Here is a 461,373-nt window from a genome sequence, read left to right on the forward strand (position 1 = left end):
CTCTTTTCGCGCAGAGATTGAGCTAGCTCGCGATGTCTTAGCCCAAGCTGCCGGATATCTCTCAGGCACGGTCGGCCAGAATCTTGATGAGCCAACGCTCTGGGTCTTAAGTACTGAATGGGAGAACGTGGGCTCATATCGCAGAGCTTTAAGTTCTACGCGCGCAAAGTTAGAAGCCATTCCAGTCTTGGCTCGCGCGATCGATGAGCCCGGAGCCTACGAGTAAACTAAGAACACGATTGCAACGACCGTTGTTATTCGCCGACAGCCAGCCGGATGGAGATTTGAAATGGCCGTAGACCGTCTAGAAAATATTGTTTCGCTCTCAAAGCGTCGTGGATTTGTATTCCCCTCTTCAGAGATTTATGGAGGCCTTCGCGCTTCTTGGGATTACGGCCCACTCGGCGTTGAACTCAAAAATAACGTGAAGCGCCAGTGGTGGAAATCCATGGTTATGGGTCGCGAAGATGTCGTCGGTATCGACTCATCAGTGATCTTGGCTCGCGAAGTCTGGGAAGCATCAGGACACGTTGCAACATTTAGCGATCCTCTTACCGAATGTACTTCGTGTCATAAGCGCTATCGCGCAGATCATTTAGAGGAAGCATATGAAGCAAAGCATGGAAAGACGCCAGCATCTCTTGCAGATGTGAACTGTCCTGCCTGTGGCAACAAGGGCCAATTCACAACACCGAAGCAGTTCTCAGGTTTGCTCAAGACCTTCCTTGGACCGGTCGAAGATGAATCAGGACTTGCCTACCTTCGCCCAGAGACTGCGCAAGGAATCTTTATCAACTTTGATCAAGTGATGACAACATCACGTAAGAAGCCACCTTTTGGTATTGGCCAGATTGGTAAGTCATTCCGTAACGAAATTACTCCAGGAAACTTCATCTTCCGTACTCGTGAATTCGAGCAGATGGAGATGGAGTTCTTTGTAGTTCCAGGAACTGATGAAGAGTGGCACCAATATTGGATTGATACACGTCTTGCTTGGTATAAAGATCTTGGAATTAATCCAGATCGCCTTCGTATCTATGATCATCCAAAAGAGAAGTTGTCGCACTATTCAAAGCGCACAGCAGATATCGAATATAAGTTTGAATTTAATGGAACTGAATGGGGCGAGCTCGAAGGTATTGCAAACCGCACCGACTTTGACTTGAAGGCTCACTCAGCAGCATCCGGTAAGGACTTGTCTTACTTTGATCAAGAGAAGAATGAACGCTGGACACCATTTGTGATTGAACCTGCAGCAGGTGTTGATCGTTGCACACTGACATTTATGATGGATGCTTACACAGAAGATGAAGCACCGAATGCAAAGGGTGAGATGGAAAAGCGCGCTGTGATGAAGTTCGATCACCGCCTAGCTCCTGTCAAAGCTGCAGTTCTTCCACTTTCTCGAAATGCTGACCTTTCTCCAAAGGCTCGCGATCTTGCAGCTCAACTGCGTAAGAACTGGAACATTGATTTCGATGATTCAGGTGCCATTGGCCGTCGCTATCGTCGCCAAGATGAAATCGGTACTCCCTACTGCATCACTATCGACTTCGAAACTTTGGAAGATCAAGCAGTGACCATTCGCGATCGCGACACAATGGCGCAAGAGCGCATTGGAATTGATCAGGTAGAAGCATGGCTAGCGCCACGTCTACTCGGCTGCTAGCACCGCTTCAACTCCCGCTCAAAGATGGAGTCCATCTAGTAGATCCACCTGTAGTTCTTGCACCGATGGCAGGAATTACCAATGCAGCTTTTCGCATGCTCTGCCGCGAACAAGGTGCTGGTCTCTTTGTCTCTGAGATGGTGACTGCTCGCGCGCTACTAGAGCGCATTCCAGAAACATTGCGCATGATCGAACCTGGTGCTGGTGAGTGGCCACGATCTGTGCAGCTCTATAGCGTTGATCCTCACCATATGGGGGAGGCGGTGAAGATGATTGGTCGCGAGAATTTAGCCGACCATATCGATATGAACTTTGGTTGCCCAGTTCCTAAGGTGACGCGCAAAGGTGGGGGAGCAGCGCTACCTTTTAAACGCAATCTCTTCCGCGAGATTGTCAAAGCTGCAGTAGAGAATGCAAAGCCATATGGAATTCCTGTTACCGTCAAGATGCGTATCGGCATCGACACAGATCACCACACATATTTAGAGGCTGCAAAGTCGGCTGCAGATCTTGGTGTTGCATGGGTTGCACTGCATGCACGAACTGCGCAGCAGATGTATGAAGGAAAAGCAGATTGGTCTGCCATTAAAAATCTTGTAGAGCACCTGAAACCAACAGGAGTTCCCGTGCTTGGCAATGGTGATATTTGGTCGGGCGCAGATGGTGTTGAGATGGTGCGCCAGACAGGGTGTGCTGGTGTTGTTGTAGGCCGCGGGTGCCTCGGGCGTCCATGGTTATTTGCAGACCTAGTTGATGCATTTAACGGTGGAGATAAGCGCGTATTGCCTACTTTGCATGAAGTGCGCGAAGTGATGTTCCGCCATGGCGAGCTCATCGTTGATTACTTTGAATCTGAAGATCGTGGATGCCGCGACCTACGTAAACATATGGCTTGGTATCTCAAGGGATTTAGTGTTCATTCAGAGTTGCGTCGTCAATTTGGCATGGTGGGTTCCCTCACAGAACTTCGCTCACTTCTTGATCAACTCGATGATCAGCCATATCCGGTCGAAATCGGCGATAAGCCACGTGGTCGCACAAGTAGTGGTCGCCCACCAACTCTGCCTGATGGCTGGCTCAATGATCCCGATGAAATGATTACTCTCGATGTTGAAGATATGTTCTCGGGTGGTTAATGTTTAAATTCATTCGTCGAGTTATCTCACTCATTCTTGTAGTTATCGTCATCATTCCAACGTATGCACTCTTTGTGACATGGAATTCTGCGAAGAATCCATCTTTTCGCACATCAGCTGAAGTCATTGTGGTTCCAGGTGCTGCGCAACTCAATGGTGCACCTGGTGAAGTACTTCTGGCCCGATTAATTGAAGCAAAGAGATTACGAGATAAGGGTTATGCGCCCTTCATCATTACCGTCGGCGCAGGTGCTCCGGGAGATCGCACAACTGAGGCTGCTGCAGGAAAGTATTGGCTCACCCGTCACGGCATTGCAAAGAGCAGAGTGATTGCACTTCCTGTTGGCCGCGATACTTTGAGTCAGACACGGGCATACATCAAGGAGATGCGTTCACTGAAGATTTATAACGTCATCATTGCAACTGATGCCTATCACTGCCAACGAGCAATGACGATGGCAAATGATTTAGGCGCCGTTGCAACCTGTTCACCAACGCAGAGCGGGCCTAATACTCTGGAGAATTCACGCTATCGCTATCTCATCCGTGAAGCAGGTGCCTATCTGGCATACATCACCTTGGGACGCAGGGGCATTCACATCTCAGATCATCTGAGCAATAGTGGACTTGTAAGGTATGTGCATGAGCTCATCCAGTAACTACAGCGCCGCAGATCAAGAGCGCTTCCTGGATGAACCAGCAAAGCGCCCAGGTCGCACAGAATTTATGCGCGATCGCGCGCGTGTTATTCACTCGGCAGCACTTCGCCGACTTGCTGCAAAGACTCAAGTAGCAGTTCCTTGGGAGAATGATTTCCAGCGCACCCGTCTTTCACATTCACTGGAGTGCGCACAGATTGGTCGCGAACTCGGTGAATCATTGGGCGCAGATCCAGATCTTCTTGAGACTGCTTGTCTATCACACGATATGGGCCATCCACCTTTTGGTCATAATGGTGAAGAAGCACTTGCAGAAGTTGCAGCACCGTGTGGTGGATTTGAAGGTAATGCGCAATCATTTAGATTGCTCACTCGTATTGAAGCAAAGACTGTGGATGGCAATGGCAAGAGTCTTGGACTTAATCTGACTCGTGCATCGCTCGATGCTGCAACAAAATATCCATGGGCTCGCGCGGAGAATCCTCGCAAGTTTGGTGTGTATGACGATGACACAGAAATCTTTCATTGGGTTCGAGAAGCAGCCCCTGTGGGCCGCAAATGTATTGAAGCCCAGATCATGGATTGGTCTGATGATTGCGCTTACTCAGTGCATGATCTAGAAGATGCGATATTTGCCGGGCAAGTCACTGTGAAGAACTTTGATAGAGATTTCGACATTCTCTATACAGAGATGGTCAGCGGTTATGGCAGTGATGCAAGCAAATCAGAAGTTGAAGCAGCCCTTACTCGACTCCAGAATCTTTCATGTTGGCCCGTTTCATTCGATCGCACACACCAAGCCCTTGCTCGCTTGAAAGATACGACTTCTCAACTCATCGGCCGCTTTGTATTGGCTGCAGAACTTGAAACTCGCAAAGTCCATGGAGATGGACCTCTTACGCGTTATAGCGCGAACCTTGAAATTCCACGTGAGCAGAAGATTGAAGTTGATTTCCTTAAAGCTATTGCAGGTCACTACCTGATTAATGCAGCAGCATCACAAGAGCGTTATGCAAAGCAGCAGGTAGTAATTCACGAACTCGTGGAGATGCTCTTTCAGGCTGCTCCCAAGGAACTTGACCCCATCTTTGAAGATGATTGGAAAGTTGCTACCAATGACTCAGAGCGGCTACGCGTAGTAGTCGACCAGATTGCCAGCCTGACCGACCCTGGTGCATATGCACTCCATGCACACCTTTCGGCACGTCGGTAAGGTAGGAACATGAGCGGTCGCATTAGGGCAGATGACATTGTTTATGTGCGCGAACATGCACATATCGATGAGGTAGTCACTGCAGCTGGTGTTGCTCTCAAGAATGCTGGTGGGGGACAGAAGAAGGGACTGTGTCCTTTCCATGATGAGAAGTCACCTTCATTTCATGTGACACCATCAAAGAATTACTACCACTGCTTTGGTTGCGGTGTGGGCGGTGATGTCATCGACTTTATGATGAAGACAGATCACCTTTCCTTTACTGAAACCATTGAACGCCTAGCATCCCAAATTGGTTACACGCTTCGCTATGAAGAAGGTGGGCCAGCACAACCCACATCACAGCGCTCACGTCTCTATGCTGCACATGTTGCAGCTGCAAAGTTTTATCAGGAGTTACTGAACTCATCTCCTGATGCATCCCATGCTCGTGATCTTCTGACCAAACGAGGATTTGATAAGGCTGCGTGTGATTCATTTGGCGTTGGCTATGCACCTAATGGGTGGGATGGACTCACAAAACATCTGCGCGCAGCAGGATTTACGATTGAAGAGTTAGAAGAGGCAGGGCTATCAAAGATGGGTGAACGTGGCCCCATTGATAAGTTCCGCAATCGCATCATGTGGCCGATTAAAGATATTTCAGGAGACATCGTTGGTTTCGGTGCTCGTAAGTTAGCTAGCGATGAAGAAGATCAAGGACCTAAGTATCTCAATACCTCTGAGACACCTATCTATAAGAAGTCACAAGTGCTTTATGGCCTTGATATGGCAAAGAAAGATATTGCTAAAAATCGCCAGGTAGTAGTCGTTGAGGGCTATACCGATGTGATGGCATGTCATATAGCCGGCATTACAACAGCAGTTGCCACATGTGGCACAGCATTTGGAGATGATCACATCCGCATTATTCGTCGCTTACTCATGGATGCCGATACTTTCCGCGGTGAAGTGATTTTCACATTCGATGGCGATGCTGCAGGACAGAAAGCTGCGATGAAAGCCTTTGGCGATGATCAGAAGTTTGTCACGCAGACATTTGTAGCCGTTGAACCAGATGGCCTAGATCCGTGCGATCTGCGTCAACATAAGGGAGATCTTGCTCTGCGTGATCTCATTGCAAAGCGAGTTCCACTCTTTGAATTTGCTATTCGCACAGAGCTTAAAAAACATGACCTGACAACTGCAGAAGGTCGCGTGAATGCTCTCAATACCGCGGCTCCCTTAGTTGCCGCCATCCGCGATAAATCACTACGTCCCGAATACATTAAATCTTTATCGGGCTGGCTTGGAACAGAGACTGAAGTGGTGAATGCAGCTGTCAACACTGCGCTGAAGAAAGTCACCACAAGTGCGGCACCTGTTGAAGTGCCGACTTCAGATACTGCATGGCGTCCCAATCCCAATGAACCTACTTTGATGCTTGAGCGCGAAGTATTGAAGGCAAAGCTGCAGATGCCTGGACTTGTCCTTGATTGGAAGACTATTGAAGAGGATGCATTTACTCATCCTGCTTATCGTGAACTTCGCCGCATCATTGATTCATTTGGAACAGAACCTGTTCTTCTTGAAAATGTGAGCGATGAGAGAATGCGTCAGCTCTTTACAGAGCTCTCTGTTGAACCCGTGCGCACAGATGGTGCAGTCTCTGATAAATATGTTGCAAGTATTGTCGCTCGTCTTCGCGAAGTACTTGTCAGTCGCAAGATTGCAGATCTCAAATCGAGTTTGCAGCGCTTAAATCCCGTTGAAAACCAAGAGCAATACAACGGTGCATTTGCTGATTTGGTAGCCCTTGAAACCCAGAAACGTGGGCTTCATGAGCTATCGATTGGTTCGCTCTAACGTCGCGTATTTCTCCCTAATTTTGGCAGGGGTTAGAGCCTGCGGTAGAGTTGCGCCCGTTACATTCCCTGATAGCTCAACGGCAGAGCAGTCGACTGTTAATCGACAGGTTCTTGGTTCGAATCCAAGTCAGGGAGCCATTTAGGCGGGGGTGCTTTACCCTAACTTTATGAATTCGCTCCGCAGCATCTCCCGTGGCGCGCTCTCTTCATGGCGCTCACAATCCAACGCCCTTCGCATCATGCGTCTCTTTCTTGGGCTCACATGGATCTACGCGGGCTGGCATAAGGCAAGTGATCCCGGATTTCTTACGCAAGGTTCACCTACCTATATCGGAACGCAACTGGCTGCCTTCGCACAAAATTCACCTATTGGTTTCTTGCTTGACTACACGATTGAACGCGCAGCCCTTGTTGGCGCCTTCGTTATGTTTGCAGAGTTCGCAATTGGATTTGCAACACTCTTATCTGTTGCACCCAACAGCGCTGCTTTCGGTGGCTTTGCCATGGCAACAGGGCTCTGGCTCTCCAGTTCTTTCAACACAACTCCATACTTCTTAGCCGGTGATAGCGCCTACGCAATATTGTGGCTGGCCTACTTATTACTACTGATTGGAAATCGTCGCATGCCATCTTTTAATATCGAGCGCCGTGGCGCTATTCGCACCGGTGTTGTCGCATCACTTGCTGTGCTTGCATCCTTCGCAGGTCGGGCATTTCCCGTGGCAACTGCTGCATCAAATTCTGCAAAATCAACAGCGAAGGCAACTGGAAAGCAGATTATCAAGTTGGCAGATATGAAAGTTGGAAAGACTTATAACTTCATCCATTCGTCACAAGGTGTTCCAGCGATTCTCTTTCGCACCAAAGCTGGTGTCTTTGCCTACTCTGCAATCTGCACCCACCAAGGCTGCACAGTTTCGTATAACGCATCTTCAAAGCGATTGCAGTGTCCGTGCCACGCCGCCGAATTTGATCCACTCAAGAGTGCTAGCCCTGTGAGTGGACCTGCCGAGACCCCGCTTGCAAGGGTCAAAGTTGCAGTCAAGGGTGCATGGATTGTTGAAGCCTAAAGGTCTACACATTTACATTACAGGGAACTCTCAGGAAGTAGAGGCAGGATTACGGGTATGAGAAAAATCAAGTTAAACGTCAGAGTAGTTGCGGCATTTATCGTAGGCGCAGCCCTTGCAGGATCTATTGCAACTGCTGCAATAACCCCAACAACAGGCACTCTTAAAGCATGTGCCGACAATCGCACCCAAGCTCTCTTTCTTTCAACGACAGGCACCTGCGCATCAAGTCGCACACTGGTTGAAATAGGTGGCAATGGAATGAACACCAAAGCCATTTCATCTCTTGTGACTCCATCCGTTGTTTCAATCTCTGTGACTGCCTCAAGTGGTAGTGGAACAGGGTCAGGCTCTATCTATAAGAGCAACTCAACATCGAGCTACATCATCACCAACAACCACGTTGTGAACACTTCAGGTGCTGCGGCAACAATCAAGGTTGAACTCTCTAATGGTGATCAATACACAGCAAAGATTGTTGGGCAAGATCCCGGTTATGACATTGCAGTTCTTCAAATTCAGATGGGTAACTTGCCAGCTGTCACACTTGGGGACTCAAGCAAGGTCAGCGTTGGAGATCCTGTTCTTGCAATCGGTTCACCTCTTGGCCTTGCAAGTACTGTCACAAGCGGAATTATCTCTGCGCTTAATCGCCCTGTTTCAACGGGAACCGGTGATGCGCAGTCATATGTCAATGCAATTCAGACCGATGCTGCAATTAATCCTGGTAACTCAGGTGGCGCCCTCATTGATTCTCAAGGTCGCATCATTGGAGTGAACTCAGCTATTGCAACTCTTTCCAGCGGATCTGCAAGTGGATCTATTGGACTTGGCTTTTCCATTCCTATCAATGAGGCAAAGCGCGTCATTGATGAAATTATTGCAACCGGAAAATCAACGCGACCAGTTCTTGGCGTCTACTTTGATCCCACATACACAGCAGGTGGGGCAAAGATTTCTCGTCTGAGCGCCAATGAAGGTGCAGAGAAAGCTGGCATTCCAGTGGGAGCAATTATTCGAAGCATCGATGGATTTAAGATTGTTGATACAGATACAGCAATCGTTCGCATCCGTTCCTATAAACCAGGTGCGGTTGTCACGATTGTGGCAGACCTACCGACAGGTGGAAGTAAGACATTTAAAGTGACTTTAGGCTCAGCACCATCGATCTAAATCTTCCTTAAGAGATATACCCGTTACCTAAAGTTCATAGGTAGCGGGTATCTTTCTTCCATGGCTCTCTTTACTTTGCAGGTTTCTCTTCCTGATCGCCCTGGATCACTGGGCATGCTCGCATCTGCAATCGGTAGCGCAGGTGCTGATATTCGTGGCGTTCAGGTACTTAAAAGTGAAGCTGGAACAGGTTATGACGAGATTACCGTCGCTGTTCCTGGAACAGATCCAACAGATTTGGTAGAAATACTTAACTCCATCGGCGGCGTTGAAGTTCTCTCGATTGAGCCAGCAACCAACTAAAGCTAGTTGATAAGGCTTGCACTAGCTCCAGCACTCGGTAGTGATGTAAAAAAGCGTGGCTTCTTATATCCCTTAGCTTCAAATGCTGCTAGAACTGCATCTTTAGTCTTCTGAACATCACTTGCTTTAATCAGTGCGATTGCACTTCCACCAAAGCCGCCACCGACCATACGTGAGCCCATCGCACCTGCTGCAAGGGATGCATCCACTGCAACATCAAGCTCAGGACATGAAACTGCGTAATCATCACGCAGTGATGCGTGAGATGCGTTAATCAGTTGTCCAAGCGTTGCAAAATCAGAGGCACGAAGTGCTGTGACCGCCTCAAGGACGCGAGCAATTTCAGTCACGGCATGGCGAGCTCGGATGAATTCAGTGGCAGTTAACTTCTCACGGTGAGCCTCTAGGACTTTAAGGGTGAGATGGCGCATTGATGGAATACCTAATTTACTAGCAACAGATTCACAGGCAGCGCGTCGCTCTGCGTATCCTCCATCGACGAGTGCATGGTGGGCTTGCGTATCAATAATGAGAAGTTCTAAACCAGCAGATGCGACATCAAAAGGAATGCTCTCTGTCGTGAGGTCGCGGCAATCAAGTAAGAGCGCGCTACCTGCTTGGCCCATGAGTGAGACAGATTGATCCATGATGCCGCAGGGCATTCCCACGTAATCATTTTCTGCCTTCTGTGTGGCCCGCGCTAAATCTTGCTTACTCATCTCAAGCGAGAAGAGCGCGTTCAGCCCCACCGCTACAGAACATTCCAGCGCTGCAGATGAAGATAGTCCAGCACCTGATGGAACGCTTCCATCGACCAAGATATCTACGCCTGTTGTAATTCCTAGGCTCCAGAGAACTCCGAGAACATATTTCTCCCAGTCACCTTTGCTGCCCGGCTTCACATCACTGATATCGATAGAGAAAATCTTCTCTTTACGTTGATGCGATGCGATACGCACTAATCCATCTGGGCGAGCTGCAATAGCTGCATAGGCACGATCTGCGATGGCGAAGGGCAGTACGAAACCTTCGCTGTAATCAATATGTTCACCAATGAGGTTGACGCGACCTGGAGCTTCTGCGAATACTTCTGGTTTACGACCATAGAGCTCTTCAAAGCTACGTGCAATTGATGCCATTGCTTAGAGCTTTACATCTTTTAACTGTTGCGCAGATTGCTCAGGCTTCATATCCATGATGAATGCGCCCATTGCAGACTCTGAACCAGCGAGATATTTAAGTTTTCCTGGAGCGCGGCGCACGCTCGTAATCTGCCAGTGCAGACGAAGAAGGTCACGGCCTTCGCGCACAGGTGCTTGATGCCATGCAGCGATATAAGCCATATCGATGCCAAATACTCCATCAAGGCGTTGCATCACTTCGATTGCAATCGATGGGAATGAATCACAGGCAGCAGGTGCTAGGTCGGTCAGATCTGCAACCGGCTGCAATGGAACAACATGAATTTCAAATGGATAGCGTGATGCATAAGGCGTGTAGGCAACCCAATGTTCATTGCGAGCGATGATGCGCACGCCATCACGGAGTTCGCGAGCAAGGACATCATCGAATAAGACGCGTCCTGTCTTTGTGTGGTGTGCACGTGCCACATCAAGCATCTTTGTCACACGGGGTGGTAGGTATGAATAGGCGTAGATCTGGCCATGTGGGTGAGCAAGGGTCACACCAATCTCTTCGCCACGGTTTTCAAAAGGTGCGATGTGAGAAATGAAAGGAAGTTGTGAGAGTTCTGCTGTGCGATCGCGCCATGCTTCAAGAAGTGTGCGCACACGTTGTGGGGAAAGTGATTTAAATGCGCCACCGTGATCTGCAGTAAAGCAGATGACTTCACATTTACCAGCAGCTGCGCCTTCATCAGTATCTGAGCCGACCATATCGGGAAGTGCAAAATCTCCATCAGGTGGGCGAAGTGAAGGGGAGCGGTTATCAAAGACAACTACTTCAAAATCATTTTCAGGAATTTCAGTAAGGAGATCTCCCGTTGTTGGGCACAGTGGGCAGAGCTCTTTCGGCGGTAAGAAGATGCGTCCTTGGCGATGAGCTGCCATAGCAACCCATTCATTGACCAGTGGATCAAGGCGAAGTTCACCGATTCCAGGTTGTTCTTCTTGCGGACGTTGATCGGCAACGGTGCGAGTTTGTCCTGCAGTGTCGTAATAGCGAATGGTTCGGCCATCGTTCATGGTGCGGCTTGTGCGCACAACGCCAGCGGAAAGTTCGACTATCTCATCCATGATGTGCCTACTCTACCGTGCGAGTAGCTATTTTTCGTTAAGCCCAGTTAAGCGTGCGTTCAATCGCTTTCTTCCATCCGGCGTAACCAGTTGCACGATCTTCAGCGCTTGTTGTTGCGCTCCAGCGACGAGATTGTTTCCACTGCTTCTTCAATTCATCTGTGTTCTTCCAGAATCCAACTGCTAGCCCTGCAGCATATGCAGCACCTAGTGCGGTGGTCTCAGTAATCAAGGGACGAGTGATATCGATTCCCATGATGTCTGCCTGCATCTGCATACAGAGAGAGTTAGCAGTGATGCCACCATCAACGCGCATCTCAGTCATGGGAACACCGCTATCTGCAACCATCGCATCCATCACATCGCGTGTTTGGTAGCAGATTGCTTCAAGGGCAGCCCGCGCAAGATGTGCTTTGGTGGCAGCACGCGTGAGACCGACAATGACACCACGTGCATCTGTACGCCAATATGGTGCAAAGAGCCCGGAGAATGCAGGAACAAAATAAACACCTGCTGTGTCAGTAACTGATGAAGCAAGTGCTTCAGTCTCGGCAGCGTTTGAAATGATTCCTAGTTGATCGCGCAGCCATTGAATAGCAGAGCCGGTAACAGCAACTGAACCTTCCAGCGCATACATCGCAGGTTGATCACCGAATTTGTAACAGACGGTCGAGAGAAGACCATTCTTCGAGCGGACTATCTCTGTTCCAGTATTGAGAAGTGCGAAATTACCCGTTCCATATGTGGTCTTGGATTCACCGCGTTCAAAGCAGACCTGGCCAACCATTGCTGCATGTTGGTCCCCAAGAATTCCTGCAATAGGAACTGCTGAGCCGAGAGGTCCATGGGGATTAGTCATCGCATAAATCTCTGATGAAGATTTGATTTCCGGTAGAACGGCGCGAGGGATATCGAAGTAACCAAGTAGTTCATCATCCCATTGCAGAGTTTCAAGGTTCATTAGCAAGGTGCGGCTTGCATTGGTCACATCGGTGAAGTGCACACCACCTTGCACCCCGCCAGATAAGTTCCAGAGAAGCCATGAATCCACAGTTCCAAAACGTGCTGTGCCAGATGCAATTGCGCTCTTGACCTCTGCAGAATTTTCAATAAGCCAATGCATTTTGCTACCGGCAAAGTAAGGTGCAATCGGTAGCCCTGATTTATGGGTGATTGCCTTCGAAATTTCGGGGGAGAAGGTAGATAAATATTCAGCAGTACGGGTGTCCTGCCAGACGATGGCGTTATGAAGTGGGCGACCTGAGGTGACATCCCATGCAACAGTTGTTTCACGCTGATTAGTGATTCCAATAGCAGCTAGATCTGAGCCCAAAATATCTGCTTGCTTCAGAGCGCCCGCAATAACTTCCTTGGTTCGATCCCAAATTTCAGCGGCATCATGTTCAACCCACCCTGCGTGCGGAAGTATTTGGCGGTGTTCTAATTGATGCTGGCCAACAACTTTTCCATCACCATCGAAAATCATGAAACGGGTGCTACTGGTTCCCTGGTCCAAACTTGCGATGTATGCCATATAGTTAAGACTACTAAAGACCGTGAAAACTACTCAAGCACACAGGAATTGGTAGCCCTCCAAAAGATGTTTACTTCACAGCTCAATCCACTGCAACGCCAGAAGGCTCTTACCTCTCTGGCCAGTGAAGAGTTCGACATCCTCATTATCGGTGGCGGAGTCAACGGAGTAGGTGCAGCCCTTGATGCTGTTTCTCGTGGATTAAAGGTCGCCCTCGTTGAAGCCCATGATTATGCAGCCGGAACTTCAAGTCGATCCAGCAAACTTATTCACGGTGGCCTTCGATACCTTGAGCAATATGATTTCAAATTAGTACGCGAGGCTCTGCATGAGCGCGAACTCATGGTTTCAACACAATGTCCGCACTTAGTAAAGCCGGTCAGTTTTCTCTATCCATTGACGGAAAAAGTAAAAGAGCGCACATATGTAGGTGCAGGACTTGCTCTCTATGACGCACTTCGTGGATTTAAGCGCGCACTTCCTTCTCACAAGCATTTAACGGGTAAGACAATTGCAAATATCTCACCATCACTGAGACAAGACATTATTACTGGTGCTATTCGTTACTTCGATGCACAGGTAGACGATGCTCGCCACACGATGATGATTGCTCGAACGGCAGCTCGGCACGGCGCAGTCATGGCAACAGGTGTGCGCGTTGATGACCTGACTCGCTCTGGCAAGAAAGTAATAGGCGTTGTTGCAATCGATACTGCAACTAATAAGAAATTCACCATCTCTGCAAAGGCAACAATCATGTGTGCTGGTGTGTGGAGCGATGAACTCCACGAGAAGTTTGGTCTCACACCTGGTTATTCAGTAGCAATGTCTAAGGGTGTTCATATCGTTGTTCCAGGAGATGCCATCCACTCCAAAGATGGAATTATTCTGAAGACCCCAGTCTCTGTGCTCTTTCTTATCCCTTGGGCAGATAAGTGGATTGTTGGAACCACAGATACTCCCTATGAAGGAGATCGCTCTAAGCCGCTTGCCACACAAGAAGATGTGCAATACATCCTTGATCAGGCAAACCGAGTGCTCGATCCGCAACTGAACGCTGAAGACATCATCGGAGTATTTGCAGGTCTTCGCCCATTGGTTGCGAATAAGACTGGCTCTGCAACAACAAAACTTTCCCGTGAACATACAGTCGATCGACCAGCACCTGGCTTTGTCAGTATTGCTGGTGGTAAATACACCACCTATCGCGTGATGGCTAAAGATGCCGTTGATCTTGCCGTGCTTGATCTTCGTCGACTAGTCAATGATTCAGTCACTGAGAAACTTCCTCTTATTGGCGCAGATGGCTACTTTGCACTTAAGCAACAGGTTGCCAAGATTGCAGAAGAGAATGCAATCTCTGAGGCAACTGTGACCCACCTTCTTGATCGCTACGGCTCACTGATTGAAGAGATTCTTGAACTTATTGCGCAAGATTCATCTCTTTCTGAACGCATCATTCCTGAACTTCCTTATCTCAAGGCAGAGATTCTTCATGCTGTCACCCATGAAGGTGCGCTCTCAGTTGAAGATGTTCTCCTTCGTCGCACGCGCATCTCATTTGAAGCCTTCGATGGTGGCGCAGATGCAGCGAAAGAGGTGGCAAAGATTATTGGTGATGCACTTGGATGGGGCGCGAAAGAACGTAACGCTTCAGTTAGCGACTTCCTTGCTGTGATAGAGAAAGAAGAAGAAGCTCTCGTTGAGCTGATTAATTCTTAATCTGATTCCTGCAGCTATCGGTTGCAGGTTTTGCTGAAGGCTTTTTAGTCGGTGTTGGTGGGGGAGTTGGTCCCTGTTCGATTGTGAGAACTAGTGGCTGCTTAATCTCAGCGTGAGTACCTGATGCATCCTTAAATCCAACGTTACCGGTCCACGTTCCCGCAGGGAGTCCTGCAATAGATAGTTTCCATGAACCACTTGTCTCTCGAGCGATCGTTTGTGTGACCTTTGGAACTACTTGATTGGTTGAGTTGAAGTAGTACTTCACCGAGCCTGTAACAACAGGTGAGTTATCTGGTCGCTTAACCTCAACGGAAATCACTGCATTCTTATTTGTGGTGGAGGCAAATACAGATGTAATCGCCATCGTGGTGGTCTCACCCTGAGGCATAAAATCTGCAGGATCAGGCAGCCATGTACCCGTGAGCAAACTTTGGAATTTCTCTGGAGTGCCGGCAAAAACATTGAGATCTAATCGATTTCCAGGCACGCCGTACTTAGGTGCAATTCCACATGATGTGTATTGCCATACAGTCCAATTGGCAGAGCATTGCGCTGTTGTCCATGAGTGAACAAAACAGCCCGCAGCCTTCACATTGGGCTTGGCGCCTTCCTTGGCTGGATCGATTGCATACTGCGCAATCCAAAGAGGATAAGTGCTCAGCTCTTTATCTCGAACGAGTGAGTTTTCAAGGAAGTGAGGGGAAGAGTAGATAAATGGTGTGCGACCTGTCTTCTCTTTGACGGTCTTCAGAAATGTCTTTGCCCAGAGCGTTGCAGCACTACGTGTCGCATATTTTTTGCAGACTCTCGTTAAACTCACTCTCACGCAGTTATTTTCAAGGTCGAGGGCGATAGGTAAATCCATCTCGTTATATCCACCAAGGGATGCGATTCTCCACACAACTTTCTGGCCTTGGATACGAGCATCACGCGCTATTGCAGATGGTGATGTCACATCAGGAAGGAGTGCATAGTGATAGAAACCGGTGTAGATACCAGCCTCTTGTGCTCCTGTGCGATCCATCTTGAGATACTTTGCTGCGAGAAGATCTGCATCATCTCGAGTATCTGATGCCTTGATCATGACAAATGACAGACCTGCATCATGCATCTTCTGAAAATTAATGGGTTTGCCATCGGGATGTTGCCAGCGACTGATATCTGCCCCATGGATTCGTGCACCGGGACCAATCAGGTTGAGGTCAGTGGCGCCTGCAGGTGAAATTGATTGAATAGATAGAGAGAGAAAAACTATGGAGGAGAGAAGTACAAGTAGCTTCTTCACTTTTCGACCACCACAATTGTTTGGCCGAATACATCAAAAATTGCACTTTGCAGAAGTGAGCGATGACGCAATCGTGCCTCTTGATAATCATGGCCCGTGGCAAGTTTGTTGCTATCTCTGAAATCGAGAGCTAAGCGTCCATTTTCAAATGAGTCTAGACGAGCATCAAAGTATGCAATCCACACAACTCGGTCACGACTTTCAACAAGATCGAGAACTTCATTCCAGCGCTGACGTAGGTCAGCAAGGGTAAGTTCTGCGGGCATGCCGCGACTTTACCCCACGGGAGTTAATGTCTAGGTGCGCCGAGCCACTTGAAGTATTCGCCAGCCAAAATCACACGAAGATTACGACTACGATCTGGAGATATTGCAAGGTGTTGTGCGATGCGCGCAACTATTTGTTCCACAGACTTTTCTGAAACAAAACGGACGCGGGCTATCTCAGAGTTACTCAGGCCTTGTGCAACAAGGCGCAACGTCTCAATTTGAATATCAGTAAGGTCACTCAAAATACTGATGAATGAATTCTCATGAATATCAGCGTGGATACTGATCCATTTCATGCCGGAACCATCACTGGCGGACTCCATACTCTCTGTCAGCGCGAAAGTAATGATAGATAGATCTGAGACGGAGCGCTTGAGAATAATTTTGCTCCCAAGCGGGATGTTCTTTTCAAGGAGTCCAAAGAGTCTTAAGTCTGGGCAAGATGTAATGATGACGATTCCAAGCTCAGGATCCACTTTTCTAAAGCGTTGCAGTAATCCAACTGCTTCTTCACCTGAGAATTGCAGGTCAATCATGACAATTTCTGGTTGAAGAGAGTGAAAGAGATTCTCGGCTACGAAGATATTGGAGGCTTCTCCGACAATATTGGTGCTGTGCAATCGAAGGGATGCAGACATTGTGGCGAGTTCGAATGCATCATCGTTGATGAGCAAGACTCGCGCTGGATTCGCGAGAGTTTTAACCATAGATAAGGGTAGTTCCCGTTTAATGGTTTATACGAGAAGGGATATCCCTAGAGTGAAGCTATGCCTCGAATTTATAGCCTAATCCACGGATTGTTTGAATGAGAACAGGATTAGCTGGGTCTACCTCAATCTTTGAGCGCAAACGCTTGATGTGAACATCGAGAGTCTTTGTATCACCGTAGTAATCGCCGCCCCACACCCGATCGATGAGTTGTCCGCGAGTAAGAACACGTCCTTCATTACGAAGTAGGAATTCAAGTAGTTCAAACTCTTTTAATGGCAGAGGAATCAAATTGCCATTGACAGTTACTTGATGGCGTTCGATATCCATGCGGATACCAGCTGCTGTGTGGATTCCACTTGATTCTGATCCAGATGACTCTTCAGGAGTTCCACGTCGCAATACAGCTTTGATGCGGGCTACAAGTTCGCGAGCAGAATATGGCTTTGTTACATAGTCATCTGCGCCAAGTTCTAATCCAACAACCTTATCCACCTCAGAGTCTTTTGCAGTGAGCATGATGATGGGAACTTGTGAGGTTGTGCGAATAGTTCTGCAGACATCGATACCTGAAATCTCAGGAATCATGAGATCAAGGAGAACTAAGTCGAATGTGCTCTTATTAAAGGAGGCGATACCTGCCTTGCCTGTCTCGGCAACTTCAGTCTGGAAGCCTTCTTTTTCGAGAAGGAAGCTCAGCGCCTCAGAGAAGGAGATTTCATCTTCGATAATTAGAATTCTTGTCATTCTCGAGTTTCTCCATTTGCGTTGTTATATACGGGCAGGCGAAGTGCAAAGGTCGATCCAACGTTCTGTGAGCTCCATACTTTGATCTCGCCGCCGTGTTTAGCAGCGACATGTTTAACGATGGAAAGTCCCAGTCCTGTTCCACCTGTTTCGCGTGAGCGGGCAGGGTCTACTCGATAAAAGCGCTCAAAGATTCGCTCGAGATCAGACTCAGGGATACCAATTCCTTGATCGGCCACAGAGATTGTCACGATTTCATCTTCAAGACTTGTCGAGATGGAAACCTTTGTATTTTCAGGGGAGTAGTTGATGGCATTCTCAATAAGGTTGTGAATGGCCATAAGAAGTTGATCCCTGTCACCAAATACGGTTACTTGAACTTGCTCAGATACTGCCAAGCCAATATTTCGTGCCTCTGATGTTGTCTGGCATTGATCGACTGCTTCTGCAATCAGATCACCGAGAACAAGTGGTTCTGCCACTTGAAGTGGATCCGAATCTTGTAAGCGAGAAAGATTAATGATTTCTTGGACAAGGTCAGTCAATCGCTTTGCTTCTTGCTGCATGCGTGAGGCAAATTTCTCAACAGCATCAGGCTCATGCTTGGCAGAGAGGACTGCCTCACTTAACAGTGACAGTGCACCGATTGGGGTTTTAAGTTCATGCGAAATATTTGCAACGAAATCGCGACGGACTTCATGGACGCGCTCTGCTTCACTCTCATCACTGAGTAGGACAAGAATTTGCAACTCTTTCTTAAGTGAAATTACCTTGACAGTTAATTCACGTAAGCCTTCACCGATGGGACCGCGAGGAACTTCGATTTTTCCACTTTGGGTAAAACCAGTTCTGCGGACAACGCGAATGATTGCAAGGAGCTCAGGGCTAAGTAATCGCCCATCTTTCATTACATTGAGGGTATCTAATCCAGATGTTGCAAAGAGTGGAACATCACCCGGGGCTAGAAGAAGTGCATCTTGATCTAGCTGTTCAAGGACTTCAAAGAGAATTGCAGGGTCTTCGATGCGGGTCGTTTCCTCAGATCTCCGAAGCCACATGCCGTAAGAGTAATGGCTGAAAAGGCCTGTTTACCGTCCGTTCATTCCTATGACTTTCATTATTCACCGAACCCCCCTAGTTTTGCCCCATGGCACTTATTCGTTCAGTCTTCCAAGATGAGTTAGATGGCGTCTCTCAGTCACTTGTTGACCTCTCAAAGATGGTCGCCGAATCCATGAAGAAGGCAACGGAGGCGCTACTAGGTGCCGAGCTTCGAGTCGCAGAAGAAGTTATCTCTACAGATGAAAAAATTGATGATTTTCAACATGAACTAGATAGTCGCATCATTGACATCATTGCGCGTCAGCAACCTGTTGCATCTGATCTTCGTGCACTCATCACAGCTCTTCGTATGAGCGCTGACCTTGAGCGAATGGGCGATCTTTCGCACCACATCGCCAAGATTGCACGTCTTCGCCATCCAGAGGTCGCTGTCCCTCAAGATCTTCATGACATCGTGCGTCACATGGGTGATGCCACAACAAAGATTGCTGAAAAAGTGGGAACAGTTATTGAAACTCGCAACACAAATATGGCTCTGGAACTTGAACAAGATGATGACGTCATCGACACATTGCATCGCGAACTAATCGGAAAATTGACTTCAGGGTCATGGGATAAGGGCGTTGCCGCTGCTGTGGATATGACTCTGCTAGGTCGCTACTACGAGCGTTTTGCAGACCATGCGGTCTCTGTCTCGCGTCGTGTCTACTTCCTTGTTACCGGCGAATTCGCAAAGCACTAAACCTTTCATTCTTCACCGCGCTCAAGTAGAGTCGCGCCCATGACGTACACACCCACACCTGCAGATAAATTCACATTCGGACTCTGGACTGTCGGTTGGCAAGCACGCGATCCATTCGGAGATCCAACCCGTGAAGCGTTAGACCCAGTGCGCACAGTCAATGAACTCGCAGCCCGTGGTGCATACGGTGTGACATTCCATGATGATGACTTGTTCCCATTTGGTTCTGATGATTCAACTCGCCAAGGACATATCGATCGCTTTAAGAAGGCACTGGCTGAGACTGGAATGAAAGTTCCGATGGCCACAACAAACCTCTTTAGCCATCCCGTCTTTAAAGATGGAGCGCTGACCAGTAACGATCGCGATATTCGCCGCTTTGCCATTCGCAAGGCGATGCGCAATATTGATTTGGCTGTTGATTTGGGCGCAAAGATTTATGTTTGCTGGGGTGGACGTGAAGGCGCTGAATCTGAAAGCTCAAAGGATGCCTACGTTGCCCTTGAGCGTTATGCAGAAGGCTTTAACATCCTTGGTCAATATGTGATTGATAAGGGTTATGACATCAAGTTTGCAATCGAACCTAAGCCCAATGAGCCACGTGGAGATATCTTCCTTCCAACTATTGGCCACGCTCTTGGCTTTATTGAGATGCTCGATCATCCAGAGATGGTGGGACTTAATCCTGAAGTTGGCCACGAGCAGATGGCTAACCTGAACTTTGTTCACGGAATTGCACAAGCGCTCTGGCAGAAGAAGTTATTTCATATCGACCTCAACGGTCAGCGCGGACCAAAGTATGACCAAGACTTTGTCTTCGGCCATGGCGATGTGAAGAGCGCCTTCTTCCTCGTCGATCTTCTTGAGAGATACGGATATTCGGGGCCTAAACACTTTGATTACAAGCCTGTGCGCACCGATGGTGATTCAGGTGTCTGGGCATCTGCAACATCGAATATGCGTATGTACTTGGTCCTTAAGGAGCGCGCAGCTGCATTCCGCAAGGATCCACGAGTCATCGCAGCGATGAAGGAATCTAATATTCCAGGTCTTTCAGAGCCAACTCTTGCAAAGGGTGAGACCTGGAAGGATCTTGCAAAGGATTCATTTGATGCAGATGCTGCTGGAAAGCGTGGTTATGGATATGAAATCCTCGACCAACTCGCTATGGAGCATTTGATGGGCGTCACTGCTTAATCTCGTTACACTTCGAAAATGCGTTTAGGTGTGCTTGATGTTGGTTCCAATACCATTCATCTACAGGTTATTGATGGCTACTTGGGTGGACCACCAATCCCTAATTCATCTCATAAATCAATTATTCGTCTGACGGAATATCTTGATGAGGCAGGTTCGATTACAGAAATTGGTGTTGATCGAATCACAGATGCGATTGCAGCAAATATCAAGAGTGCTGAGCATTTAGAAATTGATGAGCTATTAGCCTTTGCAACATCGGCAATCCGTGAAGCAAATAACTCGGATGAAGTTATTGCGCATGTGAATAAGACCTGCAATATCGATTTGCAAGTTTTAAGCGGTGAAGAGGAAGCCCGCTTTACATTCCTTGCAGCGCGTCGATGGTTGGGCTGGTCATCTGGAGATCTCCTTGTGCTCGATATTGGTGGTGGATCTCTAGAAATAGCACGCGGTGCTGAGGAAGATCCCGTTTTTAAGACTTCGATGCAACTCGGTGCTGGACGACTTACTCGCACATTCCTAAAAGGTGACCCATTTACCTCTAAATCTTTGAAGGCGCTAGAAGAATACCTGGAAGTGAAAATTGATCCACTTGCTGCATCTTTGTCTACTTTTGAGAAAGATAATGCAGCCGGCACAAGTAAGACATTTAGAACGCTAGCTAAACTCTCGCAGAATTACTATCCGAAGTTTGGGCCACACCTGACTTTAAACGCCCTTGAAGAGTTGGTTCCAAAGTTGCAGGCACTAAACGTTGATGGACGTATGGAGCTTCAATCTGTTTCAGCAGAACGTGCGCCCCAGATAGTTGCTGGTGCGATGGTGGCTAGACAACTCATGCAAACTCTGGAATTGAAAGAGATTCGTATCTGCCCATGGGCGCTACGAGAGGGAATAGTTCTACACAGACTCGATTGGATCGAGCGCTAATTCTTAATGCTTAAGTAATCCAAACCAACAATTTCGCCTTGCACGCGGTGAACAATCCACGCGTCCCCTGGCTCAAGTTTGATGAGATCCTTATTCTTAAGCTTTGTATTAAGGATTCCACGTAGCATTGTTGGAATTACTGGATTATGACTACATATCAATATGTTCTTCTCATCTTGCTTCAGAGCATTGGCAAATGCAACCGCTCGCTGTGGGTCATTCTCAAATGTCTCTTCATTCAAGCTCGGCACCTGAGTAATGGTTAACCCTCGAGAGTGAGAAAGGGGAGTCACCGTCTGAACGCACCGCGTGTAATTGGAGGTGTAGACCTCATCGATAGCAAAAGGCTCTAAGTGTTTGATGAGCAATTGTGCTTGATCAAAACCAACTTCATTAAGAGTGCGTTCTGAGTCAACTTCATCCCAGTCACCTCGCTCGAGTGCTTTTGTGTGGCGAAGGATAATCAAAGTATCGGTACGCGGTTCCTCCGATTGGAAATTTGCAATCATCTGACGATCTGAGTCATACGTTGCTTTTGCCAAAGCTTCTTCCGGCGTAAGCCACTCGAGTTGATCCACTTCCTCATTGGAAACAAATGTGCTGGCATGAAGTGGGCATTGAGCTGCCCAGAAAAGCACTCGCTTTTTCTCACCACTCTCTTCATAGTCAACCGATCCCAGTTGACGTGTAAACCTCGCCTTGATGCCAGTCTCTTCAATCAGTTCACGATACGCACATTCAAGAGCTGTCTCACCCTCTTCTATCTTGCCCTTAGGCAAAGTCCAATCGTCATACTTTGGGCGATGAATGAGAGCAATCTCAATATTTCGGGGATCTATTTCTCGCCAAAGTAGGGCGCCAGCTGCTCTAATCATGCTCGGTTGTGCTTATCGATGAAGTGATCTTGGAAATTGACCAAGTAATTTCCATCAGTATCAGTCACATTTCTTACCCACTGGTTATCCTCAGTGAGCTTCCATGTTGAATATTGATCAGAAAGTGAATCATCCAAAATTCCCTTAAGGCGTTCCTTGTGTTTTTCAGAATCAATTCTGACAAGTGACTCAACGCGTCTATCCAAATTTCTTTGCATCATGTCAGCGCTTCCGATGAAGTAATCCTCAGCACCGTCATTGCGGAAGTAGTAGATGCGAGAGTGCTCCAAGAATCGCCCGAGAATGGAGCGAACCTTGATATTTTCGCGTCGTGCTTGGTTATTGAGCTGGAGTGAACAAATACCGCGGACGATAACTTCTACTTTGACGCCTGCATCGGCAGCCTCATAGATTGAAGCAACAATTTCTTCATCTAGAAGTGAGTTCAGTTTCAAGCGAATCCAAGATGGCTTGCCATCGAGGTGATTCTTCGTCTCACGCTTGATGCGCATTAGCAAACCTTTACGCAAGCTATGAGGTGCTACAAGCAAACGAGAATAATCATGTTTTGTTGAGTGACCTGAGAGTTCATTAAATAGACGCGAGAGATCTTCGCCAAGAACTGGGTCCGAACTCAGTAACCCAAGGTCGTCATAGAAACGTGCTGTCTTTGGGTTGTAGTTACCTGTTCCAACGTGGCAGTAGCGGCGAAGTACATCGCCTTCTTCACGCACTACAAGAGATAACTTTGCGTGGGTTTTTAGGCCCATCAACCCATAAACAACGTGTACACCGACTTCTTCAAGCTTTCTTGCCCAACGTACGTTTGCCATTTCATCAAAGCGTGCTCGGATTTCAATGACAGCAAGTACTTGCTTTCCTGCTTCTGCTGCCTCAATAAGCGCCTCGATTATGGGTGAATCACCTGATGTGCGATACAAAGTTTGTTTGATTGCAAGAACTTGAGGGTCGCGAGCGGCATTTTCAAGAAACTTAACAACTGAAGTTGTAAATGATTGGTAAGGGTGGTGAAGCAAGATTTCACCCTTACGTAGTGCCGCAAAGTAAGAATCAGCGGAGTCGGGATCCACATCTCGAAGTTCTGGTGCTGTCTCACTTCGAAATGGCTTGTATTTCAAATCTGGGAAGTCAAGATCTGCAATCTGATTCAAGCTTCGAAGGTCAAGAGGGCTGTCATATTTAATGACATCTTGAGGTTCAATTTCTAGCTCATCCATAAGTTCATTGAGAACTTGGGTATTGATCACCTTATCCACCTCAAGGCGCACGGGAGGTCCGAAGCGGCGGCGAGTAAGTTCCCTCTCCATTGTTTGAAGGATGTCATCAGTTTCATCTTCATCAAGGTCAAGATCTTGGTTTCGAGTTACGCGGAAGAAGAAGTGATCTTTTAGCGTTACGCCTGGAAAGAGTTCCGATAGGTGCTCTGCAATCAATTCATCAAGAAGCACAAACCTAAATTTTGAATTATCCGATGTGCGAATGAAACGAGGAAGATTTGAAGGAACCTTTACGCGAGCAAAGCTAATATCAAAGTCATCTGTTGACTCGATATTGATTCCGATATTTAACGATAAGCCAGAGATATATGGAAAGGGGTGAGACGGATCAACGACAAGTGGTGTGAGAACCGGGAAGACGCGCTTATTGTAATAATCTTTGAGATGATCGCGCTCATCTTGTGATAGCTCGCTAATCTTGAGAAATTCAATTCCATGTTGCGCCAATTCTGGAACTATGACATCTCTAAATCGTTCTGCCTGAATTCCGACTAACTCCTGAGTTCGCTGTAAAACAATCTTGAGCAACTCTTTAGGTGTATATCCGGCACTATTCGGAGCAGTTACTCCACGTTCAATTTTTGCTTTTAGTGATGCCACGCGGACCATGAAGAATTCATCAAGATTCGAAGAGAAGATGGCAAGGAATCGGACTCGTTCCAGCAAGGGGATTGTTGGGTCTTCTGTGAGCTCAAGGACCCGGGTATCGAAATCGAGCCAGGTGAGTTCACGATCCTGAAATGTTGCCGCTAAATCTTTCACTGACTAAGAATGTCGCAAAAGGGTGAATAACAGGTAATCGGTCCATGAACGGAACACTTTTGAAGTGAGGCGGGTCGGGCTCGAACCGACGACGACCGAATTATGAGTTCGGGGCTCTAACCAACTGAGCTACCGCCTCGTCCTGAGCAATCTTACGGGGTGGCTCATTAGGATAACGCCATGATTCATCTGAGCCAGGCGCGATCCTCAATCATCTTCGAGCAAGATGGGGATTCACTTGCCGTTCTTTATTGGGGTAAGAAGCTAGGTTCAATAAATGAGAAATCAGCGGATGCAATTCGTTCTGCGCTGACTAAACCAGCATTTCATGGCGGCCTTGATGTCTCTTCCAGCAATCTAATTCTTCGCGAACATTCTCGTGGATGGATTGGCCACCCAGCACTACGTGGTCATCGCGGTGGAGTAGGCGCTTCAAATTCTTTTACGGTAAAGAGTGCCGTACAGAAAGATCAATCAATGATTGCAGTTTTTGCTGATGCAATTGCAGGACTTGAAATTGAGATTACCTACACCCTGACTCCTTCAGATATTTTATTGATGGATGCAAAAGTGACCAATACTGCCGAAGGTGATTACTTCCTTGATCATTTCCTCTACTGGCTTCCACTTGCTGAACAAGCTAATGAAGTTCTTGATTTCTATGGCCACTGGACGAAAGAGCGTCAACCTCAGCGCAGATCTATTGATTATGGACTTCTAACCCGTGAAGGTTTTGAAGGTCGATCTGGTCACGATTACACAATCACTCAGGTAGCGCTGAACCATGCAACAGGATTCCGTCACGGTGAAGCATGGTCACTTGCTATGGCATGGTCTGGAAATAACATCCACCACGTTGAACGTTTGATTGATGGACATAAATCAATTGGTGCGGGTGAATACTTATTGCCGGGTGAAGTAATTTTGAAGAAGGGCGAGAGCTATGTAGCACCTCGTGCGATTGCCACCTTTAGCGATCGTGGCCTTGATGGCGTTACCAACAATCACTACTCATGGATTCGCTCCCGTAGTAATCACATTACAAAGGTTCGCCCTCGTCCATTAACGCTCAATATGTGGGAGGCGGTCTACTTCAATCACAATGAAGAAGGCATCCGCACGATGGTTGATAAAGCTGCTGACATTGGAGTCGAGCGCGTTGTATTAGATGATGGCTGGTTTGGTTCTCGCCGCAATGATCGCGCCGGCCTTGGTGATTGGGTTGTCTCAAAGGATGCATGGCCTAATGGACTTGGCCCCATCATCAAATACATCAACGATAAGGGCATTGAATTTGGTCTCTGGTTTGAAGGAGAGATGGTTAACCGCGATTCAGATCTCTATCGCGCCCACCCTGATTGGATTCTGCAAGAGCCAGGTCGCTTGCCTATCGAAGGACGTTGGCAGCAAGTACTAGATCTGACTAAGGAAGGCGCATATAACCATGTGCTGAATCAAGTAGATGCCGTTCTCTCCGAATACAACATTGCCTATATCAAGTGGGATCACAACCGTCACTTAACAGATCCGATTTCTGATGGTCGCCCAGTTGTTCGTAAACAGACGCAAGCTATCTATCGCCTGTTTGATGAGCTTAAGAAGCGTCATCCAGGCCTTGAGATTGAATCCTGTTCATCAGGCGGCGGCCGTATTGACCTAGGAATGATTGAACATGCAGATCGTTTCTGGACATCAGATCAAAATGATCCACTAGAGCGCCAGCAGATTCAGCGTTGGACAGGACTTGTTATTCCACCTGAGTTCCTCGGTACTCACGTTGGACCAACAGTGGGCCATCAGATGCATCGCACGCATTCGATTTCTTTCCGCGCGCTGAATGCACTCTTTGGCCATGCAGGTATCGAATGGAATATCTCTGAGGCAGATGCGAAAGAGACTCAAACGCTCAAGGCATACATCGCCTTCTATAAGAATCACCGTGACTTACTGCATTCAGGAACAGTTGTTCGAAGCGATGAGATTGTTGGTAACGCGCAGCTCTATGGCACTGTTGCACTCGATAAAAAGGAAGCAATCTTTACCTATATGCAGCTGACTTCTCTCGATAACTTTGGACCACTATTAACTACATTTGATGGACTTGATAAGGAAACTACCTATCGCATCACCGTTGTTGAGGATTTGAGCGCAGATGACTTTATCCAAAAGCGAGCACCAGGTTGGTGGCCAGCACTCAATCTGACCGGTGATCAACTTGCCCACGTTGGATTGCAACTTCCGGTCTTAAAGCCTGAGAGTGGTTTGTTGTTTCATATCCAAGCTCTTTAGGAGTAGCATGCTTTAAGTCCAGTCAACGTCGACTATAGGAGTTAATTGTGCTTGTCGGTATCCCAAAAGAAGTTAAGAACAATGAATTTAGAGTTTCAACTACACCGGCAGGAGTTCACTCTCTCGTCATTGCAGGCCACACTGTTTTTGTTGAAAAGAGCGCAGGATTAGGCTCATCCATTACAGATGGTGAATATGTAAAAGCTGGAGCAACAATCCTTGATACCGCCGATGAAGTATGGGCGAAGTCCGAGATGATCATTAAGGTCAAAGAGCCTGTTGCTGAGGAATACCACCGAATGCGTAAGGGGCAGATTCTCTTTACCTATCTTCACCTTGCAGCATCCCGCGAATGCACAGATGCACTCATCAAATCTGGTGTCACAGCAATCGCCTATGAAACTGTTGAAGTAAATCGCTTCCTTCCACTCCTTGCTCCGATGTCAGAAGTTGCAGGTCGAATGTCTATTCAAGTTGGAGCAGCTGCGCTGCAGCGCCCAGCTGGTGGGCGCGGAGTCTTGCTCGGGGGAGTTCCCGGAGTTGCACCTGGCAAGGTAGTTATTCTGGGCGGCGGAAGTGTTGGTGTGTCAGCTGCTGCCATGGCTATTGGATTACGTGCAGATGTCACACTGCTTGATATCAACCTTAAGCGTCTTGTTGAAATAGATGAGATGTTCCACGGCCAAGTGAAAACCGTTGCATCCTCAGCCTTTGCCATTGAGGAGTACTGCACTCAAGCTGATCTCGTTATCGGTGGAGTATTGATTCCAGGTGCTGCTGCGCCAAAGCTTGTCACCGATGCGATGGTTGCAAAGATGAAGCCAGGATCAGTTCTCGTCGATGTTGCCATCGATCAAGGTGGATGCTTTGAAGGCTCTCATGCAACAACACATGCCGAGCCCACATTTAAGGTGCACAACTCACTCTATTACTGCGTGGCAAATATGCCGGGTGCAGTTCCTGCAACATCTACTGCAGCACTTTCCAATGCAACGCTGAAGTATTCACTTGCACTTGCCAATAAGGGCTGGGAGCAAGCGATGAATGATGATGCAGGGCTTGCTGCGGGGTTAAATGTGCACGATGGAAAGATCATGTACGCCGCGGTTGCTGCAGCGCACGGCTAATCATTTAGTGGCGCTGGTAGCCCTTACGTCCCCAGACTTCCCACAACCCCATCACACTTAACAAGAGCGCGAAGCCGAAGAGAACATCTTCGGCTGGGGCGGAGAAGAGTCGTAGCCCCATAATTGCATCGGGGTTATACATAACGATATTTCTTGAGGTGAGCCACCAATTCGTTAAGAATTGAAATGGCAAGATGATTGCATACGATGTCCAGAAGGCAGGGCGTGTGAGCATTGATGTTTTAAAGATAAAGAGGTCGACCATAACCGCTATGGAAAAAGCGGTAATTGCAATATCTGAATAGATCATTCGCCGAACTCATCCTTTCGCCAATGAGGCTTTACCGTGGTCACGCCTTCGATTGTGAAGATAGCTGCCATAGGGATAACCATGAAGAACAGGTACTCCTCGAGTGGAATACCGAAGGGGCCGAAAATTCCCAAGATTTGTTCACGATCAAAGAACCAATGACCCTGCGCAATCGCATAGGCATCCCATGCAAGAAAGAGAACGCTGATGGGAAGAACGCTTATTGCGACTCGTTTGATTCGGCGCAGCACACCAGTCTTGAGGTAAATCTCAAGCCATGCAGAACCGCAGAAGGTGAAAATCAGCATCGCCATATATGACCACTGTTTCATCTTCGTATTTTTGCATACATCTCCACGAATCTTGCTACTGTGGCGTTTATGGAGATGGCCAAGTTAAAGACATTTTCGAGAGTGCGCACCTTCTCTAGCGCTATCGTCGCTATGGCAATCGCTGCCTCCATCGCATTCTCCTCCTGGTTAGGTGCTGATTCACTGAATTGGCAGGTTGTGATGGCTGTCGTTGCACTTGCAATAGGGATTCCGCATGGCGCCCTCGATCATCTTGTGACTCTTCCAAAATCTGCACCATGGAAGATGGCGCTATTTGTTGTGATCTATGTGGCTATTGCACTTGCTGCAATTTGGGCAATCTTGCAATGGAATGTGTGGGGATTTATTGCAGTGGTCATTATGAGTGCAACTCACTTTGGTATTGGAGATAGTGCATTTATCTCTGAACTCAATCATCTCAAGGGCAATACATCTTCGAAGTTACCTGTGTGGGCATATGCACCAGCTGCAGGACTTTTGCCTGTGGTGATTCCACTAGTTAATAGTCGAAGCACTGAGGCGCTGACCAAAGTCAATGCAGAGTTAATCAATTGGCACTATGGCTATACCTCTGAGATTCAGATTGCAGTTGCTGCCATCGCAACTCTTTCAGCAATGGCGCTCATAACTCGAAAGCGATATCGCGATCTTCTAGACCTCGCACTCCTTGCAGCCCTTGCCTCCGTTGCACCACCACTTGTCGCATTTGCTGTCTACTTCGGATGCTGGCATGCCATGCGCCACACAGCACGCCTGACATCTCTGCTTCCTCGCTCTATCGCCTCATATGAAGGTGGTAATTCACGTGGCGCATTTACTCATGCAGTAATTCCTGGGCTTCCAGCACTTGCGGGAACTCTGATCTTTGTTGCCCTCCTTGCTGGATTTTCACAAAGCAATGTCAGCGACACATTCTTATGGCTGACGCTGGTCACAATCTGGGCTCTAACAGTTCCTCACATGATTGTCACAGCCAAGTTAGACCGCGCCGCACTCAAGAATTAATCGTAGTTTCGTTAGGCTAAGGCATATGTTGAGAAAACTTATTATCCTTACGCTTGTTTTCACTGCGATACCAAGTGCACAAGCAGCACCTATCTACACATTTCCGGTAGCAAACTGCGAAGTGAACTATGCAAGAGCGCATCACGATTACGCTGCCACAGATATTTTGGCTAAAGCTGGTTGCCGATTTGTAGCACCTATTGATGGTGTAGTCGATGAGGTCAATCGCACTGATATGTGGAGTGGAAAGACAAACCTTGGAATAGATCGTGGCGGGCTCTATGTCTCTATCATCGGTATAGATGGAGTGCGTTACTACGGCTCTCACCTTCGCTCAATTCCAGCAAGCATTCAACCTGGAGTAGAAGTTAAGGGTGGAAGGTTATTAGGTACGATCGGATCCACGGGAAGTGCACGAGGCACTGCGCCACATCTTCACTTTGGAATTTCATGGCCCACACCTGCTGACACATGGTGGGTCAGACGCGGTGAAGTTCTGCCGTGGAAATATCTAGATGCGTGGAAGAGTGGAAAAGATTTATCTCCAGCAAGCGCTGTTGCTGCGCTCAAAGCTAAAGTGGGAGAGATTCCACCACTTCCTAAGAAGTAGTTCTAAACTTTTTGGCAAAAAAATAAGGCCCACTGATTTCTCAGCGGGCCTTATTTATAAGTGAAATTAGTTAGCGTTCACTGCGTCTGCCTGAGGACCCTTAGGACCCTGGACAACCTCGAATGAAACTGCCTGACCCTCTTCAAGGCTCTTGTAACCGTTTCCCTGAATTGCTGAGTAGTGAACGAATACATCTTGTCCGCCACCATCAACTGCAATGAAACCGAATCCCTTTTCAGAGTTGAACCACTTAACTGTACCTGTTGCCATATTTTTTACTATTCCTTCGATATGTGTAGGAGTTCGAGAATTCCTCGAGCTTCCAGTCTTCGTCTTGCGTTCAGCCATACCGAGTAAAGAAGTAAATCTAACAACGGGTACTGATAAAGCGTCCGACTAGGGAAAATCGTACCTGCTACCTACCCGTATGCCTATTCCCAATTCCTGCCATCCACGCTCAAATGGCCTCTCAAAGAGGGCAGATATTCACAAAGTCAGTAGAAAGTTGTATAAATAGAGCACTCACTAGTAATTGGTAGTCGTTGTGGATCGGGGAAGGTCGCACAAAGCGAGCCTTGCTAGGAGTATTTAGATGCACGAAAAAAACCTCGCTGGTTTGGTTGTTATCCATTCCGCGCCTACTGCCCTGCGCCAACATATTGAGTGGGGGCTGAATTCACTCCTTGGTGCGCCACAGAATATTTTCTGGCGCGATCAACCACTAGCAGCCGGCACCGTGCGCACAACTCTTGAATTTCGCGCTCCGCTCGGTACTGCATCAAAGATTGCAACAGCTCTTAAGAACTGGCATTACCTTCGCTTTGAGGTCAGTGAACTGGCAAGCCATGGCGGTGAGATCTTCCGCTGCACACCAGAACTTGGAATTCACCGTGCAACTCTGGATGAGGTGGGCACAATCCTCGTGAGTGAAGATGTGATCCGCAAAGCTCTATCTCACTTCGATGATTTAGAAATTCGTGAGAATTTAGGGACAGCACTCGGAAGTGCGTGGGATCAAGCACTGGAACCGTATCGAGGTGTAGACCTACAGGAAGTTCAAAGACTTCGCGCGATATGATGCGCTCATGACATCACAAGCTCCCATGACTTCAACAGAACGACGCCAATCCATTCTCTATATTGGAATCGCTCTCATTCTTGCCGTCGCACTTGGTGGCGGACTTGTGAAAGTCGGTGCGGGTTTTGCAGCTCGTAATACAAATGGAATTACAGTCACAGGATCTGCAAAGACAGAAGCAACAGCCGATAACGTTGTCTGGACACTTAATGTCTCACTCACTCGCCCTACTGTTGCAGAAGCTGTGACAAAGGTCGGTAACGATGTGGCATCTGTAAGCAAATATCTCACCGATGGTGGAATTCCTGCTGATGCGCTGACATTAGGTTCAGTTTCCACCTATGCCAATGAGCAGTGGGTCAATGGAAATAACACAGGCAAGATTCTTAACTACCGTGCATCACGCGATGTTGTTGTTCGCTCCAAAGATGTGCAGCTTGTCTCTAAACTTTCTCAAGGAATAGGAACCATCTTGCAGCAGGGTGTGACTGTAAATAACTACGGTCCTCAGTACTACCTCTCCACTCTTCCCAAGCTTCGCCCACAACTTCTTGAAGAGGCGATGAAGGATGCCAAGATCCGTGCAGAAGCAATCACTAAGGCAGTGGGCGGCAAAGTTGGTTCAGTGCAATCAGTTCGCTCAGGCGTATTCCAGGTGACAACACCGGATTCAACGATGACGCAAGATACTGGCGCATATGACACTTCCAGTATTGAAAAGACCGTGACATCAACAGTCTCAGTTACTTTCTCCGTTAAGTAGTTCCTACTAAAGAGGAATATTGCCGTGTGATCCACGGCGGTATTCAGTTGCTGCAAGAACCTTTGCAATAGCGCTACGAGTCTTATCGGGCTCGATCATTTCATCGACTGCGCCAATTTCAATGGCGCGAGCAACACCGCCTGAAGCTTTCTCATGCTCGGCAGCAAGCTCAAGCTCCATGCCCTCTCGTTGTTCAGCAGGAAGATCTGCAAGAAGTCTGCGGTGCAGAACGCGCACAGCGGCAACTGCGCCCATGACTGAAACTTCTGCTTGAGGCCAAGCAAATACGCGAGTGGCACCGAGTGACTTTGAATTCATCGCAACAAAGGCTCCACCGTATGCCTTGCGGGTAATGACGGTAACGCGAGGAACAACAGCTTCAGCAAATGCGTGAAGCAACTTCGCACCGCGGCGCACAGCGCCTTCCCACTCTTGGCCGATGCCAGGCAAGAAGCCAGTCACATCGGCAATAACAACAAGTGGAATTCCAAAGGCATCGCAGGTGCGAACAAAGCGAGCTGCCTTTTCACCGGCTGCAGAGTCAAGGACTCCACCGATCACTTGTGGGTTATTTGCGATAACTCCCACTGTCCGACCACCGAGTCGGCCAATAACAGTTGTCATGTTCTCAGCCCACATATCAAGGAGCTCTAACTTTTCGCCATCCTTATCGAGAATCGCATCAACAAGTGGATGTACTTCATAAATACGCTTTGCAGAATCTGGAACTAAATGGGCAAGCTTCACATCTTCTACGTGCGGCGACATTAAGCTTTGATTAGCAAAGAGGGATACAAGATCTTGAATCTCGCTATAGGCAATATCTTCAGAAGGCGCGATGACGTGTGCAACACCTGAATTCTTACTATGCGCCTCTGGCCCACCGAGCAGTGCCATATCGACGATATCTCCGGTTACAGATTTCACGACATCGGGTCCTGTAACAAAGATCCGTCCTTCAGGTGCAAGGACCACGATGTCGGTGAGGGCTGGACCGTAAGCGCCGCCTCCAGCTGTGGGACCAAGAACTAATGAGAGTTGTGGGATGCGACCACTTGCTGTGACCATCGCTTGGAAGACTTCACCAAAAGCGTTGAGGGATGCAACACCATCACTTAATCGCGCACCGCCTGAATGCCAAATTCCAATGATCGGAACTTGTGCTCCCATCGCTGCGCGATATGCCTGCACAATAACTTGCGAGCCTTCAATGCCGAGTGCGCCACCTTTAATAGTGGGGTCAGATGCGAAGACAACAACTTTGTTTCCCTTAATTAATCCTGTTGCTGCAACCATTCCACAATCAGTGCGAGGAAGGAGTAGCTCAAAATTGCCGTCATCAAGTAATTTGGCGATACGGGCTTCAGGATCGAGCACCTTCTCTGGTGTTGCCATGGCTTTAGATTAGAGCGATTTAAATGCAAGTACTACGTTGTGGCCGCCAAATCCGAAAGAATCATTGAGCGCAGCAATATCTCCCGCTGGAAGTTGGCGTGGTGTGTCGCGAACGACATCGACAGTCACAGCTGGGTCTAAGTTTTCGATGTTGATAGTTGGGGGAGCAAGGCGATCTTGAAGAGCTTTGACAATAAAGACAGATTCGATTGCACCAGCACCACCGAGTAGGTGTCCTGTCATTGACTTTGTTGCAGATACTGCAACGTGATCAGCATCTGCGCCCAGTGCTTTGCGCAGTGCATTTGCTTCAGCAACATCTCCTGCAGGAGTTGATGTTGCATGTGCATTCAGGTGCACGATGTCCTTCGTGGAAAGTCCAGAATTTTCTAGTGCAAATTTAATTGCGCGCTGCACGCCACTGCCATCAGGGTCTGGGGCTGCGATGTGATAACCATCTGATGAAAGACCTTGTCCGCCGATTTCGCAGTAGATCTTTGCACCGCGCGCTTTAGCGTGTTCATACTCTTCAATAACAAGGATTCCGCCGCCTTCACCGAGGACGAAACCATCGCGATCAACGTCATAAGGTCGTGAGGCACGAGCTGGTGCATCGTTGCGCGTTGAAAGTGCCTTCATCGCGGCAAAGCCAGCCATCGGCAATTGGTGAATCGCAGCTTCAACGCCACCGGTGACGATGATGTCGGCGCGATTGTTCTTAATCATTTCAAAGGCATAACCGATTGCTTCGGCACCTGATGCACATGCGCTCACCGGGGTGTGAACACCCGCCTTTGCTTGAAGTTCAAGACCGACATTTGCAGCTGGTCCATTAGGCATCAACATCGGAACAGTGTGTGGACTGACTGCGCGTGCACCCTTTTCATTTAAGTTCACAAATTGATCAAGGAGAGTAATGACTCCGCCAATACCGGATGCGATAACTACGCCAAGGCGTTCCTTATCAACCTCATCAGGAGAGCCTGCATCTTTCCAGGCTTCACGGGATGCAACGAGTGCGAATTGTTCTGAGCGATCAAGACGGCGCATCTCAACGCGCTCCATCTGATCTGCAGGTTCCGTCGCAACGCGCGCAGCGAAGTGCACAGGTAGGAGCTCTCGCCAATCTTCAGTAAGAAGTCTGACTCCAGATTGGCCGGCAAGTAGCGCCTTCCACGTTGAATCGACATCTCCACCGAGAGGCGTTGTGGCACCAAGGCCTGTAACGACTACGCGACGTTGTGACATACCGCTATAAATTTTCTACTTATGCAGCAGCGTTAACGATGAAGTTGACTGCATCGCCGACTGTAGCGAGCTCAGTTACCTTCTCATCAGGAATCTTCACGCCAAAGCGCTCCTCGCAAGCGACTACAACTTCAACCATGCTGAGTGAGTCAACTTCGAGATCTTCTGTGAAGTTCTTACCAAGTTCGATGGATGCAGCTGGGATACCCGCTACTTCTTCAACGATCTCTTTAATTCCTGCAAGTACATCTGCTGGTGATAACGCCATTATTTTTTCCTTTGCTATATCTGTATTCGTGGGGACAGGTGTGTAATTGTGTACGAAAGAAGTGCTTACTTCCCAGTAAATGGGTGGGTATTCCCAAGAAAATTATGGTTTAGGGGGTAATTTCACAACCTGACCCGCATAAACGAGACCTGCGCCATAGCCAATGAGCAGAGCCAATTTTCCATGGAGCTCAGGGTGTTTCTGCAAAAGAGCATCCATAGCAAGTGGAATGGATGCAGCTGATGTATTTCCATTCTTACGGATGTCATCAGCGATGATCACTGAATCAGGCATTTTCATCTCTTTCGCCATTGTTTCAATGATGCGCACATTTGCTTGGTGTGGAATAAATGCATCAATGTCATTGACACTAAGGCCTGCAGATTCAAGTGCTTTGAGAGCTGCCTTGCTCATCGAAAATACAGCCCAGCGGAAAACTTTTTGACCTTCTTGAGAAATATTTGGCCACTTACTTCCAGCCTTCGTTAATTGTGTCTCCACATCACGCACTTCAATCCATGATGGATTCATCTGAATGGCGTCGCGCTCATCAGCATCTGAGCCCCACTCAACAGGACCGATTCCAGCTTCTTGCGATGCACCGATAACAACTGCGCCTGCGCCATCTGCGAAGATAAATGCCGTTGCGCGATCATCAGGATCTGTGAAATCTGAGATCTTCTCTGCGCCAATGACTAAGACGGTCTTAGAGGTTCCAGACTTAATGAAGTCATGGGCCATAGCCACGCCATAAGAAAATCCAGCACATGCTGCATTGATATCAAAGGCTGCAGCTTTGGGATGGCCTAGGCGTTGCAGGATTGCAGTTGCGGCAGATGGTGCCTGGAAAGGAAAGGTAATCGTTGCAACGATGATGGTGTCGATATCTGTAATGGAAAGCTTTGCTTTCTTGAGCGCATCCTGCGCAGCCCAAGTGGCCATATCGAGAACCGTCTCTGTCTCATCTGCAAAGCGACGAGTTTCAATACCTGTGCGTTGCTGAATCCACTCATCACTGGAGTCAATACGCACTGCAACTTCATCATTAGTGACGATGCGCTTAGGACGGTATGAACCAACAGAAAGAATCTGGCTCTCACTACCTGTCTTTGATGCAATTGTTGCCATTACTTGCCTCCATGAGTTGCAACGAATGCACGCGCTGCATCGAGATCTGCAGGGCTCTTTAAAGCGAACTGTTTAATACTAGGAGCAGCGCGCTTGATAAGTCCAACAAGGGTTCCAGCAGGGGCAACTTCAATAACCCCAGTAACGCCTAGGGAGAGAAGAGTCTCCATACATAAATCCCAGCGAACAGGGTTAGCAATCTGATTGACGATGCGATCTAGTACTTCTGCACCATCTGTCACCACAGCTCCATCTTTATTGGAGAGAACTCCGACTGCAGGAGTCGATGTGGACATCGTTGCGGCAAGTGTGCGCAGTGGCTCAACTGCCGGCTGCATATAAGAGGTGTGAAATGCGCCTGCAACTGCCAAGGGGCGAACACGAGCACCATCAGGTGCAAGTTGCGCAAGAGCATCAAGATCTCCTGCAGCAACAATCTGCCCACCACCATTGTCATTGGCTGCAACAAGACCTAAATCGGAAATTGCGCGAAGAACTACTTGGCGATCACCACCTAATACAGCTGCCATTCCTGAAGGAGTAACTCCTGCAGCCTTTGCCATTTCAGCACCGCGAGTGGTCACAAGCTTCATCGCATCTATAGGTGAAAGTGCTCCTGCGATAGCAGCTGCAGTAATTTCCCCAACAGAGTGGCCAGCAACAAAAGAGAATGAACCGGTAGCACCTAAGGCATGAGCACTGATCACACCTGCAGCAACGATGAGTGGTTGCGCGTTGGCAGTATCTTTAATTTCATCAGCATCAGCAGTTGTGCCAAGGCGAATGACATCAATGCCGATGGCATTAGAGAATTCCTTGGCCAAGGAGTGCAACTGTGGATCTTCAAGCCAGGCGCTGAGCATTCCGGGAGTTTGTGAACCTTGTCCCGGAGCGATGATTGCGAGCATGAAGTTAATATATTGGATTACGAACGAGTAACAAGCCATATCCGAGCGCTCGGGCTCAGAAAAAGAAGAATTATGAAATCTCTTACTTACTATGTATGCGAAGAGTTAACCACGCTGAATCAGCGATTAGTGTTGATGGTGTGGAGAATTCTGGAGTTGGGCGAATCTCCTGATCGACAATCTCTTCGATCTGACGGATGTTCATTAAGAAACCTTCTCATTCTGAAGTCGATTGATATGAATATCTGCATGTGCTGCAAAATCTGGATAGTAGATATTGGATTCTGCTCTTTCATTTCTATGACGTGCCATATAGATCAACTCATAAATTGAGAGGATGAGAATTGCTGGGAGAAGATCGACGCTTCTCTTAAGAAACCATGGTGTGCCATTTTTAAGCATCCAGATAATGGAATCTTTGCGACTTCTATTGTTCTTAAAGGTGAAGATGACGGGATCAACTTCAAATCCACGCATACGAAGGAGATGGGCAAAGTTATCGGCAATAAATTGATGTCCATGGCGACTTGGATGCATGCGATCCACATGCCACTTATTGCGATCATAGATTTTTTCGAGTGATCTTGTTTCAAGAAGTATCGCGCTATAGCGCTTGGCCATCTTTCTTGTGATGCGATTTACTGCATCAACGCGGCGGCGGCAGACTCGAGCAACTAGGTATGGCATCGGAACAATCTCAGTTGGGTCGTGAAGTTCAAGCAACATCGCTGTCGCTCCCATCTCCTCAATCTGTCGCAGAGTCTCATTGAGGTTCACCTCAAAGACTTCAGGTGAGAATCCATTACGCAAGAGATCATTTCCACCCACGATCACTGCCACAAGCTCAGGCTCGTGAATGAGAATCTTGGGAAGTTGTTCATGGAGAACTTCTTTAGATTGAGCACCTGGACGAGATGCGTTGATATAGATAAGTGGTTCAGTGAAGGCTTGCGCTAGGTGATAGCCCCATCCGAAGTGGTTGCCATGTAAATCTGAATCACCAACACCTGATGCTGCGCTATCGCCAATGATTGCAAGGGTCAGAGGCTTTTGCATATTAGGCCACTTTCTCTGGGTGCAGGGTGTCGAGTCTGTGAATAGTTGCAGACCATGGAAAGCGCTCTGCTTGCACTCTGCATCGCGCAGATAGCGTTGGATCTTCTTTAATCTCTTCCAGAATAATCTCAACTGCATCAGCAAAGGCGGCGCCGTTATTAGCTGCCGTGAGACCCACAAAGTCACCGTTATCTTCATAGAGGAACTCACCAACAGCACTTGTTTCTGATGCAACTACAGGAGTTCCGCTGGCAAGTGATTCAAGGGCTGCAAGGCAGAATGTCTCGATTGGTCCTGGTGCAAGTGAAACATCGGCAGATGCAATCATTTGAGCAAGGAGATTCTTATTTGCAACGTATCCCCAGAAAGTAACCGGGATATCGCGAGATGAGTCATAGAGCTTCTTATGAAGAGGACCGCTACCAATATAGACAAGGCGTGCATTGATTCCACGATTGAGAAGTTCTCGCAGAGTCTGCAATGAGCGTTCAGGCTTCTTCTCAGGAGAGAGTCGCCCACAATGTACGAGGAGAACATCTCCGCCCTTGATCATCTTTGCACGAAGTTCTTCATTGCGATGATCTGGCGAGAAAGTATTGAGATCAACGCCAAGTGGAACTCGGACAACATTTGTTGTGCCAATGTCGTTGAATTCAGCAGCAGCAAAGTTAGTTGTCGTAACAACAAAATCGAACTTTCCCGCAAGTCGTGAATTGTGCCAACCTACAAAGGGCTTGAGTGAGACTCCGAAGAAGTTCTTCACAAGTCCACGCAGAGTCTCGTGGCTAAAGACAATCGCAGGAATATCACGGCGCTTAGCCCAGTTGCCAAGGCACGAGAGAGTGAATCGATCAGAGACTTCAAGTCGATCTGGCTTAAGAGATTGCAAAATTGTCTTGACCTGTCGCGTTGAGCGAATCACTCGGTAGCCGCCGCTGAAAGGAATCGTCCATGAAGGCAAGGTGATGCAGCCACCATGTTCTGTCTTCTCGCGTGAGAACTTTTTGCCAGGGACTACATAGATGAATTCATGACCAATCTTCTGATATTCAGTTCCAAGGTTGTGAAGCGTTGTCTTGATGCCACCAGATTTTGGGCCATAGAAGTTGGCGATATGAATAATCTTCATGCGACCAGCTCACGATGCTTGGTTGTTCCTAAAATTGCATCTGAGTAATGCAACATCAGCTGGCTATTGATGTAATCCCATGTGCGGTGCTCGACTGCTTTTCGTGCTGCCAGTTGCATTAAATCAAAGGATGAGTGGGAGCGAAGTGTTTCAACCGCTTCAAGAAGGGAATGTGAATCTGAAGTATCAATGAGTAGCCCTGTCACACCATGGTCGATGAGGTCTACAGGACCGCCTGAATCAGGACCAATGACTGGCACACCTGATGCGAGTGCCTCTTGGATTGCTTGGCAGAAAGTCTCGTGTTTTCCTGTGTGAACAAAGATGTCAAAGGATGCAACATAGCGAGCTAGCTCTGTTCCCGATTGATATCCAACAAATCGCGCATTCGGAAGTTCTTTCTTAAAGCGAGCTGCCGCAGGGCCATCGCCAACAATCACAAGTTGAATATGTGGTTGTTGATCTAGGATTGCAAGATCTTCAATGCGTTTTTCATTGGCAAGTCGACCAACATAACCCACGATAAATTTCTCTTTGCCACCCGTTATGTTCTTGCGGAGTGATTCATCACGTCGTGACGGATCGAAATTAACGAGATCTACTCCGCGCTTCCAAATACGAACATTGTGAACACCGCTGCTCTCAAGATCTCGACTTGCCCACTTGGATGGAGCCAAGGTGATGTCGGATGCTTGGTGAATTCTTGAGACCCACTTCTTTAAGGTGGTGTGTGCAATCGTCAATCCGTAGTGACGAGCAAAGCCTGCTATGTCAGTCTGATAGACAGAGACGGTTGGAATTCCCATCTTCTTTGCAATGCGCGCAACGTAATGACCGAGAAAGATGGGGGATGCTAGGTGAATGACATCGGGTGCGAATCCTTCAAGAAGTGGCTCGAGAAATTTGCGCGGAACTCCCATGGGAATGAGCTTCTTCATTGAAATACTAGGAACGTGCTTGATCTTGTAATCCAGGTAACGAGTAGGAGCGCCTTCGCTCTCGGGAGCGATGATCAAAACTTCATGGCCTTGTGACTTGCAGTATTCAAGGAGTCGAAGAACTGAGTTGGTCACGCCATTGACCTGGGGTAGAAAAGCCTCAGTGACGACTGCGATACGCAGCTTTGGAGAAGTCTGTGAATCCATCATGAAGATAATGTGAGCGATGAAGCCATCTACATGTGCCCCGAGAGGTTACGTGTTCCTGAATAGAAGGTGAAGTATTAGTTGAGGGTTCTGCGCTTCACAAAGTACCTACCCGTCAGTAACATATGCCCCATGAAGATTGCTGTCTGCGTCAAGCAGGTTCCCGATTCATGGGCTGAGAAGAAGATGGTCAACGGAGTTCTCGATCGTGAGAACGTTGATGCAGTTCTCAATGACCTAGATGAATATGCCGTTGAAGAAGCTCTTCGCATTGCTGAAGCTCATGGCGGCAATGAAGAAGGTGGAGCACACACGGTCACTGTTATTTCTATGGGACCAGATCGCGCAACTGAGGCAGTGCGTAAAGCACTTTCCATGGGTGCAAACGATGCAATCTTGGTCAGCGATAGCGCACTCGCTGGCTCTGATGCCCTTGCAACATCATCTGTTCTTGCCAAGGTAATTGCAGATGGGGGGTATGACCTTGTTATCTGTGGAACTGAATCTACCGATGCTCGTATGAGCGTTGTGCCGGCGATGATCAGCGCTCGCCTTGGCTGGGCGCAACTGACCTTTGCATCTAAAGTCACTGTAGATCCTGCAGGAAAAGTCTCCATTACTCGCGTCACCGAAGCTGGCGTCGATGAAATCTCTGCAGCATTTCCTGTTGTCATCAGCGTTGTTGAAAAAATCAATGAGCCTCGCTACCCATCCTTTAAAGGAATCATGGCTGCAAAGAAGAAGGTTATTGATCAAAAAGATTTAGCTGCAGTGGGCGCATCAGCGCAGAGTGCGTGGTCACAAGTCAATGATGCAACACCACGTCCTGCACGAGCAGCCGGTGTCAAAGTCACTGATGAAGGCAATGGCGGACAAGACCTCGTGAACTTCCTAGCAGAGAAGAAATTGATATGAGCACCGTATTTATCCTGGCTGATTTTTCAAGTGATAAGGCCACTAAGACCACAGCAGAGCTTGCAACAGCAGGTGCTCGAATTGGCGCTGTCACTGCAGTAGTTCTAGCAGGTAGTGGAAAAGGTGCAGCACTTGCTGCAACTGTGAACCAAGGACCTATTGCAAGTGTTCTTGTTATTGAATCTGATGACTTTGCATCCCACGGCGTTGCAGCATCTGCCGATGCGCTTGCAAGCCTTGTGAAAGAGAAGTCACCTGCTGCCGTTCTTATTGCATCGCATGCATTTGGTAAAGAAGTTGCAGCTCGCGTTGCGGTACTGACTGAATCTGGAATTATCACTGACGCCGTTGATGTTGCAGCAGATTGCACAGCAACTCAGCTTGTCTTTGGTGGATCAACAACAGTGCACTCTAAGGTCTCACATGGCGTTGCAATCATTACTGTTCGCCCCAATAGCGTTGAAGCAGATTTATCTGCATCATCTCCTGCAATTACTAATGGCACAGCGAATATTGGAAATGATGCAAAGAAAGCAACTATTTCTTCATCACAACCACCTGTAAAGGGTGGCCGTCCTGAATTAACGGAGGCCAATGTGGTTGTCTCGGGTGGACGTGGAACTGATGGAAACTTTGCACCTGTTGAAGCATTCGCTGATTCACTGGGCGCAGCAGTTGGTGCATCACGCGCAGCAACTGATGCAGGGTGGTATCCACACTCACACCAAGTTGGTCAGACAGGAAAGACAGTGAGCCCACAGCTCTATGTCGCATGCGGAATCTCTGGCGCAATCCAACACCGCGCAGGAATGCAGACTTCAAAGACAATCGTCGTGGTCAATAAAGATCCTGAAGCACCGCTCTTTGATATTGCAGATTTCGGCGTCATCGGAGACCTCTTTAACGTGCTGCCCAAGGCCACAGAAGGCATCACAGCCCGCACGAACTAGACTGCTCCCATGAGCGTCTATCTCGACCATGCGGCTACTACGCCGATGTTCGATATCGCCATTGATGCGATGAATACTTCACTTCGCAAACTCGGTAACCCTTCATCTCTTCACACAGAAGGTCGCTCAACTCGTAAAGATGTTGAAGATGCGAGAGAGAAGATTGCTAAGGGCGTTGGCTGTTTATCGAGTGAAGTCATCTTCACCGGCTCAGGCACAGAAGCCAATAACGCAGCTATCAAGGGTCTGTTCTGGCATAGCGATAAGAAAGTCATTCTCATCTCCAGCATCGAACACCATGCTGTTCTTGACCCAGCACATTGGCTTGTAGAACATGAGGGCGCTGAGCTCTTTGAGATTCCAGTTGATGCTGATGGAGTCATTGATCTTGTATTCCTCAAGAAGACCGTTGCAGAGCGCGCATCAGAGATTGCGCTCATTTCTGTGATGCATAGCAATAATGAGACTGGTGTGATTCAACCGATTGCAGAAGTTGTAAAGATTGCAGGCGATATCCCTGTCCATTGTGATGCGGTGCAGAGCTTTACTAAGGTGGCACTCTCCTTTAAAGATCTAGGCCTCTTTGCGATGACAATCAGTGGACATAAAGTTGGTGGACCACTTGGTATCGGCGCGCTAATTCTGCGCCGCGCAGTAGAAATTCCAGCTCTCTTACATGGCGGGGGACAAGAGCGCGATATTCGAAGTGGCACACTCAATGCTCCATCGATTGTGGCACTTGCTGCAGCTGTTGAAGCAAAGCTCTATGACGCAAGCAAAGTTGCAGAGCTACGTGATTCATTTGAAGCAGGCGTTCTTGCATCTCGTCCTGATGCTGTCATTAACGGCAAAAGTGCACCGCGCCTTCCAGGAATTTCCAACATTACATTTCCAGGAACACAGAGTGATTCACTATTACTTCTTATGGACTCACAGAAAGTTTCCTGTTCCACAGGTGCTGCCTGCACAGCAGGAGTTCACCGCCCCAGCCATGTATTGATGGCGATGGGCCTTACTGATGTGGTTTCTCAATCATCACTGCGCTTCTCATTTGGAACGACCAATACCGCTAGCGATGTTGCCTATGCACTCTCTGTTTTGCCTGATGTGATTGAACGCGGTTTAGCTGCCAATGCAGTGGGTAGAAAATGAAGATCATTGCAGCGATGAGCGGTGGCGTTGATTCAGCAGTTGCTGCAGCGCGTGCTGTGGAGGCAGGTCATGAAGTTATTGGCGTGCACTTAGCGCTTTCATCTAATCCTCAGAAGTACCGCAGTGGTGCGCGTGGGTGTTGCACCATTGAAGATTCACATGATGCGCGTCGTGCTGCCGATGTCATCGGTATTCCTTTCTATATCTGGGATATGGCAGATGAATTTCATGAAGGTGTTGTTGAAAACTTTATGAGTGAATACAAGGCAGGGCGCACACCTAATCCATGCCTTCGATGTAATGAGAAGATAAAATTTGCTGCAGTTCTAGATCGCGCAAAGGCGATGGGCTTTGATGGCGTTGTTACTGGCCACTATGCGCGCACACAAGAATCATCCGATGGTCGCACACTTCATCGCGCAGTAGATCCACTCAAAGATCAGTCCTATGTTCTTGCCGTTCTCAATCGCGAACAGATCAACGGCGCAATATTTCCATTGGGAGATACAGAAAAAGTTGATATTCGTATTGAGGCAGAAGCGCGAGGACTTGCAGTTGCACAAAAGCCCGATAGCCATGACATCTGCTTTGTTCCATCAGGAGATAACGCTGGATGGCTACGCGATCGTATGGGCAGTGAAGTTGGCCCAATCGTGGATCAAGATGGCAATAAGTTAGGTGAACATAAAGGCGCCTATACCTACACAATCGGCCAGCGCAAAGGTCTAGGCCTAACCATTCCCAGTGAAGATGGTTCCCCACGCTTTGTCTTAAAGATTGAACCTGTCACCAACACTGTTGTCGTAGGTGCGCGAGAAGATTTAGCTGTGACTTCTATGCGCGGTGAGCGTCCTATCTTCTGTGGTCCAGAAGTGGGTGCTGCACCTCTTCGCGGCTTTGTTCAGGTGCGAGCACATGGCGCAGCACTTGATTGCACCTATTACATGGATGGGCAGGAGTTAGTGGCAGAACTTGATGCGCCACTACTGGGTCTTGCAACAGGACAGGCAATGGTTATCTATGACGGCGATCGTGTTGTTGGTTCGGCAACAATCTGCGAGACAGCATGAGTAACGAAGCTCGCCATCGCATCACAGAACTCACCCAAGAGATCCGCGATCACCAATTTAAATATTATGTTCTAGATGCCCCATCCATAACTGATGCTGCATTCGACAAATTACTGAAAGAGTTAGAAGCGCTTGAGGCAAAGCATCCGCAACTCCTAGAGCCAGATTCTCCATCTCTTGGTGTTGGTGGGGGATTTGCCACCACCTTTGATCAGCATGATCACATCGAGAAGATGATGAGCCTTGATAACGTCTTTGATAACGATGAATTAGCCACCTGGTTTGATCGTGTGGAGAAGGAATCTCCTTCTCCTGAATATTTGTGTGAGCTCAAAGTCGATGGCCTTGCCATCAATCTGCTCTATGAGAATGGACAGCTCACTCGTGCACTTACTCGGGGTAATGGTGTGACGGGTGAAGATGTGACGCTGAATGTGAAGACCATCAAGGGATTGCCCCACACGCTAAGTGGCAAAAACATTCCTTCACTGATTGAAGTCCGTGGTGAAGTGTTCTTACCGGTTGCAGCTTTTAATCAACTCAATGAAGAGTTAGAGGAAGCTGGCAAGCCTCTCTTTGCCAATCCGCGCAACTGCGCAGCAGGTTCTCTTCGACAGAAAGATCCTCGCATTACAGCATCTCGCGCACTCGATGTTGTTGTTCACGGTGTTGGTGCAAGTGAAGGTATTTCCTTCTCTTCGCAATCTGATGCCTACGCGCAGCTCAAATCTTTGGGCTTGCCAACATCAAATCGCTTTAAGGTCTGCACGAGCCGCAAGGAAGTTCTTGATTTCATTGAGAATTACAACATTCATCGCCACGATGTCGAACATGAAATTGATGGAGTGGTTATCAAGGTGGATGCAATTGCTGAGCAGAAGAAGCTCGGCTTTACATCGCGCGCACCAAAGTGGGCAATTGCCTATAAGTATCCACCTGAAGAAGTCACTACAAAGCTACTTGATATCAAAGTCAGCGTTGGTCGCACAGGGCGCGTGACCCCCTTCGCATTTATGGAGCCTGTCAAAGTTGCAGGTTCGACAGTTACCAATGCAACACTTCACAACCAAGAAGAGATTGAACGCAAAGGCGTCCTCATCGGTGACACTGTCATCATCCGCAAGGCCGGTGATGTCATCCCTGAAGTATTGGGACCAGTTCTTGATAAGCGCACAGGTAAAGAGACGGCATTTGTGATGCCGACGCAGTGTCCAGAATGTGCCTCCGATCTTCGCGCAATCACTGAAGGCGATGTGGATATTCGTTGTCCCAATACACGAAGCTGTCCTGCACAGCTGCGCGAGCGTATTTACTACATCGGCTCACGTGCAGCCCTCGATATTGATGTACTGGGATATGAAGCAGCAGTTGCACTATTGCACGATGCGATCATTGTCGATGAAGCAGATATCTTCTCACTCACCGAAAATGAGTTGATGAAGTCATCTTTCTTTACTAAGAAAGATGGCGGCAAGGGTAAGAACCTTGAGAAGTTACTGGAAGCTTTGGAAGAGGCAAAGAACCGACCACTGTGGCGCACCATCGTTGCTCTCTCTATTCGCCATGTGGGGCCAACTGCGGCGCAAGCACTTGCTACCAATTTTGGAAGTATGGATGCAATTTCCAAAGCTTCAGTTGCAGAACTTGCAGATATTGATGGCCTGGGTGATGTCATTGCCCAATCTGTTGTTGAATGGTTTGAGATTGATTGGCATCGCAACATCATCAAGAAGTGGTCTGATGCAGGTGTTGCAATGGTCAATGCAACAGGGGAGGCCAAGCCACAGACACTTGCAGGGCTCACCTTTGTTGTGACAGGCGGCCTTGAAGGATTCACGCGAGATTCCATCGCTGAAACGATTACCGCTTATGGCGGAAAGCCTTCATCTTCTGTTTCAAAGAAGACCGATTATGTATTAGTAGGCAGCGACCCTGGATCAAAGCTGGCTAAAGCTCAAGAGTTAGGCGTCACAGTCATCGATGAAGCGCGCTTTTTAGAACTTCTTGCAGGTAAGTAGTAATCTTCACTCATGATGATGCTCAACGCCGAAGTTGTTCGTGAACTTCCCCTTCCTCCCTATGCATTCGGTCTTATTGCATTCGGAGTCTTTGCATTCCTTCTGTATATCGTTCTTCGCTTCGATAAGTAGTAGACCTTGCGCGTAGGGCTTTACGGCGGCACATTCGACCCCATTCATAACGGTCACATGCACGTTATCCAGGAGTTAATCTCTCGAAAGATTGTGGATCACTTACTTGTTCTTCCAGCTGGCCAACCGCGTCTGCGCGATAACGAGCCACATGCAACTGGTGCCCAGCGCCGTGCCATGTGTCAGTTAGCGGTGAGTGAACTCCCTGCTGAGATAAGTAAGTGCGTTGAAGTAAATCCCATTGAAGTATTACGAGAAGGACCTAGCTTCACGATCGATACCGTTGAGGCTGTGGCGCAGAACTATGAAGGCGACACCATTGTTCTCATTGTCGGCACTGATGCCTACGAAAAGATTGATCAATGGCATCGCGCTGATGAGCTTAAAGAGATGGTTGAGTTTGTTGTCATTGACCGCCCTGAATTTTCTGGACAGCACAACACAAGCGTGGATGCGATTGCAGTCTCTGCAACTGATATCCGAGCACATAAATCTGATGCAGTACCGGCGGCAGTCGCCGCCTATATAAAGGAGCACAACCTCTATGCCAGCAAGTAAAGCCTGCGTCGAACGCACACAGATTGCAGCACGCGCTGCCGTTGATAAGTTCGGTACCGAACTCGTTGCACTCGACCTCTCAGATCAGAGTGTGCTCAGTGAGGTATTCCTTATTGTTACTGCAACCAATGCAAAGATGATTGGCAGTATTGCAGACGAAGTAGAAGAGCAGCTTCGCCTTGTGGGGGATAAGCCACTACGCCGTGAAGGTACGGATGAATGGGTGCTCATTGATTACTCAGATCTCGTCATTCATATCCAATCGACAGAGCTTCGTCGTTATTACATGCTCGATCGCTTGTGGAATGACTGCCCAAAGATTGAACTCGATATCGTTAAAGAGGAAGCAGCTCGTGGGTAATCAGATCATTTTGTGGCGCCACGGACAGACCGAATGGAATGTTGCCAATAAGTTTCAAGGCCACACAGATATTCCACTCAATGAGGTGGGAAAGTTTCAAGCATCCCATGCAGCGCCCATGATCGCTGCAATGGATCCCACAATGATTATTGCAAGTGATTTGGTTCGAGCGCAGAGCACAGCCCATGAGTTAGTCAAGCTCACAGGACTTGAAGTACTTACCGACCCACGCCTTCGCGAGACAAATTGCGGAAACTGGGAAGGCTTAACCGGTGATGAGATTCGAAAAGTAGATCTAGCTAACTTACGTGAATGGTCGATGGGTGGAGATAACCCAGCTGGCACAGTGGGTGAAAGACGTAGCGAAGTTGGAGCACGTGGAGTTGCAGCGATTACGGAAGCACTCGCAGGTAAAGAGAATCAGCGACTTGTCGTTGCAACACATGGTGGAACATCTCGAACAATTATTGGTTCTTTTCTTGATTTGCCGATTCCATACTGGTCTCGCGTTGGTGGGTTATCAAATGCGCAATGGTCGATTCTTGAAGAGTCGCCTAAAGGTTGGTTATTGGTCGAACATAACGCCGGATCTATTCCAGAGCCTGTCTATGGCGAAGAATCCGGCGCAGTGATACCTGATTCAGTACGGTAAAGTTCGCTTTTTAACAGCGGGGATATGGCGCAATTGGTAGCGCGCTTCCATGGCATGGAAGAGGTTAGGGGTTCGATTCCCCTTATCTCCACGTGAGTACAGAACGCGAACACGCGGCATACGATTTTGCATACGTGCAAGAGAAGTGGCTGCCGATTTGGGATGCGCTCGAGCCATTTAAATCTGGTCGAGCCGATGATGTGCGCCCGAAGAAGTATGTACTCGATATGTTCCCTTATCCATCAGGTGATCTACATATGGGCCATGCCGAGGCATATGCACTCGGGGATGTAATTGCTCGTTACTGGATTCAAAAAGGTTTCAACGTCATGCACCCGATCGGTTGGGATGCATTTGGATTACCTGCAGAAAATGCTGCAATCAAGCGCAATGAAGATCCACGTATTTGGACCTATGAAAACATAGCAACGCAGAAAGCTTCGATGCGACGCTATGCATGTTCATTCGACTGGGATCGCGTCTTTAACACATGCGATCCTGAGTACTACAAGTGGAACCAATGGCTCTTTACCAAACTTCATGACCGTGGCTTGGCATATCGCAAGGACTCTGCAGTTAACTGGTGCCCAGGGTGTCAGACAGTATTGGCTAATGAACAAGTAGTAGCTGGACTCTGTGAACGATGTGACACAGCTGTCACCAAGAAGAAGCTCAACCAGTGGTATTTCAAGATTACTGATTACGCAGATCGCTTACTCGATGACATGTCAGAGCTAGAAGGCAAGTGGCCTGAAAAAGTCTTGCTCATGCAGCGCAACTGGATTGGTCGCTCACAAGGTGCCAACGTTAACTTTGTCATCGAAGGTCGCACAGAACCTGTCACAATTTACACAACTCGCCCCGATACTTTATACGGTGCAACATTTATGGTTGTTGCAGCTGACTCAGCACTGGCTGCTGAACTTGCAGCTGGCACACCCGTTGAAGCTGAATTCAAATCATATTTAGAGAAGATTAAGGCTGCATCAGATATCGATCGCCTTGCAACAGATCGCCCGAAATCTGGCGTTGATTTGCAGCGCTTTGCAATCAATCCAGTTAATGGCGAAAAGCTTCCTATCTGGGCATCTGATTATGTACTCGCAGATTATGGAACAGGTGCCATCATGGCTGTTCCGGCTCACGATCAGCGCGACCTTGATTTTGCAAAGGCGATGGGACTTTCTGTTCGCGTAGTTGTTGAAACAGGCGAGGAAGATCCCAATGAAACCGGTATTGCCACAACTGGTGATGGAAAGCTTGTTAACTCTGGATCTCTTAACGGTTTAACAAAGAGTGATGCGATTGCCGCAATTAATAAGCAGCTTGAAGCAGATGGACTTGGAAAGTCAGCTCGTAACTATCGCTTGCGCGATTGGCTTGTATCTCGCCAGCGTTATTGGGGCACGCCTATCCCAATCGTTCACTGCGACAAGTGCGGTGAGGTAGCTGTTCCAGATTCAGAACTTCCATTGTTGTTACCTGATGCAAAGGGCTTAGATCTCAAGCCAAAGGGACAATCACCACTTGCTGCAGCAACTGAGTGGGTTAATACCAAGTGCCCTAAGTGTGCAGGCCCTGCCATGCGCGATACCGACACGATGGATACCTTCGTTGACTCATCTTGGTACTACTTGCGTTACCCATCATCGACGAATTCGACTGAACCATTTAATCGCGCAGAGATTGATACATGGCTACCCGTTGATCAATATGTGGGTGGCGTTACCCACGCAATTCTGCACTTGCTCTACTCGCGCTTCTTCACCAAAGTCTTATATGACATGAAGATGCTCTCATTTACTGAGCCTTTCACGCGTCTTCTCAACCAAGGAATGGTTGTCATGGATGGCTCTGCGATGTCTAAATCTCGTGGCAACCTCGTGCGCCTATCTGATGAACTTGAAAACCACGGCGTTGATGCAATTCGTTTATCTATGGTCTTCTCAGGTCCGCCTGAAGATGATGTGGATTGGTCAGATGTTTCACCATCAGGCTCTGTGAAGTTCCTGAGTCGTGCATGGCGTCTATCAGGTGATGTCACATCAGCACCTGGTGTTGATTTCGGTAAGGGCGAGCTTTCACTTCGCAAGGCAACACATAAAGCACTTCATGATGCAGGTTTTGCCGTTGAATCTTTTAGATTTAACGTAGCCATTGCTCGTGTGATGGAGCTTGTGAATGCAACACGTAAGGCAATTGATTCAGGTTGTGGCGCGGCAGATCCTGCAGTGCGTGAGGCAACGGAAGCAACCGCAATTATGTTATCCCTTGTTGCACCATTTACAGCAGAGGAAATGTGGGAGCGCTTAGGCCATAAGCCCGCTATCGCACTTGCTGGCTGGCCCGCAGTAGATCCAGCCCTGCTTGTGGATGACGAAGTAGAGGCTGTTATTCAGATTAACGGCAAGATTGTTGGACGCATCAATGTCTCACCAACGATTTCAGATGCTGATTTTGAAGCAGCCGCCCTAGCTCTTCCTGCGATTGTCGCAGAGCTCAAGGGCGCAACGCCTAAGAAGGTTATTGCTCGCGCTCCAAAGCTTGTCAACATCGTTCTGTAATCAACAGAGCTCACTTTTTTGCGCTAATACTCGCGCTCCATCTAGCACCATCCGCGGATGGAAAATGAATATCTCTCTAATCTAAGAAATTGGTGGGGCGATCTCCACTACTCGTCCCTTCAAAAACGAGGCCTTGCAATCATTGCCTGCCTTGTCATCATCATCTCTGCACTCTTTGTTCTCCGTGGTTCTTCACAAGAAGTTATTGCAGCCCCTGCTCCCCTTGAGATGGAAAGCATTTCGCAGCAAAGATTGATGGTCGATGTTGCAGGCGCCGTTGTGAACCCTGGTGTGTATTCCCTTCCCCTGAATGCACGCGTCTTTGAAGCAATTAAAGCTGCAGGCGGGCTCAAGAAAGGTGCTGATACTTCCGATATCAATCAGGCACGAATACTCAGAGATGGTGAACAGATATATGTCTATCCCACCACAACAAGTTCTGGGGGAGTTGCAAGGCCTGCAATGCGAAAGAACGGCCCCGTCATGATTAATAGAGCTACTGTGAAAGATTTCGAATCACTCGATGGCATAGGTCCTGTGCTCGCCAATCGCATCGTGAGCTATCGAAAGATTAATGGACCTTTTGCAGCAGTTGAAGATCTCTTAAAAGTTCCTGGTATCGGGCAGAGCAAATTCGCACAGTTCAAAGAGAAGCTGCGCGTGTAATCGACAGTCGCGCCCTCGCATTAGGGGGTGCGATCTGGGTTGGCGCACTCATACAAAGTTGGAGCGCACCGTGGGCTATCTCTGCGGTAGCGCTCCTTCTGGCTCTTATCTCAACGCGCAAGAGACGATTTGTCGTACTCATCGTGGCACTTCTTCTTGGTGCATCCATCATGTCGATTCGTATGACAGCGCTGGAATCAAGTGCCATTCATCAATATCGGGATAGAAGCACCGAAGTCATCGTTCAAGTAACTACCGATCCAGTACGTGTTGCTCCCAAGATTATGGGAACAGCTTTTGCGCCAACATCTTTTAGCTTTATAGGCCAGGCACTTGAAGTAGATAACCGCTACAAACTTCGCATACCTGTTCGAGTCTTTGCCTCAACGTATAGCGTTGAAGGTTTGCTTCCGGGTCAAAAGATAAGCGTGCAGGCTAAGGTTCTAAAGAGTAAAGAGCGACGGGTTGCAGCGCTGCTAATAGTTAAGCAGAGAGTGAAGGTATTAACGCCACCATCTCGATGGGCCCAATCACTTGCAACTATTCGCCTTGGGCTTCGACAGGCAACGGGCACAGGAGATGCGGGTGCGTTGATTCCCGGAATGGTTATTGGAGATGTGAGTAAACAGAGCGCTGATTTCAAAAACGATATGCGCAGATCAGGGCTTACCCATCTTGTTGCAGTCAGTGGCGCAAACTTTGCCATTGTTTCAACCTTTGTCTTGTGGGGGATGCAATTCATCTTTCGAAGGCTCAATCACCGCCTTATTGCAACTGCGATATTTCTAGCTGCATTTATCGCACTTGTGCGTCCATCACCATCAGTGCTTCGCGCAGCTGCCATGGCTGCAGTTCTTCTCTTCGCATATGGAAGACGACAAGGTCGCGATTCATTGCCAGCGCTTGGCTTTGCCATAGGAGCAGTGGTGATTGCCGATCCTTTTCAGGCGCGTGATCCAGGTTTTGCACTCTCTGTTCTTGCAACCGCAGGGCTGCTGCTCCTTGCACCAAAGATAAAACCAAAGTTCTTAGCTCCACCGATTGCTGCAATGGTTTTTTGTGCACCCATCATCGTCTCCCTCTCTGGATATATCAGCCCCATGAGCGTTCTCGCCAACTTACTTGCCGCCCCTGCCGTCACACCTATCACCATTGTGGGATTTATTGCAGCACTCATCTCTCCTATTGCACCTGTGATATCAGCAGGGTTGATATTTCTTGTGAAGCCACTTGCTACATGGATTGCTTGGGTTGCCGAGTGGATTGCACAATTTCCCGTCTTCACACTAATAACAGGACTCTATGGCTTCCTTGCGGCAGCGTTGATAGTTGCTGCTATCTACTTTGGCCGTGCAAAGTTTGCAATCGGCTTATTGATTCTTGTCATCGCCTTCTCCTGGATACAGCGATTTCCAGCAGGAGATTGGCAGATTGCCAATTGTGATATCGGTCAAGGTGATGCGATGGTGATTAACTTAAAGAACAATCGAGGGATAGTCATTGATGTGGGACCAGATCCACAAGCCATGGATAGATGTTTACATCAACTAGGAATCAAAGAGATTCCACTACTTATTCTGACTCACGTGCATGCAGATCATGTGGGTGGGTTGCAAGGAGCTAAGAAGAACCGAAAAGTTGGCACAACATGGTTTGGCAATATCAGCGCAGGAGCAAAGGCACGTATTGATGGAATAGATATCGAAGTAATCTGGCCAGAGCAAGGTGATTTCGATGGCAACCCCAATAACGCAAGTATTGCGGCAACCTTTCGCTCCAAAGATTTCACACTCTTTGCAGCCGGTGATATTGAACCTCCGGTGCAGAGCCTGCTCAGATCACGAGTTGGTAAGGTCGATATCTATAAAGTTGCACATCACGGCTCCAAATATCAAGACCTCGATTTAATGCGAGAGCTCGCACCGGCACTGGCCATCATCAGCGTTGGCGCTGAAAATAGCTATGGACATCCTGCACCGAGCACTATCTCGGCCTTGACCGACTTACACGCTAAGGTATTGCGTACCGATATTGGTGGGGCAGTTGCCATCCGAGCAGAGCGCCATCGCTTATCAATCCAGCGCAGCAAGCGCTGGTTAAGGATTTTCTTCTGGAGTTAGGGGGTGTGATGAACGCGTTCTATCTCCTGCTTGGTTCAGAAGGCGCCCTTGCAGATCGCGCCCTTGCAAAGCTACAAGCAGAGTTTAAAGAAGAGAGCGCAGAAATCACCACCATCGATGCATCTGATGCACTGGTGGGAGATATCGCAGATGCTTTAGCGCCCTCACTTTTTTCTGAGCGCCGCGGCCTGATCATTAAAGATTTGCAGGATCTGCCTGAAGATTCCAAAGCTGAAGTCACTCGCTATTTAGAGCAACCAGATCCCACGATGACTGTTGTCTTTGTCCATAAAGGTGGCGTTAAAGGAAAAGCTCTCCTTGATGCGATTAAGAAGGTAAAGCCTGAAATCGTGCCATGTGATGCAATCAAGAAAGAATCTGAGAAAGAAGATTTTGTTAAAGGTTTATTCCAAGATGCAGGTCGCAAGGCAACACCGGGTGCAATCAAGGCAATGGTTGGAGCCCTGGGTAATGATTTACGCGAGCTGCAATCGGCAGTCTCACAGATTGCACTCGATGCTCCTGCCGGTGCTATCGATGAAGCGATGGTGGATAAATTCCATCAAGGTCGCATTGAAACAACTGGCTTTGATGTTGCTGATGCAACGATTGATGGCAACTTACCTGTTGCGCTAATTACCTTGCGCAGCGCACTGGAGACTGGCACAGATCCTGTCATGGTGACATCTGCGATTGCATCATCACTGCGATCTCTTGCAAAGGTCTCTGGAACAAATCGTGGAACAAAATCATTTGAATTAGCTGGACAACTTGGAATGGCTCCATGGCAGATTGATAAAGCTCGTCGCCAGCTGCAATCGTGGACACCTCGTGGAATTGCATCTGCCGTTGAGGCGATCGCCAAGGCCGATGCCGATGTGAAGGGGGCCTCATCTGACCCCATCTTCGCGCTTGAAAAAGCCCTGCAGACCATCGCTGCAGCCCGCGCCCAACGTTGATTCCAGCGATAAATCTCGATTTTGGGCTCGCCCCCTTGCGCTGATAACCTACGCCTCTGCACAAATCACAAGGTTTGGCTAAAAAGAGATAAATCGGAGCAATACACGTGGCAAATATCAAGTCGCAGATCAAGCGTATTAAGACAAACGAGAAGGCATACCTTCGCAACAAGTCTGTCTCATCATCTATCAAGACTGCAGTTCGCAAGTTTCGCGAGGCTGTCGCTAAGGGTGATGCTGCAACAACTACGACTGAACTCCGCGCAGCTTCAAAGGCTCTCGATATCGCAGTTGCAAAGGGCGTTATCCATAAGAACGCTGCAGCTAATAAGAAGTCTTCAATGGCTAAGGCTGCTGCTAAAGCCGGCGTTCGTTAATTTTCGCCGAACCAGCAGAATAAAGGTCTCTTAAGTGCCTGCAATATCCATTGCTAAGGCGCCACAACCAGCATCGACAAATCCGGCGCAGATTCGCAATTTCTGCATCATCGCCCATATCGATCACGGCAAATCAACTCTTGCCGATCGCATGCTCCAAATTACTGAAGTTGTAGAGGCACGCAATATGCGCGCGCAGTATCTAGACCGCATGGATATTGAACGCGAACGCGGAATCACTATTAAGTCTCAGGCAGTTCGCCTTCCTTGGCGCAGCGGCCTTGATAACCAGGAATACATCCTGAACATGATCGACACACCAGGTCACGTTGACTTCACCTATGAAGTATCACGATCACTTGCTGCCTGTGAAGGCGCGGTTCTCCTTGTTGATTGCGCACAAGGTATTGAAGCCCAAACTCTTGCTAACCTCTATCTTGCGATGGAGAACAACCTCACCATCATTCCTGTTCTGAACAAGATTGATCTTCCAAATGCACAACCTGAGAAGTTTGCTGCAGAACTTGCAGGGCTCATTGGCTGCAAAGTTGAAGATGTCTTGCGCGTTTCAGGTAAGACGGGCGATGGCGTTGCTGACCTTCTTGATCAAATCATTGCGCAGATTCCAGCACCTACCGGAGATGCCGATGCACCAGCACGCGCTCTCATCTTTGACTCTGTCTATGATTCTTATCGAGGCGTTGTTACTTACGTGCGCGTGATCGATGGTCATATCAATCCACGTGAGCAGATTCAGATGTATTCAACGGGTGTAAAGCATGAAGCACTTGAAGTTGGCGTTATTAGCCCTGAACCACTGCCATCAAAGGGTCTTGGTGTGGGCGAAGTGGGTTACTTGATTACTGGTGTGAAAGATGTGCGCCAATCACGTGTGGGTGACACGATCACAAACTTTGCACGTCCAACAAAGCAGCCTCTGGGTGGATATAAAGATCCCAAGCCAATGGTCTTCTCAGGTCTATTCCCACTCGATGGCGCAGATTTTCCTGTCTTGCGTGATGCACTTGAGAAGCTGCAACTTAACGATGCAGCTCTCGTCTATGAACCAGAGAGCTCTGCAGCGCTCGGCTTTGGTTTCCGCTGCGGTTTCCTCGGTCTTCTTCACATGGAGATTGTGCGTGAGCGCCTTGAGCGCGAAGCAAAGCTGAACTTGATTTCAACTGCCCCTAACGTGGTCTATCGCGTGACAATGGAAGATGGCAAAGAATTTATCGTGACTAACCCGTCAGAATTTCCAGATGGCAAGATCAATAATGTGAAAGAGCCAATCGTGAAGTCAACGATTCTTGCTCCTTCAGAATTTATTGGAGTCATCATGGAGCTCTGCCAAGATCGCCGCGGCATCATGCTCGGTATGGATTACATCTCTGAAGATCGCGTTGAAATCCGTTACACCTTGCCTCTTGCTGAAATCGTCTTCGACTTCTTTGATCAACTCAAAAGCCGCACACGAGGCTATGCATCCCTTGATTATGAAGAGATCGGCGATGAAGAAGGCAATCTCGTTAAGGTTGATATTCTCTTGCAAGGTGAAGCAGTCGATGCATTTAGCGCAGTAGTACACCGCGATAAGGCATATTCCTATGGCGTGATGATGACTGGCAAGCTGCGCGAGCTCATTCCTCGTCAACAGTTCGAAGTTCCTATTCAGGCAGCTATTGGCTCTCGCATTATTGCCCGTGAATCTATTCGCGCTATCCGTAAGGATGTTCTTGCTAAGTGTTATGGCGGCGATATCTCTCGTAAGCGCAAACTTCTCGAGAAGCAGAAGGAAGGTAAGAAGCGCATGAAGATGGTGGGACGTGTTGAAGTTCCACAGGAAGCCTTCGTTGCAGCCCTTGCTACCGATGCCGATATCGAAAAGATTAAAGCAGCCCGCAAGCTCGAAGGCTAAGTAGCCATGCTCTCGTTCTACGTCCATATTCCATATTGCGTTCGTCGCTGTGGTTACTGCGACTTCAATACCTACACACCATCTGAACTCCAAGATGGTGCAACCTTTGAAATTGTCTCTGGCGATTACATCGATGCAGTTCTCAAAGAGTTAGAGGCAGCTCCTAAAGATCTGGTTCCCACTATCTTCTTCGGCGGAGGAACTCCATCACTTCTGCCTCCTAAAGATCTTGGTCGCGTAATAACTGCAATCAAGGCTCGCAATGGAGTTACAGATGATTGCGAAATTACCTTAGAAGCAAACCCAGATTCTGTAACACAGGAAAAGCTCAATGAATTGATTGCTGTGGGGTTTAATCGCATTTCTTTCGGCATGCAATCATCGAATGCAGATGTATTGAAAGTCCTCGATCGCACACATAATCCTGAGAACGTTCGCAAAGCTGTTGATATGGCACGAGCTGCCGGATTCCAATCAGTCAGCGTTGACCTTATTTATGGAGCGCCAGGAGAATCTTTGAGTGACTGGGCAGCGACTGTAAAAGAGGCGCTCTCGCTCAATATCGATCACATCAGCGCCTATGCACTCATCGTTGAAGAAGGCACAAAGCTTGCGGCTCAAATCAAGCGCGGTGAATACACCATGCCTGATGATGATCTGATGGCAGATATGTATTTACTTGTCGATCAACAGTGTCTGCAAAAAGGTTTGAAATGGTATGAACTTTCAAACTGGTCAAAGCCAGGACATCAATGTCGCCACAATATTGCTTACTGGAAATCCAATAATTGGTGGGGCTTAGGTCCTGGTGCTCACTCACATATCGATCAGAAGCGATTCTGGAATGTGAAGCACCCCAATGCCTATAAAGAGAAGGTCTTTGCAGGGATTTCACCGATTAAGGATTCTGAAATTTTAAGTGATGAAGAGAAGAAATCTGAATACATCATGCTTGCAATCCGTATGCCAGAAGGTGTGAAGAAGGCAGCGCTCAGTGTTGCCCAATTTGAACGTTCTATGGAATACATCAAGAGTGGTCATGTGATTGAGAGAGAGAGCGCTCTGGCTCTGACTCCAAAGGGTCGCTTGATTGCAGACCGCATTACGCATGAAATGCTTCGTTAGCACTCGCACGATAAGATTGCCAAACTATGACCACTGATCGCCGCCTAGAAATCCTTCGGGCAATCGTCGATGAATATGTCGAGACCCAAGAGCCTGTTGGCTCAAAGGCGATTGCTGAAAAGCGTGCACTGGGAATTAGCCCTGCAACTATCCGTAATGAGATGGCAGTTCTTGAAGAAGAAGGCTTTATTACTCAGCCTCACACAAGTGCTGGTCGCATCCCTACCGATCGTGGATATCGACTCTTCGTCGACAAACTCTCTGCAGTCAAACCTCTTTCAACTGCTGAACGTCGCGCCATTGAAACTTTCCTTGAGGGAGCACATGATCTCGATGAAGTTGTGAAGCGCTCTGCAAAGTTATTGGCAGATATCACCAAGCAGGTAGCTGTTGTGAAGTATCCAAAAATTGGGGATTCAAGCGGGCGAGAGATGATGGCTATTTCTGGAACTGCAAACCTTGCGCGCTCTGGAGAAGATTTAGGTCCAGCTCTTTCGCCAATCCTTGAAGCGCTCGAGGAACAAGTTGTATTGCTACGTCTATTAAGCGATGCCCATCCCACAGTGCATGTGACGATTGGTAGTGAACAGCAAGATATGAATTTGCAGACAACTTCTCTTGTCAGCGTTGGCTATGGCTCTGATGCATCCCTTGGAATTCTTGGACCTACACGTATGGATTACGCAGGTTCGATGGCAGCTGTCTCTGCCGTTGCTCGCTATGTCGGTCGATTTATTACAGAGAGCGCTAAGTAATGGCTGATTATTACGGTCTGCTTGGCCTAGATCGCGGTGCATCACAAGATGACATCAAGAAGGCATATCGCAAGATTGCACGCGAACTGCATCCAGATGTGAACCCAGATCCTGAAGTGCAGAATAAATTTAAAGAAGTTACCGCTGCCTATGACACGTTATCTGATCCACAAAAGCGTCAGCAATATGACATGGGTGGCCAAGGTGGATTCGGCGGAGGATTCGGTGGCGGTGGATTTAGCGACATCATGGATGCATTCTTTGGTGGCGGTGGAAATCGTGGACCTCGTCCACGTATGCGCCAAGGACAAGATGCGCTCATTCGCATTGAGGTAGATCTCAATGAGGCATGTTTTGGAACAGAGCGCGATATCACTTTGGAATCTGCTGTCATCTGCCAGAAGTGTGAAGGACAAGGAACTGCTAACCAGAGCGCACCATCAATGTGTCCAGTCTGTAAGGGGCGCGGTGAAACTCAATTTGTTCAGAAGTCATTCCTCGGTCAAGTAATGACATCACGTCCATGTAATAACTGCTCTGGTTATGGAAGTGTTATTACAGATCCATGTCGTGAATGTGGTGGCGATGGTCGTGTGCGTGCGCGCCAAACAATTAACATCAAAGTTCCAGCAGGTGTTGAGACTGGTAACCGCATCCAGATGGCAGGCCGCGGTGAAGTGGGTCAAGGCGGGGGACCTGCAGGAGATCTCTACGTTGAAATCGTTGAAGAAGAACATGAATTCTTGCTACGCGATGGCGATAATTTACATATTGCCATTGAAGTCTCATTCGCTGCAGCATCTCTTGGCACAACAGTGGCTGTTGAAACACTCGATGGCCCAGTCAAGGTGGAGATCAAGGCAGGAACTCAGAGCGGTGCAACCGTTCCAATCAAGGGCAAGGGCATGACACGTCTTCGCACCACACAGCGCGGTGATCTCATCGTCCATGTCGATGTTGCCACACCTCACAAGCTCAGCCGTGATCAAGAGAAGTTACTCAAGGATTTTGCATCATCTCGTGGTGAAAAAGAGGGCGATGTAAAGATTAAAGGCCATAGAGAAGGACTCTTCTCTAAATTCCGCGATGCATTTGGTCGCTAATGCGCACCCTCTTCTTCGTTGACGATCTTCCCACCACAGTGGGAAGCACATATGAATTCAATAACGATGATGCCCTCCATGCCATTCGTGTGCTTCGCACCAAGAGTGGAGATGACTTCAATCTCTCGGATGGCAAGGGAAATTGGTCTCATGTGCAGGCAAAGGAAGTTCATAAGAAGCATATGACTGTTGAAGTTCTTGAGACTGGTCATCAAGATGCACTTGGAACACACTTCACAGTCATTCAAGCAATCCCTAAGGGTGATCGCATCAAGGAAGCTATTGAGCTATGCACTGAAGGTGGAGCAGATTGCATTGTGATGTGGAAAGCTGCACGTAGTATTGGAAAATCAGATGACAAGATTGAAAAGCTTCAGACCACAGCACGTGAGGCAAGTAAGCAATCACGCCGCTTTCGCATCCCTGAGGTCATGGGCGTAGCTGCAACTAATGCAGTTGTGGATCAAATAGCGCAAGCTGATTTAGCGATCGTCTTTCACGAATCAGCAACAATGAAAGTTTCAGAAGTTGTGGCACCAGGTTGCACAAAGGTCGCAATTATCATCGGACCTGAAGGCGGGTTAACGGATGATGAAATCGATACCTTTGCAGCAGCTGGAGCGAAGGTTGCCTTGATGGGACGGCCTGTTCTGCGCTCAGCACATGCAGGACTAGCTGCTTTATCTGCCGTCAACACCGCCCTTTCTGTGTGGTGAATTGACCTGGATACCGATAGATTTTCAGTCATATGGAACGCCTCTTAATCACCGTCCCACCCGCCATCCCGATGGTTTCACTCGTCGGAGCCAATGATGCAAATATGTTGGCAATCGAGGCAGCATTTCCTTCAGTCAATGCCACTGTGCGCGGCAATGAAATCACCCTGCGCGGACCACATATCGACTGCCTTGCGATGGAGAAGTTGATTACCGAGATGATGGTTGTAATCCGTTCAGGTCAAAACCTCAACGTTGATGCAGTCTTACGCAGCATTGCGATGCTTGAAGCACAACCAGCACATAACCCTGGTGAAGTTCTCTCACTCAATATTGTCTCTAACCGTGGCAAGACAATTCGCCCAAAGACTGCGAACCAAAAGCTCTATGTCGATGCTATTGAAGAGAACACCATTACATTTGGAATAGGTCCTGCTGGAACTGGAAAGACATATCTTGCGATGGCAAAGGCAGTTGCAGCGCTGCAAGCAAAGAAAGTCAATCGCATTATCTTGTCTCGTCCTGCTGTTGAAGCAGGGGAGAAGCTTGGATTCTTACCTGGAACGCTGAATGAGAAGATTGATCCTTATCTTCGACCACTCTTTGACGCACTCCACGACATGATCGATGTTGAAGCAATTCCTCGTCTGATGCAGACCGGCGTGATTGAAGTAGCACCACTTGCCTTTATGCGCGGTCGCACACTCAATGATGCATTTATTGTCTTAGATGAAGCGCAGAACACCACACCTGAGCAGATGAAGATGTTCTTAACGCGCCTTGGATTTGGTTCCAAGATGGTGATTACTGGCGATATCACTCAAAATGATCTACCTAACGGGCAACGTTCAGGTCTTGGCATTATTCGAGACATCCTTGATGGCGTTGATGACATCGCATTCTTGGAGCTCACTGCAGATGACGTTGTGCGCCACCGCTTAATCGGTGACATTGTGAAGGCTTATGACAAATACGATGCAGCAAAGACTATGCCGCATTCCATTCGCAAATCATGACCGTTGAGCTAGTTAATCGCTCTGGCGCTTTGGTGCCCGAAACCCAGATGCACACCCTGATTGATTTCGGCATTGAATATATGGAGCTCAACCCTGAGTGTGAGATTTCTCTGACCTTTGTCGATCCTCAAGAGATGGAAGAGCTTCACATTAAGTGGATGGATGAACCAGGACCCACAGATGTTCTCTCATTTCCTATGGATCTGCCTCAAAGCAAAGGTGAAGCGGTAACTCTTGGAGATATCGTGATTGCTCCTGCCGTTGCAGCGCAGCAAGCGCAGAGCGCAGGTCATAGCGTTGAAGAAGAAATCTATATCCTTGCTACACATGGCTTGCTCCATATCTTGGGCTATGACCACGCAGATCCTGATGAAGAGAAAGTCATGTTCGCGTTGCAAGAGAAAATAGTGAAGGAGTGGTCACTGACAGTGACCAAATAACTGTGAAGGTAAAAATAGTAAAGAAGATTAGCTTGGCATTTAAGGGTTTTGCATGGGGACTTCTTTCAGATGAAGATGAGCTACGACAGCTCATGGATCACGCCCATACCCGCGGCCTTGTTGAATCAGATGAACACGAGATGATTCATAATGTATTTGAACTAGGGGACACCTTGGTGCGCGAGCTTATGGTTCCCCGCACAGATATGGTCTGGATTGAGAAAGATAAGACTCTGCGCCAGGCGCTCTCACTTGCACTTCGCTCTGGCTATTCACGTGTTCCTGTAGTCGGAGATGGCATCGATAACATCATCGGAATCGCCTATGTGAAAGATTTAGCAAAGCGAGCACTCGATCACCATGAAGCAGAAACAACTGAGAAGGTTGAACAACACACTCGCCCTGCAGTCTTTGTGCCCGAAAATAAGGAAGCTGCAGAGCTATTAAAAGAAATGCAGCGCGATCAGATCCACCTTGCCATCGTTGTCGATGAATATGGTGGAACTGCAGGAATTATCACTATTGAAGACATTATTGAAGAGATCGTTGGTGAGATTGCCGATGAATACGATGATGGCATTGAAGCTTTCACCTGGATTACTGAGACCAAGGCCCGCGCAAAAGCCACGATGCATGTTGAAGATTTAGCCGATGAGCTCAAGATTGAAATGGATCGTGATGAGTTTGAAGATGTCGACACCATCGGCGGATATATGGCTGAGAAGTTAGGCCGCGTTCCGATTGCAGGGTCCACTATTGATTTGCAGGGATGGTCGATTACATCTGAGCGCCCAGTTGGACGTAGACGTCGTATTAGCTCAGTTATTATTGAGCGACTAGATACGGAGATTGATGAGCATGAATAATCCAGAAGATACAAAGCTGGTAACTCTTGCTACCTCCACCCTTGCTCGAAGCGGTGCGCAGCAAGCAGCAGCGCTGCGCGATAACACAGGACGCACCTATGTTGCGATCAATGTGACATCACCATCTCTCAACCTTGATGCATTTGAAGCAGTTCTTACTGTGGCTCTTGCATCTGGAATAACAGGAATTGAGAGCGTTGTTGCTACAGGTTCACTTCCTGCAAATACCAAGGCGATTAAGGATTTTGCACCTACTGCAACGATTTTCTATATTGATTCAGACGGCAAGGAAAGCTCGCTTTAGCCTTATTTACGCCTTGAAGATAAGATTGCCCAATGCGCGTAGTTCGATTTACACCTCAGCCTGATGCAGGTTTAGGTACCGACCCGCTCTTTGGAATCCTTGAAGAAGATAATCAGATTTCGATCATCTCAGGAGATCCGATCTATCACGGCATTCAAAAGACAGCAGCGAAGGTCGATCTGACAAAGGTGCGCCTATTGGCACCAGTCATTCCTCGCTCCAAGATTGTTGCAGTGGGTAAGAACTATGCAGATCACGCAGCTGAAATGGGTGGCGTTGTTCCCGATGAACCCATCATCTTCTTAAAGCCCAATACATCTGTCATTGGACCTGGCGACACCATCGTCTGGCCTGCAATGGCTCCCACTATTGATTATGAAGCAGAGCTTGCCATTGTGATTGGTCGCGTATGTAAGGAAGTTCCGAGAGAGCGCGTTAAAGATGTGATCTTCGGATATACCTTGGCAAATGATGTGACATCTCGCGAACTACAAAAGCGTGATGGACAGTGGATGCGCGCAAAGTCATTTGATACCTTCTGCCCGCTTGGTCCATGGATTGAAACAGAGTTTGTTCCCGGCACACAGCGCATCACCACAACGCTTAACGGTGAAATCAAGCAAGATGCCAAGTTATCTGACATGATCTTTAAGGTCGAAGATATTATTTACTTCGTGACTCAAGTAATGACTCTCTTGCCTGGCGATGTAATCATTACTGGCACACCAGCTGGAATCGGACCAATGCCTGAAAAATCTACTATTGCTATATCCATCGAAGGCCTTGGCCAATTAACCAATAAGGTGAGCGCGCGTCCATGAGTAAAAAAGTTAAGGTACGTTTTGCGCCATCTCCCACAGGAGATCTCCACGTTGGAAATATCCGCACAGCACTCTTTGATTGGGCATATGCCCGTCACACAGGTGGCACATTCCTCTTTCGTATTGAAGATACTGATACAACGCGCGTTACTGATGAATACATCAATGCAGCAATAGACACCTTAAAGTGGCTTGGTCTGCAATGGGATGAGGGTCCAGAAGTTGGTGGCCCAAATGGTCCTTACCTTCAATCACAACGTCTTGATATCTATGCAGAGTGGGCACAGAAGTTCCTCGATCAAAAAGATGCTTACTACTGTTACTGCTCACCGGATGAACTTGAAGCAGTGCGTGAATCACAGCGAGCTGCAAATGTTGCACCCGGATACAACGGACATTGCCGTGAGCTAACAGCAGATCAAATCGCTGCCTTTAAAGCACAAGGTCGTGAAGGTGTTGTGCGCATGCGCATGCCTGATGGCACAACGACTTTCAGAGATGAAATCCGCGGCGATGTGACTTTTGATCACAAGTTTGTTCCTGACTTTGTTCTTGTGCGCGCAGATGGCTCACCTCTCTACACACTCGCTGTTGCAGTCGATGATGTTCTGATGGGTGTGACTCACGTATTACGCGGTGAAGACTTACTATCATCGACTCCACGACAGATTCGTGTGTATCAGGCGATGGGTGTGAAGTTGGAGGATTACCCAGTCTTTGCTCACCTTCCCTTTGTCATGGGTGCAGATAATGCAAAGCTTTCTAAGCGCAATGGTGAAGTCTCTATCGCTTGGTATCGCGAGCAGGGATATTTGCCTGAGGCAATCTGTAATTACCTCGCTCTACTTGGATGGTCACCAGGTGATGATCGTGAGAACATTTCCATGAAGGAGCTCACTGAGCTCTTTACCGTGGAGAAGGTGCACTCATCTCCTGCCCGCTTTGATATGAAAAAGCTTGAGGCAATTAACGGCGATAAAATCCGTGCCCTAAGCCTTGAAGAGTTCGCCACATGGACCATGCCATTTCTCATTAAGGCTGGAATCATTACAGGCACTAATGCTGAAGTTGAGCTGGTCAAGCAGGCACTTCCCATTATTCAAGAGCGCATCGTCAAGCTTGATGAAGCACCTCAGTTATTGAAATTCCTCTTTGTGAAGGAATTTGCTGTCGATGCTGATGCGGTTTCAAAGATAACTGATGCTGGGGCCAAAGATATTTTGAAGCGCTCACTTGCAGATCTTGAGGGAGTTGCAACGTGGAACCACGAAGCAATTGAAGCGGTGCTTCGTGCATCCCTGATTGAAGAGCTAGGGCTCAAGCCACGTATTGCATTTACCGCACTTCGTATTGCAACAACTGGAAGCACTATCTCTCCACCGCTCTTTGAATCAATGGAGTTGCTTGGGAAAGAGGCCTGCTTAGCCCGTATTTCCAAGGCCCTAGCGCTCTAAATTGCCGCTGTAATTTCTACCCTTTTGTTAAGGTAAACTTTCCACCTTGCCACACGGTGAAAAGTATTGGGGTATGGGGTAATTGGCAGCCCTGCTGATTCTGGTTCAGTAAGTCTAGGTTCGAGTCCTGGTACCCCAGCGATATACAGCACTTACGTACAACTTAATATGTTTGTCCTAGTAATTTTTTGGCACGGCCCCGTCGTCTAGCGGCCTAGGACTCTGGCTTCTCAAGTCAGCTACGAGGGTTCGAATCCCTTCGGGGCTACAGTTCGTTACAACTTCGATAAGAATCGAGATAGTGATGGCTATTACCAAACGCGTGGATCTCTCTGATGCGCAGGTAAAGGCTCTCTCATCTTTGGTCAGCGGTCGCATCTCTCAAAATGAATCAGTACTAGATAGCCATGGGCGCGATGAATCTGCATTTCCTCCCGTTCGCCCATCTGCCGTAGTCACAGTTCACTCAACGGATGAAGTCTCCAAAGTCCTTTCATACTGCAACGGTGAAGGTATTCCCGTCGTTGCCTTCGGCGTTGGTTCATCCCTTGAAGGCCATGTGTTGCCTCTCTTTGGTGGAATCTCACTGGATTTAAGTGAGATGGATTCGATTATCAAAATCTCTCCTGATGATTTAACAGTGACTGTGCAAGCTGGCGTTAAGCGCATGGCGCTGAATAAGAAGCTATCCAATGATGGATTGTTCTTCTCGGTAGATCCTGGCGCTGATGCAACGATCGGTGGAATGACCTCAACCGGAGCTGCTGGAACTACAACTGTGCGCTATGGATCTATGCGTGAGAATGTACTCAAACTCACCGCAGTATTGGCAGATGGCACAGTTATCCAAGCAGGACGCGAGACTCGCAAACTCTCTGCAGGCTATGACTTAACACGACTCATTGTTGGTTCTGAAGGCACACTTGCCATCGTCACAGAGATTACCCTTCGTGTCTTTGGTATTCCAGAGAAGATGGCTGCTGCAGTATCGCGCTTTCCTTCCCTAGCAGATGGTGTGCAGGCAGCTATTGCTATTGTGCGATCTGGTGTTGCTATTGCTCGCTGTGAATTCCTGGACGCGCAATCGATTAAGAACGTTAACGCCCATGATGGGCTCACTTTGCAAGAAGCGCCCACACTTCTCTTTGAATTCCATGGATCTCCTCGTGGAGTGGAAGAAGATGCCAAGGTAGTTCAAGAGATCACATCTGACTTCGGTGGCACAGATTTTGAATGGACGACGGAGGAAGGCCAGCGCCGTAAGTTATGGCAAGCACGTCACAACGCATATTGGGCAGGCATCGCAGCATTTCCTGGAAAGCGCGCCATCAGTACCGATGCTGCAGTTCCGCTTTCAAAGCTTGCAGATGCAGTTGCGATTGCAGAGAAGATTTTGAAGGAATCACCATTCCCACACTCCATCTTGGGACATGTGGCTGACGGTAATTTCCACACCTTTATCGTCACTGATCCAACAAAGCCTGAAGAGCTCGATGCCATTCGTGAACTCACACATAAGACCACCTCAGCAATTATTGCGATGGGTGGCACCTGCACGGGCGAGCATGGAATTGGTGCTGGAAAGATTGATTCATTGCTGGAAGAGGCAGGTCAGTCATCAGTTGCAGTGATGAAATCCATCAAGGCAGCCCTTGATCCCAATGGAATTTTGAACCCTGGGAAAATCTTTCACTAATTAGAGCGAAGCGGCTATTGCTGCACCAATCTTTGTCACAAGCGGTTCCGGGTTTGCGATGCACTTTTTGATATCAGGCTCAAGAGAGGCCAATGTAAAGATGCCTTTAAATCCAGTTTCTTGATGCGCATCCGCATCACCACAGACCAAGAATGTGGGGATAGAAGATTTCATAGCACGCTGCAAGATTCCCCACGGTGCTTTGCCTTGGGAGCTCTGTGAATCAAAGCGACCCTCTCCTGTGATGATGTAATCGGCGCCAACTAACTGTCTATCGAATTGCACAAGGTCAAGAATCAGATCAATACCGCTCTCTGCTGTGGCAGATAGGAATGAGTAAGCCATAAATCCAAAGCCACCTGCAGCACCGGCACCAGGTGCGGATGCGTGTGGGCCACCCACAAGTGATGCAAAGTGGGCAAGAGATGTCTCAAGGATCTCTACTTCTTCACGTGATGCACCTTTCTGTGGTGAAAATACTTGCGCAGCACCCTCACTACCTAAAAGTGGATTCTTCACATCATTTGCCAATACAAAGGTGGTTTGTGCAAGGCGCGAATCGAGACCAGTAACATCTATCTTGACGCAGTCGATAAGTGCGCCACCACCTTGTGCAATCTCATTTCCTGCAGCATCAGTGAGCTTTGCACCGAGTGCTTGCAGTGCACCTGCCCCCGCATCTGTTGTTGCACTTCCACCGACTGCCAAAATGATCTTCTTCGCACCTTTATTAAGGGCGGCAAGAATGAGTTCTCCTGCACCGAATGAAGATGATTTAAGTGCTGACCTCACGCCATCTGGTAGCTGTGAAAGCCCAGAAGCTTGGGCCATCTCAACAAAAGCTATGTCATCTTTGAGTGCAATATGCGCCTTCACTAGATTTCCGACAGGTCCTGCAACTTCACATTCAATAGTTTTAAAGCCTGCGTTAAGAATTGCATCGAGGGATCCTTCGCCACCATCGCCGATAGCAATCTTTACGATTTCACATGTTGGGATAACAGAGTGAATACCGGCTGTAATCCACGATGCAATCTCACTGGAAGTTGCACTGCCCTTAAATGAGTCTGGGGCTATGACAATCTTCATGTATGCATCTTAGGAGCGCTGCGCTAATCTTACGACTATGAAAATCGCGCGATTTGGTCAGGTTGGTTCAGAACGTCCTGCTGTCATGTTGAGCCAGACTCAAGCAGTCTATGTCGATCACTTGATTATGGATTGGAACCGCCCAGAGCTTGAAGCAGGTGCGCTTGATAAGGTGAAGTCAGCAGATCTTTCATCACAGACTCCCTTTGATATTGCAGGCCTACGTATTGCAAGCCCCGTTGCACGACCAACAAAGCTCATCTGCATCGGCCTTAACTATGCCCGTCACGCAGCTGAATCTGGAATGACACCACCACCAGAGCCTGTTGTCTTTATGAAGGCCCCTGATTGCCTGACAGGACCTAATGATGCAATCGCAATTCCACCGAATTCAACAGCCACAGATTATGAAGTAGAGCTTGCAATCGTTATTGGAAAGCGAGCTCTCTACTTAAAGTCTGAGTCAGAAGCTCGCAGCCACATCCTTGGATATTCCATCAGCCAAGATGTTTCAGAGCGCCACTGGCAGATTGAACGAGCAGGCCAATGGGTAAAGGGAAAGTCTTTCCCGACATTTAATCCCATGGGTCCTGCCATTGTTACTGAAGATGAATTTAAGCCAGATGATGTTCGCCTGTATTGCACCGTAGATGGAGAAAAGCGCCAAGATTCACGCACCAGCGATCTCATCTACGGAATCGATCACATCGTCTGGTACTTAAGCCAATTTATGGAGCTCTTCCCAGGCGATGTCATCAATACTGGAACACCAGAAGGTGTTGGCATGGGCTTTAAACCAACCAAGTATTTAACTGTAGGTCAAGAAGTTATTACTGGTATCGAAGGCCTCGGTGAGATGCGTTCGAAGACAGTAGCTTCTTAACGTTCAGACCAGAGTTATCTTTCAGACTTGTGGCGATCTGCCATCATCTCCATCAGTGCAAAGAGAACGCCTGAAACCACGAAGGTCATATGAATTCCAATACGCCATCCTTCACGGCTGGCATCAAATGGACCTTCTTGCATAAAGTCTTTGAGGAGTTCAATGACTGAGATTGCAACGAGTGAGCCAATGAGCTTGATCTTCATACCGCTTGAATCAACATGACCCATCCAGTGTGGTCGATCTTCTGCGCCATCTGCAATAGCAATCTTAGAGACGAAGTTTTCATAGCCTGCAAAGAGAACCAAGATAATGAGATTGCCAAGTAATACTGTGTCAAGAAGTTCAAGAACTTGCAAAGTAATCTCACTCATTGTCGATGAGGTTATATGGCTCATGATGTGCCAGAAAGAGTGGAAGAAGCGATAGAGGATAGGAATGAGTGCAAGAAGTAGGCCTATATAGAGCGGCGCCAATAGCCAGCGTCCGGCGAAGATTACTTTCTCCAAGAAGTGCTCAAGTTTTATCATGTTGCCGATTATGGCATTTGAGTGTGACAAATCTGGTGCGACATACGATGATGCACTCATGAAGATGCGCTTATTCACCGCCCTAGCGCTGACCTTCACATTGATGACCCCCGCTACCGCTAGCCACAACTTCATCGTCGGTGGCGATCGCCCGGTCACCGTCCACCTTCCTGACACACTCGCAAACCCAGCGCCACTTCTTATTCTCTTGCACTCGGCCTCAACTTCCGGTGCCCGCCTTGAGAGTTATATGAAGATTGCACCGGTTGCAAAGTCACAAGGCCTTATCTATATCGCACCTGATGGCAACACCAACGCTGAAGGGAAACGATTCTGGAACGCCTCAAAATCATGTTGCAATAGATTTAGCCAAGAAGTCGATGATGTTGCTTATATCGATGCGCTCATCGATGAGATCAGCGCAAAGATACCGGTTGACCCAAAGCGCATCTATCTCATCGGCCATAGCAATGGCGCCTTCATGTCATTTACCTATGCATGCAAGACAGATAAAGTTGCAGCAATTGTGGCTCTTGCAGGGGCTATGGATCAGAACCCAGGGTGTGCGCCTACGACTCCGGTCTCACTTCTCAATATTCACGGCACCGCCGATAAGGTGATAAAGCTCAACGGGGGAGTAATGAATAACAACTCCTACACAAGTGCAACAACTACAGTCAATACCTTTATCTCAGTCAATAGATGCGCTCAGGCAACTGCTCTGAAGAAAGATTTTGACCCCGTCATCACAGGTGCTGAGACCACCATCTATGACTATGTCTGTGGCACTCACGCAGAGTTACAATTCTGGAAGATTAAAGATGGAGCACATAAACCCAATCTGCCGAGTGATTTTGCCCAGCAAGTAATCTCATTTTTATTGAAGCAGAGTAAGTAGAGATAGGGCAGAATCACACCGTGCATAAATTCACCTCAGAGGTAGAAGAGCTCGCAAAAGCTGTTATGGAGTACAGCCTTGCCCGTTTGAAATCAGATCCACCTCTGGATGGTCCTCGCAGTGAAGCAGACCTCTATGCAGAACTCGGTAACACCATTACTGCAGCAGGCTTGGGTGGAAAAGAGACCCTCAAGGTATTTACAGAAACTCTCGCACTTGCCTGCATCTCAACAGATCACCCACGTAACCTTGCATTTATTCCATCTGCTCCCAGTGAATACTCCAACCTCTTTGATCTTGTAGTCGGTGCATCCTCTCTCTATGGCGGCTCATGGCAAGAAGGAGCAGGAGCTGTCTTTGCTGAGAACCAAGCAATTAAATGGCTCATTGATATTGCAGGACTACCAAGTTCAGCAGGTGGCGTCTTTGTGCAAGGTGGCACGATGGGCAATCTTTCTGCCCTCGTTGTTGCGCGCGATCAAGCACGCAAAACTCACCCTGACACACAGCGCTGGGTAATCGCATGTAGCGCAGAGTCACATTCATCTATTACATCTGCTGCCCACGTCATGGATGTTGATCTGCTAAAAATTGACACAAATGAAGAGCTTCGCCTTGATGGAGCACACGTTGCCACAGCAATCGATGAACTACATGCCACTACCAATAAGCGCGTCTTTGCCATTGTGGGAACTGCAGGCTCAACCAACCTTGGCATCGTTGATGATTTAGCATCCCTTGCAAAAACTGCGAAGGAGCGCAATATCTGGTTCCACGTCGATGGCGCCTATGGTCTTGCAGGACTCTGTGCACCATCTGTGCGCCATCTCTATAAGGGTGTTGAAGATGCAGATTCCTTTATCGTCGATCCACATAAATGGCTCTTTGCACCCTTTGATGCATGTGCACTCGTCTATCGCAATCCACATGTAGCGAAGGAGACACACACGCAACATGCAAGTTATCTTGAGACTCTCCACGATGACTCATGGTCACCTTCTGATTACGCCATCCATCTCACTCGTCGCGTGCGCGGTTTACCTTTCTGGTTCTCACTGGCAGCCCATGGCACCGATGCTTATTCGAAGGCAGTAGAAGAAGGAATTCGCCTTGCAAAGGATTCAGCAAAGCTCATTGCAGCTCACCCAAACCTAGAGTTAGTGCGCGAGCCAGAACTTTCCATCGTTGCCTTCACACGTAAAGGGTGGTCACCTGCCCAATATCAAGAGTGGTCTGATGCACTCCTTGAGAAGCAGATTGGCTTTATCCCACCATCAAAGCATGCAGGTGAATCAATACTGCGCTTTGCCTTCGTCAACCCATGGACATCGATGGATGATGTTCAGATGATTCTAGATACGCTCTAACGATCTAATAAGTTCTGCGTTGGGTTATATGCACTGCCACTACGGCGCTTAGCAATTGCGCTGAGGGCTTCCAACACAACACGATTAGCAAGAATGGCAGTGATATCTGCGCTATCAAATGCTGGAGCAACCTCCACCACATCAATACCAACAACAGGTAGTTCAAGACAGATTCTGCGCACAGCTTCTAACAATTCACGAGAAGTCATTCCACCAGGCTCTGGTGTTCCAGTTCCTGGCGCCATCCCAGGATCGACCACATCGATATCAACGGATAAGAAGACTCCATCGCAACCATCAGTCAGGGTTGCAAAAGATTCATCCAATACTGCCTTGAGTCCACGATGATGAATCTCAGTCATCTCATAGGAGCGCATACCTTGATCGCGCATCCACTCAAGAGTTGCGTTATCTGGCCAATATCCACGAAGACCTAACTGCAGGAAGCGATCTCCGCGCACATAGCCATCATTAATCAAATTACGCATCGGTGTTCCATGCCCCACCAGAGCGCCCCACTGATCTTCACCCGTATCGGCATGTGCATCAAAGTGGACCATTGAAACTTTTCCACGACCTAAGTGGTTAGCAATACCTGCAACGTCAGCCGATGCAATCGAGTGATCTCCACCTAAGACAACTGCAATAGCGCCAGCACGAGAGATCTTCTCTGTTGCCTCACGCAAGACTGCAAGCGACTTCACCAAATCTCCACCAGGCATGAGCAAATCACCTGCATCAAAGACTTTCAGATCCTTCAAACCATCTGTGCGCAGAGCTAAATGTGGGCGCTGCCCATCATGTGGCAGGTAATCGCCACCACGAATTGCTTGAGGACCAAACTTTGCACCAGAGCGATGCGATGTTCCACTATCAATCGGTGCACCCACGATGATGACATCGGCGCCCTTATAGGTTGCAGGGACATCGAGATCACATGCAGGTATTCCAAGGAAGGTAAAGGCCGGTCCATACATATTGCCGTGGTTGGTCATGGGTTAAGGATATCTCTCTAATTGCAAAAGCCCGCGGTGTTTACCGCGGGCCTTGGGATTTGCAACCCTCTAACGCCTTAAAAGATTAGCACATAAAAACTTATCCACATCGTTTGAATATTTCCAGTTGCGCATGAAAACACTTTGAGAGTCTTCGCCCACGTCCGTGTAGCTCAGTGGATAGAGCGACTCTCTAACGCAGGGTTGGGTCGTGGGTTCGAATCCCACCACGGGCAGTTCTGGGAGATAGGGCCTCGTTGCGTTAGCGAGGTCCTATCTTCTTTTAATGACTATCCGTAACTATTCGGTTGAGTTTAAGAAACCATACATCTTGAGAATTACTCCTGCATCAAATTCATAGACCCATATCCAGTCTTCAGTATGTCCATCACTGAATCCTCTGAAGGATTCAGTGTGTGAAACCAAGTTACCCACCTGAATACAGACCGAACTTGTATTTACTACTTCAGGGTGCTCACGCCACATGCCTTCAAGTGCCGATAGAAATCTTTGCCCTCCCTGCAAGACAACAGATCCTGAAGAATCAAACCAGGTGAACTCTGGGTGTATGTAGCCTTGAATGCTCGCAATATCTCGAGCTTGAAACTTAAGAACAATATCTTCAATTGCCTGAGTTTCTATCGACATCCCATGACAGTAGCCCTGAATATCCGGGGTGTATACACATTACAAAGCAACTACCCTTTACTCATGACCCAGAGACAAGAGTTCCAAGTCATACGCACCTATAGCGACTTTGAGCTACGCCAATATGAACCTTGCGTCATCGCTGAGGTGAAACTCTCTGGGCAATATTCCACTGTAGGCAGCCAAGCCTTTCGCCATCTCTTTCAATACATCTCACAGGGCAATAAGACATCCCAGAAGATTGCAATGACTGCGCCAGTGATTGCAGCCCAGCACACAGATCACAGCAATTCTGATGATTGGTATATCTCCTTCGTGATGCCAGCAGGCAGCACCTTTGAGCAGATGCCCCATCCCAATGATCCAGAAGTAACCTTGCGCGCACTCGATAGCCAGATGTGCGTTGCACTCTCATTTCGCGGACGAGCAACGCAAGAGAAATCCAATCAACTCATCAAAGAATTGAGAGCAGCTGCAGCAAAGGAAAATATCGCACTCTCCAGTGAAACAAGAATCTGTCGCTTTGATCCGCCCTTTAAGCCAGGCATCTTGCACTATAACGAGATTGTGATTCCGCTTATTTAAGGCAGTCTGACCACCAACTCAACAATTGAATCAGCATCAGCGCTTGCACCTAGTTCAATACTGACATTGGTAGTAAAACCACGAAGCGTTGCTTCAGATAAGACAACCATCTGCGCTGCAATATCTGTCATCCAATAGAAGGCACCTGGCCCCACCTGCTCAATAATGGCTGCAGCATCTGCCAGTGCCTCATCACTGAACTTCTCAACGCCATCACGATTATCTGCAAGTACTCGCAGTAAGAAATCTCTTATGAGTGATGCATCAGAGCGAACCCGCTCGTGCTCATTCAATATCTGGGTTAATTCGCGATCTATCGCTCTATGCCTAAACCAAGTGAACATGCCTTAAGGCTAGAACCCGGCACTGACATCTATCCACAGCCATCCGATTAAGCGCAATATGAGTGAATTCAACCGCCTACCTTTCCACCGCTGCGAATCACCAGCACCACTCTAAAGAATCAGGGGCATGCGATTTCTCGAGCACTCCCCAAGCTCGGGAAGAGTGGAAGGAGGTGATTGCCATGGTTCCAGAATTTGACTGGACAAAGGTCGTGGTGACTTTCATTAAGTCTTTCTTTGGATTTTTGTCCAGAAAAAGCCGAAGTCGCCGCGATAACGGCGACTTCAGTTAGCTGAGGTCCAAAGCAAAGGAACCCCTCGGAGTTTTAATTCCGAGGGGTTCTTTCTATCAGAGAGAAAATAGTAATTTCAATGAAATGACACTCCCATGGGAAAGATTTTTGGATCTGGTAACTCGGAGTAATTTCATCGCCTACGCCAAGCTCTACGCGCAGGTCGATGCCACTGACAAGGAACTCACAGAAATTTCAACGAGCGCGCCACAAGCGCCCGTAATAATCTCTTCCATATGTATCGCAGACTCACACCCCTCATAGCCATCGCACTCGCTATCTCACTGGCACCTGCTTCCTCAGCACATCAGCCAGTTGTCTTACTTGATACCGACACCACACCGAGTGCTGGCCCACTTCTTGTAGATGGCACTATCTCTTTTGCTATTCGCGCATCCTTTACCAAGTCAGGTCAGAAGAAGGCATTTCGTGCCTCCCTAAAAGAGGGCGATTTATTTTCTGTGCAGTATCTGATCGTGGATAAGAAGCCAGAGAGTGGGTTAAAGAACTCACTACTTCCACAACTAGTAATTACATCTCCCACAGGGAAGAAGATCACTGTGGCTTTCAAGGAGCGCACACCATTTTTTGAGACCTACAGTCGCACCACCTATCTCTATCTCTCAAGGGTGAGCCAACCTGCAGAGGCAGGTATCTACTCCTTCGTGATCACATCACGAGCAAGAGCTGCAATTACTGTGGCAGTAGGAGATCGTGAAGTGCAAGGTGAAGTAGTGCGCGGTGCGGCACCAACACCAACAGTCAAGCCAACACCTGCTGCAACGCAAGAGCCTGCCAAAGCTTCACCCACACCTGAAGTCACCACACAATCTGCATACACAATGGCAAAGGTGAAAGAGAATAACTCTGCAGCAAGTTGCTGGTCAGTCATTAGCGGCAACGTCTATAACCTCACCCAATGGATTAACCAACATCCAGGAGGTCCATCAGCTATTCGTGGCCTCTGCGGCGTCGATGGCAGTTCATCCTTTAACGGCAAGCATGGTCGCCAAAGTAATCCCAATGAAACTCTGGCAGGTTATCTTCTGGGCCCACTTGTAAAGTAGTTACTACTTACTTGTAGCAGGAAAATCCCCTCAAAACTAGATGTTAGGTAGGGGTGATTAGTGGCCGCCACTTTTAAGGCACAGTAATTGCCTGGGTGAGCATTTTGTATATAAAAGTGAACGGATGGACCCCCTTCGGTGCGCGAGGGAGTACCCGTGGGCATTGATTCACCCTGGAAATCTCTTGTTTGTTATTGAGTGACTCAATACCATTTCTGACAATCTCAATCACTACCAGGGATATCCATCTAACCAAGGAGGAGAAACGTGATTAATTCACGCGCTACACGCAAGGGGTTTGCAACAGTTGCTGCTGCCTCACTTGTCATCAGCGTTCTGTCAATGGGTTCAAGCTCTGCTGCAGATGCAACATGGGCATGTAAGCCAACAAAGGCTAAGCCAGTGACAGTTCGTCTTATCGAGTACTTCGCAGGACCAGCTCGTACACCACTTCTGAATGCATATGCACGTCAGTTCGAAGCTAAGAATCCAAATGTGAAGGTAGAAATCATTTCTCCATCACAAGCAGACTCTCCTGCAAAGATCACTCAGCTTCTACAGGCTAAGAATGTAGATATCGTTGAACCTGCAGGAGCAATCTTGGGTCAAGCGATGTCTGCTAAGCAGCTTGCAAATATCTATCCATATTTCTCAAAGACCAAGGGCTGGGCTGGCTTAACTGACTACTCCAAGTTCCAGGCTGAACTATTTGGTAAGAAATCTACCTACATGGTTCCAAATGGTTACTACGTAAAGGCTGCATTCGTTCGTCCAGAACCAATTGCTGCAGGAGCACCAGCTGTTCTTAAGAAGATTCAGGCTGGAACTGCAACATGGGCTGACATTCTTGCTGCTAAGTCTTCAAACACTGCAACATCTTCGATGTATGCAATGCGCGGAGCACGTGCATCATTTACTCAGGCAATCTTCGTAATCCGTGCATATAACGCACCAGATCTAAACTCTGGCGGATACTGGAATAAGAGCACTTCAACAAGCATGTTCAACAGTGCAAAGTCGAAAGAAGCTCTTGATCTGATGATGCAGATCTGGCGTGAAGCATCACCAAAGGCAGCTGTTTCATGGGGTTACCCAGAAATGGTTCAGGGCTTTGTTGATGGAGTAGCTCACTACCTCATTCAGGATAACGAAGTTATCCAGATTGTTGATGAGAAGTTTGCTCCATTCGAAAGTGGCAAGTGGATAATGGCTCAAATGCCAAAGGGTCCAACAGGCTACTCAGCTCAGGATGTAAGCGGTGGTGGATGGTCTATTGCACAGTCTTCAAAGTGCAAGAACATCGCTACTAACTTCCTTGACTACATCACAACAGACCCACAGCACTCATCATTCGCTCGTGCATATGGTGTTGGTCCTGTGACAAAGACAGCTGCATCAGACCCATTCTTTAAGACTGGTGCTTGGGCTATCTACGACAAGATCGGCAAGGATAAGAAGGAAATTAAACTTGACGGTTCAGATGTCGCACAAACCTGCTACGGCGAATTCTTCACCCAGGCAGATAAGGACATGCAGGCAATGTATGCAGGTTCACTTTCAACATCAGATGCCCTCAAATCTTGGGGCGCATTCTGGGATACAAAGTGCATCAATCCTTACAACAAGTAGTAAAACTGCTTAAATAGAGGCAGAAGTTGCAAAGCAACGGTGGCTAGAAATTTACTTACTAGCCACCGTTGACACTTCATAAATATGAATCATTGAGAGTTGGGGTATTTTCGCGGTGAAGAGTTCAATGCATAAAGTGGCTCGTAAGGATGGAAAGAGTGCACAGAATGTTCTTGCACCTCTATGGTTCTTACTCCCAGCGCTGTTATTAGTTGGAATCTTTATTTACTATCCAGTTTTTGCCACTGCAAATCTCTCATTTAAGAATTACAAGCTCTTTGATCAGAGCAATATTTTCTATAACGGCTTTGAAAACTTCCGCGGAATCTTCAAGGATTTGGCATTTCGCCGAATAATCCAGAACTCAATCTTGTGGGTGACAGTCTCACTCTTCTTCCAATTCACCATTGGCTTTGGCCTCGCTCTTTACCTCCGAACCAAGTTCCGGTTCTCTGGCATTTATCAGGGAATCATCTTCATTCCTTGGGCACTCTCAGGTTTTCTTATGGGATTGGTCTGGAAGTGGATCTTTGATGACAACCTAGGCGTTCTTAACGACATGATGCTCAAGGCTGGAATTATTGATGTTCCCATTCCTTGGCTTTCAAATGCCAACTGGGCAATGGCAGCTGTGATCATTGCAAATATTTGGTATGGCGTGACCTTCTTCGTCATCATGATTCTGGCAGCGCTCCAAGGTGTTCCGAAAGAGATGCTTGAGGCAGCCGATCTTGATGGATGCGGAAAGACTAAAACTCTGTTCTTGGTCATCATTCCCTACATCCGCCAGACCTTGATTCTTATCGTACTTCTGAGAGTCATTTGGATTACTAATTTCCCAGACATCATCTTTGGCATGACAAGTGGTGGTCCAAATCAGCAGACACACATTCTCTCATCGTGGCTTGTCCAAAAGATTACCTACGATCAGGACTGGGGTAGTGGTTCTGCACTCGGTCTTCTTATTCTCAGCGTTCTTTTGATTTTTTCAGTTTTCTATCTCTTGGCAACACGCCTCGAAAAAGAGTCGGAGGAGTCATAAATGTTGAAGGCACTCGGTAAGGGTACAAAATTCACTGTTCTTGGACTCTGGTTCATATTTACCATTTTTCCTCTCTACTGGATGGCACTTACTTCAATTCGCCCAGTCAGAGAAGTAACACAGAAAATCTATTACCCTAAATCAAATTCAACTCTCGATAGCTACCGAACTCTCTTTAGCCAATACGCTTTTGGTACATATCTACGTAACAGCTTATTGGTGGCACTTGCAGCTGCTGCATTTGTAATCTTTGTGGGCCTTCTTGGTGCATATGCTCTTGCACGATATAAATTCAAGGGTAAGTCACAAATCATGCTCGTCTTCCTTGTAACTCAAATGATTCCAGCGCTCATTGCACTAGCTCCTCTCTACCTCTTGCTGAGCAAAGTGGGGCTACTCAATAGTTTGATTGGACTCACCCTGTGTTACGTAGGTGGCATGGTTCCATTTGCCACAATCATGCTCCGAGGCTTCTTACAGCGCATTCCTCCAGAGCTTGATGAAGCAGCGATGATCGATGGATGTAATCGCTTCACCGCACTCTTTAGAGTTGTATTCCCCGTCGCACTTCCTGGCATTGCAGCAACCTTTATCTTCGCCTTTGTGCAGTGCTGGAACGAACTCTTCTTGGCAATGATTCTTATTGACTCAGATGGGAATAAGACCTTCCCTGTTGCGATGCGTTCATTTATCGGCGCCTACTACATCGAATGGGGCGGTCTAGCCGCATCGGTCATGATCGGAATCATCCCAACTGTCCTTATCTTCGCACTGATGTCCAAATTTATGATCTCAGGGTTGACTGCCGGAATCGTGAAGGGATAACCGTGGAGTTTGATCTTCAAGAGTATAAAAGCGCCTGGAAATTAGATGAGAGCGTTCGCCACTGTAATCACGGCTCCTTCGGTGCTGTGCCAACTGTGGTTCAAGAAGTTCAAAAGAAGATTCAAGATCGGGTGCAACTTAACCCAGTGAAGTTCTTCGCTCGCCATGCGATGGTTGAGGTGCAGGAGGCGAGAGCAAAGATTGCGACCTTCCTCAATCAAAAGCCAGAACAGATTGCGCTGGTGCGAAATACCACTGAGGCAGCAAGCACCACGATGCGAGGATTTCCTTTCAAAGCTGGCGATGAGGCGATAGTTCTTGACCATGAATATGGCGCTGTGATTTATGCAGTGCAACGGGCAGTGGAAGCTGCAGGTGGCTCGCTCATCACTGTTGTCATTCCACGTCTTGCCACAGATGAAGAAGTTATTGCAATCGTCAAAGCATCCTTTACGCCACGTACTCGCCTCTTTGTTGTCGATCACGTGACTTCAGCAACGGCTCGCACATTCCCAATCCAAGCGCTCAGTGATTTATGTCGAGAAAAGGGGATAGCTATTGCAATCGATGCATCCCATACCCCAGGTAACTTTGATTTAGATCTAGATATGCTCGATGCTGATTTCTGGTTTGGCAATCTTCATAAATGGGCATCAGCGCCACTAGGTTGCGGTGTCTATCGCGTTGCAGAACGCTGGCAAGAGAAGATGAGACCACTTATAGTCTCGTGGCAAGATCTTGAGCTCTATCCACTGCAATGGGACATGCTGGGAACTGTTGATTTAAGTCCATGGCTTGCAGCACCTTCTGCCATTGAATTTTATGAAAAAATTGGATGGAAGAGAGTGCGCGCTGCAAATATTGCACGTATGAGATATGGCCGAGATTTAGTGATGACAGAGCTCGGAGTTGGCAGCGATGAGCTACGCGAGGAAGAGCTGCCCCTTGGAGTAATACCCCTGCATAAGATGGATGGCGGGCGTGATGGATGTATTGCGCTGCAACGTAAGTTTGCTGAGATTCACAAGATAGAGGTACCGATCACGACTGCATGCGACCAATACTTCATGCGCGTATCCGGCCAGCTCTATAACACTCCGGCAGATTATGAGGCCCTGGCAATTGCGGTGCGTGCGGAGTTTAAATAACCATGGGCATATCTGAAAAGGATTGCGCGATACTGGAGGAGATTCAATCTCGCGCCTTATGGCTTGCGGTTCGAATGATCGATCATGCAAACCATGACAGAGTAAATAACGATGGAATCAAAGTGGGCGGACATCAAGCTTCAAGTGCTTCCATGTCATCAATTCTGACTTCGCTCTATATGTATCACCTCAATGCGCATGATCGTGTGAGCGTTAAGCCCCATTCATCTCCCTTCTTTCACTCCATCCAATACCTGCTAGGAAATCTTGATAAGAAGTATTTGACGATGTTAAGAAGCGCTGGTGGATTACAGAGCTATCCATCTAGAACGAAAGATCCTGATGTTGTTGATTTCTCTACAGGTTCAGTGGGATTAGGCGCTGCAGCCCCGCTCTTTGCAGGAGTTACTAGGCGCTATGTGGATGCTCACTTTGGCGCAAGACCGGCCTCTCGCTTTATTGCTCTCATAGGTGATGCAGAACTCGATGAAGGCAATATCTGGGAGGCAGTTGCAGATCCTGCAACCGATGGACTTGGCAATGTGATGTGGGTCGTTGACTTCAATCGTCAATCTTTAGACCGAGTAATTCCAGGTATCCGTATCGCACAATGGCGTGCCCAATTTGAAGCTGCTGGGTGGCATGTGGCTGAGGTGAAGTATGGCTCAAAGCTCAAGAAAGCATTCTCAGCTAGTGGCAGTGAGCCATTTAAGAAATGGTTTGATGACATTCCTAATGAGCAGTATCAATCACTCTATGGGCAAAAGCTCGAAGATCTGAGGGCTCGTTTTCTAGACGGTGCACCCACCGGAGTTGCTGAGCACCTAAAGAAGTATTCCGATACTGAACTATTTGAAATTCTGAGCGATCTTGGTGGTCACAATATCGAGTCACTCGTTGAGACATTTGAATCATGTGATGCAGTTACTGACCGCCCTAGCGTTGTTTTTGCTTACACAGTAAAGGGTTGGGGCCTTCCTATGGCTGGAGACCCACGTAATCACTCAGCGCAGATGTCTACTGAGCAAATCGATGTCATGCGCAGCGCTATGGGTTTGAGCTTAGATAATGAATGGGATGGCTTTGATCTAGATACCGCTGCAGGTACTTTTCTTGCAAAACGTAATGCAGCGCTGAAACGTGCCAGCTCATCAAAGGAGATCAGTGCAGTAATACCAACGACGACTAATCCAAAGAGCACGGGAATGATTTCAACCCAAGAGGTATTTGGACGCGTATTAACTGAGATTAGTCGCGATGAAGCTATCAGGCCATATCTTGTAACAACTGCTCCGGATGTTGCCACCTCGACAAACCTTGGTGGATTTATTAATAGGACTGGAGTATTTCATCCGCAAGAGTTACGCCGATGGAATGAAGATCCTGTTCTCAAATGGGCAGAAGGCCCTACGGGCCAACATATTGAGCTAGGTATCAGTGAGATGAATCTATTCATGCTCCTTGGCATGCTCGGCCTCTCTCATGATCACTCAGATCAACCACTTATTCCTATCGGTACTGTCTATGACCCATTTGTTCTTCGTGGTCTTGATGCATTTATCTATAGCGTCTATTCAGGTGCGAAATTTATTATTGCTGGCACTCCATCAGGTGTGACACTTGCACCAGAAGGTGGAGCCCACCAATCAACAATTACACCTTCGGTTGGCATGGAGCTACCGGGAGTAGTTTTGATGGAACCTGCCTATGCGCAGGCACTTGATTGGATGCTCTGTGATGCCATTGCACATGTTGCCGGCAATAAGAGCGATACAACCCCAGATTTGCGCCCCAGTGAACTTGCTTTCTATTTCCGTCTCACCACACGCCCAATTGATCAAGCTCCATTTGCACAAGCGCGAGAGCGATTAGGAGATGCTCTCCTTCGCACCCAAGTTCTTGCAGGTGCTTATCGCTTAGTCGATGGTCGCAATACTCCTGGAGTATCACTTGATGATTCACAAGCACCTGTAGTTCATCTCGTTGCAACAGGTGCTGTGATGCCTGAAGTATTACTTGCGGCCCAAGAACTTGCTCAAGAGGGGGTTATTGCCCACGTTGTTGAAGTAACTTCACCTGGACGCCTCTATGGAAGCTGGCAGCGCACTCTCAAGCAAGGAATTCGCACAGCGAGCACACCATCTTTTCCTGGTGCGCTACGTCCGATCTTTACTGAGCGTGCACCGATTGTCTCAGTTCATGATGGCGCATCGCATGCGATGTCATGGCTTGGTTCAGCACTGGGAATGCCACAAGTAGCAATGGGCGTTGACACCTTTGGTCAATCAGGAACGATTGCTGACCTTTATCGAATCCATGATCTTGATAGTGGATCCATCGTCAATGGCGCACTAGCTGCGCTAAGTTTGAATGTGTAGCAAGTTCTCACCATGGAGCTAGAAGTTTCACACCTGAAGAATCCAATCATCCCATCGCGCGGTGTCTGCGATCCTCATATCCATCTCTTTGACGGACGGGCCTATCTCTATGCATCCCATGATTTCTCTCGCGATAACACCTTATGGCGCATGCAAGATTGGCAGATTTGGTCATCAGCTAATTTAGTTGAATGGAAATTGGAATCAACTCTTCGCCCAGAAGATCTCTATATGGGGCCTTCCGAGCAATGCTGGGCAGTCGATGCTGCTACTAAAAATGGCACCTACTTCCTCTACTTCTCAGATGGCAATCAAAGAACAGGTGTTGCAACTTCACATTCACCGGGTGGTCCCTTTATTGATGCTCTCGGCAAGCCACTTTTGGATGGAACGCTGACAACAACTACCGAGTATGACCCTGCCGTATTTATCGATAGCGATGGTTCTGCCCACATCTTATTTGGTGGGCCTTCGTGGGCATACGGTGAAGGCGCTGGCTATTTCATGGCCGAGCTAGGTGATGACATGATTTCCATAAAGGGTGAAGCAAAACGCATTGAAGTAGGTCACGATGCAGATGACAAAGCATCCCTTCATAAACACAATGGAACGTATTACCTCACCTGGGCATCTTTCTATGCCACATCTAAAAATCTCTATGGCCCATACACATTCCGAGGAAACTTTGGAGCATCTCCTGATCATGGCTCCTTCTTCTCCATGAATAATCAAGATTTCAATGCATTCACAATCTTTGATCCTCACTTTGTCCATCGCGCAAGTGGAATCACCTATATTCATTACAGAGATAATGGAGAGATCGTTACCGATGGCCTCATAGTTGAAATGGGTGTTGGTCAATACGATGCGCAATGGAACAAAATTGAGGCTGAGTGGTTTATGGCAGCACACAACTGCTCGAAGAAGGAAAATCCTCGGTTAGGTTTTGACGTTTCCAATATCAAGGATGGCTCTTATCTTTACTATCCGAAGGTTAGGAATATTCCTAAGAATGCTCTGATTCACTTCTATGCATCTCCAACAGTTGATACGACAATTCAAATCCACTCACAATCAGTTGATGGTCCATTACTTGGAACGTGTCTTCTTGAGCCAGGTTTTCTTGCTTGGAAAGGTTATCGATCATTTTCAACTCGCCTCAATAACAGTGGGGGAGAAGAGGATATTTATCTAGTCTTTAGAGGTGAGGGTGAGTCACTTGTTAATCTTGATTGGTTCTCCTTTGCAAAAGAGTAATCAAGTCACAGTAGCTATGAGAAAGGAGATATAACTAAAATTTCTCTTGCATATAGAGAGAAGGAAGTTATACTTAACTCATGTCCACTACATCTGCTGGAGCAAGATTTCGTAACGCTTTAGCTGATGAGAACCCTCTTCAAATAGTTGGAACAATCAGCGCTAATCACGCGCTCCTTGCACAACGCGCAGGCTATAAGGCAATTTATCTCTCAGGTGGTGGAGTGGCAGCCGGTTCTCTCGGTATCCCAGATTTAGGAATTACGACCCTAGAAGATGTTCTGACAGATGTACGCCGCATTACCAATGTTTGTGAGCTCCCACTCTTGGTCGATGCTGATACAGGATTTGGCGCCTCAGCTCATAACATTGCTCGCACAGTCAAAGATTTGATTAAGGCAGGGGCTGCTGCCATGCATATCGAAGATCAAGTGGGGGCTAAACGTTGTGGGCATCGCCCCAATAAAGAGGTTGTCTCTCAAGCAGAGATGGTCGATCGCATTAAGGCTGCCGTAGATGCGCGCACAGATGAGAACTTTGCAATCATGGCTCGGACAGATGCGATCGCTATCGAAGGAATAGATGCTGCCCTCGAGCGCGTGCACGCCTATATAGAGGCAGGTGCTGATCTGATCTTCCCTGAAGCAATTACTACTCTTGAAGATTTTAAGAAGTTCAGTCAGGCTACTTCGAAGCCAATTCTGGCCAACATCACCGAGTTTGGCATGACGCCACTTTTTACACGCGATGAGTTAGCTGCAAGTGGCGTGAAAATGATTTTGTATCCACTCTCTGCATTTAGAGCGATGAATAAGGCTGCCGAAAATGTCTATGAGGCAATACGTCGCGATGGAACTCAAGCTGGAGTATTGGAGACCATGCAGACTCGTGAAGAGCTCTATCAAAGCATTGACTACTACAAGTACGAAGAACGCCTAGATAAACTCCAGAAAGATAAGTAGAACTCCGCCAAGAAGTAAAGGGTGAGCACTATGGTCGATTTTAAGCCGAAGAAATCTGTCGCACTCTCTGGCGTTGTAGCGGGCAATACAGCGCTCTGTAGCGTGGGTAAGAGCGGCAATGATCTTCATTACCGAGGTTTTGATATTGCAGATCTTGCAGCTCACTGTGAATTTGAAGAGGTAGCGCACCTATTGATTCATGGGACTCTGCCATCACGGTCAGAACTTGCCTCCTATAAAGCTAAATTGAAGAGTCTTCGAAGTTTGGCGCCATCGGTGAAGAATATTCTTGAGCAAATCCCTGCAACTGCCAATCCTATGGATGTTATGCGCACAGGAGTCTCAGCACTTGGTTGCGTAGCACCTGAATCACTTGATCACAATGAGGTGCAGGCAAAAGAGGTCACCGATACTTTGATTGCATCATTGGGATCAATACTCATTTATTGGTATCACTTTGCCAATAGCGGCATACGCATCGAAGTAGAGACTGATGATGATTCCATTGGAGGACATTTCCTTCATATGCTCCATGGCGAGGCGCCAAGTAAGCTCTGGATAGATTCGATGCATGCGTCCCTTATTCTCTATGCCGAACATGAATTTAATGCCTCAACATTTGCAGGTCGTGTTATCGCAGGAACTAATTCTGATATCTACTCTGCAATTACAGGTGCGATCGGTGCTCTACGTGGACCTAAGCATGGCGGTGCCAATGAGGTAGCACTTGAGATTCAAGAGCGATATAGCAATCCAGATCAAGCTGAGGCAGATATCAGAGCTCGCGTTGCCAATAAAGAGGTCGTCATTGGTTTTGGACACCCTGTCTATACAGTCTCTGATCCACGTAATGAGATCATTAAGAAGATTGCTAAGGAGCTATCCCAAGACCAAGGCAGCACAGAGCTCTATGACATCGCATCAAGGATTGAATCTGTGATGTGGGAGATTAAGAATATGTTCCCTAACCTTGATTGGTTCTCAGCTGTTGCCTATAACCAGATGAAGATACCTACTGAGTTATTTACACCTATCTTTGTCATCTCCCGCACAACTGGGTGGGCAGCACATGTGATTGAACAGCGCATAGATAACAAAATCATTAGACCCAGCGCCAATTACACAGGCCCTGAAGATCTCACCTTTATCCCGATAGAGAAACGGTAATCCACATGTCATCACATATCGTTCAATCAAATCTCGCCTACGATAAAGAGATCATCGATATCGTGGATTATGTAATCAATTTCAAGGTGACATCCGATGTGGCATATGAGACCGCATGGAACTGCTTTATGGACACATTGGGCTGTGGCTTAGAGGCTCTGGAATACGAAGCCTGCACAAAGTTACTAGGACCTGTCGCACCTGGAGTCAGCGTTAAAAATGGAGTGAAAGTTCCAGGCACCAGCTATGAACTCGATCCCGTGCAAGGGGCTTTTAATATCGGGGCGATGATTCGTTGGTTAGATTTTAATGACACCTGGCTTGCCGCTGAATGGGGACACCCATCAGATAACTTGGGTGGCATTCTGGCAACTGCAGATTGGCTCTGCCGCACAACCGATAAGAAATTTACAATTCGCGACGTTCTCACAGCGATGATTAAGGCGCATGAGATTCAAGGGTGTATCGCACTTGAAAACTCATTTAATAAGGTCGGCATCGATCACGTCATTCTTGTCAAGGTTGCATCGACAGCAGTTGTAGCTCAGATGATGGGGCTAACCCGAGATCAAATTCTTGCAGCCGTCTCACTTGCCTGGGTTGATGGTCAATCACTGCGCACCTATCGCCACTTTCCTAATGCAGGCTCTAGAAAGTCATGGGCTGCAGGCGATGCCACATCCCGCGCTGTGCGCTTAGCTCTGATCGCATCTACCGGTGAGATGGGATATCCAACAGCTCTTACTGCAAAGATATGGGGCTTCTACGATTCATCTTTCCGCGGTAACCACTTCACCTTCCAGCGTGAATACGGGACATATGTCATGGAAAATATCCTCTTTAAGATTTCCTTTCCTGCAGAGTTTCACTCACAGACTGCAGTCGAAGCTGCCATGACACTTCACCGAGCGATGGTTGCAGCCGGTAAGAGCGCTGCAGAGATTAAAAAGGTGACTATCCGTACTCATGAAGCATGTATCCGTATTATCGATAAGAAGGGCCCCTTAAATAACCCTGCAGATCGCGATCACTGCATTCAATATATGGTCGCAGTACCTCTGATCTTTGGCCGACTGACTGCCCGTGATTATGAAGAAGATATTGCAGCAGATCCTCGCATTGACCTACTTCGCGAGAAGATAATCTGCGTTGAAGATTCTCAATACTCAGCTGATTATCACAACCCCGAAAAACGCTCTATTGCCAATGCCATCACTATTGAATTTGATGATGGAAGCATCCTTGGGGAGGAGGCAGTTGAATATCCAATAGGCCATGCGCGCAGGCGCATAGAGGGCATCCCTCTTCTAGTGGAGAAGTTTAAAGTCAACCTTGCTCGCATTTATGGCAAGGAGCAGCAAGATCAAATCCTTGCCCTCTCACTTGATTACGAGAAGTTAGCAAAGACTTCTGTCAGTGACTATATGGATCTCTTAGCTAAGCGCTGATACTCACAACTTCTTTGTACTACCGATAAAGCTTGCCTGAAAGGGAAGCAGAGGCATGATGCAGGCGTTAAAGGCGTGATAGACATCAGGCTTTCCAGACCATGTCATTGTTGTGACCTCTTGGGCTGCATTTAACTCGTGATGCCATGAACCAAATTTCTTATCGATGACATGGTCTTGAATATACTGCCACCAGGTGTAGTAATCATCTAAGTATTGATCTTCTCCTGTGATTTTCCAGAGAGTAAAAGCAGCCATAAGAGCTTCAGCTGCTACCCATTGCATCCGTGAAGTTACAACCGGCTTCTTCTCCCAATCAATTGTGTAGACAAAGCCAGGAGATCCATCGGCAGCCCATCCATATCTCTTACCGATCTCATAGATGGCACGAGCACTTTCAAGTACCCATGTGCGCCCCTGTTGCTCCTTGGGCATTGTTAGATCTAGTTGGAGTGCAAGACGAGACCATTCAAAGAGGTGTCCAATGGTGATGCCATAGGGGCGAAAGGGATCTGCTGGATTATCACTATTGAAATTGGTAAGCACATTCCACTTCGCATCAAAGTGCTCAGGCAACATCCACTCGCAGTCACGAGCAAATCCATCAAGTGCTCGCTGCGCTATCGCATAGGCACGATCTCTAAAAACAGTTTGACCAGTAGCCTCAAAGGCAGCTGTCAGCGCCTCAACGGCATGCATGTTGGGGTTGATTCCTCTATAGGAATCTAGGGATGAGAAATCCTGGCTCCAATCATTTCTCATCATCGAAAACTCTGGCTCCCAGAAGTACTTCTCAATAATTGCCTGTGCCTCATCAAATAACTCTTGAGCGCCTTGTACACCGAGTTCTATCGCTGTTGTGGCCCCAAGGAGTACAAACATGTGGTCATAGGCAAGTTTTCTATCGCTGACGACTGCGCCATCAGCGCTGACAGCGCTATAGAAGCCGCAGTTCTTCCTATCTCTAAAGATGTTACTCAGAGATTGCACACCATGCACAACGAGTTCTGTGCAATCTGCCAATCCCATCCGATGGCTTAAACCGAAGACTTGAATCTTTCTTGCCTGCATATAACACTCAAGTGGTTTAGATGAATCTACTTTTCCATCTGCGGTGAGATAGCCGAACCCACCGGTATCAATGACCGAGCCACGTGCAAAGTTAAGTAGGGAGTGAGCCTCCTTCAGGAGAAACTCCTTGTGTTCTGCACTGATAGTTGCCATCCCGTTACGATACTATCGAATAACATGAAAAGCCTGACTCGCGATAGCGCACTTATCCGTGCGACTTCGCTTCAAGAGAGATCTCCTCGATTCATCTTAGGAATCGTTGGTAAGCCTGGCGTTGGAAAATCCACCTTTACCGATTACTTACGTGAGCGCCTTTCACAGGAGTTAGTAGCCATTCTTCCTATGGATGGCTTTCATATGAGTAATGAAGAGTTAATTGAGCTCGGCCGTCGTGAGCGTAAGGGATCCCTGGACACCTTTGATGTTGATAGCTTTATTCAGACACTTGCACAGGTCAAGAAGTGCGAAGGTGATGTGAGATTTCCAATTTTTAAGCGAGAGATTGAGGCATCGATTGCTGATGCAGGGGTAATCCCAGCTACGGCACAGTTAGTTATTGTTGAAGGCAATTACCTGCTCCATACCGATTCTGGTTGGGAAGATGTGGCTAGTTACCTAGATGAGACGTGGTATCTAACGGTAGATGATCAGCTACGTATGCAGAGATTAATTGCTAGGCATATCGCATTTGGTAAGCCTGCCCAGGATGCCAAGGATTGGTCTGAAGGCACAGATGAAGTAAATGCCCGCATAATCCAAGAATCTGAAAGCAAGGCGGACTTCGTCGTCACCTTAAGTTAAGACAGAAACTTTGAGAGGGCTTCTTTTAAGGCCCTGCTATAGAATTTGAGCATAACCTTCTTGAAAGCGTGTTGAGTAATGCCAGATAAGTGCGCCACCGTCATCTTCGATGGAGAATGCAGATTCTGCCTCGCATCGCTGAACTGGTTGCGTAGCAACCTTGATATTGAGGCACACCCCTTTCAGAGCGCAGATCTTGCAGGCTTTCACCTCACACGAGCACAGTGTGAGAGAGAGGTCATCGCACTGATTGATGGCACGGTCTATGGCGGGGCGCAAGCGGTAGCGCAATTGCTTGCACTGCGCGGCAATCGAGGCCTCTCTCGATGTGTGAGGGCATCAGGAAAGCTCGGTGATCTGGGCTATCACTGGGTTGCAACGCATCGAAATTCACTACCGATAAAGGCACTCACAGTTCTCCTTGAGCGTGCTGTGCGTTAACGAGCGCTGCCACCTGCCCTGGGCATAAGATTTGCATCTACCTACCTAGAAAAGAGATATCTCATGGGCGCTTGCCAATGTGGTTACACAACAGATCCTGAGAAGAATTGCAACGGAACACATAAGGTCGTTGCGGCAGTTAAAGCTGATATTGCAGAGAAGCTTGCAGAGAACGGCTTCCCTCACGCATCTGAATACGTAAAGAATAACTAAAGAGCTTTTCTCTCATTCATCATAGGAGTGAGCCGTGCGCCCACCACCATCGCAGCTCCTATGAGTACGAGGTTCTTCACGATGTACTGACCTTCCAGAGTGAGATCAAAGATATTGCTCTGAAAACATACCTCGGGAAGAAGTATGAGTGGCAAAAATGTTCCCGGCATCTGTAGGGCAAGTAGTGCAAGGCCCACGCGGATAAATGAGGGAACGAGAAGGCAGATTCCAATGAGCGCCTCCCAGATTCCCAAGATGGGGATGAAGATATCTGGGTTAAACCAGTAGACAGTCTTTGTGATGAGCTCATTTGCTGGACTATCACCGGCGACCTTTAAGAGGCCAAACCAGATGAAGATAACTCCGAGTGAGATTTGAAGGGCAGGCATACTCACCTTATTTAGAAATCTAATCAGGGTGAGATCAAACTTCTTCACATCACCGAAGACAGGAATATTCATTACCACAACTCCATTCTCAACTACCGATAATTTTACTAGCCATTATCTATGGCTGTGATATGAAAAAAAGAGCGCAGAGTCATGGATGCGGGCAGGTGTGGTGCGCATCCCTCCCATAAGACTCATAGCCGCTCTCACACTGTAACTCGGCAGCAGCTGACGGTAATATTTGCGCCATGAAGGCAAAGATAAAAAATGGCTTTGCCCCCAAGATATGTCTGCGCTGTGGCCTTGAGTTTGAGTGGCGCAAGAAGTGGGCCAGAGATTGGGAGAACGTGAAGTACTGCTCAGAGAAATGTAAGGGGCGGTAGATGAGCAAGCTCCAAGGACTGCGTAAAGCATCTCACTTTGGCCCCACACTCATCGTCACCACCATCGGTTGGATCTTTGCTAATTATTACTGGTGGGAAGGACCTGCCTATGTCATCGCCTTTGGCATCTGCTGCGGACAGTTCGTAGTTGGCTGGAGCAATGATCTCTATGACTACCAAGATGATCTTGCTCATCAGCGCACCAAGAAGCCTCTTGTTGCAGGGCTGATAACACCTGAATACCTACGTAAGTGGATTTATTTCATGACACCTTGTGCATTCCTCATTAATCTCTTTGGACCACTGGGCATCAAAGGTGGCTTGGTCTATATGCTCGGTATTGCTTGTGGCATTGGCTATAACTTCTACTTCAAATTCAATGCAGCATCACCGCTGCCCTATGCAATTGCCTTTGCAGCCCTTCCCTCATCGATAGCAATATCGAAGGAGATCACACCACCTGTGTGGATGTGGCTTGGGGGAGCACTCTTTGGCATGGCAGCTCACTTCATCAATGTGATCAAGGATATGGATCAAGATCAGGCAAGTGGTATCAAAGGATTACCGCAGCGCTTAGGTAAGAAGCGCTCAATACTTGCAGCAGTTACTCTGATTGCACTGGGCGTGGTGGTTCTTTTTCTCTTCTAACTACTCGAAATCCCCACCACGGCCAGTCTTGAGTTTTCTCTTCTTCTTAGATCCATCAAAGCGCGTTACCAGAGCTATGACCGCAATCGCATAGATGGCAATAATAATGAATCCGATTTCCATAGATTTAACCTAGAACAGCCCACACAACGAGTGCGAAGATTGCAATACCAATACCCACGATGGCAATTGCTGAGAGTGAGAGAAGACCACGTGAGTCTGCAATCTTCTTAGTCAACGCTGATGGGTTGGTAACCTTCTTCAGGTCAAGCAAGAGCGCTTCACCTTCGCGCACAGCTGCATATTGGCTAATGATTGCCAAGATACCTGTAGCTGCTGCAACACCGAGAGCTAGATACTTAGCTGAATCTGGCGCCTTGTGAAAGACATGCATCGCTGAAAGAACTGTGATGGCAATCAGGACAAGTGCTGGTGCAACCTGAGCCTGGATAATCTGCACGCGCATCTTGTTCCACTGATCGATTAATGATTTCTCATCCATTTATATGTTTCCTCTCCAAGAAACGTGTAATCCCTAGCGGGTTCCCCGCAAGGTTAAGTCCTGGCACCTAGCGCTGCACCTTGAAAGTTCAAGGCGCCGCTACTGAGCGCAGATCTGCGCTGCCTTTTCATTGGCATAATCCAGATTTGAGCCTGTCTCATCCAAGAGCTTTGCTGCTTCTAGCTCTAGGCACTTGTTATAGGAATCAGTATCTGTGGCACCGCCATCAGATGAGGCGCCACATCCTGTGAGGATGAGGGCGCAGAGAAAAGCGAAGATCGGTAGGGCTCGTAATTTCATGGATAGATAGTAGGCAAGAAAGGCAAGAAATTAAAGAAGGCTCTTCAGGTAGGTAAGGCCAAAACCAAAGCCAACAGCTGCATAGAGATAGCTAAACCAGGTGATCTCACCTGGAATCAAGAGGGTGAGCACACCGAGTGCCATAGCGCAGACACACATCACCTTTGCCACGCTACCGACTCTCACATCACTTACCTGCCCTGCGTTATTCCACATATTGCCAGCCAGTGCAATCAGAGTTATCCCAATCATGCGCATCGACCAGATCATCTCTGCACTCTTTGATAACGCTAAGAGATCAAGAAAGATAGATGGCAAGACAAGAAGAAAGAGAGCAGATGTCCCAAAGACAATAGAGCCAGCTTTGAGTGTGGTGCGCAGTGCAGGAGTGTTCATGGGGAGAGATTACAGCGCAATTAAATGAAGGTTATGGAAGGACATTGACCCTAAACTCAACTCATGCACCTCATCCGTAAACTCACACAGATCCTCTTAGGTGCCACCCTGATCTATACCGGCACGCTCCACCTCACAACAAGCCGTATGGAGTTCCAAGCTCAAGTACCACCATGGGTTCCCTTCTCACCTGACTTTGTAGTCCTTGCATCCGGTGTAGTTGAGATAGCACTCGGTCTAGCTCTCGTATCCCTTCAAAGACGCAGAGAAGTAGGAATAGCCACAGCGCTCTTCTTCATCGCAATCTTTCCTGGAAACATCTCTCAATTCGTCAATCAGATAGATGCCTTTGGGCTAGATAGTGATCGCGCTCGCGCAATCAGATTGCTCTTTCAGCCGTTGCTAGTGCTGTGGGCACTCTGGTCAACAACAGCTTTGCCTCAAGGAAGTTTCAAGCGCTTCTGGAATTATGTGAAGAAAGTGATGAGAGAGAACAAAGTAGCCACAGTCATCGGCATTTTGATCGGAGGAGTTGGAACCAGGTTCCTAGAAGATGGGAATCTGTTGGTGACGAGCGTGCTTACGGGGATAACGACAGTAGCGACTTTGGTGGTGTGGCTATCCATAAAGAAGATTAAGTCTCTGCTTTAAGTTCTTGACGCATTCCTGTCCAACCGCATTTCTTGCATCCAATATCGAAATCACTCATGATGCATCCGCCAACAATGTATTTATCGAAGTTAAAGTCATCGCTGGGCATTCCATAAACAATCTTTTGCAGTCCAACTTCGCCGCAACCTGGACAAGAAATTGCAGTCAGAGGCTTTCGCTTCGGTGAATTCGGCATCTTTTTAGTTCCCTCCCCAATATTTGTGCAACAACAGTTGGCTTCGGTCGGGCGATTTTGATTCAGCCCCTAAATATCGCTCCCATTCATCTTCATTGAGGGGGCGGAAAAGATACTCTCGCAATTTGCCATTATCGGGATCCTTGTATGCGCACCACAAAATTCCATCTTTAAAATATGGTTCAACGTTTGGGTCGAAGTGATGGGCTCGATTACTAAACCACATCCAAGAATTCTCAAATGAGCCATCACTCTCTAGCGCACAGACAACATCCTCAGAGAAGGCAATCCATTCCGAAAGTACTTTGTCGGTAAGTGGAATAGCCAGGCTATCGAGGATTGCCATCGGCCCAGGGATCATTCTTGGTTGAAACTCATCCGGTACACCTATGAGCTTGAGAAATTCTTCAGGTATTTCAACCTTGTCCCAGGGCGTAGGAAGAAAATGAGTCATGGTGATACTTACCGAACCGGTTTCACCAAATCATAGAAAGCTTCAGAGCCCAACTTCTGGATTCTGGCCTTTGATGTGAATTTCAGTAGGTCGCCATCGATAAGTGGATCACGATCGTCGTAGTAGATGTATTCCAAATCCAAATCAGTGGCCGCGTAGATAGCATCTCTAGCCTTCTGCACTTCATCGCTTGCGCCCCAGAAATCATCTTCTGAGAAGTTCTTGGAAATTCCATACTTACCCAAGATGGCTTGCGATGATGAACCGAGAATTCCATCAACAAGAAAGTTCTCAAGAGAAGGCGTAGATGCCAATTCTTTGAAGGTAGCGTTCTGCCAAACTGGGCGGTCAAAATCGATATAGACCAGCAATTCGCCATTCACCTTTACCGCTGCAATAACATCACTCATTTTTTTCTCCATTTCTTCTCAATTAAAGTATCACTCTTCACTGACATCTGAGCTACCCAGCACTGAAAAATCCTCAATCCGTAAGTACTGTTTAAACGCCGTCACAGATCGTGTTGTGGCTTTGACCTTAGAGAGTGCGAACTTCTCCTCCCACCGCCGTAGGCGGATGAATGGTTCTTTCCTCCACATAGGTACTGATTCAAACAAGGTTCGAGCTTGAAGATCTCCCCAATCAGAAAGGCTCTGGGCTTTATCTAAGAAGTTGAGCATCTCTGTGATTCCCTCTTCCTGCACGCTCTTCGTGGCATGAATAGGAATACTGATTCCATTCATGATCGAGTGTCGCCCAAGTGGCAGAGAGACTCCATACTTTGTATTCAGGCTGCGATTGAACTTTAAGCAGACTTCACAGACATTCCAGGAGTAGCGCCCAGTGCCTCCTGCAATAGAGGCAGCACACATAGTGCACAGGTGAAAACCACTAGGGCAATCAACACCTGGATAAGCCTTGTATTTCTCACATCTACAGCGCTGCATCCCATGTCCTGCAGATGTAAGCCCAAAACAGGTTGTGCACACTAATAAACCAATAGGTGGCATAACAAATAGTCCTTACTGGACCTCTATACAAGAGACCCGCTCTTCCAGCGGTGTCTTTCATCGCTGGCAGGTCTTCCTTTAGAACCACCGTGCGCGAGTTATGCGCGGATTGGTACTAAGCAAGCTAAAGGGCTTAACGCTTAGTTCTTGACCTAGGGAAAGGGTAGCAGGGGGGAGTGTCAAACGATTGGACGGTACAGCATTCTCTGTGTAATGCTCTATAGATACTGTGGAAACGGGAGGCCGTAAAGAGGCCAACATCTGGAGGAATTCATGCCTAGCAACTTACAAGATTTCTCACGCGAACAACTTTCACCAGACTTTATTTCTAGATTCTCCACAGATCTATTCATTGAAGAGATTGAAGAATGGTTTAAATATGCAACTGAATCTGTAATCCCTATGTATGAACAGGTATCTCGATTTACATCTAAAGAATCAAATAAAGAATTTGCAAAACAAATGAAAATACTTTGCAATTACCTTGAATTCAAGCTTTATAGTTCAATTAGTAAGAAACAAAATTTGCAGAAACAAGGAATGCTTAACGCCAATTTGTCAGAATTAGCCATTATTTCTGAATCTTCAAAAATTCACACAAATGCTGCAATTTTTGATTGGATTCATGAATTTTCAAGTGATAGGTTTCCTAGAGAAATTGATTATGAAATGATTCACTTAATTTTTGATTTTATTGGTACTCCTACTTTTTGCTTTTGTGAGTTTAAAAATGAAGATAAATCGAAGCTAACATTTACTCAGCTAGAGCGATTAATGCATCGGACCACAAGTTTCAACGGCACAGTCATAATCCGCGAATTGAAATCTGAGCGATTTATGAAAGTTCTTGAATTTTACGAAACTGCCGCTGGAATCAAACTTTGGAATGAAGGGGAGTGAAAACTAGTCACAATATGAGAGACTAGTTTAACTATGGCTACCGCAGCAGGCGAGATCTACTTCATCGGCGAGAAAGACCTCCGAACCAAGGAATTAACCCAGTACTTTAAGGTTGGAATCGTCCGAGAAAATGAAGAGAACGCAGATCGTGATTCCACACAGAGACTGCTGGAGCATCAAACAGGCAATCCACGCGAGCTCTATATTGAAAGTGTTGTGAAGACTGAGCTTGTCGAGCTCGTGGAGACGCTTCTTCATAAAAAGTTTGCCCCACTTGGAGTCCGTGGTGAATGGATGTTGTTGAACTCTGATGAACTCGCCAAGGTTAAGTCGGAGGCAGATTTACTGGCTTCTGAGGCAATAGAAATCATTAGTGATATCCAGAAGGCAGAGAAGCTAGCCAAGATTCAATCCGATGAGAATGTCATCCCGGCTACTGATGAGCTAAAGCAGCTCAATGAGATTTATCTTGAGTCCAATGCCAAGCTAAAGGCCTGTGAAGATATGTTTGACGTAATCAAGGAAATCTTTGCAGAAGCACTCGATGACGAGGATGAAGAAGAGGAAGTCGAGGCATTCGTACAAGTGCAAGAGCGTAAAGGTAAATCCACCTTCGATGAAGATGCTTTCAAAGCAAAGTACTTTGATATCTACTCCAAATTCACCATAACTAAGTCCACCGTTAAGGGCACGCCAAGTTATGCGGGCTCTCGTAGCTTTAAGAAAGAGTTTAAAGATTTTGACCCAAACTTTGCGACAATGGTAGAAAGCTTTGAGCCACTTGTAGAGAAGATTGAGGCTGGAAAGGCAACCAAGGAATCTTTACATGGGTTTAGTCTTGAATTACGGCGAGTTAATGCCGAAGCACTATGGGCGAAAATGAAATCTGAAAGCAAGATCAAGGTTGCGTGCGGAACACATGCTGGAATCGATGGAGTCTTTAAATGGGTTCGTACAGAAAAGGTCACCGAGTCCTTAGATAAGAAAGCCCTCAAGGATGCCCACCCTGACCTAGTCGCAGAATTCACCACCGCGGGGGAGTCCACCAAGGCCGTCATCGTTGATCCTAAGAAGGGCTACTGAGCGAACCCAGGCTGAGGCTTTGTTAGGAATTCCTAACAAAGGAGTGTTCGGAATCCGAACGGCTTGTTCGGCTAGCCGAACGGGCTAACAGAGGCCCCCTTTACGCTCAACCGTATGATTATCATACGAACACCTGTTCGAATTCTGTGTTACTCTCCGCTTCCCCCAAAAACTCCGCTCCAAGCAGCAACCCCAGGCCCAAGCGAAGATGTCAGTGACGGCCTGTAACTTCTCCAACTGTCAGAAGCACCATTGTCGGAAGAAAAGGAAACGGTGAGCACCGAGAAAAACGAGAAAGACACCCGAGAGCAAGAACTCTGGGATCGCATTAGTACGTCCGAAGGGACAGAACGCGCTGAAGTTCTAGATGAACTCAGCCACATCGCATACAAGCGAGATAACTACATAGAGTGCTTACATTTAGTAGATACATCCATTGATATCTACTTTAAGCAAGGTGGATTAGATCTTTATCTTAAAGAGCTCATTCATCTCTATCATGGCAAAGCTCATTGCTACGAAAATCTCAAGCGTCATAAAGAGGCTGCCGAGATGCATGAAGAGCTGGCAAAGATGAAAGATCTCGATGATGATCTTGAAGGCCAAGCAGAGGAACTCCGTGCAGCAGGACGTGCATGGTACAGAATTGACGAGTGGCGAAAGTCGCTCGACAACCACATTGCCGCAAAGACAATAACATATCCAGACATTTCAACCATCACGATGGGAATTGATCTCCTCAACGTTGGAATGGCGCTAGCGAAGTTAAAGAGCTATCAGGATGCAATCGATAGTTATTTAAATGCTCGCTCCCTCTGCAAAGAGGCAAAGAATCCAGAATTTGTTGGATGGTGTGATAACTACTTAGCACTTTCCTACATAGCCCTTAAAAATGGCCCAGAAGCAAGATTCCATGCACAGCACTACTTCAATTACACGAAAGTAGCTGAAGACCTCGGAATGGAAGCGTATTCACGTTACCGACTAGGGGCAGCGCACCTACTCTGTGAAGAGTATGCAGATGCCGAAAAGCACCTAGTTCGATCACTTGAACTACTCACCCTTGATGAGGATAAAGACTGGGAAGATATCGTCGCGGTTAACAAAGAGCTTGCAATAGCGCTGACAGCCCTAGACCGCGCTGAAGAAGCCCAAGCCCGTCTTGAGAGAATCAAGACAATTGAAGAGACAATCGCGGCATGATGAAGTCTCGAGCAGTATTCGCAGCAGGTGCGGTGTTCCTATCCGCCGCACTTGCTGCGAGTTTCATCATGAGTGATGACTCATCAAAAACAGTTACAAAACCTCTCAAACTTAAGCCCTCCCAGGTGCTCACCTGGGACTGCGAATACCCTGAATACAAGCCTGTATCCATCATGATCTACTGCGGAGACGGCGGGGCTTACATCGACAAGATTAACTGGAAGTCCTGGAATCAAGACGGGGCTTCAGGAACAGGGGAGTATTACAAGAATCTCTGTGAGCCAGATTGTGCCGATGGAAAAATCGTTCATGCCCCTGTGAATGTCAGGTTGAGTGAACTCACCCCTCGCAAAGGAAAGTATTACTTGAGAACACTGGACATGAGCTCTATAAGTGGAAAGGATTTCCCATGGGACGAATCAGGTGTGTTTGAGTGGGATGTCATGGAGTTCATTGAACATATGAATTGGGATTCATAATGATTACATACGACCCACGGGATTTTGCATTGGAACTAGAAGGCCATCTTAATATTCGCGACGAGATTGAAAAACTCGACCCATCTTTAAAAAGTAGGCTTGAATCAATTTTCTTTTTAGACAATAGAATATTTGAGACTTCAAAATTGTGTGACAAATTGCAACTTGAGATATCTAAACTAAAAAAGGAATACGACAGTCACAATTTTAATTATGGACTAGGCGAAGCTCATAGAGATTTTGCTATCAATAAAAAGCTGAGAAATGAAACTTGGGCGAAAATTTACGAAGCAGGGAAAGAGCGAGACGGCTATTACGAAAAAATACAGGAAATTCAAACTGAGCGTGATCTACTTTTAAAAAAGGTAGGAGACAATTACAGAAAGTTTAAAACTTCTAACCAATTTTTTGAGCTTCACGAGAAGAGAGTCGCCTTGTATTCCATCGTGTCAGTGGATTTCATGGGTAAAATCTCTAAATTCATTCTGCTCACCGAGTATCAACGCGCACAGATTTCCCTTGGTAATCTAGATATCTATTCGGTCGACTCCCCACTAGGCAAGGCTTGCGTTGGCAAACGAATTGATCAATCTTTCTCATACACAATTCCGAGTGGAGCAGAAATAACAGGAAAAATTCTCGAATGTGCACTTCCGTCTCTTGAGCAAATGGAGCAGATTATTTCTAAATTGAATCGCGCGATTGTAAGCAGTCCAAGTGTGAGTCTAAATTTAAATGCCTGGACTTCAAACAATACTCGCTATCAAAAGGGAGGATGATTCGTGGTGTCATGGCAAACGCATCTATCCAGAGTGACACTTTTCAAGTTTCATTCTGTATACCGGAATCTGCAAATTCGTCGAATGTTAGTAATCTATGTTCATGAATGAAATTAAAGGTCATTCATGACTCAAGATTTATCAAGCAGATGGATTGTAGAAGATAATTTTGTAGTTAATTCTTTAAGCAGAGAAGAAGACAATAGAGTCTCAGCCTCAATTTTTTGGGGAGCACGACTCGATGACTTTACTTCGGCAATTGGATTAACGATTGAAGGCTTTGGTTCATTCCAGTTCAGAGTTGAAGAGCAGAGTCACTTGCTAAAACTTGAAATTAAAAGCCAGAATTCTGCAGCTGATATATCTAAGCTAAAGAAGTTTCCTGTGGACCATATCGTCAGCGATGAGTCTTGGATTCCATTGGTTCTGGATGAAGCTCAACGATATTCAGATTTTATCACTGAAAATCATCTCCAATTAGGAGAAGTAATTAATTTGGCAGATTACATGAAATTAATTGCTGGTAAAAATCAGAATCTGGTACAAGTGATTATTGAAGGAAATCTCAATTTTTTAACGGATTCAGCACTCCTAAAAAGTATCGACGCAGGGCTTGCTCTTGAACCCTACCCGTATCAAAAAAAGGGAATCGATTGGCTATGTGGAGTTAGGTCTAGTGGCGTAGGGGCTATTTTGGGTGACGAGATGGGTTTGGGAAAAACAGTCCAGCTATTGGGACTTATTAACAACGAGCTGAAAAATGAAGGTAAACCCAGGGTGCTTGTAATTGTCCCTAGTAGTCTCAAATTGAACTGGATCTCTGAATTCAACAAATTCCTACCTGCTCTAAAACCTTATATACACGCGGGACCTGATCGACAGTTAATCCCTTCTCGAATTGGAGAAAATGAAGTCGTTATTACAACGTACCCAATTATAAATCGTGATTGGGGCTTCTTGTGCAAACTAGATTGGACCCTCATTATTTGCGATGAAGCACACGTGATGAAGAATCCTGCTTCAGTTACTAGAGATTCAGTCAGGAAATTTGCCTCAGCTCCCATTTTCTTATCGACCGGAACACCGCTAGAGAATAATCTCGTAGATTTGTGGTCGCTCACAGATTTAATTCGACCAGGGATAATGGGTAGTTTGCACTTTATGAAGGACCTAGTGCAAAACCAAATTGCAGAAGCTGATCGCATTGGAGAATTAGTCCGACCATTAATCATGCGTAGAATTGTCAAGAATGTATTGCCCGATCTGCCAGAATTGGTGGAGAAGGTCCACTGGATAGAGCCAAGTCTTCAATTTACTCAAGAATACGAAGACGTGAGAAGAGAATCAGATTTGAGCAAAACAGGAGGCTCAAAATTTGGGCTCATCACTAAGCTTCGGCGCTTTTGTACCTATCCGCCGCTAGTTGGGGATTACATGTTGAACGTTCCAGATGCGAAGGTGGATATATTGCTCGACTTGCTTGATCGCGTGTACGAGCAAAATCAAAAAGCTATTATTTTTACCTCTTGGCACGACTCTGCGGATTTGATTTTACGTGTAATCCAAGAGGCCTATCCAGGTGTTTATTGTGCCGTAATTGATGGCCGAGAAGTATCAGATATTCGGTTTCCAAAAATAGTTGATTTTCAATCTGTAGATGGATTTGCGGTGCTTGTGTGCAATACTCGCGCAGCGGGCGAGGGTCTAAATATTGTGGCTGCAAACCACGTGGTGCATTTCGATAGGCAGTGGAATCCTGCTAAAGAAGCTCAGGCTACAGCTCGCTCTCATCGAATTGGTCAAGTCAATACCGTTTTCGTACACAAACTTGTCTATACAGGAACTATTGAAGAAGTCATTGACGATCGCTTACTACTTAAGGCTTACTTGGCTCAACAGACATTAGATCCGGCAGTAAAAGAAGAAGATGAAAAGTCCATCGCAGAGGCGCTTGGAATCAGACCCACCTACGTAAATAACGGAGTATAAAATGGCAAATATTGAAACTTTTCAAAATATCCCAGATGCAGTTCGTTCTCTGAATGGTTTTTCCCATATTGGATACACGCCACAAACTGCCATCGCGGATATTATCGATAATTCAATATCTGCCAAAGCAACCAAAATAAATGTGCAGATTATTCCTAGAATCGAAGGTACAACTGTCTACATCGCCGACAACGGAACTGGAATGTCGAGAGAAAGACTAAAAGAAGCCATGAGGTTTGGTTCTTCAACTGACTTAAAGAACTCAGAGCTATCTGTGTATGGACTTGGATTCAAACTAGCCTCGCTCTCATTTGCGCCAAGATTTACAATGATTAGCCGCGATAGTAAAGGTTCAGTGAATGCTGCTACATGGGATAAAGCGGACCAAGCAGAGCACCCTTGGCAAGTAAGCATTACTGATGAACCGGCTCGTCAGCACTTGGACGTATTAACTGCTGCAACGAACGGAAAGTCTGGAACGGTGCTTGTTTGGGAAAACGCCGATCTCAAACTGGCCGATTCAATCAAAAGACAAACGCTCGACCAAGGAAAAATGTATGAGCGAATCAGGAACAACATCAAGAATCATTTGGCTTTAGTTTTTCATAGATTTTTAGAGGGCACCGCTGGTGGCTATCAAAGGGTTGAGATTTTCTTGGATAATGAAGAAATCAAACCATTTAATCCTGTTGACAAAGTTTTTGTGCTATCTGACTGGCACCATCCGGTTGAAGAGTTTCAGGAAAAGATTGTGCATGATGGCAAAGAAGTAGCCGTGGCATATTCCATTCAAGCTTTCTTGCTTAATCCGGATAAATCAGCGGAGAATAAGGAGGTATTGGAAAAGTCAAGACAAGAGCTGAATTTGCAAGGCATTTATGTTTATAGAGATTCCCGACTTCTACAAATGCCAGACTGGTTAAGTTTTGCTACAACACGGCACAATGCATATAACGCTTTAAGATTTGTACTTGAAATTGATCCAAGATTGACGACACATGTTGGTTTAGACGTAAAGAAGAGTAATCTGGAGCTTCCAGTAACAATGTTTGAATCTCTGAGCCCAATTGTAAAACAATTCAGAACAGAGGCTGAAAGCAGAAATGTAAAACGTCGTCGTGATGATAATGCAAAAAGAACGCCTGCAGATGTACACGCCGCTTCCTCAGCAAATATTTATAAGCATCGAAATGATTTACCATTACCACCGATAGAGCGAATATCTAGAACTGATGTAGAAGTGACTAATTCATATGGAACTAATACTTTACGACTTCGGGAATTCGCTAGGGCTGTAAAGCCTGAAGAAGTTGTACTACCAGTCGAATCTTTAGATGATGGTGTTTTATACGAGCCAGTATTCAATGGTTCTGACATCTTAATCAAGCTGAATCAGGGACATGATTTTTACCAAAAGTATTACCTGCGGTGTATTGGAAATCCAATAGCCATGGAAGCTATGGACACACTGCTTTGGTGTTTTGCTAGAGCCGAGGTTCAAAGTACAGCTGAAATCCGAACACAATTTGCTGAAATGCGAGAATTTGTCTCTACATTATTGCGGAAGATTGCAGAGGAGAAGCAATTTGTGGAATTAGACGACTCTGAAGATGGAGATTTGGATGAGTGAAACGCTCGCTGATCTTTCCCGAGCTTTAGGGCTAGATTTAGTTGATTCTCCTCTTCAGGAAGGCTCAGGTTTCACATTCGGATTGCGCGTGAGAGACCTCCCTGCTCCCTCTGGGTTTGAGATACGTGTCCAGCAATCACTGATGTCGACGAAGGCACAACTATTTCTGGACAATTTCCCAGGAGACTTATTGTTAACGTGTAAAGATTCCTTCAAAATGTATCAGGAACAGATATCCAGCGTAATTTGTTCAGCCGAAACTTCCGGATTGTCAGTAGAACTATTGGTCGATGGAAATCCAAATTTGATGGAGTTTTCAAATTTGAAATGGGAATCGCTCTCGCTGACACTTCATAAGAAATTTGTTAATTATGAGGATGCATCAAATTGCTTGAAGCTAACTGTTCTGATTGCATTTTCAATTCTTATTCCCTTAATAGCTGAAGAACCGGAACAACTACTGGAAGAAGTTTCATCCGCTTACCAGGAGGAAGGCAGAAAGAGTTCGGTTACCATAAATAAGTATGAACGCAGTAGAGTGAATAGAGCCATTGCGCTTGAGATACACGGGTTCATTTGTAAAGGGTGCGATTTACGAATGGCAGATCTGTATGGTCCAATCGGTGAGGGCGTAATTCACGTACATCACTTGGAGCCTGTTTCGTTAATGGATTCACCTCGTATTCTAAATCCTGCAACAGATTTAGTTCCATTGTGTCCAAATTGTCACGCAATTGTTCATCGAAGGAACCCACCATTAAGCATTCTAGATTTGAAGATGTCAATTGGCAGATGAAGAACTTGGAATTGTAGTGGTTGAAAATGCCTTCGAATATTAGTATCTCAGCCAATGAGAGTTTCGGGTATGACAAGAACTCGGCTCAATCAATATATAATTTCGCATTACTTCTAACTGATAAATCGCTGGCAGAGGCAATTGTACTGCCAGAGAATCTTGAGAACTTGAAAGACCGAGGAAAACTAGGGACTCTTGTCGAGAAGTATTATTTTAAACATGAACCACCTAACGACCACAACCCTGATTTTGCAGAGGCTGGCGTGGAACTAAAAGTTACAGGTGTAATAAAACATGGCTCTGGAAGGTATGTTGCAAAAGAACGATTAGTTCTAACAATGATTAATTACGACCATATAGTTAAGGAATCCTGGGAATCCAACAGTTTTTTCAATAAATGTAAAAAGATGTTGATTATGTTTTACCTTTACTCGCGTGATATTCCAGTTATAGATCGTAAATTCGTTCTAAGTCCATTGATGTATGAGATACCTGAATCTGACTTACCCGTAATTAGAGCTGACTGGGAGAAAATTCAAAGCAAAGTCATTCAAGGTAGAGCTCATGAGTTATCCGAAGGTGACACGTTCTATCTAGGTGCGTGCAGAAAAGGAGCCGGAGGCGTCAAGGAGAAGTTAAAGTCGCAGCCATTTTCTACAGTAGGAGCACCAGGACGCGCTTTTTCATTCAAGCAAGGCTATTTGAATCAACTGATTTCTAATGTTCAGGATGAATCAGATTTAGGCGTGACAGGGGAAGTTTCAATAGAAGAGGCTACCCAATCTAGATTCGCCCGGTTTTTGGGGAAGAGTATTGACGAAATATCTATAGAACTAAATCATCATAAACGAGATAAGAACCATAAGAATTTTCATCGTGAGATTGCCATAAAGATTCTCGCCAATGGTGGTTCTTCAGTCAGTGAGATTGTTAAGGCTGGTATTGAAATGAAAACTGTGCGCCTTCAGAGTAATGGCAAGCCCAAGGAATCGATGTCTTTCCCAGCTTTTGATTTCATTGAGATATTGAGTGAGATTTGGGAGGAGTCAGTTTTTTCCGAGAAAATAGAACGTAAGTTTTTACTGGTTGTATTTACAACTGGTCCTGACGGAAAAGAGAGACTGGAAAAGGTTGGGTATTGGAATATGCCTTATGCCGATCGCCTCGAAGCCGAGAGGGTTTGGCACGATACACAAAGAAGATCTGCATTAAATGCTCACGATTTGCCCGGTATGAAGGAAAGTCATGTGGCACACGTGCGACCAAAGGCTAAGGATGGAAGCGATAAGGCTCTGACTCCTCAAGGCGATATGAGAACTAAACAATGCTTCTGGCTGAATGCTTCTTATATCGCACAAGTCGTAGCCTCTATTTAGATTTGATTTCCATCGCAAGAACTTTGCCAACTTGTTCAATTAATCCAATTACCAGCGCATTACCCATAAAGAATGCTCGCTTGGCGTCAGTGACCACTTTGCCTTCTGCATTCATCTGGCTCCACTCGTCAGGAAAGCCGTTGAGCCGCTCAAGTTCGACTGGCGTCAATCTCCTATAGCCACTCTTTGTTTTGATGATGTGCTTGAATCTAGATGGAGTTGTCCCACCTTCACCAGTCAAGATTGTTCGACTTGGGTTGGTCAGAAGATCAGGAAAAGCCATCTTTCCTTCTGCATAGTTATAGGTAACACCGCTTCCTTTGTGTGTACGCTCAATACTTTTTGCTCCTTTAAGGTATTTCCACTCTTTGAGTCTTTTATCCTCAACCCAATATTCATCAGGCACTTGTGAGTCTGGTTGCAGAATGTCTCCAAGCACAACTGGATTTGATGCCAGCTTTGCTTGCGACTTAACTGTGTACGCGACTCCATCAATGAAGTAGCCAGAGTTTAGGAACGGGCTCTTATCCTGCCCTTTGTTGAACTTAGCGCTGATTTCATCCGCTTCTTGATCTAAGTCAATTTCCTGAAGGTTGTCCGTTAACTTTTCTATTGGAAGAGCTCTAGCGAGAATGCCGGTCTTTGCAATAACGGACTCGGGCGTCGATTTCTTTGCACCCTTTTTCAATCTAGTAGCAACGATAAATACGCGAATTCTCCTCTGGGGAAATCCATACTCGGCAGCGTTAACTACGCGCCATTCAATTGAATAGCCTTCGTCTCCCAAAGTCTTAAGCATTACGGCGAAGTCACGTCCACGTTGATTAGATGGTGACTTTAGAAGTCGATCTACATTCTCAAGAAAAATGAACCTAGGCTTCTGCCCATTAACCAAACGGAGAATTTCCCACCATAGAACACCTTTTTTACCTTTAAGTCCCTTGGAGGAATTGAGGGTTTTGGCTACTGAATAATCTTGGCAAGGGAATCCACCTACAAGGAGATCAATATTCTTGGGAAGCGCTTTTACTTTTGCAATATCAAGATTGGTATGGCCCTCTTCACCGAATTGAGCGACATAAACATCTGAGGCATGTTGGACTTTGGTTGCGGGTTCCCATTGATTAGAGAATGTGGTTTTCCAACCAGCGCGAGCTAAGCCGATGCGGAAGCCACCAACGCCAGCGAAGAGTTCAGCCACATTTCCGACTGAATTTGTTGGCTCTTTAAAGCCTTTTGATTTGTATGCCACTTATTGCCTCCGGGCTGAAGCATAGGAATAAGGACTGACAAGGTGTGGGATCGACGCGCCATTCCCTAAGTCAGTGTTGGCCTCTATGGTGGACTTATGAAGTCCTACCTCCTCATCCTGCTGCCTCTCGCTATCTTCTTGCTTTGGGTCATCCGTCGTGCTCCCAAGAGCTTAACTTCTGCCAATACTCGCCCCGACTTCATCCGCCAGGCAGCTGACTCAATTCATGGACCAGAAGTAGTCGTTGCTTCTTCATCCAGTGAAGCAGCACCCCATGGAGTCGATTACAACTATGACGTTGTGGGGGAGAGCTTTCAGAGAGATCACTTGATGGCTTTGGTTAGATCTCATAATGCATTTAGCGTGGGTGAGATATATGGAATCGCAACTCTTGAGCCAGAGCCAACAAATGAGTTTGATCCAACTGCTGTGAAGGTTGTTGTGGAGGGCGTGCAGGTGGGATATATCCCTAAGTTTGATTCAGCTGCTGTGACGCAGATGATTGGAAAGAGCGGTAAGAAAGAGATGCAGGTTCCGGTTCGAATTGGCTTTGATACTGATTCCCCTCAGCCGCTTATTGGGGTGCGCATTGCACTTGTTGTTAAGTGATCACCGGTAGTGTGATATGAGCAAGCCGAAACACATAATTTTGCCGAACACATATAAATTGTGGGATAAGGGTATTTCACTAAGTCTGTACTCGCGCTCATATGACCCAATCACGCACAAACAAGATTTTACAGAGCTCGGCCAGGCAGTTTACGAGTATAAATATTATAGAGACTTATCTTTGGCGAGAAGGCAAGAATTGGTCAGGCTTTGTTCAGGAGCAATCTCAAAAACTCTCAAGTTAGAGGAAGAAACTGAAAGGTTAAATTTCAATAGCTGCATCGGGGTGATGCCGAACAGAACGACCGGGCATTCACTTCCCCTAGATCTGGCTTTGCAGTTATCGGTAAAATTCGATTGGTTACGAGATGACTCGAATTGCTTAATTAAGGCAAAGGAACTACCCGTCATGAAGGGTTTGCTAGATTACAACCTGAGAATAGAAGCCCTGAAAGGTGCCTACGAGGTTGATCCTAAATATGATTTTGAGGGGATTCGAGGATTCTTGATAATTGATGATGTATTTGAAAGTGGTTCTACGCTCCGCGAGGTTTGTAGGAGCTTAGAGAGAATCGTGCCCGAAATTCCAAGGTATGTACTCACGTTGACACATTTGAGGAAAGTTTGGGACGCTCCAAGATGAAAATAGTTCTTGCAGGTTCTCGCAAGCTAGCTTTTATTCCTGAACCAGTGATTTCAAGGCTTCAGGATCATATGCAAGCTGGAGACACTTTTTTCATAGGAGATGCACCTGGCGTAGATTCAACTTTTCAGCAATTTATGGTCAGGAATAGTTACGAGAATGTTGAAGTCTTTTCAAGCGCTGGTTATGTACGTAATAACATCGGAAAGTGGCAGGAACATCAGATTGAAACAACTTTGAAAAGCAAGTCAAATGCCCTACACGCTTTCAAGGATCGCGAGATGTGCAAGCGTGCAGATTTAGGAATTATGATTTGGGATCAAGAGAGTGCTGGAACCTTGTCTAACGCACTCGATTTGTTAGAGCAAGAAAAGATTTGCCTTATTTACAATGCAGTGGACCAGGAATTCGTAAGGTTTGAGACAAGTGAAAGTTTGAATAAATGGCTTGTTTCACACCGAGAGGTAGCTGATGAAGCGCGGTCTAGACTTAATCGCTTTCGCAATCGCATGAAAATTGGTTCTAAGTTGGATTCGATTCAATCTGAACTGTTTTAGGCAACTCCAACTTCGGCTCCGCCCCCACCGCTTCCTTCTCCATCTTCTTCAGTTCTGCAATTACTTCCGCATACCCATGTTCATGAGCTGATGTTGCAGATCCTAGAAAGCGATTGAATTCTCGCCCTGTTGCAGGTGCAAAGCGCACACCCGATGTCTTCTGGCGGTTTGAGACGCTGATGAAGTAATCGGATTCATCCTCGTTTGTGGAGAGTTGTAATAGTTTGTCGAAGTTCCACTCTTGAGTCTTGATAGGACCTGTGAAGATAAGGCGCTCAGTAGTGAGCATGACTACTCCTTGATCTTTATCTACTTGAAGCTCGATGCCGGGAACTATCTGGCCTTTCATTGCGCCAACGCGAAAGCGAATACCTCCCCCTACGGGGATGCTCACACCTGTGGAGCCTCCGACATAGGAGGAAGGTGTGCGACCTGTCTCGTGGAAGATGCCTGTGGCAGACCAGAGAGTGTGCTCACCCTTTTGTTGCATCAGTGTGTTGGGTACTGAATCTTCACCCTTGGATGCTGCTGTGAAGACGGTGATCAATTTGGTCAGTGATTGGACATCTTCTTGCCAGATCTCATGCAGGCGGTTGTATTCATTGGTGGCAGCTTTATCTGCGCGCTTTGCTTTGAAGCTTGCTATCCATCCCATGTGGATAAGGATAGTGACTGGCAGTGACATTGTGGGGTTTGTGCGGGCACCACGTCTGGTGGCTAAGAGTGAAACTCTCTCAGCCACTTCAGATGATTCAGCTTCAAAGACCTTGCTAATTGAGTAACGCTGCCTCAATTCAAAGGCCGGTTGACCAATCCAGCAGCTTGGTCTGAATTATCGATTTCGGTCGACGGGATCCGAAACTGGTAGCAAAGTAATATCTCTTGAAATAGATGACCATTCAATTGGCTATCTATTGGCAGATATTTTTTAGAGTAGTTACAGATAGTTGTGGGGCAGCGGGGATTAATCACTTTCTGTAGTAGAAGCGCATTATTCGACTGTTATATTCTCTATGTGCTTATTCGTTAGGTTGGCATACCTGAGATACAAGACGAATTGACACTGGAGGTGGGGAAGAAAAAACCCGCAGATTGCTCTGCGGGTTTATCTCTGTAGCTTCTGCTTTCGCAGCCGCCCCGTGACTCGGTGAAGCAAAGATAGCACCAAGTTTTGAATTTCAAGAGAGTTACTTATCCACATATTGATTCTTGTTGATCAAGAAGTTGTCTTCAGTTCTCTAAGTTACGCAACGCATGTGGCTGTAGCTCAAAGGATAGAGCGCCCTGATGACTCGGAGGCAGGTTGTGGGTTCGAATCCCACCAGCCACTTGCACACTCAGAAGCCCCAGGGTTAGTCGCCTGGGGCTTCTTTGTTTGTGGAGGTGGTGACATTGTCGGTCTGAGGTTTTAACCTCTAGGTATGAGAAAGCACCTGCGCTTAGTCGCTCTATTGATTCCTATGGTGCTTGTTGCCTCTAATTCATATGCCGCCGTGAAGGCGGGCAGTGCATGTAGCAAGGCGGGATCTAAGAGTGTCAATGGTGGAAAGAGTTACACCTGTGTGAAGAGTGGCAAGAAGTTGATCTGGGATAAGGGAGTACTTGTTCCTGTTGCAAAGCCAAAGGCGAGTGCAAGTGCAAGTCCGAGCGCTGCTCCTGTAAAGGTTTCATTCACCCCATGGGCTAGCTCTTTTGCCACAGAAGATATGACCTTGGTAGCTCTTACTAATACGAGTGCATATCTAGGTGTTGTGAAGCCAAGTAACGCTTACACATATACCGTCGATCCTGCTATCACTGACTCTGATCGAGCTTGGATCACCAAGATGCTTGATTACACCAATGGTGCCTTTAGTGATGTCTTGCAAGGACGCGTGAAGGTATATCTCGGCACGACGCATGAGTGGTCTGCCACTGTGATGCGCGCTGCTGGTGACTGGGTAGGAGATCCTCGTGGGACATATCCATGTAGTGATGGAACACGAGATGCTTACTGCGCGGGAGAGAACATTGCTCTCATGATCTATAGCGATATCTATAAAGCCAACTCGAATTACCGTTGGGATGTGGGTAGACGTTCAACTCCTGCTCACGAGTTATTCCATACTGTTCAATTCGCCTTAGGTGGAAGAAATCTTGGCCCAGATGATCCAGCTCATATTCCGCGCTGGTTGATGGAGGGAAGCGCCAATTACTTTGGTTTCTACATCGTTGAAAAGCTTGGATTCGATAGCTATGGAAATGGCAGAGGCAATCAGGTCTCTTTAAATCGTGCCTATAAAACGGTTGTTCCACTTGTTCAATATGACAATTTCACCTCCGATCCCTACGGGATCGGGCAGGCAGCAACAGAGTATTTAATCGCCTCCATTGGTTTTGATAATTTCCTAAATATCTGGAGATATACAAAATCTGAAGGCACTTTTGCTAAGGGATTTGCTAAGGCTGCAGGAATTGAGCTTTCCGATTTCTATGCCAAGTTTGAGGCAGCAAGAGGATCTATGAAGATAGGTTCTTTGTAATTTACGTGAGAGTGACATATCCCTGCTTGCAAAATAGAGTGCACCCATGACTACATTTAAATGGGGCTTTGTCGGGGCTGGAATGATTGCCAAGAAGGCGCTCTATCCAGCGATCTCTCGCTCTAATGTGGGCGAGATTTATGCTGTGGCATCGCGGGACGCAGATAGAGCAATGACTATCTCACCAACGGGCAAGATCTATACAGATTACGACTCATTGTTTGCAGACCCTTTGGTAGATGGTGTCTATATCTCACTACCTAATGCTTTTCACTTACCTGTTGCAATCAAGGCTATGAAGGCTGGCAAGCATGTCTTGTGTGAGAAGCCTTTGGGAATGAATGCAGCAGAAGTGCAGGAAGCAATTGCTGTGTCGGAAGCTGCAGGAGTTCTCTTTGTTGAGGCATCATGGAATAGATGGCATCCGCGCACACAACGTATTCAAGAGGTTGTGCAATCAGGGCAGTTAGGTGCGATTAAGAGAATTCGCTCGTGCTTTACCTACGATGGTCTCGATGGCGGCAATATTCGCCTTGATCCAACTATTGGTGGGGGAATCTTGTATGACTTGGGGCCATATTCAACTGTGGCACCTCTGTGGTTATTGGACTTTCCTGTTGTTTCAGATTTAGCTGTGCAATCTGTGCGCCACCCAGGTGGTGTTGATGAGACCACTCGTGTGAATTACACCTTGGGTAATACCGTCTGTGAGACGGTGACGTCATGCAATATCCCTGAGACAAGTTGGCTCATTGTTGAGGGGGAGAAGGGCGCAGCTCGCATGCTGGGCCATAACGTCTTTAACTCACGCCATGCTGAGAGCAAGCTTGAGATTACTGTGGGTGGCAAAGTAACTATTGAAGAGTTTGGGCCAGTTGATCCTTATCAAATCATGGCCGATAACTTTGCGCGCAGAGCGCAAGGTGGTTCTGATTGGGTAATGCCGCTGAGTGAATCTCTGCGCTTTGCTCAGTTATTTGATGCAGCCTTTGCCAAGATGGGAATGTAACTACTTAGTCTCAGCAATCCTTGCCTTGACCATGTCAAGGATGAGCTTCTCCTCGACCTTCCAGTCACTGGGAATCACAATGGTCTTCTTATTGAGCTTTAAGTGATCCATTTTGTCGCGGAAGGCATCAAGGACATCGGTGCTCCATGGAGAGATAGTGATGTGGTTTTTTGAAGATGATGCGCCGAAGATGTAATCATCTCCTAGCTTGAGCATCGGCTGGTTCCATGCGATAACAAGTTCTGTCTTAGGGTATTTGCTCTGAATAGTTCTAAAGATCTTGCGCATTGTGGTGGCCTGCTTGGGATCGATTGTCTTATAGAACTCTGCTGGAGTGTCATGGCGCCTTGATGATGTGGAGCCACGTGAGAACATGACAAGGGCATTGGCATGGGCTTGTGAGAAGCCGTAGTTCTCACGCAGGTGGGCAATCTGCTTGGGGTATTTCTCGTTCTTGATCTCTTTCATGACCTTAAACCAGTAGGACATCTTCTCCCCATAGCGCTTTTCAATAGCGGGGAAGTGGGCTTCGCGTGAAGGATCTTTAGGCACGAAGCAATAGTAATTGCATGAGTGAGTACTATTTCAACTCTATGAATCAAGCATCGCTGGCTATTGATGTCGGGGCAACGAAGGTGGCAGTGGGCCTTATTGCTCGCGATGGGCAGGTGCTTGCCCGCATCGATGTGAGTTCAAAGGTGGACTCCATCCAAGAGCTCAACGCATCCCTTGCTGCAGCAATTACATCAGTGATGGCAACTGATGGTGTTTCTGTAGTGGGTGCTGGTATTGGCTCTGCCGGTCCCATTGATAACGCTAAAGGCACAATCAATCCCGTCAACATTGCTGCCTGGGTTGATTTCTCACTTGTTGATTTTGTCAAAGATGTGTCAGGACTTTCATCGGTGCGCATCATTGGCGATGCAAGTGCACTTGCCTATGCAGAGTTTGTCTTAGGGGCTGGGCGCGGTGCAACGAATCTGATGGGCATCGTTGTCTCAACTGGTATTGGTGGAGGAGTCGTTCTTAATGGCGAATTTCATGTGGGGCGCACAGGCAATGCTGGATATATAGGACATGCAGTTGTTGTGAAGGACGGAACGCTCTGTGCTTGTGGTCAACACGGATGTGTTGAGGCCTATGCAAGTGGAACCAATATGGCGAAAGATTTCGGCGTCGATAAATTTGAAGATGTTGCAGATGCTGCCCGGAAGGGTGATGCAAAGGCAGTTGCTGCAATAGAGAAGGGCGCAGCTGTTCTGGCGCTGGGGCTTTTAAATGCGGTGGCGCTAATGGATCTCGACACCATTGTGGTGGGTGGGGGAGTCATGAGCGCTGATGATGTCTACTGGCCTATTTTGGTGAAGTGCTTTGAGAAAGAGATGAAAAGTTTGAATTTCCCTGGAAATGTGGCGTTAAAGAAGGCAACACTCGGCAAGGATTCAGGACTTGTTGGCGCTGGTTTGGTTGGATTCATCTCACACGAGAAAGGGGCATAAGGTGTTGGAATATTCCGAACGTCCATGGGGCAGCTATCAAGTCCTTCATAGCAATGCCTTCTCTCAGGTCAAAGAGATCAACGTCAAAGCTGGTGCCCGGCTTTCCTATCAAACACATGAGAAGCGTGCTGAGCACTGGTTTATTACTCAGGGGCCAGCGATTGTCACCATCGATGGCGTCACAAAGACTATGCAGACGGGTGAATCAGTAGATATTGCAATCGGCGTTGCACATCGCATGGCAGCACCTGAATCAAACGGTGTGACATTTATTGAGGTGCAGACCGGCACATACTTTGGCGAAGATGACATCGTGCGCCTTGAGGATGATTTCGGCCGTAGCTAATGAAGGTTGTTAGGCGCAGCGTTACAGAAGGATTCTCACTCGCCTTAGAAACACCGCAAGGCCACAAGGTTTTTCCGGCAACTGTTCCGGGTTCTATCCACACAGATCTCATTGCTGCAGGTGTAATTGGGGATATCCGCATTGATGGCACAGAAGCTGAACAAGAGTGGATTAGAAATGCAGATTCTGCGTATTCAACCCAGATTCCCGCCCAATCAGGTGGCGGCAACTATGAATTGAAATTCGATGGCCTTGATACCTTGGCAACAGTCTCTCTCAATGGCGCCGTGAAGCTGCAGACTGAAAATATGCATCGCGCATTTGTTCTTGATATTTCGGATAGCACATCTGGTGCAATGGATCTGAAGGTGGAATTTAAGGCACCTCTTCCTGAAGCGCTGAAGCGAGAGAAAGAGATGGGTCCATATCCCAATCCCTATGACATGCCCTATAACTACTTTAGGAAGATGGCATGCAGCTTTGGATGGGATTGGGGTCCGATCACTGTCACAAGCGGAATCTGGAAACCCATCTGGCTCACACAATGGGATGAAGGAATTCTTGATGAAGTAGGAATCGTTACTGATGTGGTCGATGGCGTGCCGCAACTACGACTGCGCACGGCAGGACGTGGAAGTGCAACCACTGTTGAAGTAGTCATTAGTGGCCATGGCAAAGAGAAGAGAGTGAGGACAACTCTCGGTAGCGATGAAGTCATTACCTGTGAGGGCTTTGAGCTCTGGCACCCGCGTGGTTTTGGGCAGGCAACTCTCTATTTAGTTGAAGTAACTCTTCTCAACGCTGCAGGAGATGCCATTGATGAAGTGGTGAAGAGAGTGGGCTTTAGACATGTTTCGTTAGACCAGAGCAACTTCGGTGATCGCCAGATGTTTGCTATCTGTGTCAATGGCCAGCGTGTGTGGGCAAAGGGAGTGAACTGGATTCCTGATGACCCATTCCCACATCGTGTTACTCAAGAACAGTATGCGGACAAGATTGCCGATCTCTACTCCGTTGAAGTAAATGCCATCCGCGTGTGGGGTGGTGGTATTTATGAATCAGATGACTTCTATGACGTGTGTGATGAATTAGGAATTATTGTCTGGCAGGACTTCCTCTTTGCCTGTGCTGCATATCCTGAAACTCCTGAGATGTTTACTGAAGTTAAAGAAGAAGCCCAACAAGCTATTACCCGACTTGGTTCTCATGCAAGCCTTGTGATGTGGTGTGGTGGAAATGAATGTATTGAAGGCTTCCAGCATTGGGGATGGAAAGAACCTCTGGCAGGTAAGGCATGGGGGCTTAACTTCTATCTCGATACCTTGCCTGCAGCCCTTGCCGCCTTTGATGGATCGCGTCCCTATATTCCAGGCTCTCCTTTTTCTACTGTGAAAGAAGATGTGAAAGATTTTTCATCAGGGACTAATCACATCTGGGATGTATGGAATGAGACTGGATATCAGCGCTATGAAGAGTATTCACCATCATTTTCAGCAGAGTTTGGCTATAACGGACCTGGTTCATGGCGCACACTGACTAAGGCAATTGGTAAATCGAATTTAGATTCTCGTGATCCTGATCTTGCAACCCATCAGAAGGCATTCTTTGGCATGGATAAAGTGGCAAAGGGATTGGTCCGTGAATTTAGTAAAGAATTTACCCAAGGCGCTGCTTGGTATTTTGCAGCTCAACTTGTACAGGCGCGTGCTGTGGAGGTGGGTTTAAAGCACTTTAGGTCTCAATATGAGACATGTTCAGGATCTGTGCTCTGGCAATACAACGATATGTGGCCTGCCATTAGTTGGGCTGTTCTTGATTCTGCCTCTTCTCGCAAACTGTCTTGGTATGCGATGCGTGAGGCATATAGGCCGCAGGTTCTGCATTTTTCAGGGGTTGAACGAAAGCTCATTCTGATCAATGATGCAAGCGTTGCATGGAGTGATGTGTTGAAGGTTCACCTTGTGGGTAAGAACGGTGAGGTACTGGAGAGCTCATCTCGAGAAGTTTCACTTGAGTCACGATCACAGGCCAGCTTTGCTGTAAGTGAGCTCTTTAAGACTGCCGGTATCTCTGCAATTGATGGCTATCTCATTGCAGAGCTCGGTGCTATTCGCACAGCGCGACGCGTCTTAGATGCTCCGGTGGATGAAGTCTGTGCGCATAACGTTGATATCCAAGAGCGTGTGGTGGGCGAACAAGTGCAGGTGCATATTGATGCCAACTGCTTTATCTATGAGCTCTCTCTACTGCCTGAGCTAGTAGCACTTGATCGCGTTGAGGTATCGGCAGAGCGCATCACTTTGCTACCAGGTGAATCAATTGATATCACTATCGATTGTTCTTCTGCCGCAGATGCGAAGAAGGTGGCATCACGGATAGAAGAGATTACCTGGAGCCTTAATCGCTTGATGAATTAAAGCGAGCGCAGAACCGCTGTCACAATTCCTAGTACTTCACACTGATCACCATCGATAGGCGCAAAGTCATCGTTGGCAGGTAGTAACCAGATATGGCCACCCTTGCGTGAGAATGTCTTCACAGTTGCTTCGCCATCGATCATCGCAGCAACGATGTCGCCATTGTTAGCATCTTTCTGCTGACGGATCACAACGTAATCGCCATCGCAGATAGCGGCATTAATCATTGACTCACCCTTTACCGTGAGCATAAAGAGATCGCCCTTGCCAACTAGTGATTCAGGAAGAGGCAGTGTCTCCTCCACTTGTTGATCTGCAGTGATGGGAACACCTGCTGCGATGGAGCCAACAAGTGGAATAAAGCGAGTCTTATCTGTGTGGGCGCCAGAGCCGCTCATTGAATCGGGAAGGACAACTTCCATGGCGCGGCCACGATCTGCATCGCGGCGGATAAAGCCCTTCTCCTCCAAGATATCGAGCTGGTATTTAACGGATGCGGGGGAGTTCAGCCCTGCCGCCTCACCGATCTCACGCATGGAGGGGGCATAGCCCTGGGATTCAGATGATGTCTTGATGAAGTCAAGGATTGATACCTGGCGGGAGGTCAGCTCAGGCTTGGATGGAATCTCTTTTTTGGCCATACACAGATTCTTCCACAGGTTGGGGATAAATTCAAACAAATGTTCGAATTATTCTTGCAGATGTCGGTGGGGGGCTGTATGGTTTTCCTATCGAACAAGTGTTCGAAAACCTTCCCCAAGGTTTAAGGCGTAGCAGGAGCTGAGAACTATGAGCACAATGACACTATCTACATATGGCTCCAAAGTCAGTGTAAATCAAGGCTTTTTGGCCAATCCGTCTACGATTACCCTTAATCGTCGTGGCCGCCTTGCTCGCACCTTTGTCGTTCTCTCTCTCGCTATCGTCCTAGGTTCAGTAGTCAGCGCTAAAGCTGGGGCTGGCATAGATGCAGCACCTCAGGCGGCTGGATCCTTCATCACCGTGACTGTGGCACCTGGAGATACCGTCTGGTCCCTGGCCAACCGCCTTGCAGGCTCACGGGATGTGCGCTCGCTCGTCTCTGAGATCATCTCGGTCAACTCATTGGCAAGCGTGGATGTAGCCACAGGGCAGAAGCTACGTATCCCGCTGAAGTAAGCCTGGGCGCGCGACACGAAATAAAGTTTCCTACTCAGCAGGCAGAGTCTCAAGAAATGCTTTATAGTTCCCACTAGATGTAGGGGTCGAAGAGGCAAAAACTTCCATTAGTAGTGTTTTTACGGTAGTTTAGCTAATTCGCCAATACACCCGAATTTGGGAAATATTGAGCATTCGAAGGGAGACACGCCGAGATGATTTGCCCGTTCTGTAGACACGATGATTCCAGAGTCGTTGACTCTCGCCCGGTCCAAGAAGGCACAGAAATCCGCCGTCGCCGCGAATGCCCCAAGTGCGGACAGCGCTTTTCAACCCAAGAGGTGGCTCTTCTTAACATCATTAAGCGATCTGGGGCTACAGAGCCCTTTAGCCGCGAGAAGGTTCTTGTCGGCGTTCGCAAAGCGTGCCAAGGTCGGCCAGTAGGTGAAGATGATTTAGTTTTACTTGCCCAGCGAGTGGAGGAGACCCTTCGCGGAACTGGACAGGCAGAAATCGAAGCTCAAGAGGTGGGGCTAGCAATTCTTGCGCCACTGCGCGAACTCGATGAGGTGGCTTACCTGCGATATGCATCTGTATACCGTAACTTTGCCTCCCTTGAAGATTTCGAAGGCGAGATCGCGTTACTGCGAGCAATGCCATCGAGCGCTAATTCCCTCAGCGCAGATTCACAAGCAGATGAAAAAAGCGATGCCCCATCGCTGAAAGTTAACCAACCAGCAACGAGCAATCGTTAAATAAGAGAAGACGGGAAAACACACGATGTCAGATACGGTCATCAACCGGCCAGTAAAGATCAAAGCTCATAACACCATCAAAGGTAAGGGCTTAACGATCGAACGTATTTATACAACTGAGGGAGTTCATCCATACGATGAAGTCAAGTGGGAACGACGCGATGTTGTGCAGGCAAACTGGAAGACCGGTGAGACTGTATTTGAACAACACGGTGTTGAGTACCCAGACTTCTGGTCGGTCAATGCTTCAACAATCGTTACAACCAAGTACTTCCGTGGGGCAGTAGGGGCAGAAAATCGCGAGTGGTCACTGAAGCAAGTTATCGATCGCGTAGTTCTTACATACACAAAAGCTGGAAAAGAATTTGGTTACTTTGCAACAGATAACGATGCAACAATTTTCGAGCACGAGCTCACACATATGCTCATGCACCAGATCTTCTCCTTCAACTCACCAGTGTGGTTCAACGTTGGAACAGCTGCGCCACAGCAGGTAAGTGCATGCTTTATCTTGTCGGTTGATGACACGATGGATAGCATCCTTAACTGGTACCGCGAAGAAGGAATGATCTTTAAGGGCGGCTCTGGAGCAGGTCTTAACCTCTCCCGTATTCGTTCATCAAAGGAATTACTTAAATCAGGTGGAACAGCCTCTGGCCCAGTTTCATTTATGCGCGGTGCTGATGCATCTGCTGGAACAATCAAATCTGGTGGTGCGACCCGTCGCGCTGCAAAGATGGTTGTACTAGATGTTGATCACCCAGATATCGAAGAATTTATCGAGACCAAGGTCAATGAAGAGGACAAGATTCGCGCCCTTCGTGATGCTGGCTTTGATATGGACCTTGGTGGAAAAGACATCATCTCTGTTCAATATCAGAATGCAAATAACTCAGTACGCCTTTCAGATAAGTTCATGAAGGCTGTTGAGAACGGTGAGCAATTTGGTCTCACAGCTCGTTCAACAGGTGAAGTTATTGACACAGTTGATGCACGCGAACTCTTCACAAAGATTGCACAAGCTGCATGGGCTTGCGCAGACCCTGGTGTTCAATTCGATGACACCATCAATGATTGGCACACAACTCCTGAGACAGGTCGCATCAATGCGTCTAACCCTTGCTCTGAGTACATGTCACTTGATAACTCATCATGTAACTTGGCATCACTTAACTTGATGAAGTTCCTCAAAGCAGATGGCTCATTTGATGCAAAGACATTTGCTAAGGCATCAGATTTGATCATCACAGCGATGGATATCTCCATCTGTTTCGCAGATTTCCCAACTGAGGCGATCGGTGACACAACTCGTGCCTACCGTCAGCTCGGAATTGGATATGCAAACCTTGGTGCGCTCCTTATGGCATCAGGTCTTGCCTATGACTCAGAAGGCGGCCGCGCTCTTGCTGGTTCAATCACCTCACTTCTCACCGGAACAACATATAAGCGCTCAGCAGAGCTTGCAGGAATTGTTGGAGCCTACGCAGGCTTTGCACAGAACGCCAAGCCTCATGCACGCGTCATGCGCAAGCATGCTGCTGCTTCCTCTGCTGCAAAGCAAGAGACAACTCTTGATATCGATGTGTGGGCAGAGGCTAATAAGGCATGGGATGCATGTCTGACAATTGGAGATAAGAACGGATGGCGCAATGCGCAGATCTCAGTTCTTGCACCTACTGGAACAATTGGCCTGATGATGGATTGCGATACCACTGGTATCGAACCTGACTTCTCACTCGTTAAGTTTAAGAAGCTTGTCGGTGGCGGATCTATGCAGATCGTGAACCAGACAGTTCCACAGGCTCTTCGTAAGCTTGGATATACAGATGAGACTATTGAGGCGATTGTTGAATTTATCGCTACCAATGGACACGTCATCGATGCACCAGGGCTTAAGCCTGAGCACTATGAAGTATTTGACTGTGCACTCGGTGCACGTTCAATTGCTCCAATGGGCCACGTGCGCATGATGGCTGCATGCCAGCCATTCCTATCAGGTGCTATCTCAAAGACAGTTAACCTTCCTGAGGATGCAACTGTTGAAGAGGTAGAAGAAGTTCACCTTGAAGCATGGCGTATGGGCATCAAGGCACTTGCTGTCTATCGCGATAATTGCAAGGTCGGTCAGCCTCTCTCTGATGGCAAGGCTAAGAAGAAGGATGCACCTGTAGAAGCTGCAGCAACTCCTGTGCGCAAGCGCCTTCCTAAGTCACGTCCTGCAACAACAACATCATTCTCAGTCGGAGGCGCAGAGGGTTATATGACCGCTGGCGCATACGCTGATGGTGCACTCGGTGAGGTATTCCTTAAGCTCGGTAAGCAAGGATCAACTCTTGCTGGCGTGATGGATGCATTCTCAATCGCAGTATCAATCGGTCTTCAATATGGAGTGCCTCTTGAGACATTCGTTGAGAAGTTCACCAACTTGCGCTTTGAACCAGCAGGTATGACAGATGATGCAGATATTCGTATCGCACAGTCAATGATGGATTACATCTTCCGTCGCTTGGCACTTGATTACCTCCCATTCGAACAGCGTTCAGCTATGGGTCTCTACACATCAGCAGAGCGTGCGGCAGCTCTCGATAACGGTGGCGAATATGCACCTGTTGCGAGTGCTGATACCCCAAAAGCACCTGCGGCTGTGGCGGCTCCTGCGGCTGTAAGTAAGCCAGTAGCTGTAAAGATTGAAGCTGCGCCACTTGCAGCAACAATCGGTTCATCATCTGATCTCCTAGAATCAATGGGAATCAAATCTGATGCACCAATGTGTATGACATGTGGCGTGAAGATGCGTATGTCAGGTGCTTGCTTCGTATGCGAAGGTTGTGGAAACACATCTGGTTGCAGCTAATAAGTAACTCTTAGTAAAGAAATCCCTCGACTTGGTGACAGGTCGGGGGATTTCTCTTTCTCCAAAGTGGCCTCTAAGCCTCATTATGCGCGCTTGGTTCTGATCTAGATGCTATCTTTTCTCATACGAACAGATGCGCCTCTGCGGACTCGTATCTGGTGGCCGGCAAGTCAGCTTTGATTCAATTCGAAGGTGGCTACCGGCCTCGTTTCTTTTCAGAGAAATCTTTGATTTTAACTTTTTTCTGAATAAGTTCTAGAAATTGATTCTCTTCCAGGCCGATATGCCGCCGAACAATGAAGGCCGTGAAGTCAGCTATTGCAAATCTAAAGTCCTCTTCATCCTTGTGAAAGGAGATATGAGAATTTCGGGGGACCAATCCTTCTGAAATTAGCTCCGTGAGTGAAGAAGTATCTCTGTCGTTCATCTTCCAGTTTTTCGACTCAAGGTGATCTCGAGAGTCCATGAAGAATCGGTCATACCCCCTACCAGACCAGAAACTAAATACTTCTTTCAATAAAATCTGCCGAGTCAACTCAGCCGACCTATCAATTGGTTTAATTGCCACGGCGAAACATTCAAAATCCTGCGTTTCTAGCCATCGCGACATGGTCCGAAGCCGACCTTGCCGAATAGGTCGTCCATATTTGGAGGATTTGAATCCATTCTTAAATCCTGCAGCATCAAATGCAGCCTTAGCTGCTCTTATTTCCGAATGAACTACCACAGAGGAAATTACATACCGGTTAAAGTGATTTTCTGATCCATCAATACTTTCATCGATGAATACGTGAGAACGTGCCTTGTTTGAGTTTGTAAAGGTCATGTACGAATAATTTGAGTGCGGGCTGACAAAGCGAGCTCTTTCGCTACGACTTTAGAAATATTTCTTTTTCGAAATTACCGCCCGTCATCGTTTGGTCCCACTTATTACTCACGGCATTTAAATTAACGATTCAAAGCCTGGCCCCTTTGTGCCTAAAACCCTAGAAAATCCAAGTTTTCGAGTAGAGGGAAAGGCGCTAGAATTACGGTGTTGTTATCGGGGTCGATGTAATTTCGAACCGGCGGTTATAGTCCGCGACCCGCACATATCCAATGGGCGGTTGACTCAGTGAAACTCTGAGACCGACGGTTAAAGTCCGGATGAGAGATAACAGCGGAATCGGTGCACCATGTTTATCGATGACGCCTACGCGCATCTATACACACTGAGCCTTCAAGGCCTCGGTGTGAGTACCCCCAACCCAAATGTTTCTGCCGCAATCTATGGCGCAGATGGGTCGTTGATTTCAGATGGTTTTCATAATCGCAAAGTTTCAGTCGATCACGCAGAAGTTATTGCACTGAAAAAAGCTGGCAGCGCAGCGCGTGGGGCAACGTTGGTTGTCTCACTTGAACCATGTGCTCACACAGGAACAACGCCACCATGCGTGCAGGCGATTATTGATGCAGGTATTGCAAAGGTTATTTATGCAGTGGGAGATCCCAACCCGATTGCTGCAGGCGGTGCCAAGAAACTTATCGACGCAGGTATCGCAGTTGAGCATCACGAATCTAAAGAGCTGAGTTATGTGCAGCGCGCATGGCTGCATAAAGAGCGCACAGGTCACCCCTTAATGATCTGGAAAGTTGCCACAACTCTTGATAGCAAGGTGGCCGCAAGTGATGGCACATCCCAGTGGATTACAGGACCTGAATCACGTGAGGATGTTCAACTTCTTCGTGCGCAATCAGATGCCATTCTTATTGGAACAAACACAGCCCTCGTTGATAACCCACATTTGATTCCTCGTGGGCATACAGCTCGTCCTGTGCGCATCATTAGTGGTGAGCAAGAAGTTCCTGCCACCAATAAAGTCTTTGATAATGAAGCTCGCACGATTTGCGTCAAGAGCAAATCTATTCCTGAGCTGATGAAGGTTCTAAGTGATGAAGGCTTTAACCAAGTATTAGTTGAGGCAGGTCCCACACTGGGATCTGCGCTGATGGCATCAGGAAATATCGATGAACTCATCATCTATCAGGCGCCAAAGTTGCTGGGTGCAGGCAAAGAGTTTGTGAGCCGCCTTGGTATCTCAACCCTTGCTGATCATCTTGAGCTTGAACTTCTGAATGTGAAGGCATTTGGTAGCGATATCAAATCTCACTTTATTGTGAAGGGGCGCTAAATGTTTACAGGACTAATTACAGAGCTGGGCACTATCTCATCCATCGAACGTGGTGAGAGCTCTGCCATCTTTACAATTAAGGCGCCAGAATCAGTTGCGGGTTTATCTCTTGGTGATTCCATCGCAGTTAATGGCACATGTTTGACTGCAACATCGCTTTCCTCTGATGCCTTTACTGCAGATGTCATGATTCAAACTCTGTCGCTGACATCCCTTGCTCAATTAGAGGTGGGATCTCGAGTCAACCTAGAGCTTGCTGCGCAGATGGATATGCGTATGGGTGGGCATATCGTGCAGGGCCATGTTGATGGCACAGGCACTGTTGTGAGTATGACACCCGGTGAGAAATGGGCAGAGTTTGTTATTGCAGCACCTGAGCACTTAACAAAGTATGTCGTTGCTCAAGGCTCTATCGCACTCGATGGAGTTTCACTGACAGTGGGCGCTATCGATGATGCAAAGAACACCATCACAGTGTGGTTGATTCCTGAAACTCTTGCCAAGACAAACTTGTCAGATAAGAAGGTGGGCGATCTTATTAATATCGAGGTAGATATCTTGGCTAAATATGTCGAGCGCTTGATCTCAAAGGGGGCAACTCGTGGAGAGTAATTTCTTAGATGCACTCGATCGCTTTAGACGCGGTGAGATGGTAATTGTGGTCGATGATGATGATCGCGAAAATGAAGGCGATCTGATTATGCTCGCTGAGCATGCAAGCGCTGAGAAGACTGCCTTCATGGTTCGCTACACCACAGGAATTTTATGTGTGGCAATTACGGCTGAGCATGCACATCAACTGCGTCTTCCCTATATGGTGGAGCAGAGCCAAGATCTGCGAAAGACAGCATTTACCGTCTCTATCGATGTGGCTGAAGGCATTACAACGGGAGTGAGTGCTGTGGAGCGCACAGCAACAGTGCGTGCTCTGGGAAGTGCGACAACACGGGCTACAGATTTCATCCGTCCAGGACACATCTACCCACTGATAGCTCATAAAGATGGACTTGCAGCACGTGGTGGGCACACTGAAGCTGGCATTGCACTGGCTGAGCTCACCGGTTCATACCCAGCAGCTCTTCTCTCTGAAATCGTTGCAGAAGATGGATCAATGGCACGTGGTGAAACACTCGCCCATTTTGCCCATGATCATCAGATTCCGATTATCTCTATCGATGAAATCAAGGAGTATCAGAGCAAGCTTGCAGCTCTTCCTCGCGTTGTCACATATCCACGTCATCAATTTGAGTGGGTGAAGGTGCAGTTGCGTGCAGCTGAATGGGATCTTGCTACATATCCATCGCTCAAGCACCGTGAGCAAGTTGTGATGCGCTATTGCTTAGAGGATAAAACACCGATGGTGCGCATCCACTCTGAGTGCTTTACGGGAGATGTGATTCATTCACAGCGCTGTGATTGTGGTCAGCAACTCGATGCCTCCATTGCAGCAATTGAAGAGTATGGCTGTGGTTACATCATCTATATCCGCGACCATGAGGGACGCGGTATTGGACTGACAGAAAAGCTCAAGGCATATACCTTGCAGGATGAAGGCCTCGACACTGTCGATGCCAACTTGCAGCTAGGTCACGTCGTTGATTCACGTGATTGGTCAGAGGCAATTGCAATCCTAAAAAACCTCAACCTTGCATCTATCAAGTTATTGACCAATAACCCTGAGAAGGTCAAGGCTGTGACAGATGGTGGTATTACATGTGAACAGATCTCACTCACCGTTGAACCCAATGAATTTAATAAGAAGTATCTAGCGACTAAGGCAGATCGCCTTGGTCACACAGGAGGAAAATAATGGCCGGCCACGCACCAGAGATTGCAGTACCGAAGTTTCCTAAGGCGAAAGTCGCCATCATCTCCTCTTCATGGCACCTCGATATCTGTAACGACCTCATCGCCGGTGCTAGACGCGCACTTGAGGCAGCGGAAGTAAAGAAGATTAAAGTCATCTATGTTCCAGGATCTTTTGAGATTCCTCTTGCTGCGCAGAAAATGTTTGAAAAAGGTTATGACGCAGTCGTTGCAGTAGGCCTTGTTCTTAAGGGTGAAACCCCGCACTTTGATTATGTCTGCCAAGGTGTCACACAAGGTGTGGTGGATGTGCAGCTCAAATGGTCAAAGCCTGTTGGTTATGGCGTCTTGATGTGTGACAACCTTGAGCAAGCAATTGCTCGTTCAGGTCGTGCTGGTAGTAAAGAAGATAAGGGCTATGACAGTGCAATTGCTGCCCTTTCCTTGATGGGTCTCTAGGATCTACTGATGAAGACGATTGCATGGAGTGAGGGCACCTGGACTCGTGAACCAGTTTCAGTAAATGAGCAAGGTGCAACACTGGCCGTGGAAGCAGCAGCCGAAAGTGATTGGTGGCGCACAACCGCCTATGGATTTATCCATGATGATGGCCATGCGCTCCTTAAAGATTTCCCTAATGAATCAGCAGTCGAAGTTTCTTTCATTCTGAATTACACCCAGCAATTTGATCAAGCCGGAATCTTTATCACGAGTGATTCCAAGAATTGGATTAAGGCAGGAGTTGAATACTGTGATGGTTTTCCTCAAGTGGGAGCAGTTGTCACACAGATAAATTCAGATTGGTCTGTGGCCCCTGTTCCTGAATGGATGAATAAGGAAGTCACTATTCGAGTCAGTCGTTCAGGGGATGCGGTGACTATGCGCGCAGGAATTAACGGTGATCTGCGCCTAGTTCGTGTGGCACCACTGGACCCATCTCTGTCATGGAGTGCCGGTCCTATGTTCTGTGCACCAACGCGTGCAGGACTCGTTGTTACCTTTACGAAGTGGGCGCAAGGCGAAGCGGATTCAGAGCTTCATTAACAAGATAGAGCCCTGTCAGTTGGCCTCTAACTTTTGCTTAAGTGCGAAACGGAGGCTGGGGAATAAGTTCCTCATGCAATGGCGGATTAGCTGGCAGTGAAGCGTTGAGATGAGCCATCTCATCTGCAGTGAGTTTCACATTCAGACCTGTAAAGGAATCCAGAATTGATTCTTTGCGAGTTGCACCAGGGATTGGAATTGCAACGGGAGATCCTGCAAGATGCCATGCAATGGCGATCGCAAAGCGAGAGACTTTATGTGTGGCTGCAACTTCTTCAAAAGCACTGAAGTGAGCATTTTCTAAGCTCTGTGAGTTATCGATTCCACCCAGTGGAGACCACGGTAAGAATGCGATGCCATGCTCTTCACAAATCTCGAGAACATCAGCCCAGGCGCGAGATCGAGGCGACCATTCGTTTTGGACTGATACAAGACCACCTTGCGCTGGTGTTCCACCGATTTTGATTGCGCGACGTAGTTGTTCTGCGTTGTAGTTACTGACTCCAACATTTTGCACAATCCCATGTGCTTTAAGTTTCATGACATTCTCAAATTGCTCTTCAAAAGGCATGAAGTGATTGAGGCGATGGTGTTGCCAAAGTTTGATTGTGTTCATCTGCATTTTGGCAGCTGATGCTTCTACGGCTCTGTAGAGGTAGTGCTCAGATGCATCACGTCCTGATATCCCAAACCAATTGCCTTCCTCTGGCGCGCGAGTGATTCCACCTTTGGTTGCAATGACAACTTCATCCTTCTGCGCTGAAGTTGCGCTCCACGTGCGAACTGCCTCTGCGACAAGAATCTCGTTATGACCTACTGAGTTCCATGTTGGTGCGTAAATATCTGATGTATCAAGTAAGCGCACGCCAGCATCGAGGGCAGCTTGGATTACTCCGATTGCCGTATCGCGCTCCTTAAGAATCCAATCTTTACTTGGCGGCATTCCAGACATTGGCATACATCCCAAGCCAATAGCAGGGACTTTATAGGGGCCAATAACGCGTGTTGATGTCATGCGGTCAGTATCGTCATTGAACCGTTAAAGTGCCACTCGTGAGTGATCTATCGGCGCAGGTGCGAAGTGCACTCGATGCTGCTGTCACCGCAATTGGTGGTTCTGCTCGTGAAGGTCAGATTGAGATGGCTGAAGCAGTTGCCAATGCACTCACAGACCGCCATCACCTGATGGTTCAAGCAGGAACAGGAACTGGAAAATCTCTTGCCTATTTAGTTCCAGCACTGGTGCATGGGCGCAAAGTATTGGTGGCAACTGCAACCCTTGCTCTGCAGCGTCAATTAGTGGAGAGAGATTTACCGGCTGTTGTTCCAGCGCTAGAAAAAGCTCTGGGTCGCGAGATCACCTTTGCCATCTATAAGGGCGTTGGTAACTATGTCTGTCTGCAGAAGATGAATGCAGATGACACAGATCCTGATGGCGAGCTTTTACTTGAATCTTCCTATTTGGAAAAAGATGCAAAGAGGCTGATTGCATGGGCGAAGACTCCTGGAGTCTCAGGAGATCGCGATGATGCACCGGAAGTCGACCGGCGCGTGTGGGCTGCTAACTCTTTATCGGGGCGTGAATGTGTGGGGGCAGATGCCTGCGCATGGGGTGCACAATGTTTTGCAGCAAAAGCTAAGGCAAAGGCGCAAGATGCTGATGTTGTTGTCACTAACCACACCTTGCTTGCTATCGAAATTGTTGATTCCCATCCCATCTTGCCTGAGCGCGATGCGGTGATTTTGGATGAGGCACAAGAATTTATGGATCGCACGACGCAAGCTGTGACAGAGGAGCTGACATCAGGTCGCGTGCAGCGCGCTGCTGCGATGGCTCGTAAATATATGCCGGGCAAACCATCGGATGCCTTTACCAATGCAGCAGATAGTTTTCATGATGCGATGGAAGATTATGGCCAGAGCGTCAAAGGTGACTTTGCAGCACAAGGAAGGCTAGAGGATATTCCAAGTTCTCTTGAGGCACCGATTCGTAAGGTGAAAGAGGCGGCAACCGCCCTTGTGCAGTTGATTAACGCCGATGATGAAATTATCGATCCTGATGAGAATGCAGAGCGGGCGCGTGTTAAGGGCGCCGTGCAAGAGATTGCAACCACTGCAGGCAAGTTGCTGAAGATGGGTAATGAACATGTGCTCTGGTATGAACCAACATTTTCAACGCTGCATTTAGCACCGCTTTCTGTCTCACATATCTTGCGCAGTAATTTGTTGACGCAGAATCCTGTGATTGCAACGTCGGCAACGCTGACTGTGGGAAATAACTTCGATGCGATGGCTCGCAGTATTGGTTTTGTTGTGGGATCAGATACTGATTCTGAAGTAGCACCTGGTGATATCGATCCTGCCAATGTGCAGATGTTGGATGTGGGATCTCCCTTTGATTTTGCCAATCAAGGTGTTCTCTATATGCCAAAGCACCTACCCGAACCAGGACGCGATGGTCCAAGTCAAGAAGTACTCGATGAACTCGGTGAACTCATTGATGCAGCAGGAGGGCGCACATTGGCTCTCTTTAGTTCATGGCGTGGTGTTGAGGCAGCAGATGCCCATCTGCGCAAAGTATTAGTGGATTTACCGATTGCGATCATCACCCAAAAGCGTGGAGATGCTGTTGGCCCATTGGTGGAGCGCTTTGCAAAGGATGAGACATCAATTCTCTTGGGCACGATGTCTCTCTGGCAGGGTGTGGATGTGCCAGGTAACTCTTGTATTTTGGTTGCTATCGATCGCATTCCCTTCCCACGTCCTGACGAACCGGTGATGTCTGCACGTTCTTCCTTAGCTGATGCATCAGGTGGCAGTGGATTTATGCAGGTCTCTGTTCCACGAGCAGCGCTGCTCTTGGCGCAGGGGACAGGGCGATTAATTCGAAGCATTGATGACAGAGGCGTTGTTGCAATTCTTGATTCACGTATTGTGACTAAGAGATATGGAAGTGTCTTGCTTAACTCAATGCCGCCGCTATGGCGCACAAGTGATGCAGCGATTGTGCGCGATTCACTTAAACGCTTACGCGATAGCCTCTAATTCATCAATGATGGTGCGCACCTGCGGCCATGTCTTTGCAAAGCTTGGATGAAGCGGCAGGCGAGTGACATCATCGAATTTCACCCAGCGCACTTCATGTGATTCATCGTTGAGTTCATGGCCTTCAAGGTTTTCATTTGCTAGAGCGATAACAGTTGAGTAACTCCAGCCATTGTGATCATCGGTGAAGGTGTGAACGGCTTGCAGATCTGCAGGATTAATCCCTGTCTCCTCAACGGCTTCTCTCATTGCTCCATCAATAATCGATTCGTGTGAGTCGCGCGCTCCTCCTGGAATGCCCCATGTATCGCCATTGTGAACCCAGGGTGCACGATGCTGTAAGAAGATGGCGCCATCTCGAATAATCAGTAAGCCTGCTGCGCCATGTTTGCCCCAATGTTTGGAGCCGCATGCGCACTCAATCCATCCATCACCATCTCGCGCAGCCATACTCCTAGAGTATCCACAGTTGCCATTTTTTGAACTCTGAAGTGGTGCGTGCGCATCTACCCTGCCGCGCATGAAGACGCTAATTACACTCTCACTGCTCCTGACATCACTCTCACTGCCAGCCCATGCCACAGATTGCATTGAAAGGGCTTGTATTGATGTCTATACCCAAGATGGAAAGATCGTTATTGAGGGACGCAAAGGAAGTGGTCCTGTTGAAAAGAAAGCTGTGGCGCCAGCTCCTGCCAAGACACGTAAAGCGATTGTGCGAAAGCCTGTTGCACCAAAGCCAAAGGTGACAGGAACTGCAAAGCCAAAGGTAGTGACATCGACCAAAAAACCTGTGGTGCGAAAGAAGCCCACACCACAGCCCACAGCAAGTGCAACATCATTAAGCGATAAGTTGGTTGAGATGCTGCCAACGGCAGGTATTTCTTACTCACCATCTTTTCAACCATTAATCAAAGTTCCTGTCTTCTTCTGGTGCGATATTCCAGATGTTGTCACGAAGAAGATTGAAATTGTTGGTGAGATTGTTGAGGTCTCACTCAAGCCCAGCTTCATCTGGCATTACGGCGATGGCGTCATCTTTGCAACGCGTAAAGCAGGAGCTCCGTATCCAGATGGGGAAATTCGACATTCCTATTCAACCCCTGGCCACTATCTCGTGCAGCTCATAACCAGCTGGGATGGTGACTTCACCGTGCAGGGCGTGAAGTTACGCATTCCTGGTGAGATTAAAACCGTCTCCATCGTTCCGATCACCGTTGTTGCAGCACCGTCTCGTTTTACACCACCTGTTCTCTTTACACGTTAACCCACTTCCCTGAAAGGCTTATATGACAACTCTTACCTCCCCACATGATCTCCTTGCAGCAATTCCATTTCTCATCGGGTATCACCCACAGAACTCTTTAGTCCTTGTTGCACTCAAAGATGAGGCGGTGGGGATGGCGATGCGCGTTGATATGCCGAGTGATTTGCAGGCAAGTGGTTATGACCTTCTTGCATCGCACTTTCTGCGCGATGAAGCAGATGGCGCATTTGTTGTGGCATATGTGGGGGCCGGCGCAGTAGATCCTGAGAATGTTCTAATCAATACATCTGCAGCGCTTGTGCGTGCTGGTATTGATATTAAAGAGTCTTTGATTGTGCGTGATAATCGTTTTCGCTCGATGCTCTGCTCGGATCTCACATGTTGCCCGCCGGAAGGAAGCGTTGTTCCAGATTTAGATTCATCACGTATCGCTGCAGAACATGTCATTGCAGGACATCCCATGCCATTTGAAAGTGTTGATGGTTTGGTGCAATCCATTGCTGCTGTGCCATCTTCTTTTGAAAGTGCGTGGCAAGATGAAGTGCATGCCTTCTGGGTCAGTAGCGATAGTGAAGAGATACAAGAGCTGCAGCGCGATGGAGCAACAGCCATCATTGATTTAGCAGGTGAATATCGCGAGGGGCGTGGTGCAGAAGATAGAGAGCTTGCAGCTCGTGTTATTGGGCGCCTGAGTGATATCCAGGTGCGCGATTTTGCATTGGGATCACATGCAGATGAGAGCACTGATTACTACTGGGTGATGTGGCGAGATCTACTGCGTATTGCACCTCGTGGATTTGTAGCCCCTGTTGCCTGTCTCTTTGCAGCGATGGCATATGAACGGGGCGAGGGAGCACTGGCCCATAAGGGGTTAGACCGTGCGCTGGGCGATGATGATCAATACTCATTGGCCCATCTCTTGCGCCGAGTCTTTACCGCGGGCTGGCCACCACAGTCATTTTCTGCGATGCGAGCGCAGCTTCACCCCAAAGTTGTGGCGGCAATCTTCGGGTAATATATGTAGTGGTCACGAGTTCTCATCGATAGCCCCGGCTGATGAGACGGCAACCCTCCACCGCGGTGGGGTGCTCCGGGTGACGACCAGGTAGCTACACATCATGTGTTGCTGCAAGTGCGTGAAGGATTTATCTATGAGTAGAACTCCCAACTTCGATGTCACCGGTGCGTGGCTTGAGGGCGATGAGCCAGGTGATCGTAAATTTGTAAAGATTGGTTTCCTGCTTCTTGAAAATGGCGAGACTCTTCCTGATATCACTATCGCCTATCAAACATGGGGAACGCTGAATGCGGATAAATCCAATGCGATTTTAGTTAACCATGCGATGACAGGATGGTCTGATGTCACAAGTTGGTGGCCTCAGATGGTTGGACCTGGCCTTGCATTTGATACCGATAAATACTTCATTGTGTGTCCTAACGTTATTGGCGGCTGTCAGGGATCAACGGGGCCATCGAGCATCGCACCTGATGGAAAGCGTTATGGCTCGCGCTTTCCTATCATCACTATTCGCGACATGGTCAATGCGGAAGTGGCCTTTAGTGATGCGCTCGGAATCGAGAAGTATTTATTGGCAGTAGGACCATCACTCGGTGGAATGAGATCACTGGAATGGGCTGTCCAACTTCCAGATCGCGTGGGAGCTATCTGCACCATTGGTTCCTCAGCTGTTGCCACAGGCGATCAAATTGGAACTGCAGCTATTCAAATCAGGGCCATTAAATCTGATCCACACTTTAACGATGGTGATTACTACGAACAGAGCCGCGGGCCCATCGAAGGCATGGGTATTGCCCGTCGCATTGCTCATCTGACCTATCGCACTGAATCTGAGATGGATGTGCGCTTTGGTCGCCAGCTCCAAGGTGATGAGACTGGCCGATATGCCGTTGAGTCATACCTAGATCACCAGGCCACAAAGCTTGCCAAGCGATTTGATGCCAATACCTATATCGCCCTGACAGATGCCATGAACTCTCATGACATCGGACGCGACCGTGGAGGAGTGGCTGCAGCGCTTGAGGCCATCACAGTGCCGGTCGTTGTGGTCTCTATCGATACCGATCGCCTCTTCCCACCTCGACTTCAGGTTGAGATATCTGAGCTAGTTCCGACTGCAAGCGCCCCCATAGTCATCAGTTCTGACTTTGGACACGATGGATTCTTGGTTGAGGCTGAGGCGATGGGCGATGCGATTCGGCACGCCTTGGATGTTGCAGGTACAATATAGGTATTACTTCGAGCAGTTCGAAGAAAAACCAAAAGGACAATTGTGGCTGTATTTAGTGCGCTCAAAAACAAGGCAAAGAGCAAGAAAGCTGCGGCAAAGCCAGCAGCAAAGAAATCTGTTGCGAAGAACTCAGCTACAAAGAAATCTGCTCCTGCAAAGAAGGCCGTTGCTAAGAAGTCTCCTGCTAAAAAGGCCGCACCTGTGAAGAAGGTTGCCGCAAAGCCTGTTAAGCCTGCCAAGGTTGAGCTCAAGAAAGATCTCTCTCCTAAGGAAGTACAGCAACTCGTTGATCTCAAGAACGCTGTTGCCCGTCAGAAAGAGATTGTTGAAACACTTGCAGCAAGCGGTATCGATAATTATCGCAAGGCAGTGAAGAAAGAATTTATGGCGCTCGCACTGGAAGCGCGTCAGCTCGATGAAGTAATCCCAGATGCCACAGAGAAGGCCCGCAAGGCAGGACTGGGCGCACCAAGTCGCATCCTGTCTAAGGCTCAGCTTGCACTGATCGCACCTAAGGAAGATCCCAAGGCGGCAGATGTTAAGGGCGGCAAAGCTGCCATAGTTCTTGATGAAGATGGCAATGAGATTGTTGTTGAAGAAGTTGAACTTGAAGATGTTGAAACACTGATTGCTGAAGCATCTGAAATCATTGATGCTGAATCAGATGGTAAAGATCAGCCACGCGTTGTCACTCTCTCTGATGAGACTAAGAATGAAGCTGGCTCCTTTACGCTGCAGGAAACTGATGCAGAAGATGAAGAAGAAGATAAGAATGAGCGCGAGAAGCATAAGAAGGACCTCAAGAATGTGAACCTCGTTCTTGAAGCTATCAATGGCCGTATTCAAGGCGTTGACGTTGCTCCTAAGCACAATATTGATCAGGCAGATGCTAAGGCGCTGACTTTTAAGCAGATCCAACAGCAATTTGCGATGAGCACCTTCAATGAGAAGTCAGCGAAGTTGATTGCAGAAGCCGTTAATCAGGGATATTTGAAGAACCTTGAAGATTTGCAGTATTACTTCAATGAGCAAGCTCGATTTATTCAGATTGAAATCAAGCGCCTTCCACCAGAGCAGACAGTTCTTACAGCAGGTGCAACAGCTGACCCTGTGAAGGATTACCTCAAGCAGATTGGCCGCGTTGCACTACTGAACGCAGAGCTTGAAGTGGAACTTGCAACACGTGTTGAGGCAGGTCTCTTTGCTGATGAAGCACTGAAGAATACAAAGAAGATTGATAAGAAACTCAAGCGCGAGCTTGAGTGGATTGTTGAAGATGGAAAGCGCGCAAAGAATCACTTGCTGGAGGCAAACCTTCGTCTGGTTGTATCCCTTGCTAAGCGCTACACAGGTCGCGGAATGCTCTTCCTTGACTTGATCCAGGAAGGAAACCTCGGTCTTATCCGCGCAGTTGAGAAGTTCGACTACACAAAGGGCTACAAGTTCTCTACCTATGCCACATGGTGGATTCGCCAGGCAATTACCCGTGCGATGGCAGACCAGGCTCGCACCATCCGTATTCCTGTTCACATGGTTGAAGTCATCAATAAGTTGGCACGTGTGCAGCGCCAGATGCTTCAAGATCTAGGACGCGAACCAACACCTGAAGAGCTCGCTAAAGAGCTCGATATGACACCTGAAAAGGTTGTTGAAGTGCAGAAGTATGGTCGCGAACCAATCTCACTTCACACACCACTAGGTGAAGAAGGCGACTCTGAATTCGGTGATTTGATTGAAGACTCTGAAGCTGTAAAGCCTGAGGAATCAGTGACATTTACTATCTTGCAGGAGCAGTTGATGCAGGTTCTCGGTGGGCTTACCAACCGTGAAGCAGATGTCATCAAGGCTCGTTATGGACTTACCGATGGTCAGCCAAAGACTTTGGATGAGATCGGCAAAGTCCACGGTGTGACACGTGAGCGTATTCGTCAGATTGAATCAAAGACGATGTCAAAGCTGCGCCACCCATCACGTTCGCAATCACTACGCGATTACCTCGATTAAAAAGTAGGTTTAATCCGTGGCTGATGCGAAGGTCTTTATCAACCCTAAGAGCGGATCTATCCGCATCACAGGAACCGTTGATATGGTCGATGCCGAAGGCAATCTGATTGAAACGATGGAGAACCCAAAGTTTTGTGGTTGTGGTCAATCAAAAGAAAAACCCTTATGCGATGGTTCGCATAAGGGCATTCTTAAAGATTAAGTTACTTAACTTCTACCAGCTTCTCTGACTCGTCCTGGATCTTTGCTGCAACGGTCTTAAGCTTTTCTGCATATTCCTTGCCGTGATGGGCACAGAACATTAATTCGCCACCTGTTACCAGAGTTGCACGCACGTAAGCTTGTGCACCACAACGATCGCATCGATCGAGGGCATTTAGAGGTGTGGATTCGAGGATTACTTGCTCGGTCATCGCGCTCTCCATATCGCTTAGGTGGGAAGTTCTTGTATATCTATGGAACATCATGCCAGTTCTCTTTATTCCCCGCTCGGCAAAATGATTCCAATATTGTAAATTTTTATCTATCCGAGCGTATAAATATCGATAATTAGGGGATATCTCACCCCGGCCAATCAATATATGAGACCTTCGGCGCGCTTACCTAGATGCGAACCATTGGCTAGATAACCTTTGCCACCGTGGCAGATGAATTGAACTTCGATGCAGCGGTGGATTCTAAAGATAGCTACACCGCTAAAGACTTGGCTGTCCTTGAAGGTCTCGATGCCGTTCGTAAGCGCCCAGGAATGTATATCGGTTCTACCGATTCTCGCGGCTTACAGCATTGCTTGTGGGAAATTATCGATAACTCTGTGGATGAGGCGCTAGCCGGTCATTGCAAGAAGATTGAAATCAATCTTGAATCAGATGGATCTGTTGAAGTACACGATGACGGTCGCGGAATTCCTGTTGATAAGGAACCAAAGACTGGTCTAACTGGCGTTGAAGTTGTCATGACAAAGCTACATGCCGGTGGAAAATTCGGCGGCGGTTCATATGCGGCATCTGGCGGCCTTCACGGTGTGGGCGCATCAGTTGTGAATGCACTCGCAGAACGTCTTGATGTGGAAGTTGACCGTAATGGCAAGATTTACTGGATGTCATTTAAGCGCGGAGTTGCAGGCGTATTCGATGGCGATGGACCGAAAGCTGAATTCACACCGCAATCAGGACTTCGCACCATTGGAAAGATTTCTGCCAAAGTAACGGGGACACGTACTAAGTGGTGGTCAGATCGTCAGATCTTCCTTAAAGAGGCTGAGCTCGATCTTGAGGATATCTACGCACGAGCACGTCAAACATCATTTTTAGTTCCAGGGCTAGCAATTACTGTCAACGATAACCGCAAGAAGGAGAAGAGCACACAAGTCTTCTTCCATAAGGGTGGAATCTCTGAATACTGCGACTTCTTACAACCTGATGCACCCGTCGGTGAAGTTATTCGCATCTACGGATCAGGACATTATCAAGAGACAGTTCCTGTCCTTGATGACAAGGGCCATATGGTCTCAACCGATGTTGAGCGCGATATGGAGGTTGATATTGCACTCAAGTGGGGCGTGGGCTTTGACACCACGCTTCGCTCATTTGTGAACATCATTGCAACTCCTAAGGGCGGCTCTCACGTGCTTGGCTTTGAGCGGGCAATCACGAAGGCCTTTAATGAGGCGATGCGTAGTGCAGGAATTTTGAAGAAGAACGAAGCCGATGTCATCAAAGATGACGTCATGGAAGGTCTCACAGCCGTTGTCACAGTGCGTATGTCTGAACCACAGTTTGAAGGACAGACAAAGGAAGTACTCGGTACAGCAGCTGCTACCAAGATTGTTTCAACGGTAGTGGCCGATAAGTTGAAGGAGTTCTTCTCCACTACGCGCCGCATTGATAAAGCAAATGGCAAGTTGATCATGGAAAAGATTGCAAATGCCTCACGCACGCGTATTAGCGCACGCGCTCATAAAGATATTCAGCGCCGTAAGAATGCTCTGGAATCTTCATCTCTTCCCACAAAGCTCTCTGATTGTCGCTCTGAAGATGTCACTCGCACTGAGCTCTTTATCGTTGAGGGCGACTCTGCCCTTGGCACAACCAAGGCTGCACGTAACTCAGAATTCCAAGCAATCTTGCCTATTCGCGGCAAGATTCTTAATGTGCAAAAGGCATCTCTATCTCAGATGCTTGATGATAAAGAGTGCGGATCGATCATTCAGGTTATTGGCGCTGGCTCTGGTAAATCATTTGAACTCGATGAAGCGCGCTATGGCCGCATTATCTTGATGTCAGATGCGGACGTTGATGGCGCACATATTCGCTGTCTACTTTTGACTTTGATGTATCGCTATATGCGCCCGATGCTCGATGCTGGTCGCGTCTTTGCAGCTATTCCTCCTCTTCACCGCATTGAAACAATGGGTGTGGGTGGCAAGAAGGGTGAATACCTTTACACATACTCAGATGATGAGATGAAGAAGGTCACCGCAGATTTGAAGAAGAACGGCAAGCGTTGGAAGGAACCTATTCAGCGCTATAAGGGCCTTGGTGAGATGGATGCAGATCAGCTCCGTGAGACCACAATGGATCCTGATGCTCGCACGCTACGTCGGATCACTGTTCCAGATGGTGAAGCTGCAGAGCGTATGTTTGAACTCTTGATGGGCTCAGATGTTGCCCCACGTAAAGAATTCATTGCAACTGCTGAGATCGATCGCGAGCAGATTGACGCTTAAGCTTTAATCGATTGAAACTAAGTCGAAGTACTCATCTTTCCAAATATCTTCATCGCCATCAGGTAGCAAGATCACACGCTCAGGCTTAAGTGCCTGCACAGCTCCTTCATCGTGAGAGACCATGATGACAGCGCCTTGATACTCACCGAGGGCTCCAAGGATTTCTTCACGTGATGCTGGATCTAAGTTATTTGTTGGCTCATCAAGGAGCAGAACATTGGCTGCTGATACAACCAAGGTTGCCAGTGCTAAACGAGTTCTCTCTCCACCAGATAAGACCTTCACCTGCTTATGAACATCATCGCCGACAAAGAGGAATGAACCTAAGACATTTCGAGCTTCTGGTTCACGAAGATCATCTTTAGAAGACATCATATTTTCAAGAATGGTGCGCTCGAAGTCGAGCATTTCATGTTCCTGGGCGTAGTAACCAAGTTTGAGACCATGGCCATGTTCAACTTTTCCTGTGTCAGATTCAAGTTGATTGGCAAGGATCTTAAGAAGTGTTGTCTTTCCCGCACCGTTAAGTCCCAAGATAACAACGCGAGAACCCTTATCAATCACGCATGAAACGTCGGTAAAGATTTCAAGAGAACCATAGTTCTTTGAGAGCTCTTCACCTGAAAGGGGAGTCTTGCCACAAGGAGCAGGGGTTGGAAAACGAAGTTTTGCCACTTTGTCACTAACACGGACATCTTCAAGAGATGAGCGAAGTTTTTCAGCACGACGTAACATGCCTTGAGCAGCTGTTGCCTTTGAAGCCTTTGCGCGCATTCGCTCGCCCTGCTTTTGCAAGATTTCAGCTTTCTTCTCAGCGTTGGCGCGCTCTTTCTTGCGGCGATGCTCATCTTGTTCGCGCTGCAAGAGGTATTGCTTCCAGCCCATGTTATAGACATCGATGACATTTCGGTTTCCATCGATGTAGAAGACTTTATTGACAACTGTTTCAATCAGGTTCACATCGTGGGAGATGATGACAAGTCCACCTGAATAGTTGATCAGGTAGTTGCGTAGCCAAATAATGGAGTCGGCATCAAGGTGGTTTGTTGGCTCATCGAGAAGAAGAGTTTCTGCCCCTGAGAAGAGGATGCGAGCGAGTTCAATACGACGGCGCTGACCACCTGAGAGTGTGTCGAGCTGGTTATGAAAGACAGCTTCTGTGACGCCAAGAGAAGTTGCAATTGCCTCTGCCTCAGATGTTGCTGCATATCCACCGGCAGCTGAGAACTCTGCATCAACGCGTGTGTATCGCTCAAGTGCTTTTTCAAGTTCGGCGCCTTCTGTCGTTGCCATCTCTTGTTCTACTTGTGTCATGCGCGCTGCAATTTGATCGAGGTCGCGAGCAGACAGGATGCGATCGAGTGCGGTTCCTTGATCTTCACCTGTGCGCGGATCCTGGGGGAGATAGCCAATCTTTCCTGTGCGCTGAACGCCGCCACCTGCAGGAAGATTTTCACCGGCAAGGACCTTGGCAAGAGTTGATTTGCCAGCGCCATTGCGGCCAACGAATCCAATACGGTCGCCATGATTGATGCGCACATTCACGCCTGATACTAAAAGGCGCGCTCCAGCACGGAGTTCAAGAGCGGTAGTGGCAATCATTTGGCGTATCTTCCCACAGTATTCCGATTACCTTGTAATCACTCTAGAATCGCCAAATGCTCAGCGTCATCTTGCTACTGATTGCTCTCACATTACTTGCCCTCTCCATCTATCAGCTGCGCATCATCAAGCGCATCAATGAGAAACTCATCAAATTAGTCTCACCTGAAAGAGATATACGTCGCATCGCAAAGGCGCAGAGCGATGCATCATGGGAGCACTACAGACAGAGTGAGTATTACGCCCAACTCATCAAGCTTTTAGATCTCAAAGCACCTATCCCTTCAACTCGTAGTTGGGCGGCATCTCCTGATGTGTTGCTGACTCTCTTAGATTTGGCCAAGAGTTCTAAGCCTTCTCGCATCCTTGATTTGGGATCTGGAATGTCGACTCTGGTCCTTGCTGTGAGCGCACCTGGTGCAAAGATCTTTAGCGTTGATAATTCAGCCGAATATGCAGGTAAAACTGAGAATCTTCTTACATCTCACGCCATCACCAACGTTGATATCCGCATTGCACCTCTTACACCACACTCATCTGGTGTGGATTGGTATGACCTATCAAAGTTAGGCGATATTTCATCTATTGATCTTCTCTTTGTCGATGGCCCACCGGGATCTAAGAATCCCAAGGCTCGTCATCCAGCCATTGCTGAGTGCGTTGCAAAGCTAAGCCCACGCGCCATTGTTGTGATCGATGATGCCGGCCGTGATGGTGAGAAAGATATGGCGCACGAGTTTGCAAAGGCGCTACCGAACCACACACTGGAATTTCTCTCCCATGAAAAGGGAACAGCAGTACTACTGCCTAAGTAACTACTCTTTGCCGATACGAGTACGGCGAGGAACTGCAAATGATTTTGATACCGCAGTGAGCTCATCAGAGACCTGCTTGCGGATCGCATCTTCATTCTTCAGAAGAGTTGCAAGGGCTGCAATGATTGCCTTGAGCTCTTTTGACTCTGTTTCAAGTTCAAGCTTGCTCATCTTTGTCAGACGGCGAAGTGGCATATCCAGGATGTAGGTGGCCTGCTCATCATTAAGTTTGAAATCCTTAATAAGCTTCTCTTTTGCAGCTGCTGCATCATCGCTACCGCGAATGATCTTGATGACCTTATCGATATCGATAATCGCTTTAAGTAGGCCATCAACGAGTGAGAGGCGATCTTCTGCCTTTGCCTTACGAAATTCTGAGCGGCGACGCACAACTTCGATGCGGTGATCGATAAAGACCTGCAAGAGTTCCTTAAGGCCTAGCGTCTGTGGCTTGCCCTTGACGAGTGCGACTGCGTTGATTGCAAAGGCATCTTCCATAGGTGTGAGTTTGAAGAGTTTTTCTAGGACATCTTCAGGTTCAAAACCATTCTTGAGCTCAATGACAACGTTGGTGCCCGTCTGGCCATCGGTGAGATCGATGATGTCTGAGATGCCTTGAATTTTCTTCGCCTTTGCAAGATCTGCAATACGTTCAACAATCTTCTCAGGTCCCACGTTAAAGGGCAGCTCGCGGATAACAAGGCCCATCTTGCGGGATGTGACCTTAGAGATTTCAACAGATGCGCGGATTTTAAATGAACCCTTACCGGTTGCATATGCCTCACGCACGCCTTCAAGTCCAACAATCTCTCCACCCGTTGGGAAATCTGGAGCAGGCATATGTTTCATCAATTGATTCAGCGTTGCCTTGGGGTTATCAATCAGAAACTTCGTTGCTGCAATTACTTCACCAAGGTTGTGTGGCGCCATATTGGTTGCCATACCCACTGCAATTCCTGAACCGCCGTTTACAAGAAGATTGGGAAATGCTGCTGGAAGCACAAGAGGCTCAGCAAGTTGTCCATCGTAGTTAGGGCCAAAGTCGACTGTGTTCTCATCTGCCTCTGCCACCATCGACATCGCAGCGGAAGCAAGACGTGCTTCTGTGTAACGCATGGCGGCCGGGCCAGCATCGAGTGAACCGAAGTTTCCGTGGCCATCAATCAGTGGAAGCTGCATTGAAAATGATTGCGCCATACGAACGAGTGCGTCATAAATTGCTGAGTCACCGTGTGGGTGCAACTTACCCATTACTTCACCGACAACACGTGCGCTCTTCACATGGCCACGCTCTGGGCGAAGACCCATATCGCTCATCTGATGAAGGATGCGGCGATGAACTGGTTTTAATCCATCGCGAGCATCAGGAAGAGCACGTGAGTAAATAACTGAGTATGCATACTCAAGAAATGATTCAGACATTTCTGAAGAGACATCGATATCAACGATCTTGCCAGGAAATTCTCCTGGCTTAGGTCCAACGACCTTCGCTGACTTCTTTGGAGCTGCTGCCTTCTTCGTTGCCATGGCGCGTATTCTGCCAAGCGATAGTGCTAAATCTTGGTACCTACACGCCCCCAGAGCACATCAATTGCTACCCGTGAGAAGATAGCGCCGTGCATTTATCGCAAATCATGCCCTCGATCTTCTCGAGTTTAGGATTAACAACAGCGCATGATTCGATTCAATGCGGGAATAGTCCAAGCGGGCGAGAGCTGGTATTTCTGGTTGATGGGCTCGGCGCAGATGTTTTAAGTGCATATGCTTCCGTTGCTCCATCACTTTCTGCGATGGCCGTGCATGGAACTGTGACGACATCCTTTCCATCGACAACAGCGACAAGTCTTGCAACGCTGACAACCGGTGAGATGCCAGGTGCTCACGGCATGTTGGGTTACACAGTTCAAGTTCCTCGTAGCGGTGGCCGCATTCTCAACACTCTTAAGTGGGATGAACGCGTGGATCCGGTGATCTGGCAACCAGTTCCGACTCTCTTTGAGCGCGCAACTGCTGCAGGAATTACCACAACACATGTTGCAGCAAAGAGATATGAAAATACAGGTTTCACGCGCGCAGTCTTTCGTGGAGCGAACTATAAAGGCGCGAATATTCCAGCTGATCTCATCTCTGAAACTGTTGCAGCTCTTGAAAAGTCGCCATCTTTTGTCTATCTCTATGTCAATGATTTGGATTCAGCAGGTCACTCAGATGGTGTGGGTTCCGATAAGTGGCTGGCAGCGCTGACGAGCATTGATGAATTGGTAAAGAATTTGATGCAGAAGCTGCCACGTGGAACCAGAATGTGGCTGACTGCAGATCACGGAATGATCAATGCGAGCGAGAAGATTGTGTTGGGCCGCGATAACGAACTACTGACAGATGTTGCACTCATTGCTGGTGAACCACGGATGCGCCATCTCTATCTCTCTAGCGATAGTGCTAACGCTGAGAAGGAAGTCATTGCACGGTGGGAGAGCGCTCTAGCTTCTAAGGTCACCATGCACACAAGAGCAAGCGCTATCACTGCAGGGCTCTTTGGTCCTCATGTCTCACTCGATGCTGCAGAGCGCGCTGGTGATGTGATTGCAATTGCTCAAGCAGATGTCGTTCTGCTGGATCCTGATCGCGCCGATAAAGAGGGCGCAATGATTGGCCACCATGGTGGCGATAGTGTGATTGAAAGCTCTGTGCCGCTACTTGTGTACAGTATTAATTAATTATCTTCAGGTGTTTCTTCAGATTTACGGCCGAACATAATTTCATCCCATGAAGGAACCTTTGCTCGGGATGTAATGCCATCTTGAGAATCTGCAGCTGTTGGAGTCTCACGAATAACTGCAAGGCGTGGAGTCTCAGGTTTTTCATCAATTGCATTGATTAAATCTGCAATGCGAACAATCTCAGGCTCTATCTTGGGCTCTTCCAAACGTGATGGATGAGTTGGCTCTGAGTAAATCATTGCAGAAGTTGAAATACGCGTTGGAGCTTCTTCATCAATGAGCCATGCGCCATTGTCATCGGATGCATCCAGTGCGCGACGAGCGAGATCAAAGTTCCATGTTGCAACGCCGTTGCCATCACGGTTTGGATAGTGAAGTTCGATATGCCACACACCATCGAGTTGGCGCCATGTGTTCCATGAAACCTGGTCGGTATCAACACCGCGCGGTGCAAGCTTTGCAAGTACTACTTCACCGAAGGTGAGGTCTATGCGATGTGAATCTTTGCGCATGACGAGATCCCGAGCGTTAGAGAGAATGTATTCGCGCTCTTGCATGATGGGACCTGAGAAGCGCTCAACCTTTTCAACAGTTGTCTGTCCATCGCGAGCAATCTGTTCAAAGCTTTCACCGGCGCGCAGTCTGCGCTGGATCTCTTTCACAGAGATTGTTTCCTGTGCATCCACTGCTGGGACAGAGGTTAAACGTGGTTGATTAACAGTTGCGCGCAAGGTGTCGCTAATGCGCACGGAATAATTATTCCCATCGCCGTCGACAAGTGAGAGATGGTTGCCATCTTCAGTCTTGCCATCTAAACGAAGCTCGGTCATGTGGGTGAGAATATCCGATAGGACGGTAATTTCCCGAGAGATTGACCCTCTAGACTTCACTTATGCATGAGGAGTTACTTGAATTAGCGCGCAAAGTTGGAGCTGAGGCGGCTGCCCTGCTCATGGACCGCCCTCCTGCCTTTGAAATCGAAGAGAAGACCACGGCAATCGATATCGTGACGCAGATGGATAAGAAGGCTGAAACCTTTATCGTCCAATCAATTCTTGCCAAGCGACCTGATGATGGAATGATCGGGGAAGAAGGCGCTGCTATTGAAAGCAGATCAGGAATTACCTGGGTTATCGATCCACTTGATGGAACAGTCAATTACTTCTATGGCCTTCCTGGTTGGAATGTCTCCATCGCTGCAAAAGATAGAGATGGCTCTGTTGTTGGCGTTGTGAGCGCTCCGACCATTAATTCAACGTGGTGGGCAACGCGTGGAGGCGGCGCATTCTTTAACGGCAGCAAGATTAAGGTCAATGAACCTGTGGAATTTAATCGCGCATTTATCGGAACTGGATTTCAATACGATGTTTCACATCGCGTGCGCCAGATTGAAAATGTGGGACGGATGCTTCCTCTGATTCGCGATATTCGCCGCAATGGAGCTGCAGCAGTTGATATCTGCTCTGTTGCAATGGGCTCACTCGATGCCTACTTTGAAGATGGATTGAAAGAGTGGGATTGGGCAGCAGCTAGTTTGGTTGCAACTGAGGCAGGTGCTCGCTTTGGTCTCTATGGAGCCGCGCCCTATATGACGACGCTGGCAGCAGGTCCGACCCTCTTCGCTGAGCTCGAGGCATTTCTGAACCTACACGCGTAGATTTCGGCGGGGATTGGCCGATTTACGCTCAAGGCCCCTTCTATGGCAAGATACGCAGTCTGCACGGCGATATCCGTGCTCAATTAACATAGTTAATTAGTAATGAACAGGAATCACCATGAATATTCTCGACGTAGTAGATGCAGTCTCTCTTCGTAGGGACATCCCACAGTTCCGCGCAGGCGATGAGCTCAAGATCCATGTCCGTGTTATCGAAGGTAGCAAGTCACGTCTTCAGGTATTCCAGGGCATCGTTATCGGTCGCCAAGGTGATGGAGTTCGCGAAACTTTCACAATCCGTAAGGTTTCATACGGCGTTGGCGTAGAGCGCACATTCCCAGTTCACACACCAGTTATTGAAAAGATTGAACTCGTCACAAAGGGCGATGTTCGTCGTGCAAAGCTCTACTACCTCCGCGATCTTCGCGGTAAGGCTGCAAAGATTCGCGAAAAGCGCGATGGCGTTGTTGGCTACGGTGATGGAATCCTTTCAACTCCTGTTGCTGAAGCACCTGTAGTTGAGGAAGTTGTTGAAGCTCCGGTAGTTGAGGCAGTAGTTGAGGCACCCGTTGCTGAAGCAGTTGTTGAAGCGCCAGTTGCAGAGGCAGTTGCAGAAGAAGCTCCAGTTGCAGAAGAAGCTCCAGTTGCAGAAGCACCAGCAACTGAAGAAAAGCCTGCAGAGTAACTTCACCTCTTCTTATGCCACGCAAGGGCTCAGTCCTTCGTGAGTTCCCGATTCTTGTAATCGTTGCGCTCGCCGTCTCACTTCTTATCAAGACTTTCCTTGTGCAGTTCTTCTATATCCCTTCAGGGTCTATGGAGAACACGCTACAAATTCAAGATCGCGTAGCAGTCAATAAAGTTCCCTTTATCTCAGGTTCTATCAATCGCGGTGATGTCGTTGTATTTAGAGACCCCGCCAATTGGTTACCTGAACCATTTGAAGGCGCTGAGAATAAAGTTGTAGCAAAGCTCAAAGATGGTCTTGTTGCGGTGGGAGTACTTCCCAATCCTGCAAAGCAATACCTTGTTAAGCGCGTTATTGGCGTTGCAGGCGATCAGATTATCTGTTGCAGCAATGGAAAGCTCACTATCAATGGCAAAGAGACCAATGAGCCCTATCTCTTTGCTGGCAATAAGGCGAGTGAATTAGATTTCAATATCACCGTTCCTGAAGGCAAAGTATGGGTCATGGGAGATCACCGCGGTTCATCTGCTGATTCTCGATATCACCAAGATGATGTCAACAATGGTTTTGTTCCAGTGGATAAGGTCACCGGTCGAGTCTTTGCAATTATCTGGCCAGTGAAACACGTTGGCCTTGTTCCAAGCCAAGACCCTATCAAGTAAGAAGTAATGATGAAAGCGATCGAAGAACTTCTTCGTAACGCTGGTATTTCTCCGATTGCAGGAGTTGATGAGGCAGGTCGCGGACCGTGTGCAGGACCACTTGTTGTCGCAGCCGTCATCTTGAAAGATCCCACAGCGCCAGAGCTATCTGAGGTGCGCGATTCAAAAGAAGTCTCTGAGAGTAAACGAGAGATTCTCTTTGATGTCATTATGAAACTAGCTGAAAGTGTCAGTGTGATTATTGTGCCACCATCAGAAATTGATGAACGTGGTGTGCATGCTGCAAACCTTGATGGAATGCGCAGAGCTGTTAAGGGCCTGAGTATTGAACCTGCCTATGTCCTTACAGATGGCTATACCATTGAAGGATTAGCTATTCCCAATGTGGCAGTGTGGAAAGGCGATCAGGTGGTGACAGCAATTAGCGCTGCCTCCATTATCGCCAAGGTAACGCGAGACCGGATCATGATTGAACTCGATAGCAAATATCCGCAGTATGGCTTTGCCAAACATAAGGGCTATATCACAGCAGTTCACACCAAAGCGTTGGCAGAACATGGCCCGTGTATAGAGCACCGCACATCGTTTTCAAATATCGCAGCACTTCTTCCATAGTTTCCACAGCACACTCACTTCCCTCCCTTTTCTTACCCAGCGGCATTTACCCTGCCGCCCATGATGATTCGAGCCAATACAACGCTGCTGCAACGCTTAGCTCTCTTTGACGCCATTGAATGTGGGAATCCATATTGGAGTGCGCAGATATCTGAATTTGGTATTCCAACTGTCTATGAGCACCTTTTTCTAGGCGTATATAAGAAGGAGAAATATGCGCAGATCATTGAGAAGGTGCGCAACTTTAATGCTGAGAGAGCTTTTGCGGCAATTGATGAAGCGGGTGCAACCTTCTTAACTCCCGAAGATTCCCAATGGCCGATGAGAGTCAATCAATTACCGTGCCCACCTATTGGGTTGGTGGTGAAGGGAAACGTTGAGATTCTCAGCAACAACTCATTTTCTATTGTGGGAACGCGAAAGCCAACGGCTTATGGAGTTGGCATTGCAACAGAATTTGCAACAGGTTTTGTTGATCGTGGGTGGGACATCGTCAGCGGGGGAGCATATGGAATCGATTCAGCAGCACACCGTGGAGCATTACTTGCCGAAGGACGAACCATTGCAGTGATTGCATCAGGAGTTGATCTGCACTATCCATCCGGTAATGCGCGACTCTTTGAAGAGATATGTGAGAACGGAGCGATTGTCTCTGAGGTGATGCCAGGAGTATCTGCCCTTCCACATCGATTCCTCACTCGTAATCGACTTATTGCAGCTCTATCGGATGCAACTCTCGTTGTGGAAGCTGCATTTCGAAGTGGATCCCTTCGCACTGCCCGAGATGCTGCCGAGTTAATGCGACCTGTGATGGCGATACCGGGTCCTATCAACTCGCCATCATCTGATGGATGTCATCGTTTGATAGGCGAGAGGGCTGCAGAACTTGTGACATCAGTTGCTGATGCTGTGGAGTTGATTTCAGCCCTTTAGGTACATCAGGCATGTAATGAGAGAATATGTCCATGAGTGATTTCCGTTCGGGCTTCGTCGCTATTGTCGGCCGCCCCAACACTGGTAAATCAACTCTCATTAACGCACTCGTGGGAAGCAAGATTGCAATTACATCTCCTCATCCCAACACCACGCGCCATGCAATTCGCGGCATTGTGAATAACCCTGAATACCAAGCTGTCTTAGTTGATACTCCTGGAGTTCATAAGCCAAAGACTCTCCTAGGTTACAGACTCAACGCTGTCGTCAATGAGAGCCTTGATTCCGTCGATATCGTCATGATGTGTTTGCCCGCCGATGAGACATCAGGTGCTGGAGATGAGTTCATTGCTGCAGAAATTGCGAAGTATTCACGTGCGAAGAAGTTTGCACTCGTCACAAAGACAGATTTAGTCTCTAAGAAGAATCTTGCAGGACGCTTGCTTGGAATCTCACAACTTGCCAAGGGTTTCACCTGGGATGAGATTGTTCCTATCTCTGCAGCAATTCATGAGCAGATTGATCTGCTGGAGAAGTTAATTGGCGATAATTTGCCGGCAGGTCCTGCTTTCTATCCCACCGATGTGAAGAGTGATCAGAAGATTGAAACCCTTATCTGTGAGCTTATTCGTGAGGCTGCGCTACGCGATGCTCGAGAAGAGCTCCCACACTCCATCATGGTCACCATTGATGAGATGGGCGAGCGTGAAGAAAAGGGAAGCCGTCCCTTCTTTGATATCCACGCAACTATCCATGTTGAGCGCGATTCACAGACTGGCATCTTGCTAGGCCATCAGGGTGAGAGACTCAAAGATATTGGTATGAGAGCGCGTAAAGATATTGAACGCGAACTCGGAGCACGCATCTTCCTTGGTCTTCACGTGAAAGTTTCCAAGGAGTGGCAGCGCGATCCTAAGCTGCTTGAACGACTAGGTTTTACTGAGCGCTAATAAGACCTGTTGCAAGTGCAATCAGGAGCGCTGATCCAAGTGCAACGCGATAAATCACAAAAGGTGTGAAGCTCTTGGTGGAGATGTATTTCATCAGCCAAGCGATTACTGCATAGCCAATAACGAATGCGGTAATCGTTGCGATGAGAATCTCTGGCATGGAGTAGACAGAAACTGTTGAATCACCCATAGCCTTCTGCAATTGATAGAGACCGCTACCAAAGACTGCAGGAAGGGCTAATAAGAATGAGTAGCGAAGTGCGGCCTCTCGCTTATATCCAAGGAATCGCCCCAGTGCGATTGTTGCACCTGAGCGAGATACGCCAGGGATTAGCGCCATCGATTGAGCAAGGCCGTAGAAGATTCCATCTCGTGCATTGAGCGTTGATAAATCTTTCTCACTTCTTCCAACGCGATCGGCAAATCCCAGAATCAAACCAAAGATAATGAGTGTGCATGCAATGACCCACAGTGATCTGAAGTTATTGGTGATGTAATCCTGGCCTAAGTAACCGAGTGCCACGATGGGAAGTGTGCCGATGATGATGAGATTTCCAAGGCGCGCTTCAGGTGAGCCATCGCGCTTAAACCAGGCACCTGCAATGTTGAGAATATCTCTCCGGAAATAAAGTAGAACTGCAAGCTCTGTGCCGATCTGAGTAATAGCGGTAAAGGTGGCACCTGGATCTTTAGCATTAGGTAGAAATTCACCCACGATGCGAATATGTGCACTCGATGAAATCGGTAAGAATTCTGTAAGACCTTGGACTATTCCGAGAAAGAGCGCTTCAAGCATTGTGAAAGTATCTCAATAGTTAGGCATCGGCAGGCTTGCGGCTCGCGAAGTATGAACCGATTAATACCAGTGGAAGTCCGAGAATGATTCCCGTTGTGAGTGGTTCATTGAGAATTACCACTCCAAGTACAACGGCAAATGCGGTGTTGAGGTATGTCACCAGAGATCCTCGGGCAACGCCGATGATATTTGCCAATGTGAAGAAGGCTGCAAATGCAGCGCCTGTCGACAATACGCCAAGACCAATAATTGCGCGGATTGCTCCTTGAGAAATCTCGTGGGTTGGCCACTGCGCGATGCTCCATGGCAGGTAGAAGATCGCTGTCATCGCCATCGCTACGGCGTTAATTGCAATTCCTGAGACATGAGGAAGTGCGCTTTGCACCATCATGACAGCATAGGAATAACCGATTGAAGCAACCAGAACCATTGCGATGGAGAGTGGATCAGCGCTTCCCGCAATGCTCTCAATCCCAACAACTGCAATAAGGCCGATAAATCCAACAACGATTCCAAGGAGACGCTTGCGTTGCCACACTGTCTTATCGCCTCGCATGGATGCAAAGATTGTTGCCCAGATCGGAACGGATGCAACGAGAAGGCCAGCAAGACCAGATGAAATCTTCTGCTCTGCGGTGCCAATCAGGATCCATGGACCGATCATTTCTAGGAGTGCGTAGGCGCCGACATAACGCCATCCGCGAACAGCTGCAAAGAGTTGTCGCTGCTTGATTGCGATCGGAATCAATATTGCAGCACCGATTGCTGTGCGCAGAAAGACTACAGTGGCAGGACTAAATCCATTCTCCGGGTCCACGGCAACTTTGATGAAGAGATATGGAATGCCCCACAGGAATCCAACAAGGATGAAGAGAAAGAGACCGCGACGTGACATGGGTGAAATCAAGCTCCTTGTTAGGTAAGAGGCAACCTTACTGGGTTATCTTCTTTACTTCAGAGGCCACAAAATCAATTGCTTCCTGCGCAGTAGGGGTCACTGCCATATTGCTAAAGAAGCCGTGAATCATTCCCTCATAGCTCTTGTAGATAACTGGGACGCCATCGCCTTGAAGGAGCTCGGCATATTTTTCGCCATCATCGAGTAGCGGGTCGTATTGGGCTGTGATGATGATTGCTGGTGCTAATCCTTTAAAGGATGCAGCTCGCATCGGAATTGCATAGGCATTCTCATCATGGCTAGCACCTTGCAGGTATTGATCCCAGAACCATTGCATCGCCTGAGTTGAAAGCCCATAGCCTGTCGCATTCTCTTTATAGGAATTGGTTTCAAGATTGCGATCATTGCACGGGTAAATCAATATCTGGAATGAGAGGGCAATCTTGTTATCCCGAGCTTTGATTGCAACGCCTGAAGCCAAATTTGCACCAGCGCTATCGCCTGCAATACCAATTCTGTTCTCATCTATTCCTAGATTCTCTGCATTTGCTATCGCCCAGAGAAGGGTTTCATAGCAATCATCAAAGGGAACTGGAAATGGATGCTCTGGCGCTTTTTGGTAGTTCACGCTGATGATGACAGCGCCGGTTTGGTTGGCAAGACGGGCAAGGGATGCGTCATAGATATCGAGAAAGTTAAGTACCCATCCGCCGCCATGGAAGTAGATGATGGCAGGTGCGTTGGTATCAGTTGTTGGTCGATAGATGCGAATTGGAAGATCAGCAGTGGGACCTGGAATAAATCTATTTGAGATTTCCTGAATGGCTTCTACTGGCCCTGATGTAGCTACACGTCCTTGAGTATTGCGCCTTATGACATCAACGGGTGCTTCCCAGACTTGAGGCAGATTGAGAGCTTCTAATCTTTTGAGGTATTCCTGTATCTCAGGAGCAAGTGACATGGCGTAATTGAATCAGAGTTCACCATGAGAGAGAAGTTCTAAAACTTCCTTGGCGCGCTCTCGTAATTCTGGAAGATCACTTAATCTTTTGATTCCAGCTAGTTGTTGTCCCATGCGGTGGTTCTTTGCAAACCGCACTTGATTGCGGTCAAGGAAGTCCCAGTAGAGAGTGGTGAATGGACATGCATCATCACCAACTCGTTTCTTGGGATCGAATTTGCATCCTTTGCAGAAACTTCCCATCTTTGAGATGTAGGAACCACCTGATGCATAGGGTTTAGTCGCAAGTTTGCCGCCATCTGCATGCAAGCTCATTCCAATGACATTTGGAACCATTACCCAATCTGCGGCATCAATAAATGCCCTGCGCATCCAATCGAGAAATTCTTGAGGTGAGGTTCCCGTAATAAGTGCCAAATTACTTAAGACCATCAGTCGTGGAATGTGGTGCACCCACGCACGCGCTTCGATATCTCGCACCTGCGTTGAAACACAGTTCATCTGCGTCTTACTTGAATCCGTGAAGAGCGGCAGAAGTGGGCGAGTGGCTTGCAGCGCATTCTCATTTCGATAGAGATCACCAAAGTGCCAATACAGACCGTTGATGTATTCGCGCCAACCAATAATTTGCCGGATAAATCCTTCAGCACTTGCTAGTGGAATATCGCCCTTCTTAAAGCGCACCATTGCTGCATCGATTACTTCTTGGGCGTGAAGTAAACCGATATTCAGATATGGGCTTAAGAGTGAGTGATTAACCGCCCAAGTCTCAGCGACCATTGCATCTTCGTAGGCGCCGAATTCAGCAAAGGCAGTGTCAAAGAAGTGGTGCATCTGTGCCAGTGCAGCAGTGCGAGTGGTGCCCCAAGTTGTGTCAGGATCATCGCCAAAGACGGGAATCTTTCTCTTCTTGATATCTGCAAGAACTGCTTCATCAATCTCATCGCGCGGATGCTCTAGATAGTCAGGCCACGTATGAGCACCTTTGGGTGGTGGAAGACGATTATCGGCATCGTAATTCCACTTGCCACCGACAGGATCACTTCCCTCCATCAGGATGTTAAGGCGCACGCGTTGGGCGCGATAGAAGTTCTCCATCACCAAGTTCTTCTGTGAGTTCGCCCATTGTGCAAAGAGTGGGCGAGATGTCAGAAAGAAATCATTCGGGATAAGAGTCACTCCAAGCTTGTCTAACTGTTCATACTGTTGATGGGAGGAAGGCTCAGCAACCTCAATCTCTATGCCGGGATGTGACTTTCGAAATTCTTCAATGCCCACTTCAGTATTGGCACTTTGCATAAAGGTGACAGTAAATCCTTCATCGCGCAGCTCTTGTAGGAAGTGATCACGAGCTGACATGAGAAAGAAGAGGCGCTGGATATGCCAAGTACGGGTCGTGAGCATTCGCTGGCTCTCGATAAAGAGAATCTGATGGGTCTTTGGATCTGCGCCTTTGAGCGCACCGTAGTTGCGATTGAGATGATCGTTAAGAAGAAGTACAGCTTTTACCAATTGGCGGTTCTATCTCGCAGAGTTCGGTATGCGCTAACAACTTCTGGTGTTGCAACAGAGTGAGTTGAGCTGACTTCACCGAGATTCCATTGAGGTGGAGTTGCTCCACCAAGTAGTGCCCATGCAGCTTGTCGCGCTGCTCCATCTGCAACATATTCACCTGGTTGCGGAACGAGTACTTCGCGACCAAAGAGTGATGATGCGATGGATGAGATAGCAGGATTCTTGGCAGCGCCACCAATGAGTAAGACGCGGTTGATTGAGACGCCTAGCTTTTCAAGTGCATCGACTGCATCGACAAGGCCGCAGAGCATTCCTTCAATCATCGCCCGTGCAATATCGGCAGGGTTTGAGTTGTTCAGGTTCATTCCTGAAAAGACACCCGTCGCATCAGGGCGGTTAGGTGTGCGCTCTCCTTCAAAGTAGGGAAGAAGAGAAAGACCATTAGCACCTGGCTTTGCAGTCAGCGCTAGTGCGCCAACCTCATCATGCGTTTTTCCTAAGATGCGAGTTGCTGCATCTAAAATGCGAGCAGCATTGAGTGTGCAGACAAGTGGCAAGAAGCGACCTGTTGCATCAGCAAATCCTGCAACCGCACCACTTGGATCATGTGTTGGAGTGTCAGAGACTGCAAATGCTGTTCCACTTGTTCCAAGTGAGACAACTACATCACCAGGTTGTGCCTGCACACCGAGGGCTGCGCCTGCGTTATCTCCAGCACCTGCTGCGATGGGAATACCTGAAAGTGTGGTGCCGCCAAATGCGCTAGGTGCAGTGATGCGTGGGGTAATGATGGTGCGATCTGTGCGAAGTGCGGACTTCAAAAGGTCATCGCGATATGTAGAGGAAACAGAATCAAAGTATCCAGTACCCGATGCATCTGAGCGATCAGTAAATAACTTATCGAAATCTTTTCCACCCTGCAGGCGCCACGAGAGCCAATCATGGGGGAGTGCAACTGCTGCAACTTTGGCGGCATTAGCTTTCTCATTGTCGGCAAGCCACCTGAGTTTTGTTGCAGTAAATGATGCAACGAGAACAGATCCGACTTTCTGCGCAGCTTGTGCATCTCCGCCCATTTCAGCGTTGAGATCACGAGCAGATTGTGCAGAGCGAGTGTCATTCCATAGAAGTGCGGGGCGGATAACTTCACCGCTGCTATCAAGTGCGACCATTCCATGTTGCTGGCCACCAATTGAAATTGCGGAGACATCATCAAGGCCACCTGCATCTGCTATTGCTTTATCTAGGGCGCTCTCCCAATGGGCTGGATCTACTTCTGTTCCATCAGGGTGAGATGCGCGACCGTGCCGTACTAACTCGCCTGTTTCTGCGTTACGAATGACGACCTTCACCGACTGGGTTGAAGAATCCACGCCTGCGGTGAGTTGGGTCTTTGCCATGACGAAAGGCTAGACTGTGCCAGTCAGTGTTGACCACAGTGCGGCTTAATTAGTTAGCCAAATCTCACTTAATTTTGGAGCGTTGCAATGCGTATTGGAATTCTTACAGGTGGCGGAGACTGCCCAGGACTTAACGGTGTTATTCGTGGCGTAGTCACAAAGGGAATCAAAGAGTACGGATATGAATTCGTCGGATTCCGCGATGGTTGGAAAGGCCCTCTTGAGGCGCTGACCATGCCACTTGATCTTGCAACAGTGAAGCCAATCCTTGCAAAGGGCGGAACCATCCTTGGTTCATCTCGCACCAACCCATTTAAGATGGAGAACGGTGTTGAGCGCATCAAGCAGAATCTTGCTGACCAGGGAATTGATGTTCTCATCGCAATCGGTGGAGAAGACACACTCGGAGTTGCAACAAAGCTCGATGCACTAGGCGTTAAGGTCATCGGAGTTCCTAAGACAATCGATAACGACCTCAACAACACAGACTTTACTTTTGGATTTGATACATCAGTCAACATTGCGATGGAGGCAATCGATCGCCTTCACACAACAGCTGAGTCACACCACCGCCCACTAATCGTTGAGGTTATGGGTCGCCACGCAGGATGGATTGCCCTTCACTCAGGAGTTGCAGGAGATGCTGCATGCATCTTGATTCCAGAAGTTAAGTTCTCAGTCGATAAGGTCTGTGAATATGTGAAGTCTCGCTTTGCAACAGGAACTGCTCCCATCATCGTTATTGCAGAAGGTGCGATTCCTCAAGATGGCGACATGATCACTAAGGATCAGCCACTTGATGCATTTGGCCACGTTCAGCTATCCGGTATTGGTGATTGGCTTGCTGCAGAGATTGAGACAAAGACTGGCTACCAAACACGTTGCACAGTTCTAGGTCACATCCAGCGCGGTGGAACACCATCAGCATTTGACCGCGTTCTGAGCTCACGCTTTGGACTTGAGGCAATCACAGCTGTTCACGAAGGTGACTTCGGCAAGATGATGGCTCTCCACGGAACAAAGATTGCTCGCGTGCCATTGGCATCAGCGACAGATGTTCTCAAGACCGTTCCATTCGAGCGATATGAGGAGATCACTTCGTTCTTTGGATAATCTCCCTGCGAGATTGCTACTGAACTCTCTACTCTTATGACTATGAACTCGACTTCCTCGCAGCTCGATAACCTCTTCGACTCATCACTCGTTGCTGCCCAGCAACCTAACTGGCCTGGTGGCCACGATGGTGAGCAGATGAAGAAGGCTGTTGCTGATCTTCGTGCACTTCCTCCACTTGTCTTTGCCGGTGAGTGCGATGATCTCAAAGCAAAGATTGCAGAAGCAGCAGCTGGTCGAGCATTCTGGTTACAAGGTGGAGATTGCGCTGAGACTTTCACATCAGCTACAGCAGATTCCATTCGTAATCGCATCAAGACAATTTTGCAGATGGCTGCTGTCTTGCAGTACTACTCAAGTTTGCCTGTGATCAAAGTCGGCCGTATGGCGGGGCAGTTTGCAAAGCCACGTTCTAATGATCTTGAAACTCGCGGTGATGTCACACTTCCTGCCTATCGCGGAGATGCAGTCAACGATATTGAATTCACTGAGGCAGCTCGCACGCCAGATCCCAACCGTCTTGTTCGTGTTTACAACACATCTGCTGCAACGCTTAACCTCGTTCGCGCATTTACTCGTGGAGGTTTTGCAGACCTTCGCCAGGTGCATGAGTGGAATAAGGGATTTATCCGCGACTCCACCTTCGGTGAGAAGTATGAGCAGATGGCAAATGAAGTCGGTCGCGCCCTTGCATTTATGAAATCTGCAGGCGTTGACCCAGAACAATTCAAGGCTGTTGATTTCTATGCAAGCCATGAAGCTCTCATTATTGAATACGAGAAGGCACTGACCCGTATCGATTCACGCACGCAGCTTCCATATGATGTTTCAGGTCACTTCATCTGGATTGGTGAGCGCACACGTCAACTCGATGGCGCACATGTTGATTTCGCATCGAAGGTTCGCAATCCCATCGGCATCAAGCTCGGACCTAAGTCCACAGTTGACGATGCGCTAGCTCTGATTGCAAAGCTCAATCCAGATAATGAGCCAGGGCGCATTACATTTATTACTCGCATGGGTGCCGGCACAATCCGCCAAGCACTTCCAGCTCTCGTTGAAGGTGTGACAAAGAGTGGTGCGCAAGTTCTCTGGGTATGCGATCCGATGCATGGCAATACCTTTGAATCAAAGAATGGCTATAAGACACGCAATTTTGAAGATGTACTCGATGAAGTAAGAGGATTCTTTGAAGTCCATAAGAAGCTGGGAACTCACCCTGGTGGCATCCATATCGAGCTCACCGGTGATGATGTCACTGAGTGTCTCGGTGGTGGCAATCAAGTTTCTGAGAAGGATCTTGAATCACGTTATGAGACAGCGTGTGACCCACGCTTGAATCACTCACAGTCACTTGAGCTCTCATTTTTGGTTGCTGAAATGTTGCGCGACCGCTAACTTAGTTTGCGTGACGCTGCTTCTCACCACTCTGGCAACACCCCTAGGCAATCTCAATCTGATTGCCGATGAACACATTCTCCTTGGGGCAAATCTCTCAACACTCAAAGCGCTGAAAGAGAGTTTGAGCGCAGCTGATGCAATGCGAGAGATTAAGTCTGTTTCTAAGATTCCTGTCATCACAGATCTGATTAACGATTACTTCGATGGAGATATCTCTGCCATTAATGCGATTCAGGTTCGCCAGCCAGGTGCTCACTTTTCACAAGCTGCGTGGAAGGCGATGAAGAAGGTGAAGGCCGGTTCAGTGATTTCCTATGGTGAATTGGCAGAACGTGCGGGAAGTCCTGCGGCAGTTCGAGCTGCGGGAAGTGCGTGCGCAAAGAATGCAATTGTTCTGGTCGTTCCATGCCATCGCATAGTTAAAACTGGTGGAGCGCTTGGAAATTATGCCTACGGTTTAAATAAGAAAGAGTGGCTACTTCACCACGAGGGCGCGCTTTAGTATTTCAATAGATTGATCGCATTGCGCATCATCGAAATCAAGATGGGTAACAAGGCGCGCATAGTGAGGACCAAGAGCGCTAATCCACAGCCCAGCATCCTTACAGCGCGCTGTTAACTCAGCTGCCGTGATCCCAATCTTTGATAGTTCAAGGCCAACAATATTTGTGTGAACCTTAGAAGGATCAACGAGGGATGAGTCGATGGCGGCAAGTGCTGTGGCAATCTTCTTAGCCCGTGCATGATCTTCAGCTAGGCGAGCAATGTTGTTATCGAGTGCATAGTGAGCAGCAGCTGCGATGATGCCGACTTGGCGCATTCCAGCCCCATAGCGCTTGCGCCAGATGCGAGCCTCGGCAACCCGTTCTTTCGTAGAGAGCATGACTGAACCAATCGGTGCACCGAGTCCCTTAGAAAGACAGACGCTAATAGTGTCGAAGTGCTTGCCATATTCAGCACATGAAACACCGGATGCCACATGGGCATTCCAGATGCGCGCACCATCGAGGTGCATCGCAATTCCACGAGCAAGGGCTGCTGATGAAAGTTTTGCAATCTCATCAATCGGTTGCACAGTTCCGCCACCAAAGTTGTGAGTGTTCTCAACTGCAATTGCCTTAGTTGAAACTAAATATGGACCTGCATTTTCGTGGGCGATGGCGAGTGCATCATCTGCCTTCAATAGTCCATCAGTGGATGGCCATGTGCGGGTTGTGATGCCGCTAAAAGTTGCAGCAGCACCAAGTTCTGCGCGAACGATATGGCTACGAGTTTCAACAAGAAGTTCTTCACCAGGCTTTACCAGCGTGCGAATTGATAATTGATTGGCAAGGGATCCGGTAGGAGTGAAGAGGCCAGCTTGGTGGCCAAACATTGCAGCAACGCGTTCTTCAAGTGAGTTAACGGTGGGATCATCACCATAGACATCATCGCCAACTTCAGCAGATGCCATAGCAGCGCGCATGGCTTCACTTGGCTTTGTAACCGTGTCAGAGCGAAGATCGATTGCCATGGCTTACTCCTCCTTGAGAACAATCATAAACATGGCAGTTAACACCATCAGTCCACCAAGAGTAGCTTGCAGAGTTAAGCGTTCGCCACCAAAGATGATTGCAAAGAGCGCCGCAAAGACAACTTCCATAGTCAGAATGACCGCAACCTTCGTTGTGGTCATATGAGCCTGGGACCATGTCTGCACAACAAATGCGACTGCGGTGCAGATCACCGCTGTGAAGACCACAACAGCCCACACTCCATAATCAGGAGGAGCTGAATACCCTTCAGGAATTGAGGCAAGACCAGAAAGGAGAGCGCACATAGCAAGCTGCACAATCGTCATCGCATATACATCTCGACCTGATGACCATTTACCGAGTGCAATGATGTGAGCTGCAAAGAAGAAGGCGCTAGCGAGTACAAGCATCTCGCCAATTCCTACAGAAAACCCACGAATAGATAAGAGACCAAGCCCAATGGTTGCTATGAACACGCATCCCCAGATTAATTTTGTGAGGCGCTCTTTGAGGAAGAAATAGGCAAGTAGGGGAGTGAAAACTACATAGAGCCCGGTAACAAAACCTGTGATGGCAGCCCCTGTGCGGGCAAGTCCTAACGTTTGGAAGATATATCCAAGGCCTAAGAAAATTCCTGCTGATCCTGCGCGGATGATGAGATCACCATCTAACTTCATAAGGACTTGTGGCTTAAGAGCAACCATCACTATGACTGCGAGTGAGAATCGTGTGAAGAGAAAGTTGTTGACGCTCTGGCGCTCGATGGCATCTTTCATGACAACAAATGCCATTCCCCAAGCAGCAGAGACTGAGAGTAGGGCCCATGGGGCTAGACGAATTTTCAGTGCGTGTGAAGAACTCATCCACGCAACTTCTTTAAGAGAGCAATTTCCTCACCATGTTCAGGTTCCATGCCAGGAGTTTCAAGAATGAGCGGCGCGTTGGCAACTGCTGGGTGCTTTAGGAGTTCAGCAAAGGGATCGACACCAATAAAGCCCTTACCAATATTTTGATGGCGATCTTTGAGGGCACCACACACATCCATCGAATCATTGGCGTGGATGAGTTGAATACGTTCGATGCCAGCGACTTGAACCAGAAGGTCGAGGGTCTCCTTCATTCCACCCTTCTTTGCAATGTCATGGCCTGCTGCAAAGACGTGACATGTATCAAGACAGATACCAACTTTGGGGTGGTATTCCAGTGCTTTGAGATAGTTCTCTAAATCTTCAAGTCGCTTGACCAGTGATTGACCTTGGCCTGCTGTTGGCTCTAAGAGTAGATAGGGCGCATCATCATCGAGTGCCTCAAGGATTGGCATGACACCTTTTTTGATCTGCTTCCATGCATTATCAACGTTGTCCTCTTTAACTGCAGAGCCTGTGTGAACTACAACTCCGAGTGCGCCAATTTCTTGTCCGCGCTTTAAGGAATAGGCAGTTGATGCCAATGAATTTACATAGGTCTCATGCGTAGGTGAGCCTAAGTTGATAAGAAATGGTGCGTGGACATAAGTTTCAATATCGAGCGCTTGAGCCTTTTCACGAAATATTGCATCTGCTTCATGGTTGGTCTCAGGCATTGCCCAACCACGGGGGTTAGATGTGAAGACTTGAATCGCTTCAGCTTGAGTCAGCTCTGCATATGCAATGGAGCGCTTAGCCATTCCTCCAGATGTTGGAGTGTGAGCACCGATTCGTGGTTTCTTGATGGCCTTAGACATTTGCCTACCCTACTGTGATGGTCACAGTACTGCCACGTTTAACCTTGCTTCCGACCTTTGGTGAAACGTTTGTCACCTTCTTGACGGTCTTCTTTCCAATTTTCTTCACAACAACTTTGAGATCGAGATCTTTCAGGGCTGCAACTGCCTTAGCTTCATCGATGGAGAAGAGATTAGGAACAAATGCGAATCCGGAGCCCTTAGAGATAATCAAATAAATCTTTGAACCCTTATCTGCAGTTGGGGCTCCTAATGGTTTCTGCGCAATGACTTCACCTGCAAGGAGAGTCTCGCTATATGCATAGGTTGATGTCACTACAAATCCCGCAGCTTGCAGTTCATTCAAGGCTTGATCAGAGCTCTTGCCAATATAGGAAGTGACTGCAACTTGCTCAATGCCCTTTGAAACGCGGATAAGAATGGATGCGCTGCGCTTGACCTTCTCACCTGATGGTGGGTTGGAGTCAATGACATAACCTTTAGGAACACTTGTGCTGAATTCTTCAGCAAGAGGCTGGATAGTCAGCGGTAACTTTGCAAGGACGTTCGTTGCCGCCTCTGGTGTCAGACCTGCAAGAGGTGGAATCGTAAATCGCTCCGGTCCTTTGGAGACTATTAGTTTGACGGTGCCACCTTGATCAATACGACCGCCACCTTCAGGAATAGATTGAATGACGCGACCTTCAGCAATCTCTTCGCTAAATTGTTTCTCAACGACAAGAGATGCAAGACCAAGGGGATCTAGTGCTGCTCCTGCCTCAAGCTGTGTTGCACCCACAGTTGATGGAACAACTACGCGAGAGCCAGGACCGACCAGTACATACCAACCGACTATTCCCACAACAACGGCCATAACGAGTGCAATCTTGCGATTGCGACGAACGCGCTTGCTTGCCTTCTTGCGCTTTTTAATCTCTTGCGTGGTCTCACGCGGGGCAGGGATTGCAGGAATTGCTTGCGTCATCTCTTTGACCTTTGCGCGTAGTGATTTACGGGAAACCTTAGGGCGCATAGGTTCGATAGGAATATCGAGCTCAAGGCTGAGTTGATTCTCTTTGGGATTAAGTAGTTGGCTGATGCGTGAGAGCTCTTCATAGAAGATGCTGGCATCGCGTGGTCGCTCATCTGGGTCGGCACTGGTTGCGCGATAGATCAGATCATCGAGTTGCTCTGGAACACCTGAGATTAGTGAGCTGATTTTTGGCACGCGATTATTGACATGCATATAGGCGATTTGAATCGGTTGATCGCCTTCAAATGGTTTCTTGCCTGTGAAGATTTCAAAGGCGGTAATGCCCAGTGAGTAGTTATCGCTACGAGAATCTGCAACACCACGCTGAACTTGCTCAGGGGAGAGGTAGGAAACGCTACCGAGAATGACGCTTGATTCAGCAGTCATGGTGCCACCGAGGAGAGGGCCTTTTGCTAGCCCAAAGTCTGCAATCTTGATGCGACCTTCTTTGGAGATCAAGATGTTCTCTGGCTTAATATCACGATGAACAATTCCAATTTTATGTGCTGCAGAGAGTGCGCTTAAGACTGGCAATAGGAATTTGATTCCATCTGCAATAGAGAGCTTGCCTTGTTCATTGAGGTATTCACGAAGGGTGTGACCTTCAATCATCTCCATCACAAGGAAGATGGCAGGGCTTCCATTCTGGTTCCACCCTTGGTCCTGCACAGCAACGATATTGGGATGTGAAAGTGCTGCTGCAGCTTTTGCTTCGCGGATAAAGCGTTCAACAAATTGTTCATCTTGTGCCAAGTGCGAGTGCATGATCTTGACTGCAACTTTGCGATCAAGGCGCGTATCTACTGCTTCATAGATACTTGCCATTCCACCTGTGGCCATCTGGCGGATGAGTTGGTAGCGCCCATCAATGAGCTCGCCGGTCAGGTCAGACATATCCCGAATTCTAGGTAGTCAGTACGAAATCAGCAGCGTTCTGCGTGCCTTCACCTGCAAAGTGTTGCTCCTGTGTGGCAAGCCACTTTCTCATCTGACTCTCAATCTCTTTTCCATCGCGCGCTAGAACCCTTGCTAGTCCTTCACTTTCATCGATATCAATCCAGATAAGAGCCGAGAGAGAATCACGAATAGCCATCTGCCCGCTGCCTACACCTTCGAGAATGAGAAGTTCTGACTTTTCTATCTCAGCAACGGGTGAGAATGCACCTGCCTGCCAGTTGTATGTGGAAAGTGAAATAGCAGCAGATTTCTTATGTGCTGCAACGAGATGAGTGAGCACATCAGTGAGTTGATCCGTGAGTGCGTTATCCCAACCATCGTAGAGATCATCCATATGAATTTCAGTGATGGAATATCTCTGGGCAAGTGCAAGCTTGATGTCGTGGGCCAGCGTTGTCTTTCCAGCACCTGCCGGCCCATCGATTGCAATAATGGGTTGGGTAGCGTCTTTACAGAGATCTAAGAGCGCGCTTATGAGTTCCATACCAGCGACTCCATCCCAATGCTGCCATTGCAGTAAATGCCACATAGAGCAGCGTTGTAAAGAGTAGACCCTGTGATGCATAGAGAGCGACGTATCCGGCATCTACTACCAACCACATTGGCCAGCTGTCGTACTTCTCATAGACCATCAGAATTTGAGCAGCGAGTGAACCAAAGAAGAGGATTGCATCGATATAGGTAGATGCAGCGCCCAGTGATTTAAGAACGGGGCCGAGGACAAGAGTTGCAAGAATGATTGCTGCAATTGTGTAGAGACGGTACCTATTTCTAAATGGGCCAGGCTTTGCACCCGTTGGCTCCCATCCATACCAACCGGCAACTGCTGCTGCGATAAATACGAGTTGAAGAGCAGCACTTGCATAGAGCTTGTATTGCAAGAAGAAGATGCCATAGAGGATTGCACTTAGCGCCCACCAAGGCCATGTGATGCGCTTTGCTGTGATGCCCAGTGCAACACCTACGAAGGAAACAACAGATGCAATAAATTCAAGATAGGAAACTTCATAACCCCATGCTGTAAAGAAAGTGGAAAACACTTAGATCCTCATTTCTAGATCCGCATTACCGGACCAGTCAGACGGTCGACTTCGATGAAGTCCTCTCAGCCACTGTGGCTCCCGTTAGGTAGAACTTTATCCAATACGCGCAGCAATTGCCTGTATGTAGGCAGCTCCTGCAACACGTGCGCGGCGAGCAGTAGAAGTCTTTGCTCGCTTAGTGAAGATGTCATATCCAATAGCTTCGACTTCATCGACGATTCCGCAATAGAGCTCACTGGCAGCACGAATACATGGACGTGATTGCTTATCGAGGTATGCGATACCGATATCTGCTTCGCGTTGCAATTGGCGCACTCGTGCGATTTGGAACTTGAGAGCGGCAACGATTTCAGGGGTCAATACACGACGCTCGAGCATTGCTCGGTCGACGCCGAATTGTGCAAGCTCTTGTAGCGGCAAGTAGACACGACCACGATCGAGATCTTCACCAACATCGCGGATGAAGTTTGCGAGTTGAAATGCAATACCGAGTTTCTTAGCTGCCTCATATGCGCGCTCATCTGAATATCCAAGGATGGGAACCATCTCAAGGCCGATAACGGCGGCAGAGCCATAGACATATTCAAGGAGATCTTCATATCTCTGATATTCGGTGACAGTTAAGTCCATCTCCATAGAGTGCAAGAAATCAACGAAGTGCTGGTGGGGGATATCGAATGTGTGAGCGGTATCAACAAGTGCGCGACCAATATGATCTGTGCTTGTTCCTGCTTTGAGATCGGCAAGAACACCGCTGCTCCAAGAACGCAGAGCATCAGCCTTCTCTGTTGGTGAGAGAGTGGAGGCTAAATCATCAACGATCTCATCGGCATAGCGAGCAAATCCATAGAGTGCGTGAACATAGGGACGCTTATTCTTTGGAAGAAGCAGAGTTGCTAAGTAGTAGGTCTTGCCATGCAAGGAGTTAAGTCGTTTGCACTCTTCATACGATGCTGCAAGTGCTGCATCCATCTACTTAACCGGACCCACAATGCGTTCTGCTGCAAGGCGACCTGAGATAAGAACCATGGGAACGCCAACTCCAGGTTGAGTTCCACTGCCTGCAAAGACAACGTTTTCAAATCCTGCAGCCATATTGCGTGGTCTAAAGGGACCTGTCTGGAAGAAGGTGTGTGCGCTAGCAAATGGTGCACCGCGCTCCATTCCTTGTGCTTGCCAATCAAGGGGAGTCGTCATCACTTCAGTCTCAATGGAATCACCAAAGCCTGTATATCCGCGATCTTCGAGAGTTTTAATCATGTGATCGCGATAAGGCTTGGCCTGCTTAGTCCAATCGATATCTGCATCCAAGTTCGGTGTTGGATACAAGATGTAGTAGGACTGCTTTCCTGCAGGTGCAAGGGAGGCATCATCGTGAGTTGGAACTGTGACGAGTACTGATGGATCTGTCATCAAAGTCTTCTTCTTGATCAGTTCATCAAAGACGCCATCCCATGACTCTCCGAAGTGAATATTGTGGTGAGCGATATGGTCATACTTCTTGGAAGATCCCACAAGAAGAGTTGCACATGATGGTGAGTAGTTAAGGCGCTTGATATTAAGGGGTGTCTTACCTAGCAAATCACGCCATACAACTGGCAGATCTGGGTTCATCACAACAACGTCACATTCAATGCGCTCACCTGTGTCAGTCAGAACTGCCTTGACGCGTCCGTTCTGCTTATCAAGGGAAGTCACAGTGGTGTCGTATTTAAATTCAACGCCATGCTTTTGCGCAGCAGCAGCTAACGCTCGAGGAACTGCATGCATTCCACCCTTAGGGAAGAAGACGCCGTTGACCGAATCCATATAGGCAATGACTGCATAGATTGCTAGCGCTTGCTGTGGGCTCACACCTGCATACATTGCTTGGAATGAGTAGACCTTTTGAAGGCGTGGATCTTTCAGGTATTGATTGACCTTTGGCTGCAAGTGTCTAAAGCCACCGAGTGCGATGAGGCGAGCCAAGTTAGGAGTTACAAGGTTCAGTGGTGAGTCGATGTTCTTATCAATGAAGTCCTTCATCTCATACTTATAAAGTTTGGTAACAAATTCCACATACTTGCGATAGCCCATCGCCTCTTCTGCAGAGACGTGAGTGCGAATTTCTTCTTCCATCTGCGCAGTATTTGCATGGACATCAATCTGTGAACCATCGGCATAGAAGGCGCGATAGAGAGGTGTAAGAGGCATCAGATCAAGCCAATCCTTCATATCTTCACCGACGCATGAGAATGCATCTTGAATCAGTGATGGCATTGTCAGAACTGATGGGCCAGTATCGAATGAGTAGCCATCTTTCTTCAGAAGTCCATTGCGACCACCAGGAACTGATTCACGTTCAACCACGGTGACTTTGCGACCAGCACCTGCAAGGCGAAGTGCTGCACTGAGGCCACCGAGTCCTGCGCCTACTACGACGACGTGATCTGTGGGTCCCTTAACTGTTCTTGTCATTAATAGCTCCTACGGATTGCGGTCTCAGCCAGAGCCAAGAGAAATGGACGTGCGCTTTCATTGATCGCTGCAGAGTTTGCTGCAGCTACTGATTCTTCGCCTAAGCGGTCAATCAATTTTTCAACATCGGCGATAGCGCCGGTCTCAACGATGAGTGTGCGAAGAGATTCAATCTTTTCAGGGGAGAGATCAGGCTTTCCAAGATGTGCTGAAAGTTCTGCGCGAGCACCACTCGATGCCTTCTCCATGGTCATCGCCATGAGGACTGTGCGCTTTCCTTCACGAAGATCATCACCTGCTGGCTTTCCTGTCTCCTTTGGATCTCCAAAGATTCCGAGCATGTCATCGCGCAATTGGAAGGCTTCACCCAGAGGAAGACCGTATGCAGATAAGACATTGAGAAGTTCTGAATGTTCGGTCGCCGATGGACGCGCAATGGCAGCGCCTAAATGCAGTGGACGTTCAATCGTGTATTTACCTGACTTGTAGCGAGCGATGCGAAGTGATCGCTCAACGCTATGTTCGCGCTCTCCAGCTTCGCGCACATCAAGGTATTGACCTGCCATCAATTCAATGCGCATCTCATCATGAATGCGAAGGGCGGCCGTCAGTGATTCATGGGAGAGACCTGAGTTATGCAACATGTGATCTGACCAGACAAGAGCTAAGTCACCGAGTAATACAGCTGCAGCTTCTCCAAATTTATCTGCAAGACCCGCCAGTGATCCTTGGCGGTGAAGATTTTCAAAGTGGCGATGGATGGCTGGCTTTCCACGACGTGTATCAGATCCATCCATTAAGTCATCGTGAATCAGTGCGCATGCCTGCAAGAGTTCAAGGCTGGCCATCGCGCGAATATCGGTGCGAGAGGGAGTTGATCCTGCAGCGAGGAATCCTGCATAGGCAAAGAGTGGGCGAAGTCGCTTGCCACCTTCGAGAAGATAATCTTCAAGGGCATCACAGACAGGGATTAATTCAGATGCGATGCTGGTGAGATAGTCACGTTGTTCGGCGAGATAGTGAGTTAACTCGCCCTTCACCGCATCGCGCACCTCAGATGCGCTCTTCATGACCTCTTTATCCACGGCGCAACGATATCCTGACGCCGTGGAGATGCGCAGTGTGAAGAGTGGATTGACCTACTCATTTGAATTCTTCCCACCAAAAGATACTGAAGGCGAAGAACGCCTCTGGGCTGCGATGTCACAGCTTGAATCCATCGCCCCTGATTTCATCTCTGTGACCTATGGCGCAGGTGGATCAACGAGAGATCGCACAATCCGAATCACCTCTGAAATTACTGCTCGAATTCACGTTCCCACAGTTGCTCACTTAACCTGCGTTGGCTCAACTCGCACAGAGTTAATTGAGATTCTTGGTAAATATCGCAGCGCTGGAATTAAAAGTATTTTGGCTCTTCGCGGAGATCCCACTGGTGGACCACGAGCACCATGGACGCCCACCGAAGGTGGATTGAGCCACGCAGATGAATTGGTAACACTTGCTGCAGAGTTCGGTGGATTCACCATCGGCGTTGCAGCATTTCCTGACGGACATCCTTCATCCAACGGTGATATCGATAAGGATGTTCAGGTGTTGCTTGAGAAAGAAAAGCGCGGTGCAACATTTGCCACAACACAATTCTTCTTTGATGTAACGAAGTGGAAGACGCTCGTTGATAAGTTAGCGGCAAAAGGTTCAACCCTGCCGATTATTCCCGGCATTTTGCCTGTGACCAATGTGAAGCAACTCAATCGCATGGCAGAGCTCAGTGGAGTTCCCATTCCTGCACACATCTCGGAAAGCTTTTCTAAGATTGAAGATAATGCCGATGATGTTCGCAAACTTGGCGTGGAGATTGCAACCAAGCTCTGCCAAGACTTACTCGAAGCTGGAGCTCCGGGCCTTCACTTCTACACAATGAATACTTCATCTGCAACGCGCGAGATTTATTCTCAGATAAAAGATGAGCGATGAAAGAGCAGGAATTTAAAGAACGCTGGAGCACCTTGCATGGAGGCGCTGATACTGAAGGCGTAGTGGGTCGTTGGCTCTCAATCTCTTATCAAGCAGCTCGCGTCTGTGTGGCCCTTCGCATCTCACCGAATGTTTTAACACTCCTTGGTCTGGGTACCGCCATCGCTATGGCACTTTCTACCTATGCAGGGATTGCCCTGCTACTACTTGTGATCTCACTCTTCTTCGATGGCATTGATGGAAGTGTTGCAATTCTGCGTGGCACAGAGAGCAAATGGGGCGAGGTCCTTGATTCACTTGCCGATCGCATCTCTGAAGCGTTCTGGCTCTATATGGGCTGGCGTTTAGGTATTCCTGCCTGGGTTGTCATCACGATGTGGACCATTGCTTCCACTCAGGAATATGCACGAGCACGACTTGCATCTCTTGGCCACCGTGAAATCGGTGTTGTCACACCCACTGAACGACCAGTGCGCGCAATCTTTATGGCTTTTGCACTGCTCTTCTATATCTTTGATATTCCAGGAACGCTCATTCTTTCTTACGCATTCCTGGCACTTCTTACCTTTAGCTTCCTAAAGGTTATGAAGGTTGCTTCTCAAGTATTGCGTTAGCAACCATCTCAGCGCTTAATCCCACAAGTGGCAATCCACCACCAGGATGAGCAGATCCACCTACTAAATACAGACCCTTAATCGGTGAGCGATTCTTTGCTCGAGCAAATGCAGAGCGTGCGCCATTACTGGATGTTCCATAGATAGAACCCCCTGGTGCATTGACGCTGGTCTGCAGATCCAGGGGAGTGCGAATCTCCAGGACTTCTAAGCGATCGCGAATAGGTATTCCTGATGCTTCAATCTGATCAATGATGGTATTTGCATAACGACGAGCAAAGACTTCATCGCTCCAATCAAATCCATCACCTGTTTTACTATGTCGCGGAGCGTTAACGAGAACAAACCAGGCTTCATGGCCCACATCTTTGACCATCAGTGGATCACGCGGTGCGCAGATATAGATTGTTGGTCTTTCCACAGGAGTCTTTGTGGTGAAGATGGATTCAAATTCATGATCGTAATTTTCAGGGAACAAGATGGTGTGGTGCTCAAGGGGCGCAGCATCTGATGGCTTAAGCCCTAACAGAAGAGAGAAGCCGGCAAGGGAAGGCTCTTGCTTTGCCAATTGCTTGCGGATCTTGACGACTTTATTTGTGGGAGCAAGTAACTTCTCATAGACAAATTGCGCATCAGCATTGGCAACGACGCGATCAAAGCTCTCCCTATTTCCATTCACAACTACTCCTGTGACCTTGCCGCCACTTAAGGTAATTTCTTCAACGTATGAGTTAAGGCGAATGTCCACACCTAACTTCTCACAGCGCTCGGTGATCTTCTCAGACAAAGTTCCAACACCGCCCTTGATATGCCAGGCACCGAAGGCTTCTTCAACAAAGGCGATAGTGGAGAGAACTGCCGGTGCTACGCGCGGATCTGAACCACTATAGGTTGCATAGCGATCCATAATCTTTGCCAAATAGGGGTTGGTAATTCCAAGTCCTCGTAAGGATTTCCACGGTGAAATTGTCTTGAGATCTTTAAGCAACCTCGGGCGCTTGAGTAGTGAGAGTGGAGATTTCAACTCTGATTCAATAAACGGTGTTCGAGATACATCCCACATCGCCTCTGCCTGCACCATCACCTGATCCCATTCGCTTGCAGCTTCTAGGCCCAGTGATTGCTCAATCGATGCAAGTGTTTTCTTGCGAGATAAGTTGGCAAACTTCACAGACTTTCCATCATGGAAGCGGTAATCAAAGGATGGGTTTACTTCCTCAATTTCAAGAATGCGTCCCATGACATCGCCTGTGCGCTGAAAGAAATCTCGATAGACAGCCGGAAGTGTCAGAAGAGAAGGACCAGTGTCGAATGCGTAGCGACCAATCCATTCAGTGCGGCACTTACCGCCGGTGCGGTTGGATGCTTCAAAGATCGTGACCTTGTGGCCAGCTTTTGCTAAGCGCGCAGCAGTGCAGAGGCCACCAATACCTGCACCGATAACTGCAATATCTTCAGGGTTCTTCACTCGCCCCACATGGCCGGTCATACAGTGCGACCTTTCCATTGGATGCTGCCTCGTTTGCGCCAGGAATAAATAATCAAATAAATCAGTAGCGCACTCGAGAGTGGATGTAAGAAAGCATAGAGCGGATTACCGCGAGAGCGAATCGCACTTATCTCACGAGAGAAAGCTATATAGAGATAGATAAACCAACCGGTGAGATAACCATTGAGAATGAGTAGAACGGGAAGAATTCCTGTGAGGAAGAGAAATGTGATGGCGATGAGGGAGCCGAGTGGGCCACCGAAAGCTTTCCAGAGAGATTTACCGTAGCCCTGTCTGATTTCATCAAAGGATCCATACATGCGAGTACTTGCAATACCTGAACCCTCAGTCACAACGCCCTTATATCCAGCTGCAATAAGTGAGCGTGCAAGTTCAATGTCATCAAGGATCTGATTACTCACCGTTGAAAAGCCACCGATGGCATCAAGTGCGCTCTTTCGCACCACAAAGAATTGGCCATTGGCAACGGCAGTGGAGCGACGCGGAAACTTCTCTGCAAGGCGAAGCACAATGGTGCTCATCCAGGACCAGTGCAGGAGAGGCTGAATTAACTTCTCTGGAAATGTCTGTGCAATCTGCCGTGGGTAGGGAGAGATGAAATCTAGCTTCAGCCTTTCAAGCTGAGTAATGGCGCGCATGATTGCATTGGGTTCAAGGCGCACATCGGCATCTAAGGTGATGATGTAGTCAGAGGTGGCCACTTCAAAACCTGATTGCAGTGCAGAGACTTTGCCAAGCCAGCCAGTGCGTTGCGTGGGGGAGTCGATCACCGTAAAGCGAGGATCGCTTCCAATAACAGTATTGAGTAGCTCTGCCGTCTTATCTGTGGATCCATCGTTGATCGCAATGAACTTGAGGTTCTTAACGCCCATTTGCGTAGAGAGTGCTGAGATAAATTCGGGGACATTCTCTGCCTCATTGCGCATCGGAGCTAAGACAGTGACAGCCTTTTTGACCTCTTCATCTCGTTGTGGAATACGGATGGTGAGAAAGTTAATGAGTGAGATGGCAAAGATGACGATGGAGAAGGAGAGAAGAATCTGAGCCATTGCTAATTAATCTTTGTTGCCAAGCCAGCTGGAGAAGAAGTATGGAATCAAGAGAGAACCCATAATCAACGTTCCAAAGAAGGCAAGCCCTGGACGATCGAAGAAGAAGAGATTGCCGATGAAACCTCCGAAGAGAGTCCAGAGCAAGAGTGCATCAACGGCGGCAAGGGATGCTGGATTCTTTCTGCGTTCGCGAGGAAGGACTTTGTTGAGTAATCCTGTGATGAGTAATCCTGCCAGGAGCCATCCAAATGGATTGGAGAGTGGAATATCTGGTGTGAAGGGAACATGTGCACCCGTTACCTCCCACTTCCATCTGCCTGCTGCAACCATCTGTGGGTCAAGGAATAAATCCCATGCTGCAAGAAGTGCGCCTCCGTAGAGAAATACCCAACTACCTGCAATGCGACGTGCGGCAATCAGTGCAGGGTGCACCATCATCACCCACGCAAAGGGAACTACGAGTGGCACACCAAAGAGTTGTGCGCCAAGGGAAGAGTCATATTCATAGACTCCAAATGGCCACCCTGTGTGAACGCCAAGGACTTCAATGCCAAGACCAAAGAGGGCGGTAATAGGTAGGTAACGAGTTGAATACTTGGCACCATATGAGAGATGTCCATGGATCACCATGGCAAGAGCGCCTGCATAGATAGTTGCGATGGTGACAAGGCGCAGAGGTTCACCATCAATGAGGGGATAAGAGATCTGAAGAGCGATTGTTAATCCAAGGAAGAAGAAGAGAAGATTTCTAGCTTTAGGGGAGATTCCACCACGGCGCCGGCGACGCGGGTTGTAGTGGCGAATCGACATGGGCTAAGTCTGCCTTACTTGTGGGGTTGGGTAGTAATTTCACCCCGAAGTTCAAGGACTTCAAAGCGTGCAAAGAGTTCTTCGCTATACCAACCGATTTCTTCAGTCTGCTTGATGGCAACTTGATGGGCCTGACCTTTATATGCAAAGTCGCGAAGCGCTGATGCTGATTTCCACAGGGAGAAAGTTCCCTGCAATCCGATAGGTGCTTCACCAATTCCAATAGCTGCAATCAAACCTGGATTGCTATGGAGGTCGATGACTACGGGAGGGACAGACTTCCAGAAAATGAAGTTCTTATTCCATTTAATGCGGGCACGAGTAATGGCTGCAATCTGCACATCCGCACTTGATGCAGGTGTGATGAAATCAAAAGGATTCTTCTTTGCCCACAGACCATGAGATGACAGAGGAGATAGCACTGCGCGAAATTCAGATGTTGATCTCTTTCTCCAGTTGGAGATGATGGAGGATTGATCGAAGGCTTGAAGACGTTTCTTATCGATAACAACAACCATGCCCCAGCGGGTAAGCACCGCATCACTGGGCGTGAAGGTCTGGCCAGAGCCTGTTCCTAGAAGCTTGGAAAATGAAATCCCGGTGAACTTACGACTGCGCATACGGTCAATTGCCATAGAGAGAAAGGCGAATAGAATAGTCTTGCGAGCAATAGTAAAGAAGTAAGCGACGGTGACCTTCTCGGCGCTCTCCATAGTTAAAGGATACCCATGCTGCGCAAGAAGTTCCTCGGCGAATTTATCGGCACGGCAACCCTTGTGGCCACCGTTGTTGGCTCTGGCATTATGGCGACCAACCTCAGCGCAGATTTAGGCATCGATCTGCTCATCAACACAGTTGCAACAGTCTTTGTTCTCTACATCCTTATTACTCTTCTAGCCCCCATCAGCGGTGCCCACTTCAATCCGCTAGTCAGCGCAATCGCATACCTTCGTAAAGAGTTAACTGCAGCTCACACCATCTATTTCTTCATTGCTCAAATTCTTGGTGGCTCACTCGGAGCAATAATTGCCAACCTCATGTTCGAGCACCCTGCAATTGATCCTTCACAGAATGTAAGAGATGGTGCCAACCTCCTTCTTGGAGAAGTTGTTGCATCTGCTGGCCTTATCTTCATCATCTTTATAGCAATCAAGCAGGGGATAGATAAGAAGATCCCACGCCTTGTTGCTGCCTGGATCGGCGCTGCCTACTTCTTCACATCCTCAACTTCATTTGCCAATCCCGCTGTAACAATCGCACGAAGCCTGACCGATTCATTCTCAGGGATTAAGTTCTCATCAGTTCCAGCATTCATCGCCGCTCAGATCGTGGGCGCAGCTCTTGGATATGCAGGGTTTAAAGCACTCACCTCTAAATCAAAGTCAGGAAAGTAAATGAGTAAGCCAAGCGTTCTCTTTGTCTGCGTTCACAATGCAGGTCGATCACAGATGGCAGCAGGCTTTATGCGCGAGCTCGGTCAAGGTCGCGTTGAAGTTCTCTCAGCAGGCTCTGCCCCCAAAGATTCCATTAACCCAATAGCAGTTGAAGCGATGGCTGAAGTAGGAATTGATATTGCAAATAACACCCCCAAGATTCTTACGCCAGAGGCTGTTCAAGCATCTGATGCAGTCGTGACTATGGGTTGCGGTGACGCTTGTCCGTACTACCCAGGAAAGCGTTATGAAGATTGGGTGCTTGATGATCCTGCAGGGCAAGGAATTGAATCAGTGCGCGTGATTCGCGATGAAATTAAAGCCCGCGTTGAGAAGTTACTTGCTGAACTGCTTACTTAATCTCCAACGACCATCGGTGTAGCACTTGTGCATGTGATGAGTTCTGCATAACTTGTTGGGTAAACCGCATGAGGATGACCTGATGCAGCCCAGACGATTTCGTAATCATTGAGCGCTTCATCGATCAATGTCATTTCTGGTGTTGAGATCCAACCGATGGGGGATACGCCACCGACTGAATATCCAGATACTTCCTTGACGTAGTTGGCATCTGCGCGGCCGAGTTCTGCGATGTTCAGGTTCTTTGCAACGAGCTCTGTATCAACTCTGTGGCGACCACTAGTAATGATGAGTAGCGGATTGCCGGATGGAAGTTTGAAGATCAGCGATGATGCAATCTGTCCGACTTCAATACCAAGGCCGTTGGCGGCATCGATGGCGGTGCGAGCTGTGTCGGCGAGGATATTGATTTGACCCTTAACGCCGAGAGAATCGGCCGCCTCTTTGAAACGTTTAACTGCCGCCTTTTCCAGAATTCCATCCATGTGAGAACTTTATGAGATAGCGTCGCGCCATGTCTCGGACTTTGACGCCTTATCAGCATGGAATTAGAGCCCGTAATGCGCTCTGGGCAATCTTCTTCTTTATGGGAGTTGTCTCAATGGGTTGGGTGCCGCGAATCCCTGAGATCAAAGAGGCCGTTGGTCTTACCAACTCGCAGCTTGGCTTAGTCTTCATCGGAAGCACGATCGGTGCTGTGTTGGGTGCGCAGCTTGCAGGACGTGCCATTCATACCTTTGGAACGAAGAAAGTTATTTCGGTTGCAGTACTTGTGATGCCTGTTGGGTTGATCGGCATGGCAAGTGCGCGGACATTCACCGAACTATTTTTGGCCCTCTTTGTTCTGGGATTTGGTTATGCCAATCTCGATATCACCAGCAACACAGTTGCCGTTGAAGTGGAAAATCTTGTTGATCGCAAATGGATGGTCTCCTTCCATGGGTGTTGGAGTACTGGCGCGTTTGCAACAACTGTTCTGGGTGGATCGATAGCGAACTTTGTTGAACCTCGAGAGAATCTCATCGGCATTGCACTCGTCTCGATTCTATTCTTTATTCCCCTCTCTCGCTTTATGTTGCCGCCAGATCTTGATAACCATAAGGGCGATCACGAAGATTCATCAGCAAAGATTCCACTCTTTGGTAAGAAGACTGTGCCTTTGTGGTGGATGGGCTTTGGAATGCTCGGTGGAATGATTGCAGAAGGATCAGCCAGTGATTGGGGCGCACTCCTTCTTAAAGACAGCATGGGTATCGGTAAGGGACTTAACGCTGCAGCATTTGCATCCTTTTCCCTTGCGATGATCATCTCTCGCTTCTCAGGCGATTGGGCGCTGACTAAATTTGGTCCAGCAGCCACCGTGCGCATTGGTGGTTATGGTGGAGCGCTCATCTGGGGAAGTGCGATTGCAATCGCTGTTCCACTCTCAGATTCCCATCCACTGCCTGCATTTATCATCATCAATATTGGCTTTGCAGCAGCGGGTCTTGGCATTGGTCCGATGTTTCCTGCATTTATCTTGGCGGCAAGTCGTATTCCAGGCATTGCTCCAGGTGTTGCCATTGCTCGCGTGGGAGTAACAGGAATTGCTGGTTACTTCATTGGGCCAACAATTACAGGATTTCTTGCAGATATCTTCTCGCTACCTGTTGCGATGTTCTATCCCGTTGCACTCCTTGCCATGGCAGGGTTCTTATCTCGCGTGATTAAGGTTTAAAGCCAAGTCTGTGCAAGAGTAAAGAGTGAGATGGCAAAGAGAAGATAGGCAAATGCTTTACGCAATACAACAGGAGATGTCTTTCCTGAAAAATGGGATGCAAGCTGGGCAATAACAATTGCAGCACCTGCCATAAAGATGGGGATATGCCACTGCACATCACTCCAGAGCGCGCGGTGGCCAACAAATGAGATCAGCGAGTTAAGTGCGATGATCAGAAGTGATGTTCCTGCAGCAATTGCTTGAGGAGTGCCGAAGAAGAGAACCAGCACTGGGATTGCAAGAAAGCCCCCACCGATTCCAAAGAGTCCTGTCATCGAACCGATAAGAAGTGACATCACGATGAGAACGCTGATCGGCATGCGCTTATGTTCTTCAAGTCTTGGCGGGCGCAGCATGGAGAATCCAGCAAGGATTAATACGCCAGCAAAACCTGTGGTGATGAGGGAATCGGGAAGATGTTGCGCAATCGATGCAAAGCCAAGGTTAGTAATCAGACCAATACCTGAGATAACAAAGGCATCTCGATAGAGAACTTGCTTCTTTCTCGCCTTTGGAATCAGGCCAGATGCGGCCGCCAGAAAGACAACGGCCAAAGCTGCAGTGGTTGCAAGCTTGGGTTGGAAGTCAAAGAGATACATCAGGATAGGAACAGAGAGCATGGCGCCACCTGCTCCGACAAAGCCAAGGACTGCTCCTATAAAGGAGCCAGCAAGGAGTGCTCCAAGGATTTCCATATGGCTATCTTGGCAGGATAAAAGTAAAAGCCCCCCGATTTCTCGAGGGGCTTTTAATGAACTTTAAATTAGAAATCGAAGAAGTTCAGGCTTCCAACGCTTGGACCGAACTCTGTGAGGGATCCAAATGCGATGAGTGCAAAGAGGATAAGAGCAGCTCCTGCAAGTGCGATGTCCTTGTTAAATGCGATCATCTCGTTCTGCTTAGCTGTTGGGTCTGTCTCTTTCCAGAAGTTGTGGAAGATGACTGCAGCAAGGATGAGTGTGATAGCCAAGAGAAGTGCGCCAAGGTCAACCCAGAGACCGATAGCGATATAGACGCCACCGAGAAGGAAGAACAGACCAGAGGCTAGAACGCCGAGCTTTGCAGCTGGGAGCTTCTTGTACTGTGCGTAACCTGTCATCGCTTCAAGCTTTGCGAAGTGAGCGATACCTGATGTGATGAAGATAAAGGCGAAGAGAATTCGGCCTACGAGTAGAACTGCGTCCAATTGTGTCTCCTAAGAGTTAGCGGGTGTGTACAGGGTAAGAATAGTTGAAATTTCAACTATCTCTAGCCACGCCACGCCCTTTGCCTCACCTGTGAGGGCTCGATCCACGCTCAATCTGGGGGCCACTTGCCCTTGTCAGCCCTCTGGTCTACTTTTCGAACATCTGTTCGAATTATCAAGAGGCACCAAGGGGAAGTAAGAGAAGATGGCAGCAGAAGTAGTAAAGGCTCACGAGGTCGTCTCCGATGGGGGACTGACGCCTATCGAATTCACCTTTAAGGGAAGACGCTTTCGTATCCATGCAGTCTTATCGCGATGGTGTGAGGCAGGTGGATGGTGGAATCGCATTAGCGATGGCAAGTTTCGTCCCGATGATCAAGCGCGTGCGCTCTGGACTGTTGAGGCAGCGCCTATCGGTGCACTCACCACATTCCAACTCGAACGTGATGAAGCAACGGGTCAATGGATTATTAGGGCCATCTAGCAATGAGCTTTATCCATCTGCGCACAGCAAGTGCGTACTCACTGAAATATGGAACAACACAACCTCGTGATTTAGTTGCGCGCGCATCAGAGTTTGAGATGCCGGCGCTCGCACTCACAGATCGCGATGGTTTGGCTGGTGCTATCCGTTTTACCAAAGCATGTGTATCGCATGGGATTGCACCGATTATCGGAATCAATCTTCCGATTGCAATCGGTGATGTATCAGGCACACTTCCACGCGTTACAGTCCTTGCACATAGCGATGGGGGATGGCGCAGTTTGGTGCGCCTCTATACAGGGCTGCAGATGAATAGCCCAGATCGCACAGCGGTATTAACGCCAGAGCTACTTGAAAAATTTAGTCAGTACACATCCAATCTGCATCTGCTGCATGGCCCAGAGTCCCCGGTCTCACAGGCCCTTGCTACTCATCGCTTTGATAGAGCGCTAGAAATCTTTAATCAGACCCGTGATCTCTTTGCAGACCACGCTATTGAGTGCGTTTCACACTTAGTTGCAGGTAGTGGGCCGCGCTCAACAGCCCATGCTGCACGCTCTCTGATCTTTGCTCGCGATAACGATATTGATGCAGTGATTACCAATGCTGCGCGTATGCGCGATCGCGCCGATGGCCCAGTAGCTGATGTCCTTGATTGTGCTCGTCAATTAGTACCGCTGCATCCGCGCAACGTTGAACGCCGTAATGCTGAAGGATATTTAAAGAGTAGTGATGAGATGATCGCACTTGCTGCAGAGATTGCACAAGCAGCAGGAGAGCGCACACCACGTGCACTGCTGAAGACAACTAGGCAGTGGGCAGAGCGCGCAGTGCTATCACCGCATCGCGATATTGGTTTAGGTGGTATTCATCTACCCGAACCCCATGTTGTGGGCGCCACATCACCTGCTGCAATGCGCACCTTGCTGCGCACTCGCTCTGAAGCTGGAATCAACTGGCGCTATAACGATGGGGCAACTATTGCTAAGGCGCGTGCACGACTTGATGATGAACTGTCCATCGTTGCAACACTGGGATATGAGTCCTACTTCTTAACCGTTGCCGACATTACCGATATGGCGCGAGGTGCCGATATTCGCGTTGCAGCACGTGGCAGCGGTGCAGGTTCTCTTATCTGTCACTTACTTGGGATATCAGGAGTAGATCCCATGCAATATGGGTTATTGATGGAGCGTTTCTGCTCGCCTCTACGTCGCGCACTTCCTGATATCGATATCGATGTGGAATCAGCTAGGCGCCTTGAAATCTATGAGATGGTCTTTAAGAGATATGGCCCCGCTACATGGGATCAACCAGGACTTATTTCACGCTGTGCCACCGTTGCCATGGTCGATACATACCGTGCACGCAATGCGATCCGCGATGCAGGGGCAGCACTTGGCATGCCGGCAATGGAGATTGATCTGCTTGCGAAATCAATGCCACATATTCGTGCAGGCAATATCGATGCAGCGCTGAACTCGCTACCTGAACTCAAGGACTTCAATACATCGGCGCCTCTTACTCGGGCCACTATTGCTCTCGCTGCTCGCCTTGATGGTCTGCCTCGACACTTAGCGATGCACCCATGCGCCATGGTCTTATCGGATGCATCTTTTCTTGATCGCGCACCGGTGCAATTCAACGCTGGTGGTTTTCCTATGGTCGAATTTGATAAAGATGATGTGGAAGATATTGGGCTGCTCAAGCTCGACATTTTGGGTGTGAGGATGCAATCGGCAATTGCTCATGCCGTGCATGAAATTAAACGCGTTGGAGATCAAGAGATTGATATCGATGCGGTGGCACTCGATGATGGTGATACTTATAAGTTGATTCAATCAACGCGCACCTTAGGCATCTTCCAAGTCGAAAGCCCTGGACAGCGCGAACTCGTGGGAAAGTTAGAGCCACGCACCTTTAACGATTTGGTTATCGATATCTCACTCTTTCGGCCAGGGCCGGTCAAGAGCGACATGATTCGACCATTTCTTGAAGCGCGCCATGGCTTTCGCCCAGCGCAGATCATTCACCCTGATCTGCTGCCGATCCTCTCTGAAACCGAAGGCGTTGTTGTCTTTCACGAACAGGTGATCTCGATTATCTCTGTGATGACAGGGATTTCACTTGCTGCAGCTGATGAAAAGCGCAGAGCGCTGGGGGATAGGGCTGGCCAACAAGAGGTCTGCGATTGGTTCTTTCCTGCGGCTAGTGAACGTGGGTATGAACTTAAAGTCATTACTGAGATTTGGGATGTTCTGCGCGCCTTTGCATCCTTTGGTTTCTGTAAAGCACACGCTGCTGCCTTTGCCCTGCCTACCTATCAATCAGCATGGCTTAAGACCCATCACCCTGCAGCATTTATCGCAGGGATATTGACCCATGATCCTGGGATGTATCCCAAGCGGTTGTTGCTCGATGAAGCGCGACAGATAGGTGTGGGTATTGCACCCCTTGATATCAATAGATCATCTGCTGACTATCGCATTGAGCGCACACTCGATGGCGATGCTGTGCGCATCGCTTTCTCAAGCGTTGCGTCAATATCAGAGAAAGAAATTACCTCGATCATTGCCGGCCAGCCCTATATCGATCTTGCAGACTTTTATCGAAGGTCCGGTGCATCAACACCAGTGATTGAGAATCTGATTATGACGGGGGCATTTGATTCGATTCACACCAATCAACGCGATTTGTTATTGCACTTTAGCGACCTACAGAAATCACCAGTTGCGCACTTACCAGGATCACAGATGACCTTTGGTTTTGCAGCCCCCGCACTTGAAAGCAGTGGTCTGCAACCCTTGAATGTGGCCGAGAAGGTGCGCAGTGAAGTTGAAAGGCTGGGCATGGATGTCACCCAACATATGCTCTCTTTCTATGCGCCATTTCTCAATGCCATTGGTGCCGTCAAATCTTCTGACTTACTTTCTCATCGCTCCAAGTCATCAGTCCTTGTTGCAGGAGTCAAAGTGGCCCTGCAGACTCCGCCGGTGCGTTCAGGTCGCCGCGTTATCTTCTTAACTCTCGATGATGGTTATGGATGCAGTGATTCAACATTCTTTCCTGATGCACAAGTCGATCATGCATCAACGCTCTATGCGACATCACTTCTCTTGGTGCGCGGTGAAACCCGGCGCACAGGTGCTCGTGGTATCTCTATCCGCGCAACAGCAGTGTGGGACTTGCGCTTGGCTTACGAAAAATGGCGTAGCCAAGCAGATAGTGTGGCGATATGAGTATCGATGAGGCACAGGAATCCACCATCCTGCATGTCGATATGGATGCCTTCTATGCATCGGTAGCCGAACTCGATAACCCGCAATATAAAGGTAAGGCACTTGTTGTGGGAGCTGGAGTGCGCGGCGTTGTTCTCTCTGCAAATTATGAAGCGCGCAAATTTGGTATTAGAGCTGCAATGCCTGTGGGACGTGCCAAGCGGATGGCACCACACGCCATCTTTATCCCACCAGAGCACCATCGCTACTCTGAAATATCAGAGCGTGTGATGACAATCTTCAACTCCTACACACCGCTTGTCGAACCCATCTCACTCGATGAAGCATTCCTTGATGTCACAGGATCGCAGAAGTTATTTGGCACAGGGCGTGAGATTGCAGCTCTGATTCGCGCGCAGGTGGAGAAAGAGGAAGGCATTACCTGCTCAGTCGGTATCGCACCTTCTAAGTTCATTGCAAAGCTGGCATCCCAACATTGCAAACCTAATGGGATGCTGGAAATCAAATCCGATCGCATCCTTGAATTTCTTCATCCACTTCCTGTGCGCGCTATCTGGGGAGTGGGACCAAAGACTGCCGAATCCCTTGATCGCTTAGGCCTTCATACCGTTGCCGATATCGCCAATACTCCGCGCTCCACACTAATTCGAGCGCTCGGGGATGCAACAGGTGAATCTCTCTATGAACTTGCATGGGGGCGCGATTACCGCGATGTGGTGGTCAATGAACCGGAGAAAAGTATTGGTAATGAAGAGACATTCTCACGAGATATTGATTCACCGGAGGAGATCTTGCGTGAATTTTTGCGGATGACAGAGAAGGCCACTGCGCGAGTGCGTGATGCCAACCTCTTTGCAAAGACGATCACCATCAAAATTAAGTTCGCAGATTTCTCATCGATTACGAGATCAAAGACTCTGCCACTTGCCATCGATAGTACGCACCAGACATATGAAGTGGTGAAGAAGTTATATCTTGCACTGCGCAATGACGGTGCGCGTATTCGCTTAGTCGGCGTCTCTCTGAGTAATTTGCAGGAGGATGTGCCGGTCCAACTTGAACTCGGGGCCCGTGAACGAGGCTGGCGAGAGGCAGATAGCGCTATCGATAAGGCAACTGCCCGGTTTGGCCGGGCCAGTGTGCGCCCAGGACGCTTGATTAAGCCTGAAAAGGAGCAGGAGAGCGAGTAAGTAGCGCGTATGTAGGAACTGTTCTATTCTCTGTATATGTCTTTATCTGATCGCGAACGACGCCTGCTGGCTGAGATGGAAGAAGCTCTCGCCACAGATGATCCACGCCTTCAATCACGTTTAGCGGGCAGCACTATCACCGCCTCTCGTCCACGGATTCTTCTCGGAGTAAGCCTGAGCTTTATCGGTATCGCCATCATCTTCGCCGGGCTGATCTCAAAGACCACACCTATCGGAGTAGCGGGCTTCCTCGTGGCGCTGGTGGGGGTCCTGATGCTCATACGCTCCATAGGCTCCATCTCAACCTCGCGCACACCTGGCCCTAAGGGGGCCCGTAAATCTGTGGGAGATCGTCTTCAAGAGCGCTGGGATCGCCGTAACTTTGAGTAGATAAGCCCTTATCCATAAGCCCTGGCCATACGGTCGGGGCTTTTTTCTTGCCCGAATTAGGCCCAAAAAGGGTGGGGAGAGGTGGGGCGGGATAGGGAAAATAATGGGTGAGAGTGGTGTAAAAAGGGGGAAAGTGGTGTAAAGTGGGGAATTGAGCGGGAAATTCACGCTCAGACCAACTTGGGGAAGGTGGTGATAACGATGTTTCTCGGCACACATGAACCACGCCTTGATGAGAAAGGTCGCCTGATCCTTCCCGCCAAATTCCGCGAGGATCTCTCAGCTGGATTAGTTATTACTAAGGGACAAGAGCGATGCCTCTATGTCTTCCCATCTTCAGAATTCGCAACGATTACAGAGACGTTGCGCCAAGCACCTGTGACTGCAAAGAGCGCTCGCGATTACCAGCGTGTGATGTTTGCAGGCGCCCACGATGAAATTCCTGACCGCCAAGGGCGCGTCACCATCCCACAAGGCCTACGCACATATGCGGGCCTTGAAAGAGAGTGCGTCGTCATCGGTGCAAATACCCGCGTTGAAATCTGGGATAGCGCTGCATGGAGCACCTACCTCGCCGATCGCGAAAAGAGTTTTGCTGATGTCTCTGAAGAAGTTTTTCCGGGACTTTTTTAGAACATCAGCAAAAAACATTTAAAACTGAATAAGCAGTAAAGCAAGACCGCAGAACACAACTACATAGAGCGCTCATTTGTGGCCACCGCCGACCTTTCCAAGCATGTTAGGCCGGCAGCGGCGCCCCTTCCCCGGCGTCGCTACTGAAAAAAGATCCGTCGGCCGGCGGTGACCAGAGATGAGCGCTCGAAAGTTTTTGCAGAAGTGAAGTAGTTAAGGAACGGGGGAGAAGATGCAACATATATCTGTAATGCGCGATCGCTGCGTCGACCTTCTCGCACCTGCAATTCTTGCAACACAGAGCCCAGTGATTGTTGATGGAACTCTCGGCCTTGGTGGCCACACAGAAGCTCTTCTGCAACGTTTTGAAAACCTCACAGTTATTGGTATCGATCGCGATGAGATTGCCCTCGAGCGCGCAAGTAAGCGCCTTGCACCATTTGCAGATCGCTTTAAGACTTCACATTGCATCTTTGATCAGATTTCAAGTGTGGTTGAAGGCTTTGGATATAGCCAGATTAATGGCGCCCTCTTTGACCTTGGCGTCTCATCCATTCAGCTCGATGAGAGCGAACGAGGATTCTCTTATTCACAAGATGCACCACTTGATATGCGCATGGATCGCAGCCGTGGAATAACTGCCTCAGAGATAGTCAATACCTATGAGCCAGGAAAGTTAGTTCACATTCTTCGCACCTATGGTGAAGAGAAGTTTGCAACCCGCATCGTTGAGAACATTGTCAAAGCTCGCGCAAAGGCGCCGCTGAACTCGACCACAGAGCTTGCAACTCTTGTGAAGGAGAGCATCCCTGCTGCTACTCGTCGCACGGGTGGAAATCCTGCAAAGAGAACTTTCCAAGCATTGCGTATTGAGGCCAATGATGAACTCGGTGCGATTACTCGCGCACTTCCTGATGCACTTGATCTATTGATGGTGGGCGGTCGCCTTGTGGTGATGTCCTTCCAATCGCTGGAAGATCGCATCGTTAAAGAAATCTTTGCCGAAGCATCCACGTCAAAATCTCCTCGCAATCTTCCCGTTGAACTTCCTGAATATGCAGCGAAGTTCTCGCTGGTCTTTCGCTCGAGTGAGACACCGACAGCCGATGAACTCGAATCCAATCCACGTTCGGCATCTGTGCGCCTTCGTGCTATCGAGAGGGTGGCTGCGTAATGTCGATAGCTAGCGCCCGCAAAGTTTCAGCTGCGCGTCCTGCAACGAAGAAAGTTGCGCCAAAGGCGAAGAAACAGGTTGCAGAGCGCACGGCAGAGATCATCTCGGGACTTTTCCCGGAGATGTCATCAGGTGCTCGCGCTACTCATAAGCACTTTGCAACATTTCTCACCGTTGTCAGCGCACTTGGATTCCTCACACTTCTGGGAATAAACACCCTGCTTGCCCAAGATGCCTTCACACTTTCTAATCTTAAGATTGAGGCAAAAGCGGTAGCCGATCAGCGCGATGCCATCAATCGCAGTATCGATTCATATGCAGCACCTGAACGATTGGCTGCAGCTGCAACAGCCCTTGGCATGCGCCCTTCAGAGACTCCTGTCTTTCTTGATCTGACACCACCTGCGAGCGGCGTGACCAATGGGTAATTTGCTCCTTGCTAAATCACGTATCAATATCTTGGTTATTGGAATCTTTCTTCTCTTTACTCTCCTTGCCTGCCAGCTCTTTCGCGTTCAGGTAGTGCAGGCAAGTAACTATCAGCAAAAAGCTGCCAATGAGATGCAGTCCACGCGCGTTATTCCAGCTCCTCGTGGTGATATCACCGATGTCAACGGAGTCGCCTTTGCTCGCAGCGTTTCAGCAATCACTGTCGTAGTCGATCAGACACAGATTACAGATCCAGCACGAGTGGCAAACTTTGTTGCGCCAATCCTTGGGTTGTCTGTGGCAGATGTTCAAGAGAACATCACGGGTACGCGCAAATACTCGATTGTGTTAAAGAATGGTCGCCCAGCTCTCTGGGATAAGTTGACTGAAGCAATTTATGAATATAACAAGACCCTCGATGATAAGCACTTTGATAAGCGCATCATCGGCTTCTTCCCTGAGCGCTCTTATATTCGCGAGTATCCATCAGGACAATTGATTTCATCTCTTGTTGGCTTTGTTCGCGCAGATGGAATTGGTGCAACAGGGCTTGAATCAAGTATGAATTCAAAGATTACGGGCACAGCAGGTAAGTACTCCTTTGCACGTGGATATAGTGCTGAGATTCCGGGCTCACAGCGTGAAATCATCGCAGCGAGTGCTGGAACAAATGTTCGACTTACTATCAATCGCGATGTGCAGTGGGTTGCAGCAAAAGCGATTGCTGATGCTGTGAAATCCTCAGCTGCTACAAGTGGAACTGTCATCGTGATGGATCCCAAGACAGGCGCAATCGTGGCTCACGCAACTGCGCCAACTTTTAATCCGAATAACACCAAGAACGTTGCGCTCTCCTTGATGCGTAATCCCTCTGTGCAAGATGTTTATGAGCCAGGCTCCACGGGCAAAGTCATGACAATGGCTGCAGCACTTGAAGAGAAGACCGTTTCACCGACGACAGTATTTTCAGTGCCATACATGCTCAAGCGGGGTGGTTCCACATTCCATGATCACGAACGGCATCCAATACAACACCTGACCGCATCAGGAATTCTGGCAGTCTCAAGTAATACTGGAACTATCAAGGTCGCTGAAACTTTCAGCCACGATACTTTATATAACTACCTCACTAAATTTGGAATTGGAACCAAGACAGGTTCAGGTCTGCCTGGAGAATCAGCAGGTCTCTTGCGCAAGGTCTCAGATTGGTCTGGAACAACCGCGCCAACAGTTGCCTTTGGTCAGGGATATTCAGTGACGGCGATGCAGGCCACAAGTGTCTTTGCAACGATTGCCAATAATGGAGTGCGCGTATCACCGACTGTGATTGCAGGAACCAGTGATGCCTCAGGACATTTCACGCCAACAGCTAATCGCAGCAGCGTTCGAGTTGTCAGTGAGGATACAGCGATTAAATTACGTCTTATGATGGAGAGCGTCGTATCGGCCCAAGGAACAGCGCCTAGTGCTGCAATTCCTGGATATCGCGTTGCAGGTAAGACAGGCACTGCGATGCGCTATGACCAGAACACAGGTCGCTATAGCGGATACACAGCATCCTTTATCGGCTTTGCACCAGCAGATGCACCTCGTTATGTCATCAGCGTGACGCTACAAGATCCTAAGAATGGTCACTATGGTGGATCCCTGGGTGGACCAGTCTTTAAGAAGGTTATGACCTTTGTTCTTCAATCAGAACATGTTGCTCCAACGGGCACAAAGATTCTTCCCGTTGCACTTACTCAATCAGAGCTCACTCGTGCTCGCGCAACACAGGTAAGTGCAAAGAAGCAATGATTCGTCCACTCGCGCCGTTTACTGCGACCCTCAACGATATGGCGCAGTTAGTCGGTGCATCTCTTCATGGCGCAGATCTCACCTTTACAGGCATCACTCATGTTGATTCTGAAGTTGAAGCAGGAGATCTCTTTATCGCTGTGGCAGGGGCGCACGTGCACGGGGCGACTTTTATTGATTCTGCAGTAAAACGTGGGGCAGTAGCAGTTCTTACAGATGAAACAGGTCTTGCGTATTGCACAGGGGTACCTGCACTTGTTGTCAGTGATGTGCGCACAGCTGGTGCTCTTATCGCAGCCTCGCTCTATCAAAACCCCATGCGTGATCTCATGAGTATTGGAATTACAGGTACCAATGGCAAGACCACAGTGTCCACACTGCTCTATCAAATCTTTGCAGCGGTAGGGCGCGATAGTGGACTGATTGGCACGGTAGAGACTCGTATTGGTGCTGAAGTCTTAAAGAGTTCTCGCACCACACCTGAGGCAGCTGAACTCCAAGCACTTGCTGCTGTCATGCGTGAGCGCCACATGCGCCATCTTGTGATGGAAGTTTCTAGCCATGCGCTCTCACTCAAGCGCATGAAGGGCTCTCACTTTGCGATAGCAGCCTTTACCAACTTGACGCAGGATCACCTAGATTTTCACAAGGATATGGATTCATACTTTGCAGCGAAGGCGCAGCTCTTCACATCAGAGTATGCAGATCAAGCATTTATCAATATTGATTCGCCTTATGGCCAGCGCCTGGCTGATCAAGTAAAGATTGGTGTGACAACACTTTCTCGTTCCAATACGGTGGCTACATGGCACTTCACTCAAACTCATAAAGTTGCACGTGGTGTTGAATTTAGCGCACGCGGTACAGGTGGAATTCTCATTGAATCTCGCACACAACTCTCTGGTGGATTTAACCTTGATAATCTCCTGCTAGCTCTGGCTATTGCAGTCGAGTGTGGAATTGATCCGATTGAACTTGCAGCCATTACTCCATCTTTAACGGGAGCAGCTGGACGCCTTGAAGCGGTCTCACTAGGCCAGGGATATAGAGCTTTTGTTGATTATGCGCATTCACCTGATGCAGTGAGCAATGTTCTTGCAGCTGCTCGAGAATTTACCCCAGGAAAGATTATTGCTGTTTTAGGGTGCGGGGGAGATCGCGATGCAAGTAAGCGCCCCCTCATGGGTCGCGCACTTGTTGATGGTGCTGACGTTGCAATCTTTACTAGTGATAATCCACGTTCTGAAAAACCCAGTGAAATCCTTAAGCAGATGACGGCTTCCCTCAATTTCCAGGCACCTTCACAAATCGTTGAAGATCGCACAGATGCAATCCGTGTGGCAGTTGCTTTGGCCGCAGATGCTGACACGGTATTGGTACTGGGTAAGGGCCATGAGACTGGGCAAGAGATTGCCGGTGTTGTTACTGCCTTTGATGATCGCCTTGTCTTAGCTCAAGCAATCGAGGCCAAACCATGATTGCAATGAAGGCATCTGAAATCGCATCTGTTGTTCAAGGAACTCTCCACGGTGATGATGTCGCCGTGACTGAAGCTGCTGTGATTAATTCAGCGGATGCAACACCAGGTTCACTCTTTTTAGCAATCAAGGGTGAGCGAGTAGATGGTCACGACTTTGTCTCGGATGCTCGCTCTCGTGGCGCAGTACTTACCCTTGCAACACAGGGCGTTGAAGGACCTCATATTCTTGTTGCAGATGTGATTGTCGCACTCGGAAAGCTTGCACAGCATGTGCGCAGCAATCTGCTTAATCTCACAGTAATTGGTATCACTGGATCACAAGGAAAGACCACTACAAAGGAGTTGCTGCTCTCCATACTCTCAGCTGCTGCTCCGACTGTGGCACCTCATGGAAATTACAATAATGAGATTGGTGCACCTCTTTCACTTCTTCACTGCACTGAAAGCACGAAGTACTGCATCGTTGAAATGGGAGCTCGCCATAAGGGCGATATCGCCCATCTGTGCACGATTGCCCAACCCAATATTGGTCTCGTACTTAAAGTCGGGACTGCGCACCTGGGTGAATTTGGTTCGGTTGAAGCAATCGCGCAAACGAAGTCAGAACTGATTAGCTCCTTGAGCCCTGAAGCTATTGGAATTTTGGGCACGTATGACGCATTTACTCCGAAGATGGCCTCCCTGCATAAGGGTAAGAACCTCACATTTGGTGAAGGTGCTGAGTGCGATATTCGCGCTAAAGATATTGAAGTGCGTGAAGGCCGAGCACATTTTGATCTTGTCACTCCCGAAGGTCGCAGCGCTGTGGGACTTCGCATTGTTGGACTACATCAAGTGGCAAATGCATTGGCGGTTGCTTCGGTTGCAACCGTTCTAGGTTTCTCATTGGATCAAATTGCAAGCGGTCTATCGACTGCAGAATCTCATGCAAAGTGGCGTATGGAGATTAATGAACTTCCATCCCTGGTGCTTATCAATGATGCATATAACGCAAGCCCCGAAGCGATGGAGGCAGCGATGCAGACATTGGTTCTCTTTGCGCAGGAGCGTGGGGGAGAATCATGGGCGTTCTTAGGAAAAATGCATGAACTCGGCGAGTCATCAGATGCCGATCATGCAGGTATTGGCACCCTTGCCTCAGAACTTGGAATCGATCACCTGGTCTGCGTTGACGCCCCTGCGTATGGAGCCAAGATTGCAGCAGGGAGCGCCACCTCAGTTCATCTCTGCGTAGATAAAGCTGCAGCGCTAGAAGTCGCTGCACATATCAACCCAGGTGATGTTGCTTTGGTGAAAGCTTCACGGTCAGAGAAGTTAGAAGAATTGGCAGATGCAATATCTGCGCAGTGGATGTCACGAGTGAAAGAGAGTGAGGAGAAGGCATGAAGCTCATTCTGATTGCCGGAGCACTCGCACTGTGCCTCTCACTCTTTGGTACCCCAGCTCTCATTAAAGTTCTTGCCCGTCGCGGCTTTGGACAGATGATTCGCGATGATGGTCCATCAACGCACCACACCAAGCGTGGAACTCCGACTAGCGGCGGAATCATCATTATCTTTGCTGCTCTCGTTGGCTATCTCGTTGCGCACCTTGTTACTCAAAGCTCCATCACTGTTTCAGCAGTTCTGATCCTTGGTCTTGTTATCGCACTGGGGTTAGTCGGATTTCTCGATGATTATATGAAGGTCTCTCGACAGAATTCACGCGGAATCAGCGGCAAGCAGAAAATCTTCGGACAAGTTCTCTTCGCTTCAATCTTTGGCTATCTCGGAACACGTTTTCCTGACGGTGATGGACTCACACCAATTTCTCAAAATCTTTCCACCTTGCGCGATACGAGCATCACCTTAGGTGTGGTTCTTGTTGTTATCTGGATTGCTTTGATGGTCACAGCAACAAGTAATGGCGTTAATCTCGCCGACGGACTTGATGGGCTTGCAACAGGTGCATCAGTGATGACCTTCCTTGCATTCATTCTCATCGGTGTCTGGGAGTTTGGTCAGAGTTGTGCAATATCTGCATCAAGTAATTGTTATAACGTGCGCGATCCACTTGACCTTGCAGTTCTTGCCGCTGCATTTGCGGGTGCATGCACTGGATTCTTATGGTGGAACGCATCTCCTGCCAAAATCTTTATGGGGGATACCGGCTCTCTTGCTCTAGGAGGTGCGCTAGCAGGGCTTGCGGCATCTCTTCGCGTGCAGCTACTACTTATTCCACTAGGTGGGCTCTTCGTCATCATCACACTCTCTGTTGCAATGCAGATTATTTACTTCAAACTTACAGGCGGAAAACGTCTCTTTAAGATGGCACCTCTTCAACATCACTTCGAACTTTTGGGTTGGGGTGAAGTCACTATCGTGCTTCGTTTCTGGATTATTGCCGGGCTTAGCGTTGCACTCGGTCTTGGCTTGTTCTATACGCAATGGGTTGCAAGTTAAACCACCATGGCTCATGCACTCTATACACAGTTAGATGGTAAACGGATTCTCGTTGCAGGTGCGGGTGTAACAGGAGCTGCGTGTGCTCGCGCATTGGCAAAACGTGGCTCGGTTGTCACCATCGTTGATGAAAAGGTAACCGAACTCGATGTTTTCACCATCATCACTCCAGAGCGTGTGAAATTTTCGAATTTCGATCTCTTATTGGTCTCACCCGGGTGGAGAGAAGATCATCCAGTAGTTGTTGCAGCTCGCACTGCGCGCATTGCGCTCATCAATGAAGTCGATCTTGCATGGAGCCTAAAGGCGCCAGGACAGAAGTGGCTTGCACTGACTGGCACTAATGGAAAGACTACAACGGTTGAACTTGCTGCTGCGATGTTGCGAAGTGGTGGGTTAACTGCCATAGCGTGTGGCAATGTCGGTACTACGGTCATTGAAGTCATCGAATCTACAGAAAAATATGACTACCTAGTTCTTGAACTCTCCTCCTTCCAACTTCATTGGTTAGAAGATGCTGAATTTGTCTCTTCAGCGGTGCTCAATATCGCCCAAGATCATCTTGATTGGCATGGAAGTTTTGATGCCTATGCCAAAGCCAAGTTATCTATCCTTGATAAATCCGCCACCGCAATCCTTAATAGCGATGATGGCGAAATCGTTCTGCGCACCACGCATTGGCAGGGGCGCAAAGTCTTCTTCTCACTGGATACCCCTTCCCCTGGTGAAATCGGAGTAGTCGAAGAACTCCTTGTCGATCGTGCATTTGTGGCAGACCCACAAGAGGCTGCGATGATTTGTGAGCTCATCGAGGTAACACCCACTGTTCCTCACAATGTTTCTAACGCACTTGCAGCAGCTGGCTTAGCCCGCACAGTTGGCGTGAGCCACGAAGATATTCGTATCGCCATCACAGAGTTCGCTCCTGGTCGTCATCGCATTGAAACGGTTCTAGAGCGCGATGGGATTACCTGGATTAATGATTCCAAGGCTACTAATCCACATGCAGCATCTGCAGCGATTATGTCCGCGCTCTCTGTCATCTGGATCGCAGGCGGTCTTGCTAAGGGCGCCGAGATGGGTGAGTTAGTTGAGCGGATTAAATCTCGCGTTCGCGTTGCAATTCTTATTGGTGAAGATCGTGAGCTTATTGCCAAGGAACTTACTGAGCATGCACCACAGATTGAAATCATTCGTGTAGATGCTCCTGCTGCTTACTCTAAAGGTGGAGAGAGCAATGCTCTGATGGAGAGTGTTATCCGCACTGCACATGAGCATGCCAAATCTGGGGACACCGTCCTGCTCGCGCCAGCGTGCGCATCGATGGACCAATTCATTTCTTATGGCGATCGCGGTGACCGCTTTAAATTAGCAGTAGAAAAGGTTGTTCGTGATGGCAAGTAAGACACAAGAGCGTTTCCTCGCAAAGCCGGTCAACCATCTCTATATGTTGCTTGTCAGCGCCGGTGCACTGACCTTCATCGGTTTGATTATGGTCTTCTCAGCCTCATCTATTCGCGCCATTGATACGCAAGGCAGTGCAATCTCTATTGTGCTTCGCCAGCTGCTCTTTGTTGCGGTCTCGATCCCGCTCGCTGGATATCTATCCAAGCTCTCACTGGCTAAGTGGGAGATCTTGGCACGTCTAGGTCTTGTGCTCTCTATTTCCCTGCTGGGACTACTTCTAATTCCTGGTTTAGGTAAGACTGTCAATGGAAATACAAACTGGATCAACCTTAAATACATCGATGTCCAGCCCAGTGAATTTGCAAAGTTTCTGATGATTTTATGGGCAAGCTATCTCCTTGCCCGTAAGGAGAAGGCAGGTCGTCATAACGTCAATGTCTTTGGATTGATTGGCCCAGGATTTCTCTTGATTATGGCGATGATTATGTATGGCCGTGATTTGGGAACAACATCGGTGATAGCAGCAATCCTTGCAGGCCTTCTCTTTGTCTCAGGCATTCAGCTGCGTCTCTTTGGTTGGATTACAGCAGCAGGTGCGCTAGTACTAGCTGGGCTGATTGCAACTTCTGGCTATCGTGCACAACGTTTCCTTGTCTTCCTTGATCCCTTTGCTCCCGAAGATTACAAATATGCAGGATGGCAACCAGCTCATAGCTTGCTCGGTCTTGCAAGTGGTGGCCTCTTCGGAGTGGGTCTTGGCGGAAGCAGGCAGAAGTGGGGCAATCTTGCCGAAGCTCACACTGACTTCATCTTCTCTGTCATTGGTGAAGAACTTGGGCTCGTTGGAACCTTAAGTGTTCTTATCTTGTTGGCAACATTGATTTACTCCATCTTCCGCATTGCACTGCGTGCTCAAGAACCAATGGTTCGCTATGCATGTGCTGGTATTGGTTGCTGGATCACTGTGCAGTCATTTTTGAATATTGGCTCTGCAACAAGCGTTCTTCCTGTTGTGGGAGTAACTCTTCCCTTAGTTTCATACGGTGGTTCCGCACTCGTGGCAACGCTCTGCGCTCTTGGTTTTGTTGCAGGAGCGGCTCTGCGTGATCCTGCAGTGCGAAAAGAAATAGTGAAGAAGCGCAAAGCATGACGCGAGTACTTTTTGCAGGTGGTGGCACGGCTGGCCATGTGGAGCCAGCTCTGGCTGTTGCACGTGCCTTCAGGGCAACGCATCCGGAATCAAAAATTTCCTTTGTGGGTACTCGCCAAGGACTTGAAGCGCGGTTAGTTCCTGAAGCAGGTTTTGATCTCCACTTTATTTCCAAAGTTCGTATTGCACGTCGACTTTCTCCATCTCTGCTTGGGGCACCATTTGCACTCCTTCGCTCTGTTGCGCAATCTGTTGCGCTGATGAGCAAAACCGATCTCGTTGTTGGTTTCGGGGGATATGTCTCAGCACCTGCATACCTTGCTGCAGCTCTCACTCGCACACCGATTGTTATTCATGAAGCAAATGCTCGCCCAGGTCTTGCCAATCGACTTGGCGCGCTCTTCACACCACACACCGCCATTGCCCATCCCATTGATTCCGGAAAGCTCTCACAGGCACTCCTTGCCGGTCTTCCACTGCGCGAAGATGTTGCCAGCGCATATCGCGCTGCATCACACAACTGGGAGCAGGCTCGTAGTTCAGCCAAGAGCGCACTTGGTTTTGATGCAGCCAAGCCACTGATCTTCATCTTTGGTGGATCACAAGGATCAGTTGCTTTAAATACAGTTATCGCAGATTCTCGTGCAGAGCTATGCGCTGATGGAATCCAGATTCTTCATGGAATAGGTGCTCGTAATCAAGCCCCTTCTGCAATAGATGGATATCAATCCCATGGATATATCGCCGATATGGCAACTGCATATTTAGCCGCGGATCTTGTGATCTCTCGAAGCGGTGCTGTGACATGTGCTGAGGTCAATACCTTAGGAAGATTTGCACTCTTTATTCCACTTCCGATTGGCAATGGAGAGCAAGAGCTCAATGCGCGAGCCCTAGTTTCTCAATCTCGTGCACGCATCCTTGCGCAAAGTGAGTTCACACCAACGTGGCTGAGTACACATATCAAGGAGCTACTCTCACAAAGCCGCACCGCGCCCATTGCAGGTTCTGATATCGATATCAACGCTGCATCTAAGATGGTCTCACTCATGGAACACGCGCTGCACGGAGGTAAGTAAGTGGATTCGCTGAAAGGCAAGAAGATTCACTTTATTGGTATCGGCGGTTCTGGCATGAGCGGTCTTGCTCGTATTGCTCTCTCTGATGGCATTTTGGTATCTGGCTCAGATGCCAAAGATTCTTCCGTTCTCCTTGCCCTTCGCGCCCTGGGCGCCGATGTGTATTCATCGCATGAGGCAGCACATGTTCAAGGCGCAGATGTTGTCATCTACTCAACTGCAATCTCCTCCTCTAATCCTGAGATGGCATATGCCGTTGAGCGATCTATTCCCATTCTTACTCGAGCACAAGCTCTCGCGCTATTGATGAAGGGCTCCACCAGTATCGCCGTTGCCGGCACACATGGAAAGACAACAACGTCTTCCATGATGACTGTGGCGCTGCAGGCATGTGGAGTCGATCCATCATTTGCCATCGGTGGAACTCTGACTGCATCTGGCTCCAATGCACACCGCGGAACAGGTAACTTCTTTGTCGCTGAAGCCGATGAATCAGATGGCTCCTTCATTGAATACAAGCCTCTTGCTGCCATCGTGACCAATATCGAACATGATCATGTCGATTTCTTCCATACGCCAGAGGCTGTGACTGAGGCTTTTGATTCCTTTGCAGCCACAATTTCACCCGATGGTTTCTTGGTCTATTGCGCAGATGATGCAGGCGCTATGCGACTTGGAACATCAGGACTGAAATGTGATGCCATCTCATATGGGCAGGCAGAAGGTGCTGACCTTCGCATCGATCAGATTGAACTAAAAGCTGCATCTTCATCTGCCCGCGTGATGTGGCGAGGCAGAGCAGTAGGCAATCTGGAGATGCAGATACCTGGCTATCACAATCTACTGAATGCAGCAGCCTGCGTTGCGATGGGCCTCTTACTTGAAATGCCTATCCATCAGCTTCTGGAGGGATTACATAACTTCCGTGGTGCAGGTCGCCGCTTTGAGTTAAAGGCAACAGAACATGGCATTCGCATCATTGATGACTATGGCCACCATCCCACAGAAATTACAGTGACTCTCAATACTGCGCGCAGGTATGCAGGAGATGGTCGAGTCCTTGTGATCTTCCAGCCCCATCGTTATTCGCGTACACAAGCGTTTATGGATGATTTCGCAACATCCCTGGATCTTGCAGATGATGTCACTCTGCTTGAAATCTATGCAGCAAGTGAGAAACCCATCCATGGAGTCTCCTCTGAACTCATTGCTGAGAAGATGAGCAAGGGCCATTTCATTCCAAACTTTGCAGCAGCTTCAGAGCGCATCATTGATATGGCTAAGCCTGGTGATGTGATCATCACCCTTGGTGCGGGAGATGTGAATTCTCTTGCTCCGATCATTGCCGAAGGGTTGCAACGTCGCTTTGCGTAATCTCTCCAAGGCTCCTCTTATCGGCGTATTGATCGCTGCACTCTTTGCAGGCCTTGTTTATCTCTTTGCCTGGTCTTCGATCTTTGCAGTCTCAACAATCTCCATCACAGGAGCTCCAACAACAGAGACTGAGAAAACCATTTCGCAGATCGCTGCAATCTCTCCTGGACAAAAGCTTGCACGAGTGGAACCCCGAGCGATAGCTCATCGCATTGAAGATCTGGCCTGGATTAAATCTGTTGAGATTTCACGTAATTGGATTAATGGCAAGGTGGAGATAGTCATAACCCCACGAACCCCGAGCGCCTATTTCAATGGATCAACAATGGATGCATCTGGAGCGATCTTTACCTTGCCAGGTTTTGAAGGGGCAGATCTGCCCCGGGTATCTGCCCCAACACCAGAGCTAGGGCTGTCGGCAACGGAGCTCTTTCAGAGCCTTCCTGAAGAATTTAAATCAAAGGTCATCTCACTGTCGGCACATAATCAATCCAATATTGCGATGCGGATCGCACTGGATGGAAAAGAGATCAAGGTGCTGTGGGGGACCAATGAGAAGAGCGCCCTGAAAATCGAAGTTATTAGCGCCCTTATTGCACTTGAAGAGAATAAGAACATCCGTCGTATTGATGTGAGTGCACCACATGCACCTATCGTGAAGTAATTGATCTGATTGCGAAATTTACTTTGCGAATATTTCTAGGCAAAAAAACTTTTCTATCTATCAAGTGTGGGTTGAGAAAATAGTTCGTGGCGGTCTTTGATTAGTACTTGGTAAGCGCATACGTTCCCCCCATCAAAGAGAGTAGAAATGTAATTCTCAAGTAGAGGTTTACAGTTCTAAAGGGGGACTCACGTGGCTGCACCACAGAATTACTTAGCTGTCATCAAAGTTGTCGGTATCGGCGGCGGCGGAGTAAATGCAATCAATCGCATGATTGATGTCGGATTAAAAGGCGTTGAGTTCATCGCTATCAATACTGATGCACAACATTTGTTAATGAGTGATGCAGATGTGAAATTAGATATTGGTCGTACATCAACAAAGGGTCTCGGTGCAGGTGCTGCTCCTGAAAAGGGAAGACAAGCTGCACTCGATCACACCGAAGAGATTGAAGAAATTCTTCGTGGAGCAGATATGGTCTTTGTTACTGCAGGAGAAGGTGGCGGAACCGGAACAGGTGGAGCTCCAATCGTTGCAAAGATTGCGCGCGATCTCGGTGCGCTGACTATCGGTGTTGTTACTAAGCCATTCTCATTTGAAGGAAAGATTCGCACACGTCAAGCAGATGAAGGAATTGAACTTCTGCGTGAACAAGTGGACACACTTATTGTTATTCCAAACGATCGCTTGCTTGCAATCTCAGATCGTTCGATTACAGCAGTCGATGCATTTAAGAGTGCAGATCAAGTTCTCCTCTCTGGTGTTCAAGGAATCACAGAGATCATTACTCAGCCAGGACTAATCAACCTCGACTTCGCAGATGTGAAGACTGTTATGACAGATGCAGGTTCTGCACTGATGGGAATTGGTTCAGCGCGTGGTGATAATCGCGCAACGAGAGCTGCAGAGCTAGCAATCTCAAGCCCACTCCTTGAAGCATCTATTGATGGCGCAATGGGAGTTCTTCTCTCTGTTGCAGGTGGCTCTGATCTTGGTCTCTTTGAAATTAACGAAGCGTGTGAACTTGTTCAGGCAGCTGCGCACCCAGATGCACGGATCATCTTTGGAACAACGATTGATGATGCACTCGGTGATGAAGTTCGAATCACTGTGATCGCTGCAGGCTTTGCTGGCGGAGAACCGAAGAAGGTTGTGATGCCGGTTATCAATGCAACAACTCTGGGTGGGGTGGCAGATCCCATTCCATCAAATGACCCACTCTCTGTGGCCCTTGACCTTGATTCAGCCCCGCGCAAGCGCATTACATTTGAAGAGCTCGTCTCTGAAGATGAAATTGATGTCCCAGATTTCATGAAGTAATTCACTTACTCAACCTTTATGAAGTATCGCTTTACCAATCGCACCGGTGGCGCAAGCTCCGGTGCTTTTGCATCTCTCAACCTTGGTACTCACGTCTTCGATGATCTGCCTACCGTTCTTGCTAATAGAGCACTACTTGCTGCGCAGGTTGGACCGATTCAGTACATGACTCAGGTGCATGGCAATCGCGTAGTAGTGATTGAAGAAGTAACGGATGAAGATCCCACTGCAGATGCGCTGGTGACTGGGATTCCTGGAATAAGCCTTGCAGTGCAGGTGGCAGATTGCATTCCACTTCTCTTGCACTCTGGCGAATCAGTTGCCGCGGTGCATGTCGGACGCAAAGGGCTAGTCAATGGTGTTGCACTTGCTGCTCTTGAAACTATGCGCGATATGGGCTCTAGCGAGATAACAGCAATCATCGGCCCATCTATTTGTGGCAACTGTTATGAAGTTTCTCAAGAAATTTATGACGAGGTTACTGCTCTGCACCCAGCTGCTGCTTCACGGACAGCTCAAGGAACTCCTGCACTCGATTTGCCTGCAGCCCTGCGAGTTCTGTTGGAAAGTCAGTCGATTTCCTTTATTGATGAATCTCGTTGCACACGTGAGAACGATGATCTTTACTCCTACCGTCGAGATGGCGTTACGGGCCGACAAACTGGAATCATTAGCTTATGAGCCGCCGTGATGAGTTAGCCGCCAACCTTGCGGCGGTGCAGGCGCGTATTTCCAATCCGGATGTGACTTTGATTGTGGTGACTAAGACTTATCCCGTTAGCGATGTGCAGATATTGAAGGAACTGGGAGTCAGTGAATTCGGTGAGAACCGCAATGAAGAAGGTCTTGAAAAGTCATCGGCAGTGGATGCAACTTGGCACTATCAGGGAGAGATTCAGAGCCGAAAGTTGCGAGATATAGCGCAGTGGGCAGATGTGATTCATTCACTTGATACAGCAAGCCACATCACAAAGCTTGATTCTGTTGCCACATCCAGCATTGATATTTTCCTTCAACTATCCCTTGATGGAGATCCATCGCGTGGGGGAGTCATTGAATCTGACCTACCAGTCCTTGCAGATGCAGTCCTTGCATCCTCTCATCTGAATTTGAAGGGACTGATGTGTGTGCCACCGGTGGCTCTAGAACCCCGGACTGCATTTATTGAAATCGCTGCAATTCATCGACGATTTATCGGTGCTTTTCCAGCTGCACAATCGCTTTCTGCAGGGATGTCAGGGGACTATGAAATCGCCATTGATTGCGGTGCGACACATATCCGCGTTGGTAGCTCAATCCTCGGCTCTCGCACAGCCCGCTAGTAACCTAGTCATATGTCAGCACTCAATAAAATGATGGGCTTCCTTGGCCTCGTCGATTCAGATGAAGAGACCACAGTTTCAGAAGCCCCAGCTCGAACTGCAGTCGCACGTCCAAGTCGCGAACGCACCGGAGTAACAGTCCTTGGTTCACATTCATCAGCAACACAACCTGCGATGATCGAAGAACCAGCTTCTTACAACATCATCACTTTGCAACCACGTTCTTACTCTGAGGCTCGCAAAGTTGGTGAGTACTACCGCGAAGGCAATCCAGTGATCATCAATCTCGATGACATGGAAGAGTCAGAGCGCAAGCGCCTCGTTGATTTTTCAAGCGGTCTTGTCTTTGGTCTGCACGGACGCATCGAACGCATCAGTCTTAAGGTTTTCTTGCTCTCACCAGCAAATGTTTCTGTGAGCAATGAAGATAAGACAGCTGCTCAGGCAAGCTTCTTCAACCAGAGCTGACCTGCTGCATGCTCTCTTCAATACTGATTCAACTTCTGGGTCTCTTTAAACTCGTTCTCTTTGCTCGCATCATTATCGATTACGTTCGGATGTTTGCACGTAATTGGAAACCTAATGCGATCTTCTTAGGTCTCTTTGAGATTGTCTACTCAATTACAGATAGACCGATGAAATTTGTCCAGCGCTTTGTGCCGCCACTTCGCCTAGGTGGCGTGGCAATTGATCTCTCTTTCATCGTGCTCTTGATTGCAATCAATATTGCTCAAGTAGCGATAAACGTCTTGCTCTAAGAGCTAAGCTTTTTTCAGCACAACTCCCACGCCAAGTTCATTCTCTTCTTGCGCCACGGAAGAATCGTGTTCAAAGGAGAGGGCAAGAACTTCATCTGCAATGTGGGATGCGCTAGCTGTAATCGTTGCTACTAATTCAGCAGGTGCATTCCATCGGACTGATATGCGATCTGAGATATCAAAGCCATCACTCTTGCGACGCTCTTGAATAAGTCTGATTACTTCGCGAACCTGGCCTGATGCAATCAGCTCTGGGGTGAGTGCAAGATCGAGAGCAACGCTTTCCCCATCATGACTTGCAACCATCCAGCCACTCTTTGGAACTTCTGTCACAACAAGATCATCGAGGTCGATGGAAAAATCACCGAGTGTGGCTGAGCCTGAGGTGCGAAGCCCCTTCACAAGAGCTGTCGCATCCGTTGCGGCAATCAGCTTTGCAACATCCTGCACAGCTTTGCCGTATTTAGCACCGAGTGATTTGAAGTTTGCTTTGACTGAGATATCAACGAGATCTCCATCTGCATCGGCAATATCTTGAAGATCAAGAACATTGAGCTCATCAGAGATCTGTTCCTTCATATCTGTTGGCAGTGATGACCATCCTTGTGCTGAGATGAGTGCACGCTGGAGAGGCTGGCGAATCTTGATGGCAGATTCTGCGCGAGCTGCGCGTCCAAGTTCTACAACACGTCTTGTCATTGCTACTTGTTCATTGAGTTTGGTATCAACAAGGGATGAATTGGAAACTGGGAAATCTGTGAGGTGAACAGATGCCGCAGCTCCAGAATCTGCAGGACGTACTAATACCTGCCATGTGTGCTCTGCGATGAAGGGAACCATGGGCGCAAGAAGTTGCGTCACTGTTGTCAGGCACTCATGCAAGGTGGCAAGGGCTGCAACATCGCCATCCCAGAATCGCCGGCGCGAGCGTCGCACATACCAATTTGATAAGTCATCGATAAAGCGAGCTAAGACCTTTCCTGCATTCTGTGAGTCAAAGTCGTTATAGGACTTATCGACATCTGCAATGAGGGCATTGAGTTCACTGATAATCCACTGATCCATCATGGATCGATCTTTCAGTGCTGGACTCTGTGAAAGATTGAAGTTAGAAGCTTCTGCATAGAGTGCATGGAAGGAGATGGTGTTCCAGTAAGTCAGAAGCGTTTTGCGCACAACATCAGAGATTGCATCGTGGCCCACGCGGCGTGCAGACCATGGAGAGCCAGCTGCGAGCATGTACCAACGGACAGCATCTGCGCCATGTTGATCCATAAGGGAAATTGGTTCAAGAACATTGCCTAAGTGCTTACTCATCTTGCGACCATCTTTATCAAGGATGTGGCCAAGGCAGAGAACGCTCTTATAAGAACTTTCATCAAAGACGAGAGTTCCAATAGTCATCAAGGTATAGAACCAACCGCGGGTCTGATCGATTGCTTCACAGATGAAGTCAGCAGGGTATGCAGCCTTGAACTTCTCAACAGAACCTGGCTTATGTGGATAGCCCCACTGTGCAAAAGGCATTGCACCTGAGTCATACCAGCAGTCAATGACTTCAGGAACGCGAGTCATTGTTGATGAACACTCAGCACATGCAAAGGTAATGTCATCGACAAAGGGACGGTGAGGATCAAGGTTGCTGAGCTCTTGGCCGGCAAGGGATCCCAACTCTTTGAGTGAATCAACACAAACTTCATGCTTATTTTCACAGCGCCAGATGGGAAGGGGAGTTCCCCAATAACGATTACGAGAAAGAGCCCAGTCGATATTGTTATTGAGCCAATCACCATAGCGACCAGTTTTGATTGTCTCTGGATGCCAATCAGTCTTCTGGTTTTCGCGGATCAATTCATCTTTGATTGAAGTTGTGCGGATATACCAAGAAGGTTGTGCGTAATAGATAAGTGCCGTGTGACAGCGCCAGCAATGTGGATATTCGTGCTCGTATGGCTGGTGCTTATAGAGCGCACCTGATGCTTTGAGGTCCTTTACCAAAGGCTTATCTGCCTCCTTAAAGAACATTCCACCCACAACAGGAGTCTCTGCAAGAAAAGTTCCATCTGGTGCAATGGGATTTACAACAGGTAGTCCATAGGAGCGACATACAAGTAAGTCATCTGCTCCGAATGCGGGGGATTGATGAACGAGTCCTGTTCCATCTTCAGTAGTCACATATGTTGCAAGGACGATGAAGTGCGAATCTGGAATATCAAGGTAATCAAAGGGGCGCTTATATGTGGTGCGCTCCAGATCTTTACCCTTGATGGTCTTAAGGATTTCATGCTCGCCTGCAACCTTGGAAAGAAGCGGTTGGGCAACAACAAGGACTTCACTTACTTCTTCAACAGTTGCCTTCACAACTACGTAATCCACATCAGGGTGGACAGCGACTGCGGTATTTGAGACAAGTGTCCATGGAGTTGTTGTCCACACGAGGAAGGATGCTTTGAGTTCTGCTAGCTCTCCTGATGTTGCAGGAAAGCGAACGAAGACAGATGGATCAGTAACAGTTTCATATCCTTGTGAAAGTTCGTGGTCTGAAAGACCTGTCCCACAACGAGGGCAATATGGTGCAACGCGATGGTCTTGAACGAGAAGACCTTTCTTCCAAATCTCTTTCAAACTCCACCAGACGCTCTCCACATATTCTGGAGCCATCGTCCAATAGGCTTGATCGAAATCAACCCAGAAGCCCATACGCTCTGTCATAGTGGTAAATGCATCAACGTGACGGGTTACAGATTCGCGGCACTTATCGTTAAATGGTGCGATGCCATATTTTTCGATATCGCCTTTGCCTGCAAAACCAAGTTCCTTCTCTACTGCAATCTCAACAGGAAGTCCGTGACAATCCCACCCGGCTTTACGTGTGACGTATTTGCCCTTCATTGTTTGATAGCGAGGAAATACATCCTTAAATACGCGCGCCTCAATATGGTGTGTGCCGGGCATTCCATTTGCGGTGGGAGGGCCTTCATAAAAAGTCCAAGGAGTTCCACCAGCGCGAGATTCAGTGCTCTTATGGAAGATGTCATTCTCGCGCCAGAAATCTAGAATCGAATGTTCCATTGCAGGAAGATCGATCGCGGCAGGGATTGCGCGAAATGGTGATGACATAAAAAATCCTCCAAGAAGTAAGACTCTCTTGGAGGGACGAAGCTTGAGAGCTTCGCGGTACCACCCGCCTTGTATCGAAAAGCTGCTGCTATCGATACCTCTTTATTACTTACATTCAGCTGGTTCTACCCCACCTCAAAGAGGCGGATCTTCCAGCGTGCTCCGAAGGTGATGGCCTCATCAACGCACATTTCCTGCAAGGTCTTGCATGCGAAGTCTAAACCATGCGTGGCAAAGTTGGTTACGAGGGCAAAAACGCATAAGGTGCGCGGCGTGCCAGGAAAAAAGGTAGTGAAGAAGGCGGCTAAGAAAGCCCCTGCCAAGAAGGCACCTGCAAAAAAGGTTGCAAAGAAGACTCCTGCGAAGAAAGTTGCAAAGAAAGCTGTAGCCAAGAAGGCAGCTAAGAAGGCGCCTGCAAAGAAGGTTGCCAAGAAAGCTCCTGCGAAGAAATCAATTCCCGTTAAGAAGGCGCCTGTATCTAAATCACATGGCCGTCCCTTCCCATCCAAGATTGGTAAGACAACTCTTACCGTTGATGAAAAGTCTCAGACAGTCTCAGTAGCAACTGTTGTTGCGCCATCTGCAGCCCCGGTTGTTGAAGAGCGTCGTTTAGTAATGCCACCACCACCACGACCTGTGAAGAGTGGAAAGAAAGTTGCACCACTAAAGCCCATCAAGGCTGCGCCAACACCTGTGACAGCTGATGCCAATGAAGCGCCATGGACAGCTGCTGAACTTAAATCAGTCCGCACAGAAATCTCTTCAGATCTTGAACGTCTGCGCCATGAACTTGCAGTTGTAGAACGCGAGATGGATGAGTTGATTGCTGATTCTGGTGAAGGTGCTGGAGATGACCAAGCAGATTCAGGAACGAAGACATTCGAACGCGAACACGAGATGTCACTTGTTATTAATGCCCGTGACATGGTGCTGCAGACAGAGCGCGCTCTTGAGCGCATCGATGCCAAGACATATGGAAATTGTGAAGATTGTGGATCAGCAATTGGTAAGGCACGTCTTCAGGTATTTCCTCGCGCAACCTTGTGCATGATCTGCAAGCAGAAGGAAGAGCGGCGCTAAAGTGCGCCGATTGTTCGCAACTGCGTGGACTATCTGGCTCTTTGATTTTGCAACAAAGACGTGGGCCCTAGCTTCGCTCTCATCTGAACCTCGAAAGATACTTGGTTCTTTTCTTCAATTTACTCTGGTTCATAATCCTGGTGCAGCATTTAGCATTGCTACAGGATTCACTCTCGCTTTCTCACTTCTAGCTCTCGCAGTCGTAGTTGCCGTCATTTACTTCGCACCTAAGATCACATCAGGTGGATGGCAGCTCACTATTGGCCTTCTTCTTGGGGGAGTTCTTGGCAATCTCACCGATCGCATCTTCCGTGAGCCATCATTTTTAAACGGTCATGTGATTGATTGGATTCAAATACCCTCTTGGCCCGTCTTTAACATTGCAGATAGCGCTATTTGTGTTGCTGCTTTCATCGCCTTTGTCTTATCGCTGAGAAATGTCCCACCCATTACACGGGTAGGGTAGCTACATATGACACGAGAACTCAGACAGTTAACTGTCCCTGAAGGCGTTGCAGGTGAGCGCATTGATAGCGCTTTGACGCGCGTTCTGGGTCTGTCTCGTACATCTATCGTCAAACTTCTCGAAGATGGTGATATCACTACAGATAATCGCGCCATGCAGAAGTCAGATCGCGTTGCAGCAGGCCAACTCATTGAAGTATTGATGCCAGCTCCTGTGAATCAAGATCCGATTCCACTGACTCCACTTGAGGGACTCACTGTTGTCTATAACGATGATGACATTGTGGTTATTGATAAGCCTGTGGGGTGCGCAGCGCACCCAAGTCCAGGATGGATGGGACCCACCGTTGTTGGCGCTCTCATGGCAGCCGGTTACACAATCTCCACATCAGGACCTGCTGAGCGCGCTGGAGTAGTTCATCGCCTCGATGCAGGAACTTCTGGCTTGATGATCATTGCTAAGACGGAAAACTCATATTTGAAATTGAAAGAGATGTTTCGTGCACATGATGTGGAGAAGACTTATCACGCACTTGTTCAGGGACATATGGATCCTTCGACAGGAACGATTGATGCACCGATTGATCGCCATCCGAAGGAAGATCATCGCTTTGCAGTTGTGGCAACAGGCAAAGAGAGCATTACTCATTATGAAGTCATCGAGTATTACCGCTCTGTCTCCCTTGTAAAGGTTGAACTAGAGACTGGGCGCACACATCAGATTCGCGTGCACTTCTCAGCACTCGGCCATCCGCTGGTGGGGGATACGACATATGGAGCAGATCCTGTACTTGGTAAGAAGATGAAGATGTCTCGACCTTGGCTTCATGCTCTTGAACTTCGTTTCAACCATCCCATTAATGGAAATCCTCTTGTGCTCACAGCGCCATACCCAGCCGACCTCCAGGCATCTCTGGCGTTGCTATCGGATGCAGTTCTGCCTTAGGCGCTAATGTTGCGCCACCATGTCATCTGAAGATTTTTCAGCTTCACGGGCATCGACGCAAGACTCTTTTGTACATCTTCATGTGCATACCGAGTACTCGATGCTCGATGGTGCCGCGCGCGTTGGAGATCTGGTAAATGAAGTAGCTCGCCAAGAAATGCCGGCGATTGCGATGACAGATCACGGAAATGTTTTCGGAGCATTTGATTTCTATAAGCAGGCGACAAAAGCAGGCGTTAAACCCATCATCGGAATCGAAGCCTATGTAGCACCTGAATCACGTTTTGATAAGAAGCGTGTGCAGTGGGCTGATGGCGGAGAAGATGATGTCTCTGGTGGCGGTGCATATACCCACATGACGATTTTGGCTGAGAATAATGTCGGCCTTGCCAATCTCTACAAATTATCTTCCCTTGCATCCCTTGAAGGTTATTACTACAAGCCACGTATGGATCGCGAGCTCATCTCGCGCCATGCTGATGGATTGATTGCAACAACAGGATGTCCTGGCGGTGAGATTCAAACTCGCCTTCGCATGGGCAATTACAAAGAGGCCATGCGAGCAGCAAGTGATTACCGAGACATATTCGGTGCCGATAACTTCTTCCTAGAGCTGATGGATCACCAGATTGATATCGAAACTCGCGTTAAGGATGATCTCCTCAAGTTGGCTAAAGAACTCAAGCTTCCATTGCTTGCAACTAACGATCTTCACTACACGCGATATGAAGATGCTGCAGCTCACGCTGCCCTGCTCTGCGTGCAATCAGGTTCCACTTTGGCAGATCCCAAGCGCTTTAAATTCGATAATGATGAGTTCTATCTCAAGACCCCTGCGCAGATGCGCGAGCTCTTTAAAGATATCCCTGAATCATGCGATAACACGCTGCTGATTGCTGAACGTTGTAACGTCACACTTCGCGAAAATGAGAACTTGCTTCCAGCATTTGGAGTTCCTGAAGGGGAGACCGAAGATTCTTGGCTACGTAAAGAATCGGTGCGCGGACTCCTTGAGAAGATGGGCGATAGAGCAACTGAGGAATATCGCACGCGTTTGCAATATGAACTCGATGTCATGGTCAAGATGGGCTTTCCTGGTTACTTCCTTGTTGTGGCAGACCTTGTGGGACATGCAAAGAAGGTGGGAATTCGCGTTGGTCCAGGTCGAGGATCAGCAGCAGGATCTCTTGTTGCATATTCATTAGGAATTACAGGACTTGATCCGATTGAGCATGGACTCTTGTTTGAGCGATTCCTTAATCCAGAACGTATTTCAATGCCTGATATCGACCTCGACTTCGATGAACGTCGCCGCTCAGAAATGATTCGTTATGCGACAGAGAAATATGGTGAGGACCGTGTTGCACAGATCATTACCTACGGAACGATTAAATCTAAGCAATCTCTGAAAGATGCAACGCGCGTTCTTGGTTTTCCATACGCTATTGGTGAGAAGTTAACGAAAGCCCTTCCACCATCTGTCATGGGTAAAGACATCACTTTGTCTGGAATCTTTGACTCTGGGGATACACGCCATGGTGAAGCAGGCGAATTCCGCCAACTCTACGAAACTGATCCTGACTCCAAGCGCGTTGTTGATTTAGCTAAGGGCCTTGAAGGCCTCAAGCGTCAATGGGGAGTGCATGCTGCTGGTGTCATTCTCTCTCGTGAGCCACTTCTTGATGTGATTCCCATCCATCGCCGTGAAGCAGATGGCGCCATCATCACGCAATTTGATATGGGCGCATGTGAAGCAACAGGGTTGCTCAAGATGGACTTCCTAGGGCTTCGCAACCTCTCTGTTCTCGATGATGCACTGCTTAATATCAAGGCGAATAAAGATATTGATGTAGTCCTTGAAGATTTGCCACTCAGTGATCAAAAGACATTCGAACTTCTCTCTCGCGGTGACACACTCGGAGTCTTTCAGCTCGACGGTGGACCGATGCGCGCACTTCTGCGCAGCATGTCACCTGACTCTTTTGCAGATATCTCAGCTGTGATTGCTCTCTATCGCCCGGGACCTATGGGTGAGAATTCACATAATAACTATGCAGATCGTAAGAATGGTCGCAAACCCGTTGAGCCAATTCACCCTGAGCTATCAGAGCCGCTACAAGAAATTCTTGGTAGTACATATGGACTCATTGTCTATCAAGAGCAGGTAATGGCTATTGCCCAGAAAGTTGCGGGCTTTACTCTCGGTCGCGCAGATTTACTTCGTAAGGCTATGGGTAAGAAGAATAAAGAGATTCTTGATAAGGAATACATCCCCTTTGAAGCTGGCATGAAAGAGAATGGCTTCTCAGTCAGCGCCATCAAACGTCTCTGGGAAGTTTTGATTCCCTTCTCTGATTACGCATTTAACCGCGCACACAGCGCCGGCTATGGCGTTGTCTCCTTCTGGACTGCATACCTGAAAGCAAATTACCCCACTGAATATATGGCTGCGCTATTAACAAGTGTGCGCGATGATAAAGATAAATCCGCGCTCTATCTCTCTGAGTGTCGCCGTATGGGAATCAAAGTCCTGCCACCTGATGTCAATGAATCTGATGCTGAATACACACCACGTGGAGTAGATATTCGCTTTGGCCTTGCTGCGATTCGTAATGTGGGCGAGGGTGTTGTTGCTTCAGTGAAAGCATCACGCGCCAGCAAAGGTGCCTTTACATCATTTGGTGATTTCCTTGCCAAAGTTGATGCCAACGTCTGCAATAAGAAGACTATTGAATCCCTGATTAAGGCCGGTGCATTTGATTCACTTGAGCATCCACGTAAGGGGCTGATGGCAATACACCTGGAGGCAATTGATTCAGTGATTGAGACTAAGCGCGCTGAAGCAATTGGTCAGTTTGATCTCTTTGGTGGAGATTCAATTTCGCAAGTGGCAAGTCTTGATATTGAGATTCCGGCAACTGAATGGGATAAGTCAACACTTCTTACCTTTGAGCGCGAGATGTTAGGTCTCTATGTTTCAGATCATCCACTTCTTGGCGTGGAACATGTGTTGCGATCACATACAGATATGACTATTAGCCAACTTCTGGAAGATGGACCACAAGATGGCATGGTCACCATCGGTGGATTGATTACAGGTATCCAGCGCAAAGTCTCACGGCAGGGCGCTTCATGGGCTGTTGTTAACGTTGAAGATCTTGAAGGAGCTATCGAAGTTCTCTTCTTCTCCAATACCTATAACCAATATGCGCTCTCTCTTACTGAAGATCGCGTTGTTGTTGTTCGCGGACGCTTCTCTCGCACAGATGAACAAGTGCGATTTACTGCACTTGAAATGAAGATGCCAGATATCTCAGCAGCTCCGATGGGACCGCTTTTGATCTCACTTCCGGCTGCACAAGTAACTCCACCTATTGTCGATCGCATCAAGGAAATCTTGCGTTCACATCCTGGAAAGCGTGAAGTGCATCTTCAAGTCATTGATCAGCAGAAGTCGACAACGATGAAAATTGATGCACTCGTCACATCTTCGCCAAGTTTGAGCGCAGATCTCAAGGCGATACTTGGCCCAGACTGTTTGGTTCGCATCTAACTCACCAGTATTGCTGGGAAAAATCAGGTCTCATCACATCGCCTGCGCAAAGTAGAATCACCCTGTGATTCGAACCGTTGACCTCCGTGGAAAGACTCTTGATAAAGCTGGTTATCAAGGCGAGCTTCCACGCGCCAAACTTGATGTGGCGCAGGCGATGACTCTTATCGAACCGATTCTGCGACGTGTTCAAAACGGTGCTGAGGCAGATCTGATTGCACTTGCTCAAGAGTTTGATGGAGTTACACCACCATCAATTCGAGTTCCACAGTCAGCCCTTGATTCAGCACTTGCCCAGCTCGATCCTGCAATTCGCAAGGCACTTGAAGTATCCGCCGAGAGAATTCGCAGAGTTCACAACGATCAAGTGCGTACCGAGACTCGCACCACTGTTGTCGATGGTGGAGTTGTTACTGAGAAATGGATTCCTGTTGATCGCGTGGGGCTCTATGTCCCAGGTGGTCGCGCCGTCTATCCAAGTAGCGTGTTAATGAATGTCATTCCGGCTCAGATTGCGAAGGTGCAGAGCATCGCTGTTGCATCTCCTCCACAGAAAGAATTCGGCGGACTTCCTCACCCAACAATTCTTGCAACGTGCGCTCTTCTTGGTATTACTGAGGTTTATGCAGTGGGGGGAGCGCAGGCGATTGCTCTCTTTGGTTATGGAATGAAGGGTGTTGCACAAAAGTGTGATCTTGTGACAGGTCCAGGCAATATCTATGTTGCAGCAGCCAAGCGAGCACTTCGTGGCGTTATTGGAATTGATTCAGAGGCAGGTCCGACTGAGATTGCCATCCTTGCTGATGAGAGTGCACTAGCTGCCGATGTTGCAGCAGATCTTATAAGCCAAGCAGAACACGATGTGATTGCAGCAGCTGTATTAGTTACTACATCGACTCAATTGGCTAAGGAAGTGGAAGCAGAACTTGAGAAGCGAGTTGCTGTAACTAAACACTCCGAGCGTATTCGTTCTGCTCTTACTGGAATTCAATCTGCTATCGCACTCGTTGATTCCATCGAACAAGGACTCGATGTTGTGAACGCATATGCGGCAGAGCACTTAGAGATTCAGACTCGTAGCGCATCCCGCGATGCCCAGCAGGTCCGCAATGCTGGAGCAGTATTTATCGGACGCTTCTCACCAGTTTCACTTGGTGATTACTCTGCCGGTTCCAACCACGTTCTCCCAACAGGCGGTTGTGCATGCCACAGCAGTGGTTTATCTGTTCAAACTTTCTTACGCGGTCTTCACTTTATTGAGTATGACAAGAAGGCGTTCACCGACATTCTCGAGACTGTCGTGACTCTTGCAAACTCTGAAGATCTCCCCGCACACGGTGAAGCGATGACTGCGCGATTGGAAAATCTATGAACCAATGGCCATCCTGGTTGCCATTGCGCCAGAATCTTCAAGAGCTCTCACCCTATGGAGCGCCTCAGCTTCCAGCAGAAGCTGTCATGAATACCAATGAGAATCCTTATCCACCATCTGCTGCGTTAGCCAAGGCAATTGCAGATCGCATCTCAGATGTTGCACTGACCCTTAATCGTTACCCAGATCGCGATGCGGTTGTATTGCGCACCAAACTTGCTGACTTCATTAATGGGTTATCAAAAACTAGATTCACATCTAGCAATGTGTGGGCTGCCAATGGAAGCAATGAAATTATTCAATCTCTCTTTATGGCCTTTGGTGGGGGAGCAGCGCTGGGATTCACACCTTCTTATTCGATGCACCCATTGATTGCAAAGGTCACTCAGGTGCAGTGGCTCAATGGCAATCGCCGTGAAGATTTCACACTTGATATTGACTCAGCGATTGAGCAGATTCAGCGCGATAAGCCAACACTGACATTTATTACAACGCCGAATAATCCAACGGGATCTGCTGTCACGATTGAAGAGATTGAGAAGATTGCGAAATCAACTTCAGGGCTTCTGATTGTTGATGAGGCATATGCAGAGTTCTCCGATGAAATCTCTGCTGTTACTTTGATTGAGAAGTACCCACATGTTGTTGTCATTCGCACAATGAGTAAGGCCTTTGCCTTTGCTGGAGTGCGCCTTGGATATCTGATTGCAGATCCAGCAGTTATTGATGCAATGTTCTTAGTTCGCTTGCCGTATCACCTGAGCGCGCTGACTCAAGCAGCAGCTGAAGTTGCACTGGACTTTAAGGGCGAGCTTTTGGGGACAGTGGCTCAACTGCGTGTAGATCGTGATCGCGTTGCAGCCCAACTGAGCGAGATGGGTCTTACAGTCATTCCAAGTGCTTCTAACTTCCTGCTCTTCACAGGCTTTGATATGCCATCGGCCCAGCTCTGGCAGGCGATGCTCGATAGAGGTGTTCTCATCAGAGATGTGGGATTATTGGGCTACTTAAGAGTCACCATTGGCAATGAAGCCGAAAATACAAAGTTTATTTCAACGCTATCGGTATGCCTGGGAGAAAAATGAGCAGAACATCACGAGTCGAACGCACTACTAAAGAGTCAAGCGTTCTTGTAGAACTCAACCTTGATGGAACCGGTGAGATCTCGGTCGACACAGGAGTTCCATTTTTCGATCACATGCTGAGCCAATTAGGAAAGCACTCTGGTTTTAATCTGACAGTCAAGACAACAGGTGATGTTGATGTTGATTCACACCACACTGTGGAAGATACATCTCTGGCATTTGGCCAAGCACTCCGCGAAGCGCTAGGGGACAAAGCAGGCATTCGTCGTTTTGGTGATGCCATGGTTCCACTGGATGAGGTTCTTGTTCAGGCAGCTGTCGATCTTTCAGGCCGCCCATATCTTGTGCATCGTCAACCAGAGATTGTTGAACTTATTGGAACTTTTGATACAACTCTTGGAAAACACATTTGGGAATCAATCGTTGCTGAGGCGCGCATCGCACTGCATATTCGCGTTCTTGAAGGCCGCAATGCTCACCACGTATTCGAAGCTCAATTCAAAGCAGTTGCTCGCGCACTTCGCGATGCTGTGGCACTTGATTCTCGTGTTGCAGGGATTCCTTCAACAAAGGGCTCTCTCTAACGTTCGTGATTGCAATTCTTGATTACGGATCTGGCAACCTTCGTTCAGCACAGCGTGCCTTTGAAACTTCTGGCAAAGAGGTAGTTCTTACATCTGACTACGACATCGCACTCAACGCCGATGGATTAGTTGTTCCAGGTGTTGGAGCATTTGCAGCATGCATGCAAGGACTTGCTGGAGTTCGTGGTGATCAACTTGTTCTCGAAAGAATTGCTTTAAAGCGCCCCACTCTGGGCATCTGTGTGGGAATGCAGATTCTCTTTTCGCATGGCGTTGAGCATGGAAACCATGATGGAGTTGGAGTCTGGGATGCAACGGTAGAAAAACTTGAAGCACCGATCCTTCCTCATATGGGGTGGAATACAGTTTCTGTTGGAAGCGGGAGCTCGCTCTTTAAAGGCGTTGAAAATGAGTCCTTCTACTTTGTGCACTCATACGCTGTGAAGAAGAAGGTGGGTGCAGTTGCAACAATGGCTCACCATGGTGAAGATTTTCTTGCAGCAGTTGAAGATGGAGTTATTGCCGCAACGCAATTTCACCCAGAAAAATCAGGAGATGCGGGTCTGCATCTGATTAAGAATTGGGTGGATGGGCTATGAGTTATCTAGAGCTATTACCAGCTGTTGATGTCAAAGATGGACGCGCTGTCAGGCTTGTGCAGGGTGAACTCGATGCTGAGACCGCCTATGGCAATCCACTTGAAGTAGCCCTTGAATTTCAAGCAGCGGGAGCTGAGTGGTTACACCTTGTCGATCTTGATGCAGCATTTGGTCGTGGGGAAAATAGCGCACTCCTTGCTGAAGTAGTGGGCAGACTCGATATCAAGGTTGAGCTATCGGGTGGAATTCGTGACGATGAATCTTTGCGAAGGGCACTTGCAACAGGATGTGAGAGAGTCAATCTTGGAACCGCAGCCCTTGAAGATCCAGAATGGACTGCAAAGGTCATTGCTGAATTTGGTAATCGCATTGCAGTGGGACTTGATGTGAGAGGCCATGTACTTGCAGCTCGTGGTTGGACGAAGGAGGGTGGCGATCTCTTTGAAACCATAGAACGTCTTGAGCGCGATGGCTGTGCTCGCTATGTCGTTACCGATGTGACAAAGGATGGAACGCTCAAGGGTCCCAACATTGAATTGCTTAAAGAAGTTTGTGCTGTCACACGCAAGCCTGTTGTTGCATCCGGCGGTATTTCATCGCTGGAAGATATTGCAGCACTTGTCGCATTGAATAACTCAGGCGTTGAAGGTGCAATCGTGGGTAAAGCACTTTATGCGGGCGCATTCACTTTGCAAGAGGCACTGGAGCTCACACGACGATGAGTCTTTCTATCCGCATCATTCCCTGCCTTGACGTCACCGATGGTCGAGTAGTCAAAGGCGTTAACTTCACAGCTCTCGTTGATGCAGGAGATCCTGTTGAGATGGCAGCTCTCTATGGCAGAGAAGGTGCAGATGAACTCACATTTCTTGATATCTCAGCAAGTGTTGCAGGACGTGAGACAACGTTAGATGTTGTTCGAAAGACTGCAGAGCAAGTATTTATTCCTCTCACTGTTGGCGGGGGAATCCGAACAGTTGAAGATGTTGACCGATTGCTGCGAGCAGGAGCAGATAAAGTCTCTATCAACACCGCGGCCCTTGCCCGCCCAGAACTGATTGCAGAGATTGCAGATCGATTTGGTTCACAAGTATTAGTGCTCTCTGTTGATGCACGTCGCGCTCGTACTGACTCTGGATTTGAAGTAACAACTCACGGTGGGCGCGAATCTGTAGGTGTTGATGCATTGGCATGGGTTGAAAAGGCATGTGCACTGGGCGTGGGTGAGATTCTGCTCAACTCTATGGATGCAGATGGAACACGTGCAGGTTATGACATTGGAATGATTACTGCTGTTCGTGCTGTCTCTAAGGTTCCACTTATTGCTAGTGGTGGGGCTGGAACACTGGAGGATTTCGCATCAGCTCTAGATGCTGGAGCCGATGCGCTCTTGGCCGCGAGCGTCTTTCACTTTGGAATTCATCGTATTGGTGATGTGAAGAAGTACCTCTCTGGTCACAATTATTCGGTGCGCAATGCGCATACGGTCTAAGGCAGAATAAGCACATGAGCGACGCCCTTAGCCCAGAGATATCTGCGCTTCTTAAAGATCCGACAGCTCTGATTCCGGCTATCGCCCAGGATGTTCACTCAGGTGAAGTCTTGATGCTTGCCTATGTGAACTCGCAGTCAATGGCTGCAACTCTTGCTACAGGACGAGCCACATATTGGTCGCGCTCTCGCAATGAACTTTGGGAGAAGGGTGCAACATCGGGCAACACTCAGTTAGTGCACTCAATCTCACTCGACTGTGATGGCGATGCACTTTTGTTTAAAGTTGAACAGACTGGCGCTGCCTGTCACACAGGCGATCACTCCTGTTTTCATAGAAATATTGAGATGACGCGATGAAGCTTGAAGAATTTCGCGAGTATGCCAAGAGCAACAACGTTATCCCTGTCTATCGCAAACTTTTGGGTGATGGCGAAACCCCACTAAATATCTATAAGAAGTTAGCAAAGAACCTACCTGGCACATTCCTGCTTGAATCCGCTGAGCATGGGGGAGTCTGGTCGCGTTATTCATTTATTGGTGCACATAGCCAAACAACGCTGACTGAGAAAGATGGCGTTGCTGTGTGGCTTGGTAAACCTCCTGCTGGTGTTCCTCAAGGAATGAATCCGCTTGAGGCGCTGCGTAAGACTGTCGCACATTTGAAGTCTCCGAAGATTGAAGGTCTTCCTACTCTGACAGGTGGGCTCGTTGGCTATATGGGTTATGACTCTGTGCGCAGATTAGAAAAGATTTCAAACCTCGCCACAAAAGATATTGATCTACCTGAAATAGCTTTCATATTGACAAGTGATTTAGCAGTGATGGATCACAGCGAGGGAACTATCACCTTGATTGCCAACGCCATCAACTGGGATGGCTCAGATGAGCGCATCGATGAGTCCTATGCAGATGCAGTCTCTCGCCTTGATCGCATGCAGGCTGAGCTTCTCGTTCCATTAGCTGGAGATGTATCGCAGATCCCAGCAAAGAAATCTCCACAATTTGATCGCAATATGACTGAGGAAGAATTCAAGTCAAAGATTGAGATTGCGAAGGAAGAGATACGAGCGGGTGAGGCTTTCCAGATTGTGCTTTCGCAACGTTTTTCTATGCCATGTTCTGCAGATGCCCTCGATGTCTATCGCATGCTGCGACTGAATAATCCAAGTCCATATATGTATCTCTTCAGATTTGAAGATGGAATCGAAGTTGTGGGCTCAAGCCCTGAGGCTCTTGTGAAGGTAACGGGCACTGATGTGATGGTGCATCCGATTGCCGGTACCCGCCGTCGTTCAGCATCTATCGAAGAAGATATTCGACTAGGTGAAGAACTCCTTGCCGATCCGAAAGAGCGTGCAGAGCATTTGATGTTGGTAGATCTTGGTCGCAATGATTTAGGTCGCGTATGTGCACCGGGCAGCGTTGAAGTCATCGACTTTATGCACATTGAGCGCTACTCCCACGTGATGCATATTGTCTCAACCGTTATTGGAAAGCTTGGAAAGAACTCAACTCCGATTGATGCCCTCTTCTCAGTCTTTCCAGCAGGAACACTTTCCGGTGCTCCAAAACCACGTGCGATGGAAATTATCGAAACTCTGGAACCGACAAGGCGTGGTCTCTATGGTGGCGCAATCGGATACTTCGACTTCACAGGAAATATTGATACCTGCATCGCAATTCGCACAGCACTTCTGCATAAAGGCATCGCCCATGTTCAAGCCGGCGCTGGTGTCGTTGCTGATTCTGATCCAACATCTGAAAATGATGAGACTCTCAATAAGGCAGCTGCAGTACTTGGTGCTATCACTGCCGCAAATGAATTGAAGCGGCGCTAGTAATGAAGGTCGGCATTTCACTCATCATCGTTGCTGTCTTAGCAATTGCCATCAGTCGTCGAATCCGCCTCTCGCCTCGCTATGACAGAGCGCCACGTAAATTAACTCAATGGAATTCCATGGATAAGGGAATCGATCCGACAGAAGATCAGTCATGAGCGTTTTAGATTCCATCATCGAAGGTGTTCGCGAAGATTTAGCAGCTAGGCGACTGCCCTTGGTGCAGATTCACAAACGTATGGAGCAGACAGCTCCAGCACTTGATGCACATGAATTCTTGTCGCGAGATGAGATGAATGTGATTGCAGAAGTTAAGCGCTCCTCACCAAGCAAAGGCGTACTTGCTTCCATCACAGATCCAGCAGCTTTGGCCGAGCAATATCAAGAGGCAGGAGCTGCTGCGGTCAGTGTATTAACTGAGCGTCGTCGCTTCGGTGGTTCTCTTGAAGATCTTGATGCGGTGCGCAAGAGAGTTTCTATTCCAGTTCTTCGCAAAGATTTTATGGTGGATGAATATCAATTCTTAGAAGCTCGCGCACATGGCGCAGATATAGTTTTGCTTATTGTTGCAGCACTTTCAAAGAGTCAGCTGAGAGATTTCTACGATCTTGCAACTGAACTTGGGATGGCATCCCTTATCGAAGTCCACACAGCGCAAGAACTTGAAGGTGCAATGGATATTGAACCGCGCATCATTGGAGTTAACTCTCGAAACCTAAAAACTCTCGATGTTGATAGCGCAGCTTTTGCAGACCTCATTCCTCGCATTCCATCGGATGTGATTCGGGTCGCTGAGTCAGGAATTGCCACTCGCTCAGATGTGGAATTCGCTCAGAAGGCTGGAGCCACAGCAATCTTGGTCGGAGAATCTCTTGTGAAATCTGGTGACCCTATTTCTGCCATGCAGGAACTCATAGGTCGCAGGTAGTCTTTCACCATGACTACTGTCGATGATCTCGCAGGGCACTTTGGCCCCTATGGAGGTCGCTTCGTTCCTGAAGCGTTGATTGGCGCGCTCGAAGAGCTTGATGCGATTCGCATTAAGGCGCTGACAGATCCAACGTTCATTGCAGAGTTAGCTGAACTTCATCGCACTTATACCGGTCGTCCAAGCATCATCACTGAGGCAAAGCGATTTGCCGAACATGCAGGCGGAGCGCGCATACTTCTCAAGCGTGAAGATCTCAACCACACAGGCAGTCATAAGATTAATAATGTTTTAGGTCAGGCGCTTCTGACCAAGCGAATGGGTAAGAAGCGCATCATCGCCGAAACTGGTGCAGGTCAGCATGGCGTTGCCTCTGCAACGGCTGCAGCGCTGATGGGTCTTGAGTGTGTTGTCTATATGGGCGAGGAAGATACAAAGCGCCAATCACTCAACGTTGCTCGTATGAAGTTATTGGGCGCAGAAGTTGTTCCCGTGACGTCAGGCTCTCGCACACTCAAAGATGCAATTAATGAAGCGATGCGTGACTGGGTAACCAATGTGGAGACAACACATTACCTACTTGGCACTGTTGCAGGACCTCATCCATTCCCATCCATGGTCCGTGATTTCCATAAAATTATTGGTGAAGAATCTCGCGAACAAGTGTTGGCTCTGACGGGTCGACTTCCTGATGCTGTGCTTGCCTGCGTTGGTGGTGGCTCAAATGCAATTGGAATTTTCCATCGATTTATCTCAGATCCATCTGTGCGATTGATTGGACTTGAAGCAGCAGGAGATGGCGTTGAAACCGGTCGCCATGCTGCCTCTATTTCAGGTGGATCACCAGGAGTGCTTCATGGAAATCGCACCTATGTTCTTCAAGATGCCAATGGTCAGACAATCGAGTCGCACTCAATCTCAGCAGGACTTGATTACCCAGGTGTTGGACCTGAGCATGCATATCTGCACGACATCGGACGCGCTGAATATCGTGGAATCACTGATGCTCAAGCGATGCATGCATTTGCTCTACTTTCAAAAACTGAAGGAATTATCCCTGCGATTGAAACAGCTCATGCATTGGCAGGAGCTATGCAAGTGGGAAATGAATTAGGTAAAGATGCCATTATCCTCATCAACCTTTCAGGTCGTGGAGATAAAGATGTGCAGACTGCAGCGCAGTACTTTGGAATTCCCCTCTAAATGACAACTCCGCTGGATGATCTCTTTGTAAAGACTCGTGCTGAAAATCGCGCGGCGCTGATTGCCTATATCCCAGCAGGATTTCCCAGTATTGAAGGTTGCAAGAAAGTTATTCAAGCATTTGTCGATGGCGGCGTTGATGCGATTGAAATCGGTTTTCCTTATAGCGATCCTGTGATGGATGGACCGACAATTCAAGCGGCTGCAGATCAATCATTGGCACAGGGAACTGGGGCGAAGGAAGTTTTTGAAGCGCTCAAAGTAGCTACCGATGCTGGCGTTGCAGCCGTTGTGATGACGTATTGGAACCCCATTGAAAAGTATGGAGTCGAGAAATTCGCACAATCGATTTCAGATAATGGGGGATCAGGGGTCATTACTCCGGATCTGACCATTGAAGAATCTGCATCGTGGAAAGAGGCAGTGGAGAAGATAGGAATCAATCCCATCTATGTTGTTGCACCGAGTACTACCGATTCCAGACTTCCGCAGGTAACTTCGCGATGTAGTGGATTTGTCTATGCCGCAAGTTTGATGGGTGTTACAGGCACTCGTACCTCAGTCTCATCCGGTGCCCCAGATCTTGTTGCACGCATTCGCACAACAACGAAACTACCCATTGCTGTGGGCCTTGGCGTATCAACGCGGGAACAAGCAAAAGGTGTTGCCGGCTATGCCGATGGCGTTATTGTGGGCTCTGCATTTATCAAAGCCATACTGGATGCTCCGGATGAAGCAACAGGCTTAACAGCTGTTAAAGAACTCGCATCTCAATTAGCGCTAGGAGTACGTGAAGGACGATGAGAAAATATTTACCGTGGGTTGGCCTTGTGGCTCGTCTTATTCTTGGCGGAACTCTCATTGTTGCTGGATACCTAAAGTTTGATGAGCTAGATAAATCTCAAATGGCAGTTCGTGCCTATGAGCTTCTCCCGATACCGCTAGCAAATTTCATGGGTATCTTCCTTCCATTCTTTGAATTAGCAATTGGAATCCTGCTTGTCTTAGGTGCATCTACCCGCATCGCTGCATTGTTAAGTGGATTACTTATGTTCGCCTTCATAATCGGAATTTCACAGGCGTGGGCGCGTGGGCTCTCAATCGATTGTGGCTGCTTCGGTGGCGGGGGACAGGTTGCCCCTGGTGAGGCAGATTACGTAACTCCGCTTCTGCGCGACACAGGTCTGACATTGCTAGCGATATATCTAACTCTCTTCCCGCATACTAAAATTGGGCTCGATAAGAAACCGAAAACTGCAACCGAACTAGGAGAAGGCAATAATGGCTAATCAGAAACCAGGGAAAGATAACTTCACACGCAATATCGTCATTGCGGTGGTTGTAGGTGTTCTTCTCATCATGTTGGTACCAACCCTTCTCTCTAAGCAGACAGATACCTCTGCAAAGGTTCCGGCAAGTGTCTCTGCAGATCGCGGATATGGAATCGTCTTCAATGAAGAGCTCACAGGTGTTCCAGTGATTGAAATTTACGAAGATTTCCAATGCCCAGTGTGCGCGCAGTTTGAACAACTCCAGGGCGATTACATTGAATCTTTGATTACCGCCAAGAAGGCGACAGTTGTCTATCACACGCTCTCATTCTTAGGACCTGAGTCAGTTAACGCTGCAAATGCAGCAGCATGTTCTGCTGATGAAGGAAAGTTCCTTGGTTATCACCGCGCTCTCTATGCCAATCAGCCTGCAGAAAATACAGGTGTGTGGTCTAACGATGTCTTAGGAATTCTCGGTCAGGTAGCTGGCATTACCTCTAAGTCCTTTACTTCATGTGTTAATAACATGGATTACCAGGGCTGGGTCTCTAATGCAGCAGCTGCAGGTGCTAAGGCAAATGTGAACTCAACTCCTACAGTCTTCATCAATGGCAAAGAGATCAATCGCCAGAATGAATACTTCAACGCCGATAAGTTCAAAGCAGCTGTAGAGCGCGGATAAGGATGCTTCTTTCAATTCCAACTCCGACAACCTCGGCAGTTGAAATTGGACCGCTGACTATCCATTTCTATGCGCTCTGCATTATTGCTGGAGTTGCTTTAGCGATCTGGTTAGGCAATCGTCGATTCACCCGTGCACACGATGGAGTCGATGGTGTGGTTGCAGATGTTGCAATAGTTGCAGTTCCTGCTGGAGTTATCGGTGGGCGCATCTATCACGTGCTCACATCACCGGAACAGTATTTCGGTAGTGGTGCAGATGTTGTCGATATCTTCAAGATTTGGAAGGGCGGCTTAGGTATTTGGGGCGCAATAGCCTTAGGTACCTTCGGGGCATACATTTCTTATAAGAGGATTGGCGCCAGTAGATCACTTCCGCATTTTTCTCACTTTGCCGGTGCACTTGCTCCAGGGCTTGCACTTGCTCAAGCGATTGGGCGTTGGGGAAATTGGTTTAATGGCGAACTCTTCGGAAAGCCACTTGATGCTCCATGGGCGCTCTCCATTCCAGTTCGGTTAAGACCCGTCGGTTTTGAAGAGTTTGAAACATTCCATCCCACATTTCTCTATGAATCATTGTGGTGCATCGTTATTGCGCTGACCTTGATTTATATGACGCCAAAGTTATCCGGGGGAGCGATTTTCTCTCTCTATGTTGCAGGCTATAGCGCTGGACGATTCTTTATTGAGGGATTGCGCATCGACCAAGCCCATATATTTGCTGGTCTGCGTCTAAATCAATATGTCTCACTCATACTTGTTGCAGCTGGTGTGCTCGCCTTAAGTCGATATTCTCGCTCAAAGCGGTAGGCTATAAATATGGCTCTGGAAGATGTCTATCGTCGCAATCTGCATCACCGCACTCATCGTGCTGGTTGGCTGCGCGCTGCAGTCCTTGGTGCAAACGATGGCCTCGTCTCAACAGCAAGCTTGATGATTGGTGTTGCAGCTGCAAAGTCAGGCGATCATGGATTCTTGATTACAGCAGGTGCCGCAGGAATTGCAGCTGGTGCGATGTCGATGGCAGTCGGTGAATATGTTTCAGTGCGTTCACAAAATGATATTGAAGAATCTGATCGACTCCTTGAGATGGAACACCTTGCAATCGATCCCGATGGTGAACTGGAAGAGCTCATTGAGATTTACATCAACCGTGGATTAACCCGAGAGTTAGCGACGCAGGTTGCTGCCACAATGCATGCTAAGGATCCACTTGAAGCTCATCTGCGTGATGAGCTTGGTCAGCACCCGCATACCAAGGCGCGTCCTGTGCAAGCAGCGATTGCATCTGCCTGTGCCTTCACAGCAGGTGGCCTCATTCCTTTCGTTGGAGCATTTGCTGCTACAGATGGGAAAGCGGCCTGGACAATCGTTGCCTTTACCGTGATTGGGTTGGTTTTCACAGGAATGATTAGCGCCAAAACTGCAGGCTCAAAGCTCCTAATCCCAACCTTGCGCGTGATCGCAGGCGGCTGCCTCGGAATGGCAATCACCGCTGGAATTGGTCAGCTCTTGCATGTGAGTGGCATCTAAAGCACCCCCTTGCTACCCTTTCCACACTGACTAATCGTTTCACCAGCTACACCGGGCCAAGGTTGTCCCCTTAATTGCAAAATCAAGAATTAAGAAAAAGGACAACGGGTAATGGCACTCTCATCGAACTATCCCGCAGCACAGGGTCTCTACGATCCTGCAAATGAACATGATGCATGCGGCGTCGCGATGGTGGCCACCCTTAATAAAGTAGCCACACATGAAATTGTAGAGAAGGCACTTACAGCTCTTCGTAATCTCGAGCACCGTGGTGCATCAGGAGCTGAACCTGATTCAGGAGATGGTGCTGGAATTCTTATTCGCGTTCCTGATGCTTTCTATCGCGCAGAAACTACCTTTGAATTACCTGCAGAAGGCTCTTATGCAACAGGCATTGCATTTATTGCACAAGGCGTCACTGTTACCGCAGAGATTGAAAAGCTTGCTAAAGAAGAAGGCCTGACAGTTCTTGGATGGCGTGATCTTCCGGTCAACTCAACTTCCCTTGGTAAGACTGCACTCTCTGTCATGCCGCAGTTCAAGCAGCTCTTTGTAGCGGGCGTTAAGAATGAATCTGGAATTGGACTCGATCGTCTTACCTTTGCACTGCGTAAGCGCGCAGAGCACTCACTTGATCTCTACTTCTCATCTCTGTCTTCACAGACAATTGTCTATAAGGGAATGCTTACAACAGGCCAGCTGGAGGAATTCTTCCCAGATCTCAGTGATGAGCGCGTTGTCTCACCTCTTGCACTCGTGCACTCACGCTTTTCAACAAATACATTCCCTTCATGGCCACTTGCCCACCCATATCGCTTCATCGCACATAACGGTGAAATCAATACAGTAAAGGGAAATCGCAACTGGATGCGTGCTCGTGAATCACTTCTTGAAAGTGATCTCATCGGTGGAGATTTAAAGCGCCTCTTCCCAATCGTTGAAATGTCTGGCTCTGACTCAGCATCCTTTGATGAAGTACTTGAACTTCTCTATCTTGGTGGACGCTCATTGCCACACGCAGTATTGATGATGATTCCTGAAGCATGGGAGAACCATGCGACGATGTCACAGAAGCGTCGTGACTTTTATGCATTCCACGCATCGTTGATGGAGCCTTGGGATGGTCCTGCCTGTGTGACATTTACCGATGGACATCAGGTTGGTGCTGTTCTAGATCGCAATGGACTTCGCCCTTCACGTTTTTGGGTGACAGATGATGGCCTCGTCGTTCTTGCATCCGAAGTGGGAGTACTTGATTTTCCTGCAGAGAAGATTGTTCGAAAAGGAAGACTTCAACCAGGAAAGATGTTCTTGGTCGATATCGAAGCAGGGCGCATCATTGAAGATGACGAGATTAAAGATTCGCTAGCTGATGCTGCGCCTTATGGCACATGGCTTAAAGATGGAATGATCAAGCTCTCTGATCTTCCATCACGTGAGCACATCGTCTATCCACACAAATCTGTTATCCGTCGTCAAAAGGCTTTTGGTTACACAGAAGAAGAAATCAAAATCATTGTGACTCCAATGGCAAAAGGTGGGGGAGAAGCGCTCGGTTCTATGGGAACTGATACTCCTATCGCAGCTCTCTCAGGCAAACCACGTCTACTCTTTGATTACTTCTCACAACTCTTTGCGCAAGTCACCAATCCACCACTGGATGCAATTCGTGAGGAGCTTGTGACAAGTCTCGGTGGATCACTCGGTCCAGAGCACAACTTGCTCGATCCAGGTCCTGAATCCTGTAAACAGATATCACTGGCTTTTCCTGTCATCGATAATGATGAACTTGCAAAGATTATTCACGTCAATGCCGATGATGATTATCCAGAACTTGAGGCATATGTCGTTCGCGGACTCTTCCCGGTAACCGGTGATGGAAACACTCTGCGTGCTCGCCTTGAGGAGATCAAGCGTGAGGTCTCTGATGCGATTGCAAAGGGTGCACACATCATTGTTCTCTCTGACCGCGACGGTGATGCAGAAGATTGTCCAATTCCATCACTGCTACTTACAGCAGCTGTTCACCACCACCTTATTCGCGAAAAGACTCGAACAAAGGTCGGTCTTGTTGTTGAAGCAGGCGATGTTCGCGAAGTGCATCATGTCGCTCTCCTTATCGGTTATGGAGCAGCTGCTGTAAATCCATACCTCGTGATGGAAACTGCAGAAGATCTCGTGAACCAGGGTGTCATTACGGGAATTGCTCCAGAGAAGGCTGTTCGTAACGTCATTAAGGCTCTCGGTAAGGGAGTTCTCAAGGTGATGTCGAAGATGGGCATTTCAACAATTGCTTCTTATACGGGAGCCCAAGTATTTGAAGCAATCGGTATTGCTCAAGATGTTGTCGATGAGTTCTTTGTTGGAACAACATCACGTCTTGGCGGCGTTGATCTTGATGTCATTGCAGAAGAGACCATTAAGCGCCACCATTTTGCATATCCTGTTGGGGGAGAGATTCCAGGTGCTAAGCGACTAGCTGTCGGTGGCGAATACCAATGGCGCCGTGATGGAGAACCGCACCTTTTCAACCCTGAGACTGTCTTTGCACTTCAGCACTCAACGCGCAATAAGCGTTATGACATCTTCAAGCGTTACACAGATAAGGTCAATGATCAGAGCAAGGATTTGATGACTCTGCGCGGACTCTTCCAATTTAAGGAGGGCGAACGCCCTGCCATCTCCCTTGATGAAGTGGAGCCAATTTCAGAGATTGTGAAGCGTTTCTCAACCGGTGCGATGTCATACGGCTCTGTCTCTCAAGAAGTACACGAGACCCTCGCAATCGCAATGAACCGTCTTGGTGCAAAGTCCAATACCGGTGAAGGCGGAGAAGATGAGTCTCGTTATCTTCCGATGGCAAATGGTGATTCAAAGAAGAGTGCTATCAAGCAAGTTGCATCAGGTCGCTTTGGCGTAACAAGTAATTACCTTATTAATGCAACAGATATTCAGATCAAGGTGGCCCAAGGCGCCAAGCCTGGTGAAGGTGGACAACTTCCTGGCTTCAAGGTCTATCCATGGATTGCTAAGGCGCGCTACTCCACACCTGGCGTTGGTCTGATCTCACCGCCGCCTCACCACGATATTTACTCAATTGAAGATCTTGCACAGCTCATCCACGATTTGAAGAATGCAAATAAGGATGCGCGAGTTCACGTCAAGCTTGTTGCAGAAGTAGGTGTTGGAACTGTTGCAGCTGGTGTCTCTAAGGCACATGCCGATGTTGTTCTTATTTCAGGCCACGATGGTGGAACTGGTGCATCACCTTTAACATCACTCAAGCATGCTGGCGCCCCATGGGAGCTTGGCCTTGCGGAGACTCAACAGACACTTCTACTCAATAATTTGCGTGATCGCATCGTTGTTCAAGCAGATGGTCAACTCAAGACTGGTCGCGATGTTGTTATTGCTGCCCTTCTCGGTGCTGAAGAATATGGATTTGCAACTGCGCCACTGGTTGTCTCAGGCTGCATCATGATGCGCGTCTGCCACTTGGATACATGTCCTGTGGGCGTTGCAACACAGAATCCAGAGCTACGTAAGAAGTTCACTGGAAAGCCTGAATTCGTTGAGACATTCTTTGAGTACATCGCAGAGGAAGTCCGTGAAATCTTGGCATCGCTTGGATTCCGCACACTTCTTGAAGCAATTGGCCATGTGGAGTATCTCGATACTCGCGATGCAGTCAATCACTGGAAGGCGAGCGGTTTAGATCTTTCACCACTTCTTGTGCGCCCAGATGTTGATTCACCATTGCACAACACCACACAGCAGGATCATGGACTTGCTGCAGCACTCGATAATAAATTGATTGAACTTTCTAAGGCTGCACTAGAAAAGCAAGAACCTGTTCGTATCGATCTTCCTATTCGCAACGTCAACCGCACAGTCGGAACAATGTTGGGCGCAGAAGTTACTCGTCGCTATGGATCACCAGGTCTTCCAGTCGGAACTATCGATGTCACTCTTCATGGCTCTGCAGGTCAATCACTCGGTGCATTTATTCCTCAAGGCCTCACTCTTCGACTCTACGGTGATGCAAATGATTATGTAGGTAAGGGAATCTCTGGCGGACGTGTAGTTGTTCGTCCAGATGAAAAGGCAAGCTTTAAGTCAGAGCTCAACGTGATTGCCGGTAACGTCATTGGTTATGGCGCAACATCAGGAGATATCTTTATTCGAGGTCTTGCAGGTGAGCGCTTCTGTGTGCGTAACTCAGGTGCTATTGCAGTCGTTGAAGGCGTTGGCGATCACGCTCTTGAATATATGACAGGTGGAACCGTGGTCATCCTCGGACCAACTGGGCGAAATATTGCAGCAGGTATGTCAGGTGGTCGCGCCTTTGTTCTCGATCTCAATACCGCTGTTGTGAATGCTGAGATGGTAGATATTCTCGCCGTTCCCGCAGATCAACGCGAGAATCTCAGGTCTGTTGTCTCTTCCTTCCATGTCGAGACAGGTTCAGAAGTTGCCGCAGCACTCCTTGCAGATTGGGATAACGAGATTTCTCGATTCTCACTTATTATGCCGCGTGATTACGCGAAGGTCTTAGGTGCAATTGAGCGAGCAACCAGAGAAGGTTTGCCCGTGGATGAATACATTATGGAGGTAGCAGCAAATGGCTGATCCAAAAGGATTTATGACAACTCCTCGCGAGACTCCTCAGCGACGTCCCGTTGATGTGCGCATCCAAGATTGGCGCGAAGTCTATGAACCACAATCTTTTGAACACCTACAGAAGCAAGCAGGTCGTTGCATGGATTGCGGAATTCCTTTCTGTCATAACGGATGCCCACTCGGCAACTTGATTCCAGAGTGGAATGACCTCATCTTCCGTGGAGATAAAGAGGAAGCAATTGATCGCCTCCATGCAACCAATAACTTCCCTGAGTTCACAGGGCGCCTCTGTCCTGCTCCATGTGAGACAGCGTGTGTTGTGGGAATTAACCGTGATGCAGTCACCATTAAACAGATTGAACTTCGCACTATTGAAGAGGCATTTGATGCCAATAATGTGAAGCCACTTGCTCCAGATCGTCTATCGGGCAAGACAGTTGCTGTGATTGGTTCAGGTCCAGCAGGACTTGCTGCCGCGCAACAGCTCACTCGTGCTGGACACACAGTTGCTGTCTATGAGCGCGCTGAAAAGATTGGCGGACTTCTTCGCTACGGAATTCCTGAATTTAAGATGGAGAAGCACATCGTTGATCGCCGCCTTGCTCAGATGGAGCAAGAAGGAACTCGTTTTCGCCCAGGCGTTAACGTTGGCGTTGAAATCACAGGATCTGATCTACGCGCTAGATACGATGCAGTTGTTCTAGCAATTGGTGCAACGCAATGGCGCGAGCTACCAATTCCTGGTCGTGAAAACATTGGCATCTATCAAGCGATGGAGTTTTTGCCATGGGGCAATAAGCAGGCTCTCGGTGAGGTAGAAGTTCCCGGAATTAATGTTGCAGGCAAACACGTCATCATCCTTGGTGGTGGAGATACTGGTGCAGATTGCCTTGGAACATCTGTGCGCCAAGGTGCTGCAAGTGTTACTCAACTTGAGATCATGCCTCGTCCAACGGATGAGCGCCCAACATCACAGCCATGGCCAACCTATCCAATGATTTATCGCGTCTCGAGTGCGCACGAAGAGCTCGATAACCGCATGTTCTCTGTCAGTACACAAGAATTTATAGGCGATGGCAAAGGCAATCTCAAAGCGCTCAAGATTGTGGAAACTAAGTTTGAGAATGGAAAGTTCGAGCCAATTCCAGGAACAGAGAAAGAACTTCCAGCCGATTTCGTCTTCCTTGCGATGGGCTTTACAGGTCCTGAGAAGTCAGCACTTATTGAGCAACTTGAGGTCGAACTTGATGATCGCGGCAATATCAAACGAGATGAGAACTTCCAGAGCACTGAAGAGGGAATCTTCGTGGCAGGCGATGTTGGTCGCGGTCAATCTCTGATTGTCTGGGCAATCGCTGAAGGTCGTTCTGCGGCTGCTGCTGTGGATAGATACTTATCAGGGGAGACACAACTACATTCACCGATCGAGCCAACAACTCGTTCGCTCATGGTGTGAGATACATCGGTTTCACACTCGTAAGTACACATCAACCAGAGATAAGGTAATGCCATGCGTCGCGCCAAAATTGTTTGCACTATGGGTCCAGCTGTTGAATCTCCAGAGAAGGTCAAGGAGCTCATTGCAGCGGGTATGAATATGGCGCGCCTGAATCTTTCCCATGGCGGATATGAAGAACATCAAGCACGCCTCGATGCCGTGCGATCTGCTGCCAAAGCTGCGGGTAAAGCTGTTGCAATCCTTGTTGATCTTCAAGGGCCAAAGATTCGCCTTGGCCGCTTTGAAAATGGTCCTCACGATCTATCTCGTGGCGATATTTTCACCATTACTACCGATGAAATCTCTGGAACGAAGGAGCGCGTTGGTACGACATATAAAGGTCTTCCAGGAGATTGCAAAGCTGGAGATCGCATTTTGATCGATGATGGAAAAGTTACTGTTGAAGTGATTGAGGTCAAGGGCAATGATGTCATCACCAAATGTATCCAGCCAGGTACGGTCAGCAACAATAAGGGAATTAACCTTCCGGGCGTTGCAGTCTCTGTTCCTGCGATGTCTAAAAAAGATGAAGATGATCTTCGTTGGGGGCTGCGAGCAGGCGCCGATTTCATCGCACTCTCATTTGTCCGAAATGCTGCAGATGTCAAAGATGTTCACGCCATCATGGATGAAGTGGGAATTCGCGTTCCTGTCATTGCAAAGATTGAGAAGCCTCAGGCTGTTGAGAACCTTGTTGAGATCGTTGCAGCATTTGATGGCATCATGGTCGCTCGTGGCGACCTCGGGGTCGAACTACCTATTGAAGATGTTCCTATGGTTCAAAAGCGCTGTATTGAACTCTCTCGCGATGCTGCAAAGCCAGTCATTGTTGCAACACAGATGCTTGATTCCATGATTACCAATTCATCACCTACGCGCGCAGAGGCGACAGATTGCGCCAACGCTGTTCTTGATGGCGCAGACGCACTCATGCTCTCAGGTGAGACATCAGTCGGAGAGTTTGCAATTCAGGCTGTAGAAACAATGGCTCGCATCATTGAGCGCACCGAAGAACTTGGCCTTGATCGCATTCGTCCATTGATGACTAATCCACGTACTAAAGGTGGAGCAATCACTAAGGCAGCAGCTGAAGTGGGTCTTATCGTGGGCGCGAAGTTCCTTGTGACCTTTACGCAATCGGGTGATTCAGCGCGACGTATTTCTCGTCTGCGCTCTCCTATTCCAATTCTTGCAATTACTCCTGAAGAGGGCACCTATAACCGCTTAGCTCTCTCATGGGGAGTCGAGCCGCTGATTACTCCTATGGTCAAACACACCGATGAGATGGTGTTGCAGGCTGACAAGATGCTGATTGAAGGTAAGCGCGCAGAGATTGGTGAACTCGTCATGATCGTTGCTGGCTCACCTCCTGGAATTCCAGGTTCGACCAATGCGATGCGCGTGCACAAGGTTGGCGATGCCGTTAATGGCGTTGTCGCTGCATACCGCTAATCCACAAGCTCTCTCGTTTCGCCTAACTCCTCTCTTCTAATACGATAGGGGAGTACGCCTCGGTACTCCAACGGTAGAGAGGGCAGTCTCAAACACTGCATAGTGTCGGTTCGAATCCGACTCGAGGCACATGAGTAAAGAATCCACGCAGAGCGCACCTGTGCGAATCCTTGTTGCCGAGGATGAAGCGCTCATTCGTATGGATCTTGTTGAGATGTTGCAAGAAGCTGGTTATGAAGTCATCGCACAAGCGACCAATGGTGAAGAGGCAATCGCACTTGCAACAGAACATAGACCAGATTTAGCAATCCTTGATGTGAAGATGCCAGTCCTCGATGGAATTTCTGCAGCTGAGAAAATCATCTCGATTGCTCCAGTTCTGATGTTGACAGCATTTAGCCAGAAAGAACTTATTGATCGCGCACGTGATGCTGGTGTGATGGCATATGTTGTGAAGCCATTTACTATCGGAGATTTGGTTCCTGCTATTGAAATTGCAATTAGCCGACATACTCAGATGAAATCACTTGCCGAAGAGGTTGCCGATCTCCATGAACGACTTGAGACTCGAAAAATTATTGATCGAGCCAAAGGGATTTTGATGAAGGCGCTAAACCTTTCAGAGCCAGAAGCATTTTCTTGGATTCAAAGGGCTGCAATGGACCGCCGCCTGACCATGAAAGAGGTCGCCCAAGCCGTCATTTCCCCTGAGGCCGCCCTGGATAAGTAGCTCGTCCTAGCAAATATGAGCCACAGGAAAATCACCTAATTTCGTGATGCAAAAGTAACCTCCCACGCCGTATTTCGGGCAATTACACCTTGTCTCAACTAGGGGTTGAGCATTACTCTTCTCACCTCCCTGTCCCGGGACACAAGCATGAAAAAACAGGAAGGCAATACATGAACAAGAAGCTCATCAGCGCTCTTGCTATTGCTGCTGCTACAACTCTCGCTCTTGGCGTAGTTGCAACAGCTCCAGCAAATGCAGCAGCGAAGAAGAATGTAACACTCGCATTCCAGGGTCCACTAACAGGTCCTGATGCACAGCTCGGCCAGGATCAATTCCCTGGTGCAGAGTGGGCAATTGCGCTTTACAACGCAAAGAACCCAGCTGTAAAGATCACACTTATCAAGGCTGACTCACAGTGCGACGGAACAGTTGCTGCAAACATCGCTCCTGGTGTTGCTGCTAACAAGGCAGTTATCGGCGTTATCGGAACATCATGTTCTGGTGAAGCACGTAACTCATTCCCTGCATACAAGGCTGCTGGCCTCACAATGGTCGCACCTTCAGCATCAGCTGTATCACTAACAGATCCAAAGGCTCCAGACCGTGGATTCCCAGTCTTCCACCGCGTTGTAGCTCACGATGGTTTCCAGGCACCAGCTCTAGTTCGCTATGCAACTAAGGGTGTCTCATCACCAAAGATCTACCTCGTTGATGACCAGACCACATACGGCGCAGGTCTCATCAAGTACGCAATGGCTCCAGCTAAGAAGATCGGTGTTGCAGGTACAGATTCAGTTCCACGCGGAACTGCTGACTGGACTTCAGTAGCATCAAAGGTCAAGGCTTCAGGCGCTAACGTTGTTATCTACGGTGGTTACACAGTAGAAGCAGCGAAGTTCTTCAAGGCTCTTCGCGATGGTGGATACACAGGTATCCTTGCAGCTGGAGATGGTGTTAACACATCAGACTTCCCAGATCTAGCAGGTAAGGCAGCTGACGGCGTTCGCCTCACAGCAGCAGATGTTCCTTTCGACTCACTTCTAACTGCAGCAGAACTTGCTTCATTCCAGAAGATCACAGGCGTAAAGGTTCCTGGTCTCTACTCAGCAACTGCATACAACGCAGCACAGGTGTTCATCACTTGTATCGAACAGGGCAAGCTAACTCGCCCAGCGATTCAGCTATGCGTTAACAGCCAAACCTTCAAGGGTGCAGGCGGATCATCAATCAAGTTCAACCGTTATGGAGACATCATCGGTGGAGCTGACGTGGGTGGTTACCTCGTAAAGAACGGAAAGATCGTCTACGACGCAATTGCTTAATAAGCACTGCATCTAGTAACACTTTCAATATGTAGTAGGGAGTGGCCATCTTCGCAATACACTGCGGAGGTGGCCACTCCTCATAACACTCTTAGTACCTTCAAAGATCGGTAGATATGAACTTTTCAGTCATAACGACCCAGTTCTGGTCCCTAGTTCTTCAAGGACTTGCCCTCGGTCTGATTTACTCACTTGTCGCACTCGGATACACCATGGTGTACGGAGTTTTGAGACTCATTAACTTTGCAAACTCAGAAGTATTTATGTTGGGAACATTTGCTGTTCTCTGGGTGGAAATTACATTCCTTGGCCATCCAATCAACGCTAAACCGCTGCAAGGTTTCGAGTTGGTTTACACACTCGTCATTGCACTCGTCGGCTCCATGATTGCTTGTGCAGTCTTAGCCGTGCTTGTTGAGCTTGTCGCATATCGACGACTCCGAGCTCGAGGTGCAAATAGACTCGCCTCACTTATTTCAGCTATTGGCGTATCAATCTTTCTTCTTGAAGGCATGCGCATGTACACGAAGTCTCGTCCTGCTTCCGCCCCTCGCTTGCTCGAGAAGTGGTCTTTTGGAGAAATAGCAGGAGCAAACTTCCGCATCGACACAATGCTTGCAATCGTTTCCCCGATTATCATCTTCGTAGCTCTTGATCAGTTCGTTAATCGATCACGACTTGGTAAAGCTATTCGCGCAGTATCGATGTCAGAAGATAATGCGAAGTTGATGGGAATTAACATCAACCGAGTTATCTCTATGACATTCCTTATCGGTGGTCTCACCACAGGTGCGGCTGCTTTCCTCTATACAACCGTCTATGAAAACACAGTCTTTAACGTCGGCTTTAATATGGGTATCGCAGCATTTACTGCCGCAGTTCTCGGTGGAATCGGTAACCTTCGTGGAGCTTTCTACGGTGGTCTTGCACTGGGAATGATGGAGCAGTTCGCTTCAGCAATTCTCGGATCACAGTGGAAGGCAGTAACAGTCTTCGTTATCTTGGTCCTTATCCTTCTCTTCAAACCGAATGGCCTCTTTGGTGAGGCAGTACAGCAGACGAGGACATGATGAATACACTTCGAAACTTTAATCTTCGCGATAAAGGCGCAGAAATCTGGGCAGGCTGGAACCGTCCAGTTCGTACTGTCTTTGTCGTTGCGATGATAATCATCGTGGGTCTGATTCCATTTGCAGCAGATTGGGGTCCTACAAGCTTCCTCAATACACCGATTACTTCATTCCAAAACGTTCTGGTCTATCCAGTTGGAATGTTTGTACTCATGGCACTTGGCCTCAATATCGTGGTGGGAAAGTCGGGACTTCTCGATCTTGGATATGTTGCCTTCTTTGCCATCGGAGCCTACGCACAAGCAATTCTCTCCACGCTTTTTGGGTGGAATACATGGGAGATTCTTCCATTCGGAATTATCTTCGCGATGATTTCAGGTGTGATTCTGGGTCTTCCGGCACTTCGACTTCGTGGCGATTATTTAGCAATCATCACTCTAGGTTTTGGTGAGATCGTTCGCATCGTTGCACTGAATCTCTCTGTGACAGGTGGACCTAACGGAATCGCGGGTATCCCAAACCCTCCAACAATCTTTGGTTTCGAATTCAATCTCATGTTCCCAGAACACTTCTTCTGGTTGGTTTTTGTCATGATCTTGCTCGTAATCTGGATGATTCGCCGCTTTACGGTGCGCCGCCCAGGTCGTGCGTGGGAAGCGATTCGCCAGGATGAAGATGTTGCAGCGCTCATGGGCGTCAACACTTTGATCTACAAACTGTGGTCGTTCGTGATTGGCGCTGCAGTCGGTGGCGCAGCAGGAGTTCTCTATGCATCTAAGGTCATGGTGATCTCACCGGATATGTTCAAGTTTGAAGTCTCAATCTTAATTCTTGCCTGCGTAGTCTTCGGGGGAATCGGAAATATCTGGGGAGTCGTGCTGGGAGCATCAATGCTTGCCTACCTCCCAGAGCGTATTCGCTTCATCTCTGATGCACGTCAAGTGATCTTCGGACTCGTTCTTATCTTGATGATGAACTTGCGTCCAGATGGATTACTTCCACGAAAGAAACGTGAAAAGATTACAGAGAAGAGGTCTATGTAATGTCTGAGAAACTTCTCGAACTTAAGAATGTAACTATTAAATTCGGTGGCGTTACAGCCCTGAATGAAGTTAATTTCCATGTCAATAAGGGTGAAATCTGCGCTCTTATTGGTCCTAATGGTGCAGGAAAGACAACAGTATTTAACGTTGTTACTGGTGTTTATCCAATCACATCAGGTGAAATGATGTTTAAGGGCAAGAGCCTTTCTGGTCTTAAGCGCCATCAAGTTACCAAAGCGGGCCTAGCTCGTACTTTCCAGAACGTCCGTCTCTTTGGAGATATGACCGCACTCGAAAATGTCATCACAGCAACCGATGTCCATAAGAAGACCGGACTCTTACGCGCTTTGATTGGCACTCCACTTAACCGTCGTGAAGAGAAGGAGAGCAAAGAGCGCGCATACGAGCTCTTGTCGCTCATGGGTATAGATCACCGCGCTGATCAACTTGCTAAAAATCTTCCCTACGGAGATCAGCGTCGCCTTGAGATTGCTCGTGCACTCGGAACAGAGCCAGAGTTATTGCTCCTTGATGAACCGGCTGCAGGATTTAACCCTGCTGAAAAGGTTGAGCTAGCAAACCTGATCAAGAAGATTCGCGATAGGGGATACACGGTCCTTCTCATCGAGCACGATATGTCCCTCATCATGGGAATCTCTGACCGCGTTGCAGTTCTCGACTTTGGTTCAAAGATTGCAGATGATCTTCCATCAGTAGTTCAAAACGACCCTCGTGTTATTGAGGCTTACCTAGGAGTGCCAGCAGATGCGTCTTGAAATTAAAGATCTTCGTGTTCACTACGGCAAGATTGAAGCTATCAAAGGTGTTTCAGTTGTCGTAAACCAAGGTGAAATTGTGACCCTTATCGGTGCTAATGGTGCGGGTAAGACAACAATTTTGAAGACTATCTCTGGCCTTCGCAATGTCACTAGTGGATCCATTACTTTTGACGGTGGAGAGATCAGTAAAGTTCCGGCACATGAGCGTGTGGATCTAGGCATCTCACAAGTTCCTGAAGGTCGCGGAATCTTCCCTGGTATGACAGTTCTTGAAAACCTTGAGATGGGTAAGTTCAACCGTAAGAATCGTAAAGCGGAGATGGATGAAGATCTTGATCGCATCTATACCTTGTTCCCACGTTTGAAGGAGCGCACTTCACAAGCTGGTGGAACTCTTTCAGGTGGTGAGCAGCAGATGCTTGCAATGGGTCGCGCACTGATGGCTCGTCCGAAGGTCTTGCTCCTTGATGAGCCTTCTATGGGACTTGCACCTCAGATGATTGCAAATATCTTCCGCATCATCACTGAGATCAATAAGCAGGGCGTAACCATTCTTCTGGTTGAGCAGAATGCACAGCAGGCTCTACAACGTGCTGACCGTGCTTATATTCTGGAAACAGGAAATGTTACAAAGGAAGCAGCAGCTTCTGACCTACTCAATGATCCAGCTGTCCGCGAGGCATACCTCGGAACAGGTGCTCATTAATTACTGATTAATCCTTATTTAAAATGAGGCAGGTTATGCGAGCAGTACAGGTTCGCTGACCTGCCTCGTTTGTTATTACGATCTCATAGACGCAGAGTGTGCGACCAAGTGAGACTGGGGTAGCAACAGCTGTCACATATCCACTCGATGTTGATTTATGGTGAGTTGCGTTGATATCTACGCCCACAACTTTGCGGTCAGGGCCGGCATGTAATTGAGTACCGATAGAACCTAGTGATTCAGCGAGAACAACGTTAGCTCCACCGTGGAGAATGCCTATGGGTTGAGTATTTCCCTCAACAGGCATACGTGCCACCAAACGCTGCGGTGAGACTTCGAGCATTTCGATACCCATCTTGATATCGAGAGCGCCTTGTCCACGTTCTTTGATGATTGCTAAGTAATCAGGTTCACTCATAGTTGCAGAGTTTATATCTATGATGAGTGCCATGGCTACGAAGAGATTGCTCCTTATCGATGGCCATTCCATGGCCTATCGAGCATTCTTCGCACTTCCTGCCGAGAACTTCACAACGGCGCAAGGCCAGCACACCAATGCCATCTATGGCTTTGCAACGATGCTGATTTCCCTATTAAAGGATGAGAAGCCGACTCATGTCGCTGTGGCATTTGATGTCTCGCGCAAGACCTTCCGTACTGAAATCTTTCCTGAATATAAGGCCAATCGTGCCAAGACCCCCGATGAATTTCGTTCACAGATGTCCTATCTACATGAGTTGGTGAAAGGTTTTGGAATCAGCCAATTTAAAATAGAAGGCTTTGAAGCAGATGACATCATCGCAACGATTACAAAGCGTGCAGAGAAAGAGGGTGCAGAGGTTCTCATCTGTACTGGTGATCGGGATAGCTTTCAGCTAGTTACGAAGCAGACGACAGTTCTCTATCCCAAGCGTGGTGTCTCTGAGATGGCGCGTATGACACCGGATGCCGTGCAAGAAAAGTATGGAATGTCGCCTGAGCAATATCCAGATTTTGCAGCTCTTCGAGGAGATCCCAGTGATAACTTGCCATCAATCCCAGGGGTTGGAGAGAAGACTGCATCAAAATGGGTTATTGAATATGGCTCACTGGGTGAGCTTCTTGCACAAGCCGAGAAGGTGGGCGGAAAAGTTGGAGAATCACTTCGCGCCAATATCGATAATGTAAAGCGCAATCGCGAACTTACCCAGCTCATCCATGATGCACCGATGGATTTCACCATTGATGCTCTTGCTTGGAGCGGTGTTGCAGAATCTGATCTCACCTCACTCTTTGAACAACTTGAATTTCGCACACTGAAAGATCGATTGAAAGTTATCTCTGCAGCAGGTGCGCAGACGCCTGCGAAGGAGGAAGCTAAATCATCAGAGCCTGAATTCTCTCTCTTTGGTTCAGAGATTGACTCATCTGTTCTTACATCAGATGAGGTGAGCGCCAAGATTGGTGGGCAGCAAGGTGCAATCTCGATTGCATATGAACTAGTCGATGATCGACTGCATCGTTATGCCATTGCACTGGATAAGAAGACAGCATTTTTAGTTCACTCATCAGAGATGGGGGAGTGGGCGACAAATCCAGCGGTTGAAAAGATAGCCCACGATGCAAAGTCTGTGGCTCGCGATAATGGACTCACAGGAGTTGTCTTCGATACATCTCTTGCCGCATACCTTGTAAATCCTGGAGTTCGTTCACAGGAGGTCAAAGATCTGTTGGAGCGTTGGGGCGATGGCAGTCAGATAGATGAGTCTTCACCTGAACAAATACTGCTCACAACAGCATGTGCACTCTTTGGACTTCGAGATTCATTATCTAAGGAACTTAACGATCGTGGATTAACAAAGCTCTATCACGAGCTCGAACTCCCGATTGCTGACTTATTGGCGTTGATGGAGAACCGTGGAATCGCAGTAGATAAGAAGGGCCTAGAAACGCTTGCCATATTCTTTGATAGCGAAGTAGCCCGTGAGACCAAGATTGCCCATGATGCAGCAGGACATGAATTTAATGTGGGCTCACCTAAGCAGCTACAAGTTGTTCTCTTTGATGAACTTGGTCTTCCCAAGACGAAGAAGATTAAGACCGGTTACACCACGGATGCTGATGCTCTTACGTGGCTCTTTGAGAAGACTTCGCACCCAGTTCTTGCCGCCCTTCTTCGTATTCGTGAGACAAAGAAGCTAGCGACAACTATTGAAGGCTTACTCGTTGAAATTCAAAAGGATAAGCGAATCCACACCCACTTTGCACAGACAGTTGCAGCAACTGGGCGCTTGTCATCTGTGGGACCTAACTTGCAGAACATTCCCGTGCGCACAGAAGAAGGGCGCAAAATTCGTGGGTGCTTCATTGCAGGTAGTGGCTATGACGCACTTCTGACAGCAGATTACAGTCAGATTGAGATGCGCATCATGGCTCACCTATCTCATGATGAACATCTACTGAAAGCATTTGAATCAGGGGAGGATCTTCATGCAACAGTTGCTGCAGAAGTCTTTGGTGTGAAAGCTGCAGATGTTGACCCCGAGATGCGTCGTCAGATAAAGGCGATGTCCTATGGGCTTGCTTACGGTCTGAGTTCTTATGGACTAGCTGTGCAGCTTGATCTGACCCCTCCTGCAGCACAAGATTTGATGGATAGATACTTCGAACGCTTCGGTGGCATTCGCGATTACCTCAAAACTGTTGTCGATGATGCACGCAAAGTTGGTTACACAGAAACTGTTATGGGGCGCCGCCGCTACCTTCCCGATCTCATGCATGACAATCGTCAGAGACGTGAGGTTGCAGAGCGCATGGCACTCAACGCTCCAATCCAAGGATCTGCTGCAGACATCATCAAGCAAGCGATGCTTAATGTGCAGGGAGCACTGGTTGCCGGTAAGTATGAGTCGCGCTTGTTATTGCAGGTTCACGATGAACTTATTTTGGAAGTTAAAACTGCAGAAATTGATGCAGTCTCAGAACTTGTCCGCGAGCAGATGGGTAAGGCATATCCGCTTCGTGCACCACTAGATGTCTCAGTGGGTATTGGAAAGAGTTGGAACGAAGCTGCTCACTAAGTCGTTGTGGGGGAGTTATCTTTCATCGCTGCGAGATCTTCTTCATCTGTTGGAATTCGATCTGCTGCGATAAGCCGAGCTTTGCCTAGTGCGAGAATTATGTATCCGATACCGATACATGCTGTTGTGATCGAGAGTGCGATAGTCGGAGAGAGTTTTTCTGAGATAACTCCTCCAAATGCTGAACCAATAGACATCAACGTTCCTTCAACGGTCCAGAGCCAACCCATCATCGCGGTTGGAGAACCTTGAGGTCGGATCGCCTCCATGACTTCCCAATAGAAGACCATGATTGCTCCACCGAGAAGTCCTAGTAGTGCAGCGGCTATAACCATGGTCCAACCTGGATGGGTGAGCACCATAGGAATTGATGCAAAGAACCAGACGCCATATGTTCTGCGCATTGCACGAAGTGAGGATGTTCGCTTAGAGACGAGCCCTGCAAGTAATCCTCCAATAATGTTTGCAAGGCCCATCGCGGTAAATATCCACGCAGTCATATAGGGGACTTTTTCAATTGTTGTAAATGCAGGTACTGCCACATCAAAGACGCCCCAACCAAATCCAAGGAAACATCCTTCAATCATCAGAAGTTGGAGAGGCTTATGGCGCCAGAGTGGTTGGTCATCTGCAGATTTCTTCTCTGGGATCCAGCTCCGTGAAACTTTTGTGAGCGCAAGTGCTCCGCCACCTAAGAGCATGAGCCCACCACAAATATTCAGCGGCAGAGATGGGCGAGATGAGAGAGCGAGAGATGTCGCGATAACTGGACCAACTACACCTGCAGTACTCATGACTGCGGTATCCATCGCATAGGCGGTGCGCAGATAATTATCAGGAACGATAATCTTCCAAAGAGGGCGTACGGATAAGTTAATTGGGGGAGCGCTTAGCCCCATGACAAATGCAAAGATCAACATCAATGGTTTTGATTCAATTGCATTGAGTGCAAATGCCATACCTGCATATGCTGGAACCATGATTCGAAGCGGCCACGTTTGACCGTACTTATCCATAATGGAGCCACGGATACCGGCAGTAAGGGAACCCGCTGCTGCATTGAGTCCGATTGCAAAACCGGCAAAGGCGATAGAACCAGTTGTCTGCTCTGCTTTAAAGAAGATCGATAATCCCACCATTCCGTATGCAACGCGAGCTGGGAAGCAGGCAAGAAGAAGGCCCCATACATTGGGAAAACGGAATAACTCCATATAGCGCTTCATTGCACCGCAATCCTATGTGCAGTCCTTCATTTCTATGCGGGGATTTGCCTGTAAATCACCCCCACCAATACTCTTAGCCTCCCGATTCACCTGAAGCGGGAAAAATTTCATAGTCCTATCCCTACTACTTTCTATCCCCACGGAGCATCTTGACTACACAAATTGCAATAAATGACATTGGATCAGCGGAAGATTTTCTAGCCGCAATTGAAGGAACAATCAGAAATTTCAGTGACGGAGACCTCGTCATTGGCACAGTCGTTCAAATTGATCGCGAAGAAGTACTCCTAGACGTCGGATACAAGACTGAAGGCGTAATTCCATCACGCGAACTCTCTATCCGCCACGATGCAGATCCAAATGACATCGTTAAGGTTGGAGATAAAGTTGAAGCGCTTGTTCTTCAGAAGGAAGATAAAGAAGGACGCCTAATTCTCTCTAAGAAGCGTGCTCAGTATGAGCGTGCATGGGGCGAGATCGAAGGCAAGAAAGAACGCGATGAAGTTGTCATCGGAACAGTTATTGAAGTTGTTAAGGGCGGACTTATCGTCGACATCGGATTGCGCGGCTTCTTGCCAGCATCCCTCGTTGAAATGCGTCGCGTTCGTGACCTCACTCCTTACATCGGTAAGCAGGTTGAGGCTCGCATCATCGAGCTCGATAAGAATCGCAACAACGTTGTGCTTTCACGTCGCGCATTCCTTGAGCAGACACAGTCTCAGTCACGCACTGAATTCTTGAACCAGCTCCAAAAGGGTCAGGTTCGTTCAGGCGTTGTCTCATCAATCGTTAACTTCGGTGCATTCGTTGACCTTGGTGGCGTTGATGGTCTTGTTCACGTTTCAGAGCTTTCATGGAAGCACATCGATCACCCAGGTGAAGTTGTTGAAGTTGGCGATGAAGTAACTGTTGAGGTTCTCGAAGTCGATTTCGAGCGCGAGCGTGTCTCACTCTCACTCAAGGCAACACAGGAAGATCCATGGCAGGCATTTGCTCGCACTCACACAATTAACACTGTTGTGCCAGGTGTCGTAACAAAGCTTGTTCCATTCGGTGCATTCATTCGTGTTCACGAAGGAATTGAAGGACTTGTTCACATCTCAGAGTTGGCAGAACGCCACGTTGAGATCCCAGAGCAGGTTGTTGCAGTAGATGACGAGCTCTTCGTCAAGATCATCGATATCGATCTTGAGCGTCGCCGCATCTCACTCTCATTGAAGCAGGCTAATGAAGGACATGAAGTCGAGATCGAAGCATTCGATCCAACACAGTACGGAATGTCTGCTCGTTACGATGCTGAAGGAAACTTCATCTATCCAGAAGGTTTCGATCCTGATACTCAGGAATGGAAGCCGGGATATGACACACAGCGCGAAGAGTGGGAGCGTCAATACGCGGTTGCTCAGGAGCGCTTCATGGCTCACAAGAAGCAGAAGGCTGAAGCAAAGGTCGCTGAAGAAGCTGCCGTTGTAGCAGAAGAAGCTGTTGTAGCTGAATAAGTAATTACTAAAGAGGGACTCATTCGGGTCGCGAGCTGATATTTCACTCGCACACCCCGCATGGGTCCCTTTTTAATTACCGCAAAGGTAGAGTTAAGACATGTTGGTTGTAGCGCTCACAGGTGGAATTGGTTCGGGTAAATCAACCGTTGCGCAGAACTTTGCAGAACTTGGCGCACTTGTTATTGATGCAGATCAGTTAGCACGTATGGCTATCGAGCGTGGCACAGATGGATTTGCCGATGTATTACTTCGCTTCGGAGATGAAGTCATCCTCAATGGAGATATCGACCGGAAGAAGCTCGCTGAGATTGTCTTTAGTGATGAGAAAGCCCGAAAAGATCTTGAAGCAATTATCCATCCACGCGTGCAGGCACTTTTTGCCCAAGCAGTTGCAGATCTAGAACTTGATGACATTTTGATTTATGAGATTCCGCTCCTTGTTGAGACAGGGGCTGCTGAGAAATTTGATTATGTTGTCACGGTTGAATCCGATATCGAACTGCGTAAGGCGCGTCTTCTAAAGAAGGGGCTCTACATCTCACAAATTGAAAAGCGCATGGCTTCTCAGGCAAGTGAAGAGGCCCGCACGGCTATCGCTGATGCCGTTATCCGCAACGATGGCGATGAGGATTCCCTGCTGCGTCAGGTGGAAAATCTCTGGGAGAGCGTTCTTCTACCGCAATCGCTAGGCTAACCAGGTGCGCCCGGTAACCGATCTTCAGCGAAAGGTCGCACCTTTTCAGGTCATTAGTGATTATGTTCCAGCAGGAGATCAACCTGCTGCGATTGAAGAGATTACCCGCCGTATCAATGCAGGTGAGCAAGATGTGGTACTTCTAGGCGCCACAGGAACTGGAAAGTCTGCAACGACTGCTTGGTTGATAGAACGGCTTCAACGTCCCACCTTGGTCCTTGCTCCGAATAAGACACTTGCGGCTCAGCTTGCCAATGAATTTCGAGAGCTACTTCCCAATAATGCTGTCGAGTATTTCGTTTCTTACTACGACTACTACCAACCTGAGGCATACGTTCCTCAGACAGATACATTTATTGAGAAGGATTCCAGTGTTAATGATGAGGTTGAGCGTTTGCGCCACTCAGCAACTAACTCACTTCTCACGCGGCGGGATGTGATTGTTGTGGCAACCGTGTCATGTATTTACGGCCTTGGCACACCACAGGAGTACATCGATCGGATGATTCGTCTGAAAGTAGGCGATGAAATTGAACGCAATGTTCTGCTTCGTAAGTTTGTTGATGTTCAATACAAACGTAACGATATGGCCTTTGAGCGGGGCACATTCCGCGTGCGTGGGGATACCGTTGAAATCATCCCTATGTATGAAGAGTTGGCTGTGCGCATTGAGATGTTTGGTGATGAGATTGAGAAGATCATGACACTCAATCCACTCACAGGTGAAATTGTCCGTGATGAGGAAGAGATCTACATCTTCCCAGCTACCCACTATGCAGCAGGTCCTGAGACGATGAAGAGGGCAATGGGCGAGATTGAAGATGAGTTGCAGATTCAGCTCAACCTCTTTAAGAAGCAGGGAAAGCTGCTGGAAGAACAGCGCCTGCGTATGCGCACGACCTTTGATTTAGAGATGATGCAGCAACTGGGGTTCTGTTCAGGTATTGAGAACTACTCACGCCATCTTGATGGTCGCGAACCCGGTTCTGCACCGAACTGTCTGCTTGATTACTTCCCAGAAGATTTCCTTGTTGTCATCGATGAAAGCCATGTTACTGTGCCTCAAATTGGTGCGATGTATGAAGGCGATGCATCCCGTAAGCGCACACTGGTGGAACATGGATTCCGTCTACCGAGTGCACTTGATAACCGCCCGCTGAGATGGCCAGAGTTCTTGGACCGAACTGGCCAGACTATTTATCTTTCGGCAACACCAGGTAAGTATGAGATGGCAAAGGTAGATGGAGATGTGGTGGAGCAGGTCATCCGCCCAACAGGCCTTGTTGATCCTCAGATAGTTGTGAAGCCAATTAAGGGCCAGATTGATGATCTCCTACATGAAATCAATATTCGAGCAGAACGTAATGAGCGAGTACTTGTGACAACGCTGACGAAGAAGATGTCAGAGGATCTAACTGATTACCTGCAAGAGAAGGGTGTGCGAGTTCGCTATCTGCACTCCGAGGTCGACACATTGCGTCGCGTTGAACTTCTGCGCGAGCTTCGCAGCGGTGAATACGATGTCTTAATTGGTATCAACTTGCTTCGTGAAGGTTTGGATCTTCCTGAAGTTTCTCTCGTTGCAATTCTCGATGCTGATAAAGAGGGCTTCCTTCGTTCTGCTACATCACTCATTCAGACTATTGGCCGTGCTGCACGAAATGTTTCCGGTGAAGTTCATATGTATGCAGACAATATGACTGCGTCGATGGCGAAGGCGATTGATGAGACCAATCGACGTCGTGCTAAGCAGGTGGCATATAACCTCGAACGTGGCGTGGACCCTCAGCCTCTTCGAAAGAAGATTTCAGATATTACAGATCTCATCGCTCAAGAGAGCGATGACACTGATGACATCATGGCAACACTGAAGGGCAAGAAATCTGGCTCTGCTCTGCCCTTTGCTTCTAAATCCACGGATTCTATGCCGCGCCAAGAACTGATTGCGTTGATAGGCTCCCTCACCGAACAGATGCGCAGTGCAGCTGATGAACTCGCTTTTGAACTCGCTGGACGACTGCGAGATGAGTTGAAGGATTTAAAGCGCGAACTTCGCGGAATGGATGAGGCCGGTACATGAGCATCGATAAGTTAGTAGTTCGTGGAGCACGCGAACATAATCTTAAAGATGTCTCAATTGAACTTCCTCGCGATGCGCTGATTGTCTTTACTGGTCTTTCTGGTTCAGGTAAATCAAGCCTTGCATTCGACACCATCTTTGCTGAAGGCCAGCGCCGCTATGTGGAGTCCCTTTCTGCCTATGCACGTCAATTCTTGGGGCAGATGGATAAGCCTGATGTTGATTTCATTGAAGGACTCTCACCTGCAGTCTCCATCGATCAGAAATCTACCAACCGAAACCCGCGTTCAACGGTGGGAACCATTACTGAGGTCTATGACTATTTCCGTCTGCTCTTTGCTCGCGCAGGGCGACCACATTGTCCCGAGTGCGGCAAGGCAGTCTCTCGCCAGAGCCCGCAACAGATTGTTGATCAAATTCTCACGATGCCTGCCACAACGAAGTTTCAAATTCTTGCTCCCGTTATTCGCGAACGCAAGGGTGAATTTGTCGATCTCTTTGCAGAGCTAGTCACACAGGGCTATTCCCGGGCTCGAGTTGATGGGGAAACAATTCAACTGACTGAACCACCAAAGCTCAAAAAACAAGAGAAGCACACCATTGAAGTGGTCATTGATCGTCTGACTGCAAAGGCTGAGAGTAAGTCACGTCTTACAGATTCGATTGAGACTGCTCTGCGTCTAGGTAATGGTCTTGTTCTTCTGGACTTTGTTGATGCCAAAACCGGCGAGAAGGAGCATACATATAGCGAGCACCTTGCATGCCACGATTGCAATCTCTCCTTTGAAGAGCTCGAACCACGTTCATTCTCATTTAACTCACCCTTTGGTGCATGTGTTGAATGTTCAGGAATTGGAACGAAGTTAGAAGTTGATGAAGATCTGATCATCCCTGATGACTCCATCTCCATTAATGAAGGCGCCATTGCGCCATGGACTGGGGCACAATCCTCTGAATACTTCCTGCGTCTGCTTGAAGCGTTAGCAACTGAACTGAAATTCTCGATGGATAACCCATGGAAGAAGCTTTCGGTTAAAGCCAAGGAAGCGATCATCAATGGCTTTGATTATGAAGTTCACGTTAAATACAAGAACCGTTATGGCCGAGTGCGTAATTACTCCACAGGCTTTGAAGGCGTAGTTCCCTTTATCCATCGCCGCCATAGTGAGACTGATAGCGATTACAGCCGTGATAAGTACGAGGCATATATGCGTGAGACACCATGTCCTGCATGTAAGGGAGCAAGACTCAAGCCTGAAGTATTGGCTGTAACTCTCGGTGGTAAGAGCATTGCTGAGGTGTGCGCTCTCTCTATTGATGATTGTGCAACTTTCTTGAAGCAAGTAACTTTGAATAAGCGTGAGGCGCAGATTGCAGAGCGTGTCATGAAGGAAGTTCATGCTCGTCTTGGCTTCCTTCTTGATGTCGGTCTTGATTACCTTTCACTTGATCGCCCTGCAGCAACGCTTTCAGGTGGTGAAGCACAACGTATTCGTCTTGCCACTCAGATTGGTTCAGGGTTAGTCGGTGTTCTCTATGTCTTGGATGAGCCTTCCATTGGTCTGCATCAGCGTGATAATCGTCGTTTGATTGAGACTCTGACTCGTCTACGCGATCTTGGAAACACCCTCATTGTTGTTGAGCATGATGAGGAGACGATTCGCACAGCTGATTGGGTGGTCGATATTGGGCCAGGGGCTGGCGAACACGGTGGCAAAGTTGTTGTCTCAGGTTCCTATGAAGAACTTATTGCATCAAAGGAATCTATTACAGGTGCCTACTTATCAGGACGTAAATCAATTGAGATTCCAAAGACGCGCAGACCAATTGATCTCAAACGCCAACTTGTCATTAAAGGTGCCAAAGAGAATAACCTCAAAGATATTGAAGTATCAATTCCACTCGGTCTCTTTGTCTCAGTCACAGGAGTTTCAGGCTCTGGTAAATCAACACTAGTTAATGACATTCTCTATACAACTCTTGCCAACAAACTCAACGGTGCGCGTTTGGTGCCGGGTCGCCACAGAACTGTGACGGGTATCGATCAACTCGACAAAGTTGTGCATGTGGATCAATCACCGATTGGTCGCACACCACGTTCTAACCCTGCTACTTATACGGGTGTATTCGATAAAGTCCGTGCGCTCTTTGCTGAGACAACGGAGGCAAAGGTTCGTGGTTACCAGCAAGGGCGCTTCTCATTCAATGTGAAGGGCGGACGCTGCGAGAATTGTTCAGGCGATGGAACTATCACGATTGAGATGAACTTCCTGCCTGATGTCTATGTTCCTTGCGAAGTGTGTCACGGTGCTCGCTATAACCGCGAGACTTTAGAAGTTCACTACAAGGGCAAGACGATTGCTCAAGTTCTCGATATGCCTATCGAAATTGCTCATACATTCTTTGAGTCAGTGCCAACGATTGCTCGTTACCTGAAGACTCTCTGCGATGTGGGGCTTGGGTATGTGCGCTTGGGTCAGTCAGCACCCACTCTGTCAGGTGGAGAAGCACAGCGCGTGAAGCTTGCTACCGAACTTCAGCGTCGATCAACTGGCCGCACGATCTATGTTCTAGATGAACCAACTACTGGTCTGCACTTTGAAGATGTGAATAAACTTTTGGGTGTTCTCAAGCGCCTAGTGGAATCAGGAAATACAGTGATCGTGATTGAGCATAATCTCGATGTCATTAAGTCATCTGACTGGGTCATCGATATGGGTCCTGAAGGTGGATTCCGCGGGGGATTAGTTGTTGCCGAGGGAACTCCCGAAGAGGTAGCAAAGGTGAAGGCAAGTTATACGGGTCAGTACTTAGCTGAGATTCTTGCGACTAATCGTGCAGCAACTGCCACAAAGACTGCCCCACGTAAAACTGCACAAAAGAAGTAGCCATGGCAGAGCCATCCTCATATCGTCCAAAAGAGATACCGGAAGAGCCTGGGGTATATCGCTTCTATAACGGTAGCGACAAAGTTATTTATGTGGGCAAGGCGAAGAATCTTAAGAATCGTCTGACAACTTACTTCGGTTCCAATCTTGCACAGAAGACCTATCGCATGGTGCATGAGGCTGTTCGCGTTGATTGGACAATTGTTGGAACAGAGTTAGAGGCGCTAGCGCTGGAATTCTCATGGATTAAGCAGTATCACCCAACATATAACGTGCAATTTAAGGACGATAAGTCGTATCCATACCTTGCCATCTCTATGGCAGATGAATTCCCTCGAATCTTCATTACCCGTAAAGAGAAGAGACCAGGACTTAAGTATTTTGGTCCCTATACAAATGCGTGGGCGCTACGTAATACCTATGAAGTTCTCTTGAAAGTCTTTCCTGTCCGATCCTGTAGTGCTGGTAATTTCCAGCGGGCTCAACGCACCAAGCGTCAATGTTTATTGGGTGATATTGGAAAGTGCGCAGCACCCTGTGTTGGTTGGGTAACCCCTGATGAGCATCGCGAGATTGCAGTAAAGCTCGATGCATTTATGGAGAAAGGTATGGAGAATCTTCTTCCTACCTTGCGCGCTGAGATGGAAGGAGCATCTGAACGTGAAGAGTTTGAGCGAGCTGCCAGACTTCGCGATCAGATTGAATCATTTGAAAAAGCTCAGCGCTCCACCCAAGGAAATCTCTCAGATGAGCTCGATGGTGATTTCATCTCACTGCATGAAGAGGGTTTGCATGCAGCCGGTTCCATCTTCATTGTTCGCCGTGGATCGATTAAGGGATCTCGCTCATGGATTGTTGACCAAGAACGAGCTCTTGAAGGCGATGATCAGATTGGTTCCCTCTTCTTTTCTATCTATAGCCAGAGTGCTCCGGCAGATATTCCGTCAGAGGTCTTTGTTAATCACGAACCAGTAGATCGAGTGGCGCTGGAGGAGTGGCTTACCTCCCTACGTGGATCAAAAGTTTCTATCAAAGTTCCACAGCGCGGTGAGAAAGTTGAACTTCTGCAGACCGTGGAACGCAATGCACATTACGCACTCGTTCAATATTTGAGTAAGCGAGCCACCGATGCCGCGGTCTCCGGAAAGGCTCTGTTGGAGCTTGAGGAGGAGCTACAGCTCTCACGTACTCCGCTTCGCATTGAATGTTATGACATCTCCAATATCTCGGGCACATCGGTTGTGGCCTCTATGGTCGTCTTTGAAGATGGTCTTGCGAAGAAGAGTGAATATCGCAGATTCATCATTGATACAGATACAGCGCAAGATGACACGCGTGCTATGCATCAAGTCATTACTCGTCGGATGAAGCGCCTTCTGGCCGATCGCACAGTGAACCAAAGTGAAGTGGCTGAAACCGGTGGCAAGCTCAGTAAGTTTGCGTACCCTCCTCAACTTATTGTGGTCGATGGTGGTGCTCCACAAGTTGCTGCTGCCCAACGTGCGCTGGATGAACTTGGGATTACTGATGTTGCGCTCTGCGGCTTAGCTAAGCGATTAGAAGAGGTCTGGATGCCGGGGGATAAGGATCCACTGATCTTGCCTCGCACATCAGAAGGAATGTATTTATTGCAGCGCATCCGCGATGAAGCGCATCGATTTGCAATTACATTCCATAGATCGCGTCGCTCCAAGGTGATGCTGGAATCTCTCCTTGATGAAATCCCACAGTTGGGTGAAACGCGGCGCGCAGCGCTACTCGATCGATTTGGCTCCGTGACAGCAATGCGTAAGGCCAGTGCAGAAGAACTTGCCTCGACTCCAGGCATTGGAGCAACAATTGCAGCAATCATCTTTGGCCATCTTCAAAACCTTTCACAATCAGGCGTTGATATGGCTACCGGCGAGATACTTGACAGCTAAGGCAGAATATTGACTATGGCAACACAAGAGTTACTCATACTCACCGGAATGTCTGGTGCTGGGCGTTCTACGGTTGCCCATGCACTTGAAGATTTGGGTTGGTATGTAGTCGACAATCTTCCTCCAGCCCTTCTGCCACAACTTGCCGAACAGAGCTTGGATACTCATGCAGCACTTGCCGTTGTGGTCGATGTTCGCGGAGGCAAGTTCTTTGATGAACTCAACAACGCACTCTCTCAACTTAAAGGTGCGGCAACTCCATACCGCTTGCTCTTTCTCGATGCGACAGATCAATCACTGGTGCAGCGTTTTGAATCCACTCGTCGCCCTCACCCATTGCAGGGCAAAGATCGCATTGTTGATGGCATAGAAAGAGAACGTGCAAAGCTGGAGGAGATTCGTGCTCAGGCAGATGTTGTGATTGATACATCTAATCTGAATGTGCACCAACTTGAGAAGAGAACTTCAGAGATTTTCGCAGCAGGAATGCTGCCCTCACTTCGCGTGAATGTTCTCTCCTTTGGATATAAATATGGAATCCCCGTAGATGCTGACCTTGTTCTAGATTGTCGCTTCATTCCTAACCCACATTGGATTCCAGAGCTACGTCCTATGAACGGTCTCGATAAACCTGTCTCAGAGAAAGTCTTAGGCAGTGAAGGTGTGGAAGATTTTGTGAAGAGTTATGTCTCTGTTGTTCATAAGATGATTCCTGGATATTTCCGTGAAGGCAAGAAGTATGTCACGATTGCAATTGGCTGCACAGGTGGCAAACATAGGTCAGTTGCGATTGCTGAGGAGATTGCTCGCCAGTTGAGTACCTCATCGAAAGATCTTGAAATCACAGCACATGCAACCCATCGTGATGTAGGACGGGAATGAGTTCTGATAGAAAAGTTGTAGCACTCGGTGGTGGCCACGGTTTGGCTGCAACCCTTACTGCTCTGCGAAGCTTGACTTCAAATATCACAGCGATAGTTACTGTTGCTGATAACGGTGGCTCAAGTGGAAGACTGCGACAAGAATTTCCAATCTTGCCTCCTGGTGATTTACGGATGGCACTGGCAGCCCTGTGTAGCGATGATGAGTGGGGACGTAGTTGGGCTGAAATCATGCAGTATCGCTTCACAAGTGAAGGCGATCTCAATGGCCATGCAGTTGGAAACCTACTGCTTGCAGCGCTGTGGGATAGAGATGAAGACACTGTTGCGGGACTTGATCGCGTGGGCGCCCTGCTGAAAGTTATTGGTCGAGTACTTCCTATGTCATCGCAGCCGCTGGATATTGAAGCCACCTTTGAGAATTCGATAGGAACGAAGATTGTTCGAGGACAGGCCGAAGTAGCAACAACAAAAGGTCGCTTGAAAACTCTTCGTATCATTCCTGAAAATCCTCATGCATATCCTGAGGCACTTGCTGCCATTGCAGATGCGCAATGGATAACGATGGGGCCAGGTTCTTGGTTCTCCAGTGTGATTCCGCACTTGTTGGTTCCATCACAAAGAGATGCGATTGTTGCATCCAAGGCAAAGAAGATACTTCTGCTCAATCTTGATACAGCAGATAAATCGGCGGGGGAGTATGCGGGCTATTCACCGCTAGAACATCTCCAGATTCTTTCGACCTATGCCCCTGGCCTGCATTTTGATTGTGTTGTTATCGATCATTCATCTGATGGAGAACGTGAATTGCGAGAGCATCTTTCAACCCTGGGTTCAGAGTTGGTTATTGCCGATTTACGCAGTGCAGGCTCGCCATTGCATCATGATGTGAAAAAATTGGGTCAGCTTTTCTCACACATAGACTCACAAATACTGGTTGGATAACCCCCATGGCAATGACTGCAGCGGTGAAAGACGAACTCAGTCGTCTCTCGGTTACCAAGCCGTGCTGCCGCAAGGCTGAAGTTTCATCCCTCCTGCGTTTTGCTGGAGGCTTACATATCGCTGCAGGCAAAGTTCTAATTGAAGTTGAGCTCGATACTTCACAGAGCGCTCGTCGCCTGAAGAAAGATATTGCCGATATCTATGGCCACGATAGTGATCTTGCAGTTCTCTCATCCAGCGGGCTGCGCAAAGGCTCTCGCTATGTGGTGCGCGTTGTTGAAGCAGGGGATGCACTTGCTCGCCAGACAGGTCTGATTGATGCAAATGGTCGGCCAGTTCGTGGACTTCCTCCTCAAGTCGTTGCTGCCAATGTCTGCGATGCAGAGGCTGCATGGCGTGGTGCATTTATCGCACATGGCTCACTGACTGAACCAGGTCGCTCATCGTCACTTGAAATTACATGCCCAGGACCTGAAGCAGCGCTTGCTCTCGTTGGAGCTGCGCGCCGTCTAAATATTGTTGCCAAAGCTCGTGAAGTACGTGGTGTTGATCGTGTTGTAATTCGAGATGGCGATGCCATTGGTGTTCTACTGACACGTCTTGGAGCACATGAAAGTGTTCTTGCGTGGGAGGAACGTCGTATGCGCCGAGAAGTGCGCGCAACTGCGAATCGCCTTGCCAACTTTGATGATGCAAACTTGCGTCGTTCAGCACGTGCAGCTGTTGCTGCCGCTGCTCGCGTTCAACGCGCAATGGAAATCCTCGGCCCTGAGATTCCTGATCATTTAAAGGAAGCAGGAGAGCTTCGTATTTCACATGGACAGGCAAGTCTTGAAGAGCTTGGATCTCTTGCAACTCCACCGATGACCAAGGATGCAATTGCAGGGCGTATTCGTCGCCTTCTTGCAATGGCCGATAAGAGAGCACAAGAGCTCGGCATACCAGATACGGAAGCAGGGCTATCGCCTGATTTATTGGGTGAATAAATGGTGAAGAGTGGCCCTTCGCACGCGTAGCAACTGACCAGTAGCCATCTGCAGGCTGATAGACTTTGCGACAAGCCCCCAATGTTGTGGTGTTACAGATAGCCACCTTTATGCGGGGCAATTCACTTTCTAGAAGAGGTTTTTACAATGATTAATGTCGGAATTAATGGTTTTGGACGTATTGGCCGCAACTTCTTTCGCGCAGCGCTCACCAACCCAAATATCAATATCGTAGGTATCAACGACCTTACAGATAATGCAACTCTTGCTCACCTATTGAAGTACGACTCAATCTTGGGACGCCTCGGACTTGAAGTCTCACACACAGAAGACACCATTACTGTCGGTGGAAAGACCATCAAGGTATTTGCAGATCGCGATCCAGCAAACCTACCTTGGGGCTCAGTGAAGGCAGATATTGTGATTGAATCAACAGGTCACTTCACTAAGGCATCTGATGCCCAGAAGCACATCACAGCAGGAGCTAAGAAAGTCATTATTTCAGCACCTGCAACTGATGAAGACATCACTATCGTGATGGGCGTCAATCATGAGAAGTATGACCCAGCAAATCACCACGTTATTTCCAACGCATCATGCACAACTAACTGCCTTGCGCCCATGGCAAAGGTTTTGGATGAGAAGTTCGGCATTGTCCGCGGTCTCATGACAACAATCCACGCATACACAAATGACCAGGTAATCCTTGACTTCCCACATAAGGATCTTCGTCGTGCTCGTGCAGCAGCTACCAACATCATTCCTAGCTCAACAGGTGCGGCAAAGGCGATTTCTCTAGTTCTTCCACAGCTCAAGGGCAAGCTTGATGGCTTTGCAATGCGTGTTCCTGTTCCAACAGGGTCAGCTACTGACCTCACAGTTGAACTTGCTAAGGAAGCAACAGCCGCAGAGATCAATGCAGCGATGAAGGAAGCAGCGAACGGTTCACTCAAGGGATTCCTTACCTACACAGAAGATCCAATCGTTTCTTCAGATATCGTGACAGATCCTTCATCTTGCATCTTCGATGCAGGTCTTACAAAAGCTATTGGAACAACAGTCAAGGTTGTCGGTTGGTATGACAACGAATGGGGCTATTCAAACCGCCTCGTTGACCTTGTTGGTTACGTAGGTAAATCTCTCTAATGTCTCTGGCTGACCTAGATGTAGCAGGTAAGCGCGTTTTCTTGCGGTGCGATCTCAATGTTCCTTTGAAAGAAGGAAAGATCACTGATGACGGCCGTATTCGCGCTTCACTTCCAACAATCAATGCACTGCTTGCACAAGGTGCCAGCATTGTTATTGCAGCTCATCTAGGTCGACCAAAGGGCGAAGCAAAGCCTGAGCTATCACTTGCACCAGTTGCTGTCCGACTTTCTGAACTTCTTGGAAAGCCTGTTCAATTTGCAGGAGCAATTACGGGCGCAGATGTCACAGCAAAAGCGCAAGTGCTAGGTGCTGGTGAAGTTCTTCTCCTTGAAAACATTCGCTTTAGCGCAGCTGAGACATCGAAGGATGAAGCAGAGCGTGGAGCACTTGCTGCAGAGCTTGCAAAGCTTGCAGATTTCTATGTGGGCGATGGCTTTGGCGCAGTACACCGCAAGCACGCATCAGTCTTTGATTTAGCAAAGCTTCTTCCTCATGCAGCAGGAACTCTTGTTGCAGCAGAAGTTGAAGTTCTTAAAAAACTCACCATTGACCCCGTTCGCCCCTATGGCGTCGTCCTTGGTGGTTCGAAAGTTTCAGACAAGATTGGTGTTATCGCAAACCTGCTTGGCAAAGTAGATGTCATGGCTATCGGTGGCGGAATGCTCTTCACCTTCCTTGCAGCTCAAGGAAAAGAGATTGGTTCTTCCCTGGTTGAACGCGATCTCGTTGACACTGTGAGAGGTCTTATCAAGCAAGCCGAAGACTCTGGTGTGAAGCTCATTCTTCCTACAGATATCGTCGTTGCGCCAACATTTTCTGCCGATGCCACCCCAACTCTTGTGAGTGCAGATGCAATCCCTGCAGATCAGATGGGCCTTGATATTGGACCAGAGTCAGCTGAAGCTTTTGCAGCAGCGATTAAGACATGTAAGACAGTATTTTGGAATGGGCCTATGGGCGTCTTTGAGTTCCCCAACTTTGCTCATGGCACCAAAGTTGTTGCGCAAGCACTGACTGAAGTTGATGGAATTTCAGTTGTAGGTGGCGGTGATTCAGCAGCTGCTGTTCGCGCACTAGGCTTTGCAGATTCAGCATTTGGCTATATCTCAACAGGTGGGGGAGCATCCCTTGAATACCTTGAGGGTAAAGAACTTCCAGGGCTGACAGCTCTCGATCTTTAAGAATTTTCATCAAGCACGATCAACGAAGGAGTAATACATGCGCAAGCCACTGATGGCCGGTAACTGGAAGATGAACCTCAATCACCTTGAGGCGATAGCAGTTGCACAAAAGCTTGTGTACTCACTCGATGACAAGGATTACGATGCAGTCGATGTTGCAATCCTTCCTCCATTTACCGATATTCGCTCTATCCAGACTATGGTCGATGGCGATCGTTTGCGCCTTCAATATGGTGCACAGGATCTCTCACCTGATGCATCCGGTGCATTCACCGGTGATATCTCAGGCTCCATGCTTGCAAAGCTAGGCTGCACATTTGTTGCCATTGGCCACTCTGAGCGCCGCGCAATTCATCACGAAGATGATGCTCTTATAAATCGTAAGATAAAGGCAGCACTTGCCCATGAGCTCACACCAATTTTCTGTGTGGGAGAAGAGCTCGCAATTCGCGAATCAGGAACCCATGTCTCACATGTGATCCGCCAAGTGCGTGCTGGCCTTGAAGGATTCCATAAGCCAGAGCTCAAGAAGATTGTTATCGCCTATGAACCAGTATGGGCAATTGGAACAGGCAAGACTGCAACACCTGAAGATGCACAAGAAGTCTGTGCTGCAATCCGTGAAGAGATTGAACAGATTGGATCTTCAGAGATTGCTGCCAATATGCGCATCCTCTATGGCGGTTCTGTTAAGTCAGCAAATATCGCCGAAATCATGAAGCAGCCAGATGTTGATGGAGCACTTATTGGGGGAGCAAGCCTTGACCCTGAAGAGCTGGCAAAGATTGTTAAGTTCCACGCTCAGGCGTAATTCAAGGCTTTCTTACTCATTCGGGTATCCTGTACCCCTACCTCTAGAGGAGTTTCACGAATGGCTTTAGCACTTTCAATCTTTCTGGTTATCGCAAGTATCGTGATGATACTTCTCGTCCTTCTCCACAAGGGCAAAGGTTCTGGTCTCTCTGATTTATTCGGCGGCGGAATCTCATCAAACTATGGTGGCTCATCTGTCGTAGAACGTAACCTCGATCGCATCACAATTGTTGTTGGCGGCCTCTGGTTCGCAGGCGTTGTTGGTCTCTCACTCGTTTTGAAGGGTTAATTCATGGCAAGTGCAATTCGCGGAAGTCGTGTCGGCGCTGGCCCAATGGGCGAGGCAGAGCGTGGCGATCAGATTGAGCGCGCATCGGTTTCCTACTGGTGTGCCAATGGACATGAAGTGCGTCCATCCTTTGCGGTTGAAGAGACTGTCGTCATCCCTGATCAATGGGACTGCCCAAAGTGCGGTCTTCCAGCAGGTCGCGATAAGAACAATCCACCGAGTGCTGTAGTAAATATCCCTTACAAGACTCACCTCGCATATGTGAAGGAGCGTCGCACAGATAAAGAGGGCGAGAAGATTCTTGAAGATGCTCTTCGCAAACTACGTGGAGATGACCTCGACTAAAGAAAAATTTATAGAGATCTAGCAGCAGCTAAGATTTCATCAATACCCGCTTTTCGGTTCTGCAGATGCAGACGAAGGAGCGGGTATTTTCTTGTCGCAAGGGCTCGGTTATCACCGATAGCTTGCGCAAAGAGGAGTGTACGAAGACTGAAATCGCGACCAGGAATCGTGTAATCGATAGAAGTCTCACCAGTAATTTGCAGGAAAGATCCGTTCTTCTGGCCACCTTTATGGAATTGCCCAGTGGAGTGCAGAAAGCGAGGCGCCCACCCGAATGATGTAGGGCGAGCAGATTTCTCAGCCAAGATTGCACGTAGTTCTGCAATCTTCACATCATCACGGCGATCAAGATAGGCCATGATTGCGATGTATCCACCATCTTTTACATCTTCGATAAATGTTGCCAATGCATCTTTCAGAGATTGACCATCACCGAAAATCTCCACTGATTTATCAGTGCAGGCCGGCGTGAGAACAGGGACGACGTTATTCCATTCGGTAAGGGCTGCAGCAGTCTGTTCTTTAGCCTCAGTCACATTCGGTTGATTAAATGGATCAATCTTGAGTGCTGCACCAATGAGGGCAGTGACCCATTCCCAGAAAATAAAATGTGCTCCGAGTGGGCCTTCGACTGTGAGGTCTGCTCCACTTCCTGCATAGGAAACGGTGAATGCACCGCCAACACGAGCACGTGTTACATCCTCTGTTGCAATGGGAAGTCGACCGATTGAATCTTTTCCGGTGGATTCTGCAATGAGCTGCTCAATCCAATCGGAGAGTCCAGGAACGTGTGATCCTGCATCGGTGAATGCGATGTATTGCTCTGCTTGTGTGACAAGGAGATAGGCGACATCAAGAATTACCTGATCATCTTGTAGGAATGCCTTCTTTTCAGCGCTTGCATCATCGAGTATCTCCTTGATCGGAGCGCCAATGAGTGCAGATGGAACCAATCCAAAGGCGCTGAGAACGCTAAATCGTCCACCCACATTGGGATCGGCGTTAATGACTGAATACCCCGATGCACGAACTTCTTTATCAAGTGGTGAACCAGGATCTGTCACAAAGAGCATATGGTCAAGTGGGTTAAGCCCTGCAGCTCGGAACTGACCTTCGAAGAGTGCGCGCTGTGATGAAGTTTCGATAGTCGAACCAGATTTCGAACTTACTACGACAAGTGTGTGTGCAAGATCTGTCCCGATGGCATGGCGTGCATAGTTGGGATCCGTTGAATCAAAGATGAAGATATCTTTCTTATAGGTAAGAGCAATCACTTCAGGCCCCAGTGAAGAGCCACCCATTCCACATAAGACGACGCGAGTGTGAGATGCAAATTTCTTAGCTATCTCAGTGATCTGGGGTAGAAGTGAGAGCGACGCTTCTGGGAGGTCAACCCAATTCAGGCGAATAGCTGCTTCGGTCGATGCCTTAGTTCCCCACGTGCTTGCATCCTTCTTCGCAATGCGAGGATGAGCTTCACGTAACTTGCGATAAATCTCGCTTTCGCGATCAATGGTCGCAAGCGATGGACCAGAGATTTTCACTATGCAAGCGCCTTCTTCACATCTGAAACAACCCGCTCTGAAGTCAGACCAAACTCAGTGAAGAGCTTTGCAGCAGATGCTGATGCACCCCAATGATCAAGAGAGATGATGACACCTTTATCGCCCACATATTCGCGCCAACCCAGAGCAATTCCTGCCTCGATGCTGACTCGCAGTGATGAGGTGGGAAGAACTGACTCGCGATAGGAGATAGTTTGTTCGTTAAACCATTCAAGACATGGCGCGCTCACAACGCGAGTTGAGACTCCTTCTGCCTCGAGTGCAATCTGTGCATCTAGTGCGATGCCGACTTCAGAACCTGTTGCAATGATGACGACCTTCGGAGTTGAGGATGCCTCTTTCAGAATGTATGCACCCTTATCGACTCCTGAGACTGCGCCATGTGTTGTGCGATCTACGGTGCGAAGGTTTTGGCGAGAGAGCAGGAAGCCTGCTGGCTTATTTCGTTTGATGACAGATTTCCACGCTTCAGTTACCTCATTGGCATCTGCCGGGCGCAAGACTGCAAAGTTTGGAATAGCACGCAGTGCTGCAAAGTGCTCAATGGGTTGATGCGTTGGACCATCTTCTCCCACGCCGATGGAATCATGTGTCCAGACGAAGATAGATGGAATATCCATGATGGCTGCAAGGCGAACAGAGGGACGCATGTAATCGCTAAAGACTGCGAAAGTTCCACCAAATGATCGTGAAAGCCCATGCAAGGTAATTCCGTTGATGATGGAGCCCATTGCATGTTCGCGGATACCAAAGTGGATGATGCGACCGTATGGATCTGCATTCTTCATCGCACTTGTTGCAGGCAAGAAGGAGTTGCCGCCTTCGATAGTGGTCATATTTGAATCTGCAAGATCTGCAGAGCCGCCCCAAAACTCAGGCAGTGACTTTGCGATCGCATTGATGACATGTCCTGATGCTGTGCGAGTTGCGACATCTTTACCGGCTTCAAAGCTAGGCAGAGCTGATTCCCATCCTGCAGGAAGTTCGCGTGCAACAAGACGTTTCAGAAGTGCCGCGCGATCTGGATGAGCCTTCTGCCACTGTTCAAACTTTGAATCCCACTCCTTACGAGTTGCAGCACCTCGAGCCTTCACTGCGCGCACATGAGCAAAGACATCTTCAGGCATTGCAAACTTCTCATCAGGGTTTAGGCCAAGCTCCTTCTTAGTTGCCGCAATCTCTTCATCACCGAGCGCCGAACCATGTGATTTTCCAGTTCCGCGAAGTTTCGGTGCAGGCCATGCAATGATCGAATGCATACGGATAAGAGATGGCTTTGTCTTCTCAGCTTTGGCTGCAATCATCGCCTTATCAAGGGATTCGAGATCTACATTGCCATCAGATAGTGCCGGCACATCTTGGACATGCCAGCCATAAGCGCGATAGCGAGCTGCAACGTCTTCTGTAAATGAAACGTGAGTATCGCCTTCGATAGAGATTCTGTTGTCATCATAAATAATGTTGAGATTGCCAAGCTCTTGTGTTCCAGCAAGTGATGATGCCTCTCCAGAAACTCCTTCTTGAAGATCACCATCAGAACAGATAACCCAGATGGAGTGATCGAAAAGTGATGTGCCTGCAGGTGCTTCAGGATCGAGAAGTCCGCGCTCATAACGAGCTGCCATTGCAAAGCCAACAGATGTGGCAACACCTGCTCCTAATGGACCAGTTGTCATTTCAACGCCTGCGGTGTGGCCAAATTCAGGGTGTCCTGGTGTGAGAGATCCCCATGTTCTAAAGGATTGAATATCTTCCATCTCAAGCCCATACCCACTGAAGAAAAGTTGAGTGTAAAGAGTCATGGAGGAGTGGCCGCAAGACAAGATGAAACGATCGCGACCTAACCACTGTGGGTCGGATGGATCATGAACGAGATGGCGCTGAAATAGGTTGTAGGCAACAGGAGCAAGTGCCATCGCAGTACCTGGGTGTCCATTACCAACCTTTTGCACGGCATCCATGGCCAGTGCACGTGCGTAAGCAACTGCGCGGTCATCGAGTTCAGTCCAGCCAGCGATTTTGCTCATGTTCTTCTCCTTATGCGGGTTTACGTACTACAGATAGACGGACGCGCCACGCTGCGATCCACACCAATACAGATCCAAGTAAATGCATTACTACAAGCTCCTCAGGTACGCCGAGGAAATATTGGAGATAGCCAATTGCTCCTTGGCCGATGGCAAGAAAGATGAAGATAATGAGCCAACGTTTGGTTTCATAGTTCAGCTTTCTTGAAATGAGGAAGAAAACGGAGACAATCATGAGTAACCACACCGAAGCGCTATGAATTCTCGTGATAGTTGTGATGGCAAAATCTAATCGAGGGGCATCGACATCTCCTGCATGTGGTCCGCTGCCTGTGACGAGAGTTCCAATAGTGATTGCAATAAATGCGAGGTTGATATGGGCTAGTGAGATTCTGGAGATGCGAACCTCAGTCGATGATGTGCGCACACTGGGGTTATGCCTGCGTGAGTGCAGGGAAGTTGCAGCGGCGATGAGAAGAATGGATAGAAGTAAGTGCGATCCCACAGCTAAAGGATTGAGATCGGTGAGGACTGTGATGCCACCTAATACGCCCTGACCAAGAATTCCAAGAACTTGTGTGGCGCCAAGAAATCTTAAATCTCGACGACCAGAACGAAATATTGCAATCACTGTTGCAAGGGCAGCAAAGAGAAGTGCGAAGGTCAGAAGTCTGTTTCCAAATTCAATCCATGCGTGCAATTGACCTTCGGCCTGTCCGGGCACTGGTGTGTAGGAACCGGGGGTGCACTCAGGCCATGTCGGACAGCCAAGTCCTGAGCCCGTTACTCGAACTGCCCCTCCGGTAATAACCAGTGCAGATTGGAGAAAGAGGAGCAGGCCAGTTAAGGCAGGAAGGAGTTTGCTCGCTAAACTTCTCGCTCTACTCACGCTCCGTAGCCTAAGACCTTATGGGGGCGCGCAGGCGACACCTGTAAGTGGCGAGGCGGTGCGAATTACGACACAATAGTGTTGTGAAAATCGATGATCTCAGCACCCGTGACGCTGTCGCTCGCTCGGTCCTCGAAAATGGTCCATCGACTGCCGTCGTACTCGGTGAGCGTCTTGGCTTAACCCCGGCTGGAATTCGCCGCCACCTTGATCTCTTGGTTGCAGATGGAATTTTGGAAGCGCGTGAACCTCACCAGGCTCTTACTCGTGGTCGTGGTCGTCCATCGAAGGTATTTGTGATGACCGATTCAGGGCGAGAGAAGTTTGAACATTCCTACGATGACTTAGCTGTTGCGGCGCTGAAATTTATGTCAGCACAATCAGGGGGAACCCTTGTTAAAGCATTTGCGCAATCACGTGCTGATGACATCGAACGTAAGGGAACGGTTGCACTGGCAAAGCGTTCCAATAAATCTGAAGCGCTGGCAACATTTCTTACTGAACAGGGATATGCCGCCAGTATTGAGAGCCGCCCCTTGGGTGAGCAACTCTGTCAACACCACTGTCCAATTGCCCACGTCGCTGCAGAATTTCCTGCGCTCTGTGAGGCAGAGACTGAAGCTTTCTCACGCATGCTAGGAACTCACGTTCAACGTTTAGCCACTATCGCTCATGGCGATGGTGTCTGCACTACATACATCCCCAACACTGTAAAAACCAAACCATCAAAGAAAATAACTGCTGGAAAGGCACACTCATGACAACAGCACACCCAGAGCTCGAAGGCCTCGGAAATTACGAATACGGTTGGTCTGATAGCAATGATGCGGGATCTAATGCTAAGCGCGGATTAAGCGAAGAAGTAGTTCGCGATATCTCAGCGAAGAAGTCTGAGCCTCAGTGGATGCTAGATCTGCGCCTTAAAGGTCTTGGACTCTTTGATAAGAAGCCGATGCCATCATGGGGCTCAGATCTAACTGGAATTTTCTTCGACACTATTAAGTACTTTGTGCGCTCTACTGAGAAGCAGGCGACAACGTGGGATGACCTTCCAGATGATATTAAGAATACCTATGACCGCCTTGGTATTCCTGAGGCAGAGAAGCAGCGCCTAGTTTCAGGTGTTGCAGCCCAGTATGAATCAGAAGTTGTTTATCACTCAATCCGTGAAGATCTTGAGAAGCAGGGCGTGATCTTCCTTGATACAGATAGCGCTCTAAAGCAACATCCTGAGCTCTTCAAAGAGTATTTCGCAACTGTTATTCCTGTTGGCGATAACAAATTTGCAGCGCTGAATACATCTGTCTGGTCTGGTGGTTCATTTATCTATGTTCCTAAGGGCGTTCATGTTGATATCCCTCTACAGGCTTACTTCCGTATCAATACAGAGAATATGGGTCAGTTCGAACGTACTCTGATTATTGCTGATGAAGATTCATACATTCACTATGTAGAAGGCTGTACAGCACCTATCTACAAGTCAGATTCATTGCACTCAGCAGTTGTTGAGATCATCGTGAAGAAGGGTGCTCGTGTTCGTTACACAACCATCCAGAACTGGTCTAACAACGTCTATAACTTGGTAACAAAGCGCGCAACATGTGCTGAAGGTGCAACGATGGAATGGGTCGATGGAAATATCGGTTCGAAGGTCACCATGAAGTACCCAGCTGTGATGTTGATGGGACCACATGCAAAGGGTGAAACACTTTCACTTGCCTTTGCAGGCCCTGGCCAACATCAAGATTCTGGTGCAAAGATGGTGCACGCAGCTCCTTACACATCATCTTCTGTAATCTCTAAATCTGTAGCTCGCGGTGGAGGACGTACTTCATACCGTGGACTTGTCCAGGTTCAAGAGGGTGCACACCACTCTAAAAGCACTGTGAAGTGCGATGCCCTTTTGGTGGACACAATCTCTCGTTCTGATACATATCCGTATGTTGATATCCGTGAAGATGATGTCTCTATGGGACACGAAGCTACTGTTTCTAAGATCTCAGATGATCAGCTCTTCTACTTGATGTCTCGCGGCCTCAATGAAGATGAAGCCATGGCAATGATTGTTCGTGGATTTATCGAACCAATCGCACGTGAGCTTCCTATGGAGTATGCACTGGAACTCAACCGCCTCATCGAACTTCAGATGGAAGGTTCAGTCGGCTAATGTCTTCATTGCAATCGAACGTTCTAGAAAATCACACCCCAACGGGGCGTGAAGAAGCATGGCGCTTTACTCCACTCAAACGCTTGGGTGGAATGCATGATGGTTCGGCCACCCCAGTCGAGCGCAATTCATTGGCAATCAATGGCTCACTTCCAACGGGAGTGACTTTCTCTCACCAAGAGATTGAGGCCGTTACTGAGACTGATGATGTGATCGTTAATCGCATTCGTGCGTTCACAAGCAAGGGCGCAGTTCTATCGATTGCCGCCAGTGCGGAAATCTCTGAGCCAATCATGCTTAACCGTTCTTCTTTCGGAACTGACTCTGCTGAATTCTCACGAGTTCTCATCAAGGCTGGCAATCACTCAAAGTCTGTTGTTGTCATTGAGAACTCAGGTGATACTCATCTTGCAGAAGATTTAGAGATTGTTGTTGAGCCAGGTGCTCACCTCACTCTCATCGCACTTCAGGAATGGGATTCGAAGACCATTCATGCAGCGCGCCATCATGCAATCGTTGATCGCGATGCAACATTTAAGTCAATCGTTGTCACAGTCGGGGGAGATGTAGTTCGTCTGCTTCCCACCGTGGACTTCATTGCACCAGGTGCATCATGTGATCTCTCAGGTGTCTACTTTGCAACTGCTGGACAGTTCTTTGAACACCGCATGTTTGTTGATCATAAAGTGCCTAATGCGAAGTCCCGTGTGAATTACAAGGGAGCGCTAGCAGGGGATAAGGCGCACACTGTCTGGATTGGTGATGTCTTTATCCGTGCAGCAGCTGAAGGCACAGATACCTACGAGCTCAACCGAAATTTGCTTCTTTCAGATGGGGCTCGTGCGGATTCAGTTCCTAACCTTGAGATCGAAACTGGTGAAATCGTTGGAGCAGGCCATGCATCTACAACTGGTCGCTTTGATGATGAACAGCTCTTCTACTTAATGTCACGCGGAATCACTATGGATGATGCGCGACGCCTTGTAGTACGCGGATTCTTTAATGAGATTGTCTCTGAGATTGGTATCGAATCAATTCAAGAGCGCATCATGACTCGCATTGATGGAGAACTTGAAAAGGCAGGTAAGTAAATGTCTGATCTAGCTTTCTCTTCACTTCAGGCTGGAAAGCCTGTGCGCATTGAGAAGAACGGTGAATCTATCTGTGTTGCCCGTGTGGGCGATCAGGTTTTCGCAGTCAACGATGTCTGCAGCCACTCTGATGCATCACTTTCAGAAGGTGACATCACAGATTTCAAGATTGAATGCTGGCTTCACGGAGCTGAGTTCGACCTTCGCACAGGAGAGGCGTTAACGCCTCCAGCTGTAGCACCCATTAAGACCTATTCAGTAACTGTCGACGGAGACTCCGTCACGGTAGAGATGTAACGGAGATAGATATGAGCACTCTTGAAATTCGCGGATTGAAAGTATCTGTCGAGACCGAGCAAGGATCGATTGAAATTCTTAAGGGCGTAGACCTCACCATCAAGTCAGGTGAGACACATGCAATCATGGGACCTAACGGTTCAGGTAAGTCAACGCTTGCATACTCAATCGCCGGTCACCCTAAATACACCATCACAGAGGGCACAGTTACTCTCGATGGTGCAGATGTACTTGAGATGACAGTTGACGAGCGCGCAAAGGCAGGACTCTTCCTTGCAATGCAGTATCCAGTTGAAGTTCCAGGCGTTTCAGTTTCAAACTTCCTTCGTACAGCAGCAACAGCTCTTCGCGGAGAAGCCCCAAAGCTTCGCGAGTGGGTAGGGGAAGTAAAGAGTGCAATGGAATCGCTCAAGATGGATGCATCATTTGCTCAACGCAATGTGAATGAAGGATTCTCAGGAGGAGAGAAGAAGCGTCATGAAATCATGCAGCTCGAACTTCTCAAGCCTAAGTTTGCAATCCTTGATGAGACAGATTCAGGTCTTGATGTTGATGCGCTTCGTATCGTCTCTGAGGGTGTTGTTCGCGCAAAGGCTGCAAATAACCACGGAATCCTTCTGATTACTCACTACACACGCATCTTGCGCTATATCAAGCCTGACTTCGTGCATGTATTTGCTAACGGTCGTATCGTCGAAGAAGGCGGACCAGAGCTTGCAGATAAGCTCGAAGCAAATGGTTATGCGGAGTACGTCACCGCTTAATTATGACATTTGATGCTCACGCTATCGCTAAGGATTTTCCGATTTTGGATCGGACAATCCGCGATGGCAAGCGCCTTGTCTATTTAGATTCTGGCGCAACGAGCCAAAAGCCCAATGTTGTCATTAATGCAGAAAGTGATTTCTACCGTTTTCATAATGCGGCGGTGCATCGCGGTGCGCATCAATTGGCTGAGGAAGCAACCGATGCCTACGAAGGTGCTCGCGAAATTGTTGCTCAATTCCTCAACGCATCGGTCGATGAAATCGTCTTCACTAAGAACGCCACGGAATCTCTCAATCTCATCTGCTATGCGATGGGCAACGCTGCTCCTGGCAATCGTTTTCACCTTAAAGCAGGGGATTCAATAGTCGTTACCGAGATGGAGCACCATGCCAATCTCATCCCTTGGCAGCAGTTAGCTGCCCGCACGGGAGCAACTCTGAAATGGTTCACCGTCACAGATGATGGACGCCTAGATCTCTCTCAGATCAATTCAGTCATTGACGAGAAGACAAAAGTTGTGGCTCTCACTCACCAATCAAATGTACTTGGCACCATCAACCCACTAGAAGCGATTACAAAGCGTGCTCACGAAGTGGGGGCCGTTGTTGTTCTTGATGCATGTCAATCTGTTCCTCACATGAAGACAGATGTGAAGGCGCTCGATATTGATTTCTTAGCATTCTCAGGACACAAGGCAGTAGGTCCTACAGGTATTGGAGTTTTCTGGGGACGCGCAGAACTTCTTGCTGAACTTCCACCGTTTCTTACCGGTGGCTCCATGATTGAAAATGTCACGATGGAATCTGCAACATGGGCGCCAGCACCAAAGAAGTTTGAAGCCGGTGTTCCCAATATGGCACAGGCTGTTGGATTAGGTGCAGCGCTGACCTATCTGACTGGAATTGGTATGGATAACATTCATAAGCATGAGATATCACTTACCAAATATTTGCTTGAGGGTCTGTCTGCTATTACTGATCTGCGCATTATTGGTCCAAAGACAACAGAGCTTCGTGGTGGAGTAGTTTCATTTACTCTTGGAGATATTCATCCACACGATTTAGGTCAGTACTTAGATAGCCAAGGAATTGCAGTTCGCACAGGTCATCACTGCGCATGGCCACTCACTCGCAAGCTTGGAGTTCCCGCAACTACACGTGCCTCTGTCTATCTCTATAACACCACAGATGACCTTGATGCACTCATCGTCGGCGTGCAGGGCGCTCAGAAATATTTTGGTCGCTAATGCAGCTCGATAATCTCTATCAAGAAGTGATTCTGGATCACTATAAGAATCCGCAGAACAAGAAGTTGAATACAACTTTTGATGCGCAGGTTCACCACATCAATCCCAGCTGTGGCGATGAAATCACTCTCAACGTCACACTTGAAGGAAATATGGTCAAGAGCGTTTCTTGGGATGGCGTGGGGTGCTCGATTTCTCAGGCAAGTGTCTCGATTCTTACAGACCTTCTTATCGGCAAAAACCTTGATCAAGCTCAGGTGATAGCTGATTCCTTTATGCACTTGATGCAGAGCAAGGGAACCGAGAAGGGTGATGAGTCACTTCTTGAGGATGCAGTCGCCCTTGCGGGAGTTTCTCAGTATCCGGCTCGCATTAAATGTGCGTTGCTGGGTTGGATGGCATTTAAAGATGCAAGCGTTCAAGCGTTGGCAAAGCAAGCCTAAAAAGAAAGTAGGATAGAGACATGGTTGCAAAGATCGAAGATATTAATGAGGCGATGAAGGATGTTGTCGACCCAGAACTTGGTATCAACGTTGTTGACCTTGGACTTATCTACGACATGATGGTCGATGACAACAATATTGCTGTCCTGAATATGACTCTCACATCTGCTGCATGCCCATTACAAGATGTGATTGAAGATCAAACACGTCAAGCTCTTGCACCTTTTACAGACGATGTGAAAATCAATTGGGTGTGGATGCCACCTTGGGGTCCCGATAAAATCTCTGATGATGGTCGCGAACAACTTCGCGCCCTCGGCTTTACAGTCTGATTCCTAGATCTGATCTCTGATGTCTCAACATGCAGTCTGGATGACCTTTCGGTCAATGACTGCAGATCCATCTGTTAAGTCTCAGAAACTAAAGCCAGGAACAATCAAGAGAATCATTACCTACGGCAAGCCCTATAAATCTCACATCATCATATTTCTCATCACCGTAGTAATCGAAGCGCTCCTCGTCGTTTCAACCCCACTGTTGCTTCGCGAACTCATCGATAAGGGCGTCTTACCTAAAGATACGGGCCTTGTTACAAAGCTTGCTTTCCTTGTGGGACTGCTTGCTGTGGTCGATGCTGCATTTAACATCTTCGGGCGTTGGTACTCAGCAAGAATCGGCGAGGGCTTGATCTATGACCTGCGCTCACAAGTATTTGCTCATATTCAACGCCAATCAATTGCATTCTTTACTCGCACGCAAACAGGTGCGCTGATCTCTCGCATTAACTCAGATGTGATGGGTGCTCAACAAGCCTTTACTGGGACTCTGTCAGGTGTGGTGAGCAATGTGGTCTCACTCGTACTCGTTGTGACAACGATGCTGATTCTCTCTTGGCAGATCACAGTCGTATCTCTTCTACTTCTACCTGCCTTTCTTCTTCCAACTAAGTGGGTTGGAAAGCGCATTCAAGCCCTGACTCGGGATTCATTTAATCTCAACGCAACAATGTCGAGCACCATGACTGAGCGCTTCAATGTCTCTGGTGCACTACTTGTGAACCTGTATGGAAAGCCAGCAAAAGAGGAGAACTTCTTTCGCACACGTGCGCGCAAGGTTGCAGATATAGGCATTCAGACAGCAATGCTTAACAGAGTCTTCTTTGTCGGAATCACAAGTGTCGCAGCGGTTGCAACAGCCTTTGCTTATGGCATTGGGGGACACCTTGCAATCAACGGTTCCATTACGGTCGGAACTCTGCTCGCTATCACTGCACTGCTCATTCGCCTCTATGGGCCGCTGACTGCGCTCTCTAATGTTCGCATCGATGTAATGACTGCACTTGTCTCATTTGAACGCGTCTTTGAAGTACTAGACCTTCAGCCGATGATTGTTGATAAGGCTGATGCAAAGTTTTTGAGGAAGAAAGACTTGAAGATCGATTTCACCGATGTTGCCTTTAGCTATCCGCGTGCTGATGAGATTTCATTAGCATCGCTTGAATCGGCGGCAAAGCCGGAGACTGTTGAAAGCGGAGAGGTTTTGCGCGGAATTACTTTTAGCGCACCTGCAGGATCATTGACTGCAATTGTTGGCCCATCGGGCGCTGGTAAGACAACGATGAGCGCGCTACTTCCAAGGCTGTATGACGTTACACGTGGTGCAATCACCATTGATGGCGAAGATATTCGAGAGTTCACTGTGCAATCACTTCGTGACTCCATCGGTGTTGTTATGCAAGATGCACACCTGTTCCATGAAACTATCTCTGAAAACCTTCGCTATGCGAAAGAAGATGCAACTGAGGCCGAGATGATTGAAGCGTGCAAAGCAGCGCAGATTTGGGATCTTATCTCAACGCTTCCAAACGGCTTTGACACGATGGTGGGAGAACGAGGCCATCGCCTCTCTGGTGGAGAGAAGCAAAGGCTTGCAATAGCCAGGCTGCTTCTTAAAGCACCTGCCATTGTGATCTTGGATGAGGCAACTGCGCACCTTGATTCTGAGAATGAATCTCTCGTGCATGAAGCTTTAAAGCATGCTCTTAAGGGGCGAACATCGATTGTGATTGCACATCGATTGAGTACAGTGATGGAAGCTGATCAGATTTTAGTTCTTGAAAAAGGGCTGATCGTAGAGCGCGGAAAGCATGAAGAACTCATTGCTAGAGGTGGTTTGTACTCAGAGCTCTTTGCGAGACAAGACATCACGACGAATTAAGAATCGTCCGTAGATAACAAGGCCTCCGAAGAATAGCCACTGCAAGGCATATGCCATATGTGGCCCATCGGAGAGTTCAGGAAGTTGCGCTGGAACAGCAGGAGTGAGAGCAGAATCTGATCCACTCAGTAAATCAATATAGAAAGTCTCTGTTGAAGATCCAGATTGTGCATTTGCCTTTGAGACAAGTCCGTCAGCTTTGTTGCCAGGAATCGCAAAGAAAGATCCACGCGGAAGAGAAGAATCTAAGCGAAGCCTTCCGGTAATGCTCACTTCACCCGTTGGTAAAGCAGGTAGTTCGGGTTGGGAAGATGCGCTGGCACCAGCTTTCACCCAACCGCAATCAACCCAGAAGCTCTTTCCTTCAGGAGTAGTAAAGCGCGTGAGAAGTTCGAAACCATACACACCTTCTGAATAGCGATTACGCAAGAGTATTTGTGATGAGGAGTCAAAGATGCCTTCAGTTCGTACTGGTTGCCATTCATGGTCAGCAGGGTTGGATCGCACAGATGTCAGTGAGACAGGGCTCATGCTTGAGTTTGTTTCGATGACTGAATTGCGTGCGTGTCGATCAACACCACGGTGATACTGCCATTGCGCTGCCCAGATGCATCCAATAATCAGAAGTAGGGCGACGAGGGACTTAAGGAGCGAGTAACTCTCTTTCTTTCTTGTGTTACTCAATTCCTCTCGGCCTCTTCTTCAAGATGGCTTCACCTGGTAGAACTGTTTCGCGCCCTGCATTTGCAACTACGACTGCGATATAGGGCAAGGTAACGGCGCCGAGAAGTGCGAACCATCGATATGGACTGGGTAGTAACACAGTCAGGATGAAGCAGGCTGTTCGTATCATCATTGAAATGAAATAGCGACGTTGTCTCGCAGACTGGTCAGTAGATAACCCTTTTGGGGCGCTAGTGATGTCGTAAACGTCATCTTCTTTAGCCATAGAGCAACAGTAGGGTAGTTTTCTCTCATGAGCGAGCCGACTTCAATCGCACTTGTTACCGGTGGAAATCGCGGTATCGGTTTAGCAATCGCAACTGCTCTCAAGGCCGCAGGGCACAGAGTCGTCATTACCTATCGCAGTGGAACGCCACCGACAGGCTTTGATGCCGTGCAGATGGATGTCACTGATTCAGCAAGTGTGGATGCAGCATTTACAAAGATTGAATCTGAGATCGGACAACCTGAAATTATCGTTGCAAACGCAGGCATTACAAAAGACACTCTTGTCCTGCGTATGAGCGATGAAGATTTTGAAAGTGTGATTGATGCAAACCTCACAGGTGCATTCCGAGTTGCAAAGCGTGCAACAAAAGGTCTGCTGAAGTTAAAGCGAGGACGTCTCATATTTATTGGCTCAGTCGTTGGGGGAGTAGGCGCTGCAGGCCAAGTGAATTACTCAGCCTCTAAATCAGGTCTTGTCGGAATGGCTCGATCCTTTGCCCGTGAACTTGGAAGTCGAGGCATTACAGCCAATGTCATTGCACCGGGATTTGTCGAGACAGATATGACAGCAGAACTTGATGAGAAGCGTCGTGTAGATATTGCAGCACAAGTTCCACTTGGACGCTTCTGCTCTGCTGCAGAGATTGCAGATGTTGTGGCATTTATTGCATCCCCGCAAGCTAGCTATATCACCGGTGCCATCATTCCAGTCGATGGCGGATTAGGAATGGGTCACTAAGTATGGGAATCCTTCAAGGTAAAAACATCCTCGTCACCGGCGTTCTCACCGATGGATCAATCGCATTTCATATTGCCAAGATTGCACAAGAGGAAGGTGCGAACGTAGTTCTTACTGGCTTTGGTCGTGCTCTGAGCTTGACCACTCGTATTGCAGGTCGCCTCCCACAACTTCCTCCGATCATCGAACTCGATGTCACCAATCAAGAGCATCTCGATGGTTTGGCTGAGCAAGTAAGAAAGCATGTCCCACATCTTGATGGTGTTGTGCACTCCATCGGCTTTGCACCTGAGGCAGCACTGGGTGGAAATTTCCTGAATACTGCATGGGAAGATGTCGCAACTGCAGTGCATGTATCTGCATACTCGCTTAAATCGTTGACAATGGCTTGCAGACCAACATTTAAAGATGGGGCATCTGTTGTCGGCCTTGATTTTGATGCACAAGTTGCCTGGCCAAAGTATGACTGGATGGGCGTTGCTAAGGCTGCTCTTGAATCCACATCACGCTATTTGGCTCGCGATCTCGGCGCTGAAAATGTTCGTATCAACTTAGTTGCAGCAGGCCCTATTCGCACCATGGCTGCAAAATCAATTCCTGGCTTTGATGAATTCGAAAAGGTGTGGAATGAACGAAGCCCACTGGAATGGGATGTCACAGATCCTGTTCCTGCAGCAAAAGCTGCCGTTGCACTCTTAAGTGATTGGTTTCCCAAGACTACGGCTGAGATCATCCATGTCGATGGTGGTCTGCACGGTATGGGCGCCTGATTACGCACGGATTTTTCATTCTGAGCCCGCTCAGGTAGCCTTGCCCCAGACCAGTAGCTCAGGCTGCTGCAAGAGGAGCTCACCGCTCACACCTCTTTCGCTTCGGCGGATTGGTTAGTCGGAAGTAAACCTGAATCAGGTTTTACTCTCTCTATGCGGTGCGCGTTTTTTGTAGCGACTTGGATACTCAAGAACCGAACATAGGAGCAGAAATCACAACAGAGCCGCGCATTAACGACCGTATCCGCACACCCCAGATTCGTCTCATCAATTACACCGGTGAACAAGTTGGAGTTGTAGATATCGAAGCAGCGCTAGCAATGGCAGATGAAATCGGACTTGATCTCGTTGAGATCGCACCCGAAGCTAATCCGCCAGTGTGCAAGATCATGGACTTCGGCAAGTACAAGTACCAGGAAGCACAGAAAGCTCGCGAAGCACGTCAGAACCAGACCCACATTGTGGTGAAGGAAGTGCGCATGACACCAAAGATCGAAAATCACGACTACGAGACAAAGCGCTCAGCAGTCGAGAAATTCCTTAAAGGTGGCGACAAGGTGAAGATCACGATGAAGTTCCGTGGCCGTGAGCAAACACGTCCAGAGCTTGGGTTCAAACTCTTGCAACGTCTTGCAGAAGATGTGAAAGAGATTGCATTCGTGGAGTTCGCTCCTAAACAAGAAGGTCGACAGATGACGATGGTCCTAGGGCCAACGAAGAAGAAGACCGAAGCGGTAGCAGAACAGAAAGCGGCGCGAGCTGCCAAAGTGAAGGCTGCTGAAGAAGAAGCAGCCGCACAATAGGTTTTACAAGATTTTTCACAACGACGAAGTAACAGGAGAAGATAAATGCCAAAGATGAAAACCCACAGTGGTGCGAAGAAGACCTTCCGCGTCACAGGTACAGGAAAGATCATGCACGAGCGTGCAGGCAAGCGCCACCTTTTGGAGCACAAGTCATCACGCGTTACTCGTCGTTTGAGTCAAGAATCATCAGCTAAAAAGACCGTCACTATGACAGCCAAGCGCATGCTTGGTTTGAAGTAAGGGAGTAGATCAATGAGAGTCAAGCGCGGAGTACACGCAGCAAAGAAGCGTCGCACAACTCTTGAGCGCGCAGCCGGATATCGCGGTCAGCGTTCACGTCTTTTCACAAAGGCGAAGGAGCAAGTAACGCACTCAATGGTTTACGCCTTCAACGATCGTAAAGATAAGAAGGGCGATTTCCGTCAGCTATGGATTCAGCGTATTAACGCTGCAGCTCGCGAAAACGGAATGACCTATAACCGCTTCATCCAGGGCCTTAAGGCATCTGGGCTTGAAGTAGATCGTCGCGTTCTTTCAGATATCGCAACGAATGATCCAGCTGCATTTAAGGTTCTCGTGGATGTTTCACGCAAGAACCTTCCTGCAGCATAAGTAATACATACCAATGATTGAGAGCCTTCACTCGCCACATGTTGCGCGAGTGAAGGCTCTTATTGGTTCTAAGGGTGCACGCGAGCGTCGCGAACAAGGACTCTTCGTCGCAGAAGGCGTGCAATGCGCCCGTGAGGCTCTGACTTCAGAGAGCGGCCCACAACTTAAAATCCTTTACGCCACAGAAAATGGTCTTTCAAAGATTTCTGAGCTCGATTTAGATTCTGTTGAAATTGTTGAAGTAACCGATGCGGTCTTAAAGGCCATGTCTGACACAGTCTCACCGCAGGGGCTAATTTCCCTTTGCTATAAACCTGAAGCAAAGTTTGCAGATCTTAAAGCAACGGGATCATCAACCTTCATCTATCTCCATGAGATCCAAGATCCAGGAAATGCCGGAACCATCTTGCGCACAGCTGATGCAATGGGAATCTCTGCAGTGATTACCTCCCCAGATTCCGTTGATATGTATTCTCCCAAGGTAGTTCGCGCTACGGCAGGCTCTCTATGGAATATCTCTGTATTCGAGGGAGTTACATTCGACAGAGTTGATAAGCAATTTACAGGCATCCAGAAATTCCTTCTTTCATCCCATGCATACACATCAATCCGTGATATTTCCATCCCAGGTGATTGCATAGCAATTTTTGGCAATGAAGCCAGGGGAGTAGATGCATCAGCTCTCGGGGTCAGCGTTACGGAAGTGACCATTCCAATGGCTGGCCGTGCTGAAAGTCTTAACTTATCTGCCGCCGCATCTATCGTTATGTTCACCCTTTCTTCAAAGGTGGCAGGTTAGAATTACCTCCATGAATCCGGCAGATATTGCATCGTGGATAAGCGATGCTCAGAAAGCATTCTCTGCCGCATCCGACCTCGATTCCTTAAAGGCTGCTCGCCTTGCTCATACCGGCGATAAGGCACCTATCTCGCTAGCAAGTCGTGGGCTCGGTTCCCTCTCACCTGAAGAGAAGGCTTCCGCTGGAAAAATGATCGGTGATGCCAAGGCTGAGATTACAAAAGCTCTAGCAGCAGCAACGGAGAAGTTGGAAATTGCACGCGATGCCAAAGTTCTTCTTGAAGAAGTCGTCGACATAACTCTTCCTGTTCAGCGCACACATCGCGGCGGACTACACCCGATCTCCATCATTAAGAATGAGATCTCAGATTTCTTTATCGAACAGGGTTATGCAGTGGAGGAAGGCCCAGAGCTTGAATCTGGTTGGCTTAACTTTGATGCGCTCAATATTCCAGCAGATCATCCGGCACGAACTATGCAAGATACTTTCTTTATCGAACCGGTTGAATCTGGTGTTGTACTGCGCACGCACACATCCCCAGTTCAGATTCGCACCATGTTGACCCAAGAGCCTCCGATTTATGTCATCTGTCCTGGTCGCACATTCCGTGCCGATGAACTGGATGCAACTCACAGTCCTGTGTTTCACCAGGTTGAAGGATTAGTCGTTGATAAGGGCATCACGATGGCTCACCTCAAAGGAACGCTCGATAACTTTGCTCGCCATATGTTTGGACCCGATGTCACAACTCGACTTCGACCATCCTTCTTTCCCTTTACCGAACCTAGCGCTGAGGTAGATGTATTCTTTAACAATCGCTGGATTGAATGGGGCGGCTGTGGAATGGTCAATCCAAAGGTTCTCGCAACATGCGGAATTGATACTGATGTTTACACAGGCTTTGCATTCGGCATGGGACTTGAGCGCACGCTGATGGTGCGTCATGGAATCACGGATATGCACGACATTGTTGAAGGCGATCTACGTTTCACTCGTCAGTTTGGCGTGGGCCTTTAAATGCGCGCACCTCTATCGTGGATCAAAGAATTTGTAGAAATTCCATCTTCAATTACTGCTGAGAAAATCTCTGATGGGCTTATCCGTGTTGGATTTGAAGTGGAAGAGTTCATCAGGCAGGGTGCAGATCTCACTGGCCCTCTTGTCTTTGCGAAGGTCTTAAGCATTGAAGAGCTCACTGAATTTAAGAAGCCTGTGCGGTATGTGGGCCTTGATTGCGGCGAAGAGGAAACTCGTTATGTGATCTGCGGAGCTACGAACTTTGTCGTGGGCGACCTGATTGTTGCCGCCCTTCCTGGTGCTGTTCTTCCTGGCGATTTCGCAATCGGAGCACGTGAGACATATGGCAAGACATCGAATGGAATGATTTGTTCTGCTCGTGAACTTGGCCTTGGGGAAGATCACTCCGGCATCATGACTTTTGCGCAAGGCACCGTGAAGATTGGTGAAGATGCAATTGCAGGTCTGATGATTAACGATGTGATTTTTGATGTTGCAGTAAACCCTGATCGTGGTTATGCCCTGAGTATTCGTGGAATCGCAAGAGAAGTAGCGGGATCATTGGGGTTGAAGTTCACAGATCCAGTTGATGCTTTGCGCACACTGACATTTGCAGAGACCGGCAAGGGAGTCAGTGCAAAGATTGCAGATAAGTCCACTGCATCTGTCTTCTATTTGCGCACACTTTCAAACTTTGATCCGTCTGCAACCACGCCGCTATGGATGCGCCGCCGAATTGAGAAGATGGGGATGCGCTCGATTTCACTTGTCGTCGATGTCACCAACTACGTGATGCTCGAGCTGGGTCAACCACTTCACGCATTTGATAAGTCAAAAATCAAAGGTGGCCTCACGATCAAGCGCGCAGGCAAGGCGCAGCCATTCACTACTCTCGATGGTCAAGTGCGCCAACTCGATCCCGATGACCTGATGGTCTGTGATGATGCGCAACCTCTAGCTCTAGCTGGAACCATGGGCGGTGCATCATCTGAAATTAGTGAGACAACAACTGAGATTGCACTTGAAGCAGTTCGCTTTGATCCGATCTGCGTGGCAAAGAATTCACGTCGCCATAAACTTTCCTCTGAGGCATCACGCCGTTTGGAGCGAAGTGTCGACCCATCTCTTGCTCAATATGCATCTGCACGTTTTGTTCAACTTTTGACGGAGAATAGTTCAGCCCAGCACGTGGCAACTGTTGTTGATGGAGAGCCTCGTTTCTCTCCCGTCGTAAAGCTTGACCCTGCTTATGTTTCTCGCATCCTTGGCGTTGAAGTACCCCCTGCCAAGATCGCTGAAGTTCTGCGCACTATTGGATGCGATGTGAATGAGAAGAACTTTGAAGTCGATCCTCCTGCCTGGCGTTCAGACCTCTTAACCCCGGCTGACTTCACAGAAGAAGTAGCTCGCATGATTGGTTATGACAAGATTCCTTCAGTTCTGCCACCTCGTCCACTGCATGCATCGCTAACTCCGACTCAGAAGCGACGTCGTGCGGTGGCTGCAATGCTTGCAGGCAGAGGACTGGCAGAAGTTCAGACATTCCCATTTACCAATCAAGAGACGATTGATTCAATGGGATTTGTTGGAGAACGTGCTGCCACCTATCGCATCGCAAACCCAATGTCAGAGGAATTCCCATTGATGCGCGTGCATCTAGTTCCGGGATTAATTGAAGTAGCACAGCGCAACATCAGCCGTGGAGCTAAAGATTTTGCCATCTTTGAAATGGGCTCGATTTTCCGTAGCTCACAAAAACTTGTTCCATTTATTTCCCCTGATTTATCCAAGAGGCCTGGACAGAAGATGATCGATGAGATCTTTGCCAGCGTCCCACCGCAGGCTTATCACGTTGCTGGTTTACTTGTTGGCAAAGTTGAAAATGAAGATTGGCAAGGTAAAGCGCGTGCCTATACATGGCAAGATGCCATTGCCTACGCACAAGATATTTTGCAACTGTGTAATCTTCAATGGACAGTCAAGCGCTCTGACTTCGCTCCATGGCATCCGGGACGATGCGCAGAACTTATTGTCGATGGAAAAGCTGTTGCCCATGCTGGTGAACTGCATCCACGTATCGTTGCTAAGTACGGTCTACCCGAGCGCTCTGTGGCCTTTGCTGTGGGTCTCAGCGTTCTTCCTGATTCAGAGCTCGTACGTCCAACAACGGTCGGCACTATGCCCGCAGCTCTTCAGGATGTTGCACTGATTGTTGGAGCAGATGTCACAGCAGCTCAAGTAGAGGCAGCCCTTCGTGCTGGCGCTGGAGATCTCCTTGAATCCATCACTCTCTTTGATCGCTATGACAAGTTAGGCGATGGCAAGATTTCACTGGCATTCTCACTCGTATTCCGAGCACCCGATCGAACCTTGACCGGGGCTGAGGTCACTGAGATGCGTGAGGCTGCGGTAGCGGCTGCCGTGAAGGCAACAGGAGCCGTACTGCGTACTGCATAAATATGCATCTTGTTGCATAAATATGCTATACTGCATCCATGAAAATCGGTGTTGTAGGAGCTAGTGGATATGCAGGGGGCGAACTTCTTCGCCTGCTTGCAAGCCACCCCCATTTCGAAGTTACCGCCATTACAGCCCACTCCAATGCGGGGGAGCAGATCACATCAGTTCATCCACAGTTGCAGAGCTACGCGGGAAAGAAATTCAGCGCATTTGCGCCCAATGACTTTGCTTCATGTGAGCTCATCTTTCTTGCCCTTCCACATGGTGAATCTGCAAAAGTCATTTCTCAACTTCCAGCAACAGCAAAGATTGTCGACCTAGGTGCTGATTACAGATTAGAGAGTGCCGAAGCATGGGCTACTTACTACGGTGGAGATTATGCAGGTGCCTGGACATACGGTTTAGCTGATATTGAACCTTTCAAGTCACTGATTTCTAAGTCCACAAAGGTTGCAAACCCTGGTTGCTATGCAACCTCTATTGCGCTGGGCGCAGCACCGGCTTCCGAGATTGCAGATATGACAGATGTCGTTGTCGTTGCAGCTTCCGGTACAACGGGTGCTGGAAGAAGTGCCAAAATCAATTTGATTGCAAGTGAAATAGCTGGCTCGCTTACCTCATATAAATTTGGGGGAGTACATCAGCATACTCCAGAGATAGAGCAAGCTCTCACTAAAGTATCAGGAGTCGACGCGAAGATTTCTTTCACACCCATTCTTGCCCCGATGCCTCGTGGAATTCTGTCAACCATTACAGCAAAATTGACGAAGAAGATCTCAACAGAGCAAGCCCACGCTCTCTATTCTTCATACTTTGCAAAATCTCAATTTGTTACTGTTTTGCCGTTGGGAGTTATGCCAAAGACTGCAGCGCTAACCGGGTCTAATCACGTTCAGATTCAAGTTGCAGTCGATGAACACACATCGCGTTTAGTCATCTCTGTCGCTATCGATAATCTCGGTAAGGGAGCGGCTGCTCAAGCAATTCAAAACGCTAATTTGTTGTGTGGCTTGGATGAGGCAGCAGGACTTAACTTCGATGGGCTTGGCGTATGAAGTCCTTACCCAAAGGCTTTCGTGGCGCAGCTATTGCAGCTGGGCTGAAGTCAACCGGTGCGCTGGATCTGACACTTATTGAGAACACAGGTCCTCTCTTTGATGCAGCAGCTGTTTACACATCAAACAAAGTTGTCGCAGCACCTGTTATCTGGTCACGTGAAGTCACTAAAGGAAAGCTAGTACGTGCTGCCGTGCTCAACTCAGGTGGGGCGAATGCTTGTACAGGTCCACAAGGTTTTGCCGATACTCATCACACAGCCGAAAAAGTTGGCGAGCTTCTAGGAATTTCATCTGGTGAAGTCGTGGTCTGCTCCACTGGGCTTATCGGTGAGCTTCTGCCGATGCCAAAGATCTTTGCAGGTCTAGAAACTATCTCAGCAGCTATGAAAACGGATTCATTAGATGATGTTTCGCGAGCAATCATGACCACCGATAGCGTTCCCAAGGTTGCAACAGCAAATATCAAAGGCGCTGAATTTGCAGCAATCGCAAAGGGTGCAGGAATGCTTGCACCAGCCTTAGCCACAATGCTCTCTGTGGTGATGACGGATGCGGTTCTACCGAAGAACGCTCAAGAAATTTTCACTCGCGTGACAGATAGAACCTACAACCGTATTGATTCTGATGGATGCACCTCAACTAATGACACAGTGCTGCTGATGGGAAGTGGTGCATCAGGTGTTGTACTCTCAGAGTCAGAACTTGAAGCTGCCCTGATGGATGTGTGTGGATCACTAGCTGCGCAGTTGATTGCCGATGCAGAAGGATCAACAAAGACGGTCGCAATTACAGTGACAGGGGCGGCCTCTGAGAGTGACGCCGTTGAAGTTGCTCGTGCATGTGCTCGCAACAATTTGTTGAAGTGCGCAATCTTTGGGGCGGATCCCAACTGGGGTCGCGTCTTAGCTGCAGTTGGTACCGCCGATGCTCAGATGGATCCTCTCAATATTGATGTCATTCTTAACGGTGTTCATGTGGCGAAGGAATCTGCACCCTTTGAAGATAAGAACCTTGTCTCTTTTGCAGAACGTTTGGTCAGCCTCGAGGTCAACCTCAACGCGGGTAGCGCTTTTGCGACTGTCATGACCAATGATTTGTCGCATGACTACGTTGAAGAGAATTCGGCCTACTCGACATGATCGTGATCAAATTCGGGGGACATGCGATGACTGATGAGCATGGGTCATTTGCCAAAGCGATCGCTGACGCTATTTCCACAGGAGTAACTCCAGTCATCGTGCATGGTGGTGGACCCCAGATTGGTAAAGCGCTGGAAGCTGCTGGAATTGAATCTGAATTCGTTGGTGGTTTTAGAGTGACAACACCGCAAATCTTTGATGTTGTCGAACAAGTGTTGGCCGATGAAGTAGGACCAGCAGTTGCGCAATCATTGGTTTCTCACGGCGTTGCGGCAGTAGCAATCTCAGGCAGAACTTCTGGAACTCTGATTGCGAAGCCTTTGACATCACTGGTCGATGGAACTGCTGCAGATCTCGGATTGGTAGGAGTTGTCACAGATGTGAACACTTCGTCCATTGAGAAACTCGTGAGTGCAGGAAAAGTTCCCGTGATTTCTCCAATTGCTGCAGATAGCCAAGGATCTATTGGCTATAACGTGAATGCAGATCTTGCCGCCGCAGCCGTTGCAGGAGCACTCGATGCCGAGTGGCTGATTGTTATGACTGATGTTGAAGGCATTTACAAGAATTGGCCAGATAAGAGTTCACTGATTACATCTATCTCAGCTAAGGAGCTGGAGTCACTTAAGGCAACGTTTGCGCAAGGTATGGCTCCTAAGGTGCAGGCATGTCTTGATGCAATAGCAGCCGGCGCGAAAGCAGTACGAATTATTGATGGAACAAATCCATCAGCACTTAAGAGAGCACTCATGGGCGAGGGCGGAACGTTGGTGGTTGCATGAAACGGTGGCAGAGAGCGCTCCAAGATAACTATGGAACACCGACTATTGAGCTGGTTTCCGGTAAAGGTTCCGTGGTTAAGGATTCCAACGGCAATACCTACCTTGATTTCTTGGCAGGCATCGCAACCAATGTATTAGGCCACGGGCATCCTGCTGTAGTGAAAGCTGTGACAAAGCAGATCGCCACCTTGGGCCATGTGAGTAATTTCTATGCCCATCCGAACGTTCTTGAACTTGCTGAAAAGCTACAGAAGATGACAGGAGATAAGAGCGCACGAGTCTTCTTCTGTAATTCTGGAGCAGAGGCTAATGAAGCAGCGCTGAAGCTCTCTCGCAAGACAGGCAAATACAAGATTGTTGCAACGAATGAGTCATTTCATGGGCGCACGATGGGAGCACTTTCTCTGACTGGCCAGCCTTCAAAGCGAAATCCATTTAAGCCATTACTTAAAGGAATCAAGCATGTGCCATTTGGTGATTTATTAGCGATGAAGAGAGCAATTACAAAGAAGACTGCAATGGTCATTGTTGAGCCGATCATGGGAGAAGCTGGCGTCATTGTTCCGCCCAGTGACTATCTAAAGAATTTACGTAAATACTGTGATGATAACGGTGCATTGTTGGTAATTGATTGCGTGCAGACCGGCATGGGTCGCACAGGAGATTGGTTTGGGTATGAATACTCTGGAATCAAACCTGATGTGATTACTTTGGCAAAGGGACTCGGCGGGGGATTACCACTAGGGGCAATGATTGCCTTGGGTTCTGCGTCCACACTTTTTTCAGCCGGAGATCACGGATCCACCTTTGGTGGAAATCCTGTGGCTACTGCAGCTGGCCTTGCTGTGATTGCATCGATTGAGAAAGAAAAGATTCTTAAGCATGTTGATGAAGTCGGTGCCTTCCTTCTTGCTGAATTAGCACTGATTCCAGGAGTTACTGAGGTTCGCGGTGCTGGCCTTCTTATCGGATTGACCCTGGAAAAGCCTGTGGCAAAAGCGGTCACCAAGAAGTGCCAAGAGTTAGGTGCGCTCATTAACGCACCAGGTGAATCAACTATTCGTCTAGCGCCTGCACTGAATGTTTCCATGAAGCAGGCACAGAAATTTGTCGCAATATTTTCACAAGCGCTCAAGGGGGTCACTCATGTCTAGTGTCACAGCTCGTAGAGCAAAGGCAATTGCGCTGATCAAGGCTGGCCTCATTCACTCACAATCAGATTTGGTCAAGCAATTGAAGAAGGCTGGTTTTGTAGTTACTCAAGCGACTGCTAGTCGCGACTTGGAGGAGATCGGCGCTGTCAGAGGGCGCTCTACATCAGGTGAATCGGTCTATAAAATCTCCGATAGCGATGATGAATCGATTTCGCGCACAATGCCTGTCCCATCAGATCTGATCATCTCTGTCGAGGCCAGTGGAAATCTCGCTGTGGTGCGCACTCCTCCTGGAGGAGCCCAGCTATTGGCTAGTTCTTTAGACCATTCAGGGATTTCTGACATTATCGGAACCATCGCAGGTGACGACACGGTCTTGGTTGTATCGAGAAAAGCCAGCGGTGGAGCCCAACTCGCGAAAGAATTGCTCGCTTACGGTGGAATCAAGAAAAGAGGAAGTAAATAATGGCGCTCTGGGGCGGACGTTTCTCACAGTCACCAGCTGATGCTGTCTTCGCACTTTCTCGTAGCGTGCACTTCGATTGGAGACTTGCTCCATACGATCTTCGCTCATCCCTGGCTCATTTAGATGTTTTGCAATCCAGTGGCCTACTCGAAGACATTGTAGCCAAACGCATTCGTGGAGCTTTGAAGGAATTGATCGCAGAAGTTGCCTCCGGAAAGTTCGTAGCCAATGCCACTGATGAAGATGTCCATAGCGCCTTAGAGCGCGGATTAACGGAAAAGCTTGGTGGTATTGGTGGATCACTTCGCGCTGGTCGCTCCCGTAATGATCAGGTCGCAACTGATCTTCGTCTCTACGCAATCGATCACATGTTGGAAGTTGCCCAGCAGTTACTGGCGCTCCAAAACGCATTGATAGCCAAGGCATCTGAATATGGCGATGCGCCAGCTCCAGGCTTTACCCACCTACAGCATGCTCAACCTGTTCTCTTTGGACATGAAATTGCAAAGCATGTTCACGGATTCTCGCGAGATCTTGATCGCATTCATGACTGGCTCGATCGCGCACTAGTGAGCCCACTGGGTTCTGGAGCACTGGCTGGTTCGTCACTTCCTTTATCACCTGAGGTCACTGCCAAAAACCTAGGATTTACATCCAGTGCTGCAAACTCAATTGATGCAGTATCTGATCGTGACTTTGTTGCAGAAGCTCTCTTTATTCTCTCGATGGTGGGCATTCATCTCTCACGTATTGGTGAAGAGTGGTGCATATGGGCAACAACTGAATTTGGTTGGGCAAAGGTTGCAGATGCATACTCAACAGGATCATCGATTATGCCTCAGAAGAAGAATCCAGATATGGCAGAACTTGCCCGCGGTAAAGCAGGGCGTCTGGTTGGAAATCTCACGGGAGTTCTCACAATGCTGAAAGGTTTGCCTTTTGCATATAACCGCGATCTTCAAGAGGATAAAGAACCACTCTTTGATTCGATCGACACTGTTCTTCTTGTTCTGCCGGCCGTGACCGGAATGGTTGCGACAACAGATTTCGATCGCGAGAAGATGGCACTAGCTGCACCTCTTGGATTCTCACTTGCAACTGAGATCGCCGATTACTTGGTGCGCGCCAAGGTTCCCTTTGCTCATGCACATGAGGCAGCCGGCAAATGTGTTGCACTCTGTGAGTCATCAGGTCGTCAGTTGCATCAACTCACCGATGCAGAATTTTCATCGATTCATCCATCGCTTAAGGGCGATGTGCGCGATGTGCTCACCGTTCACGGAGCGCTCGAATCACGCACAACAGTGGGCGGCACTTCACCTTGGTCCTTCAAGGCGCAGATCAAGGAAGCTACCGCTACTACTTCTGCGTATGCAAAAGAATTCACCGACAAGGCCAAAGCTTTTTCAGAGATGATGGGTGCGTGAAGAACGATATGACTGACCTAATTGATGACCTGAAATGGCGCGGACTGATCTCACAAACCACTGATGAGAAAGAGCTACGTGAAGCTCTCAAAAAGCCCATCACTCTCTACTTAGGAACTGACCCAACAGCCCCCAGCATCCACGTGGGAAATCTCGTTGTTCTCCTCGTCCTACGCCGCTTTCAACTAGCAGGCCACCACACCCTTCCTTTGATTGGGGGAGCGACCGGTCTGGTGGGAGATCCCAGCGGTAAGAATGATGAAAGAACCTTGAATACAACTGAGGTTGTTGAGCAATGGGTAAATCGCATGACGAAACAACTCTCGAAGTTTATGGACTTTGAAACAAAACAGAACCCAGCAAAGATGGTCAATAACCTTGACTGGACTGCGCCTATGTCTGCAATCGAATTCTTACGCGATATTGGAAAGCACTTTAGCGTTAATCAAATGCTTAATAAGGATTCAGTTTCAACTCGTCTTGAAAAAGATGGAATCTCGTACACCGAGTTTTCTTATCAAGTCCTGCAATCAATGGATTTCCTCGAGCTCTACCGTAGCTACAACTGCACACTTCAAATTGGTGGTTCAGATCAATGGGGAAATATCACTGCCGGTCTTGACCTCATTCGTCGCGCAGAGGGGGGAAGCGCACACGCTCTTACCGTTCCTCTTCTCACAAAAGCAGATGGTTCTAAATTTGGTAAGACTGCAGGGGGAGCGGTCTGGATTGATCCTGAAATGACATCACCATATGCCTTCTTCCAGTACTGGCTTAACTCTGATGATAAAGATGTCATCAAGTTCATCAAGGTATTTTCATTTAAATCACGTGCAGAGATTGAAGCGCTGGAAAAAACTCATAACGAAAACCCTGGAGCTCGTGAGGCACATCGCGAACTTGCTCGTGAGTTAACCGCACTTGTGCATTCACCAGAGATTGCGGTCCGTGTTGAAGCTGCAGCACGTGCACTCTTTGGTCAAGGGGATATCAACGAACTTGATGAAGCAACACTTGCATCAGCACTTGCAGAACTTCCACGTACTCAAGTAAAAAGGGGTGAAGAGATTCCTACCTGGGTAGATCTCTTGGCTGCCACTGGTGTCGTGGACTCGAAATCGGCTGCCCGACGCATCGTTAAAGAAGGTGGCGCATATCTCAATAATGAGAAGATCGAAGGCGAAGATTTCCGCCTCGAAAAATCGCACTTTTTATGCGGTAAATATGCAGTTTTGAGAAAAGGCAAGAGGGACCTGGCTGCCGTAGAGCTGATCTAGCTATCTGTCTTTTCCCGAAAACCCCCACTTTTTACGCATAAAAGTGGGGTTTTTTCTCATTTAGCCCTATTTGATGGCCTAGGTGGGGGCTCTAAATAGTCCGATTTGACCTGTATGGGGCGGGCACCTATAGTTACGCTCCTTGCTGTGGAACGCACACTTTGGTGGTCGTACAGCATTACCTCCTAAATTAAGGCCATTACCGCCGTTTTGACGTGCGCGTAGCCATGGACTAGATTTGGTGGTTCAGCCCTGAAAAGCCGGAGAAATTCAGCGAAGCAGTGCGCATCCGTACCTTGAGAACTCAACAGCGTGCCATAAGTCAATGCCAGAGAATGGTGTTAATTCGCCATTCTCTAAATAAATACTTCAATGAAGTATGTACCAGACACTATTTATATCGTCTGGAAATATTCGTTGATTTCCTTTGGTAAAGACAAAATAAACGACAGTTTGTTTGTCTCGTAAGCCATGAAGAAAACTTTCTATGGAGAGTTTGATCCTGGCTCAGGACGAACGCTGGCGGCGTGCTTAACACATGCAAGTCGAGCGATGAAACACCTTCGGGTGTGAATTAGCGGCGAACGGGTGAGGAACACGTGAAGAATCTGCCTTCAACTCTGGGATAACTCCGGGAAACCGGGGCTAATACCGGATATGAGCCTTGATCGCATGATCGGGGCTGGAAAGTTTTTCGGTTGAAGATGACTTCGCGGCCTATCAGCTTGTTGGTGAGGTAATGGCTCACCAAGGCGACGACGGGTAGCCGGCCTGAGAGGGCGACCGGCCACACTGGGACTGAGACACGGCCCAGACTCCTACGGGAGGCAGCAGTGGGGAATATTGGGCAATGGAGGAAACTCTGACCCAGCGACGCCGCGTGAGGGATGAAGGCCTTCGGGTTGTAAACCTCTTTCAGTAGGGAAGAAGCGAAAGTGACGGTACCTACAGAAGAAGCACCGGCTAACTATGTGCCAGCAGCCGCGGTAATACATAGGGTGCAAGCGTTGTCCGGAATTATTGGGCGTAAAGAGCTCGTAGGTGGTTCGATACGTCGGATGTGAAAATCAGGGGCTCAACCCCTGACCTGCATCCGATACGGTCGAGCTGGAGTTTGGTAGGGGAGACTGGAATTCCTGGTGTAGCGGTGGAATGCGCAGATATCAGGAGGAACACCGATGGCGAAGGCAGGTCTCTGGGCCAATACTGACACTGAGGAGCGAAAGCGTGGGGAGCGAACAGGATTAGATACCCTGGTAGTCCACGCCGTAAACGGTGGGCGCTAGTTGTGCGAACCTTCCACGGTTTGTGCGACGCAGCTAACGCATTAAGCGCCCCGCCTGGGGAGTACGATCGCAAGATTAAAACTCAAAGGAATTGACGGGGCCCCGCACAAGCAGCGGAGCATGCGGCTTAATTCGACGCAACGCGAAGAACCTTACCAAGGCTTGACATATACAGGAATATGGCAGAGATGTCATAGCCGCAAGGTCTGTATACAGGTGGTGCATGGTTGTCGTCAGCTCGTGTCGTGAGATGTTGGGTTAAGTCCCGCAACGAGCGCAACCCTCGTTCTGTGTTGCCAGCATTAAGTTGGGGACTCACAGGAGACTGCCGGGGTTAACTCGGAGGAAGGTGGGGATGACGTCAAATCATCATGCCCCTTATGTCTTGGGCTGCACGCATGCTACAATGGCTGGTACAAACGGCTGCGATACCGCAAGGTGGAGCGAATCCGATAAAGCCAGTCTCAGTTCGGATTGGGGTCTGCAACTCGACCCCATGAAGTCGGAGTTGCTAGTAATCGTAGATCAGCAACGCTACGGTGAATACGTTCCCGGGGCTTGTACACACCGCCCGTCACATCACGAAAGTCGGTAACACCCAAAGTCAGTGGCCCAACCGTAAGGAGGGAGCTGCCAAAGGTGGGATCGGTGATTGGGATGAAGTCGTAACAAGGTAGCCGTACCGGAAGGTGCGGCTGGATCACCTCCTTTCTAAGGAGCATCGAGTAGAGAAGCTAATAGTTAGCTTCATTCAACTACTCGGCTCGTAAGTGGAGCATTGACTTAGGTTTATTTAAGATTTCGCAATTAGTACAACCTTCGGGAGTGGAAAATTAGCGTTTATCGAATTTCAACTAGGCACGTTGTTGGGTCCTGAGGGGACGGCTAGCGCCAAACCTCTGGACTTAATAAGAAGAGATACTGCGAATTTATTCGTAAGTCTCAACTCTTATTGAGTACCGCCCGTATTTTGAGAACTACACAGTGGACGCGAGCATCTTTGTGGAAAAATTATTAAGCGCACATGGCGGATGCCTTGGCATCAGAAGCCGATGAAGGACGTAGTAGGCTGCGATAAGCCTCGGGGAGTTGTCAAACGAACTTTGATCCGAGGATTTCCGAATGGGGAAACCCAGCTGGAGTAATGTCCAGTTATTTCCATCTGAATATATAGGGTGGATAAAGGGAACGTGGGGAAGTGAAACATCTCAGTACCCACAGGAAGAGAAAACAACCGTGATTCCGTTAGTAGTGGCGAGCGAAAACGGAAGAGGCCAAACCGATACTGTGCCAAGCCGGCAGGCGTTGCAGTATCGGTGTTGTGGGACCAGTTAGATCAGACTGCCGTTTGATCAAAGAGTCAGAAACTAGTTAGGTAGATGAATGGCGTGGGAAAGCCAGTCATAGAGGGTGAGAACCCCGTAGTCGAAACCTAATTAACTCTTTATTGGTATCCCAAGTAATACCGAACTCGAGGAATTCGGTATGAATCTGGCGGGACCACCCGCTAAGCCTAAATACTCTCTGATGACCGATAGCGGACTAGTACCGTGAGGGAAAGGTGAAAAGAACCCCGTAAGGGGAGTGAAATAGAATCTGAAACCGTGTGCGTACAAGCCGTTGGAGCGACGAAAGTTGTGACAGCGTGCCTTTTGAAGAATGAGTCTACGAGTTAGTGTCGTGTTGCAAGGTTAACCCGTCGAGGGGAAGCCGTAGCGAAAGCGAGTCTGAATAGGGCGTTTCAGTAGCACGATCTAGACCCGAAGCGAGGTGATCTACGCATGGCCAGGTTGAAGCGCGGGTAAGACCGCGTGGAGGACCGAACCCACTAATGTTGAAAAATTAGGGGATGAGCTGTGTGTAGGGGTGAAAGGCCAATCAAACTTCGTGATAGCTGGTTCTCTCCGAAATGCATTTAGGTGCAGCGTTGCGTGTTTCTTACCGGAGGTAGAGCTACTGGATGGTCGAGGGGTCCTACAAGATTACCAACATCAGCCAAACTCCGAATGCCGGTAAGTGAGAGCGCAGCAGTGAGACTGTGGGGGATAAGCTTCATGGTCGAGAGGGAAACAACCCAGAATAGCAACTAAGGTCCCAAAGCCTGTGCTAAGTGGAAAAGGATGTGAAGTCGCATAGACAACCAGGAGGTTGGCTTAGAAGCAGCCACCCTTAAAAGAGTGCGTAATAGCTCACTGGTCAAGTGATTTCGCGCCGACAATGTAACGGGGCTCAAGCACAGCACCGAAGTTCTATCATTCAAGCACTACCCCGATCGCAAGATCCAGGGGCTTGGATGGGTAGGAGAGCGTTGTGTGGCTGGTGAAGCGGCAGAGGAATCTAGCCGTGGAAGCCACACAAGTGAGAATGTAGACATGAGTAGCGAGAGAGGGGTGAGAAACCCCTCCGCCGAAAGACCAAGGGTTCCTGGGCCAGGCTAATCCGCCCAGGGTAAGTCGGGACCTAAGGCGAGGCCGTCAGGCGTAGTCGATGGACAACTGGTTGATATTCCAGTACTCGCTTATTTTCGCCCAGGACGAATCAACTAATGCTAAGGCCGTGAAGTTGATCTGGCTTTTGTCAGATTGATGGAACCGCTGACCCGGTGTTGTAGTAGTTCAGCAATGGTGTGACACAGGAAGGCAGTCCAGCCCGGGCGATGGTTGTCCCGGGGTAAGGTCGTAGGGCGTTACGTAGGCAAATCCGCGTAACACATGCCTGAGAGCTGATGCCGAGCCGTAAGGCGAAGTGGATGATCCTATGCTGTCAAGAAAAGCATCTAGCGAGAAGATAAGTGACCCGTACCCGAAACCGACACAGGTGGTCAGGTAGAGAATACCAAGGCGATCGAGATAATTATGGATAAGGAACTCGGCAAAATGCCCCCGTAACTTCGGGAGAAGGGGGGCCCTTTGACGTGTAGGAGTTTTCCTCCGAAGCGTTGGAAGGCCGCAGAGACCAGGCTCAAGCGACTGTTTACCAAAAACACAGGTCCGTGCGAAGTAGCAATACGATGTATACGGACTGACGCCTGCCCGGTGCTGGAAGGTTAAGGGGACTGGTTAGCCGCAAGGCGAAGCTGAGAACTTAAGCCCCAGTAAACGGCGGTGGTAACTATAACCATCCTAAGGTAGCGAAATTCCTTGTCGGGTAAGTTCCGACCTGCACGAATGGCGTAACGACTTGAGCGCTGTCTCATCCGTAAACTCGGCGAAATTGCATTACGAGTAAAGATGCTCGTTACGCGCAGAAAGACGGAAAGACCCCGGGACCTTTACTATATCTTGATATTGGTGTTCGGAACGGTTTGTGTAGCATAGGTGGGAGACTTTGAAGCGGGCACGCCAGTGTTTGTGGAGTCATCGTTGAAATACCACTCTGATCGTTTTGAACTTCTAACCTCGGTCCGTAATCCGGATCAGGGACAGTGTCTGGTGGGTAGTTTGACTGGGGCGGTCGCCTCCTAAAAAGTAACGGAGGCGCTCAAAGGTTCCCTCAACCTGGTTGGTAATCAGGTGTCGAGTGTAAGTGCACAAGGGAGCTTAACTGTGAGACAGACATGTCGAGCAGGTGCGAAAGCAGGAACTAGTGATCCGGCGGTGGCTTGTGGAAGCGCCGTCGCTCAACGGATAAAAGGTACCCCGGGGATAACAGGCTGATCTTGCCCAAGAGTCCATATCGACGGCAAGGTTTGGCACCTCGATGTCGGCTCGTCTCATCCTGGGGCTGGAGTAGGTCCCAAGGGTTGGGCTGTTCGCCCATTAAAGAGGCACGCGAGCTGGGTTCAGAACGTCGTGAGACAGTTCGGTCCCTATCTTCTGTGCGCGTAAGAAACTTGAGAAGGGCTGACCCTAGTACGAGAGGACCGGGTCGGACGAACCTCTGGTGTGTCGGTTGTTCCGCCAGGAGCACCGCCGATTAGCTACGTTCGGAAGGGATAACCGCTGAAAGCATCTAAGCGGGAAGCTCGCTTCAAGATTAGGTTTCTCATTGGTTTACCAAGTAAGGCCCCCAGGAGACTACTGGGTTGATAGGGTGGAAGTGGAAGAGCCGTAAGGCTTGGAGCTGACCACTACTAATAGGCCGAGGATTTAACTACAAAGTTGCTACGCGTCCACTGTGTGGTTCTCGAGATACGGTCGAGAACCACGAATAAGTAGATCAAATTAATTTTTGATCAGACTTACTTTTCGTAGGTTCATGCCAAAAACTCAATAGCGTTTCGGCGACCATAGCGAGAGGGAAACACCCGGTCCCATTCCGAACCCGGAAGTTAAGCCTCTCAGCGTCGATGGTACTGCACGGGTGACCTTGTGGGAGAGTAGAACGTCGCCGGACTTCTTTTATAAAAAGGGGCGCTTATTTATAGGCGCCCCTTTTTTATTTCTCAACCAATTCTTTTCGGTTCTTTGAGAAAAATAGAAGTTAAACTTAACAAGTAAATATTGGAGATAGCAATGGAAGAGCGTCCACGTAATAGTGATCGACCAGCGCGCCCATCGAGCGGCCGTCCTTCATCGCGTCCGTCTTCATCTTCATCAGGGCGTCCGTCATCGGGCAGGCCCTCATCACGTCCAAGCTCTGAGCGTCCATCATCTGCTCGTCCACAATCTCGTGAAGAACGTCCTGCTCGCGGAGGTCGCTCAGACCGTGCCGGTGCAACCCGTCAAGTCTCCCAAGGTCGTGAAGTCAGTGATCCACGCGGGTTTCGCCCCGCCCCACAAGAGCGCGATCAATCACGTATACGTCCACGTATCTTTGAGCCAGATATTCCTGAAGATGTCACAGGTGAAGAGCTGGAAAAGAGTGTTCGCGCAGAGCTATTAAGTTTGTCTGCTGAAAATGCAAAGGTAGTTGCGCGCCATATGGTCTGCGTCAATCTCTATATGGATGTTGATCCTGAGCTCTCTCATAAGCATGCAGTTGCAGCAGCTCACCATGCAGGTCGTCTTGCAGTAGTACGAGAAACAGCAGGCTATGCCGCTTATCGCGCAGGCCATTATGAAATCGCACTGAAAGAACTGCGCGCATCAAATCGAATTTCGGGTGATGTGTCGATGTGGCCGGTGATGGCAGATTGCGAACGCGGTCTCGGTAACCCCCTAAAAGCCCTGAATTTGGCTGGTTCTGATGAGGTCAAGCGACTTGCAAAGCCTGAAGAGATTGAGATGCGCATCGTTGCATCGGGTGCTCGTCGCGACCTCGGTGAATTCGATGCAGCAGTTGTGACGTTGCAATGCAGAGAACTCAAGAATGAGAATGAAGAGTGGGCTCTTCGTCTTCGCTATGCCTATGCAGATGCCCTCGATGCTGCAGGGCGCAAGGATGAGGCGCGCGAGTGGTTTGGTAAGTGCGCAGACCTTGATCCCGATGAACTCACTGATGCTCTTGAGCGCTCACAGAGCTAAAGAGATATCCACACACTTCTCGTTTTAGTATCACTGTCCAGCTTTTCTACATCATGATCGTCCCTTCCTAAATAGAGGGGTTGATGCATGGCTGTTACAAAGAAAGTTGCAAAGGGCAAGCTTGAGTTAGAGGAAGAGATTGATTACTCACTCAATGATTTATTGCTTAGGGGCAGAGTTTCAGCCCCGGCAACAACGAAGGAGTTACCCAGCGGAGATAAAGTTGTTGAATTTCGTTTGATCGTCACACGAACTGAGCGAGAAGGAGTGGACACTCTCGATATCGCTGCCTGGAGCGCGAAGATGAGAAAGATTGCCTTGAGTCTTGAAGGCGATGAATGGGTGGAGATTTCAGGCTCAATTCATCGACGTTTCTGGCAGAGCCCTGGGGGAGTTGCAAGCAGGTGGCAGATTGAGGCTGCTGAGATTCTCCGCCTCTAGTCACACGGAGTCGATACTCTAGCCTCATGGCAAAGTCACCCGTCACCGAGATCTTCTCCACTTTGAAGACCTATGCGCAGAAACTCTCAGACGGTGAGCGCACTCCAGCCGAGATTGCATCAGCGCTCAATGATTGGGCACATGAGAGCGCGGACTCGGTGCGAGCAAAGATTCACGAAGAAGTTGAAGCAGCTGTTCTGAAGATGGGATTTGTAAAGCGCGAAGAGTTTGACGCCCTTGCAAAGCAAGTTGCAGCGCTGAAGAAGAATCCGGCGAAGAAATCGGCTAAGAAAGCACCGACAAAGAAGATTGCTAAGAAAGCACCGACAAAGAAGGCAGGCAAGTGATGAGTGAAGAGCAAGAAGTAGACCTTGTCCAAGAAGTTCGCAATGAGTTGGAGGAGATTGATGCAAGTGATCTCTCCGAGCACTCAGCACGCTTTGAAGCGCTCCATGAGAAGCTACAAGAATCACTCAAGTCAATCGATAATCTCTAGAAGATAGCTATGAAGACACGTCTGGATGCTGAACTCGTACGCCGTGAACTCGCGCGTTCGCGTGAGCATGCAGCAGATCTGATTGAGTCTCGTTCTGTTCTTGTCAGTGGAATCCCTGCAACAAAGCCAGCGACGCAGGTTGATGCAGAAACGTCGATCACCATTCAAGGAGATCGCGATGACTTCGTCTCTCGAGGAGGACATAAGTTAGCGGGAGCCCTCGATGCCTTCGTAGGCGTTGCAGTAGAGGCAAAGACATGTCTTGATGCAGGTGCATCTACTGGAGGATTTACCGATGTTTTATTGCGCCGCGGTGCATCACTGGTTGTTGCAGTCGATGTGGGTTATGGCCAATTGGCTTGGGAGCTTCGGCAAGATCCCCGCGTGAAGATTCTCGATCGCACCAATATTCGCCACCTGACAGGTGAACAAGTGGGTGAAGATATCGATCTTGTCGTTGCAGATCTCTCATTTATCTCACTCTCACTTGTTCTTCCAGCACTTGCTGCGGTCTCAAAGCCCGATGCTGATTTTGTCTTGATGGTCAAACCGCAATTTGAAGTGGGACGTGAGAAGTTAGGCGCTGGGGGAGTTGTTCGCGATCCAGCACTTCGTCGCGCAGCAGTTCTCGATGTTGCAGAGTCAGCTTATGACGTGGGTCTTGGCACGATGGGTATTGCTGCAAGCCCACTACCGGGGCCTGCAGGAAATGTTGAATACTTCTTATGGCTTCGACGTGGAGCACCTGCTATTAATGAAAGTGAACTCGATACTGCGATTGCGATGGGACCTGCATAATGACTATTCGTAGCGCAGCACTTGTTATCAGTCCATCACGAGCAGAAGCGATTGCGGCTGCAAAAGAGCTTGCACCACTTCTCTACTCAGCAGGTTTCTCCCTCTACACAATCTCAGATGTTTCGATCGAAGGCATCAAGAAGGTTGCGCCAGCTGATTTACCGGACATTGAAATCGCAGTTGTTCTAGGTGGCGATGGCACGATCTTGCGAGCTGCTGAGATTACGTTAAAGCGCAATGTCCCACTTCTTGGAATCAATATGGGCCATGTGGGATTTATGGCAGAGGTCAATCGCCCAACTATTGCGGCCATTGCTGAGAGCATCATTGCAAAGAGTTACGTCTCGGAAGATCGCATGATTCTGCGCTTTGCAGTTGAGCGCGCAGGAGAAGAGATTGGTACTGGTTGGGCGCTCAATGAAGTCACCGTTGAACGCGATGGCACAACGATGGTTGAGCTCTTCGTTGAAATTGATAACAGACCACTCTCTCACTGGGGCTGTGACGGCCTTATCTGTTCAACTCCCACAGGTTCTACCGCCTATGCATTCAGCGCAGGAGGCCCAGTTCTTTGGCCTGAAGTAGATGCTCTCGTTCTCCTTCCCATCTCAGCCCATGCACTCTTTTCCCGTCCTATGGTGGTCTCTCCTAAATCCGAAATCGTTGTCACGATTGAATCATCGGATGCTCTCTTATCAGCTGATGCTCTGCGAAAGATTCCACTGCATGCAGGTGATCGTGTATTTATCACTCGCGATGATCAGACAATCAAACTCTCGCATGTCTCAAAGACTCTCTTCACAGATAGATTGGTAGCAAAGTTCAAACTTCCCGTTGAAGGTTGGCGCGGTGAGTGAACGTTCTTATCTAGAAGAGATCTCCATACGAAATCTCGGAATCATTGAGCAATCAGAGCTTGAGTTGGGCCGTGGCCTTAATGTCTTGACCGGTGAAACCGGTGCTGGAAAGACGATGATTCTTACAGCATTAAGCCTTGTCCTTGGTGGCAAGAGCGATAGTTCACTTGTTAGACATGGCTCTGAACGTCTTGTTGCAACTGCACAATTTTCAGTGACTTCTGATTCCAAAGAACAATTGGATGAGATCGGTGCAGAAGTTGATGGTTCATCGCTCATCGTCACTCGCACAGTCAATAGCGATGGAAAGAGCAAAGCATCATGCGGGGGAGTCACAGTTCCTGCTGGAACACTCGCTGATGTCACAGAACCGCTGATTGAAATTCATGGTCAGTCTGCGAACTCACAAATTGTGAAACCTGCTCGCCAGCGAGAATTGCTCGATCGCTTTGGTGGTTCCTCCATTTCAACAACATTGAAGTCATATCAAGATATCTATGGTCAATACTTAGAACTCAAAGATCGCATCAAAGCGATGAAGGCATCTGCCAATAAGCGAGATGGCGAGATTGCAGAGTTGGAAGAGTTTCTCGCAGCTTGGGCAAAGCTCAAGGCTGTTCGCAATGAGGCATCGACCGTTGAAGATGACATAAAGCGACTTTCCAGCGTTGAAGATCTTCGTATTGCATCCAGTGGAGCACTCGGTGCACTTGATTCGGAGGAATCAGGTGCGCTCACACTTCTTCACTCGGCCCGTCGCTTCTTAGATGCTGCAAAGGGTAAGGATTCACGCCTTGAGGAGATTGCAGAGCGTGTGGCCGAATCTCTCTTTATTCTCGATGATGCATCCTCTGATTTAGCATCCTATGCAACAGGGTTAGAGGCAGATCCTGAAAAGCTCGATCATCTGCAAAGTCGCAAGGCTGAACTTGTTCTCTTCATTAAGCGATGGGGTGGTGCTGGCTCTGCCGATGATGAATTGGTATCACTTGCCGCAAAAGCTAAGAGTGGAAAAGAATCAATCGCCGATCTTAGAGGTGGCGATGAACGTATTGCAGAGCTTGAAAAAGAACTAGCTCAGGTGAAGATGTTATTGCTTGGTGCGGCGCAGAGTTTGAGCGCTGCGCGTTTCAGTGCTGCTACATCACTTTCCACATCTGTGACTACAGAGATTCAAGCACTTGCTATGCCACACACGAAGTTCTTCGTTGAAGTAACTTCGCCAGATTACGCATCTGCGCTTAAAGAGAGTGACTTCACCCAGCTAGGTTGTGATGAGATAGCGATGCAGATTCAAGGGCAGATGGATGGACCAAAGATTGGACTTGGTAAGGGTGCAAGCGGTGGCGAGATGTCGCGCATCATGTTGGGCCTTGAAGTAGTGATCGCAAAATCACATCCTGTTGGAACATATATCTTTGATGAAGTCGATGCTGGTGTGGGCGGCAAGGCTGCTATTGAAGTGGGCAAGCGTCTGCATGCTCTGGCACAAAACGCACAGGTCATTGTCGTGACCCACCTGCCTCAAGTTGCTGCGTGGGCGGATACGCATTTTGTTGTGAAGAAGAGCAGTGATGGTTCGGTTGTGCAGTCGGGAGTTGCCAAACTTGGACAATCTGAGCGCGTGGAAGAGATTGCTCGCATGCTTGCAGGGCTTGAGGAGTCATCGAGTGCGCGAGAACACGCGGCCGAGCTTCTAGCGATGCGAGGCTAAGGCCTAAGAAGCGATAGGATGGTCTTCCATGAGCCAAGCGCATGTGACCAAACATATTTTTGTAACTGGCGGAGTCGCCTCAAGTCTTGGAAAAGGCCTCACAGCATCATCCTTAGGTCGCCTCCTTGTGGCACGCGGTATCCGCGTCACGATGCAAAAGCTTGATCCCTATCTCAATGTAGATCCCGGCACCATGAATCCATTCCAGCATGGTGAAGTGTTTGTTACCGATGATGGCGCTGAGACTGATCTCGATATTGGTCACTACGAACGCTTCCTCGATCGCAATCTTTCAGGATCTGCCAACGTCACCACAGGTCAGGTCTATTCACGTGTTATTGCACGTGAGCGTCGCGGTGAGTACTTAGGTGAGACTGTTCAGGTCATTCCTCACATCACTAATGAGATTAAAGAGCGCATGCTTGCCAATGATTCAGCAGATGTGGATGTTGTCATCACTGAAATCGGTGGAACAGTCGGAGATATTGAATCCCAACCTTTCCTTGAAGCAGCTCGCCAACTTCGCCAAGAGGTAGGTCGCGATAATGTCTTCTACCTTCACATTTCTTTGGTTCCTTATATCGGTCCATCGGGGGAGCTCAAGACAAAGCCCACACAGCACTCCATTGCAGCCCTTCGCAGTATTGGTATTGCACCAGATGCTGTTGTTCTTCGCTGCGATCGCCCGATTCCTGAAGGAATCAAGAAGAAGGTTTCTTTGATGTGTGACGTTGACGTTGATGCAGTCGTTGCAGCAGTTGATGCTCCATCCATCTATGACATCCCCAAAGTACTTTTCACTGAAGGACTTGATTCCTACATCGTCCGTCGCCTTTCATTGGGTGGCCATGAAGTGCAGTGGGGCGAGTGGGATGACCTGCTTAAGAAGGTGCATTCACCTAAGCATCATGTGAAGATCGCACTCGTTGGTAAATACATTGATCTTCCAGATGCATATCTCTCAGTTTGTGAAGCGTTGCGCGCTGGTGGTTTTGCCAATGAAGCAAAGGTTCAGATTGTGTGGGTTCCGAGTGATGAGTGCGATACACCAGAAGGTGCCAAGAAAGCTTTAGGGGGTATCGATGCGATCTGCGTTCCCGGCGGTTTTGGTATTCGCGGCATTGAAGGAAAGCTCGGAGCGTTGAAATTTGCTCGCGAGAACAAGATTCCAACATTGGGTCTTTGTTTAGGGTTGCAGTGCATGGTCATTGAAGCAGCGCGTAATCTTGCAGGTATCAAGGATGCGAACTCTGCTGAATTCCTTCCTGACAGTGGAACACATGTGATCGCAACGATGGATGATCAGAAAGAGATTGTTGCAGGCGGGGGCGATATGGGTGGATCGATGCGCCTTGGTCTTTATAGGGCAACACTGACTCCAGGTTCGATTGTTGCTGGTGTTTATGGAGCCAATGAAATATCAGAACGTCACCGCCATCGCTATGAAGTCAATAATCAATACCGTGAACAGATAGCTGCAGCTGGCCTTGTCTTTTCTGGAATGTTCAAAGATCGCGATCTCGTTGAATTTGTCGAACTTCCTCGCGAAGTTCATCCATATTATGTGGGAACACAAGCTCACCCTGAGCTTCGTTCTCGCCCAACGCGTCCACATCCACTCTTTGTGGGACTTATTACGGCAGCTCTTGCGCGCAAGGGTGCACACTAAATTACAGTTGTGCAATGAAGTTCGAGGCGGCGCGTAGTTCATACCTTGATCAATTGCGGATTGAACGCGGCCTTTCTAGTAACTCCATATCTGCCTATGCGAGAGACCTCGGTAAGTTTGAAGAGTTTCTAGGTAATACTCGCAAGGACTTCGCAAAGCTCATTCCTCAAGATCTCACCGACTTTGAAGTCTCGCTGAAATCGCGTGGCTTGGCACTTTCCAGTAGCAATAGAACCCTGTCGGCGGTCAAAGGTTTCTATAAGTATGCAAGCCTTGAATTCGATGTAGTAAATCCAACGCTTGAGATCGTCAGCGCAAAGATTGCTCGCAAACTTCCTAAGGCGTTATCAGTTGATGAGGTAACGAGATTGATTGAATCTGCAAAACGAGAGGGAGATCCGATCTCGCTGCGCGATTTTGCCATTCTGGAACTTCTTTACTCATCCGGTGCTCGAGTGAGTGAGATTGTTGGTGTGAACGCCAGTGATATTTCGATATCAAAAACTCCAGATGGTGATGTCACTGTGTTAAAGCTTCGAGGCAAGGGATCGAAGGAGAGGCTCGTTCCACTGGGTAAATTTGCTGTTTCTGCCCTAGAGGATTACTTCACGCGTACTCGTCCCGCACTTGCTTCCAAGAATTCGAAGTCAGAAGGTGCGCTCTTTTTGAACTCTCGAGGCAAGCGACTCTCCAGGCAGAGCGCTTGGCAGATTGTTCTCGATGCAGCGGTTGCCACAGGACTAGAGGGCAGAGTTTCACCTCACGTATTTAGGCACTCCTATGCCACTCACCTTCTTGATGGGGGAGCAGATATACGCGTTGTGCAGGAGTTATTGGGCCACTCTTCAGTGACAACAACGCAGATTTATACTCTGATTACCATCGATAAGGTGCGCGAGAGCTATAGCACCGCGCACCCACGTGCGAAGTAGTTTTAGATACCGCGAAGACGACGAGCAAGGATGCTTTGATCACCCTTTGCTTCAAGGTCAGCAATAATCACAGCGATAGATTCGCGCACGATGCGACCGCGATCGACAGCAAGTCCTAAATCTCCACGAAGCATCAAACGCGCTTGATCGAGATCAAAGAGTTCATCCGAAGATAAGTAGACAGTGATTTTTTCTTCATGAAGTTCGCGACCTGAAGGAGATTTCTCAGCCGCAGTTACTCGGCGACGAGAGATGGTGCGAACACCCTTCTTTGTCTTTGGTGTTGCACTCTGTGTTACAGCAGAGACTGGTGCTGAAGTTTGAATTGGTTCTGCCACCTGGCGAACAGCGCTGAGGGCTGGTGTGTTAGCGCGGAAGAGTTCATCCGCTCCTGGCAGGCTAGCTCTACGTGTCATCGTGCGCCTCCTCGGGCAATTAGTTCGCGTGCTAGGCGACGGTAGGACTGTGCACCTCCAGATGAAGATGCATAAGCTGTAATTGGTTCTCCTGCAACAGTTGTTTCAGCAAAACGGATTGTTTTTGCAATGATGGTTTCAAAGACATCCTCAGGATACTTCTCCAAGATCGCAGTCAGCACTTCACGATTATGAAGTGTCTTGCGCTCATACATGGTGGCAAGAATGCCAACCAATTTAAGTTCTGGATTGAGGAAGCTTCGCACCTTATCGATATTGCCTTTTAGCTCGATAAAGCCGTGGAGAGCGAAGTACTCACATTGCAACGGAACGATTACTTCATCGGATGCAACCAGTGCGTTGATAGTCAATTGACCCATAGTTGGCTGGCAATCAATCAAGATCACATCGTATTCAGAGCGCAGGCGAACGAGCGCACGCTTGAGGTATTGCTGCCCACCAATTTCAGAGCCAAGAGTCGTCTCAGCAGTTCCAAGGTCGCGGTTAGCGGGAAGGAAATCAAGATTTGCAACGGATGATTTCAAAACTATCTCATCAATATTTGCAGTAGGTGTCATGAGTGCGTAGTAGACGGTGTTCTCAAGGGGGAGTGCGTGTGCATTCACACCAAGGCCAAGAGATAGGCCACCTTGCGGATCGAAGTCAACGAGTAGAACGCGACGTCCAAGTTCTGCGAGCGCAGCACCTAAATTAATAGTCGAAGTGGTCTTACCTACTCCACCCTTTTGGTTGAAGATAGAGATGACTTTTGCATCGCCATGCTCTGTAATAGGAGCTGGGATGGGAAAATTCTTGGGAGTCTTACCAAGGAGGTTGGCGGTAGTTGCCACATCATCGTCAAATGTCGATTTAGCGTTCAAGCGAGAAACCTCTTTTCAGTTGTCGCGACTCTACGCGTAAAGCGCGACGAACTGCAAGTAAGACAAGTAAGGTTCGCTCGTGGAAAGTGTCGTCGCGCCTGAGGAAATTACCTCCGAGCAAGCAGAGTCAATCGCTCCTGAGAGCGCCTTTAGCGTCCACCTTGATAACTTTGATGGCCCCTTTGACCTGCTCTTACAGCTCATCTCACGGCATAAAATGGATATCACTGAGGTCTCACTCAGTATGGTCACCGATGAGTTCATCTCCTTTATCCGCGCCCTTGAGGCAAGCGGTGAAGGTTGGCGCCTAGATCAAGCAACAGAGTTCCTCGTTATCGCAGCTACCTTGCTCGACCTCAAAGCCGCCCGTCTGCTACCCAGTGGAGAGATCGAGGATGAAGAGGATCTCGCTCTGCTTGAAGCCAGGGATATCCTCTTTGCCCGACTGCTCCAGTATCGAGCCTTTAAGGAGATCGCAGCCTCATTCCAGGATTCGATTGCCCTTGCCGATAAGTCCTTTGCACGCGTGGTTGCCCTGGATCCAGCTCTTGCCGCACTTTTGCCTGAAGTCTTAATTGGCGTTGGTCCTGCGCGCTTTGCCGCTATCGCAGAGCGCGTTCTCACGCCTAAAGCACTGCCTTTGGTTGCCCTCGAGCACCTGCATAGCGCCCTTGTGAGCGTGGCTGAGGAGTCCAAGCTGGTCGTTGAGGCCCTTCGTAAGGGTCGCACCCTGTCTTTCCGTAACCTGATTCAGGGGGCAGATTCAACTCTGGTTGTTGTGGCGCGATTCCTGGCTCTCCTGGATCTCTATCGCCAAGGCGCCTTGCGATTTGAGCAAGTCATGGCCCTGGGCGAGCTCCAAATCAGCTGGGTGGGCTCGGATGAGGGGGAGATTTCAGCAACCGATGAGTTTGATATCCCGCCTGTCCTAGAAGATGAAGAGCCAGTAGCTGCCATTGCTGCCGAAAATGAGACAGAAGAGGAAGAAAATGTCTAATCCAGAGGTCGAGACTCCAGCCCTAGAGGTTGTTGAAGATAGCCAGCTATCCCATGTATTTGACCCAGCAACTCTTGCTCGCTCCATTGAAGCAATTCTCATGGTTGTCGATGAGCCGGTCACCGAGCTCACGCTAGCTTCAGTCCTGCAGGTAACGGTCGATCAGGTTGTCGATGCCCTTGAGGCGCTCGTTCCTAGCTATGAAGACCGTGGATTTAGCCTGAAGGCGATCAATGGAGGATGGCGCTTTTATAGCCACCCAGATTGCAGCGCAGTGGTTGAGAAGTTTGTCCTTGATGGTCAGCAGAATCGCCTGACTCAGGCAGCCCTTGAGACCTTGGCAGTTATCGCCTATCGCCAGCCCGTATCTCGTGCTCGAGTCTCAGCTATTCGTGGGGTCAATGTTGAAGCTGTCATGAAGACCTTGATTACCCGAGGCCTCGTTGAGGAGTATGGCGTTGAGAATGAGACCGGTGCGATCCTCTATAAGACCACCAGCTACTTCCTGGAGCGCCTTGGCTTGAACTCCCTGACCGACCTTCCACCTCTTGCTCCACATCTTCCAGATATCGATGGCCTGGATGAGATCCTCGATTCGCTTACTGACTAAGTAACGCCCTACACTTCTCGCCTAAGCCCTCCGCACTAGTTGGGGGAGTTGACTGTCGAGAATGGATAGCCACATGGCCGAAATGCGCCTTAATAAAATCATCGCCGACGCTGGAATCACCTCACGCCGAGGGGCGGATGAGCTCATCATGGATGGTCGCGTCACCATTGATGGACATCAGGTTCGCGAGCTCGGAGCCAAATATGACCCTGAAAAGGTTAAAGTCGCGGTAGATGGCGAGACAATTGTGCGTTCTTTGTCTAAGACTTATTTAGTACTTCATAAGCCAAAAGGTGTTTTGTCAACGATGTTCGACCCAGAAGGTCGCCCTTCACTGGCTGACTTTATTGACCTGCGAACTGAGCGACTCTTCCATGTGGGGCGCCTTGATAAGGATTCTGAAGGACTCATTCTGCTCACCAATGATGGCGATCTCACCTTTAGAGCTACCCACCCTTCCTTTGGTCTAGAGAAGACCTACATCATCGAATTCGACGGAAAGCTGCCCACCGGGGTAGATAAGGTCCTTTTGAAGGGGATCGAACTTGAGGATGGAATGGGACGAGTTTTGAACTTCAAACACCTCTCACCGCAGTGGATTGAGGTCACCATCCATGAAGGCAGATATCACATCATCCGCCGACTCATGGAGGCCGTGGGGGTCGATGTTCTTCGCCTGATCCGAACCAACTTTGGGCCTATCTCTTTGGGGGAGACACCCGAGGGAAGATGGCGCGATCTCAATAGCTCTGAATTGATAAGCCTGCAAAAGGCTTTAGATATAAAAGTATAAATCGCTATTGAATAGATATGTAGTTTTATCTATAAATCTATACATTCAATATGAGATTGGTAATTAGAGGTTTATCGACATTATTGAGCATGAATTTGGTCAGAAATTACCGCTTTATCGATAATCTATGGAACGACTAGATCATCGGTTGAAGAACTGATTCATATTGGAGGTAGGGCAGAAGCAAGAAGCAGTCTTAGAGATATGTCGTCAAAACGCTAAATATATAGAACCGAGATTTGAAGCAGAAGGGTACGATTACACAATGTCAGTACGAGCCATACGCGGGGCTACCCAGGTTGAGGCCAATACAGCCGAGGCGATTACTGCTGCCACCCAGGAGCTCATCCTTGAGATCTTGAGCGTGAACTCCCTGACCCCAGATGATGTCATCTCAGTCCTTTTCACCTCTAGCCCAGATTTGAATGCGACCTTCCCGGCAGGGGCAGCTCGCTCCTTAGGCTTTGAAAATACCCCACTTATCTGCTCGGTTGAAATTGATGTTCCAGGAGCGTTGCCTCGCACAGTGCGCGTGATGGCTCACGTTGAAACAGATCTCTCCAAGAGCGAGATAGCCCATATCTATCTTCATGGAGCTAAGGCCCTTCGTCGAGATATCGCTCAGTAGGCCCATCTCATGACACTTTCCCACGTAAAAATTGTTGGATCAGGCTTAATCGGCACCTCGATCGGACTCGGTTTAGCCCTCAAAGGCGTAGGCGTCACCATGAGTGATTCAGATTCTCGCGCTGCAGGGCTGGCTCAAGATCTGATTAAGAGCCCAACTTCTGCCCCCATCGACCTGGTTATCTTTGCAACCCCGATAGGAGCCCTCAACTCTGTCCTTGATTCAGAATTCCTAGCCAATCCAAAGGCTGGATTTATAGATATTGGTTCTGTTAAGTCTAAAGTTAAGGTTGAGGTATCAACATCGAAGCTTGATTCGAAGCGTTTCCTACCAACCCATCCAATGGCAGGACGTGAAGTCGGGGGAGCTGAGTCCGCTCGAGCCGACCTATTCCAGGGCCGTCCATGGATTATCGATGCCCAAGGCGTTGACGCAGATGTGGTAGCAGCTGGGGTTGAACTCATTGAGCTCTTAGGAGCCCATCAGATAGATCTCGATTCAGCCTCTCACGACAAGGCGGTCGCTCTGGTTTCACATCTGCCGCAGCTGGTGGCATCTCTTCTAGCCAAGCAACTCGGTGGGGCAGAGGAGGGATGGCTGGATTTAGCGGGAGCCGGTCTTCGAGATACGACCCGTATTGCAGGATCTGACTCCAAGCTTTGGAGAGAAATCATCACCGCTAATAGCAAGGCTTTGAGCCCACTATTGAAATCTCTTCAGGGGGATCTCACTGCACTCATTGCTTCTCTAGAAGATGAAGAAGTGGTGAGCGATTTTATTGAAGCTGGGCAAAAGGGGCGCGCACGTATTCCCGGTAAGCACGGTGGCAAAGCACGTGAATACACCTACCTTCCTATCGTTATTGAAGATAAGCCAGGTCAATTAGCAGCTCTCTTTGATGAGTGTGCTGATGCATCTGTCAACGTTGAAGATCTCACGATTGAACATAGCCCTGGACAATTCACTGGACTAATCACCTTGGCGTTATCAAAGGCAGATGCTGTGACGCTTGCAGAACACCTAAGGAGCAATGGTTGGAGCGTTCATTCACCACGCTCGTAGGTAATCACAGCAGTGATTACGCAATAGAATTAACCAACTAAAGATGGGCTGTGAAAATGATTGTTGTCGCGCTAGATGGCCCCAGTGGCTCTGGCAAATCCAGCACATCTAAAGCAATAGCTATCCGCGCAGGATGGAATTATTTAGATACAGGTGCGCTCTATCGCGCAATCACTTTTCTTGCTTTATCGATAAAGAGTGAAAATCCGAAAGATATTATTGCGGCAGTCATTGACTCACCGATCACATTTGTTTCTGACCCGCGAGATCCCAAAGTATTCCTAGACGGCAAAGATATTTCAAAAGAGATTCGCTCTCATGAAGTAACTGAGAAGGTTTCAGTCATCAGCGCGCTTCCTGAGGTAAGAGCAGAACTCTTAACGCTGCAACGCTCGATCATCAAGAAGGCAGATCGCGGCATTGTTGTTGAAGGACGAGATATTGGAACAGTTGTCTGCGCTGATGCCGCGCTGAAGATCTATCTCACAGCTGATATTTCAGCACGTGCTAACCGCCGAGATGCAGAGCTTGCCGACCAATCACATGGCGCAGAGGCTGTGGCGCAATCACTTGCTGCCCGCGATGAGATTGATTCAACGCGCACCATTTCACCTCTTGCAATGGCACAGGATGCCGTCCACATCGATTCAACAGAACTTAACCTTGAAGAGACAGCAGATCGCATCTGGGAACTTCTCTCGCAACGTTCCCTACTCGGTCTTCCTATCGTTGCAATCTTGGGTCGACCAAACGTAGGTAAATCAACTTTGATTAATCGCTTTATTGGTCGTCGTGAAGCAATCGTTGAAGACACTCCAGGTGTTACGCGTGATCGTGTTCAGTATGAATGTGAATGGGGCGGACGACGCTTCATGATTATGGATACTGGCGGTTGGGAATCAAAGCCTGATGGAATTTCTGTGCAGGTGAGTGCAGGTGCTGAGCTTGCGATGGAGGAAGCAGATGTTCTCTGTTTCGTAGTTGATGCACAGGTAGGCGCTCTCGATGAAGATGACGTTTTGGTGCAAGAGCTTCGTAAGGCGAAGAAGCCAACAATTCTTGTGGCTAATAAAGTCGATGGTGATAACGATGAATCAGATGCTCATGCTCTTTGGAATATCGGATTGGGTCAGCCGCACTTTGTTTCTGCCCTGCACGGACGTGGCAGCGGTGATTTACTGGATGCAATCGTCAAAGTGATGCCTGAGGTCGGGGCTGCTCAGGTGCAAGACGGTTATCGTCGTATTGCACTCATTGGCCGTCCTAACGTTGGTAAATCAAGTTTGTTCAACGCACTCGCTGGTGAGAGCCGCTCCATCGTCGATGAAGTTGCGGGCACAACCCGCGATCCCATCGATGAACTCATTGAATTTGGTGGAAGTATCTGGCGATTCGTTGATACTGCGGGGCTTAAAAAGCGAGCCAATCAGGCAAGTGGCACTGACTACTACGCAACTCTTCGAACACAGACGGCACTTGAACGCTGCGAATGTGCAGTGGTTGTTTTGGATGCCTCCGTTCCTATCTCCGAGCAGGATTTGCGCATCATCACTATGGTGGAAGAAGCTGGTAAAGCCATGGTGATTGTGATGAATAAGTGGGATCTGGTGGATGAAGATCGCCGCACACAATTGGATAAAGAGGTTGAGCGACATCTAGATCAGGTGGAATGGGCGCAGATTGTTAATGTCGCTGCCAAGACTGGTTGGCACCGTGATCGTTTAGCGCCAGCGCTGCGAACATCGATAGATTCGTGGGAACGTCGTGTTCCGACCTCCAAACTCAACTCATTCTTGGGCGCACTCATTGGTGCGACTCCGCCACCTGTTCGTGGAGGCAAGCAGCCTCGCGTCTACTACGCAACACAAGCTGGAATTGCGCCACCGAAATTCGTCGTCTTCTCATCCGGCTGGATTGAAGCCTCATATCGTAGATTTATCGAACGTCGCCTGCGTGAAGAGTTCAAATTCCCTGGAACTCCTGTTCAAGTGGCCATCCGCGTGAAGGAACGAGATAAGGAGCAGTAAGTGCTAACGATTCCTAACGCACTGACCTTTCTCCGTTTTCTGGGCATCCCGCTCTTTATCTATCTGGCGTTAAGCAAGCAGGCCGATGGTTGGGCAATCCTTGTCTTAGCTATTGGGGGAGCCACCGATTACTTCGATGGCAAGTTAGCTCGCGCCCTCAACCAAGAATCAAAGTTTGGCGAGATCGCAGATCCGACCATTGATCGCCTCTATATCGCAGCCGTCCTCGTCGTCCTCTACATCAGAGATGCAATCCCACTCTGGTTGATTGCCATCCTGGTCGCACGTGATGTGGTCATGGCAGGGGTTGCCCTCGTTCTTCAACTCAAAGGATTTGCTCCTCTTAAAGTTACCTATCTTGGAAAAGCTGCCACCTTCAATCTTCTTTATGCATTCCCTTTCCTACTCCTTGCCTTAAGTGATACTTGGTATGGAACGGGTGCATTCATTTTCGGATGGGCCTTTGCCATCTGGGGAGTTACGCTCTATGTGGGCACGGCGGTTGGATATTTCCGAACCGCGGTAAAGACCATTACAGTTCGACCACACATTACCGAGGGCTAGTAGGAGCGCAATGTCGAATATCCCAGCAGATCTTCACTACACAAAAGAGCACGAGTGGGTAGCTCCTACCTCAACGCCACTTCGTATTCGCATGGGAATTACTGATTACGCACAAGGCGCACTGGGCGACATCGTCTATGTGCAGATGCCAAAGATGGGTGAAACAGTCGTTGCAGATAAAGTCTGTGGCGAAGTTGAATCCACAAAGAGCGTCTCAGAAATCTTTGCACCTGTTACTGGAACTGTGGTGGGAATCAATGATGCGTTGGTCAACGCACCAGAGTTGATCAACTCAGATCCCTATGGCGCAGGTTGGCTTGTTGAGATTGAGGTCCCATCTGAACCGACTGGATTGCTCTCAGCTGCGGAATATGGCGCAATTACAGCCTAAATCCCGGCTTGATTTATCTTTTCTAACTCTCTAGTGTCACCCTTAAGTTGACGTCCAAAGTCGAGGGCAGTTCTAAGTGTGAAGGAGAGTCTCATGGCAGCAGTTGATGCAGATCGCGAACTCACCAGCACCCTCCACCTCGGCCTTCGATCAGTAGTCGGCAATTCCCCAGCCGATCTCGTGGATGAACTCATCTCCCAAGCCTCATCTGAAGAGCGCAACGTTATTGAAGGCGTGCTCGCAGGTGATGGCAACTCTGCAATGGTGATCATCCATCGCGGAGCTCAAAAGGGAGCGCGTTTTCTCGTCTCATCTGATGGCGTTGCCATCGGGCGCGCAACGGATAGTTCGATCTTTCTCGATGATGTCACTGTTTCTCGCAAACATGCATCGATTGAAAAGGTGGGAAAGCGTTTTACTTTCAAAGATTTAGGCAGTTTGAATGGTTCTTACGTCAACAATGCATCCGTTACTGAGAAGGTTCTGATCTCAGGGGATGCAATACAAATTGGAAAATTCCATCTGCTCTTTATAGGCAGCACACTCACGGGGGAGAATTAAGTTGAGCGTTCCAGCACGGGCATATTTAAGTATCGGAGAAGTTCTGACCAAATTGCGTGGAGACTTCGCAGATATCACGATCTCTAAAATTCGCTTCCTTGAATCAGAAGGACTTATCGAACCTCAGCGCACACCTTCGGGATATCGCAAATTCACAACAACAGATTTAGATCGACTTCGCTATGTGCTCCTTGCTCAGCGCGATCAGTACTTGCCACTGAAGGTCATTAAGGAGAACCTTGATGCACTCGATCGTGGACTGCAGCCTGCAGCTCAAGGGGGAGTGCCATCACCTCGTCCCACACTGGGTCTTGCAACTATCGATGGAGAGTTCGCTCCTGCCGCCTTTGCCGAGCAGTCAGAGATGCGTCTATCTCGTGAAGAGCTATTGAAGGCTTCAAACCTTGAAGATGGGCAACTTGTTGAACTTGAGTCTTATGGACTTATTACTATTCGCGGTCGCCACTATGACGGTGATGCACTCGCTGTTGCTAAGGCAGTTGCGGAGATGGCAGGTTTTGGAATTGAACCTCGCCACTTGCGTTCCTTTAAGTCTGCTGCCGATCGTGAGATCGGTTTGATTGAACAAGTGATTACGCCGTTTACGCGACAGAAGAGCAGTGAAGCAAAGGCTCGCGCCGAGGAAGTGCAGAAAGAGATTGCCTCCCTTTCTGTGCGCCTTCATGCAGCTCTTGTTCGCGGCGGATTACACCGTCCTCGTTAACTGAATCCCTAGGTATTTATCCGTGTTGGTCCAAGTAGAGGTAGTCGGCGTTCGCATTGAGATGCCCTCCAACCAACCGATTGTTCTTCTCAAAGAAATTGAAGGCACGCGCTTTCTTCCCATCTGGGTCGGAGCAGTGGAGGCGACATCGATTGCCTTTGCTCAACAGGGTCTAGAAGCCCAACGCCCTCTGACCCATGATCTGATTCGCGATCTCTTGGAGCGAGTAGACATAACTTTGACGAGTGTCCACATCACCTCCATCAAAGATGGGGTCTTCTACGCAGACCTTCTTCTTCGAAATGGAGAGGGAGCTATTGAGCCGCTCTCAGTGCGGCCATCAGATGCGATCGCTGTTGCCCTTCGCACTAAGAGCAACATCATGGTCAGCAGTGAACTCCTTGATGAGGTCGGTATCGATATCCCAGAGCAGATTGCCAACGATGTTTCGGCTGCGGGGGACCAGGAGTTAGAGGCCTTTCGCGAGTTTCTCGATGGGATCAACCCAGAGGATTTTGCTGGATAGAGCGTAAAAGTCTGAACCTCAAGTAGAGGTTAGGTTCGTGTCGCTCTCTCATTTCTAACCTTTCTGGGCGTAGCCTTTACCCAACCCCACTACGTGAAAGCGAGCCCCCTCTCGTGACAGATCAAGAATTTGAAATTGGATATCGCGGCGCTACTGCATGCTCCGCGGCCGGAATTTCTTATCGTCAATTAGATTATTGGGCACGTACTGGTTTAGTTGAGCCTTCGATTCGCACAGCAACAGGTTCAGGAAGTGCGCGCCTCTACGGTTTCCGCGACATTCTGGTTCTCAAGATTGTTAAGCGCCTTCTCGATGCTGGTGTTTCACTTCAAAATATTCGCACAGCTGTTAATCATCTTCGTAGTCGCGGTGTGACTGAACTCGAGCGCATCACTTTGATGAGCGATGGCGCATCTATCTATGAGTGCGCAAGCCCTGATGAAATCATCGACCTTCTCGCAGGTGGCCAAGGAGTCTTCGGCATTGCAGTCGGTAAGGTCTGGCATGAAGTTGAGGGCTCACTTGCCACGTTGCAAGGTGAAGTTAACGGTGAGGCTGTCGGTGGGGAAAATAACGATGAACTCTCTCTACGTCGAAAGGCGAAAGGCGCTTAACCCTTCTATATTTCTCTCCTAGCGTGCGCTCAATGCGCAATGGGCAGGGGAGTAGTTCGTTGAGTAACTATCAAGACTTCGAAGATCGCCATATAGGTCCATCGGCATCCGATGAAGCGCAGATGCTCGGCGTCTTGGGTTACTCCGATATCAAGAAGTTTATTGCAGATGTAGTTCCTGAAAATATCCATATTGCAAAGCAACTCAAAGATGTACTCGATGGCCCGAAGAGTGAAGTAGATGTGATTGCTGAACTTCGCCAGATTGCATCCCAGAATCAAGTATTTACATCTTTGATCGGTAATGGCTACTACGGAACAATTACGCCTCCGGTTATCAAGCGCAATGTTTTAGAAAATCCTGCCTGGTATACCGCATACACACCATATCAACCTGAAATTTCACAAGGTCGCCTTGAAGCGCTTTTTGCATTCCAAACAGTGATCTGCGATATGACCGCACTCGCTCTCTCTAACGCATCAATGCTTGATGAAGGGACTGCGGCAGCGGAAGCAATGACACTTGCGCGTCGCAGCTCAAAGGTTGCAGATGATGCAGTCTTCCTGATTGATAAGGGTGTTCACGCACAAACCAAGGCAGTCGTTGCTACGCGTGCAAAGCCGCTTGGAATCACTGTTCTAGAAGTTGATTCACTATCGATTCCATCAGGCACTTCCTACTTCGGTCTGCTAGTTCAATACCCTGACACAACGGGTGCGATTGTTGACTATTCAAAAGTTGCAGAGGCAGCACATGATGCTGGCGCACTCGTAATCGCTGCTACTGATCTTCTTGCGCTGACACTTCTCAAAGCACCAGGGGAGTGGGGCGCAGACATTGCTGTGGGATCAGCGCAACGCTTCGGTGTTCCCATGGGATTTGGTGGACCACACGCTGGCTTCATGGCAGTGCGTACAGGGCTTGAGCGCTCTCTTCCGGGTCGTCTTGTTGGACAGAGCGTTGATGCTCATGGGAATCCAGCATTTCGTTTAGCACTACAAACTCGTGAGCAACATATTCGACGCGATAAGGCGACAAGCAACATCTGCACAGCGCAAGTTCTCCTTGCCAATATGAGTGCCTTCTATGCGATGTGGCACGGGCCAGCAGGACTTACTCGAATCGCAGAGCGAATTCATAACTATGCTGCGCAGTTGGCGTCCGTTGTCGACACCGAGAATAAGAGCTACTTCGACACCCTCACCATCAAGGTTGCAGATGCTTCAGCAATTCACGCAAAGGCGAAGACTCTCAAGATTAATTTGGGTGTTGTGGATGCGAATCATGTTCGAATCTCCTTCGATGAAACAATTACCGATTCGATCTTTGCTTCAATTACTTCGATCTTTGGCGTCAAGGTTTCACCTGCGCAGGGGAGTGGCATCGCAACAGCTATCAAGCGCACCTCGTCATTCTTGCAACACCCAGTCTTTAATACCTACTTCTCAGAAACCTCTATGTTGCGATACCTGCGCACATTGGCAGATCGCGATCTCGCACTCGATCGCACAATGATTCCTCTCGGCTCCTGCACCATGAAACTCAATGCAACCACTGAGATGGAAGCTGTGACATGGCCAGAGTTTGCATCCCTTCACCCCTTTGCACCTGCCGAGCAGACGCAGGGTTCACGCCTTCTCATCGATCAACTCTCCAAGTGGCTCGTTGAAATCACTGGTTATGACGCAGTCTCACTACAACCTAATGCCGGAAGCCAAGGCGAATTCGCAGGGCTTCTTGCAATCAGGAATTATCACGATTCGCGCGGTGATGCATCGCGCAATATCTGTCTTATTCCATCGAGTGCTCACGGCACCAATGCAGCAAGTGCTGTGATGGCTGGAATGAAGGTTGTTGTCATCGAATGTGATGAAGCTGGAAACGTAAGCCTTGATGATCTCAAAGCAAAGATTGCAGATCACGGCAACACTCTTGCCGCCTTGATGGTCACTTACCCATCAACTCACGGCGTATTTGAATCAGCGATTTCCGAGATTTGTGCACTTGTCCATGATGCAGGTGGCCAGGTCTATGTTGATGGTGCAAATCTCAACGCTCTTGTTGGCACAGCTCAACCTGGAAAATTTGGCGCAGATGTTTCGCACCTCAATTTGCATAAGACATTCTGCATTCCTCACGGTGGTGGGGGACCGGGTGTTGGTCCGGTGATCGCAAAGGCGCACTTGGCACCATTCCTGCCGAACCATCCACTCGATGCTCTCGCAGGACCTGCAACTGGACCTGGTCCAATATCAGCAGCCCCATTTGGTTCAGCAAGTATCTTGCCGATTTCATGGGCATATATTCGCTTGATGGGGGGAGAGGGCCTCACTCACGCAACAGAGGTTGCAATTCTCAATGCTAATTACATGGCCTACCGCCTTAAGGATTCCTACCCAATTCTTTATACAGGTAATAAGGGTCTTGTTGCTCACGAATGTATCCTCGATGTTCGTGAGATCACCAAGGAATCTGGTGTCACAGTTGATGACATTGCAAAGAGATTGATGGACTTTGGATTCCACGCACCAACAATGTCTTTCCCGGTTGCTGGAACTTTGATGATTGAACCTACTGAGTCTGAAGATATTCTTGAGATGAATCGCTTCATCGATGCGATGATTGCAATTCGCTACGAGATCTCCGAAATCACCGATGGCAAGATTGCGGTTGAGGATTCAGCTCTTCGCCATGCACCTCACACCATTGGCACGATCGCATCGAGCACATGGGAGAGAAGTTACCCACGTGAGCGCGCAGCCTTCCCAGCGACCCTCACAGGCCTTATTCCAGGTGAATTAATCGGTATGAAGGGTAAGTATTGGCCGACTACAGGGCGTATTGATGGCGCATACGGGGATAGGAACCTCGTCTGTTCTTGTCCACCGGTGGAGGCCTTCGCATAGATTGATTGTAGTTACTTTACATAATGTAACTTATCGGCGTTAGGCCGTAAGCGTCGACCAAATCCCCACAGGGTCGTCTGCCACAGCGCCTCAATAACAATTGCTCTGCTCATCTTTGAAACTCCATTAATGCGCTCGACAAAGGTGATCGGAACTTCCACCATTGTGGCACCAGCAAGCTCTGATGCCATTGCCATTTCAATTTGAAAACAATAACCGGTCGCAGTCATCTGACTGAGATTTAGTTTTTCCAGTAATTGGGAGCTATAAACCCTAAATCCACCAGTTAAGTCATTGAGTGGAATTCCGAGTGCAATGCGTGCATATTTGGTGCCAGATTTGGATAGTAATTGTCTACTTTTTGGCCAATTCACTACCGATCCACCAGGCATCCAGCGAGTTCCTAGTGTTATTGAGACAGGTGCATCTGTTGCATCCAGCATGAAAGGAAGATCTGCAACGCGATGGGAACCATCTGCATCCATCGTGACGACCTTTGAATACTTCTTCATAGGCAGAACATGGGCAAAACCTGCACGATATGCGGCGCCAAGACCTGCTTTTGCGGGACGACGCAAGACGCTGACCCAAGTCAGATTCATGGAGTCGACAATATCTGCAGTTTTATCGGGTGAATTATCATCAAGGACTACAACATCAAAATCTCGTGAGTTATGTAAAGTCGATAATGAGTTCAACAATTCAACAATAGCAACCGATTCGTTATAGGTAGGGATAAGAATTACTGGTTTCATCACAATCCCCTCCTACCAACCTAACGCTGATATTAATCTATCAACGCTTGCCCCTAGGCCATATTCATCCTTCATCTGGTATATATGCGATAAGTCATCGGGCTTCTTTGGCATGGCAATATCCATCTGCGGGATCGCGACATCATTGGCGCACTGCACCAGAGTGGGTGCAATCTTGAGATAGTCCGCTCCATCGATGATTTTCTTAGCAAGGGATTTCGTGAGAGCTTCGTGCTCGCTCTTAGCTCCAGCTAAAGCTTCATCCACCGTAGCGAAATGATTAGCGATTAAAGCAGCCCCCTTCTCACCAATTCCCCGCACTCCTGGCAGTCCATCGGATGGATCACCGCGGAACATGGCAAAGAGGGCATACCTATCCCCCGGGATTCCATACTTTTCAGAGACCCATTTGATATCAACTAAATCATGTTGGGAAACTCCGCGAGCAAGATAAACGACCTTCACATCGCGCTTATCATCAACAAGTTGGAAGAGGTCCCTATCCCCCGTCACAACGCGGATTGGCCCCTTCTCCTTCACTGCAAAAGTTGCCATCACATCATCGGCTTCATAGTCATCAACACCGAGCATAGGAATACCAAATGCATCGAGGAGATCAAGCAGAACGGGGATCTGCGGAGTCAGAGTCTCTGGCTCTTCCTCTTCATCGCTCTCATCTTCAAGACGATTAGCTTTGTAAGCCGGGAAGATATCCACACGCCAACTTGGGCGCCAATCACCTTCGATGCAAGCAACAATTCTGTTGGGTGAATACATTCCAATAAGGCGCGCTGTCATATCGAGATATCCGCGTATTGCATTCACCGGCATCCCTGTAGGTGAGAGAAGCGTGTCAGGCATACCGTAGTAAGCGCGATACCAGAGAGATGCGCTATCTAAAAGCATCAGTGTCATAGATCGCCCAACATATATGAGATTACGCCTCTATCCAAGCGTTTTATCCCATCGCGACAAGCAGGTCGTAGCTCTTCAGCTGCTCCACCTATTTGAGTGAGCAAGTCTATGAGTTGCTTAATGCTTCGTACGAAATCTCCCACAGTCATATCAGTTCCTTTAAGAACGCTACTTAAGGAGTGACCGTTTGCCCATCGATATGCTGCGTAACAGAATCCGAAATCTGGTTCGCGTTGTGTCTTTACATCAAATTGATTCTCAATAGCTTCCAATTCAATCCAGATCTTTGAGACAGCAACGAGTGCGTTTGCCACATTGTCATTCGGCATCTTGGGTGCATAAGCTTCAGTACTTCGACCCTGATAAATCATTGCTGAGGCCACCGATAAGAGCTCTGGTGGTGTTAGTGAGTCGAAGACTCCGCGTCGAATAGATTCTGTGAGCAAGAGATCGGATTCTGCGAAAATCTTGGCAAGGATTTTGCCCTGTTCAAGTGGCTTCTCCCCCTCGATATATCCAAGGTGTGTGAGAACGTCACAGATGCGGTCAAAAGTCTTGGCAATAACGTGAGTGCGGTTCTCAACCCGATCACGTAAACCATCAGATTCACGATTGAGTCGATCGGCCTTCTCAGCAAAACGGGCGTGAGTTTCACGATCATTACATGCATGGCATGAATGTTGGCGAAGAGCTCGGCGCATTCCATCGAGTTCGTTCTCAAGTTTGACTCTTTGACGTTGGTCTATCCCGCGTCGACCATCTCGCTTACTGAGTAATCTCTCCATCTCCTTAATATCTCTTCGCATGCGCGAGTAATCGCTGAAATCTCCCAGGTGACATTGCGCCGAATCCGTAAGTTCTGCGGCAGCTGAATTGTTCTTCTTTATCTGCCTTACTAGGCCGACAACTGCCCTATCTGCTTGGAATTGAGCGAAGGAAGATTCAAGGCTTCCGTGTGCTCTCTCTCGCCCAAAACGAGCAATGAGATTGATTGACATGTTGTACGTCGGAGTAAATGAGGAACGAAGTGGATAGGTTCGAGTCGATGCAAGGCCAGCTGCAGTTGCTGAATCCACTGTGGGCGACCATTGCACGACAGCATTGCCTTCAATATCGATGCCGCGACGGCCAGCACGGCCAGTGAGTTGTGTGTACTCCCCCGGAGTGATTGAGACGTGAGCCTCACCATTCCATTTGGTAAGTTTTTCAAGAACTACTGTGCGCGCTGGCATATTGATTCCAAGTGCCAACGTTTCTGTGGCAAAGACGGCCTTCACAAGTCCCCGTTTGAAAAGATCTTCGACTGCGCCTTTAAAGCTAGGTAATAGACCTGCATGGTGAGCGGCCACTCCCCGTTCGAGAGCAATGAGCCAGTCACGATAACCAAGAACTTCTAGATCCTCTTCGGCAAGATTCTGTGTGTATTTTGCAGCAGTTGCCGCAATCTCAACTCGCTCTTCGGTTGTCGTGAGCTTTAGCCCTGCAGCCAAGCACTGCTTCACAGCTGCATCGCATCCAGCGCGAGAGAAGATAAAGGTGATCGCAGGAAGGAGATTCTCCCGTTGCAACTTCTCAATAATGTCCGGCCGTGTCAGCCTGTTATCGCTCTCACCGAATCTTTCACGTCGATGTCGTGGGGTACGAACTTGTCGAAGCGCTTCGCGCTCAAGTCCCAAGATTTCAGGGTTGATGCGCCCTTGCTCGCGGAAGAGGTCAACAAGTCGATCACCGATGAGAACATGCTGATATAACGGAATAGGTCGCACTTCAGAAACAATTACTTCTGTCGAGCCTCTGACTTCTCCTAGCCAATCTCCGAATTCTTCAGCATTGGAAACGGTGGCTGAAAGTGAGATGACTTGAACACTCTCCATGAGGTGGATTAGAACTTCTTCCCACACCGCACCTCGCGACTTATCAGCAAGGTAATGGACCTCATCCATGACTACAGAACCTAAGTTCTTCAGTGTGCTGGAGTTCGCATACAACATATTGCGAAGAACCTCGGTAGTCATGACCAAGATATCTGCTTCTGAGTTGATATTGGTATCGCCCGTTAAGAGCCCCACCCGATCTTCGCCAAAACGCTCTACAAACTCTTGGAACTTCTGATTTGATAACGCCTTAATTGGAGTTGTATAGAAACACTTCTTGCCTTGGGCGAGTGCGCTAAAGGCCGCGAATTCGCCAACGACAGTCTTTCCTGCACCCGTAGGAGCTGCGACAAGGACCCCTTTGCCATCTTCAACGGCTTGGCAGGCAATAATCTGGAATTCATCAAAACCGAAATCAAATTGCTCTATGAATTCGATCGTGAGTGGATGTTGGCCGCGCACCTTGGCGGCAGCAAATCGTTCTGCAGGAGTTGTCATAGCGCCCACGTAAGCCCGGCGTCGCGAACACACTCAGCAGATATCGGGGCAGGACCAATGCGTTCACCATCGGCATAGGCAATTGCATTGGCAACCAGAGTTAAACGCTTGGTGCGCAAGATCTTGACCTGAGGATGTGTGATGTGAGAGCCCGAATAGACCTTGGGAAATACTTTTAGGAATTCAATCTTTGAGACAGGTTCAAGAATCATCACATCGAATAGACCGTCATGCATTTGAGCCTGAGGACATACATACATCCCTCCCCCATAGGAACGGCCATTGCCAACTGCTATGAGCATCGCCTTTGTTGTGAATGAGTGCGTGTCGACGGTAATTTCATATTCAAGCGGCTTGAATTTAGGAAGTTCCATAGCAATAGCGACGTTATATCGTTGAGGACCTTTTGGCCACGATAACGAATTCGCTCTCTCATTGACCACAGAATCAAAGCCAGTGGATAAGATGGCAGCGAACCATTCGGAATCAACGTTTCCAAGATCTATGGGTGCAGCAGCAGTCGTCGTCACGCGATCAAGATGGCTTTCAATGTCATCAAGGGACCAACCTAATGTGCGGACAATGTCATTGCCTGTGCCTGCGGGCATTGCCGCAAATGGAATATGTCGGGGAACAGCCACTTGCAAAATCAAATGAGCTAATCCATCGCCGCCAACGCTTATGATTCCTTCGCATGGTCCTGAATCAAGAAATTGCTCCAGGGAAGTTCTTAGCTCATGGGCGCTATGACCAGAGAAGACCTGATAATTGAGATTGCGCGCTGCGAAGAATGAAACAACCTTCTCCCCAACTGCAATACCTCTTCCGTGACCGGCGGTCGGATTGATTGCTATCGCCCACATGGGACGACCCTATCGGCTATTCGGTAATTGGGCCTGGTGCAGCAATCTTGGTACTACCAGTTTCTGTGCTTTCAATTTTTCTATCGCGCTTTCTATCTACGAGCAGAGCGATTCCGCCTGCCATAAAGTAGAAGAGGATTAATGGCGCAGACAGAAGAGCCATACTCAATGGATCCCCAGTTGGTGATAGAGCTGCGACTGCAAAAAAGATGGAGAATACCCACGCACGCCATGGCTTGAGGATGGTGCGCCCTCTCAGGAATCCAATCAAATTAAAGGTGAGAAGAAATATAGGAAGTTCAAAGGCGAGTCCTACGAACAGAATTATTCGAAGAACGAAATCTAGGTAATCATCGATGCGCACCAAGTTGCTCACCGCATTTGGAGTGAAGCCAAAGAGAGCATCTATAGCAATGGGAAGAATCAGGTAACCGAGGGTTGCTCCCATAACAAAGAACGGAGTCGCAGCTGCAACGAAGAGAATGCTGTTGCGTTTCTCCTTTCTATGAAGTGCAGGAGCGATGAAGGCCCAAAGTTGGTAGAGCCAAAATGGTGCCGAGACAATGACTGCAGTCATCAGAGCAACCTTGATTTGTAGATCTAGTGGACCCAAAACACCGCTGATATAGAGAGCGCCACAACTGGCAGCTCCTGAAGCTTGAGCTGCACGAAGGTCACATACTGGTTTGGCTAGAGTGACGAGGATCGAATTGTAAAAAAACCAACCTCCACAACCAGCCACGACAATTGCAATCGCTGAACTCAGAACTCGTTTCCGAAGTTCCCGCAGGTGGTCGATGAGCGGCATCTGCCCTTGTGGTGTAGATGCCATCAGATTACTTCTCTTTTTTGCCGTCTTCTTCAATAACAGAATCGTCAGCCTTCATCTCTTTCATCTCACTCTTGAAGATTCGCATTGAACGACCGAGAGAACGAGCAGAATCAGGAAGACGCTTTGCGCCGAAAAGGACCAGAACAACAATAAGCAGAATGACGATTTCTCTTGGACCTAGATTCATACTGTGAACTCCTTAACGTAAGATTTGACCTTAGATTACACCAGGTATCTTTGATTGGGTAGGCGAGGTAATTACCCCTCATAACGATTGAGTATCAATTCGGCTCTTTTGGCGAGTTCACTACGAATCTCCTCTGGAGACAGTAATTCGACAGCCCCTCCAGATGCCAAGACAGATCGTGCAATCCAATGCTGTGAAAATGACGAACCTTTGAAAACAGTTCCAGCTTCCAGGTTGGATTCCTCAAAGCGTTCAGCAACATCCCTAGTAGGCCTCACCACCTTTACCGAAAAACCAATTTTCTCTGGATTTACCGGCAATGCTGTCGAAGGCTTTTCTACCTCCACTGAATGTGCTGATTGAATTCTATCTATCCGAAAATGTCTGAAATCAAGCGCTGTGAAGCAGTACGCGTGCAGATACAAATATCCCTGACTATCAAGAATCTCAAGTGGGAGTATAACTCGTGAGGAGATTACATCCTTATAGAGTGAGTGATACGAGATCTGCAGACCACTTCGATGAGCTATCGCATCCTTCACTGAAGTTGTTACTTCTTGGCTGATGTTGCTGGATGCGGATAGCGCTAACGGAAGATTAACTAGGCGAGCGATACGTTGTGAAAGTGAAGCAATTGCTTCAATTAGATCAAGTCTTTCGCTCGAGATTCCAGATCGCAGGACATCCAAACCGAGAACGAGCGCTACGCCCTCTTCGTGTGTGATGGATCGAGGCCTTGCAAGGGTAGGCGCATTTCTTATCGTGACATAGCCAGATTCAAAATCTAAATCCATGAGTTCTAGGGGTGTGTAGCCAGGGAGACCGCACATCCATAGTGTTGTTAAATCGCTGATCATTTGGTCGGTGGAAACCTCGAATACTTCAGCCAATTCAACGAGAGAGATACCCTGATGCGTATTGATATACGGAACGAGATCTAGCAATCGAGAAGTGCGCTCTAAAGGGCTCACAGCATTCTTTGACTCGTTCTTAGCCATGTGCCTTCACTATCTCTTTGAGGCTTGAAACGATGCTCTCCCGAAGCTCCACTGGTGAATGAACATAGACATCGTCTCCGTGCCAGAGGATCAAGGCAGAGAGACTCTTCACATCTAGGATTGGAATCTGCAACTGATCCCACTCACCGATCGACTTCGTCGATGATGCGAGAGCGCGCAGTGAGGTGCCTTTTCCGCGACGAACATCAACTACTGCGTAAAAACTCTCCACTCTTTCGAATAGATTTTGAGAATCAAAGTTTTCAGGAGTTTCGAAATTCTTAGGTCCTTTCTTCACAGTGAAGCTTCCGATTACCCGATCAAAACGGAAGGTACGAACCTCCTCGATGCTCTGATCTACTCCGGTCAAATACCAGTAGCCTGAGCGAGTTGATAGTCCTATCGGGACCACGCGTCTATTTTCCTCCGACAAGTCATAGTTTCGGTAGATGAATTCAAGAATCTGGTGCTCTGCAATAGCGTGCGTGATCTTTGGAAGATCTAAACCGCCATCGGAGAGGAAGGGTATAGAGACCGGCAAGTTTGTTTCATCCACTGCAATTCCAAGTGAATTCAACTTAACTAGAGCGCGCTGCGCTGCATCATCTAGTGAAGCTCCTTGCCATGCCTGAGCAGCTAAGGAGAGAAGAGAAATTTCAAGGGTAGTTATATCGCCAAGATCTAGTTGGTATCTCTCCTGCTTAATGCGATAACCGGCCTCATCATTAAAGAGAGGGTCGAAGGAACCAACTTCAATCTCTATGCCAAGAGTGCGTAAATCATCTTTATCTCGTTCGAACATTCTCTCTTTAGATTCAGAACTTCCTTCGTACCCTTCAATAGTCTTGAAGATTTCAGATTTAGTGATAAATCTCTTCGTTGCCAAGAGCGCAATCGTGAGATTAATGAGTCTCTCACTCTTCCGGGACACCATATGCACCTTTAGCTGGTCTACGTCTTCGGGCTAGGACCTCTACTCCAGGTGCCATGCGCCTACTTTGGATAAGAAATCCTGTGTGCCCAATCATCCGTTGCTGAGGACGCACAGCAAGACCTTCATGATGCCAACCGCGAACGATTGTCTCTGAACTCTCTGGCTCTGTGAAATGACCATCCTCTTTTAACGCTTCAGCTGTTGCAGAAAGTTGTGTCGTGGTTGCAACATAGGCCAGGAATACTCCACCTGGACGAAGAACTTTCGCTGCCATTTCTACACATTCCCATGGCGCCAACATGTCGAGGATGACGCGATCGAAGGTGGTCGTGAACTCTTGTTCCTGCACAGAACCTACATTCAGGCTCCAGTTTGTAGGCATAGCTCCAAAGTAACTTGTGATGTTGGCTGTTGCATTATCAGCAAAGTCTTGACGTCGCTCAACGGAATGAACTGAACCTTCTGAACCCACTGCGCGAAGGAGAGAGAGTGTGAGTGCGCCACTTCCAACACCTGCTTCAAGTACTCGCGCACCCGGATAGATATCGGCAACGCCGACAATCATCGCCGCATCTTTTGGATAGACAATGGTTGCACCACGCGGCATAGACAAGACGAAATCTGCAAGAAGTGGAATAAATGCCGTGAATTTCAAACCTGCAGTAGTGCTCACAACCGAACCTTCAGGAAGACCAATCAAATCATCATGAGTGATCCAGCCCTTATGGGTATGCCACTCTTTTCCAGGAGTTATCGTGAAGCTATAGAGCTTTCCTTTGGGATCGGTGAGTTGAATACGATCGCCGGCTTTGAAATACCCTGGATTAGACACATGCGCATCTTAGGTGAAAGTCGTCCATGTGTCGGTACTGCGCTGTATCGTCTGCGTGATGGAACCGTTACGCCTCTCCCCTAGTCGTATGAACGATTTCACCAATTGCCCACAACTCTATAAATATCGAGCTATCGACCAACTCCCTGAACCTCCCAGTATCGATGCTGAGCGAGGTAAGTTGATTCACGCAGTACTTGAAGATCTCTTCGAGCTACCTGCCGAATCACGAACTTTTGAATCAGCTATCGAGCTCCTGCCGAAGAAGTGGAGTGCGCAGTTAGAAGGCACCCCGGAGCTCGCTGCTCTGGTTCTTGATGAAAAGGAATGGTTTGATCGCGCTCAATCACTTCTTACCAATTACTTTTCGCTTGAAAAGCCATCGACATTTGAGTCAACATATCGCGAACTCCATCTTGAGCGAGATATCTCAGATGAGATATATCTCCACGGCTATGTCGACCGTCTTGATATCGCACCCACAGGTGAAGTTCGCATCGTTGATTACAAGACTGGAAAATCACCCAAGCCGGGTTGGGAGGAGAAGGCGCTCTTCCAGCTTCGCGTCTATGCACTGCTCTATTGGCAGAACGAAGGAGTACTCCCCCGCCTTCTTCAATTGATTTACTTGGGTGATTCCAAAATAGTAAAGAGTGAGCCGAATGAAGCCCAGCTGAAGTCTACAGAGAAGATACTTAAGAATATTGGTGCTGAAATTCTCACAGCTATCGAACAGAATGATTTTCCAACAAAGAAATCACGGCTCTGTGATTGGTGTTTCTTTAAGGCGATCTGCCCAGCTCATAACTAAGACGAGGATTTAGTTGGCGTTGAAGTACTTGGCTTCTGGGTGGTGCACGATGATTGCAGATGTCGATTGCTCAGGATGGAGCTGGAACTCCTCAGAGAGTTCAACACCGATACGTCCGGGCTCTAGGAGCTCACAGAGCTGAGTCTGTTGTTCGATATCAGGACATGCTGGATATCCAAATGAGTAGCGGGAACCGCGATAACCCTGATCCAAGATTCCTTGCAGATCCGGTGAATCATCACCACGAACAGCCATCTCTTCACGAATACGCGCATGCCAATGTTCTGCCAGAGCCTCTGTTAACTGAACAGATAGACCATGAAGTTCTAGGTAATCACGGTAGGCATCGGCTGCAAAGAGTTCATTAGCTGCTTTACTGACCGTATTACCCATAGTGACAACATGGAAGGCGACAACATCAGTCTTTCCTGAATCCTTGGATGCAAAGAAGTCTGCAAGACATAATCTGCGATCACGTGATTGACGAGGGAATGAGAAACGAGTTCTCTCTTTTCCAGCATCTGGTCCTTCATGATGCAAGATAACCAAATCGTTTCCATCTGAGACACATGGGAAATACCCATAGACAACAGCAGCTTCCAACCAACCATTGGATTGAACTTCGTTAAGAAGTTTGCGAAGGCGTGGACGACCTTCAGTCTCAGCCATTGCTTCGAATTCACCGCGAGCACCCTTGAGACCCCACTGGCCCATAAAGAGTGCGCGTTCATCAAGCATTCCTACGTAATCAGCGAGCGGAATTCCCTTAACAATGCGAGAACCAAAGAACGGTGCTTTTGGAATTCCAACGTCGAGGGCCACATCACTGCGCACCGTATCTAGTGGACGTATCTCATCCTTGCGCGATACGGCTTTGACTTTGCGCTCTCGAAGAGCGGGAAGTTCTGCGCCTTCATCGCCACGTTTAACTGCCATGATCGCATCCATCAAGCGCAAGCCTTCAAATGCATCGCGTGCATAGCGAACTTCACCAGGGAAGATTGCAGCGAGATCTTGTTCAACATAGGCACGCGTGAGCGCTGCTCCACCTAGAACGACTGGCCATTTATTAGATAACCCACGAGATGCGATCTCTTCCAAGTTCTCTTTCATGATGACAGTTGATTTCACCAAGAGTCCGGACATTCCAATTGCATCCACCTCATTTTCAAGGGCTGCATCAATAATCTGATTAATGGTCTGTTTAATTCCGATATTAACTACTTGGTAACCATTATTTGAGAGAATGATGTCAACGAGGTTCTTGCCAATATCGTGAACATCGCCCTTTACGGTTGCTAGCAACATGCGACCGCGGCCAGCATCACCAGTCTTTTCCATATGTGGTTCAAGGTATGCAACAGCTGATTTCATTACTTCAGCGCTCTGGAGTACGAATGGGAGCTGCATCTCGCCCTTACCGAAGAGCTCACCAACTACCTTCATGCCTTCTAGAAGATGCTCATTAATGATTGCAAGAGGTGCGATTCCCTCGGTCATTGCGGTGTCGAGATCATCGGTGAGACCGACCTTCTCGCCATCGATGATGCGGCGCTCAAGTCGCTGGCGTAGTGGAAGTGCTGCAAGTTCTGAGGCGCGGATATTGCGTGATGCGGCAAGCTCAACACCTTCGAAGAGTTGAAGGAACTCTTGAAGTGGATCGTAGGTGCAATTCTCTCCTTCGTATGTGCGACAGTCATAGATGAGATCGAGGGCTACTTCTTTATGTCGAGCTTCAATTCTTGCAAGCGGCATGATCTTTGATGGGTGAACGATTGCGGAATCAAGACCTGCTGCAACACATTCATGCAGAAAGACTGAATTGAGCACTACGCGAGATGCTGGATTAAGACCAAATGAAACGTTGCTCACTCCAAGAGTTGTCTGCACGCCGGGGAATTCTGTCTTCAGTGTTCTTATGGCGCTAATGGTCTCTAGCCCGTCGCGACGGGTCTCTTCTTGCCCTGTTGCGATGGGAAATGTCAGAGTATCGATCAAGATATCTCCAACGTTCATATTCCAGTTCTCGGTTAAGTCCTTAATCAAGCGACGAGCAACTCGAAGCTTCCACTCTGCTGTTCGGGCCTGACCTTCTTCATCGATAGTCAGCGCAACAACAGATGCACCATGTTCTTGAACCAAAGGCATGATGCGAGCGAAGCGAGATGTGGGGCCATCGCCATCTTCATAGTTGACTGAGTTAATAACGCAGCGGCCACCTAGGGCTTCAAGTCCTGCCTTTATCACTCCAGGCTCCGTTGAGTCGAGCATGATGGGAAGAGTTGAGGCAGTTGCAAAGCGAGAAGCAATTTCAAACATATCGCGTGCTCCATCGCGGCCGACATAATCGACAGAGAGATCGAGCATATGAGCCCCATCGCGGATTTGATCGCGAGCTATCTCAACACATGTTGCCCAATCCTCAACGATGAGCGCATCACGAAAGGCGCGTGAACCATTTGCATTGGTGCGCTCACCTATTGCAAGGTAAGTCTTATCCTGTCTAAAAGGAACATATTGATAGAGAGATGAGGCACCCGGGTCTATCTCAGGGATGCGGTTCTTGACCGCATGTCGATCAAGGCGATTGACCACTGCTGCAAGATGCTCAGGTGTAGTGCCACAGCATCCACCGATAAGTCCGATTCCATAATCGTTGACGAATGTTTCAAGTGCGGTTGCTAACTCTTCAGGACCAAGTGGATATTCGGCGCCTTTTGCGCCCAAGATGGGAAGTCCAGCATTGGGCATCACTGAGATTGCGCACGTTGCGTTCTTAGAAAGATAACGTAGGTGCTCAGACATTTCAGCAGGACCTGTTGCACAGTTGAGTCCAATGAGGTCAATGTTCAAAGGTTCTAGCGCATTCAACGCTGCGCCAATTTCAGAACCAAGCAACATGGTTCCAGTCGTTTCAACAGTGACCTGGGCTATGAGCATTACGTCGCGGTTTGATTCGGCTACCGCTTGACGCGCACCATTGACTGCAGCTTTTGCCTGAAGTAGATCCTGAGTAGTTTCAATCAGAAGAGCATCCGCTCCCGAATCCACAAGACCCTTGCATGCAATGTAGTAATTTTCCTTCAAATGTGAATAGGTCGCGTGACCAAGGCTCGGTAGCTTTGTGCCTGGCCCTAGTGAACCTAAGACAAATCGTGGTTTTTCAGGCGTGCTGAAAGCATCGGCTGCTTCTCTGGCAATCTTTCCACCGGCAAATGCCAGCTCGTAGATGCGATCTTCAATTCCATATTCAGCCAAATTTGCCCAGTTAGCACCGAAGGTATTTGTCTCGATGGCATCGACTCCAACAGCGAGATAAGCATCGTGAACAGAGCGCACGAGATCTGGGCGGGTGATGTTGAGAATCTCATTACAGCCCTCATGGTTCTGGAAATCTTCAAGAGATGGGTCAGCTGCCTGCAACATTGTTCCCATTGCTCCATCGGCAATGACTGTGCGCGTTTGAAGGGCGTGACGAAGCAAGCCTTCGTTGAGGTCTTGAGGTCCTCTTCCGCTCGTCACGGCGCTGAGGTTACCGTAAGGTGTCGATGTGGAGATTCATCAAATACCTAGTCTTCGTTCACCTGTGATGGTTATCGCGTTTTCAGGCTGGAATGATGCAGGTGAAGCAGCAACAGGGGCTGCATCGCATCTTCTTGCATCATGGACTGATTCATCTACAGATGTGGTCCCAGAATTGATCGCTGATGTGGATCCCGAAGACTTCTATGATTTTCAAGTAAATCGCCCCACTGTCTATGTCGATGATTCACACATTAGAAGTCTGACATGGCCTGGAACGCAAGTGTTTGGATTGCGCACTCCTGAGATTGATCATGACTTCGTCATTGTTCGCGGTGTTGAACCATCGATGAAGTGGAAGACCTTTGCGGCAGATATTCTCGATCTCGCTGATGATTTAGAAGTCGACATGGTCATCACACTTGGATCAATGTTGGCAGATACTCCGCACACACGGCCTATCACCGTCAGCGGCAGTGGAGCACATCCTGAGATTGCTCGACGTCTTGGCGTTGAGATTAGTAAGTATGAGGGACCTACGGGAATTCTTGGAGTTATTCAGGATGCATGTGTTCGTCGCGGAATAGATGCAATCTCACTATGGGCCGCGATTCCACATTATGCATCTAACTCTCCTTCTCCTAAAGCGACCCTTGCTCTCGTTAACGCGCTGGAAGATTTTCTAGAAGTATCACTTCCGCAAGGAGATCTTCATGACGAATCTACTGCGTGGGAAGAAGAGGTCACAGAGTTGGCCAAAGAAGATTCTGATGTTGCGGAGTATGTGAAAGCTCTCGAAGAAAGTAAGGATTCATCAGATCTACCTGAAGCAACCGGTGAATCAATAGCCCGTGAACTGGAGAGATTTCTTCGCAGGCAGAGCGAGAGTTAAAGAGTAAGCCCAAGCAAGGTATCGAGGGCGCGGCCAAGTTCTCCTGCGACTCCCCCAGTTTTCCCTGATTCAGTCTCCTGCATCCACCGAGTGATCGCTTTGAGAGCGCGAGGTGTATCGATATTTGATGAGAGTGCCTCAATAATTTCTCGAATTACTAGATCAGTGGGTGCAACTTCCATGCGTGCAAGATTAAGTTGTAATCTCTCAATCTCAATAGATGCAGCTTCCAAGAGATGATCTGTCCACATAAGATCATCGGCGAAAGGATGTTGCATCAGCGCCCAACGAATAGCTGCAGGACTCACACCTGATGCAATCAGGCTCGAGACAAAGACAAGATTTCCCAGTGACTTACTCATCTTCTCGCCGTTAAGACCAATCATTCCTGTATGAACATAGGTTCGAGCAAACCTCTGATTAGTCATGCTGCGACTTTGAGCGGCAGACATTTCATGGTGAGGAAAAATCAAATCACTTCCACCGCCTTGGATATCGATAGCAAAGTCATCGTCTAGGTCTGGTTGCAAGTAATGCAGAGCAATCGCACAACATTCAATATGCCATCCGGGGCGACCTGGACCGAAAGGACTTGACCACCCAGGTTCTCCATCTCTTTGTGATAACCAAACAAGAGCATCAAGGGGTTCCTCTTTACCTACTTTGTCGGGATCTCCCCCGCGCTCTGCAAAGATTGTGAGCATCTTCTCTTGTGAGTAGTGAGAACGTTGACCGAACTCTGCGTCTGAATGAACGCGATAATAGATATCTGAACCAACTTCATACGTTGTGCCAGCACTGCGCAATTTCTCAACCGCATCGACCACTAGCTGCATCGCCTCAACAACACCAATGTAATCCTTGGGCGGAATGACATGCAGGTCTGTCATATCTCCTTTAAAGAGGTCAATCTGTGAACGGGCGAGATCCTTCCAATCAATATTGTCTCGTTTTGCTCGCTCCAGAAGCGGATCATCAATATCGGTAATGTTTTGAACAAAATCAACAGTTGCGCCAGTTGCCCGTAAGTATCTGTTGATGAGGTCGAAGGTTAGATAAGTCGCCGCGTGACCTAGATGCGTTGCATCATATGGAGTAATACCGCACACATACATGCGATATCGCTTCTTCTCAGGAAGCGTCTCAACCTTCTGAGATGCCGTATTGAAGAGTGATAGCGATGGCACTGCAAAGCGTGATGGCAATTGCGGTAGATAGATATCGGGCCATGCGTGCATAGATGAACTCTAACTTAGAACGGAGGCCATGGAACGGCCGGCCATTCATCACTCGGAGACGGAAAAGTTCCCTCATGTATAAGTATGTTGATTCGCGCTAGAAGCGCCTTCAGCTCATTTTCGGTAATGAGTGCGAGTAATTCTTCAGTCGAGTTCTTGATAGCGCTCTCAAGTTCAGTAAGTTGCTCTATTTCTGAATCTGATAACGGTTTATCGGCCCATTGCCAAAGTACTGTGCGCAACTTATCTTCTTCATGAAAAGTAACACCATGATCGCAACCAAGAACCCGATCGGCGCTAATCGGAAGTAGATGTCCAATCTTGCGGTCTGTGTTATTGATTACCGCATCAAAGAGCGCCATCTTTCTCAATTCTGAACTATCAGTTCGATAGAACTCTGCCAGATCTACTGATTCATCAATATCTATCCACTGTTGAACCATCCCGATACCGAACGGACCTTCACGAAGGACCGTAGGGGGTACGACATGGAATTTTCCCATCTCACTAATGACATATGCCGCGTATTCTCGCTGAGCAAGGTTTCCATCCGGAAAATCCCACAGTGGGCGCTCTCCCGCTACAGGTTTATAAATAACTGCCATCAAATTTTCATCAAGGGAACACTGTCCATACAGAGTTGCATTTGAAGCATCAACCAGTCGACCTGTGACCTCAAGTTCGCCTTGGGCAAGATGTTCTAGGACAGATTTCATCGACGATAGCCGTTTGCTCGCGGACATAAATGACCACGCATATCGATAGGTCCACCACAGAACGGACAAGGCAAGCGACCAGCACTCACAACAGAGATTGCACGCTTGGCGAATTGATCGGCCATCGAAGGTGAGATGAGGACACGCATAATGTCTTGATCTCCAGTGAGATCATCCACATCAATAAAATCAGGTTCTTCCTCATCCCCTTCGGAGACAGCTTGCAGATCAATCTGAATCAATTCACGGGATGCATCAAATGCGATACCAATAACACCGATGCGAAACTCTTCTTCAATAGGTGTCTCAAGCGGTGCGTCATCGCGAGTCAACCGTTGAATCACAATGGTGGGATCACTCTGCTTAATCTCTCGGATCATGTAGGTAAGGCGCTCGGAAAGCGCTTGGACTTGAGTCTTCTCGAGTGAGACCGAGATGAGCCTAGCCCCGGTACGCGCTTGGATGAAGAATGTTCGCTCTCCAGGTTGGCCAACAGTGCCGGCGACAAACCTTTCCACCGGATCAAAGAGAAGGATGCGCGAAGTCATCTCTTTGTTGCCCGTGACTTGCGAGCACCACCACCGAGGAGCATCTTCGTAGACTTCTCCATCTTGGTCATGGGCGCGATAGAGCTATGAGTGTCGTTAAAAGCTAACAGACGAGATTTACTCCCATCGAAGTCAATTATTGTCACTGAAGCTGGATCGATAACCAGGGATTGGAAATCATCGAGCTTGATTTTAAGAAGTGATGCCACAACCGCTTTGAGAACATCACCATGGGAGACGAATAGATGTGTTCCATTCTTCTTATCGTCCACAGCTTGCATGATGCTGCCAAGAGCTCGCTTTTGCATTGCCTTGATGCGTTCACCTTCGGGAAATTGCACGGTGCTCGGCTTATCTTGAATTATCTTCCACATCTTCTCGCGGGAAAGACTTGAGAGTTTTCGCCCGCTCCATGTTCCATAATCAACTTCAATCAATGACTCATCAATTTCGTAAGCTTTAAGACCTCGCGAATACCCAGATTTAAGCCATGGCGCAATCGTTTCTTCACAGCGTTGCATGGGACTGACTCGGATACTGTCGAATTCACTGGAGCCTAATCGTTCAACAAGTAGCTCGGCCTGCTTCCGTCCTTCTTTACTCAAAGAGATTCCAGGTAATTGCCCACTTAAGATCCCAGCATCATTGGCTGTTGAATGTGCATGTCGAATAAATACTAAGCGGGCCACAACACGAAGATTACCGTGCTATTTCTAATAACGAATTTTCAACCCTTCTATTGCTAGGGTCTGGCTCATGGAGATGAGAAGAGCAGGCAAGAGTGGCCTCTCACTCTCCCGATTAGGTCTTGGGACGATGACATGGGGTCGAGATACTGATACCCATGAAGCAGCGGATCAATGTCGCGCATTCATTGAAGCTGGCGGTAATTTCATTGACACCTCATCCACGTATGGCGATGGCGATAGCGAACGCGTTATTGGCGGTCTGATAGGCACTCTCTTTAAACGCGATGATGTTGCCATTGCCACCAAGGCTGGAGTCACATTTCCTGAAGGATTGCGCACCGTGAATAACTCGCGCCAGACTCTTATTGCAGAACTCGATAAATCCCTTGCTCGCCTTGAGACCGATTATGTAGATATCTGGCAGATCCATTCATGGGATCCTCACAATCCACTGGAAGACACACTCTCGGCTCTCGATTACGCATATACCTCCGGTAAAGCGCGGTATGTGGGAATCTCCAATTTCTCAGGATGGCAAAGTGCGAGGGCGATAACTATTCAAGAGACAAATTCAGCTAAGGCGCCCATCGTTACGCATCAAGTCGAGTACTCACTTCTTAATCGAAATATCGAATTAGAGGTACTCCCCTGTGCTGATGAAACTGGAATTGGAATTTTGGCCTGGGCACCACTAGGACGAGGAGTGCTCACCGGTAAATACCGGAAGGGAATTCCAAGTGATTCACGCGCTGCAGCTCCGCACTTTGTGAAGCATGTTGAACCATACCTGCGCGAGAAACCTCAACGTATTGTGGAGGCAGTTGCAGTTGCTGCAGAGGGTCTAGGTTTTGCACCCCTTGAAGTTGCACTTGCTTGGGTGAGAGATACGCCAGGCATCACCAGCGCCATCGTTGGCGCACGAACGGGTGCTCAACTACGAGGAATCCTTACTTCAGAGGAAATCACATTGCCAGATATCGTGCGTGATGCACTCAATGAAATATCTGCGCCTTAACAGTTTTCTAGGAAGTCAGCTAAAACATTGACTCCAAATTCAAGACCAGAAATCGGTACCCGCTCATCTACTCCGTGAAAGAGCGCCATAAAATCAAGATCTGCTGGAAGTTTTAGAGGACTAAATCCATAGCCAATGATTCCCAACTCTGAGAGTGCTTTATTATCTGTTCCACCGCTCATCAAATATGGCACAGGAACTCCTTCAGGATCATGACGCGTAATGGCAGCGCACATTGATTCAACTAGATCGCCTTCAAACTCAACCTCAAGTGCGATATCTCTCGAGATAGTTTCGATAGTGATGTCAGGCCCAATAATGGATCGGATCGTTTCATTGAGTTCTTCTTCGTAGCCGGGCAAGAAACGGCCATCAATGACTGCAGTCGCACTTCCAGGAATGACATTGGCCTTATAGCCGGCCTCCAACATTGTTGGGTTGGCCGTATTTTGCAACGTCGCACCGATCATGCGGGCGGTGGGGCCAATCTCCTTCAGCAACGGTCTTAAATCAGCTTCGTTATAGGGCTTACCAGTTGCGTGAGCGATTCTTTCAAAAAGAACTTTGACAGTCTTTGTGTAGCGCTGTGGCCAATCAAATCTGCCGATTTTTGCTACTGCCTCTGAAATCGCAGTAAGAGCATTCTCATCATTCATCATGGAGCCGTGGCCTGCGCGGCCAGCCGCAGTAAGTCGCATCCAGTGGATTCCCTTCTGCGCAGCTTCGACGAAATAGAGGCGTTTTCCATCTCCGACGGTCACAGAGAATCCACCTACCTCAGAAATCGCCTCAGTGCACCCTGCAAATACCTCTGGATGATTCGCAGCCATCCATCGAGAGCCATACGTCATGCCCGCTTCTTCATCGGCGAAGAATGCTAGAACAATGTTTCGTGGTGGTTTATACCCAGAACGCGCCCATTTACGAATGATGGCAAGAATCATTGCATCAGTGTTTTTCATATCGACAGCGCCGCGACCCCAAATCATTCCATCACGGATTTCTGCAGCAAATGGATCCACAGACCAATCAGCAGCATTTGCTGGCACAACATCGATATGCCCGTGAACAACAAGTCCTGGTCTCGATGGGTCAGAGCCTTCGATATTGGCTATGACATTGCAACGGTTCGGAGCAGATTCATAAATCTTTGCAGGGATTCCAACTTCAGCAAGGGATGCAACGACATACTCTGCTACTGCCTTCTCATCGCCTTTTCCTTCACCAAAATTGACAGAGGGAATGCGGATGAGATCCTGACAAATCTTTACAACTTCTTCTTCGAGAGTCATATACGTATTCTGCCTCGTTTATCGCCCTATAGGTTCCATGGCTCGGCTCACTTTTGCGCGAGAAGGCACGGCTAGATATAGTTACCCAGTTATTTCGGCCTGAACGCTTAGACTTCGAATCTAAAGCGAGCGGGTTACTCGTCCGGGTGGCGGAATTGGCAGACGCGCTAGCTTGAGGTGCTAGTTCTCGCAAGGGATTCGGGGTTCAAGTCCCCGTTCGGACACAGTTACGGTGGTTGGATATCAAAATGGATGTGAACAGCGCACTCTCTCTCATTCGCGCCATCCCTGATTATCCAAAGCCAGGCATTCTCTTTCAAGATATTACTCCCATGCTCTCCAATGGGGCAGCCCTGGATGCAGTCATCACAGAGCTTGCAACCTTTGATCAAGAATCAGAGATCGTTATCGGCATCGAAGCCCGAGGTTTCATTCTCGCAAGTGCTTTAGCTGTGAAGAGAAATATTGGCTTTGTTCCGATTCGTAAAAAAGGAAAGCTTCCCGGAGATACTTTTGCCCGATCTTATGGCCTGGAATATGGCATCGATGAGATTGAGATTCATCGTGATGCATTTCTACCTGGCACTAAAGTCACTCTGATTGATGATGTTCTTGCCACGGGTGGCACTCTTGAAGCCGCGATCTCTCTTGTTGCCGATGCTGGTGGAACCATCACAAGCATCATCGTTCTCTTGGAAATTCCGGCACTTCAAGGTCGCCAACGTATAGAAAAGGCCGCTCCAGGCGCGCCTCTGCATGCATTGGTGATCACGTAATGCGTATTCCGCAAATTCAGGCTTTACGAGCCTTCGCAGCTGTTCTCGTAGTTATCTATCACGCCAAGATTACAAGTGGTGGGTATATCGGAGTGGATATCTTTTACGTCATCTCTGGTTATCTCATCACCGGGCTGCTCCTACGAGAGCTGGAGAATTCAGGAACTCTCAATCTTAGAGCTTTCTATCTACGACGAGTAAAGCGACTTCTACCCACATCGTTCTTCGTACTAGCGATAACTGCCATTACAGCTTGGTATCTCTACCCAGCCACAATGAGAGCAGATCTCGGACGCGATATCGCGGCGGCAGGAATCTATGTTTCAAACTACCTCTTTGCTTTTTGGCAGATGGATTATCAGAATCTCAGCGCTATCCCACCAGTAGTCATTCATTATTGGTCACTAGCGGTAGAAGAACAGTTCTATATCTTCTGGCCGTTCATCATATTTGCTCTCTTTAAGCGCGGTGGTCGCGCAACCGTTGGCAAGGGCGTTGCACTCATTACTGTTGCATCATTTCTCTTTAGTCTCTATCAAACATCGAGTGCGCCTATCTGGGCTTTCTACTCTCTTCCAACCAGAGCGTGGGAGCTCGGAGTTGGCGCTCTTCTTCTCTTTATCCCCACACGAATCAAGTTTTCGCAGAATTATCTCTGGATAGCTCTCGCTTTATTTGTCTATGGAACGTTGCAATTTCGCGACAGCACTCCTTTTCCGGGGACGGCAGCTCTTGTTCCTGTAGCTGCAACGGCGATTTCAATTGCAGCAGTGCATTCCTGGCCAAAGGTTCTCAACCTCATCGGTAACCATCGGATCGTTCAATGGTTGGGTGCGATCTCCTATCCGCTCTACTTATGGCATTGGCCTCTCTTGGTAATGCCTGTTGTGTATCTCGGTCGAGGACTCAGTATTTATGAACGATTCCTCTGTGTGCTTGCCACACTTCTCTTCGCAGATCTCACTCATCGATTCATAGAAGAGCCTCTGCGCCATTCGCAGCCGAAGTCCACAACGATTATTCGTAGTGGTGCAATCGCAACTGCCTTATCCCTTGCCATTAGTCTCGGTATCTACACATCGCATTCTGATTTGATCAAGTTGCCTAATGGAACTATCTACTCGCTTACTGAGGTGATGCAAAAGCCGATTGTGTATGAAGACGATTGCCATGTTAATAATGGTGAGATAACTTCTCCAGAATGTCGATATGGCTCCATCGGTTCCAAGCGCAAGATCGTTCTCTTCGGTGATTCACACGCGGCTCAATGGATGCCCACACTTGAAAAACTAGGACTGGAGAAGGATTTTGAATTGATCTCCCTCACCAAGTCAGCATGCCCAGGTCCTGCCGTTCGCAAGGTAGACACCGGGGAATACAAGAACGCTGACTGCTCCGCCTGGCGCGATTACGCATTTAAGAGAATTAAGGCAATTAATCCCGAAGCTGTCATTGTTGCTGGCATGCAATATTTCGACATTCCTTCTGGATATACAGACCGAACTTCATGGTGGCGTGAAGGATTGAGAAAGACTCTGTCCTCACTTCGTGGATCTTCTCCTCACATCATCTCGATCGCTGACACTCCTCACCCAAATAGAGATATTCCAAGCTGTATTGCAGCTGGCAAGTTCGACCGATGTAATGGCTCTGAACGTTCAACGCCAATTTTCATATCTGGTTACCAGCAGATAGATCCAAACCCGTGGCTGTGTACTCCCTCATGTCCAGGAATAATCGGTTCCACCGTTGTCTATCGTGACTCCTCTCACCTGAGTGTTGCAATGGCTCGCAAACTATCTCCCCAGTTTGAAAAGGCGCTGACTCGTCTTGGAGTATTCGCAACCTCCTAAATGAGCATCCCCATCAAAAAAGTGGCAAGATGCCGCCGTGGCTGAATTAATCTATTACTGCGGAACTATGGATAGTGGAAAGTCGACTCTTGCCTTGCAGACCGCCCATAACCACAAGAGCCGTGGTCGCACTGGATTGATCTTTACCAATAAAGATCGCGCTGGAACTGGCGTCATAAGTTCGCGTTTAGGTCTGCAATCTGAAGCGATCGAAGTTGAGCCAGAACTCGATATTCATAGATTTGTTGTTGAGCATCTATCTATGGGTGATCGTATTGATTACATCATCTGTGATGAAGCCCAGTTCTACCAACCTGAACAGATAGATGGCCTCGCAAAGATCGTTGATGGTCTTGGGATAGATGTGTATGCATTCGGAATCCTCGCAGACTTTAGAACAAAACTTTTTCCTGGGTCTGCAAGGCTGGTTGAGCTGGCAGATCGCGTGAATACGCTCCAGGTGGAAGCTCTTTGCTGGTGTGGCTCGCGTGCAACACATAATGCCCGAACTGTGAATGGCGTTATGGTCACAGAAGGTGAACAGGTGGTTGTCGGTGATGTGGGTAAGAGTGATGAGATCGCCTATGAAGTTCTCTGTCGCCGCCACCATATGCGCCAAGTAACAGCTCGCGCCTCACGCGCAGGACATATCAGCAGTGACCCACTCCCCTTTACCGAATAGCTCACACCTCCAACATAGATAGGCAGATAATGAATACACGCGCATATGCAGTTATGGAAGCCCGTAAGCCATTGGTTCCTTATGAGTTCGATCGGCGCGAAGTTGGAGCGCACGATGTTGCTCTCGACATTGCTTATTCAGGTATCTGCCATAGCGACATTCACCAGGCACGCGAAGAGTGGGGTCCTGCCATATTTCCCATGGTTCCAGGTCATGAAATCGCAGGCACTGTCACCTCTGTTGGAGCATCCGTAACAAAGTTCAAAGTCGGGGACAAAATTGGAGTTGGCGTATTCGTTGACTCTTGTCGCACATGCGAGAACTGTGTCGCTGGTTTGCAACAGTATTGCTTAGAGGGAATGACTGGTACCTATAACCAATTAGAACGTGATGGAAAGACGCCGGCTATGGGTGGATATTCCAATCGATTTGTCATAAATGAAGATTATGCAGTTCACATCCCAGCCAATCTTCCACTCGAAGGCGTGGCTCCCCTGCTCTGTGCGGGAATCACTTTGTACTCACCGATCAAGCACTGGAAGGTTGGTCCTGGAAAGAAAGTTGCTGTGATGGGACTCGGTGGTTTGGGACATATGGGTGTGAAGTTTGCAGTTGCTATGGGAGCAGAAGTCACAGTCCTTTCACACTCTCCCAAGAAGAAAGATGATGCCTTGTCTATGGGTGCACACCACTTCGTAGCAACCAACGATGAATCAGTATTCAAGACTCATTCGAAATCATTCGACGTGATTCTCAATACCGTCAGCGCTGAGATTGATATCGATAAGTACATCTCACTTCTAAAGCTCAATGGAACTCTCGTTGTTATCGGTCTTCCTGGTAAGCCCTATGCGGTCAATGTGGGAACACTTCTGAATGGTCGACGTGGAATTGCCGGGTCAATGATTGGTGGCATTCCAGAGCTTCAAGAGATGCTCAATTTCTGTGGTGAGAAGAATATTGTCAGTGATGTTGAGGTTATCAAGGCTGACTACATCAATGAAGCATACGAGCGCACAGTTGCTAGCGATGTGAAGTATCGCTTTGTGATTGACGCTTCAACTATTTAATGAGGTGTAACACGGTGGCGAGAGCGGGTGCGATAACAAGTGCCGGCAATAAGTTCGCCACTGGAATCCTCTTGATATCCAGGAGTCTGAGTGAGATTCCAACGAGCATCAATCCCCCACAGATTGTCATCGCATCAATTTGATATTGCGACAGGACTGATCCCGCAGCAAGACCGATGATCGTCCAAAATCCCTGATAGATAGCAACAGGAATTGCAGATGCTGCAACGCCCCAACCCAGGGTTGATGCAAATGCCATTGCCGCGAAAAAGTCGAGTGATGATTTGAGAATGAGTTGATCTATCCCCTGAGACATCCCATCGCTCACGCTTCCTAGAATGGCTAGAGGGCCGATGACAAAGAGAAGTGATGCGGTGACAAACCCTTCAACAAATGGACTCTCTTGCGAAGCCTTAAATCTCGTGCGCAAGTTCTCGCCGAAAGCATCAAGCCGCGTTTCCAGTGAGAGCGCTGAACCAATGAGTCCACCGATCAGCATCGATGCCAAGATGACAAGGAGCGCTGAGCTTTTAGGAAGAGCTGCTTCAAAAGTTGGCGACCACAAGGGAGAGAGTGCGGAGGCAGCACCGAGTGCAGTAATTAAACCGAGGACATCAGTGATTAGGCTCTGCGATTTCTTGGTGATACGTGCACCAGCCAGGATTCCAATGGATGAACCAATGAGAATTGCAACAACATTAATCAACGTACCGACGCCTGCAAACATTGTTTAACTATAGACTCTCCAAATGCATTTCAGTGATGTCATAGCCTTCTTCAAGCCTCATAAGACGGTTCCCATCACCCCGTGGCGTGCCGACCATCGTTGGCAGTTATCCCTTTCTCGAGTTGCCATCCTCTTCTTTGGTCTTGCAATCTTCGGTCTCGGAGATTCTTTGCTAGTGCAAGGTGATGTGGGAAATGCTCCCTGGACTGTCTTTTCTCAAGGTCTTACCTATAAGACCGGCTTAAGTATTGGTTGGGCCACAGCAATCATCAGCATCTTTGTTCTCTTGATCTGGATTCCACTTAATGAGAAGCCGGGGTTTGGAACACTTTCCAATATTGTTTTGATTGCAGCGTTCATTGAAATCGGAACTCATATATTTCCGAAACAGACCAGCACCTTGGCTGGAGTTGTATTCGCTCTCGTGGGTATTGCGATGGTGGGTCTAGGTTCTGCCCTCTACATCACCTGTGGTCTAGGCCCTGGTCCACGAGATGGCGCTATGACCGGTATCCACTTCAAGACCGGCATTCGCGTCGGTCGCGTTCGCATGGGTATTGAGCTTGTCGTTTTGACTATTGGCTGGCTCATGGGTGGGCGCGTAGGCATAGGAACCGCCCTCTTTGCCCTGCTTATTGGTCAATCTGTGGCGATATTCCTCGGCATTGTTGCGCGCCTGACCCGCAAGTAACTATCTGCTGAACTAACCTCATCTCATCTTCCCTCGGTCTGTGAGCCGTCACTTCACACGGGGTCGCAAACACCCCCGTTACCAAAATCAGGAAGGTTCGTCATGCTTGATACTTTCTTCAAAATATCAGAACGTGGCTCAACCGTCGGACGTGAAGTTCGCGGTGGTCTCGTTACATTCTTCACGATGGCATATATCGTCGCCCTCAATCCACTCATCATCGGTCTTGCAAAAGATGCTGATGGCAAGTTCATCGGTGGCGGAGATGCTCCTAACCTAGCTCTCGTTGCGGCGATGACAGCTCTCATGGCTGGTGTCCTTACGATCCTCATGGGTCTTGTCGGTAATTACCCGATGGCTCTTGCAACAGGTCTAGGACTCAATACATTCGTAGCCGTTGGCATTGCATCGCAGATGACATGGGCTGATGCGATGGGACTTATTGTTCTTGAAGGCATCATCATCACCATCCTTGTTCTCACAGGATTTAGAACAGCTGTCTTTAAGGCAGTGCCTGCACAGCTCAAGATTGCAATCTCAGTCGGTATCGGTCTCTTTATCGCTTTGATCGGTCTCGTCGACGCTGGTTTCGTTCGCCGCACAGGTTCTGGACCAGTTCCAGTAACTCTTGGCGATGGAGGAACTCTTGTCGGATGGCCAATCATCGTCTTCGCACTTGGACTCTTCCTCACCATCGGTTTGATGGTCAAGAAGGTTAAGGGCGCAATTTTGATCGGCATAGTTGTTTCCACAATCGTCGCAGTATTTATCGAAACAACGCTAAAGATTGGTCCTAACTTTGATGGAGCAACTGGCAAGGTAAATCCAAAGGGTTGGGGACTTAACGTTCCAGCGATGCCAGAGAAGGTTGTAGCAACTCCAGATTTCAGTCTCTTCGGACAGTTCAATCTCTTCGGTTCACTCGATCGCGTTCCATTGATCACCATGATTCTCTTGGTCTTCACTCTTTTGCTCTCAGACTTCTTCGACACAGTCGGAACAGTTACGGCGATTGGGCACGAAGCAGGACTTGTTGATCGCGATGGAAATATTCCGAATAACGACCGCATCTTGCTTGTTGACTCACTTGCAGCAGTCGGTGGCGGAGTTGGAAGCATTTCATCTAACACCAGCTACATTGAATCGGCAGCAGGTGTCGGTGAAGGTGCTCGCACAGGGCTTGCATCAATAGTGACGGGTGTCTGCTTCTTGCTGACTACCTTCCTCGCGCCACTTGTAGCAATCATTCCTTATGAGGCTGCAACACCAGCTCTGGTTATCGTCGGATTCTTGATGATGACACAGATCAAGGGAATTGATTGGGAAGATTACGGAATTGCGATTCCTGCATTCCTCACAATCATCTTGATGCCATTCACATACAACATCTCCGTAGGTATTGGCGCAGGCTTCGTATCTCACGTTGTAATCCGTTATATCCAAGGTCGTCGCAAGGATGTTCATCCTTTGATGCTCTTGGTATCGGGTCTATTCATGATTTACTTCCTGACTTCACCAATCAACACCTGGGTTGGCTAAGTAACTCAATTCATACAGAAGGTCCCCGTCTCAATGTGAGGCGGGGACCTTCTGCTTTAGAGAGACCAATCGATTGGAGTGCAGCCACTTGATGTGAGCAGTTCATTTACTTGTGAAAATGGACGAGAGCCGAAGAATCCCCGATAGGCACTGAGTGGACTCGGATGCACTCCTTCAACACGTAATGGGAAATATCGAGAAAGTTCCTGTGCTTGTTTCCCCCACAATATTGCGACAACCCCACGCTTACCGAGCTCTTGCGCTATGTGATCTGTAATCTTCTGCCATCCATAGGTTGCATGAGCGTTGGACTCCCCCGCACGAGTTGTGAGAACACGATTCAATAGCAATACCCCAGATTGCATCCAGCAAGATAAATCACCGGAAGCGGGAGATGCAATACCTTGGTCGCTTTCTAGTTCAGAGAATATGTTTTTCAAACTCGCTGGAATCTTGCTGACGTTTGCATTGATTGAAAAGGCAAGTCCCATCGCATTACCCGGTGTTGGATAAGGATCTTGTCCCACAATCACACAGCGAACTAATGAAAGCTCCATCTGAAAGGCTGCAAATATAGATTCTTTAGGTGGTGCGCACTCTTCATCTTCAAGAGACTGCATAACTGAATCGATCTGTCCTTGAAGCGGCTTAAATATCGGATCCCAGCTAGAGTGCACGCGCAAAGAAACGTGATCCTTCATTTCGTACTTCCATAGGTAGTTCAAAGACAGCCGACATATGCTCAGAGGTAATCACTTCATGGATAGGACCTGAAACCGCAGCGACACCATCTTTAAGGATGAGTGCGTGTGTAGTGCCACTTGGAATCTCTTCGATGTGGTGAGTGACCAAAATTGAAGCAGGAGCTAGCGGATCGGATGCAAAATCTGAGAATCGCTTTAAGAGATCCTCGCGACCACCAAGATCAAGACCGGCAGTTGGTTCATCGAGAAGGAGCAGTTCAGGATCTGCCATCAGAGCGCGAGAAATCTGCACTCTCTTCTTCTCGCCATCGCTTAAGGTGCCATAATCTCGATCGGCCATATCGCGCACACCGAAGGTAGTTAGCAGAGCAACAGCGCGGGACTGATCCCATAAGTCATAAGCCTCATTCCAACGACCTAAAACTGCATAAGCCGCGGTCAGAACAACATCACGAACCTTCTCGCCATAAGGAATATCTTCGGAGATGAGGGTGCCGCAGATTCCAATTCGGTTTCGAAGCTCCCACAGATCAACGCGCCCCATCTCTTTATCAAGAACCTTCACAACTCCCTGTGTGGGGAAAATTCTCGTAGCCATTATTTGTAGAAGGGTTGATTTACCTGCCCCGTTAGGACCCAGGACCACCCAGCGTTCGTCTTCGGCGATTGCGAAATTCAGGGGGCCAAGAATCGTGCGATCTCCGCGACGCACAGAAACATCCCGTAATTCAAGGACGCGTTGGCTACTCATAGGGCTAAAAGATATATCGTCTTGCTCGAAATCACTCGTAATTCTCTCTCTTGGTGAAGTGATTCGCGATAACCTGCGCCATATGAGCGATGAGAAGAGTCAATTTACGGGGTTAATTCTCGTCTCAGGTATCGATAGCCCAGGAATCACACAATCTCTCTTTGACACACTCGCACCGTTTGCCATCACCGTTCTCGACATTGAACAGGTGGTAATCCGTGAGCGCTTGATCCTCACCGTGCTGATCTCTCTCAACCCTGCTCATGCCCAATCTATTGAGGAAGATTTGGAAGCTTGTGCGCAGAAATTGGATGTGGATATCGCCACATCTTTCCAAGAACAAGGGCAATCAACGATTGCAGCAAAATCTGGTCTTGTTCATGTAGTCGCACTCGGTAACCCTCTTGCACCTGCAACCATCGCAGCAATCGCTGCTGCAATCGCAACCCGTGGTGGAAATATTGAGCGCATTCATCGCACAGCCAGCTATCCCATAACTGCCATTGAGTTTATCGTCTCAGGAGCTGATCAAACCAAGATTCGCCAATGTTTAGCGCAAGTAACTCTTACACACTCCGTTGATATCGCAGTCTCCCCTGGCGGATTGATGCGCTGGGCCAAGAAACTCGTTGTCATGGATGTTGATTCGACTCTCATCCAACAGGAAGTTATTGAACTACTTGCTCACAAGTCTGGTGCACAAGAGAAGGTAAAAGAGATTACTGATTCTGCAATGCGTGGTGAGTTGGATTTTGAAGCGAGCCTCAAAGCTCGAGTAGCTCTTCTTGCAGGGCTTCCTGACTCAGTAATTAGTGAAGTTCAAAGTGAAATTTCGTTAACTCCAGGTGCTCGCACTCTCGTGAAGACGCTGCACCAACTAGGTCATAGCGTGGCTGTTGTGTCAGGAGGTTTCACGCAAGTGATTGAGCCTCTGATCAAAGAGTTGGGAATCGTGCATTATCGAGCCAATACTCTTGAGATTATCGATGGCAAGATAACCGGAAAAGTTCTTGATCCCATCATTGATCGAGCGGCAAAGGCGACAGCTTTGCAAGATTTTGCCAAGATTGAAGGAGTTCAACTCGAGCAGACTATTGCTATCGGCGATGGCGCCAATGATCTCGACATGATTTCTATTGCAGGTTTAGGTATCGCCTTCAATGCAAAACCTGCTGTGAAAGCTGCAGCCGATAGCTCTGTCAGTGCTCCCTATCTTGATTCAGTTCTCTATCTCTTGGGAATTACTCGCGAGGAAGTTGAAGAAGCTGGGGCTAAGCGAAAGTAATTACAGTCGGCAGGCGTGAATATCTGTGACAAGAATTCCACGCGCTCCGAGTGCCCAGAGTTCATCCATAAGTCGATTGGTATCTTTACGAAGAACCATGGCGCGCACTGCAACCCAGTCCGCTTTTTGTAGCGGTGAAATTGTTGGAGATTCAAGACCAGGTGTTACCGCACACGCCTTATCAAGTCCAGATGTAGGAATGTCATAATCCAGAAGAACATACTGACGTGCAGTCACAACACCTTGAAGACGTCGCACAAGAATTTCGAGTCCTGCAGGTAGAACAGAGCCAGCACGTTTAATCAAAATCGCCTCTGAAACCAAAATGGGATCTCCAAAGACCGCAAGACCTGCCTGCTTTAAGGTGTTACCGGTACTCACCACATCTGCAATCAGATCTGCAACTCCAAGGCGGACGCTACTTTCTACTGCGCCATCTAGACGAACCACCGATGCGGAAATCTTCAGATCTTTTAGGTGCTTTTCAACTAAACCTGGATAGGCGGTAGCAACTCTCTTGCCGGCGATATCAGCTGGCTTCCATGAAGTTGTAGAAGGTGCTGCGAATCTAAAGGTAGATCCTCCGAAATCGAGTGCGAGAACTTCTTCCGCTGGCGCTGCTGAATCAATAAGTAAATCGCGACCGGTGATTCCAGCTTCCAACTCACCAGATCCCACATAGATAGCGATATCACGTGGTCTTAGGTAGTAAAACTCAACAGAGTTATCAGGATCTGCCAGAACTAAGTCCCGAGAATCTGTGCGCTGTCTATATCCAGCCTCTTTGAGAATAGCGATAGAGGAATCGGCTAACGAGCCCTTATTTGGTACGGCAATTCTTAACATCGTCTCCCCTAGCAATTGTTAAAGATACTTATAGATGTCATCTGGCGTTAGACCACGTGCGAGCATGAGCGTTTGAAGATGGTAGATAAGCTGACTGATTTCCTCAGCCAAAGCTTCATCTGACTCATGTTCTGCTGCAAGCCAGACTTCACCAGCTTCTTCGAGAATCTTCTTACCAATCGAATGAATACCTGCATCCAGAGCTGCCACTGTTCCAGAACCCTCTGGTCGGGTCGCAGCCTTTGTAGCAAGCTCACTCCAGAGCGCATCGAATGATTTCATGGCTAGAGTTTACTGGAGAGCGCTCTCTCCCGTAGGGCAATAACCATCTGTGCAGGATCTTCTGCTTTAAAGACCGCACTACCTGCGACAAATGTGTCTGCCCCTGCCTCTACTGCAATTTCAATAGTTTCGAGCGAGATTCCTCCATCGACTTGAAGCCAGATAGGGCGCGAACCGATTAACTTCCTTGTTCTGCGTACCTTCTCCATCATCGACTCCATAAATTTTTGACCACCAAAACCTGGCTCAACAGTCATAATCAGAAACATATCCACCTCGTCCACGTAACTCTCATAGCCATCAATCTCAGTTCCAGGCTTAAGGGCAAGAGCTGAACGAGCGCCATGGAATCTAATTCCTTTGAGCGTCGCTCGAATATCGTGGGTGGCTTCGGCATGAATGGTCACACTTGCAGAACCTGCTTGTGCATAATCAATTGCGATTTGGTCGACATCGGCCACCATAAGATGAGAATCAATAGGGATAGGTGAGCTCTTGATGATTTTGGTTGCTGCATCAAAGTCGAAGGTAAAGTTTGGAACAAAGACATCATCCATCACATCAAGATGGATGTAATCACTGACAGAGGCAATCTTGGCGATCTCACTATCTAATTGAGAAAAATCCGCATTGAGAATGCTGGGTGTTATACGGAGATGTGAACTCACTGGATAAGCCTAAACGCTCTTCTTGAACAGTGCCAGAAACATTGAATCCGTGTCATGGACGCTAGTCCATAGCGCCATGCATCCATCACGAACGGCTCCGTCAAGGTTTGTTGGCAGGTATGGTGAAACATCCATTTGCTCTAGCTCAGGATGGCCTTTAAGAATAATCTTCACCTGCCCAAATGTCTCAGCAAAGTGAGGGCTACAGGTTGCATAGCCAAAGATTCCGCCAACTTCGAGAGTTGCAATCGCTGCCTCCGATAGTTCACGTTGCAATTCAGTGAGGGCTCGCAGATCCTGAACCGTTCTGCGCCATCTCACTTCTGGGCGGCGGCGAAGTGCACCAAGTCCGGTGCATGGAACATCGGCAATGATCGCATCAAAGAGTTGATTATGAGAAGAAATCTCCCTGCCATCACCAACCCAGACTGGAAACTTACCCACTACATTCTTAACAAGCTTTGCTCTCGCTTCTGAAACTTCATTTGCTACGAAATCTCTACCTTCAACATCGCAGATATGAGAGATAAGTGCAGCCTTTCCGCCAGGACCAGCACAGAGATCAAGAACATTTTTTGCTGATTGGGTAGCTCGAGAGAAAGCTAAAGCGACCAGTTGAGATCCTTCATCTTGAACACCAGCCTTACGGTGACGAATGAGATCTAGGGACCCAGGCGGACCATCAAACTTTGCCCCATACGGTGAATAGCGAGTTGCCACCGCACCTTCTGCTACCAATTCTTCTTGTGTTGAAGAACCGGGCCATGAGACAAGTGTTGGCATGGCTGGGACATTGTTGGAAGCTAGCTCTGCCTCAACGCGATGGAAGTCTTTGAGTAGATCAAAGTAGGCAGAGACAATCCATTCAGGATGCGAATATTGGATAGAGAGGCGAGTAACAGGATCACTGATGAGTGAGACTGGCTCAAGCCACTCCTCCAGAGTCTTCGCACTCACCTTTCGTAAAATGGCGTTGACGAACGATGCTTTGGATTCTCCAATGACCTTGCGTGCTAACTCAACGGTTGCTGAGACTGCAGCGTGGGTTGCTACTCGCATCTCGAAGAGTTGGTGCACGCCTAATCGGCAAATATCGACGATTCCTTCATCGACCTCACTCCATGGTCGATCTGATACTTGAGCCAGTATGTAGTCGTGACGACCTTGCATGCGCAAAGTTCCATAGAGAAGCTCTGTCACAAACCCTTTATCGCGTTGATCAAAGTTGCTCGCATTGAGCGCCCCCGGGAGAAGAAGGTTTGAATATCCCCCACGTCGGTTTACCTCAGAGAAGATGTCATAGACAAGAACGCGTGGAGCATCTGGCTTTGGTGATTTAAATGAATCCCTACGCGCCTTAACCAAAATATTCGCCATCTGTGATTCGTGCTCCATTGATCCAGGAAAGTGCCTCCATGCGAGACTTTCCCGAAGGTGTAAGGAATCCAATCGCTAATGCATTACTTCCTGTTCCAACAATGAGCTTCTTATCGACAATATGTAAGGTTCCTGGTTTCAGTGAAGAATCTTCTAAAGAAACTGAATCAATCTTGAGCGTATCTCCCCTAAAACGCGTCCACGCCCCAGGGTTTGATGTGAAGGCTCGAACTTTCTGGGAGATAACCTGCGCAGAGAGACTCCAATCAATCTCGCACTCCTGCTTTGTAATCTTGGAAGCTTTTGTAGCACCTTCACCTGATTGCGTAGTAGGCCGTTTACCATCAGTAATCGCCTGCAAAGAATCCATCACCGCTTCAACACCAAGCTCGGCTAACTCAATAAGGAGTTCATCACTTGTAATGTCAGTGTCTAAAGCGAATCTCTTTGTTGAAAATATCGGGCCAGTATCCATACCTTCATCTAATTGAAAGACAGTCACGCCAGAGAGTGAATCTCCTGCCTCAATCGCACGTTGCACAGGCGCTGCTCCTCGCCAACGAGGCAGAAGTGAGAAGTGAAGGTTGAGACATCCATGGCGAGGGAGTGTGAGAATCTCTGTAGGTAGTAGAACTCCATAACCAATCGTGAGAAGTACGTCGCAGTCTCTAACAAGAAGGGCAGTCTCGGCGAGGTCTTGCGGCTTAAAGCATTCGACAGAGTTCTCATAAGCCCACTGTGAGACAACAGAGCCTTTAAGCTCTCGACCACGTCCAGCAGGACGATCCGGCTGCGTGATGACGGCAGCAAGAACATGCTCTGAATTCAATAACCAATTTAATGTTGGGACTGCAACACCAGGGGTTGCAGCAACGATAATTCTCAACTACAGCCCTCTGCCAAATGGATCATGCGGAGAGACTTTGATTTGTGGCTGTAGTCCCAAAGCATCTGCCATGCCGAACCAATCAGATTCTCGGATTTCTTTCATCGCTAATTTACGATCTTCTTCAGAAAGTCGATCAATAAAGAGAATGCCATCAAGATGATCTGTCTCGTGTTGTAGTGCTCGCGCAAGAAGTTCGGTACCTTCAATCGTGACAGGTTCACCATGGATATTGAAACCTTTAGCGACTGCTCTAAAGGCGCGCGGGGTTGGATAGAGCAACTCGGGAAAACTCAAACAGCCCTCATCTCCCTCTTGCATCTCTTCACTCAGATCAAGGGTTGGGTTGATCAGATGTCCAAGTGCTTCATCGACATCCCAGACAAAAACTCGAAGTGGAACACCGATCTGAGGGGCCGCAAGACCTGCGCCAGGAGCATCAAGCATCGTTTCGGTCAGATCTTTGACCAGCACTCGCAACTCCTTATCGAAGTCAATAACTTCAGATGCCGGTGTCACAAGGACAGGGTCTCCGAAGTGGCGAATTGGCTTGATGGACATGTGCATATCCTACTATCGAGAGAGCGAATACGGATCTATGCGAATGGAGGCGAGCGTCTTCTTAGAAGAACTTCTCCTCCGCTGAAACTCATGAAGAAGAGAGATGAGTTCTTCGCCATCATTTAATGGAGTCAAAATAACAATGCGATCAGTATCGCCCTTAAGTTGAGACGGACCCAGAATGGTTGTTGATGAAGGAAGACGACCATCCTCTTGTGATTTCTTCAACCCTCTCAAGAGTGATTGAGATTCCGAATTGACAATATCCAATGTAATTGCGCGTGTGAAAGGGGGAAGTTGAACTTCCAACCTCTCGCGAAGTTCTCGCTGAGAAATGAGTGAAGGCTTCCATGCCGATAATGCTCCAACTATTGGATGGTTCCCAGCCATTACCAATGCAACGATTCCCGATTGTGAAGCTAAGGCAGAATGAGCGAAGAAGAGCTCGCGACTACGTTCATGTGCACGAATATCAGATTGCGTGAAGAACCTCTCCCCCTCAAGAATTACCACCATTGCATATCCATCTGGTGCGAGGGGTGCAGCCCCTGGTGTGGAGATGACAAAACCTGTCCCCTCGCTGTATTCATCAATCATGCTCTCGGCAGAACTTTGAACTATTTGAGTCCCTGGGAACGCTGCACCGATTTCATATGCAAAGCGATCGCTGCCACGTCCCAGTAGGAAAGGAGTTGTGCCCTGACACCACGTGCACTTCCATTCACTTATTGACTGTGCGCAGATAACGCACGAGACAGGAGACTGCGCACTCCTCTGAGAAAGCTTTCCTCCACACTCACACATTGCAATATTCCTGCATTTGGAACAAGTTATTGCTTGGGAATAACCCTTACGTGGTGAGATGAAGAGGATTGGCCCCACCTTCATCGCTTTTCGAATCTCAGACATCAGCCGACTAGGCAGAAGCTCTCCCTGTGTCTGTTGAAATGATGCGACGTTGACTCTGTGTATAGATGATGAGTAGTCAATCCATCTAGATTCAATCAGACGTGCAATCTCAGAATTCGGTGAATACCCGACAAAATTTAACGAAATATTTGCCCGCATAGAACGCAAGATGGCCACATCCCGGACATTCCACCCTGGGGTTCGTACCTCGTAGTGGTTCTCCGAACCTTCATCGATGACGAATATGGAAGACAAGTCCCCAAGCGGTGCGAATATCGCACTGCGAGTGCCGATAACGATCAGATTCCTACCGTTGCGTATGCGAAGAAAATTGTCATAACGCTCTGATCTTTCGAGTGAGGAATCAAGGAGAATGGAACCCTGAATCATTTTTTGTAGTCGGTTGGCAGAGTTTGAATCAGGTAGAACAAGCAACGTTGAGCCTTGGGATGATGACTGTGTAATGAGCGTTTCGATGAACTTAAAGCGATCCACAACAGGTGGAATTTGAATATAGGTGCGCTTGGCCTTACTACCCGATGGGCGCAGATCCACCTCGAGAAAGCTCTGCTTATCGATAGAAGCAACGCGAGGTGGGATAGCCGATCGCAGAATGTCGTACGGATGGGCAGCCCATCTCGTTGCAACTGCTTCAATGAGGGCAAGAGATTCAACAGTTGCCACGCTATGCGGTGAAATAACTCTCGTAATTGACTTCAATACCGGTGATTCTGAAATCGCAATTCTTGAGAGGACTAGAGCCTCTACCTCTCGACCGTGAAAAGGAACTTGGATGCGAATTCCCGTACCAACGGAAGAAGAGAGATTATCTGGAATCAAATAGTCATAAGCCTGGTCTAGATGAAAGACACCTGAATCAACCCACACACGTGCAATGGGAAGAGATGATGAACTAGCTTCAGGTCGAAGTTTTGCTACCTCAGACTTGAGTCGAAGTGGCCGCGTGAGTGCCACAGATAAAGTCGCTCTGCTATTTAACAGCTGCTTGGAGCTCTGAAACGCGATTAGTTGCTTCCCATGTGAAATTAGGAAGCTCGCGGCCAAAGTGACCATAAGCAGCAGTCTGTGAATAGATAGGGCGCTTCAAATTCAAGTCGCGAATAATCGCAGCAGGACGAAGATCAAAGACAGTAGTTACTGCATTTTGAATCTTCTGCACAGGAACTGTCTCAGTGCCAAAAGTTTCAACGAAGACACCGACTGGCTGAGCCTTACCGATTGCGTAGGCAACTTGGACTTCGCAACGACGAGCAAGACCTGCAGCTACAACGTTCTTAGCTACCCAGCGCATCGCATACGCTGCAGAGCGGTCAACCTTTGAAGGATCCTTACCAGAGAAAGCTCCACCACCGTGGCGAGCCATTCCACCATAAGTATCTACGATGATTTTGCGGCCAGTGAGTCCTGCATCTCCCATTGGGCCACCGATAACAAAGCGTCCTGTTGGGTTAATCAACGTCTTCATATCCTTACGTGGCAGATCAATCTTTGCCAATATTGGATCGATAACCTGGGCGATAATCTCAGGAGTTAATTGTTTAAGAACATCAACTTCTTCCGCGTGTTGACTCGAAATAACAACAGTGTCGAGTGCAACAGCCTTATCGCCGTCATACTCGATTGTCACCTGAGTTTTACCATCAGGGCGAAGATATGGAAGAGCTCCAGATTTACGTACCTTTGAGAGCTGCTGTGCTAATTCGTGTGCCAACCAGATAGGTAGTGGCATCAATTCCTTCGTGTCATCGCATGCGTAACCAAACATAAGTCCTTGATCGCCAGCACCCTGAAGATCAAGTGGATCAGCGGCAGATGCCACACGGTGTTCAAATGCATCGTCTACGCCCTGTGCAATATCAGGAGATTGCTGACCGATCGAAATTGATACACCACAACTATTTCCATCAAAGCCTTTGACCGATGAGTCATAGCCTATTCCAATAACGGTGTCGCGAACGATGCCCATGACATCTGCGTATCCATTAGTTGTCACTTCACCTGCAACATGAACCTGACCTGTTGTGATCAGTGTTTCCACGGCAACGCGGCTTGTAGGGTCTTGCTCCAAGAGTGAATCAAGGATTGCATCTGAGATTTGATCTGCAATCTTATCTGGATGACCTTCGGTCACTGATTCTGATGTAAAGAGGCGTTTTGACATTGTCCTAACCTAACTGAAGAAGTGCTTCATCGAGTAGTTGGTGAGCTAGCGTGTCCTTGGTGGTCTGCGACACTTTCGATGGTTCCTTGCCTTTTGCAAGGATAAATCCATGGGTCGTCTCGCTATTAAAGATATCTCCTGCTGAGATGTCATTGAGGTAGAGAATATCGGCGCCCTTGGCAACCATCTTCTCTCGTGCCAAATCGAGATCTTCAGAGGTTTCAGCAGCAAATCCGACAATTATCTGGTTCTTCTTTGTTGATGCAATAGTTCGTAGTAGATCTGGATTTTCGACGAGTGCGATATTCCTATAGTCACTCTTCTTAATCTTCGAGTCTGCTATCTGCAAGGGTCGTGCATCTGCAACTGCAGCTGACATAACAAGGAGATCTGATTGTGAAAATTCACTTTCAAGCACCTGGAGCATCTGCGTTGCACTCTCGACTTTGATTGTGCGTACTCCCTCAATATCAGGCAAATTCGTATTCGCAGCAATGAGGGTTACCTGTGCACCGCGTTGCAACGCCGCACGAGCCACTGCATAGCCCTGCTTACCGGAGGATTGGTTACCGATAAATCTCACTGGATCAATTGCCTCGCGCGTTCCACCAGCTGTGACTAATACCTTCTTTCCTAGTAAGTCTGCGTGAGATCCAGTAATTGATGCAAACTCCTGCAGAATTCGAGAAGTCTCAGGAAATCTTCCTTGGCCAACATCACCTGATGTGAGGGCACCGACGTCAGGATCCATCACGTGATAACCGCGTGAACGTAAGGTCTGAACATTTGCCATTGTTGCGGGGTCTTTCCACATCTCAGGGTGCATCGCAGGGACAATCAAAATGGGTGAATCAGATGCAAGCACAACATTGGTGAGTAAATCATCAGCTCGCCCTGCTGCAATACGAGCAATCAAATCTGCTGTTGCAGGCGCAATGATGATAAAGCTTGATTCCTTTGCCAGGGATACATGTCGAACTTCTTCAACGCTTTCCCAAACTTGCGTTGTGACCTTGCGACCCGAAAGGGCTTCCCATGTGGCTGCCCCAACGAAATTTAAACTCGATGGTGTTGGAACGACAGTGACTGCATAGCCATGATCACGAAGACGACGCAAAAGGTCACACGATTTATATGCTGCGATTCCCCCACCAACACCGAGAATAACTTCGCGGCCGAAACCTTGCATCGTGGGTATTACCTAATGATTAGGCAGTTGGTTCTAGATTTTCGATTGTCAAAAGGCCTTCGTTAATTTCGCGAAGTGCGATTGACAGTGGCTTCTCATGAACGTGTGTATCAACAAGTGGTCCAACGTATTCAAGAAGGCCTTCACCGAGCTGTGAGTAATAGGCGTTGATCTGACGAGCACGCTTTGCTGCATAGAGCACGAGGCTGTACTTAGAGCCAGCCTTATCGAGAAGTTCATCGATTGGTGGATTTGTAATGCCATCCATATGTGCGCTCATGAGTACTCCAATAGATCGTAGAGGTGAAAAAGCCTAGCTAGGCAGACGCGAATTCTATCAGGGATGCCACTACCCCATCGACCTGGTCATTTATGAGCACTTTATCGAAGAATGAGGCTGCAGCCATCTCTTCTTGGGCAAGGGTCAGACGAGCTGCCCTTCGTTCAGGGCTATCAGTTCCACGTCCTTCAAGGCGCGATACCAACTCTTCCCATGTTGGAGGTTCAAGGAAAACCAGAATTGCTTCGGGAACCTTCTCTTTTACCTGCTTTGCTCCCGATATTTCAATCTCAAGAAGAACGCTCTTACCACTGCGCAGAGATTCTTCCACTGCTTTGCGAGGAGTTCCATAACGATTGCCAGCAAACTCAGCCCACTCAAGGAATTCATTGGATGCAATTGCAGCATCGAATTGCTCTTGAGAGAAGAAGTGGTAGTCAACGCCATCTACTTCGTTAAATCGAGGAGCACGAGTTGTTGCAGAGATACTGACAAAGAATGGTGATGAGGCTTTAAGAGCTTTTGCCACAGTGCTCTTTCCAACACCGCCGGGCCCAGAGAGAACTACGAGCTTTCCAGGTTCGATTGCAGAGCGTTGGATGAATTCCTTTTCAAGTGCCTGTAGCTGATGTCTTCCAAGACCCTGAATTCGACGCGTGAGTGATATATCAAGTCTCTCCAGAATCGTCTTGGCGCGAATCTTTCCAACGCCACTCATCGACTCAACGAGTTCGAGCACTCGCATCTTTGCAACCGCTTCATCACTCTGTGCAAGAGTGATGACATCAGAAATAGAAATCTCTCCGGACTTGACGCGTGATTTAACGCCTGCGCGCACTTGACGCGATTGCTTTGCCTTCGCTAAAGCGCGAGAACGTTCTTCCGGAGTCAGTTGTGGAGGTGCGCCCATAGGAGAAATCTAGTTGAGAATTTCATCGGCGATTGCTCTCGCCTTACTTTTCATCGCCTGAGGGCCTTCAGACCAAGACTTGGTAATCGGGCGACCGATAACAACAAAGGTTGCACCTGTAGAGATTGCATCCCGTGGGGTCATCGTGCGCTTCTGGTCATCGCTGCCAGCTTCAGATAATGGGCGAACGCCAGGAGTAATAATCGCAGGTGTTGCACCTACCGCAGAGCGGATGGCTGCAATTTCCAAAGGAGAGCAGACGATTGCTCGGGCTCCCGCGCTTACAGACATCTTCGCAAGCGCTACTGCGCTCTCAAGCGCTGGGTTTGCATAACCAATTTCAAAGAGATCCTCCTCAGATAGCGAGGTCAAAATCGTGACTGCCGTGACATCAGTTGCAGGAACGGCATCGACTGCTGCCTTAACCATTGCACGACCACCGGATGCATGCACCGTGAGAAATCTAGGAGCAAGAGATGCGATTGCACTTGCCGCGCCTTGCACAGTGTGAGGAATATCGTGGAGTTTGAGATCGAGGAAAATATCAGCATCAGTCTCTGATTGAATCGCTGTGACTCCGGCATGACCAAAGGTGAGGAAGAATTCAAGCCCCAATTTATAGACGCTTACAGAGTCTTGAGTTGCTGCTATCCATTGCTTAGCAATCTCAAGATCTGGTGTGTCAACTGCAAGAACGATAGGGGCTTTCATTACGCCCCTTCCCTGTGTGCATAACCGATTGCTTGCTGCATTGTGGCAAAACCACGGATAGCCAATAAATCTCGCAATTCATTTTGAATATCAATCAAAGCCTTTGGATTACCAAAGCTTGCCGTTCCTACTGACACACCTGATGCTCCTGCAAGGATGAGTTCTAGTGCATCTCGGCCTGATGCCACACCACCCATTCCAAGAATTGGAACCTTGGGCAGTGCTGCATGCACCTGATAAATCGCTCTCACAGCAACAGGTTTAATCGCAGGACCAGAAAGCCCTCCCGTTTTGCCACCCAAGTGCGGTTTCATCGAATCAATATTGATGACCATACCTAATACGGTATTAATCAGAGCTAGTCCATCTGCGCCAGCATCGACTACACCACGAGCGATTGCGGGAAGATCTGTGACATCAGGAGAAAGTTTTGCAATAATTGGCAATTCTCCCCCAATAGTCTTACGCACACCATCGATGACTCGGCGTGAACTCTCTGGGTCGCATGCAAATACAAGTCCGCGGTTTTCAACATTGGGACAAGAAATATTGACTTCAACAGCACTGATGCCAGAGACTGAACGAAGTTTGCGTGCAAGAGTTGAGTACTCCTCGACCGTTTCACCGGCAATAGAGACAATCACTCGGGCTTTCTGTTCAACCAGCCATGGAACATCGTTTGCAAGAAATGCATCGATTCCTGGTCCTTGCAATCCAATTGAGTTGAGCATCCCTGATGGAGTCTCTGCCATACGAGGTGTTGGGCGACCATGTCGCGGCTTACTCATCACAGACTTCGTGACGATAGCCCCTACTTGATTAAGAGGAAAGAACTGCGCCAGCTCTTTACCGCTGCTTGCACAACCACTTGCTGTGAAAATCGGGGTTGGAAACCAAGCATTGCCCAGGGTTGTGGACATATCCACTGGAAAACTCATGAGGACACTTCCGGTACTTTGCCTACTAAATCCCAGTGAACAGTGGAGCCATCCATAACTGGTCCATCAATACACGATCTCAGCATTGACGTTGACCCGTCTTCGTTACGAACAGGGAGTACGCACGTCATGCATATTCCAATTCCACATGCCATTGACTCCTCAACAGCACATTGATGGATGACATCTGTATCAGCAACAAGAGCAGTAATTGCAGAGAGCATCGCCATAGGACCACATGAATAAATCACATCAATATTTCGATCTTTGACGATATTAAGAAGATTCTCCGTGACACGCCCTGTCTCACCCATCGAGCCATCTTCTGTATAAATCTTCAATGAATTTACTGAGCGTTTACCTTCCATCGGTGCATAGATCTTTGATCCAACGCTGGCCCCCAACAACATATCTACTTTGCAACCGCGTGACTTAAGAACATCTGCCAAACCGAATAACGGTGCTGAACCGTAACCTCCGCCGATGAGTAGTGCGCTGATGGGTTCTGTTGGAATACCAAAAGCTGTCCCAAGAGGAGCGACAATATCTATCTCGGCTCCCTCAAGTTGGGAGCACAACCACTTACTTCCAGAACCGTGAGGGGCAACTATTAACTCCATAGTTCCGCCATATTGCGAACTTTCGGATACTCGAGAGATTGCGAATGCACGACGCAAAATCAACTTAGATGTATCGCCACCAACGCGTATTGCTACAAAGTTTCCAGGGCGACAGTTCTTTACGATATCGCCAACATTAAGCAATATCTGGTGATAAGCACCAACGCGCTTGTTCGAAAGTATCGTCACCATCTCTTGAACGGCGTTCTTATTGATTGTTGCCATTAGCGTTTGAGCCATTCTTGGATAGGAGAGACACTCAAATCTCCAGCTTGTAATGCCTTGATTCCTTCAACGGCCGCGCTAAAACCTGCAGTAGTTGTGATAATCGGAATGGATCTTTGCACGGCAGCTGTGCGAATCGCCCAACCATCTGCGCGTGTTCCACGGCCGACCGGAGTGTTAATCACCAGATCAATATCTCCTGAATTGAGCATTTCAACAATCGTCTTCTCACCCATAGGACCTGTTCCTTGAGAGTTCTTGCGTACAACAACTGTTGCAACGCCATGCTCTGCAAGGAAAGTCGCGGTTCCATCGGTGGCAAGCAATCTGAATCCGAGGGCAGCTAAACCTTGAGCAGGTGCGATCCCATGCTTCTTATCCTTATCGGCAAGTGAGATAAAGACTGTTCCTGTCTTTGGAAGTGGTCCAAATGAACTGATCTGAGACTTTGCATATGACTCACCAAATGTTGCAGCGATGCCCATCACTTCACCGGTTGAACGCATCTCAGGTCCAAGAACCGCATCGACTCCCCGACCATCGGCACGGCGGAAACGGTTCCATGGAAGAACAGCCTCCTTCACGCTAATTCCCTTTGCGACAGCATCTCCTTCAGTAGGAAGTACTCCCTCTGCACGAAGTTCTGCAATCGTTGTCCCTAGAGAAATTCGTGCTGCAGCTTTAGCGAGTGGCACACCAGTTGCCTTGCTGACAAATGGCACTGTGCGAGATGCACGTGGATTTGCTTCTAAGACATAGAGAATGTGATCGGCCATCGCGAACTGAATATTGATAAGACCCAGAACTCCCACTCCTTGAGCAATCTTTAATGTCGCTTCACGAATCTGAACGCGTTGTGAATCAGAAATAGTCATCGCAGGAAGCACGCATGCGCTATCACCTGAGTGAATACCCGCCTCTTCAATATGTTCCATGATTCCACCCAGAAAGAGTTCGTTGCCGTCATAGAGAGCATCGACATCTAATTCAATTGCTGAATCAAGGAAGCGATCTACCAAGACTGGGTGATCTGGAGTGATATCAGTTGCGCGAGAAATGAAGCCAGATAGCGCTTCATCGTCATAAACGATCTCCATGCCGCGCCCGCCAAGAACGAAACTTGGACGAACTAAGACTGGATATCCGATGCGATGGGCGATATCGAGCGCTTCCATTTGAGAAGATGCCATTCCAAATTCAGGTGCAGTGAGACCTTGTTCTTTTAGAACTTGCCCAAATGCTCCACGCTCTTCAGCTAAATTGATTGCATCAGGACTTGTTCCAAGAATGGTGACACCTGCTGCCTTGAGACCTGCTGCAAGTCCTAGTGGCGTCTGTCCTCCCAGTTGAGTGATGACACCTAACACGGGTCCAGCTTGAGTTTCTGCATGCACAACTTCCAGGACATCTTCGAGAGTAAGTGGTTCAAAATAGAGTCGATCGGATGTGTCGTAATCGGTGGAAACCGTCTCAGGGTTGCAGTTAATCATGATGGTTTCATAACCTGCAGCACGTAATGTGAAGGATGCATGAACGCATGAGTAATCGAACTCAATTCCCTGACCAATACGGTTTGGCCCACTACCGAGAATAATCACAGCAGGCTTGGTGCGAGGTCGAACCTCTGTCTCTTCCTCGTAACTTGAGTAGTGATACGGAGTAAATGCTTCAAACTCAGCAGCACATGTATCAACAGTCTTATAGACAGGGCGAAGATTGAGTTGATGACGGGCCTTTCTCACATCACCTTCAGAAATTCCACGGATGGCAGCAATCTGCGCATCAGAAAATCCTGTGCTCTTTGCAAGCTTAAGTAGATCTAGTGAGAGCTCGCCAGGTTGGGCAATAGTGCGCGCAACATCATTAATAATCTCAATCTGACGCAAGTACCAGCGATCAATCTTGGTTGAGCTAAAGACCTCATCCATCGTCGCGCCCAACCACAGTGCACGTTGCACTTGCTGCAGTCGATACTCTGTTGGCATCTTCATAGATTCCAGAAGATTTGATTTCTCATCAACTGAGCGGGCATCGGTGAAGGTGAAGATGGCCTCTTTGCGTTCTAAAGAACGAAGGGCTTTCATCAGCGCTTCAGGGAATGAGCGACCAATAGCCATCGCCTCCCCCACGCTCTTCATTGTCGTTGTCAGACGAGGGTCCGCATCTTGAAACTTCTCAAAGGCAAAACGAGGCGCCTTCACGACAATGTAATCAAGAGTCGGTTCAAAAGAAGCTGGTGTGACCTGTGTGATGTCATTCTTGATTTCATCGAGGGTGTAACCAATAGCAAGCTTGGTAGCAATCTTTGCAATAGGAAAACCTGTCGCCTTTGAAGCAAGAGCACTTGAGCGAGAAACACGAGGGTTCATCTCAATGACAATGATGCGACCTGTATCAGGATTGACAGCAAATTGGATATTACAGCCACCTGTATCAACGCCAACTTCACGAATGATGTCGATAGAGAGGTCACGCAGCTTCTGGTATTCAACGTCTGTCAGTGTCAGAGCAGGAGCCACGGTAATCGAATCTCCAGTATGGACACCCATCGGATCGATATTTTCAATGCTGCAGACGATCACCACGTTATCTGACTTATCTCTCATTACTTCGAGTTCATACTCTTTCCAACCGATGATTGACTCCTCGATCAGAACTTCCGAAGTCGGACTGTGGCGAAGACCTGCGCCAGCAATCTGCCGGAGAGTCTGCTCATCAAATGCGATTCCAGAACCTAAACCACCCATAGTGAATGAAGGGCGGATTACTGCCGGATAACCAAGTTGAGCAACTGCCCCCATCACATCATCCATGGTGTGACAGATGATCGAGCGGGCTGACTCTCCACCAATCTTTTCAACAATTCCTCTAAAGAGTTCACGATTTTCACCGCGTTCAATCGCATCGACATCTGCACCGATGAGTTTGACGTTATATCTCTCGAGAGTTCCAGCCTTAAAGAGTCCGATTGCAGCGTTAAGAGCGGTCTGACCACCCAGCGTTGCAAGAACCGCATCTGGACGCTCCTTTGCGATGATGCGCTCAATAAATTCCGGTGTGATGGGCTCGATGTAGGTCGCATCTGCAAATTCAGGATCAGTCATAATCGTTGCTGGGTTTGAATTGACCAAGATGACGCGAATGCCTTCAGCACGCAATACACGGCAGGCTTGTGTTCCCGAATAATCAAATTCGCAGGCCTGTCCGATGACAATCGGTCCTGAACCAATGACCAGTACGCTCTTTATCGATTCATCGCGAGCCATTAGAGCGCCTCAACTTTTCTTGGATATTGCACCATCAAATCCACAAATCGATCAAAGAGATAAGCAGCATCATGTGGGCCGGCTGCAGCTTCTGGGTGATACTGCACGCTAAATGCACCGCGTTCTGTGAGTTCAAGACCTTCTACAACTCCATCGTTGAGTGATACATGTGTGACCTGACCTGGACCATAGACGGTGGAAAACCCTGCATCGGTTGGCGCCTGCAAAGCAAAGCCATGATTGTGCGCAGTGATTTCTACCTTTCCCGTCTTGCGATCAATAACGGGTTGATTAATACCGCGGTGGCCAAATTGCAGCTTGTATGTTTCAAACCCGAGTGCGCGACCAAGAATCTGATGACCGAAGCAGATACCAAAGATGGGAATCTCTTGGGCAAGAATTGACCGCACGAGTTCAATCGTTTCAGTCATCGTTGCAGGATCTCCCGGGCCATTAGAGAGAAACACTCCATCAGGCTTAATCGCTAAAATCTCATCTAGCGTTGCGTTATATGGCATTACATGAACTTCAATGCCACGCTCTGCCATAGCTCGAGGTGTGGCGCCCTTAATCCCTAAGTCAATCGCTGCAACAGTGAATTTCCTCTCCCCAACTGCAGGAACAACATATGTCGATTCTGTTGAAACATCAGCGCTGAGGTATGCACCACTCATTGCAGGTTGTTTACGAACCTCAATAACCATTTCTTCACGAGAGAGATCAAGGCCTGAGAAGATTCCAACACGCATAGCTCCACGATCACGTAAGTGACGTGTAATGGCTCGCGTATCAACTCCTTGAATTCCAACTATCGCCTGATCAATTAACTCTGCTTCAAGATTCTTCTCGCTACGCCAATTACTAGTAAGCGTTGAAGGATTTCGCACTACAAATCCTGCCACCCAGTATTTCTTTGATTCATTATCAAAAGTATTGACTCCAGTATTTCCAATATGCGGCGCTGTCATCACAACAACTTGCTTGTGGTAAGAGGGGTCAGTGAGGGTTTCTTGGTAGCCAGTCATGCCTGTTTGAAAGACAGCTTCACCAAATGTCTTACCGGTTGCAGCCCATGAACTTCCTTCAAAGATGCGGCCATCATCGAGGACGAAGAATGCTTTACTCATGCATTTCCCCCTTCGAAGACGACCTTGCCGCTATAGATTGTCGCCAGAATTCGTCCTGGCAACTCCATCCCATGGAAGGGAGTATTGCGACTTCGGGAGGCAACTAGATCGCGATCCACTCTCAACACCTGCGTTGGATTCATCACAGTAATGTGTGCTGGAGCCCCAACCTTTAACTCTTGCCCTTGATTCTCATAGCGACCAATTCGAGCGGGTGCATAACTCATGCGATCTGCAACCTTCTCCCAGTTCATAAAACCAGTTTCCACCATTGTCTTGTTGACGATGCTGAGTGCGGTTTCAAGACCGAGCATGCCAAAGGATGCTTCCTGCCATTCGCACTCTTTTGTCTCAGCTGGGTGTGGAGCGTGATCTGTTGCCACAATATCGATGGTTCCATCTGCAAGTGCCTCACGCAGTGCCATCACATCTGCTTCTGTGCGCAGCGGTGGGTTTACCTTAAATACAGGGTCATAACTGCGAGCTAACTCATCTGTGAGCAGTAAGTGATGTGGAGTGACCTCAGCAGTCACGCTAATTCCACGAGCCTTTGCCCATCGAATGATTTCAACTCCGCCTGCAGTTGTGAGGTGGCAGATATGCAGCCGCGCCTGCACGTGATCGGCAAGCAGGACATCGCGAGCGATGATCGCTTCCTCCGCTATTGCAGGCCAACCCTTAAGACCTAGTTGTGAAGAGACAATTCCTTCATTCATTTGTGAGCCTTGTGTCAGACGTGGTTCTTGCGCATGTTGGGCAATCACACCATCGAACTTCTTCACATACTCAAGTGCTCGACGCATAACGAGAGGATCAAAGACGCAATGTCCATCATCGCTAAAGACTCGAACTCGCGCCATGGAATCTGCCATTGCACCAATTTCAGCAAGATGTTCGCCTTCAAGTCCTCGAGTAACAGCACCTATCGGAAATACATCAAGTAGACCGGCAGCTTGTCCGAGTCGGTATACCTGCTCAACAACCCCAGCTGTGTCGGCAACAGGTGAGGTATTTGCCATGGCGCTCAGCGCCGTAAAGCCACCTTTAACCCCAGCACGAGAACCGGATTCGACAGTCTCTGCATCTTCTCTTCCGGGCTCACGCAAGTGCGTGTGGAGGTCAACTAGTCCTGGCAGAACTATGGAGTGAGATGCATCAATTCGCGTCGCATCTTTATCCTCAATCTTCTCGGCGACCTGAGCGATGAGGCCATCCTTGATAAGAAGATCTGATTTCTTTCCGTTAGCGAGTGTTCCGCCTGAGATAAGGATTGATTGACTCATTCTGATGCTCCGATCTCTTGGGAACCTGCAAGAAGTAGATAGAGAATCGCCATGCGAACACTGACTCCATTTGTTACCTGCTCAAGAATCACTGAACGCGCGCTATCTGCACTATCTGCAGTGATTTCCAGTCCACGATTCATAGGCCCCGGGTGCATCACAATTGCGCTTGGTTTCATAAGCTTGAGGCGATCTTTGTTCAATCCGAAGTAACGTGAATACTCACGTGCATTAGGGAAGAAGAGCTCCGTCATTCGCTCCAGTTGAATACGTAACATCATCACTGCATCAACAGATTCAATCACCGAATCAAAGTCATAAGAAACTTTCACAGGCCACGATTCAACGCCCACAGGTAGGAGAGTCGGTGGAGCAACGAGTGTTACCGCAGCACCTAGCTTGGTAAGAAGGAGAACATTGGAACGTGCAACGCGTGAGTGCAGCACATCTCCGACGATTGCAATATGCAGACCGGTGAGGTCATCTCCCCCATGTGCTAAATGCTTTCTTATTGTGAATGCATCGAGAAGTGCCTGGCTTGGATGCTCGTGTGTTCCATCTCCAGCATTGACAACAGACCCAGTCATCCACTGACTATCTGCTAAACGCTGTGCAGCACCTGATGCGCTATGGCGAATGATGACTGCATCAGCGCCCATAGCCTGCAGTGTTTGGGCTGTATCTTTTAAGGATTCGCCCTTGCTGACGCTAGAGCCTTTTGCAGAGAAGTTAATAACATCTGCAGATAGTCGCTTTGCAGCCGCTTCAAAGGAGATGCGTGTTCTAGTGGAATCTTCTGCAAAGAGATTGACGATCGTGCGACCACGCAGAGTGGGAAGCTTCTTCATAGGTCCATCAGATACCCGAGCAAGCTCTTCAGCTGTATTGAGGATTTGCAGCGCCTCGCTCTTGCTCAAATCTGCAATGGATAGGAGGTGGCGCATTAATTGCCACCTTCTTCCAGTGATACTGCATCCAGGCCATCGAGCTCTGTGAATTGAACCTTGATGATCTGAGTCGGTGAAGTCGGTAGGTTTTTGCCCACGTAATCTGCCTTAATAGGCAGTTGGCGATGGCCGCGATCGACAAGGACTGCAAGCTGGACAGTCTTTGGTCGCCCGATCTCACCAAGTGCATCCAGTGCTGCGCGAATGGTGCGACCTGAGAAGAGAACATCATCGACAAGGACGACATTGCGATCTTCAACGCCAAGGGATGGAATGACTGTTGGCATTAGGGCGCGAGGTGGGCGCATACGTAGATCATCGCGGTGCAAGGTGATATCTAGAGTTCCCGATTGAACGGGCTTTCCTTCGATTGCTTCTATATTTGCAGCTATTCGAGCGGCAAGGTGGGCACCTCGTGTGGGGATGCCCAGAAGTGTGATGGAGTCCGAACCAGAGTTACGTTCGAGAATCTCGTGGGAAATGCGGGTAATAGCTCGTGCCATATCTGGCGCCGGCAGGGCAAGGCTCATGTAAATCTCCTTCCCCGCCTCGCAGGACGGGTCGTTAAAGGATGTTGGCGGATTCTAGCACCAAAGTTTGGCTCTCTGTGGATTGGCATAACTCATACGCGTCGACGCAACCTAGCCTCACCCCATGAATACTGAGGTCACTATCGCGCAAGTCTCCGCTCGCCTCCGGGCAATACGCATCTCTCGCTCACTCTCCCTGAGCGATGTAGAAATACTCAGTAAGGGCGCACTCAAAGCGGTAGTACTTGGCTCCTATGAACGCGGCGCCCGAACACTGAGCATTAAACGTGCAATCTCCATAGCTGCTCTCTATGACGTGCCCTTGGCGCAACTTTTTACTGAGGCACTACCAGTGGAAGTCATATCAGCCGAACGTATTGTCATCGATCTGCGTGCAGTCAACCGTCGAGCACTCGATGACACGCACCCTAGCAACGCCAACTATCTCCTTCTTGCACGATTGGCCCAAAAGCTCATTCGCTCTCGTCAGGATTGGAATGGTGAAGTCTTATCTATCCGCCATGCAGATATGGAGACTATTTCAGTTCTCTTTGATCTACCTATTTCCCAAGTAATGCAGTGGTTAGAGAAGGAGAACCTTTTACTTAAGGTGCGTCAGAGCTAAATTGCAATACTGTCTTTAATGGATGAGATACGACCTAAAACACCATGTATATAGCCTGCAGATTCATCTGTTGAAAGCTCTCTCGCAAGAGTGAGCGCCTCATCGATTGCAATGCCATCATCTAAATCAGCACTCCAAACGATTTCATAAATCCCAAGGCGCAGAATATTTCGGTCCACGGCTGGAAGACGATCCATATCCCAGCCTTGAGCGTATGTGGAGATAAGTTCATCAATCTTGCGCTTATTCTCTGTGACCCCTGCAATGAGAAGCTTTGTAAATTCTCGTATGGGGCGTGCATCAGGGCCCTCTTCGATGACATCACGAAGAGCTAAAAGATCGGCAGCAGAGGTGCTACGAATATCAGCCTCATAGAGTAAATCTAGAGTCTGCTTACGTGCCTTACTGCGAGCTGACACTAGTTGGCGCGACCCTGATATGAACCATCGCGTGTATCAACAAGAACAATCTCATCCTGCTTAATAAACAGTGGCACCTGAATCTGAATACCAGTTTCAACAGTTGCAGGCTTAGTTCCACCAGATGAACGATCACCCTGTAGTCCTGGCTCTGTGTAGGTAATCTTAAGAGGAACAGAAGCTGGTAGATCAATGAAAAGAGGGTTGCCTTCATGGATTGCAACGATTGCTTCAGTGTTTTCAAGCATGTAGTTCGCTGCATCTCCGACAGTAGCTGCTGAGATATTCATCTGATCAAAGTTAACGTTATCCATAAATACGAAGTCATCGCCTTCCTTGTATAGGAAGTTCATTTCGCGCTTTTCTAGAATTGCGATTTCAACCTTGACGCCAGCGTTATATGTCTTATCCACAACTTTACCGGTCATTACCTGCTTGAGCTTTGTGCGAACGAAAGCTGGACCTTTACCTGGCTTTACGTGCTGGAACTCAACAACAGTCCATAACTGACCCTCGATATCAAGGGTCATGCCATTTTTTAGATCATTTGTTGTTGCCACGATAACTCCAGTTCATGCCTTCGCCAATCGAAGGTCAATAGAGCGCAGAGTTTACCGTATGTAATTAGGAGATTAACGCCTTCAGCGCGATGAGCGCTAAGACATAAGAATTGGGACCAAATCCTCCGATGGTTCCGTTTGCCACCCCTGAAATCACAGAAGTATGACGGAACTCTTCACGTGAAAGCGGGTTCGATAGATGCACCTCAATCAAGGGAGCCTTTACCAACTCCGCAGCATCACGGATTGCATAGGAATAGTGAGTGAAGGCTGCAGGATTGATTATGACTGGAGTCTTTGTATCTGTAGCTTCATGTAACCAGCCAATAATCTCTGCCTCATCGTTACTTTGGCGAACATCTGCTTCGAAGCCATGAGTCTTAGCAGCGTTCTCAATATGTGCAACAAGTGCTGGATATGTCATATCCCCATAGATAGAGGAATCGCGGATATCAAGACGCCCGAGGTTGGGGCCATTGAGTACTAGAACCTTCATGAGCTTAGCCTCTCATATGCGGCTATCAGCTCGCTCTCAATTGGATTTTCCAATCTCTGTGTCTTTCCGATTTCAGTGATCACCACAAATCGAAGTTCATTTCCACGTGTCTTCTTATCCAACTTCATTGCTGCAAGAAGCTCTGGCCACTGTGCCCCAGAGTAAGAAACGGGAAGGCCAAGATTTGTAAGAGTCTCTATATGTAATGACCGTAGCTCAGCTGAAATCAACTCCAGACTCTCTGAAAGATAGGCAATAAACGCCATTCCAATTGATACGCACTCACCATGACGCAATGAATACTTAGAGAGAAGTTCCACGGCATGGCCAAATGTGTGTCCATAGTTAAGAATCTCGCGATCAAAGCTCTCCTTGAAATCCCCTGACACAACCTGTGCTTTGACTGCCACAGATCTTTCAATCAACTCAACGGTGAGCGTGCGTGATGCTCGGATGTCAGCGAGGTTCTTTGAGGCCAGAAGGTTGAGAATCTCTTTATCACTGATAAATCCACATTTAACAACTTCCGCCAAACCGGCCACAAAATCTCTATCAGAGAGAGTTGAGAGCCACGATGGATCTATGAGCACTGCAATCGGAGAATGGAAAGCTCCAATTAGGTTCTTGCCGTAATCGCTATTGATTCCCGTCTTACCGCCTATCGCTGCATCGACCATGCCAGCAACTGTCGTTGGTACTGCAATCCAATCCATTCCTCGAAGCCAACTTGCAGCTAGGTAACCTGCGAAATCAGTAACTGCTCCCCCGCCAATACCCACAATCAAATCTGCACGAGTAAAGCCAGCCGCTCCCAACCAATTCCATGCCTGTGCGAGTACAGCTGCCGACTTACCAGCTTCTCCATCAGGGATAGGAAGATAGAAGAATTCACAATCTCCCGCTTGGAATTTCGGAATATCACTCTTCATCGATTCACTAAAAACAACTGCAACGCGGGTCCGTCCCTGAGAAAGCTCACTCAATTCTTTGAGATAGTCAACATCTATCAGTACGTCGTATTCACGGTCGGCACTCACATGAATCTTCTTCACTTGATCACCTCAAGGATTTCGCTGACGATATCACTCTCAGATTTAGTATTCACATCGATGACGGTATCGGCAATCGATTCATAAATCGGGCGCCTCGCCTCCATCAGTGTTTGCCACTGACCGCGTGGGTTGTGAAGAAGAAGTGGTCGATCACGATTGAAGCCTATTCGTGGAGCAACTGTTGCTAGAGAGATATCCAAATAGATGACAGGAGATGCAATGGCGCGAAGCGCTGATTGCGCATCCATAGAAATTGGAGCTCCCCCTCCTAAAGCAAGCACTGTTTCATCACTGAGTAACTCATCACGAAGGACAGCCTTTTCCAGAAGACGAAAAGCATCCTCACCATCTTCTAGGAAGATATCTGCCACTGTTCGTCCGGATCTCTCTTCAATCACGTGATCCGTATCTCTGAAAGTAATATCAAGACGCGCAGCAACTAATTGACCAATGGTTGTTTTTCCTGAACCCATAGGGCCAATCAGAATGACACGAGGAGGCATTGTGATTATTTGAAACGTAGATTCTTCATATAGGACTCATAATTGCGGCGCGTTTCCTGCACGGAATCACCACCAAATTTCTCTAATACTGCTTCTGCAAGAACTAGGGCTGCCATAGCTTCTGCAACAACTCCTGCAGCAGGTACAGCGCAGACATCAGAGCGTTGATTAATCGCCTTTGCAGCCTCACCAGTTTTAACATCAATAGTGTCCAATGCCTTTGGCACTGTTGAGATAGGTTTCATTGCAACCGATACACGCAAGATTTCACCGTTCGACATTCCGCCTTCAGTTCCGCCAGCGCGATCTGTGCGACGATGAATTGCACCATCTGAACCGCGTTCGATTTCATCATGGGCTATAGATCCACGGCGGGTTGCCGTTCTGAAACCGTCACCGATTTCCACTCCCTTAATTGCCTGAATACCCATTAACGCCCCGGCTAAACGTGCGTCTAGACGTCGATCCCAGTGCACGTGTGAACCCAATCCAGGAGGAAGGTTGTATGCCAATACTTCACATACTCCCCCGAGCGTGTCGCCGTCGGCATGAGCTGCCTCAATTTCAGTAATCATCGCAGCACTCGTTGCAGGATCAGAGCACCGAACGGGATCATCATCAATTCTCTTCATGTCGCCTGCTTGTGGAAGTTCATACGAGTCCGGAATACGCACTGACCCGATAGAAACCACATGACTCAAAATCGTGATTCCCACAGATTGCTCTAAGAATTTACGAGCGATTGCTCCCAAGGCAACTCGTGCTGCTGTCTCTCTCGCGCTCGCTCGCTCAAGAATGGGGCGAGCGTCATCAAAGTCATACTTTTGCATTCCCACTAAATCCGCATGTCCTGGACGTGGGCGAGTTAAAGGCGCATTACGCGCAAGATTTTCTATCTCATCTGCAGGAACAGGATCGGCAGACATCACCTTCTCCCACTTAGGCCATTCACTATTTCCCACTTGAACTGAAATGGGTCCACCTTGTGTAATACCAAGTCGAACTCCACCAAGAATAGTTACCTTATCCGCTTCAAAATTCTGACGAGCACCGCGACCAACACCTAAGCGCCGTCTTGCTAGATGAAAATCAATATCTGCAGTGGTGATTTCAATATGGGCTGGCATGCCTTCGATGATTGCCGATAGGGCTTGGCCATGAGATTCACCTGCTGTAATCCAACGCATGGACATATTCTTGCAGATAGAGACTCATTCTCGCGTCACATTAGAGGATGCTCAAAGGTCTCACTGCGAGAACTGCGCCACATAGCGCAGGGGCAAAGGCGATATCTCCCTTGAATGAGCGAGTACGCACGTAATGGATGGCTATCAAAATCATTGCGCAGACACACACCATCGCAAGATAGGCAACAGTTTGCGCCCCTCCAACGACAAAGTTCAATAGAACAATCATCAACTTCACATCTCCTGAGCCACATTTAGAGACTATCTGAAAGAGCAAGCTTGAGAGAACGCTGATGATAAGAAAGATTGGCTCTAGACGGGGATGTGATGACGCTAGCGATACTAGAAACAAGAGAAAGACGAAAACATTTGGAATACGTCTATGTCGGACATCAATCACCGAGATCATCAACAACAGGGCAAAAATCACCCACAAACGATACAAAGAGTTTGAGCTAGAGAACTGAGACTGTGGATTACCGAGCTGATTTACGAAGCACTGCGCGTAAATGTGTGGCTAGCGCTTCTCGATCGAAATCAGTATCCAATACGAGTGTGAGTTGATCCACCCCTTGATACATCAATAGTTCTAGCCCATTAATCACAGCGCCACCGCAATCACTCCAGCGTTGCGCCAATTCAGTTGGCCAAGGCTTATAGATCACATCAAAGAGAGTTGCGCGAATTCCAGGATTGACTGAATTGGCTAGAAGATCTGCAGCACCTGCTGGGGTTGTATTCACTACTAAGTCATACTGTGTGAAATCAATATCAGATGACCACCGGTGATACTCGAAGTGTGAATGCGAAACTGCAGACTCAAGAGCTTCTTGTCTAAGACTTGAGCGACCAAGAACATGAATATTCTTGGCGATAGAATCGAGAGAGCCCGTTACAGCGCGCGCAGTTCCTCCAGCTCCAAGGATCAGAACTGAATCAATCTCTGTAATTCCTGCGTGTTCAAGCGCTGCCACGAATCCGCTTCCATCAGTACTACTAATTGACCATTTCTCATCTTTCTTGATCAACGTATTTCCCGATTGGATTCTCTGCGTCAGCGCATCTGCGTTAAATCCGAGGCCCAAGACTTCCTCTTTCAGGGGCATGGTCAAAGAGAGATAATCAAACTCATGTGCACGCGTTTCAATAAATTTCGCCAAGGCACCAGATCCAACTTTGATAGCCGAGTAGTTTCCTTCGATGCCCAGGAAGGCAAAGGCAGCCTTATGCAGAACAGGAGATAGCGAGTGTTTGATGGGAGATCCCAGCACTGCTCCGGTTATCACTTATTGCTCCTAAACTTTCCGGCCCGCAAGTTCTTCTTATATTCAATTTTCCATTTATTGAATTGATTGATATCGCTCGTGAAGCGAGTATCAGACGGTGCCACAGTAATGAAATATAGCCAATCTCCAGCAACTGGGTTAACTGAAGCTAGTAGAGCATCTGCGCCAGGGTTATTGATTGGCCCTGGAGGCAATCCATATCGCTTATAGGTGTTGTATGCGGAGTTGATGAGCGTGGATTGAGTACTGAGAAAGACGCTTCCACGAGTTTTCTTCACGTAATGAACTGTCGAATCAAATTGCAACGGCATGCCTTTAGTGAGGCGATTCCGAATCACTTGAGAAATCTTTGCAAAGTCTTTCGTATCACCTTCTGCTTGGATCAGTGAGGCAATAATCAGGAATTGCTGTGGTGTGAACTTCTCCCTAGAGGTATAGAAACCAGCCTTGCGCATCTCAAGCTCTGCTCGATTGACCATACTTTGCATAGCTGGCGTTGCAAGGGTTCCATCCTCAAAACTGTATTGGGCGGGAAAGAGAAGTCCTTCTAGGGTTGTGAAACCTTTAGGCTTAGAGACGTTACGGATCGCGCTTGCGACATCTGCCACCGACATCTTTGCTGTGTAGAACTGTGGAATGATTTCTGAGAGCCAAGCTCCTTCGAAGATATTGATCAATCCAGTGATACGAGCGGAGTCGAGTAGTTGCTCTAGAGCCTGCGTTGCGCAAATACCAACATCAATACTGTGATTACCTGGGGCAACTTTCTGCGAACGCGTATCTCCCACAGCAACTCTGAAGTAAGCCTGCGCTGATTTAACTACCCCTGCCGCAGCAAGAGATTGCGCGATAGATGAGCCAGACTCCCCCGCATCGATTTTGATATTGACTCTAGTGCCAGAGGAATTGCCACAGGCGAAATCTGGAGCCGATGTTCCAGGAACTCGCACCAGGTGCAATGAGAATGTGAGAGCTGCTACTACAGCTAGCGCCGTCCCAATTCTAAAGAGAGGAGACTTATTCCAGATTTTCACTGAGCAGTCCTTGTTCCAGAATTGCCACTGCAGCCATTGCATCAATCAGGGCTTTGGAATCACGAGTCGATACACCTGCCTCTTTAAGCTTCTTCTGCGCACTCACTGTGGAAAGACGCTCATCTACTAAGACAATGGGAAGAGGTGTCACTGACTTGAGCGATTGAACAAATCTCTCAGCTTTATCGGCACTCTCACCCTTTGATCCCGACATATTCATCGGCATTCCCACGAATATGCGAATGGGTTCATGCTCAAGAAGAAGGGATGCAATCTGCTCAAGGAAATTCTTAGCCTTGCTCTCTAGTACACATAATGGAGAAGAGAGAATCCCATCGGGGTCACAGAGCGCAACACCGGTGCGAACATCGCCGTAATCAAATGCGATGCGCCGTCCTCGCTCCATCTTTTTACTTTCCAGAGATTGAATCAGTGATAGCGTTGAGCGCTGCTTGTGATTTTGAAGAATCTGTTCCGCCACCTTGGGCGAAATCATCTTTCCCTCCGCCACCGCCGCCAAGAATCGTCGAACCGATCTTTACGAGGGCGCCAGCCTTTAATCCAGCAACCTTTGCTGCATCGCTCACAGCAACAACGAGGACCGGTTTCCCCTCATTTGAACTAATCAAAGCAACAGCAGATTGTGGAACACGGGCTTTCAAGTCGAGTGCAATCTTGCGAAGATCATCTCCAGTAATTCCATCAGGGAGAATCGCTGTTACGGTAGTTGTGCCATTGAGAACCTGCGCAGTATCTGCCAACGCACCAATTTGACCCATAGCTTGAGCTGATCGAACTCCTGCAAGCTCCTTCTCAATATCCTTGATCTTTGCAAGAAGATCCGAGATTCGCTCAGGCAACTCTTCTGTGCGCGCACCCTTAATGATTTCAGTTAGTGAGTTCAAGAGAATATGTTCGCGGGCTAGGAATTTATATGCGTCCACTCCTACCAACGCTTCGACTCGACGAACACCTGCTCCCACAGAAGACTCACTCAGGAGCTTCACAACACCGAGTTGGCCAGAGCGTTCAACGTGGGTACCACCACATAATTCACGGGCCCAATCACCAACACTTACTACGCGTACTTGATCGCCATATTTCTCACCAAAGAGAGCCATCGCACCAATCTTTTTGGCTGCATCCTGAGTCATCGTCTCTGCAGTTACAGCGAGGTTGTCAAGAAGAAGTGTGTTTACGCGAGATTCAACTTCATTCAGAACTGAATCTGGGACCGCACCCGTTGATGGGAAATCAAAACGGAATCGACCTGGTGAATTCTCAGAACCTGCTTGAGTTGCAGTCTCTCCAAGAATTTCACGGAAGGCTTTATGCACCATGTGAGTGGCTGTGTGAGCACGCGATATTGCGTGGCGGCGTTCAAGATCGATAGCAGCAAGGGATTTGGAACCAGTAGTAACCTCACCTGAAATCACGCGACCGCGATGGACTGAGAGACCATTAACTGGAGTCTGCACATCTTCAATTTCAACTACCGCACCACTAGCAAGTGTGATGCGGCCGCCGTCTGCAAGCTGTCCACCACCTTCTGCATAGAAAGGAGTGCGATCTAAGACAATTTCAACATCATCTCCAGCTTTCGCTGATGCAACGCTAATACCGTCAACTAAAATTCCATTGATAGTCGACTCAGTCTCATTGTGGGTATAGCCAACGAAGGTCGACGCGCCCTTAGAGTCTGCGATCTTCTTGTATTCAGATAAATCTGTATGTCCACTCTTCTTTGCCTCTGCATCAGCCTTTGCGCGATCACGCTGTTCATTCATCAATCTACGGAAGCCATCTTCATCAACTTCAAGACCCTCTTCACGTGCCATCTCAAGAGTCAGATCAAATGGGAAACCATAGGTGTCATGAAGCTTGAATACTTCATCGCCAGGAAGAACGCTCTTCTTGCTCGCCTTAAGTTGCGTTGATGCCATATCAAAAATCTGTGTTCCAGCCTTCAGCGTCTGCAGGAATGACTCTTCTTCTGCAACAGATACGGCCAAGATGCGTTTCTTATCTGTGATCAGCTCTGGATATTGAGGACCCATCGCACCAATTGCAGCAATGGTGAGCTCAGACATGATCGGATCATTAACACCCATCAAGCGCATATTGCGAATGGTTCGGCGCATCATGCGACGCAGGACATATCCACGTCCCTCATTTCCAGGTGTGACGCCATCTCCAATCAACATCGCTGATGTGCGGGCATGATCTGCCACAACTCGTAGAGCGACATCAGTGCCTTGATCTTTTGCATACTTAACGCCAGATAGTGCAGATGCTTTTGTGAGAATCTGCATCGTCGTATCAATCTCATAGATATTTTCAACACCTTGCAGTAACGCAGCTGTGCGCTCTAGTCCTAAACCAGTGTCAATGCTCTTTGCTGGAAGTTCTCCAAGGATTGGGTAACCATCTTTTCCGCCACCTGCGCCTCGCTCGTTCTGCATGAAAACAAGATTCCACACTTCCATGTAGCGGTTTTCATCCGCAATCGGTCCACCTTCGATTCCATATTCAGGACCACGGTCGTAATAAATTTCAGAGCAAGGACCACATGGACCCGGAACACCCATAGACCAGAAGTTATCTGCCATATCGCGACGTTGAATACGCTCACGCGGGATACCAATCTTCTTATGCCAAATATCCGCAGCTTCGTCATCATCGAGATAGACCGTTACCCATAAACGCTCTTCTGGAAAACCGTAGCCACCATCATTGATAGGGCGCGTTAAGAGTTCCCAGGCTAAAGCGATCGCTCCCTCTTTGAAGTAATCACCGAACGAAAAGTTTCCACACATCTGAAAGAACGATGCGTGGCGCGTGGTCTTACCCACTTCATCAATATCCAGAGTTCGCACACACTTCTGCACGGATGTAGCACGTTTATAGGGAGCTGTTACCTCACCGAGAAAGAATGGTTTGAAAGGAACCATGCCAGCGTTGACTAAAAGTAGATTCGGGTCATCTGCGATCAGAGAGGCAGAAGGAACTACGGTGTGCTTAAGACCTTGACGGTTCTCACTTTCAAAGAAGCGCAGCCAGCGCGAACGGATCTCGGCGGATTCCACTAGTCAGATTTTTTCTTCGACTTGCGGCCTTTACTGAGAGTTGCAGCGCCAAGAAGTGCACCTGCAACACGTCCAGTTGGACTCTCCATAAAACCGGTTGTTGCTCCGGTTACCTTGGACGTTACTTCTTCAACGTTCTTCGTAATCTTTGCAATGCTCTCAAGAGGACCGTTGATAAGTTCAAGGGTGCGCGTTGATTCATTGAGTAGCGGAGTAGTGTCATCAGTAAATGCCTTGAGAGAGGTCTTTGCCTCGTCGATAAATCTACTGACACGGAAGACTGTGTATGCAAGGGCAATAGCGATTACGAGCAGTGATACCGCCGCAATAATCGTTGCAATTCCGCCTGGACCCATAGTTATTAGCCTACCTGACTTACTCCTTGGGAGGAGTCCAATCGATGGCAGCTTCCTTTCGTTGCGCAGGTGTAATCGGAGTTGGTGCACCCGTCAAAGGATCGCCACCGCTTGCAGTCTTAGGGAATGCGATGACTTCACGGATTGAATCAGACCCGGTCAATAGTGCGCATACGCGGTCTAAGCCAAGTGCAATTCCACCGTGTGGAGGTGGACCGTAATTAAATGCCTCGAGAAGGAAACCGAACTTGCTCTGTGCTTCCTCATCAGAGAGACCAATAACAGTGAAGACATCTTTTTGAATATTGCGATCATGGATACGAATCGAACCACCACCGAGCTCGGTTCCATTCAAAACAATGTCATATGCATAGGCAAGAGCGTTAGTAGGATCTGACTTAAAGGTCTTTGCAAACTCTGGCTTAGGACCTGTAAATGGATGGTGCACAGCAGTCCATCCACCGTTATCGGTTGGTTCAAACATCGGTGCATCGACTACCCAGACAAATTCCCAGGCGCCCTCATTAATGAGGTTGCAACGCTTTCCAATTTCAAGACGAGCCGCTCCAAGTAGTTGCTGAGAAGATGCGCGCTCACCTGCTGCAAAGAAGATTGCATCCCCAGGCTTTGCACCAACCAGTGCTGCAATACCGGCTTGTTCATCTTCTGAAATGTTCTTTGATACTGGACCACCGAGAGTGCCATCAGCATTCACAAGAATGTATGCAATTCCCTTTGCACCACGTGCCTTTGCCCAGTCCTGCCACGCATCGAGTTCGCGGCGAGGAGAGTCAGCTCCCCCAGGCATAACAACTGCGCCTACATATGGTGCTTGGAATACACGGAAAGGTGTTGACTTAAAGAAATCAGTTACTTCAGTGAGTTCATATGCGAAACGAAGATCTGGCTTATCAGAACCGTAACGATCCATAGCATCGGCATAGGTCATGTGTTTAATCGGTGTTGGGATGTCGAATCCAACAGCCTCTTTCCAAACTTTCACCAAAATCTTTTCAGCAACAGCCAAGATATCGGCCTGATCGATAAATGACATTTCAATATCGAGCTGAGTGAACTCAGGTTGGCGATCAGCACGGAAATCTTCATCACGGAAGCATCGAGCAATCTGGTAGTAACGCTCCATGCCGGCAACCATCAGAAGCTGCTTAAAGAGCTGTGGTGATTGAGGAAGTGCATACCAACTACCTGGTTGCAGGCGCACCGGAACTAAGAAGTCACGTGCTCCTTCTGGTGTTGAACGAGTCAGATACGGTGTTTCAATCTCAAGAAATTCAAGGCTTTCCATCACATTGCGAATCGTTGATGTCACCTTCGAACGCAGGCGCAAGTTTGCTGCTGGTCCTTCACGGCGCAGATCCAAATAGCGATAACGAAGACGAACTTCTTCAGAAATCTCAGATTCGCTCCCTGAATCAACCGGGAAAGGAAGTGGCGCAGATTCACTCAATACAACGACGTCATCACCCATTACTTCAATGGCACCGGTTGGAAGATTCGAGTTTTCATTACCTGCAGGACGTAGCGCTACTTCTCCTGTGATCTGCAAACACCACTCGGCGCGCAGTTGTCCGGCCATCTTTTCATCACGAATTACTACCTGCACAGAACCTGTCGCATCACGCAGATCGATAAAGGCAACTCCACCATGATCGCGGCGACGTGCTACCCAGCCAGCCAGAGTGACGGTTTGACCTGCATGTGAAGCCCGCAGGGAACCTGCGTCGTGGTTTCTTAACATCGTCAAAAGCCGCCTTTAAATGATGGTGAACTAGAGCGAGAGAGCTCGCAACAATTCATTCTGTAATTGGTCAATCTTAACCGAGGAAGTAACCCCATCTGACATCTTCTTGAGTTCAACAGTTCGTTCCATGAGTTCGGATTCACCAAGGACTATGACATAGCGCGCACCCGACTTATCAGCCGCCTTCATAGCTCCCTTGAGGGCTCTATCTCCAAAGGCGATTTCAGTACGAATTCCAGAACTTCGCAGACTCTGGGCAATGACGAGAGCCTGCTCCTTCGCATCATCTCCCAGTGGAATGATGAAGAGATCGGATGTGAACTCTTGCGATGGGACAGTTGATTCTGCAATCGCTGCAAGAAGCGCGCGATCCACACCTAGTCCAAAACCAATTCCTGAAAGAGATTGACCCCCGAGCGTCTCCATCAAGCCGTCATAGCGACCGCCACCACCAATGCCACTTTGCGCACCGAGGTCGGGATGAATGAATTCAAATGTTGTTCCGGTGTAGTAATCCAAACCGCGCACCATGCGTGGATTGATCGTGAATGCGATACCCATTGCAGTCAGATACTTCTGGACGGCAGCAAAGTTTGCAGCAGATTCAGGAGATAAATAGTCAAGCAGAATGGGCGCCTTCACCATCGCCTCTTGCATCTCAGGACGCTTATCATCAAAGAGGCGCAGTGGATTAATCGCTGCTCGTTCCTTCGTTGCATCATCGAGTGCCAGTCCATCAATAAATTTCATGAGATCTACACGATGAGCAGCGCGTGATTGCGCATCCCCTAGCGATGTAATCTCTAGTCGGTAGTTCTTAAGTCCTAGATTCTTAAAGCCACGATCTGCAATAGCGATTACTTCAGCATCGAGAGCTGGATCATCAATGCCGATAGCTTCGATTCCCACTTGGTAGAACTGACGATAACGCCCAGCTTGTGGGCGCTCTGCACGGAAGAATTGTCCTGAATACCAAACCTTCACCGGAAGTTGTCCACGATCAAGGTTTGCCTCAATCACAGCACGCATCACGCCAGCAGTTCCTTCGGGTCGCAGAGTAATTGAGCGACCGCCTCGATCTTCAAATGTATACATCTCCTTGGAAACCACATCTGTTGATTCACCAACACCGCGACTAAAGAGATTGGTATCTTCAAAGACGGGAAGTTCCATCAACTGATATCCCGCATCTTTGGCAGGTGCTATCAACTGCTCACGGACCCATTCGAATGATTGGGATTCCGGAGGCAGATATTCGCGCACACCTTTAGGCGCTTGGATCTTCTCGAACTTCATGAGGTCAATTCTTTCAGATAAGGGTTGTTTTTTCGCTCGAATTTAATCGTGGTCTCTGGTCCATGTCCTGTGAGCACTCGTAAATCATCAGAAAGAGTAAGAACTTTGGTTTTGAGGGTATTAATCATCTCTTTTGAGCTACCTGTCGGCAGATCTGTGCGACCTATTGAGCCTGCAAAGAGAACATCACCACTAACGAGAATTTCGTCATTGATGGTGAACATCAGCGATCCTCGGGTGTGTCCTGGAGCATGGATGGCGGTGATCCTCATTCCAAGCAATTCAAGCGTTGACCCATTCTTGAGTTCACTCACTTTTTTAGGTTCTACAAATGTCATCGCTTGAAGTTGAGAGATGAATTTCTCACCGTGAATTCCTGCAGGGTCTGCGATGAAACGTCGATCTTCAGAATGAATATATGCATGGATGTCATAGCCATCAGCAAGTGGAGTGATAGAAAATGTGTGGTCGAGATGCCCATGTGTGAGAAGTGCTGCTACTGGTTTGAGCTTATGTTCTTCAATGATCATCTCGATATCGCGTGAAATGTCAGGCATGCCGGGGTCAACGATGACGCACTCTGAACCTTCAGAAGGAGCGATGACCCAGCAGTTGGTTGCAAACATAGGGGCCGGAAAGGAACGGACAAGCATCTTTTTGACCCTATTTCTGGCGTGGATTTACGACTCGCGCAAGCACAGGGTACCTTTGACCCCGAACACATTCGCACATATCAACGAAGGACGAGTTCACACTGAACCGTCCGACGCGCTGAAGGGGAAAGCCATGACCGATATCAATCCAACTGCTCTAGCTCAAACACACTCCACACCAAGTGCTGCATCTGCACTCGTCGGAGACCCTTCAAAATTTGGTCGCGTTGGCGAAGATGGCACAGTATTTGTTCGCACTAGCGATGGCGAGAAGCCTGTTGGTTCATATCCAGGCAAGACCGCTGAAGAAGCGCTCGCCTACTTTGTCCGTAAATTTGAAGCCCTTGCATCTGAAGTGGCTCTAACCGCTGCTCGTATTACAAGCGGTGCCATGGTTCCGCAAGATGCCTACGAAGCTGTGAAGAAGTTGCGCCAGCAAGTACGCGAACTCAACGGTGTTGGCGATCTCGATGCACTTGCTGCATCTGTTGAACAGATTGAACCTCTTATCGAAGGCCACCGCGAGGCATATGAAGCAAAGAAGGCTGCAGAGGCTGTTGCAAAGGCTGCTCGCCGCGAACAGATTCTTGTCGAAAAAGAGAAGATTGTGGTTGAGGCTGAGTCTCTTGCACTCTCTGAGAATTGGAAAGTCACAGGCGATCGCCTAAAGGCTCTCCTTGATGAGTGGAAGGCAGCTCCCCGTCTAGATAAGAAGTCAGATGCTGATTTCTGGAAGCGATTCTCAGCAAGTCGCAATAAGTTTGATAAGCGCCGTCGCACACACTTTGCTCAACTTGAAGCAACTGCAGGCAAAGTCTCTGAAGCGAAGAACGCGATTATCGCTGAGGCTGAAAAGCTTGCAACTTCAACTGATTGGGTAGCAACTGCTCGACGTTACAAGGCATTGATGGATCAATGGAAGGTTGCAGGACGCGGCAAGAAGAGCGATGATGCAAAGCTTTGGGCGCGATTTAAAGCAGCTCAGGATCAATTCTTCACAGCTAAGAATGCTGACCTTGAAAAGCGTGAAGTTTCAATGTCTGCAAATCTCATTAAGCGGGAGGAGCTCATCGTTCAGATCGAAGCTCTCATCCCATTTACTGATGTAAAGCAAGCAAAGAACGCATTCCGCGAATTGATGAACACATGGACAAAGATTGGTATTACGAACCGGGATAAGCGTGCCGCCTTTGATGCTCGCGTTTCCAAGGTAGAGGAAGCCATTAAGCAGGCTGAGGCTGAGATCTGGCGTAAGACAGATCCCACTGCGAAAGCACGTGCTGCAGAAGTTGTGAAGCAACTCTCTGACTCTATTGAGAACTATGAAAAGACTGCAGCAAAAGCTCAAGCTGCTGGCAATGAGAAGAAGGCTAAGGAAGCCCTTGAATCTGCGATTGCCCGTAAGTCATGGCTTGATGAGGCGCAGAAGCACCTCGCTGAATTTAACTAGCTCTTCTCTAGGTTCTATAGACGTCATAGACGCCTTCAATGGCGCGTACTGCGGCCAGCACTGAATCAAGATGCTTCGCATCTGCCATTTCAAATGTGAACCGTGAGATTGCAACGCGATCCTTTGTTGTACTGACTGCAGCGCTAAGAATATTTACATGCTGCTCAGAAAGTGTGCGTGTGACATCTGCCAGCAATCGCGCACGATCCAAAGCCTCAACCTGGATATTGACCAGGAATACGCTGGCAGCGCCTGCGAGCCACTTCACGCCAACAATGCGTTCTTTCTGATTACTGCGTAAATCTGCAGCGTTGATGCAATCATCGCGGTGAACAGATATGCCTGAGCCTTTGGTGATAAATCCCATGATGCTATCGCCCGGTACTGGAGTGCAGCATCGAGCAAGTTTTGCCAGTACGTCATCAACGCCTTCTACTTCAATGGCACTTGATGTGCGTCTTGTCGCCTGCAAGCCAGTTGGAACGTTCTCCATAGTTACTTCTGGATGAGAATCTTCACCACCCATACTTGCAACAAGCTTTTCAATGATGGACGCTGCAGATACGTGGCCATCTCCCACTGCGCTATAGAGCGCATCAATATCGGCATAGTGCATATCGTGTGCAAGTTCGAGAAGTGCATGCCCTGCAAAGATTTTCTGTAGTGGAAGTCCTGCTTTACGCATCTGACGAGCAATGGATTCACGGCCTGCATCAATGGCCTCTTCGCGGCGCTCCTTGCTAAACCATGCCTTGATCTTTGATCGTGCGCGTGGGCTCTTAACAAAGTTAAGCCAATCGCGACTTGGTCCTGCATGTTCACCCTTATTGGTAACGATCTCAACCACATCACCGTTATTGAGCTTTGATTCAAGGGGAACTAGTCGTCCATTGACCTTAGCCCCGGCACATCGCAGCCCCACATCAGTGTGAACAGAGAATGCGAAGTCAACCGGAGTCGATCCCCCTGGGAGTGCTACAACAGAACCCTTCGGAGTAAATACAAATACTTCTGGAGAACCCAGATCAAAGCGCAGTGCCTCCAGGAACTCAGATGGATCTTCAGTCTCTTTCTGCCATTCATGCAGTTGTCGAAGCCAGAGCATCTCAGGAGAGTTTGCTTGCGGGTCTCCCCCTTGCTTATATTTCCAATGCGCTGCAATACCGAACTCAGCACGTGAGTGCATATCGTATGTGCGAATCTGAATTTCAATTGCCTTGCCATTTGGTCCGATCACCGTCGTGTGAAGTGATTGGTAGAGATTGAACTTCGGCATAGCGATGTAATCTTTAAATCTACCCGGAACAGGGCTCCACCGTGCGTGGATCGAACCTAGCACTGCATAGCAATCTCGCACATCGTTAACCAGGACACGAATTCCAACGAGGTCGTAGATGTCATTGAAGTCTCGGCCACGAACGACCATCTTCTGATAGACGCTGAAGAAGTGCTTCTTGCGACCTGTCACTGTTGAGATGATCGAATCCCTAGCTAAATCCTCTTCAACGGCTTGGATTACTTCCGCTGTGAGCGCATCCCGTGAGGGCGAGCGTTCTGCAACAAGACGTGAAATTTCTTCAAACTTCTTAGGCTCCAATACTGAGAAGGAGAGATCTTCTAACTCCCACTTAATGGCATTCATTCCTAGGCGATGAGCAAGGGGTGCGTAGATATCAAGTGTCTCTCGGGCTTTGCGCGCAGCGCTCTCGCTAGAGACGAAGTTCCATGTACGAGCGTTATGAAGGCGATCAGCTAGCTTGATCACCAAGACTCGGATATCTCGAGACATTGCAATGACCATCTTGCGCACAGTCTCTGCTTCAGCAGTCGGACCATAGGTCAACTTGTCGAGCTTTGTAACGCCATCGACAAGCGATGCGACTTCATCACCGAAGTCAGTGCGTAGCTGCTCTAGTGAATAAGGAGTGTCTTCCACGGTGTCGTGCAGCAGTGATGCAATCAGTGAAACCTCGTTGAGTCCAAGTTCTGCAAGAATCTGCGTGACAGCAACGGGATGCGTGATGTAATCCTCACCCGATTTACGCAGTTGACCTTCGTGGGCTTTCTCTGCAACAAGAAATGCCCGTTCGATTGATGCAATATCTGCACCTGGATGATGCTCCTTAAGCGCACCAATAAGAGGTGCGATTAAGGGCAAGGTATCCATAGGCTAAAAGGTTATTTGCGACCTCTGCGCTTTGGTTGATTGCGTGGTCCGCTGCCCGTCGATGGTCGAGCTGGTTTCACATCTGCAACAACAGGTGCTCCCCCACGTGCAGCAACTCGCTTTGCAAGTGCCTGCATCGCAGGCTCCTTCTCGCGCAATTGCGCAAGGAAAGGAGGAGCGATAAATACTGATGAATATGTACCCACAGCCAAACCGATGAAGAGCGCAAGTGAGAGATCCTTCAGTGTTCCAGCTCCGAGTAGTCCCGCACCCACAAAAAGAATTGCTGCAACGGGAAGGAGTGCAATGATGGAAGTGTTGGCAGAGCGAACCAAAGTCTGATTGACCGCAAGATTGGTTGCCTGCGAATACGTCATCTTGCTATTAGCAGCAACTGACTTTGTATTCTCTCGAACCTTATCGAAGACAACCACTGTGTCATAGAGCGAATAACCAAGAATGGTCAAGAAGCCGATAACCGTGGCTGGCGTAACATCAAAACCAACGAGAGCGTAGATTCCAACAGTAATGAATACGTCATGGATAACTGCAACGATGGCAGCGATTGCCATCTTAGGTTCAAATGCCATTGCCAAGAAGAGCATGACAGCAAGTAAGAATGCAATCAAACCGTAGAGAGCTTTCTTTGTAATCTCTTTACCCCATGATGGTCCAACAAGCTGTGTATCAATGGATTCAGCCGGAACTGAGAATGTTGTGGTGAGAGCATTTTCTACGACTTGAGATTCAGCCGGTGTTAGTGAACCAGTTTGGATGCGAATCTTTGAATCGCCAATCTTCTGGACAATTACTTCGCCAGGAATTCCAATATTTTCAACAGATGCGCGAGCTTGCTCGACAGTCACTGAGGGCTTATTAATGGTGTATGAAGCTCCACCCTTAAACTCAATACCGAGGTGTAAGCCTTGAATAACGAGGGCGCCGATAGATGCAAGGATGAAGAGAGCTGAGATTGAATACCAGCGCTTGCGACGTTCAATAATGTTGAAAGAGGTCTCACCAGAGTAGAGACGACCACCTAGACCTGAAAGTTTTGCCATGTGCTTATGCCTCCAAGGTTGTAGTTGGGTGAGACTTACCGATGCTCTTAGCTGAGAAGCCTGAGAGCGGGTGACCGGATGAGAAGAAATTGCTCTTTGCAATCAAGGTCACGATTGGCTTAGTGAAGATGAATACGACCAAGAGATCGATCAGTGTGACAAGTCCCAGTGTGAAGGCAAATCCTCGAACTCCACCTACTGCGAAGAAGTAGAGCAATACCGCTGAGAGGATTGAGACCATATCCGCAACGATGATTGTGTGTCGTGCTCGAGCCCAACCACTTTCTACCGCTGAACGAAGTGATCGACCTTCACGCGCTTCATCTCGAATACGTTCGAAGAAGACGATAAATGAGTCAGCCGTAATACCGATAGCAACAATTGCTCCGGCAATTCCAGCAAGTGTGAGAGTAAATCCAATCGCCTCACCCAATACAAGGAAGAGAAGATAGAGGAGTGCCGCAGCGATAATTAGCGAAAAGACAGTGATTAAACCGAGCGCTCGGTAATAGAGAAGAGAGAAGAGGAATACAAGGCCAATTCCAAGAGCACCTGCGATTAGTCCTGCTTCGAGTTGATCAGCACCAAGAGTTGGTGAGACTTGCTGAACTTCTCCGCGATCGAATGCAAGAGGAAGAGCTCCATACTTGAGCACATTTGCTAAATCTTGCGCCTCTAGCTGGCTAAAGTTTCCAGTGATTTGAGCATTACCTGACGGGATAGCCTCATTGATAGATGGCGCTGAGACGACAAGACCATCGAGAACGATTGCAACTTGGTTTTGTGGAGATGGAAGAGATGTCACACGAGCTGTGAGTGCTCCGAATGCCTTTGTTCCATCACCATTAAATGTCAGAAGAACATACCAAGCGCTTGCACCCTGCTGATCAATGCCAGCTGATGCCTTCGAAACCTGTTGTCCAAGAACTTCTGCTGGAGCCAAGATGTATTTGCTTGCACCTGTTCGTGAACATGCCACGATGACATCAGTGGGAGCATCTGCCCCTGTGCCTTGAAGATTTGCAGTGTTGGTGCAATCTAGCGTTGCAAACTTTGCATTGATTTCTGGGCTCACACCAGCTGCTGGAGTTGCCGCTGCGGCGCCTGAACCACCAAGTGCTGAAGATTCTGCCAGTACCTGACGAAAGCGAAGTTCTGCGGTCTGTCCAACGAGGTCAACAACTCGACGACCTGAATCTCCTGGAACAGAGATAACGATCTGACGGTTTGTGCCACTACCTTGCGCAGTAACTTCAGACTCTGCAACACCAAGTGAGTTAACACGCTGGCGAATAATGGAGACTGCCTGGTCGATTGCCTCGGATGTGATCTTGTTGGAATCATTAGATGCTCGTGGCTGAAGGGTGACGCTTGTTCCTCCACGAAGATCTAGGCCGAGTCGGACAGATGTTGCGCCCTGAATGAGGGCGGTAGCCAAGAGGCCGAGAATCAGCACGGCCAAGAGAACTAAGGCGCGAACTGGTCGACCAGTTGTCTTCACTTGTTTTGTAGGTGTGGACATAAGGGCAGAGTCTATGCGTCGGGCGCAGGTGTGTCGAAAAGGGTCGCGATTCCAGGAGGTGGTGTTCGTCCCACATGCTCCCAGCCCAACGCTGTTGCGATGCGACCGCGTGGGGTACGTGCCATAAAGCCATTTCTGACGAGAAAGGGTTCTGCTACAGATTCAACGGTCTCAGTCTCTTCCCCCACTGCAATGGCAAGGGTGGAAAGACCCACAGGTCCCCCTCCGAAGCGTTCGATGAGAGCAATCAACACAGATCGATCCAATCGATCAAGTCCTTTGGCATCTACCTCATACATATCCAGAGCCAACTTCGCATGTTGATGCGAGAGAGCGTTCGATCCTTGCACCTGAGCAAAATCTCTCACACGGCGCAGAAGACGATTGGCAATACGTGGTGTGCCACGAGAGCGGCTAGCGATTTCACCAATAGCTAACTTCTCAATAGTAAGCCCTAAGAGTGCTGCGCTTCGAGAGATAACTTCTTCCAACTCAGATTCTTCATAAAAATCAAGGTGCGCCGTAAAACCAAAACGATCACGTAGTGGAGAAGGCAATAACCCAGCCCTCGTTGTTGCACCAACCAGAGTGAAGTGCGGCAACTGAAGCGGAATAGCCGTAGCACCGGGTCCCTTACCCACCACAACGTCTACTCGGAAGTCCTCCATCGCAAGATAGAGAAGTTCTTCTGCAGGCCTTGGCAGACGATGAATTTCATCAAGGAAGAAAATCTCTCCTTCAACAAGAGATGAAAGAATCGCAGCTAGATCGCCCGCGTGAGTTATTGCAGGTCCACTAGAAATACGAATAGGAGCCTGCATTTCTGAAGCCAAAATCATTGCAAGAGTTGTCTTACCTAGGCCTGGAGGGCCAGAGAGCAGAATGTGATCTGCTGCCGCATCTCTCTTACGAGCAGCCGAAAGTAATACATCAATCTGCTCGCGCACGCGATGCTGGCCAATGAAGTCGCCCAAAGTCTTTGGTCGTAGCGCATGCTCTGCCGCTGCGTCATCATTGCCGCTATACGGATTCACTAATCTCTCTTCAGTCATTAGCTCCGACGCCCACTCTGCAGCGCTGCCTTGAGAAGCTCTGAAATATCAACGTTCTTCGCATCCACTCCACTATCTGCATACTGTGCGATAACGACATTAATCGCTGCATCAGAATCCTTTGCGGTAAATCCAAGTGAGATCAGCGCTGAAGTAAGTTGCTCGCGCCAAATAGGTTGGTGGATCTGCTTATGATCGCCTCCACCAAAATCAGAAATCTTGCCTTTGAGTTCAAGAATCAATCGCTGCGCTCCCTTGCGACCAATACCCGGAACCTTCTCAATACCTTTGATATCTTCTTGAGCTATCGCAGCTGCAAGGCTCTGCGGAGTGTGGGCTCCAAGAATTGCAAGAGCAACCTTGGGACCTATTCCAGAAACTGTCTGGACTATTTCAAATGCAGAACGACTCTCTTCATCGAGGAAGCCAAAGAGTGTCAGCGAATCTTCTCGAACGACGAGCGATGTGAAGAGTTGGACCGGCGCGCCAATATTTAATTGCGTGCTGGTATTTGATGTGATGGAGACAGATAAACCAACGCCACCCACCTCAACAACAGTACGATCAGAAGATATTGAACGCACAACTCCATTAATGAGTGAAATCATTTACCCACCAACTTAGAGAGGCGAGATTTCTCAGCCTTGAGAGCTTCCGCAATTTTGCTATTTCCTCCACCGCGCCAGATGTGACAGATGGCGAGTGCCAGTGCATCCGTACTATCGACTGGTTTTGGTATCACCTCTAAATTCAATAACCGTTTAACCATCTCAGCAACTTGGGCTTTATTGGCCCGTCCTGAACCTGTCACCGCAGCTTTCACTTCTGATGGCGTATGCATCATTACTGGAATATTTCGGCGAGCTGCAACGAGGAGTGCGATTCCAGCAGCTTGAGCTGTTCCCATCACTGTTCGCACATTGTGTTGAGAGAAAACTCGCTCCACCGCAATGACATCAGGTTTATGGAGTGCAATCCACTCCTCTAGCTCACCTTCAAGTTGAAGTAAGCGTTGTTCAAGTGGTGCATCAGGGGAAGTGAGAATGACGCCAACGCCAACAAGTCTCAGTGGCTTACCAATAGCGCCTTCAACGATTCCAATGCCACAGCGGGTCAACCCTGGGTCAACGCCCAACACTCTTCGCTGCATCTGGCTCATAACTTCTAAGCCTAGGTCTTAGGACTGACGCATTAAGAAAGGCTCGCCATAACCTCATCAGAGACATCAAAGTTTGAGTAGACGTTCTGCACGTCATCTAACTCTTCGATGGCATCAATGAGTTCAAATACTTTCTGGGCGCCTTCAGCATCCAGTGGGATCTGCATCGATGGAAGGAAGGAGGAGTCAGCTGATTCGTAATCAATACCAGCACTTTGCAGCGCTGTACGAGCTGCCACAAGATCACTTGCTTCGCAGACAACTTCAAAGGACTCACCAAGATCGTTCACTTCTTCAACACCAGCGTCGAGTGCTGCTTCAAGAATCGAATCCTCGGTCGCACCAATCGCCTTATTAACGATGATGACGCCCTTGCGATTGAAGAGATAAGAGACAGAGCCAGGATCTGCCATGGAGCCACCGTTACGTGTGACAGCAACACGCACTTCAGAGGCTGCTCGGTTACGATTATCTGAAAGACATTCGATCATGATGGCAACACCGTTTGGTCCGTAGCCTTCATACATAATCGTCTGCCAATCAGCGCCACCAGATTCAAGACCAGCACCGCGCTTAACTGCGCGTTCAATATTATCTGCAGGCATCGAATTCTTCTTAGCCTTAGCAATTGCATCAAAGAGCGTTGGGTTTCCATCAACATCTGGGCCACCATTACGAGATGCAACTTCAATGGCCTTAATCAATTTGGCAAAGTTTTTAGCACGACGGCTATCGATAATTGCCTTCTTATGCTTTGTTGTTGCCCATTTGGAATGGCCTGACATTGTTAAACACCTCAATCACTTTTAGCTATGGAACTACTTTATCTGCCTTTGCAGATCTCATCAAAAAAGTAGCGATGCACCGCTAAATCGTGCGTCAATTCTGGATGAAAACTAGTCGCCAGCAGGTTGCCTTCTCTCACCGCAACAGCGTGCTCGCCCGCTGTGGAAAGGACTTGAACGGATCTACCGACCTCTTCCACCCATGGGGCGCGGATAAAGACTGCATGAAGTGATGCGCCATTGAACTCAAGATCTGATTCAAAGGAATCAACCTGACGTCCAAATGCATTACGTCTGACCGTAATATCAAGACCACCAAAAGTCTTCTGCCCAGCAATACCACCGACGATGCGATCGGCAAGAAGAATCATCCCTGCGCATGAGCCATAGACCGGCAGTCCCTTTGCAATTACTTCCTTGATGGGCTCATAGAGATCAAAACTCTGTGCTAAGTGAATGATTGTTGTTGATTCTCCACCAGGAAGAATCAGCGCATCTATTCCAGATAATTCTGAAGCACGTCGTACTTCCATTGCTAAATGACCACACTCTGTAGCTGCCCTTATATGCTCGCGAAAATCACCTTGTAATGCAAGAACGCCAACCTTCATGGGAGCTAACCCTCAAAGAGAGAAGGGTTACCAGCCGCGCTCAGCAAGGCGATGAGGAACTGGAATGTCTGCGACATTGATTCCCACCATTGCTTCACCTAGGCCGCGAGAGACTTCTGCAAGAACCTTTGCATCGTTAAAGAATGTAGTTGCCTTCACACACGCCGCAGCGCGCTGAGCTGGATTTCCAGATTTAAAGATTCCAGAGCCGATAAAGACGCCATCTGCGCCCATCTGCATCATCAACGCAGCATCGGCTGGAGTTGCAATGCCACCTGCTGTGAAGAGAACGACGGGAAGCTTGCCAGTCTCAGCAACTTCCTTTACGAGTGCATAAGGAGCTTGAAGTTCCTTTGCTGCGACATAGAGCTCATCTTCGCGCATTGAAGTAAGGCGGCGAATTTCTGCACCGATGGTGCGCATATGCATCATCGCATTGGAAACATCGCCAGTGCCTGCCTCGCCCTTTGAGCGAATCATTGCTGCGCCTTCATTTATACGACGAAGAGCTTCGCCAAGATTAGTTGCACCACAGACGAAAGGAATCTTAAATCCCCACTTATCAATGTGGTTTGTGTAATCAGCGGGTGTGAGTACTTCGGACTCATCGATGTAATCGACATTGAGAGTCTCGAGGATTTGGGCCTCAACGAAGTGGCCGATACGAACCTTTGCCATCACAGGAATTGACACCGCTGCTTGAATCTTTTGAATCATGTCAGGATCTGACATGCGTGCTACTCCGCCTTGTGCACGGATATCTGCTGGCACACGCTCAAGTGCCATCACCGCACATGCACCTGCATCTTCTGCAATCTTTGCTTGCTCAACATTGACAACATCCATGATGGTGCCGCCCTTGAGCATTTCAGCCATTCCGCGCTTAACGCGTGCTGTGCCAGTTGCTTCAGACATGATGAGTAACTCCTAAGTTCACGATCTAATGAGTATTGAAGTCTACTTTGAACTCTGATTTCTCGCATCCGCACCCTTTTTGGCAAATACAGGCTCTTTATCGGTCAGCGCCACCCAGATCTGACCCTTAGCAAAGGAGATTTCTTCACCTGATTGAGTGCGCCACTTCGTTCCTGAACTTGAATCAACTCGTGACCACAGAGCCTCATAGGCACGACCATCTCGCAAGATGTAGCCACGACCTTCACCTACCGTTGCAGAAAAGGGAGTCACTCCACCCAATTTATCTCCATAGATGGAATCTGTAATGGAGACTAATTGAATCACTAACGTCACAGGACCCAGATGTATTCCAGATGCTGCGATGTCCGGTTCTGATGAATGATCTAAAAGCCAACGCTTCTCATCCTGTGACCATCTCGCATCATAGGAGCTTGCAGGCCATGAGATATGCACTGAATCAATATCAATTCCCCCGGAAGGTGCATCCCCAAAGCTCCAACCCATAGGTTTCGAAGTGGCAATCTTCAAGCCTTTGTCCTTTATCAACTGCATAAGCAAGTCGGCTCTTAACACCATTGCATAGGGTTGAATGCGATTGGAATCTGTTGTGTAGATGGTTGGTGATTGACGCTGAGCGCCAAGATCTTCTAAATCTGCACTTTCAATCTCCGGTCTCAATTTTGATTGAGCACCGCTATAGGCAAATGCAACGTGGCCATACTGCGCCAGTAACTCGATATCTGAAATACGCGCTGATCTCACAGGGCCAACATGCGTTGGAATCTTTGATGAGAAGATGACTGCAAGACGAGTGAGTCCGCCCTCAACCTGCTCGATATAGACGATGTCAGCATCTTCGAGTCCTATCTGGGGATGCGCTTGCCGTGTGTCATCAATTTTTACAGCCAATACTGGTCCATCAACTCCAGGTAGCCCGCTAATGGAGTTGATTGATGGACTCTTGATAAAAGGAATTCGAGAGATGAGTGAGCTCTGTGGATTTACTACAGCTATCACCACAACTGCTATAGATAGCGCAGCAACTAGAACAATGCTTAGCTTTTTAGAGAACATCGCCTTCGAATTCATACGTAACAGGTTCCGGCGCATTGCCAGCTAAGCGGAAGAATCGCATAAACCACTTCTTACGAACCATTTGAGTACGAGTCACGGCATCGACGTGCATAGACACTGCCATTTTTATTTTCTCGGTGAGCTCCTTAAGCTCTCGAATCAAATCCTGTTCGTTGGGTCCAGAAATTGATGTCGAAGATTCAATCAAGATTCCAAGCGCTCCAGTCAGTCCAGTCTCTGCTTGAGATCGATCCCTGACGCTAGCTTCACGTGCTTGATGTGCCGCAAAGGTGAGAAGTAAAGATGATGCTGGGTCAGATATATCTGAGCGAGCAATTTCAATAGCGATAGCGGCTCTTCGCTGAAGTAATCCATCAAGGTTTGCCCAACTGGTTTCAACACGGTGATGCAGGCGATCAAGGCGCGTTGCAGAGTAGGACAAATACCACGCAAAGAAGGCGATGAGAAAGAGCGCTATAACGAATTCACTCACGATTGCCTTCCTAAGAACTTATTCCATGCGCGATTTTCCGAAGACAGCGTCACCGTTGAACCACCCACCATCGCCATTTCATAGACATCATAAATCTTCTCTGCCACAACATCCCAATCAAACTCTTGCGCATATTTCTTGCCCCGTTGAGCTATCGCTCTCCTGCCCTCTTCATCACCTAGAAGAGCAATAACTTTCTTCGCTAAATCCTGGCTATCTTCAGATGCAAAGAGAGTTCCATATGCACCATGGCCAAGCAGCGAATCGAATGCAGGAATATCGCTGGCCACAACACTTGCTCCACCGGCAAGTGCTTCAGCCAAGATTATTCCAAAAGACTCTCCCCCAGTATTGGGCGCAATATAGAGACCGACGGAGGCGAGAAAGTTCGCCTTCTCCGATTCTGAGATGCGACCAAGAAATTCAAAACGTGAATGCAGATAAGGATAAATTTCTTTCAAGACTTCTTGTGCATCTCCAGGACCGGCAACAAAGACTTTAAGATCCGGAAACTTTGCAATTATGGAAGGAAGTGCTGCGACCAACACATCGAGCCCTTTTCGCTTCTCTTCAAAGCGCCCAATAAATCCTAAAGTATTGCCCGTCCAGCGTTGGTCAGTAACTCCATCACGATAGAGATCTGCATAGATGCCATTGGGAACAACGATGGCATCTGTCTCTAGGTGCTCTGTGAGAGTTTCACGCGCTGCTTCACTTACTGCAATGCGTGCTGTCAGCTTCTCAATCACCGGTTCCAGGATGGGGGCAACAGCAAAGGTCACTTTCTGGCGTTTTGCTGCTGCATGGAAAGTTCCTACCATGGGGCCTTCGGCTGCCCAACACGCAAGAAGTGAGATAGAAGGAATCGCTGGCTCATGCAGATGTAAGACATCGAAGTTTCCGTTGGCTATCCATTGGCGCACACGCGAAAATGCAATGGGGCCAAAGAGAACACGAGCAACAGCTCCGTTGTATGGAATTGCAATCGGTCTGCCCGCACTTGTTACATAATCAGGAAGGTTTTCCTCATCTATCGCTGGAGCTAGAACAGAGACAAAGTGACCTTGACGAATCAAGTACTGAGCGAGATCACCCACATGGCTCTGAACTCCACCCGGTGTATCCCAGCCATAAGGGCAGACGATGCCAATGCGCTTTTTTGATAACGGCATCATCTACTCCCTTCAGCGTGCACTTGCTTCTCATCTACCCAGATTCTTTGCAGCATATGCCAATCCTCTGGATGCTCGGAAATTCCTTGGGCAAATAAATCTGCAGTTGCTTGCACTGTGGCAGATATGCGCTCTGATTCAGTGCCTTCACTTGGTACATCAACAGGATGGAAATCAATGTGAATTCCTTGATTGGTGCAAGAGACATGGGCTACAACAATGGGAATACCGGTCTTGATGGCAAGCAGGGCTGGCCCTGCCGGCATTCGCGCATTCTTTCCAAAGAATTTCACATCAATACCTGATTGTGAGAGGTCTCGATCAGCTACCAATGCAATTAAACGCTTCTCTCTTGCTCGCTTAAGCAGAGTAGCGAATGAGCGGCTATCGAGTGAGAGAATTTCAAATCCCATTGCTTCACGATGGCGCAGAAATTTCTGAAAGAGAGCCTCTGGCTTGAGTCGTTCAGCAACCGAAACTAGTGGGATACCGAGTGAACAGAAGTAAGCACCCGCGTGATCCCAATTACCCGAGTGCGGCAGAGCTATAACTACTCCCCTGCCCTCTTTCATGGGGTTGAGCAATAGTTCTTCGTTTGTCGTGGTCACAGTTCCTAGAATGCGTTCTTTGCTCCAATTTTGAATTCGGAAGGTGTCACACCAATATCGCATATTGGAAGACATCGATTGTGCAACCAGTGTCTCTAGCGCCACCTCATCAAGATCTGGTTTAACTACATGCAAGTTGCTGCGCAGGCGTTGAATGCTCTTGCCATTGCGCTTATGGACAAATTCCCCGAGTGACCAGAAGAGGGAATACGCCATCTTCTCTGGCAAGGTGCGCACAACCCACCAACCCAGAAGGTAAGCAACCAAAACAAGACGATCTTTCATGAGGTTAGAAGTCCATCGCGGACAACTTTGATGCGCTGCACAACAGTGATCACACCGAGTATCGCCAAGATCCATAAACCAATAGCGAGTGCATAAGGAACATTGAGTCCTTCAAAGCCAACTGCAGTAAGGATGATGACCAGTCTCTCAGTGCGCTCTGCTATTCCGACCGAACAATCAATGCCAAAAGACTCAGCTTTTGCTCGAATATAAGGAATCAGAAGTCCAGTCACGAGTGTGACTAGACCAAGGTATGAAAGCTTGTCATCTGCTGCAATCAGTGGAATCAAGATTGCAATCGTGATTGCAGAATCTGTGATGCGATCGATAGTGGAATCGAGAAATCCGCCCCACTTGCTGGCTCCTTGATGTGAAATACGAGCCATCGTTCCATCAAAGAGGTCGCTCAGGGCAAAGAAGCAGATAAAGAGAGTTCCGATGAAATAATCTTCACGAGGATAGAAATAGCCAGCTGACGCAAGGACGCCAACGGCACCAATCATGGTCACCATATTTGGAGTCAATCCAATGCGCAGAGCAAAACCTGCCACCGGTTCAATTAATCGTGTGACAGCTGGTTTCAGTACGTTACTAATCATCGGCACCATCGTAGGCTTACCCGCATGTCTTCACCTAGCGCGAACACTGTGAAACGTATCCATGTATACGGCCATGCAAGCGCATCTCCGCAATCTGTGGCCTCAGCCTTTGGCGCCACAGTCTCTGAAAGCCCCGAGGCAGATTCGGATCTAGCGATCTTTGCCATCAATCCTGCAGCTGGTATCGACCAACAGGCGATTAATAATTGGGCAGCCCTCGATGATTTTCAGATTCCACGCCTTGTTGTAGTCAACGGTTTAGAGGGACAAGAACTCGACTTTGATGATGCAGTGATGGTTGCTAACCGCGTATTTACTCAACTCATCACTCCTTATCTTGTTCTCCATGGCGATGATGGTGAACCCACCGCACTGATTAGATTGCAAGATTTACAAATCATCGATTACTCCAAGAATCCGCCAGCTCTCGGCCCAAGTGATCCTGAACATGAAGAGTTGGTGCGCGAATTTAGAGAAGAATATTTAGAGCAGATATCAGAGATGGATGAGGGCGCATTTGCTGCTGGAATTCTGTTTCCCGCAATTCCGATTAATCTGATTAAAGGAATTGGTGTGGATGTGGTGCAGGGCTATATCGATCTACTACCAAGCCGCAGCTAGCTCTTCTCGTGTCATTGTAAGAAGTTGTGGCAATACCTTTGTCTTTCCAATAATCGGCATAAAGTTTGCATCCCCTGACCAGCGCGGAACAATATGTTGATGGATATGGTCTGCAACGCCTGCACCTGATATTGCACCTTGATTCATACCCAGATTAAATCCATCCGCGCCTGAGACTTTCCGCACTGTCTTCATTGCATGCGCACTGAGATCTGTAATCTCATGGCGTTCTTCATCGGTCAGATCTGTTAAATCTGCAACATGTCGAAAGGCGCAGACTAGAAGATGTCCTGGGTTATAGGGGTAGAGATTCATCACAACGTATGCACTCTCTCCCCGTGCAACAATCAGTCCTTCTTCATCCGATAAAGCTGGGATGCGGCAGAACGGGCAATCAACGCCATTGCCTTCAAGGGGACGATTCTCACCACGCAAATAATCAAGGCGATGTGGGGCCCATAAACGCTGCCAACCATCTGGCATTCCTACGCCATCAATACCTGCCATCACTACACCTGTTGGCGCTTAGCCACAGTCGCAGTAATTTCAGCGATTGCTTCCGCTATTGGAATGCCATTTTTCTGATCGCCATTGCGATAACGGAATGAGACAGCACCTGCCTGCATATCCTCTTCTCCAGCAATGATCATGTATGGAATCTTCTGCATCTGCGCATTGCGCACCTTCTTCTGCATGCGATCATCGGATGCATCTAGTTCTGCGCGAATACCTGCAGATTTCATCTGCTTAACGACACCCTCTAAGTAATCAGTGAAAGCTTCAGCAACAGGAATAGCCATTACTTGAACGGGGGCAAGCCATGGAGGGAATGCTCCTGAATAGTGTTCTGTGAGGACTCCAAAGAATCGTTCAATAGAACCAAAGAGTGCGCGGTGAATCATCACTGGGCGCTGGCGAGAGCCATCTGCTGCAGCAAACTCAAGTTCAAATCGCTGTGGAAGTTGGAAGTCGACTTGGATTGTAGACATCTGCCATGTGCGACCAATGGCATCTTTTGCCTGCACAGAGATCTTTGGACCGTAGAAGGCAGCTCCACCTTCATCTAGGACGAGCTCGAGATTCTGAGCAACGGCTGCAGTGCGAAGGGCTTCTGTTGCCTCTTTCCAATCAGCATCTTCTCCGACAGATTTCTCTGGGTTACGTGTGGAAAGTTCGAGATAGAAATCTTCAAGACCATAGTCACGAAGGAGATTGAGCACGAATGTCAGAAGTGAATCGAGCTCACCGGCCATCTGCTCTTTAGTGCAATAGATATGTGCATCATCTTGCGTAAAGCCTCGTGCGCGTGTGATGCCGTGAAGAACACCAGATTTCTCATAGCGATAGACAGTTCCAAATTCAAAGAGGCGCAGTGGTAGCTCACGGTAGGAACGCTGGCGTGACTGGAAAATCAGATTGTGGAAGGGGCAGTTCATAGGCTTCATGTAGTACTGCTGGCCTGCTCGCTTAATGGTTCCATCGGCATGGAGCTCTTCATCCATGATCATCGGTGGATACATACCTTCTGAGTACCAATCCAAGTGGCCAGACTTTTCAAAGAGCGCAGCTTTTGTTAGATGAGGCGAGTAAACGAATTCATATTCTTCTTCTTCATGGCGCTTGCGTGAGTAATCCTCCATCGCACGGCGAATGATTCCGCCTTTGGGGTGAAAGACCGCAAGACCTGAACCAATCTCCTCAGGAAAAGAGAAGAGATCAAGCTCTTGGCCAAGGCGTCTGTGATCTCGCTTTTCTGCTTCTGCTAGAAGTTCAAGGTGCGCATCAAGCTCTGCTTGTGAAGGCCATGCTGTTCCATAAATACGTTGCAGCATTGGATTCTTCTCAGAACCTCGCCAATATGCAGCAGCACTTCTCATCAACTTAAAGGCGGGAATATGTTTAGTTGAAGGCAAATGTGGTCCACGACAGAGATCTGACCAGACTGGCTGGCCATCGCGACCTAAATTGTCATAAATGGTTAACTCAGTACCGCCTACTTCAACGCTTGTCTCATCTGTGCCGCCACCCTTAATGCCGATGAGTTCGCACTTATATGGCTCGTGAGCGAGTTCCTTGAGTGCGTCTTTCTCAGTTGTAATACGGCGCTTAAATCTCTGGCCATCCTTAACAATCTTGCGCATCGCACTTTCAATCTTTTCCAGATCATCTGGATTAAAAGGATTCTGTGGATCAAAGTCGTAGTAGAAACCATCGGTAATCGGAGGACCAATACCTAGTCGAGTCTGTGCAAAGAGTTGTTGCACAGCTTGCGCCATCACGTGCGCAGTTGAGTGTCGCAGAACTGCAAGTCCATCAGGTGATGAGATAGAAACACTTTCGATGACATCGCCCTCAACAAGGTCAGTCCACAGATCTTTAAGAACACCATTTATCTTGCAGACGACAATTTCTTTGGAATCAGCAAAGAGTTGGGTCGGCTTCTGATCACCCTCGATGCTGCGAGCAGCACCATCGACGGTCACCGAGATTATGGACATGGGGGTTAGCCTACCGAAACCGGTTGTGAGTGTGAGCGAATTTGCTCCTCTAAGTCGCGTGAAGCATCACCTATCTTCAATTTCATATCCCCAATGTGTGAGATTGGCTGTGCAATGCGAAGACTTGAGAGCATAAATGCAGATTCCACCTCTGGTATTTCAGAGATGTGGATGGGACGAACCTTCACCCCACACTCCTCAATAGCAATCGCTCTCACAACACCCGGCAAAATCCCTGCGGTAATGGGTGGCGTCACCCATTGATCTGCAATCAGGAAAGCTAGATTCGCTGTTGCAGTCTCAGTAATCTCATTCTTATCGTTAAAGAGTACGCAATCGTTATAGCCCTCATCATTTGCAGCCTCAATCAACGCAAAACGATCGTCATAAGGAAACATCTTATGAATAGATCCAATGACGGTCTGGCTATAGAAATTCAACCGCGCAGGTTCAGTGTTTTCTGCGTATGAGTCATGAGTTATGTGAAAGAGATTCTGACCCAGACAAATACGTAGGCGACCAATCGCGTGAGGGTTTTCTGAGAGGGTTCTGATCACTTCACTGCGGATGAACTCCTCCGATGGAATTCCAATACCTAACTCCAGAGCTGATTCCACAGCTCGGCGCATGTGGCGGCCCAGCGCAATGGGTGCGCCATCAACTGTCTTGATGGTTTCGAAGATTCCTGATGATTTCGGGAAGCCATAGCTATCAAGATCAATGGCTGTCATAGCTCTCCCCCTGCAATTGAAATCAGATGACGAGCCTTGAGCTGCGTCTCTTCCCACTCTGCAGCAGGATTACTACCCCACGTAATTCCAGCACCCGTCCCATATCGAAGTACCGAATCACCCGTTGTCCAGAAAGTTCGAATAGCAACCGATAGCTCAGCGCGGTCACCGTGAATCCAGCCTAGCGTTCCACAATAGGGACCACGCACTCCTTCGTTCTCACCGATTATCGACAGAGCAGAACTCTTTGGTGCACCACTTACCGATCCTGGTGCCATCACTGCTGTAAAAATCTCACTCCAGGAAATTCCTTCGCGCAATTTCCCACTCACATCAGAAACGAGGTGGGTAATTCCAGGGTGCTTTTCATGTCTAAAAAGTTCACTGACTTCAACAGAACCTGTCTCGCAGATGCGGCCTAGGTCATTGCGCATCAAATCAACAATCATCAGATTTTCAGCCTTGTCTTTATCGCCGAATACATCCTCTTTCTGCGTGATCGTTCCTTTGATGGGAGATGTGAGTATTCCTGACCCGTTCCTGCTTAAGAAGCGTTCAGGTGAAGCCGAAGCAATTTCGAGATCCTCTACTTTGAGATAACAGGCGAACTCTGCAGGATTTCGTTTGAGTAATTCAGAGAAGAGGCCCGTCAATGATGGATGGTCCTTTAAATCATGGCTCAGCTGCCTACATGCATTTACTTGATAGACACCACCTGCAGCAATGATGTGGCGAATGGCAGATACATATGAAATGTACTGAATCTGACTTTGGGAGCTGATCCATTGCGCATCTAATGGTTTCCAAGAAGCGGATGGAAAATCTGAGTGCGCTACATCTGCAAAGCGCGCAAAAGTTGCTTTACCTTCAAAGGAGATTGAGACTGCCCAGAAAGATCCATCATCTAAACGGGATGCATCATCAGTTACTTCAATGAGATTGGTTGCATGAGTGCCACCCATCCACATATGCGAAACCTGAGTAAACATGGGGCAAGGCTACGCATATAGATAGCGAGAAAGCCCAATAGAAATCTACGCTTTGGCACTTACGCCCGCTCTGCGCTAGATTTGCCCCTGCACAAAAATGCGGACGTAGCGCAGCTGGTAGCGCGGAACCTTGCCAAGGTTCAGGTCGCGGGTTCGAACCCCGTCGTCCGCTCGGATTAACCGCCGCTTCGAATTTAATTTCAGGTGGCGGTTTGTCTATGGTCGGATGGCCGAGAGGCGAGGCAAGGGACTGCAAATCCCTCTACACGGGTTCAAATCCCGTTCCGACCTCCATTGCTTCTCTCGCAAGAGAGATGAAATGGTTGAGCACTACAATTTCAGAACTACAACTTCATATACCTAGGACGATTGGCTCAGCGGTAGAGCACCACATTGACATTGTGGGGGTCACTGGTTCGATCCCAGTATCGTCCACACAAAAGTGTGAAAGAAATGATCTTACAATTCATGCGTGAATTAGCTTAAGAATCATTGACCGATGCCAGAGATTAAGAATAGATTCTTCTGATTCGAAGGGAGGATCCATGATTTTCCGCCGCAGAGCAGATGAAGACTTCGGTAGGTTCGAACGGGCATTCAGGACTGTCTCGCCAGGTTACAAGGGAGCTATTCGGAGTTGGTTGAGAAGAATGTCTTACCGAATCGGAATCAAGGACGGACGAGACGTCATGAGGGTTTCTCACGATCCAACGGTTCGGTGCTTGGGGTGTGGATGGAAGTATGACTTCAACAGTTCATCACTCTGTCCTGTATGTAGTTCAGACCGGTCCCGGCTTTTAGTTAATGAAGACCCATATTCAAAACCTTGGAATCTTCTTTTCTACACATGTCTAGGATTCGCTCTTTGGGCCTGGGGAATAATCTACTTTTGAAAATAGAAAACCCACCGCCACGTCAGTGACGGTGGGTTTTCCTATTCCCTTTTTTAGGAAGCTTTACCTGACGCCTTATTGAGTGCGCGCAGTACCTGATATCCGACGACTGCAACGAGAGTTCCGTTGACAATGCCACCGAATGAATAATCGCCACTCTTCCATGTCATATCGGCGATGCCGATAATCAATGTGGTTGCAGCGATGAGGAGGTTAGTTGAATCTCCGAAGTTGACCTTATTTTCGATCCAAATCTTTGCACCGAGAACACCGATCATTCCATAGAGAGCAACGCCGACTCCACCAAGGACACCTGCTGGAGTTGCGCTCAGTACTGCACCGAACTTAGGGCAGAGGGATAACAGAATTGCTCCAAGACCTGCAACCCAATATGCAGCAGTTGAGTAGATGCGAGTGGCAGCCATGACGCCAATGTTTTCAGCGTATGTCGTCGTACCCGATCCGCCACCTGCACCTGCAAGTGTTGTTGCAACGCCATCAGCAAAGAGCGCGTTACCCATCTGACCATCTAGATCTTTTCCGGTCATTGCAGCAACTGCCTTAACATGACCCACATTCTCTGCAATCAGGACAAGAACTACGGGCAGGAAGAGCAGGATTGCATTGGTATCAAATGATGGGGAGGTAAAGGTTGGAAGTGCGAACCACTTTGCAGCCTTGACGCCATCGAAGTTGATGTCTCCTTGAGTTGCCGCAAATGCGTAACCCACAATGATTCCGCCGAAGATACTGATGCGACCCAAGAATCCCTTGGAAACCGCGCCAATAATTGCAACTGCAGCCAATGTAATGATTGCTGTAACTGGAGCAGCCTTGAAGTTGTTATTGGCAGCGCCAGCAAGGTTAAGACCAATAATCATGACGATTGAGCCAGTCACGATAGGAGGAAGCAGCCAATTAACCCAGCCAATTCCAATTGCATTGATAAGAAGTCCAACAAGAGCCAGGATCACACCTGTCACAAGAACTCCACCGAGAGCTACAGCCATTCCGCCACTTGCCTGTGCTGCAGCAATAGGTGCAAGGAATGCAAACGATGATCCAAGGTAGCTTGGAACCATATTCTTGGTCAGAGCAAGGAAGATAAGAGTTCCAAGGCCTGAGAAGAAGAGAGTTGTGCTTGGTGGGAATCCCGTAATGATTGGGACTAAGAATGTGGCACCGAACATTGCGGCGATGTGCTGAACACCAACGCCAATAGTCAGAGGCCATGCAAGACGTTCGTCTGGTTTTACTACTTCACCATCTTTAATTGACTTTCCATTGCCATGCAGATTCCAAGATAGAAGCGACATTGCTTTCCTTCCGCTCATGAAAACGAGAAGCGACGGGTATCGCTTCTGGGGGAAGGTTCACCACAAGGGTAAATCTCTACCCTTTAGTAATTGAGACAACACACCCCTTCGATGGAGTACTTTTACGGGGTGATTGCGCTCATTACAGGTTTTTTTACTGGTTTATCCCTCATCGTTGCAATCGGTGCTCAAAATGCCTTCGTCATTAAACAGGGACTGCTACGAAGCCATGTAACCCTGGTTGTTTTCGTCTGTGCAATATCAGATGCTCTTCTAATCATTGTGGGAACTGGAGGACTTGGCAGGATCATCCAATCAAAACCTGATCTGCTTAATATCATCCGTTGGTTTGGCGTCATATACCTCACCTGGTTTGGTATAAAAAGTGTGCGCGCGGCTTTTCGCAATGAAACACTCACAGCATCTGATAAGTCAGCCGAATCGTGGAAGAAGGTGCTTGTCACTGTCTTGGCAATGACCTACCTCAACCCACATGTTTATCTGGATACAGTGATTTTTGTTGGAAGTCTTGCTAATCAATTTGAATCCCAACGTTGGTACTTCGCACTTGGCGCCTGCATCGCAAGCGGAGTCTGGTTCTCAGCTATCGGCTATGGAGCTCGATCTGCTTCGCACTTGATGTCAAAACCAATATTTTGGAGAATTCTCGAAAGCGTAATAGCAGCGATTATGTTCACCCTCGCAATAACACTTGCCTTCTATAAGTTTAGTTAGAACTTTTCCGGCTCAGATAAAGAATTCCGCTGGACACAATCGCTATTCCTAGATAACTCTGAAGAGTGAGTTTCTCACCAATAACTACTGCTGCAAGGATTGTGGCAGTTGCCGGCTCTGCAAGGACAACGGTTGCAGCAAGACTTGATTCGATTCTCTTGAGTCCATACATAAAGAGCACATATCCAATAGATGTGGTGATGAGGCCCAGCCATAGGACAGTGAGAAAACCCTTTGAGGTAAGAATCCATTCTGGGTTTTGGGTAAAGAGGAATGGAGAACTGACAAGTGCTGCTACTCCGAAAGTCGTCGCAGTCAGCCACATATCTTGAGCTCCCCGTGCAAGTGAGCGTCTGCAGACCACGTTAAACACAGCAAAACCAAATCCTGCAAGAACGGCAAGTGCCACTCCCTTGCCATTGAAAGAGGCAACCCCATTTGTAGTTCCAACCAGAACTATGCCAAGGATTGTGATGGAAGTTCCTAGATACCAATTCTTCTGCGGTTTCTCCCCCATGAGTAAATACGCGACTATCGCCGAAAGAGTCGGTGCTGCCCCTAGTGCGGTAACAGTCGCAATTGCAATACCGGTTGAGTGGACTGCACTAAAGAAGGTGAGCTGATACATCCCGATACCCACACCACAAATAATGAGATCGCGCGCAGGCATGCGGACTTGCCCGCGGCTATGACGTTGGAAGTATGCAAAGAAGAAGAGGAAGAGAGAGCCACAGATTAATCTGGCTGAAGCAACTGCCACAGGTGATATATCTGGAACGCCGAGTTGCTGCGTGGTTCCTGTGGTTCCGAAACAGAGAGCAGCTCCCAATACAGCAAAAATTCCTGCTCTCTGCTTGGTAGTACTCATTAGGCGATGATACTCGTATGATGCGCGCATGACCTTTCGCGCCGTGAAACCAATTGATGCAACTTCGTATGGAATTGATATTCCAGAGAACAGTAAAAACGAAGTTGATTCCTTCATCGCTGCGGCCGCACTTGCTGCTCCCGCACTAGCTCAGCAATCTCCTAAGGAACGTGCACAGTTACTTCGCGAAATCGCAACGCAGATCGAAGCATCGCGCGCCGCTCTCATTGAATCAGCGTGTGCCGAAACAGCTCTGCCTGAAGCACGTATTGCAGGCGAAATCACTCGCACTACAGTCCAATTTGAACTTTTCGCTCGTTTAGTTGAAAGCGGTAAACACCTCGGAGTTGTAATTGATAAGGCAGATCCTAATTACTCCCCCGCACCACGACCTGATCTTCGCAAGATGAATGCGCCACTCGGCGTCGTTGCAATCTTTGCTGCAAGTAACTTCCCGTTGGCATTTTCTGTAGCAGGAGGCGATGCCGCATCTGCTATCGCATCTGGAAATGCTGTCGTTGCAAAAGCGCACCCATCACATCCCAATACATGCGCAATCGTTGAAAAGGCGATCAAGGCAGCACTTGCCAAGTGCAAGCTTTCACAAGACTCCTATGCGATCGTGCAAGGCACTGATCCTCAGATAACACATTGGCTTGCCCTGCACCCAGCTGTTAAGGCAATTGGCTTTACAGGATCTGAAATCGTCGGACGTATCCTTGTTGATTTAGCAGCTACTCGCCCTGAACCCATTCCTGTCTATGCGGAAATGGGAAGTTTGAATCCAATCTTTGTCACAAGTTCTGCAATCGCTGATCGATCAGAAGCCCTTGCTAAAGGAATCGTTGACTCAGCTCTCATGGGCTCAGGTCAGTTCTGCACCAAGCCTGGATTAATCTTTGCTCCGAACAACTCTGAATTCATTGCAACTGTTAAGTCACACCTTGCGACTTTGGCCGTTGCACCGCTACTGAGCAAATCGATTGCTGAGCGATACTCCAAGGCAATCAGTCATCTTGCATCACAGGCAAAGCTTGAAGTGGCATCAGGTATTTCCACCGAACAAGGGTTCGGCGTAACTCCTACTGTCTTTATTACTGATTGGGCTACCGCTTCGCAAAACCCAGAACTGCTCGAAGAACACTTTGGTCCAACGACAGTCATCATCACTTGTAAGGAAGAAGAGTTTCTGGCAATTGCAACCTCTCTTAAGGGTCAACTCACTGCAACTATTCAAGGCACAGATGCAGATAAGCCTGAGTCACTTCTTGCACTTCTTGCACAGAAAGCTGGACGTGTTATCTGGAATGGCTTTCCCACAGGAGTTGCTGTCACAACAGCGATGAACCATGGCGGACCTTGGCCTGCTTCTTCATCGCACACAACGTCAGTGGGAACTGATGCGATCTATCGCTTTATGCGCCCTGTCGCCTACCAAGGATTTTCTCAAACAGTTCTACCCACGGCTTTGCAAGATTCCAATCCCTGGTCTGTTCCACAAAGTATTAACTAAACAATAAATCCGTTCGGAAATGGATCGTTCTCATCGAGCGTCCAGGTGGCTTCGCCCATAACCCAAGCCCGTCCTGTAATCATCGGAATAATGGCATCAAAATTTCCTACATTGGTGCGCTCTTTAATCCGCCCTTCAAAGTGTGAACCAATCCATGATTCGCTATTGAGAACATCGCCCTCTTTAAATTCTCCTCGCGCAACCATTTGAGCAAGTCGAGCACTGGTTCCCGTTCCGCAGGGTGATCGATCAAACCAACCAGGATGAATAGACATTGCATTTCTCCAATGCAAAGGACCCTCGCTACCTGGTGAGATGAAGTCGATGTGATGACAAATTGCGATATCTGGATTTTCAGGATGTACGGGACGGTTCTGTTCATTGATCGCATCAGAGATGAGAAGTCCGTAATCAAGAAACTTCTGTCCATTTTCGTGCTTGAACTCAAGTCCTACGCGTTCAACGGGAACGATGGCGTAGAAGTTTCCGCCATATGCCATGTCATAAGTGATCTTTCCTAAACCCGGAACATCAACGACTTGGTCGAGTGCATAAGAAAATGATGGAACATTGGTCATCGTGACATTCTTTGCCCGACCATTTTCGACAGCAACATCGACCACAACTAAACCTGCAGGAGTATCAAGGCGGATTGTTGTCACTGGTTCAACGACCGTGACTAACTTCTTCTCAACAAGAGCTGTTGCAACCCCGATGGTTCCGTGTCCACACATGGGTAAACACCCAGAGACCTCTATATAAACAACACCCCAATCAGCATCGGGACGAGTTGGCTTCTGCAAGATCGCACCACTCATGGCGCTATGACCACGTGGTTCATACATCAGCCACTGGCGGAAGTAATCCATATGCTCCATGAAGTGAAGGCGCTTATCGAACATCGTCGCACCTGGAATCTCACCGATTCCTGAAGTCACCACGCGAGTGGGCATACCTTCGGTATGAGTCTCAACCGTTGTGACAGTGCGGATACTCTTCATAGGAATTCTTAGCGATTCTTAAAGTATGCCAGCGCAACATCCATCTCACGATGAATCTGCTCTTGTTCATGCTTGGGAAGAGGCAAACGTGGAAGACGTGTAGGACCGCCATAGCGACCTACGTGATCCATGCCTAACTTGATTGCTTGAATGAACTCTTTCTTAGAATCCCAATGAAAGACATCGTGAAGGGCTGCATACATCGGCGCTGCCTCTTTGAAGTTTCCTGATGTGGCAAGGTTGTAGAGCTCCATGGATTCCTTAGGAAGTGCGTTTGGAAATCCTGCAATCCATCCAGCAACTCCTGCAGTAGAAAGCTCAAGGAAGACGTCATCTGCTCCGACAATGACTTCAATGCGCGGTGCCAAGCTCTTGATCTGCCAGATACGGCGGACATCGCCAGAGAATTCCTTAATCGCAACAACGTTGGGTACTTCTTGCGCAATACGAGCAACAAGCTTGGGAGTCAGATCTACCTTGGTATCAAAGGGGTTGTTATAGGCGATGATGGGAATGCCCACTCTGGCAACTTCTTTGTAATGAGCAACCACTTCATCATCAGATGCACGGTAAGCATTAGGTGGAAGGAGCATGACCGCGCCCGCTCCAGCTTTCTGTGCGTGCTCTGCCCACTTACGTGATTCCGCCGCACCATATGCAGCTACTCCTGGAACAACGTTAAAGCCTTTAGGTGCTGCAGCAACTGCAACTTCGACCATCTTCGCTCGCTCTTCAGCGGTAAGTACTTGGTACTCCCCTAGCGAACCATTTGGAATCACACCATGAGTTCCATTGGCAGCAAGCCATGCAACATGCTCTGCATATTTGTCATAGTCAACTGCAAGATCGGATGTGAAGGGGGTCGCTGTGGCTGTTAAAACGCCATTCCATGGGTTAGTCATGTCGCACAAGGTATCTCGTTCTCTTACTTTTTTCCATCTCCCAATAGTCCAAGTGCAATAGGAGCTGCGATAGGTCTATTACTTGAAGCGATGCGCTCTTCATCAGTGACTGAACATTTGGTCAAGCCAGCAACAATCTCTGACACATTGCGAGAGCAGATACGTCCTTGGCACAATCCCATACCAGCGCGAGTAAATAATTTCGCTGTCCGAGAATCTTCAGCTCCTAATTCAGCAACTGATTCTTCAATCTCACTCAGTGACACTTCTTCGCAGCGACAGATGGTGGTTGATTTTTCAGCCCACGATCTCCAGCCATCCTTGACGGGATAACTGCGCTTGAGTGCATCAGCAAATACCTGTTTCCTAAAGCGTGCAAAGCGAAGGTGCGAGGAAATCTTCTGACTCGAGGCTGAAAGACCTGCAATCTCACCTTCCAAAAGTGAGAGATCTGCTCCACCAATACCTGTTGCTTCCCCAGCAATCCAGACATTCTTCTGCGAACTCAGCTGATCACCATCGACTTCAAAGATTGTTGTCCCATCAACATCCACGCGCTCTTTGCATCCCACAATTCCACCCAGTGTGAGATCTGGCGAAAATCCCCATCCCACTGCAACGACATCGACTTCGAAAGTTTGTGCTCTGTTGCTCTTCAGTGCAAAAGATGAATTAACGGAAGTGATGGTCACCTGACCCTTATCAAATCGGGAGACTACCCGGCCGAAACGGGGTGCTATTCGATACTGGCGAATAAGGCCCGCGTAATAAATCAATTCAGCAAACTTAGACACATTGAGTAACAACGCCTGCGGAGAGAGCAACCATCGCATTGGGCTATGTGCTTCATAGAGTCCAACTACCTTTGCACCAGCTTGTGCAAGTCCGGTTGCAACAGGAAGTAAGAATGGTCCAGTACCCGCAACAACAATTGACTGACCAGCTAAAACCCCATGGCCCTTAAGTAGAGCTTGCGCAGCACCAGGCGTCATAGAGCCTGGTAAATCCCATCCAGGAAATGGAAGCGAACGATCATATGCACCGGTTGCAAGAATCAACTTCTCTGCAGTGAGTGAACTCTCTGAACCACCTTGCAAGTAATTGACACGGATGAGATCGCCATCTCTTTCTATGCTCCACACGGTTGCTTCCGAGATATAGGTAATTGATGCTGCGCCTTTAACTTTGGCAAAGAGAAGATCTGCTCGATTGCTGCGATATCCCGTCACTGTTGAGCGATGACGCCAATATTGACCACCGAGACGAGATGCAGAATCAATGAGCGCAACTTCGCTGCCATTACGCGCTGCTGCCTCTGCAGCGGCAAGGCCTGCAGGACCTGCACCAATCACAATAATCATGAGGAGCTCTCAATATTCATATCTGCCTTAGCCTCAATCAGGCATGAACGCTGATTAGCAACACCATCAACGACCACAACGCAGTCAAAGCAAATTCCAATTCCACAGAATATCGAGCGGGGTTCTTCACCAAATCTAGTTTTTCGCAAGGCAAGAGTTCCTGAGTTGATTACTGCTGCAGCAATGCTCTGACCCTCTTCGCACTGGACTGCGACTCCGTTAAATGTGAATGAGATTTGCTTACTCATAGCGATACCGTCGCAAATCGGTGCGGTGAAAACGGTGATCCATCCATGAATGACCCTCTGCCAAGGATTGCATCAGTGATGAGCGCTGCAGATCCCGGAGCTAAGCCAATACCTGCGCCTTCATGTCCTGCTGAGTGCCACAGGCCTCGAACCTTTGAATCTTCACCAATGACGGGCAGATGATCTGGCGCATACGGTCTAAAGCCACGATAAGCGCGAAGCAATTGCACATCGCGCAAAACAGGAAAGAGAGATGTTGCTTGCGCTGCAAGTCGGCGCAAAATCTCGTAATTCATGGAACCATCAAAGCCAATACGTTCACGGCTTGCGCCAATAAGAATTGTTCCACTACGCGTTCCTTCAACAACAGTACTTGTCTGCAAATCTGCATCGCTACTTGCCACATTTGTTACATAATCTGAGTCATAGACTTTATGAAAGACATACTTCTTTGTTGGCTCTGTCACCAGAATGAATCCTTTGCGCGGTGCAATCGGCAGGTGTGAGCCTGCCATCTCCGCTAACTCCCCTGCCCATGTGCCTGTCGCATTGACGATGATCGGGGCTTTGAAGATTCCTTTCGAAGTTTCAATTCCAGCAACAGCGCCGTTCTCAACAACGATGCGCGTGACCTTTGCCTGTGAAATAAATGCACCACCGCGAGCAATCACAGTGCGAATGACCTGAGCTGCCGCCAACATCGGCTGGCATTGCGCATCTTGCGGGTAGAAAACGCCTGAGTGAAAATCTGGATGAAGATAAGGCTCAAGCTCATGTAGGGATGATTGATTTAACTTCTGGGTCGTCACTCCATGCTGCGATTGTTCTGCTGCAAGTTTCAACAGTGGGCCATCATCATGACGGGCAACAACTACGCCACCTTTAGCCTCTAACTCAAAGCTATCGCCAACATCCTCTTGCATCTCAAACCACAAATCACGTGAGCGCAGAGCGAGCGTCAACTCCGGTCCTGGATCCTTATCTGAAACAAGAATATTTCCTTCACCAGCTCCTGTAGTTCCACTGGAGACGGCTCCGCGATCGATTACTAAGACTTTCAACCCTGCGTTAGTCAGAGATAGCGCAGATGATGCTCCGACAATTCCTGCGCCAATAACAATCGCGTCAGGACTTTGCATGTGAGAAGTGTGCTCTACTTCGTAATCTGTTGCAGAACTTCACGAAGATCTGCGTCATCAGCCGGTGCAATATCCCATGGCTTATGCAGGCCATCATCCTTCCAGCGAGGGATAACATGCATATGAAGGTGAAGGACGGTCTGCCATCCGGCTTCCCGACTCATCTGGAAAACAGTGGTTCCTTCAGATCCCAACTTGGCGGCAAGCAGGTCCGCAACATCTTTGGCGGCAGCAGCAACCTTTGAATATGTGAGGGCGTCGGCTTCGTGAATATCTCTTACATGCTTCTTCGGAATCACCAATGTGTGACCACGACCTGCAGGGAAGATATCCAAAAATGCATAGCAATCATCGTTTTCAAAGACCTTATGTGAAGGAAGAGATCCTTCAACTATCTTGCAGAAGATGCACTCTGACATGGCGTCACTGTAGAGCGTTGATTCTTGCGCGCGCAATCTTCTGACTCGGTGATTCATGGCCCAGCATGTAAGAGAGAAAATCCAGCAGACCTTTGCTCACCTTGAGCCATATTCGAGAACGCGGTTTAAGACCAAGAACCGAAAGAAAGGGTTCATCGATGGTGGCAATAGCTGCATTGGCAAGTATTCGGTAGAAAACTAGGCCTCCTACGGAAAATGGTGGCTTGAGAATGAATCCCACTATGGGTGGTGTCATAGAGATCGTGACAACTTCGTTGCGTGCAAAGCTATCCATCACGGATGCAAGCTCTTGCTTAGACGTGGGAGCAGAGCTAAGTCCGAGTGGCTCAGCACTCTTTGCCCACTCATTTACGTAACGATCGGCACCTTGTGGCAATGCATAACCAAGTTCCTCGTGTGCACGCAGGAATGAATCAGTGAATGCGCAATGCACCCACAATAAATATCGTGGGTCACTTGCGCTATATCGCGCATGCTCACCACTCTTCTGCACGAAATTTCCTTTTACGCGTTTATGCATTTCACGCACTCGGCGGGCTTCAATTTCAATTGCCTCTGTTGAGCCAAAAGATGTGATGGTCAGCCAGCGCGTTGTGCGCTCAAGTCGACCTAAAGGATCTGTGTCATAGGCAGAGTGCTCGGCAACACCGGTCAAAGCTGCAGGATGTGCTGCTTGCATCAGCAATGCGCGAATCCCACCCACCAGCGTTGCAATACAACCATGCACCTGCCAGACAGCACTTTCTGGACCAAAGAGGCCAACATCATTTCCGATTGCCATCTGCTGCGACCACTCGGGAGCACCGCTTGCATCTCCTGAAACTATTTTGCGAAATGCATCAGCTGCTCTATTTCCGCCAAGAGCCCCAAGTACTTTATTCACGGATGTAATTCTAGAGAAGTATTGCTATCGTGCAATTTCAAGGACGTGTAGAGAACCCAGCTGCCATCTCAAGAACTACAAGAGCTGCCAATCGCACAGTTCGTTCATCTGCAGAATCCTTGCTTGCATCAATCTCAGTGATATCTGCGCCAATAACCGATGGTGATGACCCTGCAAGGAATGCGAATTGACGCAGTTCATCGGCGCTAATTCCACCAGGGGCTGCAGCAGGACAAGCTGGTACAACAGATCGATCACAGACATCCATATCAAAATCAACAAAGACCTTATCGCCTGCAACAGAGAGCGCTATCGCCCAGATATCTTCAATACTCTTTCTTCGAAGCTCACTGCGAGGAATGACGGTGATACCGAAATCGTTTGCTCTCTTGGCATACTCAGTCGAGTTGGAGAAATCAGCAATACCAATTTGAACAACCTTCTTGCCACTTAACCCCGCCTCAATGAGGCGTCGCACAGGAGAACCGTTGCTGACACCATCTCGTAAGTCGTAATGCGCATCCAAAGTAATTAATCCTGTTACTTGCATTGCCTGCACGCCGCAATAGGTAATCGAATTATCTCCACCCAGTGCAATAACCAGTGAGCTCTTGGCAGCTATCGATTTCAACTCAGAGATAGCCGCAACTTCATCACTATCGGGAGATGTGATATCTCCGGCGTCTTGCAGGGAAACTTTTTCAAGATTGACCCTGGGATCTGAGTGAGCGGTGGAGTAACGCTGTAACGCTTGCCGAATTGCATTGGGAGTCTGATGTGCTGATGTTGGACTCAGACTTGTTTGTGAGGCCGGAACTCCAACGACAGTCACATCTGCTTGATTTTCTGACTTCTGTGAAAAATGAGATGCCGCCCGTGGCCAGAGAGGATCGTGAGGCAGTGCCATGGTGAAAGGGTAGTGGTAAGGGCAATGATGCAGATATATAGTGCTCGAATGATGTCAGGACCTCGTCCAGTTAGAGCACCTCGCGGAACAACAAAGACCGCACACGGTTGGGGTCAAGAGGCAGCCCTTCGCATGTTGCAGAACAACCTCGACCCTGAAGTTGCTGAGCATCCCGACAAATTAGTTGTTTACGGTGGAACAGGTAAAGCTGCTCGAAATTGGGATTCCTTCGATGCTCTTGTTAAGACTCTGACCAATCTAAAAGATGATGAAACGATGTTGGTGCAATCCGGAAAACCCGTTGGTGTATTTCAAACCCATGAATGGGCACCTCGCGTACTCCTCGCTAATTCAAATCTTGTAGGAGATTGGGCGACCTGGCCTGAATTTCGAAGGCTCGAAGATTTAGGTTTAACGATGTATGGCCAGATGACTGCAGGGTCATGGATCTATATCGGCACTCAAGGAATTTTGCAGGGCACCTATGAAACTTTTGCAGCGGTTGCTGAAAAGCATTTTGGTGGGACGCTCGCTGGAACTCTGACAGTCACAGGTGGATGCGGTGGTATGGGTGGGGCTCAACCACTTGCTATCACCATGAATGAAGGAACATGTCTGATCATCGATGTCGATGGTTCACGCCTCAAGCGCCGAGTCACCAAGAGATATCTCGATGTCATTGCAGATAACTTGGAAGATGCTGTAGCAATGGCTGTGAAGGCAAAGAATGAGAAGAAGGCAATCTCCATCGGTCTTGTGGGAAATAGTGCAACGGTCCTCCCCCAACTCTTTGCCATGGGAGTGCCGATAGATATCGTCACAGACCAAACATCAGCTCACGATCCACTTTTCTATATTCCTGAAGGTATTGATATCAATGATGCCCGTGATAGCGCAGATCGAAATCCTGTTGACTTCTCCAAGCGCGCAAAAGAATCAATGGCAAAGCACGTTGAAGCAATGGTCAACTTTCAAGATAAGGGCGCAGTGGTCTTTGACTATGGAAACTCCATTCGCGATGAGGCACGCCAAGGTGGTTACACCAGAGCATTTGAATTCCCTGGCTTTATTCCAGCCTATATACGACCACTGTTCTGTGAAGGAAAAGGACCATTTCGTTGGGTTGCACTGTCGGGAGATCCGAAAGATATTGCACGTACCGATCAAGCAGTTCTCGAACTTTTCCCTGAAAACAAGCATCTGCATCGCTGGATCAAGATGGCGCAAGATCGCGTTGAATTTGAAGGGCTGCCTGCGCGCATCTGCTGGCTCGGCTATGGAGAACGCGATAAGGCTGGATTGAAATTTAATGACCTCGTTGCAAGTGGTGAAGTCAGCGCACCTATTGTTATTGGGCGCGATCACTTAGATTGCGGCAGCGTTGCATCCCCTTATCGTGAATCTGAAGCAATGCTCGATGGATCAGATGCGATCGCGGACTGGCCACTACTGAATGCGATGATCAATATTTCATCAGGTGCATCATGGGTCTCGATTCACCATGGTGGCGGCGTTGGCATTGGTCGCTCCATCCACGCAGGACAAGTCAGCGTTGCAGATGGAACGCCACTTGCTGCCCAGAAGTTAGAGCGAGTGCTCACCAACGATCCTGGCATGGGCGTCATTCGCCATGCAGATGCAGGCTATGAACACGCAAAGGAAGTTGCCATTGAAAAGGGTGTTCACGTACCCATGATGAATGGTGCACCTATCACGTGAGCTCCATAGCATTTACCAACATTGCAACTCTTGTCACAAATGATGTATCAGCAGGAGAAGGCGCCTTAGGAGTTCTACATAACGCAACTGTTGTGGTGGAAGATGGGTTGATTTCCCAGATTTCACAGACTCGACCATCTGGCGTCGATAGCGAAGTTGATTGCACGGGCAAGACATTGCTTCCAGGATTTGTGGATTCGCACTCTCACCTAATATTTGCCGGAGATCGAGCAGATGAGTTTGCAGCGCGTTCACAAGGTGGGAAATACACCGCAGGTGGAATCGCATCGACTGTGAAGGCAACGAGAGCGGCATCAGATGCTGATCTTCGCCAGAATGCACAGCGTCTTCTCAACGAAGCGCTTTCTACAGGCACCACAACGATGGAAATCAAATCTGGATATGGCCTCACTGAAAAGGATGAGCTTCGCAGTCTTGCTATTGCAAGTGAATTCACCGATGAGACAACTCTTCTTGCAGCTCATGTGATTCCTGAAGAGTTTGAATCGAATCCAGATGGCTATGTGGAGCTGATCGTCAATTCAATCATTCCGAAATCAAAGGCGAAATGGATTGATGCATTTTGTGATCTCGGTGCCTTTAACCCAGAGGAATCTGAGGCAATACTGCGCGCAGGAGTAGCTGCCGGCATGCAGGTGCGCATCCACGCCAATCAACTCTTTGCAGGAGTTGGTGTTGCACTCGCCGTAGCACTCGATGCAGCATCGGCAGATCACGTGAGCAAATCAACGAATGCAGATATTGAGTTATTGGCATCAAGTAATACCGTTGCAACACTCCTGCCGGGCGCTGAATTCTCCACACATCTGCAATCAGGACTTGGTCGACGTTTTCTTGATGCAGGAGCAACAGTTGCCATTGCATCTGATTGCAATCCTGGCTCTAGCTACACCACATCGATGCCATTTTGTATTGCCACAGCGGTAAGCCTCCTGGGATTTACGGTGGAGGAAGCGGTTAAGGCTGCAACCCTTGGTGGAGCACAAGCCCTTCGAAGAACTGATATCGGAATAGTGAGTGTTGGTAAGAGAGCAGATCTCGTACTACTTAATACACCTTCCTATATTCACCTGGCATATCGCCCCGGCGTCAATCTCCTTCACAGTACCTACAAATCAGGAAGAGCAGTGACATCATGGCAGAAGTAGTAATCACGACATCAGGCATGACTTTTAGCGATCTCGTGGCAATTGCACGTGATGGCGCCACTGTCTCACTCTCACAACAATCGCTGAGTGCGATGCAGAGCTCACGTGATCACGTTGAAAAGCTTGCAGCATCTGAAACTCCTGTTTATGGAATTTCAACTGGCTTCGGAGCCCTTGCAAATCGCCATGTATCGCAGGAGCTTCGCACACAACTACAACGTTCCTTGATTCGCTCGCATGCAGCGGGTGTTGGAGATCCCGTAGAGAGAGAAGTTGTGCGCGCTCTTATGGCTCTTCGATTGAAGACTTTGGCTTCAGGAAAGACAGGGGTGCGACCCGTTGTTGCCGAGACGATGGCCGCTCTTTTAAACGCTGGCATCACTCCCCTCGTTCGCGAATTTGGATCTCTTGGTTGCAGTGGAGATTTAGCGCCTCTTGCTCACTGCGCACTCGTTCTTATGGGCGAGGGCGAAGCCTTTGATAGCAATGGTGTGCAACGACCAGTAGCCGATCTTCTTCGCGAAGCAAAAATCATTCCCGTCCAACTTGCCGAAAAAGAAGGTCTTGCTCTCATCAATGGCACAGATGGCATGCTCGGAATGCTCATCCTTGCTATCGAAGATTTGCGAATGCTTGTTAATACTGCAGATGTCGTTGCAGCCATGAGCGTTGAAGGTTTGCTTGGAACAGATCGCGTCTTCATTCCAGAACTTCATCTTCCTCTGCGTTCTCACCCAGGACAGGCAGAGAGCGCGGCCCGCATGCTTGCAACACTCAAAGGTTCAGGTATAGTCGCATCACACTTGGAAAACGATGATCGCGTACAGGATGCGTACTCACTTCGCTGCGCTCCTCAAGTTGCCGGCGCTGTTCGTGACACAGTCGAATATGCAGCAACTGTTGCGCTACGAGAGCTAGCTGCAGTCATTGATAATCCAGTAGTTCTAGATGATGGTCGCATCTCATCCAATGGTAATTTCCATGGAGCGCCTATCGCCTATGTTCTGGACTTTCTGGCTATCGCTGTCGCAGATTTAGGAAGCATCGCAGAGCGACGCACAGATCGTGCACTCGATAAGAATCGCAGCGCAGGATTACCACCATTTCTGGCCGATGATCCTGGAGTTGATTCAGGTCTGATGATTGCTCAATACACACAAGCTGCCCTTGTCAGCGAGAACAAGAGACTTGCATCTCCTGCAAGTGTCGATTCCATTCCTTCCTCTGCGATGCAAGAAGATCACGTATCCATGGGGTGGTCTGCTGCGCGAAAGTTACGGACATCAATTACAAACCTCACCCGAATCATCGCCATAGAACTCGTGACAGCATCCCGTGCGATCGAGCTACGCGCTCCCTTAACCCCAAGCCCGGATTCAACCAAGGTCATTACGGCGCTGCGTAAAAGCGTTGCAGGACCTGGGCCTGATCGATATCTATCGCCTGAATTGGAAGCTGCAACAGCATTTGTCGCAACAGGTCGCGTTATGAATGCGATTGAATAAAGAGTCGAGAATTTTCAAAGATAATCTCTTGATCGTAATCAAGGGTTGCAACGTGGTAACTATTTACTAGTTCTATGCGGTTCTTCTCTCTCGATCCCACACCTGCCATGATGATTTCAGTGTTAGAGACAGGAAGCGTGTGATCGTCAACGCTATGAAAGAGCTGCAGTGGCGCTGTCACATCGTGAAGTCGCTTGCGGGTATAGGAGAGCATCTTCAATAGTTGGTGCACCCCAAGGGCCGGTAGAGAGTCATATCCCCATTCGGTAATTCCGGGGCGCTTAATGTCATCACCTACGGAATCGCGCATCTTTTGAAAGCGCGAGATGACCCAAGCCAATTGATGAGGCACCAACTTCACATGAATCATTGGATTCACAAGGATGATGCCAGCTAGTTGTCTCGAATATCGCGTGGCAACATTAAGAACAGTTCCACCGCCCATGGAAAGTCCACAGATAAATACTTTTTCGCAACTTTGCAGCAATACATTGAGATCATTCTCGACTTTCGCCGGCCACTCCTGCCATTGCACGATATTCAAATCTTCAGGGCGAGTCCCGTGGCCTGGGAGTAGTGGCACTGTGACGGTGTATCCCAGTTGATTCAGATATTCACCCCAGGGACGCATCGATGCAGGAGAACCTGTGAAGCCATGGACGAGAAGAACTCCAATAGCTTTATTGGCACCTTTGCCTTCGGCATGCCAGTCATTTAATAATCCCGCAGGTGCTCCATCAACGCTCATGTGTGCAGACTATTGCCCAGCCAATGTCATAGCAATCATCTACTGTTAACGCGTGGTTAACGATTCGATGAATTCTTCATGGCAGAGCACTTTCCAAGCAATTGGCAGGCCGCTTGTCGATACAACATTTGTTGTTATTGATCTTGAGACCACTGGTGGCGCACCACATTTAGGCGCTGGAATCACTGAGATTGGCGCTGTAAAGATTTGCAGGGGCGAAACAGTTGGAGAGTTTGAAACCTTTATCGACCCAGGCCATCCCATCCCTGCCTACATCACCGAGCTCACCAGCATCACCGATGAGATGGTCTTTCAATCCCCCACCATTGCTCAAGTATTTCCATCACTTCTAGAGTTTCTAGGTCATCCCGATAACACCGTGCTCGTTGCTCAGAATGCTCCTTTTGATCTCTCGTTCCTTACACACGCTGCCCGAGCGCACGACTTTGATTGGCCAAAATTTCCCGTGCTCGACACCGCCATCATTGCTCGCAAAGTCCTCACTCGTGATGAAGTACCCAATTGCAAGTTAGGAACACTTGCAGAATTCTTTGGTACGCAAACCACGCCCAATCACCGTGCACTCGATGATGCTCGGGCAACGGTAGATGTTTTTCACGGTTTACTGGAACGACTTGGCTCTCACGATATCTACACGTTGGAGGAGCTCAACAACTTCGGCAAGAAAGTTAAGAAGCCGAAATCTCCTGAGTAAGAGCTGCCCATTTATTGAGCAACTCACTTGCTGCTCCAGAATCAACTGCCTGCACAGCATGCTCTAACCCACGAGTTAAACGGGCCTTGATATCACTATCCATATCGCCTTCAAATGCTGCAATCGCAGCTGCTGCATTGAGCAAGACTGCATCACGCGGTGCACCACGTTCTCCTGCAAATATTGATTGTGAGATACGGGCATTTTCTTGAGCATCCCCACCCACAAGGGCTTCAATCGGTGCGTTATCCATACCGAAATCTTTCGCATCGATGCGATCGCTATGAATCTCAGATTTACCAATGGAAAGCACTGAAGTTGTGGTTGTGAGCGTGATTTCATCAAGCCCATCATCGCCTCTAAAGACAAAGCCATCGCATCCTTTATCTGCAAGTACCTGTGCCATCACAAGATGCATCCGCTCATTGGCAACACCAATAGCTGCAGCCTTTGGTTGCGCTGGATTTGCAAGCGGTCCCAAGATATTAAAGACAGTCGGTACTCCTAGTTCTTTACGCGCAGGTGCTGCAAAACGCATCGCTGGATGAAAGACCGGAGCGAGACAGAATCCAATACCGAGTTCGCGCACTGTGCGCTCAACTCCTGCGCCATCCAATCCAGGCACGACTCCCAGTGCTTCAAGAAAATCTGATGCACCCGATTTGGATGAGACTGCGCGATTGCCGTGTTTGACCACGCGAGCACCAGCAGCTGCTGCAATGATGGCAGCTGTTGTTGAAATATTGATGGTGTGTGCACCATCTCCGCCCGTACCCACGGTGTCCACGGCGCGTTCTGCAATGTTGATCGGAGCAGCGTTTGCATACATCACTTCAACAAGGGCGCCGACTTCCTCAGAAGTCTCACCTTTTGCTTTCAAAGCCAGAAGAAAACTCTTCACGCTTTCAATATCTGATTGCCCACCGAGAATCTCCTGCATCGCCCCTTGAATTTCGGCTCGCTCTAGATCAAGGCCAGCCAGTAATTTTTCAGTGAGAAGGCTCCAGCTCACAGGAGTTGAAGTCATAGTGAAACCTTCGTTATGCGGTTGCGTTTGTCGCGATAGTACGTGCGCGAAGAAGATCGGCAACAGTGTGAGAGAGAGTAAATGGGTCCACAGGATGTAAAACATTTGCTTCTGCGCGAGACCATGCTGCAAGCCATGCATCTTCCTTACGACCTGTTATGACCATCACGGGAGGACAGTTGAAGACCTCATCCTTGAGCTGACGAGCCATTCCGATGCCACCTTCTGGAACCGCTTCGCCATCTAAAATAAAGAGATCGATAGGAGATTCTGATCCGACTTTCTTGCCATCGACGAAGAGGCGAAGTGCTGCAGCGGTCGCGAATTGATGGATGACGTGCTCGGCCATTTCAGGAGAAACCCTGGAACCTAGGGCGCCAATAACTGCCTCGCGGACTGTGACGTCATCGGAGTAGAGAACGATGGAGTACTTGCGCTCCCGTGCCCCAGCATTTTCTGACATAGGCCAAAGTCTAATAGCCCGCCGGCAATGGCGATGACGAAAGAATGAGTCGAAATTGCGTGACCCTTTTCACCTCGATTAGGCGCAGAATCGAGGCCATCAGAGGGTCCCTAAATAGGTTAGTGCGCCCCTTTTCGGGAATAATGCCACCCATGACTAGCACCAGCGTGAGCGATCACCACAAAATCACCCGCCCGAACATGGTGGCGGTCGGAACGATTGTTTGGCTCTCTAGCGAACTCATGTTCTTCGCTGCGCTCTTTGCGATGTATTTCACCACACGCGCCGTGCAAGGTCCGAATGTTTGGCTTGAATCGACTGAGTTTCTCAACATTCCATTTGCAACGCTGAACACAACAGTTCTTGTTCTCTCATCAGTGACATGCCAGTTCGGTGTGTTCGCAGCCGAGCGCTACCAAGCGCGTCGCACAGGTTCTCTGATCAACATAATGAACTGGGGAATGCGTGAGTGGTTTGCACTCACTTTCCTTATGGGTGGCTTCTTTATCGCAGGTCAGATTTACGAGTACGCAGCTCTCGTCAGTGAAGGTATGGCACTTTCAACCTCTGCCTATAGTTCTGTTTTTTACATCGCAACAGGTTTCCACGGATTACACGTAACAGGAGGCCTCATCGCCTTTCTGATCGTTTTGATTCGTGTCGCTAAGGCTCGTCGATTTACACAAGGTCAGGCAACAACGGCAATCGTAGTCTCCTACTACTGGCACTTTGTTGATGTTGTCTGGATCGCCCTCTTCTCAGCTATCTACCTCATTAAATAAACCAAAGAACTGAATTTGACAATGACTGACCAACTGAAAGGAACACAGTGAAGCGCCTCTCGCGTCTACGCAGACATCGTGCAGCAGGACCAATTCTTTTGATCTTTGCTCTCTTCACCATCGGCACCACTTTTCAAGTAGCTAGCGCAGTCAACAATGAGAGCACCTCCATTGCAGATCGCGCAGTGACGATAGAAGAGGGTAAGCAGATCTTCCTTAAGGGTTGTTCTTCATGCCACGGACTAAACGCAGAAGGTGGTCAGATTGCACCTTCTCTGATTGGCGTCGGAGCAGCATCTGTTGATTTCCAGGTCGCAACAGGTCGTATGCCGATGGCTGATATGAGTGTGCAGGCAATGCGTAAAGACCCTGTCTATAACGCAGAGCAAGTACATGCACTTGCAACTTATGTTGCATCCCTTGCACCAGGACCACAAGTCCCGGGTGAAGAGCTTTTGAATTATGAGCGAGATGGTTCTGTTGCAGAAGGTGGCGAGCTCTTTCGTACTAACTGCGCGATGTGCCACAACTTTGCTGCACAAGGTGGAGCACTCACTCAAGGTAAATATGCGCCAACTCTGATGGGTGTTGAACCACGACACATCTATGAGGCAATGGTTACGGGACCACAATCAATGCCAGTCTTTAGCGATAAGACAATCACTCCCGAAGAAAAACTCTCCATCATCAAATGGATCAAGGCCGCAGAAGCTGAGCCACAACTAGGTGGTGCAGCACTTGGTCGCGTAGGACCTGTCACTGAAGGTTTACTTGTATGGACTCTAGGAATCGGACTGCTCATTGGTGTTGCAGTCTGGCTAGCAATGAAGGCGAGATAAGTAATGTCTAACGAGATCGAGCTCATTAAAGATCCAGGACTACCTGCTCACGTTCATCGCTCCACCGATACTGATCCAAAAGCTGCAGCACGCGCAGAGCGCCAAGTTGCAATTCTCTTTGCTCTCTCAGCACTCGGAACAATCATCCTCATCTATTCATACATCTTCATCAAAGATGATGTATTCGTCTTTATCCCAATCCTTGGTCAGACTCATCTTCAGCAATTGGGAATCGGCTTGGGAATGGCTCTTGCCCTCTTCTGCATTGGAGCAGGGCTAATTCACTGGGCTAAGACACTGATGCCTGATGAAGAAGTAATTGCCCAACGCCATGAATTTAGGTCTGAAGATGAAGATCGGTCAGAATTTATTAAGACTGTAAAGGAAGGTGCGGCCGCCGCAGGTCTTGGTCGCCGTCCATTGATTAAAACCACACTGGGCGCAGCACTGGGTCTTTCGGCACTCTCCCCCATCCTTCTCTTGCGCGATTTGGGTCCACTTCCTAAAGATGATCTGAGCAAGACATCCTGGAAAGCGGGAACTCGTCTGGTCACTGATCCAGGAGATCGCCCGTTGCGTCCTGAAGATCTCGAAGTTGGAGCTGTTGCGCAGACTCTTCCAGAAATCGAAGCTGGTGCGCATCGCTCACTTGCAGATATCGGTAAAGATGCCGTGCTTCTTATTCGCCTTCGCCCTGAAGAGTTCAACCTTGATGCAGAGCGTCTTTCTTGGACTCATGAAGGAATCATCGCCTTCTCTAAGATTTGCTCACATATGGGATGTGCAGTTGCTCTCTATGAACAGCAGACCAAGCACCTACTCTGCCCTTGCCATCAATCCACATTCGATGTGACGCGTGCTGCCAAAGTTATCTTTGGCCCATCTGCGCGACCTCTGCCACAATTGGCCATCACAGTCGATGCCGATGGTTACCTCGTAGCCCAAGCACCATTTAATGAACCTGTTGGACCTAGTTTCTGGGAGCGCTCATCATGACAGCACGCGAGAGAATCGCCGGTAACGTTGCAGGATATGTAGACGATCGCACAGGCGCCGCAAAGTGGATGAAGAAGAACCTCACCAAGGTCTTCCCAGACCACTGGTCATTCCTTCTCGGTGAAATTTGCTTGTACTCATTCGTGATTCTTCTTCTATCAGGAACATTTCTTACATTTTGGTTCGATCCTTCAATGCGCGAAGTTGTCTATGAAGGATCATATGAACCACTCAAGGGCCTAGAGATGTCTGCGGCCTATGCCTCAACTCTTGATATCTCATTCGAAGTTCGCGGCGGTCTCTTGATGCGCCAAATTCACCACTGGGCAGCTCTAATCTTTATGGTTGGAATCGTTGTTCACTTGATGCGCGTCTACTTCACAGGTGCCTTCCGTAAGCCACGTGAATTTAACTGGATCATCGGTGTTGGACTTCTTACACTCGGTATCGTTGAAGGCTTCTTGGGTTACTCACTTCCTGATGACTTGCTCTCAGGAACAGGTATCCGTATTGCTGAAGCAATAATTCAAGCGCTGCCACTTGTCGGTTCTTACCTTGCATTCTTTGCATTCGATGGAGCATTCCCTGGCACCGCATTTATTCCACGTATCTACACCGTGCACGTACTTCTACTTCCAGGAATTTTCCTTGCACTGATTACCGTGCACTTGATGCTCGTCTGGTACCAGAAGCACACACAGTTCCCAGGTCCTGGTCGCACAGAGAAGAACGTTGTTGGCTATCCACTTATGCCTGTTTACATGGCTAAAGCTGGTGGCTTCTTCTTCATCGTCTTCGGTGTGACAGCTTTCTTAGGTGCGGTTGCCTCCATTAACCCGATTTGGCTCTATGGCCCGTATACGCCAGGACAAGTCTCTGCAGGTTCCCAGCCTGACTGGTATATGGGTTGGCTCGATGGTTTAGTACGTATGGCACCGCCGATTGAGACACATGCCCTTGGCCACACCATCTCTTGGAATATCTTGATCCCAGGGCTGATCTTGCCTGGAATCATGTTTACAGGACTTGCTCTCTATCCATTTATTGAAAGTTGGGCTACGGGAGATAAGCGTGAACACCATCTCCTTGATCGCCCACGTAACACACCAAATCGCACCGCAATTGGCGTCATGGCTCTTACCTTCACACTTGTTTCACTGATCAATGGTGGTAACGACATTATTGCGACAACCTTTAATCTGACCATTAATCAGATGATGTGGTTCTCTCGTATCGGCATCATTGTTTTGCCTCCTATCGCATTCATTATCACCAAGCGCCTCTGCCTTTCATTACAGCGCGCAGATCGTGATCTTGTCTTGCACGGTCGCGAAACTGGACGCTTGGTGCGTATGCCAAGTGGTGAGTTTGTTGAAGTACATGAGCCAATCTCAGCTGAGAAGGCTTGGTTACTTACTTCCCACGAACAGCTTGCTCCTCTAGAACTTCCAGAGCATGATGCATCAGGTGTGCGTCGAGCAGGATTAATCAAGAACAAGATTCGCAATCGAGTCTCTCGTGCTGCTGCAGTTGCTGTTCCAAAGGCTACTGAGACTGAGCGTCGTGAACTCGAGGGCCATCACTAAGTAATTAAGAAATCGGCCCTGTCTTACACAATGTGAGCAGGGTCGATTTTTTTATGCACCTGTGTAGTGGTGAGCGATGCTTGCAAATGCTTGATCTAGAATCGCAAATCCTTCACGTAGTTCTGCCTCTGTGATGTTACATGGTGGGCAGATATGCATTCTGTTGTAATTATTAAAGGGGAACAGTCCCAGCTTCTTGCATGCAGCAACGAGCTCATTCATTCCAGGGCTAGATGCCCCGTAAGGAGCAAGAGGCGCTCTCGTTGCTCGGTCAGTAACGAGATCGAGCGCCCAGAAGACACCCTTACCGCGAATCTCACCGATCACTTTATGTTTCGCCATCAAATCTTCAAGCAGTGGCTTGATGACCTTCTCCCCCATGAGCGCTGCATTTTCAACAATCTTCTCATCAGCCATCACATCGAGTGTGGCAACGGCTGCAGCAGTTGCAAGTGGATGGCCACTGTAGGTAAGTCCTCCAGGAAATACGCGATCATTAAATGTTGCAGCTATCTCATCGCTGATGATGACGCCGCCTAGTGGCACATAACCGCTATTAACACCCTTGGCAAAGACGATGAGATCAGGCTCTGCTGCAGAGTGTTGGTAGGCAAACCATTTACCGGTTCGACCAAAGCCTGACATGACTTCATCGGCAATCCATTTAATTCCGTATTTATCGCAGAGCGCTCGAACACCCTCAAGATAGCCAACGGGTGGAACGAGAACACCTGCAGTGCCGACAACTGATTCAATCAGAATCGCAGCAATTGTTGTGGCGCCTTCAAAGATGATGACTTGTTCAAGATGCTCGAGTGCGCGCTTGCACTCTTCTTCCTCACTCTTTGCCCAGAAGGCTGAGCGATAGAGGTAGGGACCAAAGAAGTGAATGTGGCCATAGGCATATTCATTAGGCCATCTGCGTGGATCACCCGTTGATGCAATCGCAGCTGTGGTGTTGCCGTGATAGCTGCGATAGAAAGAGAGGATTTTATGTCGATGGGTATGAATACGCGCCAAACGAATGGCGTTTTCCACGCCATCTGCTCCACCATTGGTGAAGAAAACCTTATTGTGATGAGAGCCGGCGCGGGCAGTGATGCGCTTTGCCGCTTCTCCTCGCGCCTCATTGGCGTGTTGTGGAGCGACTGTTGTGTAGAGACCGGCTTGCTCTTGAATCGCCTTAATCACCTTAGGGTGTTGATGGCCAATATTTGTAAAGACTAATTGACTAGAGAAATCCAGATACTTATTGCCATCGTAATCCCAGAAGTAGCTTCCTTCTCCCCCTGCAACAGGTAGCGGTGAAATCTGAGCCTGTGCCGACCATGAATGAAATACATAGGAGCGATCAAGGTCAAAGACCTCTTTGCCACGAGCTGGATCTGCAGGAGGTTGAGTCATAGCCATATCTAATCAGTTAATGCAGAAAAATGTGAGTCTATGAACGAATGACCAGGGCCACTCCAAGGGCGGTCATCACAATTCCAATTACGCCAAGAGGTGTCACGGTCTCACCGAAGAGAATGAAAGCTTGCAATACTGCCATCGGTGGAACGAGATAGAGCAGACTTGAAACTTTCGCAGCCGAACCTCTATTGAGCAACCAGAGTAAAAGTAGTACCGCTGCAATCGATGTGACAAGGACTGCCCACGCCATGGTCCAGAAAGAGGTGTGGGTAAGTTCAAAGCGCGTTCTTCCTCTCACAATTGAAATGAGAAGTAATCCCACCCCAGCGATTGCAAATTGATAGGTAGTTCCAATCAGCAGTGGAATGGAGTGGCCAATCTTCTTCTGAAGCAGTGTTGCAACCGTGCTACCCGCAAGTGCAAGAAAGAGGAAGAGCAATGATTCTGTTGTGAAACCCTCTGCCTTCGAAAGCTTGGGTAGGACGACGAGAAATACGCCGAGTAACCCAAAGATCAGACCAGTAACCTGTCTGCGCGTGAGCGGTTCACTCAGTAAGCGCACTGCAAGGAGAGAGACAACGATTGGTTGCATGCTGGTAATCACTGATGACAGGCCAGCTGGTGCTCCTAGCTCGATTGCATACCAAACACCAGCTAGATAAAAACCATGCAGTGCAATACCTATGGCGAGGGAAGCGCGAAGATCTGCACGAGAAAGTGTGAGCGGCTGACGAAGTGCGGCAGTGAGAACGAAGAGGATGAAAGCTGCAAGAATGAGTCGAATCGCTAGAAAGAAGAGTGAGTCAGCATCTTCAAATCCATATTTAGCAACAACAAAGCCTGAACTCCAGATAAGGATAAATATCCAAGGAGCGGCGCCCACTATCTTCTTCATAGGCGTTTAGAACAAGAAATCGTTAGTGGGAGCTTTGAGAAATTGGCTTCTCGTACTCAGTCACCATTCCGATAATGCTGATGACCAAAGCCCCTAGCGAGATCAGTGTTAACCACCATCCGATGATCAGACCTAGCCCCATCGCTGTGGCACTAAAGGCAACAGGAAGTGGCCACCAAGAGTGTGGGCTATAGAAACCAAGTTCACCCGCATCATCTGCGATCTCTGCTTCAAGATTGTCAGATGGAATATCAAAGCCGATGCGCTTTTGAGTAAACCAGAGATAGAAACCCACCATGCCTGCAAGACATGCGGCAAGAATCATTCCCGTAATACCAACGGCTTCGCCACCGACCACATAGTAAATAACAGCCATCGCAACATAGAAGATTGAAAGTCCTGAAAAGAGTTTCCAATTAGCCTTCATGATTAGTGACCTTCTGTCTTAATGTGTGGGTGGTGCAGATCAAATGCTGGGCGCTCTGAACGAATACGCGGCATAGATGTGAAGTTATGGCGCGGTGGAGGACATGATGTTGCCCATTCAAGGGATGCTCCATAGCCCCAAGGATCATCGACTTCAACCTTAGGAGATTTACGAGTAATCCAGACGTTGACAAAGAACGGAATCATGGAGAGTGCAAGAAGGAAAGATCCAACGGTTGAGATCATGTTCATCTCTGTAAACCCATCAGTTGCTAAATAATCTGCATAGCGACGAGGGAAGCCCTTAATTCCAAGCCAGTGCTGGATAAGGAATGTGAGGTGGAATCCGAAGAAGAGTGTCCAGAAGTGAATCTTTCCAAGGCGCTCATTGAGCATGCGGCCTGTGAACTTTGGCCACCAGAAGTAGAAGCCTGCAAACATTGCAAAGACCACTGTTCCAAAGAGTACGTAGTGGAAGTGTGCTACTACGAAGTAAGACGCAGAGACTGCAAAATCAAGCGGTGGTGAAGCCAAGATGATTCCTGTAATTCCACCGAAGAGGAACGTGACTAGAAAGCCCATAACCCACAACATCGGAGTCTCAAAGGTGACGTGGCCACGCCACATTGTTCCGATCCAGTTGAAGAATTTCACACCTGTTGGAACACCGATAAGGAATGTCATAAATGAGAAGAATGGAAGAAGTACTTTGCCCGTTGCGAACAAGTGGTGTGCCCACACCGCAACAGAGAGAGCTGAGATTGCAATAGTTGCAGCAATCAGACCCTTGTAACCAAAGATTGGTTTGCGACTAAAGACAGGCAAGATCTCTGTTGCAATTCCAAAGAATGGAAGCGCCAAGATATATACCTCGGGGTGTCCGAAGAACCAGAACAAGTGTTGCCACAACATAGCTCCACCATTGGCCGGATCAAAGATATGCGTGCCAAAGAGGCGATCTGATTCAAGTCCAAGAAGTGCTGCAGCAAGCGGTGGGAATGCAAGCAATACAAGAATCGATGTCAACAATACGTTCCACGAGAAGATCGACATACGGAACATCGTCATTCCAGGTGCGCGCATGGTGAAGATAGTTGTAATGAAGTTAACGCCACCAAGAATTGTTCCAAGACCTGAAATGGTCAGTCCCATCACCCAGAGATCGCCACCGATTCCTGGTGAGTATGTTGAGTTAGCAAGAGGTGCGTATGCAGTCCAACCGAAAGATGCAGCTCCACCAGGAGTTAAAAACCCGATAGTTGCTTCGATAGAACCAAAGAAGTAGAGCCAGTAAGAGAGCATGTTAAGACGTGGGAATGCCACATCTGCAGCTCCAATTTGCAGAGGCATAATCACATTGGCAAAACCAACGAAGAGTGGCGTTGCAAACATCAAAAGCATGATGGTTCCGTGCATTGTGAAAATCTGGTTGTACTGCTCATTGCTCCAGAACTGCATACCTGGGCGGGTTAGTTCAATACGAAGGAGCAGCGCTAGCAGCCCACCGATAAGGAACCATGCAAATGAAGTCGCGAGATAGAGGTAACCGATGCGCTTATGGTCTGTTGAAGTAATCGTCTTAACAAACTGACTACCCCATGAAGTCTTCTGCACACCTTGGCGAGGAGCTGCAATGGTTGGACGTTCTGCAAATGTTGTCATTATGCGCTCGCCTTCAGTGAGTCAAGATATTTCTGGTAATTCTCAGGGGTAACTACTTTGACCTTAAAGAGCATTTGTGAGTGATTGCGTCCGCAGAGAATGTTGCAGCGTCCTGGGAACTCACCCAATTTATTTGCGGTGAACTGAAGTTGATTAGTCTCACCAGGCAAGTTCTGCATCTGAATCATAAAAGCTGGGATCCAGAAGCCGTGAACTACATCATTAGCGGTCAGAGTGAAGCGAACCTTCTCGCCTTGAGGAACATAAAGAGTCGGTGGATTTGCAGGAGTACCAGTTACTACTGCCTTCTCACCAGCTTCAGGATAAGTAAATTGCCAAGACCACTGAAAACCTTCAACAGAAATTTCGTGCTTGACCGGAGATGTCTTATCAATAATCTTGTCCTGCTTAACTGCAGTGAAGTAGAACATCACGGCAACAATTGCAAAGGGAATTACTGTGTAGAGAATTTCAACAGGAATGTTGTACTGAGTCTGCTTAGGAAATTCACCCTTGCTTGCTTTGGCGCGATGAAATACCGCTGGCCACAAAATGAGAACGAGGGTAATGACACCTACGACTCCCCCTGCAATCCATGCGCCTTGCCACAGTGAGAGTGAGATGTCGTTGACACTTGATACTCCCTTAGGAAAACCCATCCCCGAAATGTCATTGGAATTTAAAGAGCATCCTGTTAAGAAAGCTGGGGCAAGGAGAGCCGCTGCTCGGACAAAGCGCTTTCTGCGCGGTGCGTGAGAAGACATGGGGTAAGGATAGTGGCGCGATGTGCATGCGCTCGCCCGAGCGAGTAGCGTTGATTCGGTGGTTCGTGTCACAGGAAATTTCGCCTCTGAGGGCCCTCTCCACCCTGCCGCCAGAGAGGCTCTACTCGCGGCTTTTGACCAAGGTTGGGCAGATCCCAAGAAGCTTTCCCAGAGTTCATCTAAGGCTGCAATTCTTCGCAATCACGGCCTTGAAACTATCTCCACCCGATTAGGCATTCCAGCAGATTCGATCGAAGTGTTGGGCGAGCCATCCTTGGGCCACTACCTCTCTATCGCAGGTCTACTTCAGGAATCTTCCACCCTTGCATATTCAGCAATCGATAAAGGAAAAATCCGAGCCATCGCGCGATCTCGCACATCGCAGGTCTTAGAACTTGCCGTGAATTCCGCCGGAGCCATTCAAGGGCTCAGTGGAATATCCCATGGTGCTGTGCTCTCTCTGCAGTTGGCCAATGGTGAAACGGGAATTATTCAAGATGGCCTCCCATCCATCTCAGAGAATGTGCCGATTGCAATCGATGCAACAGCATCTGGTCCTCGAGTTCCTCTGCCAGATCGTTGGAGTACGGCCCACTTTGATGCAGCATCGTGGGGCGGCCCTAGTGGTCTTGCGATCATGGCTATAAGAAACCGTTCACAGTTCTCTTATCCCCTACCGCGCATCGCCCCCATCAGCTCCCCCGGTAGTTACTCACTTCCACTTTTGATTGCATCCGCCGTTGCTCTTGAAAACTTCACTCAAGAATCACCTTCTCTTCGCGAGTTTGCAGTTGCTCAATTATCGAAGATTGATGGCGTGCATCTTGTGGGGCCACAATCACCTGCAATGCCCCATCTGCTCTCACTCATAGCAGCAAACGTCTCCGGTGAGAATGTAGTCAGAGAGTTAGCTGCGCAAGGTATTGATGTTGACTCAGGGTCAGCATGTTCGGCTGAAGATCTACAGCCCAGCCATGTATTAGCTGCGATGGGTTATGAGACCAACGGCCATATTCGCCTCACTATGCACAACGGAATAACAGAGGCTGAAATTGCCAGCTTGGTTACAGCTCTTTCAGGAGTACTTCAAAAATTACGCGGGTAGCTGCACTGAGATTTCAGCTGCAGCATCTGATCCATATGCATCACTAAAGCGTGTGACAAATTCATCCTTTGTGAAGCGGTACTCCTGTGTTCCTGTTGTTTCGATGACATAGGTAGCAATCATTGAACCAAGCTGTGCACAGCGCTCATGTGAGAGTCCCCATGCAAGTCCTGCCACAAAGCCAGAGCGGAAGGAATCGCCAACACCGGTTGGATCGACTTTCGCCTTCTCTTTTGCGCAACCTACTTTGATAAATGTTCCATCGGTGCTTTCAACGCGAGCACCATCAGAGCCCAATGTCACGATGCGATATTTCACTTGTTCCAAAATCTCGTGATCACTCCACCCAGTCTTCTGGATGGCAAGTGCTAACTCATATTCATTCATAAAGAGGTAGGTAGCGCCAGAGATCAACTTCTTGATCTCATCCCCATTCATACGTGCCATCTGCTGTGAAGGATCTGCAGCTACGGCAACACCCATCGCAAGTGCTACCTCTGTGTGACGAAGCATCGCTTCAGGATCATCAGGTGACACAACAAGGATGTCGAGCTTTCCGACCTTATCCATGATGGGCTTGAGTTCAATGTTTCGAGCCTCAGACATCGCACCAGGGAAGAAGGATGCGATCTGATTGAGTTCCGTATCGGTTGTCACGGTGAAGTGCGCCGTGTGCTGCTCTGTTGAGACAAGTGCGTGGGATGTATCAACGCCATGACGTGTGAGCCATGCATCGTAATCAGCAAAATCTTTTCCAACTGCTGCAATCAAAATGGGGTTCAGGCCAAGGACGCCAAGACCAAATGCAATATTGGCAGCGCACCCTCCGCGACGAACATCAAGACCGTCGACAAGGAATGAGAGGGAGACTTTTTCTAAAGAACCAGCAACGAGAGAATCAGTGAACTTTCCAGGGAAAGTCATGAGGTGATCGAGACCTACTGAACCTGCAACACCAATTTTCATGGTCGCATCTAACTACAGCAGCTATGTATTAGCGGTGATTAGTTAAATGAATCGCCGCAAGCGCATGAACCGCCTGCATTGGGATTATCGATTGTGAAGCCCTGCTTCTCAATAGTGTCTACGAAATCAACTGTTGCACCCATGAGGTATGGATCGCTCATCTTGTCGACAACAACTTTGACTGCGCCAAACTCACGTGTGATATCGCCTTCTTGATTGCGATCATCGAAGTAGAGCTGGTAGCGAAGACCAGAGCAGCCACCTGGCTGAACAGCAACGCGCAGGTAGAGGTCATCGCGACCTTCTTGAGCAAGAAGGGCAGAAACCTTTGCAGCTGCCACATCAGTAAGTGCGATGCCGGTTGTAATCTCGACTGGAGTTGTTGTTGTTTCAGTAGTCATGTGCGCAAGAATACCCGCGTTTAGGTTGCGATGGCTAACCCAAACGCATGACAATACGCATATGTCTATCAGCCTCGGCGAGCTACTCATTCTGGGCCAAGGCTCAGATCTTGCCTCAGAGCGCGGAGTCTCATGCACCGGCGAACTTCCACCTGCCAGCGACCCGCACCTCGTTGAACGCGCTTTCGCTGCCAGAGCAGCCCTTGGAAGTCGGGCGCTGATTCTGGGCCATCACTACCAGCGAGATGAAGTCATTCAATTTGCCGATATCACTGGAGATTCATTTAAGTTGGCAGAGTCAGCAGCTGCCCAAAGTTCTGCAGAATTTATCTTCTTCTGTGGCGTTCACTTTATGGCAGAGAGTGCAGACATCCTGACCTCTTCCAAGCAACGCGTGATCCTTCCGGATTTAGCTGCAGGGTGTTCGATGGCAGATATGGCAACTGCAAATCAAGTAAACCAATGTTGGCAAGATCTTGAAAAAATCGGCGTTGCATCCAAAACCGTTCCTGTCACCTATATGAATTCATCTGCTGCGATTAAGGCTTTCACGGGCGAACATGGCGGAACAATCTGCACATCATCGAATGCGCAGAAGACTCTTGAATGGGCATTTGCTAAAGCGGAGAAGGTTCTCTTCCTTCCCGACCAACATCTAGGTCGCAACACAGCTGTGCTTTCTCTTGGGCTCTCACTCGATGATTGCGTCCTATGGAATCCATGGAAGCCAATGGGTGGCCTTACAGAAGATGAGATCCGTGGAGCCAAGATGATTTTATGGCGTGGACATTGCTCTGTTCACGGTCGCTTTACTCGTGAATCAATTCAAGAAGTTCGCACTCGTGTTCCAGGTGTTCAAGTCATCGTCCACCCTGAGTGCCAGCATGAAGTGGTAGTCGATGCGGATGTCGTGGGAAGTACAGAGAAGATAATTCAGACCGTGACGAAATCACCTGCTGGGAGTAAGTGGGCAATCGGTACTGAACTCAATCTCGTCTCGCGTCTTGCGCAGAATAATCCCGATAAAGAGATTGTCTTTCTCGATAAAAGCGTCTGCTACTGCTCGACGATGAACCGCATAGATCTGCCCCATCTGGTTTGGGCTATGGAATCAATCGTGGCAGGACATATCGTCAATGAGATTAAGGTCGATGAGCGAGTAGCCCGCTTATCCAAGTTGGCTCTTGAGCAGATGCTCGCTCTATAGTTCCACCATGACTGAATCATCTGCCGATAAGAAGGGTCGTCCGACCCCTAAGCGCAAAGAAGCTATCGCCGCTCGTAAAGTTTCATCCCTTGCTCCTGCATCCACAAAGGCAGAGAAGAAGCGCGCAAAGGATGCCTCCCGTGCTGCACGTATTGCCAATCGCGCCGCCTATATGCGTGGAGATGAGAACGCACTACCTGCCCGCGATAAAGGTCCAGTAAAGCGATTTGTCCGTAACTATGTGGATTCACGCAAATCAATTGGTGAATACTTCCTGCCCATCATCTTTATCGTTCTGATCTTTACCTTGGTTCCATATCCAATTTTCCAAATCGGAAGCATCATCATCATGTATGGCGTTCTCTTGATTTCAGTCATCGATGGATTCTTCTTAAGTCGCAAAATTAAGAGCGCTGTCCTTGTAAAATTCCCAGGCACAGAGCTAAAAGGAATCGGAATGTATGGATGGCTGCGCTCAACCCAGATGCGCAGAATGCGCTCTCCTAAGCCTCAGATCAAAGTTGGAGAAAGCTTCTAACTCACACCGCTAAGCGCGAGGGTTAGGGCTCTCGTTCTTCTTAGGATCGCGCTCTGGCAACTTTCCCAGAGCGTTATCAATGGCCTGCATGACATCGGCTGATAATTTGATTCCAGATGCTTTGACATTCTCTTTCACCTGAGATGGCTTGGTCGCACCCATAATGGCGCTAGAAACATTGGAGTTCTGAAGGACCCACGCAAGTGCCAACTGAGACATTGAGATATCTAGTCCGTCGGCAATTGGCTTTAACTTCTGAACCGCAGTCAAAACTTCCTCTGACATCCAACGAGAGATGAAGTCCGCCCCGCTCTTCTTATCTGTTGCGCGAGATCCCGCAGGTGCTTTCTTTCCTGGCAAATATTTGCCGGTAAGAATTCCTTGCGCCATCGGTGACCAGACAATCTGACCAATCCCCTCTTTCTTCGAAAGTGGAACTACCTCACTTTCAATCACACGCCAGAGCGCTGAATATTGAGGTTGGCTTGAGACAAAACGGTTATAGCCACGAGCATCCTGGATTTTGAGTGCATCAGAGATTTGCTTTGCATTCCATTCAGAGAAACCGATGTAGCTGACTTTTCCTTGACGGATCAGATCATCAAAGGCGCTCAGCGTTTCTTCTAGCGGTGTCTCAAAATCAAAGCGATGTGCTTGATAGAGATCAATGTGGTCTGTGTTAAGTCTCTTCAGCGATGCGTTACACGATTCCATGATGTGCTTACGCGATAGCCCGCGATCATTCTTGCCTGTGCCCGTTGGCCAATAGACCTTGGTGAACAGTTCATAGGATTCACGGCGAACGCCTTTGAGGGCTTTAGCAAGAACTACTTCAGCTTTTGTTCCGGCATAGACATCTGCTGTATCAAAGGTGGTAATTCCTTGGTTGAGAGCTTCTCGCACACATTTGACTGCAGCCTCTGTCTCAACTTGTGAGCCGTGAGTGATCCAGTTTCCGTAAGAAATCTCAGAGACATACATTCCGGTATTGCCAAGGCGTCTATATTCCATGGCGCCACTTTAGGGTTGTGCGTGGTGAGTTGCCAACACCTAGTCACTATGGTTTGGTTCGACCAGTAAGACCACAACTTCATAGGTATCTCAGTAGGGGAAGTTCGGTGCAATTCCGACGCTGACCCGCAACCGTAAGAGAGTTCATCCCTGAACTGCTTAAGTCGGATTACCTGCCGAGATATTTGTTTTTGACCAACACCCGCCGAGGTTTGCGGGGTGTAGTCCAAAGGTATTTGGCGTATTTGGCCGACCGCTAGCGAGCTACCCCTGTGAGACTCTTCTTTTTAGGAGTTCACACTGTGAAAGCAACACATTTCAACAAGATCGCACTTGCGATTCTTCTCATTTCATCTCAAGTCATTTCAACACCCGCATCCCATGCAGAAGCAAAGGGCTGGCGTTATTGGGGTTACTTCCAGGCAGCCCCTGGTGCATCAACATGGAAAGCTGCAATGACTGGACCCACTGTCGATATTGAAGATGGGGCCGTTGAAGGATGGTCATTTGTCTTTAGTAGCGATGATGTTCCATCAGTAGCACCCAAGACAAAACCTTCCTTTGCATCAATCTGTGGCAAGACAAAGGCAGATTCAGATACCAAGCGCATTGGTTTAGTCATCGAATTCGGTAACTCCGCATACGCACCAAAGGGCGAAAAAGTGCAGAAGCCAATAGTGCGTTGTGTAACGACAGCAAAGAGTTCACAAGGCATCGATGTCCTTGGCCAAGTGATCAAGGTTCGCTCAGCGAGTTCAGGGCTAATCTGCGGACTCAACGGCTTTCCTAAGAAGGAATGCGGAGTAGAGATAAAAACTCCAGCTGCGCTGATCAAGAAATAGCTGAAGAAATTATGAATAAGCCACTGCATCCACTGACACTGTGGATCAGCGCAATACTCCTTGCAATAGGTGTTGTTGCACTCGATAACGCATGGATCGCACTTGCGATCGTGGGTGCGGTGGCTTTTCTTGTCTATATGCGTCGCGATGGTTCACCTTGGGAGAGAAGCTTCATTCTCTCGCTTCGGATGGGCGCCATCATCCTGGCTATTCGCACAATCGTTGGAATTCTGATTGGTGTCCCGATTCCTGGAACCATCCTCTTTAGATTGCCCATCCTTGAACTACCTTCATGGATGCCTGGGATTCGTATAGGGGGCGCAGTAACACTAGAGAGATTGTCATCATCTCTTCACGAAGGTGTCATCATCGCAACGATGATTGCTCTCTTTGGGGCTGCAACATCCCTGACGAGCCCACATAAATTGTTGCGTGTGACTCCATCATTCATCTATGAAATAGGAATCACACTCGTGATTGCAACATCTCTCTTCCCACAACTTGCAACGAGTGCGCGACGAATCCGAACAGCACAGAAGTTGCGTGGAATGGAAAATATCCACATCCGCTCCATCGCAATCCCACTTCTTGAAGAATCACTCTCACGGTCATTGCAACTTGCAGCTGCCATGGATGCGCGAGGTTATGGAATAAGCCGCAAGCGCTCTCGATATCGCCCTGTGCAATGGTTGATGCGCGATAACGTCATTGTTGCGCTCACAGTTGCCACATCTGCTGTGATGGTGGTGCGATGATCACCTTCTCCAACGTTTCATTAATCTATCCTCACTCCACCAAGACCATCCTTGAAGATCTCTCCTTTCAAATACAAGAAGGCGAGATGGTCCTTGTTATGGGTGAGACAGGTTCAGGTAAATCATCTCTACTTCGCCTCATTAACGGTCTAGTCCCCCATCACACTGGTGGCATCTTGGCCGGTGATATCTCTGTCGATGGAATTTCAACTAGATCTGTGAAACCAGGTTCACTTGCTCACCTCGTTGGCATTGTTGGTCAAAATCCCATCAATGGATTTGTGACAGATATTGTTGAAGAAGAACTGGCATTTAGCATGGAGGCTCTGAACTTTGCCCCCGATGTCATGCGCAAGAGAGTGGAAGAGATCCTTGATCTTCTCAGTTTGAGCGCTCTACGCAATCGCTCGATTGCAACCCTCAGCGGTGGCGAACAGCAACGCGTAGCAATAGGCGCAGCACTTGTCATGCAGCCCAAAGTTTTGGTCCTTGATGAACCTACAAGCGCACTTGACCCGATTGCAGCAGAGGAAGTTCTCTCAGTTCTACATCGCCTTGTTCACGACTTGAGCGTCACAGTCATCATTGCAGAGCACCGTTTGGAAAGAGTCATCCAATTTGTTGATTGCATTATCTATATTGAGGGAGATGGTGAGACATCGATTGGCTCCCCCGATGAAATTCTCAAGAATTCAGAGCTGGTCCCTCCTATTGTGAAATTAGCTCGTGCCCTGAACTTGAGCGAGATTGGCACAAGTGTTCGTGAAGTAAGACGAGCTACCGATGAGATTCGAAGTCGCCAATATCCTCTTTCAGATGTTGCACAGAGAGCAGATTCGCCTGCAATAGAAGTATCTGATGTTTCGCATTCTTATGGTGAGAAGCTCGCACTCAACACAATCACCACCACTATCCATCACGGTGAAATCGTTGCCATCATGGGGCGCAACGGTGCAGGCAAAAGCACTCTGTTGCACTCCATTGTTGGTTTGCACGCACCTGGAAAAGGAAGAATCTCTGTTAACGGCCAAGATCCCACAGAGCTCACTGGTGCAGCGCGCAGACAAGCGATTGGATATGTCCCTCAAGAACCTAGCGATCTTCTCTTTGCATCCAGCGTTGAAGAAGAATGTGCTCATGCAGATCGTGACAATGAGTTAGTGCCGGGATCGACGGCAGCACTTCTCAATCGACTCGTTCCAGGAATCACTACCCAAGCCCATCCCAACGATCTATCTGAAGGACAACGTTTGGCACTGGTTCTGAGCATTGTTCTTGCAGCAAACCCTGATGTTTTGGTTCTTGATGAACCCACTCGTGGACTTGATTACCGGGCCAAGGGGCTCTTTGGTGTGGCTCTCAAAGAGTATGCAAAGCAATTTAATCGGCCAGTGCTGCTTGCAACCCACGATGTGGAGCTTGTCGCAGAACTTGCAGATCGAGTTCTCTTTCTTGCAGAAGGCGACATCGTCGCAGATGGCACAACACTGGAAGTTCTTCTCTCATCTCCTGCCTTTGCGCCACAAGTAGCAAAGATTATGTCGCCTAAGCCATGGCTGACTGTCAGTGATGTTGTTCAAGCACTGGGAGATGTCTCATGAAGACTGCGGGAATTTTCTCCTTCAAGGGTGCATCACTCATTGCACTACTTGCAACAAGTGCAATCAGTGCGCTGGGTTTTCTCTGGCCATTTCTCATCAGTGAGAAACAAGGCCACCCTCAGTGGATCTTCTTGCTAGCAACTCCCTGCGCACTCTTACTTCTGATGATCAGCGCGAGTAATAAGGAATTGGATAGCAAGTCGATCGCTCTTCTTGCAGTGCTCTCTGCGCTCATTGCGGCGCTGCGCCCTATGGGAACAGGTGCTGTAGGGATTGAACCGATGTGGTTTGTTCTTATCCTCGCAGCGCGAGTATTTGGTGCATCCTTTGGTTTTCTTCTTGGAACAATCTCAATGTTTCTCTCTGCACTTCTCACGGGAGGACTCGGACCATGGGTTGCATACCAATCATTTGCAGCCGGGTGGATCGGACTTGGTGTCGCTCTGATTCCAAAAGGGTTACGAGGTAAGTCAGAAGTATTCGCACTGGCGCTCTATGGAGTAGCTGCAGCTGGATTCTTTGGTATCGCCATGGATCTTCAATTTTGGCCATGGACACTCGGTTCAGATACTCAACTCTCCTACGTTGCAGGTGCTGCTCTCTCAACGAATTTCTCACACTTTATTTCATATCATTTTCTCTCAGCCATGGCTTGGGATATCCCGCGAGCAATCTTTACAGCCTCATTAATTGTGATGACTGCTAAGCCAGTTCTTCACACTTTGCGCAGAGCTCACACTCGAGCTGCCTTTATGACACCGATTGAATTTATCGAACGTGTGAAGGCATAAAGGGCAGAGCGCTGATTGTGGCTGAGGATTGCCGGCCACGAACATCAATGGTGACAACATCCCCAATCGCATAGGCAGGATCCATCAACGCAAGTGCAATTCCCACTTTGAGAGACGGTGAGAAAGTTCCACTTGTGACGATGCCGATCTCTGTACCTTCTGAATCTTTGATGGCCATTCCAGCACGAGGTATTCCACGATCATTGGATTTGAGAGCTTTTATGGTGCGAACCACGCCCTCTTCACGCTGAGATTGCAAAACTTGTGAACCACGGAAATTTTCCTTCTTCCAACCAATGGCCCATCCCGCACTTGCCTGTACTGGTGAAATTTCAAGGGAGAGTTCATGGCCATGAAGCGGGTAGCCCATCTCAGTGCGCAGAGTGTCACGCGCACCAAGGCCACAGATAGCTCCATCAAAAGGCTTCATCGCTGCAACCAGTGCATCCCAGACAACCGATGCATCTTTCCAAGATGGAACTAACTCATATCCATGTTCACCGGTATATCCGGTGCGGCAGAGAATCACATCGCATCCTGCGATAGTCACATGTGCAAATGCCATGTAATCCATTGTGGGGTTGATACCAAGGCTCTTCACGACATCGACAGCACGTGGTCCTTGCAGCGCAATTACAGCAAATTTCTCGTGGAGGTTGGTCACAGTGATTGAGGCTGGCGCGCTCTCACTCAGCACTCGCACCACATCTGTCGTATTCGATGCATTAGGGATTAGGAAGAAATCTGAATCCGAATTGCGATAGGCAATCAGATCATCGATGACGCCACCATCAGGGTTGCAGAGCAAGGTGTATTGCGCCTTGCTATCTACGATGCGAGTTAAATCATTGGTAAACATGGAATTGAGAAACTCCAGTGCACCTTCACCTTTTACGCTGGCTTTCCCGAGGTGAGAGACATCAAAAAGTCCCACTCGTTCACGAACAGCGGAGTGTTCAGCCAGAACTCCGGCTCCTGGATACTCAATAGGCATCAGCCAGCCGCCAAAATCGGCCATCTTCGCCTGTAGGTCGAGATGTTTCTGATGCAAAGGTGAGTTTTTCACAACGACAACTTACACTTACGACCTCGCATCTGCTGAGTAACGGCGGAGTGATATCTAGAGGAGTCTCCATGACCACGATCCGCCTTTCAGACGGAATTGTTAAAGATGATGTCTTAGTCGTTGGTTTGGCATCTAAGAACTCCAGGTCCTCAAAGGCTGGAGCCACTTCACTCCAGATTGAATCCGGCGATCTCGCCCTCGACACCAAAGTGCTGATGCAAGCACTTGCTGATTTAGGGGCGACTGGAAAAGCAGATGAAGTCATTAAAGTTCCTGGCACTTCCACGCGACTCATTGTCTTCACAGGCCTGGGGAATGCCAGTGCCAGCTATGACCACGAAGTACTTCGACGTGCGGCAGGTGCTGCAGCGCGCGCACTCGCGGGAAACTCCAGCGCAACATTCTCACTCCCAGCAAAATCCTTATCAGGAATTAGAGGCGTTGCTGAAGGCGCCGCCCTTGGCTCATATCTCTTTGATCAATTTAGAGGTTCTACAAAGAGCGGCCAGAAGTCACCTTTGAAATCTATTACGGTCCACACGGATCTAGCTTCACAAGCAAGTGCGAAGTCAGCTGCCAAGTCTGCAGAGATTATTGGAACCTATACAAACCTTGTGCGCGATCTGATCAATACTCCCCCAAGCCACTTAACTCCAGAGACTTTCTGTAAAGCGATCAATGACGCAGTCAAGAAGGCAGGAGGCGCAGCGCTCGGACTGAAAGTCTCCGTCATGACAGATGCTCAATTAAAGTCAAAGGGTTACGGCGGAATCATTGGAGTAGGTCAGGGTTCTGTTAATCCCCCACGTCTTTTGAACATCTCATACACACCTAAGGGTGCCAAGGCGAAGAAGAAATATGCCTTCGTTGGTAAGGGAATCACATTTGATTCTGGCGGTCTTGCACTCAAGCCTGCTAAAGGCATGGAAGCAATGAAGTCAGATATGAGTGGTGCTGCAGCTGTCTGTGCTGCAACTATTGCAATCGCACTTCTTAAACTTCCTGTTGCAATCGAGACTTGGGCACCGTTGGCAGAAAATATGATCAGCGATACTGCAACACGTCCTAGTGATGTCATCACTATCTATGGCGGTAAGACTGTTGAAGTTCTCAATCCTGATGCGGAAGGTCGCCTCGTTCTTGCCGATGCAATTGTGCGAGCACAGGAGACGAAAGATCTCGACGGAATCATCGATGTCGCAACGCTGACTGGTGCACAAGTTGTTGCACTAGGAACTCGCACGAGCGCTGTGATGACAAATAATGAAGGATTCTCATCTCACTTTATGGATGTGACAAAGGAGACAGGTGAAGCTTTCTGGCCAATGCCACTGCCTGTTGAATTACGAGCCTCCCTTGATTCACCGGTTGCAGATCTTGCAAATATTGGTGAGCGCATGGGCGGAATGCTCGTTGCTGGCTTATTCCTGAAGGATTTCGTCGCAGATGAACTCCCCTGGCTTCACCTTGATATCGCAGGTCCTGCCTATAACGAGAGCGCGCCCCATGGTTACACCCCAGTCGGTGGAACAGGGATCGCTCTTCGCTCCCTGGTGCAGCTGGCTATCTCTGCCAGCTCTTAGAAGCGCGTTATGCATTCGCCTGCCTAGGCTGGCAAGATAGGGTCGTTGAGCTTAAAGAGGAGTGTGTCGGTGGCAAATTTTGATCTCGTAGTTCTCGGTGGCGGTAGTGGCGGCTACGCCGCAGCCCTTCGCGCATCCCAACTCGGATTGACCGTAGCGCTCATCGAGAAAGATAAGGTCGGCGGAACATGCCTACACCGCGGATGTATTCCCACAAAAGCCCTGCTCCATGCTGGTGAAGTTGCAGATAGTGCACGCGACTCATCCCACTTCGGAGTAAACGCCACTTTTAACTCTATCGATATGGCTGGCGTGAACTCCTATAAGGATGGCGTTATCGCAGGCCTTCATAAAGGTTTGCAAGGCCTGGTTAAGTCTCGAAACATTACCTATGTCGAAGGCACCGGGCGACTCGTCTCCAATAACACCGTTGATGTTAACGGCACTGCCTATGTTGGTAAGAACATTGTTCTCGCAACCGGTTCCTATGCACGCACATTGCCTGGATTAGATATCGATGGAGATCGCGTTATTACATCCGATCACGGTACTTCTCTGAACTACGTTCCAAAGAGTGTCATCGTTCTCGGTGGTGGAGTCATCGGATGCGAATTCGCATCTGTTTGGAAATCATTCGGTTCAGAAGTGACCATTATTGAAGGCCTTCCACATTTGATCGCCCTTGAAGATGAATCTTCCAGCAAGTTACTCGAGCGTGCTTATCGCAAGCGCGGAATCAATTTTGAATTAGGTGTTCGCTTTAAATCTCACAAAGTTGATAAGAAGGGCGTCACAGTTACTCTTGAAGATGGACGCGAATTCACAGCCGATCTCCTCCTTGTCTCTGTAGGCCGCGGCCCTGTTACAGATGGCGTGGGCTACCAAGAACTGGGTATCACGATGGATCGCGGATACATCACTGTTGATGACCATTGCCGCACCAATATCCCTGGCATCTTCGCAGTAGGAGACATCATCCCTACTCTGCAGCTAGCTCACGTTGGATTCCAAGAAGGAATTCTTGTTGCAGAGACAATTGCAGGTCTTAATCCTCGCCCTATCAATTACGACGGTGTTCCACGTGTTACCTATTCAGAGCCAGAAGTTGCATCGATGGGGCTCTCAACCAAGGTTGCAAAAGAGCGTGGTTATGACGTTGTTGAAGTTGATTACAACCTTGCAGGCAATGGCAAGGCTCAGATTCTTAAGACTGCAGGCTCCATCAAGCTTGTTGCACAGAAGAATGGTCCTGTCCTTGGAATTCACATGGTGGGTTCTCGCGTGGGTGAATTAGTTTCCGAAGCACAATTAATCTTTAACTGGGAGGCATCAGCAGATGATGTTGCACCTCTCCTTCATGCACACCCAACACTGTCTGAGGCAATGGGCGAAGCTCATATGGCTCTTGCAGGCAAACCACTTCACTCGCACGGTTAAGTAAGAGGAGAAAATAGCGATGTCATTCTCAGTCACAATGCCAGCTCTCGGTGAGAGCGTCAGTGAAGGAACAGTTACTCGTTGGCTCAAGAACGAAGGCGACATGGTCGCTGTCGATGAACCACTCCTTGAAGTTTCAACCGACAAAGTCGATACAGAGATCCCTTCTCCTGTTGCAGGAATCCTTACAAAAATTGTTGTTGGCGTTGACCAGACAGTTGCAGTCGGCGCAGAACTTGCAGTGATTGCAGATAGCGCAGGCGCATCAGCTCCAGCACCCGTTGCAGCTCCTGCCGCTCCTGTTGCATCGCCAGTTGCTGCTCCTGTAGCAGCACCCGTTGCCGCAACTCCCCCTCCTGCTGCGCCCGTTGCTGCACCAGCATCTAGTGGCGGCGGAACAGTAATCACAATGCCGGCACTCGGTGAATCTGTCAGCGAAGGAACTGTTACACGTTGGCTTAAGAACGTTGGAGACTCCATCGCAGTAGATGAAGCACTTCTTGAAGTTTCAACAGATAAGGTCGATACAGAAATCCCTTCACCTGTTGCCGGAACTCTTCTTGCAATCGATGTTGCAGTTGATACAACTGTTCCAGTCGGTGCCCGTCTTGGACTTATCGGTGTTTCAGGATCTGCACCTGTTGTCGCTGCACCAGCTCCTGTTCCGGTTGCACCTGTTGCACCTGTTGCACCAACTCCAGCACCTGTTGCGGCTCCTGTTGTCGTTGCACCTGTAGCGCCAGCTCCCGTAGCTGCGGCTGCTCCTATGTCACAACCACAAGATGCTTATGTCACTCCTATTGTTAGAAAACTTGCAAACGATCTCGGAGTAAATCTGGCATCCGTGCGCGGAACAGGAATTGGCGGTCGTATTCGTAAGGAAGATGTTGAGGCTGCTGCTCCTAAGTCTGCAGTTGCTGCCGTTGCATCGCCTGCTGCCTCAGCTGCAGCATCAACTCCATCAGCACCACGTCCAGCTGCAGTTGCATCACCGCTTCGTGGAACTACAGTGACAATGTCACGACTTCGCAAAGTTATTGCAGCTCGCATGGTCGAATCCCTTCAGGTCTCAGCGCAGCTGACAACAGTCATTGAAGTAGATGTCACAAAGATTGCGCGTCTGCGCGATCGCTCCAAGCCAACATTTGAAGCACGTGAAGGCGTCAAGCTCTCATTCCTTCCATTCTTTGCTGTGGCAGTGTGTGAAGCACTCAAGCAACACCCAGTTCTTAACTCATCTGTCGAAGGTGATCAGATCATCTATCACGGCGCAGAGCACCTTGGTATTGCAGTTGATACTGAGCGCGGTCTCTTAGTTCCAGTCATTCATAACGCTGGTGATTTGAACATGGGCGGCGTTGCTCGCAAGATTGCAGATCTTGCGGCTCGCACACGCGATAACAAGGTAACTCCTGATGAGCTCGGTGGTGGAACATTTACTCTCACCAATACAGGCTCACGTGGTGCACTCTTTGATACACCAATCATTAATCAGCCACAGGTTGCAATCCTTGGACTCGGCGCAGTTGTGAAGCGACCAATGGTTGTGAAGGGTGAAGATGGTGGCGAGACAATCGCTATTCGCTCCATGGTCTATCTCGGTCTCTCCTACGATCACCGCGTTGTCGATGGCGCAGATGCAGCACGCTTCTTAGTCACTCTTAAAGAGCGCCTCGAAGGTGGAGCATTCGAATCTGATTTGGGTCTCTAACCTTTATGTCAGTCCCACAACGCATCGCAATCACTGGCGCATCAGGACTCATTGGCACAGCACTCGTTGGCCATCTCAAAAGCGAAGGCCACACTGTCCAGCGCTTTGTGCGCCGCCCCGTTGTCGCACCCGATGAAATTCAGTGGGATCCCAAGACTGGTTATGTTGATATCGAAGCACTTCGTGGTGTCGATGCAATTATCCACTTAGCAGGAGTCGGTGTCGGCGATAAGCGCTGGAGCAAAAAGTACAAGTCAGAGATTCTCAATTCACGACTACTTGGAACAACAGCAATCGCCCACGCGGTCAATGAAGTAAAGCCACAGGTATTTATCTCAGCAAGTGCCATTGGTTGGTATGGCGAATCCGGTAATCGCGCTGTTGTTGAATCAGATCGCGTCGGAGATGATTTTCTTGCCGCGGTCTGCCGCGAATGGGAAGGTGCTGCGGATCTCGTCACAGATGTTCGCACAGTCAAAATTCGCACAGGTTTAGTTCTAGATCCAACAGGCGGCGCACTAGGAAGAATGCTTCCACTCTTTAGATTCGGCCTTGGCGGCAAGCTCGGTAACGGTAAGCAATGGTGGTCCTGGATTACTTTGCATGATGTTATTCGCGCAATAACTTTCTTACTTGAAAATAGGATTTCAGGTCCTGTAAATCTCACATCCCCTAATCCTGTAACTAATCAGGAGTTCACATCAGCACTTGCTCGAGCAATGCATCGTCCAGCGCTCTTTCCGGCTCCCGCCATTGCACTCAAGATTGCTCTCGGTGGCTTCTCATCTGAAATCTTGGGAAGTAAGAAGGTGGTGCCACAGGCGCTCACTGATGCTGGCTTCACATGGGATTACCCACACATCACCAACGCACTTACCGCCTTAATTCAGGAGTAACTCCTGCGCTGCAAGGCGTCCAGATAAGAGTGCACCATTTTGTGAAGGTGCGGTTCGATAATCACCGGCAATAAATACTCCTTCTGCAAACTGTGAAGATTGAGCGCCTTGCACACCTACTCCAAAGATGGGAAGTGATTTAGGAATTTCATATTTGGCAATCAGCGCCCAGTCAGAGCTTGAAACACCCCACATGATTGCTAAGTGTCTGCGCACTTCTGATTCAGATGCGAAGTCGATTGTCGTAGAAGATAGAAGCGTCTTTCCAGATGGAGCATAACTTGGCACCATATTTGATATTGCAATTGAGTTAATGACAGGACCTCTTGTTTGTCCATCTATCAAGAGATTCTTTGATGAAGTCACACCTTCTGGAATCTCGTGATACCAGGTTGTACTCGATGCAAGTTTAGGAACGTTAGGAATATCCAGTAGTTGCGCTGCAGTAGTGACATCCGTTGCAACAATGACAGAGTCTGCATTGACTTGATCAATCGCATCAATGCGTGAGTTGAGATGGATGGTGTTTACACGTTTTGCAAGAGCTTTCGCCAACTCCCCTACACCGTGTGCTGGTAGCCCTGGTTTTCCTGAAACAAATGAGCGAATGATCTCTTTCCCGCTCACCGCATCAACATTGGCAGGAGAAGTGAGAAATACACCTGAAAGAAAAGGCTTGAGTACACGAGCGTAGAGATTGCCATATTGAATCAGCTCTTCTTCAACGCTCATTCCCGCCTTCGCCGAGCTGGTCAAATATGAGAGAAAGCGAACCTTGGTAAGAATTGAACCAGTTGCTGGATTAAGTGCTGAGAAAGGATGGCGGCGAGGATCTCCTAAAGAGATCTGTGATGTACCGAGTGCAATATCAATTGTTCGTGAGGCCACTATGAAATCTAGCTCTGCAAGGATTCCAAGTCGCACAAGTTCTGGGTATCGAGCATTGATGAGTTGACAGCCTCGATCTAGTCGGTATCCATCAATAACATCAGTTGCAACTCTTCCGCCAACGCGATCGCTAGATTCAAAAACTTCAACATCGCATCCAGCATCCTGCAAAGTAATTGCTGCACTTAGCCCAGCAAGTCCTGCTCCAATGACGGCAACACTCTTACCTGACACTAATTTCACGCGCCTTATCGATAATCGTTGCAACGGCTCTGATTTGTGCAGGCGTTATCGGCCATTCATTCTTGCCTTCCAGGGCTCCTGCTACTGCGAGATAAAAGAGACCGTAATTTCCTGCAACGGCTTCTATTTCTTCACGGGCATCACCTCGTTGGATATATGCCTTCGATGAAGTTGGTACGCTCCAGATTCCACCCTCAGGAAAACTTCCAGCACGTAGCAGTGCTTCTTGTGGATCTAACTCTTCAATGATGAGAGCGCCTTCACTTCCCAGACCGCGAATGCGAGGTCCTACCGATCCTGAAATCGCGCTTACTGAGCAATATGAATCCACCCCTGAGTGATGGCGCAAATTCAGAACAACATCATCTTCGGATTCTCCACGGATCTTACGAACACTTGCATAGGTCAGATCTGCAGGGCCAAAACAATCAAGAGCTGTTGAGAGTAGATGTGTCTGTAGATCAAGTAAGAGTCCACCACCTTCTTCAGGTGTTAATGATTCACGCCATGCGGCCGCATTAAGTTGTGGGCGAAATCGTTCAAAGCGAGAATCGAGTCTAAAGACTTTGCCAATCAGACCATTTGCTGCAACTTTCTTCACCGTCAAGATATCGCTATCCCATAACCTGTTATAGAAAGCAGTAACGGGGACGCCTGATTTCTCACTTGCACTCAAGATGCTCTCAGTCTCTGCAAGAGTTCGTGCCATGGGCTTTTCAACGACAACAGGAATACCTGCCTTGATTGCTGCTAACGCATGGTCGGCGTGAACTGCGTTAGCAGAAGCAACGACAACAAGATCTAAGTTCTGCGCCAGAAAATCACTGAAATCCGTTGTGACCTTGGTGAGAGGGAAATCTTCCTTCGCCTGACGTGCACGAGTGGAATTGCCGGTGAGTACCGTCGCTACCTCAAAGCCACACCCTTTAAGCAAAGGTGCATGAAATGAGCGGCCTGATAACCCATAGCCGGCAATTCCTACGCGCATAGCTAATTACTTATTCTGTAACTTAGAAGGCCACCAGATCTTTGGACCAATCTCATGAACGAGAGCTGGTACCAAAATTGAGCGAACAATGATGGTGTCGAGCAGAACACCGAATGCCACAGCAAAGCCGAGCTGAGCAAGTGGAACTAGCGGGAGTAATCCAAGAACAGCAAAGGTTGCCGCAAGGACAATTCCTGCTGATGTAATCACAGCACCGGTAACAGTGACGCCCTTGATGACGCCAGCGCGCGTGCCAATCTTCTGTGATTCTTCACGGACACGGGTCATCAAGAAGATGTTGTAGTCGATGCCGAGGGCAACCAAGAAGATAAAGGCGAACAGTGGGAATGAGTTATCTCCTCCTGCAAAGCCAAAGACATGGTTGAAGACAAGAGCACATACACCGAGAGTTGCAAAGTATGACAAGACAACTGTTCCAAGAAGAACGATTGCGCTCAAAATACTTCGTAGGAGTAATCCGAGAATCAAGGTGATTACTATGAGAATGATTGGAATGATCGTCCTGTTGTCCTGATTATTTGCTGTTCGCACATCAAAGTAAACAGCGCTCGTTCCACCCACGAGGGATGTTGAATCTGCTGCGTGAGCAAGTCGTCGAATCTCAGGAATGTCATTTCCTGCTTCAACGCTATCGGGCGCCTTATCAAGAGTCACGTTGAGAATTGCGCGATTGCCAACAACCTTCATCGCAGGAAGTGGCTGTCCTGGTACTGGGAAACCATCTAATTGTGGAGAGATATCTGTAACACCGGGTGCGTTCTTAAGAGCTGCGGTAACTGCTCCAACTTTGTCCACGGAGACCACAACCTGAGTTGGGTCACCTTCTCCGCCTGGGAAGTGCTTGACCAGCAACTTCTGTCCCACAACAGATTCAGGATTTCCTGTGAAGGAATCAACGGTTCCAAGTCCATCAGCTTTCAGTGTTGTCGATGCAAATGCAAAGAGTAGAAGTACAGATCCAGAAATAACCCAGGCCTTGCGAGGGTTACGTTCAATCGAACTTCCGACCTTGGACCAAGTTCCAGAGAGCACATGATCATCGCCATCGTTTTCAGGAATACGTGGCCAGAAAATCCAACGTCCGAAGAGGAGTAGCAAAGCAGGAAGGAGGGTAAGGATTGTGATCATCGAACAGACGATGCCAATAGCACCAACAGGACCAAGGCTTGCGGTATTTGTTAATTGGCTAAAGAGAAGGATGAGAAGAGAGATCGAGACTGTGGAGCCTGATGCAAGGATTGGCTCCCACACACCTTTATAGGCAGCGCGCATAGCATCGAAACGGTTCTCATACAGATGAAGTTCTTCTCGATAACGAGCGATGAGAAGGAGCGCGTAATCGGTTGCCGCACCAATGACAAGAACCGAGAGAATTCCCTGCGATTGACCATCAACATCAATGATGTCGTTCTTTGCAAGGAGATAGACGATTCCACCAGCTGTGGAGAGTGCAAAGAGGGATGAGAGTAAAGGGATTATCCAAAGAACTGGCGAACGGTAGACAACAATCAGAATTATCGCCACCACTGCCAGCGTTGTGAGAAGAAGAGTTGAATCGAGTGTCTCAAATGCTCCAAAGAGATCTCCTAAGAGTCCTCCGGGGCCAGTTACATAATGCGAAACACCATTGGCTTCAGCAATCGGTTTAATGTCCTCGCGCAACGCCTCGATTACTGCAGGAAGAACTGGCTTGTCATTGGGCAGCAGCTTTGCAATCGCATTGCCATCTAGTGGAACGTTTGCAAGGATGGCTTCACCATCTTCTGAAGGAAATACAGAGATAACCTGCCCTGGAGCTAGGTAATCTGCAATCTTGGCATCAGTATCTTCGAGCGTGAGAGCGCCAACGCCAGCCATATGTTCATTGATTGCTTCAAAAGTTGCAGGGCTTACTTTGCCTTCAAAGAGAATGAGGGCTGGAAGATTAAATGCATCTTTAGTAGTGAACTTTGCAATCTCATCAGCGGCCAGAGTTGCTTCAGCACCCTTAGGCAAGAATGAAGAGTTGTTATTTTCCTGAACTGAGGTCAGCTTTCCAAAGAGGGGTCCGAAGACGCCTGCAATAAGGAACCAGATGATGACCACCAACATGGCGAGGGCAAATGGCTTGCGAGATTTTTGAACTGTAGTTATCGACACGATAGAAGAGGCCTTTCGGGCTGTGTTGTGAGCGTAATTCGCGAGAGCGCTAGCCTACCTTTAGGCTGTACTCGTGCCCACATTCAGCGCTGCTTCACAGGAAGAATTAATGAAGTCGCCACTTGCACTCACCCGTGAAGGTCTTGTTGAGTACTCCGAGGCTCTGGCACAACAGCGCGCAATTCATGCAGAGGTCGCACAAGGCCTTCGCCCCAATACATTGATTCTTCTTGAACATCCATCGGTCTATACAGCCGGCAAGCGAACATCTGAGTTAGAAAAACCAACTGATGGCACACCTGTCATTGATGTCGATCGCGGTGGCAAGATCACTTGGCATGGACCAGGACAACTAGTCGGCTATCCGATTGTGAAATTGGCCAAGCCAACTGAACTCGGAGGCTTTGTCCGTGAGATTGAAGCCGGCCTGATTGAAGTTTGTAGCGAATTTGGAATAAATACCCAGAGAGTTGATGGGCGCTCAGGAGTCTGGGTATGTGATGAGCGTGGTGAACGCAAGATTGCCGCCATCGGAATACGCGTGGCCCAAGGGGTGAGCATGCATGGCTTTGCTCTCAATGTGAATCCAGAGCTGGCAGCATTCAATAGAATCATCCCCTGCGGCATCAGTGATGCAGCAGTTACCTCAATGGCCGATGAACTCTCACGAGATATATCGGTAGATGATGTAATACCTGTGGTTGAGAAGTATCTATTCGAATCTCTGATGAAGGTGAGCGCATGACTATCGCACCCGAAGGTCGCAAGTTACTTCGCATCGAAGCGCGCAATACCGAGACTCCCATTGAACGCAAACCTGAGTGGATTAAGACTCGCGCCAATATGGGCCCTGAATACACACGTCTTCGCTCACTTGTTAAGAGCGAAGGTCTTCACACAGTCTGCCAAGAAGCGGCGTGTCCTAATATCTTTGAATGCTGGGAAGATAAAGAGGCAACATTTCTTATTGGTGGCGATCGTTGCACACGTCGCTGCGACTTCTGCAATATTGATACCGGAAAGCCAGAAGAGCTCGATCGCGATGAACCGCGCCGCGTAGCTGAATCAGTGCAATCAATGGGCTTGAAGTACGCAACTATCACTGGCGTTACTCGTGATGATTTAGAAGATGAAGGTGCTTGGCTCTATGCCGAGACCATCCGCATGGTGCACGAACTCAATCCAGGTACGGGTGTTGAGATGCTGGCACCAGATTTCAGCGGCAATCCGGTTCATCTCAATGAGGTTTTTGAAACCCGTCCTGAAGTATTTGCACATAACTTGGAGACAGTTCCACGAATCTTTAAGCGCATTCGTCCAGCTTTCACATATGAGCGATCACTGGATGTCATTACCCAAGCTCGTGCATATGGCCTGATTACCAAGTCCAACCTCATTCTTGGACTCGGTGAAACTCGCGAAGAGATAACACAGGCTCTCATAGATCTTCATGATGCTGGGTGTGATCTCATTACTATCACCCAGTACTTGCGCCCAACCAATAAGCATCATCCAGTGGAGCGTTGGGTCAAGCCTGATGAGTTTGTTGAGTTGGCAAAAGAGGCAGAAGATATTGGATTTAGCGGTGTGATGAGTGGACCACTGGTTCGTAGTTCTTATCGCGCAGGTCGCCTCTATAAGCAAGCAGTAGAAAAGCGAAGCTTGCGTGGCTGATCTCGTCTATCCCCCAGTTATCGTTGCAATTAAGGCGTTCTGGAAATACCTTGGATTGAAATTCGACTTCCAAGGAGAGGAGAACATTCCTCGTGATGGTGGGTCAATCCTTGCAATTAACCACATCGGTTATTTGGATTTTGCGCTCACAGGAACTGCAGCACTTCCCGCAGGTCGCTACGTGCGATTTATGGCTAAGAAAGAGATCTTTAATAACAAATTAGCTGGACCGCTGATGCGAGGAATGCACCACATCTCTGTCGATCGCTCAAACGGATCAGCATCTTTTGTCACAGCTCTTCGCGCACTGCGTGCTGGCGAAATCATTGGGATCTTTCCTGAAGGAACTATCTCTGTCAGCTTTGAAATCAAAGAGTTGAAATCTGGCGCGGTTCGCTTGGCTATGGGAGCAGGTGTTCCCATCGTGCCCACCATTGTCTGGGGTTCACAGCGCATCTGGACCAAGAAGGTAAAACGCAATCTACGCCGTCAAGGCGTGCCAATCACGGTAGCTTTTGGGCAACCTTTGTACTTTGATAAGAAATCAGATGTTGAGGCGGGCGAGAAGTTATTGCGCGAGACGATGCTGAGAATGCTCCATGAAGTTCAAGAAAAGTATCCAGATTCACATGCTGGCCAGCGTTGGGCACCGGTGCGCCTTGGTGGTACAGCCCCTGCTCCCCTAAACTAACGCTCATGTTTAAGAAGAAGAATAAAGAAGCAAAGATAAAGACTCCTCGTTTTCAGACTTTCCGTGATGCATACAAGGTCACAAAATCTGTAAAGCCATGGATTGGCATCGCCCTCATTCTCATCTTTCTTCTTGTGCTTGTAGTCGGTATCTCACTTGGGATTATCTTTGGCCATCCAATCTATGGAGGCTTCGTCACTATTCCTTTGGCAGCACTCGCTGCAATGTTCTTCTTTACGCGCATCGCAGGATCTGCTGCTTATTCATCTATCGAAGGCCAGATTGGCGCAGGAGCTAGCGTCCTTATGGCTATCCGCAAAGGTTGGACCACAACTCCTGCCGTGGCCGTCAACAAGCAGCAAGATATGGTCCATCGCAGCGTTGGTCGCGCAGGAATTGTTCTCACAGGCGAAGGCGGCTTTGCAGTTCGTCAGATGATCCAAGATGAGAAGAAGAAGTCAGAGCGTTTTGCTCCAGGTGTTCCCATCATTGAAGTCTTCGTTGGCGATGGCGATGGACAAGTTCCTATTCGCAAATTGCAAAAGCACGTAACAAAGTTGCCAAAGAAATTGTCAGCTCATCAGATGCGAGAAGTGCGTGCGCGTCTGAAGGCCGTGGGCGGAATGTCTTTGCCAATTCCAAAAGGACCTATGCCTAAGGGCGTAAAGATTCGCTAGTTAACGAGTTTTCACTAAGACCGTATTTGAAAATCTCTCATTGATTCCTCTGCCATCTTCATCAAAGGTAATTGCCGTGATCAGAGGCACTAGGAGCGCGCAGCGGATGAGAGCTTGAATCGGTGTCGCAGCTCCCCCATCAGAGAATCGAATGACTTTCAGTCCTACAAGTCGATGACCAAAAGAAGCTCCACCAAATGCGACGAGAAGGCTGTATTCGAGGAAGAACATGAGCAGGGTGGGAACTCGAGCTCCTGGAACTCGATCGGTGAAGGTTCCAGCTCCTGCAAAGAAGCCCAAGGAAATCGCATAACAAGCCAGCCAGTCGATGGTGATTCCCAGCAGGCGCCGACCTTGAGATACGCGTGGATACATGGGGGCGAGCCTAGCCCCTCATCCACGAGCCTGCGATGTGAGCCATCCGATGATGATGTAACACGGATGTAACACCAAAATTATGACTTTTTTACTTGGGAGAACTAGCCTTCACTCCATCAGCAGTGCTCAATGATGAGGCGGCTGGGCGATAAAGAGCCTCAATTGGAGTATCACATATGTTTAAGAATTCTTCAGAAATTTTTGCATACATCAAGAAGGAGGATGTAAAGCTCGTCGACGTACGCTTTACAGATCTTCCAGGAATTCAGCACCACTTCAACGTTCCTGTTGAATCTTTCGACGAAGCAGTCTTCACAGATGGTCTTATGTTCGATGGTTCATCAATCCGCGGATTCCAGTCAATCCACGAATCAGATATGAAGTTGCTTCCAGTTCCATCATCAGCATTTATTGATCCATTCCGTCTTGAAAAGACTTTGGTCATCATCTTCTCTGTTCATAACCCAACAGATGACACCCCTTATTCACGCGACCCACGTGGCGTTGTGAAGAAGGCTGTAGATTTCTTGAAGTCGACAGGAATTGCAGATCAGGCATTCTTCGCACCAGAAGCTGAGTTCTATGTCTTTGATGCGGTTCGATTTAAGACTGGCATCAATGAGGCCTACCACCACATCGATTCATATGAAGGTGCTTGGAATACAGGCATCGTTGCAGATCCAGATGGAACACCGAACCGTGGATATCGCACACGCATTAAGGGCGGTTACTTCCCTGTCTCTCCAACAGATCAGTTTGCAGATCTTCGTGATGAGATGGTCATGGAGCTCGGTCGTGCAGGTCTTCTTGTTGAGCGTTCACACCACGAGGTGGGAACTGCTGGCCAGATGGAGATCAACTACCGCTTCACAGACATTCTCACAGCAGGCGATGAATTGATGAAGTTCAAATACATCATCCGTAACGTTGCATGGGAAGGTGGCAAGACCGCAACATTTATGCCAAAGCCACTCTTCGGAGATAACGGTTCAGGTATGCACGTTCACCAGTCACTCTGGAAAGATGGCAAGCCACTCTTCTTCGAAGCTGGCACATATGGCGATCTCTCAGATATGGCACGTTGGTATATCGGTGGACTCTTAAAGCATGCACCATCACTTCTTGCATTCACCAACCCAACAGTGAACTCATATCGTCGCTTGGTTCCAGGTTATGAAGCTCCAGTAAACCTCGTTTACTCAGCACGTAACCGTTCAGCATGTATCCGTATTCCAATTACAGGATCTTCACCAAAGGCAAAGCGCGTTGAATTCCGTTGCCCAGATCCATCATCGAACCCATACCTCGCATTTGCAGCGATGCTCATGGCTGGTATCGATGGAATCATGAACAAGATCGAACCACCTGCACCAGTTGATAAGGATCTCTACGAGCTCGAGGCATCAGAGGCTGCTTTGATTCCACAGGTTCCAGGTTCACTTGATGCTGTTCTTGATTCCCTTGAGAAGGATCACGAATTCCTTACTAAGGGTGGAGTCTTCACAGAAGATCTCATCTCAACATGGATTGAGTGGAAGCGTAAGAATGAAGTTGATTATGTGCGACTACGTCCGCATCCAGCTGAGTTTGAGCTTTACTACGACATCTAAGAACTATTCGTCGAAAGAGACCCCGTCAGCAATGGCGGGGTCTCTTCATTTCCGGGTCGCACCCACACTCAATACATAGGAGACTTCTCTCATGAGCCCGAAGATTGCCGAAGCAACCATTGGTGAACAACGGGCTATGCGTCAGCGTCAGATCATTGATGCAGCAATGTCACTCGCTCTTGAATCAGGGGCGCCGTCAGTAACGGTCACAGCGGTAGCAAAACGCGCAGGAATATCACGCTCACTTGTCTACGAATATTTCTCTTCATCCGCTGATCTGATTGCGGATCTGGTTCTTGAAGAACTTGAGTATTACAAGAATCGATTGATGACAGCTGTCCAGGGCGTTACCGACCCCTATGAATACATTGAACTCTGGATTTCAGAGGCACTTCAATATGTGGCCGATGGAAGACATCTCCTTGTTAAAAGTCTAAACACTGTTGCAGCTCCTGAGTTTCGCAAAGCAGAGATTGTTCAGGGCCATAGAAATATGATGGCAACAATTATTCAGCCGATTCAAGAGATCTCTATTTCAGACCTGGGATTAGCGGTTTCATATCTGCAGAGTGCGATAGATGCTGCAGCAAAGAGAATTGATGCTGGAAATGAAGCAGCGCCCGAAATCCGCTACGCGCAAAGATTTGCGATAGCAGGACTTCGAGCACTAGCTAAAGATTAGAAGGGCAGTAATCCGTCGAACTTAAACGGAATTAATTGATCTTCACTGCGATCGCTTGAAGCGTTGTGATCATTTGTTACATAGATTACGCACTTTGTATGAACGCAATCGCCGTCTTTGAAGTACTTATCGAGCTTCATAGTGATTTTGCCAGTAGCTGCCTTTGCGCCCATCTGCTGATCTGCAGCTAGTGCAGATACCCAGAGCTTGCTCGCCTTTGAAGGATTACATGCAGTAGGTGCTTCGCCCTTTACCTTCGGTGCCATGCACTGAGATAGGTAGAGACCGTTCGTGGTGGGCATTCCTGAAAGTTTTACAGTGATGACAGGGTTCTTCTTTGAAACCTTGTTCTGAGGGCTGATAGTTACCTTTGTTGCTGCACTAGCTCCCGTGGTGCTAATTGCTAAGAAAGCTACCGCCATGATTGCTACAAACTTTTTCAATATCATCTCCAATTTCATCTAACCGATGAGTTGAAGGGTATTTCTAAGGCTAGAAATCTTTATGCGACAGTGAAAGCGCGTTTGTCGAGCGCCTGCTTCATAGCTGTGACCGATATCATTCCTCCATGCTCTCTGAAGTCCTGACCTTCATCTTCTTCATTCTCATAGGTCTTGAAATTCGCGAAGGGCTCAATAAGCCAAAGGATGCGATTCTTCCCGCACTTGCGGCACTCGGTGGAATGTTGCTTCCAGCACTGATCTTCATTGCACTGATTCCTGGATCACGTGCATGGGCGATAGCGATGCCAACAGATGTCGCGTTAGCAATCGGAGCCTTAAGTATTTTGGGCAAGAGGGTAAATCCCGCTGTTCGACTCTTTCTCTTAACTCTTGCAGTAGCCGATGATTTCTTTTCACTTCTGGTTATCGGTATCTTCTTTAGAGACGACCTACATCTTGCCAGCGCTACTTACACACTAGGAGCTGCAGCAATTGGCTTCCTTCTACCTTTCAGACACCGCCTTATTTCACTCCTTTCACCCATAGCTACCTTCTTGATCATTCCTATCTATATCTTCATCAACCTACTTTCCAAATTGGATTTCTCAGTTGCGACAGAAAAAATCTCAATTGCCGTGGTCCTTGCCCGTGTTATTGGAAAAGTCCTAGGGATTACGCTCTTCACTTTCCTCTTCACCCGATTTACAGAGCTCAAGCTGCCTCAAGCTCTAGATCTGAAAGAGATTGTCGGTGTTGGATTCCTTGCGGGTATGGGCCTTACCGTCTCCATCGTTATTGCAGAAATTACTTTGAAGACAGAGAGTGAACTAGCGCAGGTGCGTATGGGGCTCTTCTTTGCAGCCATTCTTTCGGGGCTGCTTGGCGTTCTATGGCTTAAGCGTTTTCCTGCTTCGCTATAGAGCTGCGCGCGAAAAGGAAATATCCAACAAAACCAATTACAAGTGCGAAGAAGACACCGAGATTTGCATAGGCCCACGCGCCTTCTTTTCCGCCAATCAGGCTTAAGAAATAACCTTGCCACGAAAGCCAACTGGCGAAGGAATTAGTCACAAAGCCCCAACCAACAAAAGTTCCGATAACCATCACTGATATAGAACCTACATTCCATGATCCATAGCGACCGTTAGTTTTGTAGAGATCAGTCTCGTGATAACTCTTTCGCATCAAAACATCGGTCACAAAGATTGCAGACCACGTGGCGATAGGAACACCGAGTGTGATGAGAAAGCCTTGGAATGGGAAGAAAAAGTCATCTGCAATCCACACAAAATATATGGCGCCCATGAGCATTAGAACCGCATCGATAGATGCAGCCACATGGCGCTTCACGGGTAAACCAATAGATATGAGGGTTAAACCAGATGAATAAAGGTTGAGAATCGCTCCCCCAACCAATCCCAATATTGCAACGAGTGCAAAAATGATCAAGTACCAGCTAGGCAGAATCGTCGTGAGTGCGCCAATGGGATCGCCTGCAATTGCCTCAGATAAATCCTTATTACTTGCCGATAAAGCGGCGCCATAAATAACAAGAGTGATGGGCACAATCGATGCCCCAAATACTGTCCACCCAATGACAGATTTGCTCGATGTAGACCTAGGTAAATATCGAGAGTAATCCGCCGCTGCATTTACCCAACCAAGCCCAATGCCTGTTGCCCCAAAGATCATTGCACCAATAAAGCCTTGCGCGCTTCCCGATGGGAGTGCAGAGATGACAGTCCAATCAACTTCCCCAAAGGTGAGGGAGATATAGACACCGGTCATGGCAATAGTGACAATAGTGAGCACTCGTTGAATGCGCATGATGACTGCAAAACCAAGAACTCCAGCGGAAACGGTAAGTCCCACCGCAATCGCAAAACCAATAACCATGGCAGTGTTGTGATCCAAATTGCCTAAGCGCATAAAGACTGTTCCTGTTGCCAAAGTTGCAAGCGAAATGAGAACAATTTCCCATCCCACGAAGACTAGATAGGAGAGAAACCCAGGAATCATGCTGCCCTTCACTCCAAAGGTGGCTCGAGAAAGAACCATTGTTGGCGCATTAGATTTCTTTCCAGCAAGTGAACTTACGCCTACCAAAAGAAATGAGAGAACCGTGCCAAGAATTGCAGCAGCAGTCGCCTGCCAGAAAGAGATTCCGAAGCCAAGAAAGAATGAACCGTAAGAGAGAGCTAGAAGTGAAACGTTTGCGCCACACCACGGCCAGAAAAGGGAGGATGCCTTACCTTGTCGCTCACTCTCGTGAATGACGTTAGTGCCGTTGAGTTCTAGGTTCATGACAGAAGGTTAGAGGTTTATGCACAACATTTCTTAATCAAGGAAGAAATCGAGCAAGAAATCCTTTGTTCCAGGAACTACCGAATACTTCTCAAGATCTGTGATTCCTTCGGATGCGAGAACCTCATCATCGACAAAGAAGTTGCCTGTGCACTCTTTCGAATTTCGATTGAGGATAATGTAAGCAGTATCAGAGAGAATCTCTGGCGTGCGGCAAGCAGCAGTATCTACGCCGGGAATCATTTGAAGGGCTGCAGTGTCGATAGCTGTGCGCGGCCAGAGCGCATTGACTGCAATCCCATCGCGCTTGAATTCTTCAGACATCCCAAGAACACACATACTCATTCCATACTTTGCCATTGTGTAGGCAACATGGTTCTTAAACCATTTCGCCTTCATAGAAAGAGGTGGTGAGAGTGTCAAAATATGTGGATTACGTCCCGCCTCAGCCGATTCGCGAAGATATGGAATAGCAGCCTGAGAAGTAAGAAAGGTTCCACGGACGTTGACATCAAACATGAGGTCAAATCGCTTGGCAGGAGTGTCTTCTGTTCGGGTCAAATTGATTGCACTGGCATTATTAATCAGGATATCAATGCCACCGAATTCTTTGGCAGCTTGCTCTATCGCAGCAGTAATCTGGCTTTCATCGCGCAAATCGCACTGGATGGGAAGGGCGGTTCCACCAGCGGCGCGAATCTCCTCGGCTGCGGTGTGGATAGTGCCCGGCAACTTCGGATTGGGATCTGAAGTCTTTGCAGCGATTGCGACCAATGCGCCATCTTGTGCGGCACGAAGGGCAATTGCTAAACCAATACCGCGCGATCCCCCTGTAACAAATATGCGCTTACCTTGAAGTGACATCTACTTTCCCTTCATTGACATAAATTTCATAAATGCATCAGCAGCCTCTTCTGATTGAAGCGCCAGGGCAAACAATTGGAACTCGGCAAGCATGACAGCTGAGACCGCATCATGGCTGCCAGCCTTCATGAGCGCTTTGGTATTCAAAATAGCTTTCGGTGGTTGCTGGGCGATTTTCTCTGCTATGGAAAGGGCCTTACCTTCTGCATCTGCATCAATCTCAGCGATGAGCCCCATCTCAAGTGCTTCATCGGCTCCAAAGGATTCACCGGTCATGAAAATCTTCGCAGCACGTTGATACCCCACAAGGTCTGGGAAGAGTTTTGTTGAGCCAGCTTCAGGGACTAAACCAAGTGATGTAAATGGCATAGAGAAGTTCGCACTCGGTGATGCAACAACAACATCACAATGAAGCAACATTGTTGTACCAACACCGATGGCGTTGCCCTTGACTGCGGCAAGCAGTGGTTTAGGGAATTCAAGGAGAGAGCCCAAAAACTTCGCGACCCCTGAATCTCCCTCAGTCGGCGGGTTGGACATAAAGTCTCGTATGTCATTACCTGCTGTGAAGTGATCGCCTTCGCTCGTAATGAGAACGCATCGGATATCAGGGTTCTCAGCCGCTTGGTTGAGTTGTGTAGCTAAGCCCGCATACATATCCCGAGTAATCGCATTCATCTTCTCGGGTCGATTTAAGCGTAATACGAGCGTTTGCCCCTGATTCGAGGTCGTTATTTCCGTCATTGGAGCATCTTAAAGGGCTACATCAGTAATGCAAAGGATGTTTTCGGGAGCATACTAGAGGCTATAGCAACGGAGAGGTCGCTGTAATGTCCAGAGATATAACTATCACCACAAGAGAATTGTCCCCATTTGAACAATTAGTTCTAGGGCTGCTCTGCGAAGGTAAGACAAATTCCGCAATTGCACGCGAGACTAATCACACAGAAAAAGTTGTTGAGAACACAATCAGTCGTTCCGCTAAAGCTTTTGGGATTACTTCTAATGGAGACACAAATATTCGAGTACTCCTCGCTCTTGCATTTCGTACTCATTACGGAGATGCAGCTTTTGATCGCTTAGGAGTTCCTTGTTCTCATTTGGAATTAAATGGCCAAGGCCAGGCGATTTGTAATCGAGAAGTTCACTAACCCTTTACATTACTTACATCACATAATTCTTGGTGCTAGCCCTCTCTTGTTGACCTGAGGTGCTAGCCCTCAGCTTTTCACTCTCATAACGCATGCCTCAGGTATGTAATTTGCATAGCACTTAAATATCTAGGTGCTACACAAGGGAGAGAAACTAAATGAAACGCAAGAATTTTGACAAGATTGTTACAGCTGTTGGTTTCGGACTATCTGTATTTCTATTTGTTGCAGCTGGACTACTTAACTGGGGCGCAACATTCGCATCAGACTCTGTGAAGAGCCAACTCGATAATCAAAATATCTCATTCCCGGCTGCTGAGGCTATGCCGGATGCGACAAAAAAGCAGCTAGCAAAGTGGGCTGAGGCAAAAGTAACCACTGGTGAGATGGCAAAAGACTATTCAGATCTCTACATCTGGGAGCATATGAAGGCTTCATCTATTGCAACTGTCGGAAAGCCAGCTACATATTCAGAAGTATCTGGAATGTATATGGGCCTCGTAAGAGGCGGAAGTACAGATACTGCACAGATTGCAAAACTCGGCGATCTACGTCAAACACTTTTCATGGGTAACACACTTCGCGGAATGCTCCTTGAAGCATATGCATTCGGCACTATGGGAGTTATTGCAGGGTACGGAGCAATAGCAGCACTTGTCGGAGGGCTAGTGATGCTACTTCTATCTTTTGCAGGGTTACTACACATTCGTCGCACCCCAGATAGCGCGACGATATAACCCTCAACTCTTTAACTCTCCGTGAAGACTGAGGGAAGAAGAAACCCCGGTCCTTGAGCAATCAGGGACCGGGGTTTTCTCATTATCTTTTCTTACAATTAGCGCTCAAGCTTTCCTGAGATGAAATCCTCTACCTTGTTATGAGCTTGTTCATCTGTGTATTGAACCGGTGGAGTCTTCATGAAGTATGACGATGGTGAGAGCAGCGCTCCCCCAACCTTGCGATCTAGGCCTATCTTTGCGCAGCGAAGTGCATCGATGATGACGCCAGCTGAGTTAGGTGAATCCCATACCTCTAGTTTGTATTCGAGGTTCAGTGGAACATCTCCAAATGCACGACCTTCAAGACGCACATATGCCCACTTACGGTCATCAAGCCATGGGATGTAGTCAGATGGCCCAATGTGAACATTCTTTGCGCCCATATCGTGATCGAGCTGGGATGTCACAGAGTTTGTCTTTGAAATCTTCTTGGACTCAAGGCGATCGCGCTCGAGCATATTCTTAAAGTCCATATTTCCACCCACGTTGAGTTGGTAGGTGCGATCGAGGTGAACTCCACGATCTTGGAATAACTTAGCCATGATTCGGTGCGTAATAGTTGCACCCACCTGGCTCTTGATGTCATCGCCCACGATAGGAAGACCTGCATCTTCAAACTTTCTCGCCCACACAGGATCTGATGCGATAAAGACAGGAAGTGCGTTCACGAAGGCGCACCCTGCATCGATTGCGCACTGTGCGTAGTACTTAGCAGCCTCTTCAGAGCCCACTGGCAGGTAACAGATGAGGACATCTACTTCTTCCGCCTTGAGCGTTGCTACAACATCGACAGGTGCTGCTGTCGATTCTTGAATTGTTTCCTTGTAATACTTACCAAGGCCATCGAGTGTGACTCCACGCTGAACAGGAACCCCAGTCTTTGCAACATCGGAGAATTTAATGGTGTTGTTTTCACTGGCCCAAATTGCCTCAGAGAGATCTAAACCGACCTTCTTCGCATCAACATCAAATGCTGCAACAAACTTCACATTGTTGATGTGATAGCCGCCCACAACTGCATGCATAAGACCTGGTATCTCTTGGTCGGTTGCTGCATCCTTGTAATAGGTGACTCCTTGCACGAGTGAGTTGGCACAGTTTCCTACGCCAACAATTGCAACACGGATGTCGCCCTTACCAGTGGTGATATTCATTTACTTTTCTCCTCAGTGATGATCATTTCCTTAAGCCATGCGATTTCTCGCTCTAGCGAATCGAGAGAGAAGCGGCGCCACTCCTCGAGATATCTATCCAGTGCAGCAGGGGTGCTGGCTAAATCACTTTTGAGCACTCCTGCTTTCTCTTCAAGGCGAAGCAATCGCCCTTCCAAAATTCGAACTCTGTTGGGTGTTGTTGTCGGGCTAAAGAATGCGAAGCGAACTCCAAACCCTTCGTCCTCCCACGCATCTGATGTCACAGCGCTATTGAGTAGCTCAAAGCGCTTGATTCCTTTTCTAGTGATTGTGTAGACAATGCGAGTGCGGCGAGATGTGACTCCAATTTCCTTGGCTTCGATCACCTCAGAAATCACCATCCGCTTTAACTGGGGATAGAGGACTGAGAATGAGAGCGCGCGGAATGGGCCGAAGATCGCCATCAGGCGCTTTCGAAGTTCGTAGCCATGCAAAGGTCCCTGCGAGAGGAGTCCCAGGAGGGCAAATTCGAGTGATTCTGAACGTGAACGCATGCGGGTAATCCTTCCTTGCTATGGCTAGACGATATATCCATTCGTTATATCGAGTGCTCATTCAAGCCCATGGGGGCAGCAGGCGCAAATCGACGCGCCTATTGGCTACCTTTGCCTCATGTTCGCCGGAGTCATCCCCACACGTCTACCCGAGTACCTCGTGGCTGCGATCATCATCATTATCGCTCCAGGACCCAGCGTTCTCTTTGTGATCGCTCGAGCTGTTGCATGGGGTCGCAAGATCTCCGTTCTGACTGTTGCAGGAAATGTGGCCGGCTCCTTTGTTCTCTCAACTCTTGTCGCACTCGGTGTGGGACCAATCCTGCAGAAATGGCATATCGCCTACATTGCAGTGCAATGGGCTGGCGGTCTCTATCTGATCTATCTCGGCGTTGATGCAATTCGCAAGCGACAAATACATGCCGCAGATATGACTAATCAAGGACCAGTTGCACCAACTGCGCGTCAATCAATTCGTGATGGTTTTTGGGTGGGCGTTCTCAACCCCAAAGCAATTGTCTTCTTTGCAGCAGTGCTCCCCCAATTCGTTGATATCGATGGCGGTCATGTCACGATTCAATTGGTATTTCTCGGATTAGTGTTCTGCGTTCTCGCCTTTATCTCCGATGGAACATGGGGCCTATTAGCCGGAACTGCTCGCGCCTGGCTTGCAACTGATAACAAGCGACTTGAGCGACTTCGTGCAACCGGTGGATTAATCATGATTATTCTCGGTGTCGCAGTCTTAATCTCTGCAGTAACTAGTGGATAACGAGAAGATGAGCTATGAAAAAACCAGACGTACCAGCAAGAGAGACCATCGCACCATCAGATCTCACCTTTGGGCTCTCCACCTGTAAGCGCTGCCTCTGGCTCAAGTATTGGTATAAATTCGAACTCAAGAAAGAGTTCCCTTTGGTTAAGCCACTTGCAGATTCGCAGGAGGAACATTTTCGCAGGGCCTCTATGCAAGACATCGATCCTTCACTCAAAGAGGGCGTTGTGAAGCAATGGGGGCAATGGGTAAAGAGTGCGCCTATCAAGATCAATGGCTTTGAAACTCGCTGGAAAATACTTGGAATCTATGACCTTCTCGGTCACTACACAGATGGCTCTGTGGGAATTATTGATTGCAAAGTCTCTGACTCAGATCGTGACAATGGCCCTTTCTATGCCCCACAGCTAGAGGCATATGCTCACTCGCTTGAAAATCCTGATAAAGGGAAGCCATTTCCGGTTTCATCAATGGGGCTATTGATCTGGAAGCTCGCCGGCGTTACTGAAACTGCGCAGAGCGAGCTAGCAAGTAACTCTCATGGCTTTGGCGTCAATAAGGTCTATGTTCCAGTCGAACGCGACACTGCCAGATTTAGCGCAATCCTTGAAGAGCTGATCACCACTATCGAAGGTGGCATGCCTGATTCTGGCCCTGAATGCAATGTCTGTAATTACCTTATCAAGCGAGCTGAACTACAGATTGATTAATCGCTCTCTTCGTTATTCTCAACGTTGAGTCCAGATTTCTTCGCCTTCACAGCATAGGTATCTACATATTCTTGACCCGATAACTGTTGAATACGTTTCATAATCTGATCTGTTACTTCGCGAAGATAGAGAAGATCCGTTGAATCACCTTCGAAATACATTGGCTCGCCAAAGGTGATTCCAACTCGCATGATTTTCGGAATCACTGTCCCTGTTGGCTGAATTTTATCCGTGTTAAACATGGCAATCGGAATAATAGGAGCCCCTGATTCAATGGCAAGGCGTGCAATACCTGTGCGCCCCTTATAGAGACGACCATCAGGTGAACGTGTTCCTTCAGGATAAATACCGAGAGAATTTCCGCCTGCAAGAACTTCAAGGCCTGTGATGAGCGCTGCTTCACTGCGGCGACCACCAGAGCGATCGACAGGAACTTGTCCCAAAGCTATGAAGGTCAGCTTCTTAATAAAGCCCTTAGGTCCAGGAGATGTGAAGTATTCACTCTTTGCGAGGAAGGTAACTTTGCGAGGAACAACCAGCGGCATGAAGATGGAATCGCTAAAAGATAAGTGATTTGAAGCAAGTATGAGTGGACCCGATGCCGGCACATTACGCAGACCTTTGACCTTTGGGCGAAAGAGCAACATGAGGAACGGGGTAAGAAATGCCCGCAAGGTTCCGTAGGGCAGGTTGTTCATAGGCGCTAATTTAGCCTGATTACCCCCTTTTGTGCGAACATAAACCATGAGCAAGCGTGAATCGAGCGATGAATTCGATGATGAACTCGTTAATGCAGAGTTTGAATCGATGGTCGAAGGACTCTCACTTGATGAATCTTCTCCGACAACGTATTTAGATGAGTTAGATGCATTTGAAGATCACAATCAATTCACTCCCCCCGCAATTGAGAAGAAGAGTTTTAAGCAAGAGTTACGTGATGCGCTACGTGCAATCACTCGATGGAAGAACAATCCGCGCAATCATCATCCTGATGATGGAGCTGCGCTCTAATTTACAATCGTGCTAAATCTGCAACTCCCACAAGTCCTGCCTCATTACCCAACTGCGCACCAATAATTTCAGGGTATGGGTGCTTGCCAGCAAAAGGCATGGATCGCTCGAGTGCTTCACGAGTTGGCTTGAGCAAGATCTCGCCCGCATCAATGACTCCCCCACCAATTACTACACACTCAGGGTCTAAAACCACAGCAAGGGATGCAATACCTGCACCCAACCATTGAGCTGTCGTATTAAAGGCGGCAAGTGCCACAGCATCACCGTCACGCGCAGCATCTGTGATCGCTTTACCTGTGAGACCTTCAAGGGTTCCATCTCCACGGGAAAGTAGATTGCGAGCAATATCTGGGCTTGCAGCAATTGCTTCACGGGCATGGCGCATCAAGGCGTTGCCAGATCCATATTGTTCAAAACATCCACGTGCACCACAGCCGCAGAGATGACCCTCAGGAACAACGCGAATGTGTCCGATTTCTGCAGCAGTTCCAAAAGCTCCACGATAGAGCTCACCATTGACAACAATTCCTCCACCAATACCTGTGCCGACTGTGAGCATCAACATGTGACGCTTTCCACGACCTGCACCAAATCGCGCTTCACCCCATGCAGCAGCATTAGCATCATTTTCAATAACTACAGGAAGACCGATGAGCGATGTGAGTTGGTAATCGAGATCAACACCGTTCCACCCTGCAATATTCGGTGTTGCAAGCATTGTCTTACGATCAGATGAAACAAATCCTGCCGCCGATACTCCCACTGAATCAATCGTGAATTCGGCCATTAATTCTTTGGCAACATCTGCAATTGCCTGCGTGAGTGCTGATCCACCCTCGCGAGGTGTGTCGCGCCGTGCGGTCTTTACTACCGTTCCAGATTCATCTACGACGCCGCCAAGAACCTTTGTTCCACCAACATCAACGCCGATCGTGTAAGCCATTTATGCGACTCGCTCAGCCAATTCTTTCAGTGCTGCATCAATAGTCTGCTGTTGAGCTTTTGTAATCATCATCGAAGGAACTGGCAAGCTCACAGCAACTGTGAGTTCGTACGTCACCTGTGTTGTATCGGCATCAATCGCCTTCAGAAGATATGTGCCATCCATCTGCGTCAAAAGATCTGCCTCATCCATAGTGAAGGACAGGGCTGCAGGAGCTGCGCTCCAGTCATAATCCAAGGTGACACGGTCTTTCATCATTCCTGCATCGATTGCAAGCTTTGCTTTAAGGACGCGGTTCTCGCCATCGCGTTCGATGACATCAGCCTTCTTAATGGATGAAAGCCATTCGGGGTATGAGCCGATCTCAAAGAGCGCGGCTTGGACTTCGGCTAGGGGTGCATCAATGACGACTGTGGAAACGCTCTTCTCGGACATGGGCGCAAGGCTACCAATCTTCTCTGGCCCCCACCGTCAAGCAATCTTGCGCGAGAATCTTCCCTTTTGCCCATCTCTCCCGCTAGCGTTAGCGTCATGAACGAAGTCACAAACCCGGCCATGATTCCTGCAGCTACTGCTGGAAACCTCACCAATCTCATTGCAGAGCGCGCATGGTTTGAACCAGAGCGCATCACGATGTCACGTCCCTTAGGCGACGGTTGGCAACCAATGACAGCGCGACAAGTCGAAGAAGAGATTCGTGCCACTGCAAAAGGACTTGTTGCAGCAGGTATCGCAATTGGTGATCGCGTTGCCATCATGGCCCGCACCCGTTATGAGTGGACCATTCTGGATTTTGCTATTTGGTATGCCGGTGGCTGTGTAGTTCCAATTTATGAAACATCCTCTGCAGAACAGGTTGATTGGATTCTTAATGATTCTGGATCTGTGGGCCTCATTGTTGAAACACCAACACATAAAGAGCTCGTTGACTCAGTACTGCCATCTCACACAAAACATGTGTGGGTAATGACTGAAGATGTACTCGCAACTCTTCGCAAGGCTGGATCACAGATTTCTGATGAAGAAATTGAAAAGCGTCGTAACGCTCTCGTTCCTGACACTCTTGCAACACTGATCTACACATCAGGTACCACTGGACGCCCTAAAGGTGTTCAGCTCACTCATGGAAACTTCCTAGCTGAGTGTGGCAATGTTGTTGAGGGAGCCAGTGATCTCTTCCTCAAGCCTGGTGGATCAACACTTCTCTTCTTACCTGTCGCCCACGTATTTGGTCGCATGGTAGAAATCGGCGCAATTCACGCTGGACTTCACCTTGCACATTGCAGTGATCCAGTCGGAAGATTGCAACCAGATCTTGCCTCATTTAAGCCATCATTCGTACTTGCTGTTCCTCGCATATTTGAAAAGATTTACAACGGCGCTGAAGCAAAGGCAGATGCTGCAGGTAAGGGAAAGATTTTCCGCAAAGCAGCAGAGGTTGCTATCGCCTACAGCGAGGCGAAAGATAAGCGTGGATTTAACCCACTTCTCACTCTGAAGCATGGACTCTTCGACAAGCTTGTCTACTCAAAGATTCGTGCAGCGATGGGCGGAGAAGTTGAGGCAGCTATTTCTGGTGGCGCACCTCTTGGAGCGCGCCTTGGCCACTTCTATCGTGGAGCTGGAATCACAATTCTTGAAGGGTATGGACTTACTGAAACTACAGCAGGTGCAACTCTTAACCTCACAAAGAATATTCGGGTCGGTTCAGTTGGTCGCCCCGTTCCAGGTACAACAATCAAAATTGCAGATGACGGTGAAGTCCTGATCAAGGGAGATATCGTCATGCGTGGTTACTGGCAGAACGATGGCGCCAATCAAGAAGTATTTGATGGAAAGTGGTTTAAATCTGGAGACCTTGGTCGCTTAGATGATGAAGGCTTCCTCTACATCACAGGGCGCAAGAAGGAGATTATTGTTACTGCAGGTGGAAAGAATGTCGCTCCTGCAGTTCTTGAAGATCGCCTACGTGCCCACCCACTCGTGAGCCAATGTATGGTCGTGGGAGATAACCAACCATTCATCGCAACACTCATTACTATCGATCAAGACATGCTAAAGGGATGGATTGCTGCAAATAGTAAGACTGGTGCAACGATTGATACCTTGATTAATGACCCAGACTTAATTGCGGTAATTCAAACTGCAGTAGATGAAGCTAACAAGGCGGTATCCAAAGCTGAATCAATTCGTAAATTTACAATACTCGCAAAAGATTTCACGATTGCAGGCGGAGAACTCACCGCCAAGCTATCGCTCAAGCGACACGTCATCGCAGAAAAGTATGCGCCAGAGATAACTGCGCTCTTCACAAAGTAACTTCGATGGAGATGCCTTCACCTGAGCGAGTACGTATTGCTCGGGAACTTCACGATGGCATCGCGCAGGACCTTGTGGGTATTGGTTATTCACTCGATCTGCTTCTCTCAGAAGAGTCACTGTCGAAGGCTGCAAGAACGGATATTCGCTCGACGCGATTTGCGGTGGATGAGTTAATTGGCAAGGTGCGTAGAGAAATTTTGCATCTACGAAAAAAATCCAGCATGCCACTACACACCGAACTACAAGACTTGGCCACCAGAGTGCTTGCAGGGTGTGAGGTGACATTTCGGTTGGAGGAGGTTGCGCTTGTAGAGAGCGCCCACGCTGAATTGATCCTCATTGCTACAGAAATCCTACGTAATTGCTCTACCCACTCTAGGGCTACCCACATTGGCATCAATCTCTATCCCGTCAACAATCGAACCTGTCTTGAGGTGATTGATAACGGGATTGGAGGCGCGCACGTGAAAGACGGCCACTACGGAATATCTGGAATTATCGAACGAGTTCATGCACTCGGCGGAAGTCTGACTATAGAAAGTACTGAAGGCACGCGTATCGCGATATTGATCTGACAAAACTCATTGCAACTCTTGTCATTGATGATCATGCCGTCGTTCGCACAGGTGTGCGTCGAGCGCTGGAAAAATTAGAAAGGTTTGATGTTCATGAAGCAGCTTCGCGCGCGGAGGCATTTGCACAAATTGCAAGACTTAATCCTGCTCTAATCATTATTGATATCAATCTGCCTGATGGCAATGGTCTAGATATCGTGACCTGGGTCCGCTCAATCTCTCAACAGACTGCTCTCGTCATCTTGAGTCTTAACGAGAGCGATGTATATGTACTTGCTGCGATGAATGCTGGCGCTAGCGCCTTTGTGCAAAAAGCTGCACCCACGAGCGAATTGCTTGCAAGTATCGAGCACGCATTACTTTCACCCCAGACTTTTTCAGCGAGCGATATTGCAGGTGCTATCAAACGTACTCGCGAGACTTTTGGTCTGTCTCAACGTGAGCTTCAAATTCTTTCGCAACTACATAAAGGAGCTCCGCTTAAGGAATTTGCAGATTCCTTATTCATCACAGAATCAACACTTAAAACCCATCTGAGTGCGATCTATCGAAAAATGGGTGTGAAAAACCGAGTACAAGCTATCGAGAAAGCTAAGCAATCAGGCCTTAGCTAGAAAAGTTCGCTAAATCTCTTTGACCAGGTATCCCAGCGCCACTCATTCATAATCCATGCTCGTCCTCGAGCTCCCATACTTGTAGCTAGTACTGGATCCTTCAACAATCTAATTGCGACAACTGCAACATCATGCGGTGATGTGCCATCAACGGCATAACCGGTCTCACCTTCCAGAACTGCATCCGGTGCTCCCCCAGATTTACCGCCGATGACTGCAAGTCCGCATGCACTTGCCTCGAGATAAACAATTCCCAGTCCTTCAACTTCAAGTCCTGCTAACCGTGATCGAGATGGCATTGCAAAGATATCTCCCACGCAGATATATCGAGGTAGTTCTGCATAGTGAATACGGCCAATAAAGGTGATGGCGTGTGTGATATGAAGAGCTGCAGCTCGCTTCACTAAGTAATCTTTGTATGGTCCCTCACCAATGAAGAGCAGATGAGCATCAGGTACCTGAGCAAGGATTTCAGGCATTGCCTCAATCAGAGTGTCCTGGCCTTTGCGATGCACCAGTCTTCCCACGGAGACGATAACTTTCTTCTGCGTTAAACCTAGTTCTGCGCGAAGTGCTGCCGCATTTGGCTGTGGTGCAAAGTGATTGGTATCAATTCCTGGTGCAATCTTGACCATTGATTCTCGCGCACGTTGAGGCAGAGCTCGCTCAATCTGTGACTTCGTATAGCTTCCCAAATATGTGAGGTGATCTGTGCCAGAACCTATTCGACGCATCGCAAATGAAAATGGCCAGAGCTTTGCCCACCAAACTTCATGTCCATGCGTGAGAGCAACAATGCGAGTGACACCCGCCCGACGCAAACCCTGTGACAGCAGTGCAAGGGGTGCAGCTGCGCCAAAGAATGCCTTTGTTACTTTTCTTTCGCGAGCAATCTTTCTTACCGCCCTTCCTACTCGCGGTGAGGGCAGGAGAATCTTTGATCTATCTCTAATGACTTCTACACCGTAATTCTCACGCCAAGCCTGATCGAAGCTTTGCGAGCCCTCTTGTGAGGATGTGTAGACGATGACGGAATGCTTCGGCATTCGCTCAATGAGCCCGATGAT

At 48.4% G+C, this 461,373-nt stretch carries 453 protein-coding genes, 12 tRNA genes, 3 rRNA genes, 3 pseudogenes and 3 riboswitches (2 of these 474 only partly in view); of the genes and pseudogenes, 285 read left to right on the forward strand and 186 right to left on the reverse strand.

Annotation, left to right across the window (positions count from 1 at the left end):
• The 10 genes from A1sIIA65_RS01745 to A1sIIA65_RS01790 form a co-directional block, all read left to right on the forward strand.
• Positions 1 to 226, forward strand: the 3' portion of a protein-coding gene (locus A1sIIA65_RS01745) for an antibiotic biosynthesis monooxygenase (protein WP_095675885.1). Its footprint begins 44 nt before the window's first position; the window shows 226 of its 270 coding nt (coding positions 45-270); its start codon lies off the left edge, out of view; its stop codon occupies positions 224 to 226.
• Positions 227 to 289: 63 nt separating this feature from the next.
• The gene (locus A1sIIA65_RS01750) at positions 290 to 1,669 is read left to right on the forward strand and encodes a glycine--tRNA ligase (RefSeq protein WP_095675886.1); all 1,380 of its coding nucleotides are present in this window, start codon (positions 290 to 292) and stop codon (positions 1,667 to 1,669) included.
• Positions 1,639 to 2,805, forward strand: coding sequence for a tRNA dihydrouridine synthase DusB (dusB, locus tag A1sIIA65_RS01755; RefSeq protein ID WP_095675887.1), 1,167 nt, complete (start codon positions 1,639 to 1,641; stop codon positions 2,803 to 2,805). Before A1sIIA65_RS01750 ends, dusB begins: the two co-directional genes overlap by 31 nt.
• Positions 2,805 to 3,464 carry a YdcF family protein gene (locus tag A1sIIA65_RS01760; RefSeq protein WP_095675888.1) on the forward strand — a complete coding sequence of 220 codons (660 nt, stop codon included), beginning with the start codon at positions 2,805 to 2,807 and terminating at the stop codon, positions 3,462 to 3,464. The genes dusB and A1sIIA65_RS01760 overlap by 1 nt, the downstream gene beginning before the upstream one ends.
• Positions 3,448 to 4,677: a deoxyguanosinetriphosphate triphosphohydrolase gene (locus A1sIIA65_RS01765; protein ID WP_095675889.1), complete on the forward strand. Its 1,230-nt coding sequence runs from the start codon at positions 3,448 to 3,450 to the stop codon at positions 4,675 to 4,677. Before A1sIIA65_RS01760 ends, A1sIIA65_RS01765 begins: the two co-directional genes overlap by 17 nt.
• Positions 4,678 to 4,686: 9 nt before the next feature.
• Complete coding sequence (dnaG, locus tag A1sIIA65_RS01770; RefSeq protein WP_095675890.1) at positions 4,687 to 6,522, forward strand: DNA primase; 1,836 nt, start codon at positions 4,687 to 4,689, stop codon at positions 6,520 to 6,522.
• A 65-nt stretch (positions 6,523 to 6,587) separates the two neighbouring features.
• Positions 6,588 to 6,662 (forward strand) — tRNA-Asn (locus A1sIIA65_RS01775).
• 29 nt (positions 6,663 to 6,691) lie between these two features.
• Positions 6,692 to 7,594: a Rieske 2Fe-2S domain-containing protein gene (locus tag A1sIIA65_RS01780; protein WP_095675891.1), complete on the forward strand. Its 903-nt coding sequence runs from the start codon at positions 6,692 to 6,694 to the stop codon at positions 7,592 to 7,594.
• A 57-nt stretch (positions 7,595 to 7,651) separates the two neighbouring features.
• Positions 7,652 to 8,767, forward strand: a complete 1,116-nt coding sequence (locus tag A1sIIA65_RS01785; RefSeq protein WP_095675892.1) for a S1C family serine protease — start codon at positions 7,652 to 7,654, stop codon at positions 8,765 to 8,767.
• Positions 8,768 to 8,827: 60 nt separating this feature from the next.
• Positions 8,828 to 9,070, forward strand: coding sequence for an ACT domain-containing protein (locus tag A1sIIA65_RS01790; protein WP_095675893.1), 243 nt, complete (start codon positions 8,828 to 8,830; stop codon positions 9,068 to 9,070).
• A gap of 2 nt (positions 9,071 to 9,072) precedes the next feature.
• Here A1sIIA65_RS01790 and galK read toward each other — a convergent pair whose 3' ends face one another.
• From galK to glpK, 3 genes are read right to left on the reverse strand one after another with little or no spacing between them, the layout of a single operon-like run.
• Complete coding sequence (gene galK, locus A1sIIA65_RS01795) at positions 9,073 to 10,209, reverse strand: galactokinase (RefSeq protein WP_095675894.1); 1,137 nt, start codon at positions 10,207 to 10,209, stop codon at positions 9,073 to 9,075.
• Between the two features lie 3 nt (positions 10,210 to 10,212).
• Positions 10,213 to 11,325: a galactose-1-phosphate uridylyltransferase gene (galT, locus tag A1sIIA65_RS01800; protein ID WP_095675895.1), complete on the reverse strand. Its 1,113-nt coding sequence runs from the start codon at positions 11,323 to 11,325 to the stop codon at positions 10,213 to 10,215.
• 37 nt (positions 11,326 to 11,362) lie between these two features.
• Positions 11,363 to 12,859, reverse strand: coding sequence for a glycerol kinase GlpK (gene glpK, locus A1sIIA65_RS01805; protein ID WP_095675896.1), 1,497 nt, complete (start codon positions 12,857 to 12,859; stop codon positions 11,363 to 11,365).
• Between the two features lie 66 nt (positions 12,860 to 12,925).
• Between glpK and A1sIIA65_RS01810 the strand changes: the two genes are divergently transcribed.
• Positions 12,926 to 14,581, forward strand: a complete 1,656-nt coding sequence (locus tag A1sIIA65_RS01810; protein ID WP_095675897.1) for a glycerol-3-phosphate dehydrogenase/oxidase — start codon at positions 12,926 to 12,928, stop codon at positions 14,579 to 14,581.
• Here the strand turns inward: A1sIIA65_RS01810 and A1sIIA65_RS01815 are convergent.
• From A1sIIA65_RS01815 to A1sIIA65_RS01835, 5 genes are read right to left on the reverse strand one after another with little or no spacing between them, the layout of a single operon-like run.
• A complete protein-coding gene (locus tag A1sIIA65_RS01815; RefSeq protein ID WP_095675898.1) occupies positions 14,571 to 15,869 on the reverse strand; it encodes a glycoside hydrolase family 25 protein in 1,299 nt (432 codons plus the stop codon). The genes A1sIIA65_RS01810 and A1sIIA65_RS01815 overlap by 11 nt on opposite strands.
• Positions 15,866 to 16,135, reverse strand: coding sequence for a hypothetical protein (locus tag A1sIIA65_RS01820; protein WP_095675899.1), 270 nt, complete (start codon positions 16,133 to 16,135; stop codon positions 15,866 to 15,868). The genes A1sIIA65_RS01815 and A1sIIA65_RS01820 overlap by 4 nt, the downstream gene beginning before the upstream one ends.
• A gap of 23 nt (positions 16,136 to 16,158) precedes the next feature.
• Entirely contained in the window at positions 16,159 to 16,845 is a 687-nt protein-coding gene (locus A1sIIA65_RS01825; protein ID WP_095675900.1) for a LuxR C-terminal-related transcriptional regulator, read from the reverse strand.
• Between the two features lie 58 nt (positions 16,846 to 16,903).
• The gene (locus A1sIIA65_RS01830) at positions 16,904 to 17,593 is read right to left on the reverse strand and encodes a response regulator transcription factor (RefSeq protein WP_095675901.1); all 690 of its coding nucleotides are present in this window, start codon (positions 17,591 to 17,593) and stop codon (positions 16,904 to 16,906) included.
• Entirely contained in the window at positions 17,590 to 18,651 is a 1,062-nt protein-coding gene (locus A1sIIA65_RS01835; protein ID WP_095675902.1) for a sensor histidine kinase, read from the reverse strand. The genes A1sIIA65_RS01830 and A1sIIA65_RS01835 overlap by 4 nt, the downstream gene beginning before the upstream one ends.
• Before the next feature lie 89 nt (positions 18,652 to 18,740).
• Between A1sIIA65_RS01835 and phoU the strand changes: the two genes are divergently transcribed.
• The 3 genes from phoU to A1sIIA65_RS01850 are packed head-to-tail and all read left to right on the forward strand — an operon-like array spanning position 18,741 to position 21,527.
• Complete coding sequence (gene phoU / locus A1sIIA65_RS01840) at positions 18,741 to 19,397, forward strand: phosphate signaling complex protein PhoU (RefSeq protein WP_190277133.1); 657 nt, start codon at positions 18,741 to 18,743, stop codon at positions 19,395 to 19,397.
• 39 nt (positions 19,398 to 19,436) lie between these two features.
• The gene (gene xylA, locus A1sIIA65_RS01845; RefSeq protein WP_095675903.1) at positions 19,437 to 20,594 is read left to right on the forward strand and encodes a xylose isomerase; all 1,158 of its coding nucleotides are present in this window, start codon (positions 19,437 to 19,439) and stop codon (positions 20,592 to 20,594) included.
• An 18-nt stretch (positions 20,595 to 20,612) separates the two neighbouring features.
• Entirely contained in the window at positions 20,613 to 21,527 is a 915-nt protein-coding gene (locus tag A1sIIA65_RS01850; RefSeq protein ID WP_095675904.1) for a Ppx/GppA phosphatase family protein, read from the forward strand.
• On the opposite strand, the gene A1sIIA65_RS01855 is transcribed toward A1sIIA65_RS01850, so the two are convergent.
• The 3 genes from A1sIIA65_RS01855 to A1sIIA65_RS01865 all read right to left on the reverse strand — a co-directional run bounded on the left by A1sIIA65_RS01855 (position 21,524) and on the right by A1sIIA65_RS01865 (position 24,601).
• Positions 21,524 to 22,402, reverse strand: coding sequence for an NUDIX hydrolase (locus A1sIIA65_RS01855; RefSeq protein WP_095675905.1), 879 nt, complete (start codon positions 22,400 to 22,402; stop codon positions 21,524 to 21,526). The two genes, A1sIIA65_RS01850 and A1sIIA65_RS01855, sit on opposite strands and share 4 nt — an antisense overlap.
• The gene (locus tag A1sIIA65_RS01860) at positions 22,399 to 24,462 is read right to left on the reverse strand and encodes an RNA degradosome polyphosphate kinase (RefSeq protein WP_095675906.1); all 2,064 of its coding nucleotides are present in this window, start codon (positions 24,460 to 24,462) and stop codon (positions 22,399 to 22,401) included. The genes A1sIIA65_RS01855 and A1sIIA65_RS01860 overlap by 4 nt, the downstream gene beginning before the upstream one ends.
• Positions 24,463 to 24,527: 65 nt before the next feature.
• Positions 24,528 to 24,601: transfer RNA gene (locus A1sIIA65_RS01865), tRNA-Ile, on the reverse strand.
• A gap of 41 nt (positions 24,602 to 24,642) precedes the next feature.
• On the opposite strand from A1sIIA65_RS01865, the gene A1sIIA65_RS01870 reads away from it, so the two are divergent.
• Both A1sIIA65_RS01870 and ald read left to right on the forward strand, forming a co-directional pair.
• Complete coding sequence (locus A1sIIA65_RS01870) at positions 24,643 to 26,751, forward strand: alpha-galactosidase (protein ID WP_095675907.1); 2,109 nt, start codon at positions 24,643 to 24,645, stop codon at positions 26,749 to 26,751.
• Positions 26,752 to 26,798: 47 nt separating this feature from the next.
• The gene (gene ald / locus A1sIIA65_RS01875) at positions 26,799 to 27,878 is read left to right on the forward strand and encodes an alanine dehydrogenase (RefSeq protein WP_095675908.1); all 1,080 of its coding nucleotides are present in this window, start codon (positions 26,799 to 26,801) and stop codon (positions 27,876 to 27,878) included.
• Between the two features lie 4 nt (positions 27,879 to 27,882).
• Here ald and A1sIIA65_RS01880 read toward each other — a convergent pair whose 3' ends face one another.
• Complete coding sequence (locus tag A1sIIA65_RS01880) at positions 27,883 to 28,188, reverse strand: lycopene cyclase domain-containing protein (protein WP_095675909.1); 306 nt, start codon at positions 28,186 to 28,188, stop codon at positions 27,883 to 27,885.
• Positions 28,185 to 28,520, reverse strand: coding sequence for a lycopene cyclase domain-containing protein (locus A1sIIA65_RS01885; RefSeq protein WP_223298070.1), 336 nt, complete (start codon positions 28,518 to 28,520; stop codon positions 28,185 to 28,187). Before A1sIIA65_RS01885 ends, A1sIIA65_RS01880 begins: the two co-directional genes overlap by 4 nt.
• A gap of 48 nt (positions 28,521 to 28,568) precedes the next feature.
• Between A1sIIA65_RS01885 and A1sIIA65_RS01890 the strand changes: the two genes are divergently transcribed.
• Together A1sIIA65_RS01890 and A1sIIA65_RS01895 are read left to right on the forward strand one after the other, a co-directional pair.
• Positions 28,569 to 29,525 (forward strand): Brp/Blh family beta-carotene 15,15'-dioxygenase, encoded by a 957-nt coding sequence (locus A1sIIA65_RS01890; protein WP_223298071.1) that lies wholly within the window; start codon positions 28,569 to 28,571, stop codon positions 29,523 to 29,525.
• A gap of 25 nt (positions 29,526 to 29,550) precedes the next feature.
• Positions 29,551 to 30,135, forward strand: a complete 585-nt coding sequence (locus A1sIIA65_RS01895; RefSeq protein WP_095675910.1) for a M23 family metallopeptidase — start codon at positions 29,551 to 29,553, stop codon at positions 30,133 to 30,135.
• A gap of 66 nt (positions 30,136 to 30,201) precedes the next feature.
• On the opposite strand, the gene A1sIIA65_RS01900 is transcribed toward A1sIIA65_RS01895, so the two are convergent.
• Positions 30,202 to 30,405, reverse strand: a complete 204-nt coding sequence (locus A1sIIA65_RS01900) for a cold-shock protein (RefSeq protein WP_095675911.1) — start codon at positions 30,403 to 30,405, stop codon at positions 30,202 to 30,204.
• A gap of 322 nt (positions 30,406 to 30,727) precedes the next feature.
• Here A1sIIA65_RS01900 and A1sIIA65_RS01905 point away from each other — a divergent pair, with 322 nt between their 5' ends.
• Together A1sIIA65_RS01905 and A1sIIA65_RS01910 are read left to right on the forward strand one after the other, a co-directional pair.
• Positions 30,728 to 31,213, forward strand: a complete 486-nt coding sequence (locus tag A1sIIA65_RS01905) for a DUF3145 family protein (RefSeq protein ID WP_095675912.1) — start codon at positions 30,728 to 30,730, stop codon at positions 31,211 to 31,213.
• A gap of 7 nt (positions 31,214 to 31,220) precedes the next feature.
• A complete protein-coding gene (locus A1sIIA65_RS01910; RefSeq protein ID WP_095675913.1) occupies positions 31,221 to 31,976 on the forward strand; it encodes an SIMPL domain-containing protein in 756 nt (251 codons plus the stop codon).
• Between the two features lie 6 nt (positions 31,977 to 31,982).
• Here the strand turns inward: A1sIIA65_RS01910 and A1sIIA65_RS01915 are convergent, their stop codons facing one another.
• The 9 genes from A1sIIA65_RS01915 to A1sIIA65_RS01950 all read right to left on the reverse strand — a co-directional run bounded on the left by A1sIIA65_RS01915 (position 31,983) and on the right by A1sIIA65_RS01950 (position 40,256).
• Positions 31,983 to 33,371, reverse strand: coding sequence for an acyl-CoA carboxylase subunit beta (locus tag A1sIIA65_RS01915; protein ID WP_095675914.1), 1,389 nt, complete (start codon positions 33,369 to 33,371; stop codon positions 31,983 to 31,985).
• Positions 33,372 to 33,380: 9 nt separating this feature from the next.
• Positions 33,381 to 34,619, reverse strand: a complete 1,239-nt coding sequence (gene fabF, locus A1sIIA65_RS01920; RefSeq protein ID WP_095675915.1) for a beta-ketoacyl-ACP synthase II — start codon at positions 34,617 to 34,619, stop codon at positions 33,381 to 33,383.
• A gap of 19 nt (positions 34,620 to 34,638) precedes the next feature.
• Positions 34,639 to 34,887 carry an acyl carrier protein gene (locus tag A1sIIA65_RS01925; RefSeq protein ID WP_095675916.1) on the reverse strand — a complete coding sequence of 83 codons (249 nt, stop codon included), beginning with the start codon at positions 34,885 to 34,887 and terminating at the stop codon, positions 34,639 to 34,641.
• Between the two features lie 102 nt (positions 34,888 to 34,989).
• Positions 34,990 to 36,015 (reverse strand): beta-ketoacyl-ACP synthase III, encoded by a 1,026-nt coding sequence (locus A1sIIA65_RS01930; RefSeq protein ID WP_095675917.1) that lies wholly within the window; start codon positions 36,013 to 36,015, stop codon positions 34,990 to 34,992.
• Positions 36,015 to 36,923: an ACP S-malonyltransferase gene (locus A1sIIA65_RS01935; protein ID WP_095675918.1), complete on the reverse strand. Its 909-nt coding sequence runs from the start codon at positions 36,921 to 36,923 to the stop codon at positions 36,015 to 36,017. The genes A1sIIA65_RS01930 and A1sIIA65_RS01935 overlap by 1 nt, the downstream gene beginning before the upstream one ends.
• Before the next feature lie 82 nt (positions 36,924 to 37,005).
• A complete protein-coding gene (locus tag A1sIIA65_RS07060) occupies positions 37,006 to 37,128 on the reverse strand; it encodes a hypothetical protein (RefSeq protein WP_257789650.1) in 123 nt (40 codons plus the stop codon).
• Positions 37,128 to 37,979 (reverse strand): SGNH/GDSL hydrolase family protein, encoded by an 852-nt coding sequence (locus A1sIIA65_RS01940; protein ID WP_095675919.1) that lies wholly within the window; start codon positions 37,977 to 37,979, stop codon positions 37,128 to 37,130. Before A1sIIA65_RS01940 ends, A1sIIA65_RS07060 begins: the two co-directional genes overlap by 1 nt.
• A gap of 1 nt (position 37,980) precedes the next feature.
• Positions 37,981 to 39,108 (reverse strand): glycosyltransferase, encoded by a 1,128-nt coding sequence (locus tag A1sIIA65_RS01945; protein WP_095675920.1) that lies wholly within the window; start codon positions 39,106 to 39,108, stop codon positions 37,981 to 37,983.
• On the reverse strand, positions 39,105 to 40,256 hold the full coding sequence (locus A1sIIA65_RS01950; protein WP_095675921.1) for a glycosyltransferase family 4 protein: 1,152 nt from the start codon (positions 40,254 to 40,256) through the stop codon (positions 39,105 to 39,107). The genes A1sIIA65_RS01945 and A1sIIA65_RS01950 overlap by 4 nt, the downstream gene beginning before the upstream one ends.
• A gap of 129 nt (positions 40,257 to 40,385) precedes the next feature.
• Here A1sIIA65_RS01950 and A1sIIA65_RS01955 point away from each other — a divergent pair, with 129 nt between their 5' ends.
• The 28 genes from A1sIIA65_RS01955 (at position 40,386) to A1sIIA65_RS02090 (ending at position 66,958) form a co-directional block, all read left to right on the forward strand.
• Positions 40,386 to 41,168, forward strand: coding sequence for an electron transfer flavoprotein subunit beta/FixA family protein (locus A1sIIA65_RS01955; RefSeq protein ID WP_095675922.1), 783 nt, complete (start codon positions 40,386 to 40,388; stop codon positions 41,166 to 41,168).
• Positions 41,165 to 42,118 (forward strand): electron transfer flavoprotein subunit alpha/FixB family protein, encoded by a 954-nt coding sequence (locus tag A1sIIA65_RS01960; RefSeq protein WP_095675923.1) that lies wholly within the window; start codon positions 41,165 to 41,167, stop codon positions 42,116 to 42,118. The genes A1sIIA65_RS01955 and A1sIIA65_RS01960 overlap by 4 nt, the downstream gene beginning before the upstream one ends.
• A 9-nt stretch (positions 42,119 to 42,127) precedes the next feature.
• On the forward strand, positions 42,128 to 43,270 hold the full coding sequence (locus tag A1sIIA65_RS01965; RefSeq protein ID WP_095675924.1) for a cysteine desulfurase family protein: 1,143 nt from the start codon (positions 42,128 to 42,130) through the stop codon (positions 43,268 to 43,270).
• Entirely contained in the window at positions 43,267 to 44,340 is a 1,074-nt protein-coding gene (gene mnmA, locus A1sIIA65_RS01970) for a tRNA 2-thiouridine(34) synthase MnmA (RefSeq protein WP_095675925.1), read from the forward strand. Before A1sIIA65_RS01965 ends, mnmA begins: the two co-directional genes overlap by 4 nt.
• A complete protein-coding gene (ligA, locus tag A1sIIA65_RS01975; RefSeq protein ID WP_095675926.1) occupies positions 44,337 to 46,358 on the forward strand; it encodes an NAD-dependent DNA ligase LigA in 2,022 nt (673 codons plus the stop codon). The genes mnmA and ligA overlap by 4 nt, the downstream gene beginning before the upstream one ends.
• A 138-nt stretch (positions 46,359 to 46,496) precedes the next feature.
• Entirely contained in the window at positions 46,497 to 47,048 is a 552-nt protein-coding gene (nadD, locus tag A1sIIA65_RS01980; RefSeq protein WP_095675927.1) for a nicotinate (nicotinamide) nucleotide adenylyltransferase, read from the forward strand.
• Positions 47,035 to 47,409, forward strand: coding sequence for a ribosome silencing factor (gene rsfS, locus A1sIIA65_RS01985; protein WP_095675928.1), 375 nt, complete (start codon positions 47,035 to 47,037; stop codon positions 47,407 to 47,409). Before nadD ends, rsfS begins: the two co-directional genes overlap by 14 nt.
• Positions 47,402 to 48,061 carry a histidine phosphatase family protein gene (locus tag A1sIIA65_RS01990; protein WP_223298545.1) on the forward strand — a complete coding sequence of 220 codons (660 nt, stop codon included), beginning with the start codon at positions 47,402 to 47,404 and terminating at the stop codon, positions 48,059 to 48,061. The genes rsfS and A1sIIA65_RS01990 overlap by 8 nt, the downstream gene beginning before the upstream one ends.
• An 18-nt stretch (positions 48,062 to 48,079) precedes the next feature.
• Positions 48,080 to 48,152 (forward strand) — tRNA-Ala (locus A1sIIA65_RS01995).
• A 1-nt stretch (position 48,153) separates the two neighbouring features.
• Entirely contained in the window at positions 48,154 to 50,625 is a 2,472-nt protein-coding gene (gene leuS / locus A1sIIA65_RS02000; protein WP_095675930.1) for a leucine--tRNA ligase, read from the forward strand.
• A gap of 57 nt (positions 50,626 to 50,682) precedes the next feature.
• Positions 50,683 to 51,291, forward strand: coding sequence for a ComEA family DNA-binding protein (locus A1sIIA65_RS02005; protein WP_095675931.1), 609 nt, complete (start codon positions 50,683 to 50,685; stop codon positions 51,289 to 51,291).
• Positions 51,292 to 51,434: 143 nt separating this feature from the next.
• The gene (locus A1sIIA65_RS02010; RefSeq protein ID WP_223298546.1) at positions 51,435 to 53,411 is read left to right on the forward strand and encodes a ComEC/Rec2 family competence protein; all 1,977 of its coding nucleotides are present in this window, start codon (positions 51,435 to 51,437) and stop codon (positions 53,409 to 53,411) included.
• 8 nt (positions 53,412 to 53,419) lie between these two features.
• Complete coding sequence (gene holA, locus A1sIIA65_RS02015) at positions 53,420 to 54,370, forward strand: DNA polymerase III subunit delta (protein ID WP_095675933.1); 951 nt, start codon at positions 53,420 to 53,422, stop codon at positions 54,368 to 54,370.
• A 107-nt stretch (positions 54,371 to 54,477) separates the two neighbouring features.
• On the forward strand, positions 54,478 to 54,747 hold the full coding sequence (gene rpsT / locus A1sIIA65_RS02020; protein WP_095675934.1) for a 30S ribosomal protein S20: 270 nt from the start codon (positions 54,478 to 54,480) through the stop codon (positions 54,745 to 54,747).
• A gap of 34 nt (positions 54,748 to 54,781) precedes the next feature.
• Positions 54,782 to 56,662 carry a translation elongation factor 4 gene (lepA, locus tag A1sIIA65_RS02025; protein ID WP_095675935.1) on the forward strand — a complete coding sequence of 627 codons (1,881 nt, stop codon included), beginning with the start codon at positions 54,782 to 54,784 and terminating at the stop codon, positions 56,660 to 56,662.
• Between the two features lie 6 nt (positions 56,663 to 56,668).
• Positions 56,669 to 57,787, forward strand: a complete 1,119-nt coding sequence (hemW, locus tag A1sIIA65_RS02030; RefSeq protein ID WP_095675936.1) for a radical SAM family heme chaperone HemW — start codon at positions 56,669 to 56,671, stop codon at positions 57,785 to 57,787.
• 26 nt (positions 57,788 to 57,813) lie between these two features.
• The gene (locus A1sIIA65_RS02035; RefSeq protein WP_095675937.1) at positions 57,814 to 58,542 is read left to right on the forward strand and encodes an HrcA family transcriptional regulator; all 729 of its coding nucleotides are present in this window, start codon (positions 57,814 to 57,816) and stop codon (positions 58,540 to 58,542) included.
• Positions 58,542 to 59,645 (forward strand): molecular chaperone DnaJ, encoded by a 1,104-nt coding sequence (gene dnaJ, locus A1sIIA65_RS02040; protein WP_095675938.1) that lies wholly within the window; start codon positions 58,542 to 58,544, stop codon positions 59,643 to 59,645. The genes A1sIIA65_RS02035 and dnaJ overlap by 1 nt, the downstream gene beginning before the upstream one ends.
• On the forward strand, positions 59,645 to 60,361 hold the full coding sequence (locus A1sIIA65_RS02045) for a 16S rRNA (uracil(1498)-N(3))-methyltransferase (protein WP_095675939.1): 717 nt from the start codon (positions 59,645 to 59,647) through the stop codon (positions 60,359 to 60,361). Before dnaJ ends, A1sIIA65_RS02045 begins: the two co-directional genes overlap by 1 nt.
• Before the next feature lie 32 nt (positions 60,362 to 60,393).
• Positions 60,394 to 61,377 (forward strand): PhoH family protein, encoded by a 984-nt coding sequence (locus A1sIIA65_RS02050; protein WP_095675940.1) that lies wholly within the window; start codon positions 60,394 to 60,396, stop codon positions 61,375 to 61,377.
• Entirely contained in the window at positions 61,374 to 61,817 is a 444-nt protein-coding gene (ybeY, locus tag A1sIIA65_RS02055; RefSeq protein WP_095675941.1) for an rRNA maturation RNase YbeY, read from the forward strand. The genes A1sIIA65_RS02050 and ybeY overlap by 4 nt, the downstream gene beginning before the upstream one ends.
• Positions 61,818 to 61,849: 32 nt before the next feature.
• On the forward strand, positions 61,850 to 62,683 hold the full coding sequence (locus tag A1sIIA65_RS02060; RefSeq protein ID WP_223298074.1) for a hemolysin family protein: 834 nt from the start codon (positions 61,850 to 61,852) through the stop codon (positions 62,681 to 62,683).
• The gene (locus tag A1sIIA65_RS02065; protein WP_095675942.1) at positions 62,676 to 62,987 is read left to right on the forward strand and encodes a cytidine/deoxycytidylate deaminase family protein; all 312 of its coding nucleotides are present in this window, start codon (positions 62,676 to 62,678) and stop codon (positions 62,985 to 62,987) included. Before A1sIIA65_RS02060 ends, A1sIIA65_RS02065 begins: the two co-directional genes overlap by 8 nt.
• 32 nt (positions 62,988 to 63,019) lie before the next feature.
• Positions 63,020 to 63,808 (forward strand): fumarylacetoacetate hydrolase family protein, encoded by a 789-nt coding sequence (locus A1sIIA65_RS02070; protein ID WP_095675943.1) that lies wholly within the window; start codon positions 63,020 to 63,022, stop codon positions 63,806 to 63,808.
• Entirely contained in the window at positions 63,805 to 65,262 is a 1,458-nt protein-coding gene (gene gltX / locus A1sIIA65_RS02075) for a glutamate--tRNA ligase (RefSeq protein WP_095675944.1), read from the forward strand. Before A1sIIA65_RS02070 ends, gltX begins: the two co-directional genes overlap by 4 nt.
• Positions 65,263 to 65,329: 67 nt before the next feature.
• Positions 65,330 to 65,401, forward strand: a tRNA-Gln gene (locus A1sIIA65_RS02080).
• A 56-nt stretch (positions 65,402 to 65,457) separates the two neighbouring features.
• Positions 65,458 to 65,530 (forward strand) — tRNA-Glu (locus A1sIIA65_RS02085).
• Positions 65,531 to 65,566: 36 nt separating this feature from the next.
• The gene (locus A1sIIA65_RS02090; RefSeq protein WP_095675945.1) at positions 65,567 to 66,958 is read left to right on the forward strand and encodes an FAD-binding oxidoreductase; all 1,392 of its coding nucleotides are present in this window, start codon (positions 65,567 to 65,569) and stop codon (positions 66,956 to 66,958) included.
• Here the strand turns inward: A1sIIA65_RS02090 and A1sIIA65_RS02095 are convergent, their stop codons facing one another.
• On the reverse strand, positions 66,959 to 68,047 hold the full coding sequence (locus A1sIIA65_RS02095; RefSeq protein ID WP_095675946.1) for a glycerate kinase: 1,089 nt from the start codon (positions 68,045 to 68,047) through the stop codon (positions 66,959 to 66,961).
• 37 nt (positions 68,048 to 68,084) lie between these two features.
• On the opposite strand from A1sIIA65_RS02095, the gene A1sIIA65_RS02100 reads away from it, so the two are divergent.
• The gene (locus A1sIIA65_RS02100; RefSeq protein WP_095675947.1) at positions 68,085 to 68,930 is read left to right on the forward strand and encodes a fumarylacetoacetate hydrolase family protein; all 846 of its coding nucleotides are present in this window, start codon (positions 68,085 to 68,087) and stop codon (positions 68,928 to 68,930) included.
• Between the two features lie 14 nt (positions 68,931 to 68,944).
• Here the strand turns inward: A1sIIA65_RS02100 and A1sIIA65_RS02105 are convergent, their stop codons facing one another.
• On the reverse strand, positions 68,945 to 69,460 hold the full coding sequence (locus A1sIIA65_RS02105) for a TIGR00645 family protein (protein ID WP_095675948.1): 516 nt from the start codon (positions 69,458 to 69,460) through the stop codon (positions 68,945 to 68,947).
• On the opposite strand from A1sIIA65_RS02105, the gene A1sIIA65_RS02110 reads away from it, so the two are divergent.
• The gene (locus A1sIIA65_RS02110; RefSeq protein WP_095675949.1) at positions 69,459 to 70,358 is read left to right on the forward strand and encodes a CE1 family esterase; all 900 of its coding nucleotides are present in this window, start codon (positions 69,459 to 69,461) and stop codon (positions 70,356 to 70,358) included. The two genes, A1sIIA65_RS02105 and A1sIIA65_RS02110, sit on opposite strands and share 2 nt — an antisense overlap.
• Positions 70,359 to 70,378: 20 nt before the next feature.
• A complete protein-coding gene (locus tag A1sIIA65_RS02115) occupies positions 70,379 to 71,725 on the forward strand; it encodes a pyridoxal phosphate-dependent decarboxylase family protein (RefSeq protein WP_095675950.1) in 1,347 nt (448 codons plus the stop codon).
• Here the strand turns inward: A1sIIA65_RS02115 and speB are convergent.
• Positions 71,722 to 72,720 carry an agmatinase gene (gene speB, locus A1sIIA65_RS02120; protein ID WP_095675951.1) on the reverse strand — a complete coding sequence of 333 codons (999 nt, stop codon included), beginning with the start codon at positions 72,718 to 72,720 and terminating at the stop codon, positions 71,722 to 71,724. The two genes, A1sIIA65_RS02115 and speB, sit on opposite strands and share 4 nt — an antisense overlap.
• A 162-nt stretch (positions 72,721 to 72,882) precedes the next feature.
• On the opposite strand from speB, the gene A1sIIA65_RS02125 reads away from it, so the two are divergent.
• Positions 72,883 to 72,956: transfer RNA gene (locus tag A1sIIA65_RS02125), tRNA-Val, on the forward strand.
• 64 nt (positions 72,957 to 73,020) lie between these two features.
• Here A1sIIA65_RS02125 and A1sIIA65_RS02130 read toward each other — a convergent pair.
• Complete coding sequence (locus A1sIIA65_RS02130) at positions 73,021 to 73,368, reverse strand: nuclear transport factor 2-like protein (protein ID WP_095675952.1); 348 nt, start codon at positions 73,366 to 73,368, stop codon at positions 73,021 to 73,023.
• A gap of 63 nt (positions 73,369 to 73,431) precedes the next feature.
• Here A1sIIA65_RS02130 and A1sIIA65_RS02135 point away from each other — a divergent pair, with 63 nt between their 5' ends.
• Positions 73,432 to 73,953, forward strand: a complete 522-nt coding sequence (locus A1sIIA65_RS02135; RefSeq protein ID WP_095675953.1) for an SOUL family heme-binding protein — start codon at positions 73,432 to 73,434, stop codon at positions 73,951 to 73,953.
• Here A1sIIA65_RS02135 and A1sIIA65_RS02140 read toward each other — a convergent pair.
• Entirely contained in the window at positions 73,950 to 74,297 is a 348-nt protein-coding gene (locus A1sIIA65_RS02140; protein WP_095675954.1) for a hypothetical protein, read from the reverse strand. The genes A1sIIA65_RS02135 and A1sIIA65_RS02140 overlap by 4 nt on opposite strands.
• Positions 74,298 to 74,826: 529 nt before the next feature.
• On the opposite strand from A1sIIA65_RS02140, the gene A1sIIA65_RS02145 reads away from it, so the two are divergent.
• The 10 genes from A1sIIA65_RS02145 (at position 74,827) to A1sIIA65_RS02190 (ending at position 87,513) form a co-directional block, all read left to right on the forward strand.
• A complete protein-coding gene (locus tag A1sIIA65_RS02145) occupies positions 74,827 to 75,657 on the forward strand; it encodes a cytochrome b5 domain-containing protein (RefSeq protein WP_095675955.1) in 831 nt (276 codons plus the stop codon).
• A gap of 267 nt (positions 75,658 to 75,924) precedes the next feature.
• Positions 75,925 to 77,286 (forward strand): type 2 periplasmic-binding domain-containing protein, encoded by a 1,362-nt coding sequence (locus A1sIIA65_RS02150; RefSeq protein WP_095675956.1) that lies wholly within the window; start codon positions 75,925 to 75,927, stop codon positions 77,284 to 77,286.
• 136 nt (positions 77,287 to 77,422) lie between these two features.
• Complete coding sequence (locus tag A1sIIA65_RS02155) at positions 77,423 to 78,328, forward strand: carbohydrate ABC transporter permease (protein WP_190277134.1); 906 nt, start codon at positions 77,423 to 77,425, stop codon at positions 78,326 to 78,328.
• The gene (locus A1sIIA65_RS02160) at positions 78,329 to 79,153 is read left to right on the forward strand and encodes a carbohydrate ABC transporter permease (protein ID WP_095676827.1); all 825 of its coding nucleotides are present in this window, start codon (positions 78,329 to 78,331) and stop codon (positions 79,151 to 79,153) included. It begins immediately after the preceding gene.
• A 2-nt stretch (positions 79,154 to 79,155) separates the two neighbouring features.
• Positions 79,156 to 80,301 carry an aminotransferase class V-fold PLP-dependent enzyme gene (locus tag A1sIIA65_RS02165; protein ID WP_190277135.1) on the forward strand — a complete coding sequence of 382 codons (1,146 nt, stop codon included), beginning with the start codon at positions 79,156 to 79,158 and terminating at the stop codon, positions 80,299 to 80,301.
• Between the two features lie 8 nt (positions 80,302 to 80,309).
• Positions 80,310 to 82,679: a transketolase-like TK C-terminal-containing protein gene (locus A1sIIA65_RS02170; protein WP_095676828.1), complete on the forward strand. Its 2,370-nt coding sequence runs from the start codon at positions 80,310 to 80,312 to the stop codon at positions 82,677 to 82,679.
• A 12-nt stretch (positions 82,680 to 82,691) separates the two neighbouring features.
• Positions 82,692 to 83,936, forward strand: coding sequence for a family 43 glycosylhydrolase (locus A1sIIA65_RS02175; protein WP_095675959.1), 1,245 nt, complete (start codon positions 82,692 to 82,694; stop codon positions 83,934 to 83,936).
• 80 nt (positions 83,937 to 84,016) lie between these two features.
• The gene (gene prpB, locus A1sIIA65_RS02180) at positions 84,017 to 84,898 is read left to right on the forward strand and encodes a methylisocitrate lyase (RefSeq protein WP_095675960.1); all 882 of its coding nucleotides are present in this window, start codon (positions 84,017 to 84,019) and stop codon (positions 84,896 to 84,898) included.
• A gap of 30 nt (positions 84,899 to 84,928) precedes the next feature.
• Positions 84,929 to 86,065: a bifunctional 2-methylcitrate synthase/citrate synthase gene (gene prpC, locus A1sIIA65_RS02185; RefSeq protein ID WP_095675961.1), complete on the forward strand. Its 1,137-nt coding sequence runs from the start codon at positions 84,929 to 84,931 to the stop codon at positions 86,063 to 86,065.
• Positions 86,066 to 86,070: 5 nt separating this feature from the next.
• Positions 86,071 to 87,513 carry a bifunctional 2-methylcitrate dehydratase/aconitate hydratase gene (locus A1sIIA65_RS02190; RefSeq protein ID WP_095675962.1) on the forward strand — a complete coding sequence of 481 codons (1,443 nt, stop codon included), beginning with the start codon at positions 86,071 to 86,073 and terminating at the stop codon, positions 87,511 to 87,513.
• Positions 87,514 to 87,516: 3 nt separating this feature from the next.
• Here the strand turns inward: A1sIIA65_RS02190 and A1sIIA65_RS02195 are convergent, their stop codons facing one another.
• A complete protein-coding gene (locus A1sIIA65_RS02195) occupies positions 87,517 to 88,737 on the reverse strand; it encodes an AGE family epimerase/isomerase (RefSeq protein ID WP_095675963.1) in 1,221 nt (406 codons plus the stop codon).
• Positions 88,738 to 88,761: 24 nt separating this feature from the next.
• On the opposite strand from A1sIIA65_RS02195, the gene A1sIIA65_RS02200 reads away from it, so the two are divergent.
• From A1sIIA65_RS02200 to A1sIIA65_RS06995, 3 genes are all read left to right on the forward strand, one after another.
• The gene (locus tag A1sIIA65_RS02200; RefSeq protein ID WP_095675964.1) at positions 88,762 to 89,385 is read left to right on the forward strand and encodes a nucleoside/nucleotide kinase family protein; all 624 of its coding nucleotides are present in this window, start codon (positions 88,762 to 88,764) and stop codon (positions 89,383 to 89,385) included.
• Between the two features lie 78 nt (positions 89,386 to 89,463).
• Positions 89,464 to 89,826: a thiol-disulfide oxidoreductase DCC family protein gene (locus A1sIIA65_RS02205; protein ID WP_095675965.1), complete on the forward strand. Its 363-nt coding sequence runs from the start codon at positions 89,464 to 89,466 to the stop codon at positions 89,824 to 89,826.
• A gap of 63 nt (positions 89,827 to 89,889) precedes the next feature.
• The gene (locus A1sIIA65_RS06995; RefSeq protein WP_190277136.1) at positions 89,890 to 90,039 is read left to right on the forward strand and encodes a hypothetical protein; all 150 of its coding nucleotides are present in this window, start codon (positions 89,890 to 89,892) and stop codon (positions 90,037 to 90,039) included.
• On the opposite strand, the gene A1sIIA65_RS02210 is transcribed toward A1sIIA65_RS06995, so the two are convergent.
• Positions 90,036 to 90,500, reverse strand: coding sequence for a hypothetical protein (locus A1sIIA65_RS02210; protein WP_095675966.1), 465 nt, complete (start codon positions 90,498 to 90,500; stop codon positions 90,036 to 90,038). The genes A1sIIA65_RS06995 and A1sIIA65_RS02210 overlap by 4 nt on opposite strands.
• Before the next feature lie 176 nt (positions 90,501 to 90,676).
• Between A1sIIA65_RS02210 and A1sIIA65_RS07075 the strand changes: the two genes are divergently transcribed.
• Both A1sIIA65_RS07075 and A1sIIA65_RS02220 read left to right on the forward strand, forming a co-directional pair.
• Entirely contained in the window at positions 90,677 to 90,811 is a 135-nt protein-coding gene (locus A1sIIA65_RS07075; protein WP_095675967.1) for a DUF2256 domain-containing protein, read from the forward strand.
• Entirely contained in the window at positions 90,812 to 91,459 is a 648-nt protein-coding gene (locus A1sIIA65_RS02220; protein WP_095675968.1) for a UbiA family prenyltransferase, read from the forward strand.
• Here A1sIIA65_RS02220 and A1sIIA65_RS07065 read toward each other — a convergent pair whose 3' ends face one another.
• The 4 genes from A1sIIA65_RS07065 to A1sIIA65_RS02235 form a co-directional block, all read right to left on the reverse strand.
• The gene (locus A1sIIA65_RS07065) at positions 91,460 to 91,582 is read right to left on the reverse strand and encodes a hypothetical protein (protein ID WP_257789651.1); all 123 of its coding nucleotides are present in this window, start codon (positions 91,580 to 91,582) and stop codon (positions 91,460 to 91,462) included.
• A gap of 4 nt (positions 91,583 to 91,586) precedes the next feature.
• Positions 91,587 to 91,961, reverse strand: coding sequence for a hypothetical protein (locus A1sIIA65_RS02225; protein WP_095675969.1), 375 nt, complete (start codon positions 91,959 to 91,961; stop codon positions 91,587 to 91,589).
• A gap of 99 nt (positions 91,962 to 92,060) precedes the next feature.
• Positions 92,061 to 92,261 (reverse strand): hypothetical protein, encoded by a 201-nt coding sequence (locus A1sIIA65_RS02230; RefSeq protein ID WP_095675970.1) that lies wholly within the window; start codon positions 92,259 to 92,261, stop codon positions 92,061 to 92,063.
• Positions 92,262 to 92,291: 30 nt separating this feature from the next.
• A complete protein-coding gene (locus A1sIIA65_RS02235) occupies positions 92,292 to 92,657 on the reverse strand; it encodes a hypothetical protein (RefSeq protein ID WP_095675971.1) in 366 nt (121 codons plus the stop codon).
• Between the two features lie 63 nt (positions 92,658 to 92,720).
• On the opposite strand from A1sIIA65_RS02235, the pseudogene A1sIIA65_RS07080 reads away from it, so the two are divergent.
• Positions 92,721 to 93,092: pseudogene (locus A1sIIA65_RS07080) on the forward strand (DoxX family protein); the annotation flags it as partial.
• Between the two features lie 199 nt (positions 93,093 to 93,291).
• On the opposite strand, the gene A1sIIA65_RS02245 reads toward A1sIIA65_RS07080, so the two are convergent.
• The 4 genes from A1sIIA65_RS02245 to A1sIIA65_RS06975 are packed head-to-tail and all read right to left on the reverse strand — an operon-like array spanning position 93,292 to position 94,968.
• Positions 93,292 to 93,504 (reverse strand): hypothetical protein, encoded by a 213-nt coding sequence (locus A1sIIA65_RS02245; RefSeq protein ID WP_095675972.1) that lies wholly within the window; start codon positions 93,502 to 93,504, stop codon positions 93,292 to 93,294.
• Positions 93,505 to 93,508: 4 nt separating this feature from the next.
• On the reverse strand, positions 93,509 to 93,958 hold the full coding sequence (locus A1sIIA65_RS02250) for a hypothetical protein (protein ID WP_095675973.1): 450 nt from the start codon (positions 93,956 to 93,958) through the stop codon (positions 93,509 to 93,511).
• Between the two features lie 8 nt (positions 93,959 to 93,966).
• Positions 93,967 to 94,368: a hypothetical protein gene (locus A1sIIA65_RS02255; protein WP_095675974.1), complete on the reverse strand. Its 402-nt coding sequence runs from the start codon at positions 94,366 to 94,368 to the stop codon at positions 93,967 to 93,969.
• Between the two features lie 30 nt (positions 94,369 to 94,398).
• Positions 94,399 to 94,968: a hypothetical protein gene (locus A1sIIA65_RS06975; RefSeq protein WP_125932721.1), complete on the reverse strand. Its 570-nt coding sequence runs from the start codon at positions 94,966 to 94,968 to the stop codon at positions 94,399 to 94,401.
• Positions 94,969 to 95,241: 273 nt separating this feature from the next.
• On the opposite strand from A1sIIA65_RS06975, the gene A1sIIA65_RS02265 reads away from it, so the two are divergent.
• The 9 genes from A1sIIA65_RS02265 to A1sIIA65_RS02305 all read left to right on the forward strand — a co-directional run bounded on the left by A1sIIA65_RS02265 (position 95,242) and on the right by A1sIIA65_RS02305 (position 105,203).
• Positions 95,242 to 95,868 carry a hypothetical protein gene (locus A1sIIA65_RS02265; protein ID WP_095675976.1) on the forward strand — a complete coding sequence of 209 codons (627 nt, stop codon included), beginning with the start codon at positions 95,242 to 95,244 and terminating at the stop codon, positions 95,866 to 95,868.
• A 33-nt stretch (positions 95,869 to 95,901) separates the two neighbouring features.
• Entirely contained in the window at positions 95,902 to 96,951 is a 1,050-nt protein-coding gene (locus A1sIIA65_RS02270; protein WP_095675977.1) for a GIY-YIG nuclease family protein, read from the forward strand.
• A gap of 273 nt (positions 96,952 to 97,224) precedes the next feature.
• Positions 97,225 to 98,154 (forward strand): tetratricopeptide repeat protein, encoded by a 930-nt coding sequence (locus A1sIIA65_RS02275; protein ID WP_095675978.1) that lies wholly within the window; start codon positions 97,225 to 97,227, stop codon positions 98,152 to 98,154.
• A complete protein-coding gene (locus tag A1sIIA65_RS02280) occupies positions 98,151 to 98,633 on the forward strand; it encodes a hypothetical protein (RefSeq protein WP_095675979.1) in 483 nt (160 codons plus the stop codon). Before A1sIIA65_RS02275 ends, A1sIIA65_RS02280 begins: the two co-directional genes overlap by 4 nt.
• Positions 98,633 to 99,412, forward strand: a complete 780-nt coding sequence (locus tag A1sIIA65_RS02285) for a GreA/GreB family elongation factor (RefSeq protein ID WP_095675980.1) — start codon at positions 98,633 to 98,635, stop codon at positions 99,410 to 99,412. Before A1sIIA65_RS02280 ends, A1sIIA65_RS02285 begins: the two co-directional genes overlap by 1 nt.
• Positions 99,413 to 99,538: 126 nt before the next feature.
• Positions 99,539 to 101,401 (forward strand): DEAD/DEAH box helicase, encoded by a 1,863-nt coding sequence (locus tag A1sIIA65_RS02290; RefSeq protein WP_095675981.1) that lies wholly within the window; start codon positions 99,539 to 99,541, stop codon positions 101,399 to 101,401.
• 1 nt (position 101,402) lies between these two features.
• Complete coding sequence (locus tag A1sIIA65_RS02295; RefSeq protein ID WP_095675982.1) at positions 101,403 to 103,031, forward strand: ATP-binding protein; 1,629 nt, start codon at positions 101,403 to 101,405, stop codon at positions 103,029 to 103,031.
• Positions 103,024 to 103,827, forward strand: a complete 804-nt coding sequence (locus tag A1sIIA65_RS02300; protein ID WP_125932722.1) for an HNH endonuclease — start codon at positions 103,024 to 103,026, stop codon at positions 103,825 to 103,827. Before A1sIIA65_RS02295 ends, A1sIIA65_RS02300 begins: the two co-directional genes overlap by 8 nt.
• Positions 103,828 to 103,853: 26 nt before the next feature.
• A complete protein-coding gene (locus A1sIIA65_RS02305) occupies positions 103,854 to 105,203 on the forward strand; it encodes a Sau3AI family type II restriction endonuclease (protein WP_095675984.1) in 1,350 nt (449 codons plus the stop codon).
• Here the strand turns inward: A1sIIA65_RS02305 and A1sIIA65_RS02310 are convergent.
• Positions 105,196 to 106,455, reverse strand: coding sequence for a DNA cytosine methyltransferase (locus tag A1sIIA65_RS02310; protein WP_223298549.1), 1,260 nt, complete (start codon positions 106,453 to 106,455; stop codon positions 105,196 to 105,198). The genes A1sIIA65_RS02305 and A1sIIA65_RS02310 overlap by 8 nt on opposite strands.
• Positions 106,456 to 106,551: 96 nt before the next feature.
• On the opposite strand from A1sIIA65_RS02310, the gene A1sIIA65_RS02315 reads away from it, so the two are divergent.
• Genes A1sIIA65_RS02315 through A1sIIA65_RS02325 form a run of 3 tightly spaced genes read left to right on the forward strand, consistent with a single transcriptional unit; the run spans position 106,552 to position 108,264 of the window.
• Positions 106,552 to 107,064 carry an HIRAN domain-containing protein gene (locus A1sIIA65_RS02315; protein ID WP_095675985.1) on the forward strand — a complete coding sequence of 171 codons (513 nt, stop codon included), beginning with the start codon at positions 106,552 to 106,554 and terminating at the stop codon, positions 107,062 to 107,064.
• Between the two features lie 16 nt (positions 107,065 to 107,080).
• A complete protein-coding gene (locus A1sIIA65_RS02320; protein WP_095675986.1) occupies positions 107,081 to 107,707 on the forward strand; it encodes a hypothetical protein in 627 nt (208 codons plus the stop codon).
• Positions 107,704 to 108,264 carry a hypothetical protein gene (locus tag A1sIIA65_RS02325; protein WP_095675987.1) on the forward strand — a complete coding sequence of 187 codons (561 nt, stop codon included), beginning with the start codon at positions 107,704 to 107,706 and terminating at the stop codon, positions 108,262 to 108,264. The genes A1sIIA65_RS02320 and A1sIIA65_RS02325 overlap by 4 nt, the downstream gene beginning before the upstream one ends.
• Here the strand turns inward: A1sIIA65_RS02325 and A1sIIA65_RS02330 are convergent.
• Positions 108,230 to 108,949, reverse strand: coding sequence for a hypothetical protein (locus tag A1sIIA65_RS02330; RefSeq protein WP_125932723.1), 720 nt, complete (start codon positions 108,947 to 108,949; stop codon positions 108,230 to 108,232). The genes A1sIIA65_RS02325 and A1sIIA65_RS02330 overlap by 35 nt on opposite strands.
• Before the next feature lie 571 nt (positions 108,950 to 109,520).
• Between A1sIIA65_RS02330 and A1sIIA65_RS02335 the strand changes: the two genes are divergently transcribed.
• The 3 genes from A1sIIA65_RS02335 (at position 109,521) to A1sIIA65_RS02345 (ending at position 111,795) form a co-directional block, all read left to right on the forward strand.
• Positions 109,521 to 109,594, forward strand: a tRNA-OTHER gene (locus A1sIIA65_RS02335).
• Between the two features lie 91 nt (positions 109,595 to 109,685).
• Positions 109,686 to 110,786, forward strand: a complete 1,101-nt coding sequence (locus A1sIIA65_RS02340) for a hypothetical protein (RefSeq protein WP_095675989.1) — start codon at positions 109,686 to 109,688, stop codon at positions 110,784 to 110,786.
• Between the two features lie 46 nt (positions 110,787 to 110,832).
• A complete protein-coding gene (locus tag A1sIIA65_RS02345; RefSeq protein ID WP_095675990.1) occupies positions 110,833 to 111,795 on the forward strand; it encodes a Gfo/Idh/MocA family protein in 963 nt (320 codons plus the stop codon).
• Here A1sIIA65_RS02345 and A1sIIA65_RS02350 read toward each other — a convergent pair whose 3' ends face one another.
• Complete coding sequence (locus tag A1sIIA65_RS02350) at positions 111,796 to 112,347, reverse strand: DUF4287 domain-containing protein (protein WP_095675991.1); 552 nt, start codon at positions 112,345 to 112,347, stop codon at positions 111,796 to 111,798.
• Positions 112,348 to 112,388: 41 nt separating this feature from the next.
• On the opposite strand from A1sIIA65_RS02350, the gene A1sIIA65_RS02355 reads away from it, so the two are divergent.
• The 3 genes from A1sIIA65_RS02355 to A1sIIA65_RS02365 are packed head-to-tail and all read left to right on the forward strand — an operon-like array spanning position 112,389 to position 116,057.
• The gene (locus A1sIIA65_RS02355) at positions 112,389 to 113,294 is read left to right on the forward strand and encodes an ROK family protein (protein ID WP_190277137.1); all 906 of its coding nucleotides are present in this window, start codon (positions 112,389 to 112,391) and stop codon (positions 113,292 to 113,294) included.
• Position 113,295: 1 nt separating this feature from the next.
• Positions 113,296 to 113,640 (forward strand): phosphomannose isomerase type II C-terminal cupin domain, encoded by a 345-nt coding sequence (locus tag A1sIIA65_RS02360; RefSeq protein ID WP_125932724.1) that lies wholly within the window; start codon positions 113,296 to 113,298, stop codon positions 113,638 to 113,640.
• Entirely contained in the window at positions 113,640 to 116,057 is a 2,418-nt protein-coding gene (locus tag A1sIIA65_RS02365) for a glycoside hydrolase family 2 protein (RefSeq protein ID WP_095675994.1), read from the forward strand. The genes A1sIIA65_RS02360 and A1sIIA65_RS02365 overlap by 1 nt, the downstream gene beginning before the upstream one ends.
• Here A1sIIA65_RS02365 and lexA read toward each other — a convergent pair.
• Entirely contained in the window at positions 116,054 to 116,698 is a 645-nt protein-coding gene (gene lexA, locus A1sIIA65_RS02370; protein ID WP_095675995.1) for a transcriptional repressor LexA, read from the reverse strand. The genes A1sIIA65_RS02365 and lexA overlap by 4 nt on opposite strands.
• A 148-nt stretch (positions 116,699 to 116,846) precedes the next feature.
• Between lexA and A1sIIA65_RS02375 the strand changes: the two genes are divergently transcribed.
• The 3 genes from A1sIIA65_RS02375 to A1sIIA65_RS02385 all read left to right on the forward strand — a co-directional run bounded on the left by A1sIIA65_RS02375 (position 116,847) and on the right by A1sIIA65_RS02385 (position 120,803).
• Positions 116,847 to 117,215 carry a LysM peptidoglycan-binding domain-containing protein gene (locus tag A1sIIA65_RS02375; protein ID WP_095675996.1) on the forward strand — a complete coding sequence of 123 codons (369 nt, stop codon included), beginning with the start codon at positions 116,847 to 116,849 and terminating at the stop codon, positions 117,213 to 117,215.
• 194 nt (positions 117,216 to 117,409) lie between these two features.
• On the forward strand, positions 117,410 to 117,949 hold the full coding sequence (nrdR, locus tag A1sIIA65_RS02380) for a transcriptional regulator NrdR (RefSeq protein ID WP_223298550.1): 540 nt from the start codon (positions 117,410 to 117,412) through the stop codon (positions 117,947 to 117,949).
• Between the two features lie 25 nt (positions 117,950 to 117,974).
• Positions 117,975 to 120,803, forward strand: a complete 2,829-nt coding sequence (locus A1sIIA65_RS02385) for a vitamin B12-dependent ribonucleotide reductase (RefSeq protein ID WP_095675997.1) — start codon at positions 117,975 to 117,977, stop codon at positions 120,801 to 120,803.
• Between the two features lie 196 nt (positions 120,804 to 120,999).
• Here the strand turns inward: A1sIIA65_RS02385 and A1sIIA65_RS02390 are convergent, their stop codons facing one another.
• Positions 121,000 to 121,629 (reverse strand): hypothetical protein, encoded by a 630-nt coding sequence (locus A1sIIA65_RS02390; protein WP_095675998.1) that lies wholly within the window; start codon positions 121,627 to 121,629, stop codon positions 121,000 to 121,002.
• Between the two features lie 208 nt (positions 121,630 to 121,837).
• Positions 121,838 to 121,965: riboswitch (FMN riboswitch) on the forward strand.
• Between the two features lie 13 nt (positions 121,966 to 121,978).
• Between A1sIIA65_RS02390 and ribD the strand changes: the two genes are divergently transcribed.
• The 5 genes from ribD to A1sIIA65_RS02415 are packed head-to-tail and all read left to right on the forward strand — an operon-like array spanning position 121,979 to position 125,824.
• A complete protein-coding gene (ribD, locus tag A1sIIA65_RS02395; protein ID WP_095675999.1) occupies positions 121,979 to 122,974 on the forward strand; it encodes a bifunctional diaminohydroxyphosphoribosylaminopyrimidine deaminase/5-amino-6-(5-phosphoribosylamino)uracil reductase RibD in 996 nt (331 codons plus the stop codon).
• Entirely contained in the window at positions 122,975 to 123,586 is a 612-nt protein-coding gene (locus A1sIIA65_RS02400) for a riboflavin synthase (protein ID WP_095676000.1), read from the forward strand.
• Complete coding sequence (gene ribB, locus A1sIIA65_RS02405) at positions 123,576 to 124,784, forward strand: 3,4-dihydroxy-2-butanone-4-phosphate synthase (RefSeq protein ID WP_095676001.1); 1,209 nt, start codon at positions 123,576 to 123,578, stop codon at positions 124,782 to 124,784. Before A1sIIA65_RS02400 ends, ribB begins: the two co-directional genes overlap by 11 nt.
• Complete coding sequence (gene ribH, locus A1sIIA65_RS02410; protein WP_095676002.1) at positions 124,784 to 125,239, forward strand: 6,7-dimethyl-8-ribityllumazine synthase; 456 nt, start codon at positions 124,784 to 124,786, stop codon at positions 125,237 to 125,239. The genes ribB and ribH overlap by 1 nt, the downstream gene beginning before the upstream one ends.
• Positions 125,240 to 125,248: 9 nt before the next feature.
• Complete coding sequence (locus A1sIIA65_RS02415) at positions 125,249 to 125,824, forward strand: DUF1349 domain-containing protein (protein ID WP_095676003.1); 576 nt, start codon at positions 125,249 to 125,251, stop codon at positions 125,822 to 125,824.
• Between the two features lie 37 nt (positions 125,825 to 125,861).
• Here the strand turns inward: A1sIIA65_RS02415 and A1sIIA65_RS02420 are convergent, their stop codons facing one another.
• Positions 125,862 to 126,839, reverse strand: a complete 978-nt coding sequence (locus A1sIIA65_RS02420; RefSeq protein WP_095676004.1) for an aldo/keto reductase — start codon at positions 126,837 to 126,839, stop codon at positions 125,862 to 125,864.
• A gap of 38 nt (positions 126,840 to 126,877) precedes the next feature.
• Between A1sIIA65_RS02420 and A1sIIA65_RS02425 the strand changes: the two genes are divergently transcribed.
• Positions 126,878 to 128,869, forward strand: coding sequence for an ATP-dependent DNA helicase (locus tag A1sIIA65_RS02425; RefSeq protein WP_190277138.1), 1,992 nt, complete (start codon positions 126,878 to 126,880; stop codon positions 128,867 to 128,869).
• On the opposite strand, the gene A1sIIA65_RS02430 is transcribed toward A1sIIA65_RS02425, so the two are convergent.
• The gene (locus tag A1sIIA65_RS02430; protein ID WP_095676006.1) at positions 128,852 to 129,319 is read right to left on the reverse strand and encodes an NUDIX hydrolase; all 468 of its coding nucleotides are present in this window, start codon (positions 129,317 to 129,319) and stop codon (positions 128,852 to 128,854) included. The genes A1sIIA65_RS02425 and A1sIIA65_RS02430 overlap by 18 nt on opposite strands.
• 70 nt (positions 129,320 to 129,389) lie before the next feature.
• Between A1sIIA65_RS02430 and A1sIIA65_RS02435 the strand changes: the two genes are divergently transcribed.
• The 5 genes from A1sIIA65_RS02435 to A1sIIA65_RS02455 all read left to right on the forward strand — a co-directional run bounded on the left by A1sIIA65_RS02435 (position 129,390) and on the right by A1sIIA65_RS02455 (position 134,591).
• On the forward strand, positions 129,390 to 130,136 hold the full coding sequence (locus A1sIIA65_RS02435) for a hypothetical protein (RefSeq protein WP_095676007.1): 747 nt from the start codon (positions 129,390 to 129,392) through the stop codon (positions 130,134 to 130,136).
• Between the two features lie 22 nt (positions 130,137 to 130,158).
• Complete coding sequence (locus tag A1sIIA65_RS02440; protein WP_095676008.1) at positions 130,159 to 131,151, forward strand: DUF4192 domain-containing protein; 993 nt, start codon at positions 130,159 to 130,161, stop codon at positions 131,149 to 131,151.
• A gap of 10 nt (positions 131,152 to 131,161) precedes the next feature.
• A riboswitch (SAM riboswitch) is annotated at positions 131,162 to 131,277 on the forward strand.
• A 10-nt stretch (positions 131,278 to 131,287) separates the two neighbouring features.
• Complete coding sequence (metX, locus tag A1sIIA65_RS02445) at positions 131,288 to 132,385, forward strand: homoserine O-acetyltransferase MetX (RefSeq protein WP_095676009.1); 1,098 nt, start codon at positions 131,288 to 131,290, stop codon at positions 132,383 to 132,385.
• A 42-nt stretch (positions 132,386 to 132,427) separates the two neighbouring features.
• The gene (locus A1sIIA65_RS02450; protein ID WP_095676010.1) at positions 132,428 to 134,389 is read left to right on the forward strand and encodes an RNA polymerase sigma factor; all 1,962 of its coding nucleotides are present in this window, start codon (positions 132,428 to 132,430) and stop codon (positions 134,387 to 134,389) included.
• A gap of 16 nt (positions 134,390 to 134,405) precedes the next feature.
• Positions 134,406 to 134,591: a CDGSH iron-sulfur domain-containing protein gene (locus A1sIIA65_RS02455; RefSeq protein ID WP_095676011.1), complete on the forward strand. Its 186-nt coding sequence runs from the start codon at positions 134,406 to 134,408 to the stop codon at positions 134,589 to 134,591.
• A 1-nt stretch (position 134,592) separates the two neighbouring features.
• Here A1sIIA65_RS02455 and A1sIIA65_RS02460 read toward each other — a convergent pair whose 3' ends face one another.
• Positions 134,593 to 134,802: a DUF7455 domain-containing protein gene (locus A1sIIA65_RS02460; protein WP_095531610.1), complete on the reverse strand. Its 210-nt coding sequence runs from the start codon at positions 134,800 to 134,802 to the stop codon at positions 134,593 to 134,595.
• A 227-nt stretch (positions 134,803 to 135,029) separates the two neighbouring features.
• Between A1sIIA65_RS02460 and A1sIIA65_RS02465 the strand changes: the two genes are divergently transcribed.
• On the forward strand, positions 135,030 to 137,117 hold the full coding sequence (locus A1sIIA65_RS02465; protein ID WP_095676012.1) for a DNA gyrase/topoisomerase IV subunit B: 2,088 nt from the start codon (positions 135,030 to 135,032) through the stop codon (positions 137,115 to 137,117).
• Positions 137,118 to 137,120: 3 nt separating this feature from the next.
• Here A1sIIA65_RS02465 and A1sIIA65_RS02470 read toward each other — a convergent pair whose 3' ends face one another.
• Positions 137,121 to 138,719 carry an ABC-F family ATP-binding cassette domain-containing protein gene (locus tag A1sIIA65_RS02470; protein ID WP_095676013.1) on the reverse strand — a complete coding sequence of 533 codons (1,599 nt, stop codon included), beginning with the start codon at positions 138,717 to 138,719 and terminating at the stop codon, positions 137,121 to 137,123.
• 56 nt (positions 138,720 to 138,775) lie between these two features.
• Here A1sIIA65_RS02470 and A1sIIA65_RS02475 point away from each other — a divergent pair, with 56 nt between their 5' ends.
• Complete coding sequence (locus A1sIIA65_RS02475; protein ID WP_095676014.1) at positions 138,776 to 139,534, forward strand: O-methyltransferase; 759 nt, start codon at positions 138,776 to 138,778, stop codon at positions 139,532 to 139,534.
• Here the strand turns inward: A1sIIA65_RS02475 and A1sIIA65_RS02480 are convergent, their stop codons facing one another.
• A complete protein-coding gene (locus A1sIIA65_RS02480) occupies positions 139,535 to 141,061 on the reverse strand; it encodes a DNA gyrase/topoisomerase IV subunit A (protein ID WP_095676015.1) in 1,527 nt (508 codons plus the stop codon). It lies immediately after the preceding gene.
• Between the two features lie 107 nt (positions 141,062 to 141,168).
• On the opposite strand from A1sIIA65_RS02480, the gene A1sIIA65_RS02485 reads away from it, so the two are divergent.
• Positions 141,169 to 142,251, forward strand: coding sequence for an alkaline phosphatase family protein (locus A1sIIA65_RS02485; RefSeq protein ID WP_095676016.1), 1,083 nt, complete (start codon positions 141,169 to 141,171; stop codon positions 142,249 to 142,251).
• Here the strand turns inward: A1sIIA65_RS02485 and sepH are convergent.
• Positions 142,248 to 143,084, reverse strand: coding sequence for a septation protein SepH (gene sepH, locus A1sIIA65_RS02490; RefSeq protein WP_095676017.1), 837 nt, complete (start codon positions 143,082 to 143,084; stop codon positions 142,248 to 142,250). The two genes, A1sIIA65_RS02485 and sepH, sit on opposite strands and share 4 nt — an antisense overlap.
• Before the next feature lie 62 nt (positions 143,085 to 143,146).
• Between sepH and A1sIIA65_RS02495 the strand changes: the two genes are divergently transcribed.
• From A1sIIA65_RS02495 to era, 6 genes and pseudogenes are all read left to right on the forward strand, one after another.
• Positions 143,147 to 143,911: an inositol monophosphatase family protein gene (locus A1sIIA65_RS02495; protein ID WP_095676018.1), complete on the forward strand. Its 765-nt coding sequence runs from the start codon at positions 143,147 to 143,149 to the stop codon at positions 143,909 to 143,911.
• Positions 143,912 to 144,029: 118 nt separating this feature from the next.
• A pseudogene (rplS, locus tag A1sIIA65_RS07035) lies at positions 144,030 to 144,371 on the forward strand (50S ribosomal protein L19); the annotation flags it as partial.
• 239 nt (positions 144,372 to 144,610) lie between these two features.
• Complete coding sequence (lepB, locus tag A1sIIA65_RS02505; RefSeq protein WP_095676020.1) at positions 144,611 to 145,261, forward strand: signal peptidase I; 651 nt, start codon at positions 144,611 to 144,613, stop codon at positions 145,259 to 145,261.
• 9 nt (positions 145,262 to 145,270) lie between these two features.
• Positions 145,271 to 145,876 (forward strand): ribonuclease HII, encoded by a 606-nt coding sequence (locus tag A1sIIA65_RS02510; RefSeq protein WP_095676021.1) that lies wholly within the window; start codon positions 145,271 to 145,273, stop codon positions 145,874 to 145,876.
• Positions 145,877 to 145,936: 60 nt separating this feature from the next.
• A complete protein-coding gene (gene dprA / locus A1sIIA65_RS02515) occupies positions 145,937 to 146,809 on the forward strand; it encodes a DNA-processing protein DprA (RefSeq protein ID WP_223298553.1) in 873 nt (290 codons plus the stop codon).
• 32 nt (positions 146,810 to 146,841) lie between these two features.
• On the forward strand, positions 146,842 to 147,759 hold the full coding sequence (era, locus tag A1sIIA65_RS02520) for a GTPase Era (protein ID WP_095676022.1): 918 nt from the start codon (positions 146,842 to 146,844) through the stop codon (positions 147,757 to 147,759).
• On the opposite strand, the gene A1sIIA65_RS02525 is transcribed toward era, so the two are convergent.
• Genes A1sIIA65_RS02525 through xylB form a run of 5 tightly spaced genes read right to left on the reverse strand, consistent with a single transcriptional unit; the run spans position 147,746 to position 153,329 of the window.
• Positions 147,746 to 148,555, reverse strand: a complete 810-nt coding sequence (locus tag A1sIIA65_RS02525) for an undecaprenyl-diphosphate phosphatase (protein ID WP_095676023.1) — start codon at positions 148,553 to 148,555, stop codon at positions 147,746 to 147,748. The two genes, era and A1sIIA65_RS02525, sit on opposite strands and share 14 nt — an antisense overlap.
• A 19-nt stretch (positions 148,556 to 148,574) precedes the next feature.
• Positions 148,575 to 149,450 (reverse strand): DMT family transporter, encoded by an 876-nt coding sequence (locus A1sIIA65_RS02530; protein WP_095676024.1) that lies wholly within the window; start codon positions 149,448 to 149,450, stop codon positions 148,575 to 148,577.
• Between the two features lie 37 nt (positions 149,451 to 149,487).
• On the reverse strand, positions 149,488 to 150,414 hold the full coding sequence (locus A1sIIA65_RS02535) for an alpha/beta hydrolase (RefSeq protein ID WP_095676025.1): 927 nt from the start codon (positions 150,412 to 150,414) through the stop codon (positions 149,488 to 149,490).
• A gap of 12 nt (positions 150,415 to 150,426) precedes the next feature.
• On the reverse strand, positions 150,427 to 151,926 hold the full coding sequence (locus tag A1sIIA65_RS02540) for a cryptochrome/photolyase family protein (RefSeq protein WP_095676026.1): 1,500 nt from the start codon (positions 151,924 to 151,926) through the stop codon (positions 150,427 to 150,429).
• Positions 151,920 to 153,329: a xylulokinase gene (gene xylB / locus A1sIIA65_RS02545; protein WP_095676027.1), complete on the reverse strand. Its 1,410-nt coding sequence runs from the start codon at positions 153,327 to 153,329 to the stop codon at positions 151,920 to 151,922. Before xylB ends, A1sIIA65_RS02540 begins: the two co-directional genes overlap by 7 nt.
• Positions 153,330 to 153,416: 87 nt before the next feature.
• On the opposite strand from xylB, the gene A1sIIA65_RS02550 reads away from it, so the two are divergent.
• From A1sIIA65_RS02550 to A1sIIA65_RS02560, 3 genes are read left to right on the forward strand one after another with little or no spacing between them, the layout of a single operon-like run.
• Entirely contained in the window at positions 153,417 to 154,442 is a 1,026-nt protein-coding gene (locus A1sIIA65_RS02550) for a 6-phosphofructokinase (RefSeq protein ID WP_095676028.1), read from the forward strand.
• A gap of 36 nt (positions 154,443 to 154,478) precedes the next feature.
• Entirely contained in the window at positions 154,479 to 155,840 is a 1,362-nt protein-coding gene (locus A1sIIA65_RS02555) for a class II 3-deoxy-7-phosphoheptulonate synthase (RefSeq protein WP_420021865.1), read from the forward strand.
• Between the two features lie 10 nt (positions 155,841 to 155,850).
• A complete protein-coding gene (locus A1sIIA65_RS02560) occupies positions 155,851 to 156,345 on the forward strand; it encodes a methylated-DNA--[protein]-cysteine S-methyltransferase (RefSeq protein WP_095676029.1) in 495 nt (164 codons plus the stop codon).
• Here the strand turns inward: A1sIIA65_RS02560 and A1sIIA65_RS02565 are convergent.
• The 9 genes from A1sIIA65_RS02565 to A1sIIA65_RS02605 all read right to left on the reverse strand — a co-directional run bounded on the left by A1sIIA65_RS02565 (position 156,319) and on the right by A1sIIA65_RS02605 (position 165,619).
• On the reverse strand, positions 156,319 to 157,356 hold the full coding sequence (locus A1sIIA65_RS02565) for a threonine aldolase family protein (RefSeq protein WP_095676030.1): 1,038 nt from the start codon (positions 157,354 to 157,356) through the stop codon (positions 156,319 to 156,321). The two genes, A1sIIA65_RS02560 and A1sIIA65_RS02565, sit on opposite strands and share 27 nt — an antisense overlap.
• Positions 157,357 to 157,359: 3 nt before the next feature.
• The gene (locus tag A1sIIA65_RS02570; RefSeq protein ID WP_095676031.1) at positions 157,360 to 158,220 is read right to left on the reverse strand and encodes a DMT family transporter; all 861 of its coding nucleotides are present in this window, start codon (positions 158,218 to 158,220) and stop codon (positions 157,360 to 157,362) included.
• Positions 158,217 to 159,080 (reverse strand): deoxyribonuclease IV, encoded by an 864-nt coding sequence (locus A1sIIA65_RS02575; RefSeq protein WP_095676032.1) that lies wholly within the window; start codon positions 159,078 to 159,080, stop codon positions 158,217 to 158,219. The genes A1sIIA65_RS02570 and A1sIIA65_RS02575 overlap by 4 nt, the downstream gene beginning before the upstream one ends.
• A 4-nt stretch (positions 159,081 to 159,084) precedes the next feature.
• Positions 159,085 to 160,986 (reverse strand): Stk1 family PASTA domain-containing Ser/Thr kinase, encoded by a 1,902-nt coding sequence (gene pknB / locus A1sIIA65_RS02580; RefSeq protein WP_095676033.1) that lies wholly within the window; start codon positions 160,984 to 160,986, stop codon positions 159,085 to 159,087.
• 10 nt (positions 160,987 to 160,996) lie between these two features.
• Entirely contained in the window at positions 160,997 to 161,533 is a 537-nt protein-coding gene (locus A1sIIA65_RS02585) for a uridine kinase family protein (RefSeq protein WP_095676034.1), read from the reverse strand.
• The gene (pnuC, locus tag A1sIIA65_RS02590) at positions 161,499 to 162,089 is read right to left on the reverse strand and encodes a nicotinamide riboside transporter PnuC (RefSeq protein ID WP_095676035.1); all 591 of its coding nucleotides are present in this window, start codon (positions 162,087 to 162,089) and stop codon (positions 161,499 to 161,501) included. Before pnuC ends, A1sIIA65_RS02585 begins: the two co-directional genes overlap by 35 nt.
• Before the next feature lie 96 nt (positions 162,090 to 162,185).
• Positions 162,186 to 163,064 (reverse strand): phytoene/squalene synthase family protein, encoded by an 879-nt coding sequence (locus A1sIIA65_RS02595; protein WP_095676036.1) that lies wholly within the window; start codon positions 163,062 to 163,064, stop codon positions 162,186 to 162,188.
• Positions 163,065 to 164,549 carry a phytoene desaturase family protein gene (crtI, locus tag A1sIIA65_RS02600; protein WP_095676037.1) on the reverse strand — a complete coding sequence of 495 codons (1,485 nt, stop codon included), beginning with the start codon at positions 164,547 to 164,549 and terminating at the stop codon, positions 163,065 to 163,067.
• Complete coding sequence (locus A1sIIA65_RS02605) at positions 164,549 to 165,619, reverse strand: polyprenyl synthetase family protein (RefSeq protein ID WP_095676832.1); 1,071 nt, start codon at positions 165,617 to 165,619, stop codon at positions 164,549 to 164,551. Before A1sIIA65_RS02605 ends, crtI begins: the two co-directional genes overlap by 1 nt.
• A 43-nt stretch (positions 165,620 to 165,662) precedes the next feature.
• Here A1sIIA65_RS02605 and metF point away from each other — a divergent pair, with 43 nt between their 5' ends.
• A complete protein-coding gene (metF, locus tag A1sIIA65_RS02610) occupies positions 165,663 to 166,526 on the forward strand; it encodes a methylenetetrahydrofolate reductase [NAD(P)H] (RefSeq protein ID WP_223298098.1) in 864 nt (287 codons plus the stop codon).
• Positions 166,523 to 167,140: a CDP-alcohol phosphatidyltransferase family protein gene (locus A1sIIA65_RS02615; RefSeq protein ID WP_095676039.1), complete on the forward strand. Its 618-nt coding sequence runs from the start codon at positions 166,523 to 166,525 to the stop codon at positions 167,138 to 167,140. Before metF ends, A1sIIA65_RS02615 begins: the two co-directional genes overlap by 4 nt.
• Here A1sIIA65_RS02615 and A1sIIA65_RS02620 read toward each other — a convergent pair.
• The 4 genes from A1sIIA65_RS02620 to A1sIIA65_RS02635 are packed head-to-tail and all read right to left on the reverse strand — an operon-like array spanning position 167,109 to position 171,225.
• The gene (locus A1sIIA65_RS02620; RefSeq protein WP_095676040.1) at positions 167,109 to 168,629 is read right to left on the reverse strand and encodes a phytoene desaturase family protein; all 1,521 of its coding nucleotides are present in this window, start codon (positions 168,627 to 168,629) and stop codon (positions 167,109 to 167,111) included. The two genes, A1sIIA65_RS02615 and A1sIIA65_RS02620, sit on opposite strands and share 32 nt — an antisense overlap.
• Entirely contained in the window at positions 168,626 to 169,699 is a 1,074-nt protein-coding gene (locus A1sIIA65_RS02625; protein ID WP_095676041.1) for a glycosyltransferase family 2 protein, read from the reverse strand. The genes A1sIIA65_RS02620 and A1sIIA65_RS02625 overlap by 4 nt, the downstream gene beginning before the upstream one ends.
• A gap of 6 nt (positions 169,700 to 169,705) precedes the next feature.
• A complete protein-coding gene (locus A1sIIA65_RS02630) occupies positions 169,706 to 170,512 on the reverse strand; it encodes a carotenoid biosynthesis protein (protein WP_095676042.1) in 807 nt (268 codons plus the stop codon).
• A gap of 14 nt (positions 170,513 to 170,526) precedes the next feature.
• A complete protein-coding gene (locus A1sIIA65_RS02635) occupies positions 170,527 to 171,225 on the reverse strand; it encodes a spheroidene monooxygenase (RefSeq protein WP_095676043.1) in 699 nt (232 codons plus the stop codon).
• A 15-nt stretch (positions 171,226 to 171,240) separates the two neighbouring features.
• On the opposite strand from A1sIIA65_RS02635, the gene A1sIIA65_RS02640 reads away from it, so the two are divergent.
• The gene (locus A1sIIA65_RS02640; RefSeq protein WP_095676044.1) at positions 171,241 to 171,906 is read left to right on the forward strand and encodes an aquaporin; all 666 of its coding nucleotides are present in this window, start codon (positions 171,241 to 171,243) and stop codon (positions 171,904 to 171,906) included.
• On the forward strand, positions 171,907 to 172,305 hold the full coding sequence (locus A1sIIA65_RS02645; protein ID WP_095676045.1) for an arsenate reductase ArsC: 399 nt from the start codon (positions 171,907 to 171,909) through the stop codon (positions 172,303 to 172,305).
• On the opposite strand, the gene A1sIIA65_RS02650 is transcribed toward A1sIIA65_RS02645, so the two are convergent.
• Complete coding sequence (locus A1sIIA65_RS02650) at positions 172,302 to 172,790, reverse strand: YbaK/EbsC family protein (protein WP_095676046.1); 489 nt, start codon at positions 172,788 to 172,790, stop codon at positions 172,302 to 172,304. The two genes, A1sIIA65_RS02645 and A1sIIA65_RS02650, sit on opposite strands and share 4 nt — an antisense overlap.
• Positions 172,791 to 172,819: 29 nt before the next feature.
• Between A1sIIA65_RS02650 and A1sIIA65_RS02655 the strand changes: the two genes are divergently transcribed.
• Positions 172,820 to 174,022, forward strand: coding sequence for an MFS transporter (locus tag A1sIIA65_RS02655; RefSeq protein WP_095676047.1), 1,203 nt, complete (start codon positions 172,820 to 172,822; stop codon positions 174,020 to 174,022).
• Here the strand turns inward: A1sIIA65_RS02655 and A1sIIA65_RS02660 are convergent.
• Both A1sIIA65_RS02660 and A1sIIA65_RS02665 read right to left on the reverse strand, forming a co-directional pair.
• Positions 174,019 to 174,759, reverse strand: a complete 741-nt coding sequence (locus tag A1sIIA65_RS02660; RefSeq protein WP_095676048.1) for a sulfite exporter TauE/SafE family protein — start codon at positions 174,757 to 174,759, stop codon at positions 174,019 to 174,021. The two genes, A1sIIA65_RS02655 and A1sIIA65_RS02660, sit on opposite strands and share 4 nt — an antisense overlap.
• A gap of 68 nt (positions 174,760 to 174,827) precedes the next feature.
• Entirely contained in the window at positions 174,828 to 175,250 is a 423-nt protein-coding gene (locus A1sIIA65_RS02665) for a DoxX family protein (protein WP_095676049.1), read from the reverse strand.
• A 205-nt stretch (positions 175,251 to 175,455) separates the two neighbouring features.
• Here A1sIIA65_RS02665 and A1sIIA65_RS02670 point away from each other — a divergent pair, with 205 nt between their 5' ends.
• The 21 genes from A1sIIA65_RS02670 (at position 175,456) to A1sIIA65_RS02770 (ending at position 197,581) form a co-directional block, all read left to right on the forward strand.
• Positions 175,456 to 175,734: a DUF6504 family protein gene (locus tag A1sIIA65_RS02670; RefSeq protein ID WP_095676050.1), complete on the forward strand. Its 279-nt coding sequence runs from the start codon at positions 175,456 to 175,458 to the stop codon at positions 175,732 to 175,734.
• 2 nt (positions 175,735 to 175,736) lie between these two features.
• Entirely contained in the window at positions 175,737 to 178,973 is a 3,237-nt protein-coding gene (locus tag A1sIIA65_RS02675; RefSeq protein ID WP_095676051.1) for a DNA polymerase III subunit alpha, read from the forward strand.
• Positions 178,970 to 180,163 carry a DNA polymerase IV gene (gene dinB, locus A1sIIA65_RS02680; protein WP_095676052.1) on the forward strand — a complete coding sequence of 398 codons (1,194 nt, stop codon included), beginning with the start codon at positions 178,970 to 178,972 and terminating at the stop codon, positions 180,161 to 180,163. Before A1sIIA65_RS02675 ends, dinB begins: the two co-directional genes overlap by 4 nt.
• 36 nt (positions 180,164 to 180,199) lie before the next feature.
• A complete protein-coding gene (locus tag A1sIIA65_RS02685) occupies positions 180,200 to 180,553 on the forward strand; it encodes a DUF3040 domain-containing protein (protein ID WP_095676053.1) in 354 nt (117 codons plus the stop codon).
• Between the two features lie 201 nt (positions 180,554 to 180,754).
• Entirely contained in the window at positions 180,755 to 181,186 is a 432-nt protein-coding gene (gene mraZ / locus A1sIIA65_RS02690; RefSeq protein WP_095676054.1) for a division/cell wall cluster transcriptional repressor MraZ, read from the forward strand.
• A gap of 232 nt (positions 181,187 to 181,418) precedes the next feature.
• Complete coding sequence (rsmH, locus tag A1sIIA65_RS02695) at positions 181,419 to 182,360, forward strand: 16S rRNA (cytosine(1402)-N(4))-methyltransferase RsmH (protein ID WP_095676055.1); 942 nt, start codon at positions 181,419 to 181,421, stop codon at positions 182,358 to 182,360.
• Positions 182,360 to 182,788: a cell division protein FtsL gene (gene ftsL, locus A1sIIA65_RS02700; RefSeq protein WP_190277139.1), complete on the forward strand. Its 429-nt coding sequence runs from the start codon at positions 182,360 to 182,362 to the stop codon at positions 182,786 to 182,788. Before rsmH ends, ftsL begins: the two co-directional genes overlap by 1 nt.
• On the forward strand, positions 182,781 to 184,586 hold the full coding sequence (locus tag A1sIIA65_RS02705; RefSeq protein ID WP_095676056.1) for a peptidoglycan D,D-transpeptidase FtsI family protein: 1,806 nt from the start codon (positions 182,781 to 182,783) through the stop codon (positions 184,584 to 184,586). Before ftsL ends, A1sIIA65_RS02705 begins: the two co-directional genes overlap by 8 nt.
• Entirely contained in the window at positions 184,583 to 186,064 is a 1,482-nt protein-coding gene (locus A1sIIA65_RS02710; RefSeq protein ID WP_095676057.1) for a UDP-N-acetylmuramoyl-L-alanyl-D-glutamate--2,6-diaminopimelate ligase, read from the forward strand. The genes A1sIIA65_RS02705 and A1sIIA65_RS02710 overlap by 4 nt, the downstream gene beginning before the upstream one ends.
• The gene (locus tag A1sIIA65_RS02715) at positions 186,061 to 187,452 is read left to right on the forward strand and encodes a UDP-N-acetylmuramoyl-tripeptide--D-alanyl-D-alanine ligase (protein WP_095676058.1); all 1,392 of its coding nucleotides are present in this window, start codon (positions 186,061 to 186,063) and stop codon (positions 187,450 to 187,452) included. Before A1sIIA65_RS02710 ends, A1sIIA65_RS02715 begins: the two co-directional genes overlap by 4 nt.
• Complete coding sequence (mraY, locus tag A1sIIA65_RS02720; protein ID WP_095676059.1) at positions 187,449 to 188,507, forward strand: phospho-N-acetylmuramoyl-pentapeptide-transferase; 1,059 nt, start codon at positions 187,449 to 187,451, stop codon at positions 188,505 to 188,507. The genes A1sIIA65_RS02715 and mraY overlap by 4 nt, the downstream gene beginning before the upstream one ends.
• 6 nt (positions 188,508 to 188,513) lie before the next feature.
• Positions 188,514 to 189,911, forward strand: a complete 1,398-nt coding sequence (gene murD, locus A1sIIA65_RS02725; protein WP_095676060.1) for a UDP-N-acetylmuramoyl-L-alanine--D-glutamate ligase — start codon at positions 188,514 to 188,516, stop codon at positions 189,909 to 189,911.
• On the forward strand, positions 189,901 to 191,064 hold the full coding sequence (gene ftsW, locus A1sIIA65_RS02730) for a putative lipid II flippase FtsW (RefSeq protein ID WP_095676061.1): 1,164 nt from the start codon (positions 189,901 to 189,903) through the stop codon (positions 191,062 to 191,064). Before murD ends, ftsW begins: the two co-directional genes overlap by 11 nt.
• The gene (locus tag A1sIIA65_RS02735) at positions 191,061 to 192,143 is read left to right on the forward strand and encodes a UDP-N-acetylglucosamine--N-acetylmuramyl-(pentapeptide) pyrophosphoryl-undecaprenol N-acetylglucosamine transferase (RefSeq protein ID WP_095676062.1); all 1,083 of its coding nucleotides are present in this window, start codon (positions 191,061 to 191,063) and stop codon (positions 192,141 to 192,143) included. The genes ftsW and A1sIIA65_RS02735 overlap by 4 nt, the downstream gene beginning before the upstream one ends.
• Positions 192,144 to 193,517, forward strand: a complete 1,374-nt coding sequence (murC, locus tag A1sIIA65_RS02740) for a UDP-N-acetylmuramate--L-alanine ligase (RefSeq protein ID WP_095676063.1) — start codon at positions 192,144 to 192,146, stop codon at positions 193,515 to 193,517.
• Positions 193,510 to 194,181 carry a cell division protein FtsQ/DivIB gene (locus A1sIIA65_RS02745; RefSeq protein WP_095676064.1) on the forward strand — a complete coding sequence of 224 codons (672 nt, stop codon included), beginning with the start codon at positions 193,510 to 193,512 and terminating at the stop codon, positions 194,179 to 194,181. The genes murC and A1sIIA65_RS02745 overlap by 8 nt, the downstream gene beginning before the upstream one ends.
• 192 nt (positions 194,182 to 194,373) lie before the next feature.
• Entirely contained in the window at positions 194,374 to 195,501 is a 1,128-nt protein-coding gene (gene ftsZ / locus A1sIIA65_RS02750) for a cell division protein FtsZ (protein ID WP_095676065.1), read from the forward strand.
• An 18-nt stretch (positions 195,502 to 195,519) separates the two neighbouring features.
• Positions 195,520 to 196,182: a peptidoglycan editing factor PgeF gene (pgeF, locus tag A1sIIA65_RS02755; RefSeq protein ID WP_095676066.1), complete on the forward strand. Its 663-nt coding sequence runs from the start codon at positions 195,520 to 195,522 to the stop codon at positions 196,180 to 196,182.
• Complete coding sequence (locus A1sIIA65_RS02760) at positions 196,179 to 196,823, forward strand: YggS family pyridoxal phosphate-dependent enzyme (protein WP_095676067.1); 645 nt, start codon at positions 196,179 to 196,181, stop codon at positions 196,821 to 196,823. The genes pgeF and A1sIIA65_RS02760 overlap by 4 nt, the downstream gene beginning before the upstream one ends.
• 12 nt (positions 196,824 to 196,835) lie before the next feature.
• Positions 196,836 to 197,291 (forward strand): cell division protein SepF, encoded by a 456-nt coding sequence (locus A1sIIA65_RS02765; protein ID WP_095676068.1) that lies wholly within the window; start codon positions 196,836 to 196,838, stop codon positions 197,289 to 197,291.
• Between the two features lie 8 nt (positions 197,292 to 197,299).
• Complete coding sequence (locus A1sIIA65_RS02770) at positions 197,300 to 197,581, forward strand: YggT family protein (protein WP_095676069.1); 282 nt, start codon at positions 197,300 to 197,302, stop codon at positions 197,579 to 197,581.
• Positions 197,582 to 197,584: 3 nt separating this feature from the next.
• Here A1sIIA65_RS02770 and ileS read toward each other — a convergent pair whose 3' ends face one another.
• Positions 197,585 to 200,701: an isoleucine--tRNA ligase gene (ileS, locus tag A1sIIA65_RS02775; RefSeq protein ID WP_095676070.1), complete on the reverse strand. Its 3,117-nt coding sequence runs from the start codon at positions 200,699 to 200,701 to the stop codon at positions 197,585 to 197,587.
• A 273-nt stretch (positions 200,702 to 200,974) separates the two neighbouring features.
• Here ileS and A1sIIA65_RS02780 point away from each other — a divergent pair, with 273 nt between their 5' ends.
• From A1sIIA65_RS02780 to A1sIIA65_RS02920, 30 genes are all read left to right on the forward strand, one after another.
• Positions 200,975 to 201,781: a TraR/DksA family transcriptional regulator gene (locus A1sIIA65_RS02780; RefSeq protein ID WP_223298555.1), complete on the forward strand. Its 807-nt coding sequence runs from the start codon at positions 200,975 to 200,977 to the stop codon at positions 201,779 to 201,781.
• A gap of 1 nt (position 201,782) precedes the next feature.
• The gene (gene lspA / locus A1sIIA65_RS02785; protein ID WP_095676071.1) at positions 201,783 to 202,247 is read left to right on the forward strand and encodes a signal peptidase II; all 465 of its coding nucleotides are present in this window, start codon (positions 201,783 to 201,785) and stop codon (positions 202,245 to 202,247) included.
• Between the two features lie 6 nt (positions 202,248 to 202,253).
• Positions 202,254 to 203,192 (forward strand): RluA family pseudouridine synthase, encoded by a 939-nt coding sequence (locus tag A1sIIA65_RS02790; protein WP_095676072.1) that lies wholly within the window; start codon positions 202,254 to 202,256, stop codon positions 203,190 to 203,192.
• 19 nt (positions 203,193 to 203,211) lie between these two features.
• Positions 203,212 to 206,745 (forward strand): DNA polymerase III subunit alpha, encoded by a 3,534-nt coding sequence (gene dnaE, locus A1sIIA65_RS02795; RefSeq protein WP_095676073.1) that lies wholly within the window; start codon positions 203,212 to 203,214, stop codon positions 206,743 to 206,745.
• 64 nt (positions 206,746 to 206,809) lie between these two features.
• On the forward strand, positions 206,810 to 208,117 hold the full coding sequence (gene hisD, locus A1sIIA65_RS02800; protein WP_095676074.1) for a histidinol dehydrogenase: 1,308 nt from the start codon (positions 206,810 to 206,812) through the stop codon (positions 208,115 to 208,117).
• Complete coding sequence (locus tag A1sIIA65_RS02805) at positions 208,114 to 209,202, forward strand: histidinol-phosphate transaminase (RefSeq protein WP_095676075.1); 1,089 nt, start codon at positions 208,114 to 208,116, stop codon at positions 209,200 to 209,202. Before hisD ends, A1sIIA65_RS02805 begins: the two co-directional genes overlap by 4 nt.
• Positions 209,199 to 209,786, forward strand: a complete 588-nt coding sequence (gene hisB, locus A1sIIA65_RS02810; RefSeq protein ID WP_095676076.1) for an imidazoleglycerol-phosphate dehydratase HisB — start codon at positions 209,199 to 209,201, stop codon at positions 209,784 to 209,786. Before A1sIIA65_RS02805 ends, hisB begins: the two co-directional genes overlap by 4 nt.
• A gap of 5 nt (positions 209,787 to 209,791) precedes the next feature.
• Positions 209,792 to 210,385, forward strand: a complete 594-nt coding sequence (hisH, locus tag A1sIIA65_RS02815) for an imidazole glycerol phosphate synthase subunit HisH (protein ID WP_095676077.1) — start codon at positions 209,792 to 209,794, stop codon at positions 210,383 to 210,385.
• Positions 210,382 to 211,107 (forward strand): bifunctional 1-(5-phosphoribosyl)-5-((5-phosphoribosylamino)methylideneamino)imidazole-4-carboxamide isomerase/phosphoribosylanthranilate isomerase PriA, encoded by a 726-nt coding sequence (priA, locus tag A1sIIA65_RS02820; RefSeq protein ID WP_095676078.1) that lies wholly within the window; start codon positions 210,382 to 210,384, stop codon positions 211,105 to 211,107. Before hisH ends, priA begins: the two co-directional genes overlap by 4 nt.
• Positions 211,104 to 211,877 (forward strand): imidazole glycerol phosphate synthase subunit HisF, encoded by a 774-nt coding sequence (gene hisF / locus A1sIIA65_RS02825; RefSeq protein ID WP_095676079.1) that lies wholly within the window; start codon positions 211,104 to 211,106, stop codon positions 211,875 to 211,877. Before priA ends, hisF begins: the two co-directional genes overlap by 4 nt.
• Positions 211,878 to 211,891: 14 nt before the next feature.
• Positions 211,892 to 212,236 carry a phosphoribosyl-AMP cyclohydrolase gene (gene hisI / locus A1sIIA65_RS02830; RefSeq protein ID WP_095676080.1) on the forward strand — a complete coding sequence of 115 codons (345 nt, stop codon included), beginning with the start codon at positions 211,892 to 211,894 and terminating at the stop codon, positions 212,234 to 212,236.
• Positions 212,233 to 213,717: an anthranilate synthase component I gene (locus A1sIIA65_RS02835; RefSeq protein ID WP_095676081.1), complete on the forward strand. Its 1,485-nt coding sequence runs from the start codon at positions 212,233 to 212,235 to the stop codon at positions 213,715 to 213,717. Before hisI ends, A1sIIA65_RS02835 begins: the two co-directional genes overlap by 4 nt.
• A 2-nt stretch (positions 213,718 to 213,719) precedes the next feature.
• Positions 213,720 to 213,875 (forward strand): hypothetical protein, encoded by a 156-nt coding sequence (locus A1sIIA65_RS07000; protein ID WP_190277140.1) that lies wholly within the window; start codon positions 213,720 to 213,722, stop codon positions 213,873 to 213,875.
• Positions 213,872 to 214,645 carry an indole-3-glycerol phosphate synthase TrpC gene (trpC, locus tag A1sIIA65_RS02840; RefSeq protein WP_095676082.1) on the forward strand — a complete coding sequence of 258 codons (774 nt, stop codon included), beginning with the start codon at positions 213,872 to 213,874 and terminating at the stop codon, positions 214,643 to 214,645. The genes A1sIIA65_RS07000 and trpC overlap by 4 nt, the downstream gene beginning before the upstream one ends.
• 9 nt (positions 214,646 to 214,654) lie before the next feature.
• Positions 214,655 to 215,848, forward strand: a complete 1,194-nt coding sequence (trpB, locus tag A1sIIA65_RS02845) for a tryptophan synthase subunit beta (protein WP_095676083.1) — start codon at positions 214,655 to 214,657, stop codon at positions 215,846 to 215,848.
• Entirely contained in the window at positions 215,849 to 216,652 is an 804-nt protein-coding gene (gene trpA, locus A1sIIA65_RS02850; protein ID WP_095676084.1) for a tryptophan synthase subunit alpha, read from the forward strand.
• Complete coding sequence (locus A1sIIA65_RS02855; protein ID WP_095676085.1) at positions 216,649 to 217,137, forward strand: MauE/DoxX family redox-associated membrane protein; 489 nt, start codon at positions 216,649 to 216,651, stop codon at positions 217,135 to 217,137. Before trpA ends, A1sIIA65_RS02855 begins: the two co-directional genes overlap by 4 nt.
• On the forward strand, positions 217,130 to 217,801 hold the full coding sequence (locus A1sIIA65_RS02860; protein ID WP_095676086.1) for a DsbA family protein: 672 nt from the start codon (positions 217,130 to 217,132) through the stop codon (positions 217,799 to 217,801). The genes A1sIIA65_RS02855 and A1sIIA65_RS02860 overlap by 8 nt, the downstream gene beginning before the upstream one ends.
• Positions 217,802 to 217,803: 2 nt before the next feature.
• The gene (gene lgt, locus A1sIIA65_RS02865; protein ID WP_095676087.1) at positions 217,804 to 218,610 is read left to right on the forward strand and encodes a prolipoprotein diacylglyceryl transferase; all 807 of its coding nucleotides are present in this window, start codon (positions 217,804 to 217,806) and stop codon (positions 218,608 to 218,610) included.
• Between the two features lie 9 nt (positions 218,611 to 218,619).
• Positions 218,620 to 219,333, forward strand: a complete 714-nt coding sequence (locus A1sIIA65_RS02870; protein WP_095676088.1) for a VIT1/CCC1 transporter family protein — start codon at positions 218,620 to 218,622, stop codon at positions 219,331 to 219,333.
• 111 nt (positions 219,334 to 219,444) lie between these two features.
• Positions 219,445 to 223,962: a glutamate synthase large subunit gene (gltB, locus tag A1sIIA65_RS02875; RefSeq protein WP_095676089.1), complete on the forward strand. Its 4,518-nt coding sequence runs from the start codon at positions 219,445 to 219,447 to the stop codon at positions 223,960 to 223,962.
• Positions 223,955 to 225,409: a glutamate synthase subunit beta gene (locus tag A1sIIA65_RS02880; protein WP_095676090.1), complete on the forward strand. Its 1,455-nt coding sequence runs from the start codon at positions 223,955 to 223,957 to the stop codon at positions 225,407 to 225,409. Before gltB ends, A1sIIA65_RS02880 begins: the two co-directional genes overlap by 8 nt.
• 54 nt (positions 225,410 to 225,463) lie before the next feature.
• Positions 225,464 to 226,903, forward strand: coding sequence for a pyruvate kinase (gene pyk / locus A1sIIA65_RS02885; RefSeq protein ID WP_095676091.1), 1,440 nt, complete (start codon positions 225,464 to 225,466; stop codon positions 226,901 to 226,903).
• A 56-nt stretch (positions 226,904 to 226,959) separates the two neighbouring features.
• Positions 226,960 to 227,032, forward strand: a tRNA-Leu gene (locus tag A1sIIA65_RS02890).
• A 1-nt stretch (position 227,033) separates the two neighbouring features.
• Positions 227,034 to 227,633 (forward strand): ANTAR domain-containing response regulator, encoded by a 600-nt coding sequence (locus tag A1sIIA65_RS02895; RefSeq protein WP_095676092.1) that lies wholly within the window; start codon positions 227,034 to 227,036, stop codon positions 227,631 to 227,633.
• A 170-nt stretch (positions 227,634 to 227,803) separates the two neighbouring features.
• Positions 227,804 to 228,955, forward strand: coding sequence for a branched-chain amino acid ABC transporter substrate-binding protein (locus tag A1sIIA65_RS02900; protein WP_095676093.1), 1,152 nt, complete (start codon positions 227,804 to 227,806; stop codon positions 228,953 to 228,955).
• Between the two features lie 116 nt (positions 228,956 to 229,071).
• The gene (locus tag A1sIIA65_RS02905) at positions 229,072 to 230,025 is read left to right on the forward strand and encodes a branched-chain amino acid ABC transporter permease (RefSeq protein WP_095676094.1); all 954 of its coding nucleotides are present in this window, start codon (positions 229,072 to 229,074) and stop codon (positions 230,023 to 230,025) included.
• Positions 230,022 to 231,068: a branched-chain amino acid ABC transporter permease gene (locus A1sIIA65_RS02910; RefSeq protein ID WP_223298556.1), complete on the forward strand. Its 1,047-nt coding sequence runs from the start codon at positions 230,022 to 230,024 to the stop codon at positions 231,066 to 231,068. Before A1sIIA65_RS02905 ends, A1sIIA65_RS02910 begins: the two co-directional genes overlap by 4 nt.
• Positions 231,068 to 231,844 (forward strand): ABC transporter ATP-binding protein, encoded by a 777-nt coding sequence (locus tag A1sIIA65_RS02915; RefSeq protein WP_095676096.1) that lies wholly within the window; start codon positions 231,068 to 231,070, stop codon positions 231,842 to 231,844. Before A1sIIA65_RS02910 ends, A1sIIA65_RS02915 begins: the two co-directional genes overlap by 1 nt.
• Positions 231,834 to 232,553 (forward strand): ABC transporter ATP-binding protein, encoded by a 720-nt coding sequence (locus A1sIIA65_RS02920; protein ID WP_095676097.1) that lies wholly within the window; start codon positions 231,834 to 231,836, stop codon positions 232,551 to 232,553. The genes A1sIIA65_RS02915 and A1sIIA65_RS02920 overlap by 11 nt, the downstream gene beginning before the upstream one ends.
• A gap of 7 nt (positions 232,554 to 232,560) precedes the next feature.
• Here A1sIIA65_RS02920 and A1sIIA65_RS02925 read toward each other — a convergent pair whose 3' ends face one another.
• A complete protein-coding gene (locus A1sIIA65_RS02925) occupies positions 232,561 to 232,971 on the reverse strand; it encodes a PaaI family thioesterase (RefSeq protein WP_095676836.1) in 411 nt (136 codons plus the stop codon).
• Positions 232,972 to 232,993: 22 nt separating this feature from the next.
• Between A1sIIA65_RS02925 and polA the strand changes: the two genes are divergently transcribed.
• A complete protein-coding gene (polA, locus tag A1sIIA65_RS02930; protein ID WP_095676835.1) occupies positions 232,994 to 235,612 on the forward strand; it encodes a DNA polymerase I in 2,619 nt (872 codons plus the stop codon).
• Here the strand turns inward: polA and A1sIIA65_RS02935 are convergent.
• Positions 235,609 to 236,835, reverse strand: a complete 1,227-nt coding sequence (locus A1sIIA65_RS02935; RefSeq protein ID WP_095676098.1) for an MFS transporter — start codon at positions 236,833 to 236,835, stop codon at positions 235,609 to 235,611. The two genes, polA and A1sIIA65_RS02935, sit on opposite strands and share 4 nt — an antisense overlap.
• A 146-nt stretch (positions 236,836 to 236,981) precedes the next feature.
• Here A1sIIA65_RS02935 and rpsA point away from each other — a divergent pair, with 146 nt between their 5' ends.
• From rpsA to A1sIIA65_RS03000, 13 genes are all read left to right on the forward strand, one after another.
• On the forward strand, positions 236,982 to 238,334 hold the full coding sequence (rpsA, locus tag A1sIIA65_RS02940; protein ID WP_095676099.1) for a 30S ribosomal protein S1: 1,353 nt from the start codon (positions 236,982 to 236,984) through the stop codon (positions 238,332 to 238,334).
• A gap of 100 nt (positions 238,335 to 238,434) precedes the next feature.
• Positions 238,435 to 239,031 carry a dephospho-CoA kinase gene (gene coaE, locus A1sIIA65_RS02945; RefSeq protein ID WP_095676100.1) on the forward strand — a complete coding sequence of 199 codons (597 nt, stop codon included), beginning with the start codon at positions 238,435 to 238,437 and terminating at the stop codon, positions 239,029 to 239,031.
• Between the two features lie 4 nt (positions 239,032 to 239,035).
• Positions 239,036 to 241,111, forward strand: a complete 2,076-nt coding sequence (uvrB, locus tag A1sIIA65_RS02950; RefSeq protein WP_095676101.1) for an excinuclease ABC subunit UvrB — start codon at positions 239,036 to 239,038, stop codon at positions 241,109 to 241,111.
• Complete coding sequence (gene uvrA / locus A1sIIA65_RS02955; protein WP_095676102.1) at positions 241,108 to 243,999, forward strand: excinuclease ABC subunit UvrA; 2,892 nt, start codon at positions 241,108 to 241,110, stop codon at positions 243,997 to 243,999. The genes uvrB and uvrA overlap by 4 nt, the downstream gene beginning before the upstream one ends.
• 2 nt (positions 244,000 to 244,001) lie before the next feature.
• Positions 244,002 to 245,921 (forward strand): excinuclease ABC subunit UvrC, encoded by a 1,920-nt coding sequence (gene uvrC, locus A1sIIA65_RS02960; RefSeq protein ID WP_095676103.1) that lies wholly within the window; start codon positions 244,002 to 244,004, stop codon positions 245,919 to 245,921.
• A 15-nt stretch (positions 245,922 to 245,936) separates the two neighbouring features.
• On the forward strand, positions 245,937 to 246,803 hold the full coding sequence (rapZ, locus tag A1sIIA65_RS02965; RefSeq protein ID WP_095676104.1) for an RNase adapter RapZ: 867 nt from the start codon (positions 245,937 to 245,939) through the stop codon (positions 246,801 to 246,803).
• Entirely contained in the window at positions 246,800 to 247,747 is a 948-nt protein-coding gene (locus A1sIIA65_RS02970; protein WP_095676105.1) for a gluconeogenesis factor YvcK family protein, read from the forward strand. The genes rapZ and A1sIIA65_RS02970 overlap by 4 nt, the downstream gene beginning before the upstream one ends.
• A 5-nt stretch (positions 247,748 to 247,752) precedes the next feature.
• Complete coding sequence (whiA, locus tag A1sIIA65_RS02975; RefSeq protein ID WP_095531507.1) at positions 247,753 to 248,733, forward strand: DNA-binding protein WhiA; 981 nt, start codon at positions 247,753 to 247,755, stop codon at positions 248,731 to 248,733.
• 147 nt (positions 248,734 to 248,880) lie between these two features.
• The gene (gene gap / locus A1sIIA65_RS02980; protein WP_095676106.1) at positions 248,881 to 249,879 is read left to right on the forward strand and encodes a type I glyceraldehyde-3-phosphate dehydrogenase; all 999 of its coding nucleotides are present in this window, start codon (positions 248,881 to 248,883) and stop codon (positions 249,877 to 249,879) included.
• A complete protein-coding gene (locus A1sIIA65_RS02985; RefSeq protein WP_095676107.1) occupies positions 249,879 to 251,063 on the forward strand; it encodes a phosphoglycerate kinase in 1,185 nt (394 codons plus the stop codon). Before gap ends, A1sIIA65_RS02985 begins: the two co-directional genes overlap by 1 nt.
• 37 nt (positions 251,064 to 251,100) lie before the next feature.
• Positions 251,101 to 251,874 carry a triose-phosphate isomerase gene (gene tpiA / locus A1sIIA65_RS02990; RefSeq protein WP_095676108.1) on the forward strand — a complete coding sequence of 258 codons (774 nt, stop codon included), beginning with the start codon at positions 251,101 to 251,103 and terminating at the stop codon, positions 251,872 to 251,874.
• 60 nt (positions 251,875 to 251,934) lie between these two features.
• Positions 251,935 to 252,165: a preprotein translocase subunit SecG gene (gene secG, locus A1sIIA65_RS02995; protein WP_095676109.1), complete on the forward strand. Its 231-nt coding sequence runs from the start codon at positions 251,935 to 251,937 to the stop codon at positions 252,163 to 252,165.
• A 3-nt stretch (positions 252,166 to 252,168) separates the two neighbouring features.
• On the forward strand, positions 252,169 to 252,510 hold the full coding sequence (locus tag A1sIIA65_RS03000) for an RNA polymerase-binding protein RbpA (protein WP_095676110.1): 342 nt from the start codon (positions 252,169 to 252,171) through the stop codon (positions 252,508 to 252,510).
• Positions 252,511 to 252,518: 8 nt separating this feature from the next.
• On the opposite strand, the gene A1sIIA65_RS03005 is transcribed toward A1sIIA65_RS03000, so the two are convergent.
• The 3 genes from A1sIIA65_RS03005 to A1sIIA65_RS03015 are packed head-to-tail and all read right to left on the reverse strand — an operon-like array spanning position 252,519 to position 256,991.
• Positions 252,519 to 254,054: a hypothetical protein gene (locus tag A1sIIA65_RS03005; protein WP_223298558.1), complete on the reverse strand. Its 1,536-nt coding sequence runs from the start codon at positions 254,052 to 254,054 to the stop codon at positions 252,519 to 252,521.
• Entirely contained in the window at positions 254,054 to 256,102 is a 2,049-nt protein-coding gene (gene tkt, locus A1sIIA65_RS03010) for a transketolase (RefSeq protein WP_095676112.1), read from the reverse strand. Before tkt ends, A1sIIA65_RS03005 begins: the two co-directional genes overlap by 1 nt.
• A gap of 10 nt (positions 256,103 to 256,112) precedes the next feature.
• Entirely contained in the window at positions 256,113 to 256,991 is an 879-nt protein-coding gene (locus tag A1sIIA65_RS03015; RefSeq protein ID WP_095676113.1) for a COX15/CtaA family protein, read from the reverse strand.
• 47 nt (positions 256,992 to 257,038) lie between these two features.
• Between A1sIIA65_RS03015 and A1sIIA65_RS03020 the strand changes: the two genes are divergently transcribed.
• Genes A1sIIA65_RS03020 through A1sIIA65_RS03060 form a run of 9 tightly spaced genes read left to right on the forward strand, consistent with a single transcriptional unit; the run spans position 257,039 to position 265,220 of the window.
• Positions 257,039 to 257,752 carry a helix-turn-helix transcriptional regulator gene (locus tag A1sIIA65_RS03020; protein ID WP_095676114.1) on the forward strand — a complete coding sequence of 238 codons (714 nt, stop codon included), beginning with the start codon at positions 257,039 to 257,041 and terminating at the stop codon, positions 257,750 to 257,752.
• A complete protein-coding gene (sufB, locus tag A1sIIA65_RS03025; RefSeq protein ID WP_095676115.1) occupies positions 257,749 to 259,158 on the forward strand; it encodes a Fe-S cluster assembly protein SufB in 1,410 nt (469 codons plus the stop codon). Before A1sIIA65_RS03020 ends, sufB begins: the two co-directional genes overlap by 4 nt.
• The gene (sufD, locus tag A1sIIA65_RS03030) at positions 259,158 to 260,249 is read left to right on the forward strand and encodes a Fe-S cluster assembly protein SufD (RefSeq protein ID WP_095676116.1); all 1,092 of its coding nucleotides are present in this window, start codon (positions 259,158 to 259,160) and stop codon (positions 260,247 to 260,249) included. Before sufB ends, sufD begins: the two co-directional genes overlap by 1 nt.
• Positions 260,250 to 260,546, forward strand: coding sequence for a non-heme iron oxygenase ferredoxin subunit (locus A1sIIA65_RS03035; protein ID WP_095676117.1), 297 nt, complete (start codon positions 260,250 to 260,252; stop codon positions 260,544 to 260,546).
• Between the two features lie 11 nt (positions 260,547 to 260,557).
• Complete coding sequence (gene sufC, locus A1sIIA65_RS03040; RefSeq protein WP_095676118.1) at positions 260,558 to 261,310, forward strand: Fe-S cluster assembly ATPase SufC; 753 nt, start codon at positions 260,558 to 260,560, stop codon at positions 261,308 to 261,310.
• Between the two features lie 2 nt (positions 261,311 to 261,312).
• Complete coding sequence (locus A1sIIA65_RS03045) at positions 261,313 to 262,560, forward strand: cysteine desulfurase (RefSeq protein WP_095676119.1); 1,248 nt, start codon at positions 261,313 to 261,315, stop codon at positions 262,558 to 262,560.
• The gene (gene sufU / locus A1sIIA65_RS03050; RefSeq protein WP_095676120.1) at positions 262,560 to 263,003 is read left to right on the forward strand and encodes a Fe-S cluster assembly sulfur transfer protein SufU; all 444 of its coding nucleotides are present in this window, start codon (positions 262,560 to 262,562) and stop codon (positions 263,001 to 263,003) included. The genes A1sIIA65_RS03045 and sufU overlap by 1 nt, the downstream gene beginning before the upstream one ends.
• A gap of 20 nt (positions 263,004 to 263,023) precedes the next feature.
• Entirely contained in the window at positions 263,024 to 263,335 is a 312-nt protein-coding gene (locus tag A1sIIA65_RS03055; protein WP_095531491.1) for a metal-sulfur cluster assembly factor, read from the forward strand.
• 40 nt (positions 263,336 to 263,375) lie between these two features.
• The gene (locus A1sIIA65_RS03060; RefSeq protein WP_223298559.1) at positions 263,376 to 265,220 is read left to right on the forward strand and encodes an ABC transporter ATP-binding protein; all 1,845 of its coding nucleotides are present in this window, start codon (positions 263,376 to 263,378) and stop codon (positions 265,218 to 265,220) included.
• Here the strand turns inward: A1sIIA65_RS03060 and A1sIIA65_RS03065 are convergent.
• Positions 265,182 to 265,904 carry an SURF1 family protein gene (locus tag A1sIIA65_RS03065; protein ID WP_095676122.1) on the reverse strand — a complete coding sequence of 241 codons (723 nt, stop codon included), beginning with the start codon at positions 265,902 to 265,904 and terminating at the stop codon, positions 265,182 to 265,184. The genes A1sIIA65_RS03060 and A1sIIA65_RS03065 overlap by 39 nt on opposite strands.
• Entirely contained in the window at positions 265,897 to 266,169 is a 273-nt protein-coding gene (locus A1sIIA65_RS03070; protein ID WP_095676123.1) for a DUF3099 domain-containing protein, read from the reverse strand. The genes A1sIIA65_RS03065 and A1sIIA65_RS03070 overlap by 8 nt, the downstream gene beginning before the upstream one ends.
• A 27-nt stretch (positions 266,170 to 266,196) precedes the next feature.
• Here A1sIIA65_RS03070 and fabG point away from each other — a divergent pair, with 27 nt between their 5' ends.
• The 27 genes from fabG to A1sIIA65_RS03200 all read left to right on the forward strand — a co-directional run bounded on the left by fabG (position 266,197) and on the right by A1sIIA65_RS03200 (position 294,276).
• On the forward strand, positions 266,197 to 266,910 hold the full coding sequence (gene fabG / locus A1sIIA65_RS03075) for a 3-oxoacyl-ACP reductase FabG (protein ID WP_095676124.1): 714 nt from the start codon (positions 266,197 to 266,199) through the stop codon (positions 266,908 to 266,910).
• A gap of 2 nt (positions 266,911 to 266,912) precedes the next feature.
• Entirely contained in the window at positions 266,913 to 267,680 is a 768-nt protein-coding gene (gene fabI / locus A1sIIA65_RS03080; RefSeq protein ID WP_095676125.1) for an enoyl-ACP reductase FabI, read from the forward strand.
• A gap of 179 nt (positions 267,681 to 267,859) precedes the next feature.
• The gene (infC, locus tag A1sIIA65_RS03085) at positions 267,860 to 268,483 is read left to right on the forward strand and encodes a translation initiation factor IF-3 (RefSeq protein WP_190277142.1); all 624 of its coding nucleotides are present in this window, start codon (positions 267,860 to 267,862) and stop codon (positions 268,481 to 268,483) included.
• 45 nt (positions 268,484 to 268,528) lie between these two features.
• The gene (rpmI, locus tag A1sIIA65_RS03090; protein WP_095676126.1) at positions 268,529 to 268,726 is read left to right on the forward strand and encodes a 50S ribosomal protein L35; all 198 of its coding nucleotides are present in this window, start codon (positions 268,529 to 268,531) and stop codon (positions 268,724 to 268,726) included.
• A 12-nt stretch (positions 268,727 to 268,738) separates the two neighbouring features.
• Positions 268,739 to 269,098: a 50S ribosomal protein L20 gene (rplT, locus tag A1sIIA65_RS03095; RefSeq protein ID WP_095676127.1), complete on the forward strand. Its 360-nt coding sequence runs from the start codon at positions 268,739 to 268,741 to the stop codon at positions 269,096 to 269,098.
• A gap of 13 nt (positions 269,099 to 269,111) precedes the next feature.
• A complete protein-coding gene (locus A1sIIA65_RS03100; protein WP_095676128.1) occupies positions 269,112 to 269,897 on the forward strand; it encodes a TrmH family RNA methyltransferase in 786 nt (261 codons plus the stop codon).
• Between the two features lie 10 nt (positions 269,898 to 269,907).
• Entirely contained in the window at positions 269,908 to 270,915 is a 1,008-nt protein-coding gene (gene pheS / locus A1sIIA65_RS03105; protein WP_095676129.1) for a phenylalanine--tRNA ligase subunit alpha, read from the forward strand.
• Positions 270,916 to 273,372, forward strand: coding sequence for a phenylalanine--tRNA ligase subunit beta (pheT, locus tag A1sIIA65_RS03110; RefSeq protein ID WP_095676130.1), 2,457 nt, complete (start codon positions 270,916 to 270,918; stop codon positions 273,370 to 273,372).
• 38 nt (positions 273,373 to 273,410) lie between these two features.
• Positions 273,411 to 274,430 (forward strand): N-acetyl-gamma-glutamyl-phosphate reductase, encoded by a 1,020-nt coding sequence (gene argC / locus A1sIIA65_RS03115; protein WP_095676131.1) that lies wholly within the window; start codon positions 273,411 to 273,413, stop codon positions 274,428 to 274,430.
• Positions 274,427 to 275,572, forward strand: coding sequence for a bifunctional glutamate N-acetyltransferase/amino-acid acetyltransferase ArgJ (gene argJ / locus A1sIIA65_RS03120; RefSeq protein WP_095676132.1), 1,146 nt, complete (start codon positions 274,427 to 274,429; stop codon positions 275,570 to 275,572). The genes argC and argJ overlap by 4 nt, the downstream gene beginning before the upstream one ends.
• Entirely contained in the window at positions 275,569 to 276,354 is a 786-nt protein-coding gene (gene argB / locus A1sIIA65_RS03125) for an acetylglutamate kinase (protein ID WP_095676133.1), read from the forward strand. Before argJ ends, argB begins: the two co-directional genes overlap by 4 nt.
• Positions 276,351 to 277,508, forward strand: a complete 1,158-nt coding sequence (locus A1sIIA65_RS03130; RefSeq protein WP_095676134.1) for an acetylornithine transaminase — start codon at positions 276,351 to 276,353, stop codon at positions 277,506 to 277,508. Before argB ends, A1sIIA65_RS03130 begins: the two co-directional genes overlap by 4 nt.
• A complete protein-coding gene (gene argR / locus A1sIIA65_RS03135; RefSeq protein WP_095676135.1) occupies positions 277,501 to 277,974 on the forward strand; it encodes an arginine repressor in 474 nt (157 codons plus the stop codon). The genes A1sIIA65_RS03130 and argR overlap by 8 nt, the downstream gene beginning before the upstream one ends.
• Positions 277,974 to 279,401 (forward strand): argininosuccinate lyase, encoded by a 1,428-nt coding sequence (argH, locus tag A1sIIA65_RS03140; protein ID WP_095676136.1) that lies wholly within the window; start codon positions 277,974 to 277,976, stop codon positions 279,399 to 279,401. The genes argR and argH overlap by 1 nt, the downstream gene beginning before the upstream one ends.
• 8 nt (positions 279,402 to 279,409) lie before the next feature.
• Positions 279,410 to 280,678: a tyrosine--tRNA ligase gene (gene tyrS / locus A1sIIA65_RS03145; RefSeq protein ID WP_095676838.1), complete on the forward strand. Its 1,269-nt coding sequence runs from the start codon at positions 279,410 to 279,412 to the stop codon at positions 280,676 to 280,678.
• Positions 280,679 to 281,162: 484 nt separating this feature from the next.
• Positions 281,163 to 282,675: ribosomal RNA gene (locus A1sIIA65_RS03150) — 16S ribosomal RNA — on the forward strand.
• Positions 282,676 to 282,968: 293 nt separating this feature from the next.
• Positions 282,969 to 286,060: ribosomal RNA gene (locus A1sIIA65_RS03155) — 23S ribosomal RNA — on the forward strand.
• Between the two features lie 122 nt (positions 286,061 to 286,182).
• Positions 286,183 to 286,299 (forward strand): 5S ribosomal RNA (rrf, locus tag A1sIIA65_RS03160).
• Together the 16S, 23S and 5S rRNA genes form the textbook arrangement of a ribosomal RNA operon.
• Before the next feature lie 107 nt (positions 286,300 to 286,406).
• A complete protein-coding gene (locus tag A1sIIA65_RS03165; RefSeq protein ID WP_223298560.1) occupies positions 286,407 to 287,369 on the forward strand; it encodes a hypothetical protein in 963 nt (320 codons plus the stop codon).
• Between the two features lie 87 nt (positions 287,370 to 287,456).
• Positions 287,457 to 287,810, forward strand: coding sequence for a single-stranded DNA-binding protein (locus A1sIIA65_RS03170; RefSeq protein WP_095676137.1), 354 nt, complete (start codon positions 287,457 to 287,459; stop codon positions 287,808 to 287,810).
• A 26-nt stretch (positions 287,811 to 287,836) separates the two neighbouring features.
• On the forward strand, positions 287,837 to 288,157 hold the full coding sequence (locus A1sIIA65_RS03175; RefSeq protein ID WP_095676138.1) for a hypothetical protein: 321 nt from the start codon (positions 287,837 to 287,839) through the stop codon (positions 288,155 to 288,157).
• Positions 288,157 to 288,306 carry a hypothetical protein gene (locus tag A1sIIA65_RS07005; protein WP_190277143.1) on the forward strand — a complete coding sequence of 50 codons (150 nt, stop codon included), beginning with the start codon at positions 288,157 to 288,159 and terminating at the stop codon, positions 288,304 to 288,306. The genes A1sIIA65_RS03175 and A1sIIA65_RS07005 overlap by 1 nt, the downstream gene beginning before the upstream one ends.
• A gap of 9 nt (positions 288,307 to 288,315) precedes the next feature.
• Positions 288,316 to 289,104 carry a TlyA family RNA methyltransferase gene (locus A1sIIA65_RS03180; RefSeq protein ID WP_095676139.1) on the forward strand — a complete coding sequence of 263 codons (789 nt, stop codon included), beginning with the start codon at positions 288,316 to 288,318 and terminating at the stop codon, positions 289,102 to 289,104.
• Complete coding sequence (locus tag A1sIIA65_RS03185) at positions 289,104 to 289,961, forward strand: NAD kinase (RefSeq protein WP_095676140.1); 858 nt, start codon at positions 289,104 to 289,106, stop codon at positions 289,959 to 289,961. Before A1sIIA65_RS03180 ends, A1sIIA65_RS03185 begins: the two co-directional genes overlap by 1 nt.
• Complete coding sequence (gene recN, locus A1sIIA65_RS03190; RefSeq protein ID WP_095676141.1) at positions 289,954 to 291,675, forward strand: DNA repair protein RecN; 1,722 nt, start codon at positions 289,954 to 289,956, stop codon at positions 291,673 to 291,675. Before A1sIIA65_RS03185 ends, recN begins: the two co-directional genes overlap by 8 nt.
• 28 nt (positions 291,676 to 291,703) lie before the next feature.
• Positions 291,704 to 293,344 (forward strand): CTP synthase, encoded by a 1,641-nt coding sequence (locus tag A1sIIA65_RS03195; protein WP_095676142.1) that lies wholly within the window; start codon positions 291,704 to 291,706, stop codon positions 293,342 to 293,344.
• Positions 293,345 to 293,358: 14 nt separating this feature from the next.
• On the forward strand, positions 293,359 to 294,276 hold the full coding sequence (locus A1sIIA65_RS03200; RefSeq protein WP_095676143.1) for a site-specific tyrosine recombinase: 918 nt from the start codon (positions 293,359 to 293,361) through the stop codon (positions 294,274 to 294,276).
• A gap of 2 nt (positions 294,277 to 294,278) precedes the next feature.
• Here A1sIIA65_RS03200 and A1sIIA65_RS03205 read toward each other — a convergent pair whose 3' ends face one another.
• Both A1sIIA65_RS03205 and A1sIIA65_RS03210 read right to left on the reverse strand, forming a co-directional pair.
• Entirely contained in the window at positions 294,279 to 294,692 is a 414-nt protein-coding gene (locus A1sIIA65_RS03205; protein ID WP_095676144.1) for a hypothetical protein, read from the reverse strand.
• Positions 294,689 to 295,573, reverse strand: coding sequence for a ParA family protein (locus A1sIIA65_RS03210; RefSeq protein ID WP_095676145.1), 885 nt, complete (start codon positions 295,571 to 295,573; stop codon positions 294,689 to 294,691). The genes A1sIIA65_RS03205 and A1sIIA65_RS03210 overlap by 4 nt, the downstream gene beginning before the upstream one ends.
• A gap of 79 nt (positions 295,574 to 295,652) precedes the next feature.
• Between A1sIIA65_RS03210 and A1sIIA65_RS03215 the strand changes: the two genes are divergently transcribed.
• The 13 genes from A1sIIA65_RS03215 to gcvP all read left to right on the forward strand — a co-directional run bounded on the left by A1sIIA65_RS03215 (position 295,653) and on the right by gcvP (position 307,976).
• On the forward strand, positions 295,653 to 296,570 hold the full coding sequence (locus A1sIIA65_RS03215; RefSeq protein WP_223298561.1) for a segregation and condensation protein A: 918 nt from the start codon (positions 295,653 to 295,655) through the stop codon (positions 296,568 to 296,570).
• Complete coding sequence (gene scpB / locus A1sIIA65_RS03220) at positions 296,563 to 297,180, forward strand: SMC-Scp complex subunit ScpB (RefSeq protein WP_095676146.1); 618 nt, start codon at positions 296,563 to 296,565, stop codon at positions 297,178 to 297,180. The genes A1sIIA65_RS03215 and scpB overlap by 8 nt, the downstream gene beginning before the upstream one ends.
• A 73-nt stretch (positions 297,181 to 297,253) precedes the next feature.
• On the forward strand, positions 297,254 to 297,973 hold the full coding sequence (locus tag A1sIIA65_RS03225) for a pseudouridine synthase (protein WP_095676147.1): 720 nt from the start codon (positions 297,254 to 297,256) through the stop codon (positions 297,971 to 297,973).
• Positions 297,974 to 298,238: 265 nt separating this feature from the next.
• Complete coding sequence (aroH, locus tag A1sIIA65_RS03230) at positions 298,239 to 298,601, forward strand: chorismate mutase (protein WP_095676148.1); 363 nt, start codon at positions 298,239 to 298,241, stop codon at positions 298,599 to 298,601.
• A gap of 9 nt (positions 298,602 to 298,610) precedes the next feature.
• Complete coding sequence (locus A1sIIA65_RS03235; RefSeq protein WP_095676149.1) at positions 298,611 to 299,663, forward strand: prephenate dehydrogenase; 1,053 nt, start codon at positions 298,611 to 298,613, stop codon at positions 299,661 to 299,663.
• Between the two features lie 56 nt (positions 299,664 to 299,719).
• On the forward strand, positions 299,720 to 301,690 hold the full coding sequence (gene der, locus A1sIIA65_RS03240; RefSeq protein WP_095676150.1) for a ribosome biogenesis GTPase Der: 1,971 nt from the start codon (positions 299,720 to 299,722) through the stop codon (positions 301,688 to 301,690).
• A complete protein-coding gene (locus A1sIIA65_RS03245; protein ID WP_095676151.1) occupies positions 301,691 to 302,254 on the forward strand; it encodes a CDP-alcohol phosphatidyltransferase family protein in 564 nt (187 codons plus the stop codon).
• A 10-nt stretch (positions 302,255 to 302,264) separates the two neighbouring features.
• Positions 302,265 to 302,645: a glycine cleavage system protein GcvH gene (gcvH, locus tag A1sIIA65_RS03250; RefSeq protein ID WP_095676152.1), complete on the forward strand. Its 381-nt coding sequence runs from the start codon at positions 302,265 to 302,267 to the stop codon at positions 302,643 to 302,645.
• 93 nt (positions 302,646 to 302,738) lie between these two features.
• Entirely contained in the window at positions 302,739 to 303,206 is a 468-nt protein-coding gene (locus tag A1sIIA65_RS03255) for an FHA domain-containing protein (RefSeq protein WP_095676153.1), read from the forward strand.
• Between the two features lies 1 nt (position 303,207).
• Positions 303,208 to 303,930 carry a transcriptional regulator FtsR gene (ftsR, locus tag A1sIIA65_RS03260; protein WP_095676154.1) on the forward strand — a complete coding sequence of 241 codons (723 nt, stop codon included), beginning with the start codon at positions 303,208 to 303,210 and terminating at the stop codon, positions 303,928 to 303,930.
• Positions 303,931 to 303,955: 25 nt separating this feature from the next.
• Complete coding sequence (locus A1sIIA65_RS03265) at positions 303,956 to 304,456, forward strand: bifunctional nuclease family protein (protein WP_095676840.1); 501 nt, start codon at positions 303,956 to 303,958, stop codon at positions 304,454 to 304,456.
• A 113-nt stretch (positions 304,457 to 304,569) separates the two neighbouring features.
• Positions 304,570 to 305,070 carry a MerR family transcriptional regulator gene (locus A1sIIA65_RS03270; RefSeq protein WP_095676155.1) on the forward strand — a complete coding sequence of 167 codons (501 nt, stop codon included), beginning with the start codon at positions 304,570 to 304,572 and terminating at the stop codon, positions 305,068 to 305,070.
• 32 nt (positions 305,071 to 305,102) lie between these two features.
• Positions 305,103 to 307,976 carry an aminomethyl-transferring glycine dehydrogenase gene (gcvP, locus tag A1sIIA65_RS03275; protein WP_190277144.1) on the forward strand — a complete coding sequence of 958 codons (2,874 nt, stop codon included), beginning with the start codon at positions 305,103 to 305,105 and terminating at the stop codon, positions 307,974 to 307,976.
• Positions 307,977 to 307,987: 11 nt separating this feature from the next.
• On the opposite strand, the gene A1sIIA65_RS03280 is transcribed toward gcvP, so the two are convergent.
• From A1sIIA65_RS03280 to A1sIIA65_RS03320, 9 genes and pseudogenes are all read right to left on the reverse strand, one after another.
• Positions 307,988 to 308,731, reverse strand: a complete 744-nt coding sequence (locus tag A1sIIA65_RS03280; RefSeq protein ID WP_095676157.1) for a polyprenol monophosphomannose synthase — start codon at positions 308,729 to 308,731, stop codon at positions 307,988 to 307,990.
• Between the two features lie 12 nt (positions 308,732 to 308,743).
• On the reverse strand, positions 308,744 to 309,646 hold the full coding sequence (locus A1sIIA65_RS03285; RefSeq protein WP_095676158.1) for a 5'-3' exonuclease: 903 nt from the start codon (positions 309,644 to 309,646) through the stop codon (positions 308,744 to 308,746).
• Positions 309,643 to 312,018, reverse strand: a complete 2,376-nt coding sequence (locus tag A1sIIA65_RS03290) for a DEAD/DEAH box helicase (RefSeq protein ID WP_095676159.1) — start codon at positions 312,016 to 312,018, stop codon at positions 309,643 to 309,645. Before A1sIIA65_RS03290 ends, A1sIIA65_RS03285 begins: the two co-directional genes overlap by 4 nt.
• Positions 312,015 to 312,881 carry a diacylglycerol/lipid kinase family protein gene (locus A1sIIA65_RS03295; RefSeq protein ID WP_095676160.1) on the reverse strand — a complete coding sequence of 289 codons (867 nt, stop codon included), beginning with the start codon at positions 312,879 to 312,881 and terminating at the stop codon, positions 312,015 to 312,017. The genes A1sIIA65_RS03290 and A1sIIA65_RS03295 overlap by 4 nt, the downstream gene beginning before the upstream one ends.
• Before the next feature lie 16 nt (positions 312,882 to 312,897).
• Positions 312,898 to 313,713: a twin-arginine translocase subunit TatC gene (gene tatC, locus A1sIIA65_RS03300; RefSeq protein ID WP_095676161.1), complete on the reverse strand. Its 816-nt coding sequence runs from the start codon at positions 313,711 to 313,713 to the stop codon at positions 312,898 to 312,900.
• Between the two features lie 34 nt (positions 313,714 to 313,747).
• A pseudogene (tatA, locus tag A1sIIA65_RS03305) lies at positions 313,748 to 313,900 on the reverse strand (Sec-independent protein translocase subunit TatA); the annotation flags it as partial.
• 71 nt (positions 313,901 to 313,971) lie between these two features.
• Positions 313,972 to 314,898: a helix-turn-helix transcriptional regulator gene (locus A1sIIA65_RS03310; RefSeq protein ID WP_095676163.1), complete on the reverse strand. Its 927-nt coding sequence runs from the start codon at positions 314,896 to 314,898 to the stop codon at positions 313,972 to 313,974.
• Positions 314,891 to 315,829: a helix-turn-helix transcriptional regulator gene (locus A1sIIA65_RS03315; protein WP_190277145.1), complete on the reverse strand. Its 939-nt coding sequence runs from the start codon at positions 315,827 to 315,829 to the stop codon at positions 314,891 to 314,893. The genes A1sIIA65_RS03310 and A1sIIA65_RS03315 overlap by 8 nt, the downstream gene beginning before the upstream one ends.
• Positions 315,813 to 316,664: a tRNA (adenine-N1)-methyltransferase gene (locus A1sIIA65_RS03320; RefSeq protein ID WP_095676165.1), complete on the reverse strand. Its 852-nt coding sequence runs from the start codon at positions 316,662 to 316,664 to the stop codon at positions 315,813 to 315,815. The genes A1sIIA65_RS03315 and A1sIIA65_RS03320 overlap by 17 nt, the downstream gene beginning before the upstream one ends.
• Positions 316,665 to 316,722: 58 nt before the next feature.
• Between A1sIIA65_RS03320 and A1sIIA65_RS03325 the strand changes: the two genes are divergently transcribed.
• Positions 316,723 to 317,475 (forward strand): RecB family exonuclease, encoded by a 753-nt coding sequence (locus A1sIIA65_RS03325; protein ID WP_095676166.1) that lies wholly within the window; start codon positions 316,723 to 316,725, stop codon positions 317,473 to 317,475.
• A gap of 9 nt (positions 317,476 to 317,484) precedes the next feature.
• Here A1sIIA65_RS03325 and metH read toward each other — a convergent pair whose 3' ends face one another.
• Positions 317,485 to 320,997: a methionine synthase gene (gene metH / locus A1sIIA65_RS03330; protein ID WP_095676167.1), complete on the reverse strand. Its 3,513-nt coding sequence runs from the start codon at positions 320,995 to 320,997 to the stop codon at positions 317,485 to 317,487.
• 28 nt (positions 320,998 to 321,025) lie between these two features.
• On the opposite strand from metH, the gene A1sIIA65_RS03335 reads away from it, so the two are divergent.
• The gene (locus tag A1sIIA65_RS03335; protein WP_095676168.1) at positions 321,026 to 321,889 is read left to right on the forward strand and encodes a PAC2 family protein; all 864 of its coding nucleotides are present in this window, start codon (positions 321,026 to 321,028) and stop codon (positions 321,887 to 321,889) included.
• Here A1sIIA65_RS03335 and mshC read toward each other — a convergent pair.
• The 4 genes from mshC to A1sIIA65_RS03355 are packed head-to-tail and all read right to left on the reverse strand — an operon-like array spanning position 321,886 to position 325,080.
• Positions 321,886 to 323,127 (reverse strand): cysteine--1-D-myo-inosityl 2-amino-2-deoxy-alpha-D-glucopyranoside ligase, encoded by a 1,242-nt coding sequence (gene mshC, locus A1sIIA65_RS03340; protein WP_095676169.1) that lies wholly within the window; start codon positions 323,125 to 323,127, stop codon positions 321,886 to 321,888. The two genes, A1sIIA65_RS03335 and mshC, sit on opposite strands and share 4 nt — an antisense overlap.
• A gap of 14 nt (positions 323,128 to 323,141) precedes the next feature.
• A complete protein-coding gene (locus tag A1sIIA65_RS03345; RefSeq protein WP_095676170.1) occupies positions 323,142 to 323,843 on the reverse strand; it encodes an SCO1664 family protein in 702 nt (233 codons plus the stop codon).
• Positions 323,840 to 324,391 carry a DUF3090 family protein gene (locus tag A1sIIA65_RS03350; protein ID WP_095676171.1) on the reverse strand — a complete coding sequence of 184 codons (552 nt, stop codon included), beginning with the start codon at positions 324,389 to 324,391 and terminating at the stop codon, positions 323,840 to 323,842. The genes A1sIIA65_RS03345 and A1sIIA65_RS03350 overlap by 4 nt, the downstream gene beginning before the upstream one ends.
• Positions 324,388 to 325,080 carry a histidine phosphatase family protein gene (locus tag A1sIIA65_RS03355; RefSeq protein WP_095676172.1) on the reverse strand — a complete coding sequence of 231 codons (693 nt, stop codon included), beginning with the start codon at positions 325,078 to 325,080 and terminating at the stop codon, positions 324,388 to 324,390. The genes A1sIIA65_RS03350 and A1sIIA65_RS03355 overlap by 4 nt, the downstream gene beginning before the upstream one ends.
• Before the next feature lie 67 nt (positions 325,081 to 325,147).
• Here A1sIIA65_RS03355 and A1sIIA65_RS03360 point away from each other — a divergent pair, with 67 nt between their 5' ends.
• The gene (locus tag A1sIIA65_RS03360; protein WP_095676173.1) at positions 325,148 to 326,095 is read left to right on the forward strand and encodes an aldo/keto reductase; all 948 of its coding nucleotides are present in this window, start codon (positions 325,148 to 325,150) and stop codon (positions 326,093 to 326,095) included.
• On the opposite strand, the gene A1sIIA65_RS03365 is transcribed toward A1sIIA65_RS03360, so the two are convergent.
• On the reverse strand, positions 326,092 to 327,387 hold the full coding sequence (locus A1sIIA65_RS03365) for a M20/M25/M40 family metallo-hydrolase (RefSeq protein ID WP_095676174.1): 1,296 nt from the start codon (positions 327,385 to 327,387) through the stop codon (positions 326,092 to 326,094). The genes A1sIIA65_RS03360 and A1sIIA65_RS03365 overlap by 4 nt on opposite strands.
• 140 nt (positions 327,388 to 327,527) lie before the next feature.
• Here A1sIIA65_RS03365 and A1sIIA65_RS03370 point away from each other — a divergent pair.
• The 5 genes from A1sIIA65_RS03370 to A1sIIA65_RS03390 all read left to right on the forward strand — a co-directional run bounded on the left by A1sIIA65_RS03370 (position 327,528) and on the right by A1sIIA65_RS03390 (position 331,768).
• Positions 327,528 to 327,611, forward strand: a tRNA-Leu gene (locus A1sIIA65_RS03370).
• A gap of 24 nt (positions 327,612 to 327,635) precedes the next feature.
• Positions 327,636 to 328,163, forward strand: a complete 528-nt coding sequence (locus A1sIIA65_RS03375; protein ID WP_095676175.1) for an adenine phosphoribosyltransferase — start codon at positions 327,636 to 327,638, stop codon at positions 328,161 to 328,163.
• Entirely contained in the window at positions 328,163 to 330,016 is a 1,854-nt protein-coding gene (locus A1sIIA65_RS03380) for an acyltransferase family protein (RefSeq protein WP_095676176.1), read from the forward strand. Before A1sIIA65_RS03375 ends, A1sIIA65_RS03380 begins: the two co-directional genes overlap by 1 nt.
• 37 nt (positions 330,017 to 330,053) lie before the next feature.
• Positions 330,054 to 330,698: a thymidine kinase gene (locus A1sIIA65_RS03385; protein ID WP_095676177.1), complete on the forward strand. Its 645-nt coding sequence runs from the start codon at positions 330,054 to 330,056 to the stop codon at positions 330,696 to 330,698.
• A gap of 29 nt (positions 330,699 to 330,727) precedes the next feature.
• Positions 330,728 to 331,768, forward strand: coding sequence for an NAD(P)-dependent alcohol dehydrogenase (locus tag A1sIIA65_RS03390; protein WP_095676178.1), 1,041 nt, complete (start codon positions 330,728 to 330,730; stop codon positions 331,766 to 331,768).
• Here A1sIIA65_RS03390 and A1sIIA65_RS03395 read toward each other — a convergent pair.
• Complete coding sequence (locus A1sIIA65_RS03395) at positions 331,761 to 332,495, reverse strand: DUF554 domain-containing protein (RefSeq protein ID WP_095676179.1); 735 nt, start codon at positions 332,493 to 332,495, stop codon at positions 331,761 to 331,763. The genes A1sIIA65_RS03390 and A1sIIA65_RS03395 overlap by 8 nt on opposite strands.
• Before the next feature lie 22 nt (positions 332,496 to 332,517).
• Here A1sIIA65_RS03395 and yczE point away from each other — a divergent pair, with 22 nt between their 5' ends.
• Entirely contained in the window at positions 332,518 to 333,186 is a 669-nt protein-coding gene (gene yczE, locus A1sIIA65_RS03400; RefSeq protein ID WP_095676180.1) for a membrane protein YczE, read from the forward strand.
• Positions 333,187 to 333,288: 102 nt separating this feature from the next.
• Entirely contained in the window at positions 333,289 to 334,725 is a 1,437-nt protein-coding gene (locus A1sIIA65_RS03405; RefSeq protein ID WP_095676181.1) for an NCS2 family permease, read from the forward strand.
• 56 nt (positions 334,726 to 334,781) lie between these two features.
• Here A1sIIA65_RS03405 and A1sIIA65_RS03410 read toward each other — a convergent pair whose 3' ends face one another.
• On the reverse strand, positions 334,782 to 335,426 hold the full coding sequence (locus tag A1sIIA65_RS03410; RefSeq protein WP_095676182.1) for a uracil-DNA glycosylase: 645 nt from the start codon (positions 335,424 to 335,426) through the stop codon (positions 334,782 to 334,784).
• Positions 335,392 to 336,180, reverse strand: a complete 789-nt coding sequence (locus A1sIIA65_RS03415; RefSeq protein WP_095676183.1) for an ABC transporter ATP-binding protein — start codon at positions 336,178 to 336,180, stop codon at positions 335,392 to 335,394. The genes A1sIIA65_RS03410 and A1sIIA65_RS03415 overlap by 35 nt, the downstream gene beginning before the upstream one ends.
• A gap of 82 nt (positions 336,181 to 336,262) precedes the next feature.
• Here A1sIIA65_RS03415 and serB point away from each other — a divergent pair, with 82 nt between their 5' ends.
• Complete coding sequence (gene serB, locus A1sIIA65_RS07050) at positions 336,263 to 337,465, forward strand: phosphoserine phosphatase SerB (protein ID WP_095676841.1); 1,203 nt, start codon at positions 336,263 to 336,265, stop codon at positions 337,463 to 337,465.
• Here serB and hisG read toward each other — a convergent pair whose 3' ends face one another.
• Genes hisG through pyrR form a run of 19 tightly spaced genes read right to left on the reverse strand, consistent with a single transcriptional unit; the run spans position 337,466 to position 357,202 of the window.
• Entirely contained in the window at positions 337,466 to 338,311 is an 846-nt protein-coding gene (gene hisG, locus A1sIIA65_RS03425) for an ATP phosphoribosyltransferase (RefSeq protein WP_095676184.1), read from the reverse strand.
• 18 nt (positions 338,312 to 338,329) lie between these two features.
• A complete protein-coding gene (locus A1sIIA65_RS03430) occupies positions 338,330 to 338,593 on the reverse strand; it encodes a phosphoribosyl-ATP diphosphatase (protein ID WP_095676185.1) in 264 nt (87 codons plus the stop codon).
• A 2-nt stretch (positions 338,594 to 338,595) separates the two neighbouring features.
• Positions 338,596 to 339,261 (reverse strand): ribulose-phosphate 3-epimerase, encoded by a 666-nt coding sequence (gene rpe, locus A1sIIA65_RS03435; RefSeq protein WP_095676186.1) that lies wholly within the window; start codon positions 339,259 to 339,261, stop codon positions 338,596 to 338,598.
• A 9-nt stretch (positions 339,262 to 339,270) separates the two neighbouring features.
• Positions 339,271 to 340,656 carry a transcription antitermination factor NusB gene (locus A1sIIA65_RS03440; protein ID WP_223298489.1) on the reverse strand — a complete coding sequence of 462 codons (1,386 nt, stop codon included), beginning with the start codon at positions 340,654 to 340,656 and terminating at the stop codon, positions 339,271 to 339,273.
• Positions 340,619 to 341,524, reverse strand: a complete 906-nt coding sequence (gene fmt / locus A1sIIA65_RS03445) for a methionyl-tRNA formyltransferase (RefSeq protein WP_095676187.1) — start codon at positions 341,522 to 341,524, stop codon at positions 340,619 to 340,621. Before fmt ends, A1sIIA65_RS03440 begins: the two co-directional genes overlap by 38 nt.
• Positions 341,525 to 342,085, reverse strand: a complete 561-nt coding sequence (gene def, locus A1sIIA65_RS03450) for a peptide deformylase (protein ID WP_095676188.1) — start codon at positions 342,083 to 342,085, stop codon at positions 341,525 to 341,527.
• 12 nt (positions 342,086 to 342,097) lie between these two features.
• Positions 342,098 to 343,969 (reverse strand): primosomal protein N' family DNA-binding protein, encoded by a 1,872-nt coding sequence (locus A1sIIA65_RS03455; protein WP_095676189.1) that lies wholly within the window; start codon positions 343,967 to 343,969, stop codon positions 342,098 to 342,100.
• Between the two features lie 16 nt (positions 343,970 to 343,985).
• Entirely contained in the window at positions 343,986 to 345,176 is a 1,191-nt protein-coding gene (gene metK, locus A1sIIA65_RS03460; protein WP_095676190.1) for a methionine adenosyltransferase, read from the reverse strand.
• A 4-nt stretch (positions 345,177 to 345,180) separates the two neighbouring features.
• A complete protein-coding gene (gene coaBC / locus A1sIIA65_RS03465; RefSeq protein WP_095676191.1) occupies positions 345,181 to 346,365 on the reverse strand; it encodes a bifunctional phosphopantothenoylcysteine decarboxylase/phosphopantothenate--cysteine ligase CoaBC in 1,185 nt (394 codons plus the stop codon).
• 19 nt (positions 346,366 to 346,384) lie between these two features.
• Positions 346,385 to 346,645 (reverse strand): DNA-directed RNA polymerase subunit omega, encoded by a 261-nt coding sequence (rpoZ, locus tag A1sIIA65_RS03470; protein ID WP_017955438.1) that lies wholly within the window; start codon positions 346,643 to 346,645, stop codon positions 346,385 to 346,387.
• 37 nt (positions 346,646 to 346,682) lie between these two features.
• Positions 346,683 to 347,555 (reverse strand): guanylate kinase, encoded by an 873-nt coding sequence (gmk, locus tag A1sIIA65_RS03475; RefSeq protein WP_095676192.1) that lies wholly within the window; start codon positions 347,553 to 347,555, stop codon positions 346,683 to 346,685.
• Between the two features lie 9 nt (positions 347,556 to 347,564).
• Positions 347,565 to 348,266, reverse strand: a complete 702-nt coding sequence (gene pyrF / locus A1sIIA65_RS03480; protein WP_095676193.1) for an orotidine-5'-phosphate decarboxylase — start codon at positions 348,264 to 348,266, stop codon at positions 347,565 to 347,567.
• The gene (locus A1sIIA65_RS03485; RefSeq protein WP_095676194.1) at positions 348,266 to 349,204 is read right to left on the reverse strand and encodes a dihydroorotate dehydrogenase; all 939 of its coding nucleotides are present in this window, start codon (positions 349,202 to 349,204) and stop codon (positions 348,266 to 348,268) included. The genes pyrF and A1sIIA65_RS03485 overlap by 1 nt, the downstream gene beginning before the upstream one ends.
• Positions 349,201 to 350,064 (reverse strand): dihydroorotate dehydrogenase electron transfer subunit, encoded by an 864-nt coding sequence (locus tag A1sIIA65_RS03490; RefSeq protein ID WP_223298490.1) that lies wholly within the window; start codon positions 350,062 to 350,064, stop codon positions 349,201 to 349,203. The genes A1sIIA65_RS03485 and A1sIIA65_RS03490 overlap by 4 nt, the downstream gene beginning before the upstream one ends.
• Positions 350,049 to 353,315 (reverse strand): carbamoyl-phosphate synthase large subunit, encoded by a 3,267-nt coding sequence (gene carB, locus A1sIIA65_RS03495; RefSeq protein WP_095676196.1) that lies wholly within the window; start codon positions 353,313 to 353,315, stop codon positions 350,049 to 350,051. The genes A1sIIA65_RS03490 and carB overlap by 16 nt, the downstream gene beginning before the upstream one ends.
• Entirely contained in the window at positions 353,315 to 354,442 is a 1,128-nt protein-coding gene (gene carA, locus A1sIIA65_RS03500; RefSeq protein ID WP_095676197.1) for a glutamine-hydrolyzing carbamoyl-phosphate synthase small subunit, read from the reverse strand. Before carA ends, carB begins: the two co-directional genes overlap by 1 nt.
• A complete protein-coding gene (locus A1sIIA65_RS03505; protein WP_095676198.1) occupies positions 354,439 to 355,725 on the reverse strand; it encodes a dihydroorotase in 1,287 nt (428 codons plus the stop codon). The genes carA and A1sIIA65_RS03505 overlap by 4 nt, the downstream gene beginning before the upstream one ends.
• Entirely contained in the window at positions 355,722 to 356,669 is a 948-nt protein-coding gene (locus A1sIIA65_RS03510) for an aspartate carbamoyltransferase catalytic subunit (protein WP_095676199.1), read from the reverse strand. Before A1sIIA65_RS03510 ends, A1sIIA65_RS03505 begins: the two co-directional genes overlap by 4 nt.
• Positions 356,669 to 357,202, reverse strand: a complete 534-nt coding sequence (pyrR, locus tag A1sIIA65_RS03515) for a bifunctional pyr operon transcriptional regulator/uracil phosphoribosyltransferase PyrR (protein WP_095676200.1) — start codon at positions 357,200 to 357,202, stop codon at positions 356,669 to 356,671. Before pyrR ends, A1sIIA65_RS03510 begins: the two co-directional genes overlap by 1 nt.
• Positions 357,203 to 357,326: 124 nt before the next feature.
• Between pyrR and A1sIIA65_RS03520 the strand changes: the two genes are divergently transcribed.
• Positions 357,327 to 357,827, forward strand: a complete 501-nt coding sequence (locus tag A1sIIA65_RS03520) for a transcriptional regulator (protein ID WP_095676201.1) — start codon at positions 357,327 to 357,329, stop codon at positions 357,825 to 357,827.
• On the opposite strand, the gene nusB is transcribed toward A1sIIA65_RS03520, so the two are convergent.
• From nusB to A1sIIA65_RS03595, 15 genes are all read right to left on the reverse strand, one after another.
• Positions 357,824 to 358,246, reverse strand: a complete 423-nt coding sequence (gene nusB / locus A1sIIA65_RS03525) for a transcription antitermination factor NusB (RefSeq protein WP_095676202.1) — start codon at positions 358,244 to 358,246, stop codon at positions 357,824 to 357,826. The genes A1sIIA65_RS03520 and nusB overlap by 4 nt on opposite strands.
• The gene (efp, locus tag A1sIIA65_RS03530) at positions 358,246 to 358,806 is read right to left on the reverse strand and encodes an elongation factor P (RefSeq protein WP_095676203.1); all 561 of its coding nucleotides are present in this window, start codon (positions 358,804 to 358,806) and stop codon (positions 358,246 to 358,248) included. The genes nusB and efp overlap by 1 nt, the downstream gene beginning before the upstream one ends.
• Positions 358,807 to 358,870: 64 nt before the next feature.
• Positions 358,871 to 359,302 carry a type II 3-dehydroquinate dehydratase gene (gene aroQ / locus A1sIIA65_RS03535; RefSeq protein WP_095676204.1) on the reverse strand — a complete coding sequence of 144 codons (432 nt, stop codon included), beginning with the start codon at positions 359,300 to 359,302 and terminating at the stop codon, positions 358,871 to 358,873.
• Positions 359,299 to 360,354 carry a 3-dehydroquinate synthase gene (aroB, locus tag A1sIIA65_RS03540; protein ID WP_095676205.1) on the reverse strand — a complete coding sequence of 352 codons (1,056 nt, stop codon included), beginning with the start codon at positions 360,352 to 360,354 and terminating at the stop codon, positions 359,299 to 359,301. The genes aroQ and aroB overlap by 4 nt, the downstream gene beginning before the upstream one ends.
• On the reverse strand, positions 360,351 to 360,857 hold the full coding sequence (locus tag A1sIIA65_RS03545) for a shikimate kinase (protein ID WP_095676206.1): 507 nt from the start codon (positions 360,855 to 360,857) through the stop codon (positions 360,351 to 360,353). Before A1sIIA65_RS03545 ends, aroB begins: the two co-directional genes overlap by 4 nt.
• A 5-nt stretch (positions 360,858 to 360,862) precedes the next feature.
• Complete coding sequence (gene aroC, locus A1sIIA65_RS03550; protein WP_095676207.1) at positions 360,863 to 362,044, reverse strand: chorismate synthase; 1,182 nt, start codon at positions 362,042 to 362,044, stop codon at positions 360,863 to 360,865.
• Positions 362,045 to 362,084: 40 nt separating this feature from the next.
• A complete protein-coding gene (locus A1sIIA65_RS03555; RefSeq protein ID WP_125932726.1) occupies positions 362,085 to 362,474 on the reverse strand; it encodes a prepilin peptidase in 390 nt (129 codons plus the stop codon).
• Positions 362,475 to 362,520: 46 nt separating this feature from the next.
• Positions 362,521 to 363,330, reverse strand: a complete 810-nt coding sequence (locus tag A1sIIA65_RS03560) for a shikimate dehydrogenase family protein (protein WP_095676209.1) — start codon at positions 363,328 to 363,330, stop codon at positions 362,521 to 362,523.
• Positions 363,327 to 364,364 carry an endolytic transglycosylase MltG gene (gene mltG, locus A1sIIA65_RS03565; RefSeq protein WP_095676210.1) on the reverse strand — a complete coding sequence of 346 codons (1,038 nt, stop codon included), beginning with the start codon at positions 364,362 to 364,364 and terminating at the stop codon, positions 363,327 to 363,329. Before mltG ends, A1sIIA65_RS03560 begins: the two co-directional genes overlap by 4 nt.
• Positions 364,348 to 364,770, reverse strand: a complete 423-nt coding sequence (ruvX, locus tag A1sIIA65_RS03570; protein ID WP_095676211.1) for a Holliday junction resolvase RuvX — start codon at positions 364,768 to 364,770, stop codon at positions 364,348 to 364,350. The genes mltG and ruvX overlap by 17 nt, the downstream gene beginning before the upstream one ends.
• A 4-nt stretch (positions 364,771 to 364,774) precedes the next feature.
• Positions 364,775 to 367,450, reverse strand: a complete 2,676-nt coding sequence (gene alaS, locus A1sIIA65_RS03575; RefSeq protein ID WP_095676212.1) for an alanine--tRNA ligase — start codon at positions 367,448 to 367,450, stop codon at positions 364,775 to 364,777.
• Positions 367,450 to 367,806 (reverse strand): DUF948 domain-containing protein, encoded by a 357-nt coding sequence (locus A1sIIA65_RS03580; protein ID WP_095676213.1) that lies wholly within the window; start codon positions 367,804 to 367,806, stop codon positions 367,450 to 367,452. Before A1sIIA65_RS03580 ends, alaS begins: the two co-directional genes overlap by 1 nt.
• A gap of 19 nt (positions 367,807 to 367,825) precedes the next feature.
• Positions 367,826 to 369,565, reverse strand: a complete 1,740-nt coding sequence (gene aspS / locus A1sIIA65_RS03585; RefSeq protein ID WP_095676214.1) for an aspartate--tRNA ligase — start codon at positions 369,563 to 369,565, stop codon at positions 367,826 to 367,828.
• Positions 369,566 to 369,595: 30 nt separating this feature from the next.
• Positions 369,596 to 370,864: a histidine--tRNA ligase gene (hisS, locus tag A1sIIA65_RS03590; protein ID WP_095676215.1), complete on the reverse strand. Its 1,269-nt coding sequence runs from the start codon at positions 370,862 to 370,864 to the stop codon at positions 369,596 to 369,598.
• Complete coding sequence (locus A1sIIA65_RS03595; RefSeq protein WP_095676216.1) at positions 370,861 to 371,517, reverse strand: MBL fold metallo-hydrolase; 657 nt, start codon at positions 371,515 to 371,517, stop codon at positions 370,861 to 370,863. The genes hisS and A1sIIA65_RS03595 overlap by 4 nt, the downstream gene beginning before the upstream one ends.
• 133 nt (positions 371,518 to 371,650) lie before the next feature.
• On the opposite strand from A1sIIA65_RS03595, the gene A1sIIA65_RS03600 reads away from it, so the two are divergent.
• A complete protein-coding gene (locus A1sIIA65_RS03600; protein WP_095676217.1) occupies positions 371,651 to 372,967 on the forward strand; it encodes a DUF349 domain-containing protein in 1,317 nt (438 codons plus the stop codon).
• Positions 372,968 to 372,974: 7 nt separating this feature from the next.
• Here the strand turns inward: A1sIIA65_RS03600 and A1sIIA65_RS03605 are convergent, their stop codons facing one another.
• The 14 genes from A1sIIA65_RS03605 to pgsA are packed head-to-tail and all read right to left on the reverse strand — an operon-like array spanning position 372,975 to position 386,473.
• On the reverse strand, positions 372,975 to 375,134 hold the full coding sequence (locus A1sIIA65_RS03605; RefSeq protein ID WP_095676218.1) for a RelA/SpoT family protein: 2,160 nt from the start codon (positions 375,132 to 375,134) through the stop codon (positions 372,975 to 372,977).
• 11 nt (positions 375,135 to 375,145) lie between these two features.
• Positions 375,146 to 376,195 (reverse strand): protein translocase subunit SecF, encoded by a 1,050-nt coding sequence (gene secF / locus A1sIIA65_RS03610; RefSeq protein ID WP_095676219.1) that lies wholly within the window; start codon positions 376,193 to 376,195, stop codon positions 375,146 to 375,148.
• A gap of 4 nt (positions 376,196 to 376,199) precedes the next feature.
• Entirely contained in the window at positions 376,200 to 377,717 is a 1,518-nt protein-coding gene (gene secD, locus A1sIIA65_RS03615; RefSeq protein WP_095676220.1) for a protein translocase subunit SecD, read from the reverse strand.
• Between the two features lie 11 nt (positions 377,718 to 377,728).
• Positions 377,729 to 378,769, reverse strand: a complete 1,041-nt coding sequence (gene ruvB / locus A1sIIA65_RS03620; protein ID WP_095676221.1) for a Holliday junction branch migration DNA helicase RuvB — start codon at positions 378,767 to 378,769, stop codon at positions 377,729 to 377,731.
• Entirely contained in the window at positions 378,769 to 379,377 is a 609-nt protein-coding gene (gene ruvA, locus A1sIIA65_RS03625; RefSeq protein ID WP_095676222.1) for a Holliday junction branch migration protein RuvA, read from the reverse strand. Before ruvA ends, ruvB begins: the two co-directional genes overlap by 1 nt.
• Complete coding sequence (gene ruvC / locus A1sIIA65_RS03630) at positions 379,374 to 379,928, reverse strand: crossover junction endodeoxyribonuclease RuvC (protein ID WP_095676223.1); 555 nt, start codon at positions 379,926 to 379,928, stop codon at positions 379,374 to 379,376. The genes ruvA and ruvC overlap by 4 nt, the downstream gene beginning before the upstream one ends.
• A gap of 32 nt (positions 379,929 to 379,960) precedes the next feature.
• Entirely contained in the window at positions 379,961 to 380,713 is a 753-nt protein-coding gene (locus A1sIIA65_RS03635; protein ID WP_095676224.1) for a YebC/PmpR family DNA-binding transcriptional regulator, read from the reverse strand.
• A gap of 38 nt (positions 380,714 to 380,751) precedes the next feature.
• Positions 380,752 to 381,324, reverse strand: coding sequence for a pyridoxal 5'-phosphate synthase glutaminase subunit PdxT (gene pdxT, locus A1sIIA65_RS03640; RefSeq protein ID WP_095676225.1), 573 nt, complete (start codon positions 381,322 to 381,324; stop codon positions 380,752 to 380,754).
• A 27-nt stretch (positions 381,325 to 381,351) separates the two neighbouring features.
• Complete coding sequence (gene pdxS, locus A1sIIA65_RS03645) at positions 381,352 to 382,239, reverse strand: pyridoxal 5'-phosphate synthase lyase subunit PdxS (protein ID WP_095676226.1); 888 nt, start codon at positions 382,237 to 382,239, stop codon at positions 381,352 to 381,354.
• Between the two features lie 42 nt (positions 382,240 to 382,281).
• Positions 382,282 to 383,331, reverse strand: coding sequence for a DUF3048 domain-containing protein (locus A1sIIA65_RS03650; RefSeq protein WP_223298491.1), 1,050 nt, complete (start codon positions 383,329 to 383,331; stop codon positions 382,282 to 382,284).
• Positions 383,306 to 383,809, reverse strand: a complete 504-nt coding sequence (locus tag A1sIIA65_RS03655; RefSeq protein WP_095676228.1) for a LemA family protein — start codon at positions 383,807 to 383,809, stop codon at positions 383,306 to 383,308. The genes A1sIIA65_RS03650 and A1sIIA65_RS03655 overlap by 26 nt, the downstream gene beginning before the upstream one ends.
• Positions 383,806 to 384,981: a glycosyltransferase family 4 protein gene (locus tag A1sIIA65_RS03660; protein WP_095676229.1), complete on the reverse strand. Its 1,176-nt coding sequence runs from the start codon at positions 384,979 to 384,981 to the stop codon at positions 383,806 to 383,808. The genes A1sIIA65_RS03655 and A1sIIA65_RS03660 overlap by 4 nt, the downstream gene beginning before the upstream one ends.
• The gene (locus A1sIIA65_RS03665) at positions 384,981 to 385,874 is read right to left on the reverse strand and encodes a phosphatidylinositol mannoside acyltransferase (RefSeq protein WP_095676230.1); all 894 of its coding nucleotides are present in this window, start codon (positions 385,872 to 385,874) and stop codon (positions 384,981 to 384,983) included. Before A1sIIA65_RS03665 ends, A1sIIA65_RS03660 begins: the two co-directional genes overlap by 1 nt.
• Positions 385,871 to 386,473 (reverse strand): phosphatidylinositol phosphate synthase, encoded by a 603-nt coding sequence (pgsA, locus tag A1sIIA65_RS03670; RefSeq protein ID WP_095676231.1) that lies wholly within the window; start codon positions 386,471 to 386,473, stop codon positions 385,871 to 385,873. Before pgsA ends, A1sIIA65_RS03665 begins: the two co-directional genes overlap by 4 nt.
• Before the next feature lie 24 nt (positions 386,474 to 386,497).
• Here pgsA and A1sIIA65_RS03675 point away from each other — a divergent pair, with 24 nt between their 5' ends.
• The gene (locus A1sIIA65_RS03675) at positions 386,498 to 387,094 is read left to right on the forward strand and encodes a hypothetical protein (RefSeq protein ID WP_095676232.1); all 597 of its coding nucleotides are present in this window, start codon (positions 386,498 to 386,500) and stop codon (positions 387,092 to 387,094) included.
• Here the strand turns inward: A1sIIA65_RS03675 and A1sIIA65_RS03680 are convergent.
• The 4 genes from A1sIIA65_RS03680 to A1sIIA65_RS03695 are packed head-to-tail and all read right to left on the reverse strand — an operon-like array spanning position 387,077 to position 391,312.
• Positions 387,077 to 387,601: an HIT family protein gene (locus A1sIIA65_RS03680; protein ID WP_095676233.1), complete on the reverse strand. Its 525-nt coding sequence runs from the start codon at positions 387,599 to 387,601 to the stop codon at positions 387,077 to 387,079. The genes A1sIIA65_RS03675 and A1sIIA65_RS03680 overlap by 18 nt on opposite strands.
• A gap of 2 nt (positions 387,602 to 387,603) precedes the next feature.
• Positions 387,604 to 389,592 carry a threonine--tRNA ligase gene (gene thrS / locus A1sIIA65_RS03685; RefSeq protein ID WP_095676234.1) on the reverse strand — a complete coding sequence of 663 codons (1,989 nt, stop codon included), beginning with the start codon at positions 389,590 to 389,592 and terminating at the stop codon, positions 387,604 to 387,606.
• A 5-nt stretch (positions 389,593 to 389,597) separates the two neighbouring features.
• Positions 389,598 to 390,323 (reverse strand): aminotransferase class IV, encoded by a 726-nt coding sequence (locus tag A1sIIA65_RS03690; protein ID WP_095676235.1) that lies wholly within the window; start codon positions 390,321 to 390,323, stop codon positions 389,598 to 389,600.
• Entirely contained in the window at positions 390,320 to 391,312 is a 993-nt protein-coding gene (locus tag A1sIIA65_RS03695) for a chorismate-binding protein (protein WP_223298493.1), read from the reverse strand. The genes A1sIIA65_RS03690 and A1sIIA65_RS03695 overlap by 4 nt, the downstream gene beginning before the upstream one ends.
• Before the next feature lie 99 nt (positions 391,313 to 391,411).
• On the opposite strand from A1sIIA65_RS03695, the gene A1sIIA65_RS03700 reads away from it, so the two are divergent.
• From A1sIIA65_RS03700 to A1sIIA65_RS03710, 3 genes are all read left to right on the forward strand, one after another.
• A tRNA-Gly gene (locus tag A1sIIA65_RS03700) sits at positions 391,412 to 391,484 on the forward strand.
• A 48-nt stretch (positions 391,485 to 391,532) separates the two neighbouring features.
• A tRNA-Cys gene (locus A1sIIA65_RS03705) sits at positions 391,533 to 391,606 on the forward strand.
• A gap of 69 nt (positions 391,607 to 391,675) precedes the next feature.
• Positions 391,676 to 391,747 (forward strand) — tRNA-Val (locus tag A1sIIA65_RS03710).
• Between the two features lie 511 nt (positions 391,748 to 392,258).
• On the opposite strand, the gene A1sIIA65_RS03715 is transcribed toward A1sIIA65_RS03710, so the two are convergent.
• Complete coding sequence (locus tag A1sIIA65_RS03715) at positions 392,259 to 393,521, reverse strand: uracil-xanthine permease family protein (RefSeq protein WP_095676236.1); 1,263 nt, start codon at positions 393,519 to 393,521, stop codon at positions 392,259 to 392,261.
• Between the two features lie 129 nt (positions 393,522 to 393,650).
• Here A1sIIA65_RS03715 and A1sIIA65_RS03720 point away from each other — a divergent pair, with 129 nt between their 5' ends.
• Positions 393,651 to 394,256 carry a LysE/ArgO family amino acid transporter gene (locus A1sIIA65_RS03720; protein ID WP_223298494.1) on the forward strand — a complete coding sequence of 202 codons (606 nt, stop codon included), beginning with the start codon at positions 393,651 to 393,653 and terminating at the stop codon, positions 394,254 to 394,256.
• On the opposite strand, the gene A1sIIA65_RS03725 is transcribed toward A1sIIA65_RS03720, so the two are convergent.
• Positions 394,249 to 395,124: a DMT family transporter gene (locus tag A1sIIA65_RS03725; protein WP_190277096.1), complete on the reverse strand. Its 876-nt coding sequence runs from the start codon at positions 395,122 to 395,124 to the stop codon at positions 394,249 to 394,251. The genes A1sIIA65_RS03720 and A1sIIA65_RS03725 overlap by 8 nt on opposite strands.
• Positions 395,125 to 395,152: 28 nt before the next feature.
• Here A1sIIA65_RS03725 and A1sIIA65_RS03730 point away from each other — a divergent pair, with 28 nt between their 5' ends.
• Positions 395,153 to 396,637, forward strand: coding sequence for an aldehyde dehydrogenase (NADP(+)) (locus tag A1sIIA65_RS03730; RefSeq protein ID WP_095676239.1), 1,485 nt, complete (start codon positions 395,153 to 395,155; stop codon positions 396,635 to 396,637).
• On the opposite strand, the gene A1sIIA65_RS03735 is transcribed toward A1sIIA65_RS03730, so the two are convergent.
• Genes A1sIIA65_RS03735 through A1sIIA65_RS03770 form a run of 8 tightly spaced genes read right to left on the reverse strand, consistent with a single transcriptional unit; the run spans position 396,634 to position 403,518 of the window.
• Positions 396,634 to 397,638: a proline racemase family protein gene (locus A1sIIA65_RS03735; protein ID WP_095676240.1), complete on the reverse strand. Its 1,005-nt coding sequence runs from the start codon at positions 397,636 to 397,638 to the stop codon at positions 396,634 to 396,636. The genes A1sIIA65_RS03730 and A1sIIA65_RS03735 overlap by 4 nt on opposite strands.
• Before the next feature lie 8 nt (positions 397,639 to 397,646).
• Entirely contained in the window at positions 397,647 to 398,540 is an 894-nt protein-coding gene (locus A1sIIA65_RS03740) for a dihydrodipicolinate synthase family protein (protein WP_095676241.1), read from the reverse strand.
• A gap of 23 nt (positions 398,541 to 398,563) precedes the next feature.
• The gene (locus A1sIIA65_RS03745; RefSeq protein WP_095676242.1) at positions 398,564 to 399,901 is read right to left on the reverse strand and encodes an FAD/NAD(P)-dependent oxidoreductase; all 1,338 of its coding nucleotides are present in this window, start codon (positions 399,899 to 399,901) and stop codon (positions 398,564 to 398,566) included.
• Positions 399,898 to 400,149 carry a (2Fe-2S)-binding protein gene (locus A1sIIA65_RS03750; protein ID WP_095676243.1) on the reverse strand — a complete coding sequence of 84 codons (252 nt, stop codon included), beginning with the start codon at positions 400,147 to 400,149 and terminating at the stop codon, positions 399,898 to 399,900. The genes A1sIIA65_RS03745 and A1sIIA65_RS03750 overlap by 4 nt, the downstream gene beginning before the upstream one ends.
• Positions 400,146 to 401,288, reverse strand: coding sequence for an NAD(P)/FAD-dependent oxidoreductase (locus A1sIIA65_RS03755; RefSeq protein WP_095676244.1), 1,143 nt, complete (start codon positions 401,286 to 401,288; stop codon positions 400,146 to 400,148). The genes A1sIIA65_RS03750 and A1sIIA65_RS03755 overlap by 4 nt, the downstream gene beginning before the upstream one ends.
• A gap of 14 nt (positions 401,289 to 401,302) precedes the next feature.
• Positions 401,303 to 401,707 carry an HIT family protein gene (locus A1sIIA65_RS03760; RefSeq protein ID WP_095676245.1) on the reverse strand — a complete coding sequence of 135 codons (405 nt, stop codon included), beginning with the start codon at positions 401,705 to 401,707 and terminating at the stop codon, positions 401,303 to 401,305.
• 4 nt (positions 401,708 to 401,711) lie between these two features.
• Entirely contained in the window at positions 401,712 to 402,611 is a 900-nt protein-coding gene (locus tag A1sIIA65_RS03765) for an oxygenase MpaB family protein (protein ID WP_095676246.1), read from the reverse strand.
• Between the two features lie 37 nt (positions 402,612 to 402,648).
• Entirely contained in the window at positions 402,649 to 403,518 is an 870-nt protein-coding gene (locus tag A1sIIA65_RS03770) for an arginase family protein (protein WP_095676247.1), read from the reverse strand.
• A 51-nt stretch (positions 403,519 to 403,569) separates the two neighbouring features.
• Between A1sIIA65_RS03770 and hutU the strand changes: the two genes are divergently transcribed.
• Genes hutU through hutH form a run of 3 tightly spaced genes read left to right on the forward strand, consistent with a single transcriptional unit; the run spans position 403,570 to position 407,911 of the window.
• On the forward strand, positions 403,570 to 405,237 hold the full coding sequence (gene hutU / locus A1sIIA65_RS03775; RefSeq protein ID WP_095676248.1) for a urocanate hydratase: 1,668 nt from the start codon (positions 403,570 to 403,572) through the stop codon (positions 405,235 to 405,237).
• Positions 405,234 to 406,406, forward strand: a complete 1,173-nt coding sequence (gene hutI / locus A1sIIA65_RS03780) for an imidazolonepropionase (RefSeq protein WP_095676249.1) — start codon at positions 405,234 to 405,236, stop codon at positions 406,404 to 406,406. Before hutU ends, hutI begins: the two co-directional genes overlap by 4 nt.
• Entirely contained in the window at positions 406,394 to 407,911 is a 1,518-nt protein-coding gene (gene hutH, locus A1sIIA65_RS03785) for a histidine ammonia-lyase (protein WP_095676250.1), read from the forward strand. The genes hutI and hutH overlap by 13 nt, the downstream gene beginning before the upstream one ends.
• On the opposite strand, the gene A1sIIA65_RS03790 is transcribed toward hutH, so the two are convergent.
• The gene (locus A1sIIA65_RS03790; protein ID WP_095676251.1) at positions 407,892 to 408,659 is read right to left on the reverse strand and encodes an alpha/beta hydrolase; all 768 of its coding nucleotides are present in this window, start codon (positions 408,657 to 408,659) and stop codon (positions 407,892 to 407,894) included. The two genes, hutH and A1sIIA65_RS03790, sit on opposite strands and share 20 nt — an antisense overlap.
• A gap of 52 nt (positions 408,660 to 408,711) precedes the next feature.
• Between A1sIIA65_RS03790 and A1sIIA65_RS03795 the strand changes: the two genes are divergently transcribed.
• Positions 408,712 to 409,374 (forward strand): exonuclease domain-containing protein, encoded by a 663-nt coding sequence (locus A1sIIA65_RS03795; RefSeq protein ID WP_223298496.1) that lies wholly within the window; start codon positions 408,712 to 408,714, stop codon positions 409,372 to 409,374.
• Here A1sIIA65_RS03795 and trpD read toward each other — a convergent pair.
• On the reverse strand, positions 409,349 to 410,401 hold the full coding sequence (gene trpD, locus A1sIIA65_RS03800) for an anthranilate phosphoribosyltransferase (RefSeq protein ID WP_095676252.1): 1,053 nt from the start codon (positions 410,399 to 410,401) through the stop codon (positions 409,349 to 409,351). The two genes, A1sIIA65_RS03795 and trpD, sit on opposite strands and share 26 nt — an antisense overlap.
• Positions 410,402 to 410,414: 13 nt before the next feature.
• Entirely contained in the window at positions 410,415 to 410,864 is a 450-nt protein-coding gene (locus A1sIIA65_RS03805) for a hypothetical protein (RefSeq protein ID WP_095676253.1), read from the reverse strand.
• 152 nt (positions 410,865 to 411,016) lie between these two features.
• Here A1sIIA65_RS03805 and ctaE point away from each other — a divergent pair, with 152 nt between their 5' ends.
• From ctaE to qcrB, 4 genes are read left to right on the forward strand one after another with little or no spacing between them, the layout of a single operon-like run.
• A complete protein-coding gene (gene ctaE / locus A1sIIA65_RS03810) occupies positions 411,017 to 411,646 on the forward strand; it encodes an aa3-type cytochrome oxidase subunit III (protein ID WP_095676254.1) in 630 nt (209 codons plus the stop codon).
• Positions 411,647 to 411,693: 47 nt separating this feature from the next.
• Positions 411,694 to 412,485 carry a cytochrome bc1 complex diheme cytochrome c subunit gene (gene qcrC, locus A1sIIA65_RS03815; RefSeq protein ID WP_095676255.1) on the forward strand — a complete coding sequence of 264 codons (792 nt, stop codon included), beginning with the start codon at positions 411,694 to 411,696 and terminating at the stop codon, positions 412,483 to 412,485.
• A 3-nt stretch (positions 412,486 to 412,488) separates the two neighbouring features.
• Positions 412,489 to 413,481 (forward strand): cytochrome bc1 complex Rieske iron-sulfur subunit, encoded by a 993-nt coding sequence (gene qcrA / locus A1sIIA65_RS03820; RefSeq protein ID WP_095676256.1) that lies wholly within the window; start codon positions 412,489 to 412,491, stop codon positions 413,479 to 413,481.
• Positions 413,478 to 415,067 carry a cytochrome bc1 complex cytochrome b subunit gene (qcrB, locus tag A1sIIA65_RS03825; RefSeq protein WP_095676257.1) on the forward strand — a complete coding sequence of 530 codons (1,590 nt, stop codon included), beginning with the start codon at positions 413,478 to 413,480 and terminating at the stop codon, positions 415,065 to 415,067. Before qcrA ends, qcrB begins: the two co-directional genes overlap by 4 nt.
• A 51-nt stretch (positions 415,068 to 415,118) precedes the next feature.
• Here the strand turns inward: qcrB and A1sIIA65_RS03830 are convergent, their stop codons facing one another.
• Genes A1sIIA65_RS03830 through ctaC form a run of 5 tightly spaced genes read right to left on the reverse strand, consistent with a single transcriptional unit; the run spans position 415,119 to position 420,224 of the window.
• Positions 415,119 to 416,471: an aspartate aminotransferase family protein gene (locus A1sIIA65_RS03830; RefSeq protein WP_095676258.1), complete on the reverse strand. Its 1,353-nt coding sequence runs from the start codon at positions 416,469 to 416,471 to the stop codon at positions 415,119 to 415,121.
• A 37-nt stretch (positions 416,472 to 416,508) separates the two neighbouring features.
• Positions 416,509 to 417,372: a DMT family transporter gene (locus tag A1sIIA65_RS03835; protein WP_095676259.1), complete on the reverse strand. Its 864-nt coding sequence runs from the start codon at positions 417,370 to 417,372 to the stop codon at positions 416,509 to 416,511.
• Between the two features lie 22 nt (positions 417,373 to 417,394).
• The gene (locus A1sIIA65_RS03840) at positions 417,395 to 417,799 is read right to left on the reverse strand and encodes a cytochrome c oxidase subunit 4 (protein WP_095676260.1); all 405 of its coding nucleotides are present in this window, start codon (positions 417,797 to 417,799) and stop codon (positions 417,395 to 417,397) included.
• A 2-nt stretch (positions 417,800 to 417,801) separates the two neighbouring features.
• Positions 417,802 to 419,460: an aa3-type cytochrome oxidase subunit I gene (ctaD, locus tag A1sIIA65_RS03845; RefSeq protein ID WP_095676261.1), complete on the reverse strand. Its 1,659-nt coding sequence runs from the start codon at positions 419,458 to 419,460 to the stop codon at positions 417,802 to 417,804.
• Entirely contained in the window at positions 419,460 to 420,224 is a 765-nt protein-coding gene (ctaC, locus tag A1sIIA65_RS03850; protein WP_095676262.1) for an aa3-type cytochrome oxidase subunit II, read from the reverse strand. Before ctaC ends, ctaD begins: the two co-directional genes overlap by 1 nt.
• A gap of 58 nt (positions 420,225 to 420,282) precedes the next feature.
• Here ctaC and A1sIIA65_RS03855 point away from each other — a divergent pair, with 58 nt between their 5' ends.
• Positions 420,283 to 421,329 carry an aminotransferase class V-fold PLP-dependent enzyme gene (locus A1sIIA65_RS03855; protein WP_095676263.1) on the forward strand — a complete coding sequence of 349 codons (1,047 nt, stop codon included), beginning with the start codon at positions 420,283 to 420,285 and terminating at the stop codon, positions 421,327 to 421,329.
• On the opposite strand, the gene A1sIIA65_RS03860 is transcribed toward A1sIIA65_RS03855, so the two are convergent.
• Both A1sIIA65_RS03860 and A1sIIA65_RS03865 read right to left on the reverse strand, forming a co-directional pair.
• Positions 421,318 to 422,295, reverse strand: a complete 978-nt coding sequence (locus A1sIIA65_RS03860) for a carbohydrate kinase family protein (protein ID WP_095676264.1) — start codon at positions 422,293 to 422,295, stop codon at positions 421,318 to 421,320. The genes A1sIIA65_RS03855 and A1sIIA65_RS03860 overlap by 12 nt on opposite strands.
• 38 nt (positions 422,296 to 422,333) lie before the next feature.
• The gene (locus tag A1sIIA65_RS03865; protein ID WP_095676265.1) at positions 422,334 to 422,696 is read right to left on the reverse strand and encodes a HesB/IscA family protein; all 363 of its coding nucleotides are present in this window, start codon (positions 422,694 to 422,696) and stop codon (positions 422,334 to 422,336) included.
• Positions 422,697 to 422,757: 61 nt separating this feature from the next.
• Between A1sIIA65_RS03865 and nadA the strand changes: the two genes are divergently transcribed.
• Positions 422,758 to 423,903, forward strand: coding sequence for a quinolinate synthase NadA (nadA, locus tag A1sIIA65_RS03870; protein ID WP_190277097.1), 1,146 nt, complete (start codon positions 422,758 to 422,760; stop codon positions 423,901 to 423,903).
• 7 nt (positions 423,904 to 423,910) lie between these two features.
• Entirely contained in the window at positions 423,911 to 424,441 is a 531-nt protein-coding gene (locus A1sIIA65_RS03875) for a DUF3043 domain-containing protein (protein WP_095676266.1), read from the forward strand.
• A gap of 9 nt (positions 424,442 to 424,450) precedes the next feature.
• Here A1sIIA65_RS03875 and A1sIIA65_RS03880 read toward each other — a convergent pair whose 3' ends face one another.
• Entirely contained in the window at positions 424,451 to 425,452 is a 1,002-nt protein-coding gene (locus A1sIIA65_RS03880) for an aldo/keto reductase family protein (RefSeq protein WP_095676267.1), read from the reverse strand.
• Between the two features lie 71 nt (positions 425,453 to 425,523).
• A riboswitch (adenosylcobalamin (AdoCbl) riboswitch) is annotated at positions 425,524 to 425,682 on the forward strand.
• 72 nt (positions 425,683 to 425,754) lie between these two features.
• Here A1sIIA65_RS03880 and A1sIIA65_RS03885 point away from each other — a divergent pair.
• The 4 genes from A1sIIA65_RS03885 to A1sIIA65_RS03900 are packed head-to-tail and all read left to right on the forward strand — an operon-like array spanning position 425,755 to position 429,441.
• Positions 425,755 to 426,294 (forward strand): SCO2322 family protein, encoded by a 540-nt coding sequence (locus A1sIIA65_RS03885; RefSeq protein WP_095676268.1) that lies wholly within the window; start codon positions 425,755 to 425,757, stop codon positions 426,292 to 426,294.
• Positions 426,295 to 426,305: 11 nt separating this feature from the next.
• On the forward strand, positions 426,306 to 427,049 hold the full coding sequence (locus A1sIIA65_RS03890) for an energy-coupling factor transporter transmembrane component T family protein (protein WP_095676269.1): 744 nt from the start codon (positions 426,306 to 426,308) through the stop codon (positions 427,047 to 427,049).
• Positions 427,046 to 428,650 carry an ABC transporter ATP-binding protein gene (locus tag A1sIIA65_RS03895; protein ID WP_095676270.1) on the forward strand — a complete coding sequence of 535 codons (1,605 nt, stop codon included), beginning with the start codon at positions 427,046 to 427,048 and terminating at the stop codon, positions 428,648 to 428,650. The genes A1sIIA65_RS03890 and A1sIIA65_RS03895 overlap by 4 nt, the downstream gene beginning before the upstream one ends.
• On the forward strand, positions 428,647 to 429,441 hold the full coding sequence (locus tag A1sIIA65_RS03900) for an ECF transporter S component (RefSeq protein ID WP_095676271.1): 795 nt from the start codon (positions 428,647 to 428,649) through the stop codon (positions 429,439 to 429,441). The genes A1sIIA65_RS03895 and A1sIIA65_RS03900 overlap by 4 nt, the downstream gene beginning before the upstream one ends.
• Here the strand turns inward: A1sIIA65_RS03900 and gcvT are convergent.
• Positions 429,419 to 430,507, reverse strand: coding sequence for a glycine cleavage system aminomethyltransferase GcvT (gene gcvT / locus A1sIIA65_RS03905; protein ID WP_095676272.1), 1,089 nt, complete (start codon positions 430,505 to 430,507; stop codon positions 429,419 to 429,421). The genes A1sIIA65_RS03900 and gcvT overlap by 23 nt on opposite strands.
• A gap of 68 nt (positions 430,508 to 430,575) precedes the next feature.
• On the opposite strand from gcvT, the gene A1sIIA65_RS03910 reads away from it, so the two are divergent.
• The 4 genes from A1sIIA65_RS03910 (at position 430,576) to A1sIIA65_RS03925 (ending at position 436,134) form a co-directional block, all read left to right on the forward strand.
• Positions 430,576 to 432,090, forward strand: a complete 1,515-nt coding sequence (locus A1sIIA65_RS03910; protein WP_095676273.1) for a leucyl aminopeptidase — start codon at positions 430,576 to 430,578, stop codon at positions 432,088 to 432,090.
• A gap of 69 nt (positions 432,091 to 432,159) precedes the next feature.
• A complete protein-coding gene (gene lpdA / locus A1sIIA65_RS03915; RefSeq protein ID WP_095676274.1) occupies positions 432,160 to 433,527 on the forward strand; it encodes a dihydrolipoyl dehydrogenase in 1,368 nt (455 codons plus the stop codon).
• Between the two features lie 19 nt (positions 433,528 to 433,546).
• Positions 433,547 to 435,238 (forward strand): 2-oxoglutarate dehydrogenase, E2 component, dihydrolipoamide succinyltransferase, encoded by a 1,692-nt coding sequence (gene sucB, locus A1sIIA65_RS03920; protein WP_095676275.1) that lies wholly within the window; start codon positions 433,547 to 433,549, stop codon positions 435,236 to 435,238.
• A 5-nt stretch (positions 435,239 to 435,243) separates the two neighbouring features.
• Positions 435,244 to 436,134: a TIGR01777 family oxidoreductase gene (locus tag A1sIIA65_RS03925; protein ID WP_095676276.1), complete on the forward strand. Its 891-nt coding sequence runs from the start codon at positions 435,244 to 435,246 to the stop codon at positions 436,132 to 436,134.
• Here A1sIIA65_RS03925 and A1sIIA65_RS03930 read toward each other — a convergent pair.
• From A1sIIA65_RS03930 to A1sIIA65_RS03940, 3 genes are read right to left on the reverse strand one after another with little or no spacing between them, the layout of a single operon-like run.
• Positions 436,120 to 437,256 (reverse strand): NAD(P)/FAD-dependent oxidoreductase, encoded by a 1,137-nt coding sequence (locus A1sIIA65_RS03930; protein ID WP_095676277.1) that lies wholly within the window; start codon positions 437,254 to 437,256, stop codon positions 436,120 to 436,122. The genes A1sIIA65_RS03925 and A1sIIA65_RS03930 overlap by 15 nt on opposite strands.
• The gene (locus tag A1sIIA65_RS03935) at positions 437,246 to 438,253 is read right to left on the reverse strand and encodes a Gfo/Idh/MocA family oxidoreductase (RefSeq protein WP_095676278.1); all 1,008 of its coding nucleotides are present in this window, start codon (positions 438,251 to 438,253) and stop codon (positions 437,246 to 437,248) included. The genes A1sIIA65_RS03930 and A1sIIA65_RS03935 overlap by 11 nt, the downstream gene beginning before the upstream one ends.
• 6 nt (positions 438,254 to 438,259) lie before the next feature.
• Complete coding sequence (locus A1sIIA65_RS03940) at positions 438,260 to 440,365, reverse strand: MMPL family transporter (protein WP_095676846.1); 2,106 nt, start codon at positions 440,363 to 440,365, stop codon at positions 438,260 to 438,262.
• 121 nt (positions 440,366 to 440,486) lie between these two features.
• On the opposite strand from A1sIIA65_RS03940, the gene lipB reads away from it, so the two are divergent.
• From lipB to A1sIIA65_RS03960, 4 genes are read left to right on the forward strand one after another with little or no spacing between them, the layout of a single operon-like run.
• On the forward strand, positions 440,487 to 441,158 hold the full coding sequence (gene lipB, locus A1sIIA65_RS03945; RefSeq protein ID WP_223298499.1) for a lipoyl(octanoyl) transferase LipB: 672 nt from the start codon (positions 440,487 to 440,489) through the stop codon (positions 441,156 to 441,158).
• Positions 441,155 to 442,087 carry a lipoyl synthase gene (lipA, locus tag A1sIIA65_RS03950; RefSeq protein ID WP_095676280.1) on the forward strand — a complete coding sequence of 311 codons (933 nt, stop codon included), beginning with the start codon at positions 441,155 to 441,157 and terminating at the stop codon, positions 442,085 to 442,087. Before lipB ends, lipA begins: the two co-directional genes overlap by 4 nt.
• Positions 442,080 to 442,778 (forward strand): lysophospholipid acyltransferase family protein, encoded by a 699-nt coding sequence (locus A1sIIA65_RS03955; RefSeq protein ID WP_095676281.1) that lies wholly within the window; start codon positions 442,080 to 442,082, stop codon positions 442,776 to 442,778. The genes lipA and A1sIIA65_RS03955 overlap by 8 nt, the downstream gene beginning before the upstream one ends.
• Positions 442,779 to 442,783: 5 nt before the next feature.
• A complete protein-coding gene (locus tag A1sIIA65_RS03960) occupies positions 442,784 to 443,455 on the forward strand; it encodes a DUF4191 domain-containing protein (protein ID WP_095676282.1) in 672 nt (223 codons plus the stop codon).
• On the opposite strand, the gene A1sIIA65_RS03965 is transcribed toward A1sIIA65_RS03960, so the two are convergent.
• Positions 443,456 to 443,830 carry an RDD family protein gene (locus tag A1sIIA65_RS03965; RefSeq protein ID WP_095676283.1) on the reverse strand — a complete coding sequence of 125 codons (375 nt, stop codon included), beginning with the start codon at positions 443,828 to 443,830 and terminating at the stop codon, positions 443,456 to 443,458.
• A gap of 179 nt (positions 443,831 to 444,009) precedes the next feature.
• Here A1sIIA65_RS03965 and glnA point away from each other — a divergent pair, with 179 nt between their 5' ends.
• Both glnA and A1sIIA65_RS03975 read left to right on the forward strand, forming a co-directional pair.
• A complete protein-coding gene (gene glnA / locus A1sIIA65_RS03970) occupies positions 444,010 to 445,443 on the forward strand; it encodes a type I glutamate--ammonia ligase (protein WP_095676284.1) in 1,434 nt (477 codons plus the stop codon).
• Between the two features lie 91 nt (positions 445,444 to 445,534).
• Complete coding sequence (locus tag A1sIIA65_RS03975; RefSeq protein ID WP_095676285.1) at positions 445,535 to 446,125, forward strand: TetR/AcrR family transcriptional regulator; 591 nt, start codon at positions 445,535 to 445,537, stop codon at positions 446,123 to 446,125.
• Here A1sIIA65_RS03975 and A1sIIA65_RS03980 read toward each other — a convergent pair.
• Positions 446,122 to 446,568, reverse strand: coding sequence for a hypothetical protein (locus tag A1sIIA65_RS03980; RefSeq protein ID WP_095676286.1), 447 nt, complete (start codon positions 446,566 to 446,568; stop codon positions 446,122 to 446,124). The two genes, A1sIIA65_RS03975 and A1sIIA65_RS03980, sit on opposite strands and share 4 nt — an antisense overlap.
• A 125-nt stretch (positions 446,569 to 446,693) precedes the next feature.
• Between A1sIIA65_RS03980 and A1sIIA65_RS03985 the strand changes: the two genes are divergently transcribed.
• Positions 446,694 to 447,488, forward strand: a complete 795-nt coding sequence (locus tag A1sIIA65_RS03985) for a Na+/H+ antiporter NhaA (RefSeq protein WP_095676287.1) — start codon at positions 446,694 to 446,696, stop codon at positions 447,486 to 447,488.
• Here A1sIIA65_RS03985 and A1sIIA65_RS03990 read toward each other — a convergent pair.
• Genes A1sIIA65_RS03990 through A1sIIA65_RS04000 form a run of 3 tightly spaced genes read right to left on the reverse strand, consistent with a single transcriptional unit; the run spans position 447,463 to position 450,480 of the window.
• Entirely contained in the window at positions 447,463 to 448,872 is a 1,410-nt protein-coding gene (locus A1sIIA65_RS03990; RefSeq protein ID WP_095676288.1) for a purine-cytosine permease family protein, read from the reverse strand. The genes A1sIIA65_RS03985 and A1sIIA65_RS03990 overlap by 26 nt on opposite strands.
• A gap of 33 nt (positions 448,873 to 448,905) precedes the next feature.
• On the reverse strand, positions 448,906 to 449,736 hold the full coding sequence (locus A1sIIA65_RS03995) for an SDR family oxidoreductase (protein WP_095676289.1): 831 nt from the start codon (positions 449,734 to 449,736) through the stop codon (positions 448,906 to 448,908).
• The gene (locus tag A1sIIA65_RS04000) at positions 449,737 to 450,480 is read right to left on the reverse strand and encodes an enoyl-CoA hydratase-related protein (protein WP_095676290.1); all 744 of its coding nucleotides are present in this window, start codon (positions 450,478 to 450,480) and stop codon (positions 449,737 to 449,739) included. It abuts the gene before it with no gap.
• A gap of 86 nt (positions 450,481 to 450,566) precedes the next feature.
• On the opposite strand from A1sIIA65_RS04000, the gene A1sIIA65_RS04005 reads away from it, so the two are divergent.
• Entirely contained in the window at positions 450,567 to 450,887 is a 321-nt protein-coding gene (locus A1sIIA65_RS04005) for a helix-turn-helix domain-containing protein (protein WP_095676291.1), read from the forward strand.
• A 158-nt stretch (positions 450,888 to 451,045) separates the two neighbouring features.
• On the forward strand, positions 451,046 to 451,624 hold the full coding sequence (locus tag A1sIIA65_RS04010; protein WP_095676292.1) for a hypothetical protein: 579 nt from the start codon (positions 451,046 to 451,048) through the stop codon (positions 451,622 to 451,624).
• A 98-nt stretch (positions 451,625 to 451,722) separates the two neighbouring features.
• Here the strand turns inward: A1sIIA65_RS04010 and A1sIIA65_RS04015 are convergent, their stop codons facing one another.
• The gene (locus A1sIIA65_RS04015; RefSeq protein WP_095676293.1) at positions 451,723 to 452,820 is read right to left on the reverse strand and encodes an inositol-3-phosphate synthase; all 1,098 of its coding nucleotides are present in this window, start codon (positions 452,818 to 452,820) and stop codon (positions 451,723 to 451,725) included.
• On the reverse strand, positions 452,817 to 453,353 hold the full coding sequence (locus tag A1sIIA65_RS04020; RefSeq protein WP_095676294.1) for a PadR family transcriptional regulator: 537 nt from the start codon (positions 453,351 to 453,353) through the stop codon (positions 452,817 to 452,819). The genes A1sIIA65_RS04015 and A1sIIA65_RS04020 overlap by 4 nt, the downstream gene beginning before the upstream one ends.
• A gap of 118 nt (positions 453,354 to 453,471) precedes the next feature.
• On the opposite strand from A1sIIA65_RS04020, the gene A1sIIA65_RS04025 reads away from it, so the two are divergent.
• Together A1sIIA65_RS04025 and A1sIIA65_RS04030 are read left to right on the forward strand one after the other, a co-directional pair.
• A complete protein-coding gene (locus A1sIIA65_RS04025; protein WP_095676295.1) occupies positions 453,472 to 454,125 on the forward strand; it encodes a LysE family translocator in 654 nt (217 codons plus the stop codon).
• A 14-nt stretch (positions 454,126 to 454,139) separates the two neighbouring features.
• On the forward strand, positions 454,140 to 454,838 hold the full coding sequence (locus A1sIIA65_RS04030) for a hypothetical protein (protein ID WP_095676296.1): 699 nt from the start codon (positions 454,140 to 454,142) through the stop codon (positions 454,836 to 454,838).
• Here the strand turns inward: A1sIIA65_RS04030 and A1sIIA65_RS04035 are convergent.
• Entirely contained in the window at positions 454,835 to 455,485 is a 651-nt protein-coding gene (locus A1sIIA65_RS04035; protein ID WP_095676297.1) for a lysophospholipid acyltransferase family protein, read from the reverse strand. The two genes, A1sIIA65_RS04030 and A1sIIA65_RS04035, sit on opposite strands and share 4 nt — an antisense overlap.
• Before the next feature lie 97 nt (positions 455,486 to 455,582).
• Here A1sIIA65_RS04035 and A1sIIA65_RS04040 point away from each other — a divergent pair, with 97 nt between their 5' ends.
• Positions 455,583 to 455,849 carry a hypothetical protein gene (locus A1sIIA65_RS04040; protein ID WP_095676298.1) on the forward strand — a complete coding sequence of 89 codons (267 nt, stop codon included), beginning with the start codon at positions 455,583 to 455,585 and terminating at the stop codon, positions 455,847 to 455,849.
• Position 455,850: 1 nt separating this feature from the next.
• Here A1sIIA65_RS04040 and A1sIIA65_RS04045 read toward each other — a convergent pair whose 3' ends face one another.
• Together A1sIIA65_RS04045 and A1sIIA65_RS04050 are read right to left on the reverse strand one after the other, a co-directional pair.
• Complete coding sequence (locus A1sIIA65_RS04045) at positions 455,851 to 456,795, reverse strand: ROK family glucokinase (RefSeq protein WP_095676299.1); 945 nt, start codon at positions 456,793 to 456,795, stop codon at positions 455,851 to 455,853.
• Entirely contained in the window at positions 456,796 to 457,230 is a 435-nt protein-coding gene (locus A1sIIA65_RS04050) for an SRPBCC family protein (protein ID WP_095676300.1), read from the reverse strand.
• A gap of 96 nt (positions 457,231 to 457,326) precedes the next feature.
• Between A1sIIA65_RS04050 and A1sIIA65_RS04055 the strand changes: the two genes are divergently transcribed.
• The 3 genes from A1sIIA65_RS04055 to A1sIIA65_RS04065 are packed head-to-tail and all read left to right on the forward strand — an operon-like array spanning position 457,327 to position 460,306.
• Positions 457,327 to 459,114, forward strand: a complete 1,788-nt coding sequence (locus A1sIIA65_RS04055; RefSeq protein WP_095676301.1) for an AMP-dependent synthetase/ligase — start codon at positions 457,327 to 457,329, stop codon at positions 459,112 to 459,114.
• 5 nt (positions 459,115 to 459,119) lie between these two features.
• Positions 459,120 to 459,692 carry a sensor histidine kinase gene (locus tag A1sIIA65_RS04060; RefSeq protein WP_095676302.1) on the forward strand — a complete coding sequence of 191 codons (573 nt, stop codon included), beginning with the start codon at positions 459,120 to 459,122 and terminating at the stop codon, positions 459,690 to 459,692.
• 23 nt (positions 459,693 to 459,715) lie between these two features.
• On the forward strand, positions 459,716 to 460,306 hold the full coding sequence (locus tag A1sIIA65_RS04065) for a response regulator (RefSeq protein ID WP_223298566.1): 591 nt from the start codon (positions 459,716 to 459,718) through the stop codon (positions 460,304 to 460,306).
• On the opposite strand, the gene A1sIIA65_RS04070 is transcribed toward A1sIIA65_RS04065, so the two are convergent.
• A protein-coding gene (locus A1sIIA65_RS04070; RefSeq protein ID WP_095676304.1) for a glycosyltransferase family 4 protein crosses the window boundary here: on the reverse strand, positions 460,303 to 461,373 show its 3' portion. It continues 69 nt past the right edge of the window; 1,071 of the gene's 1,140 nt are visible here — the last part of the coding sequence; its start codon lies beyond the right edge, outside the window; its stop codon occupies positions 460,303 to 460,305. The two genes, A1sIIA65_RS04065 and A1sIIA65_RS04070, sit on opposite strands and share 4 nt — an antisense overlap.

This window comes from Candidatus Planktophila dulcis (assembly GCF_002288225.1).
Classification (GTDB): Bacteria; Actinomycetota; Actinomycetes; order Nanopelagicales; family Nanopelagicaceae; genus Planktophila; species Planktophila dulcis.

Coding starts and splice junctions, on each gene's coding strand:
- A1sIIA65_RS01750 (WP_095675886.1), top strand. CDS start 290: ATGGCCGTAGACCGTCTAGAAAATATTGTTTCGCTCTCAAAGCGTCGT.
- dusB (WP_095675887.1), top strand. CDS start 1,639: ATGGCTAGCGCCACGTCTACTCGGCTGCTAGCACCGCTTCAACTCCCG.
- A1sIIA65_RS01760 (WP_095675888.1), top strand. CDS start 2,805: ATGTTTAAATTCATTCGTCGAGTTATCTCACTCATTCTTGTAGTTATC.
- A1sIIA65_RS01765 (WP_095675889.1), top strand. CDS start 3,448: ATGAGCTCATCCAGTAACTACAGCGCCGCAGATCAAGAGCGCTTCCTG.
- dnaG (WP_095675890.1), top strand. CDS start 4,687: ATGAGCGGTCGCATTAGGGCAGATGACATTGTTTATGTGCGCGAACAT.
- A1sIIA65_RS01780 (WP_095675891.1), top strand. CDS start 6,692: ATGAATTCGCTCCGCAGCATCTCCCGTGGCGCGCTCTCTTCATGGCGC.
- A1sIIA65_RS01785 (WP_095675892.1), top strand. CDS start 7,652: ATGAGAAAAATCAAGTTAAACGTCAGAGTAGTTGCGGCATTTATCGTA.
- A1sIIA65_RS01790 (WP_095675893.1), top strand. CDS start 8,828: ATGGCTCTCTTTACTTTGCAGGTTTCTCTTCCTGATCGCCCTGGATCA.
- galK (WP_095675894.1), bottom strand. CDS start 10,209: ATGGCATCAATTGCACGTAGCTTTGAAGAGCTCTATGGTCGTAAACCA.
- galT (WP_095675895.1), bottom strand. CDS start 11,325: ATGGATGAGATAGTCGAACTTTCCGCTGGCGTTGTGCGCACAAGCCGC.
- glpK (WP_095675896.1), bottom strand. CDS start 12,859: ATGGCATACATCGCAAGTTTGGACCAGGGAACCAGTAGCACCCGTTTC.
- A1sIIA65_RS01810 (WP_095675897.1), top strand. CDS start 12,926: ATGTTTACTTCACAGCTCAATCCACTGCAACGCCAGAAGGCTCTTACC.
- A1sIIA65_RS01820 (WP_095675899.1), bottom strand. CDS start 16,135: ATGCCCGCAGAACTTACCCTTGCTGACCTACGTCAGCGCTGGAATGAA.
- A1sIIA65_RS01825 (WP_095675900.1), bottom strand. CDS start 16,845: ATGGTTAAAACTCTCGCGAATCCAGCGCGAGTCTTGCTCATCAACGAT.
- A1sIIA65_RS01830 (WP_095675901.1), bottom strand. CDS start 17,593: ATGACAAGAATTCTAATTATCGAAGATGAAATCTCCTTCTCTGAGGCG.
- A1sIIA65_RS01835 (WP_095675902.1), bottom strand. CDS start 18,651: ATGTGGCTTCGGAGATCTGAGGAAACGACCCGCATCGAAGACCCTGCA.
- phoU (WP_190277133.1), top strand. CDS start 18,741: ATGGCACTTATTCGTTCAGTCTTCCAAGATGAGTTAGATGGCGTCTCT.
- xylA (WP_095675903.1), top strand. CDS start 19,437: ATGACGTACACACCCACACCTGCAGATAAATTCACATTCGGACTCTGG.
- A1sIIA65_RS01850 (WP_095675904.1), top strand. CDS start 20,613: ATGCGTTTAGGTGTGCTTGATGTTGGTTCCAATACCATTCATCTACAG.
- A1sIIA65_RS01855 (WP_095675905.1), bottom strand. CDS start 22,402: ATGATTAGAGCAGCTGGCGCCCTACTTTGGCGAGAAATAGATCCCCGA.
- A1sIIA65_RS01870 (WP_095675907.1), top strand. CDS start 24,643: ATGATTCATCTGAGCCAGGCGCGATCCTCAATCATCTTCGAGCAAGAT.
- A1sIIA65_RS01880 (WP_095675909.1), bottom strand. CDS start 28,188: ATGATCTATTCAGATATTGCAATTACCGCTTTTTCCATAGCGGTTATG.
- A1sIIA65_RS01885 (WP_223298070.1), bottom strand. CDS start 28,520: ATGAAACAGTGGTCATATATGGCGATGCTGATTTTCACCTTCTGCGGT.
- A1sIIA65_RS01890 (WP_223298071.1), top strand. CDS start 28,569: ATGGAGATGGCCAAGTTAAAGACATTTTCGAGAGTGCGCACCTTCTCT.
- A1sIIA65_RS01895 (WP_095675910.1), top strand. CDS start 29,551: ATGTTGAGAAAACTTATTATCCTTACGCTTGTTTTCACTGCGATACCA.
- A1sIIA65_RS01900 (WP_095675911.1), bottom strand. CDS start 30,405: ATGGCAACAGGTACAGTTAAGTGGTTCAACTCTGAAAAGGGATTCGGT.
- A1sIIA65_RS01905 (WP_095675912.1), top strand. CDS start 30,728: ATGCACGAAAAAAACCTCGCTGGTTTGGTTGTTATCCATTCCGCGCCT.
- A1sIIA65_RS01910 (WP_095675913.1), top strand. CDS start 31,221: ATGACATCACAAGCTCCCATGACTTCAACAGAACGACGCCAATCCATT.
- A1sIIA65_RS01915 (WP_095675914.1), bottom strand. CDS start 33,371: ATGGCAACACCAGAGAAGGTGCTCGATCCTGAAGCCCGTATCGCCAAA.
- fabF (WP_095675915.1), bottom strand. CDS start 34,619: ATGTCACAACGTCGCGTAGTCGTTACAGGCCTTGGTGCCACAACGCCT.
- A1sIIA65_RS01925 (WP_095675916.1), bottom strand. CDS start 34,887: ATGGCGTTATCACCAGCAGATGTACTTGCAGGAATTAAAGAGATCGTT.
- A1sIIA65_RS01930 (WP_095675917.1), bottom strand. CDS start 36,015: ATGGCAACAATTGCATCAAAGACAGGTAGTGAGAGCCAGATTCTTTCT.
- A1sIIA65_RS01935 (WP_095675918.1), bottom strand. CDS start 36,923: ATGCTCGCAATCATCGCTCCGGGACAAGGTTCACAAACTCCCGGAATG.
- A1sIIA65_RS07060 (WP_257789650.1), bottom strand. CDS start 37,128: ATGAACATCCGTCAGATCGAAGAGATTGTCGATCAGGAGATTCGCCCA.
- A1sIIA65_RS01940 (WP_095675919.1), bottom strand. CDS start 37,979: ATGCAAAAGCCTCTGACCCTTGCAATCATTGGCGATAGCGCAGCATCA.
- A1sIIA65_RS01945 (WP_095675920.1), bottom strand. CDS start 39,108: ATGAAGATTATTCATATCGCCAACTTCTATGGCCCAAAATCTGGTGGC.
- A1sIIA65_RS01950 (WP_095675921.1), bottom strand. CDS start 40,256: ATGATGGATTCACAGACTTCTCCAAAGCTGCGTATCGCAGTCGTCACT.
- A1sIIA65_RS01955 (WP_095675922.1), top strand. CDS start 40,386: ATGAAGATTGCTGTCTGCGTCAAGCAGGTTCCCGATTCATGGGCTGAG.
- A1sIIA65_RS01960 (WP_095675923.1), top strand. CDS start 41,165: ATGAGCACCGTATTTATCCTGGCTGATTTTTCAAGTGATAAGGCCACT.
- A1sIIA65_RS01965 (WP_095675924.1), top strand. CDS start 42,128: ATGAGCGTCTATCTCGACCATGCGGCTACTACGCCGATGTTCGATATC.
- mnmA (WP_095675925.1), top strand. CDS start 43,267: ATGAAGATCATTGCAGCGATGAGCGGTGGCGTTGATTCAGCAGTTGCT.
- ligA (WP_095675926.1), top strand. CDS start 44,337: ATGAGTAACGAAGCTCGCCATCGCATCACAGAACTCACCCAAGAGATC.
- rsfS (WP_095675928.1), top strand. CDS start 47,035: ATGCCAGCAAGTAAAGCCTGCGTCGAACGCACACAGATTGCAGCACGC.
- A1sIIA65_RS02005 (WP_095675931.1), top strand. CDS start 50,683: ATGGAAAATGAATATCTCTCTAATCTAAGAAATTGGTGGGGCGATCTC.
- holA (WP_095675933.1), top strand. CDS start 53,420: ATGAACGCGTTCTATCTCCTGCTTGGTTCAGAAGGCGCCCTTGCAGAT.
- hemW (WP_095675936.1), top strand. CDS start 56,669: ATGCTCTCGTTCTACGTCCATATTCCATATTGCGTTCGTCGCTGTGGT.
- A1sIIA65_RS02035 (WP_095675937.1), top strand. CDS start 57,814: ATGACCACTGATCGCCGCCTAGAAATCCTTCGGGCAATCGTCGATGAA.
- dnaJ (WP_095675938.1), top strand. CDS start 58,542: ATGGCTGATTATTACGGTCTGCTTGGCCTAGATCGCGGTGCATCACAA.
- A1sIIA65_RS02045 (WP_095675939.1), top strand. CDS start 59,645: ATGCGCACCCTCTTCTTCGTTGACGATCTTCCCACCACAGTGGGAAGC.
- A1sIIA65_RS02050 (WP_095675940.1), top strand. CDS start 60,394: ATGGAACGCCTCTTAATCACCGTCCCACCCGCCATCCCGATGGTTTCA.
- ybeY (WP_095675941.1), top strand. CDS start 61,374: ATGACCGTTGAGCTAGTTAATCGCTCTGGCGCTTTGGTGCCCGAAACC.
- A1sIIA65_RS02065 (WP_095675942.1), top strand. CDS start 62,676: ATGAATAATCCAGAAGATACAAAGCTGGTAACTCTTGCTACCTCCACC.
- A1sIIA65_RS02070 (WP_095675943.1), top strand. CDS start 63,020: ATGCGCGTAGTTCGATTTACACCTCAGCCTGATGCAGGTTTAGGTACC.
- gltX (WP_095675944.1), top strand. CDS start 63,805: ATGAGTAAAAAAGTTAAGGTACGTTTTGCGCCATCTCCCACAGGAGAT.
- A1sIIA65_RS02090 (WP_095675945.1), top strand. CDS start 65,567: ATGGCTATTACCAAACGCGTGGATCTCTCTGATGCGCAGGTAAAGGCT.
- A1sIIA65_RS02095 (WP_095675946.1), bottom strand. CDS start 68,047: ATGAAGATTGTCATAGCCCCAGACTCATTTAAGGGCAGTGCAACTTCC.
- A1sIIA65_RS02100 (WP_095675947.1), top strand. CDS start 68,085: ATGAAAATCGCGCGATTTGGTCAGGTTGGTTCAGAACGTCCTGCTGTC.
- A1sIIA65_RS02110 (WP_095675949.1), top strand. CDS start 69,459: ATGTTGCCGATTATGGCATTTGAGTGTGACAAATCTGGTGCGACATAC.
- A1sIIA65_RS02105 (WP_095675948.1), bottom strand. CDS start 69,460: ATGATAAAACTTGAGCACTTCTTGGAGAAAGTAATCTTCGCCGGACGC.
- speB (WP_095675951.1), bottom strand. CDS start 72,720: ATGACCAACCACGGCAATATGTATGGACCGGCCTTTACCTTCCTTGGA.
- A1sIIA65_RS02130 (WP_095675952.1), bottom strand. CDS start 73,368: ATGTCGATAGAAACTCAGGCAATTGAAGATATTGTTCTTAAGTTTCAA.
- A1sIIA65_RS02135 (WP_095675953.1), top strand. CDS start 73,432: ATGACCCAGAGACAAGAGTTCCAAGTCATACGCACCTATAGCGACTTT.
- A1sIIA65_RS02140 (WP_095675954.1), bottom strand. CDS start 74,297: ATGTTCACTTGGTTTAGGCATAGAGCGATAGATCGCGAATTAACCCAG.
- A1sIIA65_RS02145 (WP_095675955.1), top strand. CDS start 74,827: ATGTATCGCAGACTCACACCCCTCATAGCCATCGCACTCGCTATCTCA.
- A1sIIA65_RS02160 (WP_095676827.1), top strand. CDS start 78,329: ATGTTGAAGGCACTCGGTAAGGGTACAAAATTCACTGTTCTTGGACTC.
- A1sIIA65_RS02175 (WP_095675959.1), top strand. CDS start 82,692: ATGGAGCTAGAAGTTTCACACCTGAAGAATCCAATCATCCCATCGCGC.
- prpB (WP_095675960.1), top strand. CDS start 84,017: ATGTCCACTACATCTGCTGGAGCAAGATTTCGTAACGCTTTAGCTGAT.
- prpC (WP_095675961.1), top strand. CDS start 84,929: ATGGTCGATTTTAAGCCGAAGAAATCTGTCGCACTCTCTGGCGTTGTA.
- A1sIIA65_RS02190 (WP_095675962.1), top strand. CDS start 86,071: ATGTCATCACATATCGTTCAATCAAATCTCGCCTACGATAAAGAGATC.
- A1sIIA65_RS02195 (WP_095675963.1), bottom strand. CDS start 88,737: ATGGCAACTATCAGTGCAGAACACAAGGAGTTTCTCCTGAAGGAGGCT.
- A1sIIA65_RS02200 (WP_095675964.1), top strand. CDS start 88,762: ATGAAAAGCCTGACTCGCGATAGCGCACTTATCCGTGCGACTTCGCTT.
- A1sIIA65_RS02205 (WP_095675965.1), top strand. CDS start 89,464: ATGCCAGATAAGTGCGCCACCGTCATCTTCGATGGAGAATGCAGATTC.
- A1sIIA65_RS06995 (WP_190277136.1), top strand. CDS start 89,890: ATGGGCGCTTGCCAATGTGGTTACACAACAGATCCTGAGAAGAATTGC.
- A1sIIA65_RS02210 (WP_095675966.1), bottom strand. CDS start 90,500: ATGAATATTCCTGTCTTCGGTGATGTGAAGAAGTTTGATCTCACCCTG.
- A1sIIA65_RS07075 (WP_095675967.1), top strand. CDS start 90,677: ATGAAGGCAAAGATAAAAAATGGCTTTGCCCCCAAGATATGTCTGCGC.
- A1sIIA65_RS02220 (WP_095675968.1), top strand. CDS start 90,812: ATGAGCAAGCTCCAAGGACTGCGTAAAGCATCTCACTTTGGCCCCACA.
- A1sIIA65_RS07065 (WP_257789651.1), bottom strand. CDS start 91,582: ATGGAAATCGGATTCATTATTATTGCCATCTATGCGATTGCGGTCATA.
- A1sIIA65_RS02225 (WP_095675969.1), bottom strand. CDS start 91,961: ATGGATGAGAAATCATTAATCGATCAGTGGAACAAGATGCGCGTGCAG.
- A1sIIA65_RS02230 (WP_095675970.1), bottom strand. CDS start 92,261: ATGAAATTACGAGCCCTACCGATCTTCGCTTTTCTCTGCGCCCTCATC.
- A1sIIA65_RS02235 (WP_095675971.1), bottom strand. CDS start 92,657: ATGAACACTCCTGCACTGCGCACCACACTCAAAGCTGGCTCTATTGTC.
- A1sIIA65_RS02245 (WP_095675972.1), bottom strand. CDS start 93,504: ATGCCGAATTCACCGAAGCGAAAGCCTCTGACTGCAATTTCTTGTCCA.
- A1sIIA65_RS02250 (WP_095675973.1), bottom strand. CDS start 93,958: ATGACTCATTTTCTTCCTACGCCCTGGGACAAGGTTGAAATACCTGAA.
- A1sIIA65_RS02255 (WP_095675974.1), bottom strand. CDS start 94,368: ATGAGTGATGTTATTGCAGCGGTAAAGGTGAATGGCGAATTGCTGGTC.
- A1sIIA65_RS06975 (WP_125932721.1), bottom strand. CDS start 94,968: ATGCCACCTATTGGTTTATTAGTGTGCACAACCTGTTTTGGGCTTACA.
- A1sIIA65_RS02265 (WP_095675976.1), top strand. CDS start 95,242: ATGCCTAGCAACTTACAAGATTTCTCACGCGAACAACTTTCACCAGAC.
- A1sIIA65_RS02270 (WP_095675977.1), top strand. CDS start 95,902: ATGGCTACCGCAGCAGGCGAGATCTACTTCATCGGCGAGAAAGACCTC.
- A1sIIA65_RS02280 (WP_095675979.1), top strand. CDS start 98,151: ATGATGAAGTCTCGAGCAGTATTCGCAGCAGGTGCGGTGTTCCTATCC.
- A1sIIA65_RS02285 (WP_095675980.1), top strand. CDS start 98,633: ATGATTACATACGACCCACGGGATTTTGCATTGGAACTAGAAGGCCAT.
- A1sIIA65_RS02290 (WP_095675981.1), top strand. CDS start 99,539: ATGACTCAAGATTTATCAAGCAGATGGATTGTAGAAGATAATTTTGTA.
- A1sIIA65_RS02295 (WP_095675982.1), top strand. CDS start 101,403: ATGGCAAATATTGAAACTTTTCAAAATATCCCAGATGCAGTTCGTTCT.
- A1sIIA65_RS02300 (WP_125932722.1), top strand. CDS start 103,024: ATGAGTGAAACGCTCGCTGATCTTTCCCGAGCTTTAGGGCTAGATTTA.
- A1sIIA65_RS02305 (WP_095675984.1), top strand. CDS start 103,854: ATGCCTTCGAATATTAGTATCTCAGCCAATGAGAGTTTCGGGTATGAC.
- A1sIIA65_RS02315 (WP_095675985.1), top strand. CDS start 106,552: ATGAAGTCCTACCTCCTCATCCTGCTGCCTCTCGCTATCTTCTTGCTT.
- A1sIIA65_RS02320 (WP_095675986.1), top strand. CDS start 107,081: ATGAGCAAGCCGAAACACATAATTTTGCCGAACACATATAAATTGTGG.
- A1sIIA65_RS02325 (WP_095675987.1), top strand. CDS start 107,704: ATGAAAATAGTTCTTGCAGGTTCTCGCAAGCTAGCTTTTATTCCTGAA.
- A1sIIA65_RS02330 (WP_125932723.1), bottom strand. CDS start 108,949: ATGTCACTGCCAGTCACTATCCTTATCCACATGGGATGGATAGCAAGC.
- A1sIIA65_RS02340 (WP_095675989.1), top strand. CDS start 109,686: ATGAGAAAGCACCTGCGCTTAGTCGCTCTATTGATTCCTATGGTGCTT.
- A1sIIA65_RS02345 (WP_095675990.1), top strand. CDS start 110,833: ATGACTACATTTAAATGGGGCTTTGTCGGGGCTGGAATGATTGCCAAG.
- A1sIIA65_RS02355 (WP_190277137.1), top strand. CDS start 112,389: ATGAATCAAGCATCGCTGGCTATTGATGTCGGGGCAACGAAGGTGGCA.
- A1sIIA65_RS02365 (WP_095675994.1), top strand. CDS start 113,640: ATGAAGGTTGTTAGGCGCAGCGTTACAGAAGGATTCTCACTCGCCTTA.
- lexA (WP_095675995.1), bottom strand. CDS start 116,698: ATGGCCAAAAAAGAGATTCCATCCAAGCCTGAGCTGACCTCCCGCCAG.
- A1sIIA65_RS02375 (WP_095675996.1), top strand. CDS start 116,847: ATGAGCACAATGACACTATCTACATATGGCTCCAAAGTCAGTGTAAAT.
- nrdR (WP_223298550.1), top strand. CDS start 117,410: ATGATTTGCCCGTTCTGTAGACACGATGATTCCAGAGTCGTTGACTCT.
- A1sIIA65_RS02385 (WP_095675997.1), top strand. CDS start 117,975: ATGTCAGATACGGTCATCAACCGGCCAGTAAAGATCAAAGCTCATAAC.
- A1sIIA65_RS02390 (WP_095675998.1), bottom strand. CDS start 121,629: ATGACCTTTACAAACTCAAACAAGGCACGTTCTCACGTATTCATCGAT.
- ribD (WP_095675999.1), top strand. CDS start 121,979: ATGTTTATCGATGACGCCTACGCGCATCTATACACACTGAGCCTTCAA.
- A1sIIA65_RS02400 (WP_095676000.1), top strand. CDS start 122,975: ATGTTTACAGGACTAATTACAGAGCTGGGCACTATCTCATCCATCGAA.
- ribH (WP_095676002.1), top strand. CDS start 124,784: ATGGCCGGCCACGCACCAGAGATTGCAGTACCGAAGTTTCCTAAGGCG.
- A1sIIA65_RS02415 (WP_095676003.1), top strand. CDS start 125,249: ATGAAGACGATTGCATGGAGTGAGGGCACCTGGACTCGTGAACCAGTT.
- A1sIIA65_RS02420 (WP_095676004.1), bottom strand. CDS start 126,839: ATGACATCAACACGCGTTATTGGCCCCTATAAAGTCCCTGCTATTGGC.
- A1sIIA65_RS02430 (WP_095676006.1), bottom strand. CDS start 129,319: ATGGCTGCGCGAGATGGTGATGGATGGATTGAGTGCGCATGCGGCTCC.
- A1sIIA65_RS02435 (WP_095676007.1), top strand. CDS start 129,390: ATGAAGACGCTAATTACACTCTCACTGCTCCTGACATCACTCTCACTG.
- A1sIIA65_RS02440 (WP_095676008.1), top strand. CDS start 130,159: ATGACAACTCTTACCTCCCCACATGATCTCCTTGCAGCAATTCCATTT.
- metX (WP_095676009.1), top strand. CDS start 131,288: ATGAGTAGAACTCCCAACTTCGATGTCACCGGTGCGTGGCTTGAGGGC.
- A1sIIA65_RS02460 (WP_095531610.1), bottom strand. CDS start 134,802: ATGACCGAGCAAGTAATCCTCGAATCCACACCTCTAAATGCCCTCGAT.
- A1sIIA65_RS02470 (WP_095676013.1), bottom strand. CDS start 138,719: ATGATTGCCACTACCGCTCTTGAACTCCGTGCTGGAGCGCGCCTTTTA.
- A1sIIA65_RS02475 (WP_095676014.1), top strand. CDS start 138,776: ATGCTCAGCGTCATCTTGCTACTGATTGCTCTCACATTACTTGCCCTC.
- A1sIIA65_RS02480 (WP_095676015.1), bottom strand. CDS start 141,061: ATGGCAACGAAGAAGGCAGCAGCTCCAAAGAAGTCAGCGAAGGTCGTT.
- A1sIIA65_RS02485 (WP_095676016.1), top strand. CDS start 141,169: ATGCCCTCGATCTTCTCGAGTTTAGGATTAACAACAGCGCATGATTCG.
- sepH (WP_095676017.1), bottom strand. CDS start 143,084: ATGACCGAGCTTCGTTTAGATGGCAAGACTGAAGATGGCAACCATCTC.
- A1sIIA65_RS02495 (WP_095676018.1), top strand. CDS start 143,147: ATGCATGAGGAGTTACTTGAATTAGCGCGCAAAGTTGGAGCTGAGGCG.
- lepB (WP_095676020.1), top strand. CDS start 144,611: ATGCCACGCAAGGGCTCAGTCCTTCGTGAGTTCCCGATTCTTGTAATC.
- A1sIIA65_RS02510 (WP_095676021.1), top strand. CDS start 145,271: ATGAAAGCGATCGAAGAACTTCTTCGTAACGCTGGTATTTCTCCGATT.
- dprA (WP_223298553.1), top strand. CDS start 145,937: ATGATGATTCGAGCCAATACAACGCTGCTGCAACGCTTAGCTCTCTTT.
- era (WP_095676022.1), top strand. CDS start 146,842: ATGAGTGATTTCCGTTCGGGCTTCGTCGCTATTGTCGGCCGCCCCAAC.
- A1sIIA65_RS02525 (WP_095676023.1), bottom strand. CDS start 148,555: ATGCTTGAAGCGCTCTTTCTCGGAATAGTCCAAGGTCTTACAGAATTC.
- A1sIIA65_RS02530 (WP_095676024.1), bottom strand. CDS start 149,450: ATGTCACGTCGCGGTCTCTTTCTCTTCATCCTTGTTGGATTCCTGTGG.
- A1sIIA65_RS02535 (WP_095676025.1), bottom strand. CDS start 150,414: ATGTCACTTGCTCCTGAGATACAGGAATACCTCAAAAGATTAGAAGCT.
- xylB (WP_095676027.1), bottom strand. CDS start 153,329: ATGGCAAAGACCCAACTCACCGCAGGCGTGGATTCTTCAACCCAGTCG.
- A1sIIA65_RS02550 (WP_095676028.1), top strand. CDS start 153,417: ATGCGTATTGGAATTCTTACAGGTGGCGGAGACTGCCCAGGACTTAAC.
- A1sIIA65_RS02555 (WP_420021865.1), top strand. CDS start 154,479: ATGACTATGAACTCGACTTCCTCGCAGCTCGATAACCTCTTCGACTCA.
- A1sIIA65_RS02565 (WP_095676030.1), bottom strand. CDS start 157,356: ATGGCAATCGATCTTCGCTCTGACACGGTTACAAAGCCAAGTGAAGCC.
- A1sIIA65_RS02570 (WP_095676031.1), bottom strand. CDS start 158,220: ATGAGTTCTTCACACGCACTGAAAATTCGTCTAGCCCCATGGGCCCTA.
- A1sIIA65_RS02575 (WP_095676032.1), bottom strand. CDS start 159,080: ATGTCTAAGGCCATCAAGAAACCACGAATCGGTGCTCACACTCCAACA.
- pknB (WP_095676033.1), bottom strand. CDS start 160,986: ATGTCTGACCTGACCGGCGAGCTCATTGATGGGCGCTACCAACTCATC.
- A1sIIA65_RS02585 (WP_095676034.1), bottom strand. CDS start 161,533: ATGGAACTCATAAGCGCGCTCTTAGATCTCTGTAAAGACGCTACCCAA.
- A1sIIA65_RS02595 (WP_095676036.1), bottom strand. CDS start 163,064: ATGGATGCAGCACTTGCAGCATCGTATGAAGAGTGCAAACGACTTAAC.
- crtI (WP_095676037.1), bottom strand. CDS start 164,549: ATGACAAGAACAGTTAAGGGACCCACAGATCACGTCGTCGTAGTAGGC.
- A1sIIA65_RS02605 (WP_095676832.1), bottom strand. CDS start 165,619: ATGAAGAGCGCATCTGAGGTGCGCGATGCGGTGAAGGGCGAGTTAACT.
- metF (WP_223298098.1), top strand. CDS start 165,663: ATGCGCAGTGTGAAGAGTGGATTGACCTACTCATTTGAATTCTTCCCA.
- A1sIIA65_RS02615 (WP_095676039.1), top strand. CDS start 166,523: ATGAAAGAGCAGGAATTTAAAGAACGCTGGAGCACCTTGCATGGAGGC.
- A1sIIA65_RS02620 (WP_095676040.1), bottom strand. CDS start 168,629: ATGACCGGCCATGTGGGGCGAGTGAAGAACCCTGAAGATATTGCAGTT.
- A1sIIA65_RS02625 (WP_095676041.1), bottom strand. CDS start 169,699: ATGGCTCAGATTCTTCTCTCCTTCTCCATCGTCATCTTTGCCATCTCA.
- A1sIIA65_RS02630 (WP_095676042.1), bottom strand. CDS start 170,512: ATGTCGATTCGCCACTACAACCCGCGTCGCCGGCGCCGTGGTGGAATC.
- A1sIIA65_RS02635 (WP_095676043.1), bottom strand. CDS start 171,225: ATGGAGAGCGCCGAGAAGGTCACCGTCGCTTACTTCTTTACTATTGCT.
- A1sIIA65_RS02640 (WP_095676044.1), top strand. CDS start 171,241: ATGCTGCGCAAGAAGTTCCTCGGCGAATTTATCGGCACGGCAACCCTT.
- A1sIIA65_RS02645 (WP_095676045.1), top strand. CDS start 171,907: ATGAGTAAGCCAAGCGTTCTCTTTGTCTGCGTTCACAATGCAGGTCGA.
- A1sIIA65_RS02650 (WP_095676046.1), bottom strand. CDS start 172,790: ATGGATGGAATTCTGGAAAAGGCGGCAGTTAAACGTTTCAAAGAGGCG.
- A1sIIA65_RS02655 (WP_095676047.1), top strand. CDS start 172,820: ATGTCTCGGACTTTGACGCCTTATCAGCATGGAATTAGAGCCCGTAAT.
- A1sIIA65_RS02660 (WP_095676048.1), bottom strand. CDS start 174,759: ATGGAAATCCTTGGAGCACTCCTTGCTGGCTCCTTTATAGGAGCAGTC.
- A1sIIA65_RS02670 (WP_095676050.1), top strand. CDS start 175,456: ATGGCAGCAGAAGTAGTAAAGGCTCACGAGGTCGTCTCCGATGGGGGA.
- A1sIIA65_RS02675 (WP_095676051.1), top strand. CDS start 175,737: ATGAGCTTTATCCATCTGCGCACAGCAAGTGCGTACTCACTGAAATAT.
- dinB (WP_095676052.1), top strand. CDS start 178,970: ATGAGTATCGATGAGGCACAGGAATCCACCATCCTGCATGTCGATATG.
- A1sIIA65_RS02685 (WP_095676053.1), top strand. CDS start 180,200: ATGTCTTTATCTGATCGCGAACGACGCCTGCTGGCTGAGATGGAAGAA.
- mraZ (WP_095676054.1), top strand. CDS start 180,755: ATGTTTCTCGGCACACATGAACCACGCCTTGATGAGAAAGGTCGCCTG.
- rsmH (WP_095676055.1), top strand. CDS start 181,419: ATGCAACATATATCTGTAATGCGCGATCGCTGCGTCGACCTTCTCGCA.
- ftsL (WP_190277139.1), top strand. CDS start 182,360: ATGTCGATAGCTAGCGCCCGCAAAGTTTCAGCTGCGCGTCCTGCAACG.
- A1sIIA65_RS02705 (WP_095676056.1), top strand. CDS start 182,781: ATGGGTAATTTGCTCCTTGCTAAATCACGTATCAATATCTTGGTTATT.
- A1sIIA65_RS02710 (WP_095676057.1), top strand. CDS start 184,583: ATGATTCGTCCACTCGCGCCGTTTACTGCGACCCTCAACGATATGGCG.
- A1sIIA65_RS02715 (WP_095676058.1), top strand. CDS start 186,061: ATGATTGCAATGAAGGCATCTGAAATCGCATCTGTTGTTCAAGGAACT.
- mraY (WP_095676059.1), top strand. CDS start 187,449: ATGAAGCTCATTCTGATTGCCGGAGCACTCGCACTGTGCCTCTCACTC.
- murD (WP_095676060.1), top strand. CDS start 188,514: ATGGCTCATGCACTCTATACACAGTTAGATGGTAAACGGATTCTCGTT.
- ftsW (WP_095676061.1), top strand. CDS start 189,901: ATGGCAAGTAAGACACAAGAGCGTTTCCTCGCAAAGCCGGTCAACCAT.
- A1sIIA65_RS02735 (WP_095676062.1), top strand. CDS start 191,061: ATGACGCGAGTACTTTTTGCAGGTGGTGGCACGGCTGGCCATGTGGAG.
- pgeF (WP_095676066.1), top strand. CDS start 195,520: ATGAAGTATCGCTTTACCAATCGCACCGGTGGCGCAAGCTCCGGTGCT.
- A1sIIA65_RS02760 (WP_095676067.1), top strand. CDS start 196,179: ATGAGCCGCCGTGATGAGTTAGCCGCCAACCTTGCGGCGGTGCAGGCG.
- A1sIIA65_RS02765 (WP_095676068.1), top strand. CDS start 196,836: ATGTCAGCACTCAATAAAATGATGGGCTTCCTTGGCCTCGTCGATTCA.
- A1sIIA65_RS02770 (WP_095676069.1), top strand. CDS start 197,300: ATGCTCTCTTCAATACTGATTCAACTTCTGGGTCTCTTTAAACTCGTT.
- ileS (WP_095676070.1), bottom strand. CDS start 200,701: ATGTCATCACCATTTCGCGCAATCCCTGCCGCGATCGATCTTCCTGCA.
- A1sIIA65_RS02790 (WP_095676072.1), top strand. CDS start 202,254: ATGACACGAGAACTCAGACAGTTAACTGTCCCTGAAGGCGTTGCAGGT.
- dnaE (WP_095676073.1), top strand. CDS start 203,212: ATGTCATCTGAAGATTTTTCAGCTTCACGGGCATCGACGCAAGACTCT.
- A1sIIA65_RS02805 (WP_095676075.1), top strand. CDS start 208,114: ATGAACCAATGGCCATCCTGGTTGCCATTGCGCCAGAATCTTCAAGAG.
- hisB (WP_095676076.1), top strand. CDS start 209,199: ATGAGCAGAACATCACGAGTCGAACGCACTACTAAAGAGTCAAGCGTT.
- priA (WP_095676078.1), top strand. CDS start 210,382: ATGAGTTATCTAGAGCTATTACCAGCTGTTGATGTCAAAGATGGACGC.
- hisF (WP_095676079.1), top strand. CDS start 211,104: ATGAGTCTTTCTATCCGCATCATTCCCTGCCTTGACGTCACCGATGGT.
- hisI (WP_095676080.1), top strand. CDS start 211,892: ATGAGCGACGCCCTTAGCCCAGAGATATCTGCGCTTCTTAAAGATCCG.
- A1sIIA65_RS02835 (WP_095676081.1), top strand. CDS start 212,233: ATGAAGCTTGAAGAATTTCGCGAGTATGCCAAGAGCAACAACGTTATC.
- A1sIIA65_RS07000 (WP_190277140.1), top strand. CDS start 213,720: ATGAAGGTCGGCATTTCACTCATCATCGTTGCTGTCTTAGCAATTGCC.
- trpC (WP_095676082.1), top strand. CDS start 213,872: ATGAGCGTTTTAGATTCCATCATCGAAGGTGTTCGCGAAGATTTAGCA.
- trpB (WP_095676083.1), top strand. CDS start 214,655: ATGACTACTGTCGATGATCTCGCAGGGCACTTTGGCCCCTATGGAGGT.
- trpA (WP_095676084.1), top strand. CDS start 215,849: ATGACAACTCCGCTGGATGATCTCTTTGTAAAGACTCGTGCTGAAAAT.
- A1sIIA65_RS02855 (WP_095676085.1), top strand. CDS start 216,649: ATGAGAAAATATTTACCGTGGGTTGGCCTTGTGGCTCGTCTTATTCTT.
- A1sIIA65_RS02860 (WP_095676086.1), top strand. CDS start 217,130: ATGGCTAATCAGAAACCAGGGAAAGATAACTTCACACGCAATATCGTC.
- lgt (WP_095676087.1), top strand. CDS start 217,804: ATGCTTCTTTCAATTCCAACTCCGACAACCTCGGCAGTTGAAATTGGA.
- A1sIIA65_RS02870 (WP_095676088.1), top strand. CDS start 218,620: ATGGCTCTGGAAGATGTCTATCGTCGCAATCTGCATCACCGCACTCAT.
- gltB (WP_095676089.1), top strand. CDS start 219,445: ATGGCACTCTCATCGAACTATCCCGCAGCACAGGGTCTCTACGATCCT.
- A1sIIA65_RS02880 (WP_095676090.1), top strand. CDS start 223,955: ATGGCTGATCCAAAAGGATTTATGACAACTCCTCGCGAGACTCCTCAG.
- pyk (WP_095676091.1), top strand. CDS start 225,464: ATGCGTCGCGCCAAAATTGTTTGCACTATGGGTCCAGCTGTTGAATCT.
- A1sIIA65_RS02895 (WP_095676092.1), top strand. CDS start 227,034: ATGAGTAAAGAATCCACGCAGAGCGCACCTGTGCGAATCCTTGTTGCC.
- A1sIIA65_RS02900 (WP_095676093.1), top strand. CDS start 227,804: ATGAACAAGAAGCTCATCAGCGCTCTTGCTATTGCTGCTGCTACAACT.
- A1sIIA65_RS02905 (WP_095676094.1), top strand. CDS start 229,072: ATGAACTTTTCAGTCATAACGACCCAGTTCTGGTCCCTAGTTCTTCAA.
- A1sIIA65_RS02910 (WP_223298556.1), top strand. CDS start 230,022: ATGATGAATACACTTCGAAACTTTAATCTTCGCGATAAAGGCGCAGAA.
- A1sIIA65_RS02915 (WP_095676096.1), top strand. CDS start 231,068: ATGTCTGAGAAACTTCTCGAACTTAAGAATGTAACTATTAAATTCGGT.
- A1sIIA65_RS02920 (WP_095676097.1), top strand. CDS start 231,834: ATGCGTCTTGAAATTAAAGATCTTCGTGTTCACTACGGCAAGATTGAA.
- A1sIIA65_RS02925 (WP_095676836.1), bottom strand. CDS start 232,971: ATGAGTGAACCTGATTACTTAGCAATCATCAAAGAACGTGGACAAGGC.
- polA (WP_095676835.1), top strand. CDS start 232,994: ATGAGTGCCATGGCTACGAAGAGATTGCTCCTTATCGATGGCCATTCC.
- A1sIIA65_RS02935 (WP_095676098.1), bottom strand. CDS start 236,835: ATGAAGCGCTATATGGAGTTATTCCGTTTTCCCAATGTATGGGGCCTT.
- coaE (WP_095676100.1), top strand. CDS start 238,435: ATGTTGGTTGTAGCGCTCACAGGTGGAATTGGTTCGGGTAAATCAACC.
- uvrA (WP_095676102.1), top strand. CDS start 241,108: ATGAGCATCGATAAGTTAGTAGTTCGTGGAGCACGCGAACATAATCTT.
- uvrC (WP_095676103.1), top strand. CDS start 244,002: ATGGCAGAGCCATCCTCATATCGTCCAAAAGAGATACCGGAAGAGCCT.
- rapZ (WP_095676104.1), top strand. CDS start 245,937: ATGGCAACACAAGAGTTACTCATACTCACCGGAATGTCTGGTGCTGGG.
- A1sIIA65_RS02970 (WP_095676105.1), top strand. CDS start 246,800: ATGAGTTCTGATAGAAAAGTTGTAGCACTCGGTGGTGGCCACGGTTTG.
- whiA (WP_095531507.1), top strand. CDS start 247,753: ATGGCAATGACTGCAGCGGTGAAAGACGAACTCAGTCGTCTCTCGGTT.
- gap (WP_095676106.1), top strand. CDS start 248,881: ATGATTAATGTCGGAATTAATGGTTTTGGACGTATTGGCCGCAACTTC.
- A1sIIA65_RS02985 (WP_095676107.1), top strand. CDS start 249,879: ATGTCTCTGGCTGACCTAGATGTAGCAGGTAAGCGCGTTTTCTTGCGG.
- tpiA (WP_095676108.1), top strand. CDS start 251,101: ATGCGCAAGCCACTGATGGCCGGTAACTGGAAGATGAACCTCAATCAC.
- secG (WP_095676109.1), top strand. CDS start 251,935: ATGGCTTTAGCACTTTCAATCTTTCTGGTTATCGCAAGTATCGTGATG.
- A1sIIA65_RS03000 (WP_095676110.1), top strand. CDS start 252,169: ATGGCAAGTGCAATTCGCGGAAGTCGTGTCGGCGCTGGCCCAATGGGC.
- tkt (WP_095676112.1), bottom strand. CDS start 256,102: ATGAGCAAAATCGCTGGCTGGACTGAACTCGATGACCGCGCAGTTGCT.
- sufB (WP_095676115.1), top strand. CDS start 257,749: ATGACAACAGCACACCCAGAGCTCGAAGGCCTCGGAAATTACGAATAC.
- sufD (WP_095676116.1), top strand. CDS start 259,158: ATGTCTTCATTGCAATCGAACGTTCTAGAAAATCACACCCCAACGGGG.
- A1sIIA65_RS03035 (WP_095676117.1), top strand. CDS start 260,250: ATGTCTGATCTAGCTTTCTCTTCACTTCAGGCTGGAAAGCCTGTGCGC.
- sufC (WP_095676118.1), top strand. CDS start 260,558: ATGAGCACTCTTGAAATTCGCGGATTGAAAGTATCTGTCGAGACCGAG.
- A1sIIA65_RS03045 (WP_095676119.1), top strand. CDS start 261,313: ATGACATTTGATGCTCACGCTATCGCTAAGGATTTTCCGATTTTGGAT.
- sufU (WP_095676120.1), top strand. CDS start 262,560: ATGCAGCTCGATAATCTCTATCAAGAAGTGATTCTGGATCACTATAAG.
- A1sIIA65_RS03055 (WP_095531491.1), top strand. CDS start 263,024: ATGGTTGCAAAGATCGAAGATATTAATGAGGCGATGAAGGATGTTGTC.
- A1sIIA65_RS03060 (WP_223298559.1), top strand. CDS start 263,376: ATGACCTTTCGGTCAATGACTGCAGATCCATCTGTTAAGTCTCAGAAA.
- A1sIIA65_RS03070 (WP_095676123.1), bottom strand. CDS start 266,169: ATGGCTAAAGAAGATGACGTTTACGACATCACTAGCGCCCCAAAAGGG.
- fabG (WP_095676124.1), top strand. CDS start 266,197: ATGAGCGAGCCGACTTCAATCGCACTTGTTACCGGTGGAAATCGCGGT.
- fabI (WP_095676125.1), top strand. CDS start 266,913: ATGGGAATCCTTCAAGGTAAAAACATCCTCGTCACCGGCGTTCTCACC.
- rpmI (WP_095676126.1), top strand. CDS start 268,529: ATGCCAAAGATGAAAACCCACAGTGGTGCGAAGAAGACCTTCCGCGTC.
- rplT (WP_095676127.1), top strand. CDS start 268,739: ATGAGAGTCAAGCGCGGAGTACACGCAGCAAAGAAGCGTCGCACAACT.
- A1sIIA65_RS03100 (WP_095676128.1), top strand. CDS start 269,112: ATGATTGAGAGCCTTCACTCGCCACATGTTGCGCGAGTGAAGGCTCTT.
- pheS (WP_095676129.1), top strand. CDS start 269,908: ATGAATCCGGCAGATATTGCATCGTGGATAAGCGATGCTCAGAAAGCA.
- pheT (WP_095676130.1), top strand. CDS start 270,916: ATGCGCGCACCTCTATCGTGGATCAAAGAATTTGTAGAAATTCCATCT.
- argC (WP_095676131.1), top strand. CDS start 273,411: ATGAAAATCGGTGTTGTAGGAGCTAGTGGATATGCAGGGGGCGAACTT.
- argJ (WP_095676132.1), top strand. CDS start 274,427: ATGAAGTCCTTACCCAAAGGCTTTCGTGGCGCAGCTATTGCAGCTGGG.
- argB (WP_095676133.1), top strand. CDS start 275,569: ATGATCGTGATCAAATTCGGGGGACATGCGATGACTGATGAGCATGGG.
- A1sIIA65_RS03130 (WP_095676134.1), top strand. CDS start 276,351: ATGAAACGGTGGCAGAGAGCGCTCCAAGATAACTATGGAACACCGACT.
- argR (WP_095676135.1), top strand. CDS start 277,501: ATGTCTAGTGTCACAGCTCGTAGAGCAAAGGCAATTGCGCTGATCAAG.
- argH (WP_095676136.1), top strand. CDS start 277,974: ATGGCGCTCTGGGGCGGACGTTTCTCACAGTCACCAGCTGATGCTGTC.
- tyrS (WP_095676838.1), top strand. CDS start 279,410: ATGACTGACCTAATTGATGACCTGAAATGGCGCGGACTGATCTCACAA.
- A1sIIA65_RS03170 (WP_095676137.1), top strand. CDS start 287,457: ATGGCTGTTACAAAGAAAGTTGCAAAGGGCAAGCTTGAGTTAGAGGAA.
- A1sIIA65_RS03175 (WP_095676138.1), top strand. CDS start 287,837: ATGGCAAAGTCACCCGTCACCGAGATCTTCTCCACTTTGAAGACCTAT.
- A1sIIA65_RS07005 (WP_190277143.1), top strand. CDS start 288,157: ATGAGTGAAGAGCAAGAAGTAGACCTTGTCCAAGAAGTTCGCAATGAG.
- A1sIIA65_RS03180 (WP_095676139.1), top strand. CDS start 288,316: ATGAAGACACGTCTGGATGCTGAACTCGTACGCCGTGAACTCGCGCGT.
- A1sIIA65_RS03185 (WP_095676140.1), top strand. CDS start 289,104: ATGACTATTCGTAGCGCAGCACTTGTTATCAGTCCATCACGAGCAGAA.
- A1sIIA65_RS03195 (WP_095676142.1), top strand. CDS start 291,704: ATGAGCCAAGCGCATGTGACCAAACATATTTTTGTAACTGGCGGAGTC.
- A1sIIA65_RS03200 (WP_095676143.1), top strand. CDS start 293,359: ATGAAGTTCGAGGCGGCGCGTAGTTCATACCTTGATCAATTGCGGATT.
- A1sIIA65_RS03205 (WP_095676144.1), bottom strand. CDS start 294,692: ATGACACGTAGAGCTAGCCTGCCAGGAGCGGATGAACTCTTCCGCGCT.
- scpB (WP_095676146.1), top strand. CDS start 296,563: ATGTCTAATCCAGAGGTCGAGACTCCAGCCCTAGAGGTTGTTGAAGAT.
- A1sIIA65_RS03225 (WP_095676147.1), top strand. CDS start 297,254: ATGGCCGAAATGCGCCTTAATAAAATCATCGCCGACGCTGGAATCACC.
- aroH (WP_095676148.1), top strand. CDS start 298,239: ATGTCAGTACGAGCCATACGCGGGGCTACCCAGGTTGAGGCCAATACA.
- A1sIIA65_RS03235 (WP_095676149.1), top strand. CDS start 298,611: ATGACACTTTCCCACGTAAAAATTGTTGGATCAGGCTTAATCGGCACC.
- der (WP_095676150.1), top strand. CDS start 299,720: ATGATTGTTGTCGCGCTAGATGGCCCCAGTGGCTCTGGCAAATCCAGC.
- gcvH (WP_095676152.1), top strand. CDS start 302,265: ATGTCGAATATCCCAGCAGATCTTCACTACACAAAAGAGCACGAGTGG.
- A1sIIA65_RS03255 (WP_095676153.1), top strand. CDS start 302,739: ATGGCAGCAGTTGATGCAGATCGCGAACTCACCAGCACCCTCCACCTC.
- gcvP (WP_190277144.1), top strand. CDS start 305,103: ATGCGCAATGGGCAGGGGAGTAGTTCGTTGAGTAACTATCAAGACTTC.
- A1sIIA65_RS03280 (WP_095676157.1), bottom strand. CDS start 308,731: ATGAAACCAGTAATTCTTATCCCTACCTATAACGAATCGGTTGCTATT.
- A1sIIA65_RS03285 (WP_095676158.1), bottom strand. CDS start 309,646: ATGACACTGATGCTTTTAGATAGCGCATCTCTCTGGTATCGCGCTTAC.
- A1sIIA65_RS03290 (WP_095676159.1), bottom strand. CDS start 312,018: ATGACAACTCCTGCAGAACGATTTGCTGCCGCCAAGGTGCGCGGCCAA.
- A1sIIA65_RS03295 (WP_095676160.1), bottom strand. CDS start 312,881: ATGTGGGCGATAGCAATCAATCCGACCGCCGGTCACGGAAGAGGTATT.
- tatC (WP_095676161.1), bottom strand. CDS start 313,713: ATGGCATCTACACCACAAGGGCAGATGCCGCTCATCGACCACCTGCGG.
- A1sIIA65_RS03310 (WP_095676163.1), bottom strand. CDS start 314,898: ATGGCTAAGAACGAGTCAAAGAATGCTGTGAGCCCTTTAGAGCGCACT.
- A1sIIA65_RS03325 (WP_095676166.1), top strand. CDS start 316,723: ATGGAACCGTTACGCCTCTCCCCTAGTCGTATGAACGATTTCACCAAT.
- mshC (WP_095676169.1), bottom strand. CDS start 323,127: ATGCACGCATGGCCCGATATCTATCTACCGCAATTGCCATCACGCTTT.
- A1sIIA65_RS03345 (WP_095676170.1), bottom strand. CDS start 323,843: ATGAAATCTGTCCTAGAACATCTTGCCCAAGGCGAACTTGAGGTCACA.
- A1sIIA65_RS03350 (WP_095676171.1), bottom strand. CDS start 324,391: ATGACTTCGCGCATCCTTCTCTTTGATCCGGTGGAAAGGTTTGTCGCC.
- A1sIIA65_RS03360 (WP_095676173.1), top strand. CDS start 325,148: ATGGAGATGAGAAGAGCAGGCAAGAGTGGCCTCTCACTCTCCCGATTA.
- A1sIIA65_RS03365 (WP_095676174.1), bottom strand. CDS start 327,387: ATGACTCTCGAAGAAGAAGTTGTAAAGATTTGTCAGGATCTCATCCGC.
- A1sIIA65_RS03375 (WP_095676175.1), top strand. CDS start 327,636: ATGGATGTGAACAGCGCACTCTCTCTCATTCGCGCCATCCCTGATTAT.
- A1sIIA65_RS03380 (WP_095676176.1), top strand. CDS start 328,163: ATGCGTATTCCGCAAATTCAGGCTTTACGAGCCTTCGCAGCTGTTCTC.
- A1sIIA65_RS03390 (WP_095676178.1), top strand. CDS start 330,728: ATGAATACACGCGCATATGCAGTTATGGAAGCCCGTAAGCCATTGGTT.
- A1sIIA65_RS03395 (WP_095676179.1), bottom strand. CDS start 332,495: ATGTTTGCAGGCGTCGGTACGTTGATTAATGTTGTTGCAATTCTCATT.
- yczE (WP_095676180.1), top strand. CDS start 332,518: ATGCATTTCAGTGATGTCATAGCCTTCTTCAAGCCTCATAAGACGGTT.
- A1sIIA65_RS03405 (WP_095676181.1), top strand. CDS start 333,289: ATGCTTGATACTTTCTTCAAAATATCAGAACGTGGCTCAACCGTCGGA.
- A1sIIA65_RS03410 (WP_095676182.1), bottom strand. CDS start 335,426: ATGAAGGATCACGTTTCTTTGCGCGTGCACTCTAGCTGGGATCCGATA.
- A1sIIA65_RS03415 (WP_095676183.1), bottom strand. CDS start 336,180: ATGAGTAGCCAACGCGTCCTTGAATTACGGGATGTTTCTGTGCGTCGC.
- serB (WP_095676841.1), top strand. CDS start 336,263: ATGAGCGATGAGAAGAGTCAATTTACGGGGTTAATTCTCGTCTCAGGT.
- hisG (WP_095676184.1), bottom strand. CDS start 338,311: ATGTTAAGAATTGCCGTACCAAATAAGGGCTCGTTAGCCGATTCCTCT.
- A1sIIA65_RS03430 (WP_095676185.1), bottom strand. CDS start 338,593: ATGAAATCATTCGATGCGCTCTGGAGTGAGCTTGCTACAAAGGCTGCG.
- A1sIIA65_RS03440 (WP_223298489.1), bottom strand. CDS start 340,656: ATGGAGCACGAATCACAGATGGCGAATATTTTGGTTAAGGCGCGTAGG.
- def (WP_095676188.1), bottom strand. CDS start 342,085: ATGTCCATCAAGCCAATTCGCCACTTCGGAGACCCTGTCCTTGTGACA.
- metK (WP_095676190.1), bottom strand. CDS start 345,176: ATGTCAAAACGCCTCTTTACATCAGAATCAGTGACCGAAGGTCATCCA.
- coaBC (WP_095676191.1), bottom strand. CDS start 346,365: ATGCAAGGTTTCGGCCGCGAAGTTATTCTCGGTGTTGGTGGGGGAATC.
- rpoZ (WP_017955438.1), bottom strand. CDS start 346,645: ATGAGCGCACATATGGATGGCATTACAAATCCACCAATCGATGAACTT.
- gmk (WP_095676192.1), bottom strand. CDS start 347,555: ATGGGCGCACCTCCACAACTGACTCCGGAAGAACGTTCTCGCGCTTTA.
- pyrF (WP_095676193.1), bottom strand. CDS start 348,266: ATGAAAGCCCCTATCGTTCTTGCAGTTGACACACCAGATCTTGAGATT.
- A1sIIA65_RS03485 (WP_095676194.1), bottom strand. CDS start 349,204: ATGAGTTTTCCAGTGGATATGTCCACAACCCTGGGCAATGCTTGGTTT.
- A1sIIA65_RS03490 (WP_223298490.1), bottom strand. CDS start 350,064: ATGGCTCAAACGCTAATGGCAACAATCAATAAGAACGCCGTTCAAGAG.
- carB (WP_095676196.1), bottom strand. CDS start 353,315: ATGGCTCGCGATGAATCGATAAAGAGCGTACTGGTCATTGGTTCAGGA.
- carA (WP_095676197.1), bottom strand. CDS start 354,442: ATGAGTAAAGCATTCTTCGTCCTCGATGATGGCCGCATCTTTGAAGGA.
- A1sIIA65_RS03505 (WP_095676198.1), bottom strand. CDS start 355,725: ATGAGTCAATCAATCCTTATCTCAGGCGGAACACTCGCTAACGGAAAG.
- A1sIIA65_RS03510 (WP_095676199.1), bottom strand. CDS start 356,669: ATGCGCCACCTCCTATCCATTGCAGATTTGAGCAAGAGCGAGGCGCTG.
- pyrR (WP_095676200.1), bottom strand. CDS start 357,202: ATGAGCCTTGCCCTGCCGGCGCCAGATATGGCACGAGCTATTACCCGC.
- A1sIIA65_RS03520 (WP_095676201.1), top strand. CDS start 357,327: ATGAATACTGAGGTCACTATCGCGCAAGTCTCCGCTCGCCTCCGGGCA.
- aroQ (WP_095676204.1), bottom strand. CDS start 359,302: ATGAAGGTTCTAGTACTCAATGGCCCCAACCTCGGGCGTCTTGATATC.
- A1sIIA65_RS03545 (WP_095676206.1), bottom strand. CDS start 360,857: ATGCCTCCTCGTGTCATTCTGATTGGCCCTATGGGTTCAGGAAAAACA.
- aroC (WP_095676207.1), bottom strand. CDS start 362,044: ATGCGTTGGATTACAGCAGGTGAATCTCATGGCCAAGCCCTATCGGCA.
- ruvX (WP_095676211.1), bottom strand. CDS start 364,770: ATGGAGCGAGGACGGCGCATCGCATTTGATTACGGCGATGTTCGCACC.
- A1sIIA65_RS03580 (WP_095676213.1), bottom strand. CDS start 367,806: ATGGGTCCAGGCGGAATTGCAACGATTATTGCGGCGGTATCACTGCTC.
- aspS (WP_095676214.1), bottom strand. CDS start 369,565: ATGTTAAGAAACCACGACGCAGGTTCCCTGCGGGCTTCACATGCAGGT.
- hisS (WP_095676215.1), bottom strand. CDS start 370,864: ATGAAGTTCGAGAAGATCCAAGCGCCTAAAGGTGTGCGCGAATATCTG.
- A1sIIA65_RS03595 (WP_095676216.1), bottom strand. CDS start 371,517: ATGCTTGTCCGTTCCTTTCCGGCCCCTATGTTTGCAACCAACTGCTGG.
- A1sIIA65_RS03600 (WP_095676217.1), top strand. CDS start 371,651: ATGACCGATATCAATCCAACTGCTCTAGCTCAAACACACTCCACACCA.
- A1sIIA65_RS03605 (WP_095676218.1), bottom strand. CDS start 375,134: ATGGATACCTTGCCCTTAATCGCACCTCTTATTGGTGCGCTTAAGGAG.
- secF (WP_095676219.1), bottom strand. CDS start 376,195: ATGGCAAAACTTTCAGGTCTAGGTGGTCGTCTCTACTCTGGTGAGACC.
- secD (WP_095676220.1), bottom strand. CDS start 377,717: ATGTCCACACCTACAAAACAAGTGAAGACAACTGGTCGACCAGTTCGC.
- ruvB (WP_095676221.1), bottom strand. CDS start 378,769: ATGACTGAAGAGAGATTAGTGAATCCGTATAGCGGCAATGATGACGCA.
- ruvA (WP_095676222.1), bottom strand. CDS start 379,377: ATGATTTCACTCATTAATGGAGTTGTGCGTTCAATATCTTCTGATCGT.
- ruvC (WP_095676223.1), bottom strand. CDS start 379,928: ATGAGCCAGATGCAGCGAAGAGTGTTGGGCGTTGACCCAGGGTTGACC.
- A1sIIA65_RS03635 (WP_095676224.1), bottom strand. CDS start 380,713: ATGTCAGGCCATTCCAAATGGGCAACAACAAAGCATAAGAAGGCAATT.
- pdxT (WP_095676225.1), bottom strand. CDS start 381,324: ATGAAGGTTGGCGTTCTTGCATTACAAGGTGATTTTCGCGAGCATATA.
- pdxS (WP_095676226.1), bottom strand. CDS start 382,239: ATGTCTGAAGCAACTGGCACAGCACGCGTTAAGCGCGGAATGGCTGAA.
- A1sIIA65_RS03650 (WP_223298491.1), bottom strand. CDS start 383,331: ATGAATTCGAAGGCGATGTTCTCTAAAAAGCTAAGCATTGTTCTAGTT.
- A1sIIA65_RS03660 (WP_095676229.1), bottom strand. CDS start 384,981: ATGCCGTTATCAAAAAAGCGCATTGGCATCGTCTGCCCTTATGGCTGG.
- A1sIIA65_RS03665 (WP_095676230.1), bottom strand. CDS start 385,874: ATGAAAGATCGTCTTGTTTTGGTTGCTTACCTTCTGGGTTGGTGGGTT.
- pgsA (WP_095676231.1), bottom strand. CDS start 386,473: ATGATTAGTAACGTACTGAAACCAGCTGTCACACGATTAATTGAACCG.
- A1sIIA65_RS03675 (WP_095676232.1), top strand. CDS start 386,498: ATGTCTTCACCTAGCGCGAACACTGTGAAACGTATCCATGTATACGGC.
- A1sIIA65_RS03680 (WP_095676233.1), bottom strand. CDS start 387,601: ATGGCAGGTATTGATGGCGTAGGAATGCCAGATGGTTGGCAGCGTTTA.
- thrS (WP_095676234.1), bottom strand. CDS start 389,592: ATGTCCATAATCTCGGTGACCGTCGATGGTGCTGCTCGCAGCATCGAG.
- A1sIIA65_RS03690 (WP_095676235.1), bottom strand. CDS start 390,323: ATGACAGCCATTGATCTTGATAGCTATGGCTTCCCGAAATCATCAGGA.
- A1sIIA65_RS03695 (WP_223298493.1), bottom strand. CDS start 391,312: ATGTTTACTCAGGTTTCGCATATGTGGATGGGTGGCACTCATGCAACC.
- A1sIIA65_RS03715 (WP_095676236.1), bottom strand. CDS start 393,521: ATGTCGCTTCTATCTTGGAATCTGCATGGCAATGGAAAGTCAATTAAA.
- A1sIIA65_RS03725 (WP_190277096.1), bottom strand. CDS start 395,124: ATGAGTACTACCAAGCAGAGAGCAGGAATTTTTGCTGTATTGGGAGCT.
- A1sIIA65_RS03730 (WP_095676239.1), top strand. CDS start 395,153: ATGACCTTTCGCGCCGTGAAACCAATTGATGCAACTTCGTATGGAATT.
- A1sIIA65_RS03735 (WP_095676240.1), bottom strand. CDS start 397,638: ATGAAGAGTATCCGCACTGTCACAACGGTTGAGACTCATACCGAAGGT.
- A1sIIA65_RS03740 (WP_095676241.1), bottom strand. CDS start 398,540: ATGACTAACCCATGGAATGGCGTTTTAACAGCCACAGCGACCCCCTTC.
- A1sIIA65_RS03745 (WP_095676242.1), bottom strand. CDS start 399,901: ATGATTATTGTGATTGGTGCAGGTCCTGCAGGCCTTGCCGCTGCAGAG.
- A1sIIA65_RS03750 (WP_095676243.1), bottom strand. CDS start 400,149: ATGAGTAAGCAAATCTCATTCACATTTAACGGAGTCGCAGTCCAGTGC.
- A1sIIA65_RS03755 (WP_095676244.1), bottom strand. CDS start 401,288: ATGCAAAGTCCTGACGCGATTGTTATTGGCGCAGGAATTGTCGGAGCA.
- A1sIIA65_RS03760 (WP_095676245.1), bottom strand. CDS start 401,707: ATGTCAGAGTGCATCTTCTGCAAGATAGTTGAAGGATCTCTTCCTTCA.
- A1sIIA65_RS03770 (WP_095676247.1), bottom strand. CDS start 403,518: ATGGCACTGCCTCACGATCCTCTCTGGCCACGGGCGGCATCTCATTTT.
- hutU (WP_095676248.1), top strand. CDS start 403,570: ATGTCAGGACCTCGTCCAGTTAGAGCACCTCGCGGAACAACAAAGACC.
- hutH (WP_095676250.1), top strand. CDS start 406,394: ATGGCAGAAGTAGTAATCACGACATCAGGCATGACTTTTAGCGATCTC.
- A1sIIA65_RS03790 (WP_095676251.1), bottom strand. CDS start 408,659: ATGAGCGTTGATGGAGCACCTGCGGGATTATTAAATGACTGGCATGCC.
- trpD (WP_095676252.1), bottom strand. CDS start 410,401: ATGACTTCAACTCCTGTGAGCTGGAGCCTTCTCACTGAAAAATTACTG.
- A1sIIA65_RS03805 (WP_095676253.1), bottom strand. CDS start 410,864: ATGTCAGAAAATGCTGGGGCACGGGAGCGCAAGTACTCCATCGTTCTC.
- ctaE (WP_095676254.1), top strand. CDS start 411,017: ATGACTAGCACCAGCGTGAGCGATCACCACAAAATCACCCGCCCGAAC.
- qcrA (WP_095676256.1), top strand. CDS start 412,489: ATGTCTAACGAGATCGAGCTCATTAAAGATCCAGGACTACCTGCTCAC.
- qcrB (WP_095676257.1), top strand. CDS start 413,478: ATGACAGCACGCGAGAGAATCGCCGGTAACGTTGCAGGATATGTAGAC.
- A1sIIA65_RS03830 (WP_095676258.1), bottom strand. CDS start 416,471: ATGACTCAACCTCCTGCAGATCCAGCTCGTGGCAAAGAGGTCTTTGAC.
- A1sIIA65_RS03835 (WP_095676259.1), bottom strand. CDS start 417,372: ATGAAGAAGATAGTGGGCGCCGCTCCTTGGATATTTATCCTTATCTGG.
- A1sIIA65_RS03840 (WP_095676260.1), bottom strand. CDS start 417,799: ATGAAGGCTAATTGGAAACTCTTTTCAGGACTTTCAATCTTCTATGTT.
- ctaD (WP_095676261.1), bottom strand. CDS start 419,460: ATGACAACATTTGCAGAACGTCCAACCATTGCAGCTCCTCGCCAAGGT.
- ctaC (WP_095676262.1), bottom strand. CDS start 420,224: ATGTCTTCTCACGCACCGCGCAGAAAGCGCTTTGTCCGAGCAGCGGCT.
- A1sIIA65_RS03860 (WP_095676264.1), bottom strand. CDS start 422,295: ATGAAAATTGGTGTTGCAGGTTCAGTAGGTCTCGATCACCTCATGACT.
- A1sIIA65_RS03865 (WP_095676265.1), bottom strand. CDS start 422,696: ATGACTACTGAAACAACAACAACTCCAGTCGAGATTACAACCGGCATC.
- nadA (WP_190277097.1), top strand. CDS start 422,758: ATGTCTATCAGCCTCGGCGAGCTACTCATTCTGGGCCAAGGCTCAGAT.
- A1sIIA65_RS03875 (WP_095676266.1), top strand. CDS start 423,911: ATGACTGAATCATCTGCCGATAAGAAGGGTCGTCCGACCCCTAAGCGC.
- A1sIIA65_RS03880 (WP_095676267.1), bottom strand. CDS start 425,452: ATGGAATATAGACGCCTTGGCAATACCGGAATGTATGTCTCTGAGATT.
- A1sIIA65_RS03890 (WP_095676269.1), top strand. CDS start 426,306: ATGAATAAGCCACTGCATCCACTGACACTGTGGATCAGCGCAATACTC.
- A1sIIA65_RS03895 (WP_095676270.1), top strand. CDS start 427,046: ATGATCACCTTCTCCAACGTTTCATTAATCTATCCTCACTCCACCAAG.
- A1sIIA65_RS03900 (WP_095676271.1), top strand. CDS start 428,647: ATGAAGACTGCGGGAATTTTCTCCTTCAAGGGTGCATCACTCATTGCA.
- A1sIIA65_RS03910 (WP_095676273.1), top strand. CDS start 430,576: ATGACCACGATCCGCCTTTCAGACGGAATTGTTAAAGATGATGTCTTA.
- sucB (WP_095676275.1), top strand. CDS start 433,547: ATGTCATTCTCAGTCACAATGCCAGCTCTCGGTGAGAGCGTCAGTGAA.
- A1sIIA65_RS03925 (WP_095676276.1), top strand. CDS start 435,244: ATGTCAGTCCCACAACGCATCGCAATCACTGGCGCATCAGGACTCATT.
- A1sIIA65_RS03935 (WP_095676278.1), bottom strand. CDS start 438,253: ATGCGCGTAGGAATTGCCGGCTATGGGTTATCAGGCCGCTCATTTCAT.
- A1sIIA65_RS03940 (WP_095676846.1), bottom strand. CDS start 440,365: ATGTTGGTGGTCATCATCTGGTTCCTTATTGCAGGCGTCTTCGGACCC.
- lipA (WP_095676280.1), top strand. CDS start 441,155: ATGACTATCGCACCCGAAGGTCGCAAGTTACTTCGCATCGAAGCGCGC.
- A1sIIA65_RS03960 (WP_095676282.1), top strand. CDS start 442,784: ATGTTTAAGAAGAAGAATAAAGAAGCAAAGATAAAGACTCCTCGTTTT.
- A1sIIA65_RS03965 (WP_095676283.1), bottom strand. CDS start 443,830: ATGTATCCACGCGTATCTCAAGGTCGGCGCCTGCTGGGAATCACCATC.
- glnA (WP_095676284.1), top strand. CDS start 444,010: ATGTTTAAGAATTCTTCAGAAATTTTTGCATACATCAAGAAGGAGGAT.
- A1sIIA65_RS03975 (WP_095676285.1), top strand. CDS start 445,535: ATGAGCCCGAAGATTGCCGAAGCAACCATTGGTGAACAACGGGCTATG.
- A1sIIA65_RS03985 (WP_095676287.1), top strand. CDS start 446,694: ATGCTCTCTGAAGTCCTGACCTTCATCTTCTTCATTCTCATAGGTCTT.
- A1sIIA65_RS03990 (WP_095676288.1), bottom strand. CDS start 448,872: ATGAACCTAGAACTCAACGGCACTAACGTCATTCACGAGAGTGAGCGA.
- A1sIIA65_RS03995 (WP_095676289.1), bottom strand. CDS start 449,736: ATGTCACTTCAAGGTAAGCGCATATTTGTTACAGGGGGATCGCGCGGT.
- A1sIIA65_RS04000 (WP_095676290.1), bottom strand. CDS start 450,480: ATGACGGAAATAACGACCTCGAATCAGGGGCAAACGCTCGTATTACGC.
- A1sIIA65_RS04005 (WP_095676291.1), top strand. CDS start 450,567: ATGTCCAGAGATATAACTATCACCACAAGAGAATTGTCCCCATTTGAA.
- A1sIIA65_RS04010 (WP_095676292.1), top strand. CDS start 451,046: ATGAAACGCAAGAATTTTGACAAGATTGTTACAGCTGTTGGTTTCGGA.
- A1sIIA65_RS04015 (WP_095676293.1), bottom strand. CDS start 452,820: ATGAATATCACCACTGGTAAGGGCGACATCCGTGTTGCAATTGTTGGC.
- A1sIIA65_RS04020 (WP_095676294.1), bottom strand. CDS start 453,353: ATGCGTTCACGTTCAGAATCACTCGAATTTGCCCTCCTGGGACTCCTC.
- A1sIIA65_RS04025 (WP_095676295.1), top strand. CDS start 453,472: ATGTTCGCCGGAGTCATCCCCACACGTCTACCCGAGTACCTCGTGGCT.
- A1sIIA65_RS04030 (WP_095676296.1), top strand. CDS start 454,140: ATGAAAAAACCAGACGTACCAGCAAGAGAGACCATCGCACCATCAGAT.
- A1sIIA65_RS04035 (WP_095676297.1), bottom strand. CDS start 455,485: ATGTTGCTCTTTCGCCCAAAGGTCAAAGGTCTGCGTAATGTGCCGGCA.
- A1sIIA65_RS04040 (WP_095676298.1), top strand. CDS start 455,583: ATGAGCAAGCGTGAATCGAGCGATGAATTCGATGATGAACTCGTTAAT.
- A1sIIA65_RS04045 (WP_095676299.1), bottom strand. CDS start 456,795: ATGGCTTACACGATCGGCGTTGATGTTGGTGGAACAAAGGTTCTTGGC.
- A1sIIA65_RS04050 (WP_095676300.1), bottom strand. CDS start 457,230: ATGTCCGAGAAGAGCGTTTCCACAGTCGTCATTGATGCACCCCTAGCC.
- A1sIIA65_RS04055 (WP_095676301.1), top strand. CDS start 457,327: ATGAACGAAGTCACAAACCCGGCCATGATTCCTGCAGCTACTGCTGGA.
- A1sIIA65_RS04060 (WP_095676302.1), top strand. CDS start 459,120: ATGGAGATGCCTTCACCTGAGCGAGTACGTATTGCTCGGGAACTTCAC.